The sequence below is a fragment of the Shewanella sp. ANA-3 genome, assembly GCF_000203935.1.
Classification (GTDB): Bacteria; Pseudomonadota; Gammaproteobacteria; order Enterobacterales; family Shewanellaceae; genus Shewanella.
In genome coordinates this window covers 4377530-4838902 of sequence record NC_008577.1, presented here as the reverse complement: position 1 = coordinate 4838902, position 461373 = coordinate 4377530, and the positions used below count along the sequence as shown (strand labels likewise).

392 protein-coding genes, 3 tRNA genes, 10 rRNA genes, 1 other RNA gene, 2 pseudogenes and 1 CRISPR repeat array (2 of these 409 only partly in view) are annotated in these 461373 nt (G+C 48.1%); of the genes and pseudogenes, 224 read left to right on the top strand and 184 right to left on the bottom strand.

Going from position 1 to position 461373, the window contains the following annotated elements:
- Positions 1 to 192 carry the 3' end of a hypothetical protein gene (locus SHEWANA3_RS21055; RefSeq protein ID WP_011718742.1) on the top strand. 285 nt of this gene lie to the left of the window's left edge, so only the last 192 of its 477 coding nucleotides appear in the window; its start codon lies beyond the left edge, outside the window; its stop codon occupies positions 190 to 192.
- A 54-nt stretch (positions 193 to 246) separates the two neighbouring features.
- Here SHEWANA3_RS21055 and SHEWANA3_RS21050 read toward each other — a convergent pair whose 3' ends face one another.
- The 4 genes from SHEWANA3_RS21050 to SHEWANA3_RS21035 all read right to left on the bottom strand — a co-directional run bounded on the left by SHEWANA3_RS21050 (position 247) and on the right by SHEWANA3_RS21035 (position 4246).
- Positions 247 to 1752 carry a DUF3300 domain-containing protein gene (locus tag SHEWANA3_RS21050; RefSeq protein WP_011718741.1) on the bottom strand — a complete coding sequence of 502 codons (1506 nt, stop codon included), beginning with the start codon at positions 1750 to 1752 and terminating at the stop codon, positions 247 to 249.
- Positions 1753 to 1901: 149 nt separating this feature from the next.
- Positions 1902 to 3266, bottom strand: a complete 1365-nt coding sequence (locus SHEWANA3_RS21045; RefSeq protein ID WP_011718740.1) for an ATP-binding protein — start codon at positions 3264 to 3266, stop codon at positions 1902 to 1904.
- Positions 3259 to 3942 (bottom strand): response regulator transcription factor, encoded by a 684-nt coding sequence (locus SHEWANA3_RS21040; RefSeq protein WP_011718739.1) that lies wholly within the window; start codon positions 3940 to 3942, stop codon positions 3259 to 3261. The genes SHEWANA3_RS21045 and SHEWANA3_RS21040 overlap by 8 nt, the downstream gene beginning before the upstream one ends.
- 1 nt (position 3943) lies before the next feature.
- Entirely contained in the window at positions 3944 to 4246 is a 303-nt protein-coding gene (locus SHEWANA3_RS21035) for a PepSY domain-containing protein (RefSeq protein WP_011624537.1), read from the bottom strand.
- A 367-nt stretch (positions 4247 to 4613) separates the two neighbouring features.
- Between SHEWANA3_RS21035 and SHEWANA3_RS21030 the strand changes: the two genes are divergently transcribed.
- The 6 genes from SHEWANA3_RS21030 to SHEWANA3_RS21005 all read left to right on the top strand — a co-directional run bounded on the left by SHEWANA3_RS21030 (position 4614) and on the right by SHEWANA3_RS21005 (position 7987).
- Entirely contained in the window at positions 4614 to 5558 is a 945-nt protein-coding gene (locus SHEWANA3_RS21030) for a choice-of-anchor H family protein (protein ID WP_011718738.1), read from the top strand.
- A gap of 253 nt (positions 5559 to 5811) precedes the next feature.
- Entirely contained in the window at positions 5812 to 6180 is a 369-nt protein-coding gene (locus tag SHEWANA3_RS21025; protein ID WP_041412870.1) for a hypothetical protein, read from the top strand.
- Between the two features lie 81 nt (positions 6181 to 6261).
- The gene (locus SHEWANA3_RS21020; RefSeq protein WP_041412868.1) at positions 6262 to 6531 is read left to right on the top strand and encodes a hypothetical protein; all 270 of its coding nucleotides are present in this window, start codon (positions 6262 to 6264) and stop codon (positions 6529 to 6531) included.
- Between the two features lie 105 nt (positions 6532 to 6636).
- Positions 6637 to 6867, top strand: a complete 231-nt coding sequence (locus tag SHEWANA3_RS21015; RefSeq protein ID WP_011718737.1) for a hypothetical protein — start codon at positions 6637 to 6639, stop codon at positions 6865 to 6867.
- 97 nt (positions 6868 to 6964) lie between these two features.
- Positions 6965 to 7315 carry a DUF6547 family protein gene (locus tag SHEWANA3_RS21010; RefSeq protein ID WP_011718736.1) on the top strand — a complete coding sequence of 117 codons (351 nt, stop codon included), beginning with the start codon at positions 6965 to 6967 and terminating at the stop codon, positions 7313 to 7315.
- 198 nt (positions 7316 to 7513) lie between these two features.
- The gene (locus tag SHEWANA3_RS21005) at positions 7514 to 7987 is read left to right on the top strand and encodes a peroxiredoxin (RefSeq protein WP_011624535.1); all 474 of its coding nucleotides are present in this window, start codon (positions 7514 to 7516) and stop codon (positions 7985 to 7987) included.
- 54 nt (positions 7988 to 8041) lie between these two features.
- Here SHEWANA3_RS21005 and SHEWANA3_RS21000 read toward each other — a convergent pair whose 3' ends face one another.
- From SHEWANA3_RS21000 to ompR, 3 genes are all read right to left on the bottom strand, one after another.
- Entirely contained in the window at positions 8042 to 10018 is a 1977-nt protein-coding gene (locus SHEWANA3_RS21000; RefSeq protein ID WP_011718735.1) for a methyl-accepting chemotaxis protein, read from the bottom strand.
- A gap of 116 nt (positions 10019 to 10134) precedes the next feature.
- Positions 10135 to 11451 (bottom strand): two-component system sensor histidine kinase EnvZ, encoded by a 1317-nt coding sequence (gene envZ, locus SHEWANA3_RS20995; RefSeq protein WP_011718734.1) that lies wholly within the window; start codon positions 11449 to 11451, stop codon positions 10135 to 10137.
- A gap of 39 nt (positions 11452 to 11490) precedes the next feature.
- A complete protein-coding gene (gene ompR / locus SHEWANA3_RS20990) occupies positions 11491 to 12216 on the bottom strand; it encodes a two-component system response regulator OmpR (protein ID WP_011718733.1) in 726 nt (241 codons plus the stop codon).
- A 368-nt stretch (positions 12217 to 12584) separates the two neighbouring features.
- On the opposite strand from ompR, the gene SHEWANA3_RS20985 reads away from it, so the two are divergent.
- The 5 genes from SHEWANA3_RS20985 (at position 12585) to SHEWANA3_RS20965 (ending at position 23625) form a co-directional block, all read left to right on the top strand.
- Complete coding sequence (locus SHEWANA3_RS20985) at positions 12585 to 17465, top strand: PAS domain S-box protein (RefSeq protein ID WP_011718732.1); 4881 nt, start codon at positions 12585 to 12587, stop codon at positions 17463 to 17465.
- Between the two features lie 20 nt (positions 17466 to 17485).
- Positions 17486 to 18412 (top strand): diguanylate cyclase, encoded by a 927-nt coding sequence (locus SHEWANA3_RS20980; protein WP_041413189.1) that lies wholly within the window; start codon positions 17486 to 17488, stop codon positions 18410 to 18412.
- A 58-nt stretch (positions 18413 to 18470) separates the two neighbouring features.
- Positions 18471 to 18974 (top strand): transcription elongation factor GreB, encoded by a 504-nt coding sequence (gene greB, locus SHEWANA3_RS20975; protein WP_011718730.1) that lies wholly within the window; start codon positions 18471 to 18473, stop codon positions 18972 to 18974.
- A gap of 129 nt (positions 18975 to 19103) precedes the next feature.
- Entirely contained in the window at positions 19104 to 21443 is a 2340-nt protein-coding gene (locus tag SHEWANA3_RS20970; protein WP_011718729.1) for a Tex family protein, read from the top strand.
- A 217-nt stretch (positions 21444 to 21660) separates the two neighbouring features.
- A complete protein-coding gene (locus SHEWANA3_RS20965) occupies positions 21661 to 23625 on the top strand; it encodes an LTA synthase family protein (protein WP_011718728.1) in 1965 nt (654 codons plus the stop codon).
- A 66-nt stretch (positions 23626 to 23691) separates the two neighbouring features.
- Here SHEWANA3_RS20965 and SHEWANA3_RS20960 read toward each other — a convergent pair whose 3' ends face one another.
- Together SHEWANA3_RS20960 and bioH are read right to left on the bottom strand one after the other, a co-directional pair.
- Complete coding sequence (locus SHEWANA3_RS20960; RefSeq protein ID WP_011718727.1) at positions 23692 to 24246, bottom strand: hypothetical protein; 555 nt, start codon at positions 24244 to 24246, stop codon at positions 23692 to 23694.
- A gap of 61 nt (positions 24247 to 24307) precedes the next feature.
- Positions 24308 to 25102: a pimeloyl-ACP methyl ester esterase BioH gene (bioH, locus tag SHEWANA3_RS20955; protein ID WP_011718726.1), complete on the bottom strand. Its 795-nt coding sequence runs from the start codon at positions 25100 to 25102 to the stop codon at positions 24308 to 24310.
- Between the two features lie 25 nt (positions 25103 to 25127).
- Between bioH and SHEWANA3_RS20950 the strand changes: the two genes are divergently transcribed.
- The 7 genes from SHEWANA3_RS20950 (at position 25128) to nfuA (ending at position 32335) form a co-directional block, all read left to right on the top strand.
- On the top strand, positions 25128 to 25916 hold the full coding sequence (locus SHEWANA3_RS20950) for a ComF family protein (protein ID WP_011718725.1): 789 nt from the start codon (positions 25128 to 25130) through the stop codon (positions 25914 to 25916).
- Positions 25917 to 26084: 168 nt separating this feature from the next.
- Positions 26085 to 26831 carry a helix-turn-helix transcriptional regulator gene (locus SHEWANA3_RS20945; RefSeq protein WP_011718724.1) on the top strand — a complete coding sequence of 249 codons (747 nt, stop codon included), beginning with the start codon at positions 26085 to 26087 and terminating at the stop codon, positions 26829 to 26831.
- Positions 26832 to 26833: 2 nt separating this feature from the next.
- Positions 26834 to 27511 carry a response regulator transcription factor gene (locus tag SHEWANA3_RS20940; RefSeq protein ID WP_011718723.1) on the top strand — a complete coding sequence of 226 codons (678 nt, stop codon included), beginning with the start codon at positions 26834 to 26836 and terminating at the stop codon, positions 27509 to 27511.
- Positions 27498 to 28739: a HAMP domain-containing sensor histidine kinase gene (locus SHEWANA3_RS20935; RefSeq protein ID WP_011718722.1), complete on the top strand. Its 1242-nt coding sequence runs from the start codon at positions 27498 to 27500 to the stop codon at positions 28737 to 28739. Before SHEWANA3_RS20940 ends, SHEWANA3_RS20935 begins: the two co-directional genes overlap by 14 nt.
- A 187-nt stretch (positions 28740 to 28926) precedes the next feature.
- Entirely contained in the window at positions 28927 to 29691 is a 765-nt protein-coding gene (locus SHEWANA3_RS20930) for an outer membrane protein OmpK (protein WP_011718721.1), read from the top strand.
- Positions 29692 to 29780: 89 nt separating this feature from the next.
- Complete coding sequence (urdA, locus tag SHEWANA3_RS20925; RefSeq protein ID WP_011718720.1) at positions 29781 to 31529, top strand: urocanate reductase; 1749 nt, start codon at positions 29781 to 29783, stop codon at positions 31527 to 31529.
- A gap of 227 nt (positions 31530 to 31756) precedes the next feature.
- Positions 31757 to 32335, top strand: coding sequence for a Fe-S biogenesis protein NfuA (gene nfuA, locus SHEWANA3_RS20920; RefSeq protein ID WP_011624525.1), 579 nt, complete (start codon positions 31757 to 31759; stop codon positions 32333 to 32335).
- Positions 32336 to 32398: 63 nt separating this feature from the next.
- On the opposite strand, the pseudogene SHEWANA3_RS20915 reads toward nfuA, so the two are convergent.
- Together SHEWANA3_RS20915 and SHEWANA3_RS20910 are read right to left on the bottom strand one after the other, a co-directional pair.
- Positions 32399 to 34336, bottom strand: a pseudogene (locus tag SHEWANA3_RS20915) (S9 family peptidase).
- A gap of 77 nt (positions 34337 to 34413) precedes the next feature.
- Positions 34414 to 35781 carry an MATE family efflux transporter gene (locus tag SHEWANA3_RS20910; protein WP_011718719.1) on the bottom strand — a complete coding sequence of 456 codons (1368 nt, stop codon included), beginning with the start codon at positions 35779 to 35781 and terminating at the stop codon, positions 34414 to 34416.
- 22 nt (positions 35782 to 35803) lie between these two features.
- Between SHEWANA3_RS20910 and SHEWANA3_RS20905 the strand changes: the two genes are divergently transcribed.
- Positions 35804 to 36850 (top strand): polysaccharide deacetylase family protein, encoded by a 1047-nt coding sequence (locus tag SHEWANA3_RS20905; protein WP_011718718.1) that lies wholly within the window; start codon positions 35804 to 35806, stop codon positions 36848 to 36850.
- An 11-nt stretch (positions 36851 to 36861) separates the two neighbouring features.
- On the opposite strand, the gene SHEWANA3_RS20900 is transcribed toward SHEWANA3_RS20905, so the two are convergent.
- The 5 genes from SHEWANA3_RS20900 to SHEWANA3_RS20880 form a co-directional block, all read right to left on the bottom strand.
- Entirely contained in the window at positions 36862 to 37491 is a 630-nt protein-coding gene (locus tag SHEWANA3_RS20900) for an SCO family protein (protein ID WP_166485393.1), read from the bottom strand.
- Positions 37492 to 37545: 54 nt separating this feature from the next.
- Positions 37546 to 38448 (bottom strand): heme o synthase, encoded by a 903-nt coding sequence (gene cyoE / locus SHEWANA3_RS20895; protein WP_011718716.1) that lies wholly within the window; start codon positions 38446 to 38448, stop codon positions 37546 to 37548.
- 17 nt (positions 38449 to 38465) lie between these two features.
- Positions 38466 to 39524 carry a COX15/CtaA family protein gene (locus SHEWANA3_RS20890; RefSeq protein ID WP_011718715.1) on the bottom strand — a complete coding sequence of 353 codons (1059 nt, stop codon included), beginning with the start codon at positions 39522 to 39524 and terminating at the stop codon, positions 38466 to 38468.
- Complete coding sequence (locus SHEWANA3_RS20885; protein WP_011718714.1) at positions 39524 to 40069, bottom strand: hypothetical protein; 546 nt, start codon at positions 40067 to 40069, stop codon at positions 39524 to 39526. Before SHEWANA3_RS20885 ends, SHEWANA3_RS20890 begins: the two co-directional genes overlap by 1 nt.
- Before the next feature lie 67 nt (positions 40070 to 40136).
- Positions 40137 to 41048, bottom strand: coding sequence for an SURF1 family protein (locus SHEWANA3_RS20880; RefSeq protein WP_011718713.1), 912 nt, complete (start codon positions 41046 to 41048; stop codon positions 40137 to 40139).
- Here SHEWANA3_RS20880 and SHEWANA3_RS20875 point away from each other — a divergent pair.
- Complete coding sequence (locus SHEWANA3_RS20875) at positions 40993 to 41223, top strand: DUF2909 family protein (RefSeq protein ID WP_041412864.1); 231 nt, start codon at positions 40993 to 40995, stop codon at positions 41221 to 41223. The genes SHEWANA3_RS20880 and SHEWANA3_RS20875 overlap by 56 nt on opposite strands.
- Before the next feature lie 28 nt (positions 41224 to 41251).
- On the opposite strand, the gene SHEWANA3_RS20870 is transcribed toward SHEWANA3_RS20875, so the two are convergent.
- From SHEWANA3_RS20870 to lexA, 6 genes are all read right to left on the bottom strand, one after another.
- Positions 41252 to 42127, bottom strand: coding sequence for a cytochrome c oxidase subunit 3 (locus SHEWANA3_RS20870; protein ID WP_011718712.1), 876 nt, complete (start codon positions 42125 to 42127; stop codon positions 41252 to 41254).
- Positions 42124 to 42705 carry a cytochrome c oxidase assembly protein gene (locus SHEWANA3_RS20865; RefSeq protein ID WP_011718711.1) on the bottom strand — a complete coding sequence of 194 codons (582 nt, stop codon included), beginning with the start codon at positions 42703 to 42705 and terminating at the stop codon, positions 42124 to 42126. Before SHEWANA3_RS20865 ends, SHEWANA3_RS20870 begins: the two co-directional genes overlap by 4 nt.
- 1 nt (position 42706) lies before the next feature.
- Positions 42707 to 44299: a cytochrome c oxidase subunit I gene (ctaD, locus tag SHEWANA3_RS20860; RefSeq protein WP_011718710.1), complete on the bottom strand. Its 1593-nt coding sequence runs from the start codon at positions 44297 to 44299 to the stop codon at positions 42707 to 42709.
- A gap of 9 nt (positions 44300 to 44308) precedes the next feature.
- Positions 44309 to 45850, bottom strand: coding sequence for a cytochrome c oxidase subunit II (gene coxB, locus SHEWANA3_RS20855; protein ID WP_011718709.1), 1542 nt, complete (start codon positions 45848 to 45850; stop codon positions 44309 to 44311).
- Between the two features lie 406 nt (positions 45851 to 46256).
- Complete coding sequence (locus SHEWANA3_RS20850; protein ID WP_011718708.1) at positions 46257 to 46769, bottom strand: SulA-like leucine-rich domain-containing protein; 513 nt, start codon at positions 46767 to 46769, stop codon at positions 46257 to 46259.
- Positions 46766 to 47386 (bottom strand): transcriptional repressor LexA, encoded by a 621-nt coding sequence (gene lexA / locus SHEWANA3_RS20845; RefSeq protein WP_011718707.1) that lies wholly within the window; start codon positions 47384 to 47386, stop codon positions 46766 to 46768. Before lexA ends, SHEWANA3_RS20850 begins: the two co-directional genes overlap by 4 nt.
- 161 nt (positions 47387 to 47547) lie before the next feature.
- On the opposite strand from lexA, the gene plsB reads away from it, so the two are divergent.
- From plsB to SHEWANA3_RS20830, 3 genes are all read left to right on the top strand, one after another.
- The gene (gene plsB, locus SHEWANA3_RS20840) at positions 47548 to 49971 is read left to right on the top strand and encodes a glycerol-3-phosphate 1-O-acyltransferase PlsB (RefSeq protein WP_011718706.1); all 2424 of its coding nucleotides are present in this window, start codon (positions 47548 to 47550) and stop codon (positions 49969 to 49971) included.
- Positions 49971 to 51227, top strand: a complete 1257-nt coding sequence (mtr, locus tag SHEWANA3_RS20835; protein ID WP_011718705.1) for a tryptophan permease — start codon at positions 49971 to 49973, stop codon at positions 51225 to 51227. Before plsB ends, mtr begins: the two co-directional genes overlap by 1 nt.
- A gap of 132 nt (positions 51228 to 51359) precedes the next feature.
- Positions 51360 to 52136: a VOC family protein gene (locus tag SHEWANA3_RS20830; RefSeq protein ID WP_011718704.1), complete on the top strand. Its 777-nt coding sequence runs from the start codon at positions 51360 to 51362 to the stop codon at positions 52134 to 52136.
- Positions 52137 to 52249: 113 nt separating this feature from the next.
- Here the strand turns inward: SHEWANA3_RS20830 and SHEWANA3_RS20825 are convergent, their stop codons facing one another.
- The 8 genes from SHEWANA3_RS20825 to SHEWANA3_RS20790 all read right to left on the bottom strand — a co-directional run bounded on the left by SHEWANA3_RS20825 (position 52250) and on the right by SHEWANA3_RS20790 (position 62403).
- On the bottom strand, positions 52250 to 54211 hold the full coding sequence (locus tag SHEWANA3_RS20825) for a methyl-accepting chemotaxis protein (protein WP_011718703.1): 1962 nt from the start codon (positions 54209 to 54211) through the stop codon (positions 52250 to 52252).
- Positions 54212 to 54433: 222 nt separating this feature from the next.
- On the bottom strand, positions 54434 to 55591 hold the full coding sequence (locus SHEWANA3_RS20820) for a ribonuclease T2 (protein WP_011718702.1): 1158 nt from the start codon (positions 55589 to 55591) through the stop codon (positions 54434 to 54436).
- 178 nt (positions 55592 to 55769) lie between these two features.
- Positions 55770 to 58907 (bottom strand): CusA/CzcA family heavy metal efflux RND transporter, encoded by a 3138-nt coding sequence (locus SHEWANA3_RS20815; protein WP_011718701.1) that lies wholly within the window; start codon positions 58905 to 58907, stop codon positions 55770 to 55772.
- A 9-nt stretch (positions 58908 to 58916) separates the two neighbouring features.
- Positions 58917 to 60419, bottom strand: a complete 1503-nt coding sequence (locus SHEWANA3_RS20810) for an efflux RND transporter periplasmic adaptor subunit (protein ID WP_011718700.1) — start codon at positions 60417 to 60419, stop codon at positions 58917 to 58919.
- Between the two features lie 21 nt (positions 60420 to 60440).
- The gene (locus SHEWANA3_RS20805; protein WP_041412861.1) at positions 60441 to 60701 is read right to left on the bottom strand and encodes a heavy metal-binding domain-containing protein; all 261 of its coding nucleotides are present in this window, start codon (positions 60699 to 60701) and stop codon (positions 60441 to 60443) included.
- A 222-nt stretch (positions 60702 to 60923) separates the two neighbouring features.
- The gene (locus tag SHEWANA3_RS20800; protein WP_041412860.1) at positions 60924 to 61364 is read right to left on the bottom strand and encodes a hypothetical protein; all 441 of its coding nucleotides are present in this window, start codon (positions 61362 to 61364) and stop codon (positions 60924 to 60926) included.
- Positions 61365 to 61471: 107 nt separating this feature from the next.
- Positions 61472 to 61930 carry a DUF2057 family protein gene (locus tag SHEWANA3_RS20795; RefSeq protein WP_011718697.1) on the bottom strand — a complete coding sequence of 153 codons (459 nt, stop codon included), beginning with the start codon at positions 61928 to 61930 and terminating at the stop codon, positions 61472 to 61474.
- Between the two features lie 95 nt (positions 61931 to 62025).
- Entirely contained in the window at positions 62026 to 62403 is a 378-nt protein-coding gene (locus SHEWANA3_RS20790; RefSeq protein WP_011718696.1) for a hypothetical protein, read from the bottom strand.
- A gap of 432 nt (positions 62404 to 62835) precedes the next feature.
- On the opposite strand from SHEWANA3_RS20790, the gene cymA reads away from it, so the two are divergent.
- Positions 62836 to 63399 carry a NapC/NirT family cytochrome c CymA gene (cymA, locus tag SHEWANA3_RS20785; protein WP_011718695.1) on the top strand — a complete coding sequence of 188 codons (564 nt, stop codon included), beginning with the start codon at positions 62836 to 62838 and terminating at the stop codon, positions 63397 to 63399.
- A 69-nt stretch (positions 63400 to 63468) separates the two neighbouring features.
- Here cymA and SHEWANA3_RS20780 read toward each other — a convergent pair whose 3' ends face one another.
- On the bottom strand, positions 63469 to 64005 hold the full coding sequence (locus tag SHEWANA3_RS20780; protein WP_011718694.1) for a cysteine hydrolase family protein: 537 nt from the start codon (positions 64003 to 64005) through the stop codon (positions 63469 to 63471).
- Positions 64006 to 64110: 105 nt separating this feature from the next.
- Between SHEWANA3_RS20780 and SHEWANA3_RS20775 the strand changes: the two genes are divergently transcribed.
- Positions 64111 to 65103, top strand: a complete 993-nt coding sequence (locus SHEWANA3_RS20775) for a helix-turn-helix domain-containing protein (protein ID WP_086017322.1) — start codon at positions 64111 to 64113, stop codon at positions 65101 to 65103.
- Here SHEWANA3_RS20775 and SHEWANA3_RS20770 read toward each other — a convergent pair.
- A complete protein-coding gene (locus SHEWANA3_RS20770; protein WP_011718692.1) occupies positions 65060 to 65332 on the bottom strand; it encodes a DUF1145 domain-containing protein in 273 nt (90 codons plus the stop codon). The genes SHEWANA3_RS20775 and SHEWANA3_RS20770 overlap by 44 nt on opposite strands.
- Position 65333: 1 nt before the next feature.
- A complete protein-coding gene (rsmD, locus tag SHEWANA3_RS20765) occupies positions 65334 to 65981 on the bottom strand; it encodes a 16S rRNA (guanine(966)-N(2))-methyltransferase RsmD (protein ID WP_011718691.1) in 648 nt (215 codons plus the stop codon).
- A gap of 213 nt (positions 65982 to 66194) precedes the next feature.
- On the opposite strand from rsmD, the gene ftsY reads away from it, so the two are divergent.
- From ftsY to rpoH, 4 genes are all read left to right on the top strand, one after another.
- Positions 66195 to 67883 carry a signal recognition particle-docking protein FtsY gene (gene ftsY, locus SHEWANA3_RS20760; RefSeq protein ID WP_011718690.1) on the top strand — a complete coding sequence of 563 codons (1689 nt, stop codon included), beginning with the start codon at positions 66195 to 66197 and terminating at the stop codon, positions 67881 to 67883.
- Between the two features lie 3 nt (positions 67884 to 67886).
- On the top strand, positions 67887 to 68588 hold the full coding sequence (gene ftsE, locus SHEWANA3_RS20755) for a cell division ATP-binding protein FtsE (RefSeq protein ID WP_011718689.1): 702 nt from the start codon (positions 67887 to 67889) through the stop codon (positions 68586 to 68588).
- Positions 68585 to 69550 (top strand): permease-like cell division protein FtsX, encoded by a 966-nt coding sequence (gene ftsX / locus SHEWANA3_RS20750; protein ID WP_011718688.1) that lies wholly within the window; start codon positions 68585 to 68587, stop codon positions 69548 to 69550. Before ftsE ends, ftsX begins: the two co-directional genes overlap by 4 nt.
- 230 nt (positions 69551 to 69780) lie before the next feature.
- Positions 69781 to 70638 (top strand): RNA polymerase sigma factor RpoH, encoded by an 858-nt coding sequence (gene rpoH, locus SHEWANA3_RS20745; RefSeq protein ID WP_011624492.1) that lies wholly within the window; start codon positions 69781 to 69783, stop codon positions 70636 to 70638.
- A gap of 59 nt (positions 70639 to 70697) precedes the next feature.
- On the opposite strand, the gene menE is transcribed toward rpoH, so the two are convergent.
- The 5 genes from menE to SHEWANA3_RS20720 form a co-directional block, all read right to left on the bottom strand.
- Positions 70698 to 72161 (bottom strand): o-succinylbenzoate--CoA ligase, encoded by a 1464-nt coding sequence (gene menE / locus SHEWANA3_RS20740; protein ID WP_011718687.1) that lies wholly within the window; start codon positions 72159 to 72161, stop codon positions 70698 to 70700.
- A gap of 6 nt (positions 72162 to 72167) precedes the next feature.
- A complete protein-coding gene (menC, locus tag SHEWANA3_RS20735; RefSeq protein WP_011718686.1) occupies positions 72168 to 73217 on the bottom strand; it encodes an o-succinylbenzoate synthase in 1050 nt (349 codons plus the stop codon).
- 22 nt (positions 73218 to 73239) lie between these two features.
- Positions 73240 to 74043, bottom strand: coding sequence for a 2-succinyl-6-hydroxy-2,4-cyclohexadiene-1-carboxylate synthase (gene menH / locus SHEWANA3_RS20730; RefSeq protein ID WP_011718685.1), 804 nt, complete (start codon positions 74041 to 74043; stop codon positions 73240 to 73242).
- Positions 74043 to 75764 (bottom strand): 2-succinyl-5-enolpyruvyl-6-hydroxy-3-cyclohexene-1-carboxylic-acid synthase, encoded by a 1722-nt coding sequence (gene menD, locus SHEWANA3_RS20725; protein WP_011718684.1) that lies wholly within the window; start codon positions 75762 to 75764, stop codon positions 74043 to 74045. The genes menH and menD overlap by 1 nt, the downstream gene beginning before the upstream one ends.
- Before the next feature lie 174 nt (positions 75765 to 75938).
- Positions 75939 to 76907, bottom strand: coding sequence for a LysR family transcriptional regulator (locus SHEWANA3_RS20720; protein WP_011718683.1), 969 nt, complete (start codon positions 76905 to 76907; stop codon positions 75939 to 75941).
- Positions 76908 to 77321: 414 nt separating this feature from the next.
- On the opposite strand from SHEWANA3_RS20720, the gene SHEWANA3_RS20715 reads away from it, so the two are divergent.
- The 4 genes from SHEWANA3_RS20715 to nrfD all read left to right on the top strand — a co-directional run bounded on the left by SHEWANA3_RS20715 (position 77322) and on the right by nrfD (position 79966).
- Complete coding sequence (locus tag SHEWANA3_RS20715; protein WP_011624486.1) at positions 77322 to 77795, top strand: DUF2726 domain-containing protein; 474 nt, start codon at positions 77322 to 77324, stop codon at positions 77793 to 77795.
- Positions 77796 to 77872: 77 nt separating this feature from the next.
- On the top strand, positions 77873 to 78337 hold the full coding sequence (locus tag SHEWANA3_RS20710) for a nitrite reductase (protein WP_011718682.1): 465 nt from the start codon (positions 77873 to 77875) through the stop codon (positions 78335 to 78337).
- Positions 78338 to 78341: 4 nt separating this feature from the next.
- Positions 78342 to 79028: a 4Fe-4S dicluster domain-containing protein gene (locus SHEWANA3_RS20705; RefSeq protein WP_011718681.1), complete on the top strand. Its 687-nt coding sequence runs from the start codon at positions 78342 to 78344 to the stop codon at positions 79026 to 79028.
- Entirely contained in the window at positions 79025 to 79966 is a 942-nt protein-coding gene (gene nrfD / locus SHEWANA3_RS20700; RefSeq protein ID WP_011718680.1) for a cytochrome c nitrite reductase subunit NrfD, read from the top strand. The genes SHEWANA3_RS20705 and nrfD overlap by 4 nt, the downstream gene beginning before the upstream one ends.
- A gap of 270 nt (positions 79967 to 80236) precedes the next feature.
- Here nrfD and SHEWANA3_RS20695 read toward each other — a convergent pair whose 3' ends face one another.
- Positions 80237 to 80668, bottom strand: a complete 432-nt coding sequence (locus SHEWANA3_RS20695) for an Lrp/AsnC family transcriptional regulator (protein ID WP_011624482.1) — start codon at positions 80666 to 80668, stop codon at positions 80237 to 80239.
- Positions 80669 to 80895: 227 nt separating this feature from the next.
- On the opposite strand from SHEWANA3_RS20695, the gene yjeH reads away from it, so the two are divergent.
- Entirely contained in the window at positions 80896 to 82164 is a 1269-nt protein-coding gene (yjeH, locus tag SHEWANA3_RS20690) for an L-methionine/branched-chain amino acid transporter (protein WP_011718678.1), read from the top strand.
- Positions 82165 to 82235: 71 nt separating this feature from the next.
- Here yjeH and SHEWANA3_RS20685 read toward each other — a convergent pair whose 3' ends face one another.
- Entirely contained in the window at positions 82236 to 82847 is a 612-nt protein-coding gene (locus SHEWANA3_RS20685) for an energy transducer TonB (RefSeq protein ID WP_011718677.1), read from the bottom strand.
- A 295-nt stretch (positions 82848 to 83142) separates the two neighbouring features.
- Here SHEWANA3_RS20685 and SHEWANA3_RS20680 point away from each other — a divergent pair, with 295 nt between their 5' ends.
- Complete coding sequence (locus SHEWANA3_RS20680) at positions 83143 to 83967, top strand: HDOD domain-containing protein (RefSeq protein ID WP_011718676.1); 825 nt, start codon at positions 83143 to 83145, stop codon at positions 83965 to 83967.
- An 89-nt stretch (positions 83968 to 84056) separates the two neighbouring features.
- On the opposite strand, the gene SHEWANA3_RS20675 is transcribed toward SHEWANA3_RS20680, so the two are convergent.
- Positions 84057 to 84518, bottom strand: a complete 462-nt coding sequence (locus tag SHEWANA3_RS20675; RefSeq protein WP_011718675.1) for a TerB family tellurite resistance protein — start codon at positions 84516 to 84518, stop codon at positions 84057 to 84059.
- A gap of 96 nt (positions 84519 to 84614) precedes the next feature.
- Positions 84615 to 85142 carry a DUF2780 domain-containing protein gene (locus SHEWANA3_RS20670; RefSeq protein ID WP_011718674.1) on the bottom strand — a complete coding sequence of 176 codons (528 nt, stop codon included), beginning with the start codon at positions 85140 to 85142 and terminating at the stop codon, positions 84615 to 84617.
- A gap of 190 nt (positions 85143 to 85332) precedes the next feature.
- Between SHEWANA3_RS20670 and SHEWANA3_RS20665 the strand changes: the two genes are divergently transcribed.
- Together SHEWANA3_RS20665 and SHEWANA3_RS20660 are read left to right on the top strand one after the other, a co-directional pair.
- Complete coding sequence (locus SHEWANA3_RS20665) at positions 85333 to 86040, top strand: hypothetical protein (RefSeq protein WP_011718673.1); 708 nt, start codon at positions 85333 to 85335, stop codon at positions 86038 to 86040.
- Between the two features lie 36 nt (positions 86041 to 86076).
- Positions 86077 to 87534, top strand: a complete 1458-nt coding sequence (locus SHEWANA3_RS20660) for a DUF4145 domain-containing protein (RefSeq protein ID WP_011718672.1) — start codon at positions 86077 to 86079, stop codon at positions 87532 to 87534.
- Positions 87535 to 87536: 2 nt separating this feature from the next.
- Here SHEWANA3_RS20660 and SHEWANA3_RS20655 read toward each other — a convergent pair whose 3' ends face one another.
- Positions 87537 to 87872, bottom strand: coding sequence for a hypothetical protein (locus SHEWANA3_RS20655; protein ID WP_011718671.1), 336 nt, complete (start codon positions 87870 to 87872; stop codon positions 87537 to 87539).
- Between the two features lie 433 nt (positions 87873 to 88305).
- Between SHEWANA3_RS20655 and SHEWANA3_RS20650 the strand changes: the two genes are divergently transcribed.
- Positions 88306 to 90177, top strand: coding sequence for a methyl-accepting chemotaxis protein (locus SHEWANA3_RS20650; RefSeq protein ID WP_011718670.1), 1872 nt, complete (start codon positions 88306 to 88308; stop codon positions 90175 to 90177).
- A gap of 62 nt (positions 90178 to 90239) precedes the next feature.
- On the opposite strand, the gene SHEWANA3_RS20645 is transcribed toward SHEWANA3_RS20650, so the two are convergent.
- The gene (locus SHEWANA3_RS20645; protein WP_011718669.1) at positions 90240 to 91199 is read right to left on the bottom strand and encodes a LysR family transcriptional regulator; all 960 of its coding nucleotides are present in this window, start codon (positions 91197 to 91199) and stop codon (positions 90240 to 90242) included.
- A gap of 115 nt (positions 91200 to 91314) precedes the next feature.
- On the opposite strand from SHEWANA3_RS20645, the gene SHEWANA3_RS20640 reads away from it, so the two are divergent.
- Positions 91315 to 92523, top strand: a complete 1209-nt coding sequence (locus SHEWANA3_RS20640; RefSeq protein WP_011718668.1) for a multidrug effflux MFS transporter — start codon at positions 91315 to 91317, stop codon at positions 92521 to 92523.
- A 127-nt stretch (positions 92524 to 92650) separates the two neighbouring features.
- Positions 92651 to 93253: a tRNA-uridine aminocarboxypropyltransferase gene (locus SHEWANA3_RS20635; RefSeq protein ID WP_011718667.1), complete on the top strand. Its 603-nt coding sequence runs from the start codon at positions 92651 to 92653 to the stop codon at positions 93251 to 93253.
- Between the two features lie 267 nt (positions 93254 to 93520).
- Here the strand turns inward: SHEWANA3_RS20635 and SHEWANA3_RS20630 are convergent, their stop codons facing one another.
- Positions 93521 to 95641: an EAL domain-containing protein gene (locus tag SHEWANA3_RS20630; protein WP_011718666.1), complete on the bottom strand. Its 2121-nt coding sequence runs from the start codon at positions 95639 to 95641 to the stop codon at positions 93521 to 93523.
- A 293-nt stretch (positions 95642 to 95934) separates the two neighbouring features.
- Here SHEWANA3_RS20630 and SHEWANA3_RS20625 point away from each other — a divergent pair, with 293 nt between their 5' ends.
- Positions 95935 to 96288, top strand: coding sequence for a hypothetical protein (locus tag SHEWANA3_RS20625; protein ID WP_011718665.1), 354 nt, complete (start codon positions 95935 to 95937; stop codon positions 96286 to 96288).
- 58 nt (positions 96289 to 96346) lie between these two features.
- The gene (locus SHEWANA3_RS20620) at positions 96347 to 96985 is read left to right on the top strand and encodes a class I SAM-dependent methyltransferase (RefSeq protein ID WP_011718664.1); all 639 of its coding nucleotides are present in this window, start codon (positions 96347 to 96349) and stop codon (positions 96983 to 96985) included.
- 16 nt (positions 96986 to 97001) lie between these two features.
- On the opposite strand, the gene ftsZ (SHEWANA3_RS20615) is transcribed toward SHEWANA3_RS20620, so the two are convergent.
- Positions 97002 to 98138, bottom strand: a complete 1137-nt coding sequence (gene ftsZ, locus SHEWANA3_RS20615) for a cell division protein FtsZ (RefSeq protein WP_041412856.1) — start codon at positions 98136 to 98138, stop codon at positions 97002 to 97004.
- A gap of 82 nt (positions 98139 to 98220) precedes the next feature.
- Positions 98221 to 99216 (bottom strand): WYL domain-containing protein, encoded by a 996-nt coding sequence (locus tag SHEWANA3_RS20610; protein WP_011718662.1) that lies wholly within the window; start codon positions 99214 to 99216, stop codon positions 98221 to 98223.
- 318 nt (positions 99217 to 99534) lie between these two features.
- On the opposite strand from SHEWANA3_RS20610, the gene SHEWANA3_RS20605 reads away from it, so the two are divergent.
- The 3 genes from SHEWANA3_RS20605 to SHEWANA3_RS20595 all read left to right on the top strand — a co-directional run bounded on the left by SHEWANA3_RS20605 (position 99535) and on the right by SHEWANA3_RS20595 (position 103876).
- A complete protein-coding gene (locus tag SHEWANA3_RS20605) occupies positions 99535 to 100947 on the top strand; it encodes an amidohydrolase (RefSeq protein ID WP_011718661.1) in 1413 nt (470 codons plus the stop codon).
- A 137-nt stretch (positions 100948 to 101084) separates the two neighbouring features.
- A complete protein-coding gene (locus SHEWANA3_RS20600) occupies positions 101085 to 102416 on the top strand; it encodes a pitrilysin family protein (RefSeq protein ID WP_011718660.1) in 1332 nt (443 codons plus the stop codon).
- Positions 102413 to 103876 carry a pitrilysin family protein gene (locus SHEWANA3_RS20595; protein WP_011718659.1) on the top strand — a complete coding sequence of 488 codons (1464 nt, stop codon included), beginning with the start codon at positions 102413 to 102415 and terminating at the stop codon, positions 103874 to 103876. Before SHEWANA3_RS20600 ends, SHEWANA3_RS20595 begins: the two co-directional genes overlap by 4 nt.
- A gap of 81 nt (positions 103877 to 103957) precedes the next feature.
- Here the strand turns inward: SHEWANA3_RS20595 and SHEWANA3_RS20590 are convergent, their stop codons facing one another.
- The gene (locus SHEWANA3_RS20590) at positions 103958 to 105985 is read right to left on the bottom strand and encodes a S9 family peptidase (RefSeq protein ID WP_041412854.1); all 2028 of its coding nucleotides are present in this window, start codon (positions 105983 to 105985) and stop codon (positions 103958 to 103960) included.
- A gap of 244 nt (positions 105986 to 106229) precedes the next feature.
- Between SHEWANA3_RS20590 and SHEWANA3_RS20585 the strand changes: the two genes are divergently transcribed.
- Positions 106230 to 106784 (top strand): hypothetical protein, encoded by a 555-nt coding sequence (locus tag SHEWANA3_RS20585; protein ID WP_011718657.1) that lies wholly within the window; start codon positions 106230 to 106232, stop codon positions 106782 to 106784.
- A gap of 192 nt (positions 106785 to 106976) precedes the next feature.
- Here the strand turns inward: SHEWANA3_RS20585 and SHEWANA3_RS20580 are convergent, their stop codons facing one another.
- Both SHEWANA3_RS20580 and SHEWANA3_RS20575 read right to left on the bottom strand, forming a co-directional pair.
- Entirely contained in the window at positions 106977 to 107405 is a 429-nt protein-coding gene (locus SHEWANA3_RS20580; protein WP_041412852.1) for a hypothetical protein, read from the bottom strand.
- Positions 107406 to 107437: 32 nt separating this feature from the next.
- Positions 107438 to 109321, bottom strand: coding sequence for a hypothetical protein (locus SHEWANA3_RS20575; protein WP_011718656.1), 1884 nt, complete (start codon positions 109319 to 109321; stop codon positions 107438 to 107440).
- Between the two features lie 443 nt (positions 109322 to 109764).
- Between SHEWANA3_RS20575 and SHEWANA3_RS23530 the strand changes: the two genes are divergently transcribed.
- The gene (locus SHEWANA3_RS23530; protein ID WP_244096582.1) at positions 109765 to 110067 is read left to right on the top strand and encodes a hypothetical protein; all 303 of its coding nucleotides are present in this window, start codon (positions 109765 to 109767) and stop codon (positions 110065 to 110067) included.
- Between the two features lie 253 nt (positions 110068 to 110320).
- Here SHEWANA3_RS23530 and trmL read toward each other — a convergent pair whose 3' ends face one another.
- Positions 110321 to 110785, bottom strand: a complete 465-nt coding sequence (gene trmL, locus SHEWANA3_RS20565) for a tRNA (uridine(34)/cytosine(34)/5-carboxymethylaminomethyluridine(34)-2'-O)-methyltransferase TrmL (RefSeq protein ID WP_011624457.1) — start codon at positions 110783 to 110785, stop codon at positions 110321 to 110323.
- A 197-nt stretch (positions 110786 to 110982) separates the two neighbouring features.
- Between trmL and SHEWANA3_RS20560 the strand changes: the two genes are divergently transcribed.
- Both SHEWANA3_RS20560 and SHEWANA3_RS20555 read left to right on the top strand, forming a co-directional pair.
- Positions 110983 to 111837 (top strand): EamA family transporter, encoded by an 855-nt coding sequence (locus tag SHEWANA3_RS20560; RefSeq protein WP_011718654.1) that lies wholly within the window; start codon positions 110983 to 110985, stop codon positions 111835 to 111837.
- Entirely contained in the window at positions 111838 to 112773 is a 936-nt protein-coding gene (locus tag SHEWANA3_RS20555; RefSeq protein WP_011718653.1) for a LysR family transcriptional regulator, read from the top strand.
- On the opposite strand, the gene SHEWANA3_RS20550 is transcribed toward SHEWANA3_RS20555, so the two are convergent.
- Together SHEWANA3_RS20550 and SHEWANA3_RS20545 are read right to left on the bottom strand one after the other, a co-directional pair.
- Positions 112766 to 113638, bottom strand: a complete 873-nt coding sequence (locus SHEWANA3_RS20550) for a patatin family protein (protein WP_011718652.1) — start codon at positions 113636 to 113638, stop codon at positions 112766 to 112768. The genes SHEWANA3_RS20555 and SHEWANA3_RS20550 overlap by 8 nt on opposite strands.
- Positions 113639 to 113717: 79 nt before the next feature.
- Complete coding sequence (locus tag SHEWANA3_RS20545; protein ID WP_011718651.1) at positions 113718 to 114680, bottom strand: LysR family transcriptional regulator; 963 nt, start codon at positions 114678 to 114680, stop codon at positions 113718 to 113720.
- A gap of 121 nt (positions 114681 to 114801) precedes the next feature.
- Here SHEWANA3_RS20545 and SHEWANA3_RS20540 point away from each other — a divergent pair, with 121 nt between their 5' ends.
- The gene (locus SHEWANA3_RS20540) at positions 114802 to 116793 is read left to right on the top strand and encodes a ligand-gated channel protein (protein WP_011718650.1); all 1992 of its coding nucleotides are present in this window, start codon (positions 114802 to 114804) and stop codon (positions 116791 to 116793) included.
- Between the two features lie 57 nt (positions 116794 to 116850).
- Here the strand turns inward: SHEWANA3_RS20540 and SHEWANA3_RS20535 are convergent, their stop codons facing one another.
- The 3 genes from SHEWANA3_RS20535 to SHEWANA3_RS20525 form a co-directional block, all read right to left on the bottom strand.
- Positions 116851 to 117789, bottom strand: coding sequence for a DUF4424 domain-containing protein (locus SHEWANA3_RS20535; RefSeq protein WP_011718649.1), 939 nt, complete (start codon positions 117787 to 117789; stop codon positions 116851 to 116853).
- Between the two features lie 28 nt (positions 117790 to 117817).
- The gene (locus SHEWANA3_RS20530; protein ID WP_011718648.1) at positions 117818 to 118051 is read right to left on the bottom strand and encodes a hypothetical protein; all 234 of its coding nucleotides are present in this window, start codon (positions 118049 to 118051) and stop codon (positions 117818 to 117820) included.
- 115 nt (positions 118052 to 118166) lie between these two features.
- Complete coding sequence (locus SHEWANA3_RS20525; RefSeq protein ID WP_011718647.1) at positions 118167 to 119504, bottom strand: coproporphyrinogen III oxidase family protein; 1338 nt, start codon at positions 119502 to 119504, stop codon at positions 118167 to 118169.
- Positions 119505 to 119890: 386 nt separating this feature from the next.
- On the opposite strand from SHEWANA3_RS20525, the gene SHEWANA3_RS20520 reads away from it, so the two are divergent.
- Positions 119891 to 120820, top strand: coding sequence for a bile acid:sodium symporter family protein (locus SHEWANA3_RS20520; RefSeq protein ID WP_011718646.1), 930 nt, complete (start codon positions 119891 to 119893; stop codon positions 120818 to 120820).
- A gap of 99 nt (positions 120821 to 120919) precedes the next feature.
- On the opposite strand, the gene SHEWANA3_RS20515 is transcribed toward SHEWANA3_RS20520, so the two are convergent.
- Together SHEWANA3_RS20515 and SHEWANA3_RS20510 are read right to left on the bottom strand one after the other, a co-directional pair.
- Entirely contained in the window at positions 120920 to 122503 is a 1584-nt protein-coding gene (locus SHEWANA3_RS20515) for a methyl-accepting chemotaxis protein (protein ID WP_011718645.1), read from the bottom strand.
- Positions 122504 to 122838: 335 nt separating this feature from the next.
- The gene (locus tag SHEWANA3_RS20510) at positions 122839 to 123087 is read right to left on the bottom strand and encodes a hypothetical protein (protein WP_041412850.1); all 249 of its coding nucleotides are present in this window, start codon (positions 123085 to 123087) and stop codon (positions 122839 to 122841) included.
- 43 nt (positions 123088 to 123130) lie between these two features.
- Between SHEWANA3_RS20510 and SHEWANA3_RS20505 the strand changes: the two genes are divergently transcribed.
- A complete protein-coding gene (locus SHEWANA3_RS20505) occupies positions 123131 to 125188 on the top strand; it encodes a TonB-dependent receptor (RefSeq protein ID WP_011718644.1) in 2058 nt (685 codons plus the stop codon).
- 80 nt (positions 125189 to 125268) lie between these two features.
- Here the strand turns inward: SHEWANA3_RS20505 and SHEWANA3_RS20500 are convergent, their stop codons facing one another.
- The 12 genes from SHEWANA3_RS20500 to SHEWANA3_RS20445 form a co-directional block, all read right to left on the bottom strand.
- On the bottom strand, positions 125269 to 126252 hold the full coding sequence (locus tag SHEWANA3_RS20500; protein WP_011624447.1) for a formate dehydrogenase subunit gamma: 984 nt from the start codon (positions 126250 to 126252) through the stop codon (positions 125269 to 125271).
- 76 nt (positions 126253 to 126328) lie between these two features.
- Complete coding sequence (gene fdh3B, locus SHEWANA3_RS20495; protein WP_011627524.1) at positions 126329 to 126898, bottom strand: formate dehydrogenase FDH3 subunit beta; 570 nt, start codon at positions 126896 to 126898, stop codon at positions 126329 to 126331.
- A 29-nt stretch (positions 126899 to 126927) separates the two neighbouring features.
- Positions 126928 to 129780, bottom strand: a complete 2853-nt coding sequence (locus SHEWANA3_RS20490; RefSeq protein WP_011718643.1) for a molybdopterin-dependent oxidoreductase — start codon at positions 129778 to 129780, stop codon at positions 126928 to 126930.
- A gap of 17 nt (positions 129781 to 129797) precedes the next feature.
- Positions 129798 to 129998 carry a twin-arginine translocation signal domain-containing protein gene (locus tag SHEWANA3_RS20485; RefSeq protein WP_011624444.1) on the bottom strand — a complete coding sequence of 67 codons (201 nt, stop codon included), beginning with the start codon at positions 129996 to 129998 and terminating at the stop codon, positions 129798 to 129800.
- 380 nt (positions 129999 to 130378) lie between these two features.
- Positions 130379 to 131407, bottom strand: coding sequence for a formate dehydrogenase subunit gamma (locus tag SHEWANA3_RS20480; RefSeq protein WP_011624443.1), 1029 nt, complete (start codon positions 131405 to 131407; stop codon positions 130379 to 130381).
- Between the two features lie 49 nt (positions 131408 to 131456).
- A complete protein-coding gene (fdh3B, locus tag SHEWANA3_RS20475; RefSeq protein WP_007651894.1) occupies positions 131457 to 132053 on the bottom strand; it encodes a formate dehydrogenase FDH3 subunit beta in 597 nt (198 codons plus the stop codon).
- Positions 132054 to 132079: 26 nt separating this feature from the next.
- A complete protein-coding gene (locus SHEWANA3_RS20470; protein ID WP_011718642.1) occupies positions 132080 to 134932 on the bottom strand; it encodes a molybdopterin-dependent oxidoreductase in 2853 nt (950 codons plus the stop codon).
- A gap of 17 nt (positions 134933 to 134949) precedes the next feature.
- Positions 134950 to 135147: a twin-arginine translocation signal domain-containing protein gene (locus SHEWANA3_RS20465; protein ID WP_011074127.1), complete on the bottom strand. Its 198-nt coding sequence runs from the start codon at positions 135145 to 135147 to the stop codon at positions 134950 to 134952.
- Positions 135148 to 135314: 167 nt separating this feature from the next.
- On the bottom strand, positions 135315 to 135992 hold the full coding sequence (locus tag SHEWANA3_RS20460) for a molecular chaperone TorD family protein (RefSeq protein ID WP_011718641.1): 678 nt from the start codon (positions 135990 to 135992) through the stop codon (positions 135315 to 135317).
- 10 nt (positions 135993 to 136002) lie between these two features.
- Entirely contained in the window at positions 136003 to 137664 is a 1662-nt protein-coding gene (locus tag SHEWANA3_RS20455; protein WP_011718640.1) for a 4Fe-4S binding protein, read from the bottom strand.
- Positions 137665 to 137850: 186 nt separating this feature from the next.
- Positions 137851 to 138519, bottom strand: a complete 669-nt coding sequence (locus SHEWANA3_RS20450) for a DUF3306 domain-containing protein (RefSeq protein WP_011718639.1) — start codon at positions 138517 to 138519, stop codon at positions 137851 to 137853.
- Positions 138519 to 138983, bottom strand: coding sequence for a DUF3305 domain-containing protein (locus SHEWANA3_RS20445; RefSeq protein ID WP_011718638.1), 465 nt, complete (start codon positions 138981 to 138983; stop codon positions 138519 to 138521). The genes SHEWANA3_RS20450 and SHEWANA3_RS20445 overlap by 1 nt, the downstream gene beginning before the upstream one ends.
- Positions 138984 to 139279: 296 nt before the next feature.
- Here SHEWANA3_RS20445 and SHEWANA3_RS20440 point away from each other — a divergent pair, with 296 nt between their 5' ends.
- The 6 genes from SHEWANA3_RS20440 (at position 139280) to SHEWANA3_RS20415 (ending at position 148377) form a co-directional block, all read left to right on the top strand.
- Positions 139280 to 140176, top strand: a complete 897-nt coding sequence (locus tag SHEWANA3_RS20440; RefSeq protein WP_011718637.1) for a formate dehydrogenase accessory sulfurtransferase FdhD — start codon at positions 139280 to 139282, stop codon at positions 140174 to 140176.
- A gap of 56 nt (positions 140177 to 140232) precedes the next feature.
- Positions 140233 to 141138 carry a helix-turn-helix transcriptional regulator gene (locus SHEWANA3_RS20435; RefSeq protein ID WP_011718636.1) on the top strand — a complete coding sequence of 302 codons (906 nt, stop codon included), beginning with the start codon at positions 140233 to 140235 and terminating at the stop codon, positions 141136 to 141138.
- Between the two features lie 713 nt (positions 141139 to 141851).
- Positions 141852 to 143394 (top strand): 16S ribosomal RNA (locus tag SHEWANA3_RS20430).
- A 311-nt stretch (positions 143395 to 143705) separates the two neighbouring features.
- Positions 143706 to 146598, top strand: a 23S ribosomal RNA gene (locus tag SHEWANA3_RS20425).
- A 128-nt stretch (positions 146599 to 146726) separates the two neighbouring features.
- Positions 146727 to 146842, top strand: a 5S ribosomal RNA gene (gene rrf, locus SHEWANA3_RS20420).
- The 16S, 23S and 5S rRNA genes sit together here, the layout of an rRNA operon.
- Positions 146843 to 147102: 260 nt before the next feature.
- The gene (locus SHEWANA3_RS20415) at positions 147103 to 148377 is read left to right on the top strand and encodes a CinA family nicotinamide mononucleotide deamidase-related protein (protein WP_041412847.1); all 1275 of its coding nucleotides are present in this window, start codon (positions 147103 to 147105) and stop codon (positions 148375 to 148377) included.
- A gap of 97 nt (positions 148378 to 148474) precedes the next feature.
- On the opposite strand, the gene SHEWANA3_RS20410 is transcribed toward SHEWANA3_RS20415, so the two are convergent.
- Both SHEWANA3_RS20410 and ppc read right to left on the bottom strand, forming a co-directional pair.
- A complete protein-coding gene (locus SHEWANA3_RS20410; RefSeq protein WP_011718634.1) occupies positions 148475 to 149020 on the bottom strand; it encodes a DUF1439 domain-containing protein in 546 nt (181 codons plus the stop codon).
- Complete coding sequence (ppc, locus tag SHEWANA3_RS20405; RefSeq protein ID WP_011718633.1) at positions 149020 to 151689, bottom strand: phosphoenolpyruvate carboxylase; 2670 nt, start codon at positions 151687 to 151689, stop codon at positions 149020 to 149022. The genes SHEWANA3_RS20410 and ppc overlap by 1 nt, the downstream gene beginning before the upstream one ends.
- Positions 151690 to 152359: 670 nt before the next feature.
- On the opposite strand from ppc, the gene argC reads away from it, so the two are divergent.
- The 5 genes from argC (at position 152360) to argH (ending at position 157816) form a co-directional block, all read left to right on the top strand.
- Positions 152360 to 153340, top strand: coding sequence for an N-acetyl-gamma-glutamyl-phosphate reductase (argC, locus tag SHEWANA3_RS20400; protein ID WP_011624431.1), 981 nt, complete (start codon positions 152360 to 152362; stop codon positions 153338 to 153340).
- A 31-nt stretch (positions 153341 to 153371) separates the two neighbouring features.
- Complete coding sequence (argB, locus tag SHEWANA3_RS20395) at positions 153372 to 154154, top strand: acetylglutamate kinase (protein WP_011718632.1); 783 nt, start codon at positions 153372 to 153374, stop codon at positions 154152 to 154154.
- A gap of 12 nt (positions 154155 to 154166) precedes the next feature.
- On the top strand, positions 154167 to 155072 hold the full coding sequence (locus SHEWANA3_RS20390) for an ornithine carbamoyltransferase (protein WP_011718631.1): 906 nt from the start codon (positions 154167 to 154169) through the stop codon (positions 155070 to 155072).
- Positions 155073 to 155132: 60 nt separating this feature from the next.
- Entirely contained in the window at positions 155133 to 156356 is a 1224-nt protein-coding gene (locus tag SHEWANA3_RS20385) for an argininosuccinate synthase (RefSeq protein WP_011624428.1), read from the top strand.
- 92 nt (positions 156357 to 156448) lie between these two features.
- Complete coding sequence (gene argH / locus SHEWANA3_RS20380; RefSeq protein ID WP_011718630.1) at positions 156449 to 157816, top strand: argininosuccinate lyase; 1368 nt, start codon at positions 156449 to 156451, stop codon at positions 157814 to 157816.
- A 64-nt stretch (positions 157817 to 157880) separates the two neighbouring features.
- On the opposite strand, the gene SHEWANA3_RS20375 is transcribed toward argH, so the two are convergent.
- Positions 157881 to 160400 (bottom strand): PBP1A family penicillin-binding protein, encoded by a 2520-nt coding sequence (locus SHEWANA3_RS20375; RefSeq protein ID WP_011718629.1) that lies wholly within the window; start codon positions 160398 to 160400, stop codon positions 157881 to 157883.
- A 191-nt stretch (positions 160401 to 160591) separates the two neighbouring features.
- Here SHEWANA3_RS20375 and SHEWANA3_RS20370 point away from each other — a divergent pair, with 191 nt between their 5' ends.
- The 9 genes from SHEWANA3_RS20370 (at position 160592) to SHEWANA3_RS20330 (ending at position 169599) form a co-directional block, all read left to right on the top strand.
- A complete protein-coding gene (locus SHEWANA3_RS20370) occupies positions 160592 to 161671 on the top strand; it encodes a pilus assembly protein PilM (protein WP_011718628.1) in 1080 nt (359 codons plus the stop codon).
- Entirely contained in the window at positions 161659 to 162243 is a 585-nt protein-coding gene (locus SHEWANA3_RS20365) for a PilN domain-containing protein (RefSeq protein ID WP_011718627.1), read from the top strand. Before SHEWANA3_RS20370 ends, SHEWANA3_RS20365 begins: the two co-directional genes overlap by 13 nt.
- Positions 162240 to 162866: a type 4a pilus biogenesis protein PilO gene (locus tag SHEWANA3_RS20360; RefSeq protein WP_011718626.1), complete on the top strand. Its 627-nt coding sequence runs from the start codon at positions 162240 to 162242 to the stop codon at positions 162864 to 162866. The genes SHEWANA3_RS20365 and SHEWANA3_RS20360 overlap by 4 nt, the downstream gene beginning before the upstream one ends.
- Positions 162866 to 163381, top strand: coding sequence for a pilus assembly protein PilP (locus tag SHEWANA3_RS20355; RefSeq protein ID WP_011718625.1), 516 nt, complete (start codon positions 162866 to 162868; stop codon positions 163379 to 163381). Before SHEWANA3_RS20360 ends, SHEWANA3_RS20355 begins: the two co-directional genes overlap by 1 nt.
- A 21-nt stretch (positions 163382 to 163402) precedes the next feature.
- The gene (locus SHEWANA3_RS20350; protein WP_011718624.1) at positions 163403 to 165457 is read left to right on the top strand and encodes a type IV pilus secretin PilQ family protein; all 2055 of its coding nucleotides are present in this window, start codon (positions 163403 to 163405) and stop codon (positions 165455 to 165457) included.
- A 219-nt stretch (positions 165458 to 165676) separates the two neighbouring features.
- Positions 165677 to 166192 (top strand): shikimate kinase AroK, encoded by a 516-nt coding sequence (gene aroK, locus SHEWANA3_RS20345; protein ID WP_011718623.1) that lies wholly within the window; start codon positions 165677 to 165679, stop codon positions 166190 to 166192.
- 5 nt (positions 166193 to 166197) lie between these two features.
- Positions 166198 to 167277 carry a 3-dehydroquinate synthase gene (gene aroB, locus SHEWANA3_RS20340; protein ID WP_011718622.1) on the top strand — a complete coding sequence of 360 codons (1080 nt, stop codon included), beginning with the start codon at positions 166198 to 166200 and terminating at the stop codon, positions 167275 to 167277.
- Between the two features lie 18 nt (positions 167278 to 167295).
- Positions 167296 to 168711, top strand: a complete 1416-nt coding sequence (locus SHEWANA3_RS20335) for an AAA family ATPase (protein WP_011718621.1) — start codon at positions 167296 to 167298, stop codon at positions 168709 to 168711.
- 48 nt (positions 168712 to 168759) lie between these two features.
- Positions 168760 to 169599, top strand: a complete 840-nt coding sequence (locus tag SHEWANA3_RS20330; RefSeq protein WP_011718620.1) for a Dam family site-specific DNA-(adenine-N6)-methyltransferase — start codon at positions 168760 to 168762, stop codon at positions 169597 to 169599.
- A 24-nt stretch (positions 169600 to 169623) separates the two neighbouring features.
- On the opposite strand, the gene SHEWANA3_RS20325 is transcribed toward SHEWANA3_RS20330, so the two are convergent.
- Together SHEWANA3_RS20325 and SHEWANA3_RS20320 are read right to left on the bottom strand one after the other, a co-directional pair.
- Positions 169624 to 169809, bottom strand: coding sequence for a DUF2970 domain-containing protein (locus SHEWANA3_RS20325; protein ID WP_011718619.1), 186 nt, complete (start codon positions 169807 to 169809; stop codon positions 169624 to 169626).
- Entirely contained in the window at positions 169809 to 170174 is a 366-nt protein-coding gene (locus SHEWANA3_RS20320) for a hypothetical protein (protein WP_011718618.1), read from the bottom strand. The genes SHEWANA3_RS20325 and SHEWANA3_RS20320 overlap by 1 nt, the downstream gene beginning before the upstream one ends.
- A 262-nt stretch (positions 170175 to 170436) precedes the next feature.
- Between SHEWANA3_RS20320 and rpe the strand changes: the two genes are divergently transcribed.
- The 3 genes from rpe to trpS are packed head-to-tail and all read left to right on the top strand — an operon-like array spanning position 170437 to position 172832.
- Complete coding sequence (rpe, locus tag SHEWANA3_RS20315) at positions 170437 to 171114, top strand: ribulose-phosphate 3-epimerase (protein WP_011718617.1); 678 nt, start codon at positions 170437 to 170439, stop codon at positions 171112 to 171114.
- A complete protein-coding gene (locus SHEWANA3_RS20310; protein WP_011718616.1) occupies positions 171114 to 171797 on the top strand; it encodes a phosphoglycolate phosphatase in 684 nt (227 codons plus the stop codon). The genes rpe and SHEWANA3_RS20310 overlap by 1 nt, the downstream gene beginning before the upstream one ends.
- A gap of 36 nt (positions 171798 to 171833) precedes the next feature.
- Positions 171834 to 172832, top strand: coding sequence for a tryptophan--tRNA ligase (gene trpS, locus SHEWANA3_RS20305; protein WP_011718615.1), 999 nt, complete (start codon positions 171834 to 171836; stop codon positions 172830 to 172832).
- 373 nt (positions 172833 to 173205) lie between these two features.
- On the opposite strand, the gene SHEWANA3_RS20300 is transcribed toward trpS, so the two are convergent.
- Positions 173206 to 174078 carry a LysR substrate-binding domain-containing protein gene (locus SHEWANA3_RS20300; RefSeq protein ID WP_011624411.1) on the bottom strand — a complete coding sequence of 291 codons (873 nt, stop codon included), beginning with the start codon at positions 174076 to 174078 and terminating at the stop codon, positions 173206 to 173208.
- Between the two features lie 120 nt (positions 174079 to 174198).
- On the opposite strand from SHEWANA3_RS20300, the gene SHEWANA3_RS20295 reads away from it, so the two are divergent.
- Positions 174199 to 175119 carry a DMT family transporter gene (locus SHEWANA3_RS20295; protein ID WP_011718614.1) on the top strand — a complete coding sequence of 307 codons (921 nt, stop codon included), beginning with the start codon at positions 174199 to 174201 and terminating at the stop codon, positions 175117 to 175119.
- Between the two features lie 18 nt (positions 175120 to 175137).
- On the opposite strand, the gene dolP is transcribed toward SHEWANA3_RS20295, so the two are convergent.
- The 4 genes from dolP to SHEWANA3_RS20275 all read right to left on the bottom strand — a co-directional run bounded on the left by dolP (position 175138) and on the right by SHEWANA3_RS20275 (position 178607).
- Complete coding sequence (gene dolP / locus SHEWANA3_RS20290) at positions 175138 to 175704, bottom strand: division/outer membrane stress-associated lipid-binding lipoprotein (protein WP_011624409.1); 567 nt, start codon at positions 175702 to 175704, stop codon at positions 175138 to 175140.
- Positions 175701 to 176294, bottom strand: a complete 594-nt coding sequence (locus SHEWANA3_RS20285; RefSeq protein WP_011070670.1) for a phosphoheptose isomerase — start codon at positions 176292 to 176294, stop codon at positions 175701 to 175703. Before SHEWANA3_RS20285 ends, dolP begins: the two co-directional genes overlap by 4 nt.
- A gap of 106 nt (positions 176295 to 176400) precedes the next feature.
- Complete coding sequence (locus SHEWANA3_RS20280) at positions 176401 to 176727, bottom strand: YraN family protein (RefSeq protein WP_011718613.1); 327 nt, start codon at positions 176725 to 176727, stop codon at positions 176401 to 176403.
- Positions 176724 to 178607: a penicillin-binding protein activator gene (locus tag SHEWANA3_RS20275; RefSeq protein ID WP_011718612.1), complete on the bottom strand. Its 1884-nt coding sequence runs from the start codon at positions 178605 to 178607 to the stop codon at positions 176724 to 176726. The genes SHEWANA3_RS20280 and SHEWANA3_RS20275 overlap by 4 nt, the downstream gene beginning before the upstream one ends.
- Before the next feature lie 88 nt (positions 178608 to 178695).
- On the opposite strand from SHEWANA3_RS20275, the gene rsmI reads away from it, so the two are divergent.
- Positions 178696 to 179541, top strand: coding sequence for a 16S rRNA (cytidine(1402)-2'-O)-methyltransferase (gene rsmI / locus SHEWANA3_RS20270; protein WP_011718611.1), 846 nt, complete (start codon positions 178696 to 178698; stop codon positions 179539 to 179541).
- 75 nt (positions 179542 to 179616) lie between these two features.
- An RNA gene (gene rnpB, locus SHEWANA3_RS23055) (RNase P RNA component class A) lies at positions 179617 to 179970 on the top strand.
- A 115-nt stretch (positions 179971 to 180085) separates the two neighbouring features.
- On the opposite strand, the gene SHEWANA3_RS20265 is transcribed toward rnpB, so the two are convergent.
- The 3 genes from SHEWANA3_RS20265 to SHEWANA3_RS20255 form a co-directional block, all read right to left on the bottom strand.
- The gene (locus tag SHEWANA3_RS20265; RefSeq protein WP_011718610.1) at positions 180086 to 180592 is read right to left on the bottom strand and encodes a hypothetical protein; all 507 of its coding nucleotides are present in this window, start codon (positions 180590 to 180592) and stop codon (positions 180086 to 180088) included.
- A 132-nt stretch (positions 180593 to 180724) separates the two neighbouring features.
- Positions 180725 to 182365 carry a hypothetical protein gene (locus tag SHEWANA3_RS20260; protein ID WP_011718609.1) on the bottom strand — a complete coding sequence of 547 codons (1641 nt, stop codon included), beginning with the start codon at positions 182363 to 182365 and terminating at the stop codon, positions 180725 to 180727.
- 173 nt (positions 182366 to 182538) lie between these two features.
- Positions 182539 to 183759, bottom strand: coding sequence for a threonine/serine exporter family protein (locus SHEWANA3_RS20255; RefSeq protein ID WP_011718608.1), 1221 nt, complete (start codon positions 183757 to 183759; stop codon positions 182539 to 182541).
- A 155-nt stretch (positions 183760 to 183914) separates the two neighbouring features.
- Here SHEWANA3_RS20255 and SHEWANA3_RS20250 point away from each other — a divergent pair, with 155 nt between their 5' ends.
- Entirely contained in the window at positions 183915 to 184313 is a 399-nt protein-coding gene (locus SHEWANA3_RS20250) for an MAPEG family protein (protein WP_011718607.1), read from the top strand.
- 212 nt (positions 184314 to 184525) lie between these two features.
- Entirely contained in the window at positions 184526 to 186871 is a 2346-nt protein-coding gene (locus tag SHEWANA3_RS20245) for a YgiQ family radical SAM protein (protein ID WP_011718606.1), read from the top strand.
- Between the two features lie 203 nt (positions 186872 to 187074).
- Here SHEWANA3_RS20245 and SHEWANA3_RS20240 read toward each other — a convergent pair whose 3' ends face one another.
- The 3 genes from SHEWANA3_RS20240 to speF all read right to left on the bottom strand — a co-directional run bounded on the left by SHEWANA3_RS20240 (position 187075) and on the right by speF (position 191921).
- Positions 187075 to 188229, bottom strand: coding sequence for a porin (locus tag SHEWANA3_RS20240; protein ID WP_011624838.1), 1155 nt, complete (start codon positions 188227 to 188229; stop codon positions 187075 to 187077).
- Positions 188230 to 188353: 124 nt separating this feature from the next.
- Positions 188354 to 189673, bottom strand: a complete 1320-nt coding sequence (gene potE, locus SHEWANA3_RS20235) for a putrescine-ornithine antiporter (protein ID WP_011718605.1) — start codon at positions 189671 to 189673, stop codon at positions 188354 to 188356.
- 85 nt (positions 189674 to 189758) lie between these two features.
- Positions 189759 to 191921, bottom strand: coding sequence for an ornithine decarboxylase SpeF (gene speF / locus SHEWANA3_RS20230; RefSeq protein WP_011718604.1), 2163 nt, complete (start codon positions 191919 to 191921; stop codon positions 189759 to 189761).
- 897 nt (positions 191922 to 192818) lie between these two features.
- On the opposite strand from speF, the gene SHEWANA3_RS20220 reads away from it, so the two are divergent.
- From SHEWANA3_RS20220 to SHEWANA3_RS20180, 9 genes are all read left to right on the top strand, one after another.
- A complete protein-coding gene (locus SHEWANA3_RS20220) occupies positions 192819 to 193367 on the top strand; it encodes a YbhB/YbcL family Raf kinase inhibitor-like protein (RefSeq protein WP_011718603.1) in 549 nt (182 codons plus the stop codon).
- A gap of 17 nt (positions 193368 to 193384) precedes the next feature.
- Positions 193385 to 194143, top strand: coding sequence for an AraC family transcriptional regulator (locus SHEWANA3_RS20215; protein ID WP_011718602.1), 759 nt, complete (start codon positions 193385 to 193387; stop codon positions 194141 to 194143).
- A gap of 31 nt (positions 194144 to 194174) precedes the next feature.
- Positions 194175 to 194525 (top strand): YkvA family protein, encoded by a 351-nt coding sequence (locus SHEWANA3_RS20210; protein ID WP_011718601.1) that lies wholly within the window; start codon positions 194175 to 194177, stop codon positions 194523 to 194525.
- Positions 194526 to 194703: 178 nt separating this feature from the next.
- Positions 194704 to 196101, top strand: coding sequence for a hypothetical protein (locus SHEWANA3_RS20205; protein ID WP_011718600.1), 1398 nt, complete (start codon positions 194704 to 194706; stop codon positions 196099 to 196101).
- Position 196102: 1 nt separating this feature from the next.
- Entirely contained in the window at positions 196103 to 197140 is a 1038-nt protein-coding gene (locus tag SHEWANA3_RS20200; RefSeq protein ID WP_011718599.1) for an acyltransferase, read from the top strand.
- 131 nt (positions 197141 to 197271) lie between these two features.
- Positions 197272 to 197865 carry a hypothetical protein gene (locus SHEWANA3_RS20195; protein WP_244096628.1) on the top strand — a complete coding sequence of 198 codons (594 nt, stop codon included), beginning with the start codon at positions 197272 to 197274 and terminating at the stop codon, positions 197863 to 197865.
- Positions 197866 to 198110: 245 nt separating this feature from the next.
- Positions 198111 to 198659 carry a TnsA endonuclease N-terminal domain-containing protein gene (locus SHEWANA3_RS20190; protein WP_244096581.1) on the top strand — a complete coding sequence of 183 codons (549 nt, stop codon included), beginning with the start codon at positions 198111 to 198113 and terminating at the stop codon, positions 198657 to 198659.
- Entirely contained in the window at positions 198656 to 200509 is a 1854-nt protein-coding gene (locus tag SHEWANA3_RS20185) for a Mu transposase C-terminal domain-containing protein (protein ID WP_011718596.1), read from the top strand. Before SHEWANA3_RS20190 ends, SHEWANA3_RS20185 begins: the two co-directional genes overlap by 4 nt.
- A gap of 2 nt (positions 200510 to 200511) precedes the next feature.
- On the top strand, positions 200512 to 201525 hold the full coding sequence (locus SHEWANA3_RS20180; RefSeq protein ID WP_041412843.1) for a TniB family NTP-binding protein: 1014 nt from the start codon (positions 200512 to 200514) through the stop codon (positions 201523 to 201525).
- 112 nt (positions 201526 to 201637) lie between these two features.
- Here SHEWANA3_RS20180 and SHEWANA3_RS20175 read toward each other — a convergent pair whose 3' ends face one another.
- Positions 201638 to 202159 carry a hypothetical protein gene (locus SHEWANA3_RS20175; RefSeq protein ID WP_166485366.1) on the bottom strand — a complete coding sequence of 174 codons (522 nt, stop codon included), beginning with the start codon at positions 202157 to 202159 and terminating at the stop codon, positions 201638 to 201640.
- A gap of 231 nt (positions 202160 to 202390) precedes the next feature.
- Between SHEWANA3_RS20175 and SHEWANA3_RS20170 the strand changes: the two genes are divergently transcribed.
- The 9 genes from SHEWANA3_RS20170 (at position 202391) to cas6f (ending at position 212324) form a co-directional block, all read left to right on the top strand.
- Positions 202391 to 202690, top strand: a complete 300-nt coding sequence (locus SHEWANA3_RS20170; RefSeq protein WP_244096627.1) for a helix-turn-helix transcriptional regulator — start codon at positions 202391 to 202393, stop codon at positions 202688 to 202690.
- A 240-nt stretch (positions 202691 to 202930) separates the two neighbouring features.
- Positions 202931 to 203233, top strand: a complete 303-nt coding sequence (locus SHEWANA3_RS20165; protein WP_011718592.1) for a hypothetical protein — start codon at positions 202931 to 202933, stop codon at positions 203231 to 203233.
- Between the two features lie 447 nt (positions 203234 to 203680).
- Positions 203681 to 204055: a DUF4304 domain-containing protein gene (locus SHEWANA3_RS20160; protein ID WP_041412842.1), complete on the top strand. Its 375-nt coding sequence runs from the start codon at positions 203681 to 203683 to the stop codon at positions 204053 to 204055.
- Positions 204056 to 204211: 156 nt separating this feature from the next.
- Positions 204212 to 205633: an SMEK domain-containing protein gene (locus tag SHEWANA3_RS20155; protein WP_011718591.1), complete on the top strand. Its 1422-nt coding sequence runs from the start codon at positions 204212 to 204214 to the stop codon at positions 205631 to 205633.
- The gene (locus SHEWANA3_RS20150; protein ID WP_011718590.1) at positions 205623 to 207065 is read left to right on the top strand and encodes a hypothetical protein; all 1443 of its coding nucleotides are present in this window, start codon (positions 205623 to 205625) and stop codon (positions 207063 to 207065) included. Before SHEWANA3_RS20155 ends, SHEWANA3_RS20150 begins: the two co-directional genes overlap by 11 nt.
- A 255-nt stretch (positions 207066 to 207320) precedes the next feature.
- Positions 207321 to 208553, top strand: coding sequence for a TniQ family protein (locus tag SHEWANA3_RS20145; protein ID WP_011718589.1), 1233 nt, complete (start codon positions 207321 to 207323; stop codon positions 208551 to 208553).
- Positions 208547 to 210652: a type I-F CRISPR-associated protein Csy2 gene (locus SHEWANA3_RS20140; RefSeq protein ID WP_011718588.1), complete on the top strand. Its 2106-nt coding sequence runs from the start codon at positions 208547 to 208549 to the stop codon at positions 210650 to 210652. Before SHEWANA3_RS20145 ends, SHEWANA3_RS20140 begins: the two co-directional genes overlap by 7 nt.
- 9 nt (positions 210653 to 210661) lie before the next feature.
- Positions 210662 to 211711 carry a type I-F CRISPR-associated protein Csy3 gene (csy3, locus tag SHEWANA3_RS20135; RefSeq protein ID WP_011718587.1) on the top strand — a complete coding sequence of 350 codons (1050 nt, stop codon included), beginning with the start codon at positions 210662 to 210664 and terminating at the stop codon, positions 211709 to 211711.
- A gap of 1 nt (position 211712) precedes the next feature.
- Positions 211713 to 212324, top strand: coding sequence for a type I-F CRISPR-associated endoribonuclease Cas6/Csy4 (cas6f, locus tag SHEWANA3_RS20130; protein WP_011718586.1), 612 nt, complete (start codon positions 211713 to 211715; stop codon positions 212322 to 212324).
- 130 nt (positions 212325 to 212454) lie between these two features.
- A CRISPR array of direct repeats spans positions 212455 to 212782; the repeat unit is 28 nt; unit sequence GTGACCTGCCGAATAGGCAGCTGAAAAT.
- A 419-nt stretch (positions 212783 to 213201) separates the two neighbouring features.
- Here the strand turns inward: cas6f and SHEWANA3_RS20125 are convergent.
- Complete coding sequence (locus SHEWANA3_RS20125) at positions 213202 to 214344, bottom strand: GGDEF domain-containing protein (protein ID WP_011718585.1); 1143 nt, start codon at positions 214342 to 214344, stop codon at positions 213202 to 213204.
- Positions 214345 to 215258: 914 nt separating this feature from the next.
- On the opposite strand from SHEWANA3_RS20125, the gene SHEWANA3_RS20120 reads away from it, so the two are divergent.
- Complete coding sequence (locus tag SHEWANA3_RS20120) at positions 215259 to 215882, top strand: TetR/AcrR family transcriptional regulator (protein WP_011718584.1); 624 nt, start codon at positions 215259 to 215261, stop codon at positions 215880 to 215882.
- Between the two features lie 25 nt (positions 215883 to 215907).
- Here the strand turns inward: SHEWANA3_RS20120 and SHEWANA3_RS20115 are convergent, their stop codons facing one another.
- The 7 genes from SHEWANA3_RS20115 to SHEWANA3_RS20085 all read right to left on the bottom strand — a co-directional run bounded on the left by SHEWANA3_RS20115 (position 215908) and on the right by SHEWANA3_RS20085 (position 224317).
- Positions 215908 to 218937, bottom strand: a complete 3030-nt coding sequence (locus SHEWANA3_RS20115; RefSeq protein WP_011718583.1) for an efflux RND transporter permease subunit — start codon at positions 218935 to 218937, stop codon at positions 215908 to 215910.
- A gap of 3 nt (positions 218938 to 218940) precedes the next feature.
- Positions 218941 to 220026, bottom strand: a complete 1086-nt coding sequence (locus SHEWANA3_RS20110; RefSeq protein ID WP_011718582.1) for an efflux RND transporter periplasmic adaptor subunit — start codon at positions 220024 to 220026, stop codon at positions 218941 to 218943.
- A gap of 671 nt (positions 220027 to 220697) precedes the next feature.
- Positions 220698 to 221012 carry a helix-turn-helix transcriptional regulator gene (locus SHEWANA3_RS23665; RefSeq protein WP_041412840.1) on the bottom strand — a complete coding sequence of 105 codons (315 nt, stop codon included), beginning with the start codon at positions 221010 to 221012 and terminating at the stop codon, positions 220698 to 220700.
- Between the two features lie 731 nt (positions 221013 to 221743).
- Positions 221744 to 222325, bottom strand: a complete 582-nt coding sequence (locus SHEWANA3_RS20100; RefSeq protein ID WP_011624854.1) for a lipid-binding SYLF domain-containing protein — start codon at positions 222323 to 222325, stop codon at positions 221744 to 221746.
- 138 nt (positions 222326 to 222463) lie between these two features.
- Complete coding sequence (locus tag SHEWANA3_RS20095) at positions 222464 to 223396, bottom strand: hypothetical protein (protein WP_011718581.1); 933 nt, start codon at positions 223394 to 223396, stop codon at positions 222464 to 222466.
- A gap of 55 nt (positions 223397 to 223451) precedes the next feature.
- The gene (locus tag SHEWANA3_RS20090; protein ID WP_011718580.1) at positions 223452 to 223853 is read right to left on the bottom strand and encodes a nitrous oxide-stimulated promoter family protein; all 402 of its coding nucleotides are present in this window, start codon (positions 223851 to 223853) and stop codon (positions 223452 to 223454) included.
- Between the two features lie 104 nt (positions 223854 to 223957).
- The gene (locus SHEWANA3_RS20085) at positions 223958 to 224317 is read right to left on the bottom strand and encodes a DsrE family protein (protein ID WP_011624373.1); all 360 of its coding nucleotides are present in this window, start codon (positions 224315 to 224317) and stop codon (positions 223958 to 223960) included.
- A gap of 251 nt (positions 224318 to 224568) precedes the next feature.
- Between SHEWANA3_RS20085 and SHEWANA3_RS20080 the strand changes: the two genes are divergently transcribed.
- The 7 genes from SHEWANA3_RS20080 to SHEWANA3_RS20050 all read left to right on the top strand — a co-directional run bounded on the left by SHEWANA3_RS20080 (position 224569) and on the right by SHEWANA3_RS20050 (position 230239).
- Complete coding sequence (locus SHEWANA3_RS20080) at positions 224569 to 225480, top strand: hypothetical protein (RefSeq protein ID WP_011718579.1); 912 nt, start codon at positions 224569 to 224571, stop codon at positions 225478 to 225480.
- Positions 225481 to 225694: 214 nt separating this feature from the next.
- The gene (locus SHEWANA3_RS20075; RefSeq protein WP_041413181.1) at positions 225695 to 226006 is read left to right on the top strand and encodes a hypothetical protein; all 312 of its coding nucleotides are present in this window, start codon (positions 225695 to 225697) and stop codon (positions 226004 to 226006) included.
- Positions 226007 to 226017: 11 nt separating this feature from the next.
- A complete protein-coding gene (locus SHEWANA3_RS20070) occupies positions 226018 to 227472 on the top strand; it encodes a protein adenylyltransferase SelO (RefSeq protein ID WP_011718577.1) in 1455 nt (484 codons plus the stop codon).
- Positions 227473 to 227483: 11 nt separating this feature from the next.
- Positions 227484 to 227777, top strand: coding sequence for a DUF3630 family protein (locus SHEWANA3_RS20065; protein ID WP_086017278.1), 294 nt, complete (start codon positions 227484 to 227486; stop codon positions 227775 to 227777).
- A 10-nt stretch (positions 227778 to 227787) separates the two neighbouring features.
- Positions 227788 to 228825, top strand: coding sequence for a serine/threonine protein kinase (locus SHEWANA3_RS20060; protein ID WP_041412837.1), 1038 nt, complete (start codon positions 227788 to 227790; stop codon positions 228823 to 228825).
- 127 nt (positions 228826 to 228952) lie between these two features.
- On the top strand, positions 228953 to 229564 hold the full coding sequence (locus SHEWANA3_RS20055) for a thiol:disulfide interchange protein DsbA/DsbL (protein ID WP_011718574.1): 612 nt from the start codon (positions 228953 to 228955) through the stop codon (positions 229562 to 229564).
- A gap of 462 nt (positions 229565 to 230026) precedes the next feature.
- A complete protein-coding gene (locus SHEWANA3_RS20050) occupies positions 230027 to 230239 on the top strand; it encodes a DUF1107 domain-containing protein (protein WP_011624366.1) in 213 nt (70 codons plus the stop codon).
- Here the strand turns inward: SHEWANA3_RS20050 and SHEWANA3_RS20045 are convergent.
- Positions 230236 to 230457 carry a cell division protein ZapB gene (locus tag SHEWANA3_RS20045; protein ID WP_011718573.1) on the bottom strand — a complete coding sequence of 74 codons (222 nt, stop codon included), beginning with the start codon at positions 230455 to 230457 and terminating at the stop codon, positions 230236 to 230238. The genes SHEWANA3_RS20050 and SHEWANA3_RS20045 overlap by 4 nt on opposite strands.
- 179 nt (positions 230458 to 230636) lie before the next feature.
- Here SHEWANA3_RS20045 and SHEWANA3_RS20040 point away from each other — a divergent pair, with 179 nt between their 5' ends.
- Together SHEWANA3_RS20040 and SHEWANA3_RS20035 are read left to right on the top strand one after the other, a co-directional pair.
- Positions 230637 to 232142, top strand: coding sequence for a Na+/H+ antiporter NhaC family protein (locus SHEWANA3_RS20040; RefSeq protein WP_011718572.1), 1506 nt, complete (start codon positions 230637 to 230639; stop codon positions 232140 to 232142).
- A gap of 56 nt (positions 232143 to 232198) precedes the next feature.
- Positions 232199 to 232555, top strand: a complete 357-nt coding sequence (locus tag SHEWANA3_RS20035; protein WP_011718571.1) for a RidA family protein — start codon at positions 232199 to 232201, stop codon at positions 232553 to 232555.
- Positions 232556 to 232713: 158 nt separating this feature from the next.
- Here the strand turns inward: SHEWANA3_RS20035 and SHEWANA3_RS20030 are convergent, their stop codons facing one another.
- The gene (locus tag SHEWANA3_RS20030) at positions 232714 to 233049 is read right to left on the bottom strand and encodes a hypothetical protein (protein WP_011718570.1); all 336 of its coding nucleotides are present in this window, start codon (positions 233047 to 233049) and stop codon (positions 232714 to 232716) included.
- Between the two features lie 17 nt (positions 233050 to 233066).
- Positions 233067 to 233333 (bottom strand): Rho-binding antiterminator, encoded by a 267-nt coding sequence (locus SHEWANA3_RS20025; protein ID WP_011718569.1) that lies wholly within the window; start codon positions 233331 to 233333, stop codon positions 233067 to 233069.
- A gap of 70 nt (positions 233334 to 233403) precedes the next feature.
- Here SHEWANA3_RS20025 and SHEWANA3_RS20020 point away from each other — a divergent pair, with 70 nt between their 5' ends.
- Both SHEWANA3_RS20020 and SHEWANA3_RS20015 read left to right on the top strand, forming a co-directional pair.
- The gene (locus tag SHEWANA3_RS20020) at positions 233404 to 234219 is read left to right on the top strand and encodes a DUF1223 domain-containing protein (protein WP_244096580.1); all 816 of its coding nucleotides are present in this window, start codon (positions 233404 to 233406) and stop codon (positions 234217 to 234219) included.
- 156 nt (positions 234220 to 234375) lie between these two features.
- Complete coding sequence (locus tag SHEWANA3_RS20015; protein WP_011624359.1) at positions 234376 to 235467, top strand: branched-chain amino acid aminotransferase; 1092 nt, start codon at positions 234376 to 234378, stop codon at positions 235465 to 235467.
- A gap of 58 nt (positions 235468 to 235525) precedes the next feature.
- On the opposite strand, the gene SHEWANA3_RS20010 is transcribed toward SHEWANA3_RS20015, so the two are convergent.
- From SHEWANA3_RS20010 to SHEWANA3_RS19985, 6 genes are all read right to left on the bottom strand, one after another.
- On the bottom strand, positions 235526 to 240043 hold the full coding sequence (locus tag SHEWANA3_RS20010; protein ID WP_011718567.1) for an EAL domain-containing protein: 4518 nt from the start codon (positions 240041 to 240043) through the stop codon (positions 235526 to 235528).
- Positions 240044 to 240321: 278 nt separating this feature from the next.
- Complete coding sequence (gene prpF / locus SHEWANA3_RS20005) at positions 240322 to 241515, bottom strand: 2-methylaconitate cis-trans isomerase PrpF (RefSeq protein WP_011718566.1); 1194 nt, start codon at positions 241513 to 241515, stop codon at positions 240322 to 240324.
- Between the two features lie 129 nt (positions 241516 to 241644).
- The gene (acnD, locus tag SHEWANA3_RS20000; RefSeq protein WP_041412835.1) at positions 241645 to 244248 is read right to left on the bottom strand and encodes a Fe/S-dependent 2-methylisocitrate dehydratase AcnD; all 2604 of its coding nucleotides are present in this window, start codon (positions 244246 to 244248) and stop codon (positions 241645 to 241647) included.
- A gap of 111 nt (positions 244249 to 244359) precedes the next feature.
- Positions 244360 to 245487, bottom strand: a complete 1128-nt coding sequence (prpC, locus tag SHEWANA3_RS19995; RefSeq protein WP_011718564.1) for a 2-methylcitrate synthase — start codon at positions 245485 to 245487, stop codon at positions 244360 to 244362.
- Between the two features lie 233 nt (positions 245488 to 245720).
- Positions 245721 to 246599 (bottom strand): methylisocitrate lyase, encoded by an 879-nt coding sequence (prpB, locus tag SHEWANA3_RS19990; protein WP_011624869.1) that lies wholly within the window; start codon positions 246597 to 246599, stop codon positions 245721 to 245723.
- 66 nt (positions 246600 to 246665) lie between these two features.
- Positions 246666 to 247454: a GntR family transcriptional regulator gene (locus tag SHEWANA3_RS19985; RefSeq protein ID WP_011718563.1), complete on the bottom strand. Its 789-nt coding sequence runs from the start codon at positions 247452 to 247454 to the stop codon at positions 246666 to 246668.
- Positions 247455 to 247802: 348 nt separating this feature from the next.
- Between SHEWANA3_RS19985 and SHEWANA3_RS19980 the strand changes: the two genes are divergently transcribed.
- Complete coding sequence (locus SHEWANA3_RS19980; RefSeq protein ID WP_011718562.1) at positions 247803 to 248276, top strand: DUF523 domain-containing protein; 474 nt, start codon at positions 247803 to 247805, stop codon at positions 248274 to 248276.
- Between the two features lie 60 nt (positions 248277 to 248336).
- Here SHEWANA3_RS19980 and SHEWANA3_RS19975 read toward each other — a convergent pair whose 3' ends face one another.
- From SHEWANA3_RS19975 to SHEWANA3_RS19965, 3 genes are all read right to left on the bottom strand, one after another.
- The gene (locus SHEWANA3_RS19975) at positions 248337 to 249278 is read right to left on the bottom strand and encodes an acyltransferase (RefSeq protein WP_011718561.1); all 942 of its coding nucleotides are present in this window, start codon (positions 249276 to 249278) and stop codon (positions 248337 to 248339) included.
- A 7-nt stretch (positions 249279 to 249285) separates the two neighbouring features.
- Entirely contained in the window at positions 249286 to 250179 is an 894-nt protein-coding gene (locus SHEWANA3_RS19970) for an acyltransferase (protein ID WP_011718560.1), read from the bottom strand.
- Positions 250180 to 250279: 100 nt separating this feature from the next.
- Positions 250280 to 251806 (bottom strand): YifB family Mg chelatase-like AAA ATPase, encoded by a 1527-nt coding sequence (locus SHEWANA3_RS19965; protein ID WP_011718559.1) that lies wholly within the window; start codon positions 251804 to 251806, stop codon positions 250280 to 250282.
- Between the two features lie 216 nt (positions 251807 to 252022).
- On the opposite strand from SHEWANA3_RS19965, the gene SHEWANA3_RS19960 reads away from it, so the two are divergent.
- Positions 252023 to 253138, top strand: a complete 1116-nt coding sequence (locus tag SHEWANA3_RS19960) for a DUF1963 domain-containing protein (protein ID WP_011718558.1) — start codon at positions 252023 to 252025, stop codon at positions 253136 to 253138.
- Between the two features lie 5 nt (positions 253139 to 253143).
- On the opposite strand, the gene SHEWANA3_RS19955 is transcribed toward SHEWANA3_RS19960, so the two are convergent.
- From SHEWANA3_RS19955 to gmk, 9 genes are all read right to left on the bottom strand, one after another.
- A complete protein-coding gene (locus SHEWANA3_RS19955; protein WP_011624346.1) occupies positions 253144 to 253740 on the bottom strand; it encodes a response regulator transcription factor in 597 nt (198 codons plus the stop codon).
- Complete coding sequence (locus tag SHEWANA3_RS19950) at positions 253740 to 254819, bottom strand: sensor histidine kinase (RefSeq protein ID WP_011718557.1); 1080 nt, start codon at positions 254817 to 254819, stop codon at positions 253740 to 253742. Before SHEWANA3_RS19950 ends, SHEWANA3_RS19955 begins: the two co-directional genes overlap by 1 nt.
- An 83-nt stretch (positions 254820 to 254902) precedes the next feature.
- The gene (locus SHEWANA3_RS19945; RefSeq protein WP_011718556.1) at positions 254903 to 255607 is read right to left on the bottom strand and encodes a hypothetical protein; all 705 of its coding nucleotides are present in this window, start codon (positions 255605 to 255607) and stop codon (positions 254903 to 254905) included.
- Positions 255608 to 255783: 176 nt separating this feature from the next.
- Positions 255784 to 256734, bottom strand: a complete 951-nt coding sequence (locus SHEWANA3_RS19940; RefSeq protein WP_011718555.1) for a calcium/sodium antiporter — start codon at positions 256732 to 256734, stop codon at positions 255784 to 255786.
- Positions 256735 to 256904: 170 nt separating this feature from the next.
- A complete protein-coding gene (locus SHEWANA3_RS19935) occupies positions 256905 to 258569 on the bottom strand; it encodes an AMP-binding protein (RefSeq protein WP_011718554.1) in 1665 nt (554 codons plus the stop codon).
- Positions 258570 to 258801: 232 nt separating this feature from the next.
- Positions 258802 to 259185 (bottom strand): RidA family protein, encoded by a 384-nt coding sequence (locus SHEWANA3_RS19930; RefSeq protein ID WP_011718553.1) that lies wholly within the window; start codon positions 259183 to 259185, stop codon positions 258802 to 258804.
- Positions 259186 to 259207: 22 nt separating this feature from the next.
- The gene (spoT, locus tag SHEWANA3_RS19925) at positions 259208 to 261310 is read right to left on the bottom strand and encodes a bifunctional GTP diphosphokinase/guanosine-3',5'-bis pyrophosphate 3'-pyrophosphohydrolase (RefSeq protein ID WP_011718552.1); all 2103 of its coding nucleotides are present in this window, start codon (positions 261308 to 261310) and stop codon (positions 259208 to 259210) included.
- A gap of 43 nt (positions 261311 to 261353) precedes the next feature.
- Positions 261354 to 261632, bottom strand: coding sequence for a DNA-directed RNA polymerase subunit omega (rpoZ, locus tag SHEWANA3_RS19920; protein WP_011624339.1), 279 nt, complete (start codon positions 261630 to 261632; stop codon positions 261354 to 261356).
- Between the two features lie 58 nt (positions 261633 to 261690).
- Positions 261691 to 262314, bottom strand: coding sequence for a guanylate kinase (gmk, locus tag SHEWANA3_RS19915; protein WP_011718551.1), 624 nt, complete (start codon positions 262312 to 262314; stop codon positions 261691 to 261693).
- A 374-nt stretch (positions 262315 to 262688) separates the two neighbouring features.
- On the opposite strand from gmk, the gene SHEWANA3_RS19910 reads away from it, so the two are divergent.
- The 4 genes from SHEWANA3_RS19910 (at position 262689) to SHEWANA3_RS19895 (ending at position 267802) form a co-directional block, all read left to right on the top strand.
- Entirely contained in the window at positions 262689 to 264185 is a 1497-nt protein-coding gene (locus tag SHEWANA3_RS19910) for a hypothetical protein (protein WP_011718550.1), read from the top strand.
- A 145-nt stretch (positions 264186 to 264330) separates the two neighbouring features.
- Entirely contained in the window at positions 264331 to 265203 is an 873-nt protein-coding gene (locus SHEWANA3_RS19905; protein ID WP_011718549.1) for an NTP transferase domain-containing protein, read from the top strand.
- Positions 265196 to 266260 (top strand): aminoglycoside phosphotransferase family protein, encoded by a 1065-nt coding sequence (locus SHEWANA3_RS19900; protein ID WP_011718548.1) that lies wholly within the window; start codon positions 265196 to 265198, stop codon positions 266258 to 266260. The genes SHEWANA3_RS19905 and SHEWANA3_RS19900 overlap by 8 nt, the downstream gene beginning before the upstream one ends.
- A 117-nt stretch (positions 266261 to 266377) precedes the next feature.
- The gene (locus tag SHEWANA3_RS19895; protein WP_041412832.1) at positions 266378 to 267802 is read left to right on the top strand and encodes an MFS transporter; all 1425 of its coding nucleotides are present in this window, start codon (positions 266378 to 266380) and stop codon (positions 267800 to 267802) included.
- A gap of 20 nt (positions 267803 to 267822) precedes the next feature.
- On the opposite strand, the gene SHEWANA3_RS19890 is transcribed toward SHEWANA3_RS19895, so the two are convergent.
- Positions 267823 to 268641 carry a sulfotransferase family protein gene (locus SHEWANA3_RS19890; protein WP_011718546.1) on the bottom strand — a complete coding sequence of 273 codons (819 nt, stop codon included), beginning with the start codon at positions 268639 to 268641 and terminating at the stop codon, positions 267823 to 267825.
- A 47-nt stretch (positions 268642 to 268688) separates the two neighbouring features.
- Between SHEWANA3_RS19890 and SHEWANA3_RS19885 the strand changes: the two genes are divergently transcribed.
- The 4 genes from SHEWANA3_RS19885 to SHEWANA3_RS19870 all read left to right on the top strand — a co-directional run bounded on the left by SHEWANA3_RS19885 (position 268689) and on the right by SHEWANA3_RS19870 (position 272410).
- Complete coding sequence (locus SHEWANA3_RS19885; RefSeq protein ID WP_041412830.1) at positions 268689 to 268880, top strand: hypothetical protein; 192 nt, start codon at positions 268689 to 268691, stop codon at positions 268878 to 268880.
- Between the two features lie 71 nt (positions 268881 to 268951).
- Positions 268952 to 270067 carry a Fic family protein gene (locus SHEWANA3_RS19880; protein ID WP_011718545.1) on the top strand — a complete coding sequence of 372 codons (1116 nt, stop codon included), beginning with the start codon at positions 268952 to 268954 and terminating at the stop codon, positions 270065 to 270067.
- Positions 270068 to 270227: 160 nt separating this feature from the next.
- A complete protein-coding gene (locus SHEWANA3_RS19875; RefSeq protein ID WP_011624886.1) occupies positions 270228 to 270458 on the top strand; it encodes a helix-turn-helix transcriptional regulator in 231 nt (76 codons plus the stop codon).
- Positions 270455 to 272410, top strand: a complete 1956-nt coding sequence (locus tag SHEWANA3_RS19870) for a DUF2075 domain-containing protein (RefSeq protein ID WP_011718544.1) — start codon at positions 270455 to 270457, stop codon at positions 272408 to 272410. Before SHEWANA3_RS19875 ends, SHEWANA3_RS19870 begins: the two co-directional genes overlap by 4 nt.
- A 35-nt stretch (positions 272411 to 272445) precedes the next feature.
- Here the strand turns inward: SHEWANA3_RS19870 and SHEWANA3_RS19865 are convergent, their stop codons facing one another.
- Positions 272446 to 272922: a PD-(D/E)XK nuclease superfamily protein gene (locus tag SHEWANA3_RS19865; protein ID WP_011718543.1), complete on the bottom strand. Its 477-nt coding sequence runs from the start codon at positions 272920 to 272922 to the stop codon at positions 272446 to 272448.
- Between the two features lie 102 nt (positions 272923 to 273024).
- Positions 273025 to 273921: a LysR family transcriptional regulator gene (locus SHEWANA3_RS19860; protein WP_011718542.1), complete on the bottom strand. Its 897-nt coding sequence runs from the start codon at positions 273919 to 273921 to the stop codon at positions 273025 to 273027.
- A gap of 252 nt (positions 273922 to 274173) precedes the next feature.
- On the opposite strand from SHEWANA3_RS19860, the gene SHEWANA3_RS19855 reads away from it, so the two are divergent.
- The 3 genes from SHEWANA3_RS19855 to yjjG all read left to right on the top strand — a co-directional run bounded on the left by SHEWANA3_RS19855 (position 274174) and on the right by yjjG (position 276042).
- Complete coding sequence (locus SHEWANA3_RS19855; protein WP_011718541.1) at positions 274174 to 274665, top strand: DMT family transporter; 492 nt, start codon at positions 274174 to 274176, stop codon at positions 274663 to 274665.
- Between the two features lie 22 nt (positions 274666 to 274687).
- The gene (locus tag SHEWANA3_RS19850; RefSeq protein ID WP_011718540.1) at positions 274688 to 275149 is read left to right on the top strand and encodes a DMT family transporter; all 462 of its coding nucleotides are present in this window, start codon (positions 274688 to 274690) and stop codon (positions 275147 to 275149) included.
- A gap of 176 nt (positions 275150 to 275325) precedes the next feature.
- Entirely contained in the window at positions 275326 to 276042 is a 717-nt protein-coding gene (yjjG, locus tag SHEWANA3_RS19845; RefSeq protein WP_011718539.1) for a pyrimidine 5'-nucleotidase, read from the top strand.
- Between the two features lie 235 nt (positions 276043 to 276277).
- Here the strand turns inward: yjjG and SHEWANA3_RS19840 are convergent, their stop codons facing one another.
- Both SHEWANA3_RS19840 and SHEWANA3_RS19835 read right to left on the bottom strand, forming a co-directional pair.
- The gene (locus SHEWANA3_RS19840; protein ID WP_011718538.1) at positions 276278 to 277075 is read right to left on the bottom strand and encodes a hypothetical protein; all 798 of its coding nucleotides are present in this window, start codon (positions 277073 to 277075) and stop codon (positions 276278 to 276280) included.
- A gap of 35 nt (positions 277076 to 277110) precedes the next feature.
- The gene (locus tag SHEWANA3_RS19835) at positions 277111 to 277785 is read right to left on the bottom strand and encodes an HNH endonuclease (protein ID WP_011718537.1); all 675 of its coding nucleotides are present in this window, start codon (positions 277783 to 277785) and stop codon (positions 277111 to 277113) included.
- A gap of 150 nt (positions 277786 to 277935) precedes the next feature.
- Here SHEWANA3_RS19835 and SHEWANA3_RS19830 point away from each other — a divergent pair, with 150 nt between their 5' ends.
- From SHEWANA3_RS19830 to SHEWANA3_RS19805, 6 genes are read left to right on the top strand one after another with little or no spacing between them, the layout of a single operon-like run.
- Entirely contained in the window at positions 277936 to 279660 is a 1725-nt protein-coding gene (locus SHEWANA3_RS19830; protein ID WP_011718536.1) for a type I restriction-modification system subunit M, read from the top strand.
- The gene (locus SHEWANA3_RS19825) at positions 279653 to 280930 is read left to right on the top strand and encodes a restriction endonuclease subunit S (protein ID WP_011718535.1); all 1278 of its coding nucleotides are present in this window, start codon (positions 279653 to 279655) and stop codon (positions 280928 to 280930) included. The genes SHEWANA3_RS19830 and SHEWANA3_RS19825 overlap by 8 nt, the downstream gene beginning before the upstream one ends.
- A gap of 12 nt (positions 280931 to 280942) precedes the next feature.
- Positions 280943 to 281794 (top strand): hypothetical protein, encoded by an 852-nt coding sequence (locus SHEWANA3_RS19820; protein WP_011718534.1) that lies wholly within the window; start codon positions 280943 to 280945, stop codon positions 281792 to 281794.
- A complete protein-coding gene (locus SHEWANA3_RS19815) occupies positions 281782 to 282456 on the top strand; it encodes a hypothetical protein (RefSeq protein ID WP_011718533.1) in 675 nt (224 codons plus the stop codon). Before SHEWANA3_RS19820 ends, SHEWANA3_RS19815 begins: the two co-directional genes overlap by 13 nt.
- Positions 282453 to 285614 carry a type I restriction endonuclease subunit R gene (locus SHEWANA3_RS19810; RefSeq protein ID WP_011718532.1) on the top strand — a complete coding sequence of 1054 codons (3162 nt, stop codon included), beginning with the start codon at positions 282453 to 282455 and terminating at the stop codon, positions 285612 to 285614. The genes SHEWANA3_RS19815 and SHEWANA3_RS19810 overlap by 4 nt, the downstream gene beginning before the upstream one ends.
- Positions 285611 to 286333: a SprT family zinc-dependent metalloprotease gene (locus tag SHEWANA3_RS19805; RefSeq protein ID WP_240520052.1), complete on the top strand. Its 723-nt coding sequence runs from the start codon at positions 285611 to 285613 to the stop codon at positions 286331 to 286333. The genes SHEWANA3_RS19810 and SHEWANA3_RS19805 overlap by 4 nt, the downstream gene beginning before the upstream one ends.
- Positions 286334 to 286360: 27 nt before the next feature.
- On the opposite strand, the gene SHEWANA3_RS19800 is transcribed toward SHEWANA3_RS19805, so the two are convergent.
- Genes SHEWANA3_RS19800 through zorA form a run of 4 tightly spaced genes read right to left on the bottom strand, consistent with a single transcriptional unit; the run spans position 286361 to position 294080 of the window.
- Complete coding sequence (locus tag SHEWANA3_RS19800; protein WP_011718530.1) at positions 286361 to 289807, bottom strand: SNF2-related protein; 3447 nt, start codon at positions 289805 to 289807, stop codon at positions 286361 to 286363.
- The gene (locus SHEWANA3_RS19795; protein ID WP_011718529.1) at positions 289807 to 291234 is read right to left on the bottom strand and encodes an EH signature domain-containing protein; all 1428 of its coding nucleotides are present in this window, start codon (positions 291232 to 291234) and stop codon (positions 289807 to 289809) included. Before SHEWANA3_RS19795 ends, SHEWANA3_RS19800 begins: the two co-directional genes overlap by 1 nt.
- Positions 291235 to 291254: 20 nt before the next feature.
- Positions 291255 to 291986 carry an OmpA family protein gene (locus SHEWANA3_RS19790; protein ID WP_011718528.1) on the bottom strand — a complete coding sequence of 244 codons (732 nt, stop codon included), beginning with the start codon at positions 291984 to 291986 and terminating at the stop codon, positions 291255 to 291257.
- 3 nt (positions 291987 to 291989) lie between these two features.
- A complete protein-coding gene (zorA, locus tag SHEWANA3_RS19785; RefSeq protein ID WP_011718527.1) occupies positions 291990 to 294080 on the bottom strand; it encodes an anti-phage ZorAB system protein ZorA in 2091 nt (696 codons plus the stop codon).
- Between the two features lie 260 nt (positions 294081 to 294340).
- On the opposite strand from zorA, the gene SHEWANA3_RS19780 reads away from it, so the two are divergent.
- Positions 294341 to 295000, top strand: a complete 660-nt coding sequence (locus SHEWANA3_RS19780; protein WP_011718526.1) for a hypothetical protein — start codon at positions 294341 to 294343, stop codon at positions 294998 to 295000.
- A 56-nt stretch (positions 295001 to 295056) separates the two neighbouring features.
- On the opposite strand, the gene SHEWANA3_RS19775 is transcribed toward SHEWANA3_RS19780, so the two are convergent.
- From SHEWANA3_RS19775 to SHEWANA3_RS19755, 7 genes are all read right to left on the bottom strand, one after another.
- On the bottom strand, positions 295057 to 295707 hold the full coding sequence (locus SHEWANA3_RS19775; RefSeq protein WP_011718525.1) for an HGGxSTG domain-containing protein: 651 nt from the start codon (positions 295705 to 295707) through the stop codon (positions 295057 to 295059).
- Positions 295708 to 295924: 217 nt separating this feature from the next.
- Entirely contained in the window at positions 295925 to 296743 is an 819-nt protein-coding gene (locus tag SHEWANA3_RS19770; protein ID WP_011718524.1) for an inovirus-type Gp2 protein, read from the bottom strand.
- 222 nt (positions 296744 to 296965) lie between these two features.
- Positions 296966 to 297172, bottom strand: coding sequence for an AlpA family phage regulatory protein (locus SHEWANA3_RS23325; RefSeq protein WP_166485365.1), 207 nt, complete (start codon positions 297170 to 297172; stop codon positions 296966 to 296968).
- Positions 297172 to 297393 carry an AlpA family phage regulatory protein gene (locus SHEWANA3_RS23320; RefSeq protein WP_166485364.1) on the bottom strand — a complete coding sequence of 74 codons (222 nt, stop codon included), beginning with the start codon at positions 297391 to 297393 and terminating at the stop codon, positions 297172 to 297174. Before SHEWANA3_RS23320 ends, SHEWANA3_RS23325 begins: the two co-directional genes overlap by 1 nt.
- A gap of 112 nt (positions 297394 to 297505) precedes the next feature.
- Positions 297506 to 298330, bottom strand: coding sequence for a hypothetical protein (locus SHEWANA3_RS19765; RefSeq protein WP_011718522.1), 825 nt, complete (start codon positions 298328 to 298330; stop codon positions 297506 to 297508).
- Positions 298331 to 298400: 70 nt separating this feature from the next.
- Positions 298401 to 299615 (bottom strand): site-specific integrase, encoded by a 1215-nt coding sequence (locus SHEWANA3_RS19760; protein WP_011718521.1) that lies wholly within the window; start codon positions 299613 to 299615, stop codon positions 298401 to 298403.
- Between the two features lie 181 nt (positions 299616 to 299796).
- A complete protein-coding gene (locus SHEWANA3_RS19755; RefSeq protein ID WP_011718520.1) occupies positions 299797 to 300660 on the bottom strand; it encodes a YicC/YloC family endoribonuclease in 864 nt (287 codons plus the stop codon).
- A gap of 214 nt (positions 300661 to 300874) precedes the next feature.
- On the opposite strand from SHEWANA3_RS19755, the gene rph reads away from it, so the two are divergent.
- Both rph and pyrE read left to right on the top strand, forming a co-directional pair.
- Positions 300875 to 301588 (top strand): ribonuclease PH, encoded by a 714-nt coding sequence (rph, locus tag SHEWANA3_RS19750; RefSeq protein WP_011624329.1) that lies wholly within the window; start codon positions 300875 to 300877, stop codon positions 301586 to 301588.
- A 96-nt stretch (positions 301589 to 301684) separates the two neighbouring features.
- Positions 301685 to 302332: an orotate phosphoribosyltransferase gene (gene pyrE, locus SHEWANA3_RS19745; RefSeq protein ID WP_011624328.1), complete on the top strand. Its 648-nt coding sequence runs from the start codon at positions 301685 to 301687 to the stop codon at positions 302330 to 302332.
- Between the two features lie 93 nt (positions 302333 to 302425).
- Here the strand turns inward: pyrE and folE are convergent, their stop codons facing one another.
- The 5 genes from folE to coaBC all read right to left on the bottom strand — a co-directional run bounded on the left by folE (position 302426) and on the right by coaBC (position 307777).
- Positions 302426 to 303076, bottom strand: coding sequence for a GTP cyclohydrolase I FolE (gene folE / locus SHEWANA3_RS19740; RefSeq protein WP_011624327.1), 651 nt, complete (start codon positions 303074 to 303076; stop codon positions 302426 to 302428).
- Between the two features lie 267 nt (positions 303077 to 303343).
- On the bottom strand, positions 303344 to 305329 hold the full coding sequence (locus tag SHEWANA3_RS19735; RefSeq protein WP_011718519.1) for a S9 family peptidase: 1986 nt from the start codon (positions 305327 to 305329) through the stop codon (positions 303344 to 303346).
- Between the two features lie 135 nt (positions 305330 to 305464).
- Positions 305465 to 306058: a nucleoid occlusion factor SlmA gene (slmA, locus tag SHEWANA3_RS19730; RefSeq protein WP_011718518.1), complete on the bottom strand. Its 594-nt coding sequence runs from the start codon at positions 306056 to 306058 to the stop codon at positions 305465 to 305467.
- A gap of 30 nt (positions 306059 to 306088) precedes the next feature.
- The gene (gene dut, locus SHEWANA3_RS19725) at positions 306089 to 306547 is read right to left on the bottom strand and encodes a dUTP diphosphatase (RefSeq protein ID WP_011624324.1); all 459 of its coding nucleotides are present in this window, start codon (positions 306545 to 306547) and stop codon (positions 306089 to 306091) included.
- Positions 306548 to 307777, bottom strand: coding sequence for a bifunctional phosphopantothenoylcysteine decarboxylase/phosphopantothenate--cysteine ligase CoaBC (gene coaBC / locus SHEWANA3_RS19720; RefSeq protein ID WP_011718517.1), 1230 nt, complete (start codon positions 307775 to 307777; stop codon positions 306548 to 306550). It abuts the gene before it with no gap.
- A gap of 121 nt (positions 307778 to 307898) precedes the next feature.
- On the opposite strand from coaBC, the gene radC reads away from it, so the two are divergent.
- The 5 genes from radC to SHEWANA3_RS19695 all read left to right on the top strand — a co-directional run bounded on the left by radC (position 307899) and on the right by SHEWANA3_RS19695 (position 311380).
- Positions 307899 to 308576 (top strand): DNA repair protein RadC, encoded by a 678-nt coding sequence (radC, locus tag SHEWANA3_RS19715; protein WP_011624904.1) that lies wholly within the window; start codon positions 307899 to 307901, stop codon positions 308574 to 308576.
- A gap of 122 nt (positions 308577 to 308698) precedes the next feature.
- Positions 308699 to 308935, top strand: a complete 237-nt coding sequence (rpmB, locus tag SHEWANA3_RS19710) for a 50S ribosomal protein L28 (RefSeq protein WP_006079870.1) — start codon at positions 308699 to 308701, stop codon at positions 308933 to 308935.
- Positions 308936 to 308941: 6 nt separating this feature from the next.
- Positions 308942 to 309115 carry a 50S ribosomal protein L33 gene (gene rpmG / locus SHEWANA3_RS19705; protein ID WP_006079871.1) on the top strand — a complete coding sequence of 58 codons (174 nt, stop codon included), beginning with the start codon at positions 308942 to 308944 and terminating at the stop codon, positions 309113 to 309115.
- A 323-nt stretch (positions 309116 to 309438) separates the two neighbouring features.
- Positions 309439 to 310758, top strand: a complete 1320-nt coding sequence (gene argA, locus SHEWANA3_RS19700; protein WP_041412827.1) for an amino-acid N-acetyltransferase — start codon at positions 309439 to 309441, stop codon at positions 310756 to 310758.
- Positions 310759 to 310861: 103 nt separating this feature from the next.
- Positions 310862 to 311380 (top strand): PH domain-containing protein, encoded by a 519-nt coding sequence (locus tag SHEWANA3_RS19695; RefSeq protein ID WP_011718515.1) that lies wholly within the window; start codon positions 310862 to 310864, stop codon positions 311378 to 311380.
- A gap of 59 nt (positions 311381 to 311439) precedes the next feature.
- Here the strand turns inward: SHEWANA3_RS19695 and rarD are convergent, their stop codons facing one another.
- Positions 311440 to 312327, bottom strand: coding sequence for an EamA family transporter RarD (rarD, locus tag SHEWANA3_RS19690; RefSeq protein WP_011718514.1), 888 nt, complete (start codon positions 312325 to 312327; stop codon positions 311440 to 311442).
- 215 nt (positions 312328 to 312542) lie between these two features.
- Positions 312543 to 313007, bottom strand: coding sequence for a thioesterase family protein (locus SHEWANA3_RS19685; RefSeq protein WP_011718513.1), 465 nt, complete (start codon positions 313005 to 313007; stop codon positions 312543 to 312545).
- Between the two features lie 273 nt (positions 313008 to 313280).
- Here SHEWANA3_RS19685 and recQ point away from each other — a divergent pair, with 273 nt between their 5' ends.
- Entirely contained in the window at positions 313281 to 315104 is a 1824-nt protein-coding gene (gene recQ, locus SHEWANA3_RS19680; RefSeq protein WP_011718512.1) for a DNA helicase RecQ, read from the top strand.
- Here recQ and SHEWANA3_RS19675 read toward each other — a convergent pair.
- Positions 315086 to 316864: a diguanylate cyclase gene (locus tag SHEWANA3_RS19675; RefSeq protein ID WP_011718511.1), complete on the bottom strand. Its 1779-nt coding sequence runs from the start codon at positions 316862 to 316864 to the stop codon at positions 315086 to 315088. The two genes, recQ and SHEWANA3_RS19675, sit on opposite strands and share 19 nt — an antisense overlap.
- A gap of 496 nt (positions 316865 to 317360) precedes the next feature.
- Between SHEWANA3_RS19675 and leuA the strand changes: the two genes are divergently transcribed.
- From leuA to glpK, 6 genes are all read left to right on the top strand, one after another.
- Complete coding sequence (gene leuA / locus SHEWANA3_RS19670; protein ID WP_011718510.1) at positions 317361 to 318929, top strand: 2-isopropylmalate synthase; 1569 nt, start codon at positions 317361 to 317363, stop codon at positions 318927 to 318929.
- 51 nt (positions 318930 to 318980) lie between these two features.
- Positions 318981 to 320075, top strand: a complete 1095-nt coding sequence (gene leuB, locus SHEWANA3_RS19665; RefSeq protein ID WP_011718509.1) for a 3-isopropylmalate dehydrogenase — start codon at positions 318981 to 318983, stop codon at positions 320073 to 320075.
- Positions 320075 to 321499, top strand: a complete 1425-nt coding sequence (leuC, locus tag SHEWANA3_RS19660) for a 3-isopropylmalate dehydratase large subunit (protein WP_011718508.1) — start codon at positions 320075 to 320077, stop codon at positions 321497 to 321499. Before leuB ends, leuC begins: the two co-directional genes overlap by 1 nt.
- A gap of 24 nt (positions 321500 to 321523) precedes the next feature.
- On the top strand, positions 321524 to 322129 hold the full coding sequence (leuD, locus tag SHEWANA3_RS19655) for a 3-isopropylmalate dehydratase small subunit (RefSeq protein WP_011718507.1): 606 nt from the start codon (positions 321524 to 321526) through the stop codon (positions 322127 to 322129).
- Between the two features lie 528 nt (positions 322130 to 322657).
- On the top strand, positions 322658 to 324007 hold the full coding sequence (locus tag SHEWANA3_RS19650; protein WP_011718506.1) for an outer membrane protein transport protein: 1350 nt from the start codon (positions 322658 to 322660) through the stop codon (positions 324005 to 324007).
- 187 nt (positions 324008 to 324194) lie between these two features.
- Positions 324195 to 325679: a glycerol kinase GlpK gene (gene glpK / locus SHEWANA3_RS19645; RefSeq protein WP_011718505.1), complete on the top strand. Its 1485-nt coding sequence runs from the start codon at positions 324195 to 324197 to the stop codon at positions 325677 to 325679.
- Between the two features lie 68 nt (positions 325680 to 325747).
- Here the strand turns inward: glpK and SHEWANA3_RS19640 are convergent, their stop codons facing one another.
- The 3 genes from SHEWANA3_RS19640 to SHEWANA3_RS19630 all read right to left on the bottom strand — a co-directional run bounded on the left by SHEWANA3_RS19640 (position 325748) and on the right by SHEWANA3_RS19630 (position 327944).
- Positions 325748 to 326068: a hypothetical protein gene (locus tag SHEWANA3_RS19640; RefSeq protein ID WP_011718504.1), complete on the bottom strand. Its 321-nt coding sequence runs from the start codon at positions 326066 to 326068 to the stop codon at positions 325748 to 325750.
- Positions 326069 to 326163: 95 nt separating this feature from the next.
- On the bottom strand, positions 326164 to 327243 hold the full coding sequence (locus SHEWANA3_RS19635) for a PepSY domain-containing protein (protein ID WP_011718503.1): 1080 nt from the start codon (positions 327241 to 327243) through the stop codon (positions 326164 to 326166).
- Entirely contained in the window at positions 327240 to 327944 is a 705-nt protein-coding gene (locus tag SHEWANA3_RS19630) for a hypothetical protein (protein WP_011718502.1), read from the bottom strand. Before SHEWANA3_RS19630 ends, SHEWANA3_RS19635 begins: the two co-directional genes overlap by 4 nt.
- A gap of 517 nt (positions 327945 to 328461) precedes the next feature.
- Between SHEWANA3_RS19630 and mraZ the strand changes: the two genes are divergently transcribed.
- The 15 genes from mraZ to lpxC all read left to right on the top strand — a co-directional run bounded on the left by mraZ (position 328462) and on the right by lpxC (position 345441).
- Entirely contained in the window at positions 328462 to 328920 is a 459-nt protein-coding gene (gene mraZ, locus SHEWANA3_RS19625) for a division/cell wall cluster transcriptional repressor MraZ (RefSeq protein ID WP_011624306.1), read from the top strand.
- 30 nt (positions 328921 to 328950) lie between these two features.
- Positions 328951 to 329892 (top strand): 16S rRNA (cytosine(1402)-N(4))-methyltransferase RsmH, encoded by a 942-nt coding sequence (gene rsmH / locus SHEWANA3_RS19620; protein WP_011718501.1) that lies wholly within the window; start codon positions 328951 to 328953, stop codon positions 329890 to 329892.
- Positions 329893 to 329904: 12 nt separating this feature from the next.
- Complete coding sequence (ftsL, locus tag SHEWANA3_RS19615; protein WP_011718500.1) at positions 329905 to 330219, top strand: cell division protein FtsL; 315 nt, start codon at positions 329905 to 329907, stop codon at positions 330217 to 330219.
- A gap of 13 nt (positions 330220 to 330232) precedes the next feature.
- A complete protein-coding gene (locus tag SHEWANA3_RS19610) occupies positions 330233 to 331984 on the top strand; it encodes a peptidoglycan glycosyltransferase FtsI (protein ID WP_011624303.1) in 1752 nt (583 codons plus the stop codon).
- Entirely contained in the window at positions 331981 to 333462 is a 1482-nt protein-coding gene (murE, locus tag SHEWANA3_RS19605) for a UDP-N-acetylmuramoyl-L-alanyl-D-glutamate--2,6-diaminopimelate ligase (RefSeq protein ID WP_011718499.1), read from the top strand. Before SHEWANA3_RS19610 ends, murE begins: the two co-directional genes overlap by 4 nt.
- On the top strand, positions 333459 to 334841 hold the full coding sequence (gene murF / locus SHEWANA3_RS19600; protein WP_011718498.1) for a UDP-N-acetylmuramoyl-tripeptide--D-alanyl-D-alanine ligase: 1383 nt from the start codon (positions 333459 to 333461) through the stop codon (positions 334839 to 334841). Before murE ends, murF begins: the two co-directional genes overlap by 4 nt.
- Positions 334842 to 335924: a phospho-N-acetylmuramoyl-pentapeptide-transferase gene (gene mraY / locus SHEWANA3_RS19595; RefSeq protein WP_011624300.1), complete on the top strand. Its 1083-nt coding sequence runs from the start codon at positions 334842 to 334844 to the stop codon at positions 335922 to 335924. It begins immediately after the preceding gene.
- 6 nt (positions 335925 to 335930) lie between these two features.
- On the top strand, positions 335931 to 337250 hold the full coding sequence (gene murD, locus SHEWANA3_RS19590; RefSeq protein ID WP_011718497.1) for a UDP-N-acetylmuramoyl-L-alanine--D-glutamate ligase: 1320 nt from the start codon (positions 335931 to 335933) through the stop codon (positions 337248 to 337250).
- Positions 337240 to 338451, top strand: coding sequence for a cell division protein FtsW (ftsW, locus tag SHEWANA3_RS19585; protein ID WP_011624927.1), 1212 nt, complete (start codon positions 337240 to 337242; stop codon positions 338449 to 338451). Before murD ends, ftsW begins: the two co-directional genes overlap by 11 nt.
- Positions 338451 to 339539 carry an undecaprenyldiphospho-muramoylpentapeptide beta-N-acetylglucosaminyltransferase gene (gene murG / locus SHEWANA3_RS19580; RefSeq protein WP_011624928.1) on the top strand — a complete coding sequence of 363 codons (1089 nt, stop codon included), beginning with the start codon at positions 338451 to 338453 and terminating at the stop codon, positions 339537 to 339539. Before ftsW ends, murG begins: the two co-directional genes overlap by 1 nt.
- 2 nt (positions 339540 to 339541) lie before the next feature.
- On the top strand, positions 339542 to 341008 hold the full coding sequence (gene murC / locus SHEWANA3_RS19575) for a UDP-N-acetylmuramate--L-alanine ligase (RefSeq protein WP_011718496.1): 1467 nt from the start codon (positions 339542 to 339544) through the stop codon (positions 341006 to 341008).
- Between the two features lie 151 nt (positions 341009 to 341159).
- The gene (locus SHEWANA3_RS19570; RefSeq protein WP_011718495.1) at positions 341160 to 341909 is read left to right on the top strand and encodes a cell division protein FtsQ/DivIB; all 750 of its coding nucleotides are present in this window, start codon (positions 341160 to 341162) and stop codon (positions 341907 to 341909) included.
- On the top strand, positions 341890 to 343125 hold the full coding sequence (gene ftsA / locus SHEWANA3_RS19565) for a cell division protein FtsA (protein ID WP_011718494.1): 1236 nt from the start codon (positions 341890 to 341892) through the stop codon (positions 343123 to 343125). Before SHEWANA3_RS19570 ends, ftsA begins: the two co-directional genes overlap by 20 nt.
- A 27-nt stretch (positions 343126 to 343152) precedes the next feature.
- Positions 343153 to 344340: a cell division protein FtsZ gene (gene ftsZ / locus SHEWANA3_RS19560; RefSeq protein WP_011718493.1), complete on the top strand. Its 1188-nt coding sequence runs from the start codon at positions 343153 to 343155 to the stop codon at positions 344338 to 344340.
- A 180-nt stretch (positions 344341 to 344520) separates the two neighbouring features.
- Positions 344521 to 345441, top strand: a complete 921-nt coding sequence (gene lpxC / locus SHEWANA3_RS19555) for a UDP-3-O-acyl-N-acetylglucosamine deacetylase (RefSeq protein ID WP_011624293.1) — start codon at positions 344521 to 344523, stop codon at positions 345439 to 345441.
- 13 nt (positions 345442 to 345454) lie between these two features.
- Here lpxC and SHEWANA3_RS19550 read toward each other — a convergent pair whose 3' ends face one another.
- On the bottom strand, positions 345455 to 345901 hold the full coding sequence (locus SHEWANA3_RS19550; protein WP_011718492.1) for a DciA family protein: 447 nt from the start codon (positions 345899 to 345901) through the stop codon (positions 345455 to 345457).
- A 27-nt stretch (positions 345902 to 345928) separates the two neighbouring features.
- Between SHEWANA3_RS19550 and SHEWANA3_RS19545 the strand changes: the two genes are divergently transcribed.
- The 12 genes from SHEWANA3_RS19545 (at position 345929) to rrf (SHEWANA3_RS19490) (ending at position 361737) form a co-directional block, all read left to right on the top strand.
- Positions 345929 to 346828, top strand: a complete 900-nt coding sequence (locus tag SHEWANA3_RS19545; protein ID WP_011624932.1) for a M23 family metallopeptidase — start codon at positions 345929 to 345931, stop codon at positions 346826 to 346828.
- Positions 346829 to 346888: 60 nt separating this feature from the next.
- The gene (secA, locus tag SHEWANA3_RS19540) at positions 346889 to 349615 is read left to right on the top strand and encodes a preprotein translocase subunit SecA (protein WP_011718491.1); all 2727 of its coding nucleotides are present in this window, start codon (positions 346889 to 346891) and stop codon (positions 349613 to 349615) included.
- Positions 349616 to 350262: 647 nt separating this feature from the next.
- A 16S ribosomal RNA gene (locus SHEWANA3_RS19535) occupies positions 350263 to 351805 on the top strand.
- Positions 351806 to 351875: 70 nt separating this feature from the next.
- Positions 351876 to 351952: transfer RNA gene (locus tag SHEWANA3_RS19530), tRNA-Ile, on the top strand.
- A gap of 45 nt (positions 351953 to 351997) precedes the next feature.
- Positions 351998 to 352073, top strand: a tRNA-Ala gene (locus SHEWANA3_RS19525).
- Between the two features lie 274 nt (positions 352074 to 352347).
- Positions 352348 to 355240, top strand: a 23S ribosomal RNA gene (locus SHEWANA3_RS19520).
- A gap of 127 nt (positions 355241 to 355367) precedes the next feature.
- Positions 355368 to 355483 (top strand): 5S ribosomal RNA (gene rrf, locus SHEWANA3_RS19515).
- A gap of 33 nt (positions 355484 to 355516) precedes the next feature.
- Positions 355517 to 355592: transfer RNA gene (locus tag SHEWANA3_RS19510), tRNA-Thr, on the top strand.
- A gap of 34 nt (positions 355593 to 355626) precedes the next feature.
- A 5S ribosomal RNA gene (gene rrf / locus SHEWANA3_RS19505) occupies positions 355627 to 355742 on the top strand.
- 1005 nt (positions 355743 to 356747) lie between these two features.
- Positions 356748 to 358290 (top strand): 16S ribosomal RNA (locus tag SHEWANA3_RS19500).
- A 311-nt stretch (positions 358291 to 358601) separates the two neighbouring features.
- Positions 358602 to 361494, top strand: a 23S ribosomal RNA gene (locus tag SHEWANA3_RS19495).
- Positions 361495 to 361621: 127 nt separating this feature from the next.
- A 5S ribosomal RNA gene (rrf, locus tag SHEWANA3_RS19490) occupies positions 361622 to 361737 on the top strand.
- A 233-nt stretch (positions 361738 to 361970) separates the two neighbouring features.
- Here the strand turns inward: rrf (SHEWANA3_RS19490) and hemB are convergent.
- From hemB to rraA, 12 genes are all read right to left on the bottom strand, one after another.
- Entirely contained in the window at positions 361971 to 362981 is a 1011-nt protein-coding gene (gene hemB / locus SHEWANA3_RS19485; RefSeq protein ID WP_011624289.1) for a porphobilinogen synthase, read from the bottom strand.
- A gap of 9 nt (positions 362982 to 362990) precedes the next feature.
- Positions 362991 to 364868 (bottom strand): diguanylate cyclase, encoded by a 1878-nt coding sequence (locus tag SHEWANA3_RS19480; protein ID WP_011718490.1) that lies wholly within the window; start codon positions 364866 to 364868, stop codon positions 362991 to 362993.
- Positions 364861 to 365664, bottom strand: a complete 804-nt coding sequence (locus SHEWANA3_RS19475; protein WP_011718489.1) for a TatD family hydrolase — start codon at positions 365662 to 365664, stop codon at positions 364861 to 364863. The genes SHEWANA3_RS19480 and SHEWANA3_RS19475 overlap by 8 nt, the downstream gene beginning before the upstream one ends.
- A complete protein-coding gene (locus SHEWANA3_RS19470) occupies positions 365664 to 366194 on the bottom strand; it encodes a hypothetical protein (protein WP_011718488.1) in 531 nt (176 codons plus the stop codon). The genes SHEWANA3_RS19475 and SHEWANA3_RS19470 overlap by 1 nt, the downstream gene beginning before the upstream one ends.
- Positions 366195 to 366238: 44 nt before the next feature.
- Positions 366239 to 366988: a twin-arginine translocase subunit TatC gene (gene tatC / locus SHEWANA3_RS19465; RefSeq protein ID WP_011718487.1), complete on the bottom strand. Its 750-nt coding sequence runs from the start codon at positions 366986 to 366988 to the stop codon at positions 366239 to 366241.
- Between the two features lie 3 nt (positions 366989 to 366991).
- On the bottom strand, positions 366992 to 367435 hold the full coding sequence (tatB, locus tag SHEWANA3_RS19460; protein WP_011718486.1) for a Sec-independent protein translocase protein TatB: 444 nt from the start codon (positions 367433 to 367435) through the stop codon (positions 366992 to 366994).
- A 6-nt stretch (positions 367436 to 367441) separates the two neighbouring features.
- The gene (gene tatA / locus SHEWANA3_RS19455; protein WP_011718485.1) at positions 367442 to 367699 is read right to left on the bottom strand and encodes a Sec-independent protein translocase subunit TatA; all 258 of its coding nucleotides are present in this window, start codon (positions 367697 to 367699) and stop codon (positions 367442 to 367444) included.
- Between the two features lie 59 nt (positions 367700 to 367758).
- Complete coding sequence (ubiB, locus tag SHEWANA3_RS19450; RefSeq protein WP_011718484.1) at positions 367759 to 369408, bottom strand: ubiquinone biosynthesis regulatory protein kinase UbiB; 1650 nt, start codon at positions 369406 to 369408, stop codon at positions 367759 to 367761.
- Entirely contained in the window at positions 369405 to 370025 is a 621-nt protein-coding gene (locus SHEWANA3_RS19445; RefSeq protein ID WP_011718483.1) for an SCP2 sterol-binding domain-containing protein, read from the bottom strand. Before SHEWANA3_RS19445 ends, ubiB begins: the two co-directional genes overlap by 4 nt.
- Positions 370025 to 370780 carry a bifunctional demethylmenaquinone methyltransferase/2-methoxy-6-polyprenyl-1,4-benzoquinol methylase UbiE gene (gene ubiE / locus SHEWANA3_RS19440; protein ID WP_011624280.1) on the bottom strand — a complete coding sequence of 252 codons (756 nt, stop codon included), beginning with the start codon at positions 370778 to 370780 and terminating at the stop codon, positions 370025 to 370027. Before ubiE ends, SHEWANA3_RS19445 begins: the two co-directional genes overlap by 1 nt.
- Before the next feature lie 241 nt (positions 370781 to 371021).
- Positions 371022 to 372074 carry a formimidoylglutamase gene (locus SHEWANA3_RS19435; protein ID WP_011718482.1) on the bottom strand — a complete coding sequence of 351 codons (1053 nt, stop codon included), beginning with the start codon at positions 372072 to 372074 and terminating at the stop codon, positions 371022 to 371024.
- A 130-nt stretch (positions 372075 to 372204) separates the two neighbouring features.
- Positions 372205 to 372690, bottom strand: coding sequence for a ribonuclease E activity regulator RraA (gene rraA, locus SHEWANA3_RS19430; RefSeq protein ID WP_011624278.1), 486 nt, complete (start codon positions 372688 to 372690; stop codon positions 372205 to 372207).
- A gap of 323 nt (positions 372691 to 373013) precedes the next feature.
- On the opposite strand from rraA, the gene SHEWANA3_RS19425 reads away from it, so the two are divergent.
- The 4 genes from SHEWANA3_RS19425 (at position 373014) to SHEWANA3_RS19410 (ending at position 376920) form a co-directional block, all read left to right on the top strand.
- On the top strand, positions 373014 to 373262 hold the full coding sequence (locus SHEWANA3_RS19425) for a YgjV family protein (RefSeq protein WP_011073879.1): 249 nt from the start codon (positions 373014 to 373016) through the stop codon (positions 373260 to 373262).
- A gap of 356 nt (positions 373263 to 373618) precedes the next feature.
- Positions 373619 to 374131 carry a phosphatase PAP2 family protein gene (locus SHEWANA3_RS19420; protein ID WP_011718480.1) on the top strand — a complete coding sequence of 171 codons (513 nt, stop codon included), beginning with the start codon at positions 373619 to 373621 and terminating at the stop codon, positions 374129 to 374131.
- 73 nt (positions 374132 to 374204) lie between these two features.
- On the top strand, positions 374205 to 375245 hold the full coding sequence (locus SHEWANA3_RS19415; RefSeq protein WP_011718479.1) for an MJ1255/VC2487 family glycosyltransferase: 1041 nt from the start codon (positions 374205 to 374207) through the stop codon (positions 375243 to 375245).
- A gap of 139 nt (positions 375246 to 375384) precedes the next feature.
- Complete coding sequence (locus tag SHEWANA3_RS19410; RefSeq protein ID WP_011718478.1) at positions 375385 to 376920, top strand: hypothetical protein; 1536 nt, start codon at positions 375385 to 375387, stop codon at positions 376918 to 376920.
- 15 nt (positions 376921 to 376935) lie between these two features.
- On the opposite strand, the gene SHEWANA3_RS19405 is transcribed toward SHEWANA3_RS19410, so the two are convergent.
- From SHEWANA3_RS19405 to SHEWANA3_RS19390, 4 genes are all read right to left on the bottom strand, one after another.
- Positions 376936 to 377547: a DedA family protein gene (locus SHEWANA3_RS19405; protein WP_011718477.1), complete on the bottom strand. Its 612-nt coding sequence runs from the start codon at positions 377545 to 377547 to the stop codon at positions 376936 to 376938.
- A gap of 168 nt (positions 377548 to 377715) precedes the next feature.
- On the bottom strand, positions 377716 to 378636 hold the full coding sequence (locus SHEWANA3_RS19400) for a manganese-dependent inorganic pyrophosphatase (RefSeq protein ID WP_011718476.1): 921 nt from the start codon (positions 378634 to 378636) through the stop codon (positions 377716 to 377718).
- 143 nt (positions 378637 to 378779) lie between these two features.
- Positions 378780 to 379241, bottom strand: a complete 462-nt coding sequence (locus tag SHEWANA3_RS19395) for a YhcH/YjgK/YiaL family protein (protein WP_011718475.1) — start codon at positions 379239 to 379241, stop codon at positions 378780 to 378782.
- A 127-nt stretch (positions 379242 to 379368) separates the two neighbouring features.
- Positions 379369 to 381762 (bottom strand): TonB-dependent receptor, encoded by a 2394-nt coding sequence (locus SHEWANA3_RS19390; protein ID WP_041412823.1) that lies wholly within the window; start codon positions 381760 to 381762, stop codon positions 379369 to 379371.
- 306 nt (positions 381763 to 382068) lie between these two features.
- Between SHEWANA3_RS19390 and SHEWANA3_RS19385 the strand changes: the two genes are divergently transcribed.
- The 4 genes from SHEWANA3_RS19385 to SHEWANA3_RS19370 all read left to right on the top strand — a co-directional run bounded on the left by SHEWANA3_RS19385 (position 382069) and on the right by SHEWANA3_RS19370 (position 385326).
- Positions 382069 to 383124, top strand: coding sequence for a hypothetical protein (locus tag SHEWANA3_RS19385; protein WP_011718473.1), 1056 nt, complete (start codon positions 382069 to 382071; stop codon positions 383122 to 383124).
- Positions 383125 to 383267: 143 nt separating this feature from the next.
- A complete protein-coding gene (locus tag SHEWANA3_RS19380) occupies positions 383268 to 383843 on the top strand; it encodes an LON peptidase substrate-binding domain-containing protein (RefSeq protein WP_011718472.1) in 576 nt (191 codons plus the stop codon).
- 52 nt (positions 383844 to 383895) lie between these two features.
- Positions 383896 to 384813, top strand: coding sequence for a pseudouridine synthase (locus tag SHEWANA3_RS19375; protein WP_011718471.1), 918 nt, complete (start codon positions 383896 to 383898; stop codon positions 384811 to 384813).
- A 147-nt stretch (positions 384814 to 384960) separates the two neighbouring features.
- Positions 384961 to 385326, top strand: coding sequence for a hypothetical protein (locus SHEWANA3_RS19370; RefSeq protein ID WP_011718470.1), 366 nt, complete (start codon positions 384961 to 384963; stop codon positions 385324 to 385326).
- A gap of 1 nt (position 385327) precedes the next feature.
- On the opposite strand, the gene SHEWANA3_RS19365 is transcribed toward SHEWANA3_RS19370, so the two are convergent.
- Positions 385328 to 387229 (bottom strand): alkaline phosphatase D family protein, encoded by a 1902-nt coding sequence (locus SHEWANA3_RS19365; protein WP_011718469.1) that lies wholly within the window; start codon positions 387227 to 387229, stop codon positions 385328 to 385330.
- A 126-nt stretch (positions 387230 to 387355) separates the two neighbouring features.
- On the opposite strand from SHEWANA3_RS19365, the gene SHEWANA3_RS19360 reads away from it, so the two are divergent.
- Genes SHEWANA3_RS19360 through SHEWANA3_RS19345 form a run of 4 tightly spaced genes read left to right on the top strand, consistent with a single transcriptional unit; the run spans position 387356 to position 390623 of the window.
- On the top strand, positions 387356 to 388285 hold the full coding sequence (locus SHEWANA3_RS19360; RefSeq protein ID WP_011718468.1) for an SDR family oxidoreductase: 930 nt from the start codon (positions 387356 to 387358) through the stop codon (positions 388283 to 388285).
- Positions 388278 to 389567, top strand: a complete 1290-nt coding sequence (locus SHEWANA3_RS19355) for an ATP-binding protein (RefSeq protein ID WP_011718467.1) — start codon at positions 388278 to 388280, stop codon at positions 389565 to 389567. The genes SHEWANA3_RS19360 and SHEWANA3_RS19355 overlap by 8 nt, the downstream gene beginning before the upstream one ends.
- Positions 389564 to 390115, top strand: coding sequence for a response regulator (locus SHEWANA3_RS19350; protein ID WP_011624258.1), 552 nt, complete (start codon positions 389564 to 389566; stop codon positions 390113 to 390115). Before SHEWANA3_RS19355 ends, SHEWANA3_RS19350 begins: the two co-directional genes overlap by 4 nt.
- Positions 390116 to 390146: 31 nt before the next feature.
- Positions 390147 to 390623, top strand: coding sequence for a hypothetical protein (locus SHEWANA3_RS19345; RefSeq protein WP_011718466.1), 477 nt, complete (start codon positions 390147 to 390149; stop codon positions 390621 to 390623).
- 40 nt (positions 390624 to 390663) lie between these two features.
- On the opposite strand, the gene SHEWANA3_RS19340 is transcribed toward SHEWANA3_RS19345, so the two are convergent.
- The 9 genes from SHEWANA3_RS19340 to SHEWANA3_RS19300 all read right to left on the bottom strand — a co-directional run bounded on the left by SHEWANA3_RS19340 (position 390664) and on the right by SHEWANA3_RS19300 (position 400132).
- On the bottom strand, positions 390664 to 391374 hold the full coding sequence (locus SHEWANA3_RS19340) for an SDR family oxidoreductase (RefSeq protein WP_011718465.1): 711 nt from the start codon (positions 391372 to 391374) through the stop codon (positions 390664 to 390666).
- Positions 391375 to 391400: 26 nt separating this feature from the next.
- Positions 391401 to 392978, bottom strand: coding sequence for a cryptochrome/photolyase family protein (locus tag SHEWANA3_RS19335; protein ID WP_011718464.1), 1578 nt, complete (start codon positions 392976 to 392978; stop codon positions 391401 to 391403).
- Between the two features lie 541 nt (positions 392979 to 393519).
- Positions 393520 to 394518, bottom strand: a complete 999-nt coding sequence (locus SHEWANA3_RS19330) for a DUF4917 family protein (protein ID WP_041412819.1) — start codon at positions 394516 to 394518, stop codon at positions 393520 to 393522.
- Positions 394519 to 395002: 484 nt separating this feature from the next.
- The gene (locus SHEWANA3_RS19325; protein WP_011718462.1) at positions 395003 to 395590 is read right to left on the bottom strand and encodes a DMP19 family protein; all 588 of its coding nucleotides are present in this window, start codon (positions 395588 to 395590) and stop codon (positions 395003 to 395005) included.
- Between the two features lie 377 nt (positions 395591 to 395967).
- Positions 395968 to 396354: a DUF971 domain-containing protein gene (locus SHEWANA3_RS19320; RefSeq protein ID WP_011624252.1), complete on the bottom strand. Its 387-nt coding sequence runs from the start codon at positions 396352 to 396354 to the stop codon at positions 395968 to 395970.
- Positions 396355 to 396509: 155 nt separating this feature from the next.
- Entirely contained in the window at positions 396510 to 397838 is a 1329-nt protein-coding gene (hslU, locus tag SHEWANA3_RS19315) for an ATP-dependent protease ATPase subunit HslU (protein WP_011624251.1), read from the bottom strand.
- Between the two features lie 18 nt (positions 397839 to 397856).
- A complete protein-coding gene (hslV, locus tag SHEWANA3_RS19310) occupies positions 397857 to 398381 on the bottom strand; it encodes an ATP-dependent protease subunit HslV (protein ID WP_011073856.1) in 525 nt (174 codons plus the stop codon).
- Positions 398382 to 398525: 144 nt separating this feature from the next.
- Positions 398526 to 399104, bottom strand: a complete 579-nt coding sequence (locus SHEWANA3_RS19305) for a type II secretion system protein (protein WP_011718461.1) — start codon at positions 399102 to 399104, stop codon at positions 398526 to 398528.
- A gap of 422 nt (positions 399105 to 399526) precedes the next feature.
- Entirely contained in the window at positions 399527 to 400132 is a 606-nt protein-coding gene (locus tag SHEWANA3_RS19300) for a response regulator (RefSeq protein ID WP_011718460.1), read from the bottom strand.
- Positions 400133 to 400333: 201 nt separating this feature from the next.
- Here SHEWANA3_RS19300 and SHEWANA3_RS19295 point away from each other — a divergent pair, with 201 nt between their 5' ends.
- Positions 400334 to 402145, top strand: a complete 1812-nt coding sequence (locus SHEWANA3_RS19295) for a PhnD/SsuA/transferrin family substrate-binding protein (protein ID WP_041412817.1) — start codon at positions 400334 to 400336, stop codon at positions 402143 to 402145.
- Between the two features lie 85 nt (positions 402146 to 402230).
- Here SHEWANA3_RS19295 and SHEWANA3_RS19290 read toward each other — a convergent pair whose 3' ends face one another.
- Complete coding sequence (locus SHEWANA3_RS19290; protein ID WP_011718458.1) at positions 402231 to 403142, bottom strand: LysR family transcriptional regulator; 912 nt, start codon at positions 403140 to 403142, stop codon at positions 402231 to 402233.
- 110 nt (positions 403143 to 403252) lie between these two features.
- Here SHEWANA3_RS19290 and SHEWANA3_RS19285 point away from each other — a divergent pair.
- The 3 genes and pseudogenes from SHEWANA3_RS19285 (at position 403253) to SHEWANA3_RS19275 (ending at position 406042) form a co-directional block, all read left to right on the top strand.
- Positions 403253 to 404397, top strand: a pseudogene (locus SHEWANA3_RS19285) (alkene reductase).
- Positions 404397 to 405041 (top strand): ester cyclase, encoded by a 645-nt coding sequence (locus SHEWANA3_RS19280; RefSeq protein ID WP_011718457.1) that lies wholly within the window; start codon positions 404397 to 404399, stop codon positions 405039 to 405041. The pseudogene SHEWANA3_RS19285 and the gene SHEWANA3_RS19280 overlap by 1 nt, the downstream one beginning before the upstream one ends.
- Entirely contained in the window at positions 405038 to 406042 is a 1005-nt protein-coding gene (locus tag SHEWANA3_RS19275; protein ID WP_011718456.1) for a polysaccharide deacetylase family protein, read from the top strand. The genes SHEWANA3_RS19280 and SHEWANA3_RS19275 overlap by 4 nt, the downstream gene beginning before the upstream one ends.
- A gap of 60 nt (positions 406043 to 406102) precedes the next feature.
- Here the strand turns inward: SHEWANA3_RS19275 and SHEWANA3_RS19270 are convergent, their stop codons facing one another.
- The 5 genes from SHEWANA3_RS19270 to SHEWANA3_RS19250 form a co-directional block, all read right to left on the bottom strand.
- The gene (locus tag SHEWANA3_RS19270; protein WP_011718455.1) at positions 406103 to 407263 is read right to left on the bottom strand and encodes a putative sulfate/molybdate transporter; all 1161 of its coding nucleotides are present in this window, start codon (positions 407261 to 407263) and stop codon (positions 406103 to 406105) included.
- A 278-nt stretch (positions 407264 to 407541) separates the two neighbouring features.
- A complete protein-coding gene (locus SHEWANA3_RS19265) occupies positions 407542 to 408930 on the bottom strand; it encodes a tetrathionate reductase family octaheme c-type cytochrome (RefSeq protein ID WP_011718454.1) in 1389 nt (462 codons plus the stop codon).
- 47 nt (positions 408931 to 408977) lie between these two features.
- Entirely contained in the window at positions 408978 to 410708 is a 1731-nt protein-coding gene (locus SHEWANA3_RS19260; RefSeq protein ID WP_011718453.1) for a DUF3373 domain-containing protein, read from the bottom strand.
- Positions 410709 to 410886: 178 nt separating this feature from the next.
- A complete protein-coding gene (locus SHEWANA3_RS19255; protein ID WP_011718452.1) occupies positions 410887 to 411216 on the bottom strand; it encodes a c-type cytochrome in 330 nt (109 codons plus the stop codon).
- 485 nt (positions 411217 to 411701) lie between these two features.
- Entirely contained in the window at positions 411702 to 412433 is a 732-nt protein-coding gene (locus SHEWANA3_RS19250; RefSeq protein WP_011718451.1) for an SDR family oxidoreductase, read from the bottom strand.
- 161 nt (positions 412434 to 412594) lie between these two features.
- Between SHEWANA3_RS19250 and SHEWANA3_RS19245 the strand changes: the two genes are divergently transcribed.
- On the top strand, positions 412595 to 413434 hold the full coding sequence (locus tag SHEWANA3_RS19245; RefSeq protein ID WP_011718450.1) for a LysR family transcriptional regulator: 840 nt from the start codon (positions 412595 to 412597) through the stop codon (positions 413432 to 413434).
- Between the two features lie 59 nt (positions 413435 to 413493).
- Here the strand turns inward: SHEWANA3_RS19245 and SHEWANA3_RS19240 are convergent, their stop codons facing one another.
- Both SHEWANA3_RS19240 and SHEWANA3_RS19235 read right to left on the bottom strand, forming a co-directional pair.
- Entirely contained in the window at positions 413494 to 415032 is a 1539-nt protein-coding gene (locus tag SHEWANA3_RS19240) for a tetratricopeptide repeat protein (protein ID WP_011718449.1), read from the bottom strand.
- Positions 415033 to 415149: 117 nt separating this feature from the next.
- Positions 415150 to 415986 (bottom strand): mechanosensitive ion channel family protein, encoded by an 837-nt coding sequence (locus SHEWANA3_RS19235; protein WP_011718448.1) that lies wholly within the window; start codon positions 415984 to 415986, stop codon positions 415150 to 415152.
- Positions 415987 to 416154: 168 nt separating this feature from the next.
- On the opposite strand from SHEWANA3_RS19235, the gene SHEWANA3_RS19230 reads away from it, so the two are divergent.
- Together SHEWANA3_RS19230 and SHEWANA3_RS19225 are read left to right on the top strand one after the other, a co-directional pair.
- A complete protein-coding gene (locus tag SHEWANA3_RS19230) occupies positions 416155 to 416634 on the top strand; it encodes a hypothetical protein (protein ID WP_011718447.1) in 480 nt (159 codons plus the stop codon).
- A 429-nt stretch (positions 416635 to 417063) separates the two neighbouring features.
- On the top strand, positions 417064 to 418239 hold the full coding sequence (locus SHEWANA3_RS19225) for a type III PLP-dependent enzyme (RefSeq protein ID WP_011718446.1): 1176 nt from the start codon (positions 417064 to 417066) through the stop codon (positions 418237 to 418239).
- A 59-nt stretch (positions 418240 to 418298) separates the two neighbouring features.
- Here SHEWANA3_RS19225 and SHEWANA3_RS19220 read toward each other — a convergent pair whose 3' ends face one another.
- Complete coding sequence (locus SHEWANA3_RS19220) at positions 418299 to 418511, bottom strand: YdcH family protein (RefSeq protein WP_011624237.1); 213 nt, start codon at positions 418509 to 418511, stop codon at positions 418299 to 418301.
- 412 nt (positions 418512 to 418923) lie between these two features.
- Between SHEWANA3_RS19220 and udp the strand changes: the two genes are divergently transcribed.
- Positions 418924 to 419682 carry a uridine phosphorylase gene (gene udp, locus SHEWANA3_RS19215; RefSeq protein WP_011624236.1) on the top strand — a complete coding sequence of 253 codons (759 nt, stop codon included), beginning with the start codon at positions 418924 to 418926 and terminating at the stop codon, positions 419680 to 419682.
- Between the two features lie 109 nt (positions 419683 to 419791).
- Here the strand turns inward: udp and SHEWANA3_RS19210 are convergent, their stop codons facing one another.
- Positions 419792 to 420544: an outer membrane protein OmpK gene (locus tag SHEWANA3_RS19210; RefSeq protein WP_011624235.1), complete on the bottom strand. Its 753-nt coding sequence runs from the start codon at positions 420542 to 420544 to the stop codon at positions 419792 to 419794.
- A gap of 487 nt (positions 420545 to 421031) precedes the next feature.
- Here SHEWANA3_RS19210 and SHEWANA3_RS19205 point away from each other — a divergent pair, with 487 nt between their 5' ends.
- From SHEWANA3_RS19205 to SHEWANA3_RS19195, 3 genes are read left to right on the top strand one after another with little or no spacing between them, the layout of a single operon-like run.
- Positions 421032 to 421502: an NfeD family protein gene (locus SHEWANA3_RS19205; protein ID WP_011718445.1), complete on the top strand. Its 471-nt coding sequence runs from the start codon at positions 421032 to 421034 to the stop codon at positions 421500 to 421502.
- Between the two features lie 11 nt (positions 421503 to 421513).
- A complete protein-coding gene (locus SHEWANA3_RS19200; RefSeq protein ID WP_011718444.1) occupies positions 421514 to 422449 on the top strand; it encodes a slipin family protein in 936 nt (311 codons plus the stop codon).
- Positions 422449 to 423381: a stomatin-like protein gene (locus tag SHEWANA3_RS19195; RefSeq protein ID WP_011718443.1), complete on the top strand. Its 933-nt coding sequence runs from the start codon at positions 422449 to 422451 to the stop codon at positions 423379 to 423381. Before SHEWANA3_RS19200 ends, SHEWANA3_RS19195 begins: the two co-directional genes overlap by 1 nt.
- Before the next feature lie 206 nt (positions 423382 to 423587).
- Here the strand turns inward: SHEWANA3_RS19195 and SHEWANA3_RS19190 are convergent, their stop codons facing one another.
- The 4 genes from SHEWANA3_RS19190 to priA form a co-directional block, all read right to left on the bottom strand.
- The gene (locus SHEWANA3_RS19190; RefSeq protein WP_011624229.1) at positions 423588 to 423812 is read right to left on the bottom strand and encodes a hypothetical protein; all 225 of its coding nucleotides are present in this window, start codon (positions 423810 to 423812) and stop codon (positions 423588 to 423590) included.
- 303 nt (positions 423813 to 424115) lie between these two features.
- Positions 424116 to 424811: an SPOR domain-containing protein gene (locus tag SHEWANA3_RS19185; RefSeq protein WP_011718442.1), complete on the bottom strand. Its 696-nt coding sequence runs from the start codon at positions 424809 to 424811 to the stop codon at positions 424116 to 424118.
- Positions 424812 to 424814: 3 nt separating this feature from the next.
- On the bottom strand, positions 424815 to 426560 hold the full coding sequence (gene argS, locus SHEWANA3_RS19180; protein WP_011718441.1) for an arginine--tRNA ligase: 1746 nt from the start codon (positions 426558 to 426560) through the stop codon (positions 424815 to 424817).
- Between the two features lie 111 nt (positions 426561 to 426671).
- A complete protein-coding gene (gene priA, locus SHEWANA3_RS19175) occupies positions 426672 to 428882 on the bottom strand; it encodes a primosomal protein N' (RefSeq protein WP_011718440.1) in 2211 nt (736 codons plus the stop codon).
- A gap of 103 nt (positions 428883 to 428985) precedes the next feature.
- Between priA and SHEWANA3_RS19170 the strand changes: the two genes are divergently transcribed.
- From SHEWANA3_RS19170 to SHEWANA3_RS19030, 29 genes are all read left to right on the top strand, one after another.
- Entirely contained in the window at positions 428986 to 430161 is a 1176-nt protein-coding gene (locus tag SHEWANA3_RS19170; RefSeq protein WP_011718439.1) for a FimV/HubP family polar landmark protein, read from the top strand.
- A gap of 165 nt (positions 430162 to 430326) precedes the next feature.
- On the top strand, positions 430327 to 430539 hold the full coding sequence (gene rpmE, locus SHEWANA3_RS19165; RefSeq protein ID WP_011624224.1) for a 50S ribosomal protein L31: 213 nt from the start codon (positions 430327 to 430329) through the stop codon (positions 430537 to 430539).
- A 511-nt stretch (positions 430540 to 431050) separates the two neighbouring features.
- A complete protein-coding gene (locus SHEWANA3_RS19160; RefSeq protein ID WP_011718438.1) occupies positions 431051 to 432295 on the top strand; it encodes a malic enzyme-like NAD(P)-binding protein in 1245 nt (414 codons plus the stop codon).
- A gap of 213 nt (positions 432296 to 432508) precedes the next feature.
- Positions 432509 to 434419, top strand: coding sequence for an RNase E specificity factor CsrD (gene csrD, locus SHEWANA3_RS19155; RefSeq protein WP_011718437.1), 1911 nt, complete (start codon positions 432509 to 432511; stop codon positions 434417 to 434419).
- A 238-nt stretch (positions 434420 to 434657) separates the two neighbouring features.
- On the top strand, positions 434658 to 435536 hold the full coding sequence (locus SHEWANA3_RS19150; protein WP_011718436.1) for a hypothetical protein: 879 nt from the start codon (positions 434658 to 434660) through the stop codon (positions 435534 to 435536).
- Entirely contained in the window at positions 435533 to 436135 is a 603-nt protein-coding gene (locus SHEWANA3_RS19145) for a PilN domain-containing protein (RefSeq protein ID WP_011718435.1), read from the top strand. Before SHEWANA3_RS19150 ends, SHEWANA3_RS19145 begins: the two co-directional genes overlap by 4 nt.
- Positions 436132 to 436782 carry an MSHA biogenesis protein MshJ gene (locus tag SHEWANA3_RS19140; RefSeq protein WP_011718434.1) on the top strand — a complete coding sequence of 217 codons (651 nt, stop codon included), beginning with the start codon at positions 436132 to 436134 and terminating at the stop codon, positions 436780 to 436782. Before SHEWANA3_RS19145 ends, SHEWANA3_RS19140 begins: the two co-directional genes overlap by 4 nt.
- On the top strand, positions 436769 to 437086 hold the full coding sequence (locus tag SHEWANA3_RS19135; RefSeq protein ID WP_011718433.1) for an MSHA biogenesis protein MshK: 318 nt from the start codon (positions 436769 to 436771) through the stop codon (positions 437084 to 437086). Before SHEWANA3_RS19140 ends, SHEWANA3_RS19135 begins: the two co-directional genes overlap by 14 nt.
- Before the next feature lie 14 nt (positions 437087 to 437100).
- Entirely contained in the window at positions 437101 to 438786 is a 1686-nt protein-coding gene (gene mshL / locus SHEWANA3_RS19130; protein WP_011718432.1) for a pilus (MSHA type) biogenesis protein MshL, read from the top strand.
- Positions 438787 to 438792: 6 nt separating this feature from the next.
- A complete protein-coding gene (locus SHEWANA3_RS19125) occupies positions 438793 to 439722 on the top strand; it encodes an AAA family ATPase (RefSeq protein ID WP_011718431.1) in 930 nt (309 codons plus the stop codon).
- Positions 439719 to 441062: a tetratricopeptide repeat protein gene (locus SHEWANA3_RS19120; protein ID WP_011718430.1), complete on the top strand. Its 1344-nt coding sequence runs from the start codon at positions 439719 to 439721 to the stop codon at positions 441060 to 441062. The genes SHEWANA3_RS19125 and SHEWANA3_RS19120 overlap by 4 nt, the downstream gene beginning before the upstream one ends.
- Positions 441059 to 442819, top strand: coding sequence for a GspE/PulE family protein (locus SHEWANA3_RS19115; protein ID WP_011718429.1), 1761 nt, complete (start codon positions 441059 to 441061; stop codon positions 442817 to 442819). The genes SHEWANA3_RS19120 and SHEWANA3_RS19115 overlap by 4 nt, the downstream gene beginning before the upstream one ends.
- 2 nt (positions 442820 to 442821) lie before the next feature.
- Entirely contained in the window at positions 442822 to 444042 is a 1221-nt protein-coding gene (locus SHEWANA3_RS19110; RefSeq protein WP_011718428.1) for a type II secretion system F family protein, read from the top strand.
- Between the two features lie 38 nt (positions 444043 to 444080).
- The gene (locus SHEWANA3_RS19105) at positions 444081 to 444578 is read left to right on the top strand and encodes a hypothetical protein (RefSeq protein WP_011718427.1); all 498 of its coding nucleotides are present in this window, start codon (positions 444081 to 444083) and stop codon (positions 444576 to 444578) included.
- 75 nt (positions 444579 to 444653) lie between these two features.
- Positions 444654 to 445271, top strand: a complete 618-nt coding sequence (locus SHEWANA3_RS19100) for a prepilin-type N-terminal cleavage/methylation domain-containing protein (protein ID WP_011718426.1) — start codon at positions 444654 to 444656, stop codon at positions 445269 to 445271.
- Between the two features lie 52 nt (positions 445272 to 445323).
- Entirely contained in the window at positions 445324 to 445833 is a 510-nt protein-coding gene (locus SHEWANA3_RS19095; protein ID WP_011718425.1) for a prepilin-type N-terminal cleavage/methylation domain-containing protein, read from the top strand.
- Positions 445834 to 445846: 13 nt separating this feature from the next.
- Positions 445847 to 446266 carry a prepilin-type N-terminal cleavage/methylation domain-containing protein gene (locus tag SHEWANA3_RS23935; protein ID WP_279587675.1) on the top strand — a complete coding sequence of 140 codons (420 nt, stop codon included), beginning with the start codon at positions 445847 to 445849 and terminating at the stop codon, positions 446264 to 446266.
- Positions 446179 to 447792: an IS1634-like element ISShes12 family transposase gene (locus SHEWANA3_RS19085; protein WP_011715680.1), complete on the top strand. Its 1614-nt coding sequence runs from the start codon at positions 446179 to 446181 to the stop codon at positions 447790 to 447792. The genes SHEWANA3_RS23935 and SHEWANA3_RS19085 overlap by 88 nt, the downstream gene beginning before the upstream one ends.
- Positions 447793 to 448298: 506 nt before the next feature.
- Positions 448299 to 448787, top strand: coding sequence for a prepilin-type N-terminal cleavage/methylation domain-containing protein (locus tag SHEWANA3_RS19080; RefSeq protein WP_011718424.1), 489 nt, complete (start codon positions 448299 to 448301; stop codon positions 448785 to 448787).
- On the top strand, positions 448777 to 449352 hold the full coding sequence (locus tag SHEWANA3_RS19075; RefSeq protein ID WP_011718423.1) for a type II secretion system protein: 576 nt from the start codon (positions 448777 to 448779) through the stop codon (positions 449350 to 449352). The genes SHEWANA3_RS19080 and SHEWANA3_RS19075 overlap by 11 nt, the downstream gene beginning before the upstream one ends.
- Positions 449352 to 450215, top strand: coding sequence for a type II secretion system protein (locus SHEWANA3_RS19070; protein WP_011718422.1), 864 nt, complete (start codon positions 449352 to 449354; stop codon positions 450213 to 450215). Before SHEWANA3_RS19075 ends, SHEWANA3_RS19070 begins: the two co-directional genes overlap by 1 nt.
- Positions 450205 to 450663, top strand: coding sequence for a hypothetical protein (locus SHEWANA3_RS19065; RefSeq protein WP_011718421.1), 459 nt, complete (start codon positions 450205 to 450207; stop codon positions 450661 to 450663). The genes SHEWANA3_RS19070 and SHEWANA3_RS19065 overlap by 11 nt, the downstream gene beginning before the upstream one ends.
- Positions 450664 to 450691: 28 nt before the next feature.
- Entirely contained in the window at positions 450692 to 454438 is a 3747-nt protein-coding gene (locus SHEWANA3_RS19060; RefSeq protein WP_011718420.1) for a DUF6701 domain-containing protein, read from the top strand.
- A gap of 343 nt (positions 454439 to 454781) precedes the next feature.
- Positions 454782 to 455831 carry a rod shape-determining protein gene (locus tag SHEWANA3_RS19055; RefSeq protein WP_011624203.1) on the top strand — a complete coding sequence of 350 codons (1050 nt, stop codon included), beginning with the start codon at positions 454782 to 454784 and terminating at the stop codon, positions 455829 to 455831.
- 44 nt (positions 455832 to 455875) lie between these two features.
- Positions 455876 to 456937, top strand: coding sequence for a rod shape-determining protein MreC (mreC, locus tag SHEWANA3_RS19050; protein ID WP_011718419.1), 1062 nt, complete (start codon positions 455876 to 455878; stop codon positions 456935 to 456937).
- Positions 456937 to 457425: a rod shape-determining protein MreD gene (mreD, locus tag SHEWANA3_RS19045; RefSeq protein WP_011718418.1), complete on the top strand. Its 489-nt coding sequence runs from the start codon at positions 456937 to 456939 to the stop codon at positions 457423 to 457425. The genes mreC and mreD overlap by 1 nt, the downstream gene beginning before the upstream one ends.
- Before the next feature lie 2 nt (positions 457426 to 457427).
- A complete protein-coding gene (locus tag SHEWANA3_RS19040) occupies positions 457428 to 458012 on the top strand; it encodes a nucleoside triphosphate pyrophosphatase (protein ID WP_011718417.1) in 585 nt (194 codons plus the stop codon).
- A gap of 177 nt (positions 458013 to 458189) precedes the next feature.
- Positions 458190 to 459656: a ribonuclease G gene (gene rng, locus SHEWANA3_RS19035; RefSeq protein WP_049764552.1), complete on the top strand. Its 1467-nt coding sequence runs from the start codon at positions 458190 to 458192 to the stop codon at positions 459654 to 459656.
- On the top strand, positions 459656 to 461373 hold the beginning of the coding sequence (locus tag SHEWANA3_RS19030) for a YhdP family protein (RefSeq protein WP_011718416.1). It continues 2536 nt past the right edge of the window; only the first 1718 of its 4254 coding nucleotides appear in the window; the start codon lies at positions 459656 to 459658; its stop codon lies off the right edge, out of view. Before rng ends, SHEWANA3_RS19030 begins: the two co-directional genes overlap by 1 nt.

Below are 461373 nucleotides of genomic sequence, written 5' to 3'. Positions count from 1 at the left end.
TTGCTGTGGTCCGCCGATACACCGACCTATGCTGGGTTTTTATACCTGTTAGAGCAGAGTTGCAGTAATCGTAAACTCGCGTTGCCCGAGGTCTCTCAAACGGACTTTGAACATATTATCAATGAGATAATGGATCTAACCCTCGAGTGGCAGGGCATGGGAGAAGGCCAGTCCTTGACCTTAAAGTTTTAAGCTGTTGAACATAAAAAAGAGCGCGAATATTCGCGCTCTTTTTATTGGTAAAGATTATTCCCTGTGGCGGCGTTCTTGGCTCTGCGCCGATCTGCCTTGGTTATGCTCAGGGCTGCGGGCCATTTGCATATTTTGGCGTGGCTCGCCCTGCCTAACTCTCGTTTCTTCCCGCTGTCTTGGCTGCACTTGGCGGGGTTGTTCAATGCGCTGCGGTTCGGCGCGTCTCACCTCGGGGCGAGCTTCCTGTCTCTGCGGCTGAGTACGGGTCTCAACGCTGCGCGGCTGCTGCTCTCGAGTCTGATACTGGCGTTGTGGACTCTCTTTAGCTTGCTCCCTCGTCGCTTTTGCCTGCATTTGCCTTACCTGATTATCATTGCGGGCATTGTCGTTACGCTCTCTTTTGTAACCTTCCTTGTTCGCTTGTGTCGAGTTTGTCGGTGCCACGCGGCGCTCTTTTAACTCGGCCTGAGTGTTTTGGTAACTGGGCGTACGCTCGCGGCTGTAGTGATTATCGCGGCTTGCGTTGTTGCCTCTGTCCTTATCTTGGCGCTTGTCATAGTTCTTGTTGTCGCGGTTATAACGTGCGTCTTGATGTTCCCGCGATTTCGAGTATTGGCTGGTAAAGTGTTGACCACTGCCAGTGGAGTGAGAATCGCGGCCACGGAACTTGTTGTCACCGTAGTAGCGTTCTTTCACCACGGGATTGTGGTACACCACGCCGCGTCTATGCTCGGGCTTATGCTTCCAAGGTTGAGCGCCGTAGCTGACTGAGTATCGCTCCCTTGGGCGATAATGGTGGGAGTGACGGTGATCGACAACGACGACTCTGTGGCTGTGCCAATGGAACGAGCTAAAGAAGTAGTTGAAGGAAATATGGATCCCGGGTGACCAGTAAAAGTAACTATGACTTGGGCGGTAAGGGTAGCCCACATAACCACCGAATTCCCAATACACGGGGGGATAGGCCACGCCCCAGCGCCAAGTGCCGTAAACCACGCGGGGATCATAGTAGGGCACATACACCACTTCGCGGCGTGCGGGCTCTATGATGATTTGGTTGTTGGCACGGGTTACCGCCATATTGCCCATATTGGCTAAGCTGTTGGCTTTATCCGCTTGTTGTCTGAGCGATTGAATGCCGTCCATTACTTGGCCTTCATCGGCCAAGAAGGCTTCGCCGAGCTTCTGGGTCCAATCTAAGTCTTCGCTCATTTTCTCTAAGACGTTAGGGAAAGCCATCAGGGCTTTAACGCTTGGATCCCAGTCTTTATCTTCGGTGCGAGACATCACCTCGTCGGTCGATAACTTAGGGTTATCCTCTAACCAACGCTGCGCCTGTACCACCTCGAGTGGATAGGTTGAGGCGATCAAAATATGGCTCAATAAACTATCGGGATAGAGTGCAATGGGCGCAAGCATCTGCTCGAGTTCGGCTTGGCTCAGTGAAGCACTTGAACCTTGGCTGACTGATACGCCTTCGGCTTGAGTTGGCGAGGTGAAAGGCAAGGTCATTAATGCCGCCGATAACACCAGCCATTTCCATCGATGTAATCTGTTCATGGTTCGCTCCAATAATCCTATTTGAGGATGTTATTGGCATCATAGGCGCGTGAATATGAACATAAGCTGAAAGTATTTTGTAGGGTAAAAAGAGTATTGCAGCGCCATTCTCAGCTTAAAAATTAACTATCTTTATGAAAAATTAAAGATTAAGCCGAGTGAGTGAAGTTAACGGTAAACTTGGCGCCGCCTAAGTTTTCTGAACGGGATACGGAAATGCGGCCGTTATAGCTATCCACTAAATCGCGGACAATCGCTAGACCAATGCCGTTGCCTTGGCGGTAAGAATCGGCGCGGATCCCACGCTCAAATATTTGAGTTTGCAGGGCTTCGCTGATCCCAGGACCATCGTCCTCAATACAGAGCTGTAGCTGATAGGCGTCGCCTGTGACGGTTAATTTGACCTGTGACTTGGCAGCCTTACAGGCATTATCGAGCAAGTTGCCTAAAATTTCGGTGAGATCGGCCTCATCGCCCTTAAATACGGCCTGTGGGGCCATTTCACCACTGAGATCTATCTGCGGTTCTCGATAAATCTTGGCTAAGGTGCGCAGCAATTTGACACCAACCTCATCCACCTTAATCCCTAAGTGCCATGATGCCGATGCTGCCGTTTGGGCGCGTTTAAGCTGATGGCTGATGATGCGACTGATATTCGACACTTGCTCGCTCGACGCCTCGCTTAAATCCGCTTGGCTCTTAATCACAGCGAGTGGTGTTTTGAGGCTATGGGCCAAATCGGCTAGGGCATTACGATAGCGTTTACGCTGGGTTTGCTCGGTATTGAGCAGGATATTCAGTTGCCGCGCGACTTCCTGCAACTCGCTCGGGTACAGGCTACTGAGCTGGGTCGATTTACCCTGTTCGACATCATGCAGCTCTTGGGTAAAGCGCGCTAGCGGCCTAATGGTCCAAATCAACCAACTCAACTGAAACACCAGCATGACTAAGATTAAGATCAACAACCAAGTCCAAAGCTGTTGATTAAACTGGGCAATTTGCTGTTGAAATTCCAACTCATCCTTAATGATATGGATAGTCACAGGCACGTTTTCGTTCAGGCTGGCAAAGCTGACGCTAAAGCTGTAGATAAGATGCGGCGCACCATCGAGGTCGATTTGCTCAAATGCACTCTTGCCCGTGGGAGGAATCGTAAAATGCTCTGGCGGCGTGATGCCCATAAAGGATTGCGAATGCCAGACTATGTTCTGCTGATGCTCGGCATTCTCTGTGGTGGCAATGGCATAGAGGCCCGATTGGATCAGGTTAAAGCGGTTTTCGAGCACTAATTCGGGGATAAAAATCCGTTTGTTTTCGACCTCTGTCACCGCTAATACCGAATACACATAGGCGCTCAGCTCGTTTTTGGCGGCGCTTTTTACTTGTTCGGTAAAGGCATCATTGAGGGCGACCCCAATCAGTGGCAGTAATACCAAAATAAACAGCAGCGCGCTGAGGACGAGCCGAGTTTTGAGGGAGTTTAATAACTGCCAGGCAAGCGCACGTTTACTCATCTGGGGAGATGACTCTTAAGCGATAACCTTGGCCGCGCAGGGTTTCGATCAGATTGTATTGGTTATCTGGGTCGAGCTTTTTGCATAAACGGCGGATAAAGACTTCGATAACGTTGGAGTCGAGGTCAAAATCCTGATCGTAGATATGTTCGGTGAGCGCGGTTTTTGACTTCACCTCGCCCTGATGCAGCATAAAGATTTCGAATAGCTTGTATTCAGAGCCGCTTAGGGTGACGAGTTCATCCCCTTTACGCACCTCTAAGCTACTGGTATTTAAACTAAAGGGACCGTTAGTGATCACTGGACTCGCCTTACCGGCCGAGCGGCGGATCAAAGCTTTGAGTCGAGCCACTAATTCTTCGGGATGAAAGGGCTTAGTAAGATAGTCATCGGCACCCGCATCGAGTCCCTCGACTTTATCCTGCCAGCTGTCGCGCGCGGTTAAGATCAAGATGGGGAACGCGCGTTCCTTTTGGCGCACGCGGCGAATCAGGCTAATGCCGTCGAGTTTAGGTAAACCGACATCGATAATCGCGGCATCATAATTATATTCAATGGCTTGGAATAAGCCTTCTTCACCGTCGCTGGCGACATCTATGCTGTAGTGAGCATCGAGCAAGTGCTGTTTTAAGTTGGCTTGAAGTGCTAAATCGTCTTCAACGAGTAAGAGTCGCATATTAATTCCTCGACACGCGCCCAGTGGCGGCATCCACCGAAACAGAAAAGACTTGGCCATCGTTATTGAGGATTTTGACTCGGTAGCCCGAACCACTCGACTGCACGCTGAGCACTTTTCCTCGATATTGACGCTGCGCCATGGCCACGGCTTGATCTGGGCTATTCACCACTAGGCGGCGCTGTTCATTCTTCACGCCTTGGCCGCGCGATTGATTACGATCATCGTGTTTATCATTGCCCGCCATGCTGCCAAAGGAGGTGCATAAGCAAGCGACTAGGGTCAGTGTCAAACCAAGTTTCATATCTGTTACCCGCGTGTTCGGCGATCTTAAGTGAATAGCTAGATGGATAGCTTATCGAGTCGACTAAGAATACCTCATCACCATAACAAACACATAGAGATCAGCCAATTGGTAAACACAATTCCTTTAAAATTCACTGTGATTCAGGTGAAATCGATTTGTAAATTACCGCCTGAACCTATTTAGCGCCCACGAGTCATATCCAGTGTTCGTGTGACATATTAGCAGTGTTAACCAAAACAGATGAATTGAGGCTGAACGGCATTTTTGCTCGCAAAAACGGCAGATTTTAATGTTCAGCTTATGTTCACCTTGAGTGCCCTCTAATGTCACCAATTTGAACGGATTATCCAATGGGGTATTCAAGATGAACGCACTCAATCAATCAGGTATCGTAGGCACAACTCACACAGCCTTTATCAAGGCAATGGTATTGGCAGGCGCATTACTGGCGCCAGCCATGGTGAGCGCAGAGTCCTTGGACGAGTCAAACTTGGCCCCCTTTAGCGCGGCCAGTATTGGGATGGCGAAAAAAGCCAATGCCGAGCAGGCCACAGAGCAAGAGCAACAGGCTCTAAGACTATTGCAGCAGTCGGCGCCCGCTCAAAGTGTGGGTGAAGCCGCTGCGGCCGCAGTTAAATCTTTAGCACCGTCGTTGTCGGCTAAGAGTCCGAGTGCTCATCGCGTGCAATTGATGGGCGCAACCCCCATGACCCGCGAACAAGTGATTGCTAAGCATACGAGTCAGCCTATCCCAAGCTCGAGTGCGACCAGTGAAGATCCCTATCGCGCCCCCGTGTATCACAGCTTTGCGATTTTTGATGCCAGCAGCCGTTTGTTTGAAGACTTTGATTACGATGGGTTTTATCAAACCTTCAGCGTGACCTTCGATGTAGATGTGTTTGGCGCATACCTCAATGAGCGCGCTGACCTGTTTGCCGAGTTGTACCTCAGCCGTAACGGCGGCCCTTGGGTGCATTACTACACCACGGACGTGTTTACTATCTACGGTGACTCAACGCAGGACGATTATGAAGTGCTGACCACCCTCTACACTGGTTATCCAACGGAGCACTACGATGTATTAATCGATGTTTATGAAGTAGGTTATAGCGATATTGTCGCCACCATTAGCGCCGATGACACCGATGGCTTATATGCCTTGCCGCTGGAAAGTAGCGACCGTGACCGTGTTGACGAAGTGATTGTGGTGGAAGAAAGCGGCGGCGCATTGTCTATCTTTGCTTTGCTTGGTCTGGGGCTTTTTGCGGCACTACGTAAACGTGAGAAGTGGGTTAATACCCTGAAATAAAATTTTATGTAAATTATCACAATTAATACTTGAGTAATACCGACTAAATTAAAAAGCAGTGTATCTATCGATGCGCTGCTTTTTTACGTCGAAATGTTTATAACAAAACCAGCAGAAATCATATGCTTGCTTTCTACCCAGCTTGATTCTTGCTATTGTTTAAATGAATTTATAAAACAGTTGGCTGTGAATGATTTTGCCAAGCGTATGTGTATGCACACGATATAAATATTAGGGCTTACGAGGCAAGCTGATGGAGTTTTCTTGTTTAACTCAGATTGTTAACACTGAACAAGATTTAGACTTACTTCCAACTAGTTCTGAATGGGCAGTTGTAGATTCAAATATTTCTGTCGATCATGGTTGGATTACTGAGGATGAGTTTAATCAGTGTCTTGGACAATTTATTGGACAACAGGTTTTTGCCTTTGAAACATTTGCACGGATTTACAAATCAACAAATATTCAAAAGCGTTTAGAGGATTCATTCGTTTTAAGTTGGTCGAATTTTAAAAAATTCCAAGAAACTACAGACATCTTGTTTGTTTACGTGGTTTCTAAACAACTAAACTGGGTATTTTATGCAAATAGGGACAAGTGGTATTTTGCTGTACATCCCTAATAACTCGAGTCGGAGCTTAGGACTCTTGCGACACGCACAAGTTTCGCGCATGTGCGGGGTGTTATATGTCAAGGACATCAAATGAAAAGTCAGCTATCGCCCGAGGCTAGTGCCCACCTTGAGGTCTTGCTTCAAGCAATATTGCTTGCGAGAACTATAAGTTGGGATAACTTAAATGGTGAAAAATCAGAGTGTGTGGCAGATTTAATGGATGCTGTACATAACATTCCGTCACACATTGAATCACCATTGAATTCAGATCAAGATTTTATCCAAATGTATTATGTTGCTTTTGATAGGAAGCACCCTATGAGCATATCCTTGGTAAATATCTATAGAGGATGTTTGTAGTTGTTAATTGTATATAATCAAGCCTGCATAGCTTCCGTTGGTCTCTGATCTCGTTCCATTCGGCCGCTGCTGGCGGCGTTGTGTGGCAATAATTGAGTAGCAAGTATGGGTGAGCACTCCAAGTTAGAAAAATACATCATTGCTAGTGATGTTGGCGGTAGTAGGGATGGTATCGGAATAGAAGTTTATTCTGGTAGCGAAATACTTATGGAAGTCTTCCGGGATGATACTCAAAAGACCCGAGAGGTCACCCTATACAAAAAGGATCTCGATCTTGAGCTTGTTGAGCAGGCAATTGATCTATTCAAAAAGGAAATCCCGTGGGAATTTCAATAATGACATCGGCACGCAAGTCATCACGTAACAAGATCCTGCTGCTAGCTGCCGCTGGGCACCGCTGTGGACGTCGTTATAACCCTCTTAAGGATAGTGTGTGAATTCACTGGATGAATACAAATCGATAATTGATGAACTCGTTAAACGAAGTCGTTCAGTTAAATCAGAGTGGGTGAAGAAAGGTCAATTTCCAGCAACATCGGAAAACGAGGAAATAAATAATCTCTTAGTTAGTTTATCCACAGAGCAAAAGAACCTTATAGTCAGTTTAATAAATGAAGCTAAATCGAGTAGAATCCATGATACTTTGGCTTACTTTAGCGAACTTCAAAACTTAAGCAATCTCACAATCTCTATCAACGGCAAAGAGTTACCTAGTGAGCCTTTTGGGACAGAGTTAAATTTTGATTATTGCGTAAGGCAATCAGGAGATGATTGGCCGGAGTGATAATCTGCCGTTCAATATGAGTTGGCTTATGCTGATTTTTGCCAACAATTTTCCGCCTTTGGCGATGCAAGACTAAGCAACTCTCGTTATTTATCGGCACTTTGCCCCCTCTACTACAAATCCCTTTTTTCTCTCTGTGTTTATCATTTCGGATTCGGGCTAGTATGGGCAAGTTACGTTAACTAAAGGAAGAGAGACATGATTGCTCAAGGTCAAACATTACCAGCGGCGACGCTAAGCCAACTGACTAAAGATGGCATGGTAAATCATCAAGTTACCGAGCTGTTCGCGGGTAAAAAAGTCGTGTTATTTGCAGTGCCTGGTGCTTTCACGCCAACCTGTTCTGAAGCGCATTTGCCAGGTTATGTCGTACTGGCCGATCAATTTAAAGCTAAAGGCGTGGATTTAATTGCCTGTGTATCGGTAAACGATGCCTTTGTAATGAAAGCCTGGGGCGAAGCGCAAAATGCATCTGAGTTACTGATGCTTGCCGATGGCGATGCGAGCTTTACTAAGGCGCTGGGACTCGAGATGGATACCGCTGGCTTTGGCGGTGTGCGTTCACAACGTTATGCGATGATCATCGATAACGGTGTGGTGACTTTACTGAATGTAGAAGCACCTAAGTCATTTGAGGTGAGCAAAGCCGAAGTGGTATTAGCGGCACTTTAATGCCTGATTAGAAAAAAATGGGAGCCTAGGCTCCCATTTTTATTGGTATCAAGTTTAAGCCGCTCGGGCTGCTACAGTGTTGGTGTCGGCTATGCCCAGGCTGGTCTCAATATCTTCCACGCTTTGTTGTACTTCTTGGGCAATCACTTCACTCTGCTGCGAACTGGTTTGCGCTTGGTCTTTTAGGTTATCCATGCTGCGAACAAACTCATCGAGGTAATCGACTTGTTCTTTGGCGTTAAGCGAACCCTGCTTGGCGGTATTGGCCATTTCACTCGCTTGATTTTGCACGGTTTGCGCCACATGCCATAGGCTCTGTGCCCGTTGTTTTTGGCTGTCGGTTGCTTGGGCGATGCCATCAACACTCTCGCCGAGAGCGAGGTTAGATTGGGTGAGCTGATGCAGGATTTTCACGATTTCATTTAACGACACCTGAGTGCGTTGACTCAGGCTTCGCACTTCGTCGGCGACCACGGCAAAGCCGCGGCCTTGCTCGCCCGCACGGGCGGCTTCGATAGCAGCATTCAGTGCCAATAGATTGGTTTGCTCGGCAATATTGCCAATCACATCAATAATTTTGGCCACATCTGCTACCGAGTTATTCAGACTTTCGAGCGAGGCGTGGCAAAGGCCGACTGCCGTTTGGGTTTGTTCTGTGGCACTCAGTACCGCTTCGGCCTCGGTCTGGCTCGACTGCATTTGGCGCATGGTTTCAGCCGCGCTTTGTTCAACAAGAGCCGAGGTGTGGCTGACCTCATTGGCGAGGCTGCGGATATGCTCGGTTTGCGACTGAGTGTCGGCGACAATGGTCTGAGTGTGTTCGGTGTGCTGCGACAGTTGAGTAATGCGCGCGACCAACTGACTTAAGGATTGAGAAACCTTAGTCATTTGTTGGCGTTGGAGTTCGTCTTCCTGCTCGAATCTGTGTAGCAATTGGTTGAAATGGCCTGCAATTTGTCCGGTTTCGCAGCGGCGATTAATGTCCAAGCGTTCGCGACTGTTGGACTCGCTTAATTGCATAAAGGCTTGATTGAGGCGTTTAAGGGGTTTAACCACGCGGTTTTGTTGCAGGATTAAATAGCCGATAGCAAATAGCGCCATAATCGAAACCATCGCATAAAGAATGATTTGCAACTCATATTTGAGCTGTTGGTTTTTGGCGGCCTGCGCCTCACCGAGGGCGATAAGTTGCTGTTCAACCCTGCTAATGGCTTGAATTAACTGCTCTTGCATCTCCTGATTGGCTTGCAGCAGTTGGTGGGTGTTGGCGACTTCTTTATTGTATCGATTGGCTAGGCTTAACAGCTCGCTGCGATCATTTTCACCCACTTCAATCTGCTCAGGCTCACTTGCGCCAAGGGCAAATTCATCGGCTTCCTGCTGCTCGTACACGCCGATTAACGGCAGGGCGTTCAGTTGGTCACGCCACTGGTTTAGTTCTTTGCTGGTGCTGTCGAGAATATTTTTAAGCTGCTGATTTTTATCGATGAGATAGCCATCGGTCAGCTGCGATAACTGATAAACAATGCTGGGTAAGTCGCGGCTTAATTGTAGGTATTGTTCGGCCACAGTGGCATTAACGGCTAAACCTTTGTCGGCGTAACTGCCGAGTCTGCGGTTATAGTCGAGCATTTCGGATTCGGCGTGGGCCAGTAGCTGTCTTGGATTGCCCGCGAGTTTGCCTGCGGCGCGGTATTTGGTATCTAAGTCTTGAATAAATTGACTCAGGCCAGTTTGCAATTCCTCATCGGCACTGCCCGCTGCGGCGAGGTTGAGTTCGCTGAGCTCTGTTTTAATCTTGCTCAGTTTGGCTTTGGCTTCTTCGAGTTGGGTCGCGTTACCGCTGGCTAAATAGCCATCGAGATCGCGGCGTACGCCCACGAGAAAATCCTGTTGTAGACCTTGGAGCACTTGGGTTTGTTGCTCAATCTGTTGTCTTTGATCGCTGCTCCACAGCACCACGGCTGCTAATAGTCCAGCAAGCAATAACAACAGCGCCGAAGCTGAGAGTGACAGCGTTGAAATCTTCATGATGCAATCTTCATTGGAAACTTTAGGAAGTTAACTGCCTAGAGTTTATGAATTTCGCGTGACATAAATATGACAACACGAGTTGAATGTCAGCGTTGTCATTCTGAATTTAGGATTTATTCCAGGGGGAGCCAGACTTGGGCTTTTAAGCCGCCCTCAGTGCGGTTAGATAAGGTCACTTGGCCTTGGTGACGGTCGATAATCCGTTTGATGATGGCGAGGCCTAGGCCAGAGCCGACACTGCCGCGTGCAATATCGCCTTGGGTAAATGGCTGAAACAGTTTGGGAATTTGTGATTCATCAATCCCGGGGCCATTATCCTCAACGCTAAAACCGATCCGCTTGCCATCAAATTGCGAGCTGATTCGCACCCAGCCCGAACCATAACGGAAGGCATTTTCGACCAGATTGCTGAGCACCCGCTTAATCGCCAGCCCTTGAAATAGGGCCTCGGGGCAGTCGCTCAGTACGACTTCAATTTGACCGTCGCGGTTGGCTTCGGCCTGCGCGATATCTTGAATGAGTTTATTAATTTGCCCGGGCTCGCGGCTCGCCTCCTGATCTTGGCGAATATAGGCAATAAACTGGCTGATAATGGCGTCCATATCTTCGATATCGTTGACGATACCGTCTTTAAGATATTGATCTTCTTCGACCATCATCTCGGAGGCGAGGCGAATGCGCGTCAGTGGCGTGCGTAAATCGTGGGAAATTCCCGCCATCAACAGGGCTCTGTCCTGTTCGAGCTGTTTCATGCTGTGGGACATCTGGTTGAAGGCATTGGTTACCTCGACCAGTTCGCTGGAGCCTTTAAGCGGCAAAGGTTCGGGAAACTCACCGCGGGAGACTGCTATTGCGGCTTTTTGTAAGCGTCTGAGTGGCCTATTTTGCTGGCGGGCAAACCACCATCCACCGGCGACACTGAGCGCACCTATCACCATTAAGTACAAGGTAAGTGGTGACAGGTCGGAAACGTTTTGCCCGATGAGTGGCACTTTAATCCACACCGAAGGCGCCTGCGGCGGGCGGATCCAAATTTGTAATACCGTGCCGTGGGTGACGCGAACTTCAGCATCGCCACCAAGGTATTCCGACATCTGTGATGACCAAAAACCGTAGTAGGTGGCCTGTTCGATTCCCGCCTCGCGGGCCTGTTGTTGGTTGTAAACCTTCATGCCATCGTCACGGACTTTGGCATTGAGCGCATCGACTATGGTTAAGTGTTCGCGGCCGATATCGATACCATCGACAAATAACAAATTGATTTGGCGGGCAATTAACTGATTGATTTGCTGATAACTGGGCTTTAACACATACACAGCCACAGTGACATAGGAGACCAGCTGATTGATCAACAGTAGACAACCAATCAGCATAACGGTTTGGCTAAAGGCGCTGCGGGGAAGAAAGCGCCACCAAAACTTAGGTTTCATCTTGATGCCAACGCACTGGCGACTTCAGGCAAGAATGGCTCATCGACGGGCTGCGCCGTCGGGTACAAACACATAGCCAAGACCCCACACGGTTTGAATGTAGCGCGGATTAGCGGGATCCTTCTCAATCAATCGGCGCAGGCGCGAAACCTGTACGTCAATTGAGCGCTCTAGCGCCGAATAATCGCGGCCGCGGGCGAGGTTCATCAATTTATCCCGCGATAAAGGCTCGCGTGGATGAGTCACTAACACTTTTAATACCGCAAACTCACCACTGGTGAGGGCGATGGCCTCATTGCCGTGGTACATCTCACGGGTGGCTAAGTCGAGGGAGAACTCGCCAAAGCTAATTTCGGCTTCCTGCTGCGCGGGTGCGCCGGGTACATCTTGGATTTGGCGACGCATTACCGCTTTGATCCGTGCCAATAATTCCCTTGGGTTAAAGGGTTTCGGCAGGTAATCATCGGCGCCGAGTTCTAGGCCGATAATGCGGTCGACCTCATCGCCCTTGGCGGTGAGCATCACAATTGGAATCGTGCTGCCCTGTTGGCGCAGGCGACGACAGATGGATAAGCCATCTTCTCCGGGCAACATCAGATCGAGCACTATCAGGTGGAAGTTTTCCCGCTCCAATAAACGGTCCATCTGCTCAGCATTGGCCGCACTGCGCACCTGATAGCCTTGCTCCATCAGGTAACGCTCGAGTAGTGCTCGTAGGCGCATATCATCATCGACGACGAGGATTTTCGAGGTTTCTTGTCCCATGGGATGTCCTTAAATTGCTCGGATTATTGCTTTTATTCTTTATGCCGTCATACAACAAAGATTAACTGGCTGAAATTGAAAACGAATCTGCCAAGAATGTGCTTAATATAGCTGGATTCAATCTGAGCGACTAGCTCATGATGTAAGCCAATCGTGGCTGAATTCGGCTAATTGCTAACTCATGTTAATACTAAGCAAATGAAATTGCATGGGAATCATGACATTTATCTAGTATGTAACTGAAATTGTAACTAAATTGGCACTAGCGACTTTTGACGCATTTATTGGCTTAAACGCTAAGCTTTATGGCAAAAGTATTTTGATTAGTCCAGAATCATAACTCTATGATTATTAATTATTAGGTGCATATGACCCTGTCGATGAGTTACAAGCAAGCCTCCAAGTGGGGGTTATTCGTCTTGCTCGTGGGACTGTTTTTCAGTGCCGTGCTCGCTTGGCAGGTGAGTCGTATCAATGCACAAACCATTTCGCAGGCGCTAGAAGAGCGCGCGCAGCAGATCAGTGAAAATGTGACAAACCGGATTACCCTGTACCAATATGGCCTACGGGGCGCCCGAGGCATGATATTGACGGCGGGCGAAGACCATATTAGTCGTTCCATGTTTCAAAACTACAGCCTGACGCGGGATGTGGATGAGGAGTTCCCTGGTGCTCGGGGTTTTGGTTTTATCAGGCGTGTCCCTAAAGAGAACGAAGCGCAGTTTTTAGCGCGGGTTAAATCGATGGATTGGCCTGACTTTCATATTCGTCAGCTCAATCCAAACGAGGGCGAAAAATATCTTATTGAATATATTGAGCCGCTCGACCGCAATAAGGCGGCAGTCGGCTTAGACATCGCCTCCGAAAGCCATCGAAAAGAAGCTGCAGACCGTGCCTTGTTGTCGGGGGCGGTGCAAATCTCTGCACCTATTACCTTAGTGCAAGCCACGGGTAAACCGCTGCAATCGTTCCTTATTTTATTACCCGTTTATCGTAGCGGTACCGTCCCTAAAACACCGGAAGAACGTCTGGCTCAGGGCTTTGGCTGGAGTTACGCGCCGTTGGTCACGACCGAAATCTTAACGGGCTTATCCCTTCATCAGAAAATGACCAAACTGATGCTGAGCGATGTGACGGATGAGCAGCAGCCGATCAATTTCTTCGAAACCCACGCCAATGACTTAAGCGAGTTATCGGATTACAGCTACAAGTCTACTAAGACGATTTTTGGGCGGCATTGGCAGTTTGAAGTGATTGCTTATCCGGCATTTATCAAATCATTACATTTAAATAAGCCGAGTCTAGTGTTGTTCAGTGGCTGCCTGTTTAGCCTGCTGCTGGCGGCCTTGATTGCTATGTGGTCTTTGAGCTTACAGCGTAAACAGCAAGTGTTAGCCGAGCAGGCACGGCGCGCCAGCATGTTGGAACACTCCCTCGATGGCATTATTAGCTATGACCTCGCCGGCAATATCACCAGTTGGAACCAAGGCGCAGAGCGACTCTTTGGCTTTACGGAGCCAGAAACTCTGGGATTGCCGAGCAGTGAGTTGATTGTGCCCCCCAGCATAGTGCTGGAGGAGCAGGCGCTATTTGCCGAAGTGTTAGCCGGAAAAACTGTGCTTAACCGAGTATCGCGCCATCAACGCGCCGATGGCAGTAACCTGTCGACCTCGACCACGGCGTTGCCCATTTACGATGAACACGGTGACATTGTTGGCTTGAGCCAAACCATACGGGATATCACGGCGCAGCAGGATGCCGAGCGGCATATTCTTAACCTCAACGCCAGTCTTGAGCGCCAAGTCGCGAAGCGCACCCATGCGTTGCAGCAGGCTCTACTCGAGAATCAGGCGTTGCTCGATACCATCAACCAACAGTTGCATTACTCAGTCACCGATTTAGACGGGGTGATCTTAGATGTGAATGAACACTTCTGTTTGATCAGTGGCTATGCGCGGGAAGAATTAGTCGGTAAGACCCACGCGGTGCTTAAGTCGGGTGAGCACGATGCTGCGTTTTGGAAGGCAATGTGGGAACAAATTAAGGCGGGTAAATCCTGGCATGGAGAAATCTGTAACCGAGGGAAAGATCAACAGCTGAAGTGGTTCGATACTGTGATTGGTTCAGTATTCGATGAGCATGGTCAAGTCGAGCGATTCGTGGCGCTGCAAACCGATATTACCGAACGTAAATTGGCACAGATTGAAAAAAATCGGATTGCGACACTCCTGACCAATGTGCTGGATGCCGCCTCCGAAATGACCATAATTGCCGCCGATCCACAGGGCATTATCACTATCTTCAACCGCGGTGCCGAGCGCATGTTGTGGTATTCCGCCGAAGAGATCATAGGCAAAACCACCCCTGCACCTTTCCATATTGCCGATGAAATTGCCGCTCGCGCCGCCGAGCTTTCTGTTGAATACGGTCAAAAAATTCAAGGTTTTGACACGTTTGTCCACAAGGCGCGGGAAGAGGGCTCCGAGACTCGTACTTGGACCTATGTGCGTAAGGATGGTAGCCAGTTACCAATCTCACTGTCAGTAACCGCGATGCGTGGTAATGACGGTGAAATCCTAGGTTACCTTGGGATTGGCGTGGATATTTCGCAAATTGTCGCCCAGCAAGAGGCCTTACTCACGGCGAGTAATCACCTCAGTAAGGCGGCGGAAGTGGCTAAACTGGGGATTTGGACCTGGAACCTGCTCGATAATTCATTGCAGTGGAACGATCGCATGTTTGCGATGTATGACCAGCCAGAAAGCCTAAAGCAGCAAGGGCTTAGCTATGAACATTGGCGGATGCGAGTGCACCCTGATGATGTAATCGAGGCCGAAGAAACGCTTAAACGCGCGGTCGAGCATGATGAACCCTATGAGCCGATTTTTAGGATCCTCACAACGGACGGCGAGGTTAGATATGTGCAGGCCGCCGCTAAAATCGAACGGGATAGGCAGGGCCATGTGATTCGGGTCATCGGCATCAATATCGACATCACCGCCCAGCGGCAGTTAGAAAAAACACTCAGAAATGCCAAGCAGGAGGCGGATACCGCCAATGCCGCTAAGTCGGCGTTCCTTGCCAATATGAGCCATGAAATCCGCACCCCCATGAATGCCGTGTTGGGGATGTTGCAGCTAATGCAATATACCGCCCTTTCGGTGCAGCAGCAGGGCTATGTGACTAAGGCGCAAACGGCCGCTAAGTCATTGCTTGGGCTGTTAAATGATATTTTAGACTTCTCAAAAATTGATGCGGGTAAGTTGAAGCTCGATCTTCATCCTTGCTCGATTGAATTGCTGATGCGGGATCTCGCCGTGGTACTGTCGGCCAATCATGGCAATAGCGATGTCGAAGTGATGTTTGATCTCGATTCGGCGCTGCCCGCGTGGCTGCTCGCCGATCAGTTAAGGTTGCAGCAGATTTTGATCAACCTTGCTGGTAATGCCCTCAAATTTACCCCACACGGACAAGTGATCGTCGGGCTGGAATGTCTACGCCACGAGGCGGAGAGCGTTACTGTACAGTTTTCGATTGTCGACAGCGGTATTGGCATCAGCGAGGAGCAAATCGAGCGGATTTTCACTGGCTTTGAGCAGGCTGAGTCTTCCACTTCTCGTCGTTTCGGCGGTACTGGGCTTGGGCTTGCGATTAGTAAACGTCTCGTCGAATTGATGGGTGGCCAACTGCAAGTGACCAGTAAGGTCGGTGTGGGCAGCCGCTTCTGGTTTGATTTAACCTTCCCCGTGATGGAAGTGGAGGCTAACCCACGCGCCGATTTGAGCGGCTATCGCATTTTGGTTGTCGATGACAATCAGATCACGACTGAGATCCTATCGAAAATCCTCAGCGATTACGGCTGTGTGGTTGAAACCGCCTCGGGTGGTTATCAAGCCATTGAAAAAGTGAAACAAGCCACTGCCAATGCTCAGCAATTTGATGTGGTATTGATGGATTGGCGCATGCCGGATATCGATGGTTTACAAACCGCCGAGATGCTGAAAAATGCTGGAACCGGCAGTTATACCCCGCTGGTGGTGATGTTAACGGCATACGGCCATGAAGTGATAGCCGAGAGTCAGCATATCAACAACGTGCCTTTTGTGAACTTTTTAACTAAACCTGTGACTTCACAAATTCTGGCCGAAGCCGTGCTTAATGCCATCGAAGGCAAGACCATGGACGCCAATCCTAAACCGCGCTCACAGCGACTCTTGGCGGGGCTCACGCTGTTAGTGGTTGAGGATAATCAATTAAACCGCGAGGTGATTGACGAGCTGCTCACCTACGAGGGCGCAACCGTTGTGCTGGCCGAAGGCGGCATTGAAGGGGTTACCCAAGTATTAGACAGCGGCGACATGTTTGATGCCGTGATTATGGATATGCAAATGCCTGATATTGATGGCCTAGAAGCCACGCGGCGGATCCGCGCCGATGGCCGCTTTGACCAGTTGCCTATCCTGGCGATGACGGCCAATGCCTCGCAGGCGGATAAACAGGAATGCCTCGAGGCGGGCATGAATGCCCACGTGAGCAAACCCATAGATATGCAGCAGTTATTGCCAAATATTCTGCGGCTGGTGGGGCGTGATGCGGCACAGTTCGCAGAGCCTGAGTCAATGCATCTTGACGCTCAGCATAATCTCGAAGGCGAGACCCTGCTCGACGATATTCGCTTGATCCTGCGCCGCTTTGGCGGCAACCAAGTATTTTTCGAGAAAATGGCGAGCAGTTTTGCCCCTGAAATGATCAAACAGCTAAGCTTGTTCAAGCAATCGACAAAAACCTTTGATTACGCCACCACAGCGGCGATTAGCCATGCGATTAAAGGCATTGCCAGCAACTTTGGTGCGAGGCGTTTAGCCGTGCATGCAGCATTTTTAGAAAAACAATTTAAACAAGAAGGCCTAGAGCTGCTGGAAATAAAACGCTGGACGGATACACTGGAGTCCTTAATTAATCAAAGTATTGAGCAGCTTTCTGGCTTTTTACCCAAGACACAGTTAAAACAGTCGCAATCGAGCGAGTCTGCAAACGGTGTTGTGGATATACAAAGTGTTCGAGCCGAGTTGGATAACTTGGCCTCCCTCTTACAGGAAAATAATTTAGAAGCCGTGACTCTTGTAGATAAACTCGCAAAACCGCTCTCACAGCACCCACAATGGACTGAGCTAAATGGACAAGTGCAATCCCTCGCCTTTATGCAAGCCTTAGAGACATTGCGTGCGATGATGTTGGAGAATGCCTAGTGCAGTATTTAAGTGAATTAATGGCGACGCAACAGGCCACCAAAGGCAAGATTCTGATCGTGGATGATCAGCCACTGAATATCAAAATCTTGCATCAATTGTTCCATGAAGAATATGAGATGTTCATGGCGACGAGTGGTGAGCAGGCGCTGCAGGTATGCCAAAAAATGCAGCCCGATCTGGTGTTATTAGACATCGAAATGCCTGAGATGACGGGCTATGAAGTCTGCCAGCGACTAAAAGCCGACCCCGCCACCGCCAATATTGGGGTGATCTTTATTACTGCCCATTTTGATGAGATGGAAGAAGTGAAGGGCTTTCAACTCGGCGCGGTGGATTTTATTCACAAACCGATCAACCCCATCATCACCAGTGCGCGGGTAAAGAACCAGTATCTACTTAAGCGCCAATCCGATGTATTGCATTCCATCGCCTTGCTCGACAGTTTGACTGGTGTGGCTAACCGTCGCCAATTCGAGCAACGCTTACCCGAAATCTGGCGCCATTGCAGCCGTAATCAGGCGTATTTGTCCGTTATCATGCTGGATGTGGACTTTTTTAAACGCTATAACGATCGCTATGGTCATCAGGAAGGTGATCAATGTTTGCGACTGGTCGCCGATGCCGTTAAAGGTATGTTAAAACGTCCTAACGATCTTATCGCCCGTTACGGTGGCGAGGAGTTTATCTGTATCCTGCCAGAGGCTAAGCTGTCTGGCGCCATGCGTCTCGCACAGGCGATGGTAGATGCGGTGCATGCCCTGCATTTAGAGCATCTAGACTCAGAGTTTGGTGAGGTCACAGTGAGCGCCGGTATTGCCACAATTCAGCCACTCGCCGAGCAAAGTTGGGAGTCTTTGGTTGAAGTTGCGGATCAGCAGCTATATATCGCTAAACATAATGGCCGTAATCAAGTCGTTGGTATCGATATCGAACCGGCGCAATAATCTTGTTTGAGTGTCGAGTAAAGTGACTCGACATGGTTAAACCTGTGGATAGTGAGTTATGAAAGCGCATTTGATCACCCGCCAAGGCTGGATGACCTTAGATAAAGAATTAAAGTACCTGTGGAAGGAATATCGTCCGCAGATCACCCTTAAAGTGCAAGAGGCAGCCGCCCAGGGCGATAGAAGTGAAAACGCGGATTACACTTACAATAAAAGACTTCTACGTCAAATAGATAGTCGGGTTAGATATCTGGTCAAACGCCTCGAAGAACTTAAAATCGTCGACTATTCTCCCCAGCAGGAAGGCAAAATTTACTTTGGCGCTTGGTTCGAGCTCGAAAACGAAGCGGGCGAGTGCGTGCGTTATCGTATCGTCGGTAAGGATGAGCTCGACACTAAACTCGGCTATATCACCATAGATTCTCCCATGGCGCGGGCACTGATCGGCAAACAGGTCGATGATGAAGTGGTCGTGCAAACCCCTTCGGGTCCGAAGGAATGGTATATCAATGACATCCGCTATACCCCATTCGAGACGCCGCTCGAGGGCGAGCCAGAATAACCTTTAGTAGATCAAACTCTCGTCGATTTTCATGCTGAAATCGACAGCATCATATGAAATAACGACTGCGCCTGTGGTATCTTGGGCGCAATTAGGATCAATCAAACCCTTAGGCACGATACTTTATTTATGCAGACTATTGCCCAAATTATTGCTCAGGAACTGAATGTTCAGGAGCATCAAGTCACTGCCACCATAGATTTGCTCGACAATGGTGCCACAGTTCCCTTCGTCGCCCGTTACCGTAAAGAAGCGACCGGTGGTTTAGATGACACCCAATTACGTACACTGCACACCCGTTTAGGCTATTTACGTGAGCTGAATGACAGACGTCAGGTCATTTTATCCAGCATTCAAACTCAGGGTAAGTTAACGCCTGAATTACAAAGGGAAATCGAAGGTGCCGACAGTAAGACTCGCCTCGAGGATCTGTATCTTCCCTTCAAGCCTAAGCGCCGCACTAAGGGCCAAATTGCGATTGAAGCGGGTTTAGAACCGCTTGTTGAAGCTGTGCTTGCCGATCGCAAGGCGGATATTGAAGCATTGGCCGCGGGTTATCTAAATCTCGAAGCGGGTTTTGCCGATACCAAAGCCGTGCTGGAAGGCGCCCGTTATATTCTGATGGAGCGTTACGCCGAAGATGCGGAATTACTGCGTAAAGTTCGTGACCACCTAAGTCAAAACAGTGTGTTAGAAAGCCGCGTTATCGCAGGCAAAGAGAAGGAAGGCGCGAAGTTTCGCGACTATTTCGAGCACAATGAACCTCTGGCGAAAGTGCCGTCACACCGCGCCTTGGCGATGTTGCGTGGCCGCAATGAGGGCTTCCTCTCCTTATCAATGAATGCCGATCCTGCAGCCGAAGCGGGTCAGGGCAGTTACTGCGAAGTCATTATTAGCGAACACTTAGGCCTGAAACTTGGCGAGAGCAGTGTTGACCAATGGCTTAAGACCGTCGTGACCGCCACATGGCGGATTAAAATTGCTCTGCAGATGGAAACCGAGTTTATCTCGCAAATGCGTGAGCGCGCCGAAGCGGAAGCCATTAAGGTGTTTGCCCGTAACTTAGGCGACTTGTTAATGGCCGCACCAGCGGGTGCCAAAGCCACCATGGGGCTAGACCCTGGTCTACGCACGGGCGTTAAAGTGGCTATAGTGGATAACACGGGTAAGTTAGTGGCACACACGACTATCTTCCCACATGCGCCGCAGAATTTGTGGGACAAGTCGATTCGCACCCTCGCCAACCTAGCGCAAATGCATAAGGTAGAATTAATCGCGATTGGTAACGGCACTGCATCACGCGAAACTGACAAGTTAGCGGGTGAGTTGATTGCCAGCCTTAAGGACAGCCAACCGCAACTGACCAAGGTGATGGTGAGTGAAGCGGGTGCGTCCGTGTATTCCGCCTCTGAACTCGCCGCACTGGAGTTCCCTGAGTTGGACGTGTCTATCCGTGGCGCCGTTTCGATTGCTCGCCGTTTACAGGATCCCTTAGCGGAACTGGTGAAGATTGAGCCAAAATCCATCGGTGTGGGTCAATACCAGCACGATGTGAGTCAAAGCCAGCTGTCTAGCTCGCTCGAAGCCGTGGTCGAAGACTGCGTAAACGGTGTGGGCGTGGATTTAAACATGGCATCGGTGCCTTTGCTGTCGCAAGTTGCAGGGTTAAACAAGACCTTAGCGAAAAACGTGGTCGACTACCGCGATGCCAATGGCGCCTTCAAAAACCGTAAAGAACTGCTGAAAGTGCCACGCTTAGGCCCTAAAGCCTTTGAACAAGCCGCGGGCTTTTTGCGGATCCGTGATGGCGACAATCCCTTAGATATGTCGGCGGTTCACCCCGAAGCCTATGCACTGGTCGAAACTATCGCTAAGACCAAGCAAGTGGAGCTGGCGAGTCTTATCGGTAATTCTGAGCTGCTACGTAATATCAAGCCGCAGGAGTTTACGACCCCTGAGTTTGGTTTACCGACAGTGACCGACATCCTAAGCGAGCTGGATAAACCGGGCCGTGACCCCCGTGGTGAGTTTAAAACCGCCAAATTTAAGGATGGGGTTGAGGAGCTTAAGGATCTGAAACCTGAGATGATCCTCGAAGGTGTTGTCACTAACGTGACTAACTTTGGTGCCTTTGTGGATATCGGCGTGCATCAAGATGGTTTAGTGCATATCTCGTCATTAACCGACAAGTTTATTACCGATCCCCATACCGTGGTGAAAGCGGGTGATGTCGTGAAAGTGAAGGTGATGGAGGTCGATGTCGAGCGTCGTCGTATTGGCTTGAGTATGCGTCTGGACGAGGCTATCGATCAGAGCAAGAGTCAATCACGCGGTCCATCTCAAGGTAAGCCACAGGCTCATAAGGGCAATGCACAGCATAAATCTGCACGTCCCGCGCCAAAAGCTGCACCTGTCAACGCGGCTATGGGCAATGCCTTTGCCGACGCCTTCGCTAAGCTGAAAAAGTAATCTGACTAGGTCGGCTCGAATATACACTTGTGTGCGAGCCGACATTTTTTTACTTGTTAGCCACAAAATTGTTGCATATATGCTGTCCTAGGTAATATAAAGTCGGCATTTAATGCAACGTTAAGCAAAATCGGTTGTCATAACACAACTTTTTCACCGATTTTTCTCAAATTGACACTCCAAAGCTGAGTGGAAGTTTACTGTTTTGGGGTTATACATGCAGTCAGGTTTATCCGCTCGTGGACGTCAGCCCGCCCATGGGCCGTTTCGCGTCATTCTTATTTTCAGTCTGTTAGTACTCGCTATTGCTACGGCTAGCCGCATTGGCTTAGGCCTGTGGCAGGGCGAACGCGTGGCCGCCGTTGACGGTTGGTCGCATCTGTTACTGCAAGGTATTCGTGTCGATATCGCAACCCTGTGTTGGTTATGGGGCGTCGCTGCCTTAGGTACGGCGTTGTTTTCAGGCGATCATCTGCTAGGCCGCATTTGGCAAGGGGTGCTGCGCCTATGGTTAACCTTAGGTCTGTGGGCCATTGTATTCCTTGAGGTTTCAACGCCAGCCTTTATTGAAGAATACGGCATTCGCCCGAACCGCTTGTATGTGGAGTATTTGATTTACCCCAAAGAAGTGCTGTCGATGCTGTGGGCGGGACGCAAGCTGGAGCTGATTTTCTCTGTGCTGCTCACCCTCGCGACGCTGTGGGGCGGTTGGACACTCAGTGGTAAGTTGACTAAGAATCTGCGTTTCCCACGTTGGTATTGGCGTCCTGTGCTCGCTGTCATGGTGATAGTGGTCACTCTATTAGGCGCGCGTTCAACCTTAGGCCATCGTCCAATCAACCCCGCGATGGTGGCATTTGCCGACGATCCATTAGTGAACTCCCTCGTGATTAACTCCGCTTATTCGTTAGTGTTTGCGATTAAGCAAATGGGCAGCGAAGAAGACGCCTCTAAGGTGTATGGCTCATTGGATAGAGATGAGATCATCAACACAATCAGGCAAGAGAGTGGCCGCCCTGAGAGTGCCTTTACTTCGAGCGATATCCCCTCATTAAGCTTTAACCAAGCCAGTTACAACGGTAAACCGAAAAATCTTGTGATCCTGTTGCAGGAAAGCTTAGGCGCCCGTTTTGTGGGGAGTTTAGGCGGTATGCCTTTAACGCCGAATATCGATGCGCTCTCACAGGAAGGTTGGTATTTCGATAATCTTTACGCCACTGGCACACGTTCAGTGCGCGGAATCGAAGCGGTGACGACAGGTTTTACCCCAACGCCGGCCCGCGCCGTGGTTAAACTCGGTAAGAGTCAGACGGGCTTTTTCACCCTCGCCGAATTGCTGAAAAACCACGGCTATACCACCCCATTTATCTACGGCGGTGAGAGTCATTTCGACAATATGCGCAGCTTCTTTCTCGGTAATGGATTTAGCGACATTATCGACCAGAAGGATTATCAGTCCCCGGCCTTTGTTGGCTCCTGGGGCGCATCCGACGAAGATTTAATGCGTAAGGCGAACAGTGAGTTTGAGCGTCTTCACAGTGAAGGTAAGTCATTCTTTAGCTTAGTCTTTAGCTCGAGTAACCACGATCCATTCGAATTCCCCGATGGCCGTATTGAGCTGTATGAACAACCTAAGCAGACCCGCAATAACGCGGCTAAATATGCCGATTATGCAATTGGTGAGTTCTTCAAACTGGCGAAAAATGCTGACTACTGGAAGGACACTGTCTTCATCGTAGTCGCCGACCACGACAGCCGCGTTGGTGGGGCCGATCTGGTGCCTGTATCGCGCTTCCGTATTCCGGGGCTAATTATTGGGGATAATGTTGCGCCAAAACGCGATCACCGTGTCGTGAGTCAAATCGACTTGCCGCCAACTCTGTTATCTTTGATTGGCATTTCAGACTCTTACCCTATGCTAGGCCGTGACTTAACTCAGGTTAGCGATGATTGGCCGGGGCGTGCGCTGATGCAATACGATAAAAACTTTGCCCTGATGGAAGGTAAAGATGTGGTTATCCTGCAGCCAGAAAAAGCGGCGCAGGGCTTCCAGTATGATGAAAAGACTGAGCACTTAACGCCTTATGCCCCAGCGGCGCAGGCGCTGGAGAAAAAGGCCTTAGGTTGGGCCCTGTGGGGCAGCCTAGCCTACCAGCAAGAGCTGTATCGCTCGGGTAAATAACCGAATTAAAAATGCCGCTGATTAGCGGCATTTTTATTTTGAAACTTGTCTTTAAACCAGCAGATCTTAAATCCAAGCCGACATAGCAGGTTCGGCTTCGGGCTGAGTCTGCTGCGCATAATATTGCCCAATACGCTGGCCAACCTGTTGATAAAACTGAGGAGACTCCCCTTGCATCGGCTGACGCGTCGTCGCTGTCGTGGTGTTCGCTGTGGTATTGGCGGGGCGAGGAGTGTTTTGACCGACCTTTAGTCGAATATCTTTACGCTGCAGCGCCGCTGGGCCGCGCACTGGCACTTTAAGAGTTTTGGGGAGCGCCCGATCGGCAGCAACTATCGGAGCTTGCTTCTCTTGCTGTTGCTGGCTCTGTTGCTGTGAAGACTGCTGCTGTTGCTGTTTGTCTTGAACTTGTTGCTGATTTTGCTCGAGCAAACGTGCCTGTTGCTGAGTTTGATCTGCGGTACGTTCATTTTGCGGATTAAAGGCGCGCTCTTCATGGCCCTTAGTCGCGGCCTGCGGCGGGATAACCACGGGTTTGAGCTGATTGTCGACCCGAGCCGAGTCCGTCGCGACATTGGTCGTCGCTATCGGAACTTGGGGGTAGTTACTGACAAGCAGCATGGAAAATTCCTTGTGGCCTTAATGGTTAAATACTAGCCACTTATTGCACAAAGATAAAGCGTTAGTCCTTGAATTGCGCCAGCCAAGGTGTAATTGCCTGCACGAATTCTTCCCTGTGGGACACAAACGGTGCGTGGGATGCCTTGGCGAGCATCACATCTGTGATGTGGCTTGCTGTGGGCATCTTAGGTTGAACGCGTTTGGGCACGAGTCCATCGAGTCGACCCCAGATCCGCAGCCAAGGTTGCTGTATCGCCGATAATTGCGGCCTAAGATCGATTTGATTCAACATATCAAGACCTTGCGTTAAGGCGGCTGCATCAGGTAGCGGGCGCGCTAGCACTAAATCCCGCAGCTGCTTGATATCGTCTTTAGCGGTTTCGCTGCCCATGGCCTGAATCGCTAAAAAGCGCTCAATCGTCTTTGGTAAATTTTGTCCAAGCTGCTCGCCAAACATGCTAAGCACCTGCGGTGGAATGCCTGGCCATGCTTCTTCCTCCCTCGCCATAAAACAGGGCGAGGAGGCGATAGTGATTAATCCTCTGACATGGGATGGATAGCTTATGGCGGCTTGGGTGGCCACTAAGCCACCCAGTGACCAGCCGGCCCAAATCGCATTGGCGGGTAAGGCATGGATTAGCGCATCCACCCAAGTCGATAAATTGCCTGCGATTGGCTGACTTAAGCCAAAGCCCGGCAGATCGACATAGTGGACTCTATACTCAGAAAGCTGCTCATGGAGCGGCGTAAAGACGGCGCTATTAACCCCCCAACCGTGGAGCATTACCAGATCCGGCCCTTGGCCTCGGGTGTCGATATGCAGTTGGGGATAATGGGTTGGCGTCGCAGAGTTCACTAAAATACCTCTAATAGGAAGTTGTATGTCGGGCGATAGCAAATGGACTTGGTCGCAACAGGGGGCGAAGCTGTTACGCATAGTTTCGCATTTGGGGCAGCGTTACTTGGCGGGCAGTTTACCTAACCGCTGCTTACTGTGCCACCAATCCCTCAATGCAAAGGAAGCGGGATTTTGTCAGGTATGTCTACAAACGGGTTTGTATCAAAGCCCAATTTGCTTAGGTTGTGGCAAATCCATGTCACTTGAACTCGAATATTGCGGAGAGTGCCAACGGCATCAACCGCGAAAAGTCATCGCACCTTGCAGTTATCATCAAGGTTTTGGCCCTTGGATAGCGGCCATTAAATATCAGGGGCAACTCGCCGCCTTACCCATTCTGTGCCAAGCCTTAGTGGCGCGCATTGGTCAGCTTGAACAGCAAGGATTCATCACGCTACCGCAGGCCATAGTGCCAGTCCCTTTACACCCGAATCGGCTGCGCCAACGTGGATTTAATCAGGCTTGGCTCATCGCCCATGAATTATCGAAGCAGCTCTCGCTGCCACTGGCCTGTGACGGATTAATTCGGCGGCAGGATACCCGCCCACAAGCCGGACTCAATGGCACACAGCGACGACGAAATCTACAGGATGCTTTTGAGTTAAATGCAGATTTTGCTTATCAACGGATTGCGCTGGTGGACGATGTGGTGACGACTGGCACAACAGTGGCAGAAATTGCCCGTTTGTTCGAGGCGCGATATATACAGGTGCAAATATGGTGTCTCGCCAGAGCGGAAGCACCGGGGTTGTTGGAAGCGTTCGAGGAGTAGGCAAGCGGCAATGCATTTTACCTTTGCTTACGTCAAAACAATGTCAAAAAAAACGGGAAATAAAAAATAAGTTTTATTTTTGGGATCAGATGTAAGTATATGTATCAATAGATTTTGTTTGTTTTTTGTATTGAGGTAATTTACTTATTATTTGGTTTGGGGGTATTTATGGATGCTAAACATGCGCTATCAAATGCCAGTACAGTATCGACGTTAAAAGATGTTATTCAGGGGATTAGTACTTCATTGAAACTGCACGGTTTTAGTGGTTTCTGGTTTCAAGGGATCCCACACTGCGCCTATGAAAACTATCATTTTCCGGAAGATACTAGTCTCTTTTCCCCAATAGCACTGCGTAAACCGATCGCTAGCGTAGCTTCTTCACCCATCGTTGCTCAATTGCAGCGTTTTTATTTAAATCAGGTGGCAGCTAATGACACTAATTTTGGGCTTTCACTCGATACATCAAAACCCTATGTATATAGACTGACAAATGAAAAAGATACTAAGGCCTGTGCGTTGTTTCAGAAACACAATATTCAAACAGTCTTGAGTTGGCCGATTGTGTGTCACGACCAATGTCGTTGGACTGGCCGCTTTATGCTGTTGAGTCAACAAAGTTACTCAGAAATTGTGTTAGACGGATTGGCCGATGTGTTGAAGGAGGCTCAGTACAAACTGTTTGAATGCAACAAGCCAATGTTTAACCCATTTCTACAAAGTTCCCTGCTAAAAGAAAATGCCAGAGATATTTTGCAAATGGTCGCCAATGGTCTGCAAAACGATGAAATTTCTACTCAGCTCCCGATAAGTGTTAGGGGAGTTGAATATCATATGGAATCCATGCGAAAAAAATTTGGTGCAGCTAATCGAGCAAACTTGATTCATTTGGCACATCAATATGAGTTGATTTAAATATGTTGGTCTTACTGGTTGAGGATAATCGACTTTTATCAAATAACATCATTCAATACCTTGAGTTAAGTGGCATCGAATGTGATTACGCATTTAACTTGGCGCAAGCTGATATGCTTATTAGTCAGCAACAATTCGACGTAGTTATTCTTGACCTGAATTTACCGGATGGTGATGGAATAAAAGCCTGTGAGCGATGGAAAGCGCAGTGCATTACTTCACCAATTATTATGTTAACTGCACGCAGTAGCTTGAGGGAACGTTTGGATGGATTCGCTGTTGGTGCTGACGATTATTTAGTTAAACCCTTCGCGATGGAAGAGTTAGTCGCACGATTGAAAGTCGTTGCCCAACGTCGACCTGCACCTCAACGTTTAGTTATCGGCGATCTAGAAATAGATTTTGGAAATCATTTAGTTTATCGACAAGATCAACTGCTTACCTTATCTAAAACGAGTTGGCAGATCTTAGCTTTATTAGCGCGACGCAGCCCTGAAACCGTAAGTCGAGAAGAAATCGAGCGAGTCATTTGGCCCGATACTATTCCTGATAGTGATAGCCTACGTAGTCATATTCATCTTCTACGAAGGGTGATCGATAGACCCTTCAAAAGCCAATTATTGCATACGATTCGTGGGGTCGGATTAAGTCTTAGGGACGATTTTGATGCAAATGCCTAAGCTCAGTCTCAAACGAAGTTATCAAGTTTGGGGTGTTATTTTTCTATTAATAACATTAGCAGTTAATAGTTTTATCCCTCTATGCATGATGTGCGCTGGGATGATTTCTATGCATGAAGTCACTATCCATAATGTTGGGCAAGCAGCTGAAGTGCTATTGAAAACGAGTCCGCATATTCAATCACAGCAAGCGATTAATCCACCAATTCTAAAAACTGATCACTTAACCGTATATCTTCATTGGTTAGATATTCCTGCTCAAATTAGAGAGTTAAGTAATAATGAGGTCTTAACAGATGCGAACAAAATTTTGTATGAGCATGCCGAAGGTCCTTTTGTTGATGCATTAAGTGTGTACTACACGCAAGCAGGTCAACCCCTCTATATTTGGCTGAACTACAGTGTTACACATGATTTGCAATTTGCGCCAAAAAACATGACGGCCATCTTGTTACTTGTACTGATAACCTTTTGTGCAAGTGCAAGCCTTGCATTTTATATGCAGAGCAAAGTGATTAAACCAGTTCATCAAATTAGTCATGCGATTAAACAGCATGATTGGGAGGTGGGGGGCAGACTTCGTTTGCCAAAACAAGAATATGCTGAATTACAGGCAATTGTTGATGCATTAGATCATTCTATATTACAACTCCAAGAAGCCCAGCAGCGAGAGCTGAATTTCTTACGTTTTGCTAGTCACGAATTGCGTACGCCAGTTGCAATATGTCAGTCTTCATTTGAAATCCTCGAGTTGCAGCAAGGTGAACTGACTGGTGCGACTTTACATGCTTCGCAAGCAACGAGACAAATGAAGTCACTCATTGAAACATTACTCTGGCTAACAAATAAGGAGTGCTCTGTCATGGAAAAGGAGATGGTGGCCATTTCTCCTTTACTTGTTGGTATTGTAGAGGAGCAAAAGTGGGTGCATGGATTGGACCGCAATATACAGTTAGTGACAGATAATACTCGACTCTTAGTTCAGCTCCATCCGTTGCGGATTATTATCAGTAATTTGTTAAGAAATAGTATTGAGCATGGCAGTGTAGATATATTTATCATTCAAGAGGGTTGCACAATAGAGATTGTTAACTCGTATAGCGATCAAGATCATAGTGGTTTTGGCTTAGGTTTATTATTAGTCAGACGGTTAGCGCAGCAATTAGGATGGATTTTTTATACATCATCAAAAAACAATCTATTTATAGCAAGATTAGAAATAATGTAAGCCGATTAAATTATGCATTTACTGCATAAAACCACACACATTCAAAACCCAAAAAAAATTTAAATCATAGATCACATAGCCATTTTAACTATTGTTGTAAAAATATCCATAAATGGTTTCTATATCGATAAATCTATTGTCGGTAAGGGAACTACCTTCTAGTAATATATAAGGGTATGGAGGATTTATGTTGAATAAAAGCATAGTGGCTGCTTTGTTAAGTACAGTGTTTATTAGTACTTCAATCTATGCCGATGTGGCTAAAACTAGTGTCGATCTTGGTTATAAGTTTTATACCAATAGTACAGAAGATGATAACCCAGGAGTATTTAATCAACCATTTGTTAAGTTAAATCATTTGGGAATTGCGGATTGGGGTACCTATTTTGCGAATGTAAAATTAGAAAACCCTGCTGAACTGGCGGAGAATCAGAAGAATCAAGATGGAAAAACAACACTTAAGTCATTAATGATACTGGAAAATAAAATTGGTGAATCAAATTTCAATTTTTGGACGCAAAACTTTGTATCAGCAAGTGAAACCTTAGTTGAAGATAATCTTTATTTCGGCTTTACACATAATGCAAAAATTAAGGCGCTATCACTAAATTACGGCGTTGGCTTCAATTATACCTTTGGTAACTTTTCTCCTACATCAGAGAAATTCAACGATTTATCCGGCTACGCAGTTGTATTGAATGCAAAATATCCGTTTGAGCTATTAGGGCTTAAACATAGCTTTAGTCTAAATTACGAGGCTCAAATTGATCGGGATAAAGCGCATCAGGAACTTTTTTCTTATGATAGTTATGGTCATCAAATCATAACCACTTTGCAAACATTATTAACCGACTCAATATACACCAAACTACATCTTACCCATTATGATAGTTGGGGGTCACAATATAATGATGGTATTGAATATGGTGTGTCTATTGGTTACCAGTTTTAAATGATTGTATAACTTGCTAAATATTTTAAATAAGCCTTTTACTTCTAATTCATATTAATTTTTAAAATTTTTAATACAGAGGGACTGTAATGCATTATAAACAATCCATCATAGGTCTTGCTATTACTGCACTCATTGTGGCTGCGGGCTGTCAAGTGACACATCAAATAGTCAAAAGCCAAGGTACGGCTCAGGGTAAACATGGCGAGGTGCAGGTTGAAACGACATTTGAAGACGGGCATATCGTTGCGATTGATGTACTCAAGCAAAAGGAAAATAAAGTTCTTGCGGGAGCAGTATTTCGTGATGTGAAGCAAGCGATTATTGATAACAACTCTGTTGATGTTGACGGTATTACTGGGGCGACAGTGACTTCAAATGCACTTAAAGAAGCCGTCAGTAAAAGTATTGAAGCCGCTGGCGTCACATTGGCTGCCGTTGCTGCCGCGAAAAAAACGGAAGCTGTAACACCGACTGAATATACCTACGACGTAGTTGTGATTGGTTCGGGTGGGGCTGGCTTTAGTGCAGGTTTAGAGGCTATGGCGGCTGGTCGAACGGCTGTTATTATTGAAAAAATGCCGATCGTTGGTGGTAACTCATTGATTTCAGGCGCTGAGATGAATGTGGCCGGGAGCTGGGTACAAAAAAACATGGGTATAACTGATAGCAAAGAGCTATTTATCAGCGATACCTTAAAAGGTGGGGATTTTAAGGGTGACCCTGAAATGGTTAAGACCATGGCGGACAATGCTGTCGAGGCCGCAGAGTGGTTAAGGGATTATGTAAAAGTTGAGTTTTATCCCGATCAATTATTCCAGTTTGGTGGGCATAGCGTTAAGCGGGCTTTAATCCCTAAAGGCCACACCGGCGCTGAAGTGATCAGCAAGTTTTCTATCAAGGCTGAAGAAGTCGGTTTGCCTATTCACACCAACACCAAAGCGGAGCGATTACTTCAAGATCAAACGGGGCGGGTTGTTGGCGTCGAGGCGACTCACAATGGTAAAACCATCACTTATCATGCTAAACGCGGTGTGATTGTTGCCACTGGTGGCTTCTCATCAAATATGGAAATGCGTAAGAAATACAACCCTGAGTTAGATGAGCGTTACGGCAGTACGGGACATTCAGGTGGTACTGGTGATGGGATTGTTATGGCGGAGCAGATTCACGCCGCGGCTAAAAATATGGGCTATATCCAGTCATATCCTATCTGTAGCCCAACCTCAGGTGCGATTGCTTTAATTGCTGATGCGCGTTTTTTCGGAGCTGTGCTAATTAACCAGAAGGGTGAGCGTTTTGTGGAAGAATTAGAGCGTCGTGACGTGATTTCACAAGCTATTCTGGGCCAACCTGGTCGTTATACCTATGTGTTGTGGAATCAGGCTATTGAGGACGTTGCCCATACGGTTGAAATGCACCAAGGCGAACTTAAAGAATTTACCAAAGATGGGCTAATGCACAAGGTTGACACCCTAGAAGAAGCGGCCAAAGTCTTTAATATTCCTGAAGAGAAGCTATTAGCAACGATTAAAGACGTTAATCACTATGCCGCAACTGGCAAGGATGAAGCCTTTAATCATCGCTCTGGTTTAGTCGATTTAAGCAAAGGACCATATTGGATTTTAAAAGCGACCCCTTCAGTACATCACACTATGGGTGGCTTAGTGGTTGATACTCAGACTCGAGTGCTAGATGAAAAAGGAAATATTATTCCTGGCTTATTTGCCGCAGGTGAAGTGACAGGCTTAACCCACGGTACAAACCGACTGGGTGGAAATGCGTACACAGATATTATTGTGTTTGGTCGAATTGCAGGCCAAGAAGCCGCTAAGTAGAGTATTGTTTGTCCCAAGTAAAAGCGGCCTTTCGGTCGCTTTTTTGCTTTTAAAGAAGGGTATTTTACTCATTTATTTGAGCCCTTTACCTGATCATGAAAGCGTGATGGATTTTGCAAAATTCCAGAACTTGCTACCCTAGGGACTACAAAGCGCGTGTGAGTAGGAGTATCATACGCCTAATTCTTACTAAAACACTCAGGTATCCCCTGACGGAGCTGGTTTCCATGATTACTATTTCCGATGCGGCTCAGGCCCATTTTGTAAAGTTGTTAGCCGATCAACCTGAAGGCACTCATATTCGCGTATTTGTGATCAGTCCTGGTACCGCACAAGCCGAGTGTGGCGTGTCTTACTGCCCGCCTGACGCTGTTGAAAGCGATGATATTGAATTAGAATTCAATGGCTTTAGCGCTATGGTTGACGAGAAGAGTGCGCCTTTCTTAGAAGAAGCCTCAATCGACTTCGTGACCGACCAATTAGGTTCGCAATTAACCCTTAAAGCCCCTAACGCTAAAATGCGTAAAGTGGCTTCCGATGCGCCTTTAGCCGAGCGTGTTGAATATGTGATCCAATCTGAAATCAACCCACAACTGGCAAGCCATGGTGGTAACATCATGTTGGTTGAAATCACCCAAGAAGGCGTAGCAGTACTGCAGTTTGGTGGCGGTTGTAACGGTTGTTCACAGGTCGATATCACTTTAAAAGATGGTATCGAGAAGCAACTATTAGATATGTTCCCAGGTGAACTCTCTGGTGTGAGCGATGTGACCGATCACCAACACGGCGCGCATTCTTACGCTTAAGCTGGTGTTGAACTTAATAAAAAACGCGACCAATGAGTCGCGTTTTTTTATGGTACTTTGTTGTCACAGTTGGGTTTTCAGGTTGTCGGCTAAAAACTTATCGAGCGCCTTAAAGGTGGTTAACCTATGGTCATTATTGCTTAAATAATGGTCACCATTTTCGAGCTCAATATATTCGACGTTTTTCTTACGTGATTTCAGTTCGTCAAACATTTCGCGACTATGTTGCACCTTAACCACTCGGTCCTTATCGCCATGCAGTAGTAATACCGGGATGGTGATCTTATCGGCTTTACTAACGGGTGAGCGTTCATAGAGGGCGCTAAAATCATCGCCAATTTGTTCTTTAACGACTTCATAATTGGTAAAACGGCGACTGGATTTCACTAGGTAAGCCACATCTGTTACGCCAGCCACACTGACCGCGCAGCGGTACAGATCAGGTGTCATCGCCGCGCCCATTAAGGCGGCATAACCACCATAACTCGCGCCGACGATACAGATACGCTGTGGATCGCTAATCCCTTGATTGATTAGGTAACGTGTTCCATCTTCCACATCGTTTTGCATTTCGAGCCCCCAGCTTTTGAGGCCGGCCTTCATAAACTCATAGCCGTAGCCCGCCGAGCCCCTAAAGTTCATTCGAAATACCGCGTAGCCACGGTTGGCGAAAAACTGCGCCCAATAATCGAAGTCGTTACTGTCGTAACTTATGGGGCCGCCGTGGGGGAAGATAATGGTGGGTAGTTGCTTGGCCTCCAAACCCTTTGGCACTGTCAGGTAAGCATCGATTTTGAGTTTATCCCGCGCTTCGTAGCTCAGATAGTGAGTGTCGGCGAGTTGCTCGCTACTTAGCTGACTATATCTGTCGGCAATCGGAAACAGTGCCTTTTCATCCCTATCGCCGAAGTAATAGGTACCAGGTTGCGTCGAACTGGTGGAGTAGACGATATAGCGGCGTTCATCCGCGCTAAATTGGGTAATGTAGTTATGGGCATTGGGCAATACCGCTTTCAGTCCATTTTGCAGACCCGCATATTCAGGATCCCAGAAGGTATATTCCTCGCCGTCACCTTCACTGATCCCAATGACTTTTTTCTTAAGTTCCGAATAGATGAGATTGCCTTCAACATCGGTATCTTCGTTGGCGTACACTAGCTCCTTAGTGAGCTTAGGATCGGTTAAATTCACCTTGAAGATAGCTTCAAAGCCTTGGTGATAGGCGCGTACGAACAAGATGTTGGGATCCGCATCGAAGCCCAGTGGCCAGACACTCTCATCGGAGAAGGCTTTAAAGGTCCAGAGCAGGCGTGGCTCCGTTTTTTGTTCCGGCTGTTCGTAGATCCTATATTCAGTGTCATCGTTATAGATGGAGATACGCACCTTGTGCTGCCTGTCGGTAATCCAGCCGATGATTTTACGTTTAGAGTTTTGAATAAACGCAGATTTACCCTGAGAGAGATTGACTCTCATTACGCTGTCTTCACCCACTTCTTCGCCCATACCATCGAGGGAGAGCAAGATATTATCAGGGTCATCCGGCATCATATCGATAATCTGTCCCTGATGTTGGGGGATCCAACTGAGTCGGTCGATGACGCTACGGGCGAGCACGCTCGTGGTTTTTCGCGTGGTTAAATCGTACTTCACCAAGCGAGTTTAGGTCGTCGGTGTGCCATAGCGATTTGCCGGAAACTTAGCGCTGATCAGCAAAGTGTTGTCATTTGCCCACTGTAATGACAGCAGGACAAACTTCTGGTTATCGGTATGAATCGCGTAGTCTTTGTTGCCCGTTTCTAAATCGAGAATACTGACCACTGTGCCCTTAAGTTTGGGCTGGTCTACCCGAACGATAGAGGCAATTTTTTTTCCATCGGGCGACAGTTGGACAGAGCTGACATCGGGAATACTGGCAAAGGCCTCGACCGGAAGCTGTGGTACGGTTTGGGCAAGCAGTGGCAGGCTTAGCCACAGGAGTAACAAAGGTAAAATCCTTTTCATAGCGCATCACAATTTTATTACAATAATGACGCGTATCTTAATGGGATAACCTTAAGTAAGCCACTGTCTTTACAGAACTAATTAAGAATAAATGCCTTGCTAAAGCGGTAATGTGTCGCTAGGGTGAGGCTGCGCGTTAGCATAAAGGCCGTCATGGCCGCCCATAGTGCATGGTTAGCCTGCTCGGAAGGTAACAGCGACTGCAGCAAATACCATGCCGGGAAGAAGGCGCCAAATGTAGCGATAATCATACTGTTACGCATCACTTTACCCTTAGCGGCGCCAATATAAACCCCATCAAACAGATAGGAACTAAAAGACCAAAGCGGCAGTAATATCAGCCAAGGCAGATAAATTTGCGCTGTGGTTCTCACCTCATCAATATTGGTTAGCAGCCCGATGATACGGTCGCCGAAAAGATAAAATATCAGACTGAAACCCAATGCAGAGATGGCGGACCAACACCAAGCCAGGAGTACTGCTTCGCGCAGTGGTTGTGTGCGTTTTTGTCCGTAGGCTTTGCCCACTTCCGCCTCGGCATAATAGGCAATGCCATCGAGGGCGTAGGCGATTAATAACAGTAAATTCAATAACACCGCATTGGCTGCGACCGTATTATCCCCAAGGCCCGCACCGTGAAAGGTCATAAAGGCGAAGGCGGCTTGCAGGCACAGGCTGCGGATAAAAATATCTGTATTGAGCCTAAGCAGCTGGCCGTAACCGACAAACGTTAGATGGATACGCAAGTGGCCAAATGTAAACTGAGACGACAGTTTAAGTTGTTGTAATACCATGTAGAGCGCAACGCTAAAGGCGGTGATATCCGCACATACTGAGGCGAGTGCCGCTCCTTTAACGTCCCAGCCAAATCCGATTACAAACAGTACATCGAGGATAATATTGGCTACGTTGGCGAAGATAAGCTGCCACATGGCCGCCTTAGGTTGTTGTCTGCCAAGGAGCCAGCCGAGCATCACTAAGTTGAGCAGGGCGAATGGCGTCGACCAAACGCGGACTTGAAAATATTCTCGGCAATAACGCTCCACTTCGACACTCGCCTCGGAGAGGCTAAGCGATAAATTCAGTATCGGGATCTGCAATAGGATCACCGCGATACCCAGCCCTGTCGCCAACATGGCGCCTTGGACTAGCAATTTTAATTGGGCGTTAAGATCATTTGCGCCATAGGCCTGTGCGACCAATCCCGTGGTCGCCATCCGTAAAAAGCCTAATAACCAAATGATTAATGTGATAATCGTTGACCCGAGTGCAACGCCCCCTAAATAATAGGCGTCACTTAAATGCCCGATGACAGCCGTATCGACTAATCCCAACAGCGGAACCGTGATATTGGAGAGGATCATCGGCAGGGCAAGCGCGAGCAGCTGGCGATTCTTGGTGCCATTCAACAGGAGCGCGAGTGCGGTGGATTTTGCGGTAGTCATTGATTTCAGAGGTATTCACATTATGGTTAAACGTGCGTTATTAGCACTCTTAGGGCTGATGACTTTCTCGGCCCATGCTGTGGTCATTTTACAGTATCACCATGTGTCAGAAACCACGCCGGCGGCGACTAGCGTCACGCCTGCACAATTTCGTGAGCAAATGCAGTTTCTGGCGGACGATGGTTTTAAGGTAATCCCCTTGTCGCAGGTGGTTGAGGCGATCAAAAACAAGCAAGATTTACCCGCCAAAACGGTGGCGATCACCTTCGATGATGGTTATCGCAGCATCGCGACCACAGCGCACCCTATCCTAAAGGAATTTGGTTTTCCCTACACCCTATTTGTGGCAATTGAGCCGATTAAACAAAAGTTTACCGAGATGATGGCTTGGGAAGATCTGATTAAGCTCTCCAAGGAAGGGGCCGACATCGCTAACCACAGCTGGGCCCATGAGCATCTGATCCGCAAACTCGACAATGAATCCCAAAGCCAATGGCTAGCGCGAATTAAAGCCAATATTCTAGACACCGAAAACGCGATTCGTGAGGCGACTGGACAGAACTTTAAAATGCTGGCCTATCCCTATGGCGAATACAATCAGGCGATTCAGGATATGTTAACCGACAATGGCTTCGTTGCCTTTGGTCAGCAGTCAGGTGCGGCTGGTCCCTATTCACCACTCACGGCGCTGCCGCGTTTCCCGGTGGCGGGGCAATATGCAGATCTAAAAAGCCTAAAAGCCAAGTTATACAGCCTCAATATGCCAGTGCTTGAGCAAACGCCTAGCGATCCTGAGCTTAAGGGCGGGCATTGGCGCCCCGAACTTAAGGTTAAGCTGGATATGAGCGATATTTCGGCCAAGCAAGTCATGTGTTATATCCAAGGGCAAGGCGCTAAAACACCAACTTGGAACAGTGATAATGAATTTAGCATTCAAGCCGATTTAGCCTTACCCGCTGGTCGCTCACGCTACAATTGCACGGCGCCAAGCAAGACGCGCAACGGCTATTACTGGTTTTCGCAGGCATGGGTGAGACCCAAAGACGACGGCACTTGGGTTAAAGAGTAACACGTCGGCGGCTATTTAGGTTTGTAGCTTTTAACGATTTTATCGAAGTCGCCGATCAAGGCGTCGTTGAGTACTTGAGGGGCTTTACCTAAGGCTGCGGTGGGTTTAAACACCGCGACCCGCGTGCCTTGGGGAGAAACCAGTACATAGCCAGCACTATGATCGACTTGATAATTATCCCCTTCGCCGACCATGGCATAGGTGAGGCCTAGGCTGCGGGTGAGGGGGAAGATTTGGGTTTGCTCACCCGTCACTGCCTTAAACTCAGGATTAAAGAAATTCACATAGGTGAGGAGTTTCTCTGGGGTGTCCCGCTTCGGATCCACGGATAAAAACACGATTTGAATGGGCGCAATTTTTTTCAGCTCAGGATAGGCGGCGGCGAGCTTGTTTAAGGTGGTCGGGCAGACATCGGGGCAATAGGTAAAGCCGATAAAGAATAGGCTCCATTGGTCATTCAAATTCGCATTGGTAAAGGGTTTCTGCTGTTGATCGACAAGCTCAAAGGGCGCTAGCTCGAACGCCTCGGGAAACAAAAAACCACTCTCTAACTCAACGGGCTTAGGTGGATTGAACTTCACTGCAAATAGTCCGCCCAACCCTATTAATAGAATCGCTATCACTAAAATCTTGTTGGAGATTCTTGTTTGCATATTTTGTCCTTTGACCATGCTCGCCCCATCGCTCGTTGCACATTAAGCCCAAAGATAGTGGTCGAGCAGTAATGCCATGAATAACAACATTAAATGATAAATCGAAAAACGAAACACCTGCATCGCCAGCCCTTCGCTGTCCTGATACTTTAACTGCCACGCTTTATAAATAAATCCTGTGCTGAGCAAGCTTGAGCACACAAAGTAGAGCGGTCCACTCATCCCGACTAGTACGGGCAATAGACAAGCCATCGCCAGCAAAATCGTATAGAGCAAGATACAGGTCTTAGTAAATTCTACCCCATGGGTCACGGGCAGCATGGGAATATCCACTTTGGCATATTCTGCGCGTCTGTGAATCGCCAGAGCCCAAAAATGCGGCGGCGTCCACAGGAATATGATGATGACGAGCAATAGCGCATGACCATGGAATTGATTTGTCACCGCCGTCCAACCCAAGAGCGGCGGCATCGCACCCGCTAAACCGCCAATGACAATGTTTTGTGGCGTGGCCCGTTTTAAATAGGCGGTATAAATCAAGGCGTAACCAATCAAGCTGGCAAAGGTCAGCCAAGCGGTGAGCGGATTAGTAAAAACATAGAGGATCACAAAACCTAGGCAGCCTAAGAGTGCCGCGAACAACAACGCCCTCGTCGCCGAGACTCGGCCTTTGGGCAGTGGTCGGTTATAGGTGCGTGCCATCATGCCGTCGATTCGCCTATCAATCAGATGGTTTAAGGCGGCGGCCGAACCTGCCATCATGGCGATGCCGAGTAGGCCTGCTACTAAGGGTTTAACTGGCAGTATGGTGGGCATGGCTAAACACATACCGACTAAGACGGTGAGCAGCATTAAGGCCACTACCTTAGGTTTGGTCATCTCGAAATAGGCACGCCAAGCCAAATGCACACTGGGGTGACTGCTGATAGAGAGTGGTTTTGCCATGATACATCCCCCGATAATTAAGGTGCCCTGCGCCAAAGGAAATAGTTAATCGCGACTAAGGTGAGTAGTAACAGTGCCGCGCCGCCATTGTGGGAAACGGCAATCCCTAGTGGTAAATGCATTACCACGTTTGAAATCCCTAAACTGACTTGCAGTATCACTAAGGCGACCAACAATAGGCTTAGGGCCTTGAGCTGAGTGCTGAAAAATAACCGATAGGCGAGCAACAACAATAGACTGGCGGTAATGATGGCGCCAACACGGTGGGCGATATGAATGGTCATGCGGGCATGGTAATCCAATACGCCAAATTCAAAGCTTGGGTGTTGCCCTTGAAAAGGGGAAAACGCATCGGCAATGGCGAGATTATCCATCCAATTGCCTTCACAAATCGGCAGAGCCGTGCAGGCGAGGGCGGCATAGTTGGAGGAGGTCCAAGCGCCGAGCATGATTTGACCTATCAACACCACCAGACTCAGCAACGCCAGTTTCGGTAAGTGTTTACTCTGGCCGAGAAATTTAAGGCTCGTGCCTATCCGCGAACCATGGGAGCCATTAAATCCTGCGCCCGCAACACGCTGATTGTGAATATCCGCGGTTTCGAAAATTCGCCTCGGACGTGTTCGCAGATACAGCAAGAGCAGGAGCGAGAGCAAGCTAAAGCCGCCAATTAAATGGGACATCACAACTATCGGCATTAATTTCATTGTCACAGTCCACATCCCCAAGGCCGCCTGAAAGATGATGAGTAACACTATGGCTAAGGGCAGCTTTTTTGGGGCTTGGGATGTTTTCAAGCAAAGGATCAAAATCAGTAACACTAGTATGCCCAAGGCGCCCGCGATATACCTGTGGATCATCTCGAGCCAGGCTTTTTCGGGATGGATATCGTGGTCTGGAAACAGGGTTTGGGCATGGGAGATTTCATGGTCGTGGGTGGGCACTTTGATATGGCCGTAGCAACCGGGCCAATCTGGGCAGCCAAGTCCCGCGTCCGAGAGCCGAGTGTAAGCCCCCATTAAAATCACTAACAGAGTAAAGACTATGGTGATGCGTAGGAGCCAAGTCAGTTGCATTAGTCTACCCTCGATAGTTTTAATAACTTACGGAGATCCGCGACCAAGGCCTTACCCTGAGCTAAATGTGCCGCCTTGCCTTGTACTTGGGGATAACGCAGCACGAGTGCGCCGAGTGGATCGACAATAATCAGCTGCTGTTGGTCAAGCCAATGGCTGAGGCTTTGGCTGGCGGGCTGAGTGTTGAAGTTAAAGCTGCTTAATGCGCTTAAGTCACTGTCTGGGTTTACAAGAATAAGCGGTTCGACACGAGCCTGATCTGGCCCTAAGGCGGTATGGCTCTGACGCAGGATATACAAGCGCTCGCGGCAAGCCTCATCGCACTTTGCGGGCAATAAATACAGCAGTTGCCATTCCTTAGGCTGAGGATTGTTAAGGCCAAGACTGGTATAACTGGTTTCTGGGCTAATGAGCTCACCGTGGTTGGTGGAACCGCCTTGATACCAATGCATGCTCAGCACTAACTTAGCGATGACCACAGGCGCGATAAAGGCCAGTAGTAATAACCCCAATGCGCGGTATTTGGCTGTTTGTTGGGAGTCCATATTTGCTCCTCTTATTGTCCCTAATGCTTTGTTTTATTGTTTTTTATTAAAATCTTGCTTGTATCTGTTACTCGGTCTTAGTCGCTTCCTTATCGGCTCGATGTAGTTGTCGTGATTTTTTGAGGTATTTTGCTCCTTGCCAACCCATCAGCCCAGCAAACACAGTTGCCATGGCAAACCATTGCAATGCATAACCCCAATGTTTTTGGGCCGAGAGCGGGAAAGGTTGCCAAGGGTGGGGCAAGGCCTGCGCAGGTTGTAATTGGGGTAAGGCATCGGGTTGTAACACCGCAGGTAGAATGGGATGCCCTAACATTTGTGCCATCTCGGGTAGATTGAGATTTTGAAACCGAATCCGTTCACCTTGTTCCGTGGTGAAGGGTTCTGCCAATAAGTGATGGCTCAAGGGATTAATCTGTTTTTGATAGAGGCGGCCCGTAAGAACCTGTTCACCGACTATGGGGCTGACTTCGGGCAAGGCATCTCGGTGGGATTTAGCGGCGATAAAACCGAGTTCGAGTAACAGCCAAGGTTGTTCAGCATCGTTTGCCTGATTTTCAGGAGATATTTGCAGCAATTGAAAGGCGAGATAGCCCACTTGCCCTTGATAGACCTGATTGTCGAGTAACCAGATTTGCGGATTAACGGGGCTGGCTTGAACCTCAAGGCGATAGCCAGTAACGCCGCCTTTAGCCAATTCAGCTATGAGCTGTTCAGGATTGAGTGCGGCAGCGGATTGTCTGGCCTCCATTTGTGCGAGCAGTTCGGTTTTTTCCGCGGCCCTATCCATTTGCCACAAACCCAGCTTGACCAAAATCACGAATACCACCACAGTCAATATCAGCAGTAACAACATTCCCCTATGCAGCCAAATATATCTTGGCAACCCAATTAATTTGGTCAGCAAAACATAAGGATAGCGTATGAACATCCCGTTCATTTTTAAGTGTGTTTTAGTACTGCTGTTACTGTTTATCATTTTTAACCTAGGCAGAGCCTTAATCATTATGGTTAAAGGTGACGATCAAACCGCTGATCACCCTGTGCCTATGAGCCGCTATTTGGGCCGTAGGGTGATGTTTTCTGTACTAGTTATCCTGCTTTTGCTGGTGGCTTTAGGGACTGGACTGCTTGGTCTCAACCCCACGCCTTAAGCTTTCAACTTATTGTTTCAATGAATCTTTAAAGCACATAAACAAAGATAAACAGGCAGAGCCAAACTACGTCGACAAAGTGCCAGTACCAACTGCCCGCTTGGAAGACAAAATGCTTATCCGCACTAAAGTGGTCCTTTAACACTCTGAAAAACAAGACTAATAGAAAGATGGTGCCCAAGGTGACATGCATGCCGTGGAAACCCGTTAACAGGAAAAAGGTGTTGCCATACACGCCCGAGGTGAGCGTTAGCCCCATCTCATGGTAGGCATGGCTATATTCCTCGGCCTGCAAAGCAAGGAAGCTAATTCCGAGCAAAATCGTGAGTCCCAGCCAGAGGGTGATGGCCGAACGTTTACCCTTTTCTAAGCTGGTATGGGCAAAATGCAGCGTGACAGAGGAGGTTAGCAGCACAATGGTGTTGACTAGCGGTAGTCCATTCCATGGCATGGCTTCGGTTTTGGTGCCATCTGGCGTGGTGAGGAGTGGCCAAACGGCCTCGAAGTGTGGCCACAGGACTTCATGGGTCATGGCATTATTGGACGCGCCGCCGAGCCAAGGTACTGCGACCATGCGGGCGTAAAATAAGGCGCCGAAGAAGGCGGCGAAGAACATCACCTCGGAGAAGATAAACCAGCTCATGCCTTGGCGAAACGATCTATCCATTTGATGGGAATAGAGGCCCGTCATCGATTCTTGGATCACGGTTCTAAACCAGCCTACCAGCATAAACAGGATGACGACTATGCCTGCAAGTAGAATATAGCCGCCACCCGAAGCGCCAGATTTGAGTTGATGAACAAAATGTCCTGCCCCAAAGGCAATTAAAAACAAGCCGATAGCACCAACAATCGGCCAAGCACTCTGGGCGGGGACGTAGTAAGTCTCATGTTTAGTGGTCATTTTGCAGCTCCTTGCTCTATGGCAGACGCTAACTGCTTGTCGGTAATGTCGTAGAGGGTGTAAGAGAGGGTTAAAGTGTGGATAGACTCGGGTAATTGAGGATCCACGAAGAAGATCAACGGAAGTTCGGCGCGACTCGCCGCGGCTAAGTGTTGTTGGTTAAAACAAAAACATTCGGTTTTATTGAAATAAGCCGCACCTTGTCCAGGCGAAATAGAGGGAATCGCCTGGCCCACAGTCGCTCTATTCGAGATGTTTTGCGCCAGAAATGCCGTGTGAATGAGTTCGCCCGGATGCACTTCGAGCCGTTTCGTTTGTGGCTCAAATTTCCACGGCATGCCCGTCTGTACCTGCGAGATAAACTCCACTGTTACCACTCGGTTCTTATCCACAGTGATCGCCTGATAACTGCTGGCAGTATTGGAGGTTTTGCCATTAATGCCCAGTTTTTCGCACAGTACATCGTAGAGCGGCACTAAGGCGAACCCAAAGCCAAACATCGCAAGGCAGCCCAACACCAGTAGGCTGATAAGCTTACGATTTGACTTGATGATGGGCTGATGGGGTTGGCCTTGCATGTTATTTCACCTCGGGTGGCGTGGTGAAAGAGTGGTAGGGCGCGGGACTTGGTAGAGTCCATTCTAAGCCTTCGCTGCCTTCCCAAGGTTTGGCGGGCGCCTTTTCACCGCCCCGAATGCACTTAATCACCAGCACAAGGAAGATCAGCTGAGAAAGACCAAAGGCAAAACCCCCAATCGACACGATTTGGTTTACATCGGCAAATTGAATCGAGTAATCGGGAATACGCCTTGGCATACCCGCAAGACCTAAGAAATGCATCGGGAAAAACAACACGTTGACCGAAATCACCGAGCACCAAAAATGCCACTGGCCGAGCTTTTCGCTGTACATATGGCCGGTCCATTTTGGTAGCCAGTAATAGGCCGCCGCCATGATGGAGAAAATCGCACCAGTGACTAACACATAGTGGAAGTGAGCCACCACAAAGTAAGTATCGTGGTATTGGAAGTCGGCCGGCGTGATGGCGAGCATCAAACCAGAGAAGCCGCCAATAGTGAACAGGATAATAAAGGCCACCGCGAACAACATAGGGGTTTCAAAACTCAGTGAGCCGCGCCACATGGTCGCTACCCAGTTAAACACTTTTACCCCAGTCGGCACGGCAATCAGCATAGTGCAGTACATAAAAAACAACTCGGCAAACACAGGCATACCGGTTGTGAACATATGGTGCGCCCACACGAGGAAGGACAGAATCGCAATACTCGCCGTGGCATACACCATGGATGAATAGCCGAACAATTTCTTGCGACTAAAGGCCGGAACTATGGCGGAGATAATGCCGAAGGATGGCAGAATCATGATGTAGACTTCGGGGTGACCGAAGAACCAGAAGATATGCTGGAACATCACAGGGTCGCCGCCGCCTGCCGCCTCGAAGAAGCTAGTACCGAAAAACTTATCGGTTAACACCATAGTGACGGCGCCTGCGAGCACTGGCATGACGGCGATCAGCAAGAAGGCGGTAATCAGCCAGGTCCAGACAAACAGCGGTAACTTCATCCACGTCATACCGGGAGCGCGTAGGTTGACTATGGTTACGATCACGTTGATGGCGCCCATGATCGAACTTATCCCCATGATATGAATCGAGAAGACAAATAATGCTGTGCTGTCAGGGCTGTAAGTGGTCGAGAGTGGTGCGTAGAAGGTCCAACCGAAGTTAGGGCCGCCACCTTCCATAAACAATGAGCTCAACAATATGGTAAAGGCGAAGGGAAGGATCCAAAAACTCCAGTTGTTCATCCGTGGAAGCGCCATATCGGGCGCGCCAATCATCATGGGGATCAACCAGTTAGCCAGCCCTGTAAAGGCTGGCATCACGGCGCCGAATACCATGATTAGCCCATGTACTGTGGTCATCTGGTTGAAGAAGTTAGGTTCAACGAGTTGTAATCCGGGCTGAAAGAGTTCGGCGCGGATCACCATGGCCATAGCACCACCAGTTAAAAACATTATGAAACTAAACCATAGGTACAGGGTGCCAATGTCCTTGTGGTTGGTGGTGAGTAACCAGCGCATGATGCCTTTAGGTGCGCCGTGATGGTGTTCATCATGGGCGGCAATTTGGTCTTGAGTCAGTGTGCTCATCTTAATCCCCTACTGTCCATGGCGAGCAATATCAGCGGGTTGCACTGTATCGCCAGTATTGTTGCCCCATGCATTGCGCTCATAGGTAATGATGGCGGCAAGCTGTTGTGGCGTAAGTTGTGTGCCAAATGCCTGCATCGCCGTGCCCGGTTTACCGTGCATCACTATGTCGATGTGATTGGCGATCGGACCCGTTGCGATAGCGCTACCAGCAAGGGCGGGGAAGGCGGGAGGCATACCTGCACCCGTTAGCTGGTGGCAGGCGGCGCAAATCGTGGCATAGGTCTTTTCCCCTTCGGCCATCAGTTCATCATGGCTAAGCGTGGGGAGACTCGCGGGATCGACGCTGGCGGTAGGTTCTGTCGCCGTTTTGGGTGCATCGGTGGTTGCTGGGGGCGGAGTCGTTGCTACTGGCTCGCTACTCGTGCCACCGGATTTATGGGCATCAACGTCTTTGGCTTGTACCGCATCACCCGTGTTATTGCCCCATGCATTACGCTCATAGGTAATCACGGCGGCAATTTCTTGGGTCGTTAATTGTTTGCCAAAGGCTTGCATGGCCGTACCCGCTTTACCATTGAGCACGATTTCAAGATGGCCGCTCAGTGGTCCGGTAGCTATGGGGCTGCCTTTGAGGTGTGGGAATACCCCCTGTAAACCTTCACCGTTAGGTTGGTGACAGGCTGCGCAGTGACCGAGGTAAACTTGCTCACCCTGAGTCATCAGCTCTTCTTTAGTTAATGTTTGCGATAACGCGGCCTGTGCGGCTTGCGCGGCGGCATTGGCGGCTTGTTTTTGTTCTTCAACCCATGCATCGAACTCGGCTTCGGGCAATGCCTGCACTACTATCGGCATAAAACCATGGTCTTTACCGCAAAGCTCGGCACATTGGCCACGGTAAATACCGGGTTTGTCGATACGGGTCCACGCCTCGTTGATAAAACCTGGGTTAGCGTCTTTTTTAACGGCAAAGGCGGGCATCCACCATGAGTGGATGACATCCTCTGAGGTCATCAAGAAACGGATTTTACGATTGACCGGTAATACTAGGGGTTTGTCGACCTCGAGTAAGTAGTGCTCACCCTTGGCTTCACTACCTTCGATTTGAGGTCTTGGGGTTGCGAGAATGCTGTAAAAATCAATGTCTTGATCGAAGTAGCTATAATGCCATTTCCATTGAGAGCCTGTGACTTTTACCGTGAGATCGGCATTGCTGGGATCTTCCATGGCAATCAGAGTTTTCGTGGCGGGAATCGCCATTAAGATCAGAATGACAAAAGGAATGACCGTCCATGCGATTTCGACTTTTGTACTCTCATGGAAGTGAGACGCGACCGCGCCCTTGGATTTTCTGTGGTTGATCATGGCATAAATCATCACGCCAAAAACCACTAAGCCTATCGCGCAGCAAATATACAGAATCGTCATGTGTAAGTGATAAACCTTGCCACTGATTTCTGTCACGCCGGGGGTCATGTTGAACCGCATGTCCGCTGCGGCCAACGGTGGGGCGAATAGCACCACGAGTAAACAATACAACCATTGCTTCACAAGACTTCTCCTCTGCCAATTGCGAATAGCAACTACAAAGAAGAGCAACACAGTAAGTCTCAACTCTATGCAAACTCTTCAGTTCCCAAAAAAGCTTCTCTGACTTCAACGTGCGTTGGCGGCTTACTTTTGATTAAGTATTGTTACTGCTGGTATTAGCCACACTGGCACATACTGCTGAATAAACCCATTATTCTCGATTTTTGTGGGCAAGAGATATTCGATAAATCGTCGATATTTTTTGCCTAAACGGGCGATATATTATGCTCGCCTGAATCAAACATACTTGCTGTTTAAAAATTGATCAAGATCACTTCTTTTTCTAATTGTCTGAAAAATTGCCAAAAAAAAGCCCCACATTCACAGGTGAGGCGGCTTTCAAGGCTAAATACGCAGTGCAAAAATTTTAATGAACAGAGCTAAAAAAACTACCTTGGGCAAAGTGAGCGGGTTGCTTGAGTGTCGCGTCCGTAGTCGAGTGATTTACAACACCTTCGAGCACTATTCCCATGGCGCGGGCACTCTTGGCCACAATTTGCAAACGACGATTGTCACGGGCATCGAGTGAGTGGATCCAAGTAATTACTGCGCTTGAAGTGCCACTGGTTAATGCTTTTTCCATGGCCCACAGGGTTTCGACTTCATCTTTCGCATGGACTAAAAGTACGCGGTCCATACGCACGCCAGCGCTGGCCAGTAACTGCTTGTAGCCAATACTAGGTGGGTTGATGAGCACGACCCAGCGGCCTTGTTGGCTCAGTTGTGCTAACTGCTTGCTAAGTTGCATTAGCTCTTGGCGCCCTTGGCTCTCGGTAGGCATAGTGATGATAGGCGTATGCTGCCAGTCTGTATCGGTTTCGCGTACCGCATCGAGCCATAAACCGGGGTGACGCGGGGCATTACCTAGTAGTTTGTTCATAGCCAATCTCCATTGCGGATCACCCCTACGGCGAGCCCTTCTATTGTTAGACTTTGGAAACTTAAATCGACTTTAATTGGGGAGTAATCTTCATTCTCTGCATGTAGATAAACTAGATTCCCTTTCTTTTCAAAGCGTTTAACTGTTACATCATCGTCAACGCGAGCTACAACAACTTGGCCATTGCGCGCTTGCTGTACTTTATGAACGGCGAGAAGATCCCCCTCGAGGATACCGATGTTCTTCATACTGTCGCCTCTGACGCGTAGTAAGAAATTGGCGGCAGGGTGGAACATGCTAGGGTCGACTTGGTAATACTGTTCGACATGCTCTTGGGCGAGTATAGGTTCGCCCGCAGCCACTTGGCCAATCAGTGGCAAGCCTGATTCGCTGTTATCTTCTTCCTCAACTGGGAGGCGGATCCCGCGGGAAGTGCCAGGCATGATCTCGATGCAGCCTTTTTTCGCCAATGCCTTAAGGTGTTCCTCGGCGGCATTTGCACTTTTAAAACCCAAACGGGTGGCGATTTCGGCCCGGGTGGGTGGCATGCCAGTCTCGGCAATATTACGTTTAATCAGCTCTAAAATTTCGGCTTGGCGTGGCGTCAACGGTCTCATGTTCTTTCCTGTTTTTCTATACAGTTACTGTTAGTATATACAGTATTATTCGTAGTGCAAGTATTAACCACTTTTTAACGCGATTGGAGAGTATTAGCGAATGTTCCCTAGAATCTGGTATTCTATGGGGCTAATGAACGTACTTACATTGCATAAGAATAATGCCTAAACAAGACTCTCTTTGGTTGAAATCATTACGCTGGATCCAAAAACACTTAGTGCACACTATTGTTGTGCCGCAGGATCCCTTTGCCGATCTGAATCTGGACGCCTCCAGACCGCTTGCTTATGTAATGAAAACAGAATCCCTGAGTGATATTGCTGCGTTAAGCGAGATCACCACTAAGCTGGGGTTGCCAAGCCCTTATGAGCCGCTCGTGGTCAATGGCGTTGTCGCGCCCCGCGTAGTTTGTCTCGAAGGGCGTAAGCCTTTGTTTGGCGAACGTGCCAGCAATGAGCCATTCCTCGAATGTTTTATGCGTTTGTTGGCTGTCCATAAGGAAAAGCCTGAGTTAGATATTCAGCTGGTGCCTGTGAGCCTGTATTGGGGTCGTACTCCGGGTAAAGAAGATGACACCATGAAGGCGGCTGTGCTTGAGCGCGAGAATCCAACTTGGTTACGTAAGTGTTTGATGATCCTATTTTTAGGCCGCCACAACTTTGTTCAGTTTTCTAATGCAGTATCGCTGCGTTACATGGCCGACGAGCACGGCACCGATATGGGGATTGCCCATAAATTGGCGCGGGTGGCTAGGGTGCATTTCCGCCGTCAACGCAAAGTGATGACGGGGCCAGTGCTGCCTAATCGTCAGGCCATGTTCCACTCCCTGTTGAAATCCGAATCCTTACGCAAGGCGATTCAGGAAGAAGCGGCGAGTAAGAAGATTTCCGAAACCCAAGCCCGTGAAACAGCAATTGAATATCTTGATGAAATTGCAGCGAATTATTCCGATAGCTTAGTGCGTATTGCCGAGCGTTTCTTAACTTGGTTATGGAACAAGCTCTACAGCGGTATCAATATCAAAGGTGCCGAGCAAATCCGCCAGCTTCACCATGATGGTCACGAGATTGTGTATGTACCTTGCCATCGCAGCCATATGGATTACCTGCTGTTATCCTACATCCTGTATTACCAAGGTATGGTGCCACCGCATATTGCTGCGGGGATTAACCTAAACTTCTGGCCAGCGGGGCCGCTGTTCCGCCGTGGCGGGGCTTTCTTTATTCGCCGTAGTTTTAACGGCAATAAACTCTATACGGCCGTGTTCCGTGAATACCTCGATCAGCTTTTTGCTAAGGGATATTCGGTGGAGTATTTCTCTGAGGGTGGCCGCTCTCGCACCGGTCGTCTATTGGCGCCGAAAACGGGCATGATTGCCATGACGATCAACAGTGTGCTGCGTGGCATCGAACGTCCTGTCACCTTAGTGCCTGTGTATCTAGGTTACGATCACGTGATGGAAGTGGCGACTTATCACAAAGAGCTGAGTGGTAAGAAAAAACAGAAAGAATCTGTATGGCAAGTCTTTGGTGCTATTCGTAAATTAGGTAATTTTGGCCAAGGTTATGTCAACTTTGGCGAGCCGATTACACTGCAAAACTTCTTGAATGAAACGGCGCCAAACTGGCGCACTGAAGTGGCCGACGATCCCGAACAAAAACCGACTTGGTTAACCCCTGCGGTGAACGTGTTAGCGAATCGTGTGATGACCCGCATTAACGATGCTGCCGCCGCCAGTTCTATCACCTTGACCAGCTTAGTGCTGCTGGCATCGGAGCAAAATGCCCTAGAACGTTGCTTGCTCGAGCGTCAGTTAGATTTGTACCTAACTCTGCTTAAGCGTGTGCCTTACACTTCGTTTACGTCGGTTGCCGAAGGTGATGGCAAGCACTTAGTGCAGCAAGGATTAGAGCTGAATAAGTTCTCCATCCACGCTGATCCTCTGGGTGAGATAGTCTCTATTGATGCGAATCAAGCGATTTCAATGACTTACTATCGTAATAATATCATCCACCTGTTTATCATTCCGTCGTTAATTGCTAGCTGTTTAACCAACAATAAGCAGATTTCAAGAGCCCATATCCTAGGGATTGTGAGTGACTTTTATCCGCTACTGAAGGCGGAGTTATTCATGGGTATCAAGGATCTGCCAAGCTATGTGAATCAAGTGCTGGATCTGCTTATTGAGCAGGGTCTGGTGCAGGAAAGCGATACGCTGTCGGTGGTGACTGAGCACACTAGCCAAATGTTGTTGCTGGCCGGAAGCGTTAGCGAGACTTTGCAACGCTATGCGATTATCTTCAATCTGCTGGCCCACAGACCTAAGATGGAGCGTTCGGAGCTGGAGTCTGAAAGTCATCTGCTTGCCCAACGTTTAGGGGCGCTGCATGGAATTACTGCACCAGAATTCTACGACAAGAAACTCTATAACACTTTGAGTGTTAAGCTTAAAGAGTTGGGTTACTTCTCCGAGAAGGAAGATAAATCCGACGTTGAGCGCATTCGCGATCAAGCTAATAGCTTACTTCGAGCCTCAGTGAGACAAACCATAGTAGCGAGCGTGACTGCGGAGCATATCGTTTAATGGCTAACCATATGAATGCGGTGAAGAATAAGCCGGTGGGCAAGTCTTTGCTCGGTGGTGCCATGATTATTGCCGGCACCACAGTCGGGGCGGGGATGTTTTCTTTGCCTGTGGTGGGAGCAGGCATGTGGTTTGGCTACTCGGTACTGATGTTACTCGGTATTTGGTTCTGCATGTTGATGTCGGGGCTGTTACTGCTCGAAACCAACCTGCATTTCGAGCCGGGAGCGAGTTTCGATACCCTGACCAAGGAAACCCTAGGCCAGTTCTGGCGGATCGTGAATGGGGTATCGATTGCCTTCGTGCTCTACATCTTAACCTATGCCTACATCAGTGGCGGCGGCTCGATTGTTAACCATAGCCTGCAGGGTATGGGGATTGAGTTACCCCAAAGTGTTGCCGGATTAGTGTTTGCGGTCGTGCTGGCTTGTATCGTGTTGATCAGCACCAAGGCGGTGGACCGTATTACGACCATAATGCTCGGCGGGATGATCATCACTTTCTTCCTTGCGATTGGTAACTTATTGATCGAGATCGATGTGACTAAATTACTCGAGCCGGATGGTAATCAAAGCTTTATGCCTTATCTATGGGCTGCCTTGCCCTTTGGTCTGGCAAGTTTTGGCTACCATGGCAACGTGCCGAGTTTGGTGAAGTACTACGGCAAAGATTCATCGACCATCATCAAAGCGATTTTCGTCGGCACTTTCATCGCGCTGATCATTTATGCCTGCTGGTTAGTGGCCACTATGGGCAACATTCCTCGCAGCCAGTTTAGTGAGATTATTGCCCAGGGTGGCAATATGGGTGTGTTAGTCGGCGCCTTGTCGAAAGTGATGGAAAGTAGCTGGTTAAACAGCATGTTAACCCTGTTTGCTAACTTAGCTGTGGCATCTTCTTTCCTCGGTGTGACCTTAGGTTTATTCGATTATTTGGCCGATTTATTCGGGTTCGACGATACGCGCTCGGGGCGGATGAAAACGGCAATTGTCACCTTTGTGCCGCCGACCATTTTAGGTTTGTTATTCCCCGATGGCTTTTTGATTGCCATAGGTTTTGCTGCCTTAGCGGCAACCGTGTGGGCCGTCATCGTGCCTGCACTGATGGCCTATAAATCGAGACAGCAGTTCCCTAATCATCAAGGTTTTAGAGTCTTTGGTGGCACGCCCTTAATTATCCTTGTGGTGTTATACGGTGTGGTGACTGGGGCTTGTCATCTACTCGCGATGGCGAATTTATTGCCGCAGTTCTCCTAAGTATTTCGTCTCCGAATCAAGCCCTCAAATTGAGGGCTTTTTCTTTATATTCATCTTTTTATTGCCAAAACTGGACAGTTGCCTAAACTCCAGCTTAACTCGAACACATTATCTGTTTGATTGGAGTCTGCAATGAGGATTACTCAGTACGCGCAGGGACAGGCCTGTTGGGTGGAACTGGCGAGCCATGACTGGCAGGGGGCACAGGCGTTTTACCACGCGCTGTTTGGTTGGAATGCGGTGGAAATGGCGATTCCTAATGGTCATTTTTCGCTGTTCAACCTCGACGGTGAGGACTTAGGTGCCATGTATCAAATCTCAGAGTCGGAACCACAGATCCCTAGCCACTGGCGGATTTATTTTGCGGTTAAGGATATCGAAGCCACAGTTGCCGCCATCCTTGCAGCAGGCGGGCAATTGCATATGGGACCGCATGTGGTGGGTGATGCGGGCGTGATGGCGCAGGTGAGTGATCCCGAAGGCGCACGTTTTGCCCTGTGGCAGGCGAAAAATCACCCTGGCTCACGTCGTCAAGGGGAGGAAAATACCCTGTGTTGGGTTGAGCTGGCCTGTCGTGAACCTGGCGCCGAAGCCAGTTTTTACACTCAAGTGTTTCCTTGGACCACGCTCCCCAGTCATGTACCTGGCATCGATTACACCGAATGGCAAATCGACGGTCAGTCTATGGGGGGCATGATGAAAATGATGCCGGAATGGGGTGAGATCCCCGCCCATTGGATGCCTTATTTTGTGGTGGCGAATTGTGACGCCTTTGCCGCTAAGGCGCAGGGGCTGGGCGCGCAGCTATGCGTACCGCCCAGTGATATCCCAGATGTGGGACGTTTTGCTGTGATTGCCGACGCGCAAGGGGCAACCTTCGCGGTCATCAAGTTAAATGAGCTATCTTAAGCTGGCGAGATGACACTTCGGCATAAGCGATCATAAAACCTAGGTTTATTGAGGTTATACCTAGGTTTTATATGGTCTTATGTCGATACGCTTATTTCTTTTTCTGCTACTGGCTACACCTTAAACTCACTCACTAAACCATCCAGCTGTTGACCTATCCCCAGCAAGCCATTGGCAGAGCTTGCCGCCTGTTTAACCCCCGTCAGAGTACGGTTGGCACTGTCATTAACGCTGTTGATCGACATATTAATTTCTTCCACCACGGTCGACTGCTGTTCGGCAGCGTGGGCCATTTGTGAGACCGAGTGAGTGATCGACATGACCATTTCGGTGATAGTCGAGAGGGCCGATTCCACTTGAGTCACTTGCTCGACCGTGCTGTTGGTGGCTTCTCGGCTTTGTCCCATCATGGTCGCCGCTGAGCCCGATCTATCCTGCAGTGTTTGGATGATTTGTTGGATTTGCTTGGTCGATTCTTGCGTGCGGCTGGCAAGTGAGCGTACTTCATCGGCTACTACGGCAAAGCCACGTCCTTGCTCGCCCGCCCGAGCCGCTTCAATGGCCGCGTTGAGCGCCAATAGATTGGTTTGCTCGGCAATGGCGCGGATCACATCCAGTACGGCACCAATCTTATCGCTGTCGTTACGTAGCTGTTCTATGGTCGTGGCCGAGGCTTCGACTTTGCTCGCCAGTTCCCGCATCGAATGGGTGGCGCGGGTGACTGTCTCGCGGCCGAGGAGAGCTTGCGCTTTGGCATCTTCCGAGAGCTTATTGGCGGTATCGGCACTGGCAGCGACTTCGACGGCACTGGCGGCCATTTCGGTAATGGCCGAGGCGACGAGTTGGGTTTCATTCTGTTGTGAACTCATGTCTTGGGTCGCGCTGTGAGTCACACTGTTTAGCTGGGTTGATGCGCTAACCATTTGAACTGTCGTGTCTTTGACTTCGGCCACTAATTGCTGGATCCGCAATACAAAGCGGTTAAAGTTTTTGGCTAGTTGAGTCAGTTCGTCATGGCCATTTACGGGTAGGCGCTGGGTGAGATCGGCCTCGCCATCGGCGATTTCATTCAGCAGCGCCACCACTTCGCGTATGGTGCGCAGCAGGCTTTGGGTCACTATCACTGTGATGAAGGCGGAAAGCAGAATGGCGATCAACAGGATAATGTTGATAAAGGTGATTTTTTGGCTGACCTCCTTAGCGGCTTTGTCGCCCGCTTCAGACAGCGATTTCATCGTATTATCTTGCAAATCAGAGGTCATCTGCGCCATTTCGATGCCAATATTATCCAGCTGCACTATGGCTTGATTGCGGTTATTGATTGCCGTGACGACGCTGTTTGCCGCTTGCTCATATTCAGTTAACAGCCCTGCAGCTTGTTTTACCTGAGACTGATAGGTCAGATTATCGAGCGCCGCGGCAAGCTCATCCATAGTGGTGTGAGTATTGACGATTTCATCCCGAAAACGCTGCGCCTGATCGGCTTGGTTATCGAGGAGAAACTTGCTGACATAGAGGCGAGCCAAGAGCAGTTCACGCAGATTTTTACCGGCGTAGAAGGCGCCTTGCACATCGCCATCGGTAAAGGAGTACTGCATGATCTGGGATATTATTTTCTCTATTTCAGGCCCTTTTACATCGAGTGTGCCAGTGACTAGCTTGGCTCTTTGTTGTTGATTGGGGACGACTTGCTGATTAAAGATATCCACATAGTCTTTTTCATGCTCAATGATCCGTTGGAGCATTTGGCTGCGCTCCTGATTATCTATATGAGCCTTAGCTTTAGCTAATATGTCGCGGGTTTTACTGTCTTGGGCGCTAAATTCGGCTGCCGTTTCGCTGGAACCCGTTTTGACATAGGTTTTTACCGTGAGGCGCAAGCGATAAATTTCCTGAAGCAGGCTACTGGTGAGATCGCTTTCTGGAGCTAGATCTTCAGTCACGGTGCGCATCCGATTATCAATGTCGGTCAGGGCGAAGTAGCTTAATACCCCTAAAGTGATCAGCATGGCAACGAGAAAGACAGGAACGATAGCAAGCTTTTTAGTGAGCGTTAACTGATTGATAGAAAACATAGTTACCTCAGAGTGAACTTGTCTTCCATGGCTTGGGTTAAAGCGCTAGCTCCTGTACTAGGCACGGCTTGTTTGAGTATAGGAGACTTATTTCGAGGTAAGAGAAAGCTTAAATGAAGTTTCGTTAATATTGGGGCTCATTTGCGAGGGATAACTACATTTAGCTCCTTGGTTTGTAAGAGCAGGCCAGTGGCGATATACCTCGCCACTGGCCGTATGCGGTTAGTTTGGATTGTCGATTAACAGTGTGGCTGGGCAATTAGTCTTTTTCGCCTTCGGGGCCTTCGCGAGCAGACTCGGCAAAGAGTCGGAGCTGTTGATGACCTGAGGTAGGCTGATGCGGATTTCACTCAAGAGTCCTTTGGCACAGTCTAGGGTGACCTTAGTGTGTGCACCTTGGCCAAAGCTGGCATCAAAGCTTTGATTTAGCTCCTGTTGAGTCACTTTTTTACCGATTCTGTCATGGATAAATTGTTGTACCCATGCCGAGGCATTCACTTCCTGCGTCAGCTGAGTCGCCAGTAAAAAGTAGTCATTAGGGTCTTGGTTGCGACAGGTCCCATGTTTCCACCATTCATGGCGCTCTAAACAGCTGCCGTAGCGGGCACTTGGCATCACTTCCTCGAGATTTTTTTGGACAGAGGCATTGAGCGGCACCTCGGGATAATCACAAAAATCACTCGGTTGTTGTTTCACGCTGCTGCAAAAGCCGTAACGGGTGCCACATTGCTGGCGATTCGGCCACAGGCCATGCAGGCTAAAGTGTTGCCACTGAGGCGCATCACTCGTTTGGCTTAAGGCGCGGCATTCGGCTTTACGACTGCCATAGAGTTCGCAAAAGGTGCTCTGCCAACTCAGGGCGAGCACATTGGAGTCGTAGTTATCCTCGATTTGGCACACATTGCCTTGGCGCTTCTCTGGCGTGCCACGTTCTTGCGAGTTTTCACTCTTAACCGCTGTGCTCTTGCTAGTGAGGCTTGTTTGCGTGGGCTCGACATTAGCGGCTGGTTGAGCGGTCGCAATGGATTCGGCGGGCGCTGTAGCTGCGGCATTGTATTGTCCGCAATCACCTTTTATCCAACGCAGTGGCGAGCTGGCAGCATTGGTGCGCACCCTGAGCCAATCTGGATTACTGCTATTACCTAAAATTTCGGCAACGGGATAACGCTCGCCAATATTGCTCTGCCAATTATCGGGATTGGTTTGTTTATTTTTAGACTGAAACAGTTCGCAGCGCTTGTTGGCGACAAACTCTCCCGAGGCGGGTGCCGCCTGAAGGGCGATGGGCGTTAAAGCTATCAACACCCCCCCCAGCAAGCCAAAGTTATGGCGACAAATACCTGCGCGGTTGTGGATGGGGAGAGAAAATAAAGCTGTCATTCGCTGGCGTCCTTTCTGCTATGGCGGTGGCACAAACACGTGGCGTTGCAAGCTGCTATTGTGCAGGGAAATTGCCGAATACGCGAATAGGATATTGACTGAAAAGCTAATTCAAATTCAAAAAGCATAACCCCTAGCGTTAATCACGCTAGGGGTTATGCTGAATTAAAGCAAAGGATTATTCTGCTTTATTGATTTGGCGAGCGTAGATCAACAGATACAGTGCTGGCAGGACAAACAGCGACAATATCGGTGCTGTGACCATACCGCCGACCATAGGTGCGGCGATTTTTTGCATCACATCGTTACCCGAACCTGCGCCCCACATGATGGGCAAGAGGCCGAAGAAGATGGTTGCGACTGTCATTGCTTTAGGGCGAATACGCATGACCGCACCTTCAATCAAGGCTTCTTTTAAGTCCTCGACTGTGTGGTAAGTGTTTTTCTCCTGCCGATGTTTAATGGCGTTATTGAGGTACACCAACATCACCACCCCGAATTCGGCTGCGACCCCAGCAAGGGCGATCATCCCCACTGCGACGGCGACCGAGATGTTGTAGTCGAGCAGATACAATAACCAAGTGCTACCCACGAGGGCGAAGGGGAGGCTGAGCATAATAATGCTGGCCTGCATGGTCGAGCCAAAGGTCATCATCAGTAGAATAAAGATCACCCCGAGTGCCATAGGGATCACTTGCTTAAGCTTGGCATCGACTCGCTGCATATACTCGTATTGACCCGCAAAGCTATAGCTGTAACGGGGCGGCACAACGAGTTCTTCATCTAAAGCAGTTTTTGCCGCAGCGATATATTCACCAATCGAAGTGCCTTCGATATCGATAAATACCCACGAAATTAACCGGCCGTTCTCACTCTTAAGCATTGGCGCGCCATCGTTAATTTCGATATCGGCCAAGTTACGCAGCGGCAAATAATGCCCTGATTTAGTGATCACCGGCAGCTCGCGCAGTTTCTCGATATTGTCACGCAGTTCACGTGGGTAGCGCAGGTTGATGGGGTAACGCTCCGCGCCTTGAACCGACTCACCAATATCCATACCGCCAATCGCGTAACGTACTACATCTTGGATATCCTGTAGCGTCATGCCATAGCGGGCGGCCACATCGAGTTTAGGGCTGATATCAATATAGCGACCGCCACCACTGCGTTCGGCGTAGGCCGATTTAGTGTGTGGCACTTTACTCAAGATGGCCTCAATCTTAGCGCCTAGGGTTTGTAGCTCATTGACATCGGCACCAGTGATCTTAATACCCACGGGGGTTTTAATCCCCGTCGACAGCATATCGATACGAGTTTTAATCGGTTGCACCCAAGCGTTGGTTAGGCCGGGCACTTTTACCGTTTGTTGCAGCTGATTGATGATGCCGTCTAAGGTCATGCCCTCACGCCACTCTTCGTGGGGTTTAAGCATAATCGTGGTTTCGAGCATAGTCAGTGGCGCAGGATCGGTCGCGGTTTCGGCGCGGCCGACCTTACCAAATACGCGGGCTACCTCAGGGACGGTTTTAATCAAACGGTCGGTCTGTTGCAGCACTTCGGCGGCTTTACTGGCGCTGATCCCTGGCAGTGCCGTTGGCATATAGAGTAAATCCCCCTCTTCTAGGGCGGGCATAAACTCACTGCCCATACGCGTCATAGGATACCAAGCGCTCGCCAATGCCACTAAGGCAAGCAGAATGGTGATTTTAGGGAACTTAAGCACCAGCTTTAATGCCGGTTGATACAGGGCAATCAACACGCGGCTGATAGGGTTACTGCGCTCGCTTGGGATTTTCCCACGGATAAAGTAACCCATGAGAATCGGCACTAAGGTGATAGATAAAAATGCGGCCGCCGCCATGGCAAAGGTTTTGGTGTAGGCGAGCGGTGCGAATAAGCGTCCTTCCTGCGCCTCTAGCGCGAAGACGGGCACAAAGCTTAAGGTGATGATAATCAGCGAGAAAAATAGCGCGGGGCCGACTTCAATCGAGGCTTCAGTCACAATGCGCCAATGCTCTTTTACCGAAGGCTCACGGTCGTGCTCGGCTTTAAAATGCTCCAAATGTTTGTGCAGGTTTTCGATCATTACGATGGCGCCATCGACGACCGCACCGATAGCAATGGCGATCCCGCCAAGGCTCATGATGTTGGCATTCACGCCCATTTTATTCATCACGATAAAGGCGATAAGAATCGACAGCGGCAAGGTGATAACGGCCACTAAGGTTGAGCGGGCATGCAGCAAAAACAGCAGACATACTAAGCCCACGACCAGCATTTCTTCGACCACTTTGCTGAACAGGTTATCGACGGACTTTTGGATCAGTTGCGAACGGTCATAGGTTGGAATGATTTCCACGCCGTCTGGCAGACCAGTTTTTAACTCTTCGAGTTTGGCTTTGACCGCATCAATCGTCGCGAGGGCGTTTTCACCGTAACGCATGACCACAATGCCGCCCACGACTTCGCCTTCGCCATCTAGCTCGGCAATACCACGGCGAGAAGCAGGGCCTTTACGGACGGTGGCAACATCCTTAAGCAACAAACCTGTGCCTGATGGGCTAGTGATCCCTAACGGAATTTCGCGAAAATCCTCTAAGGTTTGGCGATAACCCTTAGCGCGCACCATGTACTCGGCTTCGGCCATTTCGACTACAGAACCACCGGCCTCGCTATTGGCTTTATCTATCGCTTGCTTAACGGCGGCGATATCGAGCTTGTAAATCGCCATTTTGTCCGGCTCAAGCACGATTTGATAGGTTTGCTCCATGCCGCCGACGGTCGCAACTTCGGAGACACCAGCAACACTTTGTAGCTCAAGTTTGAGATACCAATCCTGTAAGCTTTTCAGTTGCGACAGGTCTAAGTTGCCGGAGCGATCGACCAGTGCGTACTCAAACACCCAACCCACACCTGAGGCATCGGGGCCGAGTGAGGGTTGCACTCCTTGAGGCAAGCGACTGCTGATCTGGCTTAAATACTCCAACACCCGCGAACGCGCCCAATAGATGTCGGTGCCATCTTCGAAGATCACATAGACATAGGAGTCGCCAAACATCGAATAACCCCGCACGGTTTTCGCACCGGGTACGGCTAACATGGCGGTTGAGAGTGGGTAAGTCACTTGTTCTTCAACCAATTTGGGCGCTTGACCCGGATAAGGAGTCTTAATAATCACCTGCACGTCGGATAAATCCGGCAGAGCATCGAGCGGCGTTTTACGCAGCTCCTGTATCCCCCAGACAGTGATCATCATGGCGATAATCAACACCATGAGCCTTTGTCTGATCGAGGACTCGATAATATATTTCAACATAATCCGCTCCTAGTGCTGATGGCCGCTGCTTAAACGCATTAAGCTGCCCTTGAGGCTGGCCTCGGAGTCGAGTAGGAATTGTCCCGATGTCACCACGCGTTCACCTTCACTCAGGCCCGAGACTATCTCTGCCTTACCTTGGCTCATCATGCCGACCGTCACGGCCTTAGCGGTGAAGCTGTCATCGGCCTGTTTTACTATCACGCGGTTTTCTTTACCCGTTTGGATTAGGGCTTCCTGCGGGATCACTAACACATCTTTATTCGGGCCGCCGAAGAGCGAGACCTTGGCGAGCGTCTTAGGTCTTAGGGAAATATCGGTATTATTCAGCACCACGCGTACTCTTAAGCTGCGGGTGACGGGGTCCAGCTCGGGATAGATATAGTCAATCGTGCCTTCGATACCGCTGATATTCATCGCGGGGACTGAAACTTCGGCCTTTTGACCCACGGCAATCCAGCTTTGCTCATTTTCAAACACGTCGGCAATTACCCAGACTTTGGAGAGATCGACAACCGACATCACCTCGGTTGACGGTTGGATATACATGCCATCACGCACAGCTAACTCTTTAACAATACCATCTTGCAGGGCATAGAAAGGCACGCGGTATTGGGTTTTGCGTGAGTCTGCAAGTTGTTGGATTTGTTTTTCATTCATGCCAAGCAGCGATAAACGCAGCCCGGCTTTGCGGACTAAATCCTGATAACGGCCACTGTTACCCGCAGATTTGGCGGTATCGAGTGCTAACAGATAATCATCCTGGGCGTTAATCAGATCGGGTGAATAGATCTCGTATAGTAACTGGCCTTTTTTAACTGAGTCGCCCACCGATTTGATCATCAGCTTCTCAATCCAGCCAGTTACACGGGCGTGCACATGGTTGATTTGGCTCTCGTCGTAGTCAATTTGGCCGACGGTTTCGACAAATTTCCACAGGGTATCGCGTTTTGCCTCTGCGACTTTCAGCGCAAGCGCCTGTTGCATGCTGCCAGAGACATTAATGTTGATTTCCTGAGTATTGCCGCCAGTTTCAACCTTTTCTAAATTCATCCCGCAGATAGGGCAAGTGCCTGGCACATCACTAATAATGTGGGCGTGCATAGGGCAGACATATTTAATGGTCGCACCCGAGCTTTGGCTTTTAACTAAGCTATTCGCTTTGGGTGTTGGTGTATCAAAGACTTGCGCCGCATTTTGGTTTGCCGCTTGATGCTCTGCGTGTTGGGCGGCCGTACTGGCTTCTTCCTCTTCTTCTTTTTCAACGAGGAACATATTGCACTTAGGGCAACGACCGGGTTCGTGGCTTTCGACTTCGGGGTGCATAGGGCAAGTATAGGTTTTGACTTGATTTGCACTGTGACTATCGTGCGCATGCTCGTGGCCTGCCTCTGCTTGAGTGGCAGGATTCGCGAGCTGGGCCTGGGTTAACCAAGGCGTACCCATCAGTAAACTGCTGAGTATCAATACTGCCTTAGGGCCCGGCTTTTTTACTTTGTGAAATTGGTTCATATGCCTCATCTCCAGCCTAGCTTAGTGGTGCGCGTGATCTTTGTGCATTGCACCGTCAGCCATTTTTTCTTCCGTCGCTTTTGGCTCTAAGTTCATGCCACATTTAGGGCAAGTATCGCCTTTGTTACCTGTCACTTCGGGGTGCATAGGGCAAATATAGGTTTGAGCTTGTTCCTGTGGCGCAGCATTGTTGTGATGATGCTCATGGGGTGTAGCCGTAGCAAACACACTGGTGCTGGTCATTAAAAATGCAACTAAGGCAAGATTAGTTAAGGTTTTCATATTGTTCACTCCATCGGGTTTTACAGCCGAATATGAGTGCATAAAACGTGACTGCGAGATTCTGGCGTTTTGAGGCGCGAGAAAGGGTCGACACAGTGGCCTGTGTGCTCAGTACAACGCTTTTGCTTTACTCAGGGTGCTTAGATGTTGGCGCACCACAATAAACGGCGAAATAAATTGTTTTGTTAGCTTGGTTTGCCCTGAAAAAAGGGCGCAATGAGGCTAGGCTATTGGCGGTTTGAAGGCCGAAGACAAAGAGATAGAGTGGAAATGAGGCATAGGAGTGGCCACTGGGGTATCGCTCAGACTCACACTCGGCCAGAGGTGTGGGCTGAAAAGAGTGCCAGCAACTGAAATCATTAAACAATGTCCACAGTCGTTGAGACAGGATGTGGTGCCATCACAGCAGTGCTGCTTCGCGCCGGGAAGCATTTGATCGTTACAGCAATCTGTATTGGCCATTGTACTTGAGTCAGAGCGGTTCTCTGTGTTCATTTGCATCATGGCTGCATGGTCCATTCCTTGGCTGGAAGGATTATGAACCATAGCGCCCATCTCCATAGAGCGCATCACCATCGCGTGACCATTAGACGCAACACTTTGCCCGACGAGTGCGAGTAAAGTGAAAATGACTAATAGTGAACGACCCAGTGTGTGATGCATATGTATTCCAAATAATGAACGACCCGATTTTAGCATAGAGGCATCATCCTGCAATGCGTTAACTCACATTTCAGTTAATGCCCCTGCTTGTAAACTCCTAAGGTTTATTATTTAGAAGGGTGACTTTCCAGCATATCCGCCATTAATTGGCTGTGGTTTTGCAATGGTAGTTGCTGCGGAGCGGCGCCATCCACGCTTAACTGAATACTAGGGTTTTTAATAAAACGTTTAGCATCGGATTCGCTGACTAATTTAGTTGGGGTGTTGATTTGGTAATTAGATTCCGGCGCGACATTTAGGGTAAAGAATAAAGGCTCTGATTTGACCCACGTGCCGCTATCATCGGCGCGATAGCTAAACAGATCTTGATATTTAACTTCGACCAGCACTTTACCTTCAGGCAATTGCACAGGTTTAAAGGCTTTAGTGGCTTGGCCATTAATACTGACCACATTGAGGGTATCAGTGCCTTTTAAGGTTGCCGCAGTTGCAGTCACGCTAATCGCCAGAGTGCTCATGATTAAAGTAGCGCCAACGAATGCTTTATTTAATAAAGTGGTTTTCATAATAAACTCCAAAAATTTGCTGTATCGCGAGGGTGCGCAATCGTGGTGGCACCGTCGCAGAATATTGAATCGATTTAATCGTTAAAAAAGATCGGTTACAGCAAATCGGAGTTTGGAGGTGGCGTGGTTAACCCGAGGTCGGCCGTTTGAATCGCCCAACCTTGGACCGCAATACGCTTACTTGCATGATTCATCAAGGCAAGTTGAGGCTGTGAGGCGGTAAGATAAAGTTGTGCGAGACAATGGGTTTTACAATGGTTGGTGAGGGAGTCTTGGCAATGCAGCATGCATTCGTCTGGAGGACAATCTGGCATGGCACAATTCATTTTGCCATCGGCCATTTGCATGCTAGTCATTTGTACATTGTGAGCATCATACAAGTCATTCATCGCTGGCGTTGGCATAGCATTCACCATCGCCGACTGGGCGATAAGTGAAAATAACAGTGCTATGGTGATCCAAAACTTAGCCATAAAAACTCGATTAATGTGTACCTGTTCCTAAAGACCAATAAAAGTCCGGAAAAGTTTCATCCAAAATTCATTTTTTTCTTTTTTATCGGAAAAAACACCTTAAAAGAAAGCTATAAACGGGGTAAATGTCGCGTGGATCACATTTTTGTATTCTAAAAATGATTTCATTGTCTTAGCTTCTTAAGGTAGTACTTAATCATTGATCGCTTAGCATAATGATTAATGTATTAGTGAGAGTTGAAGTACCACATGGCTCTGCTAAGCTGGTTTGAGCGAGTTGTCGTATTAAGAGTTAGACCTAAGTCTCATTTTGCACTTTTAAGTTTAAATTAATGGGCATTTTTAGGCTTAGAATCAAATTTCTAATAAATGAAAAAATATAAAATAGTCTTATAAAAACTAATTTTGACAATATTTTTTGGAGATAGAGTGATGAACTGGCGTGCACTATTTAAACCAAGCGCAAAATATTCCATCCTGGCGCTGATCGTCGTCGGTATTGTTATCGGTGTTGTCGGCTATTTTGCAACCCAACAAACCTTACATGCGACAAGCGAAGACGCATTCTGTATGAGCTGCCATAGCAACCACTCATTGAAAGATGAAGTGTTAGCTTCTGCCCACGGCGGTGGTCGTGCGGGTGTGACAGTACAGTGTCAAGACTGCCACTTACCACACGGTCCAGTGGATTACTTGATTAAGAAAATCATCGTATCTAAAGACTTATACGGTTTCTTAACGATCGATGGCTTTAACACTCAAGCTTGGTTAGACGAAAACCGCAAAGAGCAAGCAGACAAAGCATTGGCTTACTTCCGTGGTAATGACTCTGCAAACTGCCAACACTGCCATACTCGTATTTACGAGAACCAGCCAGACACTATGAAGCCAATGGCTGTGAGAATGCACAGCAACAACTTCAAGAAAGATCCTGAAGCGAGAAAGACCTGTGTGGATTGTCACAAAGGTGTCGCTCACCCCTATCCAAAAGGATAAGGTTTAGCGCTTCAATAGCGTGATATTCAAATAAAAAGCCCTCGAAAGAGGGCTTTTTGCTATCTGGCCTTATAAGTCTTGGCTATTGATTAATGCCACTCTGCGGGACAAGGCGCTTAGCGAAATGTGATGCACCATTTGCGTGGGAGCAGTGCAGGCATCGGCAATCACTTGTACTGAGTATGCTTGTGCCGCGGGCGATAGCGCCGTATGGGTCACGCAGTTTTGCGTCATGATGCCACATAACAGTAAATGCTTGACCTGCATATCTTGGAGTAGATTGGCCAGTTCTGTGCCATCAAAACTGTCGGCAAATTGCTTTATCACAATTGGGGCATTGGGGAGCTCTGCTAAAAGCCCAGGATGGATTTCAACCCCTTGGGTGTTTGGGTTAAAAAAGGGCACCTCACCCTGAGTCGTATCGGCGATATGCTGCACGAGAATAATAGGTATCGCCTGTTGTTTGGCACGCTGCACTGAGTGCAACGTGCGCGCTAATGCCTCATCGACTTGCCATTGTGGGTAAGCCCCATGGGCAAAGTAGTCATTCTGCACATCAATAATCACTAAGGCGCTGTTCGCTGGGATTTTGCTTAAGCTCGACATAATTTCTCCTATTCGTTTTCTCTTGCAAAAGATGTCTTCGAAGGAGAGTTTGCGGTAGATTCATGCCCATTAAGAGTGGCAGAAATGACATCTATGGTGCTTAAATTGACAAATTTTGCCGAACCATCTCCATTAAAAGTGGCGATATTAGCCATACCCGGTTGCTTAACTTCGGCCGTATTTGGTTTAGAAGAGATGTTGCTGGTGGCTAACAAGCTGATGTTAGCTGACGAAAATAATTCCCTAAGCTCAAGCAGTTTTGCAGTGACTCGGTTATCCCTAGAGGAGATGAGTCTCGAAGAGTGTTATCAGTTAGTGATTATCCCGCCGAGCATAGAAACTGAGTCTTACTTCAACGCGGCACCTTCATTGCACTTATGGTTACAGCAGCAACATGCCCAAGGCGCTATCCTCTGCTCCGCCTGTGCAGGAGCATTTGTGCTGGCCGCCGCGGGTTTACTCGATGGTCGCAGGGCGACAACCCATTGGGGATTGGTGGAAACATTTGAGACTCAATATCCGCAGGTAAAACTCGATATCGAGAAAATCATGGTCAACGAGGGAGATATCATCACAGCTGCTGGCATGATGTCTTGGCTCGACTTGGGGCTAGAGTTAGTGGCGCAGTTTTGCCATGTGAAAGTCATGCGCCAGCTGGGTAAGTACCTTGTTATCGACACTGGCGGGCGTGAACAGCGTTATTACCAACAGTTTTTACCTAAGCGAGACCATGGGGATACAGTTATTTTAAATCTGCAACATCGCCTACAAACCGACTATGGTCAGCCGACGAGTGTTGCGGCTTTGGCGCAGCTGTGCTGTATGGGCGAGCGAACTTTTTTGCGACGTTTTGTGAAAGCGACAGGGCATAAGCCTAATGAATACCTGCAAAAACTCAGGATCCAAAAGGCCTGTGACTTACTCGAAAATAGTCCACTGAATTTCGAGACCATAGCGCACCAAGTTGGCTATGAGGATGTGAGCGCCTGTCGCAAAGCATTTACCCGTATTACCGGTTTAACACCGAGTGCGTTTCGGCAGCGGTTTAGTGCGCTTACGCCTGCGCCAACACCTGTCGACGATAGCTCAATAAACTAAATACGCCGAAGATAAACACTTGCAGATAATCTTGCTTGCGTAGTGTCAGCAAGTTTTTAAATAGCATATGGAAGATGGCAACTTGGAAGCAATGCATCAAGCAAGTAATACCAAGTAAGATATTGAGAATAATGCCGATATTGCCTGCAAAAGGCATAACAAGGTTATAAGCCATCATCAACCACGCGATTAAAGTGATGGCTTTGCCCATATTGATCAGAAACGACATGCTATTCCTCGGTGTTAGCCGGAGAGTCTTCGGCTTGGTATTGGTATAAACGATAGCTAACTTGCCCTGCGGTCTTGTCTTTGAGCGGTTGCCAAGTCGCAGGGACTGCCATTTGGGTTAATTCCGACTCAATCTCCACATAAATTAGCGCACCATCATTAAGCCAACCTTTGCTATCCAATAGCTGAATGGTTTTTTCTGCCAAGCCTTTACGGAAAGGTGGATCGATAAACACCACATCAAACCCTTGCTCGCAGCCATTTTGCAGCACGACTAAGGTATCTGCGTTGAGTACCTCGGCATTGTCGCACTTGAGGGTATTGAGATTCGCTTTAAGTTGCATGGCGGCAGGACGTTGCAACTCGATAATCTTGGCGTAACTGGCGTAGCGCGAGAGAGACTCAAGTGCCAAGGCGCCGCTGCCACCGAAGCAATCGAGCACCCTTGCGTGGGCAATATCATTGGCAAGCCAGTTAAATAGGGTTTCGCGGACTCTATCTGTGGTCGGCCGCAGGCCGTCTAAATCATGGATGGGGAGTTTGCGCGAACGCCATTGGCCGGCAATGATCCGCACTTGGCCGCTACCGGCTTTCTTATTGGCCGTTTGACTCTTGGTCACTTGCTTGTTGTTTGCACGATTATTAGCCAAAGTGCCCCCGTGATTTTGCCTGAAGAAAGAAAGTGGTAGACTATGCCACCTTTATAAAGGCCACTATTTTATATCAAACTCCTCGTAAAAGGTGAGAAGGCTGATAGAGCAGAACTAATTGCCGACTTTTTGGGCGTAATTGCCGCGGTAATCTGGTATAACGGCAGGGTCTTATTTTAAATTCAACACTGAAGTAGAGCGCTGGAATTACACATGGCAAAGAAAGGTTTTTTCTCCTGGTTTCGTAAAGATAAATCACAAGATGAGGTTGTCGAGCAAACCCCAGTCTCTACTCCATCGCAAACCGAGCAAGCCGAAGCATTAGCAAAGCAGCAAGCTGAAGAAGCCCGTCTCGCGGCTGAAAAAGCGGCAGCCGAGCAGGCGCTAGCCGACAAATTAGCGGCCGAAAAAGCCGAAGCGGAAAGAATTGCTGCGGAACAAGCAGCAAAAGCTCAAGCAGAAGCGCAGCGTGTTGCTGAAGAGCAAGCTGCAAGTTTAGCCGAACAACAGGCAGCAGAAGCCGCGCGTTTAGCGGCGGAGCAAGCGGAAGCGCAGCGTATTGCTGAAGAGCAAGCTGCACGTTTAGCCGAACAACAGGCGGTCGAAGCCGCACGTTTAGCGGCGGAGCAAGCGCAGGCAGAACAGTTAGCTGCAGAAAAAGCCGAAGCAGAAAGAATTGCCGCAGAACAAGCCGCAAAAGCTCAAGCAGAAGCGCAGCGTGTTGCTGAAGAGCAAGCTGTACGTTTAGCCGAACAACAGGCGGTCGAAGCCGCACGTTTAGCGGCGGAGCAAGCGCAGGCAGAACAGTTAGCTGCTGAAAAAGCCGAAGCAGAAAGAATTGCCGCAGAACAGGCCGCAGCAGCCCAAGCAGAAGCCGAAGCCCAAGCAGAAGCTGAGCGAATTGCCGCAGCGCAGATCCAAGCTGAACAACCCCTTGAGCAACAACCCGAACCTCAGGCAAAACCCGCCAAAGAAAGCTTCTTCGCGCGCCTAAAACGCGGCCTGATGCGCACTAGCGAAAATATTGGTAGCGGTTTCATCGGGTTATTCCGTGGTAAAAAAATCGATGATGATCTGTTTGAAGAGTTGGAAGAGCAGCTATTAATCGCCGACGTGGGTGTTGAAACCACTTCACGCTTGATTAAAAGCCTGACCGAACATGCGTCCCGCAAGCAATTAAAGGATGCCGAAGCACTCTACGAACTGCTGCGTGATGAAATGCAAAAGACGCTCGATCCTGTTGCTATCCCTTTAGTGCCTGAAAATGCTAACGGCCCCTATGTGATTTTAATGGTTGGCGTTAACGGCGTGGGTAAAACCACCACAATCGGCAAACTGGCGAAGCAATATCAGCGTCAGGGTAAGACTGTGATGTTAGCGGCTGGCGATACCTTCCGTGCAGCAGCCGTCGAGCAATTACAGGTTTGGGGTCAACGCAATAACATTCCCGTGGTGGCTCAGCATACGGGCGCCGACAGTGCCTCGGTACTCTTCGATGCGCTGCAAGCGGCTAAGGCCCGTAAGATTGATATCTTGATTGCCGACACCGCGGGTCGTCTGCAAAACAAATCGCACCTAATGGAAGAACTTAAGAAAGTGGTGCGGGTAATGAAGAAGCTCGACCCAGAGGCGCCACACGAAGTCATGCTGACCTTAGATGCGAGCACGGGCCAAAATGCCATTAGCCAAGCGCAGCTATTCCAAGAGGCTGTGGGCGTCACCGGCATGACCATCAGCAAGCTCGACGGTACTGCTAAAGGCGGCGTGGTGTTTGCGATTGCCGACAAATTTAAAATCCCGCTACGCTATATTGGCGTGGGTGAGCAAATTGATGATTTGCGTACCTTTAATTCTAAAGAATTTATTGATGCCTTGTTCACTCAAGAAAAAGCGGATAGCTAATTTATGATTGATTTTCAGCAGGTCAGTAAGATTTATCCTGGTGGCCAAATGGCACTGGAAGAGGTGAATTTTCATCTACAAAAAGGTGAAATGGCATTCTTAACCGGCCATTCGGGCGCGGGTAAGAGTACCCTGTTGAAATTAATCACAGTGATCGAGCGCGCAACCACTGGCCGGGTAGCGATTAATGGTCACGATATTGCCAAAATTAGCCCTAAACACGTGCCCTATTTGCGTCGTAATATTGGGATGATTTTTCAAAACCATCATCTATTGATGGACAGAAGCGTATTCGACAACGTTGCCTTGCCATTAGTGATTGAAGGTTTCTCCCACGGTGAGATCCGCAAACGTGTCGCTGGTGCGCTGGATATGGTGGGTTTATATGGCAAAGAGCGGCATAACCCCATTATGTTATCCGGTGGTGAGCAGCAACGTGTCGGTATCGCCCGCGCCATTGTGAATAAGCCGCCACTATTGTTGGCCGACGAGCCAACGGGCAACTTAGACCCTAAGTTGTCGATGGATATTTTGCGCTTATTCGAAACCTTTAACGATGCAGGCACGAGCGTGCTTATCGCTACCCACGATTTAGGACTGATCGCGCGGATGAAGTATCGCACTTTTACCCTGAAACAGGGTCGCATGCTCGGCGCACAGGAATTACACCATGGACACGCGACCGCTCGAGGTGATGGGCTATGAGTGATAACGCCAAACTAACGCGCAGCAAGTTGCCCATCTCGGGGCGTATCGTGATGTTTTTTATTCGTCATGTGCAGCAAGCCATGGCGAGTATGGGGGAGCTGTGGCGCAGCCCGGTTTCTTCGCTGATGACCATGGCGGTTCTCGGGGTGAGTTTAAGCTTACCTGCGGCGCTGCAAGTATTAGTTAAAAATGCCGAGACCATTACTAGCTCTTGGAACAGCGCGGCGGAGATTTCACTGTTTATCGATGAAAATCGCAGCGAGCAGACGATCCAAAGCTTGCTGACCCGCATCCGAGCCTATGCCGAAGTGGAAAAGGTGCAGTATATCGACCGCAATCAAGCACTCGAAGAGTTTCAGCGCCTGTCGGGGTTTGGTGAGGCGTTAGCCTATCTCGATAAAAACCCGCTGCCAGCGGTCATTACCGTAACGCCGACCCAGCGTTATTCCACGCCAGTGGGAGCCCGCGAATTATTGACTAAGCTTGAGCGCGAGCCTGAAATCAGTTTTGGTCGCTTAGATATTGAATGGTTAGAGCGGCTACAGGCTGTGGTGCGTTTACTCGAACGCACGGTAATGGCGATTGCGGCGTTACTCGTCTTGGCGGTGGTATTAGTGATAGGTAACACCATTCGCTTGGCGATTATGAACCGTCGCACCGAAATTGAAGTGATGAAACTTGTCGGCGCTACAGAGTCCTTTATTCAGCGCCCCTTCCTTTATACCGGCATTTGGTACGGAGTGATTGGCGGCATATTGGCTTGGCTTATCATTAACATATTGGTTTGGTATTTGGATTCTGCCCTAGCCGAATTGCTCGGTTTGTATGGTAGTCAGCTAGAGATGAAGTCTTTGACCTTTACCGAACTGCTACAATTAGTGGGCTTAGCCTCCTTCTTAGGTTGGCTGGGCTCTTACCTTTCGGTACGACAACATTTAAGAGCGATTGAACCCTCTTAATGATCAATCGCTTATCGTTTAAAAATGCGGCTAGATAAGGCAAGCGATGAACTTTTGTTCACTTGCAATGTCTATTCAACGGGGTTAAAAGTAACATCCCAGACGAGCGAAGGTTGACATACTCTGTCAATTAGCCGATAGTTCGTCAGCTCATCCTTAAGGTGTTTTGAGTTAAGCCACAGGATGAAATCGACTTATATTTGATAAGTAGCAAGAAAGTAGGAGCGCGAATGACCTTTCAAACGCAATCAATGGCACTAACAGTCCCTCAGGGCAGCAGTAGTTTAGAAGCTTATATCCATTCAGTGACTAGCATGACAATGTTAGACGCTGAGACTGAGTATGAGTTAGCCAAGCGTTTGCAGGAAACGGGTGATCTGCAAGCGGCTAAGCAACTGATTATGTCGCACTTACGCTTTGTGGTGCATGTTGCCAAGGGCTATTCAGGTTACGGTCTGCCACAGGCGGATTTGATCCAAGAAGGCAACATCGGTCTGATGAAAGCGGTTAAGCGCTTCGATCCCGATGTGGGCGTCCGTCTAGTGTCTTTTGCTGTGCACTGGATTAAAGCCGAAATTCATGAATATGTGCTAAAAAACTGGCGCATTGTAAAAGTTGCAACCACCAAAGCACAACGTAAGTTGTTCTTTAATATCCGTAAAGCGAAAACTCGCCTCGGTTGGTTTAGCGATGATGAAGTCGCAATGGTGGCAGAAAACTTAGGTGTATCTAAGGCCGATGTGACTGAGATGGAATCACGTATGGCAGCGCAGGATCCTGCGTTTGACCTGAGCAGTGATAACGATGATGAGCAGGATTTTGCCCCTGTGCATTATCTTGAGGACCATTCATCGGATTTAGCCGAAAATATCGAAAACGATAACTGGGAATCCAATGCTCAAGGTCGTTTATTATCGGCCATCAAAACCTTAGACGAGCGTAGTCAGCACATTCTGCGTGCCCGTTGGTTAGATGATGATAAAACCACACTGCAGGAATTGGCAGAAACCTATCAAGTCTCGGCTGAGCGTATTCGCCAGTTAGAGAAAAACGCCATGAACAAGCTTAAGGCTTGTATGGAAGCCTAATTCGGCTCGGCGTGAGAACATAAAAAAACCTGCTACGGCAGGTTTTTTTGTGGCTGAAATCAACAGGATTCAGATTGAATAGCGGCAATAAGTTGTTTGCGATTCACTTTTAAACCCGTTTGTTCGGCATTCTCTGGCCAAGGGTAATAGCGGCGCGGCCTTTTAAATCGAGCGATTTTGTCGGCGAGAAAGACTTCAAGCTCAGCCTCTATTGCACTTATCTCTTGGCTTGTGCTGCCGAGAATAATGTCGCCACGAATAATGGCGGCGGGGAGTTGACCGAAGGTGACATCAGGTTGAGGGAAGACGATCGCCTCATCAATTAGCGGATGCAGTTTGAGCGCCGCTTCAATTTCCTCTGGCTGAATGTTCTCGCCGCCACTAATAAACATATTATCGACGCGGCCTAGTATCTTTAGATTACCGTTAGCATCCCATTCGCCCCTGTCTTTGGTATAAAACCAACCCTCGGCATCGAGTGGTTTTTCGATCCCCTTATCCGTGAGATAACCCATAAATAAGCAATCTCCCCGCACCCAAATCACCCCATCGACAATTTTGAGCTCACGCCCTGGGAGTAATTTGCCGCTGGTGCCATCGCTTAGCGCTGGGCCTGTGGTAATTTGCGAGCCCATTTCCGTCATACCGTAGCTGGTAAAGCTGGCAATATGCCGCTGTTCGAGCTGTTTCAGCAAATCGACAGAAATTGCGCCGCCGCCGAGTAGCAGGGCTTTAATACTCTTGAGTGAAGCCTGTTTGTCGGCGAGTAGATTGAGTAACTGTGTCGGCACGAGGGAAGCATGGGTTAAGCCGTCGCGCTCGATTTGCGCCTGCAGCGGGAGAGTCGGATCCGGCAGTACCACTGTCGCCGCCACTAAGGCGCAGCGGTTGAGAATGGCGAGGCCGCCAATATGAAATAGTGGTAAGGATAGTAACCAAGCATCACCTGTGGCCAGTGGGATCAGACTGCGGGCGCCCTCGGCATTGGCAATATGGTTCGCAAGATTGTGCACGGCCGCCTTAGGAAAACCGCTGGAGCCAGAGGTTAAAATCACATTACTTGGACGATAAATATCAAAAGCTGTCGCGGCGAGGTTGGCGCTAGGTGCTGCATCGAGACTAAAATCCAGCGTGAGTTGATGACTGCCTAATAAGGCCGGCGCCGCTTCGCTCCAATAGAAAGGAATGTGGTGGCTATCGATAAGCTCTTGAACTTGCGCCAGCGGAAAACGTGGCGAGATAGGAAAGAAGATTGCGCCAATATCCACGCAGGCCCAATACAGGCAAATCATCTCTAGATTATTGCGGCTGATACATGCCAGTGGTTGCCCTTGGCCTACGCCAATACGGGTGAGCTGTTCACCCAAGGCCTGCACCATATGGCTTAAGCGGGCGTAGCTGATGTCTTGCCCATTACACTTAACTGCCGTTTGTGTGGGTGAGGTGAGCGCCGCGCGATGTAATGGCGAGATACCTTGTTGTGCAATGGATTGGGATGGTGCCAATGTTTGAGATTCGGACATTGGCGATTAATCCTGCTGCGTACTGGCGACAAGTTTAAGTTGATGAAGCTTTAAGCATTGGGGCTTACCGCTTGGTACGCTTAAGTCTTGGCTGAAGGCGCTCAAAGTATCGAGCCCTGGGATTTCATCGGGCGTCAGTATGGCGGCTAAATGGGCCAAGTCATTGATGCCTAAGCTGGTCTCAAGGCTTGAGCTTATGATACAGCGCACGCCATGGCTGTGGGCCTCGTCGATAAGGCGCTGAAGTTTTTCAATACTGCCAAGTAGCATGGGTTTGATGATGAGTGCCGTGAGTCCCTCGTGCATCACAAATTGATAATCCGGCTCATTGAGGGATTCATCTAAGGCGTAGGGCAGAGGAATAGCGCGATACAGGGTTTGATTATCCTGCGGATGCTGGCAAGGTTCCTCAATATATTCAATGCTCTCTAGCGGTAAACAGGCAGCAAAATCGAGAGCCTGTTCTAAGCTAAAGCCGCGATTAGCATCTAAGCGCAGCTTGAGATCGGGCCTCTGGCCTAAGATGCCATAAATCAAGCTTAATTCATCTTCCACTGAGGTTTGCGCAACCTTCACTTTGACTGAGCGGGCGCCGCTATCAAGACTCGCAATGTTAGCAATCAATTCAGTTTTAGGCGCATCCACTGGCTGATAAATCAACGGCACAGTGGCGGTAACTGGGCGCACCGACTCGAGTTTTCCGCTGAGTTTGGCGTGCAATAGGCTTAAGCCAAAGGCCATGGACGGATAGGGGCTCGCTTCGGCCTGCTCGAGCAAGTAATCGATAGGCTGATTTTGCAGCTCGGGCAATAGCGCCACTAAGGCCTGTTGTACTTCGTCTAGGCTCTCGCGGCTAAAACCGGACAATGGCTGCTGGTCGATATCAACCCCTGAGAGCGGCGCGATTTCAACCTGTTGCTCGCTTTCTTCGCCCTCTGCTTGTGCCTTTGCCTGCAACACTAAGCCCGTTCTGTGGTCGATGCGTTGTTTCCCCACGGGTAAAAAGCGGTCTAAGGGTAGGCGATATAAGTACAAGCTGAGCGAAGTTAAGATCATATTTTCCCTAAATTTATCTGTTTCAAGTCATCGATTTTTTAAGCTTTAGTGCGCTTAAGCAGGCGACTAATGCCGTGGGATTGGCCTGATGTATGTTATGCCCAGCCTGTTCAATCTGATGCAAGATGATGGGTTGTTGTGCTTGCCAATCCTTTGCTATGGCAGTGAATTTAGCATCTTGGCTGCCAGCAAAAAAATGGCATTCATAGCCAAGGCTTTCAGGTACATCCCAGAGAGAGGCTTGGCGAGCCAGCGATGTGGCCAAAAAGATCTGTTTTAGTGTCTGCTTGGGATGTTGGTCGAGCAGCGACGCACGTTTTGCTACCAAGGCATGCCGTGCCTTGTCGGACATATCGGCAAACACCGCTTGCTGGTACCAAAGCTGTAAAAAATCCCGACTGCTTAAGCTGAGTAAGCGTTTGGCCCACAAGTTGTCGTTTTTACTGCGTGCGGCTTGCTCTGCGGTATCGGTTAGCCCGGGATGACAGGACTCTAGCCATAAGCTCAAAACGCGCTGCGGATACGCCTTTGCAAGGTGCAGAGCGATGCGGCCGCCGAGGGAATAACCGTAGAGATAAAAGGATTCAATACCAAGGCGATCGAGGCGGCTGATAATGTCTTGAACACAATGCTCAAAACCATTGGCGAGCGTCGATGGCAGCTCATGCTGATTATCGCCGTGTCCGGGTAAATCGAGGCAGATACAGTGAAAATGCTGGCTCAGTGCGGGGATAAGCGGCAGCCAATCGGCCTTAGTCCCTAAAAAGCCGTGAAGCAGGACTAAGTTTGGCATTGATACTTCCCCGTAACGGGCCACGGTTGGCATTAGCTTTGTTTCACCCATAAATTCAGCGCGGCGATCTGCTCGCTGGCTTGGTGTTGGCTTACACTGACTTCGATCACTGAGGCGCCCTGATAATCCAGCGCTTCGTGATAACAGCTTTGGAAGTCGGCTAAATTATCCACTTGATTATATGGCAGATTAAACATAGCAGCGGCATAACCAAACTCTAGGCCATGGCTTAAGCGGTAGTAATCACTGCGCAGCTCCTCATTGGGAACGGGCAAGAGATTAAAGATATTGCCGCCGTCGTTGTTGAGAATAATGATCACCAACGGGCTGGTTAAGCTGCGGGCAATGGCAAACGAGTTGAGATCATGCAGCTGGGATAAGTCCCCGATAATCAAGCTCGTAGGTTTACCTTGATGCGCGGCAATGCCGCAGGCGGTGGCCAATAAGCCGTCGATCCCCGATGCGCCTCGGTTGGTATAAGTGGTGGCCGTGCAACAACTCACTGGGGCGTACATATCGTATAAGCGCACGGGCAGACTATTGCCGATAAACAATTGCTGCTCTAACGGCCGCGTATTGGCAATGGCGCGGATAACCTGCGCCTCACCAAACTCACCTTGATCGATATTACGTACAAATAAACTATGTAATTCATCGTTGTAGGTGACTAAGGTGTTGGCCCAATTGGCCGAAGAGGAACGATACCAATTAAGTTGAGCAAATTGCGCGGCGTTGGCGTGCCAAATGTGTTTGGCATTATGGCTTGGGTCGAGCCTGTCCTGCTGTGGCAGCACTTGCCAGTAACTGTGCCAGTTTTGCTCGGCAAGGTAAGCAATCAAACGCTTGGACAATAAGCGCCCACCAAATACCAGCACGCGGTCCGCCTCTTGCAACAGATTGCGCGCCTTAGGATGTTGCAGTAGTTGGTCAATATTGCCTATCGCCGCGGGATGTTGCCGCAGTTGTGACTGTGCATCGGTCAGCAATGGCCAACCAATCTTTTGTGAGAGGGCGATGAGTTGCTGTGGATCTTGCTCCGGCGTGAGTGTACCCGCGATGATTACGCCCTTACCGTGGACGAAACGCATAATGGCATCATCGCTCGGGCTGCTGAGCTGTTCACTCTTACCGTATTGAGTGTAGGGTTTGGCGTGTTGCAGCCAGGTTTGTAGTGGCCTCAGATAAGGCGATTCGCTATCGAGAATGGTGCCACTCATCTCACTCGGATATAGAGGTTCGCGGTACATGCAGTTGATATGCACTGGGCGTGTTTGGTTTGCCACCGCCTCATCGAGGGTTGTGAGTAACATCTGCGGTGCAATGTGCGCATCTGGCGTGGGCAGGTTTACCTGCTGGGCATAATTGGCAAAAATCGCCGGTTGCACTATGGCTTGGTTGGCGCCGCAACCGAGTAACTCTGGCGGCCTGTCACCGCTTAGGACAATCAAGGGTACATGGGTCAACCAAGCTTCGACTATCGCAGGATAAAGGTTGGCGACGGCCGTGCCTGAGGTGGTGATAATCGCCACGGGGGCGCAGCTGGCTTTGGCTAATCCGAGGGCCATAAAACCTAAGCCACGCTCATCGAAATGCAAGTGACGTTTAAGTTTGGTTTGCTGAGCCGCCGCTAAGGTTAGCGGTGTCGAGCGTGAGCCCGGTGCCATGCAGACATGCTGCACACCAAGACGTGCTAATTCTTCCAGAATAAGTGCGCCCCACATCAGGTTCAGTGTGGCTGTGTTTTCGGTTCGCATAGCAAGATCTATCAGGATAAAGATGGGCTTAGTGTAACGTGTTTGGCGGGCAAGATGTATGCCTGGCTTAACAAAACTTGGGTCGACATTGTGGGGGATGAGGTGGAGCCTAAGCTAAGGCAGAGTATGCCTATCACCTCGTATTACAAGATGAAAATTCAGGTTCAGGAGCCGCTAAATAATATGGTCGACAATTTTCTTTATCTGTCCGCTTAGCCAGAGCAAGTCCTCATTCACCTTATTCGGTTGGTTTTTTTGCACGAGGAAAATCGTTGGCGCTTCGGTGTGGGCGTACAAACGTTCGGCCTCCAGTTGCGACAGCTGACAAGTGTGTAACTCGGGAATATCGCTCACCATCTCGTAGACCACTCGATAGGGCAGTAATGAAATTGTCTGGCTCTCGCCGAGATATTCAAACAGGCTAGAAATACTGGTAATGGTAATTTCAGTATTGAGTTTTATGCCATTTTTAATACAGAACTCCTGATATGGGCTGAGGCGAGTGCTGGGGTTGCCAAGATCTGTATTGACGTAGGGATACTCGGCGATGCTCTCAAGCGTGATTTCGCGTTTAAAAATCGGATGGTTACGGCTGGCGATGAGGTAAACCTTGTCCATGCGTTGCAGCGTCGTGGTTTGCAACTTATCACCAAAGGCCGCCACATCGGCGGTGCTCTTATTACAGCAAATGCCTAAGGCCACATCGCCATTGATGATGTCCTGTGTCGTGTGCAGCGACCAAGGGGTGATATTAATCTGCATCGGCTTTTGTTCTTCCTTAATGGCCTGCATTAAGGCTTTAGGAAACGCATAGGCAATGAGGCCCGGCGCTGCAATTTCAACATGGGTTTTGACTTGGCTTGCATTTGCCGCGCGCACCTTTTGAAATTTATCCGAGCATTCTATGGTTTGTTTCGCAATAGGATATAAATGAGTTACAAACTCATTTGGAAATAAACCGTATTTTTTACGAATGAAAAGTTCATCGCCAAATGTTTCCCGCAGATTTTTTAGGCTGCGACTTATTTTGGGGGCTGGGATATCTAACGCCTTTGATACATAGGTTGCAGATTTGTTCTCATATAATGAAACCAATATTTTCAAACTCAAAATATCGAGGTTGTCCATGTTATTAATATGCATTTTTTATATTCCTTAATATTGGGCAAGCACTAGATAAGCAAGGAATTATTATGGTGTTGGTAATTAAAATTAATGTGAAACCAGTCTCAAGTCTAGCACCTTTTTTCTATCTATGTGTAACAGGAAATTTAGATTTGAATTTTTTATTTTTCAAAAAACATCTTTAATTTAATTTGAAATTTTAGTTTGTGATATTTGACTATTTGAATTTCAATTTATTAATTAACCATTATCAATATGTGCATTTTAGATTTATGTTAAACAGTAATGTGCTCTGTATCTTAACTTGTTGTTTATGTGTAATTTTGTATTTTTAAATGTGATCTATGTCAAAAAAATAAATGGGATTAACAATAATACTGAAGCTGCTTTAAAGGAGAAAACAAAAATATAATTGTGTTATTGGAGGCGTATATGAACACTTCAGTCATTCTCAGCTATGCGTTTATGTACTTTGTACTATTCGTCGCAGTTCCATTCGTGTTTGTAATGTTTGTCATGACTTGCATTAAGTTTTTTAGAGCAGATCCTGATGACGCTCATCATGAAATGAAACTCAAACCAGTGTTATTTGATGAAGAAAGCTTCAGCTTTTTTAAATCACTCAAAACTGTCGTAGAAGGTAAATATGATGTCTGCTGCAATGTGCCGTTAGACACTGTATTTGATATGGACCAGCATGATGCTGATTTAAATCACGAATGCCGTCTCGACTATGTGTTGATTGACCATGACTCTTCTGAAGTCAAAATGGTGATCAGCGACGCTGGTAAGCAAATTAACTCACCCATGAAAAAGCTGTTCAGTAAATTCAATATTGGCTTTATTGAAATGAACCAGCATAAACAGTGGGATACCCAAAGCCTTAAGCAAGCTTTAGCCGTCTGACCACGACTGTCGGGTTCGGAGCCTTCCGAACCCTGACTTCCTCTGTATTTCCCCATCTATCAATATGAGGACTCGCTATGTCTACACGACAATGGCTGTGGTCATTACGCTTGGGTGTCGTTGCTGTATTGCTCAGTTTTTCTGCTTCGAGTGCTGAGCCTGCTAGGCAAATTAACAGTGATGCTTGCATGAAGTGTCATAAGCGTAATGGTCAAATGTTAGGGCATCACGGCCAGGATGCCATGAAAATGATCTGTTCAAGTTGTCATGGTGAAAAGGGTGATCACCCTAAAAAACCAAATGATTTAGTGGTTTTTGGATTAAATGAGGCATCCGAAACCACGGTGCAATTACAGGCATGCCAAAAATGCCACAGGCCCGCCAAACTCAGTTCCCAAGAGTGGACGCATAATGTGCATGCGCAAAAAGTGGCGTGCGCCGCTTGCCATAAATTACATAGCCCAACTGAACCTATGGCCGACATGACGCCTAAGGTTCGCAGTGAGCTGTGCCGTAACTGTCATACAGGCCAGCAGGAGTAAGGTTATGGAAAATTCAAAAAGAAGATTTCTCAAAGGGACATGCGCCCTGTTGGCCGGCGCTTCGGGAGCGACTCTGCTCGCGACTGTTAGTGCTTCGAATGAGGCGAAGGCCGAACCCAGCGTGAAGTATGCGCTGATCCACGATGAGACTAAGTGCATAGGTTGCAAAGCCTGTGAGGTTGCATGCCGTGAAACCAACCATGTGCCCGAGGGCGTGGCGCGGCTGAAGATAGAGCAAACCGGACCTTACGGAGAGTATCCAAACCAGTTTTATCACTTTAGCCGTAAGTCTTGCCAGCACTGTGAAGATGCCCCCTGTGTCAATGTCTGCCCGACCGGTGCCGCTTTTATCGATAAAGAGACGGGAATCGTGTCGGTGGATGCGTGGAAGTGTGTGGGCTGTCAGTATTGTATTGCGGCTTGTCCCTACAAAATTCGCTTTATCAATCCCGTTACCCATGCCGCGGACAAGTGTGATTTTTGCCGTGAGACTAATCTGGCCCAAGGTAAACAGCCCGCCTGCGTCGCGGCTTGTCCAACTAAGGCCTTAGTGTTTGGCAACTTAAAGGATCCGAGTTCACAGGTGGTACAAGTGCTGAAGGCTAACCCGACCCAAAGGGCTAAGGTTGACCTAGGAACGCGGCCAAAACTGTTCCGCATTGTGGCCAAATCAGGGGAGGTAGCAATATGAGCGCCCTACATTTTGATACGCTAGTGTGGCATTGGCCGATCGCGATTTACCTGTTTTTAGCTGGCGCATCGGCCGGCGCCATGTTCTTTGCGGTGTTACTCAAACATTTTGTGTTAAAGCATAACGCCTACCAGTCTGGCTTTGTACAAGCGGCCTGTATTGTGGCGCCCGTGGCTGTGATGGCGGGTTTGGGCATCTTAGTCTTGGACTTAACTAAGCCCTTCGATTTTTGGAAGATCTTAGTCTTCTATAATCCCAAGTCAGTGATGTCGATGGGGGTGCTGATCCTACTGATTTACCAAGTCTTTATGTTTATGTGGATTGGCTTGTTATTCCGTAAACCTATCGATGCTTGGTGTGAGAGTCGCTTCCCCATAGTGCTTAAGTTCACCGCTTGGTTGAGCCGTTTCGAGGCAACGATTACTGGCTTGTTGGTGATCTTCTCCCTTGCGCTTGGAGCCTATACCGGCTTTTTGCTGTCGGCCTTACCCGGCTATCCGATGTTGAAAAACCCCGTGTTGCCACTGCTGTTTTTGGCTTCGGGATTGTCATCGGGCGCCGCATCTTCTCTGCTGGGTGGTGTGCTGCTTAATGCGAATCCCAATGCCAAGGAAGTGCACTTTATCCACAAGGTTGAGATCCCACTGATTTTGGTAGAGATAGTGCTGATTTTCACCTTCTTTATGGGGCTCGTCTTGTCTGGAGGTCAGAGTAAGTTTGCCGCCTTCAATGCGATAGGTTATGGCTTCTGGGGATGGATCTTCTGGATTGGCATTGTCGGGCTGGGATTGTCTGGCCCATTGGCGATGAACCTGTTTATGACGGCCACTTCAAAACGTAAGTGGGCCTATGTGGCAGGCACAGCATGCTTAAGCCTCATTGGTGTGCTACTGCTGCGTAACTTTATTCTCTACACGGGGCAAATGACGGTCGTTTAATTGGGCACGGTTCGCCCAAGGTTATAGATAATAAGGAATTACGGTGAATGGCGAAGCGGTGTCTAAGGAATACACCGTGAGCCAACCCCTTTAATGACGCTGGCTGAGTGGTTAAAGGTGTGTTGTCTTGTCGCGATTTGCTGTCACAGGGAGGTTATTGGGAAGGGAAGCCATATTTTTACATTTAGGTATTGTTTGCCCTGCCTCCACAAGGGCCTCGCCACCTTTATTCCTTAGGGGTGGCGTTTCTTGTTTGGGGGCAAAGCATGTTTATTCACCCGCGTTATTTATCCACTCGCTCATCACCACATGGGTTTTAATTTTAATGATGTCCGTGTGGGTATCGATATATTCACGAATTTCATGCAAGCGGCGCATCGACGGGGCGTGCACATACACCAGTAAATCCATATCGCCAGAGATACCGCGACAAGTGATCACCTCGGGGATAGCATGGAACACATGCACCACATCGGCGCAGCGCGGGCATTTATGCTGGATTTCGAAATAAGCCGATACTCCTTCCTTTTGCGATTCGCTCAGCAAAACCTGATAGCCGCGGATCACCCCAGTTTGCTCGAGTTTTTTAATCCGCTCGGCAACCGCACTACGGGAAAGGTTAACCTGCTCAGCGATACTGGAGACACTCTGGCGTGCATCTTGTCGCAGGCTGTGGATGATGGCGGTATCAAACTTATCCAACTTGAGCTCCGATAAAAACGGGTTGTAAAAAAGCGCGAGGCACATCGCCAAGGCAGGCTAATATCAGTTAAACACCCTGCGCTGGGGCTGCGCCGTCATTTTGCCGGAAATATGCATTTTTGCCGTCATTTTGCCGGTGTTTGCCATGAAGAACACTGAGATTGACGGCAGATTGCGGCGTAAAATCTCACTATACTGACGGCTTCAAAACCACTGAATTTTAACAGATGAACTCACATAGCGGAACTATAGGACGTTGGCAAGGCGCAGGCTTGATGGCCACCACTTTGCTGGGCACAGGGGTGTTTATTCTCCCGCAAATGACAATCGACAAAGCCCAAGCTGGCGCGCTTATCGCGTGGTCACTCCTGACCTTGGCCATTATTCCGGTGGCGCTGATTTTTGGCCGACTGGCGAGCGTCTTTCCCCATGCAGCGGGTCCTGCATATTTTGTCGAAAAGGCCTTTGGTCGCACTGCTGGCCGTACTATTGGGCTGATTTTTTTGCTGGTGGTGCCCATGGGCGCGCCGGCCGCGATTTTGATGACCTTCCAATTTGTGAATGCACTCATTCCCCTCGATGGCTGGCCTAAGGTTGGCGCCGAGGTATTAGTGATTTTCGGCTTATTTCTACTCAATCTGCGTGGCATTCAAGTCTCGGCCAAACTGCAATTTGGCTTAACCCTTTGTATTGTAGCGATTGTGGTGCTGTTATTCGGGGCGAGCAGTGTGCAACCCGGGCACTTAACCTCATTAGCTAGCTATGGCACGCCAGAAATCCCCACCATTATGATTGCCGCAGGTATCGCCTTTTGGAGTTTCTTGGGGATTGAGGCCATGACTCACCTCGCCGATGATTTCCGCCGTCCACAGCAGGATATGATCCCTGCGATGATGATGGGCACTGTGCTGGTGGGCATTATTTATGTGGCCTGTACCTTGATTTTACTGTTAGTGCCGACCGATAAAAGCGTGGCCATGATCGGCGTGTTCGATGCGCTCTTGGGCGGCTATGGCGCACAAGTGATTGGTGTGCTGGGGATTGCCAGCGGTCTTGCCACAGTTAACGTGTATGCCGCCAGTGCCGCGCGTCTTATCTGGAGCTTTAGTAACGAAGGTATTTTGCCGCGCTGCTTTGCGGTAAAAAATCGTCACGGTGTGCCAATCCGTGCCTTGGCGGCGTTACTCAGCGTGATGGCGTGTGTGATAGTGCTGACCCACACCACGGGCCAAGAGCTCGAACATTTGATTGCCTGGAGTAATGGAGTGTTCGTGGTGATCTACTTAATGGCGATGTTAGCTGCGGCTAAGTTATTGCCCCGCAGCAACTTACCCTTAGTGGTATTAGGCTGTGGCTTCTGCCTAGCGTTAGGTATCGCGCTTGGGGCAAGCATGGCCTATGTGCTGGTATTGATTTTGTTTGTGGCGCCATTCCTGTGGTGGCAGAAGACGCATATCAGTCGCAAACAGAGCTTAGCGATAAATAAAGCGTCCTAGTGGCCGAAGTGCTGAACTATCACTGAATGACAGACCAGAACGCCAACCATAGCGCGTTCTGGTCTCTTGCCTTAAATCTTCTGATCCAGTTTAAAGTCGAGCTGCACCTGTTGATTCATCTGTGGCACGGCCTTGCCCGAGTCAAACTTAGGCTTGTATTTCCAGTTTTGCACCGCCGACAACGCCGCCTTATCAAACACCCGCTTCGGGTTGGCATCGAGCACGCGCACATTGCTAACAGTACCATCCGCCGTAATATCAAATCCCACGACTACATAACCTTCCTTACCATTTTGTGCCGCATCAATAGGATAGCGAGGGGACACTTGCACCACAGGTAAGGCTTCTGCAGTCATTGCCGATTGAGTAAAGAGTGTGGTTTGGGTTGGCATTTCAGGGGGAAAAGTCTGAGTATTGAAATCGACGAGCTGATTGCTCTCACCCTGAGCGGTAACGCGCTCCCTTGCCGGAATGGGTTTAGGTGGCTCAGGTTTACGGCTTTCCTTCGGCGGAATTGGCGTTCGCTCCGTCATCAAAATAGTGATCTGCGGCGCATCGCTCGCTTGTCCGCTCAAGGGCTGCGGATTATGGATAAGTTGCGCCATAAACACGAACAAACCTAAGGTGATCAGTGCGCTAACAAGGATAATACCTGTGCGATTAACGAGTGCATTTTGGCCCATAGTGCTTCCTTACAATGGATGAACAAGATTTAATCTATATCACTCATTACTAAAATGTAGAAACATTTATTTACAAATAAGCATAATTGTTGAACGATTTTTCAGGGACTGGAATGGCATAAAGTACGAGCCCATCGTGTTATCGAACGGATTTGTGGGGGATTGCTGTCTGTTTTAAAAGCCGTTTGAAGGCAGACGAAAGTTGCAGACGCCATTGATATACGGCGATATCTTTGCAAGCGAGGCGAAGTTCTGTGTTCTATATTTTGATCATTCACGTCGAAGGAGAATAAATATGGATTCTGCTGCGCTACTGAGTCGAGTCGATGACTTACCCCGTTTACCTAAAGCCATCAGTGAACTGCTTGAAGTGGTTAACGATGATAATGCCACGGTCAAAAATATTGCGACTAAGGTGTCCCACGATCCCTTGATCAGCGCTAAGGTGCTGAGACTGGCCAATTGCGCCCACTATGGCCACAGCCGTGAGGTGGGCAGTATTGACGAAGCCGTGGTACGCCTTGGCATGCAGACGCTGCGGACGTTAGTCCTAGCGTCGGCGGTGATGGGGTCAGTACCTAAATGCCAAGGGGTCGACCTCGCGCAGTTTTGGGGACAAACCTTTGAAATTGCACTCTATTGCCAAGAGATGGCCAAACGTTGTGGAGTGCAGCCCGATGAGGCCTTTACCTGCGGTATCCTTCACCGGATTGGTGACTTACTGATCGCGGCGATTTCCCCCGAAGATGCCGAGAAGATTACTGAAGCCGTCGCTCAGGGCAAAGATAAACATGCGTTTGAACGTGAACTGCTCGGCTATGACTCGCCCGATATAGGCGCCCTGTTGGCCAAAAACTGGAAATTCACCCCCGCGCTGGTGCAGGGCATCCTTTATCAGGATCATCCCAAGGATTCGAACCCTTTCTCTAAATTGGCCGCCTTGCTGTGCCTCGCCTATAAAGTGCTGGAGGAGTGGGACAGCATCGACGATGACGATAAAACCAGTTGGTTATCGCAATTAGCGACCAAGAAGGGCTTAAAGATGGAAATGGGGGGATTGCGAGCCAAATTAACTGAGCTCAGAGGCGCAGGATTCGAAATCGGTAAGGCGCTCGCCTAAGCCTGCTGGAACAGTAAGCGGCAATCTACAGCCTTGATTCAAAAGCATGAATGGCAACACTGCGATTCATGCTTTTTTATGGAGTGCTTTTAGCGTGCCGCTTGGGTCGCTTCGATAGCCTGATTACGCATCTGGATCAGTTCGCTGTGCTTGAGGTACAGCAAATCGGCGGTGCGGCGAATGATTTGATCTTCGTACTGGGAGAGTTGTCCATCGGCATAGGCTAATTGCCACATAGCTAACAGCAATTGTTGCTTTTGCTCTAAGCTAAATTCTGCATTGATGGTATTGGTAAACTCAAATAACGAGGTAGCATTACCTTGGGCTTTCTTCGCTTCTTCAATCAGTTCATTGGCTTCCTGCGCTGGCATCGACAATGTCTCTGTCAGCAAGGTCGGCAGTAACGCCATTTCTTCCGCCGCGAGGGTCTCATCGGCAAATACCACTTCGAGCAACATACTCGCCGCCGCCAACTTGAGCTGGTGGGCTTTCTCCTCGGGTGAGATGGCCTGAGTGTGGGATTGAAGGAATCGTTTCAGCTTAGCAATCATAAAAGGGCACTGCTCTGGCAAGAAGGGATAACTAAATAGAGTGGTTTACGGTGCTAAAGTTCACCCTAAGCCATGGGCTTAGGGTGAAAGCGAGGATTACAGCAGGGAATTTAGGCCCTTCATCAGGAGATCTGAGCTGCCTTCGGCGCCATTTGTCTCAAGGTAAGATTTGGCGATATTGATCATCGGCATGGCTAAATCTTTAGAAATACCTAATTTTTCAAAGGCATCTAACACCATTGCGCTGCCTTGAAGGGAAGAGCCAATATTGCCCGCCTTAGACAATAAGCCTGAAACGCCCGAGTTAGCGTCAAGCTTTGGCGCTGCAGCTAATAGGCTGTCGGCATTCGGAATGCTGGCGGCTAATTTGGTGTAATCATTCGAACCTAGGCTAGACTGGGCTAGACCTAACAGGCTGCCTAAACCGCCTTCGGCTTGGTTTTGGCTTAAACCGAGTTGCGACATCACGCTACCGACTAACTCGTTAGCTTGAGTCGCTGTGCCTGTGGCCACTTTTTCCGTTTTTGCTTGTGTTCCTGCGAGGTTATCTAACCAGCCTGCACTGGCGGGAGCCGCTAAAAGCGTGGCGCTGATCAGGATTGAGAGAGTGAGAGTGTGTTTCATGAGTGGCATCCTTTGAGGGTTTGCGCGCAATAAAGGCCCACAGTGTAACGGCTTTGCGACTTTTGTTGCAGTCCTTTTCTGTGATTTACGGTTCACTCAAGTGATTTGTGTTGTGCATTGGAGCGGGATTTTGGGTATCCTTAGCGGCAATTCACGGTGTTAATTTACTTCAATTATTTTGGAAAGGCGCATGTCACTATCCGCAATTTTGACCGAAGCTTATAACTTTTTCCGTAATCATCTCACTCAGCTTGCCATGCTGACAGTGCCATTGCTGTTAGTGCAGGTGGGGATCCAGCTGTGGCTAGGTACAGAGATGAGCAAAGTCGATCTGGAAAACCCGCAGTTTGGCGCGCCACATATGATCGCCATGATGCTACTGTTATTGATTTTTTCGGTACTGATCGCCGCATTAACGCTATTTTTAGAGCTGAGATCCCAAGGGCATAATCCCTCGACTGGTATGGTATTGAAGGCCAGCTTACCCTTTGTACCGCCCCTGCTGCTGGCGGGTGTGTTTTCGGGACTGGCGATTTTAGCGCCTGTAATGTTATTTGCTGCGTTTGGCCCACTGTGGTTAGTCGGCCTTGTCATCAGTTTCTATCTATTTGCGCGACTCGCCTATGTGAACTTTATGGTAGTGGTTGAGCGTCTAACGCCTTTGGAAGCTATTAAGGCAAGCTTTAGCTTTAGTGGTCCTATCGTACTGAAAACCATCGCCTTATTGATGCTTTACCTGCCGCTTTCTGTCGTAGGTGCTCAGCTCTCTGGCGCAGCTTCTTTGGGTGGTTTGCCTGTGCAAATGCTAGCGGATACCTTGATGGCATTTATTGGTCTATTCGTGAACTTAGCGCTGTTCCGCCTGTATATGGTGACTAAACAGCCCACCGCGGAATAACATCAACCGAGTACATTCGAGCTGAGGTAAGAATTTATGGGAACAGGGGCTGAGTTACTGGATAGCGAATTTATCCAAGGTTTTTCGGCCTCTCTTCTCGATGATTATCTCAATGCCAAAAACTATGTGCAGGATGTGCCCACCCAGTCACTGCTGCATATCCGCAGTTTTACCCACAGGCTGACCGAACTGCTCGGTCAAGATAAAGCCGTTTCCTTCACCAGTCCTAATCTCTATGACCGTATCGAGCTGTTAAACCAAAAGCGGCTGATCGATGTGAAGACGACACGAGCCTTACATCGTCTGCGTGGCGATGGCAACCGTGGCGCTCACCCTGAAAAATACCATTTAACTCAAGAGCAGTTGCTCGCCTTGGCCCAAAAGGCCATCAAGGATGTGTTGGCCTTAATTGAGCACTTGTATCCTAAGGTGCTCGGGCGCGCTGCTCCCGCTTATCGTTACCAAGCCAGTGACGCCGTTACCATCAAAGATCTCTGTTACCGCGCTGTGATGGAAGACGACCCTAACGCGCAATATCTTGTGGGGATCTCTTTTAAAACCAAAGCATTAATGCTTAAAGAGCAAGAGCTTGCTTTAGTCGATCAATCTTATGGTAATGAAGATGAAAATGGCCCAGCGGTAAAGGAAGTGGCGCAAAAAGCCAGTGATACCTTTGCTAAAGCCGCCTATTGGTTTGCCCTTGCGGCGCCAAATCATTCCGATGCCCTCTATGAACATGGGGTTGGGCTTATCCATGGCTATCAAGGACAGGCCGATGCCATTCAGGGGGAAGCTGCAATTGCCAAGGCTGCTCAGGCGGGTGTCGTCAATGCGATGGCGTTACTCGGATATTTTTATCTGGTAGGCAGCGAATCATTTAAGCCGGATTTAGTGCAGGCGAAGCACTATTTACAACTGGCGGCCGAGGGTGAGCAGACCGAAGCCATGGCGAATTTAGGTGTGCTTTATTATCAGACCAAAGATCTGACTCAAGCCTATCATTTTATTAGTAAAGCGGCGCAAGCGGGTTATCCCCATGCCCAGTATCATTTAGCCTTAATGCTCGCCAATGGTGATGGTTGTAAGCGTGATCCTATCGTGAGTGAGTATTGGATGGCCGAAGCGGCCGAGCAAGGTCAGCTGGATGCCATGCTTACCCGCGCGCAGCACATGCTAAACGACGAAAGTGGTTTGGGTGGCGATGTGAGTCAGGCGGAGCGTTATCTACGTGAAGTAATTAAATACGGTCACAGCGTGCCAGCCATGATTGAATTGAGCATGGCACTCGCGGACGGTATTTTAGGGCGTATCGATGTGGTGGGCTCTGCGGCGCTGCTCAACCTCGCGCGCCGTCATGCTAATGCCAAAGAGACCGAGATCATCGAGCCCCTATGGCAATCACTCGCATTGCAAGTTGATACTGTGCTGGAGATGACCCAAGATCCCGGCGAGATTCAAACCCTTAAGCGCGCAAAAACCTTACTAAACGCTTAGTATTATTTCTCATCCTGTTGGTGTTCAAAGGTACGGCCGCGATATTGCTCTGCATGGATTTCACGCACCACATTGGTGGAACGATAAAACTCAGTCTCTTGGCTCGCTGCTTCCTGCGCTTGTGCCTGGGCACGATTAAACTTACTCACTTGGCGCGCCACGTAAATGCGGCTAAATAACACTAAGCAGCCGAGCGCAATGGCGCCAAATAAAAGCACAAAAGGCAATAAAAACAGTGATAAACAGATTAGGCTGACACTCACGGCCATGGCTAACCAAGCCCGTGCTCCTGAAATGCGTGGCTGAAATGGGCTCTGTTGAAATTGTTGATAGATCATAAGAACTCCTAATCAAAATGGGGCGAGGCGTAAGGTAAATCATCTAAGGATTTGCCAACTTGGCGTTATCGAGAGGCCTCTTTCCCAATGCTATGGAGAGTCAGTGTGCAATAAATAAACGGATTGGGTCACGTTAATTTGGGTTAATTTACGTTGTTTTACGTCTAGGAGCTCAAATTGTTGTTTAATCTGAGGTGTCTGTCATCTTTTGGTTATCATTAGGTTTTTAATGATTTGGTTAAAGTTATCTTTATGTTTTTGCTTAATTATTTATTAATTTGATGATAAGTGATTCTTTGTTTGTTGTGCAAGATGTGCGAAAATTTAACCGATATTTTGATTGGTTATGGCTAAATCTGTAAATTTATTACATTGAGTGATGACCATTCGTCCAATACCTTCCTTCAGTGCTGTGTAAATCGTAGATACCAAAATGAACTCATATTCACTTAAACAAAAGATCCTGATTTCGGTCGTGATCGCCTTGTCCCTCGTGATCAGCTTGCTGTCTTGGCAAAGCTACTCCAGTCAAAAATCATTGTTATTGCAAAATAGCCTAGAGCAGGTGCAGCGCTTGGGTGAACAACAAGCCGAGCGCATTCAAGAATGGCTGGCTGGACGCCAAGATATCGTAGGCGCATTGGCATCTAAGGTGGAGGATAACAGTTTAAGTGCATTGCAACAGGCGCAGGCCTCAGGGCGATTTCAGCTGACTTATTATGGTACCGAGACAGGACAAATGTTGGACTCAGATCCAAGTATCGACCGTACGGGTTACGATCCGAGAACGCGTCCTTGGTATAAACAGGCGATGAATGAGCGCGGTTTAATCCTGACTAAACCCTATGTCGACGTGGCCTATAACGTGTTAGTGGTCACTATGGCGCAGGCCACTTCTCAAGGTGTGGTAGGTGGTGATCTCTCGATTGCGAGCCTAGTCGAGAGCGTGAATCGTATGACGCTCCCCGCCAATGGCTATGCGATCATGATGCACAAAGACGGCACCGTGATTGCTTACAAAGATGCCTCTAAGGCGATGAAGCCTGTCGGCCAAATCGACAACGATCTGAATCATGACTTGCCACAGCAGAGCCGCCAAGCGGGAACCTTGCTGCCCATGTATTTTGAGAATGAGGGCCGCGATAAGTTAGTCTGGGGCGTCGATATTCCCAACACCGATTGGGAGCTGGTGATTGTGCTGGATAAGGAGACCCTAGAGGCACCTCTGACCGATCTTTTGCTGACGCAATTTGGACTTTCTGCCGTAGTGTTATTGCTGAGCGTATTGGCGATTTCCTGGTTGGTGAATCTATTGCTAGGTCCGCTAGGACGCGTGTCTCAGGCGCTGGCACGCATTGCCGATGGCAATGGTGATTTAACTCAACGTATCGAGGTCGACACTCAGGATGAAGTGGGCGTGCTGGCCGATAGCTTTAACCGTTTTGTCGGCAGCCAGCATCAACTGATCAGCCATATTCGTCAGTTAGCCAGCGAGCTAGATGCGGATGCAGAGCGCAGCCTTAAAACCAACCATATTGCGGTGGCGGAGCTGCAACGTCAGCAGCAGGAAGTGGCCATGGTGGCAACGGCGGTGACCGAAATGGCGAGCGCGACCAATGAAATTGCTGCCAATGCGGAAAATACTGCGACAGCGGCGCAGCAGTCGGCCGCGAGTAGTTTCCAAGGAAAAGAGCTGGTCAATAAAACCCGCAGTTCGATCAATTCCCTAGCCGATGAAGTCGCTCAGGCTACAGACGTGATTGAAGATTTAAGCCGCCATGCTCAGTCGATTTCTAGCATTTTAGCTACAATTCAAGGGATTGCGGAGCAGACCAACCTGTTAGCGCTCAATGCGGCGATTGAAGCCGCCCGTGCGGGTGAGCAGGGCCGTGGTTTTGCGGTGGTCGCCGATGAGGTGCGGGTATTGTCGCGTCGGACGCAAGATTCGACCCAAGAAGTACATGCGACCATTGAAACCCTGCAACGCACCACAGCAAAAGCCGTGAGTTTGATGGAAAGCAGTCAAATGCTTGCGGGCAATAGCGTGGAAGATGCGAACGCTGCCGCGAAGGCGCTGGAGGAAATCACCCAAGCCGTGAATGTGATTTCGGATATGGCGGGGCAAATTGCCACTGCTGCTGAGGAACAAACCCAAGTTACGGGGGAGATCACCCAAAATACCGTGGCGATCAAGGATGTGACCGACGAAATCACCGAGGCCGCGAAATCGGATCTGACTCAAGCCCAAGCATTAAAGGCGCGTGCGAACGATCTTAATGCCCAGGTCGCGACCTTTATTCTGTAAGCTTGTTGAGTTGAATCGGCCCAGGGTACGTTTGTACTCTGGGCTTTTTTATGGCTTTTATCTTAGGGTTGCATAAGCTTTTCAACACTTTGGCAGATGGTATCGCGCATCCATTTATGGCCTTGGTCTTCATCGTTGCGCTGATGCCAAAGCAGCACATAGGCCATAGGGATAAATTCAAAGGGCAGAGGCAACAGCCTCAGTGGATACAGCTTGCATGCGTGCAGTGCAAAGCTCGATGGTAAGGTAAAAATCAAATCACTGTGGGCACAGATGCTGGCCGCGCCATAAAAATCGGGCACAGTCGTGCTGATTTTGCGCCTGTGGCCAAGGTCGGCTAGAAAGTAATCCAGCGCCCACCAATCACTCCCTTCACAGCGCACCTGCACATGCGCCATATCCAAATATAAATTTAAATCCCACTGGGGCGAGATGAGTGCGGTCATCAAAGGATGATCTTGGCGCACCAAACACACTTGCCTGTCGGTAAACAGGGTTTGGCAGCTAATGCCATCTGGGAGTCTGTCCGTTTGCGAGTCTGACAGCGGGTGTAGATCCCGTCCCGAGATCCCAAAGTCAATTTGCCCCTGCTGCAAATCGTGCATCGATTTCTCGGTCCACACATAGGAGTCGAGCTTCAGATTCGGCGCAGTGCTTAACAATGGGCCGATAAAATAGGGAATTAAGGTTTCGTAGGCGCTTTCAACCATGGCAAAGGAAAACTGCCTGTTACTGCTGGCCGGTGTAAACGTTGGCGGCTGAGTGAGTTGATATAAGTCTTGCAAAATATTTGGCAACTTGAGCCCAATATTGAGCGCGTGCGCCGTGGGTTTAAGGCCATGGGCAGTGCGTTGGAACAGGGGATCATCTAAGGTTTCTCGCAGGCGATTCAAGCTCTTGCTCAATGCTGACTGGCTAATATGTAATCGACTCGCTGCGCGGGTGACACTCTGTTCTTCGAGCAAAACCTTCAATATCACCAGTAGGTTGAGATCGATTCTGGCTAAGTTGTCGAGATTCATAGATATTCCTCAGAGGAAATTCACTTTGGAAATTATACCATTTCTGTTCATACCTTGAGTTATTTAAAATAGCGCCCACTGAAATACCTTTTACTGTTTAACCGAGATAAGTTTTATGCGGCGCAATCTGTTACCTATTTTGATGTCTTTGGTGCTACTCAGCCCATTGGCGATTGATATTTATCTACCTTCTATGCCAACCATGGCGGCAGAGTTCGCCGTGTCTGCCAGTGAAGTGCAATCCACCTTAGTGCTGTTTTTATTTGCTATGGGTGTGGGCCAAATTTTGATTGGCCCCTTAGCCGACCGTTACGGACGTCGACCCGTGGCACTCTTTGGTGTGTTGCTCTACGGCGCGAGCAGTTTACTTGCCGCCGCTGCGATTGAATTCCATTGGTTACAACTTGCCCGTGTGCTGCAAGGATTAGCGGCGTGTTCAACCTCGATTGTGGTCTTTAGCGCGGTGCGTGACTGTTATTCGCCCAAGGAAGGTGCCCGTATCTACAGTTACTTAAATGGGGCTATCTGCGTGATCCCCGCACTGGCGCCCACCCTTGGCGGACTATTAGCCATGCAATTTGGCTGGCGTTCGACCTTTGTGTTTATGACCTTATACGCGATTTTGATGATGCTATTGGTGGGCTATCGTTTACCCGAAACCCGTCCAGCCAATACCGTGAGCAGTGGTCCCTTGTACCGCTGGAGTCGTTATAAACCTGTGCTGAGCAATACCCATTTCTTGTTCTATGCCTTTGCCTGTATGTCGGCAATGGCGGCGATTTTAAGTTATGTGTCTTACTCTCCCGTGTGGCTTATCGGCCATTTAGGCGTGTCAGAGTTAGCTTTTAGTGGTTTATTTGGCTTGAATGCTTTGGTCAATATTGTGGCCTGTTTTGCCGCGCCAGTGGTGATCCGCAAGTTAGGCAACCGTCCAACCGCCATCCTTGCCTTAGTGTTACTGGTGCTCTCGGCGGTATTGATTATCGCAGCCCAAGCCTTTGGCCCAAGTGTGGGTATGGCTGCCGCCTTTGCCTTTATGTTGCCTATGATGCTGTTGTGTATTGGTTTTGCTTTCTTATTAGGCCCAGCGACCAGTATGGCACTGTCTGCCTTTGGCGAGCGCGCAGGCACTGCAACGGCGATGTTAGGTTTTATTCAGATGAGTGGCGCGTCAGTCATTGCTGGCCTAGTACAGCAAACTAGCCTGACTGCCCCCTATGCGGTGGCGTTAGTGATGGGCGTATTTTCTGTCGGATTACTCTCGATGATGGCATTAAGCCGCTTCGATCACTGGCATCAAGAGCAGTTAGCCGCCGAGCATTAATACGCCCTAAACGGCTAATCAAAGAAACACCCTTTGCCCGTAGCTTATTTGACCATAGCTACGGGCATTTTTTATCCATAATTCAAGCTGCTATACTGCAGGATAAACGTTTTATAGAGATTTTGTTTTGAGCCGCCACTATTGCCCTCATTGTCGTTATCCCCTTACAGTTTGCCTCTGTGCCCATGTACAACCCATACAGCCGCAAACGCAGCTAGTGATATTGCAACACCCCTCCGAAGTCGAGCATAAAAAGAATAGCGTCAAGGTGTTAAGTCTCGTTATCCCTAACACCCAAGTGTATGTGGGCGAGACGGAAGCGGATTTTGCCTTATTGCGTGAACAATTGATGGATTGTGGGTGCCCTGTCTATCTTGTGTATCCCTCTGGGCAGAGTGTGAGTGTCGAACAACAGAGGCTTAACACCGATTGTGTACTGTTGTTGCTCGATGGCACCTGGCGAAAAGCCTTTAAAATCTTGCAACTCAATCCATGGTTGGCTCAATTGCCAGCGGTGCACTTGGCCGAAGGTTATGCCTCGAGATACAAGATCCGCAAATCGAGCCGCAGTGATAGTTTGTCAACCTTAGAAGCGAGTGCTTATATGCTAAAAGCCCTCGAACCGGATTTAGATGTGTCGCCTTTACTGAATGCCTTCGATGCTATGGTGGCGATGCGCATTCGTTCCATGCCACTTGAGGTTAGGCTGCGTTATCAGAACGGAGAGTAAGTGTTTTTAAATTCTTACGTTTTTGAGACCCCGTACGAATTAAAATAGTTAAAATCTTATTCAGATCACGCTAACGTAACGTAAAACAAGGTTTAATAATGAGGATTCATTTGCGCTGCAAATGATGAGATAGCTTTGCCAGCCAATTGCTTTGCAGGGGAGTGATTCCATACTTTATGGTGTGCTGGCAGGGCTATCGAGCCAATGATTCACCTTGAAACATCCACTCGATAAATCAATCAATTCTTACCGTGTTGCAGCTCAGCCTTAAGCGATACACCTCTCGGCTAAAAAGGCTTGGGTAAACTGCTCAACTGAACTGGGATAGCCAAACAAAAAGCCTTGCGCAAAACCTTGCCCCATATGGGTCATGATGTCTTTTTGCTGCTGTGTTTCAATGCCTTCTGCCACAAAGTGAATGTCGAGAGCCTGTGCTAATTGCACTATGGCATGGCAAAGTTTTTGCCCCGAGACATCATTAAGGCGCAGTGCAAATTCAGCATCAATTTTCACACTATCGATTGGTAAAGTGCCTAAACGACTCAGTGATGAGAGGCCAGTGCCAAAGTCATCAATCGCGATACCGACACCTAAGGCTTTAATGCGCTCAAGGGTCTGGCGAGCCAACTCGGGTTGACGTAACAGTGCTGACTCGGTGATTTCTAAAATCAGTGCTTCAGCGGGCAGGGCGACCATTTCTAGGGCGCTAATCACTTGGCCGACAAAATCCACATGCTCCAGCTGTAAGGGAGACACATTAACTGACACTTTAAAATCAGGCTGATAACTTGCGCGCCATATGGCGGCCTGTTTACAGGCTTGCTCAAGTGCCCATTGCCCAATGGTAATAATCAGCCCTGTTTCCTCGAGTAAAGGGACGAACTCGGCCGCTTCATAATGCTCGTTGGGGGATTTTTGCCAACGCAGTAACGCCTCGGCACCTATGGGCTTATTGGTATGTAAATCCACAATCGCCTGATAGGCAAGATTGAACTGCTTTAGGCTATGAGCATGCCTTAGGTTGTTGATAAGCTTTAATTTAAGCTCGGCAGCTTGGCTCATCGCCTTGTCATAAAAGACTAAGTGCGGCTGATTTTTCTTCGCGCTATACATGGCGGTATCGGCCAAGCTAATCAGCTGTCCCGCTTGATCGCTGTGGGTTGGGAACAGCGCGATACCAATACTGGTGCCGAGGAAGAACTTTTGTCCTTCGATTTCAAATGGACTGTCGAATAGGCTCAGTATTTGCTCGGCAAATAATTGAATTTCTTCCTTACAGCTGCATTCCTGTAGCACTAAGGTAAACTCATCGCCCCCCATACGGGCGATATCGGCCTTCTCAATGCAGCCCGCTTCTAAACGCGCGGCTACCAGTTGCAATACCCTGTCACCCATGGAATGACCAAAGCTGTCATTGATGTTCTTAAAACCATTGAGGTCTAAAAACATCAGTGCGCCAAGGGCGGAAGGATCATCCTTCAGTTTGTCGAGGGCGCTATTGAGTATTTGCTTGAGATGATAACGGTTCGGCAGCCCCGTGAGTGTGTCGTACATGGCGCGGGTAGTGAGCTGCGTTTCGAGCAGCTTTTTGGTGCTGATATCGCTAAAAATATTCACATGATACAGGGCATTATCATCGGTCTCGATTCGGCGACTGCTCTGCCATGCGGGAAAGTGACTTCCGTCAGAACGCTGTTTAAGTGTCTCACCGTGCCAAAATCCGCGAAGTTTCATGGCGGCTTGGCAATCGGTTTCTTGCCCTGACGGCAGGATTTTGGCCTCTAAAAACTCAGGGGTTTTACCGATTAATTGTTCGGCACTGTAACCACAGATACGGCACATTGCCTTGTTCACAGCCAAGATGCGATTGTCAGCATCTGTGATGTAAACGGCCTCGGCACTCTCTTCGAGCGTGGTCGCCATAATTTCCCGAGGGATATGGGCAAAGCCATCGGAGATCGACGGCCGAACTTGAGTGCGACGGTTGAGTGCTTGTAGCTCAACGAGCACCACGGCTTGTTGCTGTAAATAACAAGGGTAGAGTCTTACCTTGGTGGGGAGTTCTTTACCCTGTTGGCTCAGGTGGAGCCAACTAAATTCAACATGGTTCCCCGATGCCGCCTCAATAATCATTTCCCGTGCAAATTCAACGCTATTGCGTCCAGAGGATTGGATCCTAGGTGAAAAGTCATAGGGCGTGGTATTCACTAAGGCATCGTATTCAGTACCAAAGTAATCGAGGGTGGCGCTATTTGCGCTAATAAAACTAAAGCCTTGGATCAGGGCGAGGGGAGTCTGGTGCGGATCGGCTTGCCAGCATGACAGCTTATCTTGCAATACAGGGTCATCTGTACTGAGTTTATTGAGCAAGTGTTGCCATCTGATCATTTAGGATACTCCCTTGTGACGCAAATTAAGGTCACATCCTATAGCCTAGGTACTTCGTTTATAACGAAATTAATTCAAATAGTACATCATTCCAGCGAGGTTAAAAATAAACCTAATCGAGGTTTTGTTTAAATCACAACTAAAAACTGACAGTTTAAGATAGCTGATTTTCAGTGTTATACACGAAAATCCTCCTAACTCATCACTGCAAAATACGGTTTTATGCTATGTTTTGCCCTGAATGTTCAGTTTGCCGTGCCAATCAGCCGAGGAAGGACTCTAAGGAACATAGGATGCAAAAACTTATCCCTACCATCGTATTAAGTGTCGTTGTCGGCATGGTATTGCCTACCGCGCAAGCGGCTGAACAGCCAAAGCCACGGCTGACCTTAGAACAAAGGGCCGATAAGGCGCGTATCGATTCTGAAAGAATCGAGCAAGCGCAGCTTGAAAAGGCCCGCCGAGCCGCTCAAGAGACCTCGGCACGGGAAGAGAAAATCAGGCAACAGTCCAACCCGCAAGATTGGGAAACCCAGCAAAAGCTCAAGGCTCAAAAGCAGTTCGATGAACGGGAAAACCGCGAGCAAAAATATCTGCAAGAAGCCAAGGAAGCGGCCGCCAAAGAGCGTAAAATCCCCAAACCTTAATCTTTTTAGTTAAAGGCAATATCCGTCGTTTGCCTTACGATGTCTCTAGGAACCGTCGTTGAACATCTGTCCCCTTTGCCATAGTGCCGATTTAGTGACCTACCACCAAGATAAACGCCGTCGTTACCAACAGTGCCAGCAGTGCGCCCTGGTGAGTGTACCTACCGAATTTTATCTAAGCCCAGAAGCCGAAAAGGCCGAATACGATAAGCACGAAAATCACCCGCAGGATCTCGGTTATCAGCAGTTTCTAGACAGAACCCTCGCTCCTTTGTTGGCTCGCGTTTCCCCTTCGGCTGCTGGGCTCGATTTTGGTTGTGGCGAGGGCAAAGCATTGAGTCTGATGGCGCAAACGCGGGGTTATCGGGTCGAAAACTACGATCTCTATTACGCCAATCACCCCGAATTACTCACGCGGCAATACGATTTCATTACCCTGACAGAGGTCATTGAGCATGTGAGTGATGCCGATGCGTTACTAACCTTATTAAACACCTTGCTCAAGCCCAAAGGCATTTTAGCCGTGATGACCAAGCGAGTGCTCAACCCCACGGCCTTTAGCACTTGGCATTATAAAAATGATCCCACCCATATTAACTTTTACTCCGAAGCTACCTTTCAATGGCTCGCCGAGCATTACGGCTGGCAGCTGGAAATCATCGACAAAGACGTCGTGTTTTTGCATAAAGCTAATTAACCTGAACTTAGGTTAACTAATGCGCTTGAGGCTTTTGCTGCCGCAGATAAGTTGGGATCTGTAAGTTTTCTAAATCGAACTTTGATGGTGCGGGGTCGGCGATTGATATCGCCTGACGCTTAATAAAATTATGCACATTGATATAGTTGTCATTAACTGCCTGGATAGGAGCTTGAATTTCCGGCTGCGCAAATCCAATCCCTGTTGCTATCACCATGATTTCGAGCTCCGATTCGAGGTCAGGGTCGATAGTGAGCCCAATAATCACTAGGGCATCCCGCGGTAATTGCTCGTGTACAGTTGCGCCGATTTGGTTGTATTGACTGAGCTCTATCGTGTCTTTTGCGACAACGCTGACAATTGCCGCTTGCGCTTGATTGAGTTCGATATTATCGAGCAAGGGATGTTGCATGGCGCGTTTAACCGCCGAGATAAGATCCTCATCGCCCTGAATGCAACTTACGCCCATTGCGGCGCGACCTTGGCGGCTGATAACGGAAATAAAGTCATTTAAATCAATATTGATAAGCCCAGCTTGGCTGATGGTATTGGCAAGCCCCAATAACACATCCTGTAAAATTTTATTGCTTTCTTTGAAGGCATTGAGCAGGGTCACTTTTGCCCCAAGCACCTCGGCAAGCTTATCGTTGGGGAGAACGATAACGGCATTGGCGCTCTCCAATAATTCCTGTAGTCCGGCTTCTGCATTGGCTTTTCTGTGCTGGCCCTCAAAGCTAAAAGGCATGGTCACAACGGCGATAACGGGTTTGGTTAACTCTCGAGCGAGCTTTGCCACCTGTGGTAGCGCGCCCGTACCTGTGCCGCCGCCTAATCCCGCGGTGAGAAACACTATATCGCTATGCTGCATTTGTTCAGTTAATGCCTGCGCCGACTCAATCGCTGCTGCGCAGCCGACATCGGGCTTGGCGCCTGCGCCTAAGCCTTTCGTCGTTTGTGGACCAATTTGAATGCGGTAATGGCTGCTGGTGGCTGCCATGGCTTGGGCATCGGTATTGACGGAAATTAATTCTACGCTGGATGGCAGATTGACTTGGCTGAGTTGATTAATGGTATTACAACCACAACCTCCGACGCCGAATACCGTTAATTTGGGCATGGCGCCAGTTGCGGTTTCATGAATTAGTTCAAACATAGCGACTCTCATAGTTAGCAATGGTAAAGCAAGACTAACCTTGAGTTGCGACTCAGCTTGTCGCATCAATGCGATAAACGGTTTAACGGTATTTCGCCGCCATTTTTTGGCTGAGGGTGGCAAAGTGCTCCCGCAGTTTTACCGGTGCCAGCACCTCCACGGTATCAGCCATTTCCCACAATGCTGCGCGCAGCTTTGGGGTATCAGTGACCTCTGCTACCACATAAAAGCGGCCATCTTCACGTAATTGCATGGTCTGGTTATCGCTAAACTTTGCTTCGCGCATGATAAAACTCGCCTTATCGGAGAGCAGCAGTTCGAGACGCATCTTCTCGCCACGCGAGCCCTGTGCGGTTTTATTGATATCAAAATCGGCACTCTTAACCGCCGCGCTGGGCAATAGCTGCGCGTTACGCAGTAAGCCTATTGGTTTGTGGTGGCGGCGCTTATCAAAGCTGCCAATGGTAAAAGCGAGTAGCGCCACCCCATCGCGAATTAAAATTCCTTGTGGATTGATAGGGTTGTAATGCAGCCAATGCATTTTACCATTGATCCATTTTTTGATATCGCAGCGAATTTGTTTCTTATCCAAAATAGCTTGCTGTATGACTTCTAAAGATTGAGGTTGGTGCTGGGGTAGGATAAAGGGGTAAGGCTCGGGAAGCTGTGCGACTCTGCACGCCCAATAGAGCCAAGGGTTTTCGGGATCGCTAGCCAGCACCTGATCGGCCCTGTCGAAGTAGGGCTGTAGTTGCTGCAAGCTTTGTGGTGGCATCAACTGACTCGCACTGCGCTTTAAGGTGGTTAAAGCCAGCGCCATATGTTGGTCCATTAGCTCTAGGTTCAACCCGCGCCAGCAGGACTCAATCGACCAACCATAGGGCTTGTTTCTGTCATCGAGGCGTAAGCCAAAGGTGCCCATTTCATACATGGCCTTTAAATCCCTTTGTACCGAACGTTTACTGATATCCTGCGTGCGGTTTGCCAGCCGCTCGACTAATTCGTTTACCGAGATTTTACGTGGCGCCCGCGGGATTAAGCTCAGTAGTGTCACTTGGCGTTGAAAGTTAGGCTGCATGGTGAATTTTTCGATGTTTAGCGGAATAACAGTATATTAATCAAAGGCTGCGACAAAAGCTGTCGCAGGTTTTGTATGGTGTGTGAAAATCTCTCAAAATCCCGACCGACTCACCTTATACGAGTAATCGCTTTGCCTCGTCTTTTGATTTCAGAAGGCCATCAACAATGGATTGTCGGCATGTTGTGCAAGCCGCGTGATTTACACTGAGTACACTAAACATCCTTGCGCAATGTCTCCTTACTATTAAATCTATTAACAATTCTGTGATGTGCGTGTAGTTTAGATAGCTTATAAAAACAACAATAGGTTATCGCTATGACTGTATCCTCGGTATCGCGCGCTTTATCAACATCCTCTGTAGCCACATCCTTTGTACCTTATGTGAGTTCACTCGGTGTGAGTCCATCAAGATTCACCAAGAGCTTAATCGCCTCTGCTCTAACTTTGAGTTTGCTGGGGGCAGGGTTAAGTTCTGCCAATGCGGCGCAGCCCGATGCGGCTAAGTTGGCGGCGGGTGTGGAGCAAAAGGTGATCGACTGGCGCCGTGATTTGCACCAACATCCTGAGTTATCTAATCGCGAGTTTCGCACCAGCAAGATTATTGAAAAGCATCTGAAATCCCTCGGATTAGAAGTGCAAACGGGCATCGCCCATACCGGCGTTGTTGCTATCTTGAAAGGCGGAAAGTTAAAGGGCGGTAAACCCGGTCCCTTGATTGCGATCCGCGCCGATATGGATGCTTTGCCCGTGACCGAAGTGGTCGATGTGCCCTTTGCCTCTAAAGCGACGGATACCTATCGCGGTAAAACCGTTGGGGTGATGCATGCCTGCGGTCACGATACCCATGTGGCTATGTTAATGGGCGTGGCCGAGAACTTAGTGAAAGTGAAAGATAGCCTTGCCGGCGATGTGATGTTTATCTTCCAACCCGCCGAAGAAGGTGCGCCCGATGGCGAAGAGGGCGGTGCGGAATTAATGCTAAAACAAGGGCTGTTTGCCAAGCGTAAACCCGACCAAGTGTTTGGCATGCATGTGACCTCGAGTATGCCAAGCGGCATGATTGGGGTGCGTAGCGGCCCAGCCATGGCGAGTGGAGATTCCTTTACGATCAAAGTCAAAGGCCGCCAAACCCATGGTTCGCGCCCCTGGAATGGCGTCGACCCTATTGTCGCCGCGGCGCAAATTATTACCAATGTGCAAACCATTGTCAGTCGTCAGGTGGATATTACCAAAGCGCCCGCTGTAGTGAGTTTTGGCGCGGTGAATGGCGGTATTCGCTCGAATATTATTCCCGATGAAGTGGAACTGATTGGCACCATCCGCACCTTCGATCAACCTATGCGTGCCGATATTAAGGTGCGCTTGGCCGAAATCGCCGAGTTATCGGCAAAAACCTTAGGCGCAACAGCGACAACCGAAATCCATCAAGGTTACCCCGTGGTGGTGAATAATCCCGAATTGGTCGCCAGTATGCGCCCCGTGCTTGCCAGTGTGGTCGGCGATAAGATGCTGATAGAGCCAGGATTAATCACTGGTGCCGAGGACTTTTCCTTCTATGCCTTAGAGTCTCCTGGGATGTTTTTCTTCCTCGGGGTGACGCCAAAGGGCACAGATCCTGAAACGGCGGCCAGTAACCATTCTCCCGCCTTCTATGTGGATGAAAGTGCGTTAAAAGTTGGCGTTGAAGCCATGACCAAGGTTGCCCTTACGGCACTTAAGGCGCAATAAACCGCTTAAGCCTTATTCCGTCAGCTTTTCGGTATAACTTGAGCTTACAAAAAATCGGCGTGGGAAGGCCTTCCCGCGCTTGATTTGCTAGGCAATTTGCCTTCATATGTGGATTTTTACAGCAAGGAGCGAACAAGATGAAGCGCACGCTATCGGCGCTGGTGTTGGCGATGGGACTCTTTAATCCCTTGAGCCAAGCACAGGCCACAACGGCAGAAGACATCAAGAGTTTTACGCTAGCCAATGGCATGAAAATCATGGTGCTAGAGGACTCTTCTATTCCTAATGCCAACATGTATCTGTTTTGGAAAGTCGGTTCCCGCAACGAAGTCCCTGGGATTACCGGTATCTCACACTTTTTCGAACATATGATGTTTAACGGCTCGAAAAAGTACGGCCCTAAGATGTTCGACCGTACCATGGAAGCCGCGGGCGGGGCTAACAATGCCTACACCACTGAAGATATGACGGTCTACACCGACTGGTTCCCAGCTAATGCGCTAGAGACCATGTTCGACCTTGAGGCCGACCGTATCGCCAACTTAGATATCAATCCCGATATGGTGGAAAGCGAGCGTGGCGTGGTGCAGTCGGAGCGTTCGACTGGGCTTGAAAACTCCAACTGGAATACCCTTGAAGGCGAAGTTAAAGGCGTGGCCTTTTTAGCGCATCCCTATTCTTGGTCCGTGATTGGCCATGAGTCGGATATTGCCGCTTGGACCTTAGAAGATTTAGTGCAATACCATAAAACCTACTATGCGCCGAACAATGCGGTCGTAGTGATTGCCGGTGATGTAAAGCTAGCCCAAGTTAAGGCATTGGCGGATAAGTATTTTGCGCCAATCCCTGCGCAAACACCGCCTAAGGCTGTGCGTACTGTCGAGCCTTTGCAAAAGGGTGAGCGCCGAACCTTCGTTCAAAAAGCCTCGGTCAGTACACCTAACGTGATGTTGGCGTACCATGTGCCAGCGGCGACCCATGCCGATTATTATGCATTGGATCTGCTTAGTTCTATCCTAAGCCAAGGTAATAGCTCGCGTTTATATCAAGCGCTGGTGGATAAACAAGTCGCGCTCGAAGCCGAGACCTACATGCCGATGTCGGTCGATCCTAACCTGTTCTATGTGATGGGCGTCGCCACGCCTGAAGTGAATGCTAACACCTTAGAGCGCGCGCTGATCGAACAAATCAATAGCATAGTGACCAACGGCGTGACCCAGCAAGAGCTAGATAAAGTCAAAAATATCAAATTGATGGACTTTTATCGTGCGATGGAAACCATCAATGGTAAGGCTAACACCATAGGCACCTATGAAATGTATTTTGGCAGCTACGACAAGTTATTTTATGCGCCAGAGGCCTATAACAAGGTAACGCCTGCGGATATCCAACGTGTTGCCCAAACCTATTTACGCAAATCGAATCGCACTGTTGCGGTGCTGGCGGCAAACGAGGAGTCGGATCAATGAAACTCTCCTTTGTAAAATCATCCTTTATAACATCATCTCTGCAGCCGACTAAGTTAATGGTCGCATTAGCCCTAGGCACTAGCTTAGCCTTATCCGGCTGCGCCTCCACCACGGCACCTAAACGCGTCGATACTGGCAGCTTTGCCATGCCAAGTTACGACAAGTTAGTGCTGGATAATGGCCTGACGGTGTATTTAATGCCGCAGCGCGAAGTGCCGTTGATCACCTTAAACGCGGTAGTGCGTGCCGGGGCGGTTAACGACACCACAGCGGGTATCGCCCAAATGACCGCCGAAGGTTTACTCCTTGGCGCGGCAGGTAAATCCAAGGCCGAGATTGAGCAGCAAGTGGATTTTCTTGGTGCTAGCTTAGGGGCCGAAGCCGACAAAGAAGGCAGTTATCTGGCCGCCGATTTTATGGCGAAAGATACCGATGTGATGCTCGGCTTATTCAGCGCCGCGTTATTAAGCCCCGACTTTGATACGGCCGAGTTCGACAAACTTAAGCAGCGCGCTATTGCGGGTTTGCAGCAGGATAAAGAAAGCCCGCGTGCCGTGATTGGTCGCTACTTCGATAAACTGGTGTTCGGTGCTCATCCCTACGGTAATGCCTCATCGGGTAATCGTGAGTCACTTGAGCAAGTCACAGTGTCGCAGCTACGCGCCTTCCATAAGAGCTACTATCAACCCGCCAATACCGCATTAACTGTAGTGGGGGATTTTGATGTGGCGGCGATGAAAGCCAAGCTAACCCAGACTTTTGGTCAGTGGAAAGGCAGCGAAAAACTCGTTCAGCCCGACTTAAACCAAGGTTTACCTAAGTTAACCCAGGCCAAAGTGCTGCTGGTGGATAAGCCAGATGCAATGGAAACCACCTTTGTTATCGGTGGTTTAGGCATTAGCCGTGATAACCCTGACTATGTTGGGCTAACGGTAGTGAACACTATTTTAGGTGGTCGCTTTACCTCTTGGCTGAACGATGAGCTGCGGGTGAATGCAGGCTTAACCTATGGCGCGCGCTCTGGTTTTAGTCCTTATACCGATGCAGGTGTGTTTACCATTAGCACCTTCACTAAGACGGAAACCACTCAAGAAGCGATTGATTTAGCGCTGAAAACCTATGCTCGTTTATGGGAGAAAGGCGTCGACCAAGCGACTCTTGATTCGGCTAAGGCCTATGTTAAAGGTCAGTTCCCGCCTAAGTTTGAGACCTCGGGCCAATTGGCTGGACTCTTATCAGGCATGTATCTCTACGGCTTCGATGATAAGTTTATCAACGAGTTCCAAGCCAAAGTGGATGGCTTAACCTTAGAAGAAACCCAAAGGTTAGTGAAAACTTACTTCCCGCAAAAGGACTTACAGTTTGTGCTGATTGGCAACGCCAGCAAGATTGCGCCTATCGCGGCCAAGTATGGCCAAGTGCAAGCCGTCGATATTAATGCGGTGGGTTTTGGTCAATAACCACTGGCGTTAGTGTATTTCGCCCAATAAAAAGGTCTGCATAGTGCAGACCTTTTGTTTTTATCTGTGAGTCGCTAAGCCTTATTGGGCACCGGGCTTAGCGTAGTGGGTCATCCAATCCTTCACTTGGTTATACCAGTAGATGGAGTTGTTGGGCTTCATAATCCAATGGTTTTCATCGGGGAAATAGATCATCCGCGATTCGACATTACGGGTTTGCAGAGTACGGAACAGCTCAAAACCTTGGCCGACGGGTACACGATAATCGAGTTGCCCATGGCTGACTAAGGTTGGGGTGTTAAAGTTGGCGGCAAAGTAATGGGGCGAAATGGCTTTATACAGCTCAGGATTATCCCAGTAGTTACCAAAGCGGGTGCTGTGAACGGCAAAGTCCGCCGACATTTGTGAGTACATGTCGTACACCGCCGCGTGGATCAGCAGTGCCTTGAAGGGATGCGGCTGGCCTAAAATAATCGAGGTTAAGTAGCCGCCATAGCTGGCGCCGCCGGCGACCATACGCTCGCTATCGATCCAACTTTGTTGTTTAAACCAGTCTGCGGCTTTGAGCGCGTCTTCGAGGGATTTGTTTTTCCAATCTGGGTTAATGGCATCGGCAAACTCTTGTCCAAAGCCGCTAGAACCGTGGAAGTTTGGCCACGCGGTGACATAACCCCAAGAGGCAAAGGTTTGCGCATTCCAGCGGAAGTGGAAACCATCGCTAATGGCGTTGTGTGGGCCGCCGTGGATCAACATAAACAGCGGGTACTTTTTGCTGCGATCGAACCCAGGTGGATAGTGCACCCACATTTGAATGTCTTGGCCCTGATAACCCTTGTAGGTGACCGACTCATAGGTGCCTAAATCGACATCCTTTAAAATCTCGTCGTTAAACTGCTCTAAACGCTCGGTTTTACCATTGCGAGGGTTGATGCTGACTAAACGCGCGGGATACAAAAAGCTTTGATTAGTCGCAATCAACTGACCATCTTTAGCGATAGCAGGTTGGCTATAGTCGGTGGCTTGTGTGATGGCCTTGGCCTTACCGCTCTTGGCATCGATATGATAAATACGGTTTGTCGCTGCATCATCAATGCTGGCATAGAAGCCCTTGCTGTCGGGTGTCCACTCGAATTGAGACACTGAGCGATCCCAATCCGCGGTGAGCGTGGTGAGTTTGCGACTGCTCACATCCAGCAGCATCAACCTTGCGGTATCGGCATAAAATCCGGGGATTTTTTGCCGAGTAAAGGCGAGGGTTTTGCCGTTAGGGCTAAATGTTGGGTTCAGATCCGGCGCTGGGTTATCTGGAGTGATGTTTTCAGCCTTGCTACCGCCAATGGTGGCGAGAAACAAGTCTAACTTAGGGTCGACGCGATTATCCGAACCATAGGCGCTGAAGGCAATTAAGCGTTCATCGGGGGAAATATCATAACTTGAACTGCTTTGGCTTGAGCGTGGCAGTTCATGGCCTAAAGGCTGAGTCACGGCTTCAACCGCGCCGCCTGTGGCTGGGATCCTAAATACATGGGCCTGACGGCGTTCATCTAACCAATGATCGAACTGCGAATAGGGCAGCGCATTCCACTGGCGGGCGGAGACTTTATTATCTTTATCAGTCTTAAGCTGGGCCTTCATTTGCTCCCAATTCTGCTCAGGGAAGATATTGCTGATAAAATACAAATGCTTGCCAACCCACTTGATGCCATTGACGCCAGTGGGTATATCCGTGAGTTTGCTGGCTTCACCCGGGCCATCCATAGGTAACAGGTAAATTTGGCCCGCGTCGTCATCGTTACGTTCGCTGATAAAGGCTAAGGTTTTGCCGTCTGGCGAAAACACTGGCTCGCTGACTTTTAAGCCTTTGGCGGTAATCGCACGGTTATTTTTACCTTCACCGTCGAAGCGCCACAGTTGGGTTGAACCCTTGTCTTCTTTAAGGTCGTATTCAGTCACAGGCGCAATAATGTGCTCGCCCGTGGAGGACACCACTGGGCTACCTATGCGCTTGAGTTGCCAAAGTAATTCGACTGAGAGTGGTTTGCTGGCTTCTGCAAATGCCGTACTGAGGGGCATTAGCAGACTCAGCAGTATAATTCCTGCCTTCTTCACTAGATGTCTCCTTATCATTCAGAGTGTTATCGTTATTTTTCCCATTAAACCCCAAAGTATAAAAACCGAGCATGAAATCAAGCTGAGTCTGTGAAGGTTGAGACGGACTTTTATGTAAGTAACTGTAACCACAGGCCGCATTTTGATGACTAGGTATGACTGGCATGGCGCAAACTGTCGTAGCGTATTTGTGGCTGAGGGGTTTTAACGCTAATGTATTGGAAGATTAAAATAGGACTCGAATATGGCGTTAATCATCCCGCAAAAACTGGGCAAGCTATTGATTAAAAATGTATTGATACTCGCCTTGGGCAGCTTAGCTCTCTTTCCTGCGCAAGCCGCTAAGGTCAGCTTTAAAGCTTTTTGCCCGCAAATGGTGGGGCAGTGGCAGGGCAATGCCGCGAAGGTGGGGGAAATCCCGAAGCAAGTCATAGTCAACGGCTTTTGCTCCCATGATCAGCGCCAGTTGATCCTCTCCGTAAGTGTCGGAACGCGCGCTCCCTACAGCGAGACTTGGTGGTTTCGGGAGCAAGGCGAGCAAGTACTGTTAACCTACTACGACGGTGTCTCGCAGGAAAAACAGCAAGTCTTTAGTTTATATCAACAAAATGGCGATTATTCCCTGCTGGGCGAGGGAGTGGTGAATGCGCGCGCCGCCTTAATCCAACTGTTATTCGAAGCTAAATCGCCCCAAGGCGCATGGCAGTGGACGCAAAATATCCAATATTTAGACGATGATATCGACCGCTATCAGCTCTTTCGTGGGATAGAAATGACGCCTGTCGCACCATCTCATTAAGCCGAATTATTCATACTCGACAATACGCAACTCACTTTGGGGACAAAAGCTTGATAGATCTTTTGCCCTAACTCGCCAGTTTCGGATTAAAAATTTTTAAGGGTTTAACGCCTTACACATGGATGCAAAATAGTTGGCTAAAATTAGCGCCGAAGGAGCGCAAGCCAACTGTTTTACGTCCTTATGCGTAACTTAATCACACTTATCAAGGTTTTTCCCGCTTACCCAATCCTGAACTAAAACAGTAGTTTTAGACCAATTACTGGACATCCCGTAAGCTTCAACAAAAACTGGACAGTTATGATCAGAGCTGACGTCTACTATTGTTTGATAAAACCTATTCCAGTTTACATGAGCAACTGAAGCTAATGTCACTAATTCACTATCAGCACCATTTTTTTCGATAAACGTATCACTTGTACCACCGTAAACCTCTTGCTTACCATGAGCGAAGCATTTGCTCAATTGGTGCTCGATTAATTTGACAGTTTCATTAAAAGGTTTATTAGAGCAAAAACTACTTTTAGCTTTACCTGCGGTTCTAAGTTCATCTACTGACTTAGGAACGGATGCACATCCTGAAAGAATAATTAGTGGCAATAAGACTAAACTAGATTTCATTTATAATCCTTGAATTACACATAACGCCGCATTCAGCGGCTTGTCCGCTGCAATGCTTTGTTAATCGCTTTTCGATACCAATACTTTGAAAGGCGCCAATAAAAACTATCGATTTTTTTCGGCCTGAAGATACTAATAACAAGGCTCACGAAACTTGCTAGACCAAAAATTATAGAGAGCGCCGAATCTGACGGAGAGTATAAAGACAGCATCGCATAAATAAGTGCAAGGGGGATAATGGCGTAAGTTAGAATCCTGAGCCAAGCATATTGGCGCCTTGCAATAGCCTTAAAAGGCGCTCGCTTCTGAAGCTCTGATTGATACCTCAATGTTGCCAGTTCAGCGATGGCTTGTTGACCATCTGAAGCCTGCTTTTCAAGCAGATGTTTTTCATTTATAACTCTTTCAATGTATGACTCATTCAAGAAGTCATGCGCCATTGCAATCGAGGCTATTGAAACGTCTTCGGGTCTAGAGGGGGCTTTGTATATTTCATGATGAATCCTTGCTAATACATCTTTATCAACTTCTCCTCTAGCATACTTATCAGAAAGATCTCGATATATGCTTGATACGGACTTACTGACTTGATTGGAGATGGTCATCTTGGCTCTGATAATCGGATCAAAAGAAATAGGCTTCTTTGACTTGCCTCCAAATCCCTTATTTAACTTGAACCACAACTTTTCAGTTATAAACTCAATATTAGTTGCGAATGGAATAGCACCATTACCATCGTGTACATGGCTTGAAAAAGCCATCCTTTGTGGCAACCAGCTCTCCGTAAGAAATATTGACGCAATCCGATCAATGCCAACGTTGTTCTCTCCCTTTCTTAAGACATTAATCTTTGTAAATATCTTGAGAATGGAAGAAATATCATCATTTTTAGCGTTGGATTCGGCTAGCTCAGCGATTAACCCTTCAAGGACATCTGATCCTTCTACGTTAAAATCAGAATTAGAGTAATACTCCGCACGCACCTCTTGACTTATGTTAAGTCTGGCCAGCTTGGCTATAAACTCAGCCTTCTTGGTTAAAACATCACTTCTATATTTGCAGCCATTACAAATATTTATCATTGCTGTTTTAGACGGATCAATAGTGCCTTTTCTTTCAATAATCTTTTCTGCAGCATAGAAAAATGATTCAATGTCAGAAGATGTTTCTTCTAAATATTTTAACTCTATTCTACCGCCCTTCTTATTTCGATTAACTTCATTTACTAGTTCGTTAAAATCATCAAATAGCGTTTTATACAAGACCCCATTCAAACCAGTCGCATTAAATAGATGTTCCGAATCCAAAAATATTATTAAGTTCCCTCTCCAACTACCTAAAGTAGACAAGTCGGGGGAGTATCGAATTCCAGTATAAAGAATCAATCCCTCCTCGATTCTATCTAATTTATCTTTAAACCCAGGTTCATTCTCAAATTTAATGATATAATTCGCGATATCTTTGGCAAACTTATCGTTTTTATCTGGTCGAGTTAGATAGGTTTCTAAACTTTCCTCAATCTCCTCTTTTCGTATGTTAAGCAACCCATTATCGCTACAGAAGTCATGTAGTCGTTGGACAATCTCATCATACTCATTACGAGACTCTTGAAAATCAGAATTAAATGTAGAACTTGAAGAAAAATTATTTGAAACGCTGTATATGCCATTATTTAGAGTGAGGGCTTCTGTTTGAACGAGGCGTTTCCTCAAGCAACTCTTAATAATCGCCTCGGGAAGTAAAAAGCCAAAGTCCTCATCAAGGTATCTGACACACTCTACGGAGCTAAAGGCAGAAAGAGATCTTCCGCTTATTGTTTGCCGAATGAATTCAACCAAAACGTCATATATGTCCTTCTTTTCATCATATAAGACTCGTAAAACTGAGGCTGAGGCAAGTAATTTTACTTCTTCCAATGCTCGTATTCCTTCATTCGATTAACATTTGATTAGTGCGCATGCGCGTTTACCTTGTTAGACCAGTGAAAACGCGCACGGTTAACTATCTGTATGCAAAGAAGTTATCAGCTTTCTGCCAAATACACCATCTGGAAAAACGCGCATGCGCGTTTTTCCAAACCTATTAACTAAAATTCAGTTACTATATTCACCTGATTTTATAGAGTTTTATTTATTTCGGATGGAATTAGTGCGCACTGATTTTGTCTAAAAATCATACCCAAACACCTAAATTTAAATATGACTGTATACCCATACATTGTTAGTCGCTTTACGTTAGGCCCAAACATTAGGTAAATGGATAAGATTTTGTATGGCAACAAGAGTAGGAGTTTTCTATTGAGCCAACGAAACGAAACAAGGATTGGGGCGATTAGCTTTTTAGCCAAATGAACCGTTCAATGGTCGTTAAGATTGCCATTGTTGCAACAGTGACCGTTGGCGACATGGATGTCGCCGTCGAGCCTATAGGGACATATTCACGGCGTGTCACTGGGGAAACAATGACAATTAACCCTACACACCTGACGACAAACTTATCTCGCTTTGGGGCAAAAGCTTTTAGCCAGATGAACAGTTCAATGGTCATTAAAATTGCCATTGTTGCACCAGTGACCGTTGGCGGCATGGCCGCTCTTTCACATCTGACCCATAGGGATATGGGAAATGCCACAATGATGTTGGGAACATCATTGGCCATGTGAACGCGGCATTTACACTTCCATGTGTTGCAGATGCCGTCGTCGAGCCTAGCGGGACAACTCTGTTAAATAAAACCGCGTTATGTCAGTGGGAAACAATGACAATTCATCCAACATACCTGACGGCAAAATTACTGGCTTTCAGGCCGAATTGAGTTAAAGCGATCTTTCGGCGTGGATGGCTGAATGATTTGGCTGAGTGATTGGAAAATTGGCTGGTGAAGTCCAGCCTAATCCAAATCAGTATTCCTACCTATTAAATTGCGCCTTCAAACCCGAGCTGACGCCAGGCTTCGTAGCTGATAATCGCCACGGCATTGGAGAGGTTGAGGCTGCGACTGGTGGCTGCCATCGGAATGCGTAATCGCTGCTCGGTTGGAATCGACTCGATAATTGGCATAGGTAGACCGCGGGTTTCAGGGCCAAATAATAGCACGTCATCCTTGGCAAAACTGAGTTCAGTGTGAGGGCGGCTGCCCTTAGTGGTACAGGCCATAATGCGTTTGCCTGCCATGGCCTCGAGGAAGGCATCGAAGTTTTTATGGCGAGTCACATTGGTTAAATCGGCATAATCTAGGCCCGCGCGGCGCAGTTTTTTCTCTTCAAAATCAAACCCTAGCGGCTCAATTAGATGCAGTTGGCTGCCGTTGTTTGCGCAAAGGCGAATGATATTACCCGTGTTGGGTGCGATTTCTGGCTCATAGAGTGCGATATGGAACATGCTTGCCCGCCTATAAAAAATGACGCCCGATTATACGGCAAACAAGGCTTAAGCGCAGCTCTGCGTGCGCATATCTAAAGCAGTATAAACGCGTGTCCATTTTTCTTTTCTCCCTATTAACCTTATCTCAGCACTTGCCTGTTTTATTCTCTCAAAGTAATATATCTCAACATCAAGATACTTTTTAAGAAGTCATTATGCCGTTTGTGATTGCGTTACTCGCCCCAGTCTTTTGGGGGACTACCTATGCACTGGTGAGTCTTTACTTACAGGATATGTCGCCCTACTGGGTGGCGGTTTGGCGTGCGCTGCCTGCGGGCATATTGCTGCTGATGCTGCGCCCACGTTTGCCGACGCTGGCATGGTCTAAATTAAGCTTGCTGGCGTTTTGTAATATTGGCGCCTTCTTTGCGCTGCTGTTTATTGGCGCCTATCGGCTACCCGGCGCCGTTGCGGGCACGCTGGGGGCGACATTGCCATTAATCTTTTTGATCCTCGCTTGGCTGATTGATAAAAAACGCCCGGGGATGAAGTGGCTATTGCTTGGCTTAATGGGCCTCGGTGGCGTGATTTTATTGCTTAATCCTTCGGCGGATCTCGACCCGATTGGTGTCCTGTGTATGCTGAGCGCGACAACGTTGATTGCCTTTTCTTCCCGCTGGATGCAGCGCTGGGATGTGGGCGACTTTTTAGTGCTGACAGCTTGGCAATTACTCTTGGGGGGATTGATGTTGATCCCACTGGCGTGGTTTATGGTGGGGCCGCCACAGATCCCGAGTATGGATGTGGTTCCCTCATTAATCTGGTTGGTTACCGCCAATACCGCGGTGGCCTATTGGGCTTGGCTCTGGTCAATGCGAAATTTAGGGCCAGAAATCATGGGGATGGTGGCTTTAGTCAATCCCGTGGTTGCCGTATCATTAGGCGTATTGATTGTGGGTGAAGCCTTAGATATGCGCCAGTGGGTAGGGATTTTAGTGATTTTACTGTCGCTACTGCTGATGAAGTTGCCGCAAAACTTGAGGTGGAATCCCTTAAAAGCGAGGGGTTAGATGCTAAAACACTTAGACTTAAACTTACTGCCCGTACTGGAAATTCTCCTCGAGGAGCAGAGTGTCACGGCCGCAGCGGCGCGGCTGCATTTGAGTCAGTCGGCGGTGAGCAAGCAATTGACTCGCCTGCGTGAAGTGTTTGATGACCCCTTATTCGAGCGCACCGCCTACGGCCTCAAGCCGACGCCCAAGGCGCTGTCGCTGGCGCCCGACTTGCGCCAATGCTTACAGCAATTAGCGCAATTTACTCGGCCAGACAGTTTTGAGCCCGCCCTAAGTCAGCGCCAGTTTCGAATGCATCTGGTCGAAACGACCTACTCGCTGACCTTCCCACACTTTATGCCTTCGCTTTTAGCGCAGGCGCCCGGTGTGAGCATTAATTGCCAAACCTGGCGGCTGGATACCATGGATAGACTCCAACGCTGCGATATCGATCTCGCCATAGGTTGCCGCGAATGGGATGAGCGTTCGCCCATGCATGTAAACCATATTCCGGATGACATCCATTATGTTGAATTGGTTCAGGATTACACAGTTTGCCTGATGCGCAGTGACCATCCTGCACTTTCGCAAGAATGGGATCTCGATACCTTTTTAAGTTATCGCCAATTACAGGTCGCCTTTGGTGGCTTGGAATATTGGTTGTTAGACGATGTGCTGCAAATCCAAGGGCGTAAACGGGATATTGCGGTGAATATGACGGACTTTCAGAGTGCGCTGGCCCTGTGTGAGCAGAGTGATTTGATTCTCTGCGCTCCTTCCCGTTATGCCTTAGCGATGATGAAGTCGTTTGATCTTAAGTATTTACCATCGCCAATTAAACTGATCCCCGGTGCCTACCTGCTGATGTGGCATAAGCATTTCGAACACGATCTCAGCCATAAATGGCTGCGGGAGCTGATTATTAACAAAGTCAGCGCCTCGCTTCCTAACTGATACCTGCCCCAGTGTTTAGCCAAGCCTGCAGCTTGGGCAAAATCGCCTGCCCATCGGCCAGCCCTTGGCGATATACGGCGGTCACTTTATCGATATTGCGGTCAAGTCGCGAGAGATTAAGTGGCGCAGCAGGGCGGATCACAAAGGTATCGCCGCTGGCAACACTCTGGGCGAGTTCCTCGAGGGATTGGTTATAACGTTGGTGGCGTATTTTGAGCGCGGCGGCCACTGCCGGATAAGCTTGATAACGCTTGCGCGCTAACCAGTTGAACTTCATCGGCGATTTTCGATAGTTTGCGTCCTGAGTCAGGATCACCACCTGCCGCTTATAGCCCTCTTGCTGCGCCTTCGCTACCGGAATGGGCGCGGCGATGCCACCGTCGAGGTAGGTTTGGTGGTTTATCCGATAGGGATTGGCCATAAAAGGCAGGCTAGAGGAGGCGATAAGCACGTCGAGCAATTTGTCGTGCTCTTGAAAATCGGCCATGCCAAAGTAATCGGTTTGTCCTGTCTGGCAGTTAAATGCCCCGACCTTAAATTCGGTTCCGCTACCTAAAAAGGTTTTAAAATCAAAAGGCAGTAACTCATAGGCCATGCGCTTATAGGTAAAGTCTGTGTTGACATAATTACCCGTGGCCAACCAGTGGCGCAGCCCCATGTAGCGTTTATCTCGCAGATATTGCTGCTGAATTTGTAAATTGCGGCCAAATTGGCGTGAAACATAAGAAGCGGGATAAATCGCCCCCGCCGATACACCAATCACATAGGGGAAGTGCAATTGTTGCTGCAAAAAGGCATCTAACACGCCGGCGGTATAAATTGCCCTCAGGCCGCCACCCTCTAATACTAAGGCCACATCTTGCATTGAGTTACTACTGTTTAATCGAATGGATAGAACAGCATACTCTAACTCCACTGAGAAATGAAACGCGTGCCTACAATGGTTAGGCGGGGATGGCAAATCTTGGCGTGAGCTCGCAGGCGTTGTGCTGAACCAGTGACGCTGGGCGCGGGCTAAAATCCATCTGGCTAAAATATTGGCTGAGTGCCGCTATGGCTTCTTTCACCTTGGCGGGCTGTTTGTCCCGCGCCGAGGTCACGCTGTAAACGCTGTAGGTGCGTAGCGACCACTCGGGTAAAAGGGTTACCAATTGGCCAGATGCAAGATATTGATGCACCTCGGGCTCAGGCAACACGGCAAAGCCTAATCCATCGAGGGTGAGCTGGATTAGCGTCTGCATATTATTGACGTTGATGCGCTGGGCAGGGAGTTCTATTCGCTCTTGAGTCTGTAAATGGGTTAAGAACTCGGGCTTAGCATAGCTGTGGCTAATACGGTTGAACCCTTGTAAGTCGGCAGGGTGTTGCAGGCTCTGATGCAGGGGAATATAGCTCGGAGCGGCACACAGCAACATACGCCAATCCGCTAAGGGGCGAGCGATAAGGTTCGAATCCGATAGGGGACCGATGCAAATCGCCAGATCGATTCCTTCGTTAACTATATCGATTGGGCCGTCCTGCAATTGCAGATTGAGGCTGATCTGCGGATGAGCCGCCAACAGGTGCGCTAATGGCTGGCTGAGTAAACCACCGCCAAAGCCGACTGGCGCGGCGATTTTAAGCTTCCCCGAGGGGGTTCCCTTTAATGCATGCAGCTGTTGTTCGGCGCTTTCAACTATTTTTATGATTTTAATGCAGTTTTCATAAAATAATGCCCCCGCTTCTGTGAGTGTAAGATGGCGGGTATTACGGTGAAACAGACTAATTCCCATATCCATTTCAAGCTTTGCGACTTGTTGGCTCACCGCCGATGAACTCAGATTAAGCTGTGTTGCCGCAGCGCTCATCGAGCCTTTTTCCGCGATGGCGGCAAACACGATCATGCCCTTGACCATATTTCTATTCATTCTTAAGCAACTCTTACAAGTGATTACTCAAAGTCTAACTTGAGCCGATTGTAACATAGGGATACATTGCCGTATTGAAAATTATTATCATTTACAAAGGATCGAGGGAGATTCGTTGGTTATGTTGTTACGTCGTAAAAAGATCCTCGCACAGCTAGTTTCTGCCGCATTATTGCTACCCGCCACTCAGGTTTTGGCGGATGCCGCACCCGATCAAGACAAGATGATGGAAAGAATCGTTGTTACCGCATCGGGTTTCGAGCAGCAAGTGCGTGACGCGCCCGCTTCTATCAGCGTGCTCACCCGGGAGGATCTCGATACACGTTTTTACCGTGACTTAACCGACGCCATGTTAGAAGTGCCCGGCGTGGTGGTGACTGGCGGTGCTGACCGTCGGGACATTAGTTTGCGGGGCATGGGCAGCCAATACACGCTGATCCTCGTCGATGGTAAACGTCAGTCTTCCCGCGAGACCCGCACCAACAGCGACGGTCCTGGTGTTGAAGGCGCTTGGACGCCGCCGCTCGCCGCAATCGATAGGATTGAAATTGTCCGCGGCCCCATGTCATCCCTTTATGGCTCCGATGCTATCGGTGGGGTGATCAACATTATCACCCGTAAAGTGCCCAATGAGTGGCAGGGGGAATTGCGCCTCGACACTACGCTGCAGGAAAAGTCGGACTCAGGTAATGTGTATCAGGGCAACTTTTTTGTGAACGGTGGCTTGATTAAAGATCTGCTCGGCGTGCAGTTATACGGCCAATACACTCAACGTGAAGAAGATAGTATCTACGGCGGTTACCGAGGTCGCGATGCGGATAATCTCACCGCCAGATTTGCCCTCACGCCTAACCAAGACCATGACATTATGTTAGAAGTCGGCATCGCCAACCAAGAGTTGGATAGCACCTTAGGGAAAACCGTTGCACCATTGGCACCGGGCGCCAGTTGTGGCCGCAGTGGTTGCCCAGCTTCGTCGACAACCGAGTATGAAAACAGCACCATTTCCCTATCGCACACCGGGCGTTGGGACTTTGGTACCTCGGATACTTATATCAAGCACGAAGTATTTGATAACAAGTCCCGCAAGATGAAGATCAAGAATACCGATGCTCAAACTAGCCTGATCGCCACCTTGGGGGAAAGCCATACCACAACCTTTGGCGCGGCCTTCAATAAGCAAGATCTTACCGATGAAACGGGCAATCAGGTCAGTGACTTAACCGATATTAGTCGCCGCCAATGGTCGGTGTTCTCAGAGGATGAATGGCGTATCGTCGATAATTTTGCCTTAACCTTAGGCCTGCGTTTAGACGATGATGAAAACTTTGGCGACCACCTCAGCCCACGGATTTACGGCGTATGGGGGCTGACCGAGCACACCACCTTAAAAGGCGGTGTGTCGACGGGCTTTAGGGCGCCGAGCCTGAGGCAAACTGTGCCCGATTGGGGGCAGGTAAGCCGAGGCGGCAATATGTACGGTAACCCGGATTTACAACCCGAAACCTCAGTGAACTATGAGCTAGGCATTTACACCGATCTCACTGACTCCATCACCACCAGTGCAGGCGTGTTCTATAACGAGTTTGAGGACAAGATCACCCGTGTCGCTTGCCCTGCGACTCAATGTACCGATGGGCCTAATCAGTTTGGCTCTGACCCGACCACCTATGTGAATATTGATGAGGCGGTCACCCAGGGGGTTGAGTTCAGTATCGACTATAAAATCTTGAGCAACTTGGCATTAACGGGCAACTACACTTATACCGACTCGGAGCAGAAGACGGGCGCATATAAAGGTAGTCCATTGAATCAATTGCCTAAACATCTGGTGCAATTGTCGGTTAACTATGAGCCGATAGATAAGTTAAGCACTTGGCTGCGGGTTAACTATCGTGGTGAAGAGAGTCAGCCGACAACGGGTCCTTCTTCAAGCAGCTTGATTGCGCCTTCCTATACGCTGTTAGATTTAGGGGCCAACTATCGCGTTAATGACAGCATTAAGTTCAGCGCGGGTATTTATAACGCCTTCGATAAGGACATCACGGAAGAAGAGTACGGTTATATCGAAGACGGCCGTCGTTACTGGTTAGGCATGACCTATAGCTTTTAATCGCGTTTAAAAATAGTCGCTTAATACAGAAAGCCAGCATTTAGCTGGCTTTTTTGATTATTCAAAATCCGGTTTACGGATAAATAGGATGCTAAGATCCTGCGTTGGCGTGAACTGCTTTTGCTGGAACTCAAAGGTGAGTGGATCGGTTTTTTTAAGCTCGCCATCAAAACACAGGCTAATGAGATCAGTGGGCTGGGATTTTTTCAGCGTCAGTTTGAAGTCCTTAATCGCCCCTTGCCAGTTATTGGCCGTGACTAAAATATAGCTAAGGTGGCTCCATTCGACGCCAATCTCCTGATCTTCACCTTCTTGTTTAACGATAAGGTTTCGCTTACGAATCCCTTGCTTGGCGCTTTCATCTAAACAGGCAAGTCCAGTGTAAGTATCGATAATACTATTGGCAGTATCGGGGATGCCCGTTGAGAGGCTCGGTGTATAACTGTGGCTGATAGAGACAGATTGGCCCGCGGGAAAGGTTTGCTGCCACACAAAGTAATCGCTTAGGGTAAAGGCGATTTGTTGCTCCTCATCTAACCATTGGCTGGGGAGCGCGGGTTTGCCCTTGGGGACTTCGCCATATTCGGCAAAGTAAGCGACTTCATCTATCCCCCAACCAAGCTGTTTCAGCTCAGCAGAAATATCTGTTTTATCGGCAAGTTGGGCGACGAGCCTGTGCTGAGTTGGCTGGGTTTTGCCATTCACTTTGAGGGTGAAGTTATCGATACTGCTGTGATCAGCGGAGCCAAAAAACATCGGCGGCATAGGGAAGGCGATGGGGACGGTAAGCTCCTGCGAGCTGGTGTTGGTAAACAGATAATCGACCCTGACTTCGGCCTCGCTGATAAAGAGCGACTCCTTGTCCATACTGATATGCGGCTGATATTTAAGGGTGATAGAGCCATTAGCATCACCAAAACTGCTGTCATTGGCGAAGGCTGCCGTGCTCATCAGCGCGAGTAAACCGCCCATTAGGGCGCGAATATGGATTGACATAAACATCTCGGAAAAATCGCAATAAAGATTAGGCGCGGCGGGCAAGCTCAATGGCAGCGGCAATAGCATTGCGAGCCTGTGGGCTGTTTTTCCAGCAAGTGGTGCGTAACATGCTGGCGACTAGGTTGGCGATATCTTCGACCTCATGCTCGGCTAACTGCGCGAGTGAGCTAATGCCGATTTCTTCAAAACGTTTAATGACAGTCGGGCCAACGCCTTTAACGGCGAGTAGTGCTTGTTTTTCTTGCTCATTAAAACCCATAACGAATACTCCTTTATTACTGGGTGACAGACTCATGCGTGAGTGATGGCAAGCGTAGCCTGAAATGGCGCTAACAAAAAGGCCCATCATGGGCCTTTTGTGGTTCAACCGATATTTACATATCGCAGGGCTTGAGTGGCTTACGCAATTGGGCGCGCACGTTATCCATGCCGGCGTAAAACTCTTTCATCATTAACAGGCCCATCATCTTACCGTTATCTGTGATGATCAGATTATCTGGATCGGTTGGGTCGTTCTTGATGGCGCCAATCAGTTTCATCGAGGTCATTTCCTTAAACAGGGCTGTGTCTAAGTTAACGCCGAAGGTTTCGCGGAAGTATTTGCGCGATAGGCGACCAGAGAACATCCCCAGCAGGAAGCGATACTGCATCACGTCCTTTTTGCTGTAGTTTTTCTGTTGCTCGACGCCCATCTTGCCGGCGGCGATCCGCTCTTGGTATTTACGCAGCGAGAAAGTGTTGACGTATAAAGTGTCGTTCAGGAAGCTAAATGAGCCTGAACCCACCCCTAAATACTCATCGTAGTCGATAACATATTCGTCGAAGCCTTCGTCATTCGCCTTACCAAAGGCCCATGCAGACAACTGATTATATTGACCATTTAAACGGTTTAAGATCTGGCGATATTGGTTGGCCATATCCGCCTGTGGCGCTGCCAGTTTACCTTTAACACTCTTACGCGTTTGGTGCGTGATCATCAGCGGATAGGTGGTGATCTGTCTTGGGTCGAGGCGCGATGCCATGTCTAAGTCGTGCTGGATCACTTCATCGGTTTGACCGCGAAAGCCAAAAATCAGGTCGACGTTGATAATAGGGAACAGCTCTTTGGCCGCCATGATCTTGTCGAAGGTTTGCTGACCTGTGCCGAATTTTTCGAGGCGATCGGTCATTTTTAAAATGTCGTCGTTAAAGCTTTGGACGCCGATGGACATGCGATCCACTAAGCCCTTGAGTTGCTTAAAGCCTGGGCTGTCTAAATGCTGTGGATCCGACTCGCAAGACACTTCTTTAATGCTTGGGAATAGGGTCTTGGCATGCTCAATAGTACGGGCGAGTTCGTCTTCTAATACTGTGGTGGTGCCGCCGCCAATGTACATAGATTCAAAGTCATAGCCTAAGGCTTTGACCATCTCCATCTCTTTACGCAGAGAGATAAAGTAAGCGCGCGCCTTGTCTTCCTTAAACATAAAACGGTGGAAGGTACAGTAAGAACACAAGGTATGGCAGAAGGGCACATGGGCATAAAGCATGTACTTTTTACCTTCGACCGGGGCGGGCATGATGTCGGCGGAGAGCGTATCGAGGCGAAGATTCTTATCGACATAATACTGCATGACTCGTTCCATCGAGCTGAGCATCCAGTTAGGGACGGTAATATTCGCTTGATAAGGCGTTGCGATCGCGCGATTGAGCGTTTGAATAACTGAAGACATAACGATTCCTATCTGAGAGTGCTAACCGTAAACACCGAAATTGCTTTAGGTAATTCACGACCACCTAGCGCAATTAGACTACCTCGTATGGAGTAAGCAAAACGTGAACTGGTTATAAGTTACGGTTTCCTAACAAGGAAATCACTGGCTTTTTGTTAAGCAGATCATGTTTTAGTAAACATAGATGCATATTTACTGAGGTTTTTGGCTGTTTGTTATTGAATTTGAGCGATTAACTTTAGTGCTCAATCGAAAGACTGAAATGATAAAAAGTTGAGCTTCTTACTTGTGGGCATTTTGACTTGTACTGAGGGTATCTGGCTGTCATTATCCCTGCGGACATGGCTTAATCTCCCCAAACCGCCTGAAATCTTGGAGGATCCCCATTGGTTAATATCAACCGCTTTTTTCCGCTATTTGCCTTACTCGGGGCGGGTACGGCGTATTTGATGCCCGCATGGTTTAGCGGATTGAAAACCAGCATAGTGCCGTTGCTGGTGGTGATTATGTTATCTATGGGACTGACCTTAGATGTGCGGGATTTTGCCTATGCATTCAAACAGAAACGTGCCGTTATCACTGGCTTAATCTTGCAATTTACCCTGATGCCCTTAAGCGCCTTAGCCATTAGTTTACTATTAGGGTTCAATCGGGAATTGACCATAGGCATGGTGTTGGTGGGGAGTGTGGCGGGTGGCACTGCATCGAACGTGATTTGCTATTTGGCCAAGGGCGATGTCGCCTTATCTATCACTATGACTGCGCTATCCACCTTAGCGGGTGTGGTGCTCACTCCCTTGATTATTGAGCTATTAATCGGTGAGATGGTCGCCATTCCTTTAATGGATATGCTAGTCAGTCTCGTTAAAATCGTGCTTATCCCTGTGACTGTGGGTGTGGTGTTGAATCACTTCTTTAAACCGCAAGTGGCTAAACTTGCCCCCGCATTGCCCATCATTTCTATCGTGGCGATTGTACTGGCCATCAGCATTATTGTGGCCCTAAATGCAGGGCAATTTTCGCAGGTGGGGCCTGTGATTTTACTCGCGGTGTTTCTACATAATGGTTTGGGACTCGCCTTGGGTTATACCTGCTGCCGCTTGCTCGGCTTTAACCATACAGTATGTAAAACCATTTCGATTGAGGTGGGGTTGCAAAACTCAGGCCTTGCGACCGCATTATGCATCAAGTTTTTTAGCCCGCTCTCCGCCGTCCCCAGCGCGATTTTCTCGATTTGGCATAACCTTTCAGGTGCGATGTTGGCAGGATATTGGGCGAGCTTAGAGCAGAAGAAACAGAGCGATGGATTGGAATAAACCATTAGATGTTTATTTAAGGCTTTATGCATTGCTCTAAAAAAGTTCGGCCTAACATCTTGCGATATTAGGCCATTGTAACGACTTAGCTGACTCGAATTAGAGTCTAAAATGCGAGACTACGCCTGTTAGCTGTTCTTTCGTGGCGGCCAAGGAGGTCGCGCTATTGAGGGTCGCTTTACCACTTTGATTTAATTCTTCAACCATTTCGCGAATGGTATTCAAGTTACGATTAATCTCTTCACTGACGGCGCTTTGTTCTTCGGCGGCGGTGGCGATTTGATTGCTCAATCCATTAATATCAAATACATAAGTGGTCAAGGTTTCCAAGCTTTCAGTCACCAACGTGGTGGTGTCCGCTGCATCTTGGCAACTCTGTTTAGTCTCATCCATCGCATTAACGGCGCTGTTAGCACCCGTGCGCAGGCGTTCTAGCATTTGATTGATCTCGGCCGTGCTCGCTTGGGTGCGAGCGGCAAGGGCGCGTACTTCGTCGGCGACGACGGCAAAGCCTCGACCTTGTTCACCGGCGCGGGCGGCTTCGATGGCGGCGTTAAGGGCGAGTAAGTTGGTTTGGTCGGCGATATCTCCAATCACATCTAAGATGGTGGCGATATGGCGGGTGTTTTCATTCATTTCCGCGATGGTGTGAGCGGCGGTATCGACCTTACCAACTAAGGCGACGACAGTATTTGCCGCCTGTTCGACAGCCTTTTTCGACTTATCAGCCTGTTCATTTGCCTGCTGGGTAAAGCGTGCGGCAGAGGCGGCATCACCGGCAACGTTATGGGCAGTTGCACTCATTTCGGTCATGGCCGTCACCACTTGGTCGGTTTCTACCGCGTGGGTTTGCAATGCATGGGTATTGGCATTGGACTGCACATTCAACTGACCAATTTGATCCGACATATGTTCAGAGGCCTGGGCAATATCGGAAATCATATGGCGCAAGTGGTCAATCACTCGATCAAGATCGGCGCCGAGCGCACAGAGTTCGTTTTGCCCACTGATTTGAGTCTTCTGGGTGAGATCGCCATCGGCAAGGTGTTCTACAACCCGCTTGATTTGATGAACGATATTGACTAAACGTCTGCTCATAAACAGGGCGCTTAGCAGGGACGCGACAATGGCAACTAGGATTAGGCCAAGGAGCAGCGCTTCGGTGGCATTGACTTTGTCTTCTGCCTGTTTGCCTAGTTCATGGTTGCGTTGGGTGATCAATTTGACTAATTGATTGATCTCATTACTGACTTTTGGCCCAAGAGCGCCGCGTTCTGACGTGAGTTCAGGTTCGGTGCCCGTTTGTTTGGCGAAGGCTAACTCCTGCTGATAGAGACGCACATATTGCTCGATTTGCGGCAATAGTGTGCGGATCGTTCTGGCATCTTGCCCCATAAAATCGGTGTTAAATTCTGCGAGTTGCTCGACAAGTTGCCGAACATTGCGTTGCTGCAAGCTGATGGCGTCGCTGTTATGGACTAGTGTGGCTAAGCGCAACTCGAAGAACGCTTCACGCACATTGGTGAAGGTTTCGGCGAGTTTGGTATTGTTGACGAGTCGACTGCTGGTGTTATTGAGTTCGGCAAAACCCCGATAGGAGGAAATGCCGATAATGATCAATAAAATACTCGCAAACACTGAGGGCAGCGCCGTCAATGTGCTGGTTTTTGCATTGTTAAACATGGTGGCCTACTGGGGTATCAATCAAGAAGGGGTGTAATTAAATTACACATTGAGGCCATTTTAACGCTTGGATTTCACTCGTCGCAAGGCGATATTTTGAACGTAATATCTATAACGCTATGTTTTTAAATACGTTGTTTTTAGTGTGTTAACCGTGGATGGCGTACTGGTTGCTAGGTGTTATGTAAGTTAAATTCATTGCATTTGCAGGCGATTGATTTTATTGTGAAAATTGTTTTGCGAGCGAGTGCTCTTCTACAGTGCATTAACAGGCAAAAAAGCGATTGTGAGGCAGATCGCAAAACTTACAAATGTTTATAAGTGTATCCATGGTGCTATCGCACGTTGGGGCTGAACAACCAAACGCCACGTGCTTTCGCTCGAATCAAAGCCCGCCAAATCTCTGCAAAAAACTGAGGCGTCAATGCGTCCTCGTCTGTCAAAGCGAGTGACAATTGTTCCTTGCTCAATTGTTTATCTCTCATTCCTACGAATTTGCGTTCGGTCACAAAGTCATAAGTAGAATGTAAATGATATTGGTTATCATCTGGATTTAAGGTTGTTTTAATGTAGATTGTCGGCATTTCAAGCTAACACCGTTTATCAATGAGTGCCGTCGAGGTTTTTATGGAATGCAGGGCGTTTAAGAAAAGTGCAATTGCAGTAATGGTTTCGAGTTTAGTGATGTCCTCAGCTTACGCTGCTGTGGACGCAGAATCTTCTGAACCGATTGAAAAGATAACTGTTTATGGTGAGAAAATCGAGCGTAGCCTTAAGGATACGACTTCCTCTATTTCGGTTATCGATAAAGACGCGCTCGACAGCGGTCAATATCAATCTACCTCGAGTGCCTTATCTGAAGTGCCTAACGTGGTGGTGCTTACGGGATCTGTGCCGGATATCCGTGGGGTTTCTGGTAATGGTTCTGCCTCTGGATTTAACTCTTTTACCGGCGGTGCTCGGGCGCGGGTATCCACCTTAGTCGATGGAGTTGCCGAACCTTTTGTGGCCGATCTTACTGGTGATACTGGTCTGTGGGATATCCAACAAATTGAGGTGTACCGCGGTCCGCAATCGACAATTAACGGTCGTAACAGCATTGGCGGCACAGTGTTTATTAAAACGGAAGACCCCACCTTCGATTGGCAAGGTGCGGCTCGTGTCGGTTATCGCAATCAAGATAACTTTATCGATAGCGCCGTTATGCTCTCAGGCCCGATTCTCGATGATGAGTTGGCGTTTAGGGTGAGCGGACAAAATGTGACAGGGAATACCTTCAATAAAGGCTTGGAATATGAGACAAATCCAGCCCCATTCGACCTCAATGAACTGATCACCAATCGCTGGCGCGGTAAATTCCTGTGGCAGCCGAGTGCGATTGAAGATCTCAAAGTGCTCTATAGCTTTTCATACAATGATGAGAAAGGTGACTCTGGGCGCAACTATTTTACCGGCGATGATCCTTGGGCGTTTAAGCCTATTTTCCAACGTTATATCGAGACTAAATCCACGACTCACTCAGTGAAAGTCGATTATGACCTCGGTGAAGGCCGCGCCTTCGATCTCATCGTCGCTTATATGGATTATGACTGGGGCTTTGAATCCTATGAGGCTCTCGCCACGGCGCAGCAATATGTTGATATGAATGACCAGAGTTACACCGTCGATGGTAAGTACAGCTTTGGTCTAAAAGATAAAGATTTCAACGGCTTTGTGGGTTTAGCCTATTTTAAACGCGATCAAGATTTTGGTAGTACTGGCAGCTCTGTTTACAGTGGGGATGACAGCACTGAATCCACCTCCATTTATGGTGAGATGACCTATGGCCTTGCCGAATCTCTCTGGGTCACATTCGGTGGCCGCGTGATGCGTGAGGAGCAATTGCGTAACTTCAATATGCTCTATCAAGGCAGCCAATTGCGGGAAAAACTCGATAATGCCAATACCGTTACCCTGCCGAAGTTAGTGCTGCAATATGCGCTGAATGACAGCACAACTTTAGCGGCCAGCGTGCGTCGCGGTTATAACTCGGGTGGCGGTGCGTTGTCGTTAGCCGAAAGTGAGTATTACTACTACGACGAAGAGTACGTTAATACCTATGAAATCAGCAGTCGCAGCGCGTTTATGGATGGCGATGTTAACTTTAGTGCCAACCTGTTCTACAACGATTTCGACGGTTACCAAGCCTCTAACAGCGCCCGCAAAATTACCAATATCGATAAAGCGGTCAGCTACGGTATTGAGGCTGAATTCAGCGCTATGCTCACCGAAAACCTGCAGTTTATTTCGGGCGTAGGTTTACTCGATAGTGAGACCAAGCAAGCGGATCCTAGTTATGGCGACATTATCGGCAATCAGCTGAACTCGGCGCCGCATGTGACCGCCAATGCGGGCTTAAAATATTGGTTGGGCGATGCGTTTTCTTTCGGTTTTTCAGGTAACTACGTAGGTGAGTATTATGCGGATATCAATAATACTGAATCACGGGTGGCTGGCGATTATGTTGTTGCCCGCTTAAGCCTCGATTATCAAACCGATAGCTGGAGAATCAGCGGCTTTGTAAACAACCTGTTTGATGAGCAAGCGTTGACGGTAAATGAACCCGCTAGCCGCAGTTATCCCGATGGTTATGCGGCGATTATCGACCCTAGAAATCTCGGTGTATCTGTGATGTACCGCTTCTAAGCGCTCGATTTGACGCACTTATTTTACCGATAAAAAAACCTCCACAGCATGCTGTGGAGGTTTTTTGTTTTCAGCGACTTTTACTCTTTATATTTCAAAGTGCCGTTGGCTTTGATTTCGTCGTACCACAGGTTGTGGTGTTGGGTTGCCCAGTTTTCATCACAATAGCCAGACACCATACACTCCATACCGCCTTCTGACATTACCGTTGCCATAAAGATGTGCACGATAGAGAAGGCGCAGATCACGATGGCGCTCACTGAGTGCAATACCAGCGCGATTAAGCTTAAGGTACGGCTTGGTTCGAAAAGATTTGGGAACAGTAACAACATGCCTGAGGCAGAAATCACTAATCCAAACAGGGCGAAGGCCCAGAACCACATTTTTTCACCGGCGTTAGCAAAACCAGCATCAGGGTGCTTACCTTTGAAGGGACCAAAGTTGATGTAACCACCAACAACGAGGAACCATTTCACGTCGTACATTTTTGGCAGCTGGTTCTTCGCCCATAACACTGTCATCAATGCCCAGCCGATCATGAACGGAATCGCCATCACATCGTGGATTTGCTTCGCGCCATAGACTATGGCTTCCCAGATGCCTTCGCCCAACCAAGGTTGGAAGAAGAAACGACCCGCTAACAAAGTTAAGCCCGTTAGAATCAACATTAAGCACGGGATCGCACCGAGCCAGTGGATTGAAACGTCGAACTTTGACCAGCGATGCACTAGCTTGCCCGAAAAACCATGGTGTAGCTTGGAGATGCCGTTCACCTTGATAAATAAGACAAAGATAATGATCATGCCGAATAACGCCGCCATTAAGGCCGGCGCTAACCAGTCGCTACGCAGCTCCAGTACACGCAGATCATAGGTATTGATCGGTTGTGCGTGGAACTCGCTTTGGGAGGTAGTGTATCCCGTGGCGCCGTCCTTCAGCTGTGCCCAAATTTGGGCATCAGAGGCTTGAGGTTGGAGCGCTTGTTCATCACCACCATTGGCTAGACACACGGCACTAAACAGCAGTGCTATGGCTAAACCTATGTGTTTGAACCATTTGTTCATCATACATCCTCTCTCGCTTAGTGGCGCCTGCTAGCAGGCGCCAAGCTAAGTCTGTGGACAGATCCTGTGACCTGAATTAATTCCAAGCCGCGTTTTTAGCGCCACGGTAAGCCACACGCTCACGGAAGATGCTAGAAACCACTTCTGCATCACCCGCTAACAGGGCCTTAGTCGCACATAGTTCTGCGCACATTGGCAGTTTACCTTCGGCAATACGGTTTGAGCCGTACTTCTGGCGCTCTGCCTCTGAGTGGTTTTCTTCTGGGCCGCCGGCACAGAAGGTACATTTATCCATCTTACCGCGGCTACCAAAGGCACCTTTTTTCGGGAACTGTGGTGCGCCAAATGGACAGGCGTACAAGCAGTAACCGCAACCAATACAGGCATCTTTGTTGTGTAGCACAATGCCGTCTTCGGTTCTGTAGAAGCAGTTTGCTGGGCAAACCGCCATACATGGCGCGTCTGAGCAATGCATACAGGCGACAGAGATTGAAGCTTCACCGGGTTGACCATCGTTGATAGTCACGACGCGGCGGCGTTGGATACCCCACTCGAGAGCGGAATCGTTTTCGTTTTTACATGCGGTGACACAGCCGTTACATTCGATGCAGCGCTTGGTGTCACACAAAAATTTCATTGTAGCCATAGTGGCAATTCTCCTAGCTTAAGCTGCACTTACGCTTTAACGATCTGACAGAGCGACGCTTTGGTTTCCTGCATTTGAGTCACAGGGTCATAACCATAGGTCAGTGCCGTGTTAGCGGATTCACCGATAACGTAAGGCACAGTGCCCTCAGGGTAGTTAGGCGCTAAGCTTTCACCGTGCATCACACCCGCAAAGTGGTATGGCATAAAGGTCACACCTGGTTTAACGCGTGGCGTTACCAGAGCTTGTACTTTAATGCGGCCACCTTCGGCGCCCTCTAACCACACAAACTCACCGTTGCGGATACCGCGGTCGGCTGCGTCGCCTGGGTTGATTTCAACAAACATTTCCTGTTGAAGCTCAGCCAGCCATGGGTTAGAACGAGATTCTTCACCACCACCTTCGTATTCCACTAAACGACCAGAGGTCAGTACCAGTGGGTACTTGCCACTGAAGTCTTTCTCTTGGATTGACTTGTACAGTGTTGGCAGACGATGAACTTGCATATCGTCGTAGGTTGGGTATTTAGCCACTAAGTCACGGCGTGCTGTGTATAACGGCTCGCGGTGAACTGGCACTTGGTCTGGGAAAGTCCAAACAATACAACGGGCTTTAGCGTTACCAAATGGAATACAACCATGCTTGATTGCCACGCGCACGATACCGCCTGATAAGTCGGTCTTCCAGTTACGACCTTCGGCTTCGGCTTTTTCTTCCGCAGTCAGGTCATCCCACCAACCGAGTTGCTTCAGCAGCTTATCGGTAAATTCTGGGTAACCGTCTTGGATCTCGGCACCTTTAGAGAAAGAGCCTTCAGCCAGCAGGTTTTTACCATTGTATTCAACGCCGTAACGAGCACGGAAGTTACCGCCGCCGTCTTTAACGTGTTTAGATTGGTTATACAGAATTTGGGTACCAGGGTGTTTAGCTTCTGGTGTGCCCCAACATGGCCAAGGTAAACCGTAGGTTTCGCCTTTAGCTGGGCCGCCGGCGGCTTCGAGCGTCTTGTTGCTGAAAGTGCCCCAGTTTTGGGTGTGCAGCTTGATACGCTCAGGGCTTTGACCTGTCATACCGATGGTCCACATGCCGCGGTTGATTTCGCGGGTGATTTCTTCGATAACCGGTAAGCCGTTTTCTTTGGCGATGCGTTTAGTGTATTGCTCGGCGATACCGAGTTTTTGCGCTAAACGGTACATGATTTCGATGTCGGTTTTTGACTCGAATAAAGGTTGGATAACCTGCTCACGCCATTGGATAGAACGGCCTGAGTTAGACACTGAACCTTGAGTTTCAAACTGAGTCGCAGCAGGTAACAGATACACGCCATTCTTACGACGGTGCATAACACCCGCCATGGTTGGGAATGGGTCGACAACCACGACTGTGTCCATCTTGTCTAAGGCATCACGCACTTCACGTTGACGGGTTTCAGTGTTGACCGATTGACCCCAGAAGAAGGCCATACGGATATTGTCTTTCTGTGCCAGCTTGCTCTTATCTTCTAACACGCCATCGTGCCAGCGAGAACAAGGAATACCTGGGGTGGTCATTGGATCTTTGCCTAAGTAGGCGTTTTGATCGAAGCGGCTCTTCACCCACTCCATATCCAGATCCCACACATGGGTCCAGTGAGTCCAAGCGGCTGAGGTTAAACCGTAGTAGCCAGGCAGGTTGTCGAACAGCAGACCTAAGTCAGTCGCGCCCTGTACGTTGTCGTGGCCACGGAAAATGTTAGTGCCGCCGCCAGAAACGCCCATGTTGCCTAAGGCTAATTGCAGAATACAGTAAGCACGAGTGTTAGCGTTACCGACGTGGTGCTGAGTACCACCCATACACCAAATCACAGTACCCGGACGGTTTTCTGCCATCAGTTTTGCGGCTTGATAAACCACTTCTTCGCTCACGCCAGTGATATCCGCCACTTCTTTAGGTGGGAACTTTTTCACTTCTTCGCGGATGGTTTCCATCTCGAATACGCGTTGTTGGATAAAGGTTTTATCTTCCCAACCGTTTTCGAAAATGTGCCATAACATACCGTAGATAAACGGAATATCAGTACCAGGACGAATTGCACAGTGCAGATCTGAGTGCGCCGCTGTGCGAGAGAAACGTGGGTCAACAACGATGATTTTCGCGTTGTTTTTCTCTTTGGCGATCAGAATGTGTTGCATTGAAACCGGATGCGCTTCTGCTGGGTTTGCCCCGATCAGGAAGATGGCATTGGCATTCTGAATGTCGTTGAAAGAGTTAGTTTGCGCACCGTAACCCCAAGTGTTAGCAACACCGGCTACCGTGGTAGAGTGACAAATACGAGCAGAGTGGTCGACGTTGTTTGTGCCCCACATGGCCGCCAGTTTGCGGTACATATAGCAGCCTTCGTTAGAGAACTTAGCGCTACCCATGAAGTACACAGAGTCTGGGCCAGATTCTTTACGAATGTTGAGCATTTGGTCGCCCACTTCGTTAATCGCATCTTCCCAAGAGATTTTTTTCCACTTGCCATCAACCAATTTCATTGGGTATTTCAGGCGTTTTTCACCGTGGCCATGCTCACGCAGTGCAGCACCTTTCGCGCAGTGACCGCCGGCATTGAATGGGTGATCGAACGCGGGTTCTTGACCTGTCCACACGCCATTTTGCACTTCGGCATACAGACCACAACCCACAGCACAGGCACTACAAATCGTACGTTTAACTTCGATCGGCGCGTCGTGTGGCACATCTTTGGCTTCTGCGCGGCGCATCATGCCTGTACCCATCAGAGAAGCGGCTGCGATACCACCAGTAGTAATACCTGCTTGCTTCATAAATTGACGACGGCTAATGCCTAACGTCGGTTTGTCGGCCACTTGGGCGACATCGGACTTGCGAGTTAACTTCATCGCTGACTTCTCCTAGATTAGCTACGCAGGCTATCGTAATAGCTGATAATGTGCGCAGTTTCGTGGTAACCCTTAGGCTCTTTAGTTGTTACCTTGCTGCTCTCGCTGGCTTGGGCTGCGCTCATGCCGGTAGCGGCAATTGCGGCGCCGGCAACGCTGCCAACGGTGAGTGCTTTAAGCAAAGAACGGCGAGATAAATCGCTAGGTTGTTGCTTCATGCTGACTCCTGAATGAGGGGTTATGGTTCTTGGATGGCGCGACTTTTCGAGGGATTAAACTTGTTATCAAAAAGTGAAGATTAGAGGTGGAAAAGATAATGAAATCATCTTGCTTGCCGTTAATCATCGCGCGTGAGGGCAATATAGTAGGAAAAGATTGAGTAGGATTTGATCTAGAACAGTTTGCAGCCGGACAGGCAGGCGTGCTGATGCAAAAGCGTTAACTCGCTCATGGTTTCAGCACTTGTGTGAACACGCAAAAATGGGTCGGTTTTCGGATAAAAATGAAACGCTTGTTAATGAGTTGTTGTTTGGAGTCTAGGTAAAAAAACACCCCGCACTGCGAGGTGTTTTTATTGGGGTAAAGCTTCAGGCTTTAGTTAGTCTTTATAACGCAGACTGCCGTTAGCTTTGATTTCGTCATACCATAAATTGTGGTGCTGGATAGCCCAGTTCTCATCACAATAGCCTGACTTCATGCACTCCATACCGCCTTCACTGAGTACGGTCGCCATCCAGATATGCACTATGGTAAAGGCAATCAGGATAACGGCACTGATCGAGTGGATCAGCAGCGCGCCCATCGAGGCTTCACGGGGTAGATCTAAGCCGGGTAATACCAACATGATGCCAGACACACTGATAAACAGTCCGAAGAGGGTCAGTGTCCAGAACCACATTTTTTCACCGGCGTTAGCAAAACCACTGTCAGGGTGTTTGCCTTTGAATGGGCCAAAGTTGATATAGCCACCGACCACTAAGAACCATTTAAGATCGTACATCTTAAAGGTTTGTAGCGGCATCCATTTCACCACGCAGACAATCCACGCCATGATAAAGATGGGACCAGCCCAGTCGTGCACGGTTTTACTGCCGTAGATCAGCGGTGCCCAGATGTCTGGCCCTAGCAGCTCTTGCACAACATGCTTACCGAGCATAATGGTTAAGCCGGTAAACATCAGCGTGAGACAGCTAATTGCCATGATCCAGTGGATCCACAGATCCGCCTTAGACCAACGAGCCACCATCTTGCCTGAAAAGCCGTGGCTGAGTCTTGAAGGACCATTCACCAAGTAAAACAGTAAGAAAGCACCAAACACACCCGTTACAGCCAAGGCCATAATCGGGGTGATGTATTGGTTTCTCAGTTCTTTACCTTGGTTACCGGCAACGTTAATCAACACCCCAGTTTCGACCCCTTTGGCTGTGGTATAGCCAGTTTCACCCGACTTTACCGCGCGCCACAGATCGGCTTCGCTGGTTTGCGCTTTCGCCTGTTGTTGACTCGATTGCTGATCACTTGCTTGTACTGGGCTTGCGCTCATTACTGAACCTAGGCCCAATCCCATCACGAGTACCATCAGAGCAAACAGACTGCGCAGTGATTTGTTTAACTGTTTGTTTAACATTTTCACTCCTTGCCAGAGGTTAGGGATGACTCCCTAACCTTCACTCTGCTTAGTTAATCTCACCGGTCTTTGGGTTGTAGCCCCAAATCACGTTAGGATTGCCTCGAGAGGCCATACGTTGACGGTAGATGTTTGATACTACTTCCGCATCACCCGCAAGCAGCGCTTTGGTTGAACAAAGCTCAGCACACATAGGTAGCTTGCCTTCAGCAATACGGTTTGCACCGTATTTCTTGTGCTCGGCTTCGGAGAAGGTTTCTTCTGGGCCACCGGCACAGAAAGTACACTTGTCCATTTTACCGCGGCTACCGAAGGCGGTTTTCTTCGGAAATTGTGGTGCACCAAACGGACAGGCATAGAAGCAGTAGCCACAACCGATACAGGTATCTTTGTTGTGTAGCACAATGCCATCGTCAGTACGGTAGAAACAATCTGCCGGACATACGGCCATGCAAGGAGCGTCGGTACAGTGCATACATGCTACTGAAATCGATGCTTCACCCGGTTGACCATCGTTAATCGTCACCACGCGGCGACGTTGAATACCCCACTCAAGTGCGGAGTCGTTTTCGTTTTTACATGCTGTGACGCAGCCGTTACACTCGATGCAGCGTTTGGTGTCACACAAAAATTTCATGACTGCCATAATGGCTTATCTCCTCATCAAGTAGGTTAGGCTTTGCTAACTTGGCAAAGGCTGGACTTAGTTTCTTGCATCTGAGTCACAACGTCATAGCCGTAAGTTAAAATGGTGTTTGCCGATTCACCTTGTACATAAGGTACTGTACCTTCTGGGTAATTCTTCGCGAGGTTTTCACCTTCGAAGATACCGGCGAAGTGGTATGGCATAAAACATTCACCCGGAACAACCCGTGGTGTCACCATTGCCTTCACTGTGATCTTGGCGCCTTCAGGACTATGAACAAAGACATTGTCACCGTCACGGATACCACGGTCAGCAGCGTCTGCCGGGTTCATTTCGATAAACATTTCTTGTTGTAGCTCGGCCAACCAAGGGTTAGAACGAGATTCTTCACCACCACCTTCGTATTCCACTAAACGACCAGAGGTCAGTGTCAGTGGGAAGCCTTGGGTAAAGTCCTTATCCTGAATTGACTTATACAGAGTCGGTAGACGCGCAACCATACGGTCTTCGTAGGTTGGGTATTTAGCGACTAAGTCACGACGAGGAGTGTAGAGTGGCTCGCGGTGCAGTGGGATATCATCTGGGAAAGTCCACACGATACAACGTGCTTTCGCGTTACCGAAAGGAATACAGCCGTGCTTGATAGCAACACGTTGGATACCGCCAGACAGGTCTGTCTTCCAGTTTTTGCCTTCGGCCAGTTTCTTCTCGTCTTCGGTTAAGTCATCCCACCAACCCAATTGCTTGAGCATGTCGGCGGTAAACTCAGGATAACCATCTTGAATTTCACTGCCTTTAGAGAATGAACCGTCGGCAAGAATGCTAACGCCATTGTGTTCAACACCGTAACGGGCACGGAAAGTACCGCCGCCGTCTTTCACTTCTTTAGATTGATCGTAAAGAATTTGGGTACCAGGGTGTTTCATTTCTGGCGTACCCCAACATGGCCAAGGTAAGCCGTAAACTTCACCTTTAGCTGGGCCGCCCGGTGCGGTCAGGCTGTTTACATCGAAGGTGCCCCAGTTTTCTTGGTGCATTTTCAAACGTTCTGGGCTTTGACCTGTGTAACCGACGGTCCACATACCTTTGTTGAACTCGCGAGTCACATCTTCAATCAATGGCTCTTCGCCATTCACTTGGATGTGCTTACAGAATTCTTTTTCGATACCCAGCTTTTTCGCCAGTTTGTACATGATCACGTGGTCAGGCAGAGACTCAAACAGTGGCTCGATGACTTTAGAGCGCCATTGAATCGAACGGTTAGTGGCAGACACTGAGCCGTAGGTTTCAAATTGGGTCGCCGCTGGGAGCAGATATACCCCATCTTTACGCTGGTGCATCACACCTGCCATGGTTGGGATTGGGTCGACAACGACCACAGTATCTAACTTGTTCAGCGCTTCACGCACTTCACGGCCACGGGTTTCGGTGTTAACTGATTGACCCCAGAAGAACGCCAGACGGATATTGTCCTTCTGCGCGATCTTGGTTTTATCTTCTAACACACCGTCGTGCCAGCGAGAGCAGGGGATACCCGTTGAGGTTTGTGGCGTTTGACCTAAGTATTCACCTTGGTCGAAACGGCCTGCAACCCATTTTGGATCTAAGTCCCAAACGCCAGACCAGTGAGCCCAAGCGCCTGATGTTAAGCCGTAGTAACCGGGTAAGTTGTCGAATAACAGACCAAAGTCTGTTGCACCTTGCACGTTATCGTGACCACGGAAAATGTTGGTACCGCCGCCAGATACGCCCATGTTGCCCAGCGCTAACTGTAAAATACAGTATGAACGGGTGTTGGCATTACCGACGTGGTGCTGAGTACCGCCCATACACCATACGATAGTGCCTGGTTTGGTCTCGGCTAACATTTTAGCGATACGGTACATTTGCGCCTTAGGCACGCCTGCAACGTTTTCGACTTCTTCGGGGGTATATTTTTTCACTTCATCGCGAATACGTTCCATGCCGTAAACACGTTGATTGATGAACTCTTTATCTTCCCAGCCGTTTTCAAAAATGTGCCATAACAGACCATAGATGAAGGGGATATCGGTACCTGGGCGGATATGCACGTACTCGTCAGACTTAGCTGCAGTACGGGTGAAACGTGGGTCAACAACGATAATCTTAGCGCCGCGCTCTTTTGCCACCAGAATGTGTTGCATGGCGACAGGGTGTGCTTCACTTGGGTTTGAACCCACGAACATGATGCACTTAGAGTTGCGGATATCGTTTAACGAGTTGGTTTGCGCACCGTAGCCCCAAGTGTTAGCAACACCGGCTACCGTGGTAGAGTGACAAATACGGGCTGAGTGGTCGACGTTGTTTGTGCCCCACAGTGCCGCGAGTTTGCGATATAAATAAGCCTGTTCGTTAGAGAACTTAGCACTACCCATAAAGTAGATAGAGTCTGGACCCGATTCTTGACGAATCGCCGTCATTTTATCGCCTACTTCATTGATCGCTTGTTCCCAAGAGATCTTCTTCCACTTACCGCCTTCTAACTTCATTGGGTATTTCAGGCGTTTTTCACCGTGGCCGTGTTCACGCAGTGCAGCCCCTTTCGCGCAGTGGCCGCCTTGGTTAAATGGATGATCGAACGCGGGTTCTTGACCTGTCCACACACCGTTTTGCACTTCAGCATAGATACCACAACCCACTGCGCAGTGAGAGCAAATGGTACGTTTGACTTCAGTTGGTGCATTATGGGGGATATGTTCCTGCGCTTGTGCTTTACGCATCATACCTGTGCCAAGCATAGACGCGGCGGCGATACCACCAGTGGCAAGACCTGCAGATTTTAAGAATTGGCGACGATTAAGACCGAGGGCGGGCACTTTTGGCTCGACGACTTGGTCTGTTTTGCGGGTTAATCGCATCACACACACTCCTCTGGTTAGTTGTTCAACGACGCATAGTAGTTACGGATATGGTCGGTTTCGCGATAGTTGTCACTCTTAGGTTCGCTTGGGGCAACTGTTGGGGTGGCAGCCAGAGCTTGGCTACTGACAGTCGCAACCGCGCCAGCCGCACTGCCGAGTGCCAATGCTTTGAGCAATTGACGACGGCCCATGTCGGAAGCTTGCTTCTTCATAGTGTCTCCTTGTGTTACTGGATGAGGTGATGCATACCACGACCACCTCGGTTACTGTGGAAGCCTAAGCTTCCTTTTTGTGGCAAAGGTGAACCTTAAGTCCACCTTTGCCTATCAAACTAAAACGCGATAAGCACTGAATCTGCGTATCGCCAACCGTTTTAAGTTTAGTTCATTAATTCCACTTGTTTTTCTAAATCGCTGGCGGCGGGTTGTAGCTCCGCACTGCCGGGGCAATTGACGGGAATGTCTAAACTCAGTTGCTCAAATTCGGTGGCTTCCATCTCGAAAAATGCCTTAGCAAGATGGGCGACCGTGGCATAAAACGCCGCGCTCGGGGCTTTGCTGACGGCGTCGCAGAAGCGCTGAATCCAACTGCCAATGTGGCGTTGATAGAATGCCAATTGACGGTAGCCTGGCGCTTCAAGGATCAAGATGCCCATGACTTCGCACAGCGCGGCCACATGATCCTCGGGTTCTTTGACGTTTTCTTCACGTTCAAAACCGAGTTGCATTAAGTCTTGGCGCAGCAGAGCTAAAGGCTTATCCATCAGTGAGCCCGTCATAAACCAGCTGCCATAGGGCAGGATTTCGCCACAACCCACGCCGAGGAACAGGGCAAAATACTCATCTTCTAATTGTTCACTGCTGAACTGCTGGGCGGCCAATTGCAGGGATAACCAAGCCTTGGTCATCTCATTGTCTTCATTGGCATCGATTTCAAGATTGGCCAAAAATTGCAGCAGTTCAGGGCTTGGATGGCGACGCAACAGGGCGGCCAACAGTTGATAGATATCGGCTCTCAACTGATCGTTTTCTGATACTTGTCTTACTGATTCGGTCATAGCGGATCTCTTATCGCAGTTGCTTTTCAGGATCTTGAAGAATGTCTTCAAACATGTCTTTTACCCGGCAATCGCCACACATTTTCAGTCGTTCAATATTGGCTGAGAATGCGCTGTGCGCGCCGACCATATCCAGCATCCGATGCACCATAGATTGGGTCGCAAAAGGAGAGCCGCAGCGAATACATTCGAATGGGGCTTCTTCTTTCAGGGTTTGTAATTGCTGACGAGCAGCTTTATCAAAGTTAATTTGTGGCGTCAGGCTGATGACCTTTTCAGGGCACGCCGCCTCACATAAGCCACATTGAACACAGTTTTGCTCAATAAAGTGTAGTGCAGGTTTGTCGCCACCATCTTGCAATGCCATGGTGGGGCAAATCGCCACGCAGGACATACACAGAGTACATTTCTCGACATTGACGCTGACTTTGCCGTAGGGAACGTTGTTGATACTTAAACTACTGTTGATTTCACCTGCTTGGCTGTTCAGATGGTCAATCGCGTCAAACAAGGTGTTACGTTTGGTGGTGGGTGCAAAAGCGCCCGGCACAATCACCGGCCAATCGAGGCTGATATCGAGCAGCGGCTCCAAATTCGTTAGCATGCTTGGGTCGATAAGGCTCAGGCGCTGCGGTTGGCCGATTTCATCTAACATGCTGTTGGCTAAAGCGAGTTCACCTTTCAACATTTGCGTGAGTGTGGGAGCTGTCGCCTCGGTATTGAGGATTAACACTTGGCGTGCGCCCCAAGCCAGAGCTGCTAACCAATGGTCAATGCTGGCAACGGTGATTTCTTCTAGGGCAACGGGGAGCACATCCCCGGCTAAGTCGTCACCTATCAAGCTTGCGCCAACCGCATTGTCGTGGAACAGGATCACGGGCGCGGTTTGGGCTTGCTCACGGTAACGGTTGATAATCTTATTCAGGTAAGAATGCAGTGCCTGTGGCGTCGGTAAGTCGTAACCAATGGCACCCGTCGGGCAGGCACTCGCACAACTGCCCGCGCCGTGGCAGAGGTAAGGGTCGACCTCAATTTTCTTGGCGACACTGCTAATCGCATCGGCGGGGCAGAAGTTGAGGCAACGGTTACAGCCATTGATGCCATTACGGTCATGGGCGCATAAGTCGGCATTGATTTTTACGTAACGGGGTTTATCAAACTGCCCCACCAGTTCGGGGAGTTGCTCCAGCGCATCGGCCAGTTTGGCATCGTCTTGACCGACATAGAAATAGCCCGGCGGCAGCATTTCTAAATTCAAGCAAGGTGTGCTGCTTAAATCGAGGATCAAATCGAAATGAGCTTTACGAATGGCAACCACACTCAATTCTGCCGCGCCATTTTGATGCTCGACACTGACTTGGAATTGACCTAAAAATCCTTTAATGCCAATGAGTTTGTTATAGTAGCTTTCGACATCCGTCGCCGCAGCCATCACCTGTTCAAGGTGGGTTTCATCTTGGCTGGTAATCGCTTCGTTAGCCAAAATCACACGGCTCGCCATAGTGGACAATTTGTCCGCCGCGAGGCGTGCCAGATCCTCTGGGCCAATAATTAGCACTGTGCCTTCAGTGGTGTAGCTCACTGTTGGCGGGATCAGATTCTGTAAAATCTGCGTTTGGGCTAACACATTTTGCCGCGCTTGTTTTAGCGCAAGCTGGGTTTGATTGGTCATCAAATGAGTGCTCACATTGCGTTCCTGAACAGTACTTTGGCTGCTCTTTTATAGCTGTTTGGCTGCAGATTTAGGCGGTAATTTGAGACTAAGTCCTTGCCTTTTCTGCTTTTATCTAAGTTTTTATCCCTTAGTACAGCAATTCACATACCAAAGTTATGGACATAAAAATTAGCTAAACTGACATTAAACAACAGGCTTTTGCATCTGAGCGACTGGCTCTGGTGCATTTTGGGGTAGGTCATCAGTCTCCCCATCCAAATTGTCCGTGATCTGAGTGTTTGCTAATTCGGTTTCGACATCACTGTTTTTTGATTCCATTGCATTTTCTGTATTCACCACCGCATCGCTGGGGATTGAGGTCGGATCTTCGTCTGACTCTTCATTCTCTTTGGTGATAAAACGGAATACTTTTTGGGCTAACTCAGCAGAGACCTCTGGCGTAAGCTTTGGCTGATTGCTGTAGTCGAGCGCATATTCCAAGAGACCATCTATCTCGTTGAAATGAGGCTGTTTCCACAATGCGCGTAGCGCTGCCGTTTTGGCCGCTGGGTCAACATTGGCTCCCATAAACTTAGCAAAGCTGCCGCCAATCTCAATTTCTTCGGGATTGGGCAACTCTTCCGCGGTGAGGAGGCGGTTGGGATCCTCATCGGTTTGTGGGAGGACATCCTGAGGTTCAGAAGTCGGCGCTGCAGACTCAACCAAAGTGGGCTCAGTTGTGGTATTTAAGTTTGCTTCAGCGGTTTTTTCGGCCGTTTGAGCTGCAAGTGCGGCTTCTTCGGCGGCGACCTGCTCACGGCGCTGGCTCCAACGGCTAAAAAAGCCGTTAGCCTTTGGGGTTGAGTCAGCCATTAGTCCCTCCGCAATGGGTCGCGGCTAGGGCCTTGGTTTTTACGGTGGTCGACATGCTTGCGACGATAAGCGGCGATTTCAACTTCGCCGTATTGGGTGATAAAGGCTTCAATCCAGCAGGCGATCGCCTCTGGCATCAGCATGTTGATAACGGGGGTGTTGCCTTCAAGGCAGCCTGCCGCCACGTTTTGATCCGCCGAGAGTAGCGCGGGTACCCAAGTGCCATCTGCCATTTCATCGCAGACCAAGTACAGCATGGCATTATCCATGTCGAGGTTGATGCGATAACTGGCGCGCTCGTCTTTGTGCAGTTCGAGCAGTACTAAGGTTGCGCCTTCGGGAGCTTCGTGGGTGGCGGGCAGTAGATGATCAATTTCCCATTGTACTGAGGTCCAACGGCCCATTTGTTTCTCTACTTTTTTGAGCGAAACGTACATTGGCCAAACACTAGTGGTATGTTGCATTGTCTCTCCGTTTCAGCCGAGAGGGGCGAACCTGAGCGAACGGTTCTCTTTCCCCTACTGATTGCGATAAAAGGTCACTGCAATATTAATGCCATTAAACAGGGGGTATTTGTTTGAGGTGGATCATCAAAATAAGGGTAAATTTAGGACATTTTGTCTAATGTGTCATTTTGTCTGGGACATTTACGCCCACTGGAATATTCATAATTGCGACGGATCACGCATTTAGCCCAGAGTTTCATACCTAGGTATAAATATTGCTATGCTGATGCCATCACACGTAAAGCGGTAACATTATGATTTCTGATAATAGTTCTAATATTGCTCAGCAAGCACAGCCCAATGACCACCCATCGCCAGCGAAACCAGCCTTCACTTTTGTGAAAACCCAGGCTGAAGTGCCGTTAACGATTGCCGTCAAAGCCGTAGACGAATCGGGTGAAGTGATCGATAAGCATGTTGCCTGTGAGCGACCTTTAACGGTTTACCTGAACTGGCGTCCGATTGTGACCCTGATGACCTTAGGAGCTAAACCCGAGTCGCTTGCGTTAGGCTATCTTAAAAATCAAGGCTTTATTTCCGATGTTAGCCAGTTGGACTCAGTGATTGTCGATTGGGATGTGAACTCCGCCGCCGTGTTAACCCGCGAGCAAACTGCCGATATCGAGCAAAAATTATCAGAAAAAACCGTGACTTCAGGCTGTGGCCAAGGAACAGTTTATGGCAGTTTTATGCAGGATTTAGATGATATCCAGCTGCCCACACCAAGCCTGAAGCAAAGTACGCTCTACAGTTTGCTTAAAAATATCAATGAATATAATGACACTTATAAGAATGCCGGCGCCGTTCATGGCTGTGGTGTCTGCGAGAACGACCAAATTCTTGCCTTCGTAGAAGATGTCGGGCGCCACAATGCTGTGGACACCTTAGCGGGCGATATGTGGTTGGCTCAGGATCGGGGCGATAACAAGATTTTCTATACCACGGGGCGACTCACCTCGGAGATGGTGATCAAGGTTGCCAAGATGGGGATCCCCGTATTGCTATCGCGCAGTGGCGTGACGCAAATGGGGCTAGAGCTTGCGCAGCAGCTGGGCATCACCATTATTGCCCGAGCGAAAGGGCGCCACTTTTTGATCTATCACGGTAGTGAAAACATCGAATTTGATGCGAATACCACTGTAGGCAAATAAGCTGCTAATGATGGTATCGGTTGAATTTAGAAGAGATAGGACGACAAGGATATAAGATGACATCCGCCAGTGAATTGATTTACATGAGCGCGAAGCAGGTTGCTGAGTATTTAGATCTGAACGAGAAGAAAGTCTACGCTATGGCGAATGACCGAATTCTGCCTGCAACGAAAATCACCGGTAAATGGTTATTCCCTAAGGTTCTAATTGACCGCTGGGTGATGGACTCCTGCCACAGCGGTATGTTAACCGACCGGCTCTTGATCACTGGCAGCGATGATCCTCTGCTTTCTATGTTAGTGGCGCGCTTGATGGCACAGGTAGGGAGCCGTGAACTGATCAGTTACAGCGCAACGGGCTCGCGCCTCGGGTTAGAGCTATTAGCAAAGGGCTATGCCGACGTTTGTACCCTGCACTGGGGTAGCATGGAGGATAGGAATATCCGTCATCCAGCCTTACTTAAAGGTTATCAAAACCACCAACAATGGATCATGGTGCATGGTTATTCCCGCCAGCAAGGCTTGATCATGCGTACCGATATGCACCACAGATGCCAAGAAGAGGATAAGGTACTCACCTTACCCTGGCGTTGGGTCAGTCGCCAAGGTGGCGCTGGTAGTCAGCAACATCTAGAACAATGGCTATTAAAGCAAGGGGCACGTTTAGACCAACTCAATGTGGTGCTAACGGCCTATAGCGAACGTGAGCTTGCAGGATATATTGCACGGGGTGATGCCGACATTGGTTTCGGTTGCCAATCCGTTGCCCTAGAGAGCGGCTTAAGCTTCGTGCCTCTCGTCAAAGAGTCCTTCGACTTTGTGATGCCGCAAAGCATTTACTTCCGCAGACAACTGCAACAGCTCTTTACTATGCTAAGTAGCGGACACACGCGCCAAATGGCCTCGTTATTAGGTGGATACGATCTTACCGATTGCGGCCAGTTACTGTGGAGTGCAAACTAACACCACAAGTGAGCGCGCGTTGCACGACCTTATACTTTTATATAGCTATATAAGTATAAGGTCGCGGCTTCCTCTATTTACCTTTTCTATATCCTCATTGCCGAATTTCATCTTTATTCCTCCTTTAATATTGCAACCACGCGTCTGTATTGAGTGATAAATTGTTTCACTTAGCGATGTTGAGCGGCGCTCAGCGGTGATAAATACAGCGACTGTGGATAACTCTGGGTGTAACTCGTGGATAGCTTGTGCCTAGATTGGGTGTAAAAAACGATTTGAAAAATAATGCAAAAAACTTCAAAAAAGCGCTTGCACAAAAAGTTTCGCTGCCTATAATGCGCATCCACTGACACGGCAGACAGCGAAAGCGAATGCGGTTACAGTGCGAATCGAATGCAAAGTGTGCACTTGATTCGAAAGCCTCAAGAAGTTTGCAAAAACGCCTTGACGCCAAATGGGAAATGCGTAGAATACGCAGCCCTGACCCGCTGAGCGGTAACGCGAAGCTTGAGGTCTAAATGCTCTTTAACAATCTAAACAAGAAATCTGTGTGGACACTCACTGGTGTTGAGTTAATCGAAATTACTCTGCCGTTTGGCGAGTAATCAAAATTTAAATCAATGAATGAGTGTTCATAGCAATATGTACAACGACTTATTAAGTTAAGTCGATTCAGAATTCATTGAGCCGAACCTTAGGGTTCACAAAACTTTTAATTGAAGAGTTTGATCATGGCTCAGATTGAACGCTGGCGGCAGGCCTAACACATGCAAGTCGAGCGGCAGCACAAGTGAGTTTACTCATGAGGTGGCGAGCGGCGGACGGGTGAGTAATGCCTAGGGATCTGCCCAGTCGTGGGGGATAACAGTTGGAAACGACTGCTAATACCGCATACGCCCTACGGGGGAAAGGAGGGGACCTTCGGGCCTTCCGCGATTGGATGAACCTAGGTGGGATTAGCTAGTTGGTGAGGTAATGGCTCACCAAGGCGACGATCCCTAGCTGTTCTGAGAGGATGATCAGCCACACTGGGACTGAGACACGGCCCAGACTCCTACGGGAGGCAGCAGTGGGGAATATTGCACAATGGGGGAAACCCTGATGCAGCCATGCCGCGTGTGTGAAGAAGGCCTTCGGGTTGTAAAGCACTTTCAGTAGGGAGGAAAGGTTGTAAGTTAATACCTTGCAGCTGTGACGTTACCTACAGAAGAAGGACCGGCTAACTCCGTGCCAGCAGCCGCGGTAATACGGAGGGTCCAAGCGTTAATCGGAATTACTGGGCGTAAAGCGTGCGCAGGCGGTTTGTTAAGCGAGATGTGAAAGCCCCGGGCTCAACCTGGGAATTGCATTTCGAACTGGCAAACTAGAGTCTTGTAGAGGGGGGTAGAATTCCAGGTGTAGCGGTGAAATGCGTAGAGATCTGGAGGAATACCGGTGGCGAAGGCGGCCCCCTGGACAAAGACTGACGCTCAGGCACGAAAGCGTGGGGAGCAAACAGGATTAGATACCCTGGTAGTCCACGCCGTAAACGATGTCTACTCGGAGTTTGGTGTCTTGAACACTGGGCTCTCAAGCTAACGCATTAAGTAGACCGCCTGGGGAGTACGGCCGCAAGGTTAAAACTCAAATGAATTGACGGGGGCCCGCACAAGCGGTGGAGCATGTGGTTTAATTCGATGCAACGCGAAGAACCTTACCTACTCTTGACATCCAGAGAATTCGCTAGAGATAGCTTAGTGCCTTCGGGAACTCTGAGACAGGTGCTGCATGGCTGTCGTCAGCTCGTGTTGTGAAATGTTGGGTTAAGTCCCGCAACGAGCGCAACCCCTATCCTTATTTGCCAGCACGTAATGGTGGGAACTCTAGGGAGACTGCCGGTGATAAACCGGAGGAAGGTGGGGACGACGTCAAGTCATCATGGCCCTTACGAGTAGGGCTACACACGTGCTACAATGGCGAGTACAGAGGGTTGCAAAGCCGCGAGGTGGAGCTAATCTCACAAAGCTCGTCGTAGTCCGGATTGGAGTCTGCAACTCGACTCCATGAAGTCGGAATCGCTAGTAATCGTGGATCAGAATGCCACGGTGAATACGTTCCCGGGCCTTGTACACACCGCCCGTCACACCATGGGAGTGGGCTGCAAAAGAAGTGGGTAGCTTAACCTTCGGGAGGGCGCTCACCACTTTGTGGTTCATGACTGGGGTGAAGTCGTAACAAGGTAGCCCTAGGGGAACCTGGGGCTGGATCACCTCCTTACCTATACGACTAACTCGATGTTTGTTGAGTGTTCACACAGATGGCTTGTTGAACTTCTCGAAAGAGAAGGGAGAGCGAAATGCACCGCTTGCCGGTAAGCATTGTTCTTTAACAATTTGGAAAGCTGATAGTAATTAATACAATGATGTCTGTCGTTGTGTTAATACGAAAAAAATTGAGTTCTTAAAACACTTTTTAAGTGTCTTGAATATTCAAGTCTAAGGCGAGTCCATCTTCTTGGTCGAAGATGAGACAAGTAAAACCAGCTGGTCGCAACGACGCAAGTGATGTGAAACTCATTTGGGTTGTATGGTTAAGCGACTAAGCGTATACGGTGGATGCCTTGGCAGTCAGAGGCGATGAAGGACGTAGTAACTTGCGAAAAGCGTTGGCGAGCTAGTAACAAGCATTTGAGCTAACGATGTCCGAATGGGGGAACCCGGCAGCATAAGCTGTCATCGTAACGTGAATACATAGCGTTACGAGGCAAACGAGGGGAACTGAAACATCTAAGTACCCTTAGGAAAAGAAATCAACCGAGATTCCCCTAGTAGCGGCGAGCGAACGGGGATTAGCCCTTAAGTCAGAGGGGTGTTAGTGGAATGGTCTGGAAAGTCCAGCGGCACAGGGTGATAGCCCCGTACACGAAAACTAACCTTTGATGAAAACGAGTAAGGCGGGACACGTGATATCCTGTTTGAATATGGGGGGACCATCCTCCAAGGCTAAATACTCCTGACTGACCGATAGTGAACCAGTACCGTGAGGGAAAGGCGAAAAGAACCCCTGTGAGGGGAGTGAAATAGAACCTGAAACCGTATACGTACAAGCAGTGGGAGCGGTTCTTGAGACCGTGACTGCGTACCTTTTGTATAATGGGTCAGCGACTTACGTTTTGTAGCGAGGTTAAGCGAATAGCGGAGCCGTAGGGAAACCGAGTGTTAACTGCGCGTTTAGTTGCAAGGCGTAGACCCGAAACCCGGTGATCTAGCCATGGGCAGGTTGAAGGTTGAGTAACATCAACTGGAGGACCGAACCGACTAATGTTGAAAAATTAGCGGATGACTTGTGGCTGGGGGTGAAAGGCCAATCAAACCGGGAGATATCTGGTTCTCCTCGAAAGCTATTTAGGTAGCGCCTCGGACGAACACCTTTGGGGGTAGAGCACTGTTAAGGCTAGGGGGTCATCCCGACTTACCAACCCTTTGCAAACTCCGAATACCAAAGAGTGCTATCCGGGAGACAGACGGCGGGTGCTAACGTCCGTCGTCAAAAGGGAAACAACCCAGACCGTCAGCTAAGGTCCCAAAGTGTATGTTAAGTGGGAAACGATGTGGGAAGGCTTAGACAGCTAGGATGTTGGCTTAGAAGCAGCCATCATTTAAAGAAAGCGTAATAGCTCACTAGTCGAGTCGGCCTGCGCGGAAGATGTAACGGGGCTAAACATACCACCGAAGCTACGGGTGCAATCCATTAGGGTTGCGCGGTAGAGGAGCGTTCTGTAAGCCGTTGAAGGTGAAGGGGTAACCCACACTGGAGGTATCAGAAGTGCGAATGCTGACATGAGTAACGATAAAGGGGGTGAAAAACCCCCTCGCCGAAAGACCAAGGGTTCCTGTCCAACGTTAATCGGGGCAGGGTGAGTCGACCCCTAAGGCGAGGCCGAAAGGCGTAGTCGATGGGAAACAGATTAATATTTCTGTACTTCCGCTAACTGCGATGGAGAGACGGAGAAGGCTAGGCTAGCGCGGCGTTGGTAGTCCGCGTTTAAGGTGGTAGGTGGGTGACTTAGGCAAATCCGGGTCACTATACACTGAGAGCTGATGACGAGTCCCCAAGGGGATGAAGTAGTTGATGCCATGCTTCCAGGAAAATCTTCTAAGCTTCAGGTTAGCGGGAATCGTACCCCAAACCGACACAGGTGGTCGGGTAGAGAATACCAAGGCGCTTGAGAGAACTCGGCTGAAGGAACTAGGCAAAATGGTACCGTAACTTCGGGAGAAGGTACGCTGCTGTTGGTGATGGGACTTGCTCCCTAAGCTGACGGCAGTCGCAGATACCAGGTGGCTGCAACTGTTTATCAAAAACACAGCACTGTGCAAAATCGCAAGATGACGTATACGGTGTGACGCCTGCCCGGTGCCGGAAGGTTAATTGATTGGGTTATCGCAAGAGAAGCTCATGATCGAAGCCCCGGTAAACGGCGGCCGTAACTATAACGGTCCTAAGGTAGCGAAATTCCTTGTCGGGTAAGTTCCGACCTGCACGAATGGCGTAATGATGGCCACGCTGTCTCCAGCCGAGACTCAGTGAAGTTGAAATTGCGGTGAAGATGCCGTATACCCGCGGCTAGACGGAAAGACCCCGTGAACCTTTACTATAGCTTGGCACTGAACATTGACCCTACATGTGTAGGATAGGTGGGAGACTTTGAAGCGGGAACGCTAGTTCTCGTGGAGTCGTCCTTGAAATACCACCCTTGTAGTGTTGATGTTCTAACTTGGGCCCCTAATCGGGGTTAAGGACAGTGCCTGGTGGGTAGTTTGACTGGGGCGGTCTCCTCCCAAAGAGTAACGGAGGAGCACGAAGGTTGGCTAAGTACGGTCGGACATCGTACGGTTAGTGCAATGGCATAAGCCAGCTTAACTGCGAGACAGACACGTCGAGCAGGTACGAAAGTAGGTCATAGTGATCCGGTGGTTCTGAATGGAAGGGCCATCGCTCAACGGATAAAAGGTACTCCGGGGATAACAGGCTGATACCGCCCAAGAGTTCATATCGACGGCGGTGTTTGGCACCTCGATGTCGGCTCATCACATCCTGGGGCTGAAGTCGGTCCCAAGGGTATGGCTGTTCGCCATTTAAAGTGGTACGCGAGCTGGGTTCAGAACGTCGTGAGACAGTTCGGTCCCTATCTGCCGTGGGCGTTGGATGATTGAGGGGAGTTGCTCCTAGTACGAGAGGACCGGAGTGAACGAACCGCTGGTGTTCGGGTTGTCATGCCAATGGCATTGCCCGGTAGCTATGTTCGGAATCGATAACCGCTGAAAGCATCTAAGCGGGAAGCGAGCCCCAAGATGAGTCATCCCTTGGACTTTAAGTCCACTAAAGAGCCGTTCGAGACTAGGACGTTGATAGGTCAGGTGTGTAAGCGTTGTGAGGCGTTGAGCTAACTGATACTAATGACTCGAGAGGCTTAACCATACAACCCAGATGGGTTTTACAAGTACTTAGCTTGAATACAAACACTTAAGAAGTGCAACTCAAACCAGCTTTCCGAATTTAATTTACTGCCTGCATCAAGATAAGACGGGTAGTGAATAACAAATTTGCTTGGTGACAATAGCATTGTGGTCCCACCTGATCCCATCCCGAACTCAGAAGTGAAACGCAATCGCGCCGATGGTAGTGTGGGGTCTCCCCATGTGAGAGTAGGTCATCGCCAAGCGCCTAATTAAACAATGAAGCCAGCTGCATAAGCTGGCTTTTTTGCATTTGGCGTTTGCCATTTTTAGATTGTTATTTTGAAATCATTCATTCCAATTTTCAGCCTCTTTCACTCGCACACCCCTGATACGCGCTAAATAGCGACTTGTTGCCTTATTTTCTTCACATTACTGAGCCATACCTGCCGATGGCAACTCTTGCTATTACTTCAGAGGTTACTTACCTTATGCAGTAATTTATTGGGGTAGCTAAGGATCTATGATGAAGTTAGAGATGATTTGCACTGGGGAAGAGGTGCTGTCGGGTCAGATTGTTGATACTAACGCGGCCTGGTTTGCTAGCACTATGATGGAGCATGGCATTGAGATCCAACGACGAGTGACTGTGGGGGATCGCCTCGAGGACTTAATTGCGGTTTTCCAAGAGCGTAGCTTGCATGCCGATGTCATCTTAGTAAATGGCGGCTTGGGGCCGACCAGTGATGATATGTCTGCAGAGGCAATGGCTAAGGCCAAGGGAGAGTCTCTGGTTGAGAATCGCGAGTGGCGTCAGCATTTAGAAGATTGGTTTACACGTAATAATCGTGAGATGCCCGTCAGTAATTTGAAACAGGCGATGCTGCCTGAGTCTGCGGTGATGGTAGACAACCCTGTCGGTACGGCATGTGGATTTAGAGTGAAGTTGAATCGAGCCTGGTTGTTCTTCACTCCTGGTGTGCCATTTGAACTCAAGCATATGGTGAAGGAACAATTTATTCCTTTTATCCGTGAAGAGTTTGACCTCGACGCTAAGGTGGCATTGAAGAAGTTGCTGACCATAGGTCATGGCGAGTCTTCCCTTGCCGACAAAATTGAGCCATTGGAGTTACCTGAGGGAATTACCATTGGTTATCGCTCCTCAATGCCGCATATTGAAATCAAGATCTTTGCCCGCGGTGAGAAGGCGATAGCTTTGTTGCCTCGGGTGACTGGGCACATCAAAATGGTGCTGGGTACTGCGGTTGTCGCCGAAGATAAAGCAACGCTTGCCGAGGAAATCCATACTAAGTTACTGAATTCCGGATTGACCTTGAGTGTTGCCGAGTCTTGCACGGGTGGGATGATTACCAGCCAATTAGTCGACTTCCCAGGCAGCTCTTCCTATTTGCAACACGGTTTGGTGACTTACAGTAATGAATCTAAGGTGCGAGTGTTAGGGGTTAATCCTGCGACGTTAGATGATCACGGTGCAGTGTCTATTCCCACGGTGGAAGAAATGGCAAAGGGCGCGCGTGCTATTTTAGATAGTGATTTTGCCTTAGCGACCAGTGGGATAGCGGGACCTGATGGCGGAACCGAAGAGAAGCCCGTCGGTACTGTCGCAATTGCCTTGGCAACTCGCAGCGGCGTCTACAGCCAAATGATAAAACTGCCGCGACGTTCGCGGGATTTAGTGCGTAGCTTAAGTGCGGCGGTAGCCTACGATATGTTAAGACGTGAATTACTCACCGAAGCTGTGATTGTGGATTACCAGTCGATAGGGCGTTTCAGCAAGTAACTCTTTGGATACTGACGGGTTTAGTCAGTCTAGCTGGATTAACAAAAATGCTCCCGAGGGAGCATTTTTTATGGTGAATGGTTTGCAACACAAGCCGTTATTTAGTGAATTTAAGGACTAATTTGCCAGGAACCACTTGAATGCTCTCGGTCATCTTGGCCATCAGCGCTTGATTACTGTCCTTCGTATCGAGCACATAAACAGGCTGATTCTCGAGGAAATGCCTTAAGTAGCCCATAACCTGTGGCGTCGCGCTACTGATGGCTTTCTCGATATCCTTAGGCGTTGATTCGACTTTCACCAATTCAAGCTGGCGTAGGTAGACGCTGTGGGTGGCACTGTCATACCAAGGCTTAGCCTCAAAGGTGGTTGAAAGTTGCGCTTTCAACGGGAAAATTGGATTAGTGATGGACACTTGAGTGGCCGCACTTACGCTCATAGTGTCAGGCTTTTCGCCGAGTCTGACACTGATGTCGTTAATGCGCACTTGCGCGCCCACCAGTTGATTACCTTGTTTCACCTCAAAATGGATCTCTTTGCTGAGATACTGCTCCATTTCATGCTCGCTGATACTGTACTGCGTGACGCAGCCGCCAAGCAGTACAGATAATCCCATGCAAAGGCTAAGCGTGAGTTTTTTCATTAACCTGTGTTTCTCATGCCCGCCGCGACACCGGCAATCGTCAGCATTAAGGCGAGTTGCACGTGTTCGGAAGCGGGAGCTTCGGTTGTTTCCTTGCGAGTACGAGCTAATAACTCGGTCTGCAGGAAGTTTAATGGATCGATATAGGGATTGCGCAGTTTGACTGATTCGCGATTCCACGGTGTATGCGCCATTAAGGTATCCGATTTAGTCAGCTCCAGCACCACTTTAATGCCGAGATCTAAACGCTGGCGTAAAGTTTCGCCTAAGTGATGTAGATTGGTCGGTACTAAGCAGGTTTCATAGTAACGCGCCAAATTAGGTTCCGCCTTGGCGTACACCATCTCCAGCATGGAAATCCGTGTGCTAAAGAAGGGCCATTCGCGCTCCATATCCTGTAGTAAGCCCATTTCGCCACGTTGGCAGGCAGCCTGTAATGCTTCACCGGCGCCGAGCCATGCTGGCAACATTAAGCGGTTTTGTGACCAAGCAAAAATCCAAGGAATGGCACGTAAGCTCTCGATACCGCCATCGACACGGCGTTTTGCTGGACGACTGCCTAATGGTAGTTTGCCCAGTTCAACTTCCGGAGTGGCTGCACGGAAATAAGGCACAAAATCAGGCTCTTCACGGACAATACCGCGGTAAGCACTCACTGACTCCTCAGCAATTCGCTCCATACAATTGCGCCATTCCTGCTTAGGCTCGGGCGGCGGAAGCAAGGTCGCTTCTAACACCGCTGAGGTGTACAGGGCTAAGCTTTGCACCGCCAATTTAGGCAGGCCGAACTTAAAGCGGATCATCTCTCCTTGCTCGGTGACGCGAATACGACCATCAACTGAGCCGGGTGGTTGTGACAGAATCGCTTTGTGAGCTGGGCCGCCGCCGCGACCAATACTGCCACCACGACCATGGAACAGCGTCAGCTTAACGCCAGCCTGTTTACAGACGGCGACTAACTGTTCCTGTGCACGGTATTGTGCCCAAGCGGCGGCCATCACACCCGCGTCTTTGGCCGAGTCAGAATAACCGATCATCACCTCTTGCATACCTTTGGTGTAACCACGATACCAGTCGATATCGAGCAGTGCGGTAATACACTCGGCGGCATTATTTAAGTCGCTTAAGGTTTCAAATAGCGGCACAACGCGCATTGGATGAGTGCAGCCGGTTTCTTTGAGCAGCAATAATACGGTTAATACATCTGAAGGTTTGCTCGCCATGGAGATCACATAGGAACCCAAGGCCTTAGCAGGATGTTTAGCAATTAAGCGGCAAGTGTTAAGCACTTCGGCTACGTCGGCGGAAGGTTGCCAGTTGCTCGGGATCAGCGGACGACGGTTACTGAGTTCACGCAGTAAGAAGGCTTGTTTTTCGGTTTCATCCCAATGATTAAAGTCTCCCATACCTAGATAGCGGGTTAACTCTGCAAGGACATCGCAGTGACGGCCTGCGTCTTGGCGGATGTCGAGCCTTAACATATGGATGCCAAAACAAGCGAGTCGGCGCAGGATATCGAGCAGTAAACCGTTAGCAATCAAACGCATGCCGCAGTCACATAAACTCTTATACAGCATTTCTAGTGGCGCTTTCAGATCGCTTTCTTGCCAAATCAGCGTCGATTTATCCACTTCAGGATTGTGGCCCTCGATGCGGGCGTTTAAGTAGTCGATGGTGTCGCGCAGTTTTTGCCTTAATGAGCGCAGCACAAAACGATAGGGTTCGCAGCTATTGTTGGTATACGCCATCAGCTCGCTGTTGGCTTCTTCCATCGATAACTCGCCAACCAGCAACACTATATCCTTGAGGAATAAACGGGCGGCGGCATGGCGATTACGATCTAGCACTTCTTGGGTGACTTTAGCGGTCACAAAGGGGTTGCCGTCGCGATCGCCACCCATCCAGCTTGAGAAGCGTACTGGCGCGATATCGATAGGCAATTGCTGGCCAGTGCGATCTTGTACTTGATCGTTGAGCTGCCTTAAAAAGTCGGGAACAGCATGCCAGAGAGATTCTTCAATGGTGGACAATCCCCAGCGGGCTTCATCCACTGGTGTTGGGCGTTCACGGCGAATTTCATTGGTGTGCCAGATTTGGGCGATTAATTGGCGTAGACGCAGGTTAATTTGGCGGCGCTCTCTGTCGGACAGTTGATTGTTTTCTTGCTCGGCGAGGCAATCCACAATCGCAGCATATTTTTGGATCAGTGTGCGGCGAGAGATTTCCGTTGGATGCGCGGTGAGGACTAAGTCGATATCCAGCGTCTTTAAGCAATCCAACATCTTGGTTTGATCGATACGGCTATTTAGCATGCGGCCAAGCAACTGTTCGACCGGATCCGGTACGCAAACCAGTTCATCGCAGTTACGGCTAATAGTATGAAATTGTTCGGATAAGTTTGCTAAGTTGAGGAATTGGTTGAAGGCTTTGGCAAACGGCACTAACTCTTCATCGGGGAGTGCGGTGAGCAGTTCTAGCATTTGCTCCCGTGCCGCTTCATCGCCACGGCGGGAATCTTTCGCGAGTTTACGAATTTGCTCAACCTTCTCGAGGAAAGAATCACCGAGGTGGGTGCGCATTGTATCGCCCAGGATCTGCCCTAACATACTCACGTTCGATCTTAACGACGCATACATGTCGGTCACATTGTCTGCCACATTACCTGCCATAGTTACTCCGAATAGAAAAACATAAAAATCCGCAATATACCCAAACAACCTGTAGGTGATGAGAATCCTATCTTCAGGTCGCTTGGGTATATAGCCCGCTAGCACAATACCCACCACTGAGGGCAATGGTCAACAGCAGAACTTATAACTTATACGACTGGCTTATCTTATATGCAACTAATCGCGATAATTGTTGAGGAATATTCAATATAAATGCGAGCTAACGCAATATTTTATTATGTTTAGCGGAAGTGAATATGAACTGCATCATTTTCGGTTTTGCGGGTATGTGTATTCGGTGTTAATAAAAAGGACTGATTTTTCAGTCTTTCATCCATAGATAACTGAGTTATTAAGCAGTTAGTGAAGTATGGTGTTATTTGCTCAGCGTGCTTGAATGCAGATAAAAGGCAAAATTTAATAAAAATATATATTCACATATATTGCATAAATAGATCTTTGTGGTAGTCTAGCCAGCAGTTGAGATGAGTCACCCCTTGTGACCTGTAGAGTAAATATCATGATGTATAGCGTTAAGCCGTCAGTGAATAAAATAACGACCCATTACGATTTCCTACGACGATAGTCTTGTCATCATAGATATACGCTGGTGCGTGTACGCTATTCATCTATTCTTTAAGTCTCTTTGATTCGGTTTATAAAAATACATATGAAAAACATCGCCATTATCGGTGCCAGTGGTTACACAGGCGCACAACTAACAGCTTTAGTCCATGCGGAGTCTGAATTATCGATTCAAGGTCTGTATGTCTCTGAAAATAGTTTAGATAAAGGTAGAGCTTTAGCAGATTTGTACCCTGTCTACAGCCACATTGACTTAGCGCTGTCGCCACTGACTGAAGAAGCGAAGGCGAAGATCGTCGCCGAGGCGGATGCCGTAGTGTTAGCGACCGAGCATTCGGTGAGTTTGCATTTAGCGGCTTGGTTCTACAACCAAGGTTTAGCCGTGTTTGACTTAAGCGGTGCCTATCGTTTCAGCGATGTGGCGCAGTACCCTAAGTGGTACGGTTTTGAACATGAGTATCCCGAAGTGTTGGCCAAGGCAGTCTATGGTCTGGCCGAGTGGAATGCCAAAGAAGTCGCCGCCACTAAGATGATTGCTGTGCCAGGTTGTTACCCAACAGCATCATTAACTGCATTGAAACCATTAAAGAATTTACTGACCTCAGCCTATCCAGTGATCAATGCGGTCAGCGGTGTGACAGGTGCGGGTCGTAAGGCGCAACTGCATACCAGTTTTTGCGAAGTGAGCCTCACACCCTACGGTGTATTAGGCCACAGACATCAACCCGAAATTGCCACTCAACTGGGGCAAGAGGTGATCTTCACGCCGCACCTTGGCAACTTCAAGCGCGGCATTTTAGCGACCATTACGGTACAGCTAAAACCGGGCACTACCACTGCCGATGTGGCTGCGGCATACAGTGTGTATGACCAAGCTCCGCTGGTGACGGTGAAACAGAACCAGTTCCCGAAAGTGGATGATGTGGTGCTGACGCCGAATTGCCACTTAGGTTGGAAGTTTGATGAGAACAGTGGCTACTTAGTGGTTGCCAGTGCCATCGACAATTTGATGAAAGGCGCGGCGAGCCAAGCCCTGCAATGCATAAAGATTCACTTTAACCTTTAACCGTTCATCCTTATTTAAGAGAGTCGTCAAGATGTCTACCAACAACTCAGTATTAGTTCTTAAAGTCGGCGGCGCCCTGCTGCAGTGTGAAATGGGGATGGCGCGTTTAATGGATACCGCAGCAGCAATGATCGCCAATGGTCAGCAAGTGCTGATGGTGCATGGCGGCGGCTGTTTGGTCGACGAGCAATTAGCCGCAAACGGCATGGAAACCGTCAAGCTAGAAGGCTTGCGGGTCACTCCGCCGGAGCAAATGCCGATTATTGCCGGTGCACTGGCTGGAACATCAAATAAGATCCTCCAAGGCGCAGCGACTAAAGCCGGGATTGTGAGCATTGGCATGAGCTTAGCCGATGGCAACACAGTATCGGCCAAGATCAAAGATGAGCGTTTAGGGTTAGTGGGCGAGGTTTCTCCTAAAGACGCCACCTACCTCAAGTTTATTCTGTCCCAAGGTTGGATGCCGATTTGTAGCTCGATTGCCATGATGGACGATGGCCAAATGCTGAACGTGAACGCCGACCAAGCGGCGACGGTATTAGCTAAGTTAGTCGGTGGCAAGTTGGTGCTGCTATCGGATGTATCTGGCGTGCTCGATGGTAAAGGTCAATTAATCCCTTCGCTGAATGGTAAGCAGATTGCGGATTTGGTGAAGCAAGGCGTGATCGAAAAGGGAATGAAGGTAAAAGTAGAAGCTGCGCTCGAAGTGGCGCAGTGGATGGGGCAGGCGGTTCAAGTTGCCTCATGGCGTGATGCAAGCCAATTAGTCGCATTAGCAAAAGGTGAGGCCGTGGGCACACAAATCCAACCATAAGCGGAGTAGGTTATGAAGCATTTACTATCGATAAAAGAGTTAACCCAGCAACAGTTGCTGGATCTGATTACCTTAGCCAAGACGATTAAAGCGAATCCCGCTGAGTATCGTCATGCGCTGGACGGTAAGAGTGTGGTGATGTTATTTGAAAAGCCATCCCTGCGTACTCGTGTTAGCTTCGATATCGGTATTAACAAGCTCGGCGGCCACTGTTTATACCTAGACCAACAAAATGGTGCCTTAGGTAAGCGGGAATCGGTCGCTGACTTTGCTTCTAACCTGTCCTGTTGGGCCGATGCCATTGTGGCGAGAACTTTCTCCCACAAGACCATCGAACAATTGGCCGAGTTTGGCACTGTGCCTGTGATAAATGCGCTTTCGGATTTATATCATCCCTGCCAAGCGCTGGCCGATTTCTTAACCTTGGCCGAGCATTTTGAAAATATCAGTGATGTTAAGTTAGCGTACGTAGGTGACGGTAATAACGTGACGAATTCATTGATGTATTGCGCGGCCATTCTCGGTGCCACCATGACAGTGATCTGCCCTGCGGGTCACTTTCCTGATGGCTACGTCGTGGCCGAAGTGCAAGAACTGGCCAGTCGATATGGCGGCAAGGTTGTACTGACTTCAGATATTGGTGCTATCGAAGGTCACGATGCTATCTATACTGATACTTGGATTTCCATGGGCGATCCAACACCGTTAGCGGAAATTAAGGATAAGTTTGCACCTTATCAGGTCAATAAGGGCTTGATGGCGAAAGCGGGTGCTCACTTCTTTATGCACTGCTTACCCGCTCACCGCGGTGTTGAAGTGACCGATGAAGTGATGGATGGCGAAGGCTCCTTGATCCTGCAACAAGCAGAGAATCGGATGCACGCCCAAAACGCAGTACTGATAACCCTATTTAGTTAATTTAACCCTGTTTAGCAGCCTACTTTCTCCAAGGTGAGAAACGAGTTATAGGAATTTAAGATGTCTATCGAGAACAAAAACACTGGCGTGAAAAAAGTCGTTTTAGCCTATTCGGGTGGTCTAGATACTTCGGCCATTATTCCTTGGTTAAAAGAAACCTACGACAACTGTGAAATCATCGCCTTTTGCGCTGACGTAGGTCAGGGTGAAGAAGAGTTAGTGGGTCTAACTGAAAAGGCATTAGCTTCTGGCGCATCTGAATGCCATATCGTCGATCTGAAAGAAGAATTCGTTAAAGACTATATCTACCCAACCATGGCAACGGGTGCGATCTACGAAGGGACTTACCTGTTAGGTACTTCAATGGCGCGTCCAATCATTGCTAAGGCGCAGGTTGAAGTGGCACGTAAAGTGGGTGCCGATGCCCTGTGTCACGGTTGTACCGGTAAGGGTAACGACCAAGTGCGTTTCGAAGGTTGCTTTGCGGCATTAGCACCTGATTTAAAAGTGATTGCACCATGGCGTGAATGGACCATGCAGAGCCGTGAAGATCTGCTGGCTTACTTAGCCGAGCGTAATATCAAGACGTCGGCTTCTGCCACTAAGATCTACAGCCGTGATGCCAACGCATTCCACATTTCCCACGAAGGTGGCGAGCTGGAAGATCCATGGAACGAGCCAAGCAAAGGTGTATGGACACTGACTGCCGATCCAGAAGATGCGCCAAACCAAGCAGAATATGTGTCGCTCGAAGTTGAACATGGCCGTGTGACTAAAGTAAACGGTGAGGCATTAACACCTTACGCTGCACTGATGAAGCTGAACGCGATCGCTGCACCACATGGCGTGGGTCGTATCGATATCACCGAAAACCGTTTAGTGGGCATGAAGTCTCGTGGTTGCTACGAAACTCCAGGCGGCACTGTGATGTTTGCTGCGCTGCGCGCGATTGAAGAGTTAGTGCTGGATAAAACCAGCCGTACTTGGCGCGAGCAAGTGGGCGCCCAAATGGCACACTTAGTCTACGATGGTCGTTGGTTTACACCTCTGTGTAAGTCGCTGTTGGCGGCATCTGAGTCATTAGCCGAGTCTGTTAACGGTGAAGTTGTGGTTAAACTCTACAAAGGTCACGCGATTGCCGTTAAGAAGCGTTCGCCAAACAGCTTGTACTCTGAAGCCTTTGCCACCTTCGGTGAAGACCAAGTGTACGACCAAAAACACGCTGAAGGCTTTATCCGTCTGTACTCGTTAGCAAGCCGCATCCGCGCGCTCAACGCTAAGTAATAGGCAGACTCAAAGGGCGCCTAGCGCCCTTTTTTATATCTTAAATTTTAATGGCTTTAACGTATTCAAAGCAGTGACCGAGGGGATTGAGCATGGCTTTATGGGGTGGAAGATTTCAGGGCGAAACCAGCGCGCTATTTAAATTATTCAACGATTCACTGCCGGTGGATTACCGTTTGTTTGAACAGGATGTGGTTGGCTCTATCGCGTGGGCCGATGCGATTGCCAGTGTCGGCATTATCACTGCCACTGAATGCAGCGACTTGAAGAAAGCACTGAACGAGCTGCTGGTGGAAGTGAAGGGCGATCCTGCGATTATTCTTGCATCGGGCGCGGAAGATATTCACAGCTTCGTGGAGTCTGCGTTGATCGCTAAAGTCGGCGATCTGGGTAAAAAACTCCATACGGGCCGAAGCCGTAATGACCAAGTCGCGACCGATTTAAAACTCTGGTGTCAATCCGAAGGTGCGGCATTAGTGGCTCGCCTGCAAACCTTACGCAGCGAACTTATTGCGCTTGCTGAGCGTGAGTTCGACGCTGTGATGCCTGGTTATACTCATTTGCAACGTGCTCAGCCTGTGACCTTCGGCCATTGGTGTTTGGCCTATGTGGAGATGATTGAGCGTGATCTTAGCCGCTTAACCGATGCCTTAAAGCGCGCCAATACCTGCCCGCTCGGTTCGGGCGCTTTGGCGGGTACAGCCTATCAAATGGATAGACATGCGCTGGCTGCGGCACTGAACTTTGCATCGCCAACCTTAAACAGTTTGGACAGTGTGTCGGATCGCGACCATGTGGTTGAGCTATGTTCTACGGCCTCAATCAGCATGATTCACCTAAGCCGCATGGCCGAAGATTTGATTTTCTTTAACTCGGGTGAAGCGGGCTTTATCTCATTAAGTGATGAAGTGACCTCGGGGTCATCTTTGATGCCACAAAAGAAAAACCCCGATGCGCTGGAACTTATTCGCGGTAAAACGGGCCGTGTGTACGGTAGCTTAGTGGGCATTCTCACCACCATGAAAGCGCTACCTCTGGCCTACAATAAAGACATGCAGGAAGACAAAGAAGGCTTGTTCGATGTAGTCGACAGCTGGGCAATCTGCTTAGATATGGCGGCATTAGTGTTATCTGGTTTAGTCGTCAACCGCCCGAATGCGCTGTTAGCCGCGCAGCAAGGTTATGCCAACGCGACTGAATTGGCGGATTATCTGGTGTCTAAAGGCATGCCATTCCGCGAAGCGCACCATGTGGTCGGCGTGGCAGTGGTTGCGGCAATTGCCAAGAAGATCCCGTTAGAAGGTTTTACGCTGGCCGAGTTTAAAACCTTTGCCGATATCATCGAAGATGACGTCTATCCCAACCTCACCATCGAAGCCTGTTTGGCAAAACGTGATGTCCTTGGCGGCACGGCGCTGACTCAGGTGAAGCAAGCCATCTCGGCGAAGAAAATTGTTTAATGCTTTAATCAAGTAATAAAAAACGCGACTCTAGGGTCGCGTTTTTTGTTTCTGTCACAGAGGCTTATTGGAATAAATCGTCTGTCGGCGCATCGATGAATAGGTTGTTTTCATCTTGGCTTTCACTGATGTATTCTTTAGGTTCAGTGCCCGAGATAAAGTACTCAAATGCGCTGGTGTAATCTGTCTTACGAGTTAGCTTGCCGGTCGCCAAATCGATCCGCACCGAGACAATCCCTTCTGGCGGAATTGCTGTGGTTTCAGGTACGCCTTTCAGCACGTTATTCATAAACTCGTTCCAGCCAGGGCCTGCGGTCTTCGCGCCAGCCTCGGTACCCGTGATCTGATCCTTCTCGCCGTTGGAGTTCCATGCGGTTCTGCCTAACTGGCGACCATGGTCGTCAAAGCCTACCCAGAATGTGCTGGTCAGTGTCGGGCCAAAACCACTGAACCAAGTATCGCGTGATTCGTTGGTTGTACCCGTTTTACCTGCAATATCATGACGTTTGATTAACTGAGCCGCACGCCAAGCAGTACCTTGCCAGCCAGTGCCTTTGCTCCAATCGCCACCACCCCAGATCACACTCTTCAGCGCTTCGGTGATCAGGAATGCCGTTTGTTCAGAGATAATTTGCGGAGCATAACGGCCTGTTTGCTCGAAGCAATGAGCGACAGGTTCATCGGTTTGAGTCGTTGGCTCACCAAAACTCATTGGATCGCTGCTAGGCTGCACAAAGCTGTTGTTCGGCTTACAGGCTAAGGTCGGATTGGCCTTCTCAATCACATTACCGAAGGAGTCTTCTACTCGTTCGATATAGTAAGGTTCCACCAAGAAGCCGCCGTTTGCGAACACGTTGAAAGCGGTTGCCACTTGCAGCGGGGTGACCGAAGGAGAACCTAAGGCTAACGACTCGTTACGAGGTAAGTCGTTAGGATCGAAGCCAAACTTAGTCAGCTCGGCGATGGCCGCATCTAAACCAATATGGCGCATGGCGCGAACCGACATTACGTTGATCGATTGCGCTAAGCCCACACGCAGGCGTGTTGGACCGCCATAGATATCGGGCGAGTTTTTCGGGCGCCACGCAGTACCTTGGCTAATATCGGGTTTGTTAATCGGCGCGTTGTTAATCAGGGTCGCGAGGGTAAAGCCTTTCTCTAATGCTGCGGCATAGATGAAAGGTTTAATATTCGAACCTAATTGACGTTTCGCTTGGGTCACGCGGTTATATTGGCTTTGGCTGAAGCTGTAGCCGCCCACTAAGGTGCGGATAGCACCATTTGTAGGATCGAGTGCAACAGTGGCGCTGGCCACTTCAGGCACTTGCGATAATTGTAGGTACTGACCGTTATCGCGGATCCAAATACGCTCACCGACTTTTAGCATATCCGAGGCCGATTTTGGCACCGAGCCTTGGCGTTTATCGGTGATAAATTTGCGTGCCCATTTTAGGCCATCCCACTTAATGATTTTGGTCTCGCCCTTGGCGGTTAACACGCTGGCTTGCTGACCATCGATGTTTAATACCGCAGCAGGTTGCAACTCTTGCACAGGCGTAATTTTTGCGAGCTCGGCTTTGATTTGTGCATCATCCGGCTTGGCATCGGTCCAGAGAACCGCCGCAGGACCACGGTAACCGTGGCGCTCATCATAGGCATAGACGTTATTGCGTAATGCTTGCTGTGCTAGCAGTTGTTGCTCTGATGAAATAGTGGTGTAGACGTTATAGCCATTGGTGTAGGCTTCTTCTTCACCGTATTTCTGCACCATATAATCCCGAGCCATTTCAGAGATATAAGGAGCGTAGAGATCGATTTCAGCACCATGGTATTTGGCGATGAGTGGCTCTTGCACAGCTGCTTGGTATTCAGCCTTGCTGATGTAACCCACTTCGTTCATCCGCATCAATACCACGTTGCGGCGAGCGAGTGCACGTGAAGGGGAGGTGATAGGGTTTAGCGTCGACGGTGCTTTAGGCAGGCCCGCGATCATACTCATTTCGGAAAGCGTCAGATCTTGAACGTTTTTACCGAAATACACTTGAGCGGCTGCGCCGACACCATAGGCTCTCTGACCTAAATAAATACGGTTAACGTAGAGCTCTAAAATCTCATCTTTAGTTAACAATTGCTCGATGTGGTAGGAAATAAAAATTTCCTTCACTTTACGAATAATGGTCTTGTCGCGGGTCAGGAAGAAGTTACGCGCCACCTGCATGGTGATCGTACTCGCACCTTGCTTCTTCTCACCCGTGGTGAGCATGACGATTGCGGCACGCATCACCCCAACAGGATCTATGCCGCCGTGCTCATAAAAGCGTGCATCTTCGGTGGCGAGGAAGGCTTGCAGCAGTGGTTTAGGCACTTCTTCGAGTTTCAGCGGAATACGGCGCTTCTCTCCAAATTGAGAGATGAGTTTGCCGTCACTACTGTAAATGCGCAAAGGTGTTTGTAATTGCACATTTTTTAGTGTCGATACATCCGGCAGATCCGGCAAAACATAAAAGTATGCTGCAACAATGGCGCCCACGCCCAAAAGGGCTAGACTGAATAGAGCTATAACAATACGTTTTAACCACTTCACCTAAATTGATCCTAATGTTCAGTTAAGTGCGACAGTATATAAGGCGCGCACGTTTGGGTGAAGCAAAAACGTGACGGCCCTAAAATAGCGTTTGTAAAATCTTGAAACATTCTATACAAATACGTATAACGGGTTGATTTTGTGCTAATCTCTTTTACTACTGAATACAAATAATAAAGTGACAACGGACTATGCTTTCAAATTTATGGAAGCGTCAGGCTCCGCAAATGGTCGGGATTGATATTGGTTCCCATGAAGTAAAGGCTATTCTGCTGAGTAAGACTGCTGATGGATATAAAATACTAAGTCATGCAGCGGTTCCCGTAAAAAAGGGGGCTATTAACGATCATGATATTCGTGATGCCGATGCCGTTGTTGAATGTCTCAAACAGATTAAGCGTATTTTACCTAAATCGGTTAAATATGCAGCTGTTGCGGTCTCAGGTTCTGCGGTGATGACTAAGGTTATCTACATGGATGCCTCGCTAAGCGAGGAGGAAATGGAAGCGCAAATTGAGATTGAAGCCGATAACCTTATCCCATACTCCCTCGATGAAGTTAGCATTGATTTTGAAACTCTAAATGTTAATAGCACCGATCCTTCTAAGGTTGATGTGCTACTGAGCGCGTGCCGCACTGACAATATTGATGCTAGAGTCGATGCGCTCGATGAAGTAGAACTCGAAACCAAAGTCGTTGATGTGGAAGGTTATGCTCTGGGCCGAGCCGTTGAGTTGGTGCTAGGGCAGTTACCCGAAGGCGCTCGTCAGAAGGCGGTGGCCATGGTCGATATTGGCGCCAACATGACGACCTTCTGCGTGGTGGAGTCGGGTGAAACGACCTTTATTCGTGAGCAGGCCTTTGGTGGCGAGTTATTTACGCAGTCGATTCTGTCGTTTTATGGCATGTCCTACGAACAAGCAGAGAAAGCCAAAATTGAAGGCGATTTGCCACGTAATTATATGTTCGAAGTGCTATCTCCCTTCCAAACGCAATTACTGCAACAAATTAAGCGAACGCTGCAAATTTATTGTACGTCGAGCGGCAAAGATAAAGTCGATTATCTCGTATTATGCGGTGGAACATCTAAACTGGAAGGCATGGCTAACTTATTAACGAATGAGTTAGGCGTCCACACCATTATTGCCGATCCTTTCCAAGGGTGTCTGCACGCAGATGAATCCGTTAAAAATATACTGCAACCTAGCATTAGCAAATATATGGTTGCTTGTGGTTTAGCGCTGAGGAGCTACGGTCAATGGCGAACATAAACCTGCTTCCTTGGCGTGAAGAAGCGAGAGAAAAGCAGAAGCGCGATTATATTGGCATATTGGCCGCGGTATTTTTAGGCTCAGCGATTTTAGTCTATGTGGCTCTATCTTTACTCGACATGATGACCGATGAACAGCGCGGACGTAATGCTTACTTGCAGTCTGAAATTCAGCAACTCGATGCACAAATCGCCGAGATTAAAAAGATCACCGAGCGTAAGAAAGATATTGAGCGTCGCACCGAGATTATTTTGAACCTTCAGCAATCCCGTAATTTGCCGACACACGTATTAGATGAGCTGGTGCGTATCGTGCCGCCCGGAATATATCTATCTAGCTTAGAGAAAAAAGGCAGTTTATTACTGATTGAAGGCCGCAGTGAATCGAACAACAACGTGGCGAACATGATGCGTAAGGTGAAGGCGTCCGAGTGGTTAACCGATCCCAATATGCAATCTATCGTGTCTCAAGATGATGAGCTAAGACAATTACAACGCTTTAGCTTAAGAGTGAGCATTAAAGGTGCCATGGCTGATGAGCCTATTAAAACGGCAAAAGGAGCGAGTAAATGAAACTCGATCTAAGTCAGTTTAATGATATCGATTTTGAGAACATCGGCGGTTGGCCGAATCAAGTCAAAGTGTTTTTCGCTGTGCTATTGGCACTCTGCGTATTTGCCGCGGGGTATTTCCTCGTGGTTTCGGATGCTATCGATGTGTATAACGCGGAGCAACGAAAAGAAGAACAGCTCAGAGAAGATTTTAAAACTAAATATCAGCTTGCCGCTAACCTTAAATTGTACCGTGAACAGTTAGCTGTGATGGAGGAGCAATTTGCCGAGTTACTCAAAATGCTGCCCTCTGAAAATGAAATGCCAGGGCTGCTCGATGACTTAACCTTTGTGGCCACTGACGCCGGATTACGGATTAATAGCTTAAATTGGGAACCTGAGATTCAACGGGATTTCTATATTGAGTTCCCGATTAAAATGTCGGTCACAGGCGATTATCACCAAATAGGCAATATGGTTAGCGGCGTGGCTAAACTGCCTCGTATCGTCAGCTTGCACGATTTTACGATTAAGCGCGACGAGAGCGGTAATCTGGCCATGGATATTCTGGCGAAAACCTATCGCTTTAAAGAGGGCGCTGAATTACCTCCCGAAAATGCAGCCAATAACAAGGGGAAGAAATAATGAAACTCTTACCTCTGTTAGCATTAAGTCTTTTTTTAATGGGTTGTGTTGGCGATCGTAGTGATTTAGAGCTATTTGTTACTACTACCAAGGCACAGCATGTGGCGCATATTCCACCCTTAAAAGAGCCACCTAAGTTTGAGCATTTTGCGTATCAAGCCGAATTAATGCGTAGCCCCTTTGTCCCTCCTTCTCGAGAGTTAACGGAAGAAGTGGTTGATACTAGCAAAAACTGCTTACAGCCGGATTTGAAACGCCGTAAAGGCCGTTTAGAAACCTATGCATTAGACAATCTAAAAATGCGCGGTACTTTAAGTGAAGGTAATTCGATTTGGGCGCTTATTGAAACCAATGATGGCAGTGTATATCGGATGGGCGTAGGTGAGTATCTTGGATTGTTTAATGGCCATATAGCGAAAGTGACTTCTCAGAATGTGGAAGTTGTAGAATTAATTCCCGATGGTTCTGGTTGTTGGTCTGAACGCACAAACAACATTGAACTTTCTGGAAAATAACAAGCGAAGGATGAGGGAATAATGAAATCTTCTGCCGCGATAAAAATCCCGTTATCGTTTTTATCTTCAGGCTTAGCCAAGTCTGTTATTGGGATCGCATTAGTATTTGGATTTTTGCCATCGAGTTTTGCGGCAAATAGGTTGATGGATGTCAAATACCATGCTCTTGTCGATCATCAATTAGAAGTCGAGTTAGTTTTTGAGGAGGCGATTAGCGCGCCCACAATTGACTCTAATGCTTCTCCTGCTCAGTTGGTATTAACCTTCGATGACAGTATTTCGGGTCTTTCTAAGGACCGCCTGCCGATTAACCAAGTCGGTGTGAAGGACATAGTGACAACGCAGCAAGATGCCCACCTAATGGTGACGTTGGGCTTATCTAAGGTTAAACCGTATCAAGGTAGTGTCGTTGGTAATTCTTACCGTTTAACCATTAACGATGAAGTTGCAGGCTCACAAGCGGGTAATAATCCGTTCGTTAATAGCGTTAAAAATATCGATTTCCGTCGCAACGCGAATGGCGGTGGTGATTTATTAGTCTATTTAAATAATCGCTCAGTTGCGGCTAACGTTGAACAAATAGGTGCCAAACTTGAGGTTCAGCTTTACAACACAGATATTAACAGTGACTTGTTATATGTGATGGATGTGCAGGATTTCTCCACACCCGTAAAGCATTTTGAAACCTTTAAGGACGATTTAACGACCCGGATTTTAGTCGATGTCTCAGGCAATTATGAGTTCAATTACAAACAGGAAGACAATCTCTTTAGGCTCTCAATCAACAAAGTAGAGCGCGCTGCTGCGACCAAAGAGGTGAAGAAATATAACGGTAAAACCCTTTCGTTAAATTTCCAGAATATTTCGGTCCGTACTGTGTTGCAGATTATTGCCGACTACAACAACTTCAACTTAGTTACCAGTGATACGGTTGAAGGCGATATTACTTTAAGGCTCGATGACGTGCCTTGGGACCAAGCATTGGACTTGATCCTGCAAACCAAAGGACTCGATAAGCGTATCGAAGGTAATATTCTGATGGTGGCGCCAAGTGAAGAGTTGGCGATTCGCGAAAGCCAAAACCTCAAGAATAAGCAGGAAGTAAAAGAGCTGGCGCCACTCTATTCTGAGTATTTGCAAATCAACTATGCCAAGGCGACGGATATTGCCGAGTTACTCAAAGGGGCGGATTCTAGCTTATTGTCACCACGTGGATCTGTGGCTGTCGATGAGCGTACCAATACCGTGTTAGTGAAAGATACCGCTGAAATCATCGAGAATATTCATCGTTTGGTCGAAGTGCTCGATATTCCTATCCGCCAAGTGTTGATTGAATCTCGCATGGTGACGGTAAAAGACGACGTGTCTGAAGATTTAGGTATCCGTTGGGGGGTAACTGACCAACAGGGAAGTAAAGGGACGTCAGGAACGCTTGAAGGGGCTGGAAGCATTGCTAATGGTGTGGTTCCATCTCTAGATAATCGTTTGAACGTGAATTTACCTGCGGCGGTAACTAACCCAACCAGCATTGCTTTCCATGTGGCCAAGCTTGCCGATGGCACTATTTTAGATTTAGAGCTGAGTGCGCTTGAGCAGGAAAACAAAGGTGAGATTATCGCGAGCCCTCGTATCACCACCTCTAACCAAAAGGCGGCGTATATCGAGCAGGGTGTGGAAATCCCTTATGTGCAATCCACTTCCAGCGGCGCCACGTCGGTGACCTTTAAGAAGGCTGTATTGTCATTAAGAGTGACACCACAAATTACGCCTGATAACCGTGTAATTCTGGATCTTGAAATCACTCAAGACTCTCAGGGTAAAACGGTGGATACTCCCACTGGTCCGGCAGTCGCTATCGATACTCAACGTATTGGTACGCAAGTGTTAGTGGATAATGGGGAAACCATTGTGCTTGGTGGTATCTATCAACAGAACTTGATCAGCCGCGTGAGCAAGGTGCCTATCCTGGGTGACATACCTTTAGTTGGCTTCTTATTCCGTAACACTACCGACAAGAATGAGCGACAAGAGCTGTTGATTTTCGTGACGCCTAAGATTGTGAACGAGAAACTCTAATCGTTTGTTACGAGTCGAATAAAGCCAGCATTCCTTGCTGGCTTTATTGTGTCTGAAATACAATTCTTATCATAAATAGCGTGCATCACTTGCCAGACTAGACATGAAACTGAGATAATCCTCGGTCAAGTCTCATTAGAGCAAGGTAACATACAGTAGGTCGGCTTGTTCATGAGTCGACATAGGCATACTTTTCATTAAGATTCAGACGTACAAGAAATGGCTGAAAAACGTAATATTTTTCTGGTAGGCCCAATGGGCGCAGGTAAAAGCACAATTGGTCGCCATCTGGCGCAAATGCTGCATTTAGAATTCCACGATTCAGATCAAGAGATTGAGCAACGTACAGGCGCAGATATTGCTTGGGTGTTTGACGTTGAAGGCGAAGAAGGTTTCCGCCGTCGCGAAGCTCAGGTTATTGCTGATCTGTCTGAAAAACAAGGTATTGTCCTTGCCACTGGTGGTGGTTCAGTTCAGAGCAAAGATATCCGTAATCATTTATCTGCTCGCGGTATCGTGGTGTATCTCGAAACCACTATCGACAAACAGGTTGCGCGTACTCAAAGAGACAAGCGTCGCCCATTACTGCAAGTAGATGATCCGCGAGAAGTATTAGAAAACCTCGCAGAAATCCGTAACCCTCTGTACGAAGAAATTGCAGATGTGATCGTTAAGACCGACGATCAAAGTGCAAAGGTTGTTGCGAATCAAATCATTGAGCAATTAGGTTTCTAGGCAGAATGACAAAACAAATTCAGGTTGATTTAGGTGAACGTAGTTATCCCATTTATATTGGCCAGAGTTTGATGAGTGATGGCGAGACCCTGTCTCGCTACCTGCTGAAAAAACGTATCCTTATCGTCACCAATGAAACTGTCGCGCCCTTGTATCTTAAGCAGATCCAAGACACGATGGCTTCGTTTGGTGAGGTAACCAGCGTCATCCTTCCCGATGGCGAGCAATTCAAAGATTTAACGCATTTAGATTCCATTTTTACGGCTTTACTGCAACGCAATTATGGCCGTGATTCAGTGCTGGTGGCCCTCGGTGGCGGGGTGATTGGTGACATGACGGGTTTTGCCGCTGCCTGTTACCAACGTGGCGTCGATTTTATTCAAATTCCGACCACACTACTATCACAAGTAGACTCTTCCGTTGGCGGAAAAACCGCCGTTAATCATCCGCTTGGCAAAAATATGATCGGGGCTTTTTACCAGCCACAGATCGTCATTATCGATACTGAATGCTTGCAGACCTTGCCCGCGCGTGAATTTGCCGCTGGGATGGCAGAAGTCATTAAGTATGGCATCATGTGGGATGCTGAATTTTTTCAATGGCTTGAGAACAATGTTCAAGCATTGAAAAGCCTAGATACTCAAGCTTTGGTCTATGCGATTTCTCGCTGCTGTGAGATTAAAGCCGATGTCGTGAGTCAGGATGAGACCGAGCAGGGCGTCCGCGCGCTATTAAACCTTGGGCATACCTTTGGTCATGCGATCGAGGCCGAGATGGGTTATGGCAATTGGTTGCATGGTGAAGCGGTTGCTGCTGGCACAGTCCTTGCTGCACAAACGGCTAAATCCATGGGATTGATTGATGAGTCAATTGTTCGTCGTATTGTGCAATTGTTCCATGCTTTCGATCTGCCAGTAACAGCGCCGGAATCTATGGATTTCGATAGTTTTATTAAACACATGCGTCGCGATAAGAAAGTGTTAGGTGGTCAGATCCGACTGGTACTCCCGACGGCCATTGGTCGAGCTGATGTCTTTAGCCAAGTTCCGGAATCTACCCTAGAACAGGTTATCTGCTGCGCATAAACCTTGTGTGGTGGATGAGTGACGTTTCAGGGGCAAGTCTTGCTTCCTTCACAGGAAGCCCTCGTAGAAAGATTGCATCATGTGGCCAGTTATAGCGACCAGCTACTGGTGCTTGTGGGTGCCCACGGCTCGGGTAAGACGACACTGCTGACTGCGTTAGCCACAGATTTTGATGAGTCGAATGCCGCGTTAGTCATCTGTCCTATGCACGCCGACAATGCTGAAATTCGTCGCAAGATTTTAGTGCAATTGGTGTCATCCCCGATTTTTGATGACGAAATCTCCCTCGCTGAAACCATACTGCGTGTCGCGCCAAAACAAAGTAAGCCGCTGCACATCATTATCGATGACGCTCATTTACTCTCTAAAGAATTGTGGGCCGAGTGCATCATACTCAATCAAGTGCAATGTGCGGGTCAGCGTATTGCCGTGACCTTAGCGGTACCGCCTGCATTTTTAGCCGACTTACTCCCCCAATTGCCTGAGTCGTTAAGACGACAAATCCTGCCGGTCAGCATTGATCCCTTAAGCCTGCCTGAACGTGAGGCGCTGTATCAAACCTTGCTGCGATATAGTGACCAAAATCCATTTACGCCAAGGGACATAGTGCGTGCTCAGCTTGAGAAGCAAACAGGCACTCCTCAGGAGGTGGTTGCCTTACTGGAGCTGGCTCTACATGGTCAGGGTGAGAAGAAATCAGTATGGACACAATACAAAGTCGCGCTCATTGGGTTTGCTAGTGTGCTGATTGCTGTAGTTATTTGGCTTGGTCTGGCTAAACCCTTTTCCGGTGAGCCAATTCCCGAGGTGGTGACTTATCCTGCTGTGGATTCCGCAGAGTTTCTTGCCCATGGCAAACAGATACTAGCGCCGTATTTTAAGCAGCGAGCCGAGTCGTTAACGCAGGCATTATTAGCGGAAGCGGTGGAGCAAGCGGACCCATTGGCGAAGTTCCATGGGGAGGAGCCTCAAGCGGAAGGAGAGACAGGCATAGCACCACCTGTCGATGAAGCGACAAGTAAGGGCGACAGTAGCGCCACTGAGATTGATGAGGCAGAGCCTGCGCCAGCTCCTACAGAGCAAGCGAAAGATGACACGGCTACTCAGGTGGTGCATGTAACTCCTGCGCCTGTATCAGCCGTATCGGTGCGGCCAAAAACGGGTTATGCCATCCAAATTGCCACAGTCTCTCAGCGTGAAACTGTGCAGTCACTTCTTAAGAAATTGCATAATGTGCCAGAGGTGCGAGTTGCCAAGTACAAACAGTTTTGGGTGGTGTTGGTAGGGCAGTTTAACGACAGTCAATCGGCACAGCAGGCGGCCGCAGAATTGGTCAAAGAGTATCATCTTAGCCAACCCCTGATAAAAAAATGGGCAGAACTCGGCGGTTATCAACTACAAGAAACGCGCTCAAGCGGTGAAATTTCAGAATAAACAGAGTACAATCATGGCCTTTATTTTTGTCGGCATTCATCAAGTTAAATGATCAAAAAACATAGAGCCTTCCTGAAATGGGCCGGCGGAAAATTTAAATTGGTGGATGAGCTCGCGAACTACTTACCAACAGGTGAGCGTTTAGTTGAGCCCTTTGTCGGCGCAGGTTCAGTCTTTTTAAATACTGACTATCCCAGCTATTTACTCTGCGACATCAATCAAGATCTGATCAATCTCTACAACATAGTGAAAGAAAGGCCTGCCGAGTACATTGCGGCGGCCAAGAAGCTATTCGTCGATGAGATGAATCAAAAGGATGCCTACTACCGTGTGCGTACAGACTTTAATAAATCTCGCGATCCTTTTTTGCGCTCGGTTTATTTTCTGTACTTGAATCGCCATGGTTTTAATGGTCTGTGCCGTTATAACCGCAAAGGGGGCTTTAATGTGCCTTTTGGCTCCTACAAAAAGCCTTATTTCCCAGAGAAGGAAATCTTAGCATTTTCAAAGAAAGCGCAGCGCGCCGAGTTTAAGTGCATCGGCTATGAAAAAGCCTTCGAGCAAATCCGCACTGGCGATGTGATCTATTGCGATCCGCCCTATGCGCCGCTATCGACCACCGCGAGTTTCACCACTTATGTTGGTGCGGGTTTTAGTTTGGATGATCAGGCGCTGCTGGCGCGTTACTCGCGGCATATGGCCTTAGAGCAGCGCATTCCTGTTGTGATCAGTAACCATGATATTCCGCTGACACGTGAGTTGTATCGCGGTGCCCACCTTGCCAAGATCCAAGTGCAACGCAACATTAGTCAAAATGGCAGTGGTCGCAATAAAGTCGACGAGCTGATTGCGTTGTACGACGAGAATTATGACCCGCAGGATGATTGATACTAAGTTGTAGTATCGAGTGACTTAGCCAACGACTTGGCTAACAAGCAGAATCAGGCTGGCGACTAAGGCTATCGCTAGCACTATCCCCATAAAAATGTACGGTAATGGCGAGTTGGTCTGGAAGTCTTTTTGACGATTTCTATCTGACTGCACCCCAAAGAAGGCGGCTATCGTACTGTGAAAGACTTGCCAGATCCGGCTTAGCATCAATAGGACTGTTGTGAATTAGCAGGCTTCAGGTCATCGATAGGTTTGTCTTGATGACCATGGAGTAATTCAAGCAAGTCGACAAAATGGAACTGGCTAGAGCGATTTTTGCCAGTGAGCCAAGTCTTCCAGCTTAAGGTTTGTGCCTGTTCGGCACAGCGGTTATTTGGATGGCTGCTAGGTAAACTGTTGTTGTAGCGAGTATCGCTGCTGCAAGCGCAGGCTGAGGTATCGTTACTTGCGGTGAGTTTTTCCACGCCAAAGGCTAAGGAGGCGACTACCACTGCGGTAAATGCCAACATTATCGATGACTTAAATGTCACCGAGCCCAAAATGTGTGAAAACTGTGTTAACCGCCCCTTCATGATACTTCCTTTGAAACCACTAAATGATCCACGTTAGCGACCCGAGTATAACAAACTCGCTTAGTTTATGAACAATAATTTATCAATCTTCACTAAAAACTTTCTAACGCTTCAGCATCTCCTTGAGTTTACCGTACGTTATGAGTACTCCAATTGTGTTTCTATTGGGTTTCAATCGCGATAAATGTGGCATTTGCTATAGAGGCATGGCCTAGCTAAGGGTAAAATAAGGCACTTTTTGTTCAATAGCAGCGAGTGTCCTATGCGCCCATTTTTAATTGCTCCATCGATTTTATCCGCCGATTTCGCCCGTTTAGGGGATGACGTTAAAGCCGTGTTAGATGCAGGGGCTGACGTAGTACATTTTGATGTGATGGATAACCACTATGTGCCCAACTTAACCATTGGCCCTATGGTGTGCAAAGCGTTACGCGACTATGGCATCACGGCCGATATCGATGTGCATTTAATGGTTAAGCCTGTTGACCGTATCGTGCCTGATTTTGCCAAGGCGGGTGCGTCTATTATTACTTTCCACCCAGAGGCCTCTGAGCATATCGACCGCACTCTGCAACTGATTAAAGAATCGGGTTGTAAAGCGGGTTTAGTGTTTAACCCAGCAACGCCGCTGCACTATCTTGACCATGTAATGGATAAGTTAGATGTGATTCTGCTGATGTCAGTCAACCCAGGTTTTGGCGGCCAATCCTTTATTCCTTCGACTTTAGATAAATTACGCCAAGTGCGTGAGCGTATCGATGCCAGCGGGTTCGATATTCGTTTAGAAGTCGATGGTGGCGTTAAAGTGGATAACATTGCTGAAATCGCCGCCGCAGGCGCCGATATGTTTGTCGCCGGCTCTGCCATTTTCGGTAAACCAGACTATAAAGCCGTCGTCGACGAGATGCACGCCGAGTTAGCGAAAGTAGAGGCCAAATAATGCGGGAACAGATTAAAGCGATTGCCTTTGATCTCGACGGCACATTGATTGACAGTGTGCCCGATCTCGCGGTCGCGACCCAGGCGGCACTCGCCGAATTAGGTTTGGCAAGGTGTACCGAGGCACAGGTGAGAACTTGGGTGGGCAATGGCGCTGAAATGCTGATGCGCCGCGCCATGAGCCACGCTTTAGGCACAGATGTTGAGCAAGCGGCATTGGATGCGGCTATGCCCATCTTTATGCATCACTATCAAGAAAACCTTGAGAAGCACAGTGCACTCTATGCCGATGTGCACCAAGTGCTGCAAATCCTGTTTGATGCAGGATTTAAGCTGGCGGTGGTGACCAATAAGCCTTATCGCTTTACCTTGCCTTTGCTTGAAGCCTTTAAGATTAATGACTTCTTTAGCCTAGTGCTTGGCGGTGATTCGCTGGCGAAGATGAAGCCAGACCCATTACCGCTCGAGCATCTATTAGCCGAATGGCAACTCGATAAAAGTGAGTTGTTGATGGTGGGCGATTCTAAAAATGACATTTTAGCAGCGAAAGCGGCGGGTGTTGCATCAATCGGCTTGACCTATGGCTACAACTACGGTGAAGATATTGGGCTCACTGGCCCTGACGCTGTATGCGAGCAGTTTGCCGAGATCCTGCGCTGGCTAAATCTCGCTCAGCCAGTTTAATCGAATCTTTTTATCTTTATTTGGAGCAATGACGTAATGACCAAACCCATAGTACTCAGCGGTGCACAGCCGTCCGGCGAATTAACCATAGGTAACTACATGGGTGCATTGCGTCAATGGGTTGCCATGCAAGATAGCCACGACTGCCTATATTGCGTGGTGGATTTGCATGCCATTACAGTGCGCCAAGACCCTCAAGCATTGCGTGAAGCCTGTTTAGATACGCTTGCACTGTATTTAGCCTGTGGTGTCGATCCAAAGAAAAGCACAGTGTTTATCCAATCTCAAGTGCCACAGCACACCCAGCTGGGTTGGGCGTTAAATTGCTACACCCAAATGGGTGAATTGAGCCGTATGACGCAGTTTAAGGATAAGTCACAAAAGCACGCCAACAATATTAACGTCGGTTTGTTTGGTTATCCTGTATTGATGGCGGCGGATATTCTGCTGTATCAAGCGAATGAAATCCCGGTTGGCCAAGATCAGAAACAACATCTTGAATTAACTCGTGATATCGCGACTCGCTTTAACAACGCTTACGGCGAGACGTTTACCATTCCTGAGCCTTTTATCCCTGAGCATGGCGCTAAGGTGATGTCGCTACAGGATCCGCTGAAGAAAATGTCTAAGTCGGACGATAACCGTAACAACGTGATTGGCCTGCTTGAAGATCCAAAAGCGGTTATGAAAAAGCTGAAAAAAGCCATGACCGACAGTGATGAGCCGCCAGTCGTGCGTTTCGATATGGAAAACAAGCCAGGTGTATCTAACCTGTTGAGCTTAATGTCGGGTATCACAGGTCAAAGCATTGCCAGCCTCGAAGCCGAGTTTGAAGGCAAAATGTATGGTCACTTAAAAGGTGCCGCAGGTGAAGCGGTAGTGGGCATGTTAGAGCCGCTGCAAGAGCGTTACCGTGCGCTGCGTGCCGACCGTGCTTACCTCGACCAAGTGATGAGAGCGGGCGCCGAAAATGCTCAAGCTCGCGCCGAAGTGACCCTGAAAAAGGTGTACGAGAAGATTGGTTTGTTAGTGTAATTTGCTCTAAAAAGCGCATTACATAACACTCGATGAAGCCGACCCATTCTTAGGTCGGCTTTTTTATGTCTGTTATTCATCGGGCTGTTTGATACAGAGCCAATACCAATCGTATTAAATATCTGTTCATTCAGCTGGAGTTAAACGGGCTTTAGACAAGGCGAAGGCTTGAAGGCATAGTGGCGCTCTGTCGAAAGCCTTAAACGCAGTATAAAGCCCGTTCAACCACGCCCTTCGGGAGCCTCACAGGCATCTCACTCCCGTGTTACATTGACTTAAAAGGGAATAACCATTTCTTCGTCAATGCTCCTTGGATTGAGATGCCTGTGAGGCTCTGAACTGATTAGATATTTAATGTGATTGGTATAAGCGTTTAGGCTTGGGATTTCAGCCAGGAGGAAAAGGCGGCGATGGCAGGCTCTGTGAGACGGCGCTGCTTACAGATAAAGCTAAACTCAAAGCCCGTATGGACATCGGGCAGATTAACCGCAACCAGTCTGCCGGTGCTGATATCACCTGCCACCATAAAATCGGGGGCGAGGGCGAGGCCTTGGCCTGCAATCGCGGCCTCAATTGCCATTACGATATGGCTAAAAATATGTTGCTGCTCGTTATTCAGCGGGATCTGATGGGCCGATGACCATTTGTGCCAATCGAGTCCCAGCGGCCCCTCATCCACAATCAGTAATGCCTGTTGCTGGAAATTGCTCAAGTTAATATCACGCCACTTGGGGTAAAAACTCGGGCTGCATACAGGGATGAGCCGCTCCTTATGCAATAACTGTTGCCAATAGCCCCGTTGGTTAAGTTTGCCCGCGATAAAGATATCGGCCGTGCTGGTGCTGAGATCGGGGTCTTGAGTGATCATCTCGAGGCGAATTTTAACGCTGGGATACTGGCGTCTAAAATCCGCTAATCTCGGGATCAACCATTTCACCGCAAAAGAGCTGTACACCGCCAAACAGAGTTGTTGGTTTGGGGTGTCGCGGATCTTGAGATTAAGATCGCTTAACTCATTAAAAATCCTTTCTAACTCAATAAATAAGCTTTGGCCTTTCGGCGTGAGTTGCAATTTTCGTCCCTGACGGTCGAAAAGCTGCTCGCCAAAATATTCCTCTAATACACGCACTTGGTGTGAAACCGCGCTTTGGGTAATGCAAAGTTCGGCGGCAGCCTTGGAAAAATGCTGTTGTCTGGCGGCGGTCTCAAAGACTTGTAGTGCGCGTAATGGAGGGAGCTTTCTCATGATTTTCAACGCCTAAAAGATTTAGTATGAATTTAATTCATCTAGCATGAGAAAGCATCATTTCAGCTTAAGTTTTGTGGGGATTATCATGCCAGCATTGAGATTTGTGGATGGTAAAAAATGCAGCGCCCTGTAGTTATCGGTTTGATTTTATTGATAGTGGGTAATCTATTTAGTGCTTTTTACGATGTATCGATCAAATGGTTGCCAGAAGATGCGAATGCGGCCACTTTTCTACTCGTGAGACAAATCACTTCAGTATTGATGTTACTCCCCATTTGGTTGTACTCGCAGCGACCCAAGACGGAACATATTTCGGTCCACCTTTGGCGTGCCAACATAGGCTCGGTTGGCGCGCTTTTTTTAATTATTGGCCTAATGGCTTTGCCTTTAGCGACGGTTAGCTCCCTGTTTTACTCGGCGCCGCTGATGATTATTCTGATGGGCTATTGGTTTTTAAAGGAGCGGATCACCACTGGGCAAGTGGCATGCACATTACTCGGGTTCGTCGGGATCTTAATTATCCTGAGGCCAAGTGAAATGAACTGGTTTGGATTGGCTGTGTTATTTTCGGCATTTACCTTTGCCGTCAATCAGTTGACCCTGAAAAAAGTCCCTAACACTGAGCATCCAGTATTAACCTTAATGTTGTATAACCTGCTGGGTATTCCTGCAACCTTAATCATTGCGGCATTTCAGGGGCTTGAGGGCCTGAGTTGGGGATTGTTAGCCGTAGCGCTACTCAGTAATGCCTTCTTGCTGATTTATCACTGGTTCTGCGTGCTGGCCTATCGCCGCGCACAGGCGAGCGATATTGCGATTGCTGAATATACAGGCCTGTTATTTGTTGTCTTCTTAGGCTGGCTGTTATTCGATGAATGGTTAGATAGCTTAAGTTGGCTGGGCGCCGCATTGATTGTGTTGCCGTCACTGTTTTTACCTTGGATTGGCATGTGGATGGCCAAGTCACCCAAGGTGATGGATAACATCCAAGTAAAAGCATTAGGACTGGAAGCGGTAGAAGGCGAGCCTAAACCCTAAGGGCTTAGGCTCAATCGGTTATTCGATGTATTCGAATACTTTAACGACTTTACGCACACCAGCGGTGTTACGCGCGATATCGACGGCCATGTCGGCCTGAGAGCGGTGAATGAGTCCGAGTAGGAAGACTTCGCCGTTTTCCGTGATGACCTTAATGCGGGTGACATCCAGCTCTTTCTCGTTGAGCATGCGACCCTTCACTTTCGTTGTCACCCAAGTGTCATTGCTACGGGTGGTGAAAGAGGTCGGGTTACCGATGCGGATCTGATTGTGGATCTTGCCGCCAAGCTTAAGATCTTGTACGACCTTAATTGCCTTATCCCTCAACATTGAGTTGGGGGCTTGACCAATCATCAGCACATTACCGTTAACCGAAACACCCGTGATATTCGTTTGTTTCTTCAGATCTTCATGCTCCAGCAGGGCGCTGGTGATCTTAAAATCGGTATTGGTATCGTCGAGCTGAGTCTTCACCGAACGCTCATCGTTGGCCATCATGGCGCCACTGACTGCGCCCACCATAACGGCACCGGCGCAACCTTGCAGCAGCATGCAAACCATTAACAGTGGGGCAGCATATCTCATTGCTGTTCGTCCTGCGGGAAGAGCGTGCGGTCGATATTGTCACAGAGGCAGTGGATAACCAGTAAGTGCACTTCTTGAATGCGTGCCGTCACGTTAGAAGGTACGCGGATTTCCACGTCGCCCACGCTCAGTAATCCCGCCATCGCGCCACCGTCTTTACCGGTTAAGGCAACGATAGTCATATCGCGGCTCAGGGCGGCTTCCATGGCTTTAATCACGTTGCCTGAGTTACCGCTGGTGGAAATCGCCAGCAGAATGTCACCAGGTTGACCTAAGGCTAAGATTTGTTTTGAGAAAATCTCATCATAGCTGTAGTCGTTGGCAATCGCCGTGATAGTTGAAGTGTCGGTTGACAGCGCAATCGCGGGCAATGGTGGACGTTCAATTTCGTAGCGGTTTAATAGCTCGGCCGAGAAGTGCTGGGCATCACCGGCACTGCCACCGTTACCGCAGGCAAGAATTTTATTGCCGCCCAAAAGACATTGCACCATCATCTCGGCCGCTTTGGCGATGGATTCTGGCAGTGCTTCGGCTGCATCGATTTTGGTCTGGATAGATTCAGTAAAGCTGTCTTTAATGCGTTCTAACATGGATACATCCTTTCAGGATAAAGTGTGGCTATGATGCCATATTTCCACGGTGGAGTTGAGGCATAAGCGTTAAAAATTATTCGATTAGCTGAGTCGAAGGCCTCGTTTAAAAGGCATCGACTAGCCAGTGGATTTGCGCGTCCTCGATGGCGACAACGTCGAATCGGCACGGCACATCCAGTTTATGCGTCTGTAAATAATGGCTGGCCGCCATGCGGATCCTGCCGATTTGTGCTTTGCTAAGTGCTTGTATTGCACCGCCAAATTGATTTGCTGAGCGATATTTTACTTCAACAAATACCCAGTGGTGTTTATGGCGCATGACGAGGTCTATTTCACCAAAGGGATAGCGGACATTGCGCGCGACAAAGGTTAACCCTTGCTGTTCGAGGTAACCTTGAGCGAGCGACTCTGCCTGCTGTCCGAGTGTCATAGTTGACGGAAACTGCCTCTTTGATAGCGTCCCCAGCTTAATTGGCGGTTAATCACGCCGTCAGGATTGACGGATAACACGCCGCTGCGTCCATTGAACTGGTAACCCGTGAATGAGCGCATCTGCGCCAGTTTGCTGATCAAATCCATGGCATCATAACCCATCACGAACAGGCGTTTTTGGCCGTTATTCCAGCCCGACCATAGTGTGTTAACCATCAGGTTTTCTTCACTGTTTTGCATTAGCCAAGGTGCATCGCTCATGGTCAGGTTATTTAAATCCTGCGCCGTTTGGCTCGATTCGTTGTCGATGCGGCTGCGGCTTGAGGTGTACAGCGGCACTGGCTGAGTAAAGACGCTGAAGTTCACATCGATAAAGGCCTTGAGCAAGGTTAAATCCTGCGGCGTCGAGATCATATAAATCGCATCGATATCTTGGCGCGAACGAAAATCGGCTTGTACCGAATTACCGAGCAGCTCCTTTATCCGCGCGATACGCGCTTGGCTATCACGGACACCGAGTGCATCCTGCACTGTGGTTTTCATCTTGTCGCCACCATCGTAGTAATAGACTTCGATAGGGGTATCGCTTTTCTTTTTCCAAGCTTGGATAAAGCTTTCTGCCATGCGTTTACCAATGGCGTCGTTGCTGGCGAGCAGTAGTGGCATGGTCACGCCATCTTGATACATGCGCGTTGCGGCATCGGCTGCTTCTTGGGCTGGTGACAGCGCAAAATAGAACTTATTGATATCGGACACAAACTTATCGGTTTGATTTAAAAACAGCTGCGGGATGGGTGCGATTGGAGCCGTAGGCGCGGCAGGAGCTGTACCCGTTGGCGTGCTGGTCGCAGGGGCTGTGTTGTTTAGTGCCAGTAATTGATCGATTTCATTTGGCAGCAAGGGGCCAATAATAAACTCGGCGCCCGCGTTCACTGCTTGCTGATAGGCGGCGACGGCATCATTGGCGGTATCGTAAAAATTCACCGCAACCTGCTCATTGGGTTTGGCTAAATAGCTGGCCAAAATCCCTTGGCGAATCGCGTTGGCTGCACTGGCGCGTTGACCTGTGAGCGGTAACAGGACGGCGATATTCTTCGGCATAAAAGGCTTGGCATTGAGCGCCCGATCCAAATCGGTCGGCAATTTGGCCGCCGCAGGATGATAAGGATTCTGCTTTTGCCAGTCGCCTAAGTAACGCACCAGTTGATTAGGGTCGACCGCATAATGTTTGGCGATATAGGCGAGCTGCAACCAACCAGCAAATACTGGGTTGTTGGCATCGCGGATAAAGGTTTGCAAGGTTTGCTCATGCATTGGCTGCAACACCTGCCATATTTGGTTATTGACTTCACTCGCCTCGGCGGGCGGTAAATAGGTGGTCAATGAACTCAGCTCGCGCACTTGCTCGATAGGTTGCTTATTCAACTGGAATAAATGCGCTCTAAATTGATGATACGCGGCCATTTGCCAGCCGGGTAACACCCAAGTGCTTGGATAGCTCAGGGTCTTGAGCGCCTCGACATAGGTCGATGTGTGCTCTAATACCCGCGCCGTCAGATATTTATGCTCGGCCACCAGAGTCGGGGTTTGGGTCAGGCTTGGCTGCATCGACTTCAGCAGTTTCTGCGCCGCCGCATAGTCATTGGCATTGATATAGGCATGCGCCGCCAGCAGCAGGTTAGTGTCGCGCTGCTGCGGATCTTTGCTATTCGCGGCCTGTGCTAAATACACATTGGGCGCCAATGGAGCAGAGGCTAAAGAGGTGGCCACTGTGGGGGCTGTACCGGTTGAGCTGGGCGCTTGGCTGCCGCAACCCGCCAACACTGCGGATAAAATGGCCACGGAAACGAACTTAGTTGTATTCAGGCTTTTTAACACTGGGCTTCACTCTGGTAAGATGCTGCCTCTAGTTTAACCTTCTCTTGCGCTTGACGAAAGTCTTGGCACTGTCATTACCGAGGTATATATGGACCAAAGCGTCGCACTCTACATTGTTCCCACTCCCATTGGTAACCTGGGGGACATGAGCCCACGTGCTATCGAAGTGCTCACTCAGGTCGCATTGATTGCCTGTGAAGATACGCGCCATAGTGGCAAGTTATTGAGTCATTTCGGTATTTCTACCCAAACGATCGCACTGCATGACCATAATGAGCGCGCCCGCGCCCAATGGATTGTGGAGCAGTTAGCCGCAGGGCAATCGATTGCGCTGATTTCCGATGCAGGTACACCGCTGATTTCTGACCCCGGCTATCACTTAGTCTCCCATGTGCGCCAGTCGGGTTTTAGCGTGATCCCATTGCCCGGCCCTTGCGCGGCGATTACCGCATTAAGCGCGTCGGGTTTACCATCGGATCGTTTCTCCTTCGAGGGCTTCTTACCTTCTAAAGAGAAGGCGCGTGCCGATAAGCTGCTCGAGCTTAAGGAAGACTCTCGCACGCTGATTTTTTATGAATCACCGCACCGCATCGAACACAGTTTAACGACCATGGTCGAAGTGTTAGGCGGCGAGCGGCAAGTGGTGATGGCGCGGGAAGTCACTAAAACCTTCGAGACCTTCCTCTCAGGCCCTGTGGCCGAGGTGCTGGCTACGGTCAGCAGCGATCCTTACCAGCAAAAAGGCGAGATAGTGCTGATGGTACATGGTCATCGCGCTGCGGAGGATGATGACGCCATTCCGACTGTCGCCATCAACACCTTGAAATTACTCTGTGAAGAATTGCCCCTCAAAAAGGCCGCCGCCATTGCCGCGCAAATTCACGGCCTTAAAAAGAATGCCCTGTATAAGTTCGGTTTAGAGTCGGATTTATAAGCGGATCTTTGAGATAGGCGCACATGGGCGGGATTAACAGTGGTACGCGCAGATTGCTTAGGCTATAATCCGCGCCGAGTTGGCCAGACAGTCGCTGCGCTCGCAAGAGCGGGGAGGAAAGTCCGGGCTTCAAAGAGCGGGGTGCCAGGTAACGCCTGGGCGGTGCGAACCGACGACAAGTGCAACAGAGAGGAGACCGCCATCATAGCCTCGGCTAAGGTGGTAAGGGTGAAAGGGTGCGGTAAGAGCGCACCGTGCGGCTAGCAATAGTCCGTAGCAAGGTAAACTCCACCCGAAGCAAGACCAAATAGGGTTCCGTATGGCGTGGCTCGCGTTGGAACCGGGTAGGTCGCTTGAGCCTGCGAGCGATTGCAGGCCTAGATGAATGACTGTCCAAGACAGGACCCGGCTTATCGGCCAACTCATTAAATTCAATAAAAAGCCCGTTTACCTTTTAGGTAAACGGGCTTTTTATTTGCTGAGTGATTAGCGGGCTGGATAGCAATAAAAGAAGAGTCTTCCCTATCTATCTGTCGCTATGGGCTTAATTATTCGGTGTTTGTTCTACTGCTGCCGATAAGTGTTTTTGTTCACTCGCAAGCACTTGCGCAATATTGATAAGATTCTGAGCGAGTTCTTTCGCTTTATCCTCGGGGAATTTGGTCGCCAGTGAGGCTTGCAGTTTTTCCTGCAGGTTTGCTAATACGGCTTGCTTATCGATATCTGTGACTGTCTGTTTGAGGTTAGTGATTCCACTGGAGAGTGCCTGTAGTTCTGGGAACAATTGCGCGTTCTTTAACGGGGCTAAGAGTGCTAAGTCCTTTAAATTTGCGTCGTCGACTTTATTGTCTAAGGTGAGAAGCAGATTATCGACTCTGTCGAAGGTCTGTTCGCTGCGACTAATTAAAGGCGCGATGGCAGCGTCTTCTATGAGTCCGGTGAATTTATCGACGGTGGCGTATAACAATCCCGCGACGATAATCAGCGGCAGCATGATCCCCGTGAATAATCCCACCCAAAAGTTGTTAAGCCCAGCGGCGAAATTTTTCATCTTAGTCCCTTATTCCCGTTAAACGCTTAAGTTACGCTATGCGCTTTGTCGATGGCTGACAAGTGTTTACTGCTGAAACTGCGTGATCAGCGATAAAACGAGGCGCATATCCGATGCGCGATAAATCACGGATTAGAAACTGCGCTTCACTAAGAATCGCCATTCCCAACTGTTGACCGAATCGCCGCCAGTGTAGGGCACTGATAGGTCAATATGGGCGACGTTGCCGTAACTGGAGCGAGAGGAATAAATCCGCGCGCCAATACCTATACTGGCAAGCGGGCCGCTGACCTCGTTATTGGCCGCTAACGGACCGCCCGAGGCTTGGCCGACATCGGCAAATACCGCCCAGCCGAGTTCGGCCAATTGGTATAGGTTGATATTGGGATAATTACGGATTTCGGCGGTGAGTAACCATTGGTTGTCGCCCTGTTGATATTCGTTGGGATAACCGCGTACCCCAGTTTCATCGCCGAGCCCTTCAGTGAGATCGAGGTAAGTGTTATTCGACACACTCGCCCATGCTTTGCCATAGGCTATCCATTTAGGATTGATTTGATAGAAGTATTCGGCCTGAACATTGGCTTGGTAGGTATCTTTTTGAGTGGTGCCTAAGGTGCTGGTGGCGCCCATTTCGAGTAACCATAAATGCTCATCAAACTTATAACCGCGGGTGGTTTGCCATTTGAAGTGGTAGCCCACTGGGTTATTGTCGCCTATATCATTGGTCTCGATACCCAATTGAATATAGTGGTGCCAACCTAAGTTAAAGTCTTCGTTATTACGAATAAGGTGCACATTAGTGAGTACCTGAAAGTTATCCTGAATAAACTCATAGGCGACCCAGGGATACATAAAGTCCCTGTCCTGGGGTAACGCGGAAGTGGGGTACACCTCTGAATTGGCAAACTCGTGCTTATCTTGGGTAAAACCAGTGATAAAGCGCGATAAGTGTTCGTTATTCTTATTGATTAACCAGCCATATTGCAGATTGAGATAGTCGACAGTGTGTTCAAACTCGTTCACCTCTTGGCCGTTTTGCCGCAAGATATCGGTGCGGCTATCATCCAAAAACTCGGCTGAGTACATGGTCTCAGTATTCAATGAATAGAAGGGCTTACTCACATACACATGCTTAGCTTGGCCGTCGCTATTATCGTAAAACTCGGCGGCAACAATACCGTGGTCGATGATGCTAATGGGCGCCTCGAAGGCAAACTTATAGCCAGTACGGGATTCATCGGATTGATATTTTAAGCGGGTGCGTATGCCTGTACCGAAGAGGTTATCTTCTTTCACGCCAAAGGAGTAACGGGTGTCACCGCCCGAGCTACTAAAGCTGGCCGTGGGGAGCAGTGACCAGTTATCCCAGGTTTCGATAACAATCGACTCATCATCGGGGTGGGCATCTGCCTCAGGGTCTTTCTCGCTGACATAGACTTTTGCATCGCGAATATAAGGTTCGGCACGCAGCAAACGTTGGGATTCGTCGAGGTCTTTTTGGGTAACAGTATCGTTTTCACCAAAGGTCAGCCTATCCTTAACCACATATTCCTTAGTGTTGATATGCAGATAGTTTGCCCAGCGGTGGATGAAAAATGCATCGGGATCGGATTCATCGAAGATCGGGTTACTGACAACCACAATCTTACTCACCTTTTTCGGGGCTTCAGCGGTTGCAGTTTTGGGCACGGCCTCATCCGCTCTGGCTAGGCTGACTAGGCCACAGAGGCAACAAGGTAGAATCGATGCATACAGGGTAAACTTCAGCATAAAACCACTCCCGTAAACTGGATGGCGACAGCTTAAGATTCTGCTGTGCTTCACAATTTAATAACACACGGGAAGTGGCGATTAGTCAAGGAAACATTTTAATAAGATTATGATTTTACTTAAGGTTGCTTTAAGAATCGGGCTGGAGTTGGCACCAGCCCTGAGAGGGGATGTTACAGCGTACGTCTTGGCGGTACCACGACGTTGGCAAAAATCAGTCCAGCGATAAGCGACATAAAGATCAAAAAGATCTGCGATCCAATATGGGATTGGTTAAGCATAGTTTCGCCGGAGATCAGCGCGTTCAGCCCTATGTAGGTTTTACTGCCGGGCACTAAAATAACAATACCTTGCAGCAGTGCAATCGAGGCGGGCGCCTTCATCCAACGGGCGAAGAGATTGGAATACACCCCAACCGCCAAGGCGCCGAAGAAGATCCCCACAGAATCCCCAAAAAAGTGCCCGCCTAACATGGCGGAGAAGAATGCCACTATCCCCGCCAGTACGCCCCAGGGCGAATCTTGCATCCGTGCCTTAAAGATAAACACCAGCGCCATCGAGAGAATCGGCACCGCCGACCAAATTGCCCAGCGCGGTAATCCCTCAGGCTCGATATGAATGGCTTCACCGAAGAAGGCTTTACCTATCGCCATCCCCAGCACTGCGCCAAAGTACAACTTAAACAACAACATACTGGCGTCCATGATCCGTGCTGTGCCCGAGATCAGGTCGCGTGCCGCCAGTTCCGCCAGCCCTAAGGTTAGGGCTAAGCCGGGAATAAAGATGATGATGGAGGAGAGGATCACCACGGGAATATTAATATTAGGGTCGATACGGGCAATGGCGCAGGCGGCAATGGCGCAAACAATCGTCGCAAAGGGCTCTAAGACTTCTGCCATGCGCGTCGAGCGCTCGGCGCGGTACACAAAGCCATAGACCAGCAAGCCTAACAAGCCTGACCAAAAGACATCGTTCCAACCCGTGCCCATCAACATGGCAAAGGCGGCCGCCGAGGTGCCAAAGGAGAAACAGGTTAATGCTGGGCCGTAGGGGTTGGGTTTATTGGCGATTTCCTCTAGCCTGTCTAAGGCTTCAGTGAGCGTGCGTTTACCCGAGGTGAGCTCATCTACCAGTTCATCGGTGCGAGCGAGGGAGCCTAAATCCAATTCGCCGGGTTTAACCCGCGCAACATGGTTATATTCTTGATCGGTATCGTGTTGTAATACGAAGGTCATGGAGGTCGGCGAGATTAAAAAATAACCTTCGATTCCGAGCGTCCGTGAGACGGTTTGCAAATGGGTTTCAAGACGGTAAGCGGGTGTGCCAAACTTATGTAAAGCCTTGCCTAGCTTAATGATAAATTTACGCTTTTCGAGAAACTGTTCGTTATCCAATCGGGCTATTCACTGTATAAAAAGTTGTAAGAGATCACGCGCGCATATTAACCTATCTTGTCGCTAAAAGGTTAATGGCTTTTAAGCTTAATACAAATAAATTGCTGAATTTTTGCGGTCTATACCGCGGTGATGTTAATCAAAAGGGAATCGCTATGCCGTTGATGGTAACAGGGTTTTACGCCAGCTTGACTGGGTTGTTGATAATAGCGCTGGCTTATCGAGTGGTGAAATTAAGACGAAGCCAAAAAATCGGTATCGGCGATGGCGGCAACAATACCTTGGCGCTGGCGGGCAGGGTGCATGCGAATTTGATTGAGAATGCGCCCATAGTATTGATTTTAATGCTGGTGGCCGAGGCGGGTGGCTTAGCGCATTCCTATTTGCATTGTTTTGGTACCGTGTGGATTGTGGCTCGCTTGCTCCATGCGATAGGGTTAACTCAGGGGAAAGGCGGTTATCATTTCGGCCGTTTTTGGGGCGTGTTGCTCACTTGGTTGGTGACTATCAGTCTAGCCTTAGTCAACTTAGTGCATTTTGCCCAAAGTCTGTAATGGCTGAGATAGGTTTATGGCCGTCTGAGCCATATCCCTAGCCACTTTAGGGGTATTGAACACATTGGTGCAAATACCCCGAAAAACACCTCGGCTGCTGTTTTTTTAATCGCACTTATCCCTGTTTGCCTGCTATACTCCGCGTCCCTAAATCGGTGCGGCCTGTTTTTGCCTGCACCTTTGTTTGACATTACGCTTTTGGGTCAAAATCGATGCAAGTTGAATCCACACTGTTTAGCCATCCCAAGTATTGGGCCGAGTCCTTCGGCACAGCGCCTTTCTTACCTATGTCTCGTAAGGAGATGGAGAAATTAGGCTGGGACAGCTGTGACATTATTATTGTCACTGGTGACGCCTATGTGGACCATCCCAGCTTTGGTATGGCGGTCATTGGCCGGATGTTAGAAGCCCAAGGCTACCGCGTCGGGATTATTTCTCAGCCCGATTGGTCAAGCAAAGATGCCTTTATGCAGCTTGGTCGCCCGAATCTGTTTTTTGGTGTCACCGCCGGCAACATGGATTCGATGATCAACCGTTACACCGCCGACCGTCGTATCCGCAGCGATGATGCTTATACTCCTGGCGATGTGGGTGGTAAGCGCCCTGACCGTGCTGTGACCGTTTATACCCAACGTTGTAAAGAAGCCTTTAAAGATGTGCCAGTAATTATTGGCGGCATCGAGGCGAGCCTGCGCCGTATTGCGCACTACGATTATTGGTCGGATAAAGTCCGTCGCAGCGTGATTTTCGATGCCAAGGCCGACATCTTGATGTACGGCAACGCCGAGCGTCCGCTGGCCGAAGTGGCGCGTCGTTTAGCGGCGGGTGAAGCCATTGGGGATATTCAGGATGTGCGCGGCACTGCCGTTATCCGTAAAGAGCCTATGCCCGAGTGGCGTGGGATGGATTCTCGCAAGATAGATCAACTGCATAAGATCGATCCGATCCCGAACCCCTATGGCGCCGACGATGTGGGCTGTGCCAATTTATCAGGCCCATCGGATGTTAAAATTTTCGATAACGATGCGCCAAAACCCATCAGTGTGCAGCCACCACGCCCTAAGCCTTGGGATAAAACCTATGTGCTGCTGCCAGCCTTTGAAAAGGTCTCTGAGGACAAATACTTATACGCCCATGCTTCGCGGATTTTGCACCAAGAGCAAAACCCGGGTTGTGCGCGAGCGTTGTTCCAGCCCCATGGTGACCGTGGTGTGTGGGTGAACCCTCCGGCTTGGCCACTCAATACCGACGAGATGGATGCCGTGTTCGATTTACCCTATAAAAGGGTGCCGCATCCTGCCTACGGTAAGGACAAAATCCCCGCCTATGACATGATCAAAACCTCGATCAACATCATGCGCGGTTGCTTTGGTGGCTGTTCATTCTGCTCGATTACCGAGCATGAAGGCCGGATTATCCAGAGCCGTTCGCAAGAATCAATTATCAAAGAAATCAAAGATATTCAGGATAAGGTTCCCGGTTTTACTGGGGTGATTTCCGACTTAGGCGGCCCCACCGCCAACATGTATCGCCTCGGCTGTACCAGCGAAAAAGCGGAGAAAACCTGTCGCCGTTTATCTTGTGTGTATCCATCAATTTGCGGCCATTTAGGCACAGATCATAAACATACTATCGACTTGTACCGCGCCGCTCGCGCCGTGCCCGGCATTAAGAAAATCTTGATTGCTTCGGGCGTGCGTTATGACTTAGCGATTGAAGATCCGGCCTATGTCAAAGAGTTGGTCCAGCACCATGTGGGCGGCTATTTGAAAATCGCCCCTGAGCATACCGAAGAAGGGCCGCTCAGCAAGATGATGAAACCCGGCATGGGCGCCTACGATAAGTTTAAAGAGCTGTTCGACAAGTATTCTAAGGAAGCGGGCAAAGAACAGTTCCTGATCCCTTATTTTATTTCGGCGCATCCGGGCACGACCGATGAGGATATGCTTAACCTCGCGCTCTGGTTGAAGGAGCGTAAGTTTAAGCTCGACCAAGTGCAAAACTTCTATCCATCGCCAATGGCAAACGCGACGACCATTTATCACACTGAGTTGAACTCGTTGAAAAACGTCAAGCACACCAGCGAAGTGGTGCCTGTGCCGAAGAAGGGCCGCCAACGCCGCCTGCATAAGGCGCTGCTGCGTTACCATGATCCAGCGGGTTGGCCTATCATCCGCGAAGGTTTGATTGCCATGGGACGTGAAGATTTGATTGGCAACAGTCCGAATCACCTCGTTCCACCAGAAGGGCGCAACGAACGTGGTCAGAAATGGATGAAGGATGCTAACCAAGGGCAAAAAGCCCTGACGCGTTTCTCGGGCAATCAGTTCGATGAGCGTAAGGGTAAAGGCGATGCCAAGGGCAAACCGAGCGCAAGCAAGCCTAAGGGACCCAAGTCTGGGGCGAATGCAACGCAAAGTCAGCAGCCTAAGAGCAGCCGTCCGGGCGCTAAGGCGCCTTTTGGTCAGTCGGGCTTTAAGGGAAAATCTGAGCAGGGTAAAGCTGGTCACCAAGGCCGCGGAAACAAAGCCTCTTCAGGCCGTCAGCACGCCAAGTAACGGCGAAAAAAAGCCACTCCAGTAAACCTATTTGGAGTGGCGTAGAGATGATGGTAAACCAGCGGTACCATCCAATGAGTGTGTGGCGAGCGTTTGTAGACGGAACGTGCGCCGCACCTCAGTCTCAAATGGGCCCACGGATATGAGGAACGTGAGCCACTATCCCTCAATGTACGGGAGAGCCTGATGAAGACTTTCCATTCCTAAAAGAAGTAGTTAATCCCTACCGCAAAGCCATTATCTTCCTGCGCTTCGAGTGCTGGGTCATCCATGTCGCTGAAATCTAACTTCATTTCGGCAAACATCACAGTGTCGTTACTGTAACGGTAGTGCAGGCCAAGCATGGCGAATTGGCGGGTCCATTTGCCTTGGATGGGCGTGCTGGCATCTGTGTCTAAGTCCAAATAGCTGAGGACAATCATAGGCACAAAACCGTTATCGAATTGATAGGCCGTCATCAGCTCGGCGCCGGTGGCATCGTAGAGTTCGCCGCCGACCAACTCATTGTTCTTACTCTGATGGGCGTTAAAGCCGACGTAGAGACCGCTGGCTTCGCGGTTATCGGCGTAGTGATAGTAATCACCATACATGGCGCCGATACCGACGATTTCGTTAGTTTCATCGACTTGAGTGTTGCCTAGATGGCCTTCAAAGTCGCCACGGTTAAAGCCGGCGAGCAGTTTAAATTTATCGGTGAGTGAGTAGGTCAGGCTGGCACCGTAACTGCTGTCGAAATTAAGCTCAGAGTTGGTCATTTCGCTGCCGTCATCGTTTTTTAAGGTGACATCACCATTGGTTTTGGCGGCGTATTGCAGGGCAATTTGCACTGGGCCAAAGCTATTTCGATAGATAAACGCGGAGTCGGCACGGCCTGTTCCGGTTAAGCCGCCATCGCTAAAGGCGTAGGCGCCGACACTATATCCGGCGAAGACGTTCGGTAAATCTGTCGTGCCTGCAACATCGTAGTAAGCGCCCCATTGCTTACCAAAACTGAGGCTACCCCATTCATCGTGCGACATACCGACATAACCTAAACGGTTATAGAGGAAGTCTTCGGTTTTTTCGGCGGCCAGTTTGCCACCTTGCATCACTAAACTGTCATCGCTGGACACCATGTTGATGCCCCATTCCGTGGTGGCAAAGGCGGTCCAGCCATTTCTCTCGCTGCGTTCAAAGCTAAATCGTACTCGGGAGGAGTCATCAATTACTGAGGTATCGTGGCTGTCGTTGAGTGCCGCGAAGCCTAACCAACCACTTAAATCTAATGAGTTTTTTTGATCGTTATAGAGTTCAACCGCTTGGCTGCTGGTGGCGGCCAACAGCATGGGTAGCATTAACGCGATGCATGTTTTTTTCATAGTTCCACCGAAAATAGGCAAGTTTTGTCTGGGGACCTTAAGCACTGTGGCTTAAGGTCCCTGAAGACGGATTGGTTTTATGTTTCTTATCTAGTAATGGGTGAGAATCGCAGGGGAGACGTGCTCACGCTGCTTTGATCTCAGCTGTTGGTGTTTTATTGGAAATCACCCCGTAGATGGTCCAACCGAAGAAGGTCGCGATAGCACCTAACATCACTGCGGTTTCACCAGAGCTATAGAGGGCGTAGAAGCTATACAGGGCGCCGATAACCGCAATCACGTTGGCAACACGGGCCTTGTTCGCTGGTACTTTGAGTTGTTTTTGCATCACACCTAGGGCTGCCATCGACAGGATGTAAGGCACAATGTTAGTCACCACGGCGAGGTTAACCAGGGCTTCAAACTGTTTGCTCAGTGATGGGCTAATAGTCATCAGAGACAGCAGGGTTTGAATCGAAACGATGATGGTCATACCCCAAATTGGTGCATCGGCTTTACTGACCTTAGAGAACACTTTAGGGAAGAAACCTTCATCGGCAGAGGCTTTAAACACTTGCGCGATAGTGAACTGCCAACCCAGCAGTGAGCCAGTACAAGAGATAATGGCGCAGGCCATCACGATTTTACCGACCACAGGGTTAAACATTTGTGCGAAGGCTAGACCGAAAGGTGCGTTTGAGTTGGCAAGGTCGGCGTTAGGCACAATACCGGCAATCACGTTGGTTGAAACGATATAGATAAGCGCTGCACCTAAGGTACCGCCCATTACGGCGATAGGAACGTTTTTCTCTGGGTTATCAACTGTCTCCGAGTTAGCACAAGCTGATTCTAAGCCAAGGAATGCCCATAAAGTCATCGCGATTGAACCGCCTAAGGCTTTAAAGAAAGGCATATCGTGTGGGTTCCAAGCACCTTTGTAGAGGTCGATGTCGAACCAGAACCAACCGATTAACGACACACCAATCACGGGCAGAATAATCCCCCACACGGTGACGCTACTCACGCGACCCGTAATGCGGGCGCCACCAAAGTTAGCCACTGTTGCTAACCAAAGCACACCAATGGTGGCAAGACAGATAGCCATTGGGCTTAAGTTCACTTCGAGTAACACCGCGGCATAACCCACGGCAGAGATAGCGATGGCGACGTTAGCGATTAAAAGCGATACCGCATAGGTGTAGTTCGCCATAAAGTTACCGCTGCGACCGAAGGCATATTCGGCGTAACCGCCCATACCACCCGATTTTTTACTGAACATACCGCATTTGGCAAAGGCATAGGCAAGCGCCGTAGAACCCGCCGCCGTGACTAACCAAGAAAGGATAGAAATAGTACCGACTTGGGCTAATTGGGTTGGCAACATGATAATACCTGAACCCATCATGTTGACTATGGTGATAATAGTTAATTGGACGACACCAATTTTATTTGCTGATTTACTCATAATAATGACCTAATAATGTTATTCATTATAGAAGTTTGAAATTGACTGCAGAGCGGGGTTAATTAACTCTGCAGTCGGGTTTCAATTATTTATTTAATACATAACCTAGGGCTTGGATTTTTCCGTCTGGGGGGGTTTCGAGGTAAACACCTTGTAATTCAGGGGAGAATCCGGGTAATAAGTTGATGCCTTCTTCAAGGGCTAAGAAATAACGTTGTACCGCGCCGCCCCATATTTCACCTGGGACCACACATAACACTCCAGGTGGATAAGGCAATGCACCTTCTGCAGCAATGCGTCCCTCAATTTGTGACAGTGGCACTAACTCCACTTTGCCACGGATAAACTCGAGGTTGGCTTCCTGTGGATCCATCACTTTTGTTGGGAAATGCGCCTGGCGGAACATTTCTTTTTGCAGTTGTTTTACGTCATGGCTGACATAAAGGTTGTGCATTTCTTGGCAGAGTTGACGAATGGTATAGTCTTTATAACGGGCTTTATTAGCGTTATAGACGTTAGGTAATACTTCAGATAATGGCGCATCTTCATCGACTAATTTCTCGAAGCGAGATATTTGCGACACTAAGTGTTGCATCTTCGCCATATCTTCCGCAGGTGTCATCAGGAATAAAATCGAATTTAAGTCGCACTTCTCGGGAATAATATTATTTTCACGTAAGAAGTTAGCCAGAATAGTTGCAGGAATACCGAACTCAGTATATTTACCGGTTTCGGCATCGATACCAGGCGTGGTTAATAGGAACTTACAAGGGTCTACGAAATATTGGCCTTTTTCGTAACCGTCGAAGGAGTGCCATTTTTGTCCGGGTTCAAACTCGAAGAAACGTAAATCATCGGCCATTTGTTCGGTTGGATAATCCTGCCATGGGCGTCCCTCGATCATGCTTGGGATAAATGGCTTGATATATTTACATTTTTTGAGCAGTAACTTGCGAGCTTCAATACCAGCTTTAACCGCCTCACGCCATAGATAACGGCCGCTGGCGCCTTCGTGCATTTTAGCGTTCACATCCAATGCGGCAAACAGCGGATAGAAGGGGCTGGTAGAGGCATGCATCATAAAGGCGTTGTTGAAGCGTTTATGGTTGCAGTATCTGGCTTGGCCTTTGATATGTGAGTCTTTTTTGTGAATTTGCGAGGTTTGTGAGAAGCCTGCCTGCTGTTTGTGCACTGACTGAGTCACGATAATACCGGGATCTTCAGGCGTCAGTTCGAGCAGCAGAGGCGAGCAGTCATTCATCATAGGAATAAATTGCTCGTAGCCAACCCAAGCTGAGTCAAACAGGATGTAATCACATAGATGTCCAATACGATCAACGACTTGGCGAGCATTGTAGATAGTACCGTCGTAGGTGCCTAGTTGGATAATGGCTAAGCGGAATGGACGTTGTTCATCGGCACGCTCAGGTGCAACGGCGCGGATTTGTTCCCTTAAATAAGACTCTTGGAAGCAGTGGGCGTCGATACCACCAATAAAGCCGAAGGGGTTACGGGCGGTTTCTAAATAAATCGGTGTTGCACCGGCTTGAATTAACGCGCCATGGTGGTTGGATTTATGGTTGTTACGGTCGAATAATACCAGGTCGCCCTTCGCCAGCAGTGCGTTGGTCGCCACTTTGTTTGAAGAAGAAGTGCCGTTGAGCACAAAGTAGGTTTTATCGGCGTTAAAGACCTTAGCCGCGTATTTTTGTGCATCCAGCGGCGCGCCTTCGTGGATTAATAGATCGCCGAGTTTAACGTCGGCATTACACATATCTGAGCGGAAAATGGTTTCGCCAAAGAAATCGAAAAATTGGCGACCCACAGGATGTTTACGGAAGAATTGACCACCCTGATGGCCTGGACAGGCGAAGGTGGAGTTGCCCATTTCCACGTATTTTTTCAGTGTGCCAAAGAAAGGCGGTAATAGGGCTTGTTCATATTTTTGGACGGCGGTTTCGACCTGTTTACCATAGAAATCGGTATTGCTACCGCAGAGCTCAAATACCCCGGTAATAGAAGAGCAAATATCATCTGGGAAGGTTTCTTCACAACAAACTGATACGAAAATAGGCAGTTTTAATCCGGTATTTTTAATTTTTTCAACAATACCATTTTTAACATCATCAACAGAGACTACAGCCGCGCCCACATCGCAAAAATCTGTGGTTAATACATTGACAACTTCTCTGTCTATTTCAAAACATGATCTAACAGATAAGCTGGCGGCAACTTTTAATGATTTCATCGTTAATTTCCCTTTTACTTTAAAAAGTTTTGGATACAACTTGGCCTATACCTAATTAAAAAATATTAATGGCATTAAATTAGATATGGCTATTCCGTGTGCAGATATGATGAGGCTATAAGTCGTCCAAGAATAAAATAGATATATTTATTCCGAGAGAATTATTTGGCCGCAGCTTGGCTGCACTGACTAAAGAATGCTTTGATTTAGATGCGAGATAATAAACCTGCAAAAACAGTACGATAAGTGTATGCGCTTACAAGGGCAATACCACTTTAGACCTGTTAATTGGCCTACTACCTACGCGAAGATTAGCGAAGGAAGATGTATGAATGGTCGAAATAGTCGCGTTGGCTAGGCATCATGATATGTCTAGTGCGCCGGATATGTGCCATGATTTTTGATTTCCTCTTCATATACAACTCCATTATGAGATTAGAGAAAATGATTGATACGTTTTATTACGGTATGGAGTTTATCTATGTGTTATCAATAAAAATATGATCTGTGTCTTATTTTTAATTAACTGTAATTATTTATTTCACTATTTTCTATCTATTTAAATACAGTCAATCATCCTTAAGTATCATTATCTAAATAACGAAAGTAAATATTGTCAAATTAATTTAAAAATCAAAAACTGCATAAATTAATAAAGGATAAATATCTAATTTCGCTCTAATCACTGTATTAATTCATTTGGTGTTTTATAAGGTACGGCATATTTGAATAAAAATGCAGATAAAGTCTTTACAAAATCACTCGAGTGCTTAAAGATGACAAAAAGTCGACACTTTTTCTCAATTTTGAGCATTTAGGGAAGAAACTTGGCGTTTTGAGGCAGGTTTGTCACTTAAGACTGACGTAAATTAATCCTGTTACCTAAAGGAGATAAAGATGATGCATTTACATAAGTGGATAGTCGGAGTTGGCTTATTAACGGCGGCATTCGGCTCGGCGCAGGCCATGACCTTATCGAGTAAAGATATTGGTGAAGGTCAGCAATTATCGAATCAATTTGTTTTTAATGGGTTTGGCTGTAATGGTGAGAATCTTTCTCCCGAACTCACTTGGAGCGGCGCACCAAAGGGCACAAAAGCCTATGCGGTGACAGCCTATGATCCCGATGCGCCTACGGGCAGTGGTTGGTGGCACTGGGCCGTTTACAATATTAACGGCGATCAACAACAGCTAGCCCAAGGTGCGGGCTCTAAAGCCAATGCCTTACCTAAGGGAGCGATTGCGCTAAAGAATGACTTTGGCACCACCGATTTTGGTGGCGCTTGCCCGCCGCAGGGGCATGGTATGCACAGATATATATTTACTGTGTGGGCGCTAGCCTCGCCATTAGCGTTACCTAAAGAGGCATCTCCTGCGCTATTAGGCTTTATGCTCAATGCGCAGGCCTTAGGCAGCGCTAAGCTGACCGCTGTGTATCAGCGTTAATAGTGCAGGGCTGATGCATGATCCGCATGTTTGAATACGACTCTAAACTGGCGCAGTCACTTTCGCGGGTGCCAGTGCATCAGCCTTCGATTATCCGCGTGATCCAAGGCGAGAAGTCGCTGCTCTGGCAAGATGATGCCCTCGCCGTGAATGCTGAGCAGCTATTATTGCTACCCGCCGGAAGCCATATTAGCTTCGTCAATCGGCCGATGAGTGGACGCTACCGAGCGGTGCAACTCCTCTTGCCCTATGAGTTGCCCTCGGGCGTTATGCTGGCGGCGACCGACAGGCAGATACCTAAACCCACGCAAACGATTTCACGCTCGGTCGATTTTGCCTGGAATGCGTTATTGCACAGCCTGACCTTAGCCCTACCCACATCGGTGCAGATGCATTATTTAGCCGCCTTGCTGCTCAGTCTGCCGCAGCAAGCGAGCGTCAATTGGCTCTACAGTCATAAACCTGCGAATGTGAGTCAAGCTGTGCTGGGCTTATTGGGGCAACATCCTTCAGCCCCATGGCAGCAAGAGGACATCGCCGATAAGTTGCATATGAGCAGTGCCAGTTTAAGACGTAAACTGGCGCAGGAAGACACTAGTTTTAGGCAATTGCTCGCCGAAGTGCGTTTGTGTCAGGGCTTAACCCTGTTGCAAAACTCTACGGATTCCGTGCTGCAAATCGCATTGGCCTGCGGCTATTTATCGGCAGAAAAATTCTCGGCACGCTTTAAACAGGCCTTTGGCCTGACACCCGCCGCGTATCGCCGTACACTGTGAGCTACGTTAACCGTCATTACAAGGAGTCGACATGGCAGAAGAACAATTCACTGAGACTGGTTTTTGGAACAAAATCAAACTGTTTGGTCGCCAAGCTGGGCGTGAAGTGGTTGAGCGTGCCCTGTGGCTTTACTATGCGGCGCAAAAGCCCAATACGCCTAAGTGGGCCAAGTCGGTGATTTTTGGGGCCTTGGCTTACTTTATCTCGCCCTTGGATGCGATCCCGGATTTGACACCTTTAGTGGGCTTTACCGATGACTTGGGCGCCTTAGCGGCGGCGCTCACTATGGTTATGCTCTATATTGATGATGAGGTGAAATCCCAAGCGGCGGATAAGTTGGCGCTGTGGTTTGGCGATGAGCCCGCGGAGCCTAAGCCTTAGTCGCGAAAATGGTGGCATCTTTTAGGCTAAAAATATGATTTTATTAATGGTTAATGAATAGGTTTTACCCACGTTTTTTAAGGGTAAAAATATTTTTTGTGAAACGTTTCACTATTGGTTAATTGCGCTATATGCTAGCGCTGTTTTGTGAACCCATTGTGTGTGTTTAGGCAATTAAATGAAAAATATTATGGCGGTGATCCTGTGGTTTTTAGGAGTCTCTGCCGCCACCCCCGTGTTCGCCGATAAGGCCTCGCCAGAACAACTCGCCCGCCTGTACCTCGATTTTATGGCTCAGACCAGTCGCCAGAGTGAAGCCCTGTGGCCAGGATTTCGTCTCGACGATAAAGTGCATCTCTTCAGCTATGCAGGCAACGTTTGGTTGCGCCAACCCGGCGGTGAAATTATCCAAGACAACAGCGTGTTAGAGTCGGTTAACTTGCACTCTGGGCTGTCAATTAACTTTGGTTTTCCCCAATATCAAGGGCAAGCGGGTGTGCTTATCCAGCTCGAGTCGCCGACGATTCAATTCGATAGTACGACTAAAACCGCCGATTTACCTTTTGTGATTTGGGCTGGCAACAGTGTGCACGAGGCGTTTCATTTTTATGCCCAATCCGAGTGGCGGGTGTTAGAGGATGCGCGTCGATATGAAGGCGAAGTTTATCCACTTAACCTCGATGCTCGCTATTACCGTTTACAACTGTTTAATGCCTTGATGGCGGCCTTAAAACAACCCGAGCAGCAGGCGCAGTATTTAGGCTATGCCGCTTACTGGCTACAAGTGTGGCGGCAAACGGCGCCTAACGAAGATAAAGTCAGTTATGTGAATGACTTAGTCGAAGGAAGCGCGAGATATGTCGAGTTAATCGCGGGTGCGCGCTTCTTAAGTCAAAACCAGTCTTACCTCGGCTATCAGCAAATCTTGTTGCAGTACGTGCAGGATTATTATCAACAGCAGCAAATGCTCGGTGGCTGGACCGCCGAGGCCGAGAATATCGGCGCGCTGGCTGGCATATTGCTCGATAGCACTCAAGATGCCTATGTGTGGAAAGAGTCAGTGATGTCTGGCATGTTGCCCGTGGATTTACTGCTGAGTCGAATCAAGCCGATTGCTCCGCCTGTTGCTCAGAATATGGCGCAGAAGAAAAGGCTGCAGGACATGCTGGCCTACTATCCGGCCACGGAGCAAAAACTGACCCAGTTACTTAAGGATGTGCAGGACCCGAAAGTACCTTTATTGGTCATGCCGAGTGTGAGTGATAGCAGCAGTTTTATCGATGTGGGTGAGGTGCGCTCTGGGTTTTATGTGGTGCCCTATCAAGAAGAAATGACCCAAGCCTATTTAGGTATGAGTTCACAATTCAGTAACTTAAATGTGAGTGGCAGTCCGTTGCTGGATGTGCCCTTACAGAATTATTGTGAGGGCATTGAAGCCGCAACTCTGTTACCTTTGGGGTTCACCTTTCAGCGCGAAGGTCAGTATTTGGTGTTCAATGAGCCGGAAATCCATGGCACCATCCGGGTTTCTGCAAGTGTTGTTGAGGGAAGAACCCTCTACTGTGCGATGAATTAATATGAGAAAAAATCAGCTCGAATTTACCTACATGCGCGGCATCGCGATTATTTTTATCGTGCTGGGCCACAGTATTTATAACTCTGGGGAAGGGTTTCCGTTACTGCTAGAAAATTTACTCAGGGGTGGCACGGCGTTGTTCGTGTTTATCTCTGGTTATTTTTTCCATCGGATTTTTTATAAGGACTTCGATTACGGCAAGTTTATGAAGAATAAGGTACAAAACGTACTTTATCCCTTTTTATTCGTTTCTGTTATTGGCTTGTTCTGCTTAAGTTTACGTTGGGTTTTCCTAGAGCATCAACCGCTTGAACAGGTGTTACTCAGTATTTTTTATACCGTGCGTAATGGCTACATCCTGTATCCGCACTGGTATATCCCGTTTATCATGGCGGTGTTTTTATTCTCGCCAGTGTTTTTGTGGTTTATCCGCTGCTCGCAGCAGATGCGTTGGACCCTATTCGTGCTGAGTTGTGTGGTGGCGATTCTGCTCCACAGACCCATAGGTAACGTCAACTTTATCCACTCAGTGGTGTATTTTATGCCTTTCTATTTGATTGGTATTTTATATTCCCAAGATGAACATATTGTGACGCGCTACGGCTCAATTTTCAGTGCGTTAGCGGTGATCTTCCTGATTGTGAGTCTGGTTGAGCAAAGTTACATAGTGCAGCACATTGGTAACTACCATAAGGCGCCGTTTGAATATAACGGTATCGATTGGCAGTTTATCCAAAAGCTGAGTCTGTGTGTGCTAGTGCTTAACTTCTGTGATTGGTTGTCGAAACGCAGCCGCATCCCTTGGTTAGTCGAAACCGCCGAGATGAGCTTTGCGATTTTCTTCATCCACCCGTTATTCGACATGTTGTTTAATACGGTCGCCACTGTGTTGCGTTATCGCTTACCGCCAGGGTCTTGGGTCACCAGCATCCTGTTCTCGGCGGCGATTTTTACCTTCCTGATGGTGGGCAGTATTATCACTGCTCGCTTTATCAAAAAACGTTTAGGCAACCGTTCACGTCTGTATATCGGTTGGTAACGCCTTTAAGCTAAACAGGGGAATTAAGTTTAAATTTATTCCCCTGTGTTAGCGTGTTTTTCATCGAATTTTCCATGGAAAACATAATGAAAACTATCACCCTAACACGCCTTGGAATCGTCGGCCTTATGATGGCTACGCCGGTATTTGCTCATGCGTCGACCGAACCTGCACTTGCCATGGCGCAAGAGACTTTCTTCAATCAATTAGCATCCCATTGCGGTAAAGCCTTTGCGGGTAAAGTAGTGTCAACGGACAGTGCAGATGCGGCTTTTCGTGATAAAGCACTGGTGATGCATGTGCGCGAATGCAGTGATACTGAGCTGAAAATCCCCTTCCATGTGGGTGATGATCACTCCCGTACTTGGGTGATCACGAAAACGGCTCAGGGCTTAAGGTTAAAGCATGATCACCGCCATCAAGACGGAACGGAAGATAAAGTGACTATGTATGGCGGCGATACGGCGAGTGTCGGCAGCAGCCAAAAACAGTCATTCCCTATCGATCAGGCATCGATTGATAACTTTATGCAAAATGGCCTGACTCAGTCTGTCACCAATGTGTGGCATATGGAGGTTACGCCAAGTACCTTCAGCTACCTGTTGACCCGCGAGAATCGTCATTTTCAAGTAGATTTTGACTTGAGCCAACCGCAGCCGTTGCCGCCGACCCCTTGGGGATATGAGTTGTCGCTGAACCCATACATTGACATAATGTACCCATAGTCTGACAAATTTAACTCATTCAATGACATAAAAATGGCTTTTGTAATCATGTTACAAAAGCTATTTTCTTTAATATTAGTATGTTGAACAATTAATAACCCATAGATTGACAAAAAACTGCATGCCAGTACACTAAATGTACACTATTCGTTCGAATTATACTCATGTATATAAGAAGCTTACGCAAACCATCACCGAACAAAAACGTATTTAAATTCGCTAGCGCAAAAGTAAGCGAAACGATAATGTGTGAAAGTTCATTGGAATTTGATGCGTGCTTTCATCATGAATACAATGATTGTATAGAGATGTTTGGTAGCCAGCCTGAAGGGTTTTATTACTATTTTGAGGGCAAAAGATTGCCCTATACACCTGATACGATAGTTCACTTTATCGATGGGACGGTAAAGTTCCACGAATACAAACCTTATAGTAAAACATTCGATCCAATCTTTAGGGCTAAATTTCTAGCAAAGAAGGCGGCTGCTCAGTCTTTAGGTGCAGATCTTATATTGGTTACTGAACGTCAAATCCGTGTAAACCCGATTCTAAATAATCTTAAAATTTTGCATCGATATTCGGGAGTTTACGGCTTGAGCGACATTCAAGTTGAACTGCTCAATCTTATAAAAAAAACAGGGAAAATTAGTGTTAACGATGTGGCAACAAAGCAATCATTAACACTAGGGGAAACCCGCTCACATCTGTATTCTCTTATACATAAAGGATTGATTAAGGTTAACTTAAAACAAGATGATCTCGATTGTAACCCCGCGGTATGGTGCATTGAATGATGGACTTCGAGGATGAGTTCAGTGAGTCTGAATTAGTCAAGCAGCCCGATACCCCTATTCAATATGTGAAGTTAGAGGATACAGCACTAGTCAAAAGAGACTTAGATACCTTTCCTGACTTTTTAAAAAGCAAAGCGCTCGATAAATACCAGCTCATTGCCTTCATCGAAAAAACAATCACTGGTGGATGGACTCAAAAAAATCTAGACCCAATTCTTGATGTTCTTTTTACTACCACCACGGACAGGCGGCCGAATTGGCGAACGTTAGTACGTTGGCGTAAAAGCTACATTGACAGTAACGGCGATCTTGCGTCATTAGTCGCTAAGCGGCATAAAATGGGCAATAGAACGAGTAGAGTTAAGGGAGATGAAGTATTTTTTGAGCAAGCCCTAACTCGTTTTTTAGATGCTAAAAGGCCTAAAGTATCTACAGCATATCAGTACTATAAAGATGCCATCACAATCGAAAATGAGAGCATTGTTGATGGACAAATTCCTATCATTTCTTATAAAAGTTTTAACCAAAGAATAAAGTCATTACCTCCTTATCCTGTTGCAGTGGCGCGGCATGGTAAATTTAAAGCAGATCAATGGTTTGCTTATTGCTCTTCCCATATTCCCCCAACGCGAATATTAGAACGGGTAGAAATCGATCATACCCCACTAGATCTAATCCTGATTGACGATGAATTATCTATCCCACTTGGCAGGCCATATTTAACCTTAATCATCGATGTTTTTAGTGGTTGTGTTTTGGGGTTTCACTTAAGTTATCGCTCGCCTTCATATGTTTCAGCTGCCAAGGCAATCGTGCATGCCATAAAACCAAAATCATTTGAAGGTCTTGATATCGAGCTTCAAAATGAGTGGCCTTGCTTTGGTAAATTTGAAAATCTAGTTGTGGATAATGGAGCTGAGTTTTGGTCGAAGAGTTTAGAGCATGCCTGCAAAGAGGCAGGAATAAACATTCAATATAACCCAGTTCGTAAACCTTGGTTAAAGCCTTTTGTAGAACGTTTTTTTGGGATGATTAACGAATACTTTTTAACCGAAATACCAGGTAAAACCTTCTCGAATATCCTAGCAAAAGAAGACTTTAAACCGGAAAAAGACGCCATCATGCGCTTCTCTACTTTTGTTGAAGAATTTCATCGCTGGATTGTTGATATTTATCATCAAGATTCAAACTCACGCGAAACACGAATTCCTATAAAACAGTGGCAGCGTGGCTTTGATATTTACCCACCACTAAAGATGAGCGCAGAGGATGAACAACGGTTTACTGTGCTGATGGGTATTTCAGATGAGCGAACATTAACCAGAAACGGTTTTAAATTTGAAGAGTTAATGTATGACTCTACTGCTTTGGCCGATTACAGAAAGCATTACCCACAAACCAAAGAAACCATCAAAAAAATCATTAAAGTCGACCCTGATGATCTATCGAGTATCCATGTTTACCTCGAGGAATTAGGCGGTTATCTTAAAGTCCCCTGTACTGATAATAGTGATTATACCCACGGTTTGAGCCTTCATGAGCATAAAGTGATTAAGAAAATTAATCGTGAGATTATTCGGGAAGGGAAGGATGATTTGGGATTAGCTAAAGCGCGTATGGCAATTCATGCTCGAGTAAAGCAAGAGCAAGAAGCGTTTCAAATATCTAATACAAAAGCGAAAATTTCAGGGGTTAAGAAGCAAGCTCAACTTGCAGATGTGAGTAATACCGGTCAGGGGACAATACGCCTCGAAAGCGAAGAATTGCTCCCTTCTTTACCTAAAAAATCAGAATCTAATATTAGTAATCTTCTCGAGCACTGGGATGATGATGTAGAGGCTTTTGAGTGAAAATGTTATCGCCCCATCAAATTGAACAGTTACAAAGATTCAGTGATTGTTTTGTTATGCATCCTCTAGTCAAAGACATTTTTAATGACTTTGATGAATTAAGACTAAATAGGCTTTTTCAATCAGATCAGCAGTGCATGCTACTGACTGGAGATACTGGTGTTGGTAAAAGTCATCTAGTTAACCACTATAAAAAAAGTGTTCTGGCCAGCCAAAATTACGGACGAGAATCTATGCCTGTTCTTGTGAGCAGGATATCTAGTGGTAAGGGTTTAGATGCCACCTTAACTCAAATGCTTGCAGATTTAGACCATTTTGGTAGCTACCAGCGAAGGAAACGTGGTTATGCGACAGATTTAAGGAAAAAGTTAGTTGAAAATTTAACTAAGGCTCAAGTTGAGCTGCTAATCATCAATGAGTTTCAGGAGTTAATTGAGTTCAAAACAGGATTGGAACGGCAAGATATAGCTAACGGTTTAAAGTACATCAGCGAAGAAGCTAAGATACCTATTGTACTTGTTGGAATGCCTTGGGCCGAACAAATCGCTGATGAGCCACAATGGTCATCTCGTTTAGTTCGAAGAAGGAAGCTTGAGTATTTTAGTCTGCAAAAAGATATCAAGTTTTTCCGACAATACTTAATGAGCTTGGCCAAATTTATGCCTTTTGATAATCCGCCAAAGCTAGAAGACAAGAATTTTGCAATTCCGCTGTTTGCAGCATGCAAGGGTGAAAACAGGCTGCTAAAGCATTTACTGATAGAGTCGTTAAAAATAGCATTGAGGAAAGACGTAAAAAACCTCGATATAGAGCATGTTAGTGATGCCTATGATTTGATTTTTCAGAATGAAAATAGGCCCTCAAGTAATCCGTTTAGACTGTCTTTAGATAACATATTGATTTCAGAGGTCGTGAAGCCCTCTAGGTATAATCCTAATGCCATAAGTTCTGAAGACATGCTAGTCGCGCGTGAATTCTCGACGCCCAAAACACTAGCTCAGCTATTGACTAAATGAGCCATTTTTATGTTAACAATCTACAGGCGTTCCCTGTTAGTCTGAAGATGTACTCTATGAGATTCTAAATCTAATCCTCAGTGAACTGCCAACGTTACCCCTTTCGATTTCACTATGAAAGCCCTTTAAGGTCAGTTAAATAGGCTTCAATGGCTTTGATTTTTCCCGCAAGTGTAGAGCCCCGATTTCGAGCATCTAAGTAACGAGGGAAAAGATTAATCTTAGAGGAGGGAAGTGCTTCGTAGAGACGTTTAAGCTCTTCTGCCTCACCAATACAACCGTGAAAACCTTCTTGATATTGATGGAGTGTAGCTTGGAGTTGCTCTATTTCAGGGAGTTTAGTTGGTGATACTTCTATTTTCGTAAGACGTGGTTTACTCGGCATTAGGCGAGTTATATCAAATAAAGAGGTTTTTTCGAAAACAGTCCGTTTCCCAGAAGTTATTTTCTCTAAAAAACCAATGTTTGAGAGCTTTGAAAGAGTACGGCGCACGATTTGTTCTGACTCTCTTGGCAAAATCGAAGGATTTACTCTGACCATCTGACTTTTTATTTGTGTAACAGTGAGTTGCTGCTTCTCATCAACAATAAGAATGGTGAGTATTGTTGCATTTATGCGGATCATTTTCGGCATCAGAATATTTACCAATAGTCTTTATTTTCAATATGTAACGTGCCACTCCATGACGTTATTCCAATATTTCACTTTGATTTCGTTCTGCGAATATCCCGGCATTGCGTAATTGGCATGGTGCTTGACAACTAACGATAAAAAGCTAAGGATTCCTTAGTATACCTTAAGTCAAAAAACTAAGACAATCTGAGTTATCAAAGGACAAATTATGTTGAAGCTGTGGCCGATAAAATTATCAATCCATTACCTCTCAGGCTCAAACAAGCTCGCACTGCTAAGGGGATTAGTCAAAAACAGCTGGGCATCCAGCTAGGTATGGAAGTGGGCACTGCGAGTGCGCGTATGAATCAGTACGAAAAAGGCAAGCATACACCTGACTACCAGACTTTAAAGGCTATCGCTGATGAATTAGGCGTGCCAGTTGCTTACTTTTTTTGTGAGTCGGAAAGCACGGCTAAATTGCTATGTTTACTTGAAAAAATGACAGAAGAAGAAAAGTCTAATTTGATAGAGCAAATCACAAAATCATAAAATATTCGTGGTGATTTTTAGCTAGATTTGGATCGGCCCGTCTCAGAAGATAGCTCATCGTACTTCCATTATCCGTCTAAGGCTGCCGCACTAATCGTGTTTCTATGCTGTTAAGCTAAGTCTGTTAAAGCAGTAAATAGGCAAAGGAAAATACCATATCCCAGTCGAAAGTTCTTAGTTGAGTTGATTTAGTCTTAACTTTTCCCAAATAGATAGTAAGTACAGTCAAGGTGGTGAATTGTGAAAAATAAAGTTAAAGGTATTTCATTTGCAGCGGTTAAAGCCGCGGCATTCAAGGACCCCGTTGTTCTCGAAGCCTACTTGCTTGAACGAGCCTCAGAATCAAATCGGATTGATATTGAATTGTTCATGGCTAAGCTCAAGGTGGTTTTAAGTGCTCTTCCACAGAAGGATATTGGGGTGTGTGATTTGGCCAATGAGTTAGGCATTGTTTTGGCCTCAGTATTGGGTAATGAAAAAAACATCGAAAAAGAGTGTCTTGAGGGGATTAGTCATGGCTTTTCATTGACTAGAACGACATAATTTTCAGTCTACATATGTGCTCATCAATATCAGCTCATCACTGTTGCATGTTTAGAGCTATAGTGGTCAACCAAACTTGCCCAAGCGATCTCGTTCGAACATGTTGACCAAATTTTAGTAATGCTACAGAGTGACTAGTGTAATGGTGGCGATTCACTATGCGGAAGGAAATAGGAAGAGTATTTACAATTTCGAGGAATAAAAAAAGGAATTACTTCGGTGTTACGGGCGTTGGATCCTGTCCAATTTAAGAAGTCCAGTTGACCAAATTTTAGTAATGGTACAGAGTACCTAGTACTAATGGATGGAACATCATCCTTGATTTCAAAGCGGCCAAGTCCAACATCGATTGTGCCCTGCAAACAGCACAACGCTGCAATACTAAGACGTTAGGTACTCAGGATGAGCTTGTTTTATTCCCTCAAGATAGCTGAAACGAATTAAGTCATGAGAGAAGAACTAAAACTTGCTGTCACTGATTATCTAAGGAGACAAGGTTTTAAAGGAAGCATTCCATTTTTTCGTAAAGAAACAAAAGGCTGGTATCAAACGCTAGACTTTCAGTTTAATAAGTACGGCGGCTCTTTCGCCGTAAACTTAAGTTTGTGGGAACCTAATAACCAGTTTTTAAAACTTCCCCTGCCGAAACAGAAAATACTAGCTTCTCGTAGTTCGGGATCTTTATCTAGTCACTTAAAGAACAAACAAAATCAAGATTATTGGTTCAGGTTTGTTAAGGGGATCATTTTTCCGATTTACAACTATAAAAAAGCTTCTCAAGAGTTCATTGTAATATACAGTTACAAAGCGGAAAACGTTTGAATACATGCAGGGTGAAATGAGTACCTAAAAAACAAATAATGCGGGACTGTTAAAGCTTGGCTAGGGTCCGCTTCACTACAGAATTTTAGCTAAGCTTTAACAGCCTCCATATTCGGGCATTAGCAAGTAGAAATACATCAAACAGGAATAGTCTTTTTGAAGCAGATTGATATTGAAAACCAGTTACGAGAAGTTGTCAGCAGACTGATAACTGAAGTTGATCTCGCAACAAAGCAGGGAAGGCTTGATGTTAACCTGATTTCTGAAGATGCCTGGATACCTATCCTGAAGGAGGTTTACCAGTGCCCGAATCTTGTAAATCTGAATAGAAAACACAAGAACTTTCCCGGCATTGATTTAGGAGATGAGCAGGACAGGGTTGCCTTCCAAGTAACCTCGTCCACAGACATTGAGAAGGTCAAATCGACCTTGGAGCAGTTTAAAAAACGCAATTACAAGAATGCTTTTGACGAACTCTATATTTTCATGCTGCGCTCTAAGCAGAAAAGCTATTCTCAGGATGCGATTGATAAAGTCAATGGCCATGAAATTCGCTTTGATGCAAAAGAACATATCATTGATCCCGGCGATATATTGTCTCAAGTAACTGGGTTGCGATTGCCAGCACAAGAGAGGATGTTGCAGGAATTTCGCGAAATACTCGGAGATGTAGAAGCGTCGGTCAAAAAGTTAAACGCGCCTGAGAATACTCCATATCTCTTAGTTTCAAACCTCATTGAAGTTACGCCTCCAAATGAATTGTATGTGGCCGAATTGTTCATCGACGAAGAAAGCACAATTGCAGCGGCCAAGCGCGATTTAAACTACAACGGGAGCCCCCCCAACAAGCATCTATTGGTGAGACTGGCTTTACAACTTGCCGGGCTAGATTGTCATGGCTGGGCAATATTTGAGAATCGCATTTTTACGTTCTATGACATGGAGCGTGAGTCGGCTTTCAGGTCCATAGTAGACGTTGGAAGTATAGAAGATCTTACGACTGAAGATATTTCACAACATGAGCTCGTTGAATATCAAAATTTATTCAAGTGTCTGATGAAAGATACTCTTAGAGATCAACTTCAATCCCTCAATGTGAATTGGAACAAGCAACAAAACCAATTTTACTTTTTGCCTGATGAAAAAGACTCTGAGCAGAGAAGGGAAGAATGGGTTGGTAAAAAACTCTCACGAAGAAGAGTTTTTGAGAAGAAATATCAGACGAAAGATCCAACAAAAGTAGCCTTTTTCAAGCACTTGGCATTTGACATCTCATTTATCGATATTGACTCACGGTGGTATGCTACTGTTACCCCTAGCTGGTATTACACATGGAATCTGTATAAACGCAATCGATTCCATGACGATCTTCTCTCAAAGCAGAAGCGTCTTGAGCATAACAATTCCGTTAGAGATCAAGTTAGATTCATCGGGTATTTCCTTGCTAATAGCCGTAACGATAACGATTTGATCTCATTTGGCGAATTGGTCGAATTCCAATGTTTGTCCAACATTTCACTCGAAGAAAACGACGAGCTGGAAGAAGTGTTGGAAGAGGAGGATGTCAGTGCAAATTAAGATCCTTGAAGAGCCGAAGCTGGAGTTTGCCAATGGAACACACATCTGTCCAAAAGCAGGCATTGAAACCCTTGGCGTATATGACAAAAACGATGAGTTTCGGCAAAGCGAGTTAAGACTGGGAATCGTTGGGCGCGGAGAAGGTGTAGATCTGTTAGATCTCTGGATAGCAAAATGCCAAGAAGGAATAGAGGGGAAGGAGTCAAAATATTCCAATCTGTTCAGAGGGTTTGGGGGATTCACACTGCATCACGGTTTCTATGCAAAATTCCTGTACGGACCGACTCTAACCAGAACAATCCAGAAGTCAGAGCTAAACAAAACGCTGAAAATTCAATCCAGGGAAGAGCGAGTCAAGGTATGTGTTGACCTTTACTTCGATCAAATCCGGTTTCTTGCCGAGCATCGGCCTGTGGATGTCATTATTTGCGTTATCCCAAATGATATGTTCGATGCGCTGACCAAGGAGAAGGGAAAGGATGAAGATCCAGAAAACTATGATGGCGACTCGAACGATGACAAATCCAAGAACTCATTAGAGCATAACTTCCGCCGACTACTGAAAGCGAAGACTATGCATTTGGGTAAGCCGCTACAGCTTGTTTTAGAGAAGTCATTGTCCATTGATACCGGTAATAAGGGGCAACAGGATGATGCGACGAGAGCGTGGAATTTTTGTACAGCCCTTTACTACAAGGGGAATAAGACAATCCCGTGGCGATTGGTGGAGGAAACACATAAGCCTAAGACTTGCTATGTCGGAATTGGATTTTATAAAAGTCGTGACAATGAGACCGTATCAACCAGTTTGGCGCAGGTCTTTGATGAGTTTGGACATGGCGTAATTCTCAGGGGGGCACCTGTTCAATTGGATAAAAGAGACCGTCGACCGTACATGAATGAAGAGCAAGCGTTCGAGTTGTTAATGAACGCTTTAAATGAGTATGACCACGCTTTGATGCAAATGCCTGCACGAATTGTGATTCACAAGTCCAGCAACTTCAGGGAAGAAGAGATACGGGGTTTTACGAGGGCAATAGAAAGCAAGGGCATACGAATGAAAGACTTCGTAACCGTTATGGAGTCCAAAGTCCGTCTCTACAGCTACGAACAGTATCCCCCTGTGAGGGGAACATTGCTATCACTGTCGGAAAGCAAGGCCATTCTCTATACAAAAGGTGCGGTCAATTTTTACAAGACCTATCCGGGGATGTATGTTCCGTCTCCACTGGAAATCAGAGCTTTTGAACACGACTCTTCGTTGGAGAATTTATGTGAAGAAGTACTCGGGCTGACCAAGATGAACTGGAACAACACGCAATTTGACGGACGGTATCCGATCACACTGGAATGCTCGCGGAAAGTTGGGGAGATCATGAAGTATGTTGAGGTGAATCAGAAACCTCAGGTCAGCTATAGCTTTTATATGTAGCATTTCCTTACATAACAAAGCATTGCAGCGGACAAGCCGCTGAATACGGCGTTAATCTATAGAAATTTTTATCCGAAACTGACGCGTTAGAGTTAAGGCTTTAACTCGGAAATGTCTCAACTAAGCTTAGCTTAGAGTATGCTGTATTGCTGCCGGCGCCATGGTAACTAAAAAGGTTCATTACTCACCATTTGCTATTTTTATGTGACTGCTCTATGTTGTTTTGCTAAGGATTTCTTAGTTTTTTGGTGGGTGATGGCATTTTTATTTTCCCCTAGAGCAAGAGCATTCATTGATGAGTCGCTTGAAAGTTATTTGCTTCGAATCGTTTCAGAGAACTTTTTTGATTCTTATCAGCAGCTCAGCTTGGCGATCAGAGAAGAGCTACATGAGCTCGACTTTGAAGCACATGGGGCTTTCCCTATCGAGCTAAAACGCCTCAATATTTATCATGCTAAGCACAATAGTCATTTTAGGATGAGGGCGTTGGGCTTACTTGAATCCCTTCTTGGTTTACCTCCCCATGAACTGGAGAAAATAGCCCTATTTAGATCGAACAGAGTTTTTATTGGGTCTAGCGTTGCGGTGCATCGTAATGATATCGATATTCCTTTAAGTTTTATCCGTTATGCAAATGAGGATGATGTTGAGAGTGTGCCCGTTTGCCCTGAGTGCTTAAAGGATGAGCCTTATATTCGGCAAGTTTGGCATTTAAAACCATATGCTGCCTGTGCCAAGCATGAGTGCGAATTGATTCATCATTGCCCCGAATGCAAAGCGTCGCTCAACTATATTGAGAATGAATCAATTGGCTATTGTTCCTGTGGATTTGAGCTTTCAAAAGCAGCAGTTATTAGCGCTAAACAGCCAGATCTCATGTTAGCGAGGAGCATTATTGGTGGTGATGTTACCTCTACAAATCCGCTTCTTCATGAAGTATGTGCAACTCATCGGCTTGCGGCTCTACTTTGGTATCAAAAGCGCTATTGCAAAAGTAAAGAAGCTTCTTTTAGCGATGCGGTGGAGTATTTTGATAACTGGCCTGAAAACTTTTATCAAGAACTGGATCAGCTGACGCAAGGCGCTGAATTAAGACTGATAAAGCTATTTAACCACACTGCATTTCGATTTATTTATGGTGAGTTAATTCTGCATTCCCGCTGTTTGTATCCAGAGGATAAAGATCCACATTTTATCTATGCTGCTTTAATGCGTTATTTGCAAAGATTAGTTGAGCTACATCCTAAATCGAAAAAGCCTAACGTGGCTGATACGCTAGTGACAGTTGCAGAAACGACGGTTTTACTGTCAACAACCCAAGAGCAAGTTTATCGGCTTCATCAAGATGGGATATTAACGTCGGCGTTTAGGCAAAAAATAAAGCAGAGGATTGACCCACATGTTGGTGTTTTTTATTTAAGGCAAGTGATCGAGTACAAAAGCAGCTTCGGTAGTGATAGACAGGGGATGTACTTATCGGCATGGTAAAGAATTTACATTTGCGAGAACTGCTAGATATTGAAGATGTTCAAGCACGTTCGACAGCGTTGAGGCGTGCATTTGCTGCTTATACAGAACCGTTAGATGTGACTGGCGAGGAAAGCTCTGCCCTAATTATTTTGCTTAATCTTACCTATCCGAAAAAGTTGGTGGATGACTTACTCGATAAAAGGTTAGCTAGAACAACTGTTAACAACCAAACCCATATTGATGTTTGCATTGACGAAGTACAATGGCTGCATACCCATAATCTCAAGTACCCAGATATTCGGGTCAGTAAACAAAGGCTCGTTGCCTCCAGTCCTCAATTACATCCCAATATGTTGAGTAGTGCTAATTGCCAACGTACTTTAGGGTGGTCTCATGACAGTGCGAAAGTCAATTTTGCCAAGCTGTTTGGCTGCCAGTTTATTTGGCAAGATAAAGTAACTTGCCTTGCAACATTAATGTGTGAAGCACCAAAACACTGGAAAGAGGCTTTTCAAGAACTTGGCATGCCTGTTAAACAGTTTATGAATATTTGCGGCAGGGTGAAGCATGTTTTACCTGCGCAGTTAAGCCCAGATAAAGTCGATAAATACTCCGTACAGGTTCGAATGCCATTCCGTGATGGATATATAGCGATTACCCCCGTTGTAAGCCATGCACTTCAGTCTGAACTCCAGCAAGCAGCAATCAAAAAACAGGGCCGATATACCAGTCTTGAGTTTATTCGTCCTGCGGCAGTCAGTGAGCTAGTCGCATCTCTTGGCGGTAATGCTAAAGCCCTGAATTATCCGCCCCGTATTAATAAAAAAACTCACGGATTAGGCAACAATTTACTGGCTAGGGTTTTATCTGGTCACGATGTATTGAATCAAAATGTATTGTCACAGCCTCGATTTATGAGGGTATTGGATGAACTGTTATCGAGTGAGTCAGCATTGGCGTTAAAGCAACGCAGGCAGCAAAAAGTCGCCAATCTTAGACAGATAAGAACGATGTTATCTGAGTGGCTTGCGCCAATGTTGGAATGGCGATTAGAGGTTAAAGAGGGGCCGATTCTTCTTAGTGAGCTTGAGCCTATTAATGGCTCATTAGAGTATCAGTTTTTAACCTTTGAGAATGAGCTATTACCTGAATTGCTGCTGCCTCTGTTCGACAGATTGAATTCGGTGATGTCGCATTCAGCAATGATAAGTCAGTATGCCTTTCATCAGAGACTGATGCCCCTTCTTCGAAATAGCTTGAAATGGTTGTTAACTCATTTGGCTTATAAAGAACCTTTGCTACAAAATGATGCTGCAGATGAGCATTTCCAGCGATATTTACATTTGAAAGGTATTCGAGTGTTTGATGCCCAAGCTTTATCTAATCCGTATTGTGTTGGCATTCCTTCTCTCACAGCTGTTTGGGGAATGATGCATAACTACCAGCGGCGATTAAACGAAGGCTTGGGTACTCAGCTTAGATTCACCTCATTTTCGTGGTTTATTCGTCAGTACTCATCTGTCTCGGGCAAAAAACTGCCTGAGTACGGCATGCAAGGATCGAAAGAGAATCAATTTAGACGAGCTGGAATAATTGATAATCGACATTGTGATTTAGTGTTTGATCTTGTCATTCATATCGATGGCTATGAAGACGCTTTAGCGATCTTAGATAATCGAACTGAAATGTTGAAAGCAAGTTTTCCGGCGAACTTTGCCGGTGGAGTAATGCATCCTCCCGAGTTAGATGCTGTTGGTGCGTGGTGCCAGCTTTATCAATGTGAAGCTGAACTTTTCTCAACATTGAAAAGACTGCCTATGTCAGGAAAATGGATTATGCCGACTAGATATTCAATGGGTAATGTTAATGATCTTCTGTTTTTGCTGGATAAAAATTCTTCGCTATGCCCCACTATGTTTGGCTATTTACCATTGACTGAACCCGTTAGCCGAGTCGGTAGCCTAGAGCCTTTACATTGCTATGCTGAACCAGCGCTTGGCGTAGTTGAGTGTGCATCGGCGATTGAGATAAGGTTACAGGGGCAAATAAACTATTTTAAGAGAGCGTTTTGGATGTTAGAGGCAAAAGAGCATTCAATGCTGATGAAACGGATTTAAGGAAGGTTTATGGAGCTATGCAATGTTTTAAAGTATGACCGATCCCTCTACCCAAGTAAGGCGGTATTTTTCTATAAAACAGCCGATTCTGATTTTGTTCCTCTTGAAGCTGAAATCACTCGTATACGTGGTCAAAAAGCTGGATTCACTGAAGCATTTACTCCTCAATTTAAATCGAAAAACTTAGCCCCCCAGGACCTTACACACTGTAATCCTCTAACGATTGAAGAGTGTTATGTTCCGCCAAATGTAGATCACATCTATTGCCGCTTCTCGCTAAGAGTACAAGCTAACTCGCTCAAACCCTCTGGCTGCAGCGATTCTGAGGTTTCTAGTTTGCTTGAAAAGTTGTCCGCAGCATTTAAGGAGTGCGACGGTTACCAAGAGCTGGCGACCCGTTTTTGTAAAAATCTACTGTTAGGAACTTGGCTCTGGCGTAATCAAAACTCTGGTAACACTCAAATAGATATTAAAACCAGTACGGGAAAGTGTTATCAAATCAGTAATACGAGGCAGTTAGCTTGGAATATTTGGTCTGATGAAGCCCGGACTGTTCTTGGTGAATTAAGTAAAGAGATGCACTTAGCTTTGACTGATCCGAATGTATTTTGGAACGCCGATATTACAGCAAAAATTGAGACTGTCTTTTGCCAAGAGATCTACCCAAGCCAAACCTTTGGTGAAAAGTCTGCAGAAGGTGAAACTTCGAAACAGTTTACTAAGGTTAAATGTACTGATGGTCGTTATGCGGTGAGTTTTAATTCGGTCAAGATTGGTGCAGCTATTCAATCAATTGATAATTGGTGGGATCAGGACGATGTTAAACGATTACGAGTACATGAGTACGGTGCAGATAAAGAGCTGGGTATCGCACGACGCTCACCTGAATCTGCACTGAGTTTTTATACCTTATTTGTAAATACAGAGCTGTATTTAGCTGAACTCAATCAACAGGCAGCAGAGCCAGGGCATTCAATTCATCCTAATATTTACTATCTTTTTGCTGTCCTGATAAAGGGTGGCATGTTCCAGAAGAAAGCCGAAACGAAGAAGGCATAATATGCAGCGCTACTATTTTATGGTGCGTTTCTTACCACAAGAAGCAAACTTGGCCCTGCTAATGGGGCGTTGTATCTCAGTTATGCATGGATATATCTGCAAACATGAAATTAAAGGTCTTGGGTTGACGTTTCCTGCTTGGTCAGACGCGTCTATCGGGAATGTCATTGCTTTTGTTCATTCTGATGAAATTGTATTGAGTGAGCTGAAGCAACAATCCTATTTTCAATATATGAAAGAATGTGGCTTTTTTAGCCTTGGTAATGTTGAAATGGTGCCTGATGATTGTGCTGAAGTGATGTTCAAACGTAATCAGGCAATTGCAAAGATTTTTGTTGGTGAGGCCCGCAGACGCTTAAAACGTTTGGAAAAACGAGCGTTAGTTCGAGGTGAGACATTTAATCCTATAAAAAATATCCAGCCAAGAGAGTTTTACACTTTTCATCGTATAGCAATCAGCAGCGGTAGTAATAAGCAAGATTACCTTCTTCATATACAGAAAATGGTAGCAAAGGAGCAAACTGAACCATTGTTTAGTAGCTATGGGGTTGCTAGCAATTTACAACTAAATGGAACAGTACCGGAGCTATCTCATCTTGTAGATAAAATCTGACCTTTTGGTTTGGTGGTTACTGTAACGTTTTAATTTTAAAGCCAATTATCTGTTTAAAATATTATATGGTTATTTTCTGAATTTTGGCTCTAGTAATTGATTTTATATAGGTTTATTTTATAAGTGTATAGTGACCTGCCGAATAGGCAGCTGAAAATGTTTAGGAAAATGGCAAACTCAGCCCCAAACTGTGACCTGCCGAATAGGCAGCTGAAAATGTTTGATTTTAAAGAAGGTCTTGATAAATAGTGTGACCTGCCGAATAGGCAGCTGAAAATAGCGTGGGGTAATCGAGGTGGTCTGCTTCATCGTGACCTGCCGAATAGGCAGCTGAAAATATTTAGGAAAATGGCAAACTCAGCCCCAAACTGTGACCTGCCGAATAGGCAGCTGAAAATCGTGAAAATCGTCATTTACAAGTTGACTTTGAGATACCCGCCGAAAAGGCAGCAAAACCTCTTTCCATTATTATGGGGAGAGGTTTTTTATTTTCAATAAACAAAGTGCCTAGCTCAGTTTTGTCCTAAAGTGAGCTTGTGAATCTGTTCCTCACATACAGATTCACATATAAAGCTCAGCTATCTCGTGTTCGTTGTGTACTGAGATGTTTCTGCTCCCCTAAGTGAAAAGTCAGATGTGAGTCAAAATCTGAATTTTTATGCTGTTTCATGTGCATACGTGAAGACTATCGACATAATCTAACAATTCGCTTCAAAAACAGCTCAAAACTGCTCGATTTCTGCACGTAAATAGATGTTATAATGCAGAAGTGATTGCATGCCTTACAGGTTGAAGTTACGTCAAGTAATACATGTCATATGTGTTATTCAGGAGTTGACAGTCGTTTAGCGAATTGTTGGTAATTCAATGAGATCTTTTATTCACTGTCATATAAAACAGTTCTATTACGTCCGCCTTTTTTAGCCTCGTAAAGAGCTGTATCTGCATGCTGAATTAATTGCTCAGCAATAAACTCATTATTATTTTTAGTAATTTTGTGTTCTTGTAAGGCGGAGATCCCCAAGCTAATTGTCCATATTACTTTCTCTCCTGTTTCACTTATTAAAGATTGGTTCTCAACATGTAACCTGATTCGTTCTCCTAGATTCTTTGCACTACTAATGTTTGTATCGGGGAGAATTATTGCAAATTCTTCTCCACCTAGTCGAGCCACCAGATCTGTTTCCCGGGAGAGGGTTACGCAGAAATTCGCAAGGGAACAAATAACACTATCTCCAGTTGGGTGTCCGTATGTATCATTAATGCGCTTAAAAAAATCTATATCTAGTATAATGAGAGCACAAGCGCTTCCAAATCTAGAGTTTCGATTCACCTCGGATTTAAGCAAACTATCAAAATGTCTTCGATTAGCTACACCTGTTAATGGATCAGTTCTTGACCCCTTTTCTAGAGCCAGTTCAAGGCAATAACGATTGTAATAACTCCAAGAGAAAATTAGCATTACTAACAATGCGGCAAGACTATAAAGAAATGCTATTTGGAAATAAATGTTTTGCAGATCCATATTCGTAGCTGCATCTAACTTGTAATGTATAACAAACAAAAAAGCAGAAAATAGGGCAGTAATTTGGATGTATATTGAAAGTCCAATTAAAATGAAGAATATAAGGAAAGGGTAAATAGCCACGGTAGTAACTGTATAAATAGCCTCTTCACCTAAAATCTCAGCCATTTTTATTGAAAGAAAAGATATGAAGATCACAGTCACAATAATAGTTGCTGTTGCGATTTTAACACTCTTTGCCTTAAATGTTAAAATCGCAGGGATAATCAAAAAAAACATATATAATCTAAGTTCTAGTAGCTCACCATTCAATTCAGGTGTGGTTATATGGTCAAATAAGCCTTCTGCAAATCCTAAGGGTATTAGTAATAACAGTATCGCTGTAGTACAAATACGATAATCAAAATATTTTTTTATCAAATATTTTTCACTTGCCTCAAATTTTATGATTTCAATAAATGTTAATAAAGTTGAATTGTCACTATTTATCATCATAATCCCCTGTTTCTAACCGGTTTATTAACATCATTTAATTTAGCATAGCCAGCTTTAATTTGTGTCTATTTTGATTAAATGACTTTTAATACATTTTAACGTATTGATTTTATTTGATTAATGGCTTGGTTGCCAAACTATTGGGGATTGCACCAGTTTATTAATCCAGCCGGGTGGAACAAACATTTGATGACACCAGAAAAGTTATATCCTACTGTTTTTAAAGTGAAAAAATATAGTAATCTGAAGTTGAAAGCGACTATTAATCATTATCTCATACTCATACATTTATGTTTGTTGCCCTGGTTTAGTAAGGGTCTTATACCCAGTGTTGGTTCGAATTACTTCAAGCTATACCATTATTAGATAACGAACATCTAATCGGTTAACTCTGTTCTTTCGACATACTGGTCTCTGTGCTTAGTGATGAAAAATGCAATTAGTAGGCGTTTTCTGCACTTACTCATAACTATAGCCTGTTAATGATAAATTCATTAAGTAATATTATAATAAAACTGTGAAGACTCATGTCTTAAAATCAAGGTTGATGCTTAAAATAGCGGTACAGAATAAAATATAGGGTTCATAGTTCTGCAATGCAGCATCAATCTGGCTCCCAATTTTAGAGGGGGTAGACAATTTTTAGAAAAAATACGTTTCAGCGAAGAACAACAATGCTATTTTATGCATACAAAATTCTGTTTTAGGGAAGTATAGCCTATTGATGCTTGCTCTTATAAGTTGTTTTATAACAGTTGGTTATGTGTGGTTTTTGCGGTTAATGTTAGTGCGAAACATGCTGAAATTCAGCTTGCTTTTTTGAGTGTGCTGTAGCTTAACGTAAAAGAGTGTCGTTGAGAAATGTAACTCGCGAAATTAATATTGTAATAAAAACTCTATTTTGATGGATAAGTATGAATACAAAAAAAATAACTAAATCTTCGCGTGGACGTCCAGTTGGTGATCATGATGAAAAAAGAAATGAGTTGCTTTGTACAGCGATTAATTTGCTTGTCACTGATGGTTATGCAGGATTGTCGATGCGTAACCTTGCAAGTAAAGCGCAGGTAACTACAGGTGCTATTACTTACTATTTTTCTAATAAAAGTGAGTTAATGAAAGGAGTTTCGGATGAATTATTTAATAGGTTTTCGCTTTTATTAGCTAAAAATACTGAAATTGATATAAAACAGGCTGTAGAGGAGTGGATTAACTGGACTTATAGTGATGGTGGTGAAATATGGAAAGCTTTTTTACAAGTGCAATTCTATGCTGCCGAAGATAAAACTTTTATTGATTATGCCCAAAAAAGGTATGACATTTTCATTTCCCAACTAAAACATTTTATAGAGAGTGGACAAAAGTCCAAACAAATTAGAAATGACATCCCTGCAGAAATACTAGCCGAACAGTTAAGTGCTATGGGAGATGGCATGATGATAATGCAATCTATTTATCCAGAAAGGTTGTCGATAGAAAAAATTGCTCAATTTAAAAAAGGTATACTTAGCCTCATTAGTCCACAACTTGCCGTGTGACTAATGTCACACGGCAAGTGTTGTGCTAAGGATTTTCAGCTTTAAATATTAGTGCATATACTATTGGTAATACGATCATTGTTAGAGCGGTAGCAAACATTAAACCAGAAATTATGGTAACTGCCATTGAAACAAAAAATGCATCAAAAATAAGCGGAATCATACCTAATGCAGTAGTAAGAGCCGCCATCGCAACTGGACGTAGCCTGCTTACTCCGGAATCTAATATGGAGTTTATAAGTGATTTACCTTGACTTTGTTCTAGATTAATTTCATCAACAAGAACAATAGCATTCTTTATAAGCATGCCAATGAGGCTTAAAAATCCTAGTAATGCCATAAATCCAAATGGTTGATTAGTTGCTAGCATACCTGCTGTTACACCGATTAAAGCCAGAGGTACACATAACCAAATAACTAATGTTTGTTTTAACGAGTTAAAGATTACTATAGTTATTAATATCATCGATAAGATGAATATCGGGATACTCGAGGCTAGTCCCTTCTCCGCTTTACTTGAGTCTTCATATTCTCCCCCCCATTCCAAAGTGTATCCTGGTGGTATTTTAATAGCTTCTACTTGTGGTTTTAATGTCGCCAACAATTCTGAAGCTGTGCCGGTAACCGGATCAGCAAAAATTGTGATAGTTCGTTCCCTATTTCTTCTAAGAATTAAACCATCTTCAAACTTTGTTTCAAAACTTTGAACAACTTGTCTTAGGGGGATCATTTTTTGTGCATTGGGACTCCAAATTTGCACATTCTCTATATTTGTAATATCTGAACGTTCATTTTCATTAGCTCGTATAATAATTGGCAGTAGTAAATCATTTTCTCTATATACTCCGGTAGTTACTCCTTCAAATGATTCCTTAATGGCTTCTGCAACCATTCCTCTATTAATTCCATTTATATTTGCTTGTTCTTCAGCAAGAACAGCCTCTATGTAAAGCTGTTTGTTTCGCCAGTCAGTTCTGACTCCTTTGGTATTGCTTTCTTTAGAGAATACTTCAAGAACTTTATCAGATGTTTCTCTTAGAACATCCGTATCAGGTCCACTGATCCTTGCTTGGATTTTACCAGCTGTACCAGTCCCTAACTCAAAAGGTGAGGCATAAACAAGAGCATCAGGATATTTTTGTAAAAGCTCGACTTCAATTTTAGGTATTAGTGTTTTGATTACCGTGTAATCGTCTACATCTACTAAAAATTGCGCATAGCTGCTATTGGATTGCTGAGGCTGGTAGGTAAGTAGAAATCGCAATGCACCTTCACCAATGGTTGTAGTAACGTGCTCAACATTTGCTAGATTTCCTAAGTAATTTTCAACTGATTCAGCATGTTTCTGGGTTTCTTCTATGTGTGTTCCTTGTGGCAACCAGAAATCAACCATAAATTGTGCCCTAGTTGAGCTGGGGAAAAAGTTCTGCTGAACAAACGAGAACCCCCATAATGACAGAGCAAAAATGCCAATAATTGATGCTGAACTTAAGTATCTATGTCGGATACTAGATGCTAATAAGCCTCTGTATTTTGTATAAAATGTTCCTTGATATGGTGAGGTCTTATCAGTACTTTTAGGCGCTTTTAAGTACATTACACATAGAAGTGGGGTAATAGTTACTGCTGTTACCCAGCTCAATAACAGAGATACCATTACAACCTGGAATAATGAGCGACAATACTCACCAGTAGCATCATTTGAGGTGCCAATAGCTGCAAAAGCTAGGATTGCAATTAATGTCGCTCCTAGTAAAGGCCAAGCTGATTGATTTACAACTCTAGGTGCCGCACTTTCTGCACTTTCGCCTTTTTGCATTCTTATCAAAATGCCATCGACCACAACAATCGCATTATCAACTAACATACCCAGTGCAATAATTAATGCGCCAAGAGAAATGCGTTCTAATGCTACTCCCATGGGGGCAAGGAATATGAACGATCCTGCGATGGTTAAAATTAATACAAATCCTATAAGAAGGCCACTTCTCAAACCCATAAAGAAAAGTAAAACCACTATAACAATAATAACAGCTTCAGCTAAGCTTGATGTAAAACCGGAAATGGCCTCTTTAACACCTTCAGATTGTAATGAAACATAGCCAAACTCTATTCCTGCAGGTCGTTGGCTTTCTAATTCAGATAGTTTTGCTAAAACAGCTTCACCCATATCAACAGTATTTCCACCTGATACTGTTGATATTCCCAAGCCGATTCCGGCCTTACCATCAAAGTTAATTAACTGTGTACTTGGGGAAACGTAGCCTCTGCTAACTTTAGCTATGTCGCTTAGGTAAAACTGTTTTGTATCGTGAGTAATAAGTAACTTTTCGAAATCGCTAACTTTTGTGAAACCACCTGTTGTGGAAACGGCGATGCTAGAACTTCCGACATGTGCTCTGCCAGCATCAACTACCAACCCCTTACCGTTCAATTGAGCGGCTACTATTTCTGGTGATATACCTAACTGAGCCATGCGAGAGCGATTAAACTCAATATAGATTGCTTCGCTCTTTTCGCCGAAAGTTGTTATTTTCCCTACGCCATTTACTAAAAGTAATTGTTGCTGCAGATCGTTTACGTATGTTTTTAATTCCTTAAAACTGTATCCATCGCCGCTAACTACCATAAAAATGCTATAGACATCACCATAATCATCGATCACTAAAGATGGACCAGCACCTGGTGGTAAATAGTATTTTACATCATCTATTTTTTGCCTTAGCTTATTCCATACTTGTGGCAAAGTTTCCTTATTATATTGTTCTTTTATTGTTACTGTAATAGTTGATAAGCCTCGTTCGGATTTTGATGTTACCTTATCTAGCTCACCCAATTGTTGAACAGTTTTTTCGAGCAACTCAGTTACTTCTTGCTCAACTTCTAATGCTGAAGCTCCATTGTAGGGAGTAATTATTAATGCATCTTTTATCGTGAATTCGGGATCTTCTAATCGGCTCATCCCATTAAAAATGTATAAGCCAGCAATAAGCATAACTACAGTCAAAACAAGCGTAACTACCCTATTATTGATAGCAACTGATGCAATACTCATAATTTAATCCTTCATTGGATAAACAGGATAGCCGTCATAAAGGCTATGAACACCGGATACAGCAATCACATCACCAACTTTTAAACCTGAAAGAACGTTGACAGTTTGCTCAGTGATATTTCCGATGGTTATACTTTTTTTGGTAACTTGTCCATTTATGGGGTCATATAGCCATACAAAGGCCGAATTATCACTATTTCCCACAATTGCATCTAATGGGATTGAAAGAATGTTTGTTGACTCATTAGATGACAAATAAATAGCATGCCCTGTCATGCCTGAGCTGATAGGCGTTTTGTCTGGTACTGAAAAAGCTACTTTTACTTTATAAGTTCTGGTTGCGGCGTCTGCTTGGCCGGAGAATTCAGTTATTTTGCCCTCGAACCTTTTATCGGGAAATGCTGTTAGGGTAACAAATAACTGATTATCAAGCTTTATGTCAGCCGCGGAGTTGACTCTTTCTCCTTGCGCCCAATCCGATTCTGGAACGCTTACAACCATTTCATACGCAGATTCGCTATGCAACTGCATAATAGGTTGCTTAGCATGTACTGTTGCAAAGAGGTCTATTTCTCTTGTAACTACGCGCCCTGCAAATGGAGCTATTAGTTTGGTTTCTGTTAAAGCTTTATCTGCTTGATTAAAGGCAGCTTGTGCAACTTCAAGATTTCTTTTCGCTTGCTGGAATGCTTGAGGAGTAACAGCATCTGCTTTTAACGCCTTTTCATACCTTTGAAAATCAGACTTAGCAACAATTAAATCAGACTTTGCACTGTCAAGTTGTGCTTGATAATCACGATCATCAATTTCAGCTAATACTGTGTCTTGTTTGACAAAATCACCTTCTTTTACATGCAATTTAATTACTTTACCAGGTACTTCGAAAGCCAAAACGGCTTCTTTAACCGATGACACGCTACCTGGATATCGATACGTTGATGTACTAGGGGTCTGCTCCACTTGCAAGAGTTTAACAGGCCTTGAAACTGTCTCTTTGGTATCTATTTGGGATTGCTCACACCCAACTAGAAGTAAAACTGCTCCGAAAATGAGAAAAGTAACCTTATGATTTTTTTCAAAAATGCTCATTGAGTCCTCCGATTGAAGTGCAGAAGTAACGAAGCCTACCTGTCTAAACTTATAGGCATAGCTCGTCATTTGAGCAATTCTAATACAAAAAAACATTTAACAAAACACCTGTTATGAAAAATGTGAATATCTAAGAGGGAACCAATTTTTTATGCTTAAGATTTTCAGTGAAGATGAAGAATCTAGAAGAGATCATCTATCTGCCGCTTTTGAATGCACGAGGGATGTGCTCTGAGCAATTGCAGTTTTTAAGTGTGTCAGAGTGGTGGTTAATTGAGTTGCTAGCCAGGCAGTAACGATTCAAGTGATAGTGACATAATAAGTCTTGCTATCAAGTAAGAAGTGCATAACTTTACTTATAATAATTCTGATTCTACAAGCTCAAAGTAGTTAAGTGACTAATAATTCGAAGGTGCGTTATAACTATATCTTAACTATTTAAATTAATTTATACTTGTAAATAATGGAAGATATATAATTTTATACTCAATATATAACATAGGCAGATTTTAGAATTATTGCTTCAAGATAATGTTTAAAAATCTCGAATACAGCACTTTGATACAAAAAATGTGTATCATATAGTAGAATTTTTAATTATCAAAGTTCTATTTATTGATTAAGTTTGTAAACTGCCTTTATACATTACTATTTTATTGGGAATTTATATTTTAATTATTCTGCGTTAGATTCTTAATTAACTCTCGGACTATTTGTTTTTGTTCTGGCTCTAGCAAACTGTAATCATTTAAAATACTAGTATCTTTAATATAGTTCTCAAAGGCACTGTCGTAGGTTATACTTAACTCTTTAATAATGACATTAAGTATTTGTATATCCAAATTTTCAACACTTCTATTTTCAATTTCCCAAAGTAATGCTTTACTTAAACCTATTTTTTCTGCAAGGTTATCCAATGATAATCCTTTGCTTAATCTAGCAATTCTCAATTTATTGCCGATGTCAACATTTGTATTAATTTTCATAATAGCTCAGAATTCAGATAATCACTGCTGCACTCTAATTGAGTGTGTAGATACAGGCATCTTCTCAAAAGTGGTACACGTGAATCTTGCTTAAGTAAACTGGAAGTAAAAATAGCTCCAAAAACGAGAAAAGTAACCTTATGAAATTTTCTAAAATGCTCATTGAGTCCCCCGATCAATGTATAGAAGTTGCGAAGTCTGCCTGTCGAAATCTTTAGACAGTGGTCGCCATTTGCACAATTCTAATACAAAAAAAATTTTTACAAAACACTTGTTATGTGAATTTTTAAACTATAAGGCTGAATTTTACGGTTGTCCTTAAAGTTTTCAGTGAAGAAAAAGGAACTGGGTGTAGTGAATGAGTGAAACTGGTCATCAGTTTGTAGGCAATTTATGTGATTTGGAGTAGATGAGGTTATCCGAGATGTCAGAGTAACTAGAACTTCGTAGCACGCTTCTATCCCATTGTAAGTTTGCAAAGGTTTATATGGATATTCGTAGTAAAATTACACTTATCACTTGAGTTATTTTTGGATTTCTTATTTGTCAGACTATGGGTTTATTTTATGTCAATGTATGGGTATATGATTTAGCTAAGTCATTGTTCTTAGATACTCTGCTGTGTCATGGTTTGGTTTCAGCGACATGAGTAATCGCTATCGGGGATAAAAGAAAACCTCCTAATCCTGTGGAATAGGAGGTTTTTTAATGGGGACGACATGGACTAAAACTTAGTTGCCTCTGGGCTCGAAGGAGAAGGATTGTCCCGCCAGCGCTGCTTCAAACATTAATCCACCTTTGGCAACGGTAAATACCGCCATACCATTGATATAGGCGGCAGTTGCCGATTGATTACCACCCGCTTGGCCTGCGCCTGCCGAGTTGCCTGTGGTGCCCGCTTTCGCATTTGCGCCCATGTTAATCGCAACGGCCGAGGCCTGTGCATCGAACTCGAAACTGCCACTAGTGAACTCGTTGTAGGATTTGGCATCCTTAAAGAAGATGATTTCGCTATAGGCTTGTCCGCCTAGCTGAAAACCAATGGAGAGCTGAGTCAGGCTAGAGTCTCCCATATATTGACCTGCTTGAAAGACGCGACCTTTACCGTAGGCGGCGCCAATACCAATTCCGCCTTTACCGACAGTGGGGAAAAGGGCATAACCATAGGCGGTATCAAAAAATTTGCGCGTTTCCTTTGCTTGGTGAAAATTATTTAAAGCCTCGGTGTAGCTATCGTCGGCCTGAGCTGCGGGTGCCATAAAGCTGGCAATCAGACAGGTTGATGCGACGATAAGGGATAAAAATGATTTCATGGCGTTCCTCCTTAATGCTTAGGTTCCATCAGACTACCCTTTGTTTTAACAAATGACAGCCTAAAGCTGAGTTCATGTCAGCTGGGGTTCAGTTTTTACAGGGTGACAGTGTGCCAGTTTTGAGTGCTTTAGGGTGAATTAGTTCTTCGAGCGAGAGGGCGTATTGGTGATTTTTTCAGAGCCTTCATTCGATTCCTGCTGTAGTTGTTGAATAAATTCAAATTCTTCAGGAGTGAGTATTTCTCCCGCCTGAGGCTCCGCCTTTGGCTGAGGGGCTGACATATGTCCCTTGAGATAGGCGGTGCGGGTGATTTGCTTCAGGCCGTATGCCGCCAGTAGGTAAAAGCTTAGCAGCAGGCTTAAGCGTGGCAGCGCATGGGATAGGGTCGAGAGCGAATCTCCAAGATAAAAGGGAAGCACCACCACAAATACCCTTAACAGCCAGTTAAATAGCATGGCCAAGGTCAGGCCGAACAACCAGCGAAAACGGATCAGCTTTAAGGTTTGCTGCGGTGCCTCGTTACGCTGTTGTTGGCGCAGCTTATGTCGTTGGAATAGTCGCCAGAGTGCAAAAAAATAGGTCGCCGTTTGGATAAACAGCAACAGAGGCAAGGCCAGACTCCAGTGGCTGAGGTCGATATCTTGGCGATGTTTAAAAAATTCTGCCTGAAACCAAAGGGCATTTTTGTGCAAGTTTAGCCGTACAACCATATCCAGCATGGCGAGAAACAGTGTGATCAATGCTGGCCAATAATGCCGTGAGAATCCCACAGGCTCAGTGCTTTGCTCTAGGCTGCGTTTGCAGTAGAGGTAGAGCAGCGGCATGAGTAAAAAATAAATCGGGGTGATCAGGTTAAATAACACATGGATTGGGATGGGGGTGTTATCGCGGTTGAGCATGCCTGTCAGAAAATACAGGCCAACAAGGCTTAAGAAACCCGCGAGCAGTCTTTGATTATTGTTGGAGTGGTAGAAATAGCGAATATAAATAGCTAACGCGAGGCAATGTAAGCCACCAAATAGGGATAACCACCAATAGGCTTGAGCAAAAAACGTATTAAACTCGTTCATTTTTAACACCTCGACGCCCTGTTATAACAGGGAATTTCGAGGCGCAAAAGTGTTACTAAAGGTTTTTCTGTGAAATTGCGATGCGTTGATGGCGATTAGAGGCCGCCTCTGGCACAGATGCGGGAACCGGCTGACGCTCTGCCAGTAAGTGTTTGATTGCGCGAATTGGATGCGGTAACAGCATTCGTGGGCCGGCGAAAATCATGATCTCTTTGACCTGCGCCTTTTGTGCGGGTTTATAGCAGTGCACAGGGCACTTATTGCAGGTGGGTTTATCTTGTCCGTAGGGGCAGCGATCGAGTCGAACGGCGGCATATTCTAGCAGCGCTAAACATTCTTCACACAGGCCGGATGCCGTTTGGCCTTGGTGCTTAGCTTTACAATAGATTTTCGCCATCGCGCTAATGGTTTCATGCTCGTAGCGCAGTTTACCTGTAAGTAGTGCCGCTGAGTCCATGGGAATACCTTAGTCTGTCACTCGGATAATCCCATCATAAGCAGCGGCGCGGGCTTGTTCAAAACTGAAGTGTCAATTTATGAAGATGCGCACAAAATGAGACTTTAAATATGCATCACCTTATCGGCGGCCAGCGTCCAGCGGGTGAGATCCTGCAGAGTGCCTATTTGTGCGCCTTCGAGCAGCATTTCGGGGTTAACGCCCCGCGCTTGGGCGCAGGTTTTACAGAGTAAAATAGGGACTTGCTGAGCGCTTAGGATTTCAAACATCTGTTGTAGGTTGTAACTGAGGTCTGGAGTCGTTTGATGCTTAAGGGCGCCAAACACCGCATCTGACATTAAAAAGATTTTTAAATCAACTTGTTGCTCTGTTTGATCCTTCAGCGCCAAAGCGATACGTAGGCTATTGAAGAGTTTTTCAGTGCCATAGGGGCTGGCGTGGGCAACGATCAGAATGTTTTGCATTAGGCTTTCCTTAATTTTGCAAATGGTCATAAACCCTAACAGTCTAGCCGAATTGCGCCTATCGATTTGCGTGCAAGATCGGATAAAACGGCATAAATACTTGATTTACACAGACACTATGGACTTTAATAGCGGTTAATCTCTGCTCAACTTTTGGACAGAATCCCTTGCCAGCTTCAGGTCATCCAGTCGCCCTGGCAAGCCAACTGCAATTGCTTCTGATGGGAAGCAGCCATTAAAGGTGAAGAAGAATGAAGGTCGTTGTCGTTTTTATACTGATCGCTATCGGAGTGTTTTTATTTCGTCGTGCCCAGCGCTTGGCGAAGGAAGAGCAAGAGGCAATGATGGCGAAGAAATCAACCGAAAAGACAAGGGATACAAGCGCTTCGCCCGATGAGGCTGAACCTACGCCTGACCTTGCTCCTTCTGCGACGAACGAGTCAGAAGCCGCTGCGGCCAAAGCGCCCGAGGTTGAATTAATGCCAAGGGACGTTGAGCCAGCGAGTCGTGTTGAGCTGAGTGAAGATATTATCGACGTTGAGATCCCCGCTACAACCCATGACGAGAATGTGATTATCCTTGCCGATACTCATGCTGCGGATGCCGATAAAGACTCTGCAATCCCTGAGGATGACGTTTTGGTCATTAAGGCGAGTGAGGTTAAAGAAGATCCGGTAGTCGACGTGCCCGTTAAAGCTAAAGAAAGCGTCGAGAGTTCACCAGAGGTGGCAAGCACTCCTTTGGCGAAAGACGAGTCGCTTGCAGCACTTGGTTCATGGGCGAATGTGACTCTAGAGCGCGCGGTAGAAGAATACCAAAGTGCAGATACTGCCTTGGCTCGCTATAACGCCTTACAAAACGTGATTGCAGAGTGCTACAAGCAGCGTAAATCGACCGAATATTTAGCCTATGGCGCAGCGCTACATGGGCTATATCTTGCGTTATTCCACAGTGCGAATACCGAAAAGCCTAAGGAGCTTGAACTTAAAACACCAGGTTTTATGCAGCTCGCGACCCTGTTAAACGATACCCAAGACTTTGATAAAGCGATTGCACTCTGCCAAGAGGCGATCAAACTCGGTTTAACCGATGGCACAGTGACGGGATTTGAAGGACGAATTAGCCGTATCGAGAAGGCGCAGGCGAAAGCGACGACGGCCTAAGGTTGCTCTGACCGCGAGAATAGAACTCAGGCTTTGGTGCTCAAACGCTATTAACTATGCACTTGAGATACCCTTAGCCGAAAAGCGGTTATTTAACCGGGTAAAGCCGTGTAGAATCCTGATACTTACCGCGCAAAAGGCGAACTAAGGTTCGCTTTTTTTATGGGCTATTTTTATGAAGTATGTTGCGAGCTGTTTTAACCGAATCGGCAAAATGAAATTATCCTTGGCCATCTTATTTGTCAGCCTCAGCCTTGGGTTGAGTGGCTGCACTAAAACCCCCGAATGGACGCTATTTTATTATCCTGCGGCGACCTCACTGCCAACGACGCCATTACAAACCGATGATATCAATGGTTATTACGACACTCTCGAGCAGTGCCAGCGCAAAGCCCAAGGATTACAACGCTTAACCGGATCGGGTGTGAGTGGCTTCGAGGCTAGCGGCGCCGGCGTATATCAATGCGGTCAACAGTGTGAGCTTAACGACAAGTCCGTGCTCGTGTGTAAGCAGCTCGTTCAATAGGGAAGGCATTGATGAAGTTTAAACAGGATTTTTTTACCCAGTTACCTGAGTTTTACGCTCAAGTTTATCCACAGGGGATAAGCAATCCTCATTGGCTGGCGTGGAGTGAAGATGCCGCCAAGTTAATCGACTTACAGCAGCCTACAGATGTCCTATTGAAAGGATTATCGGGTAACGCGGCCGTTGAGGGCGCAAGTTATTATGCGCAGGTGTACAGTGGCCATCAGTTTGGTGGCTATACGCCCAGATTAGGCGATGGTCGCTCGATTATTTTGGGTGAGGCATTAGGCCCCCAAGGTGCATGGGATGTGGCACTCAAAGGCGGCGGGCCGACGCCCTATTCTCGCCATGGCGATGGCAGAGCCGTAATGCGCTCAGCGGTGCGGGAGTTTCTTGTCTCCGAAGCGCTGCATCATTTAGGCGTGCCGACGACCCGAGCCTTGGCGGTGATCGGCTCTGATATGCCCGTCTGGCGTGAGAGCCAAGAAACCGCAGCCATTACCGTACGTTTGGCACGTAGCCATATCCGTTTCGGTCATTTCGAATTTTTCTGCCATAGCGAGCGTGGTCAAGCCGATAAGCTCACGCAGTTACTCAACTTTACCTTGAAGCAGCATTATCCGCATTTGAGCTGCGATCTGGCGGGCTATAAAGCCTGGTTTTTGCAGGTAGTACAAGATACCGCTAAGCTCATCGCCCATTGGCAGGCTATCGGCTTTGCCCACGGGGTGATGAATACCGACAATATGTCGATTCTGGGGGATAGTTTCGATTTTGGCCCGTTTGCCTTCCTCGATACCTTCCAAGAATACTTTATTTGCAATCATTCCGACCCAGAAGGGCGTTACGCCTTTGGTCAGCAGCCCGGTATTGGCCTGTGGAACCTGCAACGTTTAGCGCAGGCGTTGACACCTGTGATCCCGTCCGATGATTTAATTGCCGCCTTGAATCAATATCAACATGCGCTAGTACAGCATTACTTGATGCTGATGCGCGCTAAGTTAGGGCTGGCTGAGCGAGCGGATTCGACAGCAGAGCAGGATCAGCAGGACTTAGAACTGATTGGCCGCTTTACCGTGCTGATGGAGAAAAATCAGCTGGATTACAGCAACACCTGGCGCCGCTTCGGTCAGCTTGACCCGAGTAGTGCGCACTCTTCGCTACGGGATGATTTTATCGACCTTAATGAGTTTGATGTTTGGTATCAGGCATATCAGGTGCGGTTGGGTAAAGTTACCGATGTTGAGGCCTGGCAGCAGGCGCGTAATAGCGTTAATCCCAAATACATCCTACGCAATTATTTGGCTCAGGAGGCCATTATTGCCGTGGAGGAGGGCAATCTTGCGCCGCTAGAGCGTCTGCACCAAGTGTTGCGCCAGCCGTTTGCCGAGCAAGTTGAGCACGAAGATCTGGCCAAGCGTCCACCCGATTGGGGACAAGGGCTGATTATGTCGTGCAGCAGTTGATGGAAGTAAAAATGAAATTAGAAGCCATTCAGTTAGATAGAGCCGCCTTAAGCTTAAGTGTGAGCGGCGATATCGATTTTGATCATTTCGAGGCCTTTGCCGAACCATTAGCCCATGCCTTAGATTGTCGAGTGCGCGAGCGCCAATGGGGCGCGGATCGCCATCAATGGCTATTGGAGTTTGAGGGCACCTCACTTTGGCTCAATTATGAGTTTTACGGCAATATCTGTTGGCTGAGTGTGGAACGTGAGGCCGATTTTGAGGTATTGGAATACCTTGCCACACTGTTAAAGTCCTATGTATGAGAGAGTCGCAATGAGCCAAGATAAATTAGTTCCATCTCAGGGTGTCGTCGATGATATGCATTCGGGCGCAGCCTTTGACTTTCAGGCTTTAACGCCGGATTTGATTTTAGATGCGATCGAGAGTCTCGGGATATACCCAGAGACGGGTCTACTCGCGCTCAATAGTTACGAAAACCGCGTGTATCAATTTCGCAGCGATGAAGGGCAACGCTATGTGGTGAAGTTTTATCGCCCCGATCGTTGGACCGATGCGCAGATCCAAGAAGAACACGACTATGCCATCGCGCTTGCCGAGCAGGAAATCCCGATGGCGGTGCCCACATCCGTGCAAGGGCAGACTTTGCATCATTTCCACGGCTTTCGGTTTGCACTGTTTCCCTCCATCGGCGGTCGCCCCTTCGAAGTGGATAACTTAGAGCAGTTGGAATTTGTTGGGCGTTTTATCGGTCGTATACACCAGTACGGTGCCCAGTCGACATTTAAAGCCCGTGAGCCGCTGAATCCCCAGATTTTAGGCGATGAACCTTTAGCTTGGTTAAAGCAGTCAGATCTTGTACCCAACACACTACGCCCCGCGTTTTTTACCGTGGTGGAGCAAGTGTTGGCGAAGGTGAATCAGCGTTGGGCGCAGCAAGCTTTTACGCCCATTCGTCTGCACGGGGATTTACATCCGGGGAATATTCTTTGGACGCCCGATGGGCCGGGATTTGTGGATTTAGACGATGCCCGTATGGGGCCGGCTATTCAAGATTTATGGATGATGCTGACGGGCGATAGAGCGCAGCAGCAACTGCAACTCGAGGTATTACTCGAGGCTTATGAAGAGTTTTGTGAGTTCGATACTCGGCAGTTGGCGCTGATTGAACCCCTACGCGCATTACGGATGGTGCACTATAACGCTTGGATTGGCAGGCGTTGGCAAGATCCTGCTTTCCCTATGCATTTCCCCTGGTTTGGGGATGAAAAGTATTGGGAGCAGCAGATCTTAGCCTTTAAGGAGCAACTCGCGGCACTCGATGAACCGCCGCTGAGCCTGATCCCCTACTAAATGTGTGAACAGGATGGAATTACGCACCTCTTAGCCCAAACCGATTGAACTCTCGGCTTGAGTTACACTCAAAAAATGAAATATGTTAGGCTCCAGCTAGTTTTGAAAATTGATTTAAGGAAAATTCATGAAAAAAGCATTACTTATGGTGGCAGCGCTGTTATTGGCTCCATTAACTGTATCGGCAGTTGAATACAAAGAAGGCGTACATTACACAGTGATTAACGACGGCCCAGCGACAGCTAAGCCAGAAATCACCGAATTTTTCTCTTTCTATTGCCCACATTGCTACAACTTCTCTAAAACTGTGGTGCCTAAAATTTTGGCTGAGAAGCCAGAAGGTGTGGCATTCAATCAAGCCCACGTAGACTTTATTGGTAAGGAAATGGGCGTAGAAATGTCTCGCGCCTTTGCGGTAGCGCACCAACTGAATGTGGACGATAAAATGGATGCGGCTCTTTTTTCTGCTATCCATGAGAAGAAACAACACTTCACTAACCGTGATGACGTGCGCGCCCTGTTCGTGGCTAACGGTGTTGACGGTAAGGCCTTCGATTCGGCCGCTGACTCCTTTATGGTGAAAGCGCAAATGGCGAAGATGAAGCGTGATACTGAAAACGCGAAGATTTCAGGTGTGCCTGCATTAGTGGTGAATGGCAAGTACCGCGTCGAAACAGGTGCGATCAAGTCTTACGATGAACTGTTAGATATCGCTTACTATTTAGCTAAGAAACAGTAATGATCACCAGATTGCCGCTGTTTTATCATCATTTTGTAATCTAACTGATTGATACTGCGAGCATAAAATTTAAGGAGCCTAGCGCTCCTTTTTTATTGGCTGAAGCTTGAGCCCTTGGTAGTGACAGTTAAACTCGCCGCTTGCGGACTTAGGTGTTTGGCAAAAAAGAGTAAAAAAAAACCGTACTTCCGATAATCGGAAAGTACGGACTTGAGCCAGAGGGCTCATTTTTACCCTGAGTAACCTGGCTAATTTAACGATGCGTCAAAATAATGTCAATAGTCAATTTTTTGACGTTTGTTTATTGTAAAATAAACTGAACTGATTATTTAATTAAATCATTTGGTTAAGCTGTTTGAATTGTAAATCTTGAAAAAAATCTATCAGAGATGAAACTCAATAGGTAATGCTTCTGTCAAACAACTGTAATCAATAACAACAAGAATGCATGTAGGGGGTTGTATGAGAGTTTTCCCTGTATACGCACCGAAGCTTATTGCAAAGCATGCGCGTATTTTTCTCACTGGCGTGATATGGGTTAAAGACTTAGGTCGATTAGAATTTGAAAAGGGGCGTTTTTTATTGCCAAGAAAAAGCCTGCCAAAAGTGAAGCAGGCTATCTTAGAGCTGAACGAACTGATTGAATCGCAGAATCATCAAACTAAAACAGCTTAGATTTCACTGTTGAGCAGGCCAACAAGTCCAGTGACTTTGTCGTTCCAAGAAGCGAGTTCTTGTTGCAATTGTTGGTTTTGCTCAGATAATTGTTGATTTTGCTCATTCAAGGCCGACGTCTTTTGCTTCTCTTCCTCTAGCTCCATTTTTAGAAGCTCGATAGTTTCGAGTGTAGCCTGGATCTTGGTTTCCAGTTTGGACAGTAATTCAAGGCTCATCTGGAGAGTCCTATAGTTTCTGGATGGGACTGTGATTCTAGCAGTGCCAAGAGCATAAGGAATAGCAGTCTTTTTCGTTTGGTCAAAAAATACCCGATAACCGCGTGCGAATTTAAGTTTTTTTGCATTTGTTATTAACTCGTTAGTATTCTTGGGTTTATTTATTATCGGAAAGGCCCATGTCGCCGAATCTGCTTGCGATACTTCCCCTGTTATTAACCCTAGTGTTAGCCCTTTGGCTGCGGCGTACCTTAGTGGCGCTGGGTGTCGGTATCCTCTCGGGCGCGTTAATCATTGCCCAGTTCGATATCCTGCAAAGCTTGGGCTATCTCTTGGAAATAGGCGCTAAGCAGTTTTACAGCCAAGACGCTTGGCAGTGGTGGCATTTAAACGTGCTGATGGCCATGTTACTGCTGGGCAGCATGACGCAGCTCCTTGCCAGAAGCGGTGCGGTCGAGCAATTTGGTGATTGGCTATATCGACGTATTCGCACGGGGCGACAGGCGCGTATTGGTGTGGTGCTGTTGGGTTGGTTGGTCTTTATCGACGGTATTTTTAGTTGCCTCGCTGTGGGGCATGTGTGCCAACCTTTGAGCCAGCGTTATGGTATCCGGCAGACGCAGCTGGCCTATTTAGTCGACTCTAATGCGTCGCCGCTCTGTTCACTCTTGCCTTTTTCTAGCTGGGGTCCCTATGTGATGGCGCTGCTGGCGGGACTCAGCTTTTTACCCGTTTCCGCCCTTGAGGCCTTTATCGACGTCGCCTTATCCAATTTTTATGCGATAACTACATTAGGCTTGTCACTGATTGTGGCTTGGTTTGGGATGGGGTTTAGTTCCATCGAGAAGGCGCTATTGGCGGCTGAGCCCGTTGAGCCAAGTTTATCGTCTTCAAAGGGCAATCCTTGGCTGCTTGCGATCCCTATGCTGACCTTGCTGGGCGCCTCAGTCGGTTTAACTCTTTGGTCTGGCGCGCAGCAGGTGCCGTCATGGGATATTTCGGCTTGGTTAGCCAAGGCCGATATTGGCGCTGCGATGCGCGATGCTTGTCTGTTATCGACCTTAGTGACGCTAGTGTTGTTGATGTTGTCGGGCCGAAGCATAGGGAAACTGCTGGGCGACTTGGCGCATGGCGTGCGGATGATCGCCTTTGCCATCGCGATTTTACTCTGTACTTGGATGATAGGCGCGGTGATCCAAGATCTGGGCGTGGCGAGCTTGTTAGCGAGCTGGGCTAAATTGTATTTATCCCCGAGTTTGCTGGTGGCGGGGATGTTCCTGCTCTGCGCTATCATGGCCTTTGCTACTGGCTCAAGCTGGGGCACCTTCGCGATTATGCTCCCCATCGGCGGGGAAATTGCCCATAACATGGATGCTAGCTTGCTGTTGCCGGTATTGAGTGCTGTGATGGCGGGCTCGGTATTTGGCGATCATTGCTCGCCGATTTCAGATACTAGCGTGCTGAGCGCGACGAGCTCTGGCTGCTTACCCCATGACCATGTGGTGACTCAACTGCCCTTTGCATTAATCGGCGCGGGTGCGGCATTAGTGGGATTTCAGTTAGTCAACTTATCCGTTGCAACCCTATTCGTGTGGTGTGGGGTCATAGGTACGGCACTAGGGTTATTGGCCTTATTGACACGCTTTTATCCACCTTGGCTGAGCGCTCGTTCGCAGACAAACTGAGTCTTTCGGGGTAGAATGTCCGCAGAATTAACCATTTGATTTAAGAGATTATCCCTATGAGCATTACCCGTTTAGATGTTGGTACACGTATGAGCAGCATAGTGATCCACCAAGGCACAGTGTACTTATGTGGCCAAGTGGCAAAGGATAAGTATCAAAACATCACCGAACAAACGATGACTATGCTAGAGGAAGTCGACACCCTGTTAGCGCAGGCGGGCAGTTCTCGGGAGCACTTGTTGTCAGCCACTATCTATTTAAAAGATATGAATGACTACGATGCTATGAATGCCGTTTGGGATGCTTGGGTGCCACAGGGACATGCGCCAGCCCGTGCCTGTGTGCAGGCAGCGATTGCCGAGCCTGAATATCTGGTTGAAGTTTCTGTGATTGCAGCGGTCGCTAAGGCGTAATTCGCTTCTTATCTCAGTAAGTAGTAAAGCTAAGTTGAACTTGGCTTTACACGCCCTCAACCATAGCAGCCTAAATGCTGCGGCAAATCTACCGTAACAAGGTTACGCAACGCGACCTTCCATTAGAGCGCGATCTTTAACTAGCACAAGCTCTTCAGTTAGAAATAGTGGGCTAAGTTTGCCGGAATATGTGGGCTGTTTGATGCATACTGCGCCAGCAAGGCTTGGGAGATGGCCTCAATATCCAGCGTTGGTAAACCTTGCGCTATGATGCTCACGGCCCAAGGTGCGTGAAGTTTGAGTTGATGATAATCCTCGGTTTCGACAAACCGTGCCAACGAATAACGGCTACCGCCTAATCCGTGTCCCCAACCTTCGCTGACGTCAAAGGGGGAATCGAGTCGCTCGCTATCAAACTCCACCAAGTAGGGGGATTGGCCGTGGTGACCACCAGTCCAATCGCCTAATTCCAGTAACAGTATCATCCTTGTCATTTATTTATGCTCCTTTACTACCAGCTCGCAATCATAACACGGCCAAAACTGGCATGGGGATCCGTGGGCGTGATGGCGATAATGCTATCTAGCCGCAGTGTTTGCTGGCCAGCTTGATGTTCGACGACCAGCCATTCGGTCTTATCGGCGTGGGTCTGGGTCGTAATTGCCCGTGCTTGGCATAGGCTGCCGTCCTGCAGCTCAATGTCGAGGCGATAGCCGTGCATACAAGCTAGCTCAAGGTAGTCGTAGTGGGCACAGGGGATCATTTTGTAGTCAGACATCATCTTTCCTCTGGTGTGAATGATTTGGATGCGATTCAAGGTCTTCTTCTCTATTGAGGGAGGAGAAATTATGAAACGCATCCTATTAGCGAGTATTTTTTTCTGGCAGCTGTTGCAACCCGTGCTTGCTCAAACCTTGGCACCTTTTGAAGCGCAGAGTACCGTGGCTCGCCCCTATATTATCGAACTTTATACGTCACAGGGCTGCAGTAGTTGCCCGCCCGCTGAAGCTTGGTTAGCTGAGCAATTTAATAAGACCGACCTATGGCAGAAATATTTTCCGTTAGCCTTTCATGTGACCTATTGGGATTACCTCGGGTGGAAGGATATTTTTGGCCAAAGGGCTTTCAGTGAGCGCCAATATCAGCATTTAAACCAAAAGCATACGCGGCAAGTGTATACGCCACAGTTTGTGATTAATGCTAAGGAGTGTCGTGGTTGGTTCTCGGGTGAGTTAAACGGGATATTTGCTATGCCTCAGCCTGAGGTCGGTGTGCTTAAGGTGCGCATCGCCAATCAGCAACTTGAGGCGAGTTTTGCACCGCAGCCCAGTTGGGCGCAGGATAAAGACTTACATCGAGCGCGTTTGCACTTGGCCTTGGTCGGTTCGGGGTTTACGACTGAGATAAAGCGCGGCGAGAATCGCCATAAACAATTACCCCATGATTTTGTGGTGCTGAGTTTGCAATCTTTGCCCGCGACGGCTTTGTTTGCGGGCGCCAAAGACCCTACGCTGCAGTTTACCCAATCCCTAGATGCCATTCCCGCATCAGCGTTTAACGCGCCTCGTTTGGCGTGGGTGGCCTGGTTAACGCTAAATGAAGAACCTATACAAGCCGTGGGCGGCTGGCTTGAGGCGCCGCATGACGAAATTCAAAGTCAATAAGGGGAGGCAAATGAAGCGATTTGCCCTAACGGCAAGTTGTTAAGACATCTTTTTAACCGCTTATTTTATCGGCTAAGACTTTTAGATGAATCTCACCTATTGACTTTATTCCTGCCGCTACCTAGTCTGCTTGTTCAGTAATCAAGGTGGTATGCGATGGAAATAAAATACGATTTAAAACCTGCGTCCGAACGCCGTACTGAGCAATTCAAGCCCGAAGGAAATGTGGGCTTCGGTAGCCTCAGAACCGATCATATGTTTTTAATGGATTATCGCGATGGTGAATGGCGCGATCCACGTATTGTGCCCTACGGTCCGTTTGAAATGGCGCCGGGTGCGATGGCCCTGCATTATGGTCAGTCAATCTTCGAAGGCGCTAAGGCCTTTATGCATGAAGATGGCGAAATTTACACTTTCCGTATCAACAAAAACGCCGAGCGTATGAATCGTTCTGCGGATATTGTCTGTATTCCTAATATCGATGAGCAGATGCAAATCGATGCGATCAACGCCTTGATCGACGTAGACCGTCTCTGGTTCCCGATGCAAGAAGGTGCCTGTTTATACATTCGCCCCTTTATTTTTGCGACCGAAGACCGTCTGTCTGTGAGTCCAAGTACGCGCTACACATTCTGCGTGGTGTTAAGCCCAAGTGGTGCTTACTACGCGGCGGGTGTGAATAAAGGTATTCGTCTGCTGATCAGCAAGACTTACCATCGCGCCGTATCGGGTGGTACTGGCGCCTCTAAAGCGGCGGGTAACTATGCTGCCTCATTGCGTGCCGGTAAAGCTGCCGCGCAGTTTGGTGCATCACAGGTGCTGTATTTAGATGCGAACAACCAACAGATTGAAGAAGCGGGCGCCATGAACCACTTCCACATTCTGAAAGACGGCACAGTGATCATCCCAACCTTCACAGATACCATCTTAAAATCCATTACCTCGCAATCCATTATGGAGCTGGGTGAGTTACTCGGCTGCGAAGTGCGCCAAGAGACTGTTATGCTGGATAAGTTTATCGCCGATATAGAATCCGGTGAGATTATCGAAGCGGGTGGTTTTGGTACAGCTGCCGTGGTATCTGCTGTCGGTTCCTATATTTTTGAAGATGGCCGAGTGGTGACCGTGGGCAACGGTGAAGTGGGTGAGCATATTCAGCGTATCTACAAGTTGTACACCGATATCCAGAAAGGCCATATCCAAGGCCCGGATGGCTGGGTGAAACGTGTTGAGCGTGTCGCACCTTAATCGTGAAATGATTCAATGAAATAAGGCTCCTTTAGGGAGCCTTATTTTTTATCTGGTTTTATTTTATCCGTTGTTGCAACAGTGCTAAGCAATCTTGGGCGCTGAGTGGTTTACTCAACAGGAAGCCCTGTACTTGATCGCAACCTTGTAGCGCCAAGAAGTTCAGCTGCTCTTGGGTTTCGACCCCTTCCGCCACCACATTTAACTCTAGGCTGTGGGCGAGGGCGATAATCGCGCTGGTAATGGCTGCATCGTCGGGGTCGTTGGTAATGTCGCGCACAAACTCACGGTCGATTTTTAAGGTGTCGATAGGGAAACGTTTAAGATAACTCAGGCTCGAGTAGCCAGTACCGAAATCATCCACCGCGATGGTTAAACCTAGTGCCTTGAGTTTCGAGAGGATATTAACCGACTCCTGCGGATTACCCATGATCATCGACTCGGTTAACTCCAGCTCGAGCGCCTTGGCGGGTAAACCTGATACCGAGAGAGCCACTTCGATGGTCGAAATAATATCGGCCTTCAACTGCCTGGCCGAAAGGTTCACCGCCATGCTGATATCGCCAAAACCTAGCTCATTCCACTCAGCGAGTTGCTGGCAAGCGTGGTTGATCACCCAATGGCCAATTTGGTTAATGATGCCGGTTTCCTCCGCCAGCGGAATAAACTCGGCGGGCGAGATTGGACCTAGTTCGGAATGATGCCAGCGCAGCAGCGCCTCGAGTCCGGTCAGAGAACCTTTGCGCAGACAGAATTTTGGCTGATATACCAAGCTTAACTCGTTGCGAGAAATAGCCTGCTTAAGCCCCGCCTCGAGTTGCACATGGCGTGTTGCCATCTCATTGAGTTTATTAGTGTAAAACTGGAAGTTATTCCGCCCGAGCGCCTTAGCGTGGTACATGGCAGTGTCGGCAAACTTAATCAGCGAATCCACATCTTCCGCATCGTTGGGATACAGGCTGATACCAATTGAGGTTGAAATGGTTAGGGACTTATCATCGAGTAAGAAGGGAGCTTGGAAGGCTTTAAGCACTTTCTCGGAGATCAGCGTCGCCGCTTTGGTTTTCGCCACGCCTTCCAAAATAATGGTAAATTCATCGCCACCTAAGCGGGCCACAGTGTCCCCTTCGCGAACGGCATTTTGCAGTCTGTGGGCCACGGCTTTGAGTAACAGATCGCCAATATGGTGCCCCATAGAGTCATTAATATGTTTAAAGCGGTCGAGATCTAAAAATAGCAGTGCGACGATATTATTTGACCTATGGGCTTGGGATATGGCGTGATTGAGCCTGTCTTGGAATAAGGTGCGATTCGGCAGTCCAGTCAAGGTGTCGAAACTGGCAAGGAAGCGGAGATCCTCTTCGGCCTTTTTACGCTCTGTGATATCGGTAAACACCGCCACAAAGTGGCTAGTTTCGCCTTTTACATCGATCACTTGGTTGATCTCAAGCCACACCAGAATCGCCTTACGCGCCCTGTTGCGGATCCAAATTTCACCCGCCCAATGTTTATGGCGTAGCAGTTGCTGCTCAATACTGTTGAACAGATCTCGCTGCTGCCGGCTGTAGGCTAAGTGAATTAAATATTTATCACTGATTTGCCGCTCCGAATATCCGGTAATCGCGCTAAAGGCGGGGTTTACCGAGCGGATACGATAGTCTAAACCTGCTACCACAACGGCTTCGTTCATGCTGTTAAGCACTTGGGAGGAGAGCACCAGCTCATTCTCGATCAGCTTGCGGGAGGTGATATTACGGGTGGTGCCCGTCATCCGCATGGGCTGTTCCTGGTTATTGGTCTCAACCACTTTGCCGCGCTCGAGGATCCACAGCCAGTTGCCCGGTGAGTGCTCGATGCGATATTCCATTTCAAAAAACGGTGTGTGCCCTTGTAAATGGTCGGTCAAGACTTGTTTAAAGCGCTCTCTATCCTCTGGGTGGGCATTGTCGTGCAGCAGCGTATGGCTGCTCCACTGGGAAACCGGAATATCCGTATGAGTACGATAGACCTGCTGTTCTTGGATATTCCAGTCCCACATGCCATCGCCCGAGGCCCACAGTGCCAGTTTGAGTCGTTCTTCAGAGGCACGGATGCTGGTTTCAAACTCTTGTTGCTGTTCGCGCTTCTGTTTACGCCACAACACTATCCAGCCCATTAGACCAAGTGCTAGCAGGACATAGAGTGCATAGGCAATTTGCGAGCGATAGAAGGGCGCTTTGACCGTTAAATCGACCAGCAGCGCATAGCTGCCCTCGCTGTTGTACTCTAAAGAATGGCGAACATGGAGCACATAGTGGCCGGGGTTGATATTGGTAAAGGTGATTTCATTCCCCGAGGGCAGATCATGCCATTGGTTATCAAACCCTTCGAGATAATAGCTAAAGCGATTTTTCCCCGTGTAACTGAAATCGAGGGAAGTGACCTCAAAGCTGACGAGCTGGTCGTCATAGTTCATCAGGATTTTAGGCGGATGGCTAAGATCGAGGATAGTGTGTCGCTTACCCGCAATTTTATAGGCCGTTAGGGCGACTTTGGCTTCGCTTCTTTGGTCGGGTATCGCCTTAGGATTAAAGCGGTTGATGCCGTTAATGCCACCAAACCAGAGGTCGCCATCGCTGTCTTTGAGTTTGACGCCGCCGTTAAACTCTAACGCCTGCAAACCTTCTTGCTCGTTGAAGTTGATGATTTTGCCATTGCTCGGATTCAACTTGCCGATGCCCGCATTGCTGCTGAACCAAATATGGTGCTCATCGTCTTCGAGCAGGGCGTAAATAGTGTCGCTCGGCAGGCCTTGTTCGCGGGTGTAATCCCTAAAAACCATATCCTCGGCTTGAGCCGATAGCCTGCTAATACCGCCGTGGGTCGCGAACCAGACGTCACCATTACTTGCGACTAAAATGTCTCGAATCCGATTGTTAATAATGGTGTTTTTATTTTCTGGGTCATGGTAAAAGGCTTGGCCTTGACCCGTTTGCATATCGAGTTTAACTAAACCATTGAGTGAACCAATCCACAGAGTATTGCCGTCGGCTCTGAGTATCAGCAGTAGGTTTTGTGTGGGATGAAAATTCTCAATATCTGTGAGTGGGACAGAGGTAAACTCATCCTTTTCAAGCGCCTTTCGATACAAGGCGTGGGAGGTTGCTACCCAGAGTTGGCCCTGAGCATCCAGCTCTAAGCTACGAATATAGTTCGCTTCTGAGGCCGGATCTTGGCTTTGAGTAAGCTTAAGCAGAGTAAATTCACCGCTCGGAGTTAAGCGCCCTAAGCCATAATTGCTGGCAAACCAGAGCACTCCTTGCCTGTCTTGGGTGATCGCACGCAGGACAAGATTTAAATGGCGCGTTTCTTTACCGAGTGCCTTAGCAAAAGCCGAAGTGTAATGTTCATATTGTTTAGCATTGAAGGCTAAGCGCTTGAGGCCCGCGCCCTCGGTACCTATCCACAGTGCTTTATCCTGACTACGAAAAATGGTGCGGATATTATTGCTCTGCTGAGGTAATTCGGTTGTATATTCAAATAGATGTTGGAAGTACTGCCGACGGGTGTTGATCTTATTCAAGCCAGAATAACTTCCCCCGAGCCAGAGATTACCGAAGGTGTCTTGCAATAAACAGAGGATATTATTGTCGCTGATACTGTTGGGACGCTGCATATCGTATTTATGGTAAGCCGCAACGAAACGCCCCGCCTCACGCTCTAGCTGGATAAGACCCGCTTCGGGACCGACCACCCAAAACTGTCCTTGGGGTGTTTGAATAAAATCCTTGAGGTAAGGAATATCGTCCTCTGCCTGCCAGAGAATACTTCCTTGGTGTGAAACCAAATCGTAATGCCATAGCTGATTGCCCAACGCTAAGGTGATGGCGCGAGTCGAATTCGCTTTAATCTGGTAGGCAGTCAGATCCTGCGGCACATTCAGCCTAGTGATGGCATTTGAACTCAGCGCAAAGGTGCCACTGGCCCTTGTTCCAGCTAGTAGATAGGTGTTTTCAACATTGGCGAGGCTAGTGATATGTGGCTCGACGCTGTTGCCGAGGGAGACTTGCGTGATCCGCTGAGTTTTAATCGACAGTGAAAACAACCCGCCTTGGGTACCAATCCACAGCGTATTGCCGACAATATTGAGCTTGGTCACTCTAGGATCGGTTAGGCCCTGTTCAAGGCCAAAGCGCTCAAAGGTCCCCGTATTGAGATCGAGCCGATTAACCCCTTGGCTAAAGGTGCCAATCCACAGATAACCTTCCGCATCTTGAATAATGTCGGAAATAAAGCTTTCTGAAATGCTGCTGGGATTATTTGGCGAATGAATAAAGAGATTGAAATTATAGCCATTGTAACTATGTAGGCCGTCCTGAGTTCCAATCCAAAGCATACCCGCACTGTCCATAAACAGGCTGGTAATTGTATTCTGATTTAAGCCTTCTTCGCTGCGGATATGTTCAAATTTCAGCTGTGTGTTAGCCGCATTTAAAGGTAATGCTGAGCCTGTGAGCGGCGCCCCGCACAAGCTTAGTAAGCAGAGCGCGCCGAAGAAAAGTTTAAGGACTGGATGGCTCAAAATTACCCCTATCAAAACCCATTAACCCATTACTGGGAGGTATTATGCATTTACCTTGGGGATGCCGCGTGTAGTGCAACGAAAGACGCAGCTCAGTTAAATTTCAAAATTAATAATCAGTATATTCACGGATTTATAGGACGCAAAATGCTTGTTGTTATTATTTGCTGTCGGGGGGATTTTAGCAGTTTTTACCGTATGTCGACACAAGCTGATAACACTGTGAGACAAATAAAAAAAGACCTTGCCGGAAGGGGGAGAAGCAAGGTCTTTGGTTGAACTCTTTTCTTGGCTTAAGCCGTTGGTACGCGCACAAAGCCTTCCATTAGCACGCGGGCGCTACGGCTCATAATGGCTTTGATGACTGTCCATTCGCCATTTTCCAATGTGGCCTGCGCACCCACTCGTAAGGTGCCCGATGGGTGACCAAAGCGCACAGCTTCCTTCTCGCCACCGCCGGCGGCGAGGTTGACTAGAGTGCCGGGAATCGCCGCAGCCGTGCCAATCGCTACGGCTGCTGTGCCCATCATCGCATGGTGTAATTTCCCCATGGAAAGGGCGCGAACCAGCAGGTCGATTTCCTCTGCTGCGACAGCCTTACCACTCGATGACACATAGCTGGTGGGTTTCGCCACAAAGGCCACTTTGGGCGTATGTTGGCGTGATGCGGCCTCATCAATATGCTTGATAAGTCCCATACGCACCGCGCCGTGGGCACGAATGGTTTCAAATTTGGCAAGGGCGGCGTTATCGCTGTTGATATCGTCTTGCAGCTCAGTGCCCGTGTAGCCTAAGTCTTCGGCATTGATAAAGATGGTCGGGATGCCTGCATTAATCATGGTCGCATTAAAGCTGCCAATGCCCGGCACTTCTAACACATCCACTAAGTTGCCCGTGGGGAACATGCTGCCACTGTCTCCGTCTTCATCGGCGGCGGGATTCATAAATTCGATTTGCACTTCAGCGGCGGGGAAGGTCACGCCATCGAGCTCAAAATCACCGGTTTCCTGCACTTCACCATTTGTAATCGGCACGTGGGCAATAATGGTTTTAGCGATATTGGCCTGCCAAATACGCACAGTGCAGATACCGTTTTGTGGGATGCGCTCGGCATCAATCAGGCCATTACTAATGGCAAAGGCACCAACGGCGGCGGTTAAGTTGCCACAATTTCCGCTCCAATCCACAAAGGGTTTGTCGATAGACACTTGGCCGAATAGATAGTCAACATCGTGGTCGGCTTGGGTACTTTTAGACAGGATCACGGTTTTGCTGGTGCTTGAGGTAGCGCCGCCCATACCGTCAATCTGCTTACCATAGGGGTCTGGGCTGCCAATTACGCGCAGCAGCAGCGCATCTCGCGCAGGGCCTGGTACTTGGGCTGCTTCGGGCAAATCTTGCAGACGGAAAAACACCCCTTTACTGGTGCCGCCGCGCATATAAGTTGCGGCTACTTTAATCTGGGGCGGAAACGGATTCTTGCTCATGCTATTAACTCCAAGGGGAATAGCTATTTGTTAAACGCTGCGTTAGTCGCAAAGCGCGGCGCCTCAGTGTCGAGCCGCCGCCCCTTGTGCGATGTTACTTGTTTTGCGAGTTTTACAGGTTTGCGTTAGTTACTTCAGGTTTGACTCTAAAAAGTCCTGCGCAAAACGCTGCAGCACGCCGCCAGCCGAGTAGATAGACACTTCTTCTGCGGTATCTAAACGACAGGTCACGGGCACTTCGACGCGTTCACCGTTTTTACGGGTGATGATAACGGTCAGATCTGCACGTGGTGCTATGTCACCATAAACGTCAAACACTTCGGTACCATCGATGCCGTAGGTCGCGCGATTCTCGCCCGCTTTGAATTCCAGCGGTAATACACCCATACCCACTAAGTTAGTGCGGTGAATACGCTCGAAGCCTTCGGCAACAATGGCCTCAACACCGGCTAAACGCACACCTTTTGCCGCCCAGTCGCGGGATGAACCCTGACCGTAGTCGGCACCAGCGATAATGATCAGCGGCTGTTTGCGATCCATATAGGTTTCAATGGCTTCCCACATGCGGGTCACTTGGCCTTCAGGCTCGATACGCGCCAGTGAGCCTTGCTTCACCTTGCCATCGACAACCGCCATCTCGTTTTTGAGTTTGGGGTTGGCGAAGGTGGCACGCTGGGCCGTTAGATGGTCGCCCCTGTGGGTTGCGTAGGAGTTAAAGTCTTCCTCTGGCAGACCCATCTTGTGCAGGTATTCGCCTGCCGCGCTGTCCATCATAATCGCGTTCGAGGGTGATAAATGGTCTGTGGTGATGTTGTCACCCAGCACTGCTAGTGGGCGCATGCCCTTGAGGGTGCGTTCACCCGCTAATGCGCCTTCCCAGTAAGGAGGACGGCGGATATAGGTCGATTGTGGACGCCAGTCGTAGAGTGGCGTGACCTTATCGCCATAGTCGACGCTTAAATCAAACATTGGCTCGTAGACTCTACGGAACTGCTCAGGCTTAACGCTTTTCGCTATCACGGCATCGATTTCGGCATCGCTTGGCCAAATGTCGATAAGGCGAACTGGGTTGCCGTCTTTATCGTGGCCTAACACATCCTTCTCGATATCGAAGCGGATGGTACCTGCGATCGCATAGGCCACTACTAATGGCGGTGATGCGAGGAAGGCTTGCTTAGCGTAAGGGTGAATACGGCCGTCGAAGTTACGGTTACCGGATAATACGGCGGTGGCGTACAGATCGCGGTCGATCACTTCCTGTTGGATAACAGGGTCGAGTGCGCCGCTCATACCGTTACAGGTAGTACAGGCGAAACCGACGATACCGAAGCCTAATGATTCCAGCTCTGGCAGCAAGTTGGCTTCTTCTAAATACAGTTGCACTGCCTTAGAGCCGGGGGCGAGTGAGGTTTTCACCCAAGGTTTACGGCTTAAGCCCTTGGCATTAGCGTTACGTGCCAGCAGGCCTGCCGCAATCACGTTGCGTGGGTTACTGGTGTTGGTGCAGCTGGTGATGGCGGCGATAATGACGGCGCCATCTGGCATTAGGCCGGGCTCGTTTTCAACCACGCCGCTGATGCCGCGCGCGGCAAGCTCAGTGGTTGGCACGCGAGCATGTGGGTTAGACGGACCTGCGATAGTGCGCACAACCGATGACAGGTCAAAATGCAGAGTACGTGGATACTCGGCATGTTTAAGATCGTCGCTCCACAAACCTGTGGTCTTAGCATAGGTCTCAACCAGCTTAACTTGCTCGTCGCTACGGCCCGTGAGGGTTAAGTAGTCCAGCGTCTGTTGGTCGATATAGAACATGGCGGCGGTGGCGCCAAATTCTGGGGTCATGTTAGAGATGGTTGCGCGATCACCAAGAGTTAAGGCCTCTGCGCCTTCGCCGAAGAACTCTAAGTAGGATGAAACCACTTTTTCCTTACGCAGGAATTCGGTCAGGGCCAATACGATATCGGTAGCGGTAATGCCAGGCTGCGGTTTGCCCGTTAACTCAACGCCGATAATGTCTGGCAGACGCATATAAGAGGCGCGGCCTAACATCACGCTCTCGGCCTCAAGGCCACCTACACCGATGGCGATAACGCCGAGTGCATCCACGTGTGGCGTGTGACTGTCGGTGCCCACTAAGGTATCAGGGAAGGCAACACCGTCGCGCGCATGCACCACAGGTGACATTCGCTCGAGGTTAATCTGGTGCATGATGCCGTTACCCTGAGGGATCACATCGATGTTTTTAAAGGCTTTTTGCGTCCAGTTGATAAAGTGGAATCTGTCTTCGTTGCGTCTGTCTTCGATGGCGCGGTTTTTCGCAAAGGCGTCTTTATCGAAGCCGCCGTATTCCACCGCCAGCGAGTGGTCAACAATCAGCTGGGTTGGAACCACAGGGTTAACCTGCGCTGGATCGCCACCCTTAGCGGCAATCGCATCACGCAGACCCGCAAGATCAACCAGCGCGGTTTGACCCAAAATATCGTGGCACACGACGCGGGCTGGAAACCAAGGGAAATCCAGTTCTTGCTTTGATTCAATAATTTGTTTTAGTGAGGCGGTGAGTGCCTCTGGCTCGCAGCGACGGACTAGGTTTTCAGCCAGTACACGAGAGGTGTAGGGCAGTTTCGCGTAGGCGCCGGGGCTGATGGCTTCAACGGCTTCGCGGGTATCGAAATAGTCGAGCGCGGTGCCTGGTAAGGGCTTGCGATATAAGGTATTCATGGCTGTGGTCATAACCTAACCTATTCTCATTACATCAGTGCATAAACATTTGAGTTTGCACATTATTCACACTGGGTTCTGTTGGCGAAACTGACGCCTAAGCGCCAGTTTCAGTTGTGTCGATTAACGATCCGAAATTGGCACGACTTTACGTAACGCCACACCCACATAGTCGGCACTTGGGCGAATAATGCGGTTGTTTGAGCGTTGTTCCATCACATGCGCCGTCCAGCCTGTTACCCGTGAACATACGAAGATTGGGGTAAATAGCTTGGTTGGAATGCCCATGAAGTGGTAAGCACTGGCGTGGAAGAAGTCGGCGTTACAGAAGAGTTTCTTCTGTTCCCACATCAGGGCTTCACAGGCTACTGACACGCGGTAGAGACGATCATCGCCGTAATCGGCGGCCAGTTTTTCAGACCATTCTTTGATGATGGCGTTACGTGGGTCTGACTCACGGTAGATGGCGTGACCAAAGCCCATGATCTTCTCTTTACGCTCGAGTTTACCCATGAGCACATCGCGGGCATCGGCTTCGTCTTTCATGTCTTGAATAAGTTCCATTGCCGCTTCGTTAGCGCCGCCGTGTAGCGGACCACGTAGTGAGCCGATAGCGCCTGTGACGCAGGAATGCATATCCGATAGGGTCGATGCACACACGCGGGCGGTAAAGGTTGAAGCGTTAAACTCATGCTCTGCATACAGAATTAAGGATACGTCCATTACCTTAGCGTGCAGCGCCGATGGCGCTTTGCCGTGCAGCAGGTGCAGGAAGTGGGCACCGATTTGCTCATCGTTGGTTTCGGTATCGATGCGCACGCCATCGTGGCTAAAGCGATACCAGTAGCAGATGATCGATGGGAAGGCCGCCAGTAAACGGTCGGCAATTTGGCTTTGCTCGCTAAAGCTGTGCTCGGCTTCGAGGTTACCCAGCATAGAACAACCGGTACGCATCACATCCATTGGGTGGGCGTCGGCAGGGATGCGCTCTAACACTTCTTTTAATGCCTGTGGCAGGCCGCGCATGCCTTTTAATTTGGTTTTATAGGCTTCGAGTTGTGCTGTGGTTGGCAACTCACCGTAGAGGATGAGGTGGGCGACTTCTTCAAAAGTCGCGTTTTCGGCCAGATCTTTCACATCGTAACCGCGGTAGGTCAGGCCGCTGCCCGATACACCTACGGTACTTAATGCGGTTTCACCCGCGCTCTGGCCACGTAATCCTGCACCACTTAATTTTTTTGCGTCTGACATAATCCTTCCCTTCCGTTAACGCTATGGTTATTGCAGACAGGCCCAATATTGGCCGTCTACCTTTTTGGTTAAAGCTGCATAATGTTGGCGAAATACTCGTTTCGGCCTTATGTAGGGTTGCAGCGTGTCGGTGATGCATGAGCCGTTATTTGAGGTCGCGGCTCGCACATCTGGGTATCAGTAACAACGCGAAGCCTAAGCTTCTACTGACGTCCATGGTCTGTACTTATCTTTTACTTATCTTGGCTAAACAATTGATCTAACTTGTCTTCAAAGGCGTGGTAGCCCAAGTACTTATATAGATCCGCACGGGTCTGCATAGTGTCTAAGACATTGCGTTGATGACCATCATTCATCAGCGCTTGCATCACTTTCAGTGCGGCTTGGTTAGCGGCGCGGAAAGTACCGAGTGGGTAAAGCACCATGTCGGCGCCCGCTTCGGCAAGTTCTTCTTTGTTGAACAATTGGGTTTGGCCAAATTCGGTCATGTTCGCCAGAATCGGCGCGTTAACCTGCGCCTTGAAGTGGCGATATTGGTCGAGCTCAGTTAAGGCTTCGGCGAAAATCATATCGGCACCGGCGGCGATATAGGCTTTTGCACGTTCGATACCCGCTTCTAAACCTTCAACGGCAACCGCATCGGTACGTGCCATGATCACAAAGTTAGGATCGGTGCGGGCATCGACGGCGGCCTTGATACGGTCAACCATTTCCTCTGTGCTCACCACCGCTTTGTTGGGTCTGTGGCCACAACGTTTTTGCGATACTTGGTCTTCCATATGCACGGCGGCAACACCTGCTTTTTCAAATTCTTTAATGGTGCGGGCGATGTTAAAGGCGCCGCCCCAACCTGTGTCGATATCGACCAGCAGTGGCAGTTGGGTTGCTGAAGTGATACGACCGGCATCGATCAGCACGTCGTTCATCGAGGTCATGCCTAAATCCGGTAAACCGTAGGAGGCGTTCGCTACACCCGCACCCGACAGATACAGGGCTTGGAAACCCGTTTGCTCCGCCATCAGGGCGAAATAGGCATTAGTGGTGCCGACGATTTGCAGCGGTTTTGAGTTAGCAAGAGCTTGGCGAAAACGTAATCCTGCGCTTTGGGTCATGGTCTTGTCCTTATCCTATTTAGGGTACTGAGTGTTCAGCATTGGATGCTTATGGGCCGCAACGCCTTAGTTAATATTGGCTAAGGTTTCTTTCGCGGCGGCGTTAGCTTGTAATTCAATCAAGCGTAATTCGGTATTTTTACGGCCTTGCTCAATATGGCGACGCATCAACAGACTGGCGAGTTCTCCATCACGCTGGGCGATGGCCTCGACGATACGTCTATGTTCGGCAATGGCTTTTACTGGGCGATTCTTGTTGGTGCACTGATAGCGGTACATCCGCAGCAGGTGGTAGAGCCCGCCAATTAAGGTTTCTTGCAGATGCTTATTGCCGCTGGCTTGGATGATTTGGTAGTGGAAGTCGACATCGCCTTCCTCTTGGAAATAGGTATCGCCATTGGCCAGCGCGGTTTCTTGCACGGCGAGCAGGTCTTCTAACTTGGCTAGCTGTTCTGGGGTAATTCGGCTGGCGGCAAGTTCGCAGGCCATGCCTTCGAGCACGCTACGTAATTGATATAAATCGTTTAACTCGCTCACGGTGAGCTGGGCGACTCGGGCTCCTACATGAGGGGCGCGGACAACGAGGCGTTGTCTTTCTAAGGTTTGCAGCGCCTCACGGGTTGGGCCGCGGCTGATACCATATTTTTCGGCGAGGGTTTGCTCGTTGATCTTACTGCCCGGAGGCAGTTCGCCCTTGATGATGCTGGTTTGTATTTGCACCAAAATTTGATCGGCTAAGGTGGTCGACGATTTTTCGCTGGCGAGGGATTTCACCTTATTCGTTGTGCTCGTCGCAGCATGAGCCACTGAGCTTTGTGTGTCATCTGTGGGGAATATGGTCTCTTGCTTCAACATACTTCGCATCACTCGTTGATTGCTGGATTGTCGACAATGGGTAAAAAATAGTCCCGATAAAGATTATTGTCAACAATCTGTTTACTTAGACGTAAGTCTATATTTTTGTCTTTTAAATATTAATTATTGTATTTGTTTGTTATTTTGTATTTTTGTTGATTTTAATAATTTTATCTTCTCTATTTTATAATTAATAATTGTCGACAATTTTGAGTTTGGCGTGTGAGCCGATAGTGCTATAAAACGCAGCTTTTACCCCATTGCGACTTATTGAGTACAATGCTGAGAAGGTATTGGTTGGCACTCATAGGGTTAAGGCTCTCGGGGTTAAGGCATTAGGGGGACAATATGGAGAAAATCCTCATTAGCAGTTGTTTGCTCGGGCTGGCGGTACGTTATGACGGTGGTCATAATCTGCTGCAAGACGAGTGGATGCAGCGATGGCAGCGAGAAGGCCGCATAGTGGCGTTTTGTCCTGAATGTGCGGGCGGATTACCCACACCAAGGCCTGCGGCCGAACGTGTCGGCGAGCTAGTGCTAACGGCGCAGGGTGAAGATGTAACAGCGGCCTTTAGGCTGGGAGCACAAAAGGCACTTGTTCTAGTTCAGGAGCAGGGCATTCAGGTGGCGATTTTAAAGGCGCGTAGTCCTTCCTGTGGCAATCAACATATTTATGATGGCACCTTCAGTAAACGTTTAATCGCAGGACAGGGAATAACGGCGGAATTACTGCAGGCAGCGGGTGTGAGCGTGTTTAATGAAACGGAATTAGCGCAAGCGGCAACGAGGCTGGCACAGCTTGAGGCGGACTCAGCGGGCTAGGTAAGCCTAACCCGCTATCGACTCACTTTACGTCAGTGAAGCTGTATTCGTAAATCTGTATTAGTGAAGCTGTGTATGGGTGCTGGTGGCGCTATCCGTGAGTTGTCGATGTTGCAGTAATAGCGCATCGATTTGCTCGTCCTTCTCGACCCAAATTTGGTTTAACCAACGCTGAAACTCGACGCGATACTCGGATTCGGCAAAGTAACGAGTCGCATCGACTTGCGGTACTGGTAAGGCGCGAACTCGCACCACAATCTTACGCACTTTGCCGTTCATCACGCCGAATAACACATCATCCGGTGCATCGGGATACACTAAGGTTACATCCAACAAATTGGTAAATTGCTCACCCATGGCTGACAGGGTAAAGGCAATACCGCCCGCCTTAGGACGCAGTAAATGGCGGTAAGGTGAATCCTGACGCTGGCGCTTATCTTGGGTAAAGCGGCTGCCCTCAACATAGTTAATGATCGAGGTGGGCATATTTTTAAACTTCTCACAGGCGCGGCGAGTGGTGGCTAAATCCTTACCCTTAAGCTTTGGATTTTTCTTAAGTTTTGCCGGGCTGGTTCTGTCCATAAAGGGCATGTCGAGCGCCCAGCAACCTAGGCCCATAATAGGCACATAGATCAGCTCTTTCTTGAGGAAGAACTTCAGCATAGGAATATGGTTACGCAGCAAATAGGTCTGCGCGGCAATATCAAAGCCACTGAGGTGGTTACTGATTAACAAGTACCAGCCGTTTTTATCCAATCCTTCGAGGCCTTGGACATCCCACTCGATTTTGGCAATCAAATATAAAATGCCACCATTGCAGCTCGCCCATGCCCACATAAAACGGTTCATCAGTGCTGTTACGGCGTTGCGTGCACTTGGCACTGGCATCAGCATTTTCACTAAACCACCGAGGCAAACCAAGGTTCCCCAAAGGGCGGTGTTAATGATCAGCAGGCTCAGACTGAGAATAAACAGTACTGGGCCGGGAAGGAAATTCAACATAGAGGTTTTACCTTACTTCTTGGTCCGCCAGTTGGCTGAGCACTTGGTCTTTAGCGAGCCAAATGTCGTTCAATTGTTCTTGGAAGCCAATTTTGAAATCACGGTCATTCATGTAGTCGCCACGCATGTCCGGCGCGATATCACTCACTTTGATGTGTACTTTAACCTTTGGCAGCTTGCCTGTCAGGTAGTCCCAAAAGCTAGGGACTGGGCCTGGGTAGTAAATCGCAACATCCACTAACTTGTGGATCTGTTCTCCCATCGCCGATAGCGCGAAGGCCATGCCACCCGCTTTGGGTTTTAACAGATGTTGGAACTGTGAGTTTTGCTTTTTATGTTTAGCCTTAGTAAAGCGCGTGCCCTCGACAAAGTTCATCACACTGACGGGTTTTGTCTTAAATTTCGCGCAGGCTTTACGTGTAATTTCAATATCTTTTCCCTTAAGCTTTGGATTTTTCTTCAGCTGTGCCGTGCTATAGCGGCGCATAAAGGGAAAGTCTAATGCCCACCATGCCAGTCCTAATACTGGCACATAAAGCAGTTCCTGTTTGAGGAAGAACTTCAGGAAGGGAATGCGGCGGTTAAACACCCGTTGCAGGATTAAAATATCTACCCAGGACTGATGGTTAGCAATCACCATATACCATTCTTTGGTCGAGAATTGGGTGTCACCCGTGAGTTCGACGTCGACTGGGTGCAGCACTCGTTCAATCACGCCATTGACGCTGATCCAGGCACTCGCGCAAAAGTCGAGAAAGTAGCTGATGGCCGTTCTCAGTGGCGGCAGAGGGATAAGCTTTATCAGGCTGCCGAGCACTATAGGTATCACCCAAAACAAGGTATTCACGACATAGCCTAAGAAGGCAATGCAGCCTTTTAATTGTGAAAACAGCGTCCCCATTAGTGCCTCCTGATAAAAATTGGAGGCCTATGTTACTCGGTGTCGGCGTTTGGCTCAATCTTACGGCAGCTGGTCGGGGCATTTGTTAACATTTTGAGCCTCAATACTGCTGGGATAAGCGGGCTAATAGTTTGTCCATGGCGCGATAACCTAAGGCTTGGGCGAGGTGGCGCCGTTCGATATTGGGTGCTTGCTCCAGATCGGCAATGGTGCGGGCAACACGTTGAATGCGATGGAAGCTGCGAACGGATAACCCGAGCTTGACGACACTCTGTTCTAAAAAGCCTAAGTCGGCGTCGCTAAGGCCGCCGAATTGTTTTAGCTGTTTTCCCGAGAGTTCACTGTTGAGCACGCCTGCTCGCGCCAGTTGGCTATCGCGGGCGCGTTTGACTCGCTTAGCGATTTCATCACTGGTTTCGCTGGTCGTTGTTGGTTGTGTGAGTGTGCCCGCGGGGAGTTTTGGGACTTCGATGGTGAGGTCGAACCTATCTAAAAAGGGCCCCGAGAGTCTAGCGAGATAACGCTGAACCTGATCGGGTGTGGCGCGGTTCGCCCCTTCAATATCGCCGCTTGGGCTGGGATTCATGGCGGCGATCAACTGAAAGCGGCTCAAAAAGGTTAACTTAGCGGCAGCGCGGGAGATCACTACTTCACCCGTTTCCATGGGTTCACGCAGGCAATCGAGCACCTTACGGGGGAACTCGGCGACTTCATCCAAAAACAACACGCCGCGATGGGCGAGGGAGATTTCCCCCGGTTTGGGAATGCTGCCTCCGCCGACCAAGGAGATGGACGAACTGGTATGGTGCGGCGCGCGAAATGGCCGCTTTAGAAAATCCTGCGGTTTGATATTAATGCCCGCCACCGAATGGATGGCGGCTACCTCTAATGCCTCTTCGTAATTGAGTATGGGCAGTAGCGCCATAATTCGGCTGGCTAACATGGTTTTACCCGTGCCCGGCGGACCTAGCATCAACAGGTTATGGTTTCCGGCCGCGGCGATTTCGAGGGCTTGTTTAGCTTGATACTGGCCTATGACATCGCTCAGGCAAGGCTGGGTGGTTGGCGCCTCATCGCTAATCCATTCGAGCTGTTGTTCGAGCATAGGCAATGGCGCTTGTCCGTGGAGAAATGCGGCTAGGCTTTGCAAATGGGAAGCAAAATAGACCCCGTGATAGCCCACAAGCTCGGCATCGTGGCGATTCTCTAAGGGAAGAATTAACTGATTATTATGGCGTTTAGCCGCAATGATGGCGGGCAGTAATCCTTGGCAATGGCGTATCTGCCCCGAGAGTGCGAGCTCGCCGACAAATTCGGTATTTTTAAGGCTGCTGGCGGGGATTTGCTCCGAAGCCGCCAGAATGCCTATGGCGATGGGCAAATCGTAACGACCCCCTTGTTTAGGTAAGTCCGCCGGCGCGAGATTAACCGTTATCCGCCGCATGGGGAATTCAAATCCCGCATTAATCAAGGCGCTGCGTACACGCTCGCGCGCTTCTTTGACCGAGGCTTCGGGTAAGCCCACCAGATTAAAGGCGGGTAGACCATTACTGAGATGCACTTCCACTATGACTTCTGGAGCCTCAACACCGCAACTGGCTCGGGTATGCACGCAGGCTATCGCCATAAACAAATCCTTTTGTTGATCTTTTTGCGCAGAATTTGAGTGTAGCAGTAATTCGCCTAAGGGTTTTCAATTCACTGGATCGCTGTCCGCCAGAGCCGCAAGCGGCTGACTCAGGCGTTAGTGTTAGCGTGACAGCGTTGGCAGTTTGAACGGTTAAGCGATAGCAAATATTTGATAAAAATGATAAAAAGCCAATATTGGAGCAGTGAGGTAAATATGGATATGTTGTTAGCAGAAAATTCCCCCATTCGTCAGCAGCTACTCGAGCAAAAGCTGGCACAGTTTAAAGACCCCAAGCTTGCCAACGTTCTTTCGGCGTTTATTCGCAGTAGTGTCGACCTCTATCCCTGTGCAGACGAAGACTATGCCCAGTTAGGTAACAGCCGACTAGGTGGATTGCCAGATTTACCTGTCGGCATGGATTATCCGGTGACTCTGGTTGGGCGATTGGAGATGCTGGATGCTTACGCTGAGGAATTCGACCACACTCGCGAGTATATCGAGGAGCATTATTGCTGGTCGCAGGATTGGGACTGGGACGAGGCGGCGCAGGCCTTCCGTGTGCCGATGCAATTTATTGCACAGCTCAACTGTAGCGACCTGAAGGCGTTTCAATCTTATTTGCCCCGAGAAGGGCGATTGTTGTTCTTTTTGGAGCGCTGGCGATTCTCGGAAATGCTTCGCGGCCATGTCTATTATGTCGCTGAAGATCTGCTACTGAAGTCTGGCAAAGCGATTGCCGAACCTAAGTTCGACGATGCTGTATGTGCAAACTATGAGTATGAAGCGGCTTATCAACTTCAGGGAATAGCCAGCATTAAGATGATAGCCACAGACATGATTAATAGTGACAACCCGCATTTATTAAAGTTAGCCAAGGCCCGTTTACAAGCGCTACCTGAACCGCAACAAGCTATGGTGCTAGAGGCCCTAGCGGTTGTGGATGATGAATTGGTACCTGAGTGGCAAGATCAGCTCAAGGGCTATGAGCTGATACAATTGAATGAGCACGGGTTTATCCCTGGTCAGATTCTCACTCAATCGCAATGGGCTAATACCGACTGGCAGTCATCCAACTTTCGGGCATTGCTGGTCCCCGAGCAGCCGCTGCCGTATTACAATGGTATCGCCAGCATTAATGGCCATGGTGATAGCCGCTATAAAGCCCCCGAACTCCACGCTGCGGCTGAATTAGGCGGCAATGCCGAAGATTATCTGGTGCTGTTCAAAGCCGTCTATAGTGAGCACTCGATGCAGTTGAATTTTATTATCCACCGGGATGATTTAGCCTTAGGAAAATTCGACCGCATTTACTGCATTTATGACAACTAGCAGAGCTATAACCAACCTTTTTGCTTGGCGATGCGGGCGGCATCGATTCGGTTGCTCGCATTGAGTTTGGCAATGGCTTCGGATAAATAGTTGCGTACCGTGCCTTCGGCAATAAACAGCATCTCGGCTATCTCGGCGGTGGATTTGCCTTCACTGGCAAAACGTAGGGCGCGGCGCTCTTTATCATTGAGGGGGTCGACATCGCCAATCGCCATGATTGCCAGTTCAGGATCGATAATCCGCTTACCCGCAATCACTTGTTGAATGGCATGGACTAAGGTTTCCGAGGGCGCATCTTTCAGTAAAAAGCCACCCACGCCTGCTTCAATGGCGCGTTTTATATAACCTGCGCGGCCAAAGGTGGTAATAACGACAACTTTGGTATGGCTATGCTGTTCTTTAAGCCAAGTTGCCAACTCCAAACCTGTTCTTCCTGGCATTTCGATATCTGTTAGCAGTAGATCGAAATGTTGTTGTTTCAGCAGGTTTAAGGCTTCATCGCCATTGCTGGCTTGGGTAATGGTAAAACCGCCCGCTAGGGTTAACAGTGCTGCGAGCGCGCCGCGCACCATGGCCTGATCTTCCGCGAGAAGAATGTGCATTAATCTGTTGCTCCCTGCAAAGGTAAACTGACGCTAAAGGCGTATCCCTGTTCAAGATCATAGCTTAAATGTCCCCCAAGGCTAGTGAGGCGCTCGCGGATCCCTGTGAGGCCGTTACCCTCGATAATCGGGCTTGTTGGGGCGTTATCTTGCACGTCGACGATAAGGCTATCGGCCTGCTCGCGAAACTGAATGCGGCATTGGCTGGCGCTGCTGTGGCGCAGAATATTATTCACCAGCTCAGTTAACACTAAACCGAGTTGACTCTCTGCTCTGGCGGACAATTTGGGTAACTCGCCTAGCAGCTCCACCGCGATGCCCTTGTCCCTCAGGGAGTGACATAATTGAGTGACGCAGCTGGCCAGCCCTTTATGTTTATAATCTGAAACTGTATGCCTTATTTGGCTCAAGCTCTCCCGAGCGATTTGTCCTAGCTCCTGCAGCTGAGTGGTCGCTAATTGATATTCTTGTTTGGCGAGCAGTTTTTCCGCCAGTTCAGCTTTTAGGGCAATCGATGACAGACTGTGTCCCATGATATCGTGCAAGTCTCTGGCGATACGCTCCCGTTCAACCATGGTCGCTAAGGTGCTAATCTCCTGCGCGCTTTGTCGCTCCTTTAATCTATGTTGATAACGTTTTTGCTCGGCAATCCCCAACATGCCAACGCCGAAAACTAACGCCGAGCCATACAGCGGAAAATACAGATTGTTGAACTGACTAAAGTGGTTGAGTAAGAACAATAAAGCCAAAATTCCAAACCAACTTAGCAGGCTGACTCTGAGTGGATAGAAGAAGCCAATAAAGAAGCTGGCAAAGGTAAAGAGAGAAATAGAGCCAGGATTGATGGGTGTTATGGCAATCGCCAGTAATAGCATGACGCTGATGGGTCGATAAGCCACACGAGTATGGCAGCGATAGGCCCAAAAGTAGCTGTAAATAAAGGGAATAAGTACGGCTAAAATGAGTCCAATTTGCCAGCTCGGATAGGGCGTGACAAACAACGGGATCAGGTAAAACGCCAGGTTTATCAGGTAAACCCATGCGATTTTTTGTTCTATTTGCACTGAGTGTTGAGTCATAACGCTTCGCCTAAGGCCAATAGTTGGCTACTGATGGCAGAATTGGCCGCAAACGTCAGCCAATCCTTTTGCCTGTTCTGGGATTATTTTGCACTTATTTGCTGATTTTGCTGAAGTAAAAACTTAGCCCAACCATAATCTTTTTCCACTTGCAGCGCCTGTTGCCAATCTTCAATCGCCCCTTGGGCGTCGCCTAATTCCTGTTTTGCGAGTCCGCGCCAAGTGTAAGCTTCGGCCTCACCCCAGCATATGTCCTCGCAAGGTTGATTAAACCGTTCAATGGCGCTGCTGGCGAGTGACTTGGCAACTTGCATGCTGCCACCAAACATGGCGGGCGTATTATAGGCGGCAATCGCTTTTACTAATGCGACCCGCGGATTAAGCGGTGCCAGCTGTTCGGCTTGAGCGATGGCATTGGCGGATTTGCTCACAAGCTCGGCACCTTTGCTGTTATCCAAGGCGATTTGCATGCCGTAAACGGACGATAATAGTGCGAGGGACTCGGCATCGGCTTGGGTATTGTTGATGGCTTCTAAGCTGGTTTGCGCCGAAGTTAAGGCCTGTTCCGCCAAGGTTTTTTGCCCCATAACATTGGCGCTGATGGCTAAACGATAGTTGGCATAGGCTGCTTCGTAATCCTGTGTTGTCGTGCTGAGCTGTTGTAATTTTTCGATATTCAAGGTGCTTGCCGCTTTGTCGACTTCTGCGATATTGATACTCGAGTTGGAAGCCGCGAATACGGGCGCGCAGGCGAGGGCAAGGCTTGATAACAGTAAGAATGTTTTCATGGTATTTCCTTATTGAAGTGATAACCCATTGCTTGGGGACGGCTTCATTATCAGAAATACCTTGGGCTGAGTGCAGGCACAAAGGTCATCAATTGGGCATGACAAATGTCATGTCTTAGGCCTAAAAGTAAAACACCGGAGAAGCTCCGGTGTTTTGTAAGGCAAGGCGCAGCGCGTTAAACGACGGCTTGGGTGCTGGCTTGGTTGACGAGGTAAATCATGTAGCCTAAGTAAGCGACAAGCAGTGTGGCACCTTCACGGCGACCGATGCGTAGTCCCGACCACGCGAAGGGTAAAATCACTACGGCTAGGGCGAGCATCACGATAAAGTCGAAGGATTGGAAACCTAAGGCTGATACTGGGTGCACAATCGCAGTCACACCTAAAATACCCAGAATGTTGAATAGGTTAGAGCCAACCACGTTACCGATAGCAATATCGCTCTCACCTTTGAGCGCCGCTAAAACTGAGGTCACTAGCTCAGGCATGCTGGTGCCGATAGCGACAATGGTTAAGCCGATAATGACTTCACTCACGCCAAAAACTTTAGCTAAATCGACCGCACCGTTCACAAATAAAATCCCGCCACCGACTAACATGCCGATACCCACGACAATAAAGGCCACTGAGAGTAATGGGTTTTTAGGGCCTTCTTCGATGATTTCGCCATCGGCATCTGTGGTATTTTTCGAGCTGAAATAGCTGAATACGAGGTAGCCAACAAGCAGTGATAATAAAATCACGCCGTCAATCAGGCTGAGTTCGCCATCAAATAACAATCCCCAAAACAGCATAGAGGCGAGGATCATCAAGGGGATATCCCGTCTTACCATCTGAGACTGTACTTGAATCGGGCGAATAAGAGCGGTAATCGCCAAAATCAAACCAATGTTGGCGATGTTAGAGCCAATCACGTTACCCAGCGCAATGCCGCTATTGCCTGCCAGTGCTGACTTGACACTCACCGCAAGTTCGGGCGCGCTGGTACCAAAGGCCACAATGGTTAAGCCGATGATGAGTGGCGTAATGCCAAGACGTAGGGCGATGGAGCTCGCGCCACGGACTAAGGCTTCTGCGCCTAAGGTTAAAATGATAAAGCCGCCGATAATTGAAAGTGCAATGAGCATTTTAGACTCTGTTAAACCTAATTAAGTGAATTGATTTAAGGTGTATCACCTTACGCTGACAGGCGCACATGATACGTGTTTTTCAAACGCTTTGACAGAATATGTCATAAAAAAGCACACCGAAAAGGTGTGCTTTAGAGGTGAGTGTCATTACGTCAGGATTCGATGGGTTATTTTGCAGATAACTCATCTTCCCAGCGTACTTGCGCACCGCGAATACCGTCGACACGCTCGCTAAATGCCTTCTCGAGCACATGACGTTTGATCTTCAGTGTCGGAGTTAGCACATCGTTTTCGATGGTCCAAGGCTCGTTCACGACCACAATCGCATCCACATGCTCATGGGACTCTAAATGTGGGTTCACGCTATCGAGGGTCGCTTTTAAAGATGTGCGAACTTCCTCGCGGGCTTGTAAGGTCGCGCCCTCGGAAAGTTGCACTAATGCGACGGGATGCGGCAGACCAGAACCAATAACGCAAATCAGCTCCACATGGGGATCCTGCGCGAGCTTACGTTCAATTGGCACTGGAGCGACGTATTTACCCTTAGCGGTTTTAAAGTTGTCCTTCACGCGGCCAGTGATAGTCACACAACCATCGGCATCGATAGCGCAGAGGTCGCCAGTATGGAAAAAACCATCGGGATCGAAGGCCGCTGCTGTTGCTTCGGGTTGCAGATAATAGGCCGTCATCAGGCCGGGACTCTTCAGTAGCAGTTCGCCGTCCTCACCCTGGCGGATTTGGCAATCCTGCACGGGTTTACCCACAGTGCCGATTTTGCGCACATCGAAGGGATAGTTGATGATGGAGTAAGCACAGTTTTCCGTCATACCCCAGGCTTCGCAGATATCCAAGCCAATGCTGTGGTACCAGTGAATAAGAGAGGGCGGAATAGGCGCCGAGCCAGAGCCGAGTAAGCGGCAATGGTTGAGTCCTAATCCTTTGTGGATCTTGTGTTTTACTAGGCTGCTAATTAGTGGGATTTTTAGCAATAGATTGAGTTTGCCAACACCAATCTTGTCGATAATGTTCTTCTGGAACAGGCTCCACAGTCGCGGAACCGAGAAAAACACCGTAGGTTTAGCCCGCTGCACATCGGCAACGAAGGAGTCTAAGCTTTCGACGAAGGCGACTGTGCTGCCAGAATAAAAAGATGAGCCTTCGATCGCCACACGCTCGGTAATATGCGCTAACGGTAAGTAGGACAATAATCTGTCGTTGCCATTGGTACGCAGATCGCGCACCACCGCTTGGCAAGTCCAGCCATAGCTGGCAAACGTCTGAATCGCGCCCTTAGGTTGGCCCGTTGAGCCCGAGGTGTAAATCAGCGTCATGGTCTGATCGAGCTCAGGTAATGGCGCTTCAATCAGAGGGTTGCCCATCTTCAGCAGTTGCTCCCACTGATATTGAGCCGGCATGGTCTCATAGGGCATGGCAAGGCGGAGTAATTCACCGCCGACGCCGGCTTCTTGATCGGCCCAGTGGTCGAGCTTGCCGAGGAAAATCGCTTTGGCACCACTATGTTGCAACACATAGCGGATAGTATCTGTATTGGCGGTGGGGTAGATGGGAACGCTGATATAGCCGCCGTGCATCAAGGCGAGGTCGGTAATAAACCATTCGGCGCAGTTTTTAGAGAGCACGGCAATCTTATCGCCCGGCTCTAAGCCTAAATGGCGCAGTGCACCCGCGAGTTGCTGCACTTTTTCTTGCACTTCATTCCACGTGAAATCAAGGTATTGACCCTTGATGGGCTGGCGCAAATAGATCTCATCCCCACGTGTATTCGCCCAGTGCGCCAACATTTCAACTGGCGTCTTAATCGCATTATCCATAGGCAATTCCCTGTTCTTTATTGTTATTTTAACCCCAACATAGGTGCCCAGTATGGCGAGTTTTGTGAGGCCACGCAAATAGTTTGCAAGATTGTAAAATCTTAAAATTGGCGGACTAGCCTATCGTTTGAGTATGAAATGAAAATGAACTTAATCACAGGTCAGAGCAGGAGCCGCGGGTGCATTAGGCAATAAAAAAGGCGCCTAAGCGCCTCGTAAAATTGGTGGAAGCTTACAGCTCCATCACGCCATCCATTTCGACTTGCGCATCCTTAGGCAGCTGCTTCACACCGATAGCGGCGCGAGCAGGGTAAGGTTGGCTGAAGTAACGGCTCATGATTTCATTCACTTTTGCGAAGTGGCTTAAGTCCGTTAGGAAGATATTGAGCTTAACGATATCGTTGATCGTGCCGCCAGCTGCGGTACAAACGGCCGTTAAGTTTTCAAACACTTGCACAACTTGCGCCTCAAAATCATCGCTCACGATCTGCATTGTGCTTGGCACTAGTGGGATTTGGCCGGATAAATATACTGTGCTGCCGACTTTAACCGCTTGAGAATAAGTGCCAATTGCCGCTGGGGCGTTTTCGGTCGCGATAATGATTTTTTCTGCCATGACGCTCTCTCTAAAGTAATGATCAACGATTACGGGATGTACGTAACACCTCGGGCAGTACCCGGATACGGCGCATCACGTTAGCTAAATGGATCCTGTCCTTCACCGAAATCCGCAGGTTAATCAAGTAAACGCGGCCATCGCGCTCTTCGGTGCTAAGGTTGTGAATGTTCGAACCTTCGGCGGCGATAATCGAGGTGATCTTCGCCAGCGCGCCTTGGTGGTTAACAATTTCCACCCGCAGATTGGCTTGATATTCGACGCCTTCGACATTGTCCCACTGTACGGGAATATATTTATCTGGCTCGCCTTGGTAACCGCGAATGTTAGCGCAGTTTTCCATGTGGACGACTAAGCCTTTGCCTTGGCTCACGTGGGCTATCACCGCATCACCTGGGATCGGGCGGCAACAGTTGGCGAAGGTCACTAACATACCTTCGGCGCCACGGATTGGCATCAGGTGAGAATCGCGGCTCTCTTGATTCTCTAAATTATCGCCAATCAAACGTTGGGCGATGACTATGCTCATGGCATTGCCAAGACCGATGTCGGCGAGTAAGGAATTTAAATTGGCGTGCTTGGTATCGCGCACGACTTTATCAATTTGCTCGGCAGGAATACTATCGAGCTTGGTTTTACCCAGCGCATGGTTTAGCAAACGGCGGCCAAGGGCGATAGCATCGTCTGCTTTTAGGCTCTTAAGCACTTGGCGGATTTTGGCGCGGGCTTTACCCGTCACCACAAAGTTAAGCCAAGCGGCATTCGGACGCGCGCCTTTGGCGGTAATGATCTCAACGGTTTGGCCGGAGATTAATGGCTGGCTTAACGGATAAGCTTGGCGGTTAACGCGGGCGCCGACACAGGTATTGCCCACATCGGTGTGGACTTCATAGGCAAAGTCGACGGCGGTGGCGTTAACCGGTAATTCTAAAATGCGACCTTCGGGGGTAAAGACGTAAATCTCTTCGGGGAAGAGTTCGGTTTTAACGTTTTCCACGAATTCGAAGGAGGTGCTGGCGCTCTGTTGCAGTTCCAGCAAGCTTTGCATCCACTTGCGGGCACGCACTTGCGTGGTAGTGCCTTGACCATCGGCACCGCCTTTGTAAGCCCAGTGGGCCGCAACCCCTTTGTCGGCCATTTGATCCATATCTTCGGTACGAATTTGGATCTCGACGGGCACGCCGTGTGGGCCGAATAACGAGGTATGTAGCGACTGATAACCGTTGGCTTTTGGGATGGCGATATAATCTTTAAAGCGACCCGGACGCGGTTTATACAGGCCGTGCATAGCACCGAGGACGCGGTAGCAAGTATCGATGGAGTCGACGATGACGCGAAAGGCGTAGATATCCATCACCTCTTGGAACTGGAGTTCCTTGCTCTGCATCTTGTTATAGATGGAGTAGAGGTTTTTCTCGCGACCTTTCACTTTGCCTTTAATGCCCGCATCGTTTAGGCGAGTTAATACCGCAGCTTCAATACCTTGAATGAGTTCTTTACGGTTACCACGGGCAGCTTTGACCACTTCCTTTAACACCCGATAGCGCATCGGATAATAGGCTTGGAAGCCTAAATCCTCTAACTCCGTCTTGATATTGTGAATACCGAGTCGGTTGGCAATCGGCGCGTAAATCTCTAAGGTTTCGCGGGCAATGCGGCGGCGTTTATCGGGGCGCAGTGCACCTAAGGTACGCATGTTGTGGGTACGGTCGGCAAGCTTGATGAGAATAACGCGGATATCCTGCGTCATTGCCATCATCATTTTGCGAAAGTTTTCCGCTTGGGCTTCTTTTTTATCGCGAAATTTCAGCTTGTCGAGCTTAGACACCCCTTCAACCAACTCTGCCACGGCTTCGCCAAATTGTTCGGCCAAGTCCTCTTTGGTGACATGGGTATCTTCGATGGTGTCGTGCAGCAAAGCAGCCATCAGCGTCTCGTGATCGAGACGCATCTCGGCGAGGATGCGGGCAACCGCAACCGGATGGGTAATATAAGGTTCGCCGCTGGTGCGCATTTGCCCTTCATGGGCATCACGCGCAACTTGGTACGCCTGCTTGAGCAATTCTACCTGTTCAGGTTCTAAGTAACCGGAAGCAGACTCCTTTAGACCTTCAAACAGATACAAGTGGCAGCTCTCCTTTACCCAAACAGGTGTGACTCAATTAGACTTATAGTGAACGGCCTTCAGCGATGGCTGCAACAGCTGCGATTTCAGCTGCTTCACGCTCACGCACTGATTGACGCTCGTCAGCATCTAAAGTGTGAGCATTCACTAAACCTAGTTCGATTTCACGCAGGGCGATAACCGTTGGCTTGTCGTTCATCTCTTCAACCATAGGGTCTTTACCCTGCACGGCGATTTGGCGAGCACGACGCGCCGCAACCAGGATCATATCAAAACGGTTGCCGATTTGTTCTACGGCGTCTTCTACAGTTACGCGAGCCATGTGTTGAAACTCCAGTTTATCTAGGGAAAAAATGACGCAAAATTGTACACTAAGGCAGTTAGCCTGCCAACAGATCGTTAAGCATATCATTTTGCGCGTGGATCTGACTAGCACCCGTTAAGCGTTGGCTGCGAATGATCGCCCGCAGATCGGCCAGTGCTGTGTCAAAATCGTCATTGACGATAATAAAATCATATTCTTTATAGTGCGACATTTCAGAAACCGCCTGTGCCATACGGCTGGCGATAACTTCCTGACTGTCTTGGCCACGGCCAGTGAGGCGACGTTCTAGCTCATCCCGTGAGGGCGGTAGAATAAATACACCAATGGCCTCTGGCATCACGGCTTTGACTTGCTGGGCGCCTTGCCAGTCGATATCGAGGAAAACATCGATACCTTGAGTCAAAGTGTGCTCAATGACGTGGCGTGAAGTGCCATAGTAGTTACCGAACACTTCGGCCCACTCGAAAAAGGCATTTTGCGCGATCAGTGCTTTAAATTCTTCAACATTAACAAAATGGTAGTGCTGACCATTCACTTCGCCAGGGCGAGGCGCACGGGTAGTGTGCGACACTGAAACCTGCATGTCGACGGGTTTGTCTTTCAGCAGCGCCGAAATCAGCGAGGATTTACCAGCACCACTCGGGGCTGAAACAATAAATAAATTTCCGCGTGCGGTCATGAGCAAAATATCCAGTTGGTTAACGCAAGAAGGGCCCAGAAAGCCGAGCATTATACAGATTTTGACCTTAAAAACGCTAGGGCTTGTTAGCCAGCAATTGTTGTCTATTTATGTTTTGCGACAGTTAACGCTGCCGTTGGTGCATTTTTACGGTTTAATGATCTCTCAAAGATCAGATACTGAAAATCTCTGCGTCCCTAAGCCTTGCAGAGCCTGAGAATTAAGCCTGATTTAGCTTTAGATGGATATAATCAGCATTTTTGCTTATCTAGCGTCTTATTGCACTGACAATTGCGGCTAAATTCGTTACGCTCGTGCCTATGCGACATTGAGAGTCGTGTGCGCTAGGATTATTTCACTATAAAGGAAGGGTCGTGCTGTTAAAATCTCTTTTCTGCCTTCATGGGCGTGATTCCCGTCCCCGCTTTGTGGCCATCAGTGTTGGTGTGTATTTGGGCATTTCACTGGCTGTCGCCGCGTTTGGGGCGAACTTTTTAATGTATCTTTTAGCGTTGGTGGGCTTACCTTTGCTCGCCCTTACTGCGCTGCGCCGTTTAAATGATGCGGCTAAGCCTAAGGCCTTGGTTGCAGTCTTTATTCTGCCGCTACTGATTTTACTGGCGCTGTATATAGTGGCTGCGCCGCCCGTAGTCGCCATTCTTGGGCTGGTCTTGGGCGCTGGTGCGACCTTTTGGGGCACGCGTTTAACTTCTCCCACCTTAGTTGAGTATCGTTTGGGCTATTATGGTCCAGCTCTAGATATCCCAACCTCGCAGGCCGTTCCCCGTCGCCGAGTCGAGCCCGTATTAACACCAAAGGCCGCAGCGGCACAGAATGCCAGTGTCTCCCATGCTGCGCCGGATATTCCGGTATCGACAGAGGCCGAAACCTATTCCCATACTGAACCAACGAGTGCTTCCCCCGTTGTGGATGCCGAGTTGGATGCCTTGCGCCAAGATGAACTGCGTTTCGATGCGTTAACAAAAATGACGCAAAATCCTGCTGATTTTGTCGTGCAAGATGCGTTACTCGAGGGCCACGCCGATTTTCGTCCAGCCAATCAGAGCCGAGTCGAGCAAACCCGTATCGACATCGCCGATGTGGATTTAGCCCAAGTCGATTTACAGGGCGCGGAGTTTAAACGGGCACCGCTCGACCCTGCCGAGCACAGTGATGAGCCAGTATGGCGTTTCGATCCCGATGAAGATACCGCAGCCTTTAACGATACAGAGCATGCTGAAGAAGTGCGCCGTCGCCGCGCCGATGCGAAAGAGTCGGGCTCGATGACAGAGCTGTTTAGAGGTGTGGCTGAGTTTTTTGCCCCCTATAGACGTTTTATTAAGTTACCTTCTTTACCCAAGCTTGAGCGCCGTTATTGGTTGCCAGTCGGCGGCGGTGTGGGGGCGGTATTGTTAGTGCTGTTAGTGTGGGGATTATGGCCCAATAGTGATGAGTCACAGGCTGAGGAGGCTGTTCCTGTCGTGCCCTCGGCGCCTATTGCTGCAAGCGATCGTGTGACCTTAGATATGCCCGATGGTTTTTCGGTGGCGTTAGAGCAAGATGTGTTAATTATTCGCTGGTTAGGTGAACGTGGTAAGCCGCAAAACCTGTGGTCTATTGCCACGGCCAAAGGCGATAAGAGTTGTAGTGCGTTGGTGTTTAATAATGGCACTGAGTATCGCACTATCAGCGTAGACTTGCTGGACGATTCGGCAACGGAGGCGCGTTTCACGCCGCTGGATACCGCCAGTATCATCACTGATCTGGCCCGTCGTGGCAGCATTGGTTTGTGTGGTTACAAGTTCAGCCTCAAGGGCAGCCAAGCGGTTTTAGAGCCTAATCGCAATTTTGGTAATTATTTAGCCCGTTAAATCGATAAAATTCTAGTCAGGACTAGAGGGGTAGATTACACTTTTGCTCCTCTTTTTCTCCAATCTTGTTTTAAATGTGCTCGCAAAGCCGATTGCGGCGAGGTTCGGGAAAATATCTTTAATACGAACTGAACATTAATCCCACATGAATACAGATTTGACCTTAGTCATTATGGCGGCAGGGCTAGGTAGTCGTTTTGGCGGCGATAAGCAATTGGCCTCCCTCGGCCCTGCGGGCGAACCCATGTTGGTGTTATCGATACAGTCGGCGATTCGCAGCGGATTTAAGCGTGCCGTGATGGTGATCCGCCCCGAATTGGAAGCGGAACTCTGCGAGCTGTTGACACGGTTTTTACCGGCGGACTTTGAGTATCACTTTTGTTATCAGTCGCTCACTGATTTACCCGACGAAGCGCAGCTTACGGATGTGAGCTATCGTTTAAAGCCCTGGGGAACGGCACATGCCCTGTGGTGCGCCCGTGATAGTGTCAATGGGCCTATGGCGGTGATCAATGCCGATGATTTTTACGGCGACAGCGCTTTTGCTTCTTTAGCGAAGGGATTAACCGCAAGACCTAACGATTGGATGATGGTGGCTTATCCGATTGAGCTGACCTTGTCCGAGCACGGTGGCGTGAATCGTGGCTTATGCCAAGTGGAGCTGGGGCAACTGCGTTCAGTCGCCGAATGGTTGAATATTCAAGCTCAAGATCATGGTTTTATCGGCGAAGGCCCCGAGGGATTAGCACCGCTTCCTTCACAGTCGCTGGTCTCAATGACCTGTTGGGGCTTCTCGCTAAGCATATTTGATGTTATTAAACGTGAATTAACGGTATTTATCGAACAACAAGGCCAATTGCCTAAATCTGAATGCTATTTGCCCGCCGTGGTTCAGGCGGGAATTGAGCAAGGTGTGCCCGTGTTTGTTGATGTGGCCAGCGAACCTTGGCTCGGTGTGACCTATCCGCAGGATACTGTCTGGGTAAAGCAAAAATTAATGGAGTTATTGAGTGATTAAACTCATCAGGCAGTCAGTGTTGCCTCATTTTGGAATTGAAGCCGACGAAGCAAAAATCTCAGCGTTAGGGAATGGTCATATTAACGATACCTTGTTAGTGCGTTGGCCTACGGGTGAGTTAGTACTGCAACGTATTAATACCCAAGTGTTTAAGACGCCGCAGGCATTGGTGAGTAATGCCGATAAAATTAGCCATCATTTGTGTGCTAAGGCATTACAACAGCAATATGGCTTGCAGGTTGTGAGCCCTTGTCTCACTCAAGACGGCGAGCTGGCGATCGACTTAGGTGATCAGGGATTTTGGCGCGCCATCAGTTATTTGCCTCACAGTCTAAGTATCGAAGTGGTCAAGTCTGAAGCCGAAGCCGAAATGGCGGCTAAGGCCTTTGGTCATTTTGCCTGTGCTTTGAGTGATTTTGACGCCACTCAGCTTGAGGATGTTATCCCGCAGTTCCATCATTTGCCGGGACGGATGGAAATGCTGCGCCAAGCGGTGCAACAGGATAAGGCTAAGCGGTTGGATTTATGCCGTAACTGGGTCGATTACGCCCTATCACAGCAGAGTTTATTAGATGAGCTCGCCGAGATTTCGCCACAGCTCCCGCTGCGTATTTGCCACAACGACACTAAAATCAACAACATGCTGTTTGATAAGCGCGACATGTCGAGCATGGCAATTATCGATCTCGATACCTGCATGAAAGGGCATTTAATGTATGACTTCGGCGATATGGTGCGTACCTTCTGCTCGCCTGAAGCCGAAGATTCGACCGCCCTTGAGAATGTTAAAGTGCGTCAATCCATCTTTGCCGCCATTTGCCGTGGTTATTTAAGTGAGCTGGGTGAAGTGTTAACTGAGGTCGAAAAACGTAGCCTCTGGCTCGGGGCGCGAGTGATTTGCTTGATGATTGGCGTGCGTTTTTTAACGGATTATCTCAATGGTGACGTGTATTTCCATGTGCACCGTGAGGGCCATAATTTGGATAGGGCCGCGAATCAATTTACCTTGTATCAAAGCCTGTTAGATCAAGAAGCCGAGTTACAGGCTTACTTCTAACCCTGAAACGTCAACACGCCCTAATCAAACGCCCCATTTGGGGCGTTTTGTTTTTTGCTTATATACGACATAATTGCAACATCAAAACCCCTCAGTCTCATATGGATTTGGCTTGGAATGGGCACCCTCGAAGCTCCCACTGCATTAACGTGTTCGCGCCGTAGTGCTAGAAATCTCTGGTTAAGATGCACTCTGCGCCGCTCGCAGCAGGAAGCCGTGGCATCGTCGATGATGACGGCGACGAGCGATAACTTTTTCAATGCTTACGCAATTTTTCTCGGTGCCAGTCTTGCACAAATGGGCTTTGTTACCGGTTTGCCGCAGCTCTTCGGGGCGATGTCACAGCTGGTTTCTGTATGGTTAGCGAGTCACTTTTCCCGTCGTAGTTTTATCGTTTACTGCGCGGCTTTGCAGGCGTTGGTGGTATTGGGCATGGGCGCGTTAGCGGCCTTTCGCCCCGATCATGCTGTGTGGATATTTATCGGGCTCGCCGTGGGATACCATGGGTTTATCAATCTTATTCAACCCCATTGGCGCGCCTGGATGGGGTCTATCGTGCCCGAGCGTCGCCGTGGCGCCTTTTTTGCGGCGCGCACCCGCTTAACCATGGGCGCATCCTTAAGCGTATTCTTTATTGGCGGTGGGATTCTTACCTTTACCGATTCGCTGCAAATGGCCTGGTTAGGCTTTACTTTACTGTTTTCGATAGCGGCCATGGGGCGTTTTGTCTCGGCTTGGTTGTTATTGCAAATGCACGACCCGGATCCGCGCGAAGCCAAGCAGCGGGGCGTATTTATCCAAACCATCCGCAATTTTCGCGGCGCATGGAAGGATACAACTTTCCGCCAATACAGCCTATTTGTGGCCAGTATGCAGGCGATGGTGGCCATATCGGCGCCGTTTTTCGCCGTGTATATGTTGGAAGACTTGAAGTTTAGCTATATCGAATTTGTACTCGCGAGCGTGGCATCGATAGCCACTCAGTTTGTGACGCTAAGGTTTTGGGGGCGATTTAGCGATCAATTTGGTAATCGTTTGGTGATGATTATCACCAGCTGCATGATCCCAAGCTTGCCGCTGCTGTGGTTGTTCTCGGATAACTATCTGTATATTCTACTCATTCAGGCATTTTCGGGCCTCGCATGGAGCGGCTTTACCCTAAGCACCGCCAATTACCTTTATGATATTCGTCCCTTTCGCAGTGATTTTGCCACCTATGCGGCGCTGCAGGCGTCACTCAGCGCGGGATTGGTGTTTGTGGGAGCCATGGTCGGTGGCACGATAGCCTCCCATGCGGCGGACTTTTTAGTCTGGTCAGGTTGGAATACTTGGCTCAGTAGCCCGATTTTTGTGGTGTTTCTCGTTTCGACCATATTGCGCGCATTTGTGACACTGTGGTTTATTCCGCGTTCGGTCGAACCCAAAGTCAGGCCTCGGCCGCAGTTACTACAACTTATCTTCCGTATCCGCGGGTTTAATGCGATTTCTGGCGTGAGTCTCGACTGGTTAACTGTGGTAAAGCGCCGAAATACCCCTGATTAGCTTTACTATCCGTTAGGGTGTTAAAGCTTATAATCGAAGAACTTACGTTTTTCAGGCCCCGAGGCATTAGCGCTTATCTTATTCGGGTGTTTATATTCATCCCAACTGGCGACATTGCGGCCGACATTGAGTTTAGGAAAGTTCTGTTGGTTTGCGGCGCTGGCTAATCCCATAAATGCTAATAACTGGCCGAGGGCGCCTTGGCGGCTGACATCGATACTGAGGAAGTCGTGTCTACCCGTAAAGTAGTCCAATACCTCTGTTTTATGGCGCTGATAGCAATCGATAAGATGTTGTTCATCTTGCGGGTTTTCAATCAAACCAACACCAAAGCTATGGCGAAAACTGCGCTTCATGATTGGGTGGAATCGGCCGGTTTTGGCGTCCAAATGTGGCAGCATTCGGCTGAGTAACATCTGCATCGACGGCACCCAAGAGTCTAACTCGCGGTCAATATAGACAAACTTGGCTTCTGGGAAAAGTTTATCTAACTGCTTGAAATCACTAAAACAAGGTGCATCTGAAATCGCATCAGCTTGCATAAAGGCTTCTTTGGTAAACGCCATATGCGCCACTTTTAAGCCTTGCTCCAATAGCGCCACACTCACGCTCGTCGTCCCTGTTCGGGGCAAGCCGATAAAAATAACCTTCTGTTTTTGCTCGGCAACCACCGATTCTTGCTTAATTGCATTTGGCTCGATTGCGCTTGGCTTAATTGCATTTGGCCTAATTTCATTTGGTTTAGTCGAATCGCACTGTGGCTGATTGCTCTGCACATCTTCACTATGGTTATGCCCTTGAGAATCGGGAAGGGTGGCAATAGTTGGGTTAACAGGCATGGATTGGGCTCAGCATTCTTGTCAGCGTGGTCGTGATGGTGTGTTAATTGGGTTTAGCATTAGTGTTTTATCAACGTTGGCAGTATATCGCAGTGAGTCGGTTTTGGCAGCGCAAAGCTGGCGTTGCGTCGGTATTGCTTTGTAGAGGCAATCAACAGCATAAATCCCTTAATCCCTTTATGCTAGAAGCATTTTGGCAAGGTGAGGCGATTGTTGATATTATTTGCCTCGTCTTGTGAGGCAAATAGGTTTGTTAATTGACTCATTGTGTGAGTAGAATAGGCTTGTTATTTGACTCATGGGGTAAGATATGTGGATTTGGCAGCAAGTCGATTGGCCTAAATTTCATTGGAATATCAGCAGAGTTGATGCCCTGATACGTCAGGTATATTTCAATCAGGGCCAACTGCTCGGCAAGCAAATGCTAAGTCACGACGACAGCCAGTTAACCTCAGCGGCGGCACTCAACACCTTACTCGCTAACATTATCCACTCCAGTGCCATTGAAGGTGAAAAGCTCAATGCGGCTTCGGTGCGCTCATCCTTGGCTAAAAAACTCGGTGTGTCCGAAGACAAACCGTATCCGACCACTGCGCAAACCGATGGTTTGGCTGACATTATGCTCGATGCCTTAAAAAATTTAGATACAGAGTTAACCCTTGAGCGGATATTAGGTTGGCATAAACAGTTATTTCCCCAGGGTTATACGCTCTTTAACCCCGTTATTGGTGGAGTGCTACGTGGCGATACGCCTATGCAAGTTGTCTCAGGCCGGATTGATAAACCAACGGTACATTTTGAGGCACCCTCTCGAGCGACGTTGGACGCTGAACTCTCGCAGTTTATTGAATGGTTTAATGCATCAAGGCAAGATCTGGGTTTAGATCCGCTTATCCGCGCGGCGATAACTCACCTTTGGTTTGTGACTCTACACCCCCTTGATGATGGAAATGGGCGCATCACGCGTTTATTGACCGATTTAGCTTTGGCGCAAGCGGAAAAACGCTCAATTCGCTTTTACGCTATGTCGGTCAGTATTCTGGCCCGTCGCCAAGCCTACTATGACATTTTAGAGTCCACCCAAAGGGGTAATGTCGATATTACTCCTTGGTTAGTATGGTTTTTTGAAACCCTTAATGATTGCTTACTCAATGCGATGGGAGAGGTGAACAAGACTCTTCGGAAAACGCAGTATTGGCAAAATCTCGATCAATCCTTATTGAGTCAAGAGCAAGCCAAAGTGCTCAATCGGATGTTAGATGGCGATTTTGAATTAGGAATGAATAGTAGCCAGTATCAAAAGGTCGCTAAGGTGAGCCGAGCCACAGCCACCCGTCACCTTGCGCAAATGGTCGAGCAAGGCTTTTTAGTAAAAGCCGACGCCGGCGGCCGAAGTACGAGGTACTTATTGCCGAGTGGGAAGTAGATGGATTCAGCGCCAATAATCATTTTGCATTTTGTGAGTGATTACCCTGTGTGATCTTATGCCAAAATCATTATGTGCTAGATATTGAATGTGACTTATAGTCCGTAGACGTATTGTCTACAAGTAAAGATCATCATGAAAACTCTTAGCAGGATTATTCATGGAAGATCATTTGCTTACCTCATTTGGTACTCATCTAAAAAGTTTGCGACTTGAGAGATCGTTTTCGCAGGAGCAGCTCGCATTAAAAGCTGACATGGACAGAACATATGTCAGCGGCATTGAACGTGGTCAGCGTAATGTGAGTTTGATTAATATATTCAAGCTCGCTAAAGCCTTAGATATTCCCGCGAAACAACTTCTAGATTTTACCGTTGAGGGATCATTATGACTCAACGAGCATTTTATTCGGCGAGTTTTAAAGATTTTCTATCAGCAGAGCCCTATGCGATTACCGGACAGATATCACGTTTCCATACTCAGCATTTATTGTATTCACAAACTCGCGCTTGGTTGACTGAAATTGAAGTTCTCAAACGCTCCTTGACCGAGAGTGTTGAGCAAGAAGGGCATATTTTCATTGAGTTTATGATCCCACGAATGGGACGACGTGCTGATGTCGTGATGATATTTAAAGGGATTGTTTTTGTAGTAGAGTTTAAAGTTGGCGCAACAGTATTTACCGCTGCCGATATGAGGCAGGCTCATGGATATGCCTTAGATTTAAAGAACTTTCATCTAGGTAGCCATGATAAATATCTAGTCCCTCTGCTGGTCGCCACCAAAGCGACCAGCCAATCGAAAGATCCAATATTCGCAGGCGATAATGTTGCTTCGACCTTGTGCATTTCTCCCGATGAATTATTTTCAAGAATGCGCCTAATTGCTGAACAGTTGAATCAACCTACTTTTGATCCCAATTTGTGGGCTGATTCTGGTTATTTACCGACGCCAACCATTATCGAAGCGGCACAAGCTCTGTATGCGTCGCACAATGTTGAAGATATTGCTCGTAGTGAAGCGGATACTCAAAATCTTGGGCAAACGAGCCTGCAATTACTTCAGTTGATTCACAATGCTCGGATCAATAAGCGAAAAATAATTTGTTTCGTTACCGGCGTTCCGGGGGCGGGTAAAACCCTTGTGGGGCTTAATATTGCGAGTATTCACGCAAACAGGGAAGAGAATGAGTATTCTGTTTTCCTCAGTGGTAATGGCCCCTTGGTGGCGGTATTACAGGAAGCCTTAGCTAGGGATAGATCGTCCAGAACTGGTGATTCTATCAGTGCAACCAGAAAGGAGACTGAATCATTTATTCAAAATATCCATCGCTTTAGGGATGAATACCTGCATGGTGGCGTGCCGCCTGAAAAAGTGGCCATATTTGATGAGGCTCAACGGGCGTGGGATAAAGAGCAGGCAAGCGATTTTATGCGCCGTAAGCGAGGTATTGTCGACTTTGATAAATCAGAGCCTGAATTTCTCATCGAAGTAATGGACCGTCGTCAAGACTGGGCGTTTATTATTGCGCTAGTAGGTGGTGGACAGGAGATTAATAAAGGTGAGGCAGGACTAGCAGGTTGGTTGGATGCGCTTAAGGCCAAGTTCTTAGATTGGGATGTCTATTTTTCCACAGCTTTATTGTCAGGTGAGTATGTTTCGCTAGGCGTAGATCTGAATGCGGTTTCAAGGGCGAATGTCTTACCTAACTTACATCTTGCCACATCAATGCGATCTTTCCGTGCTGAAAAGTTGTCCAGTTTTATTCATTACTTGGTTGCTGGGCAATGCGGGCTTGCTGTTAGCATTTATAAAGATCTAGAGCATGTCTACCCTATCAAAGTCACTCGGGATATAGCTAAAGCCAAAGCTTGGGTTAATCTTCACAAACGAGCCAATGAGTCTATGGGGCTGCTTGCTTCTTCTAACGGCATTAGGCTTAAAGCTGAGGGTATTTTCGTTAAGAACGAGATAGACCCCGCTAAGTGGTTTTTAAGTGGTGCTGAAGATATTCGTTCTGCCGAATTTTTAGAGGATGTTGCTACTGAATTTGATGTACAAGGGCTAGAGCTAGACTGGTGTGTTGTGGCTTGGGATGCAGATTACCGTTTCAATGCTCACGCATTTGAGCATTGGCAGTTTGTAGGAACCAAATGGCAAAAACGAAGCCAATTAGTTCGGCAAAAATACCTTGAAAATGCTTATCGCGTATTGTTGACTCGGGCTCGTCAGGGCATGGTGATATTCGTTCCTAAAGGCGATAAATCAGATGAGACTCGAGATCCCAATTTTTATGATCATACTTATAAGTATTTGATAGATTGTGGGATTGGTGAAGTTTAGTAAAAGAAAGGGTCGGAATTGTTCGACCCTTTTGGTTATTTTGAAACGAAAAAACTAATAAATTCATCAAGGTCACTAAAGACCTTGATTTGTTTGTCTTGAGTATTTCTTGCAGCAGTTTTTATCCAGTCAAAAGCTTTTTGTTTATAGCCTTTCCCACCTAGTAAAATGACTAAATTGTGTTCTGGCGCGAGGCGAAGAGACTCTAGGAAAAAAGGAAATTTTTGATCGACAGAACCGCTTTGCTCTTGCTTGTGAGCTTCAATTCGGACTGCTCCAAGTGTTTGATGCTGTACTAAGAATGCAGCCTTTCGAATCCCACCATACATATCTGTATAAGGCGCACTTTTAAGGAACTCGTTTTGAGATGGAACACCTTGTACTTCACGGAAGCCTAGCGCCACAAGGGATTGTTCTACTTGATCACAAAATTTCTGATTGGATAACATGCTTGCTTCATATTTACCTGAGTCTACTTCAGGTAAATCTTCAAAAAGTGATTCTTGGTTCATTCTCCATCCTTGGTTATTAAATCGCCCTTTAATGTAGCATTGAGAGTGGCTGATTTTCAATCAGTTAGACCAACTACTCAAAATTGTCTATCACTTTGAAATTTATACAAACTTGCCACTCGCCAATTTCTCCATCAAAAAACCAATCAATACCGTCACTTTGGTTGGGAGGTATTTTCGCTGTGGATACACAGCATAAATACCATGTTCGGGGAGTGGAAAGTCAGTCAGTATCGTTTGTAAACGCCCAGCCTGTAGGTCGGACTCTACGATAAAGCGTGGCAGATTGGCGATACCAAGGCCATCAAGACAGGCTTGGTGGATAGCATCGCTATTATTCACCTGATAATTGCCTTTGGGTTGAACACGTTGCACGCCATAGGGACTGTGGAAACTCCATTCCACACCATCTTGAAAGTAACTGTAAAACAAACAGTTGTGCTGAGTTAACCCGCTAGGAGTCATGGGTGAACCGTGCTGCGCTAGATATGCGGGGGATGCGCAAATCACGCTCAAACAAGGGGCAATTTTGCGGGCGATAAGGCTGGAGTCGGGCAGTTCGCCGATGCGAATGGCTAAATCGAAGCCGCCTGCGATTAAATCCGTGGTCTTATCATCCATTTGCATTTGCAGCTGAATATCGGGGTAACGTTTTAAAAACTCAGCGATTAAAGGTGCAATATACAAGCGGCCAAACACCATAGGCACGGAAATTCGCAGATTGCCTTTAGGTGTTTGCTGCAATTCGGAGATGGCATCTAATCCTTCTTGGGTGAGCTGCACAGCGGGGCGAATATATTCGAAATAGCGCGCGCCAGCATCCGTTAGGCTCAAACTGCGAGTGGTGCGTTGTAACAGTTGAATCCCTAAGTGTTGCTCCAACTGTGTGATTCGTTTGCTGATGGCTGATTTACTCAGCCCGAGTTTTTGTCCCGCAGCGGAAAAGCTACCGCATTCCACCACAGTGACGAAAATGGGCAGGGCGGAGAAATGTTCCATGCAGGGCTTCCTTTATCAAACGATGATGTAACAGCCGAGACTTGGCTGTAGGTCTTGTTTATATCACGTTAAGTTGAGTATGAGGGGATTTAGAGCCTCACTTGCTTCTCACTTCTCACTTCTCGCTTAAAGCGGAAATTATCAACATTGATTGTCAGCTAAAGCTCAACAATAAGTTTCTATTATGGTGGATTATAAGGCCTAAACTATCACTGTAGACTATTTTGCAACAAAAATGGATGGACTGTTTTGATGCAAACGTCAAACAAACTGACCTTATTTATGTCCTTTGTGGCGCTCTGCTCCGGCGTTTTACTGGCATTAATGATTAAGCTCAATAGCCAGCTTGCTATGTATAGCTCACCGCTTTTGGCATCTTGGATGGCTCATGGTATTGGGGCAATAACAGTATTGTTGATGCTGTTTTTACTGAGAAAAAGGCTGGTGGGTAAGGAAGCCAAGTCGACTTTGAATGCCGATGCGAGTCGATCATGGTTACCTTGGTGGGCGTATTTAGGTGGTGTTCCTGGTGCTGCGACGGTTGTGTTGGCCGCTGTCACAGTCAACAGTGAATTAGCCTTAGCTGGTACCTTAGCCTTGATGCTTGTGGGGCAGTTAATCTTGAGCTGTATATTCGACTGTTGTGGTTATTTCGGTGTCGTTAAGCGGCGCATTCGATTCACAGAAGTCATTGCTATGGTAATGATTTTGTTGGGAGCCATGTTAGTGATTTATTCACATTAGCTGGCGTAGCAGGGGAAATTGAATGGAATTGATGGTACTTATCGCACTGCTTAATGGCGGTTTAATTGCCTTAAGCCGAACCTTTAATGGTGCCTTGGCAAAACATAGCCATGCGTTAATCGCATCTTGCTGTAATCATATTGTGGGCTTTGTAGTCTTGAGTGCATGGATAATCTGCCTAGAGAGTGGCGCAAATCAGCTACAAGGTCAGCCGCCAGTGTATTTGTACCTTGGTGGAGTCATTGGCGCTTTATTTGTCGTGCTAAATAGTTGGGCATTGCCATCGTTAGGGGTGATGCGTTGTACATTGCTCGTAATATGTGGGCAGATGCTGACAGGCGTTGTGCTGGATATAATATCTAGCGCCAGCGGTATGCATTGGGCGTCGCTCGTTGGAGTATGTTTGATGTTAGCGGGTGTCGTGTTCCTTAATCGGGTGAAACAACCTACGCCGCAGGTAAAGCACGCGAATTGCTCATTGTGATATGGTGTTAATTGCCGTTCAACCTCATCATATTGTAGCGAACGGGTTGTTTTGTCATTCTCGGCTATGTGAAAAACATCCCAAGTTGTGACTGGCTGTTGTGTTGATTATTTTTAGGGTTGTCGCATAGTTTTTTCATGCTTAGCATTTGATTTTTGTTTGTTATTAGGAGTGTTATGTCGTTCTCAAGCCAGATTAATTCTTCGGCCGCACCTTACTCTTGGGTGCTTTTCGATGCCGATGAAACCCTATTTTATTTTGATGCTTTCGAAGGGTTGAAGCGGATGTTTTCAGGCTTTGGCATCGATTTTACTCGGGCCGATTTCGATGAATATCAAAGTGTAAATAAGCCGCTGTGGGTTGAGTATCAGGATGGCAAGATCAGCGCCGCCGAACTGCAAACCATACGCTTCGAGCCTTGGGCGGCAAAGCTTGCTGTGACCCCTCAAACCCTAAACAGTGCATTTTTAACGGCTATGGCAGAGATTTGTGCGCCCTTGCCCGGTGCCCGTGAATTACTGGCCGCGCTGCAGGGAAAAGCCAAAATGGGGATCATCACCAATGGCTTTACCGAGTTGCAGACAGTGCGTTTAGAGCGTACTGGTTTACAGCATCATTTTGATATTTTAGTGATTTCAGAAAAAGTGGGCATCGCAAAACCCGATGTCGGTATCTTTGAATACGCCCTTGAGTTGATGGGCCAGCCTGCGCGCGAACAAGTGTTAATGGTGGGTGATAACCCACATTCAGACATTCAAGGCGGCATCAATGCGGGATTCCACACCTGTTGGTATAACGTCCATGGACACGCTGCCCCCGCAGGTATTCGCCCGCACTTTCAAGTCGCCTCCCACCATGAGCTACAGCAGAAGCTAATCTCATTACTCGGCTAGCTTTCAAAAAACCAAAAGCCCTAAAAAAGGGCTTTTGGTTTTAGATAACACAAATAACACTATTCGACGTTTTGGATCTGCTTATTGGTTATATGGGTAAATGTTATTAAAATCAATTTATTGATAAATTATTTTAATGTTTTTTATTTGTTTAGTAACCATTTTAGTAACCGTTTGGCATTCAGTTAGTGCCCATAGACATATTGCTATGGACACTGGGTGTAACAGTTTTGTATTAGTACACATCGAAATATTGGAAGCCATTTTGTTTAGCTACCAATGGTGTGTTATCCACATCTAACAATTTCTTTTGGAGTAGTGGACTGTTGTGATTGGGCATTCCAATAAATTCTGCCTTGGTCTTTTTTTCGGGCTCGTCAGTATTTCGTACTTTGGACGAACGACTAGAGTAAGTTGTCCCAGCAGGGAACCATTGGACAATATCAAATACACCAACAACAATACTATCAACTACTGCTAAAGCGATAGGATAAACTAAGCTGCCATCTTCATATTTACTATTTGCACGTTCTAGACTTACTCCCCAGTATTGACGGGTTGCGTCATAAAGGGCCTGCTCACTCAGTGATGGGTGATAGGTTCCATTCAAGTAGAACACAATCACGTTGGTTTCGAGTTCTGTAACAGAAATTGCCTCAGCACCATACCTCCTAATAAGCGTATCACTAGTCTGCCTACCTCTTATGATATTATGTCCAAGCACTTCGTTAGTGAGATTTTCTAGTCCTAAGGCATCAATCACCGCAGCTTCGACTTCAAATGCCGTTTGCTCGTCTATAAGACCATGGCGGATGATATCTACCCTAGGCTCTAATTCGAAACTCCTTATTTCTGCAATGAGATGATTTTTACTGCCTTTACCGCCAGTTTCATCTTTGGATGATTTAAGATGGTTAAACGCGCGATTGTTAGCTGACGCCTTACCAACATAAAAAATTGTCTCATCTCTAGGGTCGACTAACGCATAGACGTAGTGCCCTAACTGCTTTTGTACATCCTTGCTAAAGCTCATACTTTCTCCACTATTCATTGCCACAAGGGATCTTTCTAATTTTTATCTGCTAACTTTGTTAGCTCATCGATACTTAATGGCTCTTTTCCGCGATGGAGCATAGAGTGACAATTCGAGCAAACAGGAATTAGGTCGTTAATTGGATCGACTTGATAGCTTTTACTTATTGTACTGAGCGGTGTTATATGATGTACCTCAATAAAACCTTCACCGTGCAAGCCATATGTTTCTGAAAAGTTGAACCCGCAAACTTTACACTGACACCCATGGTGCGCAATACAAGCTTTTCTTGCCTTAGCGTCTCTTTCGTATTTATTTACAAGTACTCGCTTAACTGAACCTTCTGTATACACTTCGCCATCATCTACTTCTTGTGGAGATTTGAATTCCTCGTTATCTACTTGCCCAAAATATAGTTTGTCGATTTGGTTTTGTGCGCTGACGTCGGTTTTCTTTCCTGTGCCACTTGAGGTAACTTCTCTCACAATTAAGTAGTAACCGCTTTCCTCGCTACCACCGTTAGGGTTCAAAGACTCCATTTCAACTTTGAGTTTGGCGTATGTAATGAAGCGGTCCCCAATAGAGAAGTCTCTAACAAAAATTTCCCCATCATTATCACGAGTTACCCGCAGTGTTGAATCACTAATTTCTTCAAATGTGTAGAGCGGTTTTTGACCTTTAACGGCTTTAGTCCTTTTCCATTGCAACATAGGTTTATCCTTAAGTAGGTTTTAACGTGATGAACAGCTGAAGTCATAATGACATAAAAGTAACAGACTGAAATCGATACATTTCACACATCCAATTTGGTTCGCAGGTGTTAAGATACGCCCAGAATCATTTTAAGGTTGCATTGTTCAATGACCCAAAAACTTACTCTCCAACAGCTTGAATCTTTCCTGTGGGAAGCCGCTGACATTCTGCGCGGCAATATGGACGCCTCAGAGTACAAAGACTACATCTTCGGCATGATGTTCTTAAAACGTCTGTCTGACGCCTTTGAAGAGGCGCAAGAAGGCGTGGTGCAGTATTACCTCGGTAAAGGCAAAACCAAAGAGCAAGCCGAGGCGCTGGCGCAAGATGAAGACGAATACGATAAAACCTTCTTCGTGCCTAAAAGCGCCCGCTGGTCAGCGTTGAAAGACCTTAAACACGATATCGGTGCAACGCTCAACAAAGCCACCGAAGCGATTGAAGAATACAATAGCAGCCTCGAAGGCGTGTTGGTCACTATCGACTTCAACATTAAAAACAAGCTGTCTGATAAAAAGCTGCGCGACTTGCTGTCGCATTTCAGCAAATACCGCCTGCGTAATGAAGATTTTGAGCGGCCAGACTTGCTCGGCACCGCCTATGAATACCTCATCAAAATGTTTGCCGACAGCGCGGGTAAAAAGGGCGGTGAGTTCTACACCCCAAGTGAAGTGGTATCGCTGCTGGTGGCTTTACTCAAGCCTAAAGCGGGCATGCGTATCTACGACCCAACCTCCGGCTCCGGCGGTATGTTGGTGCAAACCCGTAACTACCTAGCAGCCCATGGCGAGAACCCCGGCAATCTGTCGCTGTTCGGCCAAGAGATGAACCTAAACACATGGGCCATCTGTAAGATGAACATGTTCCTGCATGGCGTGCTCAGTGCCGATATTCGTAAGGGCGATACCCTGCGCGAGCCTAAGCATACCGAAGGCGGCGAGCTGATGACCTTTGACCGCGTGATTGCCAACCCGCCATTCTCACTTGCGAAATGGGGCAAGGATGAATGCGATAACGACGGCTTTGGCCGTTTCCCCTATGGCACTCCGCCAAAAGATGCCGGTGACTTAGCCTTTGTGCAGCACATGATTGCCAGCACCAATGCGGAAGGTATGGTTGGCGTGGTGATGCCGCACGGCGTGCTGTTCCGTGGCTCCAGTGAAAAGGCGATCCGTCAGGGCATTCTAGAAGATGACTTACTCGAAGCGGTGATTGGTCTGCCATCTGGCTTGTTCTATGGCACCGGCATTCCTGCTTGCCTACTAATCATCAATAAACGCAAAGCGGCTGAGCGCAAAGGCAAGGTGCTGTTTATCAATGGCGAGCTGGAGTACGAAGAAGGCAAAAACCAAAACAAACTGCGCCCGCAGGATATTGAGAAAATCGTCACCACCTTTAACAACTACCAAAACATTAAGCGTTACGCCCAAGTGGTTGAGCTGAGCGAGATTAGCGACAACGACTACAATCTCAATATTCGCCGTTACGCCGATACCGCGCCACCAGCAGAGATCTTTGATGTCCGCGCCATCCTCCATGGCGGCGTGCCCGTGCGCGAGGTCGAGAGCGAATACATTCAAGAAGAGATCCTGCAAGGCTTCGATGTCAGTAGCGTGTTTACGCTGAAGTCCGAAGGCTACTATCAGTTCCGCACCGATATCAGCGCCAAAGAGCGGATCCGCGAGTTTGCCACGGATGCCACATCCGCCATCATCAGCCAATTAGAGCGCTGGTGGGATAAGTACCACGTATCACTGAAACAACTCGATGATGAGGTTGCTACTGCCGAGAGTGTGATGCAAGGCTATCTCAAGGAGCTGGGTTATGAGTAATACGGTTCCAGATAATTGGAATGTGTTGCCTCTAGGCAGTGTTATAAAGCAAGTTATTGATTTTAGAGGTCGTACTCCCAAAAAGCTTGGGATGGAGTGGGGTGGCGGTAACATCCGAGCATTATCCGCGAATAATGTTCAGATGGGACGAGTTGATTTTAATAAAGAATGTTATTTAGCGTCGGATGAGCTTTATGACAAATGGATGACGAAGGGGACGACTGAAGTAGGCGACATTCTTTTTACGATGGAAGCTCCATTAGGAAATATTGCACTAGTACCGAATGACGACCGATATATCTTAAGTCAGAGGGTTATACTGCTTAAGAATGATAAGTCTAAAGCATCATCGGATTTTTTGTTTCAACAACTTAGGAGCGACAGCTTTCAGGATACTCTTAGAGAGAATGCGACAGGAACTACTGCTCAGGGGATTCAGCAAAAGCGGTTGGTCACCTTAGATGTTGTTTTACCCCCTCTCCCCGAACAACAAAAAATCGCCAAGATCCTGACCTCGGTGGATGAGGTGATAGAGAAAACACAGGCGCAAATCGACAAGCTCAAAGACCTGAAAACCGGCATGATGCAGGAGCTGTTAACCCAAGGTGTCGGCATCGATGGCAAGCCGCACACCGAGTTTAAGGATTCCCCTGTCGGCCGGATTCCGAAAGCTTGGAATTGCGTAACACTAAAGAATTTGTCGAAGCGAATCACTGACGGTACTCATCAGACAGTGAAGACCTCGCCAGATGGAACTATTCCTTTTCTTTACGTATCTTGTGTAAGAGATGGGAACATTGATTGGGAAAAGGCTTCGTTCCTTACTGAGGAAATGTACGAACTGGCTTCAAAAGGAAGAAAGCCGGAGAATGGGGATATTTTGTACACTGCGGTTGGTTCGTATGGCCATGCGGCTATTGTCTCAGGAGATAATAGGTTTAGTTTTCAGCGTCACATTGCTTTTATTCAACCTAATCATGAAAAAATCGACTCCGAATTTTTAGTATCGTTTTTGAATAGTCCGTTGGGTAAAAAACAAGCTGATTTGTATGCGATAGGAAACGCTCAGTTGACTGTGACTCTCGGAGATCTCGGTAAATTTAAAGTAGCTCTTCCTGACATTGCAGAGCAGCAAAGAATTGCCAAAATTTTCAATGGAATTGATAACAGGATTATCGTTGTTCAGCGAAAATTGACGAGTTTAGGGAATACTAAAAAAGCCCTCATGCAGGATCTACTAACGGGCAAGGTGCGGGTAGCCATCGACTAGCAAGGACGAGCAATGTTACAGGCAATTCTCCATGGAAAGGCGGGACGTATAGACGGCGACAAAGGGCAGTCGCTAAGCTGGCGCGAGGTATTTAAGGGCCGCGAAGACCTGATGACGGCGGCGGTATTTGGTCGCTTTGCCTATCTGTCCGCGCCTGTACAAGCGACCTTAATGCAACGCTGGCTTGGAGTGACTGAGCCAGCGTTTGATGACTTTGAGCAGATTGATTTCTGGCCGAGCTTTTCACTGGAAAATAGCGATGATCGCAATCGCGTCGAGCCTGATGCGGTACTCAATTTTGCCAGTGCAACGGTGATCCTTGAAATCAAACCGCCGCAAGGTGGTGACCAATATATTGACCAATGGCAGCGAGAGATTGCGTCTTACCTGCAAGCGGAAGAGCGTAGCCAGTTACCGCTGTACTTTCTCGCCATTGGCCGTATTCCAAGTCGTGCGGTGGTTAATGATTGGATTAAAAAGCTCAATACTGAGTTTGAGAGCCAGCTGGCAGGTATTAACGCTTTGGCATGGCAGCCCGTTGTTAATGACATATTGGAACTCGACAAGGGCGCGCTCGCCTGCGAGCGTAATCAACAAGACAAGCGCATTATTGCCGACATTCTGCACGCGGCGCGTTTATATCAACTCAAAATACAGGCCTACAGCTGGAAGACATTACTCGACCACCCGCTACCGCGCCTGAGCTTGCAGCCGCCGCTATTGCAAGATAAGCCACTGGCTAAAGTCGGTGCGCAACCTGCTCGCGCGGGCACGGCAAAGCCTCAACGCCTGTGGCACGATCTATTGGCGTTTACTGCCGCGCACCCTCTATCACTCAAGGATATCAATACATGGAACAAGTGAATGATCTGCTATTACAGGTTCGTACCGCCCACCGTTTGATTGCAGCGTATTATCAGCGCGTAGTACCGACCATTGCCGAGATGGCGAGCAAGCTTGAACTGACCTTTTGCTACTGGGGCAATGCTGATTTTGCGCTTACCCCTGCCACCCATCGCAATATCACCGAGTATTGGCAATGGGATCTGTTGCCGGGGATGAACTCGCATTATCTCTACAGCCAGTTTCAACTAGCCAATAACAAGGTGCGTATTGGCGATTATTTGGTTGAGTTTATTGTAGTGTCGGATACTGGGGTGGATAGCCATGGTAATGGGCATAAAAGCGAACCAGATGCCCTTAATTTGCCGCTAGCGGTTGATAAGGCGCAAAGCGTACTGCGTGTGGTGGTATGCGCGCCCTATCAAACGTTTGAAGAGAGTTGGTATAGCAATATTTGGTCTGGGGTTCACTACCCTGACTTCAGCAGTAACCCAACGCCCGCCAAAGATAAAAATGATGAGCCTTGTTTCTTATCAGGTTACGAATGCTCGTTAGCTGAGCTGATGTCTGAGGCTGGCGTTGAGCAAATTATCGAACGGGTTAAGCAACATATCACCGATACTGTTGCCGCTGCGAAAGCTGAGTATGAACGTGTTGCTGGTGGGCAGGGCGTTGCCTCATGAGCAATAACGAATTCGACAAAGTAGAGCAACCCGCCATCGCTCAGCTGCACCAGCTAGGTTGGCATTATATTCCCGGTAAAGCGCTGGCGCCGGAGCACAGTAATCAAGAACGTGATTACTTGCGTGATGTGGTATTGGTGAAGCGCTTAACGCAGGCGATTGAGCGGATTAATCCATGGATTAGTGAGGAGAACCTACGCAAAGTGGTGCGCATGGTGACGCACCCGCAATGCGCTGGTTTGATGGAGTATAACCACGGTTTTTATCAAACCATGGTGGGCTATCTCTCGGTCGAACAAGACCTTGGCAAGGGCAAGAAAGGCCAAACGGTTAAGCTGATTGATTTTGATGATGTTAGCAATAACGAATTTATCTGCACCAATCAGTTTAAGGTGGAAGGCACTAAGCAAACCATCATTCCTGACATTGTCTGTTTTGTGAATGGCCTGCCGCTGGCGGTGATTGAGTGTAAATCGCCGTTTATCTCTACGCCGGTTGTGTGTGGCATTGACCAACTGCGGCGCTACGCTAATCAGCGCCATCCTGAAGATTTTGAAGGCGCAGAAAAGCTGTTTTGGTATAACCAACTGATGGTATCTACTAGCCGCGATATCGCCCGCGTGGGCACCATTAGCTCGCCTGCACAGTATTACGCCGATTGGAAAGATGCTTATCCGCTGACTGATGCGCAGATTGCCCAAGTCGATAGCGATAACGTGGTGCCATTAGCTAAAAAGTTAACGGTAGAGCAGCCTGTCGCCAGCGTTGACGCTGCGGGTAGTGAGCTGCCACAAGTGGCTGAGCCACCAGCAGATTACCAAGTAGCAAAGGTAACCGCGCAGCAACGGCTACTGGCGGGGATGTTCAGCCGTGAGAACTTTCTAGATATCGTGCGTAACTTCATTCTGTTTGAACCTGATGATGGCCGCTTAATTAAGAAAGTGGCGCGTTATCAGCAGTTCCGCGCGGTGAATAAAGTGATTCATCAATTAAAGACCGGCAAAACCCGCAAGGATAAGTCTGGCGTAGTATGGCATACCCAAGGCAGTGGTAAGTCGCTGACGATGGTGATGCTGGCGGTAAAAATGCGCCATGACCTCGAGCTTAAGCAATACAAGCTGGTCTTTGTGACTGACAGAACTCAGTTAGATGAGCAGTTGTCTGCCACCTTTCAAGGGGCCCAAGGCGAAACCGTGTATAACGCGGATTCGGTTGCCGCGCTGCGTGACCTGCTGAAAAAAGATAGCTCAGACTTGGTGACTGCCATGGTGCAGAAGTTCCAAGACGCAGAGAAAGAGGCGCAGCAACAGGGCGACAAGAGCTTTGTTAACATCAATACCTCCGACAAGATTATTGTGCTGGCGGACGAGGCGCACCGTACTCAGTTTGGTGGCTTAGCGACGACCATTAACGCCGCTTTGCCGAACGCGCCCAAAATCGGTTTTACCGGCACACCATTGTTGAAAACCCAAAAGATGGATACCGCCTTTGGTGGCTACATTGATAAATATAAAATCAATGAGGCCGTTGAGGACGGCGCAACGGTAAGGCTGTTGTATGAAGGTCGTGAGGTAAAAACCGCTGTGGCGGGCGAATCGCTTGATGCCTTGTTTGAAGAGTATTTTGGCGATTACACCAAAGAAGAACAGCAAGAGATTAAACGTAAATACGGCGTTGAAAAGGCGGTACGAGAAGCGCCAGCGCGCATTCGTTGGGTCTGTATCGACCTGTTAAAACATTACCGTGAGCGCATTCGGCCTGATGGATTTAAGGCGATGATCGTCGTTGGCAGTCGCCACGCGGCAACCCTCTTCAAAAAGACCTTAGACGAGTTAAAGGCGCCGCCATCAGAGGTGATTATCTCCGGTGATCATAATGACCCGCAGTACATTGCCCAATACACCGATAAGGTTCACCAGAAGAAGGTTATCGCTAACTTTAAGAAGCCGTTTGGTATAGATTCACCGGGCACAGATGAGAAACAGCGCAAGTTTGATAATACCGCCTTTTTGATCGTGAAAGACATGCTGCTCACCGGCTTTGATGCGCCGATTGCGCAGGTGATGTATATCGACCGTAAGCTACAAGACCATACTTTGATGCAGGCCATTGCGCGGGTAAACCGAAACTACAAAGGCAAAGAGTGCGGTTATGTGGTGGACTACTACGGTTTAACCAGTTATCTCACCGATGCATTAGAGCTGTTTAGTAGCGATGATGTCGAAGGCACCTACCAAAGCCTTAAAGATGAGTTGCCTAAACTGCAAGCTGCGCATACGCGGCTTAAGGCGTTTTTCAAAGGCGTGACCAGTGATGACGTTGATGATTATGTTGTCGTCCTGAAAGACGATGCTTTCCGGGCGCAGTTTGAAGTGGCTTACAAGCGTTTTGCTAAGCAATTGAACGTGATTCTGCCTGATGCTTCAGCTAAGCCTTATATCCCGGATATGACCTTCTTTGGCAAGGTGCATCATGCGGCGCGCAATCGTTATCGTGACGATGGTATGGATTTGCTGGATGTGGGCGAGAAGGTGCGCCAGCTGGTGGACGAGCACATTTTGAGTACCGGCGTAGACCCGAAAATTCCACCGGTAGATTTACTGGCCGCTAACTTTAAAGAGCATGTGCAAAAGATTAAATCGCCTGAGTCAAAGGCCTCAGAAATTGAGAGTGCGCTTAAGCATCACATCAATATCAATTTAGAGGATGACCCCGAGTATTACCGTTCGTTGAGCTTGCGCTTACGCGATATTATTGAGAAGACGGCGGGTAACTGGGAGCGCCAGCTAGAGCTGTTGCTGGAAATGACCAATGACTTGAGCACTGCACATAAGCAAGCGGCGCAAAATGTTGGCCTGAGTGAAACCGAGTTCGCCTTTTACAATATTCTGTTGGCTGAAGTCACTCGTATCCATGACGGCGATATGATTGATGAAGCATTGCATGAGCAAATTAAGTCAACGACACAGGCGTTAGTACAAGTATTGGATGAAGCGACGCGGATCGTCGATTTCTTCAATAAAGAAGACGAAATCAAACGGATGAAGAAAAAGATTAAGCGAGTGATATTAGATCAGCCTTTTGGAGATAAAGCGTTGGTAGCAACTCTGCAAGACCGCTTTGTTGAACTGGCTAAGCACAAGTTTGGCAACAAGTGACAGTCACCGCGATGCAAGAGATTGAAGTAATCAAACAAGCGGGCTACGAGGTGCGGGTTGAACGTACCTCGCGCCGTAAATCCGCCACCATTAAAGTGGAGGAGGGCGTGGTTGCTGTGGTTGTGCCCAAAGCGCTGTCATCGGAGAAAGTCCACCAGCTGGTGGCCGCTAAACATCAATGGATTCTCGAAAAGTTGGCGATTCATGCGGAGGCGCGGCCATTGCGTGGCAAGGAGTATGTCTCTGGCGAAGCATTCCCTTATTTAGGTCGTAACTATCGCTTGAAAGTCGTTAGCGGCAAAGTGAGCCCGACCAAATTGGTTGATGGGAAAATTACCGTTACTGTGCCTGAATATGCCAAGCAAGCGCATTTTGTGCGCCGAGCGTTAGTCCACTGGTATAAGCGCAACGCTGATAAGAAAATCCGCGAGAAGGTAGACCGTTATCAATCGGTAGTGGGCGTAGACACGGCGATTGTGCGTATCAAAGACTTTAAAAGTCGGTGGGGCAGTTGTACCCCTTACGGCGACTTAGAATTTAACTGGTTGATTGTGTTAGCACCTAACCGTATCGTTGATTATGTTGTCGTACATGAGCTTTGCCATCTGCTGCATCATGACCACTCGCCACAATTCTGGAAAGAGGTTGAGCGGGTGATGCCCGATTACCGTGAGTGTAAAGAGTGGTTGCGAGATAACGCTCAATTGCTGGTGGTGTAGAATTTACTCCACCAGCAATTAGACGGTCTAACGAACTACATATCGTTGTTTGGATAGGCGGTTAAGAACTTGAGCAAAGCTTATTCGGTGACATTGGCAAAGGTCTGATAGATCATTGCCATCAATAATTATCACTGATAACTCTTGGGCAATTTCTCTCGTTGACTTAGCTAACTGCGTAGCATTGGTTATGAATATTTGTTTACCTATAGGCCGTCCGAGATGTTTACCATACATCGCTTTAGCGTTAGAGATCTCTTGAACGGCATTATGCCCTTTGTAAGAACCCTGCTTATGTTTTGCTTGTAATAAAATGGCTTCTTGGCCACTAATCAGCAAGCCATCTGCACCAAAATCTGGTCCTTCTTTCGTAAGCCAAGCACTGTCAGCGTTGAATTCCTTGGAAAGAAGTTCCACACAAAAAGCTTCAAACTGTTTCCAGCTCAAACGCGGTATATCTTCTGAATTGATAATACTATCGGCTGTAAGTTGATGTTTGTCTGCACCAGCAGGGTTGGGCATAACTTCGCCCTGAGTTACAACGGCATCTTTCAACATGGATTTTTGGGATAGTAATCGGTGTAAATTCACATCAAAGGATTCGATAGTTGGGTGATGGAGAATAGGCACATAGACATTCACATCTTTCGTCTGACCGATTCTATAAACACGATCGGTTGCTTGAGCTTCTTTTGCTGGATTCCAGTGGCGCTCAAAGTGAACTACGTTATTGGCTCCAACTACTGTTAAGCCAACGCCAGCTGCTACCGGTGAGAAAATGATGAGGTTGAATCCTTCTTTCGCTTCAAACTCAGCAATCATTGATTTACGGTTCGCTGTATTCTTATTTTTTACTACGGCCTTGGTGTCACCGTTAATTACATGCAAAGGACCTAGTCCAAAGTAATTGCCCAAGGCGATACTCAGAAAACGCTGTAGTCTTTTATTTATCGCAAAAATAATACACTTTTCACGTCTTGATTGAATATCTGTTAACACCTCGATCATTTTTTTAAGTTTGGCTGATTCTGCAAATATCTGTTTTAAATCATTTTTTGAACTTGGTGCATCTAAGCGTCCACCATCAGCCAAACGTGGGTGGAGAGAAGTATCTCTCATACGCATTAGTGTTGTAAGAACATGACTTTCTTCATTTTCTAGTTGGGATTCAATAGAACCTTCATAAACCTTTTGCTGATAGGAATCCATAATCGAATGCAGTTTAGGCTCGTACTGCCATTCGGTAGGTTCCAGCCCTACAAACATATTCTTTTTGGGAAGCCTTTCTAAGTTGTCTTCTTTAACGCGACGAAGCATTAAGGCGCCTACTTTTTCACGTAACTTCCTGCCCAAACTTGCTCTGACCGACTCTATTTCATCGCCAGCCGCTTGAAGGATTGGAGATATATAGGTGTGTCTGAAAGATTGATAGGAGTCGAGAAAGCCGGGACAGGCTGTATCCATTAGACACCAAAAGTCAGCTAGACTATTTTCAACAGGTGTACCTGTTGCTAATAACTTGAACCGAGCTTTTAAACCTTTAGCTGCTCGAGTTTGCAATGCGTTAGGGTTTTTGATGTTTTGAGCCTCATCAAACACGACGATCCCCCAATCTATTTGAGACAGCGAGAATTGATAGTCCCTAAGTGTTTGATAGGTAGTTATGACTAGACGGCAGGGCAAATCTAAACGAGCAGCCCCATGCTGCTCACCGAATTTAAGAGAGTATCTAGGCTTAAATGACTCATCATCAATATTCGACGCTTTGGTCTCTATCCCGCCATCTCGAAAGCTATTGAGCTCTCCGTCCGATTGTAAGATGACAATGTCTTTGAAAGGGGACTTGTGAAATGTTTCTGCGACTTCATCCTTCCAGTTTTCTAGCAAACTGAGTGGTGCAACGATCAGCGTAGGACGGCATACATCACCGTTCTCTTCACATATACAGTAATATTGTTCAATGGCTGCTAGAGACATAAAGGTTTTGCCTAACCCCATATCGTCGGCTAGTAGGGCGCCATTAACCAGTTCTTTGCTTCGTGCGATTTCCTCTAAGCCGAGTATCCACTTAACTCCGATTATTTGATGAGGAAATGGTTCTCTTCTATAGTTATCCCAGCTAATTCCTTGGCTATAAAGTACGTTATTAAGCTCTTCTTCAACTAACTTAGACGGGCTATCTAACTCCTCATCATTAAGGGCAATGTCGATGACTATAGGGCTGTCATCGCTCTCTTGAGGTCCGGGAGCCTCAGTATTGTCTCTTCCCTCATCGGTTTCCGTATTTTCTTGCTGTATAAGTTTTTGTTCTATTTTTTTTAGTACTTCATATACTTCGCTGTCGCTTCCAATGTCGTAGTTTTTCCCTTCAAATTTAACCTCAGTGGCCCCAGTTGCTTTAGCATCATTAAGAATTTTAGTAAGTTGTAATCGGTCATCGTCAGTTTTTATCTCCTTGATGACTGAGCTTATAGGCAAGATCTGAGAGGAAGCTTGACTCTGTCCAAACCAATCAATCCCTGACTCGTCTGTTTCCCCAAAATATGCGTGTTTGAAACGAGTAGCACCTTTCACTCGTAAGGAAAAACCAACATCTAAGTCGATTAAAGATGCGTCAAGGTATGCACCGGGAGCCTCTAAAAAGTTCTTAACCTGAGATTTTGGAATTGTTCTATTACTGATAATCTCTTTTGCGGCTTTAGCCGTTTTTTCATTGAAGAGAATTATTTCATTGCCCACTTTGAGAGTTCGCCCTCTCTCTGACTGAATTTGGCCTAAAACACGTTGTAGCGAGTCGTGATCTGCTTTTTGCCCCATTTGGGGCGTAAGGATTAAATTACCAACACTATCAAGTTCTGCTTCAACTGTGATTTTATCGGGGACGTGAATATCTAACTTGTTGAAGTGGTTTAACGATAACTTCGCCCCAGCGCGCTGAGCTTGCTGAAACGTGTGCAACAACAGAAGGTTCTCTGACTCATTTTTCGATGACTCTTTATGAAATTTTAATGCGGAGAACACATCAAACATCACTTTTTTTAAGGTGAATTGAGCGTTACCGAAAGAAATAATACTCCCATCTACTTGGTAAGCTGAGGTCATTCGTCCTGATGGTGCATCAACGTGTATTGTTACGTCGAAGGAACCTTCGAATGTCGTACCTCTGATATCGACATTCGCTTGTCCGTTCCATATTTCGGGTAAGTTCAATAGCTGATGGACATCTTCATCTAGTGCTGCAATGACTTGATGTTTAACTATGAAGCCGTTTGGAATACTTTCAGCGCTTCCCTCTTCAGCCAACATTTGCAAAGCAATGTATTGTGCTGTTAGAAAATCATCAGCATCGCCTTTCTTTATGTCTTGAAACTGCTTTTCTGGGCAATAGAAATCAATGCTGTTTTTAGTGATGTCATAAGAAAATTTGAACTTAGTATTGCGGCTGCTAAATAAGGATGAAATCCAGTTTTTCATTAACTTACTCCGTAGAGCCTTTTATATTGGTTATAGTCAGTTCCACTTAATACATCAGACGCTCTGATCTTTAATCCCATTTTGTTTAAGGCTTCTAAGGCGCGTCGTTGCCAGCTGAAATTAGCTGGCGAGTGAGAGAAGTGGTCGGATGCTTCACAGCCATATCGATACATTTGCTCGTTAAGACCAAGAGTCAATGAGCGGTAGGTCTTTTTCTGCTTATCAAATTGTAAGACAGGAGCAGACTCATGTAGCTTTTTATAGAACCAAATTTGACAGTTATGGCTTCCCTCGACCATGTGACCGTTTGAAAGCTCTGCATAGATAACGGAAATATCACCATCTTCAACAATAGAATATTCTGGTATATGTTCAGCTTTATAGTGTCGTTTTACGTAGAATAATGCTTTTTTTGATAAATATAATTTTGTATGAACAATAGCACCAGATTCATGCAGTCCTTCTAAAAAGTGTTTGCGAGATGGAAACATACGCATCATGGCATCATCTCGAGAACTTATCGAATAGTCCTCGAGAGCTTCTAAAAAGAGCTTAAGATCCAGTTTGGATAACCATCCTTGGACTTTTTTTATCTGCTGAGAGGTAAGCTGGCTCCACCACTTTATATAGCGTGCATGTGATCTTGGTACTCTGGGATCTCCTGCTATGGCAATAACAGCATCCCTCCAACTGTCATGTACATTTTTGCTAGGGGCTCTATCTATCAAAATTCTTAGCGCGACATGTCCTACAAGATCATCTGCATCGTAACGACCTTCAGCAATGACTTGCTTGCTGACCTCTTCCAATAATTTATGAGGTTCATTCACAGGGATTTTTTGTAATTGTTCAACAAAATAAATTGATTTTGCCTGCTTTATAAAATCACCTGATGCGTATGCGTCCAGCCCCCAACTATGTACCTGCGCTTCAAAGTTTATGTTTCTCTTAATCGCTTGCTGTGCGAAAAAGGTGGGGCCATCACTACAAAAAATCTTAACTTCTAGACCTTTATTTAACCCTTTTCTCTGACGCTCCTGAGATAGCCAAGCTCCAACAGCATTTGGGTCTTTTATTAAGTTAAAGTCGCTAAGGAAAAACTGGAGGAGAGATTCTATGAATAGGTTGCTGCCATGAGGAATTATCTTTGAAACTTTGATGAGCAGAGCACTACTTATATCTATTCCATGGCGTAGTTTCATATCTCCAGTTAGTGCAACGGAGAGAGCTCTAATATCGAATCTATCTTCAATATTGAAGTCTTTAAAACGATTTTGTTGCAGAAGTGTATGTAGCTTTTTCCACGCAGCTTCAAAGAGAGGATTACCTGTACCTGCTTTTCTAGCTATAGATTTTTGCTCAAGCGTCAGGCTATCCATAATTTTTATATTTTTTTTATAAGCTTCATCGCTTAGGAAAAATTTCATAGTAAGCTCCACGCACATGCTTAAACATTCTTCGCTTTTTCGTAATCTTCAATCTTAGGTTTTTTGACGGTGAATCTTATATCTATTCGCCTGTTTCTTGCTCTTTGTTCTTCTGTTGTCTCTTGTAAATCAACTCGTCGAGTATCTGCATATCCACTTACAGAAAATAAAAGCTGACCATTATAGTTTGTTAGAACACTTAATTTGGGAGCTACATTAATCTCTGTTTGCCACAACTTCCAAATTGACACAGCTCTATCCGTTGAAAGACCCCAATTCCCTTTGCCTCGGTACCATATGCCATTGCTATCGGTATGTCCTTCAACGAATACCGTATCGAGATATTTCCATCTTTCATTTGTTGTTATTGCTTTATGTAGTGCGATGCCAATCAATCGAACTTCATTTTTTACAGTCGTATTTTCAGGCAAGGTATCTTTGCCGGATTCAAAAGACAATGTACTTTCCGGTATACGAAGTACTGTATCGTTTTCAACGATTTCAACATGAATATTCTGTTTGGCTAATTCCTCTTTGATATCAATTAAGATATTTCTTCTTGCTTCCTCTGCCTTTTTCAACTCTTCGATACTGGCATCAATCTGTTCAGACTTCTGAGTTAATTCAATAATTAAGGCTACGGCTGCTAATATAAAAATCACTAATAGCCCAGACATCAAGTCAGAGAAGGACATCCAATATGGGTTTTCTTCATCAACTTTTGTGCTTCCTCGCGTAAATAATCTATCCATGGGCTACCCCAGTTTCACTTGCATTTCGTCCACGACACTAGACAATGCCTTAACTGCACTGTTCATTTGTGTTGAATAATCTGTCACTGATTGGGACCAGATTTTTAAGTGTTCTGCTGTTTGTCCATTTGCTTGTTGAGAATACTCCTCTAGCATATCTGTCATTTTTCGACTTAGGCTCTCAACTTCCTCTTTTAAGTTGCCGATAAAGTCTCTTTGTGTTGATTTTAATTCAGTGAATGTACTGCTTGCACTTGTAATCAATGCTTTAATTTGGTCTGAAAGTTCACTAAAACGTGAAACATCTTTCATAAGTGATTCACGGGCATTCTCTATCCGTTGTGCTGAAATTTGATTTTGATTCGCCAAGTCAGCTGTGCTGTCTACAGCTGACTTGATGGCTCCAGATAGCTTATTGCCAGCGTCATTTACGTGGGAACTCAGAACTCTCATATGATCAGCTGATACTCTAAGTTCAATTGATGATTCTTTCATTGCTTGAGTTGCTTGAGCAGCGGCTTCAACGGAGGCATTAACACTGTTTTGAAGGGTTTCTCCTTGCGATACGAGATGTTTTACTGCAGCAAGTTGCTCTGAAACGGATTTCTCTACAGTGCTTATTAATTCATTAGATATTTTTACAATCGCTTCGGTTTGCTTCTCAATTTTATTGTTACGCGTAGTTTCGAGTTCAGTTGACCGCTTATCTCGTTCGTCAAATGACTTAGTTAGGTTGTTAAGTTGAGTTTCGACAAAACTGGTAAGCAGTTCACCCTGCCTTCTGGAGTTATTAACTAGCTCATTGACCTGTTGTCCAATCACGTTGACTAATTCTGAGTCACGTTTTGCCGAAGCCTCTTCTCTGATTTGCATTTGAGAAGATATCTTGCCTATTTGATTTTCAACATAGGATGTTAGTTTCTGATGGATGTCTTCTGATTGGGAAGACAACTTACTAACTTGATGTGAAATATCGGCAATGAGAGCCTTCTCTCTATCACCCGATTCCGCTTGTGATTTTTGTAATTGTTCTACAAAGTTGCTCATTGTTAGCTGCATTGCTTCTACAGATTGATTGACTTTGTTTGAGACATCATCAAGCGCACTTCTCTGTAGGTTACCAGCTTGACCAAAGCGGTCCATAAAACTTTCTAGAAGTCCTTCTAGTGCTTTTTGATTACCTTGAGATGTCTCATCAACCAGCTTATTAATCGCAGGGGCCATTATCTTGCTCAAACTACTTTCGAGACTTGATTGGATTCCTTGGGTAGCCGTAACCATGGCTTCCTGCATCTTTTCACCAATTTTTTCGGCCAGTCCTTGAAGGACATTACGTGATTCAGAGCTATTTTCAGAGATTATTTGAAGTTGTTCTTCTGGGCGGACTCTAGGAAAGAGGAAATCGACTTTATCCTCTAATTCTCGAATTTTTGAGCGGATGAATTGTTCACATAATTTCTCAAAGAAGTTAAAAAATACACTTAATGCAACCCCCCAAACTGATGTCAAAAATGCGATTTTAGCCCCATTTACAACACCAGCAACGCCATCTTGCATTGTGGTTACATCAACACCTGCACCGAGTTTAAGATCTGCCAAGCCTAGTTGTAGGCCCATAAACGTGCCTATGACCCCTAGTGCTGTAAGAAAACCGGGCACTGCTGCGATTAGACGATTTTCTGTTACGCTATTAGCTAGAGTGTAAGTATTGAAAAAATGTCCTGCATCTAAAGTATTGCGAATTTCAATTTGATCGCCCTTTCGAACTTCGACAAGAGTTTCATCAAATTCCATCCATAAAAAGCCAATTCCTTTACTTTTCCCTTTACTCTTTGACTTTGCTAACTGATAGAGCACCTCCTTCTTTTGAGCAACATCCTTTCTCTCTAAAGGCTCTAACGCTTTCTGCAACCAATTGATTTTTAATACAACATCAATGCTTTTGTAGAGCAGGTAAGCTATGAAAAGTAATGTTACGGTCAAGGTTATTGCGACAAATAAACTGCTTAAAGCCGTTCCAGTTTGAGGATGAAAACTTAGATGAGAAAAATCTGGTAAAAGCCAAGAAAGTTCAATTTGTCTTTCTGTTGCCATTGTAAGGTCCTTGTATGTCGTTAGATTTAGTATTGAGTCCTGGTATATGGATTCTCACTCTATTGTCATATATTCATCTTTTTCGGTGACAACAAAGGGAGGGCATTTCGACCAAAGTATTTCATATACGCCTACTCTCAATAAAGAATTGCTTATATTTTATGTTGATTAAATCACTATCCTACAAATTAAATATGAGAGAGCTGAATGACTGGGAACGTGATATCTTATCTACTAATCATTTCAAAAACTGGCAATAAATGGATTTTTTTGAGTTTTGGAACATCTGTCTAGCAATGGGACTAGCTAAGCACCCAGACGATTTAGATGTGCTTGGCGAGTTATATCATCATTTACAGAAACCCATTGATAGCGAGTTTGAATTTGGTTTGCCGCCGGGACCATTCTTTGGGGCATTAAAAACCGCAAAAATTGTGCTTTGTTATGCTAACCCTAGTCGTGATGCAAAAACCGCTGAGGTTGTTGCGTCGCAGGAATTGAAGGATAAGTTGTTTGCTCAACTTGATGGTTTACAGTCTTATCCTTATCAGATACCGGGTTGGGATAAATGGTTTAAGCCAGTTGCCAATAGTTTGTTTGATGGGAATTGTGAACTGGCATCAAAGCATATCTGTGTGTTTAATTTAGTCCCTTATGCCTCTACCAATATGGACCAAGTACAAAGTTTTGCCACCAGCTTGCCAAGTGTTTGGGCGGCACAAGAATACCTTAGGCGGACATTAATCCCGCAAGCTTTGAGAGAAGAAATTCTATTGGTGATGTGCCGTTCTTCTCAATTGTGGGGATTACAGACTCCACATGGTTCAGCAAATATTGTGATTAACAAAACGCGAGTTGGGTTCACTGATGAAACCAAGAAGCGTATTAAAGCGTGGCGAAATTCCATGAACCTAAACTAAGCCCATTACATGCAGTGACTTCAATCGCGGATGTCACGTTAAGGTATGAGGATTAATTAGCTTTTATTGGATGTTTTGAGCTTCTTTAAGTATTTGTTGAGCACTTTTTGGACTGGGTCCATTGGCATTCGGGCTGTGTAACCAAAACCCTTTTTCCGTTCAGTTTTAGAAAATATCCTCATTTCATGTGCTAACTCCGCATGAGAGCCGCTTAATCTATTGAAATAAGGAGTTGGGAAGACTGCCGAGTAGATATGGAATTTGAGGTGTTCAGCAGCGGTGTCTTTATAGTAATGATCCAGTGCGGACTGGATCAAAAGCAGTGCCTCTGGTCCATCATATTCAGCAATATAGTATTTAACGGTTTCTAGCTCAAATCGATATTGACGAACAATTTCGATAACTTCATCTAAGTTGCGAGTTTGCATTTCACTAAGCTCTATCAACCGCCAATAAGCATTGAGAGCGTTTTCTATATCTATCTGTTTTATTTTTAGGTCAAGGCGTTTATAGAAATGCCACATAAAAGCATTAACAAGTGCATTCGCTCTTACGACTAATTTTCCCTCTTTTGTTTTGGCTCCGGTAGATCGGCCGCCATGGAGCTTACAGCGGCCATTGGCTTTATTGCCATAACGCTGGCAAGGTTTACCACTGCGAGTCTTTGCTCCGCAACGTGGTAGTGTTTCTAAATCAAATCGGCTCATGGTTATTCCTTCTTTTGATCAACAAGCGTGGATCTGTAATGGTTGGATCTGCTTCGGTTCATGGGCTTTGTTTTGCATTTTGAGGAACGTTTTTAGTTAGCGCCATCAACATCGCAGATAAACGCCTCAAGCCCTTCGTTTTTCTGTGTTTGAGTGTGTTTCAACCCCCTTTGCAGGTGGATCAATTGCCATTAATGGATCTTGAGTTTTTATCGGTTCAAGGGGTTCTTAGGTGTGATCCACTACAAAGTGGATCTACAAGGTGTTGTAAACTGGATGTCCGAGTCAGAATAGATTCTTTCAGTTGCTGGGCATGGCTTCTTTCGGTAAACCAAGCAAAGGCAGGCTTGATGGATTTAACGGCCTCTCTTATCGTGCTCTCAGCATGCTGGGCTTTTACTCTGCGCTGATTGATTTGAGCCGTAATAAAAGGGTCAACCAAGAGCGTATCTTTACTATCGTCAAATGATACTGCTGGTTGGATTTTATTGCTCAGAAACGAACGTGCTTTGATACCGATCTCCTTTGTCACTGTTTTGGCAAAGTAACTGAGACGGTAAATAGCATGCTTGAGTGAGGGCTTATTCCCACGACACATTATGTTGAAAGGATTATCGACTAATGACGCTGTTCCACCAGTTCGCTCCCATTGTGATTTAAGCTGACTTAACAGTTTGTGTGGATAGTTAATTTTATGTCCACTGAGCATAAGGGCGACATGATAGTGTTGTATTTCAGAGTGATGTCGCTCTCTAGCACATAGGTATTGCACCTTACATTTGTATTGCTGAGATAGCGCATTGGCCTGTTGCTTAAGGAACTGATTAATTAGATTGTTATCAGCAGAATACTGCTGTGGGTGTAAATCGATTCTAATCACCATGACTTTACTGTAGTGACTTAACATGACTTCACAGCTGGAAATGATTTTCTCCACAAGTTGTGGCTTTAGTCCCTGTGCTAGAGGTTTGTAGACATGGTAAGCATGATCCTTATACATCATTAATATTGAATTATGCTTGTTGATACAGAACATCGTTTAACCTTCTATTTTTGACATACTGAAAACAGACGGCCATATATTATTTAATATCCGCCGATTTATCGGGCTTGATCGATAGTGTTCGATTGAGCTCTCAGGGGGTTTAAGGCTTTTCAGTCGGTTTTGATTTATAGGTGTAGTGCGTCAAACTGCGTCACTACACTCGTTAAAAAAAGCAGGCGAAGCCTGCTTTACACCAGAAAGTAGCGTGCTCATTCACTTTAATAGCCACTCACGCACATCTTTGAATAGCCAGCATGATCGTCCATTCTCAATTGAGGCTGGTTTGGGAAATGTCCCTGCTTTAATTCTTCGCCCCAAGGTTGAGCGGCTAATGCCAAGCAACCGCTGGATTTCTGGCTTTCTAACGACACGATATTCATCAATAAAATGAGCTAAGTGATCGGTATTGGATGTTTGCATTAGTACTTCCCATCTTCGACTGTCTGGCGAGAAGCAACCCATTCTGTTAGTTCAGATAACAGCCAGCCGACTGAAGTACTCTGTGGATAGAGCTGCCTGCGTTTGGGGAAAAGACCTCTGCGCTCAAGTGACCATGCAGTGGTACGTGAAATTGAGGTGATTGATTTACGTTCCGCTTCACGAACGATACGGTCTGTAGATGGTTTATTTAATGAGTTCATGCTCACTCCCGTTCAATGTTGTTCGGGAGTGATTATGGCTAATGATGTATTCTTAAAAAGTGCTTCTACATAGTTGAGGGGGGTATTTCTTTTTGTAAGATATTGATATTCATCAAATATATTTTTTTATTGTTGATGTGGTAAACTTAGTTTGGATTAACTCTTTTAATCTTTCTGTACTAACTTTACTCATGCCCTTTGATTTGGAAAAATCATAACCTTTAAGGTACTTATTGATAAATTTGGATGAAGGGAAGCGCTCTGGAAATACTATTAGTGCAGGAAGGTCTAGATTATTACCTTTTTTTGAAAAATCTTTGATTGTATTGAAAATACTATCAACAAGTGCGGACTTGGTGACCTTTCCGTCAATATCACCCATCATTACAAAGTCTGCCATAGCGGTAATCAAATTTTGAACTGGAATGGTTCTGGTTGCAGTTTTCTTACCACCGGCTTGAGGGATTAACACTTTTTGAATAAATCCTGAATTTGCGTGCCGTTCAGTGGGGGTTTTCATGTCATGAGCACCAGCAAAATACCCAGTCAATATTGCCGTTTCTATGATGTTATAGAATAGATTCCATTTGAAATCCTTCCCTTCATTGGGATTGAGGGATAACTGCAATTCCTTTAGTTGTCTTCCTATGGTATTCAAATGGTCTTTCAGGATAGAAATCTCAGTCTGATAAGAAACATCATTTATAACAACAGATTCTGGGCTTCCATTTCTAAGGCATTTTGGTATTCGACCTTCTAAAACCTTCAATAATTCAAGCCCTTTATAATTAGCAACATGTAATCGGTAAAGTGCATTATTTTCGCCAACAGGCATTGGTATACCTAACGCATGCAATTTATAAGGGAGCATTTCTGGTAGTAGCATTCTTTTTATGTCATCAATTTGTGACAATATCTCGCTTTTAGGAAGATTCATATTTATTGAAACCTGAATTGTTGATTTTGCTCTTATAGGAAGTACTAGACTAAATATGCGTTTATTATTTCTAACAGTTAACTATCGGGGCTATGAGATTTGCTACTGAGTTGAGAGCATCTAGACGTTCATCAAAGTAATCGTAACGGTCATAAATGCCTTCAACGCCCTTGATTTTGTGGTTAAGGCAACGCTCGGCAATATGAGATGGGACTCCTTGCTTAGCGAGTAGACTTCTGCAAGTACGTCGGAAATCATGAATAGTGAAGTAAGGTATTTCTCCCATACGATTAATGGGTTGTCTGGTTTTGCTTGAGTCATGTCCAAAGAGTGAGGCTACAGCCCGATTCAGGGTATCACCTGAGACATGTGGCTTTTTGCTTGCTTTGCGATTTGGAAATACATAGTCCGAACCACAAGCTCTGATCTGTAACTCTTCAAACCATTCAACGACAGAATCAGGAAGTGGGATTGATATTGCTTTGGAGCTTTTTGTCCTTGGTTGTGGTAGTTTCCATAACTTCAAATTCAGATCTATTTCTTGCCAAGTTAATTTCAAGAGTTCGCCTTTTCTCACCCCTAAGCAAACTAACAAAGCTGAGGCTAGGTAGTTGTCCCGACCAAAACTGCTTATGTTGTCTTTTGCGACACTAAAAAACTGTTTCAGTTCTTCAACTGACAATGCTCTTTCTCTGCTTTTCTCCACGCCACCAGCATCTGCTGGTTTAAAGTGGCTCGCGGGGTTACCATCTTTTAAGCCAAGCTTGCAAGCATGAGTAAATAGCTTTTTGCAATGAAGCAGCGTGTCATTAGCTGTAGTGGGGCGATTACTATGGGCGACCTTTTGGATGATGTTTCTAATATCAAGGGGTGTTACATCCTTAATTTGCAAGCGGCCAATATAAGGTTGGACTTCTTTTGTATAGATTCTTAGTGGGATTTCACTGTGCTTAAGTCGTTTTTTTGCATCGACAAACCAATCATTGAAGAGGTCATCTACGGTTTGAATTTTCTCTTGGCCAATTTTCGCTCTTTCAGCTAGAGGATCACCTCCCTTACTAATTGATTGCTTTAATATGGCAGCAGCAGCTCTAGCATCTGCTAGAGACATGTGTGGATACTGACCACCTTCTAGGGTCATGAATCGACGCTTGCCGTTTGAGGTATACCTTAACTCCCAGCTCGCTTTGCCTTCTGTCTGCACCCGAATATAAAGCCCATCGTCTACTAATTTACGAGTAGCTGTCTTGCTGCGGATAAATGCTTTGATCTGCTTATCATTCATGCTGTTGGACTCAAGTGGTTACTAAACCTATATAAAGTGGTTACTTGAATGATTTAGTAACCATTTTAGTAACCACTTCATAGCTTACAATAGCAAACAAACTCGAACCTGTAAAAACATTAAACCCAGCAAGTGCTGGGTTTAATTGGTTATTTTAAACAATGGCAATCAGGCTAAAACATCATTCCACATTCTGGATCTGCTCGCGCATTTGTTCGATGAGTACTTTGAGCTCGACGGCGGCGGCGGTGATTTCTGTGCTGATGGATTTTGAGGCGAGGGTGTTAGATTCGCGGTTAAATTCCTGCATCATAAAATCTAAGCGACGGCCTTCGCTGCCGCCTTTTTTGAGGATGCGGCGCGCTTCGGTGACATGGGCTTCGAGTCTATCCATCTCTTCGGCCACATCTTGTTTTTGTGCTAACAGGATCATCTCCTGCTCGATGCGGGCGGGGTCGAGTTCGCCTTTGATTTCAGCGAGGCGATTGGTGAGTTTATCGCGTTGATATTCCATCACTTTAGGCATGTGTTCGCGCACGATAGCGATTTGTTCTTCGACGCCTTCTAAACGGCTTAACAACATTTCTTTAATCGCTGCACCTTCACGGCCACGGGCTTCGATAAACTGGTCTATTGCTAAATCGAAAGCCGTTAATAGCTCGGCGCCAATGGCATCCATATCTTGCTCTGAGCTTGAGAGCACGCCTGGCCAGCGCAAAATGTCAGTCAGGCTCACTTCGCCTTGGCCGGCTTCTTGTTTTAACCAGCTGGCGGCGTCGAGCAACTGCTTGGCTAACCCTTGGTTTAATTTGAGTTCGTTATTGCTGTTGTCGGCTAACTCATAGCGTAAATTGACCTCGACTTTACCGCGGCTTAAACGTTTACGCAGACGGTCGCGCAGTACGGGTTCGAAGCTGCGGAACTGTTCTGGCAGACGTAGGTAAGTTTCGAGGTAACGCTGGTTGACTGAGCGAATTTCCCAAGAGGCGGTGCCCCATTGTGCTTTGTGCTCGATGCGAGCGTAGGCTGTCATGCTTTGGATCATGGGATTGTCCTAATGGTTGAATCGTCATATTGATAGGCGATTATAGAGTCAATGGCTTTAGGATTAAAGGCATACAATATACTGCTAGGGGTTAAGCTAGCATTTAAAGATGGGGAGTTTGTCAGAGAATGGCCCTAGGCATGGCATCCTCAGGCACAAATCCCTATAATATGCAGCCAAAATCGGTCAATGACTCAGAATACAGGAATCTCGCATGCGTCCAAGTAACAGAACGCCAGCACAAACACGTCCCATCACTATCACTCGCCAGTTTACGGCCCACGCCGAAGGTTCTGTGTTAGTGGAGTTTGGCGAAACCAAAGTACTTTGTACCGCCAGTTTTACTGAGGGTGTGCCACGTTTCCTAAAAGGTCAGGGACAAGGCTGGGTGACGGCAGAATACGGTATGTTGCCACGTTCAACCCACAGCCGTATGGACCGTGAAGCGGCTCGCGGCAAGCAATCAGGCCGTACGCAAGAGATCCAGCGTCTGATTGGCCGTGCACTGCGTGCTTGCGTCGATATGAAAGCCCTTGGCGAAAACACGATCGTTATCGATTGTGATGTGATCCAAGCCGATGGCGGTACTCGCACTGCGTCTATCACAGGTGCCTGTGTGGCTTTAGTGGATGCGCTGAACTGGGCGCGTGGTAAGGGCATTATCAAGTCTAACCCACTGAAGTTTTTGATTGCTGCGGTCAGCGTTGGTATCTATAACGGTGAAGCGATCAGCGATCTCGAATATGTGGAAGACAGCGCGGCTGAAACCGATATGAACGTAGTCATGACGGAAACCGGTAAGATCATTGAAATTCAAGGTACGGCCGAAGGTGAGCCGTTTAGCCATGAAGAATTGATTGAACTACTCGGGTTGGCGAAGAACAGTATTCGTGAAATCGTCGATGTGCAGAAAGCCGCATTAAATTAATTGTTGTTGATAAGAAGCCCCATTATGGGGCTTTTTATTAAATCAATATTGCTATAACCCAATAAAAATAGAACGTTAAAGTCGTAAGGAGAGATTGTGAAAGCCTATCAACGTGAGTTTATTGAATTTGCCCTAGAGCGTCAGGTACTGCGATTCGGTGAGTTTACCCTTAAATCGGGCCGTATCAGTCCTTATTTCTTTAATGCGGGTTTATTCAATACTGGACGGGACCTTGCGCGTTTAGGACGTTTTTACGCGGCGGCGTTAGTGGATTCAGGCATAGAATACGATCTGTTGTTTGGCCCGGCTTACAAAGGTATTCCGATTGCGACCACGACTGCGGTGGCTTTGTGCGAACACCACGATATCGATATTCCCTATTGCTTTAACCGTAAAGAGAAAAAAGATCACGGTGAAGGTGGCAGCTTAGTCGGTAGCGAGCTTAAAGGTCGTGTAATGCTGGTGGACGATGTGATCACCGCGGGTACGGCAATTCGTGAGTCGATGGAAATCATCGAGGCTCATCAGGCGCAGTTGGCTGGCGTATTAATCGCGCTGGATAGACAAGAGAAGGGCAAGGGCGAACTGTCGGCCATCCAAGAGGTTGAGCGTGATTTTGGCTGCGGTATTGTGGCGATCATCAAGCTTGCGGATCTGATCAGCTACCTGTCAGAAAAACCGGGTATGGAAGCGCAACTGGCGGCAGTAAGCCAGTACCGTGAGCAGTATGGCATCGAGGCCTAATAAGGCTTAAGCGGGTTATAAACCGCTAAAACAAAAACGCTGCGATTCATCAAGAATGGCAGCGTTTTTTTATGCCCTGATTAAATCCAAACCTTATTTGGATTGATTTAAAAACTCGGCACGGGTGGCGGGGTTAGATTTAAAAATGCCCCCTAAGGCGGTGGTCGTGGTGGAGCTGGTGGAGTCCATCACGCCGCGGGATTTGACGCAGTAATGCACCGCATCCATTTTCACGGCTACGTCTTTGGTTTCGAGCAAGGTTTGCAAGGCAACTAACACTTGTTGGGTTAAGCGCTCTTGCACCTGTGGACGCTGGGAGAAGAAACGCACTATGCGGTTAATCTTTGATAAACCGATAATTTTCTTACGAGGAATATAAGCGATCGTCGCTGTGCCATCGATAGTGACTAAGTGATGCTCACAGGTACTGGTCAGGCTGATATCCTGCACGCGCACCATCTCATCGAAGCCCATTTTGTTATCAATGACAGTGATCTTCGGGAAGTTCTCATAGTCTAAGCCTGAGAAAATTTCGTCGACATACATTTTGGCGATGCGGCGTGGAGTATCGGCAAGACTGTCGTCGGAAAGATCCAGTGACATTAGCGTCAGGATTTCCTTCATATGGAATTCAATCTTGTCCTTACGCTCTTCAGGCGTAAACACATTGGGTAGCATGGGGGTTTCAAGTCCGCGTTCTTGTAGGGCGGCTTGTACTTTTACTGCTGCTTCACTTAATGCCATCTTATCCTCCACTACTGCAGTAGCGGCTATCACTGAAAACCTAGCACCCTAAACTGAGTTTGTACAATGGGTGAACTCAGGTACAAATCGACTCGTTCTTATCTGGGTAAGAACAAGGTGGGGGAGAATAGCGCGAATTGCAGATAATTCATACCAAAAAAGGCTCACGCTGAAGATGAAAAAGCCGATAGTCCTTATCGATTATCGGCTCCTCGGGGCGCTAAAACATCATTATCTTGATGAAGATAGTAATTATTTTAGTGAGTGCTAAAGTTTTAAGTTGGTTTTTAAGAAGCTCAGCATCTGATCGTAATACTTGGCTCTATGCTCATCGTTATAAAAACCATGGCCTTCGTTATCCATCACCAGTTTTTGGTAGGGATAATTATGGGCTTTGAGGGCTTTTTCGAGTGATTCGAGCTGTTCAATCGGCGCTCGCTCATCGTCACCACCGTGCACCAGTAAGAGGTTCGCTTTTAATTTAGCAACGTTCTCAGAGGGAGACATGGCTTTTAGGGTGGCTTTGTCTTGGCCGAGTACGTCCTTAAGATAGCTTGTGCCTGAACGTGTTCTGGCGACGTCTCCTTCATCAAACATCAACTCCAGATCATACACACCGGCAAACCCAACCGCGCATTTAAACATATCGGGCGCTAATACGGCGCTTTGTAGTGCGCTATAGCCGCCAAAGCTACCGCCTGCGATACACACCCGTTCCTTATCGGCAAAGCCTTGATCAATCACATATTGAGTTGCATCGATAATATCGTGCTGAATATCCGAACCCCACTTTTGATAGCCTGCTTGCTCGAAACGCTCGCCATAACCACCTGAGCCGCGGAAGTTAACCTGCAATACCGCCATACCATTTTGAGCGAGTAGTTGGTTTTGTGGGTCAAAGCCCCACCAGTCACGAATGCCATGGGGACCACCATGGGGATTGACGACCAAGGGTAAATTCTTGGCTTCTTTGCCGAAGGGTAAGGTTAAATAGCCATGGATTATTTGGCCATCGCGGTTGGTGAAACTAATAGGTTTAACCTCCGCCATTTTTTCGGGGTCGAGCCATTTGCGGGCGGCGGCTAGATACTCTAGCTTGAGCTTTTTCGTATCAAACACATAGTAATCACCAGGATTGCGATCGTTAAATGCAATCACCACCAGTTGCTCGCCATTACGGGTTTCGCTGACAATTCGTACTTGATGGCCAGGTAGAGCAGCAATTAAATCCTTAAGCAGTTTGGCGTGATTGTCGTTGTTATCGACAAAGGCATAACTGGGATAGCCATTTTCAAACTCTACGGCATACAGCTGCTTATTGGTGCCGTTGATCCAGAAGTTGCTGGGATCAACGACCTCATCTTGAATGATCTCGGCCTTCTCACCCGTTTCGAGATTGATGCGATAGACGCCTAAGGTTTCAGTGCCCACTCGACCCGCTGCATAGATGGTATTTTTATTATCAGCGAAAGAGATAGGCGTAAAATCACTTAAGCCAAGGTTAAGTTTGTCGGTGTTTATCCATTCGCCATCTTTGCGGTAAAAGACTTTAGTGATGTTTTTGCCATCTTCCCCTGCCACAAAGCGGACTTCACCATCATGGTCAGTCATAAAGCGTGCTCGGCCAATGGGGGAGCCAGTTATGCGTTTACGAACCCCGCTAAAAAGGTCAACGCGGTAGACATCCTGAGGAGTTTCACTCAAGTCTGGGGCTCCAGTCCACGGGAGCGCATTGACCAGCATATAGCGTTCATCATCCGGTAGAGGATCCAGAATGAATGCTGTGGCACTTATGGCTGTGTTTTTCTTGATATTTGAACCTGTTTGTTGCTCGCCGCTGTTATATCCAAATAGATATTTAGGGCGAGAACCATCGGCGTTGACCGCCATTAATTCGCCGTAGTATTGGGGTACATCGGTCCAACCCTTAAGGTATTCTTTTGCCAGTACAATGCGCTCGCTATTGGCCCATTCATAGGTGCCTACCTGTGCGTTACTTGGGAAGCGAATCGCATTCAGCAGTTTTTTGGTTTGAGCATCCAATACTATAAGTACATTTTTACCCTCAACACTGGTAATTGCACTTAAGTATTTGCCGGTAGGCGAGATCTTGACGTTAGAGTACTCGTTACCGCGACTGAATAATTGGGATTGTGATAGGGCATTTGTCGCCGAGGTTTCGGCCGCGAATGTGCTGAAAGGCATAATAGGCAAGCAAATTACGGCCAATGCAGCAAATGGCAAAGATTTCATCTGACATCCTTGTAATATTATTGTGGTTTTTGTTTTGAAAATGTTTACTCGAGATTAAAACAAAAGAAATACCGATACAAGGCGTGGGGGATAAAAGAAAGGACGGTGATTACCGTCCTTTGTATTGAAAAATCATTAGCTTTGTAACAGCTGATGCTGAATAAAGCGCCACTGTTCATCGAAGTGCTGCGTTGGTTTGAGTTTAAACTCGCTGCGTACAAATTGGGCGATTCGCCCTTCGGCGAAGGCTAACAGCAAATTAGCTAAAATAGCCTCATCTAAATTAAAGCCTTTCCCTTCACGTAGGGTTTTTTCCCGCAGAATTTGCTTGAGTTGGGTTTCAATTTTGGCAAATAGGGTGCTGATACGACTGCGTAGACGCTCGTTTTCACCTAAGAGCGCATCGCCATTGAGCACCCGAGAGATCCCAGGGTTGCGCTCGGCGAAAATCAACAGCAGTTGTAGCACTAATTGGCAACGTCTCATGGTGTCTTTTTCATCGTTCATGATGATGTTGATGCGGGAGAGTAATGACTCTTCAATAAACTCAATTAACCCTTCAAACATCCGCGCCTTACTCGGAAAGTGGCGATAGAGTGCCGCTTCCGATACACCGACCTCAGAGGCGAGTTTAGCGGTGGTAATACGTTGTCCTGGGCTGGTTTCTAGCATTTGCGCTAGGCATTGCAGTATGTGTTCACGACGATTAATTTTTGGGCTTACAGCCATTGCAGTATCCTTGCTCAATATCGATGCCGGTTATTTAGTGCCAGAATGGCCAAATCCACCTTCACCACGATCTGAGCTGTCGAACTCATCAACGAGTTTGAATTGTGCTTGTACTACAGGAACAAACACGAGTTGTGCGAGACGATCACCAATTTCTAAAGTAAATGGGGTATCGCTGCGGTTCCAGCAAGAGACCATCAAGGGACCTTGATAATCTGAATCGATAAGCCCAACCAGATTGCCGAGTACGATACCGTGCTTATGGCCAAGGCCTGAACGGGGCAGGATCACGGCGGCAAGGCCTGGGTCTGCCACGTGGATGGCGATGCCCGTCGGGATTAACTGAGTCTCACCTGGGGCTATCGTCATTGTGGTATCTATCATGGCGCGAAGATCCATTCCCGCGCTGCCAGGCGTGGCATAGGCGGGCAGGGGAAATTCAGAGCCAATACGGGAATCGAGGATCTTTAATTCAATCGGTGTTTTCATTTATTTTGTTTTTTCTTTCACTATCAACGAAAGTAATTGCCGAGCCAACGTGAGCTTATCGGTAGCAGGCAAATCTTGACTACCCTGCGGCCAGAATACACGCAGGGCATTGGCATCGGCATTAAAGCCAAGACCAGCAACGGATACATCGTTTGCGGCGATCATATTCAAATTTTTGCGTTTGAGTTTATCGCGGGCGTAGGCTTCTACATCATGGGTTTCGGCGGCAAATCCCACCACAAAAGGACGGTTTGCCAAGCTTGCGACCGTCGCTAAGATATCAGGATTCCTCACCAGCGCAAGTTGCATTTCCTCACTGGACTTTTTGATCTTACAGTCCGCAATATCACTGACGCGATAGTCGGCAACCGCCGCGCAGCCAATGAAAATATCTTTTTTATCAACATTATCCATCACCGCGTCGAGCATATTTTGTGCCGATTCGACATCGATTCGCGTCACCCCCTCTGGGGTGGCTAAATTTACTGGACCTGAGACCAAGGTCACAGCGGCGCCCATGTCGGCGGCGGCTTTCGCTAAGGCGAATCCCATCTTGCCTGAGCTGTGATTAGAGATATAACGCACCGGATCGATGGCTTCGCGGGTTGGTCCTGCGGTAATGAGCACCGACTGGCCCGCTAGCGGCTGAGTTTCCTGTTCAGCATAGACATCTTTTGTTGCAAAAAAGCGACTGGCTAATTCTGCGATTTCTAACGGTTCGAGCATACGACCAGGGCCTACTTCGCCACAGGCTTGGCTGCCGCTGGCGGGGCCCCACAGGGTATAACCTCGGCCTTGTAAACTCGCTAAATTGGCTTGGGTTGCGACATTGCGATACATCTGCTGATTCATCGCGGGACACAGGGCTATCGGTGCTTCGGTCGCAAGACAAGTGGTGGTGATAAGCTCATCCGCCATGCCCGCATTGATACGGGCCAGCAAATTCGCGGTGGCGGGGGCGATAATAACTAAATCCGCCCAGCGCGCGAGTTCGATATGACCCATTGCCGCTTCGGCCGCCGGATCGAGTAAGCTTGATGCCACGGGATGGCCTGATAAGGCTTGCAGAGTGAGAGGGGTAATAAATTCCATGGCACTCTGGCTCATCACCACTCGCACATCAAAGCCGCGTTCTTTTAAGCGGCGCACTAAATCCGCACTTTTGTAGGCCGCTATGCCGCCACCAATACCCAGTAGGACGTTTTTCGTTATCAGGCTCACAGACATCATCCGAGATTGAAATAATGTCGCCAACCATACCACAAAGCGACTAATTGGCGTGACTGTCCCAGTTCAAAAAAACTCGTCCATACTTGTCTAAAGTGAAAATTCGCGCTGACAAGGAGGTCGTATGGCGATTAAGGATTGGCCCGAGGGCGAAGGTCCGCGGGATAAATTATTAGTAAAAGGCGCCGCCCATCTCTCTGATGCAGAATTACTGGCCGTTTTACTGCGAAATGGGCTGAGCGGTTTGAATGCGGTCGACCTTGCGCGCTCACTGATCCATGAATTTGGTGGATTAAGAAGCTTACTTTGCGCACCAAAGCATCAGGTGTGTCGACTTCCGGGCGTGGGACCTGTAAAATACGCCCAGCTTCAAGCCGCGGCTGAATTAGCGAGGCGTGTGGCACAAGAAAACCTGCAGAGAGGTCAGGTTTTGACAAATCCCGATTTAACTCGGGATTATTTAATGAGACAATTAGCTGACCGCTCCTATGAAGTGTTCGCAATTTTGCTGCTGGATAGCCAGCATAGAGTGATTCAATTCGTCGAATTATTCCGCGGAACAATAGATTCAGCTTCGGTGTATCCACGTGAAGTGGTGAGCCTAGTGCTGGAGAAAAAGGCTGCTGCCGTCATAGTGTGTCACAATCATCCGTCTGGTATTGCCGAGCCCAGTCAGGCTGACAGACGAATAACTGAGCGATTAAAAAATGCGTTAGCAACCATAGACGTATCCTTACTGGACCATATGGTTGTTGGTGATCGAGAGATAGTTTCCTTCGCGGAACGAGGCTGGATTAATTAATCTAACGCTTGATCTTACCTCTATGATCGTGTATAAAATGCGCCCTCTTTGTGCCTCGGGCGACGGCCATACGAGGTACATTAATGCTCGAGCGTTAAAATTGTTTTTTGGAGAAGACTGACATGTCAAGAGTATGCCAAGTTACTGGCAAGAAGCCGATGGTTGGTAACAACCGTTCGCACGCAAAAAACGCGACCCGTCGTCGTTTTTTACCTAACCTGCAAAACCACCGTTTCTGGTTAGAAGAAGAAAAACGTTTCGTACAGTTACGTGTATCTACTAAAGGTATCCGTCTGATCGATAAGAAAGGTATTGAAGTTGTTGTTGCTGAACTTCGTGCCCGTGGCGAGAAGGTGTAATAGATCATGGCTAAAGCTAAAGGTAATCGTGAGAAGATCAAATTAGTTTCTACAGCTAAAACTGGTCACTTCTACACAACTGAAAAAAACAAGCGTAACATGCCAGAAAAAATGGAAATCAAAAAATTTGATCCAGTTATTCGTCAGCACGTTATCTACAAAGAAGCAAAAATCAAGTAATCCTTGTTTAGTGTTTCGAGAAAAGCCCCTTATCTAAGGGGCTTTTTTTTGGTCTTTTTTTGGCTTCTCGTCATCAAGTTGAGATAAATCTGTCCCATACTTGGTCAGTGCTGCTAAACCACATTGAGTTAAAAAAATGTGATCATTTATCAAAAATGCAATTTTTTGAAAATATAAGCACTTTATTGTATTAAAACTGCATTTTAATGAGAATAAATTCTTTATTGGTGAATTAAAATGCAATACTATACGCGTGTTTTAGTCATTCAATCCTGGTGTGTCATGTTGGCATTGCCAGCTCAAATATGAGGTGTAAACAACGCGTGCGTACCACTGAACTGGTTGATGGATTTCGTCATTCTGCCCCTTACGTCAATGCCCATAGAGGGAAAACCTTTGTGGTGATGTTGGGTGGCGAGGCTTTAGCACAAAATCAATTTCGCGGCATTTTGAATGACGTGGCCCTGTTGCACAGTTTAGGCATTAAAGTGGTGTTGGTGTATGGCGCGAGGCCGCAAATCGATGCGGCGTTGGCAGCCAATGGGATTGAACCCGCCTACCACGAAGGTGTACGTATCACCGATGAAGACTCGCTTAAAGTGATCAAGCAGGTCGCGGGCGCATTGCAGTTTGATATCACCGCGCGTTTATCGATGAGCCTCAGTAATACGCCGATGCAAGGCGCGCAAATCAACTTAGTCAGCGGTAACTTTGTGATCGCCCAGCCTCTGGGGGTCGATAATGGCGTGGATTTTTGTTTAAGCGGCAAAGTGCGCCGTATCGATACTCAAGGGCTTAAGCGTCAGCTCGATAATCACTGTATCGTGTTGATGGGGCCGATTGCCGCATCGGTCACTGGCGAAAGCTTTAACCTCACCGCTGAAGAGATTGCCACTCAAGTCGCGATCAAGCTGAAGGCCGACAAGATGATTGGCTTTAGTTCGCAAAACGGCATCCTCGATCGCAATGGCGATGTGATTGCTGAATTAATGCCAAATGACGCGCAAAACATTCTGACTAAGCTCGCTGAGCAAGGTTCTGCCTGTGTGGGCACTATGGCTTTCCTCAAGGCGAGCATTGATGCGTGCCGCAATGGTGTGCCACGTTGCCATTTGGTCAGTTACCTCGATGACGGCGCCTTGCTGCAGGAGTTGTTCTCCCGTGAGGGCATAGGTACGCAAATCGTGACAGAAAGCGCTGAGCGTCTGCGCCGCGCGTCGATTAGCGATATTGGTGGCGTACTAAACTTAATTCGTCCCTTGGAAGAGCAAGGCATTTTGGTGCGCCGCAGTCGTGAGCAGCTTGAGATTGAGATCGAGCAATTTATGTTGATTGAGCGTGATGGCTTAGTCATTGGCTGTGCGGCCCTGTATCCTTTCGAGGAGGATAACGCCGGGGAGTTTGCCTGTTTGGTAGTGCACCCAGATTATCGCGATGCGGATAGGGGCAGTTTGCTGCTGAAAAACATCATAGGTCAGGCGCGTAGCCGCGGTTATTCCCGTTTGTTTGCCTTGACTACCCGCAGCATTCACTGGTTCTTAGAGCATGGCTTTGTGATTGAAGATGTGGAAGCCTTACCGCAGAAGAAAAAGCAGCTGTATAACTATCAGCGCCGCTCTAAAATTCTCGCCCTCGATCTGTAAGCGTTACACGCTTGATAAGATGCCAGCCTAGCGCTGGCATTTTTGTTGACATAATATGTCTTTGTTGGCAGATTAAGCTTTTCTACCTTAAGGACTGCCCACCATGGTGACTCAGTTTTTCTCCCTCGCGCCTCTGACTCAAACCTCCATTTTAAGCTTTATTATCTTGCTGCTAGGTTTGGCTGGTGTGCTGTGGATGTTGTGGGTTAAACCTATGCCGAAAGTGGCTAAATCGGCGAGCTTAGGTATTTTGTTAGTGATGATTGGCGGATTTTCTTGGGTGTTTTATCAATCCCATAATGCTGAAATCGCGCTAACCGACACCGAGCTAAAACTTGATATTCCCTTCTATAAAGTGCAGTTAGCACGCTCCGAGCTGCTGGTCGAGCAGGCGCGCATTATCGACTTGAAGCTGGAGGCGGATTTAGCGCCCAGCTTTAAGACCAATGGTATCGGTATGCCAGGGTTTCAACTCGGCTGGTTTAATCTAAAAGGGAAGGGTAAGGCATTTGTGGCTGTGACGGATAAATCCGAGCTAGTGCTAGTGCCAACGACGCGAGGCTACAATCTGCTTTTGTCTGTGCCCGAGGGCGAAAGGTTGATCACCCAGCTACAAAAATAGCAGGCTAAGTACACGCTCACTTAACCACTATTTTTGCAACTGTCGGCTGCGGCGTGATGTTATCGCGCCGTTTTGCGTTTATAGGCCATATCGAAGGTGAACACCAACAGGGCGCTCCAGATAAAACCAAAGGTGATGCTCTTCTCGGCATCGAAGGGTTCATTGAATAAGGTTACCGCGAGGATAAACATAATACTCGGGCCGATATATTGGAAAAAGCCGAGCATAGACAATGGAATACGTACCGCTGCACCGGCAAAACACAATAGTGGAATCGTGGTAACAATCCCCGCCGCCATCAACAACAAGTTAAGATGCCAATCGTTGGTGAGCATATTCGCCGTGGCGCTATCTAAGGTTGCGACCAGATAAACCAATGCGACCGGTAGCAGGATAGCGGTTTCGACTAGCAGACCCGATTTTGCATCCACGTTGACCTTTTTACGCAGCAGCGCATACACCCCGAAGGTGCCCGCCAAGGCGAGGGAAACAATGGGGATTGAACCGAATGAAATCAACTGAATAAGCACGCCAGCACTCGCCAGCGCGACGGCAAACCATTGCAACTTACGTAATCTTTCACCTAAAAACAGCATGCCGAGCAGCACATTCAGTAGGGGGTTAATAAAGTAACCCAAGCTGGCATCGAGCATATGATCGTTATTCACGGCCCAGATAAAAATCAACCAGTTGGCGGCAATCAGCAGGGAGGTGATGGTGAGCACGAGTAACTGCTTTGGCTGTTTAAACAGTTGGCGCAGCTTTCCAAAGCCACCGATAAACAGCATGATGATCACCATAAACACAAATGACCAGATCACCCGATGCAGTAAAATTTCGGTCGCCGAAACATGGTGGAGTAGTTTGAAATATAAGGGCGCAAATCCCCACATACAGTAAGCACTGACGGCGAGTAGGATCCCTTTGCGGTATTCAGTATCAGGCATGAGACATCTTCGAAGGACAACAGGACGGCGATTGTAGGAGGCTATGGGAATTGACTCAAGGTGTGTGCGGTCGCCTTTTTCGTTACAGGATGTCTCTAATAACCAGTGCTCAGCAAAAATTAGAGAGAAACACCTGAGTAATCAAGGTGTTTCCCTTTAGGTTATCGATGTTGAATACGGTAAACAATTTCTAAAAAACGATGTGTGACAACGGACTAGCCAACCATATAAGTGCCAGTGCCGAAGGCGATATGGGTTCCTTGCTCGTTGTGAAGCTCCATGCGACACACTGAGACGCGATTGCCGGCACGGATCACGCTGCCCGTGCCTGTGAAAATCTGTCCACGCCCGGGGCGCAGATAATCGACGCGCATATCGATAGTGCCTAAGGTCTGCAACCGTTGTTGTAACTCCTCCACAGTCCAATCATCACGACTCGCAACCAGTCCTGCAAAGGCGGTGAGCCCTCCGACCACATCGAGCACTGTGGCGGTGACGCCACCGTGGAGAATTTGTTGGTGAATATTGCCAATGAGCTCAGGCTTCATATTAATCACCACTTCGACGCCATCTATGTCGTAGCGTTTGATATCCAGACCCAATAAATTATGAAACGGCACGTGCTGATCAAACACTTCGGCAACACGTTTGAGTACTTCGGCTTGAATTGGGTTTGTCATGCTGTTCGTCCTTGTAGGCTGTAGGGCTTCTTAGAATAGGGTCGAAACACGCACAATGGCGTTCGACTTAGAGCAATTAATCTACAGCCAAGCCTATGCCTAATGCAACTTAAGCCTTTGTGCGGGCAAATCGTTCTAGGCGTTATGATGAGTCATGGAGCAGGAAGCCTATCCTCAGGTTGTTCGCGCGGAGGCGGTTTGGGCAAGATGGCGCAAGACAGGAGCGATTCTGTCCTTTAGAATAGGCGCCCTTACTTTTTAGCTAGAAGATCCATGGAAACTCAGTTACTCGACATACATGATGATCCGCTGTCGCAACGCCTAGCGCAGGTGTTTGGCTACCGTGATTTTAGGGACGGTCAGCGCGAGGTTATCGAACGTGTATGCAGTGGTGAGGACTGCCTTGTGATCATGCCCACTGGTGGCGGTAAGAGTCTGTGTTACCAGTTGCCCGCACTGTTGATGCCTGGCATCACCATCGTGGTATCACCGCTGATTTCATTGATGAAAGATCAGGTCGACAGCCTGTTGCAGACGGGGGTCAATGCCGCCTATTTAAACTCATCGCAGCCGCGGGAGCAGAGTGTAGAGGTGCTGAGGCAGTTGCATCGAGGCGAGCTAAAACTGCTTTATGTGTCTCCTGAACGGTTACTTACTGGCGATTTTATCGAGCGCATGCGCTCCCTGCCGTTATCGATGTTTGCCATTGATGAGGCGCACTGCATCAGTCAATGGGGACACGATTTTCGTCCCGAATATGCCGCCCTTGGCCAGTTAAAGCAGCTCTTCCCCCATGTGCCCATGATGGCGCTCACCGCCACAGCGGATCAGGCGACGCGGCAAAATATTTGCGAACGCCTAGGGATTAATCCCTTTAGGTTACTATCGAGTTTCGATCGGCCTAATATTCGCTATACGGTTGCCGAAAAACTCAATGCCGCGAATCAATTACGACAGTTTTTACTGCAACAAAATGGCAGTAGCGGCATAGTCTATTGCAGCAGTCGTCGCCGTGTGGATGAGGTGGCTGAACGGCTCATCCTACAAGGGTTTCATGCAAAGGCATACCATGCGGGTATGACGCCACAAGAGCGCGGTGAAGTGCAGGATAGCTTCCTTAAAGATCAAATTGATATCGTGGTTGCCACCGTAGCCTTTGGTATGGGGATTAACAAATCTAACGTGCGCTTTGTGGTGCATTACGATATCCCTAAGAGCATCGAAGCCTATTATCAAGAAACCGGTCGAGCGGGGCGCGATGGACTCGAGGCCGAAGCCTTTATGCTGTTCGATCCTGCCGATATTGGGCGAGTGCGCCATCTTATCGAGCAGTCGGAGCCTGGGCCGCAGCAGCAGGTGGATTTCCATAAGCTCAATACCATGGCTGCATTTGCAGAGGCACAAACCTGTCGTCGCCAAGTGTTGCTGCATTACTTCGATGAGAGCGCGTTAGAGCCCTGCGGCAACTGCGATATTTGTCTCGACCCGCCTAAACGTTATAACGGCACCGAGGATGCGCAGAAGGTACTGTCTTGCATCTATCGTCTTGGGCAGCGCTTTGGTATCAATCACTTGATTGAAGTTTTGCGTGGCTCCAAGGGCGCTGCGATTGTGGATAGAGGGCACGATAAACTCAGCACTTGGGGCATAGGCAAAGACAAAAGCCATGAATATTGGTTGAGCGTTATCCGTCAGCTGATTCACTTAGGGCTTGCGAGCCAAGATATTACGCGGGGCTCGTCCATCACCTTAAACCCTTCGGCAAGGCCGATCCTTAAGGGTGAGGTGGCGCTAATGTTGGCGGAACCACGGATTCAACTGACCAACATTAAGCGCAAAGTCACTCAATCGCGGGCACCGCTGAATTACGATCGCAAACTGTTTGCGAGGCTAAAAGCCCTACGGCGTACGATTGCCGAGGAGCAGGATGTACCGCCCTATCTGGTGTTTAACGATGCGACCCTAGCGGAAATGGCGGCCATGATGCCTACCAGTCCAGGTGAAATGCTGGCGGTTAACGGCGTTGGTGAGCGCAAACTCAGCCGATTTGGCGACGATTTCCTCGATGAAATTGCCGCCTATTTAGCGGGAGAATAATCGCTTTGTGGGTCGCTCCCCTTGAGTTTACCTAATTGATTGATGCTCGCGCGCTTAACCAAAGAATCCAAAGTATCAAACTGTTGCATCACAGCAACGCCAATATTCACCTTACTTGTTCCTTGTAAGGTTTGGATGGTGGGGGTGATTTGACCGACGACTTTCTGCGCGCCCACGGCAGAGGTATAGGGTAGCACTATGACTATCTCATCTATCGAATAGCGTAATAGTTTGTCCTGCTCACGTAGCTTGTCTTGTAACTTATCCATTAGCGCAGGCAGATCGACTTGGCGAATTTGGCTGGCATTGAGCAGCAACAGCGACAATGGATAATCGCCTTGCTTAGCGCTGTGAAGTGTCAACTCGAGTAGTTGTTGTGGTGGCAGATTTTGGCTGTCTGATTCAGCTGATGGTGCACGATTATTTTGTTTATCAATGAAATACCAAATGGCACCACCTAAAAAAGCCATGGCGACTAAAAATAGCGTGCTATAGGCCCAATCGATATTGAGCTCTTTCAGTACCGAGTTGTGAGTTGGCTGATTCTCCTTGCTCGCCAGTTGTAGTCCTTGCTGATTTAATCTGGCCTTAAATTGCAGGATACGGGTGTTATTCATCGACTCGTTAGCAAGTTCTGTGGCATCGAAACGTTTTTGCAAATACTCGTAGGCAAGTTTGTAGTTGTCGTGGGTTTGATAATAATCGCTCAAAATGCCATAAAACCATTTTAGATCAGAGTATTGCTTTAATGACTCTCCCTGCTCTATGGCGGAGTTCATAAGGGCTAACGCCGCTTCATCTCGATGTTGAGCAAACCGGATCTGTGCCAATAAACGGGTCGAGCGCATCATCGCTGCCCGTTGGTTTTGCAGCTTAAAAGTGTTCATGGCAATGGAGATGTATTCTTCGGCAGTGTCCATTCGTCCCTTATCGAGGGCGATTGAAGCCAAAACGGCATAACTATAAGCCAGTTCTAAGGGAGAGCCGATTTCAGGTAACAAGGCTTTTGCCTGTTTCTCAAGTTGGTCACTGTATTCTCTATCTTGATTATCTAACGCGAGACGCGATGCGTTTAGTAATAATACATGCCGTGCCTTCCCCTTAGCGTCGGGACTGTTGAGTGCCAAATTGGTGTAATACATGGCTTGGGGTAAGTCATGGGTTGCGTAGAGCAAACTGCCCATAGCGGCATAGACATAGGCCTGCGGCGGCCACACCCAATTTTGTGTCTGGGTATGAATATCGGGATAGATGTCGATAGCGATGCGTAAATCTTCGATGGCGGAGGAAAAGTTATCCGTGTTGGTATCCAGTTGCCCCCTTAACCGCAGTGCATCGATTAAGGCTTGAGGTTGCTGATAACGTCTCGCGAGGGTAATCGCTGAATCGAGCAAGGGTAAGGCATCTTGGACATTATCATAATTGAGATAGGCATCGGCCTGACAATTCAAAAAGTAGGGACGTGCCTGATCGAGTTTTAGCTGTTTGGCACTGGCCTCGCCCATCTGGGCAAGGTTGATTGCTGCTTCATTTTCCCCTAATTGCAACAAGTTCTGGCACTTGAGCATACTGAGGCGAAGCCTATCAATATCACTAGAGTTATCAGCGGTTTGTTGTTTCTCTAGTGTGCTAATTTGCGTCAAAGCCTTGGTCGGATACTGATAAATCAGTTCTGCAAGTGCATCGAGTTGGTCGTTAGCACTGACCCCAAAAGGGAATAGCCATAACCACAGGCTAAGCGCTAAGACGCGAAAATCCATTTTTTGCTCCATACCATGCATTAATTCTAATATCCGTAACCGCGGGCGAGGATTATAACGTGTCTCAAGGCTTTTTTGCATAAAAAATGATTTTTTTGTTCAAATTTTGACTTGAGCCATTTTGTGGATTTTTCTCTACTGACAAGGGATTAACGAGAGTCTTGTCGAGTGAATATGGGTAAATTTTGCTATTTTGCAGCAAATAACTCGAAGAACATGAAAAAAATTGGGGTTGACACACTTAAGCAAGCGAGTTAAATATTAACCGTCCTTATTTTGAGTTAATAGAATAAATATTTAATTTAAATGAATAGAATTAGCAGCAAACTCGACCTCCTCCTTCTCTCTCTCGCGCCACAAACGCGGAGGTCTTAGTGTTGCTCGCTCGATAGATAGGCAAAACACTCATAAACCCCGCACCAATGTTGCGGGGTTTTTTGTATCTGAATACGGCAAAAGTTAAATAATGAACGGTGACGTTCCATGGAGAAGCGAGATGTCTAACAGAGTAATTATATTTGATACCACCTTACGTGATGGCGAGCAGGCGTTAGCGGCAAGCCTGTCGGTCAAAGAAAAGTTACAGATCGCCATGGCGTTAGAACGTCTCGGTGTAGATGTAATGGAAGTCGGGTTTCCCGTGTCTTCCCCCGGTGACTTTGAGTCGGTGCAGACTATTGCCCGTACCATCAAAAATAGCCGTGTGTGCGCCTTATCCCGCGCCTTGGAAAAAGATATCGATGCCGCCGCCCAAGCATTATCGGTTGCCGAACAGTTCCGTATTCATACCTTTATCTCCACCTCGACTATCCATGTGGAGAGCAAGTTAAAGCGCTCATTCGAGCAAGTGTTGGAGATGGCGGTGGGCGCGGTGAAATATGCCCGCAGGTTTACCGATGATGTAGAGTTTTCCTGCGAAGATGCGGGACGCACACCAATCGACAACCTGTGCCGTATGGTAGAAGCGGCGATTCACGCAGGGGCTCGTACCATCAATATCCCTGATACCGTGGGTTACACAGTGCCAAGCGAGTTTGGGGGTATTATTCAAACCTTGTTTAATCGCGTACCGAATATCGACCAAGCCATTATCTCGGTTCACTGCCATGATGACTTAGGCATGTCGGTGGCCAATTCGATTACCGCCGTGCAGCATGGTGCCCGCCAAATCGAATGTACCATGAACGGCATTGGTGAGCGTGCGGGTAACTGCTCCCTAGAAGAAATCGCCATGATCTTAGCGACGCGTAAGAATCTGTTGGGAGTTGAAACTGGGATCAATGCCAAGGAGATCCACCGTACGTCGAATCTGGTCAGCCAGTTGTGCAATATGCCGATTCAGTCGAATAAGGCGATTGTGGGCGCGAATGCCTTTACCCACTCTTCGGGGATTCACCAAGATGGCATGTTAAAAGCGCAAAACACCTATGAAATCATGACGCCAGAGAGCATCGGCCTAAACCGTAACAACCTGAATATGACCTCGCGCTCAGGTCGCCATGTGATTAAGCATCGCATGGAGGAAATGGGCTACAGCGAGCAGGATTTCAATCTGGATGCCCTGTACGAACAGTTTTTACATTTGGCCGATAAAAAGGGTCAAGTCTTCGATTACGACTTAGAAGCCTTAGCCTTTATGGAAGCGCAAGCGGCGGAAGATAACTTCTATCAATTACAGCAGTTAGTGGTGCAATCCGACTCCACCGAAGGCGTGGCCACGGCTACTGTACGCATCGATGTCGGCGGAGAAATTAAAACCGAAGCTGCGACCGGTAATGGTCCCGTCGATGCCGCCTATAACGCCATTGCCCGTGCGACGGACCGTCGTATCGATATCATCAGTTACAAATTGGGCGCTAAGGGTGAGGGGCAAAATGCCCTGGGCCAAGTCGACATTACCGCGGTTTACCATGAACAAAATTTTCACGGTGTTGGGTTAGCTACCGATGTGGTTGAGGCATCAGCCCGTGCGTTAGTGCATGTGATGAACCTGACGTGCCGTGCCGATAAGGTCGCAGATTACAAACAGAATATGCATAAAAACAGAGAGCTGGGTGGCGTATAAACCAAGCAATATCGAGCATAAAGTTTTCACATTGAAGGAGTGAGCGGGCGTATGAGTTATCAAATTGCAGTATTAGCCGGGGATGGTATTGGGCCAGAAGTGATGGCCGAGGCGCGTAAGGTGTTAAAGGCGGTTGAGGCACGTTTTGGTCTTAACATTGAATACTCTGAATATGATGTCGGCGGTATCGCCATCGACAATCACGGTTGTCCATTGCCTGAAGCAACACTGAAAGGTTGTGAGGCGGCCGATGCCATTCTATTCGGTTCAGTCGGTGGCCCTAAATGGGAAAAACTACCGCCCAATGAACAGCCAGAGCGTGGTGCATTATTGCCATTACGTGGTCACTTCGAACTGTTTTGTAACCTGCGCCCGGCGAAATTGCATGATGGTTTAGAGCATATGTCACCGCTGCGCAGCGATATTTCTGCTAGAGGTTTCGATGTTCTTTGCGTGCGTGAGTTAACGGGTGGGATCTATTTTGGTAAGCCTAAGGGGCGCCAAGGTGAAGGTGAGAGCGAAGAAGCCTTTGATACCATGCGTTACAGCCGCCGCGAGATTGCCCGTATTGCGCGTATTGCTTTTGAAGCCGCCCGCGGTCGCCGTAAAAAAGTCACTTCGGTCGACAAGGCAAACGTCTTAGCTTGCTCGGTACTGTGGCGCCAAGTAGTAGAAGAAGTGGCGGTGGATTTCCCCGATGTTGAGTTGGAACACATCTATATCGACAACGCGACTATGCAGTTGCTGCGCCGTCCCGATGAGTTTGACGTTATGCTGTGCTCTAACTTGTTTGGCGATATTTTATCGGACGAAATCGCCATGCTGACCGGCTCCATGGGTTTGTTGTCTTCGGCGAGTATGAATAGCACTGGCTTTGGTTTGTTTGAACCCGCTGGTGGCAGTGCGCCGGATATCGCGGGGAAAGGTATTGCTAACCCGATTGCACAAATTCTGTCGGCTGCACTGATGCTGCGTCACAGCTTAAAGCAAGAAGAAGCGGCGAGTGCCATTGAGCGCGCCGTGAGCAAGGCGCTGAATTCTGGCTATTTAACCGGTGAGCTATTAAGTAGCGACCAACGCCATAAGGCCAAATCGACAGTCGAAATGGGCAACTTTATCGCCGATGCAGTTAAGGCAGGTGTGTAATGACGACTCCTTCAACATCAAACGCTCCGAAAACCCTGTATCAAAAGGTGTGGGATGCCCACGTTGTGGCAACCCCAGAGGGCGAAGCGCCGATCATTTATGTCGACAGACATTTGGTTCACGAAGTGACATCACCCCAAGCCTTTAGTGGCTTAAAAGTGGCGGGGCGTAAGTTACGTGCTCCAGAGAAAACCTTCGCGACCATGGATCACAACACTTCGACGCGCAGTGCTAGCTTAGATGCTTTAAGCCCTATGGCGCGCACTCAGGTCGAGACCTTGGCGCAAAACTGCAAAGACTTCGGTGTGCGCTTATATGACATTCACCATCCTAATCAAGGGATTGTGCATGTGATGGGGCCTGAGCTTGGGATTACCTTACCCGGCACTGTCATTGTGTGTGGTGATTCCCATACGGCGACTCATGGTGCATTTGGCGCCTTGGCTTTCGGTATTGGCACTTCCGAGGTTGAGCATGTGCTGGCGACGCAAACCCTGCGACAATTAAAAGCTAAGACCATGAAAATCGAAGTCCGTGGTCAGGTCACCGATGGCGTCACTGCTAAAGATATCGTATTGGCGATTATCGGTAAGATTGGTATGGATGGCGGCACTGGCTATGTGGTTGAGTTTTGTGGTGAGGCCATTGAAGCGCTGTCGATGGAAGGGCGCATGACTGTCTGCAATATGGCGATTGAAATGGGCGCTAAGGCGGGCATGGTCGCGCCGGATCAAACCACTTTCGATTACCTAGAAGGCCGTGAGTTTGCACCAAAGGGCGAAGATTGGGCAGAGGCCGTCGCCGCCTGGAAGGCGCTGAAAACCGATGTCGGCGCTGAGTTTGATGCCACCGTCGTGTTGGATGCGGCCAATATCGCGCCGCAATTGACTTGGGGCACCAACCCCGGACAAGTGGTTGCCATCGATGCGCCCGTGCCGAATCCTGCCGATGAGGCGAATCCGACGATTCGCGCTAGCATGGAAAAAGCGCTGGACTATATCGGCTTAACCGCTGGCACGCCGATGACAGACGTCGCGATTAACAAAGTCTTTATTGGTTCTTGCACTAACTCGCGGATTGAAGATTTACGCAGCGCGGCGAAACAGGCCAAAGGGCGTAAAGTGGCTTCGGGCGTTACGGCAATCGTAGTACCGGGCTCTGGCCAAGTGAAGGCACAGGCCGAGGCCGAAGGGCTAGATAAAATTTTTATCGAGGCTGGATTCGAATGGCGTTTACCGGGCTGTTCTATGTGTTTGGCGATGAACGACGACAGATTAGAAGCGGGCGATCGCTGCGCCTCGACCAGTAACCGTAACTTCGAGGGGCGCCAAGGTCGTGGTAGCCGTACCCATTTGGTGAGTCCAGCGATGGCGGCAGCGGCGGCGATCGCGGGGCATTTTGTCGATATCCGTAAACCTTACTAACCGTAATCCCAAGAGGAGAAGTTAATGCAACCTTTTACTAGCCATACCGGGCTTGCGGTCATGATCGACAGCGCCAATATCGATACCGATCAAATTATCCCGAAGCAATTTTTATCTAAGGTGACACGGGATGGATTCGGTGTGCATTTATTCCACGACTGGCGTTATCTCGATGATGCCGGGGAAGTGCCTAATCCTGATTTTACTCTAAACAAACCTCGCTATAGCGGTGCGTCGATTCTGCTGGCACAGGAAAACTTTGGCTGTGGCTCCAGCCGTGAACACGCCCCATGGGCACTGGCGGATTTTGGCCTGCGCGCCATTATCGCTCCGAGCTTTGCCGATATTTTTTATGGAAACTCCATCAATAACGGTTTGTTGCCAGTGAAGCTGAGCGCGAATGAAGTGCGTCAGTTAATGGATGAGGTGGCGAGCGAAGAAGGCGCACAAATCACCGTGGACTTAACGACTTGTAAGGTGACATCGCCTTTGGGAGCTGAGTTTAGCTTTACGTTGGCCGAGTCGGCGCGGCATAAATTGCTGAATGGTTTAGATGCCATTGGCTTGACCTTGTCCCACGGAATTCAGATAGGCGAGTACGAATCACAAATCCCAAGCTGGCGATGCTAAGCATTCGGCGAACACTTGTACCTTAATGGATGTTAATCTTAAACGCCTAGTTCGAAAACTAGGCGTTTTTATTATCTACACTTAATCGCTTAAGTCTAATTTATTGTATTTATTGATTTAAAGTGAAGGCATTCTTTCCTGTATCGCAATCAAAATGAGCGCTAGTGATTTATGCTGAATTTTAATGGGTAAAATGGCTTACAAGTGTTTATAGGTTTTTCTTCTGTTAATGCATTGTTTATAAATCAATTTAATCATCGATGTAGTAACGTTGAAAAATGTTTTCAGCAAATGATGCTTCGCGTTTTCACTTATTATTCTTGTTTTAAAAGTGATTTATCTCACTAAAAATATTGAATGTCTTTTAATGGCTAGTTTTTTTGTCTGTTTTATTCCCGCTTGTTGCAAACATCTTCTGCATCGGTAAACTGCCTCGCATTCAATCTGGAGTGTTTGCTCTATTTTGTGTGAACGCCATTGTGACCAGGTTACTGGCACAGATAACAATAATATTTTCTGAGAATAACAATGCAAAAACGTCTTCTGACTTTGGCTGTGACTGCGGCCTTATTAAGCACAACGACTCAAGTCCAAGCAGCGGGTTTCCAACTGGCTGAATACTCAGCGACTGGCTTAGGCCGCGCCTTCGCCGGTGAAGCCGCGATTGCCGATAACGCTTCAGTACAAGGCCGCAACCCAGCGATGCTGACCTATTTAGAAGGTCGTCAGCTGTCTGCTGGTGGTATCTATGTGATGCCTAACGTGGATGTTAAAGGTGATGTGAGCTTAAGCTCTCCATTACTGGGCCCAAATCCCGTTGAAATGAAAGGCGGCGATGCCTTAGATGTGGCCGATGATGCATTAGTGCCTAACTTCTATTATTCCAACCAGTTAAACGACCAATGGACTTGGGGTCTGGCGGTTAACTCAAACTATGGTCTGTCAACCGAGTTACCTAAAACCCACGCCGCGGCGATTTTCGGTAATAAAACTGCGGTGACCACTGTTGAGTTTAACCCTAACATCGCTTACCGCGTAAATGATGCTGTCAGCGTCGGTGGTGGTGTACGTATCGTTTACGGTGAAGGTGAAATCGGTGCCTCGTTACCGGGTTGGGTCGATCGCATTAAGCCCGCATTACCAGCACAAGTGTCTGCCATGCTACCGCCGGGTGGTACTGAGCTGAAAAGCATGAAAGGCGACGACATTGGCTACGGCTGGCAATTAGGCACGAGCTGGCAGATTAATCCTGCACACCGTGTCGGTCTGGCCTATCACAGCGGCGTAAAGCTTGATTTAGAAGGTCATGCATCAGGTGTGATTTACGATGGCGGCCAGAATCTGTCAATTGAAGGTTACATTCCGCTCGAACTGCCTGCATTTGCCGAGCTGTCCTCCTATCACCAATTAACGGATAACTGGGCAATGCACGCCAGCGTTAACTGGACCGATTGGAGCGTATTCGATCAGTTAGTGGCTTACTTCCCTGGTGAAGTTAAGCCAAAGGGTGACTTAGAGTCTGACTTAGTCAAAGAAGAGCACTTTGAAGATAACTGGCGCTTTGCCTTAGGTACCACCTATCAAGTCAGCAATGAATGGTTAGTACGCGCGGGTGTGGCCTTAGATAAAACGGCGGCCACTAATGAATGGCGTACTACGACTATCCCTGACTCTGACCGTCTGTGGTTCTCTGTTGGTGCGGGCTATCAGGCAACTAAAAACCTGAATGTTGATTTTGCACTGACCTATATCCGTGCCACAGGTGATGCGCCAATCAACGAACAGCAAAATCTGCTTAACCTTGCTACAGTGAGTTTCAACGGTGAAGCGAGTGGTGATGTTTGGTTAGCCGGTATCCAAATGAGCTACAAGATGTAATCATCTAGCTGATGAAAAAGCCCTGAATCTTCAGGGCTTTTTTGTGCCTAAAATAACGTGGCTTGATGTGCATTTGCCAGATGTTGGCTAGTCATGGCCGCCAATTGCGAATATATTCAGAGCATAATCAATGAGTCATTAAGAATCTGCCGATTTGAATATGGCAGAGGACAAATAGGATAGTCGTGTGCAGAAAAAATACGTAGTGGCGTTAGACCAAGGCACAACCAGCTCAAGGGCGATTGTGTTTGACCACGATGCCAATATTGTCAGCGTCTCGCAGCGGGAGTTTACTCAGCTTTACCCAAACCCCGGCTGGGTGGAGCATGATCCCATGGAGATCTGGGCGAGCCAAAGTTCGGTGTTGATCGAATCCCTTGCCAGAGCGGGCATTCACAGCGATGAAGTGGCAGCCATTGGTATCACCAATCAGCGCGAAACCACCATTATCTGGGAAAAGGACACAGGCAAGCCCGTTTATAACGCCATTGTGTGGCAGTGTCGTCGCAGCTCAGAGATCTGCGAGCAACTCAAGGCCCAAGGCTTAGAAGATTATGTGCGAGAGAATACGGGACTGCTGCTCGACCCTTATTTTTCAGGCACTAAGATCAAATGGATCCTCGATAATGTGCCGGATGCGCGTGCGAAGGCCAAACGAGGCGAACTCTTATTCGGCACGGTCGATACTTGGTTGCTGTGGAAACTCACCGAAGGCAAAGTACATGTGACCGACCCCACCAATGCTGCCCGTACGCTGCTGTTTAATATCCATAGCCTGAGCTGGGATACTAAACTGCTCGAAGCACTCGATATTCCTGCGGCCATGCTGCCTGAGGTGAAACCCTCCTGCAGTGTCTATGGCACAACCCGTATTGCCGGTGAGGGCAGCGAAATTCCACTCGCGGGGATCGCGGGTGACCAACAGGCGGCACTCTTTGGTCAGCTTTGTGTCGAGCCGGGAATGGCTAAAAACACTTATGGCACTGGCTGCTTTTTATTAATGAATACAGGCAATAAAGCCGTACGTTCATCCCATGGGTTATTAACCACAGTGGCGGTAGGCGCTCAAGGTGAAGTGAATTATGCCCTTGAAGGCTCAGTGTTTATGGGCGGCGCGACCATACAATGGTTGCGGGATGAGCTGGGGCTTATTCGCGATGCCAGCGATACCGAATATTTTGCCTCTAAAGTCGCGGATACCAATGGGGTGTATTTAGTGCCAGCTTTTGTTGGGCTTGGCGCTCCCTATTGGGATCCTAATGCCCGTGGCGCACTGTTTGGGTTAACGCGCGGCGCTAACCGTAATCATATTATCCGTGCGGCATTAGAGTCGATTGCCTACCAGAGTAAGGATTTACTCGATGCCATGATTAAGGACAGTGGTGAGCGGCTTAAATCCCTTAAGGTGGATGGTGGTGCGGTTGCTAATGACTTCCTCATGCAATTTCAAGCGGATATCACCGACGTTGAAGTTTTAAGACCGAGTGTGTGTGAGACTACCGCGCTTGGCGCAGCCTTTTTAGCGGGACTGGCGGTTGGCTTTTGGACCTCAGTGACCGAACTTAAGTATAAGGCCTGTATCGATAAACACTTCAAACCGAATATTGATGCGAGTCAAAGGGAGCGGTTATATGCGGGCTGGCAAGATGCGGTGGCGAGAACCCGTTCTTAGTTTCTTTTAGGTTTGAAACACATAAGGCGCACCCTTAGGTTGCGCCTTATTCATTTAATCGCAGTAAGTTAAACTTCGATATCGATGATGTGTTTGCTGGGCGATTGTGCTGTTTCAGCTAAATCGTCAGTGACTTCGAGCACCACTCCCTCTTTTAAGTCTTGTTGTTTGTCCGATGCGCGGCGTTTTTTATTGCGACTGGCGTTGTTATTTTTGCGTCTTTCCCTGACTTTCACATCTAAGGTGGGCGGTAATTGCGACTGCGGGGTTTCATGGCTATCGGGCGCATTGGCGGTCGCACCGCTAACCTGATCGACGACCCGTTTGGGGGTAAATACGGGTTTTGCTGGCTGTGCCAGCATAGCGTAAAGACTGTCCAATCCACTCATAGCGCCTCCTTAATTGATGACCTCTTAGCTGCTTATCGGCCGGAGTTGCTCAATATTTAGACTATACGCCGATTTAAGCCTGTGCGCGATACTCTCTAGCGCTCGGACTGTGGCCAATATCTGTGCTGGGCTTTAGTGACTAATTCTAGTTTGCCAGGATGTGCTTCGTGTTGGCAGCTTAGGCGAATGCCTTGTGCTAGCTCAGTGGCGGTGAGTTTATCCAGATCATAATCATTGGGGCTGGGCGGTTGCTCGACAAACCTGAGTTTACACAGACCGCAGCGTCCGCCACCGCCGCATTGGGTTCTTAATCTTTCACGCCCTCGATTAATGCTTTCTAAATAAGTGCCATTGAGATCGGTAAACTCCGCCAGTGGTTGAGCGTCTTGAGTAAAAAGTTCCAGTTTTCCTATGGCGGTTGTGCGCCTCAAGAATGGCAGCGATAACTGACCTTGATGGAATTTATGCCCAAGGATGTAAATCCCCGAAAGACCTAAAAACAGCGCAGCAATGCTGACAACTTGTACCAATAAGTGATTAAAACCAATGCCATTATCGGGAGCATAGTCCATAAAATGCAGCATAAAGAGTAGATCCTTGAGATCCGATTGACGATTTTGGTGGGCAAGAACCGCACCCGAGGCGGTATCGATATAAATTCGCGTTCCGACTTCATCTGCGGCTGTTAGCATGGCAACTGGGCCACTGGCATCGAATGGTGTTTCGCGGGTGAGGATTTGCGGTGCGCTGAGTTCACCTGAGCCCGAGTAGCTCTGTTTGGCAATCGCGACTATCTCAGCATCGTTCAAGGATAGCGGCTTTAGTGAGTCCGCCCAAAACCAGCGAGTTTGCTGAGTTGTAGCGAGGGCATACACGGCGCGTTCGAGCACTGAGGTTAGCTTAAGTTCGATAATGCCTTCTGCTTGATATTGTTGCAGTAGGTTTTCCGTGGGGGCGAGTGCAGTAGCGGGACTCGCCGTTTTATGAGTAGTGCGATATGGGTTAGCGTCCAAAAACCTCTCGTCAATTAGGTTAAAGGCAAGTCCTGTCACGACCCAAATCAATAATTGCAGGCCAACGATAAGTCCGAGCCATTTATGTAAGGTTTGTAGCAGCAAGCTAATAGGAAGCTTGCTGCCAGCGGTGCTGGTATGGCTCAGAGTCGAGAAGCTCATACTGGCTCCTCACGATTTTTGTTTTGAAAACTGATATAGGTTAAGGCGATACCAAAGAGTGCGGTCAACAGGGCGAGGCTAGTCATTAGCGTAAGTAACGGATTATGCACATTCTCTCGCGTCTTGTAGTCCATTATGTGCAGCATCCACATCAGATCGAAGAGTCGCCAATAATCATGGCGCGCGCTGACCACTTGTCCTGTGACTGCCGAGATATAGAGTGTCGAGTGCATGGCATCGTCTAACGTCAGCTGCCAAACGGGGAGCACGCGGGCAGGGATTTCACTCGGAGCGTTCTGCTCAATGAATGTCGAGCCGATAAATTTAGCCTGACCCGTATAGACTCGCTGCGCAGCCTCGAGCGCCTGCTGTTTATCTAGCAGTGGTAATACTTCGCCCGTCTCACTGCTAAAGCGTTGTAATTTTCCCGCGATATTGGCGCGATAGTAGAGTGTGCCTTGATTCGCATACAGGCTGATATCCGTCGCATCGGGATGTGCATTAGTAAAGTCTGTAAAGCTATAGGCGGGCGCATCCACTTGGAATATCGCCGTACTTGCCTTATCTACCAATGGTTTGCCGCGAATAAACTCTATATCCATCAGCACCATGTAGGCACCCGTTCCTAGCCAGATCAGCAATTGAATGGCGGTTATCAATGCAAACCACTTGTGGCAGGTACGGATCTTAGTCGCTGTCATAACGTTATTCTTTGAGTTTATCCTGCGGGAGTTTTGATCTTCCTCGCAATCGTGAAATAAAAGCCTTCCTAAATTGCAGAATAAATCCGCAATCAAAAATAATATTTCAGCGATTTATGCTAGAAGTTGATGCTCTATAAGCTTATGCGAATGTAAAAATTGAGTCTATTTTGTTGTGCTTTGTGAGTCTAGTGTGATTTGTCTAACGGGAAAATCCCACATTTAGCGAAACGTTATGGCAAATATTGCATTGCAACTGCCTGAAAGCAAAAGGCTGCTGCTTTTTTGTTCGCATTTTATTCCTGCGCTTTCCATCGTTTAGCTGATTTTTCGCTGATCTTTTTGTCAAAACTTTGTCGCTAAGTTATGGGCTCAACATGCTGCTAACCCGCTTGCCGACTGGCTTTATAAAAGGATCCCATCCCTTGACAATGCTTGTCTACTATCCCTAAACTTAGCATTTGTGGGAAATAGTGGATATTTGTGGATCAAAAATCAAAGGATAGGATGAATTAGCGTGTTTCGTGGAGCCAGTGCTATCAACTTAGATACAAAGGGACGGATCGCTATTCCAGTGCGATACCGCGAACCTTTGCAGCTAGAGCACCAAGGCCGCATCGTCATCACAGTCGATATTCAATCTGCGTGTTTACTCCTTTATCCCATCCACGAGTGGGAATTGATCGAAGCTAAGCTACTCAAGCTTTCAGATACCGACAAAACCCAACGATCCCTTAAGCGCATGTTGCTGGGTTATGCCCATGAGGTCGAACTCGATGGCAACGGGCGCATATTACTGCCACCACCGCTAAGGCAATACGCCAATTTAGACAAGCGCATCATGCTGGTGGGACAGTTAAACAAGTTTGAGCTGTGGGATGAGCAAGCTTGGCTGCAGCAAATTGATGAGTGTCAGGAAACGATTCGAAGCGAGGAGCTCGCGAATAACGAGCGTCTGGCGGATTTTTCACTCTAACGAGTCGCATAACTAAATAAGAAGAGAGTAATGAGTCAAGAATTTGCCCATTTATCCGTTCTGCTCGAAGAAACGGTCGGCGGTTTGAACATCAAAGACGATGGCATCTATATCGATGGCACGTTCGGCCGCGGTGGTCATTCAAGACAAGTACTGCAAAGACTGGGTGAAAACGGACGTCTGATTGCGATCGATCGTGACCCTCAGGCCATTGAAGCTGCAAAACAATTTGCCGATGATCCCCGTTTTCAAATCGTACATGGTGGTTTTGGCCAGTTAGCAGATTACGTCGAAGAGCTTGGTCTGGTTGGCAAAATTGATGGCGTGTTACTCGACTTAGGCGTGTCTTCACCGCAGCTCGATGATGCAGAACGTGGATTTAGTTTCCTGCGCGACGGTCCGCTCGATATGCGCATGGACAATAGCCAAGGCGAAACTGCGGCCCAGTGGTTAGCGCGCGCCGAAATTGAAGACATGGCCTGGGTATTTAAAACCTATGGCGAAGAGAAAAATGCTCGCCATATTGCCCGCTGTATTGCGGCTGACCGCGATAAAACCCCGTTTTTACGTACCAAAGATTTAGCCGATTTGATTGCGCGGATCACCAAAAATAAAGAGCGTAATAAACACCCTGCAACTCGGGTGTTTCAGGCGATCCGTATCTATATCAACAGTGAATTAGATCAAATTGATCAAGCGCTTGAAGGTGCATTAACCATACTGGCGCCGCAGGGACGTTTATCGATAATCAGCTTCCACTCACTGGAAGATCGCATCGTAAAACGTTTTATTCGTCGCCATAGCCAAGGTGAGAGCGTGCCCCACGGCCTGCCAATCACCGAAGATCAAATTAACAAGTCGCGTAAACTGCGCGCCATAGGTAAGGCGATTATGCCTTCCGATGAGGAAATTGAACGCAATGCCAGAGCGCGCAGCTCAGTGTTACGCATTGCCGAGCGATTAGATTACTAGAGGGCAAACAAAGTGAGTAAGCCCTCATTAAATCTGCCACGGATTGTGTTAAACGACCTGTGGCAACACAAATGGATCTTGTTACTCGCACTGCTCGTGCTCAGTAATTCTGTGGCTGTGGTGTATACCAGCCATGTGAGCCGTAAGCTCACCACCCAATGGGATCAGTTACTGCAGGAGCGTGACAGATTAGATATCGAGTGGCGCAATTTATTATTGGAAGAGCAATCCCAGACCGAGCACAGCCGGATCACACGGATTGCATCAAAGGATCTCAACATGAGTCGACCCTTACCCAGCGAAGAAGTTGTGGTAAAGGTGCCGTGAACATAGGGAAGATATGACTAGGCAAGCAAAAACCAAACAGGCCAGCAAAAAGCAAAAGCCACAACTGATCCACTGGCGTTTATACGTCGTGGTTGGCTTTGTATTTGCGATGTTTTCGAGCCTTGTGGGTCGTGCTGCTTATATTCAAATTATCGAGCCCGATAAATTGCGTCACGAGAGCGACATGCGCACCCTGCGTACTACCAGTCGTGAGGTGCAGCGTGGCTTAATCACTGACCGTAACGGCGATATGCTGGCGGTGAGTGTGCCGGTGCGTGCCGTGTGGGCCGACCCTAAACAAGTTAATGATAACAATGGTTTTACCGATATGCGCCGCTGGCAAGCGTTGGCGGACGTATTGCACGAACCCGTGGAAGATGTGCTCGAAAAGGTGCGCAGCAATCCAACAAAACGTTTTACCTACCTTAAACGCCAGGTCACGCCTGCGGTGGCAGACTACATTACTCAGCTTAAATTGCCTGGGGTATTTTTAAAGTCCGAGTCCCGCCGCTACTATCCCGGTGGTGAGATCACCGCCCAGCTTATCGGCATTACCAATATCGACGATGTCGGTATTGAAGGGGTCGAAAACGCCTACAACAGTTGGCTTACTGGTACACCATCTAAACAAAAAGTGCGTAAATCCCGCGATGGTCATGTGGTTGAGCGCCTCGATATCGTTCAGGAAGGCGAGAGTCCAAATGATTTAGTGTTGAGTATCGATCAACGTATTCAACAACTTGCCTACCGTGAGTTAAAGCGCACTACCGAGATGAACCAAGCGACCTCTGGCTCGATTGTGGTGCTCGATATCCACACTGGCGAAGTCTTGGCTATGGTGAATACGCCATCCTACAACCCCAACTCGCGAGACAATCTGCAAACCTTCAGAATGCGTAACCGCGCCATGACGGATACCTTTGAACCTGGCTCGACCATTAAACCTTTTGTGGTTGCTGCGGCGTTAGAAGCGGGCACGGTTAAATCGACCGATGTGATCCCAACGTCACCTGGCTGGATGCGTTTAGGTGGCCGCCAAGTTCGTGATGCAACTAACTATGGCGATATGACGTTGGCACGTATTCTGGCGAAATCCAGTAACGTGGGGATCAGTAAACTCGCTCTGTCGATTCCAGTGCAGCAGTTATTAGGCACCTATCAATCCATGGGCTTAGGCAGCTTCTCGGGGATTAACCTCACGGGCGAAAGCGCTGGTTTGATCCAAGACCGCCACCGTTGGTCTGATTTCGAGCGCGCGACCTTATCTTTCGGCTACGGCCTAACGGCCACCACGCTGCAACTCGCGCGGATGTACGCCACCTTAGGTAATGGCGGCACGTTATATCCAGTATCGATTTTAAAACTGAAAAAGCCGCCCGAAGGTGAGCGAGTGATCTCACAAGAGGTCGCTCACGATGTGCTGCAAATGATGGTGGGCGTAACCGAAAAAGGTGGCACAGGTACGCTGGCGCATATCGATGGTTATCCCGTTGCGGGTAAGTCGGGCACCAGCCGTAAGGCGGTAGCCGGCGGTTATGGTGATGATTATGTTGCGTTATTTGCTGGCGTCGCGCCCGTGAATAATCCCAAACTCGCGATTGTTGTGGTGGTGAACGAGCCGAAAGGCGATCTCTATTATGGTGGTTCAGTGGCAGGGCCGGCATTCGCGAAGGTGATGTCAGGCGCACTGCAAATGTTAAATGTCGAACCCATTTCCGATAAAGAGCAGGTGCAATTGGCGGGACTCGCCGGGAGAACTGAATGATGTTGTTAAGGGATCTATTAGCGCCTTGGTTCCCCTACGCGGGTGAACAAACCTTCTTAGAGTTGACTTTAGATAGCCGCGCAATACGTCGCGGCGATGTGTTTTTAGCGCTGCCAGGCCATAAGGTCGATGGTCGTCAATTTATCGATAAGGCCTTAGCCCAAGGTGCGACCGCGGTATTAGTGCATACGGATAAGATTGATGAGCAGGGCAAGGTGATTGCGACTGAGCAAGGCGTACAGATTTATTTCTATCAGTTAGCTAGGCAAGTGTCTGCGGTCGCCGCAGTGCGTTATCCCGTTGTCCAAGGCCAGTCTATGGGCATTGTGGGAATTACCGGCACCAACGGCAAAACCTCGACCAGTCAGCTCTGCGCACAATTAGTGACGCTACTTGAGGGTAAAGCGGCGGTGATGGGCACGCTCGGCAATGGCCTCTGGGGCGAGTTAGTCGATAGCGGTAATACCACCGCCGATGCCATTACCCTGATGCGCCAACTACATGAGTTTGCAGACAAAGGCGTGAATACCTGCGCGATGGAAGTCTCAAGTCATGGTTTAGTGCAAGGCCGAGTCGATGCCGTGCCCTTCGATGTGGCGGTATTCACTAACTTGACACGTGATCATTTGGACTATCATGGCGATATGGAAAACTATGCCGAGGCCAAGCAAATGCTGTTTCGCTTCGATTCCCTGCTTCATGGCTTAGTGAATCTCGACGATCCCGTGGGTGCCGCTTGGTTATCCGAGCTGGCAAATGTTCCCGCGAAAATGTGGGGCTTTAGCATTGAAGCGCATACAGAGGTGGCGTTTTACACTAAGAATGCCCAATTTAACGACCAAGGCGTGCAGGCGACACTTGTCTGGCCCGAGGGCGAAGTTGACATTCGCTCTCCTTTATTAGGCGCCTTTAACCTCTCGAATTTACTCGCTGCTTTATCTGCCTTGTATTTACAGGGTATGGATATGCGTGCACTGGCATCCAAGGTGCCTTATTTAGTGCCCGTGGCTGGCCGCATGGAACGTTTTACCACTGCGGACAACATTACCTTAGTCGTCGATTATGCCCATACCCCGGATGCGATTGAGCAGGCGCTTAATGCCCTGCGTCGTCACTGCGCGGGCGAGTTGTGGTGCGTGTTTGGTTGTGGCGGCGACCGTGATAAGGGTAAACGCCCGCTGATGGGACAAGCGGCGGAGCAATGCGCCGATCGCATTATGGTGACCAGCGATAATGCCCGCAGCGAAGATCCTAACCAAATTATTACCGATATTATCCAAGGGCTGACTCACCCAGAGCGTGCGCTGACCGAGGTTGACCGTGTAGCTGCGATTAAGCATGTCGTCGCGCAGGCTAAACCTGGGGATGTGATTTTGCTTGCGGGCAAAGGCCATGAAACTTACCAAGAGGCGGCAGGTGTGCGTCATGACTATGATGAGCGCGCCCTGGCACGTCAGTTATCGGAGCAAAGCCAATGATCCCAATTTCCCTCGAGGCGCTGAGCCAACACTTAAGTGCGCATCGAGTCGGTGACGATGTCACCATCCAAGCATTAAGCAGCGATAGCCGTAAAATCGGCCCTGCGACCCTGTTTGTCGCCTTAAAGGGCGAGCGTTTCGACGGCCACGATTTTGCGGCCACGGCAATTGAGAATGGTGCCGTTGCACTGCTGGTTGAACGTCAATTGGCCTTCGATGTACCACAGCTTATTGTTGCCGATTGCCAAAAGGCCATGGGCGCGATTGGCGCCTATGTACGTGACCAAGTAGATCCCATTTGTGTGGCCCTAACCGGCTCCAATGGCAAAACCAGCGTTAAAGAAATGATCGCCACGATTTTATCGGCGAAGCATCAAGTGCTTTACACCGCAGGTAATTTTAATAATGAAATCGGTGTGCCACTTACCTTGCTGCGCTTAACGTCTGAGGATAAGTACGGGGTGTTTGAGCTTGGCGCTAACCATAAAGGTGAGATTGATTACACCTCGAGTTTGGTGCGTCCTCACGTCGCCTTAGTCAATAACGTTGGCAGCGCCCATTTAGAAGGCTTTGGTTCACAGGCGGGTGTCGCCCAGGCCAAATCGGAAATCTACAACCATCTGCAACCCGGTGGCACGGCGATTATCAATGCCGATGATGCCTTTGCCGATGTGATGCGGGTGAAAGCGAAACAATATAAGCAATTAAGTTTCTCCCAACAGGAAGGCGCGGCTAAACGTCAAATCGATGTGATTGCGACTGGCCACAAAGCCAATAGCGAAGGTTGCTATCGCTTTATCCTTAATTATGCGGGAGAGTCCTGCGAAGTGACTTTGCCTCTCGCGGGTCGTCACCAGGTTAGCAACGCGTTGGCTGCGGCAAGTGTTTGTATTGCTTTAGGATTGAGCCTGAAGGAAATCGCCGAAGGCTTGAGCCAGTTGACCCCTGTTAAGGGACGTATGCAACCAACTCAATTAGGACGCGTTCGCTTAATCGATGATAGCTATAACGCCAATCCCGTGTCAGTGGGTGCGGCTATCGCTTGGTTAAAGGAAATTTCTGAAAATCGCTGTTTGGTACTGGGAGATTTGGGCGAATTAGGCGACAATGCGCCCCTTTTACACGCTGAATTGGGACAACTGGCTAAGCAACAGGGAATCGATGCTCTGTTCTGTACCGGCACCTTAACTCAGCACACTAGTCAAGCTTTCGGGGCGGAGCACCATGACAGCGTGGCGACGTTAGTAGAAAAACTCATAAAACACATCAACCAGTTGCCGGGACAGGTGACGGTTTTAGTTAAAGGTTCACGTAGTGCCGCAATGGAGCGGGTCGTGGATGGCCTAACAGTAGCCTTCGGGCGTGGGGAGTTAGTGTAGATGCTGGTGTATCTGGCCGAGTATTTAACCCGTTTTCATACTGGGTTTAACGTATTTTCCTATGTGACATTTCGAGCCATTTTAGGCTTGTTAACCGCATTAATGTTTAGTTTATGGTGGGGTCCTAAACTGATTGAGCGTTTGCAATTAATGCAGATTGGCCAAGTCGTGCGTAACGATGGGCCAGAGTCGCATTTCAGTAAGCGTGGTACGCCGACTATGGGCGGCCTGATGATTTTAGGCGCCATCTTTATCAGTGTGCTGTTGTGGGGCGATCTCGGTAGCCGTTATGTGTGGGTGATGCTGTTTGTATTGGGCAGCTTCGGCATGATCGGTTTTATTGATGATTACCGTAAAGTCGTGCGTAAAGATACTAAGGGACTGATCGCGCGTTGGAAGTATATTCTGCAATCCTTAGCGGCGTTGATCATTGCTTTCTTCCTCTACACCACAGCGTCTAACCCGGGGGAAACCCAGTTAGTCGTGCCTTTCTTTAAGGACGTGATGCCACAGCTTGGCGCTGTGTTTATCGTATTGGCGTATTTCACCATTGTTGGCTCGAGCAACGCGGTGAACTTAACCGATGGTCTCGACGGTTTGGCGATTATGCCAACGGTAATGGTGGCCGCGGCATTCGCCTTGATTGCTTATCTGTCTGGCCATGCTCAGTTTGCTAATTACCTGCACATTCCGCATTTACCCGGTTCGGGTGAGCTAGTGATCGTCTGTACTGCGATTGTGGGCGCAGGCTTAGGCTTTTTATGGTTTAACACTTATCCAGCACAGGTCTTCATGGGCGATGTGGGCTCGCTGTCTTTAGGCGCAGCCTTAGGCGCGATTGCGGTACTGGTTCGCCAAGAAATCCTATTAGTGATTATGGGCGGTGTGTTTGTGATGGAAACCGTGTCTGTGATCCTGCAGGTCGGTTCTTACAAGTTACGTGGCCAGCGTATTTTCCGCATGGCGCCTATCCATCACCACTATGAGTTAAAAGGTTGGCCTGAACCACGCGTGATTGTCCGCTTTTGGATTATCTCGATTTTCTTAGTGTTACTCGGCTTAGCCACGTTGAAGTTAAGGTAATCGCTCATGCAAAGTCAGTATTCACACATAGTGTTAGGTTTGGGTGCTACCGGGCTCTCGGTAGTGCGCTATTTGTGTGGAAAAGGCATTACGCCCTTGGTGATGGATAGTCGTCGCCAACCTCCAGGTGCGGACACCCTTGCCAGCGCATTCCCTGAGGTGCAGCTGATTGCCGGCGGATTCGATTGCCGTTACTTAGTGCAAGCGACGCAAATCATTATCAGCCCAGGTATTGCGATTGATACGCCCGAGGTGCGCGCGGCTCTGGATATGGGGATTGAAGTCATTGGCGATGTGGAGCTATTTGCCCGTGAGATTGCCGACCGTAAACCTTGTGTGATTGGGATTACTGGCTCAAACGGCAAGTCGACCGTCACCACCTTAGTGGGTGAAATGCTGCGTGAAGCCGGCATGGCGGTGGCCGTGGGGGGCAACATTGGCATTCCGGCGCTCGATCTGCTGACGGAAAATGCCGATATTTTTGTGCTTGAGCTGTCGAGCTTCCAACTCGAAACCACTCATAGCTTGAATTGCGTGGCGTCGACCTGTTTGAACGTGACCGAAGATCATATGGACAGATACAGCGATATGGATGCCTATCGCAAGGCCAAGCTGCGTCTGTACCATCAAAGCCGCTCCATCATCTTTAACCGTGATGATGCGCTGACTATCCCTACTGAGCCGATGAACCAAAACAGCTTTGGTTTAGCGCCGCCAGAGGGTGATGAGTGGGGCATTTGTGATAGCAAGATTTACCACGGTCACAGTGAAATTATGCCGATCACCGAAGTATCGCTGATTGGTAGTCATAACCATGCCAACTTACTCGCTGCTATGGCGCTGGTGTATGCCGTGGGCGTAGAGAAGCAAGTCATGGCTAAAGTGGCTCGTACCTTTACTGGCCTTTCTCATCGCTGTGAAGTGGTCGGTGTGAAAGCGGGCGTGACCTATGTGAACGACTCTAAGGCGACCAATGTTGGCGCCACCGTCGCGGCGCTCGATGGGTTAAGCGATCACTTAGGTGACATTATTTTGATTGCCGGTGGTGATGGTAAGGGCGCGGATTTCAGCCCGCTAGTCGAGCCGTTAACGAAAGTGACACACCTCATCACCTTAGGTCGCGATGGTAATAAGATAGCTGCATTGAAGGAAGGGGCCATCAAGGTGGACTCTATGGCTGCTGCAGTGGCTAAGGCCGCCGAGTTAGCCACCTCGGGCGATATCGTACTCCTATCGCCAGCCTGTGCGAGCCTAGATATGTACAGCAATTTTATGGCTCGTGGGGATGATTTTAGAAGCCAAGTGGAGCAACTCGATGGCGAGTGATGCAAGACAGCTCAGCCTGTTTGGGCGAGTGCTGAACGCACTGCCTAACTGGCAACGTGATAACGAGGTGCCGGGCGTGCAATTGTACGACCGGGCTTTGCTCACGGCCGTGCTGTCTTTGATTGGCTTTGGTTTTGTCATGGTTATGTCGGCCTCTATGCCTGAGGCGCAAACGCTGACGGGCAATCCCTTCCACTTTATGACTCGCCATGTGGGTTATCTGTTGGGATGCTTAGTGATTGCCGCTTTTGTGCTGAGGGTCGAGATGCAAACTTGGCAGCGGATGAGCCCCATCATGTTGCTAGGCGTATTTTTGATGTTGCTGGCGGTGCTGGTTGTCGGTACCACAGTCAACGGTGCGACCCGTTGGTTATCCATAGGTCCCATTCGTATTCAGGTGGCCGAGGTCGCTAAGTTTGCGTTCTCTGTGTATATGGCGGGTTATCTGGTTCGTCGGCATCAGGAAGTGCGTGAAAATGCGAAGGGCTTCTATAAGCCGATTGCGGTATTTGCGATCTACGCGATTTTGATTTTGATGCAGCCCGACTTAGGTACCGTGGTGGTGTTATTCGTCGGTACTGTGGGGCTGTTGTTCCTCGCGGGGGCGCGTCTGCTGGACTTCTTCGCGCTGATTTTTGCCGGGGTGTTGGCTTTCGTGGCGCTGGTTCTGCTCGAGCCATACCGTATGCGCCGGGTGACCTCGTTTTTAGATCCTTGGCAAGATCCGTTCGGTAGTGGCTATCAGTTAACGCAATCGCTGATGGCCTATGGTCGGGGCGATTGGTTTGGTCAGGGCCTAGGTAACAGTATTCAGAAGTTGGAGTACCTCCCCGAGGCGCATACCGACTTTATCTTTGCCGTGATCGGTGAAGAGTTAGGTTTTATCGGCATTATCGCAGTGTTATCTGTGCTGCTGTTTGTGGCATTGAGGGCCATTCGCCTCGGCAATTTATGTTTGGCGATGGACAAAGCCTTCGAAGGTTATCTGGCCTATGCCATCGGGATTTGGATCTGTTTCCAGACCGTCGTTAATGTGGGCGCAAGCATTGGTATGTTACCTACTAAAGGGTTAACACTGCCCTTTGTGAGTTACGGCGGTAGTAGTCTATGGGTCATGACGGCGGCGGCAATGACATTGCTGCGCATCGATTATGAGCGGCGTATGAGTTTAGTTCAGGCCGTGCAAGGGAGATTGAAGTAATGACCGACGCGGGTAAACGTATTTTAGTCATGGCTGGCGGCACGGGCGGACATGTGTTCCCGGCGCTCGCGGTGGCAAAATATTTAGCGCAACAAGGTTGGCAAGTGCGTTGGTTAGGCACAGCCGACCGTATGGAGGCGCGTTTAGTGCCTCAGTATGGCTTCGATATCGATTTTATCGACATCAAGGGCGTGCGTGGCAATGGTTTAGTGCGTAAATTGGCGGCGCCTTTTAAAGTGGTGCGCTCGATTTTGCAAGCCAAGGCCGTGATTGCCGAGTTCAAGCCCGATGTGGTGTTGGGCATGGGCGGATTTGCCAGCGGCCCGGGCGGTGTGGCGGCGAAATTAGCGGGCGTGCCCTTAGTGCTGCATGAGCAAAACGCCATTCCGGGAATGACCAACAAGTTACTCTCGCGAATTGCCAATCAAGTACTGTGCGCCTTTAAAAATACTTTCACTCAGGTGAAGGCCAAGGTGGTGGGTAACCCCATTCGTCGCGAGCTTATCGCCTTAGGTGCCGAGCCTAAGCAAGCCGCGGATGATGCTTTAAAAGTCTTAGTGGTGGGCGGCAGTTTAGGCGCCAAAGTCTTTAACGACTTAATGCCAGAAGTGGTAGCCGCGCTGAGTAAGCAGCAGTCGATTACGGTTTGGCATCAAGTGGGTAAGGATAATCTGACGGGCGTTAAGTCGGCTTATCAACAGCAAGGACAAGAGGGCGGCGTTAACGTTGCCGAATTTATTGATGACATGGAAGCCGCCTATCGCTGGGCGGATGTGGTATTGTGCCGTGCCGGCGCGCTGACGGTATCCGAGTTAGCGGCGGTGGGACTACCGAGTATTCTGGTACCTTATCCCCATGCCGTGGATGATCATCAGACCCGTAACGCTCAAGTATTGGTTGAGGCTGGCGCCGCTTTCCTATTGCCGCAGGCCATCTTGGACGTGAATAAGCTGGTGAGTAAATTACAGTTACTCGCCAATGACAGAGCAGAATTAGCCCAAATGGGCCAAAGAGCGAGAGATGTTGCCGTGTTGGATGCGACCGAGCAGGTGGCCCAAGTGTGTATCGCTCTCGCCGAGAAAGGATAGGTATGACTAAGACAGAAAGATACTTACAGCTAAGAAGTATGATCCCAGAAATGCGCCGGATTAAGCGTATTCATTTCGTCGGCATTGGCGGCGCGGGCATGGGCGGGATCGCTGAAGTATTAGTAAACGAAGGTTATGTCGTCAGTGGTTCAGACATCGCGCAAAACGCCGTGACTGACAGACTCTGCCTGCTGGGCGCGAAAATTCATATCGGCCATGGCGCCGATAACGTGCAGCAAGCCGATGTGGTGGTAGTCTCAACCGCGATTAATCCTGAGAACCCAGAGATTATTGCGGCGAAGGAATTGCGTATTCCTATCGTGCGCCGCGCCGAGATGTTGGCCGAGTTGATGCGTTATCGCCATGGTGTGGCGATTGCAGGGACTCACGGTAAAACCACGACCACCAGTTTGATTGCCAGTTTGTATGGTCAAGCGGGGCGCGATCCCACCTTCGTGATTGGTGGCCTGCTGAACAGTGCTGGTACTAATGCCCGCTTAGGCACGAGTCGTTATCTTATCGCCGAAGCCGACGAGAGTGATGCCAGCTTCCTGCACCTGCAACCTATGGTCAGCGTGGTGACGAATATTGAAGCCGACCACATGGACACCTACGGTGGGGATTTTGAAAAGCTCAAATCGACCTTCGTGGACTTTTTACATAACCTGCCATTCTATGGCGTGGCTGTAGTGTGTATCGACGATGCAGTGGTGCGTGAGATTATGCCGCGCATTGGTCGCCATATGATCACCTATGGCTTCAGTGACGATGCCGACGTGCAGGCACTGAACTTCCATCAGCAGGGTCACCAATGCCGCTTTACCGTCAGACGTAAAGGCAAGGAAGATTTAGATCTGCTGCTTAACCTACCGGGTCAGCACAATGTATTAAATGCGCTCGCGGCGATTGCGGTGGCGACAGAAGATGAAATCGATGATAGCGCCATCATTCAAGCCTTGGCTGAATTCCAGGGTATTGGCCGTCGTTTCCAACACTTAGGTAAGTTCGCGACGCCAAAGGGCGAAGTGATGTTAGTGGACGACTATGGTCATCACCCCAGCGAAGTGGCGGCGACCATTAAAGCGGCGCGCGCAGGCTGGCCAGACAAACGCTTAGTCATGGCCTATCAGCCACACAGATACACTCGTACCCGTGATTTGTACGAAGACTTTATTGAAGTGTTATCTCAAGTGGATTGCTTGTTGTTACTCGAGGTGTATAGCGCGGGTGAAGCGCCGATCCCCGGTGCCGATGGCCGTGCACTGTGCCGCTCGATTCGTTTGCGTGGCCAGTTAGATCCCATCTTTATCGCCAGCCCAGATCAGTTAGCCGAAGTGCTACCCGATGTGTTGCAGGAGGGGGATTTATTGTTGACCCAAGGTGCGGGTAATATAGGCGCCCTGTCGCGCCAGCTAGCCGCCTCTGAATTGGGCTTTAGCATTGCCGCGACAACCGAGGTAAAACCTTGATGTATTGCGGAACAACTCGGGTTTAAAGGAAATTTTGACCCGAGGCTTTAGCTCTATATAATGGCCGATTTTCTGTGGTTTTTAGTAGTGTCGTTGAAAGGTGGAAACAAACGTGTCTTGGAGTGATAAGAGGCGACACTGGTGGGCGAGGATGTCACGGGTTAATTGGTACCTGTGGAGCGGAATTGGTTTTTTATGGTTAGTCATTGGGAGTTTTGTCTTTGGTGGCTACCAACTGCATAAGTTTTTAAATGATGCCAGCACGCTGCCCATTGAGGCTGTGGCCATCAAAGGTGAACGGACTTACACCACAGATAGAGATATACAAATTGCACTACAGGATTTAATGCAGCGGAGTTTTTTCAGCGCAGACATCACCTTAGTGCAACAGGCCTTAGAAGCCTTACCTTGGGTGTATCGCGCGTCAGTGAGGCGTGAATGGCCAGCGAAACTCAGGGTGTATTTACAGGAGCAACAACCGGTCGCCCATTGGAATGGCACCGCTTGGCTCAATGTGCATGGTGAAGTGTTTGAAGCGCCATCGCATCCTGAGCTAGAGCATCTGCCTTATTTATCTGGGCCAGATGATATGGGGACCGAAGTGTTAACCGCCTACGCGCAGGTTAACTCGTTACTGAAGATTAATGGCTTTACCTTGGCCAATTTGAGTTTAACGCCACGTCATGCGTGGCACGCGACACTGGGTAACGGTATTGTTTTAGACCTAGGTCGAGAAGATAAAATGGCAAGGATACAAAGGTTTATCACTGTTTATCCGTTACTGGCGAAACAAGATAAACCGATTGCCAGAGTGGATTTGCGCTACGACACAGGGTTGGCCGTAGGCTGGGGCGATGCACAAACAAGAGAGCCGATAATTAATGACCAAAAACCAAGATAGAAATCTGATCGTCGGATTGGACATAGGAACCTCTAAAGTCGCAGTGATCATAGGCGAAGTTCTGCCCGATGGCGAAATCAGCATAGTCGGCCTTGGTAACCACCCTTCAAGGGGCATGGATAAGGGTGGCGTTAACGATTTAGACTCCATCGTGCGCAGTGTGCAACGCGCGCTCGATCAAGCGGAATTAATGGCAGACTGCCAAGTATCATCGGTTTACCTGAGCATTTCCGGTAAACATATCGCCTGCCAAAACGAAAATGGCATGGTGTCGATTAACGATGAAGAAGTGACACAGGAAGACGTCGACAACGTGATCCACACCGCGCGCTCGGTGAAGATCCCAACGGAACGCCGCATCCTGCATGTGTTACCACAGGAATACGCGATTGACGTACAAGACGGCATTCGCAGCCCTATCGGCATGTCAGGCATGCGGATGGAAGCCAAGGTACACATAGTGACCTGCGCCAATGATATGGCGAAGAACATCACTAAGAGTGTTGAACGCTGTGGCTTGAAGGTAGATGACTTAGTGTTCTCCGGCATAGCGTCGGCGGATGCGGTATTAACCTTCGATGAAAAAGACTTAGGTGTGTGTATCGTCGATATCGGCGGTGGCACGACAGATATCGCAGTGTATACCAATGGTGCGTTGCGTCATTGCGCGGTTGTGCCAGTTGCGGGCAACCAAGTGACCAACGATATCGCGAAGATTTTCCGCACACCTTCGTCACATGCTGAACAAATTAAAGTGCAGTTCGCCTGTGCGCGCAGCTCCATGGTGAGCCGCGAAGACAGTATCGAAGTGCCATCGGTCGGTGGTCGTCCATCGCGTAGCATGTCGCGCCATACTTTGGCCGAAGTGGTAGAGCCGAGATATCAAGAGCTGTTTGAGTTAGTGCTCAAGGAGCTGAAAGACAGTGGTTTAGAAGATCAAATCGCCGCAGGTATCGTGCTCACAGGCGGTACGGCGTCGATCCAAGGTGTGGTGGACATCGCGGAGGCAACCTTTGGTATGCCAGTTCGCGTCGCCTCACCATTGCCGATTAAAGGGTTATACGAATACGTGGATCAGTCTATTTACTCCACTGGGGTTGGATTGCTTCATTACGGTGCAAGACGGGTGCTTGAGCGTCAATTCGAGCGTCCTGAGCGTCAAGGGGTTACCAGTGCTTGGAATCGGGTCCAAAGCTGGTTTAAGGGTGAATTTTAATAACGCAGGCAACACGGAGATCAGACAATGTTTGAGATCATGGACACTCACTCAGACGACGCGGTGATTAAAGTCATCGGCGTTGGCGGCGGCGGCGGTAATGCTGTCGAACATATGGTCAAACACAACATTGAAGGTGTTGAGTTTGTCGTTACCAACACAGACGCACAGGCGCTACGTAAATCAGGCGCTGGCTCAACGATTCAATTAGGTCGCGATGTCACTAAAGGTCTTGGCGCTGGCGCCAACCCAGAAGTGGGTCGTGCCGCAGCGGAAGAAGACCGCGAAAACATTCGTGCAGCGATCAAAGGCTCAGACATGATCTTTATCGCCGCCGGTATGGGCGGTGGTACGGGTACAGGTGCTGCACCAGTTGTGGCTCAAATCGCTCGCGAGGAAGGCATCTTAACAGTTGCCGTCGTGACTAAGCCTTTCCCTTTCGAAGGCAAGAAGCGTATGGCTTATGCCGAGCAAGGTATTAGCGAGCTGGCCAAGCACGTAGATTCGTTAATCACTATCCCTAACGAAAAATTATTAAAAGTATTGGGCCGTGGTACGTCATTACTCGATGCGTTTGCCGCAGCGAATAACGTGTTACTCGGTGCAGTACAAGGTATTGCCGAGCTGATCACTCGCCCAGGTCTGATTAACGTCGACTTTGCGGACGTGAAAACCGTTATGTCCGAAATGGGTAATGCCATGATGGGTACCGGTGTTGCGCGTGGTGAAGACCGTGCGGAAGAAGCGGCCGAAGCGGCAGTTGCCAGCCCATTGTTAGAAGACATCGACTTAGCCGGTGCCCGTGGTGTGTTAGTTAACATTACCGCAGGTATGGACATGAGCATCGAAGAATTCGAAACCGTAGGTAACCATGTTAAAGCTTACGCTTCTGACAACGCGACTGTGGTCGTCGGTGCGGTGATCGACCCTGAAATGAGCGACGAGCTGCGTGTAACTGTGGTTGCAACGGGTATCGGTGCTGAAAAGCGTCCTGATATTCAACTGGTTTCTAAACCAGCACCACGTCCAGAGCCAGTGGTTGTGGAACCAAAAGTAGAAGCCTATGTCGAAGAAGCAACTCATGTGAGCTATGCGGCGCCAAAGGGTAACGTGTTACCTGCTACGCCCGCACCGGCTCCAGCGCCAGCACCTTCAACAAAGCATGAATTGGATTACTTAGATATCCCAGCGTTTTTGCGTAAGCAAGCTGACTAAAACAGGTATTTGAGTCCAGCGTGTCGGGTGGTGCCTTGCTCTGTGAGGCTGTACCACCCAATGACTACATTTGTATGACATGGTCAACTTATGTTACCATGTAGCACCTATGTGGTCGTTTTGCCGCCGCTGTGTGTGCAAATATTAGGCTTAATTATAGAAATCTAAACGGGTAACTGAATGATATTTCAAAGAACTGTTCAAAAAATGGTGAAGGCTACTGGAGTCGGTTTGCACTCTGGGAATAAGGTCACCTTGAGCATTATGCCCGCACCAGTCAATACAGGGATCGTACTCGTGCGTACCGACATGAATCCTGCCGTTGCTATTCCAGCAAAGGCGGAGCAAGTTCGCGAAACCACTATGTGCACGGCACTTGTCAATGACGAAGGTATTCGTATTTCGACTATTGAGCATTTATTTGCAGCCTTAGCGGGTTTAGGCATTGATAACGCCGTAATCGAAGTGGACGCGCCTGAAATCCCAATTATGGATGGCAGTGCGAGCCCATTTGTCTTCTTACTTCAGTCTGCGGGTATCAAAGAGCAGGCTGCGCCTAAGAAGTACTTAAAGATTAAACGCCCTGTGCGTGTTGAAGACGGTGATAAGTGGGCCGAGCTGAAGCCATTCAAAGGTTTTAGAGTCAACTTCAAAATTGACTTTGCTCACCCTGAAATTGCCCGTAGTCAACAGCATGTGGTGATGGACTTCTCTACTTCTGCTTTTGTTAAAGACATTAGCCGTGCCCGTACTTTTGGTTTTATGCGTGATATTGAGTATCTGCGTGCGAACAACCTAGCATTAGGTGGCAGCATGGAAAACGCGGTTGTACTTGATGAATATCGCGTCCTCAACCCCGACGGCCTGCGTTATGAGGATGAGTTCGTTAAGCACAAAATTTTAGATGCGTTTGGTGATCTCTACGTGGCAGGACACGCCATTCTTGGTGAGTTTACTGCCTATAAAACGGGTCATGCACTGAATAACCAATTAGTGCGAGCCTTATTGGCGCAGCAGGATGCGTGGGAGCTGGTGAGCTTTGAGAAAGAAGCCGATGTTCCCGTCAGCTTTACTGTGCCAGGTGGCGCGGTTTACGCTTAATAGCGCTTGATGTTTACTTATTACGGCTGGCCAATGTGGCCAGCCGTTTTAGTTTTTCGCCTAGTGTTCCGCTCACATTTTCTGCAAGCGCAGCAATATGTTCTGCCGCGGCTGGACTGAGTTGCTTGTGCGCCTGTTTCGGCTTTGCGTCATACAATGCTAATCTCGGGTTGACTTTAACTTCAATTGCGGTAAGGATTGGGAGCGTTTCTGCTTGAAGCTGCGCTAGTAGTTTCGGCTTTTGGAAATTAATTCGTGCGGCCCATGCTGCCGAAGTGGTTTCAACCACAAGAACACCCTGGCGGAAATTGGCGACTTTCAGCTGCTCCGCAACAGGACCTGCGACAATCTGCTTCACGTGCTGATCCAGATATAAAAGTAGTTCCGCTTTCTCAGCTATATCGGGCAATGTGCCTGACTGGTGTAGTAATTGGCTGAGATCCTGAGGGGGCTTTTTCATATGATAATAAGATGGCTGAATTAGGCTATGAGTGTAACAGTATTTATTCAAGGTCGGAATGGCGTCACGCGCTGGCAACCCAGTAAACGCTGGTTGCTCCTTCCCATGCTATTGTTGGCGACTGGTGCCGGTATTTATCAACACAACTCTGCTAAATTTGAAAACCAGCAAGCCAGTGTCGATAACGATCGTATCCAACGCGAACAACAAAAGAAGCAAGTCTTAGAATTAAAGAGTGCCACAGAGTCACAGCTAGCCATGCTGGCGACCCATGTTGCGCGTATGCAAGCTAAAATCACCCGTCTCGAGGCCTTGGGTCAACAAGTCGCTAAACAAAACAAATTGGATGAAGACTTTGATTTTTCCTCTGAAGTGGGTGTCGGTGGCTTGAGCGAATTAGGCTCGAATATCGAACTTGGTCAGCTTATCGATGATATGGATAAACTGGCGTCACGAATTGACAACAATAATGTTCAACTATCACTACTTGAAACAGTGTCATCTAACCACCATATAGATGCTGAACGTTATGTATCAGGGCTCCCACTCGATAAAGGTTGGTTATCGTCGCCCTACGGATTACGTAATGACCCTTTCAACGGTCGTCGAACCATGCATAAAGGGATCGATTTTACCGGTCGAGAAGGGGCTAAAGTTGTCGCGACTGCTGCAGGCGTGGTGACTTGGGCTGGGAATATGTTTGGCTATGGCGAATTGGTCGAAATCGACCATGGTAACGGTTTACGTACTCGCTATGGTCATAATAAAGCTTTGTCAGTAGCTGTAGGTGATGTGGTCGCTAAAGGCGAAACCATCGCCAGTATGGGAAGCACTGGGCGCTCAACAGGGGCTCATGTGCATTATGAAGTGTTGCGTGGCGGACAGCAGATAGATCCACAGAAGTTTGTCTACCGCAAGGCAGGTTAATTGAAACATTGGCTTCTAGTTTCCATCATGGACTTGGCCTACAGAAAATAAGTGATTCAGATGTTTGGTAAATTACTGACAAAAGTATTTGGTAGTCGCAACGACCGTACCCTCAAAGGGTTACAAAAAGTAGTTAATAAGATTAATGCGCTTGAAGCCGATTATGAAAAATTAACCGATGAACAGCTTAAGGCGAAAACCGCCGAGTTCCGCGAGCGTTTAGCGGCCGGAGCTTCATTAGAGAGCATTATGGCGGAAGCCTTCGCGACCGTGCGTGAAGCATCGAAGCGCGTTTTCGAGATGCGCCACTTCGACGTGCAGTTACTCGGTGGTATGGTGCTCGACAGTAACCGCATTGCTGAAATGCGTACCGGTGAAGGTAAAACCTTAACCGCGACCCTCCCTGCCTATCTAAATGCCTTAACCGGTAAAGGCGTTCACGTTATTACCGTCAACGATTACTTAGCTCGTCGTGACGCGGAAAACAACCGCCCACTGTTCGAATTCTTAGGCTTAACGGTCGGCATTAACGTCGCAGGTCTAGGCCAGCAGGCGAAAAAAGACGCCTACAATGCCGACATTACTTACGGTACCAACAACGAATTTGGTTTCGACTATCTGCGTGATAACATGGCGTTCTCGCCACAAGAGCGTGTTCAACGTCCATTGCACTATGCCCTGATCGACGAAGTCGACTCAATTCTTATCGACGAAGCCCGTACGCCACTGATTATCTCTGGTGCTGCGGAAGACAGCTCTGAGCTATACATCAAGATCAACACGCTTATCCCAAGTCTTATCCGTCAAGATAAAGAAGACTCTGAAGAGTATGTAGGTGAGGGTGACTACAGCATCGATGAAAAAGCCAAACAAGTGCACTTCACCGAGCGTGGGCAAGAGAAGGTTGAGAACCTGTTGATTGAGCGCGGCATGTTAGCCGAAGGCGACTCACTCTATTCAGCGGCCAACATTTCTCTGCTGCACCATGTGAATGCGGCGCTGCGTGCGCATACCCTGTTTGAGCGCGATGTTGACTATATCGTTCAAGATGGCGAAGTGATCATCGTTGACGAACACACTGGCCGTACTATGCCAGGTCGTCGCTGGTCAGAAGGCTTACATCAAGCCGTTGAAGCCAAAGAAGGCGTTCGTATTCAAAACGAAAACCAAACTCTGGCATCGATTACCTTCCAAAACTACTTCCGTTTATATGAGAAGTTAGCGGGTATGACAGGTACGGCTGATACCGAAGCGTTTGAGTTCCAGCACATCTATGGTCTAGATACTGTGGTTGTGCCGACCAACCGTCCTATGGTGCGTAAGGATATGGCGGATTTGGTTTACCTCACCGCCAATGAAAAATATCAAGCGATCATTAAAGACATCAAAGATTGCCGTGAACGTGGCCAACCTGTATTGGTGGGTACAGTGTCTATTGAACAGTCTGAACTGTTAGCGCGCTTAATGGTGAAGGAGAAGATCCCGCACCAAGTGCTTAACGCTAAGTTCCACGAAAAAGAAGCCGAAATTGTTGCCCAAGCGGGTCGTACTGGCGCTGTGACTATTGCTACTAACATGGCGGGTCGTGGTACCGACATCGTGTTAGGCGGCAACTGGAATATGGAAATCGAAGCCCTCGAGAATCCAACTGCTGAGCAAAAAGCCAAAATCAAGGCCGACTGGCAAGAGCGCCACGATGCCGTGGTCGCCGCCGGTGGTTTACACATTTTAGGTACTGAGCGCCACGAATCTCGCCGTATCGACAACCAGCTACGTGGTCGTGCGGGTCGTCAAGGTGACGCGGGTTCTTCACGTTTCTACCTGTCGATGGAAGATAGCTTAATGCGCATCTTCGCCTCGGATCGTGTCTCAGGCATGATGAAGAAACTGGGGATGGAAGAAGGTGAAGCGATTGAACATCCATGGGTTTCCCGTGCGATTGAAAACGCACAACGTAAAGTAGAAGCGCGTAACTTCGATATTCGTAAGCAACTGCTCGAATTTGACGATGTCGCAAACGACCAGCGTCAAGTGGTTTACGCACAGCGTAACGAGTTGATGGATGCCGAAAGTATCGAAGACACCATCAAAAACATCCAAGACGATGTGATCAGTGCGGTGATCGATCAATACATTCCGCCACAATCAGTGGAAGAGTTATGGGATGTGCCTGGTTTAGAGCAACGTTTACAGCAAGAATTTATGCTGAAACTGCCAATCCAAGAATGGCTAGATAAAGAAGACGACTTACACGAAGAAACATTGCGTGAGCGTATCATCACTTCTTGGTCTGATGCGTATAAAGCAAAAGAAGAAATGGTCGGTGCGCCAGTACTACGCCAGTTCGAAAAAGCTGTGATGCTGCAAACCCTCGATGGTCTGTGGAAAGAACACTTAGCGGCGATGGATCACTTACGCCAAGGTATCCACTTACGTGGTTACGCGCAGAAGAATCCAAAGCAAGAATATAAGCGCGAGTCGTTCGAACTATTCCAACAATTACTGTCGACCTTAAAGCATGATGTCATTAGCGTGCTATCTAAGGTACAAGTACAAGCACAGTCAGACGTAGAAGAGATGGAAGCGCGTCGTCGTGAAGAAGATGCTAAGATCCAACGCGACTATCAGCATGCAGCAGCCGAAGCCTTAGTCGGTGGGGATGATGGTAGCGACGAGATGATGGCCCACACGCCAATGATCCGCGACGGCGATAAAGTGGGCCGTAACGATCCTTGTCCTTGTGGCTCAGGCCGTAAGTATAAGCAGTGCCACGGCAAGCTAAGCTAATAAACACGTAAGCTCAATTTAAAAGGCGACTGAAATAGTCGCCTTTTTCATGCCTGCTTCTTTATAGGTGCTTTAACTCTCTACCGACTATAAAACCCTTCGTCTATAAATCGTAATCAGTATTGCTGCACTAAAATTAACCGCTTTTATCTGTTTTGTGGATAAGTTTGAGGGTAAATAGTGGGTATTTTGTGACTAACTGAAACTATTGAAAAAAGATCAAAAAAACCGAAAAAAGCCCTTGCACAAAAAGTTCTGCTGCCTATAATGCGCATCCACTGACACGGCAGACAGCGATACGCAGTTTCAAGTGCCAGTTCATCGAGTGATTCACTCCTCGATGAGCGAAAAGAAAGTTGCAAAAACTACTTGACGCAAAAACGGGAATGCGTAGAATACGCAGCCCTGACCCGCTGAAATCACTTGCGATAAGGCGATGGTCAACGCTCTTTAACAATTTATCAAGCAAATCTGTGTGGACACTCACAGGTGTTGAGTTAATCGAAATTACTCTGCCGTATGGCGAGTAATCAAAATTTACATCAATGAATGAGTGTTCATAGCAATATGTACAGTTTGTTTTGACTTTCGAGTTGAAACGACAAATCAGAATTCATTGAGCCGAACCTTCGGGTTCACAAAACTTTTAATTGAAGAGTTTGATCATGGCTCAGATTGAACGCTGGCGGCAGGCCTAACACATGCAAGTCGAGCGGCAGCACAAGGGAGTTTACTCCTGAGGTGGCGAGCGGCGGACGGGTGAGTAATGCCTAGGGATCTGCCCAGTCGTGGGGGATAACAGTTGGAAACGACTGCTAATACCGCATACGCCCTACGGGGGAAAGGAGGGGACCTTCGGGCCTTCCGCGATTGGATGAACCTAGGTGGGATTAGCTAGTTGGTGAGGTAATGGCTCACCAAGGCGACGATCCCTAGCTGTTCTGAGAGGATGATCAGCCACACTGGGACTGAGACACGGCCCAGACTCCTACGGGAGGCAGCAGTGGGGAATATTGCACAATGGGGGAAACCCTGATGCAGCCATGCCGCGTGTGTGAAGAAGGCCTTCGGGTTGTAAAGCACTTTCAGTAGGGAGGAAAGGTTAGTAGCTAATATCTGCTAGCTGTGACGTTACCTACAGAAGAAGGACCGGCTAACTCCGTGCCAGCAGCCGCGGTAATACGGAGGGTCCAAGCGTTAATCGGAATTACTGGGCGTAAAGCGTGCGCAGGCGGTTTGTTAAGCGAGATGTGAAAGCCCCGGGCTCAACCTGGGAATTGCATTTCGAACTGGCAAACTAGAGTCTTGTAGAGGGGGGTAGAATTCCAGGTGTAGCGGTGAAATGCGTAGAGATCTGGAGGAATACCGGTGGCGAAGGCGGCCCCCTGGACAAAGACTGACGCTCAGGCACGAAAGCGTGGGGAGCAAACAGGATTAGATACCCTGGTAGTCCACGCCGTAAACGATGTCTACTCGGAGTTTGGTGTCTTGAACACTGGGCTCTCAAGCTAACGCATTAAGTAGACCGCCTGGGGAGTACGGCCGCAAGGTTAAAACTCAAATGAATTGACGGGGGCCCGCACAAGCGGTGGAGCATGTGGTTTAATTCGATGCAACGCGAAGAACCTTACCTACTCTTGACATCCAGAGAATTCGCTAGAGATAGCTTAGTGCCTTCGGGAACTCTGAGACAGGTGCTGCATGGCTGTCGTCAGCTCGTGTTGTGAAATGTTGGGTTAAGTCCCGCAACGAGCGCAACCCCTATCCTTATTTGCCAGCACGTAATGGTGGGAACTCTAGGGAGACTGCCGGTGATAAACCGGAGGAAGGTGGGGACGACGTCAAGTCATCATGGCCCTTACGAGTAGGGCTACACACGTGCTACAATGGCGAGTACAGAGGGTTGCAAAGCCGCGAGGTGGAGCTAATCTCAAAAAGCTCGTCGTAGTCCGGATTGGAGTCTGCAACTCGACTCCATGAAGTCGGAATCGCTAGTAATCGTGGATCAGAATGCCACGGTGAATACGTTCCCGGGCCTTGTACACACCGCCCGTCACACCATGGGAGTGGGCTGCAAAAGAAGTGGGTAGCTTAACCTTCGGGAGGGCGCTCACCACTTTGTGGTTCATGACTGGGGTGAAGTCGTAACAAGGTAGCCCTAGGGGAACCTGGGGCTGGATCACCTCCTTACCTATACGACTAACTTGATGTTTGTTGAGTGTTCACACAGATTTGCTTGATAGAAGATAGAGTAAACGATGGGTCTGTAGCTCAGCTGGTTAGAGCGCACCCCTGATAAGGGTGAGGTCGGTGGTTCAAGTCCACTCTGACCCACCAATCCTTTGAGGGTTGGGACATCTGATACTCGCACTGCATGTAAATGGGGCTATAGCTCAGCTGGGAGAGCGCCTGCCTTGCACGCAGGAGGTCTGCGGTTCGATCCCGCATAGCTCCACCATTTACTGCAATCTGGTTAGAGATGCCAAAGATAAACTGAAAAATTATCTTTGGCTTTTTTAAGCCCGCTCTTTAACAATTTGGAAAGCTGATAGTAATTAATACAATGATGTCTGTCGTTGTGTTAATACGAAAAAAATTGAGTTCTTAAAACACTTTTTAAGTGTCTTGAATATTCAAGTCTAAGGCGAGTCCATCTTCTTGGTCGAAGATGAGACAAGTAAAACCAGCTGGTCGCAACGACGCAAGTGATGTGAAACTCATTTGGGTTGTATGGTTAAGCGACTAAGCGTATACGGTGGATGCCTTGGCAGTCAGAGGCGATGAAGGACGTAGTAACTTGCGAAAAGCGTTGGCGAGCTAGTAACAAGCATTTGAGCTAACGATGTCCGAATGGGGGAACCCAGCAGCATAAGCTGTTATCGTAACGTGAATACATAGCGTTGCGAGGCAAACGAGGGGAACTGAAACATCTAAGTACCCTTAGGAAAAGAAATCAACCGAGATTCCCCTAGTAGCGGCGAGCGAACGGGGATTAGCCCTTAAGTCAGAGGGGTGTTAGTGGAATGGTCTGGAAAGTCCAGCGGCACAGGGTGATAGCCCCGTACACGAAAACTAACCTTTGATGAAAACGAGTAAGGCGGGACACGTGATATCCTGTTTGAATATGGGGGGACCATCCTCCAAGGCTAAATACTCCTGACTGACCGATAGTGAACCAGTACCGTGAGGGAAAGGCGAAAAGAACCCCTGTGAGGGGAGTGAAATAGAACCTGAAACCGTATACGTACAAGCAGTGGGAGCGGTTCTTGAGACCGTGACTGCGTACCTTTTGTATAATGGGTCAGCGACTTACGTTTTGTAGCGAGGTTAAGCGAATAGCGGAGCCGTAGGGAAACCGAGTGTTAACTGCGCGTTTAGTTGCAAGGCGTAGACCCGAAACCCGGTGATCTAGCCATGGGCAGGTTGAAGGTTGAGTAACATCAACTGGAGGACCGAACCGACTAATGTTGAAAAATTAGCGGATGACTTGTGGCTGGGGGTGAAAGGCCAATCAAACCGGGAGATATCTGGTTCTCCTCGAAAGCTATTTAGGTAGCGCCTCGGACGAACACCTTTGGGGGTAGAGCACTGTTAAGGCTAGGGGGTCATCCCGACTTACCAACCCTTTGCAAACTCCGAATACCAAAGAGTGCTATCCGGGAGACAGACGGCGGGTGCTAACGTCCGTCGTCAAAAGGGAAACAACCCAGACCGTCAGCTAAGGTCCCAAAGTGTATGTTAAGTGGGAAACGATGTGGGAAGGCTTAGACAGCTAGGATGTTGGCTTAGAAGCAGCCATCATTTAAAGAAAGCGTAATAGCTCACTAGTCGAGTCGGCCTGCGCGGAAGATGTAACGGGGCTAAACATACCACCGAAGCTACGGGTGCAATCCATTAGGGTTGCGCGGTAGAGGAGCGTTCTGTAAGCCGTTGAAGGTGAAGGGGTAACCCACACTGGAGGTATCAGAAGTGCGAATGCTGACATGAGTAACGATAAAGGGGGTGAAAAACCCCCTCGCCGAAAGACCAAGGGTTCCTGTCCAACGTTAATCGGGGCAGGGTGAGTCGACCCCTAAGGCGAGGCCGAAAGGCGTAGTCGATGGGAAACAGATTAATATTTCTGTACTTCCGCTAACTGCGATGGAGAGACGGAGAAGGCTAGGCTAGCGCGGCGTTGGTAGTCCGCGTTTAAGGTGGTAGGTGGGTAACTTAGGCAAATCCGGGTCACTATACACTGAGAGCTGATGACGAGTCCCCAAGGGGATGAAGTAGTTGATGCCATGCTTCCAGGAAAATCTTCTAAGCTTCAGGTTAGCGGGAATCGTACCCCAAACCGACACAGGTGGTCGGGTAGAGAATACCAAGGCGCTTGAGAGAACTCGGCTGAAGGAACTAGGCAAAATGGTACCGTAACTTCGGGAGAAGGTACGCTGCTGTTGGTGATGGGACTTGCTCCCTAAGCTGACGGCAGTCGCAGATACCAGGTGGCTGCAACTGTTTATCAAAAACACAGCACTGTGCAAAATCGCAAGATGACGTATACGGTGTGACGCCTGCCCGGTGCCGGAAGGTTAATTGATTGGGTTATCGCAAGAGAAGCTCATGATCGAAGCCCCGGTAAACGGCGGCCGTAACTATAACGGTCCTAAGGTAGCGAAATTCCTTGTCGGGTAAGTTCCGACCTGCACGAATGGCGTAATGATGGTCACGCTGTCTCCAGCCGAGACTCAGTGAAGTTGAAATTGCGGTGAAGATGCCGTATACCCGCGGCTAGACGGAAAGACCCCGTGAACCTTTACTATAGCTTGGCACTGAACATTGACCCTACATGTGTAGGATAGGTGGGAGACTTTGAAGCGGGAACGCTAGTTCTCGTGGAGTCGTCCTTGAAATACCACCCTTGTAGTGTTGATGTTCTAACTTGGGCCCCTAATCGGGGTTAAGGACAGTGCCTGGTGGGTAGTTTGACTGGGGCGGTCTCCTCCCAAAGAGTAACGGAGGAGCACGAAGGTTGGCTAAGTACGGTCGGACATCGTACGGTTAGTGCAATGGCATAAGCCAGCTTAACTGCGAGACAGACACGTCGAGCAGGTACGAAAGTAGGTCATAGTGATCCGGTGGTTCTGAATGGAAGGGCCATCGCTCAACGGATAAAAGGTACTCCGGGGATAACAGGCTGATACCGCCCAAGAGTTCATATCGACGGCGGTGTTTGGCACCTCGATGTCGGCTCATCACATCCTGGGGCTGAAGTCGGTCCCAAGGGTATGGCTGTTCGCCATTTAAAGTGGTACGCGAGCTGGGTTCAGAACGTCGTGAGACAGTTCGGTCCCTATCTGCCGTGGGCGTTGGATGATTGAGGGGAGTTGCTCCTAGTACGAGAGGACCGGAGTGAACGAACCGCTGGTGTTCGGGTTGTCATGCCAATGGCATTGCCCGGTAGCTATGTTCGGAATCGATAACCGCTGAAAGCATCTAAGCGGGAAGCGAGCCCCAAGATGAGTCATCCCTTGGACTATAAGTCCACTAAAGAGCCGTTCGAGACTAGGACGTTGATAGGTCAGGTGTGTAAGCGTTGTGAGGCGTTGAGCTAACTGATACTAATGACTCGAGAGGCTTAACCATACAACCCAGATGGGTTTTACAAGTACTTAGATAGAATACAAACACTTAAGAAGTGTAACTCAAAGCAGCTTTCCGAATTAATTTACTGCCTGCATCAAGATAAGACGGGTAGTAAATAACAAATTTGCTTGGTGACAATAGCATTGTGGTCCCACCTGATCCCATCCCGAACTCAGAAGTGAAACGCAATCGCGCCGATGGTAGTGTGGGGTCTCCCCATGTGAGAGTAGGTCATCGCCAAGCGCCTAATTAAATCATCAATGATGATTAAGAATTGCTGATATGGCTCAGTCGGTAGAGCGCATCCTTGGTAAGGATGAGGTCCCCAGTTCGATTCTGGGTATCAGCACCATACAATCTAGTGTGTTGTCCTAGAGCAAAATTTGTTTGGTGACAATAGCATTGTGGTCCCACCTGATCCCATCCCGAACTCAGAAGTGAAACGCAATCGCGCCGATGGTAGTGTGGGGTCTCCCCATGTGAGAGTAGGTCATCGCCAAACGCTAAATTAAGAGAGGCCACCTAATAAGGTGGCCTTTTTGCTTTCCGAGAGTTTATTTCCATAGTTTGCTCATCTCCTCCAGCTAGATATGCCATGCAATAAGCCCTGGTTAGCTAAAGCAATCAATATAGCTCTATTTCTACGATTCTTTCCTATTCACTGTTACTTCCTCAGATATGCGTTATTAGCGCCTAGATGTGCATTAAGCCGTTTATCAATAATTATTGAGTGAACATCCTAATTTTGTTTTCAATCCTCTACCTTTTCTAATTCATTCGTTATCCCGCATCTCGACTACAACAAATTAAATGAGGTCGCTTATCTTTCATAGGGTTTGAAATAACTAATGTCTTTAAATCATCGCGTCGAATAAATCGCTGATACAAGGTGCTACGACTAAAACTATTCGTAGAATACCGTAACCAACGAACTTTAACGCACTAAACCGCGGGTGATTAAAAGGGGACTATGATTAGGAAATCTGGCGCAATGTGGATAACTATGGGAATAACTCGTGGGTAGCTTGTGCCTAGCTTGGGTGTAAAAAGGCATTTGAAAAATAATGCAAAAAACTTCAAAAAAGCCCTTGCACAAAAAGTTTCGGTGCCTATAATGCGCATCCACTGACACGGCAGACAGCGAAAGCGAACGCAGTAAGCAGTAAGCAGTAATCAGTGTGAATCGAATGCAAAATGTGCACTTGATTCGAAAGCGGCAAGAAGTTTGCAAAAACGCCTTGACGCAACTCGGGAAATGCGTAGAATACGCAGCCCTGACCCGCTGAACGGTAACGCGAAGTGAGTGGTCAAAATGCTCTTTAACAATCTAAACAAGAAATCTGTGTGGACACTCACAGGTGTTGAGTTAATCGAAATTACTCTGCCGTTTGGCGAGTAATCAAAATTTACATCAATGAATGAGTGTTCATAGCAATATGTACAACGACTTATTAAGTTAAGTCGATTCAGAATTCATTGAGCCGAACCTTAGGGTTCACAAAACTTTTAATTGAAGAGTTTGATCATGGCTCAGATTGAACGCTGGCGGCAGGCCTAACACATGCAAGTCGAGCGGCAGCACAAGGGAGTTTACTCCTGAGGTGGCGAGCGGCGGACGGGTGAGTAATGCCTAGGGATCTGCCCAGTCGTGGGGGATAACAGTTGGAAACGACTGCTAATACCGCATACGCCCTACGGGGGAAAGGAGGGGACCTTCGGGCCTTCCGCGATTGGATGAACCTAGGTGGGATTAGCTAGTTGGTGAGGTAATGGCTCACCAAGGCGACGATCCCTAGCTGTTCTGAGAGGATGATCAGCCACACTGGGACTGAGACACGGCCCAGACTCCTACGGGAGGCAGCAGTGGGGAATATTGCACAATGGGGGAAACCCTGATGCAGCCATGCCGCGTGTGTGAAGAAGGCCTTCGGGTTGTAAAGCACTTTCAGTAGGGAGGAAAGGTTAGTAGTTAATACCTGCTAGCTGTGACGTTACCTACAGAAGAAGGACCGGCTAACTCCGTGCCAGCAGCCGCGGTAATACGGAGGGTCCAAGCGTTAATCGGAATTACTGGGCGTAAAGCGTGCGCAGGCGGTTTGTTAAGCGAGATGTGAAAGCCCCGGGCTCAACCTGGGAATTGCATTTCGAACTGGCAAACTAGAGTCTTGTAGAGGGGGGTAGAATTCCAGGTGTAGCGGTGAAATGCGTAGAGATCTGGAGGAATACCGGTGGCGAAGGCGGCCCCCTGGACAAAGACTGACGCTCAGGCACGAAAGCGTGGGGAGCAAACAGGATTAGATACCCTGGTAGTCCACGCCGTAAACGATGTCTACTCGGAGTTTGGTGTCTTGAACACTGGGCTCTCAAGCTAACGCATTAAGTAGACCGCCTGGGGAGTACGGCCGCAAGGTTAAAACTCAAATGAATTGACGGGGGCCCGCACAAGCGGTGGAGCATGTGGTTTAATTCGATGCAACGCGAAGAACCTTACCTACTCTTGACATCCAGAGAATTCGCTAGAGATAGCTTAGTGCCTTCGGGAACTCTGAGACAGGTGCTGCATGGCTGTCGTCAGCTCGTGTTGTGAAATGTTGGGTTAAGTCCCGCAACGAGCGCAACCCCTATCCTTATTTGCCAGCGCGTAATGGCGGGAACTCTAGGGAGACTGCCGGTGATAAACCGGAGGAAGGTGGGGACGACGTCAAGTCATCATGGCCCTTACGAGTAGGGCTACACACGTGCTACAATGGCGAGTACAGAGGGTTGCAAAGCCGCGAGGTGGAGCTAATCTCACAAAGCTCGTCGTAGTCCGGATTGGAGTCTGCAACTCGACTCCATGAAGTCGGAATCGCTAGTAATCGTGGATCAGAATGCCACGGTGAATACGTTCCCGGGCCTTGTACACACCGCCCGTCACACCATGGGAGTGGGCTGCAAAAGAAGTGGGTAGCTTAACCTTCGGGAGGGCGCTCACCACTTTGTGGTTCATGACTGGGGTGAAGTCGTAACAAGGTAGCCCTAGGGGAACCTGGGGCTGGATCACCTCCTTACCTATACGACTAACTCGATGTTTGTTGAGTGTTCACACAGATGGCTTGTTGAACTTCTCGAAAGGGAAGGGAGAGCGAAATGCACCGCGAGCCGGTAAGCATTGTTCTTTAACAATTTGGAAAGCTGATAGTAATTAATACAATGTTGTCTGTCGTTGTGTTAATACGAAAAAAATTGAGTTCTTAAAACACTTTTTAAGTGTCTTGAATATTCAAGTCTAAGGCGAGTCCATCTTCTTGGTCGAAGATGAGACAAGTAAAACCAGCTGGTCGCAACAGCGCAAGTGATGTGAAACTCATTTGGGTTGTATGGTTAAGCGACTAAGCGTATACGGTGGATGCCTTGGCAGTCAGAGGCGATGAAGGACGTAGTAACTTGCGAAAAGCGTTGGCGAGCTAGTAACAAGCATTTGAGCTAACGATGTCCGAATGGGGGAACCCAGCAGCATAAGCTGTTATCACTACATGAATACATAGTGTAGTGAGGCAAACGAGGGGAACTGAAACATCTAAGTACCCTTAGGAAAAGAAATCAACCGAGATTCCCCTAGTAGCGGCGAGCGAACGGGGATTAGCCCTTAAGTCAGAGGGGTGTTAGTGGAATGGTCTGGAAAGTCCAGCGGCACAGGGTGATAGCCCCGTACACGAAAACTAACCTTTGATGAAAACGAGTAAGGCGGGACACGTGATATCCTGTTTGAATATGGGGGGACCATCCTCCAAGGCTAAATACTCCTGACTGACCGATAGTGAACCAGTACCGTGAGGGAAAGGCGAAAAGAACCCCTGTGAGGGGAGTGAAATAGAACCTGAAACCGTATACGTACAAGCAGTGGGAGCGGTTCTTGAGACCGTGACTGCGTACCTTTTGTATAATGGGTCAGCGACTTACGTTTTGTAGCGAGGTTAAGCGAATAGCGGAGCCGTAGGGAAACCGAGTGTTAACTGCGCGTTTAGTTGCAAGGCGTAGACCCGAAACCCGGTGATCTAGCCATGGGCAGGTTGAAGGTTGAGTAACATCAACTGGAGGACCGAACCGACTAATGTTGAAAAATTAGCGGATGACTTGTGGCTGGGGGTGAAAGGCCAATCAAACCGGGAGATATCTGGTTCTCCTCGAAAGCTATTTAGGTAGCGCCTCGGACGAACACCTTTGGGGGTAGAGCACTGTTAAGGCTAGGGGGTCATCCCGACTTACCAACCCTTTGCAAACTCCGAATACCAAAGAGTGCTATCCGGGAGACAGACGGCGGGTGCTAACGTCCGTCGTCAAAAGGGAAACAACCCAGACCGTCAGCTAAGGTCCCAAAGTGTATGTTAAGTGGGAAACGATGTGGGAAGGCTTAGACAGCTAGGATGTTGGCTTAGAAGCAGCCATCATTTAAAGAAAGCGTAATAGCTCACTAGTCGAGTCGGCCTGCGCGGAAGATGTAACGGGGCTAAACATACCACCGAAGCTACGGGTGCAATCCATTAGGGTTGCGCGGTAGAGGAGCGTTCTGTAAGCCGTTGAAGGTGAAGGGGTAACCCACACTGGAGGTATCAGAAGTGCGAATGCTGACATGAGTAACGATAAAGGGGGTGAAAAACCCCCTCGCCGAAAGACCAAGGGTTCCTGTCCAACGTTAATCGGGGCAGGGTGAGTCGACCCCTAAGGCGAGGCCGAAAGGCGTAGTCGATGGGAAACAGATTAATATTTCTGTACTTCCGCTAACTGCGATGGAGAGACGGAGAAGGCTAGGCTAGCGCGGCGTTGGTAGTCCGCGTTTAAGGTGGTAGGTGGGTAACTTAGGCAAATCCGGGTCACTATACACTGAGAGCTGATGACGAGTCCCCAAGGGGATGAAGTAGTTGATGCCATGCTTCCAGGAAAATCTTCTAAGCTTCAGGTTAGCGGGAATCGTACCCCAAACCGACACAGGTGGTCGGGTAGAGAATACCAAGGCGCTTGAGAGAACTCGGCTGAAGGAACTAGGCAAAATGGTACCGTAACTTCGGGAGAAGGTACGCTGCTGTTGGTGATGGGACTTGCTCCCTAAGCTGACGGCAGTCGCAGATACCAGGTGGCTGCAACTGTTTATCAAAAACACAGCACTGTGCAAAATCGCAAGATGACGTATACGGTGTGACGCCTGCCCGGTGCCGGAAGGTTAATTGATTGGGTTATCGCAAGAGAAGCTCATGATCGAAGCCCCGGTAAACGGCGGCCGTAACTATAACGGTCCTAAGGTAGCGAAATTCCTTGTCGGGTAAGTTCCGACCTGCACGAATGGCGTAATGATGGCCACGCTGTCTCCAGCCGAGACTCAGTGAAGTTGAAATTGCGGTGAAGATGCCGTATACCCGCGGCTAGACGGAAAGACCCCGTGAACCTTTACTATAGCTTGGCACTGAACATTGACCCTACATGTGTAGGATAGGTGGGAGACTTTGAAGCGGGAACGCTAGTTCTCGTGGAGTCGTCCTTGAAATACCACCCTTGTAGTGTTGATGTTCTAACTTGGGCCCCTAATCGGGGTTAAGGACAGTGCCTGGTGGGTAGTTTGACTGGGGCGGTCTCCTCCCAAAGAGTAACGGAGGAGCACGAAGGTTGGCTAAGTACGGTCGGACATCGTACGGTTAGTGCAATGGCATAAGCCAGCTTAACTGCGAGACAGACACGTCGAGCAGGTACGAAAGTAGGTCATAGTGATCCGGTGGTTCTGAATGGAAGGGCCATCGCTCAACGGATAAAAGGTACTCCGGGGATAACAGGCTGATACCGCCCAAGAGTTCATATCGACGGCGGTGTTTGGCACCTCGATGTCGGCTCATCACATCCTGGGGCTGAAGTCGGTCCCAAGGGTATGGCTGTTCGCCATTTAAAGTGGTACGCGAGCTGGGTTCAGAACGTCGTGAGACAGTTCGGTCCCTATCTGCCGTGGGCGTTGGATGATTGAGGGGAGTTGCTCCTAGTACGAGAGGACCGGAGTGAACGAACCGCTGGTGTTCGGGTTGTCATGCCAATGGCATTGCCCGGTAGCTATGTTCGGAATCGATAACCGCTGAAAGCATCTAAGCGGGAAGCGAGCCCCAAGATGAGTCATCCCTTGGACTATAAGTCCACTAAAGAGCCGTTCGAGACTAGGACGTTGATAGGTCAGGTGTGTAAGCGTTGTGAGGCGTTGAGCTAACTGATACTAATGACTCGAGAGGCTTAACCATACAACCCAGATGGGTTTTACAAGTACTTAGATAGAATACAAACACTTAAGAAGTGTAACTCAAAGCAGCTTTCCGAATTAATTTACTGCCTGCATCAAGATAAGACGGGTAGTAAATAACAAATTTGCTTGGTGACAATAGCATTGTGGTCCCACCTGATCCCATCCCGAACTCAGAAGTGAAACGCAATCGCGCCGATGGTAGTGTGGGGTCTCCCCATGTGAGAGTAGGTCATCGCCAAGCGCCTAACATTCTCGTGAAGAGAGCAGAAAGCCAGCTGAATAAGCTGGCTTTTTTGTTTTTGTTGTTTCAATTTTACCCTCTCAATTCCTTCCTTTTATTCGCCTCTGCGATGGCCATACTCATTGCCTGCTTATCGATTTGAACGATAAAGAGTCGTTCCAAGAGCTTTGTTCGGGCCAATAAAAAGGGCAGCGTATGGCTGCCCTATGCTTAGAATTGTTTTCTAAACCCGATTATTTAGCTTCTTTTAGCCACTGTGCTGCACGTTTGGCAAAGTAGGTTAGGATGCCATCTGCGCCAGCGCGTTTGAAGCATAGCAGCGATTCCATGACGATGGCCTTTTCCGCTAACCAACCATTTTGAATGGCTGCCATATGCATGGCATATTCGCCACTCACTTGGTAAGCGAAGGTAGGCACAGCTAATTCGGTTTTTACGCGGTGAACGATATCTAGGTAAGGCATACCAGGCTTCACCATCACCATGTCTGCGCCTTCTTGGATGTCTAGCGCAACTTCATGTAGCGCTTCATCGCTATTGGCCGGATCCATTTGATAGCTATGTTTATTGCCCCCTTTTAAGTTGCCTGCTGAGCCGACGGCATCACGGAAGGGACCATAGTAGCTTGAGGAGTATTTGGCTGAATAAGCCATGATTTGGGTGTTTACATGCCCTGCGGCTTCGAGCGCTTGGCGAATCGCACCAATACGACCATCCATCATGTCTGATGGCGCAACAATGTCTGCACCCGCTTCGGCATGGGATAATGCTTGTTTCACTAAGATCTCAGTAGTGATGTCATTCAGGATGTAGCCTGTTTCATCGATAATGCCGTCTTGACCGTGGGTGGTGAAAGGATCTAAGGCCACGTCAGTCATAATACCCAGTTGTGGGAAGGCCTTTTTCAGTTCACGTACGGCCCGCTGCACTAAAGCATCGGCATTGTAGGCTTCTTCTGCCATCAGTGATTTCTTCTCTGCTGGCGTAACAGGGAACAGGGCAATTAACGGAATACCGAGTTCGACTAGCTCTTCGGCTTCTTTTAACAGTAAATCGATAGAGTAGCGCTCAACCCCTGGCATAGAGGCGACTTTTTCGCTGCGATTGGTGCCTTCAAGCACAAACATGGGGTAGATCAAGTCATTGACTGTTAGATGGTTTTCAGCCATCAGGCGACGGCTAAAGTCATGTTTACGCATGCGGCGCATTCTGCGCTGAGGGAAGGCACTGGTAATGATGTTCACATTAGACTCCTAAGTAGGTTCTGTTTGTGCTGGCGCATACAATTTGACTTGATTGCGTCCGCTATTTTTTGCCTGATAGAGCGCTTTGTCGGCTTGCTCTAATAATTCGGTACTGTGTTGGTCGTTACTGATCACGTCGGCACTGACACCGATACTCACGGTCAAGGGAATGGGCTTTCCTTCCCATGCTAGGCCGATGCTAGTCACTGCATCTCTTATGCTTTCAGCGACTTGAATGGCGCCTTCCGCAGTCGTATTGGGGAGAATAATAGCAAACTCTTCACCACCAAAACGTGATACTAGATCGGTTGGTCGTTTTAAATGTTGCTGCAAGGTTGTCGCTATCACTTTTAAGGCCTGATCCCCTGCTAGGTGGCCGAATTGATCGTTAATCGATTTAAATCGGTCGATATCCAGCATCAGTAAGGCGATGGGGGTTTCTTGGCGACGGCTGATCCGGCTCTCGGCGAGTAGTCGTTTATCAAAGGCGCTGCGGTTTTTCACGCCGGTTAAGCTATCGATAGTGCTCTGTTCGGTAAGTTTTTGATTAACTTCATGCAATTCGCGCAGAGTGATCTCAAGCTCTAATGTGCGCTCCTGCACCATCTGTTCGAGTCTTTCATTGGTTTCAGCTTCCACTTTCAAGGCTTCCTCACGGGCACTACGGATCTTTTGTGCTTGCTTGAGGGCTTCCTGTTGAATGCGGAGCTTAGATTTGCGCTCATCGTTATAGCGGATAGCGAGGACCAGCGACATAAAGATGATTTCGAAGGTGAGCCCAAGCATCACCGGCGTTTGCGGCTTGATATTGAACTCGATAACACTCAAATAGAGTAGGCTGCTGATGCAGGCGCCAGTAAGCATACTCACCCAGCCGATGGTATAGAGCTTTGCCAGCTTTTGACCGTTAATGGCTTGTATGATGGCAAGTATCATCATGATGATGCTGAGTATCGCTACCGAGATTATCTCGATATACAGCACGGTTCCGTAGCGCAAAAAGGGGACTAAAAGCCCAACAAGAATAATGTAGACCGCGCTGTAGCGGCACATTAATAACATCCGGCGGTTATAGTATTTTAGTTGCAGGATTTTCTCGGTGAACATTAAGGCAAAGGCCATCACTAGAGGTAACAGCACGGGCACCATCAGTTGCTGTAACGCTGGCCAATTGGGCCAGAGAAAACGGAATGCATAACCATTGATCGTGGCCACTAATAGCGTCATGCATAGGACATAACCTGAGTAATAGCTATAGCTGAATGAACCAGAGGCCAAGGCGATAAACAGACTGAAAATCCCTATCGCGGCGAGCACGCCGAGCTGAAAGCCATGCTCAACGGCAGTTGATTCGGCAATTTGAGCTAAATCATTGGCTGACCAAAGGCTGAGAGGTATTGCCGCACTGCCTTCGGTAACGATGTGTAGATAGAAGGTATGTTGCTCATTGCTGCTTAGTTTAAAAGGATACAGAAAGATATTGCTCGGCAGTGGGCGGTTCTTATAGAGCAGTGTATCCCCCATCTCAGTGGTGTTGATGAGCTGATTATTCACCAAATGGAAGATGGTCACTCTATCCAATAACGGATTATCGAGGGCGAGAATGCGTGCAAGACTCTCATCACCACTCGTAAGGTTTACGCGAAGCCAAAAATCATGTTGGCTAAGGCGTTGAATATCATCACTGGTAAACTTGTGCCATTGAGACTTGGGCAACGCCTGAATATCGTCTAGCTGAGGGTTAGCATTGGAGTGCGTCACCATCAACCACGGAGTTAGGTTTAGTGGTGTAGACGTGTGCTCATCTATGCTCATCGTATTGGCAAAGCCGCCAAATGATATAAGCATACCGAGTAACAAAACCAATAAACTGCCGAACTTAGCCATTCGCTTGACTCAAATTAAAAAAGGCTAGGCTATTTTGATAGCACTGTTTGGCAAATTCAGCCGCATTTTCACCCCTCAGATTGGCAATATATTGCGCGATATAGGGTAAGTACTCGGGTTTATTTTTACTGGACTTAGGTTTGGGTCGCATACTGCGTGGCAGCAGGTAAGGGCTGTCTGTTTCAATCAATAAACGCTCTTTCGGAATAAACGGGACGAGCTCGGCAAGTTCCTGGCCGCGTCTTTCATCACATACCCATCCTGTAATACCTAGATGTAGATCGAGCTCAATATAGGCTTCCATTTGGGGATGTGTGCCAGTAAAGCAGTGCAGTAATGCGCCGCTGAGATGAGGGCGGTATTCTTTAACAATACTTAAAAAATCAGCGTGGGCATCTCGTTCATGCATGAGTACCGGTTTTTTGAGTTCAACCGCGAGTTCGAGCTGGTCGATAAACGCTTGGCGCTGGGCCGGGCGAGGGGAGAAGTCGCGGTTGTAGTCTAGTCCGCATTCACCGACGGCAACGACTTGTGGCGCTTGGCTGAGTGTGGTTTGTAACTGTTTGGAGTCTGCCTGCCATTCGCTAGCATGGTGGGGATGTACGCCTGCGGTGCAGTAAAGCTGGTTGGGATACTGTTGGCATAATTGAATGGCGGCGGCGCTTTCAGTTAAATCGCTGCCAATAACAATTAACGGCGAAACCCCTTGGTCCGCCGCTGCTTGTACGATTTGCGCTATGTCTGGTTCGAGTGCGCTGCCAAGCAAGTTGACAGCGATATCTATATAAGATGACATTATTTTAGGCGCTTTACCCTCACCTTAGCATTACGACTTTCAGTGCCCATTAAGAAAGAGCCAAGCGCGGCTTTTTCGATATATACCTTGTCACCGACTTTTAAGCTGAATTTACGGCTTTCGGTTTGTTTCCAAACTTGACCATTGGTAAAGGTAATCTTTAAAGCGCCGTAGGCATCTTCTGCAATTGACTCCACATCGAGATAAATCTTGTCGGTCGTATTTTCTTGGACGCGTTTAACTTCCATACCGAAATTATCTTCGACATTGGTCGTGGCAGCTGCAACAGGTGCTGCAGTCGCCACAGCTGCAGGGGCTGCTGCGGGTGTGACAACAGGGGCGACAGCTATCGGTGCCGTGGTGTTATTGGTCACTGTGGTGACTTGAATGCTCGCTGCGAGGTTGTCATAACATACCAAGCGCTCGAGCTTGTCCGTTATCCCTGCACACTGAGTTAATTGCTGCTCAATCGCGGCATTAGCCTGTGAAGATACCAGTAACACTGCACCAGTCAGTAAAGTAAAACGCATCCCAGTTTCCTTATTATTATTTTCCTCTAATGCCGATTAAGGCATTAGTCGTTCGTTGATTCTTCTTCGTCGGACTCGTCATCAGCTTTACTGTAAAAACGAGCCGCAAATAATCCGCCTTCGAACAATAACAGCATTGGTACGGCAAGCATAGTCTGGGAGATAACATCCGGTGGCGTTAACAGCATGCCCACCACGAATGCACCGACAATGATATAAGGGCGTTTTTGTTTGAGATCTTCAGGCGTGGTGACACCCGCCCAGCAAAGCAGGACTACGGCAACCGGGATTTCAAAGGATAGGCCAAAGGCAAAAAACAATTTTAGCACAAAGTCGAGATAGCTGCTGATGTCGGTTGCCACTTGCACACCCTCGGGGGCCGTGTTGGCGAAGAAGCCAAATACCACAGGGAATACAACGAAATACGCAAAGGCGATCCCTAAATAAAACAGCACTGTGCTACTGAAGAGTAGCGGCATGACTAAGCGTTTTTCATGCTTATACAAACCGGGCGCCACGAAGGACCAAATTTGATAGAGCACATAGGGTACTGCCACAAAAAAAGACAGGACTAACGTCAGTTTGAAAGGGGCGAAGAAAGGTGCGGCGACATCGGTCGCAATCATGCTGCCACCTAAGGGCAAAGACTGCATTAAAGGGATTGCCATGTAGTGGTAAATATCATTTGCCCAATACACGCTACAAATGAACACGATTAACACACTGGCAATGGATTTAAGCAGCTTGGACCTGAGTTCAAGCAAATGGCTGATAAGTGGCTGCTGTTGCGACATGAATTATCCGTTAGCTTTCGGGTTGGAACGGGTATCCTCGCCCTGATTGGATTCGCTAGTGGGGGCGGAGGAAGCCGAAGGACTCGCCTCTGTAGAAACACTCTGGCTCGCAGGGTTGTGGATCTGGTTTTCCGGTGCGGGAACATCTTGCACTTGGTAAGGACGATTCACAGACTGTGCTGCTTGCTTTAACTGGTCGATCGACTCTTGCAGTTCGGGTGAGAGGTTAGATAGACCTTTACTCTCTGCTTTTTTGAGGTCGGCGTGCAACTGCTCGATCTTTAGCTCTTGCTCAAGTTCTTCTTTGACTGAGTTGGCCATGCGTTTCATCGCGCGGATCCAACTTGTTACTGAACGTACTGCAACCGGTAGACGTTCGGGGCCAAGTACCACAAGCCCCAGAACACCGATCAGCAGCAGCTCCATAAAGCCGATACCGTCAAACATAAAGAGTTACGCCTGTTCTTTGTTAGACTCAGGTTTCTTTTCAGTCGCCTGTTGGGTTGGTTGTGCAGTTTGTGCTGTTTGCACTGATTTTGCTGCTTCAGCATCTTCTAACGCTTTTTTATCTTCGTCTGAAGACATAGCGTTTTTAAAGCCCTTAACAGCACCACCTAAATCACCACCCAAAGAGCGTAATTTCTTTGTTCCAAACAATAAGACAACGATTAACGCGATGATAAGAAGTTGCCAAATACTAATGCCACCCATGAAGGTATCCTCTTAATTGATATCGGTTCTATTATGAACCTCTGATTAATTAGTGCTAGCTAAAATTTACGATTCTTTGGCCTAGATCGCCATCCGATAATCCACAACACCGCGCCTGAAATTAGACACACGTAAGGGCTCCACAGTGTAGCGTCTTGGTTGAACAATAACGTGCCGCAGATCAATAAAATTGCAGAAGTGATGAGCAAGTAATTACTCTTGTGTGCTTGCTGCTGATATTTCAGATACTTATCTAGCATTTGTTGCTGAGAACTCAGCAATTTCCTGCCTAATTTAAGGTTATCGTAAATTAGCTCAGGGAATTCCGGAAGCTTATCAGACCAATATGGCAGTTTTGTGGATACCTTTTTAAACATTGCCTTAGGGCCCACTTGCTCGGCCATCCACTGTTCTAAAAAGGGCTTCGCCGTTTGCCAGAGATCCAGCTGCGGATAGAGCTGACGTCCTAAGCCTTCGATATAGAGTAATGTCTTCTCCAGCAGCACGAGCTGAGGTTGCACGACGATATCGAAGTGGCGTGCGGTGCGGAACAGTTCTAATAACACATGGCCGAAGGATATTTCATCTAAGGGCTTGTTAAACATAGGTTCACAAACCACCTTGATGGCTTGTTCGAAGGCTTGCAGATCGGTTTTTTCCGATACCCAACCCGACTCGATATACAGCTGTGCGATACGGTGGTAATCACGGTTGAAAAACGCGAGGAAGTTTTCCGCTAAATAGCGCTTATCGACTTCGCTGAGTGTGCCCATAATGCCGCAATCTAGGCCGATATAATAAGGATTCTCAGGATGCTCGCGGGAGATAAAAATATTCCCTGGATGCATATCGGCATGGAAAAAGTTATCGCGGAACACTTGGGTGAAAAACAGCTCTACGCCACGCTCGGCCAAGAGTTTAAAGTTAGTGCCCTGTGCCTTCAGTGCGGCGATATCCGATACCGGAATACCGTAAATGCGCTCCATCACCATTAAACGTGGATAGCAAAACTCTTCGTAGACATACGGAATATAGAGCGCGTCTGAGTCGAGGAAGTTATTGCGCAGCTTAATGGCATTGAGTGCCTCAAGCTTAAGATTGAGCTCACCTAGAATGGTCACGCGGTAATCTTCAATCACCTCAGAGGGGCGCAGACGATTCCCTTCACCGAGGAGATAATCGATGACCTTAGCCGTTTGCGACATCAACAATAAGTCGGCTTGGATTTTAGTTTCTACATTCGGACGCAGCACTTTTAAGACCACGGCCTTGCCGTTGGATTTGAGCGTGGCGGTATGCACTTGCGAAATCGAGGCTGAGGCTAAGGGTGTTTCGTCAAAGTCGTCGAAGTAGCTCTCGATGGGGGCTTTAAGTTCGGCTTCAATCGCCTGGCGCGCCAAGGCGCCATCGAAGGGCGGGACTTTATCCTGCAACATGGCAAGTTCATTGGCCCATTCGTCGCTGAGTAAGTCACGGCGGGTTGACAGCATTTGCCCGAGCTTAATATACACAGGACCAAGCTCTTGCATCGCCAGCTTTAAACGCTCGCCACCGGATTTACCTTTGTGCTTGTTGCGGATCCAAAACAGGCTGTTGCGGGCGAGTTTAAAGTACCAAGGGGTCATCTTTGGCGGTAATACGTCATCTAACCCATATTGCAGTAGGGTTTTAATGACATGATAACCGCGGCGGATACTGGCAAGGGTCATGGCTTAATTTGGTCTCTTAATTTGGCAATCCGTTGTTCGAGCGCATGAGTGTCGTCAACTAAGTCATCCATTTGATCGCGAAAATGAATGAGTTCAATCCGGTGTGGCGCAAGGCGATATTCTTCGATAGCGAGTTGCCCCAAATGCGAGCGGGTCTTACGCAGCACTTCAAGTGCTAAGGTTTTAGCCTGTAGTCCCGTGCTCAGCAGTTTATGGGTTGGCCCATCGCCTAAGTAACGCGACAGTGGCTCGGCAAAATCAAACTCTATGCTACGCAGATAATGGCTGAAGCTTTGTAACAGATTGAGGTCACCTTCGAGGCTGAGCTTATCCTGCTTGATGAGTTCGGTGAGGTTAGCACCTTCTGTCACGCGGTAGAGCGTCGTAGCATCGGCATGCAGACTGACATCCACATCGCCTTCATAGCGACTCAGCACTTGGATTTCTTTGGCGAAGACTAAGTAAATTGGCCAACTGAGTTGTGATAATTGAATGCGAAAGACTTTGCCATGTAACTGACGCTGGCGAGCATAGGCGTCGCCGGCTTGGGTCTGAAGTTGCTTCAGACCCGTCTCAATGGCGGCGCAGGCAAGTAACACCACTTCTTGCGGCATCATTAGAATTTATAACCGCGGTGCAGGGCAACAATGCCGTCGGTCATGTTGGTGTAATCTACCTGTTCAAAGCCCGCATCAACCATCATTTGCTTGAGGGTTTCTTGGTCTGGGTGCATGCGAATCGACTCGGCTAAATACTCATAGCTGTCGGCGTCTTTAGTAATGATTTCACCCATTTTCGGCAGCACTTTAAAGCTGTATAAGTCATAGACTTTGCGCATCAGCTCGTGCTGTGGCTTAGAAAACTCTAACACTAACAACTTGCCGCCTGGCTTAAGCACGCGGTTCATTGAACGCAGCGCCGCGTCTTTATCGGTCACGTTACGCAGACCAAAGGCGATAGTGATGATATCGAAGTGGTTATCGGGGAAAGGCAGCGCTTCGGCGTTGGCTTGCACATAGCTCACATTGCCAACGATGCCGCGGTCACGCAGTTTAGTGCGGCCCACTTTCAGCATAGAATCGTTGATATCCGCTAATACCACTTCACCTTTTTCGCCCACTAAATGGGAGAACTTAGCGGTTAAATCGCCAGTACCACCTGCAAGGTCGAGTACTTTCATGCCAGGGCGCGCACCAGAAACTTCAATGGTGTAACGCTTCCAAAAACGGTGAATACCGAAGGACATAACGTCATTCATGATATCGTACTTGGCGGCAACCGAATGAAACACGCCGGCAACGAGATCGGCCTTTTTGTCCGCCTCTACGGTTTTATAACCAAAGTGGGTATTTTTAGATTCGCCCTCAGACATCAATGTATTCCTATTGTTTTGCAAAGTATTAGTGGCGAGTGTAAGCCATCGCCTGCATTTGCTGAATCTTTGATCTATCACTCTGTGATCGAGTTAGTAAACTCTCCTCAAGGCGTTGGCTTGAGGCGTTTGGCATTGGCCAATGTTGAGTGCGCCGACCCGATAAAATGGATTGGCATTAGACCACAATATCAGGATTTGGTGAATAGCTTAGCGCCCACAAGGGCGCAAGCTTAACATGCTATTGGGCTAAAAAATGACGCCTTGCCTGCACATAGGCATAGATTAACTCGCTGATACTCTGGCCGACATCCCTAAATCCGGCTTCAGTACCCGCCTCATGGCAGCTCGGCGCGGCTTCGGCCAAGTGCAAATAAGCACAGGGACAATGGCTGGCGATGTAACTGATATAGTGCGCGGCATCGAGCAACGGAATGCCCGCCGCCGTTGAGGCGCTGCTGGGCATTTTTGCAATGGCATCGACATCGAGCTCTAAGCCAACGGGCAGGGCGGTGTGATTGAGTTTGCCAGCAATCTCCTGCAGCGCCTCTGTGAGGCTCACCTCACGGCGAATCCAGATCTGTTGAAGGCTATGCCAAGTGCCACCAAAGTCAGACAGCTGTTGTAAATTAGCCTCACTGTTTTTGAGCTCGTGTAAGCCGAGCACATGGTAATAACCCAGCGCGCCGCGATTGGCGGCATAACTAAAGCCGTTACCACTGTGGCGCCCTTCGAGTAGACGAAAATCACTGTGGGGATCTAAATTCACCGCGGCAACTTGGCGTTGATAATGGGCCGAAGTCGCCATTAACAGACCGTAGGCATTGTTGTGGCCGCCGCCAATCACTATGGGTTCAAGCCCTGCGGCTTGTATGGCGCTAACGATACTAATCACCCGTTCATCGAGTTGCTCAACCGCCTGGCGTAGATGGGGTAGGCTTGCGCCTTCGCCATCCTGCGCCTGTAATTGCAGATCCGCCGTATGAACTTGCCCTAAAATCAAGCATTCGGCGCCCGAAAGAAAACGATTCGACTGTAAATTCAACCATTGGCGCATGCTGGTGGTAAAGGCATCGGTGGCGCCGCCTCGACCTAGGTTAGCTCGTGGGCCGATATCTTCCCCAACGCCTAGAATGGCAAATTGAGCGCCGTGGGCTTTGGCGGTGGCGAGTATCGCCTCGAGCGGATGTTCGTGATTGGCCAAATGTACACATTGACCAATTTTGGTTTCACCCGCTCTTGGGCTCACTAAGCTGGCGACATCGGCTTGAGTAAATGGAATAAATTCAGACATGGATTCGTATTCTTATCGGTAGGGACTGAGATATTGTGGCGTACCCAAGGACGAATATTCAATGGGACTTAGCGAAAAACAGCCAATAAAAAAGCCAGCTTAGCTGGCTTTCTTGATAGGTAATTTGTCATTACTCAATGTCGAGTGGTTCTGGCGACAGGATAATGCCGGTGTTATCGGCATAGATATGATCGCCTGGGAGGAAGGTTACGCCGCCAAAGTTGACCGGAATTTCCACTTCGCCCACTGAATTGCCATCGGCACCCACTGGAATTGAGGCAAGGGCTTGAATGCCGATGTCTAACTCTTCCAGTGCATCCACATCGCGTACTGAACCGTAAACGATAATGCCTTCCCAGTTGTTGTTGACTGCGATTTCAGCGATAGAAGCATCGATCAGGGCGCGGCGTAATGAGCCACCACCGTCAACCAGTAAGACTTTACCTTGGCCATCTTCTTGTAAGACCTCGGTGATTAGGCCGTTGTCTTCAAAGCACTTAATTGTGCTGATAGAACCGCCAAAAGAGCTACAACCACCGTAGTTACTGAACATGGGCTCGACTACATCTACGACATCTAAGTACATGTCACATAGTTCTGAGGTGTTGTATTCCATATTTACACTCCTATTGATCCGCGTTGCGTACAGTTTAGCGAGTTTACGCCAGTATAAAAGGGATTACTGAAAAGAAAAGTGTTATCAATCACGGTATTGTTGCACTTGGGGGTTAACACTTCTGTTGTAAACTTTCGTCACTTAACAGGGGTTTGTCCTCAAAACTTGATATCGGTCATTAAATAACGGTTTTTTATTACAACTCTGTTGCGTGTTTTGGTATTATATCCCAAGTTTAAATTAACTTACTTAACTTAATTTGCTTTAGGGGCAAGGACCCCCCGTTACGCTTATGGACGGTAGAGGGCCTTCGAGAGGTGCCTATGGAAGCTGTAAACACAATTGAAATTATTGGTTATTTTGCCTCAGTGATGGTGGCAATTTCACTTATGATGAAGAACATCATCTGGTTAAGATGGTTAAACTTTGTCGGCTGTACCCTGTTTGTAATCTACGGCGTATTTATTTCAGCCTGGCCAGTTGCAGGTATGAACGCTTTCGTAGCCTGTATTAATATCTATCATCTGACGAAAATTTACCGCGCCAAAGCGTTGGAACAAGCCGTCGCTTGAAGGTTTTCTGACAGTGTTGCCCGAGCTTAGCATCAGGGCAGCACTGTATCTCCCCCGCACGTTTTCCTATTTTTGCAGTCATTACTTCATCCCTTGCGATTCATTTCCTCTGCGCGAATGTCATAAAACTTTAGGCCTGATGTCACTTTGCCGTCATCGGCAGTTCTTAGTCTCACCTTAACACTGAGTACTTAAGCAATATCTGTTTAAGTCGCCATAGGGTTTAGCGTGGGGTTCTATCGTGAAATAGTCGTCTGACAGGGCGTTAAAACATGCAGACGCTAACGGTTGTCGAGAGAATGCACTCATTAACATCGCCATGATACTCGCTGGCATGCCAGCAAGGAGCCTGTTTTATGTTGAGTTACATTACAGACTTAGATAAGCGCATGTTTTATCGCATTGTAGGTTTGAGCCAACGTCACGGTGTTTATGACTGGGCGAAGCGGATATCAGCAACTGGAGATGGGCATGTGTATTTGTACCTTGCCGTCGGGTTGATGCTGACACACTCCCAAGGACAGAGCCTGTTCAATCTGCTGTTGGCGAGTTTTTTGGTTGAATTACCACTGTACTTATTACTCAAAAATAGCATTCGCCGCACTCGGCCCTGTCACGCCTTGATTGGGTTTGAGAAGGGATTCGAACCTTCAGACAGATTCAGCCTACCTTCGGGGCACACGGCGGCCGCCTTTGTGATGGCCACGAGTGTGGCGCAGGTGTATCCCGTGGCTGCGCCTCTTGCTTACCTGTGGGCACTTTGTATTGGTGCCTCACGCATTGTACTTGGGGTGCATTACCCTTCAGATATTGTTGCCGGCGCTCTGTTAGGTACGGGTGCTGTGCTGCTGGTACATCCCGTGATTTAACCCAAGTCAGGCGCTTATTCGTTGGATATCTCCTTGATTCACCAATATTTCATTCACAGTTAAAGGATAAGCAATGCGAATACTCTACGGAGTTCAAGGCACAGGGAATGGCCACCTAAGCCGTGCTCGAGTGATGGCAAAAGCCTTAATTGAGCACAATATTCAAGTCGACTTTTTGTTTTCGGGGCGTAAGCCTGAACATTTTTTCGATATGGAGTGTTTTGGGGAGTATCGCGTACAGGCGGGAATGACCTTTGCAACCCACTCTGGGCGGGTGAATGTGCCGCAAACGGTAAGACAAAATTGCTCTTTGTCATTGCTTAAGGATATCCAAGCATTAGATTTGAGTTGCTATGACTTAGTGCTGAATGATTTTGAACCCGTATCCGCATGGGCGGCGAGGCGTCAAGGCGTCCCTTCCATTGGCATAAGTCATCAAGCGGCCTTGACGCATCCAGTGCCTAAGTTGGGAAGCACTTGGTTTAATGAGTTACTACTCAACTATTTTGCGCCAGTAGATGTGGCACTGGGGTGCCATTGGCATCATTTTGGTTTTCCGATCCTACCTCCCTTTGTTGAAGTCGATGCCAGTCCTATTGAACATACCCATCAAATTTTGGTGTATTTACCCTTCGAAGAGGCGGATGCGATCGCCGCATTTTTTAAGCCATTTACGGATTATCAGTTCTTGGTGTATCACGCTAAGCAGCCGACAACACCGCTTGCCGACCATATTCAATGGCATGGTTTTAATCGTGACGGATTTAAACAGCACTTAGCGAGCTGCGGTGGGGTGATTGGTAATGCCGGATTTGAGCTGGCGAGCGAGGCGCTGACCTTAGGGAAAAAGTTGTTGGTCAAGCCGCTGATTGGTCAATTTGAACAGTTGTCGAATGTGGCTGCGCTCCAATTATTGGGCGCAGGTGACAGTATGATGAGTCTGGATACGGGCGTGGTCAAACGTTGGCTCAAGGCGGCATCGCCAAATCCCATCACCTATCCACAGGTGGGCGATGCCTTAGTGAAATGGATTTGCAGCGGTCAGTGGCAACATACCGCGTCATTGTGCGATGACCTTTGGAGTCAAGTGAAGCTGCCCGACACTTGGCGCTAACTCGAGTAAGCATGATGATAAAAGGCGTCGTCGGCTCTAGCTGGAAATTTGGGGTTAGCGTATAATTTGGCCAATTTTGCTGTTAGTCCCAGCAGCGTGTCTATATTGGCCTAGTCTGGCCATAATTTAGTTGTCATAAATGAGCCTTAAGAAGTTTACGCAGTACAAGTTACTGTTTTTAATGTTGTTGTCCCTCGGTATTTTACTTCCTTTTATTCCTGACCAAGCCTATCACATCCCCGGCCCTGATATTGCTACGCAAAATCTGCATGTGATTGAATTTAATGATCAAGGTCAGCCACACAACGATGGGCAATGGCAAGGGCTCAAGGCGCGGATTTTACAACCCAATAATGGCACGGCTCCCGAACTGCTGATTTTTGTCCACGGCTGGCACCATAGTGCCAATCCGACGGACGAAAACTTTGTCGCGTTCGAGCAGTTTTATCAGCAGATGGCGGCATCCGACTCCCAGCGTAATCTATTGGGTTTATATATAGGCTGGCGAGGCGACAAGCTGGATCCCTTCTGGCTCGATGGCTCAGAAGATGCCACCAGTTGGATTGAACCGCTGGATTTTCCGACCATTTTACAGCGTAAAGCCGTGGCCAAACGCATTGGGCAAACCGGGCTATCGCAATTGCTGGATAAGCTGGATGGGTTAGTGGCTGAACATCAATTACTGCGTTATACCGTGATTGGTCACAGCCTTGGCGGCTTAGTGGTGCTGCACGCCAGTAAAGATAGAATCAAGGCGGCCATCGATAATGAGCAGGATAACCCGAATCTTTTCTTACTGTTAAACCCTGCCGCGCCAGCGCAGGATTTTAAGCCACTCGATACTCTGATGAGCCTAGATAGGCAAAAACCGAGTATGGTGGTGCTGCAATCTAAGGGCGATTTTGCGGTAAAAGAGGCCTTTAATTACATCAAGGACGGCGAGCGGGCGCTGGGTAACTCTTGGGCTATTACCCACGATATCGATAAATGTTCTGGCGGTAATTGTTCGACCCCGATGAAGATGCCTTCGGCATTAATGGCTCACGATCAAATCCCAGGCTGTATGATGACCTTGCCGCATTCGGGTTGGAAAATCCGTGCTCGCCTGCAAGCGCGGCGCAGCGTGCAAACCTGTCCAGACGCCAATATGCAGGCAGTATGGGTGCTGGCCGTGTCCGATGAAATTGTCTCTGGGCATAATGGGATCTTAACGCCAGACCACGCCAAGGCGCTGTCCGAGGTGATGGGGATGATTGATTTATATCGAAATCAATTGCCTAAACATGCGGTAGAAAGCCCAGCGAATGAAGATTTAGCCACGTTGGCGCCCGACTCTGAGGCAACAAATACCAGCGATACACAAACCAGTACCCCAGCAGAACCCGTGGTGTTAGTCGAGCCGCTACCTGAAGGTGAGCAACCCCAGCCACAAGAGGCTCAAGCACCGAGTGAGGTGAGTCCCCCAGTTACGCCGCCACAAGCTGATGAACAAACACAGCCGCAAGCGACAGATGGTAAACCGAGTGAAGTTGATGATAAGACCAAACAAGAGGTAACTGAGTCCAGGGACAAGCAATCAATAATCAATGATGAACCTCAACCTCAGAAAAATACTTCTAACGAGATTCCGTCGAATGAACCAACTCAGCCTCAACCTAAGGTAGAGACTGAGTAAAGGATCGTACTCGCCTTACTGATTTTTAACCTGAAATTTACGCCAACTAAAATGAAGTAAAAGGATTAAAAGCAGGCTAACGATTGCCCATGTCGGGTATTTATGTTGATGATAAAACGCGAGTATTGGGGCGATTTCATCGCGGATGAATACTGGACCTAAGCCAAAAAGCGTTACCCAAATGCTGGTGGCGAGTAGGTTGCCCATCACGAATTGCTTAAAGGGCATTTTGGCTAGGCCGCAGCCAATAAACATAAACTGCTTAAGCCCTTCGACAAAGCGGCTGAGCACTAAGGCTGCAATGCCATACTGGCCAATCACACTGTGGATCTTGTCCTCAAGCTGCGGCTTTATCCAACCTTTTTGCAGCAATACCTCACCGAAGCGGCGACCGATAAAGTAGCCTAAACTGTTGCCACTCAGGGCGGCGGCGCAGGCAACGATGAGGACTAATGGCAGCGACATTTGCCCCGTCGAGGCCAATAAACTGGCAACAATCAGTAAGGATTGGCCCGGTGCAGGAATCCCAAATCCCTCGACGGCAATGGCCACGAATAGCAGCAGATAACCGTATTGCTGCAACCAAGGTGTCATTTCGGTGATTAGGTGTTGTAGGGCTTCTGGCATGATGAAAACAGAGTGCGAGAATGAATCATCCCATATTACTCGGCGTAGCCAAATTTAGGATAGCTTTATGAGCAAAGTTTCATGCCGATTTTATGGTGGTGACTAAATCGAAAGCACAAAAAAGCCGAACTGAGTTCGGCTTTTTATGTATTACAACTAAATGGTTGCTTAAGCGAAAGCGGCCTGCAGTTGTGGCACAACTTGCTTCTTACGGCTTAATACGCCGTCTAACCATACTTTACCATCGATTGGGGTTTTGCCGTAGGCACGGTTAACCAGATCGGCATCGTCAGAAACCACTAACAGCTCTGATCCTTCTTTCATAATGTCAGTCAGCAGTAACAGTACGCTGTGACGGTTGCCTTCAATCTTCAGGGCTTTGATATCGGCTTCCAGCTCGGCTTTGATTGAATCAAATACTGACAGATCAATTACTTCTAACTGGCCGATACCCACTAAGTTACCGTTCATGTTGAAGTCTTTAAAGTCGCGCATCACGAGATCGCGTGCTGGCGTGCCTTCAACTGCCGATTTTACCTTGAACATTTCCATGCCAAGCGCTTTAAAGTCTTCAACGCCAGCGATTTCGGCTAAGGCCTCAACGCAACGAATGTCGGCTGTGGTGCAGGTAGGTGATTTGAAAATCACTGTGTCGCTCAGGATGGCGCACATCATGATGCCAGCGATATTTTTAGGGATGGCAACTTGGTGGAAGTCATACATCATCTTGATTACTGTGTTGCTGCAACCTACTGGGCGGATCCAGCACTCTAAAGGCGTATCAGTGGTCAGATCGCCTAATTTGTGGTGATCCACAATACCTACGATAGTCGCTTGAGCGATATCGTCCGGTGCTTGAGTCTGTTCAGAGTGGTCAACGATATAGACCTGCTCACCAGCATAGCTGGTTTTGTATTCTGGCGCTTCAAAGCCAAAACGCTCCAGAATGAAAGCGGTTTCGGGTGATAATTCACCTAAACGTGCGGCAACGGCTTCTTCACCGATTTGGTTTTTTAAATAAGCTAACGCGATAGCACCGCAGATTGAATCAGAATCGGGGATTTTGTGACCGACAACGTACATAGGCATTTCAGGGACTCTCCTTTAAATTTGTGGCAATTTTAACAATATTTCGCCCGATTCGGAAATAGCCAAAGCGCATATCACTGCGCCCTTAAGTCGCTATTCCACTAAAAACCGACCGCTGGCTGTGGTCATCATTCACACAGCTGTTAGATCTTCACTTTTATCACGACTTTACGCACCGCTGTCGGTGTATCACTCGTGCCGGGCATATGCATATCGCCGGGGAAAAAGAGTGCGAACATCCCCGCCTTTAGTTGTATGTAGGAGGCGTTGGCTTTATTCGACTCGTAATCGAACTCGGCGTAATCGTGCTTTTCGAAATAAGGTTTTGATGGGGTTTGGCCTGCCAATGGTAGATAGCCAAACTCTTCTTCGCCACTGACCACATACTGCACATCGATGTATTTTTGATGTACTTCAAAGGGTTCGGTCGATTGTGGCTTGGTGTGGTAATCGTTGACTATTACGAAAATATCCTCGCCATCGAGGGGATAATTGCCAACGGGCAATTGGCTAAAGTCAGTGCTGGCGAGATGCGCTAATGCCGTGGCAATGCGTGGGCTGAGTGATTGATAAATATGGCGATTAGCTAAGGTATCGACAATCATGGGGTACTCGATATGGCGTAAGTAAATGAGTGAATTGTAAAGATTATAATCAGTTCACCGCCGTTAGAACATAAGCGATAGACATAAAAAAACAGGCCATAAATGGCCTGTTTTCATTGTTTGCGGCTTAATAAGTATACTTGGCTTCGAGGAAGTAGTATCCCCCATTAAATCCAAACGGTGTATTGGTTAACGGATAGACGAAAATACCATTGAAGTTATTGTCATCAGGGCGTTTTTCAGGATACACATCAAACAGGTTTTGCACACCAGCGGTGAAGCTTAAGGCATCGGTTGCGGCGTAGCGCACGGATAAATCCATCACCCATTGGTCACTGTAATTCACGTCACCCGTCGAGTAACCCACAGTGTAATCGCCGAAGTAGCTGAGGCGAATATTAGTCTTAAAGTCACCTAATTCATGGGTCAGACCTAGGTTACCTGTATTGTGCGGCGTGGCCGAGGTCATGCGGGTTTGTTCGATATTATCGAAGAGTTTAGGGCCGAGTCCGTCCAAAATTTCAGGGAAATGAATATCTTGGATTTCAGTTTTGTTATAGGCGTATGCCAGGTTGGCGCGTAAATCGCCCCAGTTGCCGAGATCAAAATCTTGGCTCACCACTAAATCAACACCGCGAGTACGAGTATCGACGGCGTTAATAAAGAAGCGCGCCGATTCTGCATTGGTATTGGCTAGCGCCGCCGCAACAGCCGGTGAGTCGTTTGGCGTCACTGAGCTTGAGAGGATAATCCTGTCATCGATTGAAATCTGATAGGCATCCAAGGTTAGGGCTAGGCCCGTATCATTGGTGTACACCAAGCCTAAGCTGAAGGATTGCGACAGCTCTGGGTCGAGCTCGTTAATGCCTAGCGCCTCAGTCACTGGCGATAAGGTGTTGAAAGTGCCTGATTCTGTTGGCACTAACTGGCCCGTAGTCGGATCAGGATTGAACAGGGTCGAGATATTGCTGAAGTACAGTTGTTGTACGCTCGGCGCTCTAAAGCCTGTGTTCACTGTGCCGCGCAGGGCTAAATGGTCGGTGAAGTCGTAACGGCCTGCGAGCTTCCAGCTGGTGTTGCCACCAAAGTCAGAATAGTTTTCGTAACGCAGCGCCGCTGCCCAATAAAACTCTGTGGTTAATTGGTTTTCAAGCTCAACATAAACACCGGTATTGTCGCGAGTTTCATCGACTTCTGATTCAGGCGTAAAGCCAGTGAAGCCTTGGCTGCCCGCTGCACGGTTATCATAACCGCCATTGATATAAGAACCCGGTTCGCCCGCCTCAATCTGATAACCGTTTTGGCGCCAAGAGACACCCGTCGCCACTAAGATCTCTGAGTCATTGGCAAAGTTATAGTAGCGCGAGGCATCGATATTCAGGTTTGCTTCGCTGGTGGACAGTGTGCCCGCATCGAATTCCGTCGGGCTATCTGGGCCGAGTGATGCGTTTAGGGTGTTTACAATGTTGTATTCGAACAAGTTACCGCCATAGCCCGCTGAGGTATCGATATTCCATTCACCGAGGGTGAACTCATAGCCTAGGACTAATGATGAGTCGATGATCTTAGGATTGATCTGCGGTAAAAAGCCGTCGGGATACAGCTCGGTCAAGTTACGGGCATCGAGCGCGCGGCGATAAAAAGCACCGGATTTGGTTTCACGCTGGCTAATGCCACCAAAGGCATAGAGTTTACTGTCGTTTGAGAAAGGCTGCGCCGCGTTGATAAATAAGCCTAAGTTATCGTATTCGGCGTCGCCGACTTGGTGGCTCTTGCGGTTGAATGTTGCTTCGCGCGGATCATCTGAACCGTCTGGCAGCTTAGGATATTGTTGACGAGGGTCTAAGCCTGCGCGGTTGGTGCTGTCTTTATGGTGAGCTTCGACGCCAATATTCACAAAACCGTCGTTGTTTAAGCTGATCCCGTGGTTCACTCCTACGCGCCATTGTTCACCGTCACCCAAATAGGTCTGTCCCGCTTGAGCCGAGACGCTACCGCCTTGGTCGTTATCTTTTAAGACTACGTTGATAACACCGGCAATCGCATCTGAGCCGTATTGTGCCGAGGCGCCATCACGCAGGATTTCAATGCGTTTAATTGATGTCATCGGGATCGCGTTCAAATCGACGTTAGATGAGCCCTTGCCGACAGTGCCGCTTAAATGTACCAGCGCCGAACCATGGCGGCGTTTACCGTTTACCAGTACTAGTGTGTGGTCTGGCGACAGGCCGCGTAAGCTAGCAGGGCGCACCGCATCTGAGCCATCGGTGACCGATGAGAAGGGGAAACTGTAACTTGGCGCGGCAAATTGCAGCGCCTTAGCCGTTTCGGTCATACCGGTTGATTCGAGTTGCTCCGCGGTAATGATATCGACGGGGGCAACGCTGTCGGTTGCGGTGCGCAGGGCGATCCGCGAGCCGACGACTTCAATTTTCTCAAAGCTGCTGGCCTGTTCTTCTGCGTGTACGACAGGAAAAACCAAAGTTGAAGATACTGCTAATGCGATAACGGCTGGACGCATAAAACCTCTCAATGTGGAGTAACCTTTAGGCTGGAACGAAAACATTGAACCAACGAAAGTAACAATTCGATAGGGTGAAGGTTATCACTGTAACAATTGTTACATCTAGACAGAAAAGTACTAACTCAGAGCTTACTGTTCTAGATAATTCTTTAAAGCCAGTCGAATATGTCGCCACTTGGATGTGATGGGCTAAGTGAATAAAATCATCTAGATCCATTAGGTGTGTTGAAGGTTTATCGCGCTTGGCGACTGTGTTTTAATGGCGTTAAACCTCAGGTTTGAGGCTCTTTAAGGAGTTAAGTTTTGCCCGCATTACGCTTTCTCGCAGGTCCTACGGCCTTTAACATTATCAGGAAACAAGGTCTGCATTCCGATGCTTTTACACAACTATTGGCTGCATCCGGTGGACCCAAATGGTTAGGGATTGCGGGTCTTGATAAGTATCTCTTCACGGAATTCTTTAAGCAGCGCAAGACACCGCTTTATACCTTGGGGGCGTCGTCGGGGGCGTGGCGTTTAGCCTGTTTGGCGCAGCAGGATCCACTACAAGCCTACGGACGTTTAGAGGATTACTATATTGGCCAGCGGTATGAAACCATACCGACACCGCAGGAAGTGAGCGAGCAGGTGAAGGGCATAGTCCAAGGCATTCTCGGCGAGACGGGCGGGCGCGAGATAGTGAATCATCCCTTTATTCACAGTCACTTAATTGCATGCCGGGCTAAGCATATCAATCGTCTTAGCCATAAATTGCCCTTGGCAGCAGGGCTTGCGATGACGGCCGCGACCAACCTCATTAGCCGCAAAACCTTGGGTTGGCATTTCGAGCGAGTGGTCTTTAGCCAGCAAGTGGCATCATCGCCCTTTAAGCAACTTGCGGATTTACCCAGCCAGCAGGCGCAGCTCACCGAAACCAATATGAATTCAGTGATGTTAGCGACGGGATCGATTCCCCTAGTGCTTGCCCCCGTATCTCAGATTGAGGGGGTTGCCTCAGGGCAATACTATGATGGTGGCATCACCGACTACCACTTCGATTTGCCCTTATCCCATGCTACGGGGCTGACCTTGTATCCGCATTTTTATCCCCATATGAGCCCCGGATGGTTCGATAAATCCTTAACCTGGCGCCGTGCACGCTCTAATTACCATAACGCCTTGGTACTGGCGCCTTCGGCGGAATTTGTGGCTTCGCTCCCCTTTGGTAAGGTTCCCGACCGTGAAGACTTTAAGCAATTGGATACGGCGCAGCGGATGCAGTATTGGCGCCGCTCTGTTGCCTTGAGCGAGCGCTTAGCCGATGAATTTGCCGAGGTGTGTGCAAAAGGAAATATCACCGCACACTTAGCGCCACTGTAAGGCGAGAGTGGCAAGCAAGCCTAAATTCTTTTTTGCTGTCAGCGACTTTAGGAAGGAAATTATTTCTCCTGCTACACTCTAAACTAATAAGGGATGCGGCTAGTTTTTGAGCGTTTCCTTCTATGAGTGGGCAGGAGGTTGCTATGCAAACACGAGAAATGGCGTTAATTATGCGCGATGCCTTGTTGCTGCCACAGGGAAGGATTGAGGTTCGCGTGGTAGAGCCGGGTCAATTACGCATGGTCGCGGATGTGTTAAAAGGCAAATACGATTTGGCCTTTGCGGCGATGAAACCCAGTGGGACTCCGCCCTGTTATCCCACTGCCACTCAGTGTGACATCATCGATTTTAACCAGCTGGAAGATGACTCCCTCAGCATAGTGTTAGAGGGGCGTCAAAGAGTCAGTATTCTCTCGGCGGCACAGACGAAAGATAAGCTGTGGATGTCCCGCACTTTGCCCTGCCAAAATTGGCAGGAAGAGCCGATAGAAGGGGAGTTCGAGCTGATCAGTGCCGCCTTAGAGCAATTCTACGAGGTCAATCCTGACTTGCTGGAGCTCTATTCCCAAGTGCATTTAGAGGATGCGGCTTGGGTGAGCCAACGTTGGTTAGAAGTGTTGCCCATGTATAACCGCGATAAGCTAGTGCTGGTGAATCAACCCGACTGCCACAAAACCATGGATTTTGTCCTGCAACTCATCAAGTCCCATGTGGACTGAAAAACCACACAGAGGCTAAAATAGCGGCTCATTATCGCCGCTAGTTGTTTTTATGACTCAAACCGCCCGTGCCGCCCAACCTTCTTTTGTGGTTCTTCCCTTAGATGTGGTTGATAAACCAACCGTATTTTCTTTTTTGATCGAGCATTATGCCCATATTGGCGAAGCGGTTTGGCGCCAGCGGATCCTCGATGGCAAAGTGCATTGGCAAGACGGCAGCTTAATTGGATTAGATACAGCCTATCGGCCGACGGCGAGGGCTTATTACTACCGTGAAGTCCCCGTCGAAACACAAGTCCCCTTCGAGTCGCCGATTTTGTTTCAAGATGACAATCTTATCTTGGCCTACAAACCGCATTTTTTACCCGTTACCCCCAGCGGCGATTATGTGAATGAATGCCTAGTACACAGGTTACGCTTAAGCACTGGGATAGACACTATCGCTCCAGCCCATAGATTAGACCGGGAAACCGCAGGCGTGATCCTGATGACGACTCGCCCAGAGACGCGGCATATTTATCATCAGCTATTTATCGATGATGCGATCCGTAAAGATTATCAAGCGATAGCCAAACTCACCCCAGAGATTATGGCGCAATATGCCAGTGGCGAATTAACCTTGCCATTGCATTGGACGGTGAAAAATCGCATGCAACGCAGCGAGCCGAGTTTCACCATGAAGATAGTCGAAGGTGAGGCAAATACGCACTCTGAAATCAGCTTAGTGGCGATTCATGGGGAGTTGGGTTTATTCGAGTTAAGCCCTATTACGGGTAAGACGCACCAGCTGCGGGTCCATATGCAAAGCCTTGGTATGCCATTGTTAAATGACCGCTTTTATCCGACCTTATACCCTAAAGGACCGGATGATTTTAGCAAGCCGTTACAGCTCTTGGCGCAGCGATTACGTTTTATCGATCCTATCAGTGGTCGTTCGCACGATATTGAATGTGATGGATTAACGTTTTAGTCAGCGGAAAGCATTATTGCCACAGTGTAAAAAGTGGGGTACTGCAAGATGATTGTGTGAGTTCCTCCGCAATGGTAAGAATACAGACTCTGTTATGCTCATGAGCTGTAAGGAGTCTGACACTGATTGTTTGAGGAACTCAATAGAATGACCAAATCTGCAATCGTTTCAATTTTACTCTGTGCCGCGGTGCTGCTGGGAGCCATGTATTTTGGCGGCTGGACTAAGCATCCCTATGTGCAAGAGCTGACGACGGAAATCCGTAAAGCCAGCGCGGTGATCGAGCCGAAGAAACCGAGTGCTGAGGCGATGCAGGATACTGACAATCAAACCGATGTGTCGTTACAGCCCAAGGGCGTTTGGGACCAGATGCGTGATGATGCAACGCCGCAAAAGCGCCTCGAGTCCCAGCTATTTAAACAGAGCTTGCCAAATCAAGAAGCCACCGCTAAGCCTGTGGATTCAGGTGCGGGTGCAACTAGCGCAGAAGCGGCAAAACACAACCCTGTTTAAGCTATTCCTGCCTCGGTGGTTCGAACCGAGTCTCGGTCATATCCCCATGTAAAACAGCAATTTTTGTCGGTTCACCATTTTCAGCTAACGCCAAAATTCCGATCCCACTGCGGTTGACTAAACGCTTGCTGCGCTCGCCATTAGGGCGTCGACCGCGCAATGACATTCGCTTACGTTTAGTGAAGAGGTTTAACGGCGAGAAGTGGCCGTACAGCCAGCCATTGAGCTTATCGAAAAACGGCAGTAACTTCTCTGGGAACTGGTTTTTAATCCCGCTACAGGTAATTTGATAAATATTCGGGCTGCTACGGCGAAAGCGAATACTGATGTCATAGGCGAAGGAGTAGTGCACATCTCCCGAGAGGATCACAAATTGCTCCGGGGTCTTGCGGTGCATAAAGATGCTTAGCAGGGCATTGGCGGCGCCCGGATGTGCCATCCAGTTTTCGGCATCGACCAGCAGCGAGGCGCCCATTAGTGTCGCCATGCGTTGCACGGCTTCAATCACCTTGACCCCAAACATGGGTGCAGGGGAGACGATAATCACCTTAGATTGGCCGAGTAGCGCCTGTTGTAAATCCATCAAGGCCTCCCAATCCATTAAACCTGAAGGCTTTGCGAGATTAGATTCACTGCGCCAGCGGCGGGTGCGGGTATCTAACACGACCAGCTTAGGCGAAGTGTCTAAGGTGTAATGCCATTGCTCGAATTTGAGTAACAGATCGATTAATTCATCTTGAGTCTCTGGCGCTGGGCGGGCGAAAAATCCATCTAACAATGGCCGCACCTCGGCATCAAACTGGCTCGGTGCGTTGCCTAAACCTTGGAATAAGGTATAGGCAATCAAAGCATTACCAATGATGCGTTTTGAAAAGTCGTGGCCGTAGGCCGCCTGTTCCCACTTGGCGGTGAGGTTCCAATCATCGGTGATGTCATGGTCATCGAACATCATATACACGGGAATATGCGCCATCAGGCGCCTAACCTGTTTGAGCCCCGCCTTAAAGGCTAATAGATTTTGCCATTCGCGCTGCCAACGTAACTGATTCGCCGCCGAGAGTCCCTCAACCTCATTGGGTAAGTCGATAAGCTCCCATAATTCGGGTGACCAAGTCAGTAAATACAGGGCTATCATCTCATTGAGACTGACTAAATGGTTTTCGGCAATCGATGAGGTAAAAATCGGATGATTGATATACCAGCGCCAGAGCGCGGTTTTGGCGGGATATTCGGTGCGTGGCAGCAGATTCTTATGGCGTAAATATAAATGCTCGGGTTGGTAACTTATGGCCTCGCTTCCCGCAATATTGGCGCCGTGGAAGGCTTCATGGTGCAAACCTAGTTTTTCAATCACTTGACCTATGGCGCATAGCATGGGGCCTGCCACATCATCCACATAGACCTGATCGCCGCTGAGCATCAATAACGCTGGGCGCTCATTCGCGCCTTTATCGATAAGCTGCGCGAGTTTAGTATCGGCGGCGACTAAGGCATCATCACTGTGATGATGGGGATTGCGGCATGAGCCATGCCATACCTGTGTCAGTGTTTGGCTAAAGTAAAGATGGGGCGAGTTAGCATCGCCATAACCTAACGCTTCGACATGATTAAATAGGTCATCAATGCCCTTGGCTGACACGCGATATTGGATAACCGTTTGAGGCGCAAGCAGTTCAGGACGCGATAGGCGAAGTAAATACTGAAAGGCATGCTGACCGAGCGGCACACAGTGCACTTCTTCCTCTGTTAACGGGTAACTTTGCTCCCCTAAGGTAAGCTGTAATTCGCTTAACGGCTCGCGGCTTACAAACCAGAGGGTAAAGTGTGAGGCGTCGCAGTGGCGCAGCGTGGGGCCTGCAAGAATGAGGGGAAGTGCTTGAGTCAAATTCAGCCTTTTGGTCATTAATCGGGTTAAGTGATACAAACTCGATGAGGTTGAGCACAGGCAAATAAGAGTAAACAAGTGCGTTGAATATGAAAAGCTTTTAGAATTATGAGCCAAATGAATGGCTAAGGATCGCGGGGCAATATGGCAAATATCATGGTAACGGGCGCAACCGGATTACTCGGCAGGGCGGTCGTCAAACAGTTAACCGCCGCGGGTCATAGGGTGATTGCCACAGGTTTTAGCCGCGCCGAGGCGGGGATTCATCTGCTCGATTTAACCCAAGCCGCCGAGGTCGAAGCTTTTATTGCCCGTGAACAGCCCGAGGTGATAGTGCACTGCGCCGCCGAGCGTCGCCCCGATGTGTCCGAGCGCTCGCCTGAGCATGCCTTAGCACTGAATCTCAGCGCCAGCCAAACCTTAGCCGAGGTTGCCAAAACCCATCAAGCTTGGCTGCTCTATATTTCCACCGACTATGTGTTCGATGGCACAACGCCGCCCTATGCCGAAGATGCCGTGCCCAATCCGGTCAATTTTTATGGTGAGTCTAAATTGCAGGGCGAAACTTGTGTACTGAACACCGACAGCGGTTTTGCGGTATTACGTTTACCTATCCTCTACGGCGAAGTGACTCAACTGAGCGAGTCTGCGGTATTGGTGTTAATCAAGCTATTGCTGGATAGCAGACCGCAGCGGGTCGACCATTGGGCCATTCGTGCGCCAACATCGACGGCGGATATTGCCAATGCCATTGCTAAGCTCATTCAGCGGCAGTTACATGCTGCCGATGTGTCAGGGATTTACCATTTTAGTGCCACGCAAACCATGACTAAGTATCAGATGCTGATCAGCTTAGGTGAACTGTTAGGGATAGATACTGCGCATTTACTTCCTGAGCAAACACCCATGGATAGCGCCAAAAGGCCGCAAGATTGCACCTTAAGTTGTGGGCGTTTAGCCGCATTGGGGATTCACTCTGAGCTTGATTTTAAGGCTGGGCTTAGTCGGGCGCTTAGCCAATCCAGTGCGGCACTGGCGGCGGTAGGTTGTAGCTTAAGGAATCACTATGGTTAAGATTTTAGGCACCAATTTACAAGCCGCCGACCAAGTGGCGCTGCTTAGAACCTTAGGCTTATTGCTGCAAATTGGTTTGACGTTATTTGCCGCCGACACCTTTGGTTTGAGTTTGCAAATGGAGCCGCTAGTGCATGTGTTTGTGCTGGAGGTGTTGTATTTGTCGCTCACCTTGGCATTGCGTAAGCCCTTGTTTGCGAAAGAGCGTGGCCTGTTTATTGCCCTGAGTCTCGATACCTTGTTTTGGATCTCTTGGCTGTATTTTTCGGGCGGGGCGACCAATGCGTTTATCTCCTTACTGCTATTACCCATAGCGCTCGCCGCCGTGACTCTGCCGATTTGGGCGCCTTGGAGCCTAACGGCGATCTCTACGCTTGCCTATAGCCTGATGATTTTTACCATGCCAGAATCGCAAATGCATCACCACGGTATGGATATGAGCTCCCACTATCTCGGCATGTGGTTTAACTTTGTGATTTCGGCACTGGTATTGACCACTAGTGTGGCGTTAATTGCCAAACGTATGCGCCGTCAAGATGCGCAGCTTGCCTATATGCGCGAAGGACAACTGCGGCAGGAGCAGTTATTGGCGCTCGGCACCGTCTCGGCGCAAATGGCTCACCAATTGGCGACGCCGCTATCGACACTACGATTATTGCTCGACGAATTAAGGGACGAACAACCCGAACCTTCGGTCACGGTTGTTGAGATGGAGACTGCATTAGGTCGCTGTGAACATACCTTAACCGAGCTGCGGCTGGCGACTGAGTCGATTCGCGACCGTCGTCAGCGGCCACAAAAGATCACTGAGCTGGTGGCCGGATTAAAGCAGAAAACCCAATTATTGATGCCGCAAACTGAGCTCAATTGGTTGATCACCTGCGCACCTCAGCAGTTGGAAGAACAGCAGATCTTAACCGATATGAGCTTAACCCCAGCCATTATGGCCTTGATTGAAAATGCCGCCCGCGCCAGCGCCGAAACCTTAGGCGTCGCCCAAGTGGATATCAGCCTAGATAGCGCGCCGAGAGAAGGGCAGATCTATTTGCAGATCCGTGATTATGGCGCGGGTATCGCTCCCTCATTATTGCCACAATTGGGGACCTTATTAATCGAGAGCCCCAAAGGTTTAGGCGTGGCCTTGCTGCTGAGCCATGCCAGCCTCGAGCGTTTGGGGGCAGAGTTGATCCTCGCCAATCATCCTCAAGGGGGCACTGTGGCGCAAATTCGTTTTACCCTCTTGCAGCCTAATGTATCGGCCACGACGACGGAGGCGCTATGAAACGGCTATTGATTATTGAAGACGATCAGGCTCTTGCAGGCGTGCTTGCGCGGCGCTTGACTCGCCATGGTTTCGAATGTCGCTTAAGTCACGATGCCAGTAATGCGCTGCTGGTGGCGCGGGAATTTTGCCCTAGCCATATTTTGCTGGATATGAAACTGGCAGAGGCCAATGGCCTGAGCTTAATCGTGCCCCTGCGTAATCTGTTGCCTAAGGTGATTATGGTGTTGCTAACGGGCTACGCCAGCATTGCTACGGCGGTAGAGGCGATTCGCCTCGGCGCGGATAACTATCTTGCCAAACCCGTCGATACCCAAACCTTGTTGGCGGCCTTCGAGGTCAATAGTCAGGCGAGCGCGCTGCCAGAAGATGAAATCGACGACTCGCCACTCAGCCCTAAACGGCTGGAATGGGAGCATATTCAGCAAGTGCTCAATGCCAATCAAGGCAATGTGTCGGCTACCGCTCGCCAACTGGGTATGCACCGCCGTACCTTGCAGCGTAAGTTATTAAAGAAACCCGTGAGTGAAACCGGGCCGCTCAAGTAAACGAGAATTTGCTCAAGGAAGGAGTTGTAGTATGCGTGAGTATGATGGGATTGAGGTGCGTTATCGCAGGCCTGATGCCGATTTAGCCAAAAGCTTGCAAATGATTGAAAATCTGTTGGGCTTTGCCCCCGATCCGCAGCAGCTAGACTTCGATTTATCCTTTTGGGCTGGCGGTGCTGGGGTGCTTGATAAGCTGGCAATCTCCTGCAATGTTTCCCCCGCGCAGTGGTTAACACTCAAGCAAAAGCTGGACTTATATTCACCCGAAGAGATGATAGTTAGGGAAGATTGTCGCGAAGACTTTATCTGGTTAGTTGCCGACGATGAGGAATGCGGTGATATTTTGGCGGCTTCGGCACAATTTATTAATGACAACAAGGCACCGTTTCAAGGGACATGCGATATATCGCAGTCAATCCACTTTGGTTATATGAGCGATGTGAATACTTGGACGGCGGTATGGGGACAAGGCAACCGAATAAACTATGCCTATTTTTGTCAGGGTTAAGAACTGGGATAAAAATTGTCAGGGCTAAACGCTTGTATCGCTACCAAGGCAGCTCAGCACCATCGTAGGCCAAAAAGCTGCCCGTTTGTGCTGGTGTGGCATTGGCGATAATACTCACCAAACATTGGGCGACGTACTCTGGTGTAAACAGCTTTTGTTTGGGCACGTTCTGCTGAAAAGGTTTGGATAATCGCGTATCCGTAGTGCCGGGATGCAGTGATAGCACCACGCAGTGTTTCATCGTTCTTTGCCATTCAATCGATAGCGTTTTAAGGAACATATTCAGCGCCGCTTTCGAGGCGCGATAGCTGTACCAACCGCCTAATCTGTTATCACTAATGCTGCCAACTTTGGCCGACACTACGGCAAACCTTGCCGACGCACTGCGTTTTAACGCCGATTCAAAGTGCTTTGCCAACACCATACTGGGAAGCGTGTTTAGCTTGATATTGTGCAGGAAAAAATCCCCATCGACAGCCTGCACGCTTTTTTCTGGCCCCTTATCCTCTGTGTGCAGCATCCCAATACAGTTGATTAGCCAATCTAATTGGGGAATGTTTTGACTCAGTTGCTTAACCCCCTCCTCAAGGGTGATATCCAGCTGATGCCAGATAACGCCATCGTCTCGCCCTGTATCTGGCTGATGATGTCTATAGGTCGCATGAATTATGGCCTCAGGATAGGTTTCGCGCAGCTTATTCACCATGGCGTGACCTATGCCACCGCTGCCACCTAATACCAAAATATTCATCGCGTTTCTCCCATGCGAATAAGCCTTTAAAGGCGTTCAAGTTGCGCCAGATGTTGTTCGGCAGTAGCCAGAATGGCTTGCCTTGCCGCCTCATCGGTTTTATCCCAAGTGCGGTACAGCATGGCAATGCGCGGATTGTGGATGAGCTGCGCGCGGTGTTTATCCATAAAGCGCCAATATAGGCTGTTTAACGGGCAGGCGAGGGTGCCGCTACGTTCTTTTATCTTGTAATGACAACTGCCGCAGTAATCACTCATTTTATTGATATAACTGCCGCTCGCGGCATAGGGTTTAGTACCGACGATACCTCCATCGGCGAATAGCGCCATGCCGCGAGTGTTGGGCATTTCGACCCATTCAATTGCATCCACATACACGCCTAAGTACCACTTATCCACCTCATCGGGGGCGATTTCGGTCAATAGGCAAAAGTTACCAATCACCATTAAGCGTTGAATATGATGGGCATAGGCATAATCGAGTGACGGAGATAAAGCACGGTGCAGGCAATTCATTCGAGTCTTGCCATGCCAAAAGTAGTCGGGCAGCTTACGCGTGGCCTCGAGGGCATTAATGCTGGCGTACTGCGGCATATTTGCCCAATAGATACCGCGCACATATTCACGCCAGCCGAGAATTTGCCGAACAAAGCCTTCGACCTGAGCTATCTCAATAAAAGGGTTGGCATGATAGTGCTCAATCACCGCATTGATTACTTCTAATGGACTGATTAATTTGGCGTTTAGGCTAAAGGACAGCCGACTATGGTACAGGCTCCACTGCGCCGGATGTTGCTGAGTCATCGCATCTTGAAAGCGGCCAAAGGCGGGCAGGCAATATTCACAAAAATACTGAAGTAATTCGAGGCTTTGCGCGCGGTTTGTCGGCCAGAGTAAATGCGTATCCACCTTGCCCATAGTGTTAATCCCATGGCGCGTAAGGCGCTCGAGAATGTCTTGCACATTGTGGCCAAACATCAAGGGGGTAGGTAAAGATTTGATATCTTGGGATTTAAGCTTTTGCCTATTGCTCGCATCAAAATTCCACTGTCCACCAACGGGTTTGCCATCCGTCATTAAGATATTGAACCTTTTACGCATTCGTCGATAAAAATGCTCCATCAGCCTGTGTTGCCCTTGGGGAAATTCCCTATCAATTTCATCAAAGGGGAATAGAAAGTGCTCGGTATCGACGCAATTCACAACGGCATTGGCCAACTTCAACTGGCTTAATTGCGCGAGGAGTCGATATTCGTCAGGCCGTTGATATTCAAACTTAATCGCCCCCGTTTCGGCAACATAGTGTTGGAGCAATGCATTGAGATCGGCAAAGTCTTGGGTATCGTCGAGGGTGAGGTAACGCACTCGATGTCCCGCCGCTCCTAGCTCGCTGGCAAATTGCGCCATGGCACTGAAAAACGCGCAAATCTTTTGCACATGGTGTGTCACATAGGTGTTTTCTTGATGCAATTCTGCAATTAAATACAGCACCTTAGGATCGACTTGCTGATACCAAGTATGCTGGGCATTAAGCTGATCGCCTAAAATCAGCCTAACCGTGTGGAAGTGCTGTAATTGCTGCTGTGATTGCTGCCGTAATTGCATTAGCTGGACTCTGGTGGATGGTATTTGCAATTGAGGATTACGATGATATGGATGGTTGGGATCAATCTGAAGATTGCTTTACGAGGGTAGTTTTATCGCTGTGATTTGGGATTGGTTAACTGATTTGAATATCGAATCGGATGAAGTGATGTAAAAGCAAAGTCAAAGTCGTGGGGCTTCACCCCACACCCGACCAAGGAGGACTGCTCGTCCTATCCTCCTTGGATTCTCCAAGACGCCCCTAGCGAAGTTACATGCATTAGTTAGTGGCTTCGTGCTTATTCGAAAATCGCTAACGCTTTCGATGGGGCGTCCCTTCCCCCGAAAGCTACGCAGACGTCCTGTCTGCGTCACACGATTTTCTTCAACGCCCTTCAGCAACTTCGCAGGGGAGGTGAACTTCTGAAGTTTCAGTATTGTTTACTCGTATTTTAAAAGAGTACTGAGATTCTATCTTCCTAAAATTGAACAATTGGAACTCAATAAATTTTTGCGGCAGTACAAAGCAACAGAGTGTAGGACGTTATGCTTGATAGCCTAGCTAAGCGTTGTTATTCCAGCACCCTGGACTTTCGGAATTAAAGAAGACAACCTTACATTTCGCACCAAATTCATCTTTCACAATTTGATTAACTCTGTTGCAGTAGACCTGATCGTTTCTAAAAACAGAAATTGCCACTTTGGTTATGCCTGATTTGGCTATTCTTTGCATTATGTGCATGTCATGTTCCCCAATGCCCCAGCCATATATAACCAAATTATCTGACAAGCTGGTCAGAACCTCCCGAAAAACTGTATTCAGGTAGTAACTACTTTGTATTGATTTAATCTTTTGTTCTTTTGTACCTTCGCTCACAAAAAGAGGCACATAACTACCTTTTTCCCACTTCGTCAGGATGCCATCTAAAAGGCTTAAACCGTCTGACGATATTTTCCTCTCGTTTTCAACTTTATCCCTAGCCAGAATCAAGCTTCCATGTGGATAAAAAACAAGGGAACATGAGCGCTGACGACCGATTGGATCCCTGAATCTTTGCCAATCGTCATCAAATTTAGAACCAACAAAACAGTCTTTAAATGCATGTTCATCATCAATATCCAATCCATACATCATCGCCCAATAGACGATGAGATCATAATTTAGAGGAATGACAGTATTGAAGCGCTTAAGAAAACTGTAAATTCTTGGTAGTTGATCAGATATGTCATCATACTCGGAATGTATATCTCGTACGGCACTTATTAAGCAGTCTCTAACATGCCTATAAGCTGTTTCTGTTCTAGCGTCCTCGATTTCTAGCGAATTATTTACATTCGTTGCTTGCCATACGATTCTCAAAATTAATTCGAAATCATCCGTATGGAAAAAATCAAAGATATTTTCAACATCCTCTGTCAGTAGTCCATTATCGATGGAATGCTGCTTTAATGAACCATAATGAAAGCTTTCATCTACTGATATACTTGCCCCATTACCAAGTAAAACAGTACCGTCGTATTCATCTTTAATATCTTCCCAATCTACAATTTCGTAGGGCATGTCTGGCTCTCCTTTACGCTCACACTGTTTGTGTAATGTGTATATGCATAATCTCATCACTTACCACTTGGTAAGATAACTCACAACACACTGTTAGAATTTTGTTTACACAATAGCAAAAACATTCTGGTTATAAAGTGTGCGCACGCATGATTTCTGCTTGTTTTGTATCAGAAAGATCGACATGCAAAATTCTTTTAGGATTAACAGCCAACACAGAAGTTACAGAAGTACACCATCCCCTCGGAGTTGCCGCAGGGCATTTGCGTTCGTTGCGTGAGCGAGGCATGGATGCCGAGATAGCGTCAGTCGAATCAGGGACGAGCGTCTGACGCAATAGCATAAGGACGCTAAATGTCCAAGGGGCTTTCAACTCCGTTGGGGCGTCTTGGAGCATCCAAGGAGGATAGGACGAGCAGTCCTCCTTGGTCGGGGGTGGGGTGAAGCCCCACGACGTTAAGTGTTATTGCGATAAATAAAATATTTATCGGCTCGATACTACCAACCCAGTCTGTATCGCATAGCTCTCTAGCTTGATATCAAGATTATCCAAATCTTTATAAAACTCATCATCGAGTTGATTGAGTCGGGCTTCGGCGACTGGATTATCGGTTGCGGCAAGCCGTTGGTCTCTGTCGATAGGGACGGGATGGTCGCCAAATACCGCCTGTTTAGCCTGTTGTAATAGGGCTAACGAGTGCAAAGCGCCAATTTGCTCAAGACCGCGCTCGGCAACAGCATAATGCTCACCCGATGAGTTATCGAAATACTGGATAAAGCCACCGTTGTAGACTTCGCCTGAGAGGCAATTGACTGCGTAATAGTGCTGCGCCGCTTCGCTTAGGGTGTGAAAGCCCAGTTTATCGTCGTGCACCCGCACCACAATATCTCTCCACAGCGCTCTAAAAGGGCAGGTTTTATCTAATTCCCGCTCTTTTTGGTAATAGGCTTTTGCCTGTTCGATATTTTCACGATTGCCATTTTTGCAGGGCATACATAAGCCCGCATTGCGTTCGGCTGTGCTGGGCATGATTAAGGTTTGGCAGGCTGTGCAGGGGACTTTTTCCGACATTATCTTTCCTTAGATATTTAGGTCAGCAAGAGAAGTAACAGATTCACAAACTACCCATGGAATGAATCGAGACACCCATTGTTAAATTTTGCAATACCGATGACTCTCTTGAGGTTAACGGCCAACACCGAAGTTACAGAATACACTTTCCCCTCGGAGTTGCCGCAGGGCAAATAGACAAATTGCGTGAGTCTCGCCATGGATGGCGAGCTAGCTTTCGCAGGTGCAGGGACGCATCCTTCGGAAGCGATAGCAAATTTGGCAATGAGCCCAAGGGGCTTTCAACTCCGTTGGGGCATCTTGGAGCATCCAAGGAGGATAGGACGAGCAGTCCTCCTTGGTCGGGTGTGGGGTGAAGCCCCACGACTTTAATTCGATTAGTTGTACTTTATATTCATTGCGATCAGCGGTTCGCGTGAAGCCTTTTCAGCTCGTAGGCGTGCTAAGTACTTTTCCCATAATTCCACTTGGTGAGTGGCGAGATCGTAAAGTACCTGCCAGGAGAATAGGCCGGTATCGTGGCCATCGTCGAAGACGATTTTAACTGCGTAGTTACCTACGGGTTCGATGCTGGTGATATTCACATTTTTCTTGTGGGTGACCAGCTTAGGGTTACCGTGACCGTGCACTTCGGCGGAGGGGGAATAGACGCGTAACATCTCACAGCTGAGTTGATACTGCTCGCCGTTATCGAAGCTGATTTCTAAAATGCGCGATTTACGCTTGAGCTTAAGATCGGTGACATTGGGTGTGCTAGTGGTCATAGGTAGTGCCAAGAAAATACGGGGAATGGACAAGCTGTAACATAACAATTTGTGGCTAAGGTTACAAAGTGTAAGCCTTAGCCACAGTCACAATTTTGCACGAATGTTCGGTATCGTAGGATAGCGAACATTGCAGGCTTGGATAACAGCCCTAGTTACAGGATAAAGCGGCTTAAGTCTTCGTCTTGAACCAGATTATCTAAGTGAGCACTCACATAATCGGCATCAATTACAAATGAGCTGCCAGACTTGTCGGACGCCTCATAGGAGATATCTTCCATCAGCTTTTCCATTACAGTATGCAGACGACGGGCACCAATGTTTTCGGTGCGCTCGTTCACTTGCCATGCCGCCTTGGCAATGCTCTCGATGCCTGATTCGGCAAACTCAATGGTCACGCCTTCGGTGGCCATCAGCGCGATATATTGCTCGGTCAATGAGGCGTGTGGCTCAGTTAAAATGCGTTTAAAATCATCGGCTGATAACGCATCTAGCTCAACGCGGATCGGTAAACGGCCCTGTAACTCTGGGATTAAATCCGAAGGTTTTGCCATTTGGAACGCGCCCGAAGCGATAAACAGGATATGGTCGGTTTTCACCATGCCGTGTTTAGTGGTGACTGTGCAGCCTTCAACTAAAGGCAACAGGTCGCGCTGTACCCCTTCGCGGGATACGTCTGGACCTGAGGTTTCGCCACGCTTACAGATTTTGTCGATTTCGTCGAGGAACACGATACCGTGCTGCTCAACCAATTCAATGGCTTGCTCTTTTAAATCTTCCTGATTAACCAGCTTGGCCGCTTCTTCTTCGATCAACAGCTTAAAGGCTTCTTTGATCTTCATCTTGCGACGTTTGGCCGGGGCTTGGCCCATGTTTTTAAATAGGCTTTGCAGTTGGTTAGTCATTTCTTCCATGCCCGGTGGCGACATGATTTCGATACCCACCTGTGGCTGGGCCACATCGATATCGATTTCTTTGTCATCTAACTGGCCTTCGCGCAGCTTTTTGCGGAAGATCTGACGGGTATTGGAGCTGGTATCGCTGTCGGTGTTGTCCCAGTCGTTTTTTGGCTTGGGCAGCAGGGCATCGAGAATACGCTCTTCGGCGTGTTCTTCGGCGCGTTGACGGCATTTGCCCATTTGCTGCTCGCGGGTCAGCTTGATGGCGATGTCAGTTAAATCACGGATGATTTGCTCGACTTCTTTACCCACGTAACCCACTTCGGTGAATTTAGTGGCTTCAACCTTGATGAACGGAGCGTTGGCGAGCTTTGCCAAACGACGGGCGATTTCGGTTTTACCTACGCCAGTTGGGCCAATCATCAGAATGTTTTTTGGGGTGACTTCTTGACGGAAATCGGCATCCAATTGCATACGGCGCCAGCGGTTACGCAGGGCGACGGCGACAGAACGTTTGGCCTTTTTCTGGCCGATAATATGGGCATCCAGTTCGTGGACAATCTCACGGGGGGTCATTTCAGACATAATATTCCTCACGCCCTGTTAGTAGTTAAGTTCTTCAATTGTTTTGAATTGATTGGTGAATACGCAGATATCGCCTGCAATAGTCAACGACTTTTCTGCAATTTCCAGCGCCGATAATTCGGTATTTTGTAACAGGGCTAATGCCGCCGCTTGGGCATAGTTACCGCCCGAGCCAATGGCGACTAAATCATGTTCTGGCTGCACTACGTCACCATTACCAGTGATGATCAGTGACGCTTCGGCATCGGCGACCACAAGCATGGCCTCGAGCTTGCGCAGCATGCGGTCGGTACGCCAATCTTTGGCCAGTTCAACGGCCGATCGTAATAGATGGCCTTGGTGCATCTCGAGTTTGGACTCGAAACGCTCAAATAGGGTAAAAGCGTCGGCGGTGCCGCCAGCAAAACCTGCCAACACTTTGTTGTGATATAAGCGACGCACTTTCTTGGCGTTACCTTTCATGACGGTATTGCCTAGGGAGACTTGGCCATCGCCGGCGATGACTACTTGGTTATTACGGCGTACTGATACGATAGTGGTCACTTTTGAATCCTCTTCTCTTGCCCGCAATGAAAATCCTGCGGTGGATGATGGAATAGATATGGGGATGGATGGGCAGATTTCAAGTGAAAGCGTAAAAAGCCACAGGGCGTTGGGGATTTTATGCCCTGTGGCTGATAACGGATATTACTGAGATAAGGTAGAGCGGCCGACAACCGTGCGGCCATCGAGGGGATAGTATTTTAGCTCCCAATTCTCGCTGCCAAGGCGGCGATCATCCGACACATAGTTAAAGTAACAATAAGTGTTAGAGTCGGTTATCGCGCCGCCGCTGTACCAATAGACGATATCGACATCGGGGGTTGTTTGCCAATCGAAGTGAGTGGCGAGGACTGTGTCCGGATTATCGAGTAAGGATTGCCACAGCTCACCGCAAAAAGCGCCTTGTAATTGCGTGCCTTGGTTACCGCTTTGGGCTGTGTCTTTTCCGAGGGGAAAGCCGGTAGTGGTGGAGTCAACTGTGCCATCACCATAGCAGGCAAGATTTTGGGTATAACCCGAGTGTCCGCCCGCAAGCCAACAACTGTGATACAGCTTCACACCAGAGGTAAAAGCGGCGAAGGCGGCTTTGGCTCGCGCATCGTGGGCGTCTTGGCTGAGATTCATAAAACGAGGGGCCGCGACCACGGCAAGAATCCCTAAGATGATGATAACGACCACCAGTTCGATTAGGGTAAATCCCTTAGATGTGTGTAGACGGCTCATACTGCTCACCTGTTGCTAAGATGGCGATATTCTAACTTAACTTTTAACGATGATCATTAAGCTATTGATAGTATTTAAATTAGCAACATAAGGTTTACATTAGCCTCAGGCTAAATCTTTCGTCGTATTCTTTGATTGAGCAATGATTTAACGGGAATATGAACAGAATGGGGAAATAAAAAAGCCCCGAGAACACTGGCCGTTCTCGGGGGAAGGTTCTAAAGCAGTGGATCTTTAATGCCTACGGGACATAAAGGAGAGAACCTGAGCCGAGTGTGGCAGTTTATTGCTTAAGCGACAAAGCCAAAGTGACAAACTGCGACAGCTTGTCGCAGGGGGCTGTTTTGTGTCTCTTTAGCTAAGGAAAAGATGATTTATCGAGTGCTACAGTCGGTAAGTCAGGCTTGCGAGGTTCGTTGTGGCTAGGGCAATAGGGCATTGAGGTGAGCTAAATGCTGTACCAGTTCAGCCATATTGCTAACTTCGAGCTTTTTCATAATCTTAGCGCGATGGACTTCGATGGTTCTTAAAGATAAGTACATGGCTTCGGAGATCTGCTTGTTGGTCATGCCTTGAACCACATGGGCTAATACTTGTTGTTCGCGCTCGGTCAGTTGGGCAAATTTTTGCTGCAGATGTTGTTGTTCAAAACTGGCTTGGCTTTCTTTATGCGCTTTTTCAATCGCTTGAACCAAAGCTTTGCCGGATACGGGTTTTTGAAAAAAGTCGCAGGCGCCCTTGCGAAAGGCGCTTAATGCCATGGGCAAATCCCCATGACCCGTTAGAAAGATCACCCCTAGCGGACTTTGGGTCTCGAGCAACTTTTGCTGGACTTCTTGGCCGGTGATCTCCGGCATTCGACTATCTAAGATCACGCAGCCCGCCTGGGTTAATGGGCATTGAGCTAAAAAATCCCGACCACTGCTAAAGGTTTGTACTTGATAGCCAAATTGTCCGAGCATAAAGCCTAAGGAATCGAGAATCGCCTCATCGTCATCGACTAAATACAGTGGCAGCTTGGTGGACATGGTTTCCCTTGCGGTGGTTTGTTACTCCATTAGCTTAAGTCTGCCGGAGTGCTGGCTCAATTTTAAGCCGAGGTCTTGGGAGGTATATCACTAAATTAGCCGAATCCCATGGGCTGGATCCGAGAGTTTGGCGTTATTCACAGCTTAATTTTTGCCTAGCTTATAGAGTGTCCCGAAGACAAAGGCATATAAGACAAGGCAATAGCAATGGTAACTTGGTGTAGGGCGCTAGTAGTGAGTTGCATCTTGAGCCTAATGGGGCTCAATTTGTCCTATGCCGATGAGGACATTACCCTGAATGAATTTAAAGTGGGGGTATTGGCCAATCATGGCGTGTTACAGGCGAAACAACGCTGGCAGCCAATGATGGATTATCTCAGCGAAAAAGTCCCCAATAGCCGTTTCGAAGTGGTGCCAGTGGATTTTAATGGCATGCGCAGCCAACTACTTAGCCACGATTTGCAATTTATTGTCACCAACCCCGGCCAGTATCTGCACTTGAGTAATAACTTTCCGCTCTCGTGGTTGGCGACCATGAAGAGTCGTAAGCATCAGGGCAGCACTTTTACCATAGGCGCGACCATTATTGTGCGTGCCGATAGTCCAATCCGCAGTTTGCAGGATTTACGGGGTAAGAATGTGGTTGCCAGCGATCCGCAGGCACTCGGTGGCTATCAGGCGGCGATGGGACTGCTGCATAAAATGGGTTATCTGCCGGAGCAGTTTTTCGGTGACGTGCGATTCTTAGGTTTTCCCCTCGAGCCGTTAATCTACCAAGTGCGCGATGGCAATGCCGACGCTGCCATTGCGCCTTTTTGTACCTTAGAGGAGATGATTGAAACCGGGCTTATCAATCAGGTCGACTATCGGGTTATTCATCCAACCAATCCGCCTGGCTATGATTGCGAGGTGAGCACTCAGCTCTATCCCAACTGGTCATTTGCGGCGGCGGATACAGTATCGCCGCGGATTACCATGCAAATCACCCGTGCTTTGTTTGACTTGCCCGCCGATCATGCGGCGGCGATTACCGCCGATACCTTAGGTTGGACGGCACCAGTGAGCCAGCTCAAGGTGATTGAGTTATTTAAAGAATTACAGCTTCAAGGCGCGTCGCCGCCCCTGTATCAAACCGTCTATAAATGGATGGAGAAAAACAAAGAGTGGGGCGGGGTATTGCTGCTGATCTTTATCGTATCGACCATTTATCACCTGTGGCTCGAGTATAAATTTCGCCAAAAGAGCGAGTTTTTGGTCAGCACTGAACGGCAGTTAAAGGATAAAGCCTTGCAGCTAGAGCGGTTGCAGAGTGCGGCGATTCTCGGGGAGATTGGCGCGGGCTTAGCCCATGAGTTAAATCAACCCATAGCCGCCATTACTCAATACAGTGAAGGCGCCATGATACAGCTAGAAAGACTGGGACAGGATAATCCTGAACTCTATGATATTTTAGGTAAAATCAACGCGCAATCGATACGGGCGGGGGCAGTTGTGCACCGTATTCGCGGTTTGCTTAAGCGCCGTCAGGCCAAGGCTGAATCGCTGAATGTCACCTTAGTGGTCAAAGAGGCCCTCGCCCTACTGCGACGTGAGTTAGACCGCGCCGAGGTACAAGTGACGCTACAAGTCGAAGGTCATCCCTTTGAATTGATGGGCGACAGCGTTGGCCTCAGCCAAATGTGGGTCAACCTAGTGAAAAACAGTCTCGATGCGCTGGAGGCCTGCAAGGATAACCGCGCACGGCAGCTAAGGATTGAGATCTATTATCACTCTAGTGAAATCAAAGTATTAGTCATAGATAATGGCGAAGGTTTACAGCGCCAAGCCAGCGAGTTAATGGCCTCGTTTGCCTCCACCAAGGATGCGGGGCTCGGTTTGGGCTTAGCAATTTGTAAAGATGTCGTCAGCCGCCACCATGGCAGTATTCAAATTGAAAATTGTCAGCAATCGACACATGCCAGATTGCCTTGGCAACAGGGCTGCGTGGTAACTGTGGTGCTACCTAAAGGTTAGAGTTTCCCTTTAATAACCTGAAGATGCGCGCTTCGTGATGGAGTCACTGTGGTTTAAATCAGCCAAGTTGCCTCTAAGCTAAGCTCTAAGGCGCTGGATATTCCAAGCTAAATTGCTGCAGCTTATGCGCTAAAAACTCAATGGTGCGGCGTATTTTATGGCTCGGGTAGTCGGTTTGCAGGTAGACCAATTGCAGTGGCACCGCAGGCGCGAGTTTGTCGGCTAAAATAAGCTTTAGCCTGCCTTCGGTGACATCTTGTGCCACATCGAGCCAGCTCTTATAGGCGATACCTCGACCCGCCAGAGCCCAATCGCGTACTACGGCACCGTCGTTACAGAAGCGTTTTCCTCTCACTTCAATCTCTACGGCTTCACCATTGTGGCTAAATTTCCACTTCTGCCACGGCTCACCGCCACGATTTAAAATCAACACTTGGTGCTGACTCAGTTCGTTCAGTGTTTGCGGCTCACCATGTTGAGCAAGATAAGCGGGGGAGGCGACGAGCACTCTTGGCGTCATCGACAGTTGGCGCCGTTTTAGATTGGAATCTTCAAGCTGGCCATAGCGTAGGGCCAAATGGATATTTTGATCGATAAGATCCGCCATATGGTCGCCAAAATAAAGTTGGATCGACAGGTCTGGCGCGCTATCCATCAGTTCATCTAACCAATTGCGGATCCGGCTGCGGCCTATATCAGAGGGCAGGGCAATGCGTACTTCACCTTTCAGCTCGCCCCTATGTTCGGCCAAATTGGCGGAAGCGGTTTCGAGTAAGGCGAGGGCAGGCTTGGCGGTATCGAGAAATATTCGCCCTTCTTCCGTGAGCTGCAATCGCCGTGTCGAGCGAGCAAACAGCTGACAACCTAGCTTTTTTTCAAGCCGTTGTAGGGCGGCGCTAGCGGCTGCGGGTGTCATTCCGACCTCTTTACTGGCGGCGGACAGGCTTTCGAGCGCCGCGATACGCAGGGCGAGTTGCAGATCGTTTATATGGTACATATCAAATTATTTTTGAAAATGATTTAAATATTTGGCTGATTATCAATATAGATTAATTAATGCACTATTGCACTCAGATATTCAAACTTCATTTATGGTTCGGAGTGCATATGAGTTTATTTACAGCCTATGAGTCAGCGGCACTGACATTACAAAATCGTATCGTGATGGCGCCGATGACACGTGCGCGTACCACACAGCCTGGGAATATGGGAATATTCCCAACGACTTAATGGCGCAATATTACGCCCAGCGTGCGTCGGCGGGTCTGATCATCACCGAAGCGACCCAAATTTCGGACGACAGCCAAGGTTACTCTTTTACCCCCGGCGTTTATACCGAGGCACAAATTGACGGCTGGCAAAAAGTCACTGCGGCGGTTCATCAAGCGGGTGGCAAAATATTTAATCAAATCTGGCATGTGGGCCGGGTGTCCCATCCCATTTTTCAGCAGGGGGCAGCGCCCATTGCACCTTCGGCGATAACCCCTGTAGGCACTAAGGTGTGGATTGTTGATGAGCAGCATCCCGAGGGGCAAATGGTAGACTGTCCCGAGCCGAGGGAAATGACCCAAGCGGATATCGACCGCGTGGTCGCCGACTTTGCTAACGCAGGGGCAAATGCCGTTGCCGCAGGTTTCGATGGTATCGAAATCCACGGTGGCAATGGTTATCTCATCGACCAATTCCTACGAACTAATTCTAACCACAGAACCGATGCCTATGGCGGCACGCCTGAAAAACGTATTCGCTTTTTATTGGAAGTGGTTGAAGCTGTCAGTGCCCAGATTGGCGCCGATAAAGTAGGCGTTCGCCTCGCACCCTATGTGACTTTTAAGGATATGGCTTGCCCTGAGATAGTCGATACTATCCTGTTAGCCGCTAAGCATTTATCGGCGTTGGGCGTAGCGTATTTGCACTTGTCGGAAGCCGATTGGGACGATGCGCCGCAAGTGCCAGAGTCCTTCAGAATCGAGCTACGCAAAGTGTTTAAAGGCAGCATTATTGTGGCGGGGCGTTACGATGTCGAGCGTGGCAATGAGGTTATCGAAAAAGGTTATGCCGACTTAGTGGCCTTTGGTCGCGCCTTTATCGCTAACCCGGATCTGCCCTATCGATTAGCCAATCAATTACCTTTATCCCCCTTCGATAAGGGGCCATTATTTGGTGGCAGTGCGGCTGGATATACGGATTATCCAAGTTATCAAGCGGCGATGCGAGCTGTGTTCCGCTCTAGCGATGATGAGGTTGCATAATGCAGCATCGTACTTATTGCGCAGTTGCGCCTTGGATAAAAGTCGGTTTATGGAGCTCAGGATTACTCGGTTTAGCTATTTTTGGCTTTGCGCTTGCAAGTCTTAGCTTGGCGGCGTTTGCCGCTCAAGGAGGTTCTACCCAAGCCAGTGTTGATGTCAACACCGCTCTTACTCCTAAGGTGACGGCAATGGAGCGGATCAGCGATGGTTCGCCACAGGCTGAATCTATTGCCCACGCCGCTTTGTTATACGCTAGTTTTTGGGATACCGGCGACCCAACATTTGCCCGCTGGGCATTAGCGACTGGTTTCATTGACCGCACCTTGCCAGAAGGTCGTGCACAGGGGATTACTGGTCCGCTCGACGCTTCTAAAACCTTTAGGGCGGCGGTGCCAGATCTCTCTGTAACCGTTGAGCATCTGCTGGTGGTCGGTGACCGTGCGGTTGTGCGTCTCCGCTTTAATGGCCATTTTACTGGTGTCTTTAGTGAACAGCGTGGACAAGGGCAAAAAATTGATTTTCGCGCCGTAGATATGTACCGAGTTCGTGAGGGTTTTATTACAGATAACTGGCACCTTGAGGATTATCAAACGCTATTTAGCCAGCTTGCCGCTAAAGCTGTGACCACAGGAGCCAAGTCATGAACCCACGTCGACAATTTTTAAAGACCAGTTTACAGGCGGGTGGTGCCTTGATTGCAGGTGTAGGGCTAAGTCAGTCAGCCTTTTCCATGGGGTTACCAGGTTTAGTGGCACTCGATGATCAAACACAAACTTCAATAGGAGGCAGTATGAATAATCGTTTTTGGCCTAATGGCGAACAACTGGTGATTTCTATCTCCATGCAGTTTGAGGCTGGCGCGCAGGATAAAAACGCCGAAGGTCCGTTTCCACCAATGGAGCAGGGTTATCCAGATACTATTACCCCCAGTTGGTACGACTACGGGATGAATGAGGGGATACCGCGTTTGCTACGTTTATGGCGTAAGCACAATATTCAGGTGACCTCCCACATGGTGGGCCGCGCCGCCGAATTACATCCATTGCTGGCAAAACAAGTGGCGGATGAAGGCCATGAGATTTCTGGCCATGGGCAGACGTGGACGCCGCAATACAGCATGTCGCCAGCGCAGGAGCGTGATTCTTATATCCAGAGTATTAATACTTTAGAAAAGATCACCGGCCAGCGTCCCATAGGCTTTAATGCGTTTTGGATGCGCCATAGCACCCAAACCTTAAATATCCTGCAGGATCTAGGTTTTATCTATCATATTGATGATTTATCAAGGGATGAGCCTTCAATTATCCTTGTGCAGGGTAAACCGTTTGCCGTGGTGCCTTATACCTTACGTAACAATGATATAGGTCGCTTTGGTGGCAATACTGCGATGACGGCTGCCGCCTTCTTACAAGAGCTTAAAGATGAATTCGATATGCTCTATCAGGAAGGCGCATCCCAGCGGCGGATGATGTCGATTAGTTTGCACGACCGTATCGGGGGGACGCCTGGTCTTGCCAATGCCTTAGACAAGTTTATTCAATATGCGAAAGCACACTCAACAGTGGGTTTTATGCGTAAGGATGCGATAGCGAAATGGGCGCTGGCACAAAAGGATACGCCAACCAATCCGGCAAGAACATTTTAAGGGATAAAACCACAGCACTGAGATGTGCTGTGGTTTTTACTTTCTTGGAGATATCGGTGCTTAACGCATGGCGAGCATGGCCCAAGTGCGGCGCCCCTGCTCGAGAAGAATGCCAACAGCCAGCCCTGCGGCGGCGTTGACTGCCAAGCAAGTGACTGCGGTTGCGAGGATCACAAAGATACAGAAGGGCTTGCCATCGATAAGGCGCTTTGACCACGCCAGTTGCAAACCGCCGATGGACAGCAAACTGCCGAGAATTGCCACAGGGATAAGCCCTAGCAACCATGCAATTTGGCTATCCCAAAACAGGGCAATAACCACACAAGTACCGCCGAAGATTAATGGCGCAAGGTGAGTGCGCGCGCCAAAGTGGTATTGCACCGCAAGGCCTCCCGCGCCATGGCACATGGCTGCCGCACCAAAAGGCGCGAGTAACAAATTGGCAAGCCCAGAGCTAATGGCCAAATTCTTGGGCGTGAGTTTGGCGGCGTCTTCAGGGAATTTTTCCTGCGCCATGGCTGAAGTTGCAATAACCGCATTGGTTAAGGTGAGGGCGAGCTGTGGCAGCACCAGTAAAATCGCTGCTGAACTCCACTCGTTAAGGCTAGGCCAAGCTAAATGTAAGGATGTACTCAAAGCGGGAATGTTCAGGCTGGTGGCAATGTCGGTTTGACTATTGGCTTGCCATAACATGCCTGCAGCGATAACGAGTGGCATGGCAAGGTAGCGTAAGGGTAAGAACTTACTCACAAATAGCAAGGCAAACGCGCCGAGTCCGAGCAGCCAAAAGTCGCTCATCATCTTAGTGCCCATCCACATCAACTGCAGACCAATAGCTAGTTGAATACCGACACTCACGGCTTGGGATAATTGTTTTGCAAGCCAAGTAATGGCGCCGCTAAAGGCCAAGATTAACAGTATGATACCCATCAGCATGGCACTGGCTTGGAGCATCCCTGGTGTTAAGCCTTGGGCGATTACGAGGGCGGCGATCACCTTCATGGGTTGGACGGGAATAGGGCGGCGATAAAATAAGGCGCTTAAGATTGCGAATAGGCCAAAGCCCAAAAATATCCCTTGGGGCGAAAATTGGTTTAGGGCGATTAAGCCCAAGACTAAGGGTAAAAAAGTGCCTAGGTCGGCGAAGGCGCCGCTGGTTTCACCGAGTAAACGGTTAAGCGGTTGAGTCGAGTGCTGTGTTGGGGTTTTGCCCGCGGTCATAGAGGTTGCCACAATTGAACATTGCCTGATTAGGCAAAATAAATGCCATAAAAATCAGTTAATTTGACTTATAAACAGAGCCAAACTCCTTTTCACGCCTGTAGGTTGAGACAAACTGGGACAGTAATATTTTTTAACTGCGGCGATTTGTCTTTGTTGGCAGGTATAGCACGATAAAAAAGAGAGCTTAGCCAGCGGGTGCTAAGCTCTCAAAGGTTTGCAGGGGAGCGATACTCGCTATGCCTTAAGTTCGGTTAGGCGATAGCGAGTGGAACAGCTTATGGTTGTTTGTGCTTAGGGCCTTGCTTGTTTTTCATTGGATCGCCTTGATAGCCTAAGGCTTGCCAATCGAGGCGAGTGCCTTTGTTGTGGCAGTCATTACAGTTAAGGGCTTGTTCCTTCGGCGATACCATGTGGTTGATACGCCACCACATTTCAGTGGCGGCAAAGTCATATTCACCACTGTATTTGATGCCTTTTTCCAACATGGTTGGATTGGCTTCCATACCTAGTTTCGCCGCTAAATTCCAATCAAACTCGCTCCAGTATCCGCCCTTGCCATAGGTTTTGGGGGTGATAAAGATGTTGAGTTTCTTGTCGTAAATCTGCTTACCTGTGTGCACCTTAAAGGGATAAATCTTGGCTTTAGCATCGTTAATGTCGCCCATAGGGTAGGTCAGCTTAGTGACGACATTCGGGTCCATCTTGTCCCCCGCCATATAAGCGTTAGCCGTGCCGTTGTACCAAGCGTACTGGGGCTTGACCATTTTCTCCCACACAAAGTCACCCTTTTTCTTCTGATAGGTGTGTTTGCCATATTGATCAACGGTCTCAGGTTTATCATCACCCGCAGTTGACCAATCCCAGTGCATCTTGGTGGGTTCATTCTTAGCGAAGAAGGGAATATGGCAGGTTTGGCAGGCCACGGTTGCGGTATGGGTATTGAGCTTTTTGTTGCTGTGCGGCGCACTGTCGTGGCAGTTTTCACAACCTATATGGTCGATACCGCCTGGGGAGACCCCCATAGCATTACCCGAAATTTGATGTTTTTCAGTGGTATGACAGTTTTGGCATTGGAAGTTATTGCCGTCGCTGTCCATGTGCACATCGGTGGCTTTATCAGGGTAGGCCATGGAGGAGTCGAGATCCCCATGTTTGACCGCATCACCACCGCCACCATAGAAATGACAGCTACCGCAGTTATCCCGCACGGGTTCACCGACGTTTTGGGCGATCTTCGCCAGATCGAGTTTCGCCATGGGTTCGCCTGCGCCGGCGGGGTCTTTCACATAGGTGCCTGTGGTGTCGTGGCAGACAAGGCAGTCCACTTTGGTTTTGTCTTTAAAATCAAAGTTACTGTCCTTCCAGCCATAACCTGCGTGGCAGCTTGTGCAGCGAGGCTCGTTGCTGGAAATCGACACACAGAAGTTATTAATACTGTTTTTCTTACCGCGTAATACGGTTCTATCGGGGAGCTTTTGTTCTAATTCCCATGTCCAGTGGGAGGTTTTCATCATGTCTGTGGCTTGTTCTTCGTGGCAGGTTAAGCACTGAGTAGTGACTTCAGAACCTGTGGCGAAGGGGCCTTTGAGAACGTCTTTATGGGGATTGGCAGCCTGCGCTTGCAACGCCATACCCGCTAAGGCAATAACAATGAGTTTTTTCATTCTGTACTCCTGCCCTCGGCAGTACCGAGGGCTGAATGGCATTTAGGTTAGAAGTTAATGGTCAGCGAGGCGTTCACATCGAAGGCCTTATCGACTACCGGCAGCATTGAATAGGCTGAGCCCGCTAACACCTCATCGATTTTTTGTGGTGCGCCAACAGGCGTACCGCTACCTGTGTATTCGTAGTCGTAGTAGAGTCCTGCCAGTTTGATAAACATTTTTGGATTGATATCAAAGATGTAATAGGCTTCGCCGACGTGGCCACGGGTGGCTAACTTGCTACCGATTGGGTCATCTTGGGCTTGGGTGAAGGGCGTCCAGTATTTAGAACCGTAGTTATATTCCAAGCCGAATTTGCCGTAGGGCGCTGGGATTTGAATACCCACATAGATGCCATAACCATCTTTGGTATCGGTATCATCGCTGGTTTTCGGCACCATAATGATTTCGGTGCCAGTGCTATTGAGCTCAGCTTCAAACACTGCATCGGATAACATGCCGCCGAACATTCCGGCATTACCATTTGGCTCGGCGCGTGTCCAACCCAGTGAAGCAAACCATTTGATATCGTTAGCTTCTTCCCGCGCAAAACCAATGCCGCCGAGGTACATATCACCAATGACGCCGCTGGGTTGTACTCGGGTGACAAAGTTAAAGTTGTCGAACTTTTGCATATCCTGATACATGGTCGGGGCAAAAATACCCGCCAGTTGGGTCGGGAAGGCCATAGTGCCTTTAAAGCCGTCGTTGATGTCTTTGGCACCAAACAGGGTAAATTGCAGGAAGTTAGTGCCGTCATTGATGGCATCGATATTAAAGCCGCCGAGGTGGGTATCCTTGGTGACGATATCGCCAAACATTTCGCCATTACCCCATTGGGATTCAAAGCCTTGGCCATAACAGAAGCGAACCACTTGCCCTTCAACCCCAGTGATTTCCCCTAGGTTGTAGCCCAAGGTGGCGCCATCAAAGTTAAAGTTGACTAAATGGCCTGAAGGCGTGCCGCCACGCAGTTCATTTTCACGGTAGTGGCTTGGTGGGCCATAGGTGGATGGGCGGCGGCCAATTGAGAGGTAAAACTCAGAGCCATTAATTTTTTTCCAGTCGAAATAGGCGCGCTCTACCCTTAACCAGTCACCACTGGTGTTGCCGCTGTTGGTGCCATCCATAGTAAATGAGCGCCAGGAGTCGAACACTTGTACACCTGTGGAGTCGCCCCAGTTTTTATACATGCTCAGACGACCGGCAAAGCTAACGTTATCCCATACCTTGGCCTTAAGATTTAACCGCAGGCGAGTGGTGTAAAAGATATCGTTATCAATATCTTGGATATGTTGCTGCGCCAGTACGTAGGGCATCACGCCCTGTAGCATGCCATTTTGAAAGGCGGCGGCCAGATCGGGATTGGCTTGCATCATTTGCCCGAGTGGCGAGTTAGGATCGTTTGGCATCCCAAAGACGCCGGCCATGGCCTTGGCGCCAAAGTCATTAAAGTTGACCTTAATGGCGGGGTTCCAAACGACATCGCGGTAATGCAATGAGTGGGCCTTAGTTCTAAAGTCGCCAGTGATTTCAAGGCGGTCTAACGAGGTGTGGCGCTCGGTTTTATCGACACGGCTATTGAGTTCATCGAGCTGTTCGGTGATATCGGCCAGTTGTTGTTTCAGCTCGGCCATTTTTTGGGTGTCCGCTGGCGTTTCATTGGCGGCGGCAAAGGTTTGGCCGGACATAAACAGCGCATTCGCAACCAATATCGAAATGAGTGTAGGTGTACGCATAGGGTTTCTCCCTGAGTGTTCCGCTGGCACTGGCTCAAGGCCATGTGCCAAATTTACCCAACAGGAGGCCCTGAGGTGTGCTCCCCATTTTTCTCTTATTGGGCTTGGATTTTATTTCAATGGGTTAACTTACAGTTGCAGGCCTGCGGTTATCCCTTTGATTTAGGCTTCGCAGCGATTAACCGCAGGTTTGCGGTTGCTCCGAGTCGGCGGCATGGTCATACAGGAATTGCTGTATATCTTTGAGATCTTGTTCGGTGAGGCCGTTGAATACCTCAGGTTTGAGTTTGTGTTTATCTTTGTCGAAGAAGCGATCCCATTGGCTCATGGTTTTGCTCATTGGAGTCAGCTCGCCACCTTCACCACCTTGGCTATGGCAGGCTTTACATTCTTTTTTATAGAGGTGTTTCCCCTTTTTGGGATTGCCTCCCTCGGCGGCGTAGGCTTGAAGTCCCAAACTGCTGATTAGCGCGACGGCGATTGCGATCTTAGTTGAAGTTTTCATCATCTCATCCTTTCTTAATTGTCATTCACATGACTTTGTTGGTGGAATGTGGCTATTGCTTCCACCTTGTGAATAAATTTATCAAAGGTGATGGGATGTTTATTTGAGGTGTATCACTTTCATTAAAAAAATCTAATTGATAAAAATTTCATTGATAAAAATCTAATTGATTGGTGGTGGATTGATTTGGGTGGGAATTTACATTTTCAAAAACAATGATTTGTTTTTATTGCTAAATTAGCTTGTTGTGTCGCAGCTAGGGTTTTAGGTCTGAGAGGGCGAAAAATGAGAGTGATCGAGTTAACACTTTGTAAAATTTGCGATCGCTAAAGTAGTCATTCGGAATGATCTAGCTCCATTTTCGCTGTGTTTAGGGGGCAGTTTTGTACTACTCGGTGTTGAGGACGCTCGGTCGATTTCTTAACGCAGCGGCACTCGCACACTGCGTTTTTCCCATGATTCCGGTGAGGTCGCGCCAAGCAAGTCGCTTAAGGTTGCTGGCGTGTCGGCGCTAACACTATCTCACGCACACAGACATTTTGCGGTTGTTGCCAAGCAAATAATGCTGCAGCGGCAACGTTTTCGGGGGCAATCACGCCGCCCATTTGTACTTTCCAATCTTGGTAGCCAGCTTTGATAGCATCATCCGTGGTGTGGCTTAAGAGTTCTGTCTCGACCGCTCCCGGCGCTATGGTGATCAGGCGTACATCGTCCATTGCGACTTCTTCGCGGATGTTTTCGGTTAAGGCATGCACGGCAAATTTTGTCGCGCAATAAGCCGCATGGTTGGGGAAGGTCTTACGTCCCGCCACTGAGCTGATATTGATAATGGTGCCCGTTTTGCGCGCCTTCATTCCGGCTAAAACCGCATGGATACCATTGAGTACGCCCATCACATTGATATTGAGCATGCGGCTCCATTCGTTGGGATCTTGGGTATCGATTTGCCCAAGCAACATGACGCCGGCGTTGTTGATAAGGCAACCGACTGGGCCAAACTGTGCTTCCGCTTGGTTAATGGCGGCCTTGATGGCGTCTGTGTCTGTCACATCGACGCCTATCGCTAGGCTATTGGGTAACTCAAGGGCTTGCATTGGCTCTACACGGCGTGCCAGTAGTAATAGCGGGTGTCCTGCGGCGCTAAATTGTTTAGCGATGGCGGCACCTATGCCCGATGAGGCGCCAGTGATCACAACGAGGGGCTGAGTGGGTTTTGTCATTTGTCATTCCTATCTTTAGACGCGGTAAATAAGGTGGATTGATAGATCTCTAACTTGGGAGTCAGTATAAGTAGCGGTTTATAGACTGAAAAATACTTATTTCCACTGAATATGATAGGCTTTGCCTATGACAGAATGTTGGGTTGATAGGGTGACGTTAGATGGTGGATTTACGCTTATTGCGCTTTTTTATCGCGATTTATGAAGAAAACAATATTACGGCGGCGGCAACGCGCTGTTATGTCAGCCAGCCCTCGCTCTCGGCTGGGCTTAAACAGTTAGAGGAAGAGCTTGGCGGCGCCTTATTCGAGCGCAGTAAAAAAGGCGTAAAAGCCTTGGACAGTGCCCACTATCTGTATCCGCTGGCGGTTAAATTGGTGGAGGAGGCCAGTAAATTACCCGCTCTATTTATGGCAAAAGCGAGTCGACAAAAGTTGCGTTTAGCCGTGATGCCCGATCTGAGTCAGCGTCGCCTTGCTGGGCTATTAACTCAAATCAATCAGGCGATTAGCCATTTAGATTTAGAGCTGGTGGATTATCAAAGCCCTGCGGATTGTCGATTAACCTTAGACAGTTTACGCCATGAGGATGAAGTGTTTTTTCCGCTGTGGGAGGAGGACTATGTGTTGTGTGTGCCAAGGGAGCATTCACTGGCCCAAGTTAGCAGTATTCGCCCCGAAGAGTTAAGTCAGTACGACTTTATTGAGTGCCCACCCTGCGAGGCGCACCAGCAAACCATAGGCTTACTCGCCTGCAGCAATTTGTCGCTCAATTTGGTGGCGAAGGCAGAATCTAAGTCTTTGGTTATGTCGTTGGTACTGGCGGGATTTGGGGTGAGTTTTCTCCCCGATGGATTAATCGAAGACGAGCCTCGACTTAAACAGATTAAATTCGATGGGCCTCGGATGTTCCGCCGTATCGGTTTGTGTTATCCATCCCATCAAACCGTTGCGCCTACGTTGGCAACATTGCTACGGCATTTGAGCAAAACCACGGCTTAAGCCGTGGTTTTAAGTGTAGGGGTCAAGCGGCCAAACCCTAGCAATCAGCAGCTTATCCCTTATTCGTTGCTCTGTAAGTAAGGCGCTAGCTGAGTTTCAATCCTCTCGATTTCATCTTGGGCATACAACAGCTCGGACTCCGTTAAGCGGGAAAGGGCCTGTTGTTGATACAAGAGTTGATCGCTATTCATCCCGTATTGACCAAAGTTGCGCAGTAATATGCTAGACCAAATGTATGTCTGAACCGGTTTATCAATCGACTCATGGCGGTTGATGTCAACGAGGGCTTGCATGCCATCTTGGCTGCCCAAGTCGGCGGCTTTGCGGTACCAAGTCTCTGCGGTTTGCAGCGCTTCGCGGCTCGGATGCTCACCCTTGCGGTAGATTTCTGCTTGGTTAAGGTAGTAATAAGTTTGCTGCTCATCGGGAATAGGGTGTTGATGCAGAAAGTTATTACACAGACTCTGGGCTTCGCGGATCTCTAAGGTGCCCAAGCGCTTACTGAGCTTCTCGTATGCGTCTTGATAGTCACTGATATGGCTCATGGCCGCCAGTTGGTAATACATTAAGGCTTTAATCGGTTGGCGCGAGACGCCTAAGCCTTCCTCGTAGATTTTACCTAGACCGAATAGGGCTTCCTCTTGCCACTGGGACGCCAGCGTCTCGAATTCTGTTCTTGCCTGCTGGTAGTCATCATCCGTTTGTGGGTCGAGTAGCTTAAGGTGTGCCAGCGCTAACTTGGCAAAGACATTGTCAGTGGCGCAGGATTTTTCTAACCAGTGGCGGGCTTTGCCGTAGTCGACGGCAAAATCTTCACCATAGAGGAAACGTTTGCCTAGGTAATACTGGCGAAAATCATTTTCTGCAGCATATTCGCTGAGTAAGGCTTCGGCGCGGACGAGATCCTTAGGGCCGCCTTGGCCTGAGGCCAGCATATGGCCTAAGTTATCTTTTGCGTGTTCATCACCGGCGGCGACGGCTTTCTCAAAGTATTCCCGCGCTTTGCTATAGTCTGGCGTGACACGTTCATCGTGCCAATACAGCGTACCTAAGTGGTAATAGGCATCTTGGTTGCCTTGGGCGGCCGCCTTTTCGAACCAGTAAATGGCTTGGCTTGCATCGGGATCGAGAAAGGCTTGTCTGAGATACAAATAGGCGAGCTCATATTGAAACTCGACTTGCCCCACTTCAGCACTGGCTTTGAGTTGTTCTACCTGCTCGCGTAACTGCTCTGGTGTTTGCGCCTCTGAGGCGACCAAGCTAGTCAGGGTGAGCATGGGTAAATATTGCGGATCGATTTCGGCGGCTTTTCGATACCAATATTCAGATGCCTTAGGATCGGCGGGGACTTGTGGGAATCGACCCGAATACAGCTCGGCCATGGCAATGGCGGCTACGGCGAAGCCTTTATCAACGGCCTGCTGAATATAGTCTAGGCCCGAGTTGACTTCGCCCTGATTGATTAATGTGAGTCCGTGATTGAGTAGCGCCGAGGGTTCCCCCGTGGCAAGCGCTTCGGCTTGTATCTTCTTTTTTTGGTATTTGGCAAAAAGAATAAACAGAACGACAAAGGCTATAATGATAAGTATCAACGACATAGTATTCCATCACTATCGATATTTGGGCTGCACAGTAAACGCGCATCCCGCAAAAAATGCAAGTTAACTGTGCCAGATGAGGCGAATGCTTGAAGCCATTCGCCTCGATGGAGGTGCTTACTTTTCTTGCAGATGAATTTCTCGCACTGGGCAAGCCATTTCGATTCCAGCCTGTTTGAGGGCGTTGTAAATCGCTAGATTTATCTTGTATTTATGCTGGAAGTAACTTTGGGTCGGTACCCAGTAACGCACACCAATCTCGATGCCGATGGCATTAAAACCATTGATACCAATATTTGGCGTAGTGTCCTGACTGACATTGGGGTTTTGGCTCAGCAGCTCAGTGATGAGGCTTATTGCCGCCTCTGGGTCGTTGTTATAACTCAGGTTAAATTGGGTTTCGACCAGCTTATTGCTGAAGGAGTTATGTAAGATCTCGCCGACGATGTGCTTGTTAGGAATGCTAATTTGCTCGCCTTCCTCATTGGTTAAAATCGTCATCCCCAAATTAATCCGCGTGACGACACCGCTTTCACCTTTGATTTCGATGGTATTTCCGACCACAAAAGGGCGAGTCACAATAATAGTGACCCCAGCGGCATAGTTCGACAGCATGCCCTGTAGGGCTAAACCGGCGCCGAGAGAAGCCGCACCAATCGCTGCTACCATGGGGGTGACGCTAATGCCTATCTTGCCGAGGGCTATAATCGCCACCATGACAATGATCAGGATACGGACCAGATTGCTGACAAAGTTACTGAGGGTGATGTCGATTTGGTGTTTTTCACACTGTTTGGCCACTAAGCGCGAGACTTTGCTGGCGACCCACAGACCCAACAAAAAGACCAGAGCGGCACCGAGTAATTGGAAACTATAATTGACTAAAAACTCGGTGATCAGCTGGTAAACGCCCTGCAGTTGTTGCAATTCTTGATCGAGTCCTGGTGTTATCATTATGATATCCTTGCAATAAATTTAACCGCCCTAGTATAACGCACAATTGCTTTGAAAGGCGTATTCGTCATGCATTGTGAAGCGTATCATGTAATGGTTCGGATTAAATGAGCCGATTGCGAGACTCGGGTATGCTATTGCCCGTATCAAAAATGGAGTTAAGTGTTTATGAGAAAGCTGTTGTTGTGCCTGTCCTTCCTTTTCACTCCCATGATGGCCTTGGCGGCAAGTTATGTTGCTGGGGATGCGATCAATCCTATTTCATTACAGGATCAAAACGAGCAAGCGGTCAGTGTGACCGACGACACCAAAGTGGTGCTCTTTAGCCGCAGTATGAAAGGCGGCGATATTATTAAAGAAACCCTGACGCCATTGGCGGGAGATAAGTTTCCGCAGCACTTAGTCTATGTGGCGGATATCAGTGGTATGCCATCACTGATCGCCAAATTTGTCGCTGTGCCGCAAATGCAGGAGTTGCCTTTTGCCATTGGGTTAGACATAGAGGGCGAGATCAGCCGCCTGTTACCCGATACTAAAGATATGGCGACGATGATTTTACTGGATCACCGTAATATTCAGGACATCGCCTACTTCGATTCGAGTGAAGCCTTAAGCCAAGCTCTAGCGAAATTAAACGAGTCGCAATAGTTCGTTCTTCGTGGTCAATGTTGAGGGGGGCTATGTTGAAGGGCCCACCCCTCAACTCATTCCATCTCGTTTAGAGTGGTGATTTTGGGCTCGTGTGGGTTGAGCTTGAATCGCTCATCGGCCGACCAGTGTTACTCAGTATTTTTCCTCAGATAATCCTTAGCTGCATAAGCTTGGATTGTCGTCGTAAAAAATTCATTTTTCCTACCTCAAAAACGTCAAAATTCTCTGTTGTGCTCTTGTGCATAATTATCTGTTTTGATGGCAGTTTTTTTACGTTTGTCACTGCTTAAAATTTCACGGAATAAAAAGTTAGTTATTAAGCATAAAAATTCGTTGCGTTAAATAAAAAAATAGCGTTTACTGCGCACGTTTTTAAGACAGATAACCCAATTTTTTACCATTTGACCCAAAGGAGACTCTGGCCCAATGAGCCAATTTCAATCTATTGATGTTGCTGACTATTATGATGCTCAAACCTTCAAACGTATCGAAGAGTTTGCTAAAGATAAAGCGACCCCGTTCGTGGTGATTGATACCAGTATCATTGCGAAACAATACGATGACATGGTTAATAGTTTTCCTTATGCCGATGTTTATTATGCAGTTAAGGCAAACCCTGCGGCTGAGATCCTGACGTTATTAAAAAACAAAGGGTCAAACTTCGATATTGCGTCGATTTATGAATTAGATATGGTCACTAACGTGGGCGTAACGCCTGACCGTGTGAGCTATGGCAATACCATCAAAAAGCGTCAAGATGTGCGTGCGTTTTATGAGCGTGGTGTGCGTATGTATGCATCGGATTCTGAAGCCGACTTACGCATGATCGCCGAAGAAGCACCGGGTTCACGCATCTATGTGCGCATCCTGACCGAAGGCACAGACACCGCTGACTGGCCACTGTCTCGTAAGTTTGGTTGCCAAAATGAGATGGCTTATGAGCTGTTAGTTCTGGCGAATGAATTAGGCTTAGAGCCCTTTGGTATTTCATTCCACGTGGGTTCACAGCAACGTGATATCGGTGCTTGGGATTCGGCGATTGGTAAAGTGAAGAGCATTTTCGATCGTCTGCGCGATGAGCACAATATCGTCCTGAAGATGATCAATATGGGTGGCGGTTTCCCTGCTAACTATATCGACAAAACCAATCAACTCGGTGTGTATGCTGAACAAATCACCCACTTCCTGAAGGAAGATTTTGGTGACGATTTGCCACAGATCATTCTGGAGCCGGGTCGCTCGCTGATCTCTAACGCTGGGGTATTGGTGTCTGAGGTGGTGCTGATCAGTAAGAAATCCTACACCGCATTAGAGCGTTGGGTATTTACCGATGTGGGTAAGTTCTCTGGTTTAATCGAAACCATGGATGAAGCAATCAAATTCCCAATCTTCACCCATAAACAAGGTGAGTTGGATAAATGTGTTATCGCCGGCCCGACCTGCGATAGCGCCGACATCATGTACGAACACTACAGCTATGGTCTGCCGAATGACCTAGCGATTGGAGACCGTATGTACTGGTTAACCGCCGGTGCTTACACCACGACTTATTCAGCGGTGTGCTTTAACGGTTTCCCACCTCTGAAGGATTACTACCTGTAATCTTGACCGCAAGGCAACAAAAAGGGCGCTTAGGCGCCCTTCGTTTTTGGCGTCACCACTTAATTGTGGGATTTGAGAATTTGATAGATCTCTTCTTTTAAATGCAGTTTTTTGCTTTTGAGTTCTTTCACTGTGGGATTGAAATCACTGCCAACGCGTTTTTCCAGTTGTTTGATTTCTTCATCTAATTGATTGTGCTCGTTGAATTTACGTTGAAAATGAGCATCTTGAGTCTTTAAGGTGGTAATGAGATCTCGATATTCTGGAAACATTGGCGTTCTCCTTGTCGTCTTTTATCGTGCTTTAGTCTCGTCTTAACCCTAACCTTAGGCACGATGATGAAACGTGATATGGATCAATATTTGTCCTCCTACAGATTAATACTAAAGGGTGATTTCAGCAAACTAGCTATAAATCAATAACCTATATCTTTTATATTGCTCGGTGTGGCGAGTGAGTCAGATCTGGCTCACACTTACTTTCACCTGATTGACGAGTGCCTACAGAAACATCACAGATTTGCTATCTTTGTGATCAAGCTGTAATAGGTTTGGTAATTACATTACGAATGAACAATTCTTCTTGCCGATAATTCTGTGATCAAGTTAACCTTCACCGCTTCGATACTAGGTTAAAGTCGATTCAATAAGAATTTTATTATCAAAAATGAAAGGGGTTTTCACGATGGCTGATGTATTTCACTTAGGTTTGACCAAAGCGATGCTCGATGGTGCCACTTTGGCGATTGTGCCGGGCGATCCAGAGCGTGTAAAACGTATTGCCGAGTTAATGGATAATGCCACATTCCTCGCAAGCCACCGCGAGTACACCAGCTACTTAGCGTATGCTGACGGTAAGCCAGTGGTGATTTGCTCTACCGGTATCGGTGGTCCATCGACTTCTATCGCAGTAGAAGAGTTAGCGCAATTAGGCGTGAATACCTTCCTGCGTGTGGGCACCACAGGTGCGATTCAACCCCATGTAAATGTGGGTGATGTAATTGTGACTCAAGCGTCAGTGCGTTTAGATGGCGCGAGCTTGCATTTTGCACCTATGGAGTTCCCAGCGGTTGCTAACTTCGAATGTACCACAGCTATGGTTGCTGCGTGCCGCGATGCGGGCGTAGAGCCTCATATCGGTGTTACTGCATCTTCTGATACCTTCTACCCAGGTCAAGAGCGCTATGACACTGTGACTGGCCGTGTGACCCGTCGTTTTGCTGGCTCAATGAAAGAGTGGCAGGATATGGGCGTGCTGAACTATGAAATGGAATCAGCGACCCTATTCACTATGTGTGCGACTCAAGGTTGGCGTGCGGCGTGTGTGGCTGGCGTTATCGTAAACCGCACTCAACAGGAAATCCCGAACGAAGCGACAATGAAGCAAACTGAAGTCAGTGCTGTTTCTATCGTTGTAGCTGCGGCTAAGAAGCTTCTGGCTTAATTCGCCGACGCGCTCCCCTGCAAAGCGAGTGTTGCGTGCGTAATAAAAAAGGTGCCCTAGGCACCTTTTTTATTCGCTGTATCCGCCAAGGCGGGCTGTATCACTTAGATTAGAAGTGGTACTGAGCAATCACAGAATAAGTGTCTTGGTCGACACCTTTCACGCCGTATTTGTTGGTCCACAGATCGTACTCGATACCGACAAGCAATTTATTTGCCTTATGGTCACCAAATAGGCTCTTACCCAAATCGTATTTCAGCTGCGGGTTGAAGTGGAAGTTTTCTTCGTAGCCACTGTTATCCGTGGCAAATACCCAATCGATAAAGCCATCGAGCACGATATTGGCCGAACCTACAGGGATATCAATTCTGAAGACTGGGGTGAACTGCCAGCCATCACTGATATTGCCTGAGCTCATTGCATCGCGACGATAAGTGTTGAAGTTAAGGTAGGTAAAGTAAGGTACGGCAACATCGACCCCTAAGCCATAGAGCAAGCTATGCACAGGGCCTTCACCTTCTTCGTAGGTAAGGGCTAATGAAAGATCGGTAATAGGGCCGAACGCAATTTTTTCGCCGAGGATTTTGCTCGCGCTAAAGCGAGGTGAAATCTCTCCGTAGGTGGTGCTATCCATGCCCGTGTGGTCGCCTTTGAAGTAGATAAAATCTTGGAAGGCAAACCAATCACCGTATTTCCATGCACCAGCGGTTTCGAGTGTGACTGTCGTTTGCTTGTCCGAAGGAGCCAAGTCGTAGTCTTCGCCATAAAGGGCGGTTGCACTGAAATCCCACCACTGTACTAAGTCACCAGCAAATGCTTGAGGTGAAAGCATTAATGCTAGACATAGGCATGTCTTTTTCATTGTTATTTCCTGTTGTAGGGGTAGACGCTAAATAAAGTTGTACTCAGTTCCTGCTCCGAGGGCAGAACCTACAAACGGCTAGGGTGGTGCGGCTTGTATGGGTACTGGCTGAGGGCAAGGTAAAAAGTGCGGGCAATATATGCAAAAATTTACAATTATTCAAAGTTTTTTATCGAATGTTGTTGTGAAAATCACATAATCAAATTGTGGGTTTTAAGGTGTTTAATTTATTGATTTTTAGCGGTTATTTTATTTCTCGATACATTTTTGATGATATTGTGAGCTAACTTTTTGAATTGATTGTGCTTAATTTTAGAACAACTCGGGTCGATATTTTGCCGCGAGTCAATTCATCCCCTCATTTTCCCAAGTTAATTGTCTTGCCGTGCTTTTTAAATCGGCGTATAAATTTATGACATATTATGTCGCATATCTGCCACTCTGCTGCTATAGTGCTGCACAGGATGCTCTCATTTCAGGGGGGAATATGGAGTTTTCGAATCTGATTTTAGTTTGGTCTATTATCGGGATTATCTTGATGTTAGCCGAGCTGGTGATACCTGGAGGTATTGTCGTGCTACTCGGCGCCGCCTGCTTAGTGGTGGCTGGCGCCTTATGGATTGGCCTAGTGGAAGGTGTGGTTCAAAGCCTGACACTGTGGTTTATTTCCGCCATCGTCTTATTACTCGCCTTTCGGCAAGTCACTCAAAAATTGGTTGGTGGAGATTCCCATGTGGATAACACCGATGAAGAACTTGATATCTACAATCAAATCGCCCGTGTTAAACAAACCATAGGTCCAGGACAAACGACAGGAAGAGTCGAGTTCCAAGGGAGCGAATGGCCCGCATTGGGGGATGGTAGTATCATTGCTGCGGGCACTGAGGTCAGGATTATCTGCCGTGAAAACATTGCCCTAGTGGTTGAGCCTGTTGATCAGGCAACGTCTCAAAACTAAAGGATGAGTCTATGTTTGTGTTTACCTTAGTCATTTTATTTGTCTTGTTTATTCTCTATAAGCTGATGCTGATAGTGCCGATGCGTGAGGTGCATGTCATTGAGCGTTTGGGGAAATTCCGTACCGTACTGCAACCGGGATTCCACTTCTTAATCCCTTTCTTCGATCGCGTCGCATATAAACACGATACCCGTGAGCAAGTGCTCGACGTGCCGCCACAAAGCTGTATCTCAAAGGATAACACCCAGCTTGAAGTGGACGGCTTAGTGTATCTCAAGGTTATGGACGGCAAATTAGCGAGCTACGGTATTGAAAATTATCGTAAAGCTGCCGTGAATCTGGCGCAGACCACTATGCGTTCTGAAATCGGTAAGCTCACCCTCAGTGAGACCTTTTCCGAGCGTGATCGCTTAAACGAATCCATAGTGCGCGAGATTGATAAGGCGTCTGAGCCTTGGGGGATCAAAGTGTTACGCTATGAGATCCGTAATATCACGCCATCGCGCCATGTGATCCATACCCTCGAAAAACAAATGGAAGCCGAGCGTCGTAAGCGCGCCGAAATCACTTTGGCCAATGCCGAAAAGGCCGCGATGATCAATATGTCAGAGGGTGAGCGCCAAGAGGCGATTAACATTTCTGAAGGCCAAAAACAGAAGCGTATCAACGAAGCTAAAGGTACCGGGCAAGAAATTGCCATTATCGCTAAGGCAAAGTCCGAAGGCATGGCGATGATTTCCCAAGCGTTAGAGGTGAATGGCGGTAACGATGCGATGAATATGCTGTTAAAAGAGCAGTTTATTGCTCAGGTCGGTAAGATCCTCAACGATTCGCAAGTGTCGGTTGTCCCCGCGGAAATGGCAAAACTCGAAGGATTCTTCGAAGGAATGGAACAAGTCACCCAAACCGTGGGTGGCCATAATGCAACGAGCAAAGGAGCACGCTAATGCAAATCCCATTGAATACTGATGTCGCGGTAATGGCCATTTGGGGACTGATTTTCGCCATATTTGTGATTAAGCTGTTCCAATCCATCCGCTTAGTTCCGACTAAATCGGCTTATATAGTTGAGCGTTTAGGTAAGTACCACTCGACGTTAGATGCGGGCTTCCACACCTTAATTCCTTTTGTCGATAAAGTGGCTTATATCCATGACTTAAAAGAGGAAACTATCGACGTACCACCACAGGAGTGTTTCTCCAGTGACGAAGTAAATGTGGAAGTTGACGGGGTGATTTATATCTCTGTTACCGATCCTGTGAAGGCCAGTTATGGCATCACTGACTATCGTTATGCGGCAATTCAATTAGCGCAGACCACCACGCGCTCAGTGATCGGCACCTTAGATCTCGACCGCACCTTCGAAGAGAGGGATGTGATTTCCGCCAAGGTAGTGGAAGTGCTCGACCAGGCGGGCGCCATGTGGGGGATTCGCGTACACCGCTATGAGATTAAGAACATCACGCCGCCCGAGACAGTGAAAAACGCCATGGAAATGCAAGTGAATGCCGAGCGCGAGCGCCGTGCATTACTGGCAAAGAGTGAGGGTGATAAGCAGAGTAAGATCAATCGCTCCGAAGGGATTAAAGCGGAAACCGTTAACCGTTCTGAAGGTGAAATGCAGCGCCGTATCAACGAGGCCGAAGGTAAAGCGGAGGAGATTTTAACCTTGTCGCGAGCCACTGCGGAATCGATTGAGCGTTTAGCGACTGTGATTGCGGCGCCCGGCGGCCATAACGCACTGCGTATGCAGCTTGGTGAGCAGTACTTTAAGCAGCTCGATGGCTTAAGCCAAAAGTCCAGCCGTGTGGTGCTACCCGGTAATATGGTCGATTTCGATTACTGGATGAATAGCATAGGCTTAAAAGAGAAAGCTTAATGCGCATAAACCATGCTGCGGCTTAAATATTTATCAGTTTAAGCCCAATAAACCTAAGGCCAAATAGTGATATTTGGCCTTATTTTTTGCGGTTTAGCATGGGATTTATGATAAGAAAGCGGGTTAAAAATATCAGTTAACTGGCGCGGCGAATGGGGAACTCAATGCCGCCGTCCATTGGCGTATCGCGTCATCTTCAGCCGTGATTAATAGGCCAGACGCTCGGAAATTTCAGAGTGGGAATGGGTTTCGATAAGACGCGCTATGGTGTCTTGTTCGAGTACCGCTAAGGCCGAAATCTCGTTGTAAATCTTATCCTGCACATCTAGAGGCATGTGCACATGCTCCATATACATCCGGATGCTTAAGGCGTCACCGCTTTTGAACAGTTGGCTGAATTCAGAGGCTTCAATCTCGATTAATGCATTCATAATACTTCACCCTGAGGTTGGATTTTTGATGAGTAGACAACAGGTTTTGCTGTTACCTAAGAGATACGCCTAAGTTTGATCTAGGTCAATTAAACGCCATATTAATCTTTCTTAATAAACAAATTTACTGTTTAAAAATAGATGGTTATAAATTTCACAAAATGAAATTGTGACTTAGCTCAATGTTTGAAATGGGGCGAAAGAAGGGCGTTGTGAGCGGACTTCAGTTGGCCAGAAGATAAAAAAATCGCGGCGCGTGATGGGTCACGCGCCGCGATGTTCAGACTGATTTTGCGAGCGGAATTACTTTGGAACGGCTAACAGCTGGCAGCCATTGATCCCCGCATTTTGCAAGGTGTGGCGTTTACGCTCGGCATCACGTCTACGTTCGTAGGGGCCGAGGATAACCTTGTACCACGTGCCTGAGGTGCCTTCAATTTGCCTGACCTGCGCTTCTAACCCTTGGAACGCAATAACGGCCTTCATCTGGTTCGCCTGAGACTCCTGACGGAATGAGGCGCACTGCAGTTGATATTGCTGTGGTGTGCGCGTCGACACGACATCAGGAATATCCACTTCGACGTTTTTATTCTCAAGCTCGTCCAGATAGGTCCATTCTTCCTTAGGCTTAGGTGGCAAGGCGTTCGGATCTTTCTTCGGCGCTTCAACGACGGGCTTTTCTTCCACCGGCGCAGTCACGACCACGGCTTGGCGCTCGGCCTCTTTCACCTTAGGCGTCAGAATCGTTGCCGGTTCTTTTGCCTTAGTCGGCTTCTCGGTTTTCACCTCGACAGGCGCTTCCTGCTTGGCGGTATCTTTAATGCTAAACAGAAAATAGCCAAAACTGCCGACGGCAATAAAGGCGAACAGGATCAAAGGGATCGGGAGCTTACGGCGAGGCGCAGCCTTTTTAGCCGCAGGCCTCGCTCGTGTTGCGCGCATGGGGCGCTGTTTCGCGCCCGCTTGCGGTTTTCTGTTGGCGTAGTCACGATTGCTCATGGCTTACATCCGTTCTAGGGTTTCGATACCTAGTAGATTTAGGCCTTTTTGCAGCGTGTTGGCCGTCAATTGTGACAGCAGTAAACGGCTATGCTTTTGCTCGTCGTTATCGGCGGCAAGCACTGGGCAGGCCTCGTAGAAGCTAGAGAAAGCCCCCGCTAATTCATAGAGGTAACCGCAAAGTACATGTGGTTGGCCCTTGTCGACCACGCGGCTGAGGATTTCACCAAACTGTGCCAGTTTGTTACCTAAGTCTTTCTCTTTTTCGTGCTCGAGTACGATCTTGGCTTGGCTTAAATCGATATCGGTCGCACGTTTGAAGATACCAGCAACGCGGGTGTAGGCGTATAGCAGGTAAGGCGCGGTATTGCCTTCAAAGCTCAGCATTTGCTCGAAGCTGAAGATGTAATCGCTGGTACGGTTTTTCGACAGGTCAGCGTATTTGACTGCGCTGATCCCAACAACGCGGGCAATTTCAGCTAAGGTCGCTTCATCCATATCTGGGTTTTTGCTGCGAACCAGCTCAAGTGCGCGAGTATTGGCTTCATCCAGTAGATCAACCAGTTTCACTACGCCACCGGTACGGGTCTTGAACGGACGACCATCTTCGCCATTCATGGTGCCGAAGCCTAAGTGCTCCAGTGACATATCGTTACGGACAAACTTGGCCAGCTTGGCAAGGCTAAACACTTGTTGGAAGTGCAGCGCTTGGCGTAAATCGACAAAGTAGAGTACGCGGTCGGCTTTTAGCACGCTTGAACGGTAACGCATTGCGGCTAAGTCGGTGGTGGCATAGAGGTAACCACCATCAGCTTTTTGAATGATAACAGGCAGCGCCTCGCCTTCTTTATTACGGAATTCTTCTTGGAAGACCACTTTGGCGCCGTTGCTTTGGGTCAGTAAACCCTGAGCGTCTAAATCTTTGACTACTTGCTCTAAGTCAGCGTTATAGGCGCTTTCACCGTGCACGTCGGCGCGGGTTAAGCTCACCCCTAAACGCTCGTACACTTCGTGGCAGTGACTTAAGGAAATGTCGTTAAATTCACGCCACAGTTTGTTGCAGTATTCGTCACCTGATTGCAGTTCAACCACGAGCTGACGGGCACGGGTCGCGAACTCTGCCGATTCATCAAAACGCAGTTTGGCGGCACGGTAGAAGGTTTCGAGATCCGATAATTCTAATTGGGCTTGTTCGCCATTTTGCGCACGCAATTCTTCCATGTAAGCCAGCAGCATACCAAATTGGGTGCCCCAGTCGCCTACGTGGTTTTGGCGGATCACTTTATGGCCTAAAAACTCGAGGGTACGCACTACGCTGTCACCAATGATGGTCGAACGCAGGTGGCCGACGTGCATCTCTTTGGCGAGGTTAGGTGAAGAGTAGTCCACGACGATAGTTTGTGGCGTTGGTAGCTTAATCCCTAAATGCTCATCGCTAATGGCTGCCTGTAATTGGTTCGCTAAGGCGCTGTCATCAATGAAGAAGTTGATAAAACCAGGGCCTGCGATTTCGACTTTCGCCACATAGTTAGATGCCGGTAGATTGTCGATGATCAGCTGCGCCAATTCGCGGGGATTTTTACCCGCCGCTTTGGTTAGCATCATGGCTAAGTTGGTTGCTAGATCGCCATGGCTCTTATCCTTGGTTCGATCTACTTGAATTCGCGCCTCAAAATCCGCAGGCAAAATACCTTGTTGTTTAAAGGATTCGATAGTTTGTTCAAGTAATGATTGGATATGTGATTTCATGGATTAATTAGCTACTAACTTTAAGAATGAATACAGGGAATAACCGCGTATTTTAGCCGTTTGTGGTGACTAATTGCTATCTTCCCGATGATTTTTTATCAAATTATTGAATCACAACAGATCCTGCGGATCCCTATCTAGGCTCCAGCGACAACGTTTGGCCTCTGGCAGCTGTTCTACGAGGGGATAAATTCGCTCAAACTCCTGCTGTAATCTATGTCTGTGCTTGGCTTGAAACATCAATTGGCGGCGAAACTTACCGGCTTTTCTGTCGAGTGGTGCTGGCATTGGGCCGATGATTTCAAACTCTTTATCTTGGGGCAGCAGCGCTGCAAACGCATTAAGAAAGTTATCGGCATCCACAGCGGAGTGGGCTTCTGCGCGCACCAGCACCATGTGCCAAGCGGGAGGCAGCAGCGCCATTTGCCGCTCCTTTAATTGGCTGCGGGCAAACTCGCCATAACCTCGGTGGAGCAAATCCCTCAGTATCGGGTTATCACTCTGGTGAGTTTGCAGCAATACAGTACCGGGTTTGTTGGCGCGACCAGCACGGCCAGCGACCTGTGTATAGAGCTGGCCGAAGCGCTCTGGCGCCCTAAAGTCGGCGCTAAAGAGCGCGCCATCGACATCCAGTAATCCCACTAAGGTCACATCTGGAAAGTGGTGTCCCTTGGCAAGCATTTGAGTGCCGACCAAGATTTTGTATTCGCCCTTATGAATAGCGCTTAAGTGGCTCTCGAGCGAGCCTTTTAGGCGGGTGGTATCGCGATCGATTCGTACCACGGGATATTTAGGGAACTCCTGCTGGAGTGCTTCGGCGAGTTGTTCTGTGCCGATACCTTGGCCCATCAACATGGTGCTGCCGCAATTGTGGCACTGCCTTGGAATGGCATATTGGTTGCCACAGTGGTGGCAGCGGATTTCTCCAAGGGATTGATGTACCGTAAAAAAGGCATCGCAGCGATCACACTCGTGTAAGTGCCCACACTCGTGGCACAGCAGTGCTGGTGCAAAGCCACGGCGGTTCAAAAACAGTAATACCTGATTCCCAGCCTCTAAATGGCTGCGGATTTCGTTGATGAGTGGCGCCGACATTCCCGCCTTGAGGGGCAGGTTTTTGATATCGATAATCCCTTGGCGCACTTTTTTTGCATTACCCGCTCGTTCCCCGAGTTGCAGGTGATGATATCGACCGCTGAGGGCATTTTGCAGGGTTTCTAACGAGGGTGTCGCCGAACCTAAAATCACCGGGATCGATTCTAAATGTCCACGCATCACGGCGAGATCGCGGGCGTGGTAGCCAACGCCTTCTTGCTGTTTAAAGCTGCTGTCGTGTTCTTCGTCGAGGATGATGACGCCGGGAAAAGCCATGGGCGTAAACAGGGCAGAGCGGGTGCCAATGATGATGGCGGCTTGGCCGCAGCGAGCTTGTCGCCAGGCTTCGAGGCGCTGGTTATCGGTCAGCCCTGAATGCAGCACGGCCACATTGACCTTAAAGCGGCGCTTAAAACGATTAATGGTTTGCGGTGTTAGGCCAATCTCAGGTACGAGGATCAGCGCTTGCTTACCTTGCTTAAGGATATGTTCGAGTACGGCTAAATAGACCTCGGTTTTACCCGAACCGGTAATGCCCTCGAGCAGAGTGCAGTGGTATCCTTGCTGCTGGGTAAGCAGGGTGACGGCAACTGCTTGTTCCTTATTGAGTCTATGGGGGGCTTCATCGAGTTCCAGTTGGCTGCGCCAATCGAGATTGAGCTCGGCGAGTTTCTCGTGTCTGGCAATCCAGCCCTTATCCTCTAAGGTTTTGAGCGCGGCTTTATTCAGTTCTAAACTGATGACGTCTTCCTGCGTCAGGCAGGCTTGCTGCAAGCGTTCGAGTAAGCGTTTTTGCGCCGGAGCGCGTTTTAATGTCTCAGGCGCAATATTGTTGCCCAGCTCTGTGATTTGCCAGTACTGAATTTTTTGCGGCGCGGCATCGAGCCCTTTACGCAGCGCCACGGGGAGCGCCTGCGTCAGCATTTGCCCTTGGCTGCAAAAGTAATATCTTGCTGCCCAGAGGGTTAATTTATAAAGCGATTCTGGCAATAAGGGCGCGTCATCAATAAACTCTATGACAGATTTGAGTTGCGTAGGTGCTAGATCGCAGCTGTCGGTGATGGCGGTAACAAGGCCAATCAGTTGCTGGCGTCCAAAGGGGACTTTTACTCTTATACCAATCTGAGGCTGTTGAGCGCTTTCCTCACCTTGCTCAGCGGTATCGACTCGATAGGTAAAGTTTTGCCGCATAGGCACAGGTAACGCAACTTCAACAAACAGTGACATATGCAGGTCGAGTCTTAAGGGAAATGAGGTTTAGTGTACTCAGCACGGCTAGCGAGGGCTAGTCCTAATGACAGTTTATCCAAGGATAGTTGAGAGTAAGTAAATGACTAAAATAGCGAAATCATTAGGACTATTCGCCTTAGTGTGTAGCGCATGTGTGCAGGCGCAAGTTTCCCATGTGAGTATCAATAGCCGCATGTTTGAATTGGGCGCTTACCCCAAAATGCGCGTCAATGTGATCACCGATAATCAGGATATGACGCGGCTTGAATTTGCGGTGCTGCAGTCCGGTGGTGAAGAGAAACTTATGGCCGAGCAGCTTAACCGTTTCTTGGTTTTGCTAACGGGTGTGGAGGATGTGACTGACCCTAAGGCACGGCTGTTGGTACGTGAATATCGTGTCGACCGTTGGTATGAAGTGAAAAATCTGCCGCTGTTTGATAATGCTTCCTCTGCGGTATCACCCGTAACGCAAGCAAAAACGGCGGTTGTGAAATCAAGCAAAGCGGCCGCAGCCGAGACCAGTCAGCTGGCGGCAAGCTCTGCTAAAAGTGACAAAACCACAGTTAAATCAACTAAGGTTGTGCAAGAGGTGAATTTAGTCACCGCTGAAGCTGATGTTGTGCCCGTTGCGCCCGTTGTTGTGGCGGCGGTGACGGCAGAAGTCGCCGTGACGCCTCGCAGCTCTGGATTTACCTTCCCTGAGGATAAGCTTGATGTAAAAGCATCCTCCACCTCGAGTTCGTCCGTAGTGGCATCTGATGAAGCTAAACCTAAGGCTGTTAAATCGGAAGTGACTAATTCTGATCCATCTAAATCTGAGCCATCTAAAGCTGATATGCCTACACCTGAGCAGTCAACAACAGAAGTCGTGAGCGTGCAGGCCGTTGCACAAACGCCTACTGATGTACCAAAAGTCGATAAGAGTACGACTACCATTGATGCGCCCGAAGTTAAGGCTGCCGAAGCAACTAACGCAGAGGCTAAGATCGTGAGCTCGATAAATGCCAATGCAACAAACTCGGGTGAGTGTATGTTGGATTATCACAACGAGACGTTATGGCGTATTGCCAATCGCTATGCCCCTGAATGGAAAGTGAATGTTTATGGCGCCATGTTGGCGATTCACGATGCCAACCCTAAGGCATTTTCGAAGAATCGGATTAACGCGTTGAAGAAAGATGCCACGCTCTATTGCCCATCGGCCGAGATACTTTCGCGTTATCCCGATGCGCAGGCGGCAAGGACGAGTTTCGAAGATCGGGAAGCGGGAAGATAAGCGTCAGTGGACGAGTAGATTATCGTGAAAATGCTCAGATAATCTACTTGTGTCTGCGTGGGTGATACTGTAGTATTCTGCGCCCTAACATATCGTTATTAACTGCATGTGGTGTCCGACTTCGGGTTGGAAGAGCGACATGGCCTTACATTTGAGGTAATCCCAATGAAACCAGGTATCCACCCAGAATATGCAGTAATCACTGCAAACTGTACTTGTGGCAACGTAATCAAAGTAAACTCTACTGCTGGTAAAGACCTGCACTTAGACGTTTGTGGTGCATGTCACCCATTCTACACAGGTACACAAAAAGTTGTTGATACAGGCGGTCGTATCGACAAGTTCAACAAGCGTTTCGGTATGCTTGGCAAGAAATAATTGCATTCGCAATGTTTCTAAAAGAGGCGCCTATGGCGCCTTTTTGCTTTCTGGTCTTCTGGCACAAAATCGCTACTTATCTGCCTTTCTGGTACGACTTCACTTAAAAAAGCATCAAAGTCACTTTATAGGGGCTTAAAGTCGCCTAAATCGACTTATTTATAGCAATTAACTATAAGATAACTGAGTTACTCATCTCTATTGTAATTTAATCAACATTTCTCGCTTTATTAGGCGTTTTTTCATTGCTTTAGCGGGTTATGTTCGTTTGTTTCCTACAAATTTAAACAGATAATCATCCTTTATTGGCAGAGATAAGTTTATAAAACTTGGCTTAGAGAGATAAATCTGTCGCAAAGGCGAAATTTCTCAATATCTTATTTAAAAATTAACCCAATTGGCGTATCTTACCCCGACCTGCCACACTGTTTAAATCGCCCGTAAATGAGGTGATCTTGGGTTGGTCGGCCTTACTTCCATACTTATAAATGTCGCATTTCAGGATGTTAAAATGTCAGATATTCGTCAACAAGCACTCGATTATCATGAATTCCCCGTTCCCGGTAAAACCGCAGTCTGCCTCACTAAACCTGCTGAAACCAGCCATGACCTCGCACTAGCCTATAGCCCTGGTGTTGCTGAACCGGTACGTGAAATTGCTGCTAATCCTGACAATGCATATCGTTACACCAACAAAGGTAACACAGTCGCTGTTATCACCAACGGCACAGCGATTCTGGGTTTAGGTAACTTAGGCCCATTGGCATCAAAACCGGTGATGGAAGGTAAGGCTCTGTTGTTTAAACACTTTGCAAATATCGACTCGACCGATATCGAAGTGACCCACAACACCCCTGAAGAATTTATTAACACAGTTGCGGCGATCGCTGGCACCTTTGGTGGGATTAACCTCGAAGACATCAAGGCGCCAGAGTGCTTTGTTATCGAGCGCGAATTAATTGAGCGTTGTAATGTGCCTGTGTTCCATGATGACCAGCACGGCACTGCGATTGTGACGGCTGCGGGTATGATCAACGCCTTAGAAATCCAAGGCAAACTGATCAGCGATGCGACCTTTGTGTGTATGGGTGCTGGCGCTGCTGCGATCGCCTGTATGACCATGCTGGTAAAATGTGGTGCAAACCGCGCCAACATCTACATGTTAGATACCAAAGGCGTTATCCATACGGGTCGTACCGATCTGAATGAATACAAAGCTCTGTTTGCAAACGATACCGACAAGCGCACTTTGCAAGATGTGATTAAAGGTGCCGACGTATTCTTAGGTTTATCTGGCCCGAACGTGATTGGCGCTGAAGAAGTGGCCATGATGGCGGATAAACCAGTGATTTTTGCCTGCTCAAACCCAGATCCTGAAATCAAACCTGAGCTTGCTCACGCGACGCGCAGCGATTTAATCATGGGTACTGGTCGCAGTGATTATCCAAACCAAGTGAACAACGTTCTGTGTTTCCCATTCATTTTCCGGGGTGCCTTGGATGTGCGTGCATCGTGCATTAACGATGAAATGAAAGTGGCTGCAGTACATGCGATTGCTGGCCTAGCCAAAGAAGAAGTCCCAGCGAGCGTGCTTAAGGCTTATCCAAAGGTGAGTTCATTAAGTTTTGGCCCTGAATATGTGCTACCAAAACCTATGGACCCACGTTTATTACCTCGCGTTGCCCGCGCTGTCGCGCAGGCTGCGATTGATTCGGGTGTTGCGGCAATCACTGCGCTGCCACACTACGCCGATTAAGCGCGAGTTCGACTAACCTAAAAGAGGCTAATTAGCCTCTTTTTTGTTTTTACTCGGGATAAAAATTCTGCCATGTGAATGCTTTGAGCTGCGTTGAAAACCAATCCTTGGTTGCCTTTTGGCTTATGCTACTGAATAATCTTGAGTAGCATTTGTTTAACTCGTGTTAAGAGTGCACCGATAATTATAATAATCCTGCAGGATAGCGGCTCGATGAAATTCACTCGAATGTTAACTACAAAATTAACCAGTTTTTGGTTAATGTCCTTGGCCGCTATCGCCTTTGTCTTTTTACTCAGCGCCATGATGAGCTTTGTGCAGTTGACCTATAAGTTTCAACAGCAAAAAGTGACTGAGCTGGAATCCCTTTTGATTGAACATTACCAAACTCAGCCCGATTGGGAGTTAGAGTCTTGGTTGCCACCTATGCTGCTGGCGTACAACGCCGTCGAATTCCGTTTGACCATGAAGAGCGAAGTGCTCTTCGCCTATCAGGGCAACGTGCAGACGCAAAATGCCATGGTCTATACCCATTTGCTCGATCCCCAGTCGGGATTGAATATGACCCTCACGCTGCCACAGCCCTTCGAGCATTACAGCGTCAGTTGGTATGAACTGCTTATTTTAGGTGTAGGCTTGCTGGCGGTGATTGCATTGGTGCGTTTTGGCCATGTGTGGTTTTCGCAGCAGTTAGATGGGATTGAAGAGCTTGCCCAGCGTAGCCGATTGATTTTGCAAGGCAAACACGAGCAAGCCCTCGCAACGCCGGGCAATGGTAAACCTAGGCTCATCAACCGAGCCTTAACTAAGCTGCTCGAAGAGTTGCAGGACGCCCATAAAGAGCGCGGCCGTTTCGATAAGTTTATTCGCTCCAACACTTTTTTAGATGCGCAAACCCGTATCGGTAATCGGTTGTTTTTAAACAACCGCCTCGACGCCTTGAGTCATGACCAAGGCATGGTGGCCCACGGGGTGATTTATCTGTTGGAGATGGACGACCTCGATTTATTGCAACAGGCCAAAGGTGAGAGTGCGGTGAAGGAGTTGCTCCATGCGACAGTTAACAGCATTAATTCTATTTTACAGACCTTACCCAACAGTATCTTTGCACGCCGCTCCCATAATCAATTTGCGATTGTCGTGCCCCATGTGTCTTTGATTGAGGCCGATCAGCTTGCCAGTAAATTACTCAAAGTCTGTTTGAGCCAACCTTTGCCCGATGATGTAGAGAATCAAGACAACTTTTATCATTTGGGCTGCGCTTACTTTACCGCCGGGGATAATGTTAATCAGTTGCTCGATGAGGCCGATATGGCATTACGCGCCGCGCAATTACAAGGTAACAGTAATTGGTTTATGTACGACAAGGGCGCGATTGATGAGGAGTTTGCTAAAGGCTCGGTGCGTTGGCGTAGCTTCCTAGAGAATGCCTTGGTTCAGCGGCGTTTTTATCCCTTTAGTCAGCCAGTGATGGATTCCGACGGCGTTGAGCATCACAAGGAAATCTTTACCCGGGCGCGGGATAATCAGGGCGCGTTAGTGCGGGCGACGCTCTTTATTCCTATGGCAAACAAATGCGGGCTGATGCCCCAGATTGAGCGGCAGATGATTGAGCGAGTATTAGGTTTGTTGTCGCAAGAAAAACATAAAAATCAAGTCTATAGTGTGAACCTGAGCCTAGATACCTTAATGAGCCGCGCCTTTACCCAGTGGCTTAAAACCACTCTGCTCGAATATCGCCACCTGACGCCACAACTGATTTTTGAGGTGTCCGAGGATATCGTTATCCTACACCAGGATAAGCTTAAGCCTAAGCTGGATATGATCCGTAAGATGGGCGCGCGACTGTGTGTCGACCATGTGGGTCAGCAGGTGGTGGGTACTTACTATATTCGCGAGTGCCATTTCGACATGATTAAACTGCATAGGTCGATTGTGCGCCACATTCATTTGCGCCCAGAAAATCAATTGTTTATCCGTAGTCTTATCGGTGGCTTATATCGCACCGAAGTGCAAGTCTGTGCCGAGGGAATTGAAGTGTTTGAAGAATGGCAAACCCTACAAATCCTCGGTGTGGGTATGGCGCAGGGCATGTATTTTAGTGAGCCGATTGAGGTGCAATAGCGGGGAATTTTTTCCTCTGCGTATGTGATCACTGTGGAAGAATAGGGCCGAAATGTCGGATTTCTCTATATAATTCACTGATTAGCGGCTAAACTAGCCTGTGCCAAAATTATGACGCTGGATATGATGGGTTTCACATTTTATAGGTGATGCGCTTTATCCTTATTTCAGTTTTGGACGTTTGTTATTCGCGCTCTTATGACTCAAGCTTTAACTTTATCGGAAGACAGGCATTTTTATGGATAAAGGACTTTTTGCTCGGTTAGCCTTTTGGCGAGCCAAACAGGCTGGCTCGGCGCTCGGTGTTTATGTCTGTGCCGATAAGCTGTGGGTCTATGCTCCCGCGACTGAAAGTCTTGCAGAACAATGGGTTTCCTATGAGCTGCAACAGGATCTGTGGCAACAGGCCTTCGCCGAACTTGCCAACGCCTTTCCCCACGCCTCTTTGCAAATAGTCCTCGGTAGTGGCCGCTATCAGTTGCTCGTGGCCGATAAACCGAATGTCGATAGTGACGAATTATCCCAAGCTTTACTCTGGTCGATCAAAGACATGGTTAATATCCCTGTGCCGCAAATTCACTTGGATTACTTTGAGTCGCCCCTGCCGAGCAATAAGCTCAGTGTGGTTGTGGTCGATAAAGAAAAGTTGCGCGCTATGGTGCAGGCCATCAGCGATCAAGGTTTAAGCGTGCTAGGAATTAGCATCGAAGAATTAGCCATGACTAACCTGTTTGATGAGGATAATCAGGCGAGATTAGTCGTGAGCCATCATACAGGACAAGAGTTGTTGTTGACTGTGGTCAAGCAAGGTCAGCTCTATATGCAGCGCCGAGTGCGGGGTTTTACCGAGCTGGATAAGGCCGAAGTGGATGAGCTTAACTACGGACTAGCGGATAATTTAAGTCTAGAAATTCAGCGTTCTATGGATTACTTTGAAAGCCAATTGCGTCAGCCTCCGGTCGCCTCAATTGAATTATTTGCCGACGGTGCAGTGGATGCCTTGGCTAAGTTGGTATCGGCTAACTTTAACCAAGCCGTTAATGTCGTTAATAAGCGTGCCGTGGGCGCGAGCATGGCGGGATTAGCCTTTAGTGAACTTTCACGAGGTGCCGAGTGATAAAATCGAGAGTGAATCTATATTCTGCGGCATTATTACCCCCAAAGCAGAGCCTAACCTTTTCGAAATTAATGAGTTATACCCTAGGCTTGGTACTGGTCTGCGCCATACTTGCGGCCTTTAGCTATTGGCAATTGGCCGAGTCTCAGCGGGCACTGAGTCAAGCCTCGGCGCAAAAACAGCAATTCGATCAGCAAAAAGCGGAACTGGAAGCGCAAATCGCCGCCCGCAAACCCGATGCTGAGTTAGTCGCGCGCGTTGAGCTAGAGTCGCAACAGCTCGAGTTAAAACAATTATTGATGAATGAGCTGGCACTGCGCTCATCCCTCACCAGCCGAGGTTTTTCGCCCGTGCTGAAGGATTTAGCTATGGTGGCCGATGCGAGTGTTTGGCTTAACCATATTGTGATTAACGAGCAGCATTTTATGTTTGAAGGCTTTGCCGATCACCCGCAGAGCATCCCGCAATGGGTGGGCAAGTTAAAGACAACGAACACTTTAAAAGGTCAGGCTTTTTCGTCTATGACCATGGATCGCGGCGAGGATAAACCGCTGGCTTTCACGCTGACGAGTGAGACCCTAGAGGAGCAAGCGCGATGAAAGCCCGATTTGAACAGTTAGCGCAAAAGTTTGATGTTCTCAGCCAGCGTGAGCGCGGGCTTATCGCTCTCGCCGTATTAGTGCTGGTCGCCATGTCGGCCTATATGCCTATCGAGTCGCTGTGGAAACAACAGCATTCGACGGCGCAGCAAGTGAAGGCGTTAGAGCAAGAAAACAAGATTTCGATGCAACAGATTGATTTATATCAGCAGCGATTAGCTATGGATCCTAATCAGGACTATCGCCAGCGTTTAAACTTGTTGCAGCAACAGAATCAAGAGATTGATGCTCAGCTCAATGAGCAGATGGTGGACATGGTGCCCGCCGATTATATGCCTGAGCTATTAGGTAACCTGCTTGGGCAAGTTCAAGGCATTAAATTACTTAAGTTTACCTCGGTTACGCCCGTGCCACTCCTTGCCGTGGGTGAAGAGAAAAAGCTGAATCTCTACAGCCATGGAATACGCATGAGCTTGGAGGGGGATTATTTTTCTGTGCTGCGCTTTGTTGAAGCGGTAGAGGCTATGCCCGACAAACTTTACTGGAAACGACTCGACTATAAAGTTGCCGAATACCCTAAGGGGAAAATCGATATTGAGCTTTATACCTTGAGTATCAATAAGGACTTTATCAGTGTCGCTAAATAAGCCTTATATTTTCATTGCATTATTGGGGTTGTCGGCCCACGTATCGGCCGAAACCTTAAGGGATCCGACCTTGCCCGGTAAAGGCTACTCGGCCGCCGGCGCCGTGACTCAGAACCAAAACAAAGCCCTAGTGCTTAACAGCATTGTCAGCTCGGGCAACACGGCCTATGCCGTGATCAACAATAAGATTGTGTCCGTGGGAGACAGCATTCAAGGGGTCAAAGTGGTGCGTATCACTCCCTCGTCGGTCTCCTTGTCTGACGGACGGAAATTAGCATTATTTCAAGCAATAATAGAGAGATAGGGAATAACACTCAGATGACAGCCATTAAATATATTACGCCTCTACTCTCACTTTGCCTTATGGCCTGCCAAACCACGGATAGACCGCAGCCCGTTGCCTCAAAAGAAGCGCTGGCCACCTCAATGCAAACCGCGAGTCAGCCAACGCCTCCACCACCGGCCACTATGCCCGATGCGGTGCAGCGTGAGCTGAACGCCAATGCCATGATGGGTGGGTTAACTCCGCCAATGGAAACGGAGCGTCGTATCGATGTGTCTGCCCATGATGTGGATGCGAGGGTGTTTTTCCCAAGTCTTGTGCAAGGCACTCCCTTTAGCGTGGCTGTGCACCCCGATGTGCAGGGCACGATTTCATTGTCACTTAAAGGTGTGACACTGAGTGAAGCCATTCAAGTGGTGGAAGATATTTATGGTTATGAGGTGAGCCGTGAAGGGCGCATCCTGCGCGTGTTCCCTGCGGGCATGCGAACTGAGACTTTCCCTTTAAATTACTTATACATGGAGCGTGATGGTCTATCGCTGACCTCTGTGAGTTCTGGCCGGATTTCCGACAATAACAACTCGAATAACAATAACTCCAATAACAACAATTCGAACAACGGCAATTTTGGCAATAACAGCAACAATAACAATTCCAACAACGGTAATTACGGCAACAATAACAACAGCGATAGCACTAACGGCACCTTTATTCGCTCGCGCACTAAGACCGATTTTTGGGGCGAATTGAAAGAAACCTTGAGCGCCATTATTGGTGACACTGGCGGTGGTCGTCAGGTGGTGGTGACGCCACAGGCGGGATTAGTGACGATTCGTGCCTATCCTAATGAGTTACGTCAGGTGCGTGCCTTTTTAAATTCCGCCGAGAGCCATCTGCAACGCCAAGTGATCCTCGAAGCGAAGATCCTCGAAGTCACTTTGTCTGACGGTTATCAGCAAGGTATTCAGTGGGATAACGTATTGGGCCATGTAGGTAATACCAATATTAATTTTGGTACCTCTGCGGGCGCAGGCTTGAGCGATAAAATCACCGCTTCCCTCGGTGGCGTGACGTCCTTAAGTATTAAAGGCTCAGATTTCAATACCATGATTAGCCTGCTCGACACCCAAGGCGATGTGGACGTGTTGTCCAGCCCAAGGGTGACGGCATCGAACAACCAAAAGGCGGTGATTAAGGTCGGTACCGACGAGTACTTTGTGACTGACGTGTCATCGACCACAGTGGCGGGCACCACGCCAGTGACCACGCCTCAGGTAGAGTTAACGCCGTTTTTCTCGGGCATCGCATTGGATGTGACGCCACAAATCGACAAAGACGGCAATGTGCTGCTCCATGTGCATCCTTCCGTTATCGATGTTAAAGAACAAACTAAGGACATTAAGGTCAGCAGTGAATCCTTAGAGCTGCCGCTGGCGCAGAGCGAGATCCGCGAATCCGATACCGTTATCCGCGCGGCTTCTGGCGATGTGGTGGTGATCGGTGGTTTGATGAAGAGCGAAAATACTGAAGTGGTTTCTCAAGTGCCACTGCTCGGTGATATTCCGCTCGTGGGCGAATTATTTAAAAACCGCAGCAAGCAGAAGAAGAAAACCGAGCTGATTATTATGTTAAAACCGACCGTTGTGGGCGGGGATACTTGGAGAAACGAGTTAGAGCGTTCTAAGACCTTACTCGACCGTTGGTATCCAGAAAATAAGTAAGCTTCCATGTATTTGAAGCACTTTGGACTCAGCCAAACGCCATTTTCGTTAACACCTAATACCGGATTTTTTTTCGGGTTATCCCCGTACGTAGAGGCGCTGCAAGTATTGCAGACCGCCCTACAAACCGGGGAGGGTTTTATCAAAGTCACTGGCGAAGTGGGCACGGGCAAAACCTTAATCTGCCGTAAGTTGATTAATGAGCTGCCGCAGGGCTTCCATTGTGCATATCTTCCTAATCCTTATCTGACCCCCGCCGAGCTGCGCTGGGCGGTGGCCAATGAACTTGGATTAAAATACACCAGCGAAATCGATCAGCAGCAACTCACCGGGCTTATCCAGCAGCAATTACTTGCTCTGAGTGCCCATGGTCACGCCATCGTATTAGTGTTGGACGAAGCGCAGGCCTTGCCCGATGAGAGCCTCGAAGCGCTGCGACTGTTTACCAATCTTGAAACCGAAAGCCGTAAGCTGCTGCAAGTGGTGCTCTTTGGTCAGCCCGAGTTGGATGAGCGATTAAAGCGCCAAGCCTTTAGACAATTGCGGCAGCGCATCACCTTTAGCTACAGTCTGCGGCCGTTAACTTGGGATGAAACCGATGCCTACATCCGTTACCGCTTAGCAGTGGCAGGCTATGCGGGACAAGCCTTATTTGGCCCTAAACTCACCCGTAAGATTGCCGAGGCATCACGTGGCATTCCAAGATTGATCAATATTTTAGCCCATAAAGCCCTGATGCTCAGTTTTGGCGAAGGCGCGACTCAGGTGCGCATGGCCCACATTAAGGGCGCGATACAGGATACCGAAGATGCAAGTCGCGGCTCACAAAGGTGGCCTGCGTATATGGCAATCGCACTCATAGCATGTGCCGCGGCAATTGGGGCATTACTGTTCTCTGGCGTTAACCTGCAACAGTTGTGGGGAGGCGTAGCATGAGTGTGATCAACAAGATGCTGCAGGATCTCGATAAGCGCCAGCAGGGGCATTCCCTTAGCAATGTCGCTGTGCATCAGGCGCAGTATTTAGGGCGCCCCAATCCATCACGCAAATGGTTAGTAATCAGCTTAGTGTCGCTGCTAGTGGGCGGCTTATCGGTCTATGCTTTTCAGGCGAGTTACGGCGTAAAGAGCGTCGCGGATAACAGTGTAAATCCTGTAGCGAGTTCGCAAACTCAGCCGGATAACGCCAGCCCACAGATAGATACGAGTCCTCTGGAAACAGAAACGACTAAATCAACATATACGACGATACCAACCGAGCCAACTGCCGAGATGGTACAAGTGAGTCCGTCATCGACAGAGGTTCCTGCAAAGGATATGTCAGCGTCAGCAGAATCTGCGCCAAGTGTGGCTCAATCTGCCCGTTTAAACGCGGCGCAAGTAGAACCAACGAGTGAACCGAGAGCCGAACCCGTTGCGACAAACACCTCAACTGATACGTCTAACAATGCGGCATTAACCCAAGAGTCGGCGCAAACACAGGCTGAGTCACAACAGGTTGCGGTTAAAGCAAATCAAGCAGACGTTAACGCAAATCAGAGCGAAGTAAAAATAATTCAAACAGACCCTAAGGCGAGTGAGCCCGTCGTGCCTGCTGCGACTCAAGCTTCGCGCCAAACTTCGCCTCAAGCTTCGAGCCCAGCTTCGGCTCAGGCTCAGTCAACGGGGCAAATGGCGATTCGAGAAGTGAAGTTATCACCAAGCCAACTCGCGCAAAAACAGTTAGTGTTGGCGGCGGATGCCGAAAAGCAGGGGCAGCTGGTTAAGGCGATGGATTACTACGCTAAAGCACTCAGGCTCGACCCAAGCTTGCACGAATCACGCAAACAACTGGCGGCGCTGCATTATGGTCAAGGCGAGCTGGCGCAAGCGGCCGAAGTGTTGGCGCAGGGACGATTGCTTTATCCGCAAGAGTTTGAATTTGCTTTGCTATTGGCAAGGGTGCAACATGTTATGGGCGAGACAGATTCGGCTCTTGCTAGCCTTGCTCAAATTCCCGATAGCCATAGCTTGGCGAGGCAAAAGTGGTTAGCGCAAACGGATTTGGCCCAAAAACAAGGGCAATATCCGTTAGTCGAGCAGGCTTACCGCAAGTTATTGCAGCAGGAGCCACAGCAGGGGAAATGGTGGATGGGATTAGCCTATGCCCTCGATTCACAGCAGCAATTCGGCCCCGCCAGTCAGGCCTATCGCACTGCCTTAAGTTATTCAGGCCTGTCGACCCAAGCCACGGCTTTTATTGAACAACGTTTACAACAACTAGGAGATAGCCAATGAAACCCAGATTAAAGATGCGTTTGGGCGATCTGTTAGTTCAAGAATCGATTATTACCGAAGAGCAGCTACAACAAGCTTTGGGAGAGCAGCGCAAGACTGGGCATAAGCTCGGCCGCACCCTGATTGAGCTGCGCTCTATTACCGAAACCCAACTACTGCAATTTTTGTCGCAGCAGCTAAATCTGCCACTGCTTGATATCAGCAAACGCCCAATCCCCGCTGAAGTGGTAAGCCTTATCCCCGAGGTGCAAGCACGGCGTTTTCGTGCCCTTGCGGTGGAAGATCGGGGCGATACGGTATTAGTGGCTATGAGCGACCCTGCAGATTTGCAGGCGCTCGACCATTTAGAAAACTTAATTACGCCTAAAAAGCTCAGTGTTGCGGTCGCGCCCGAGCAGCAGTTACTGCAAGCCTTTGATAACCTGTATCGTCGTACTGACCAAATCGCGCAAATTGCCGGTAAGCTCGAAGAGGAATATGCCGCAGATCAAATGTTTGATCTGGCGAGCCTGACCTCAAGCGATAGCGATAATGAAACCACAGTCGTTAAGCTGCTGCAGTCGATTTTTGAAGATGCGGTGCAAATGCGCGCCTCGGATATTCATATTGAGCCCGGCGAAAAAGCCCTGCGGATCCGCCAACGTATCGATGGTCAGTTACACGAGACCATTCTAAACGAAGTCAATATCGCGGCGGCCTTAGTCTTGCGTCTTAAGCTTATGGCTGGGCTAGATATTTCTGAAAAACGTCTGCCGCAGGACGGGCGTTTCCATATGGAAATTAAGGGCCACAAGATTGACGTGCGTATGTCGACTATGCCGATTTACCACGGCGAATCTGTGGTAATGCGTCTACTCGACCAATCCGCAGGCTTGCTGACCTTAAATGAGACAGGGATGCCGCCGCATATTTTGGCGCGTATCCGTAAGCAAATTAAACGTCCCCACGGCATGTTGCTGGTGACTGGACCAACGGGTAGCGGTAAAACCACCACCTTGTATGGCATCTTAAGTGAGCTCAATACTGCGGATCGCAAAATCATCACGGTAGAAGATCCGGTCGAATATCAATTGCCAAGGATCAACCAAGTTCAAGTTAACCATAAGATTGGGCTCGATTTTTCGAACGTGCTGCGCACTACTTTGCGTCAAGACCCGGACATTATCATGGTCGGTGAGATGCGTGACCAAGAAACGGTGGAGATTGGTCTTAGGGGCGCACTAACGGGTCACTTTGTGTTATCCACATTGCACACTAACGATGCGGTAACCAGCGCGCTGCGTTTACTCGATATGGGCGCCGCCAGTTACTTAGTGGCTAGTGCGCTAAGGGTGATTATCGCCCAGCGTTTAGTGCGCCGCGTGTGCCATAACTGCGGGGTGGAATACCAGCCTACGGCGCAGGAAAAAGCCTGGCTGAATAGCGTGAGTCGTCAGGACTTTTCATCGGCTAAGTTCCGCATTGGCACTGGCTGCCAAAGCTGTAACGGCAGTGGTTATCGCGGCCGTATCGGTATTTTTGAGATCCTCGAGTTGGATGAAAAGATGATCGATGCGATGCGTACCGGTAATCCACAGGATTTTGCCCGTGCAGCCCTGCAAAGCCCGAATTTTACTCCGCTTGCCGAGTCAGCACTGCAATATTTGAGCGAGGGCATGACGACGATTGAAGAGGTGGCTAAGCTAGTTGAGGATGTGAGTGAATCGCAGGTGCCACTCTCACGGGATATTATCAGTCAGCAAGGCGTTGAGGCGTAATTATGCCGGTTTATCAATACCGTGGACGCAGTGGACAAGGTCAGGCCGTAACGGGTCAGCTCGATGCGGCCTCCGAGGGGGCGGCGGCCGATATGTTGTTAGCCCGTGGCATTATCCCGTTAGAAGTCAAAGTCGCCAAAGAAACTAAGTCCTTTACCTTGGCGCAGTTGTTTAAGCGCAAAGTCGGCTTGGATGAACTGCAAATTTTTACCCGGCAAATGTACTCGTTAACGCGCTCGGGGATCCCCATCCTGCGCGCCATTGCAGGCTTATCCGAAACCGCCCACTCCCAACGAATGAAAGATGCGCTGAATGATATTTCAGAGCAGTTAACGGCGGGTCGCCCGTTGTCATCGGCCATGAACCAACATCCGGATGTGTTTGATTCTCTTTTTGTTTCTATGGTGCATGTGGGTGAAAACACGGGTAAGTTAGAGGACGCTTTTATTCAGCTCTCGGGTTATATCGAGCGTGAGCAGGAAACCCGTCGCCGGATTAAGGCTGCGATGCGTTATCCCATATTTGTATTGATTGCCATCGCGCTAGCCATGGTGATTTTAAACATCATGGTGATCCCCAAATTTGCCGAGATGTTTGCTCGCTTTGGTGCCGACCTGCCTTGGGCGACTAAGGTGTTGATCGGCACATCAAACTTGTTTGTCAACTATTGGCCCCTGATGCTGGTAATACTGCTCGGGACCATTATTGGCATCCGCTACTGGCACCATACGGAAAAAGGCGAGAAACAATGGGACAAATGGAAGTTACACATTCCCGCCGTGGGCTCGATTATTGAGCGCTCGACCCTCTCACGTTATTGCCGCAGTTTTTCGATGATGTTGAGCGCGGGGGTGCCGATGACGCAGGCGCTCAGTCTAGTGGCCGATGCGGTGGATAATGCGTATATGCACGACAAAATTGTCGGGATGCGCCGTGGTATTGAGTCTGGCGAGTCTATGCTGAGGGTATCGAACCAGAGTAAATTGTTTACGCCACTGGTGTTGCAAATGGTCGCGGTAGGCGAAGAAACCGGACAGATTGACCAACTATTAAATGATGCCGCCGATTTTTACGAAGGTGAGGTCGATTACGATCTTAAAAATCTCACCGCTAAGTTAGAACCGATTCTGATCGGAATTGTGGCTGCGATTGTATTGGTGCTGGCGCTGGGTATTTACCTGCCGATGTGGGATATGCTCAACGTAGTCAAAGGCGGCAAATAATGCCGAATCGAGAGTTTAACGTCATTAGGATCAAATAGATGCAAAGCCAACAGAAGGCCGAAAGCGATCTATTACGTGTGTATGGGCGGCTCGTTAGCCTGACCTTGATCTTGATTATTCTCGCGGTGATTGGATTTAAATATTTTGCGACTATGCCACAACTGGCCGCCCGCAATGTGGAGTTAGAGCATACGCGCTTCTTAAACGTGTTGGCTATGGTGCGTTCTCAATGGTTGTCCCTTGGCAAACCGCCGCAAATGCGACTAGATTGGGAAGTGTTTAATGAGCAAAACACTCATAATGAGCAGCAAACGCTGGTGATCATGAGCGCGCAGGGATGGCCGCAACCGACCGAACTTAGTGACCAAGGTTGCCAAGCCTTATGGTGGCAACTAATGGGGCAGGAGGCGGCAGATAACTCCCTCATTGGTAGCTATTTTCGCAAGGATAATAGCTGCCGTTATCGCTCACAAAATGGGGATAGTATTGGCTATCAACTAAACTCTGGCAGGGTCATTTTTTTGACGAACTCCTAAAATATTGTTAAGTAACGGGCTTTTATAAACTGATTTAGCTGTTAGAATGGACTTTCATCAAGTAGGGGGAAACTAATGAAGACTAAACAAAATGGTTTTTCATTGATTGAACTGGTCATTGTGATCGTAATTTTGGGTCTGTTGGCCGCAACCGCGATCCCTCGTTTTTTAAATGTCACCGATGATGCTGAAGATGCCAGTGTGGACGGTGTGGCGGGTGGTTTATCCACCGCAGTGAGTTTTGTGCGTTCACAATGGGAAGTCGATGGTCGCCAAAATAGCAGTGTGATCTTAGACGGTACCTCAGTGTCCCTCGACCCGCGTTTTGGTTATCCAACGGGCACCTCTGGTACCGATGCAACGGCGATGACCGATGCAAGCTGTCAGCAGGTATTTAATACTGTGTTGCAAAGTGCACCGCGTAACGTGCTTTATTCGCAAGATGCGCGCAATCAACGTTATACAGTGCGCGTTATCGATGGTGCGGGCGGAAGCTCAAATGCGATTAATGGCACGTCCGTAAGCGGTTTAGATTTATGTGTGTATCACCAAGTGGCTTCACTGGTGCTAAACCAAACCACTGGTGTACCGACTCCTGCGCCAGATTTATCGACTACGGGCGCTAAAGGGGTGGTGTATAACCCAGGTACGGGTAAAGTATTAAGTTTCACTCAAACACCATTTACGCCTTAATTGCATTGGCGTGAAGTTCCAGTATTTAGAATTGTTATTACATAGGTAGTTAATGATGAAAAGACAACAAGGTTTTACCTTAATTGAGTTAGTCGTAGTTATTATTATTTTAGGTATTCTTGCAGTCACAGCGGCGCCTAAGTTTATTAATCTTCAATCTGATGCATACGCATCTACTTTGAATGGTGTCAAAGCGTCTTTGCAAGGCGCTAATTCGCTTGTTTATTCTAAGGCGGCGATTCAGGGGGTAGAGAGTAAGGCAACATCTAGCATTATCATCGATGATAAGGGTAATTCTGATGCGACTGACGATGTTAAAGTTAACGGTGTTTATGGGTATCTGAAGCAAGCAGCAGCTGATATGGTGTTAGTCCTTGATTTAGATACTACTAACGAGTGGACTATTGATGATGCGCCGGCGGTCACAACGACACTTACATCGCCTGTAATTATTCATCCTAAAAAGTTGACACCTTCAGATACGGCAAAATGTTGGGTTGAATACAAACAGGCAGATTCTAGTAATCCTCCTAAATATCATGTTGAGTCATCTGGTTGTTAAGTAAGGGTTTTAAATGAAAAAACAAAGTGGTTTTACCTTAATCGAATTAGTGGTCGTAATTATTATTTTAGGTATTTTAGCTGTTACTGCAGCGCCTAAATTTATCAATCTACAATCGGATGCTCGTGCTTCAACAGTGAAAGGATTAGAGTCGGCGATTAAAGGTGCAGATACTTTAATTAACTCAAAATCGTTAATTGCGGGCAATAATACAGTGGCTTCTACGGCTACAACACCTCCGACAATAACTGTTGAAACCGTCATTCCGCACCTAATTTTCGATTTAAAAAACTTGACGGCGATCGGTCATTCTGATCTATTACTCTCTTTTGCAGGTAATTCATCATGGCCGCTCCCGCTATCTCTATCCGTAACCTCGACCACCTTGGTTTGGTCGCTGCACTTTGCCAAGAACTCGGCATTGCTCGCATGATTGATGCGGTGCTACCCAAAACGCCGCCCTACAAAGTCTCACATGGTGAAGCGTTGGTGGCGATGATACTGAACGGTCTTGGCTTTCATAGTTCGACCTTGCACATGTTCCCGCAATTCTTTGCCAACAAGCCTGTAGAACGCCTGATTGGCCCGGGGATCTGTGCCGATGACCTCAATGATGATGTGCTCGGCCGCTGCCTTGATGCCCTCTTTGAGGCCGATGTCAGCACGCTTTATCAGGTGATGGCGGAGCAGGTCGTTGAACGATTGGGGCTCAAAAGTACTGCAGTACACCTCGATATCACCAGCTTCCACGTCGATGGCGCCTATGACCAAGCCGATGGCGAGCAGCTCGGTAAGTTGCAATTGGTACGGGGCTATAGCCGCGACCATCGGCCAGAGCTAAACCAGGTTATCCTGGAGCTTATCTGTGAAAATCAGGCCGGCCTGCCCATCTACATGCAAGCCTTGAGTGGTAATATTAATGATACCAAGGCCTTTGCCCAGACGGTACGGCGCCACTTGAGCAGTCTCAAGGCCGCGCAGGAGAGTCGTTATCTGGTCGGCGATGCGGCGCTGTATTGCGCCGACACCTTGCAACTACTGGCACAACAGCAACAGTTGTTCGTGACTCGTGTGCCTGTCACCCTCAATGAAGCCAAGCGAGCCGTGGCAACCATTGGCACCCAGTCGCTGGTTGCGCTGGGCAATGGCTATCATGGCTGTTGGCAAAGCGCCAATTATGCCGACGTCGCGCAGCGTTGGTTGCTGGTGCGCAGCGAACAGGCCAGCCACCGTGAGCAGCAAACATTAGCCAAAAACCTACTGAAAGACAGCACGCGTGAACTGAAAGCCTTCAACAAATTATGTGCCCAGCGTTTTGCCTGCGAGACCGATGCGCAGGCTGAATTAGCCCGTTTTGCTGTCAGCTTAAATCTGCTGCAACTAGAAGCAGAAGTCGTGAGTGAACCTATCTATGCAGGGCGCGGAAGGCCCCAAAAGGGTGAAATGCCGGTGAACTACCAATTTCACATCAAGGGGTTAGCCGCAAGTAGCTTGGCGCGGGTGGCTGAGGCGCGCAACCAGACAGGGGTGTTCATCCTCGCGACCAATGATCACAGTGAAACGCTCACCATGGCTGAGCTGTTGGCTACCTATAAAGCCCAGCAGAATGTCGAGCGTGGTTTTAGGTTTCTGAAAAGTCCCGAATTTTTAACCTCCTCGTTATATCTTAAAAAACCGGAACGTATCGAAGCGTTGCTGATGGTGATGACCTGTAGCCTGATGATTTATGCGGCGCTGGAGCACCGGATCCGGCAGGGCTTAGTAGAGCAGAACCGGAGTGTGGCGGACATGAAAAAGAAACCCACGCAAAAACCGACTGCGCGGTGGATTTTTTTACGCTTTGGCGGGGTGCACGAGTACCAGTTGGGAGAGGCGCCACCTCAAGTCACAGGACTCACAGTGGACCAGCAGATCATTCTCGACGTGTTAGGCGAACGGTATCGGCAAATTTATTCCTAAATCAGGTGCGGAAAGTCGGTTGAAACCGGTAAAACAGTTTTGATTAACTACGGCCATGCAACGCCAGTATGGACAGACTCTCTTGAGAACGCATTAGATATTAATGCTGCTGATAGTGGTACAACAACTGAGTGGTTATATGTGTTAGCTACTGACAGCATTTATTTCTATCCTCAGGGACAAGTTAGCCCTAAAGCTGCCAACAATCCTGGAACTTGTTATGTTCAATATGTGAATGGTCTAAATGCATACGGTCCTATCACTGTTAATACTGTTGTATCTGGCTGTTAGAAAATTTTCCATTAAAAGGCCTGCCTAGCAGGCCTTTTTTTTAGGTCAGCAATCAATCGGAGTGTTGGCTGTAATAAAATGAATTTGCTAATTATTTCTTTTATTTAGGCGAAATATTTGCCTTACGAATCAAGTTGGCAGAAACTGAACCTAGAACCTAGAACCTAGAACCTAGAACCTAGAACCTAGAACCTAGCATCACGGCAAAGCGGACAATGCGTAGATTTTCCAGCGGCAGACAGTTTGGGTTTACCTTAGTCGAACTCGTGACCACTATTATCCTGATTGGGATTCTATCGGTGACGGTATTGCCGCGCTTATTTAACCAGTCATCCTACAGCGCCTTTAGCCTGCGCAATGAATTTATGGCCGAGCTGCGCCAGGTTCAGCAAAAAGCCTTGAATAATACCGATAGATGCTACCGGGTTGTCGTGTCGGCGACGGGTTATCAAGTGAGTCAGTTTGCCAGTCGAAATACCACTGGTTGTACGGGCTCGCCATTGTCTCCTAACCCTTTATCCAGCCAAGCTTTTCAAGGTGGCGCGCAGCTAGTGCTTATCAGTAACAATGCCAAGAGCTTTTATCTTGATTTTGATATCAATGGTCGAGCATCGCTTGCGTGTAATGGGCCATGTATCAATGTGATTGCCAATGATACTGTGGCGATTAATATCTCCAGCGAGGGCTATATTTATGCGAATTAATCCTCGGCTGTTTTCGATAAGCACATCAGTAAAAGCATCCTCAAAAGCTAAACAACAGGGGTTTACCTTAATCGAATTAGTGGTTGGCATGTTAGTCATTGCCATCGCTATTGTGATGCTCAGTAGCATGTTATTTCCGCAGGCGGATCGCGCTGCCAAGACCTTGCATCGAGTCAAGAGTGCCGAACTTGCCCACTCGGTGATGAATGAGATTTGGGGCAAGCGTTATGATCAAAATACCAATGCCAATGGCGGTGTGCCTGCTTGCGGGAGTCCATTAGGGGCACCTTGCTCACGTGTGACCAATTTAGGGCCATCGGAGTGGAAATGGCCGGATGAGGGCGAAGGGCGTAACGATTTTAACGATGTGGATGATTATCACGGCTTAACTCAAAACGCCACTATGCTCAATTCCAGCCAAACTTATGTAGAGGCGTACCCTAACTATCAATTAAGTGTCTCTGTGGCCTATGGTTCTGCACCCAATACCAAGTTAGTGACCATTAATGTGACTACCCCAGATAACGAAGTGATCACTTACAATCTGGTGAGGAGCAATTACTAATGGGCGCTTTATCCGCAAAGCGCATAGCGCGCTCCTCACGGGGATTTACCTTGGTCGAAATGGTCACTGTGATCCTTATCTTAGGCATTCTGGTGGTGGGTGTAAGTAGCTTTATTTTTTTCGGCACGCGGATTTTTGTGGAGTCAAGCTCGGTTGATCAAGTGCTAAGCCAGAGTCGTTTCGCCATCGAGCGTATGACCCGTGAGCTGCGCAGCGCCGTGCCTAACAGTGTGCGGCTCAATGGTAATGGCTTGACCTATCAGTGCGTTGAATTTGTCCCTATTGAGGCGAGTACCACCTATTTAGCTATGCCGATTGTGCCGAGTGCCGCAGCCCTAACGGGAACAGTAATTCTCAATGCGACCGATAACATTAAGGACAACCAATATATTTGGATTTATCCTTTGACTGATAACGATGTCTATAACAGCGCCAGACAAAAACGGGCACAGATTAAGACCTTTACCCCCCTAGGTGAGCCGCCTAATCCGGCTAATCAAGTCACTCTTACCTTTATGGCATCAACACGCTTTGCCGAAGCATCACCGCGGCAGCGGATCTATTTTGGTTCGAGCCCTGTGAGTTACTGTTTTGAAAAATCGTCATCCAGCAATGAGTTAATCCTAAAGCGTTATACTGGTTATGGGCTGAATGTTAGCCAACCCACGCCTAGCAGCATGAGCGCTGGGGTGTTAATGGCGCAGAATGTGGCCAATGCATTGAACGACAGTGCCGATTTACCGCTGATATTAACGCCATCGAGTTTAGTCAATAATGCTATGGTGCATTTACAACCGCGATTTAATGTCAACGGCGAGACATTTCAATATCGACATCAAGTGCAGGTGATTAATGTCCCCTAACTTATTTAGCCTATCGCGCTCAGCATATCGTCAGTGTTCGGCTCACCGCGAAGGTGGCAGCGCCTTAATCATAGGTATTTTTGTCATTACCGTGATGTTTTTATTGGCCGCCGCCTTAATCAATATAGTGGAAGATGCCGATACCGGATTAACTCAAGAAGTGTGGGGAACTCGCGCCTTAGCGGCGGCGAACAGCGGTGCTGATGCGGCACTGGCGCAATTATTTCCATTAAATGCCCCCGCCAATGCGACGGCGACATGTACTAGTGTTGCAAGCTCTTGGACGCCGCCCAATGTGGTGGGGTTTCATGCCTGTAGCGTGACTTTGCAATGTACGCGGTATTTTGTGGGGGCTGTCTTCCAGTACCACATTAAGAGCCAAGCGGTATGTGAGAGTGGTGATACTCGTGTGAGCCGTCAAGTCGAGGTAGAAGCCCGTGGGAACTAAGCTATCAAAAGTGGTGTTGAGCTACGTAATGGTTAAATTTCGATTAATCCTTTCACTCTTAATCATCGTATGCTCATCCCCTTTGGCAAAAGCTGATTGGAGTAAAACCTTTATTGAAGGTGTTAATAATTACGATAGAAATGGTTCAATTACCTTTAATAGCTCTTATTTATATAATGCACCCAATAATGCACTTATCTGGTATAGCTATTTGCCAACTTATAATTTTATTCAAAAGGGGAATAGCTTAGCAACACTATGTGTTACGTCTAATAATTCATATCGTTGGTGTCAAGATGGAGATTATATTGCCAGTTTACCTTCTAATCGTATTGATTTTTCTCAGTGTACTTCTTCAGGCACAGTCAACATTGGTCCCCCCACGTGGGATAATAAGCAAATTAATGTAATTGAAGGTGAATACAATAATATTGTTCTTGATGGAGGTTCAGATAAGACAATCCGGTTTGTTAGCAATAATGGCGTGTATAAGATGAAATCGCTTAAGGCTACCTCAGGCCGTATTGAGCTTGCTGCAGGGCAATATTGGATTGAAACTTTATCTATTAATGACGGTGTAACTCTGGTCTTTCCATCAACTGGTACTGTGTCATTTTTTATTAAGAATAACTATAGACATTACAACTTAAACACCATTGGCCAGGCTGAAAAATTTCTCATTTATAGCTATTCAAATTTCACTCTCAATGGAGAGGCATCTCTTAAATCTTATGTTGTAGCAGAAGGGAATGCGGTGCTAGACGGTAGTTCTTATTTGGAAGGAGCTATTACTGCAAGAAATATAAGTTTAGGTGGCAACAGTAGTATTAAATTTGATGATAATGCTGCAAAGATTGATGTTGTTCCAAATTGTAATCCTGCGCCCGTTTTACAGTGCTTTAACGATAACTTCTCCCTGAGTGCCTTAAGTAACGACTGGGTAGTCTCTCGTAGTAGCGGTACTTTTACTCCTGCCATTGTCAGTGGTCGTATGCGCTTAACCGAGGCAAAATCCAATCAATCCACGGCCTCGACCTATCAAAGATTATTCCCCGCAGCGAATAACTTAGTCGAGATCCAATTCGATCACTATGCCTATGGTGGCAATGGTGCTGACGGTATCGCGCTTGTGTTATCAGATGCTGCCATCACGCCACAGCCCGGCGCCTTTGGTGGGCCTTTAGGCTATGGCTATAAACCCGGTATTAGCGGTTTTGCTGGCGGTTGGTTAGGTATCGGGATCGATGAATTTGGTAACTTCTCCGGGGAAGGTGGAAGGGTTAATCTTTCAGGGCAACGTCGTCAGTCGGTTGTTGTACGTGGCTCAGGGGCAGGCACATCAGGGTATAATTATTTGCGGGGCACCTGTAATGACGGCAAAAGTAATACCAGTGGCAACTGTTTATCACCCACGGTCGATGGCAATAATGTCTCGCCTGCGCACCGCTATAAAATCACTATCGACTCGCAGGTATCCGGTAAGTCGATAGTGAAGGTTGAGCGTAATACGGGTTCTGGATTTGTCACCTTAATCCCTGCCTTTGATGCCATCGATGAACAAGGGCAAGCGGCGATACCCACTGACTTCTTGTTGTCGCTTACAGGCTCAACCGGTGGCTCGAATAACAATCATGAAATTGATAATGTTCAAATTTGTGCCTTAAAGTCGAATCCGATTGGCGCGCAAATCGATCATTTTGAGTTTGACCATACGGGGCAGGGATTGACCTGTAACCCCGAAACTGTGACGATTCGAGCCTGCGCCAACGCCAGTTGTAGTCAGCTTTTTACCGATCCTTTAGCGGCGACCTTGTTACCCGAATCCGCCTCCGAAGGCATATGGATTGGCGGCAAGCAGGTGAGCTTTAGCAATGGCAGCACTCAGTTGCAGCTAAGACGTAACACCCCTGGCGTTGTGACCTTGGGTGTGAAGGGTTCGAGCCCGACAACCAAACCTTTAAGTAAAACCCTATGCCGTATCGGGAATGGGGGCATGAGTGAGAATAACTGTTCACTTACTTTCGCCGACAGTGGTTTTGTCTTCGATGTGCCTGATAAATTGGCTAATAAGCCCGTTGAGGTGCTAGTCAAAGCGGTGAAAAAATCCGATGTGACAAAGCAGTGTGTTCCAAGCTTTCAGGACCAGACCAAGATATTGAATTTCTGGAGTCAGTATGTGGAGCCAAGTGCGCCAATCACACCTAAGGCTGTCACTGTTAATAACACAGCAATCAGTACTGCTAGCGCCACACCTACTGTATTGAGCCTAGGCTTTGATGTTAATGGGCAGGCAAAAGTGTCGGTCAATTACCCCGATGCAGGCAAATTACAACTTGACGCCCAATATATCGGCAGTGGCAACGAGCAAGGACTGGTGATGACAGGCTCGGACCAATTTGTCAGTGTGCCTGCGGGTTTGTGCGTCAAACCCGTGGACGCCAGCGCCAGTTGCTCGAGTGCGGATATGAGCTGTAATGCCTACCGTAAAGCGGGGCAGAATTTCGGTATGACGGTCCAAGCTATGGCCTGGGAAAAGGACGGCGATACGGACTTTTGTTCGGGTAACGTATCTACGCCTAACTTTAGCGACCAAGCCATGACACTAACCAGTAAGGTCGTGGCGCCAAACATGGCTAGCGGCGGCCATGATGGCGCATTAGGTGTGGCATCCTATAGTCATACTATCCAAGCCAATAACCTTAATAGCATCACGAATCAGACGATTAGCGAAGTGGGGGTATTTCAAATCGCGGCGCAGGCGAGCCCTAATTATCTCGGGGCGGCCAGCAGCTTAAATATTCCGATTGGCTATTCAGCCAATATTGGCCGTTTTGTACCCGATAGATTCTTAGTGGGCGATATTTCCGTCTTACCCGCCTGCGGCAGTTTCAGCTATATGGATCAACCCTTTCCGATGTCGATGAGCCTCACAGCCTTAAATATCGGCGGCGCGGTGACGCAAAACTATTTCCCACCATTCTCCCTCGCGACCGCGAAATTGGTGGGCGAAAACAATAACAATGGTATCGACTTGCAGAGTCGCTTAAGTGCCTTGCCCGTCAACGCGGCGAGTTGGGTTCAAGGTGTGGCGACGGTCGATGGCGCTTACCGCGCTAACTTGAGCCGAGTAACCCCGAATGTGGCGACGAATCTGTATCAAGACGGTCCCTTCGAGCTGCTCGATATTGGTGTGCAGTTGATGGATAACGATCCTCGTCCAAATGGACTTTTTAGCTATGTGGCATCGCCTGATATGGATGCGGCAACCACGGGTAATTGCACTAATTGCAATGCCAAGAAAATCACCACGCAGATCCTACGCCATGGTCGGGTGGTGATGGACAACACCTATGGTCCAGAGACTGAAATCCTCAGGATGCCGACCCGAGCCGAATATTCGAATGGGGCTAATTGGGTATTAAATGGCGATGATAGCTGTACGATTGCTACCTACGGCCTTGCGTCGCAGGTGGATAATGCAGCCTTAGGCTATAACTTTGACCCGGATTTGACCACAGGGCAGAGCATTAATCGCTCGGGCGCTTCATCGGCTTTTCAAGCGGGACAATTTGATTTGCTGTGGCGAGCGCTCACCTCGAGTGGCAATTTATATCGCGGCCAAGTGACCGCGCCTTTAGATGTACCGACCTGGTTAGAATGGTATTGGAACTGGAATGGGGTCTCCCCAACCAGCTTATCCGATCCCCGTGCGAGTGCATTTTTTGGTCGTTACCGTGGCCATGACAGAATCATCTACTGGCGAGAAGTCAATTAAGGCAGTTTTCAGTTTGATTTTGCTGAATTGGAATGAGTCAGTGGTGATTTATCGCTGCTGACTTATTTTACTCACTCGGTTGTGACGCAGCACTCGAGGGCAAAAATGCAAGTAACAGGTTTTACTAATGTTGCAAACTTGTATTGAGAGTGGTTTTTAACTGTTGGATTTTTCACCGATAAAGCGCTTTTTTCGATTAAATAGTGTTTTTGAGCGGCACATTTGAAAAAAAATCACTCCATTAGCGATTGTTAACCTCAACGGTCTTGTGGAATCAGGGTGGCATTGATAAAGTTAGCTGATTTTTCTTTTCTTCTGACTCCACAGAATACAGGCTAGTTACATGTTCAAGAAGCTGCGTGGCATTTTTTCTAATGATCTATCGATCGATTTGGGTACAGCTAACACCTTAATTTATGTTCGTGATGAAGGCATAGTCCTCAATGAGCCTTCTGTTGTTGCTATACGTGGTGAGCGTAGTAGTTCTGGTCAGAAGTCTGTTGCCGCTGTCGGTACAGAAGCCAAACAAATGTTAGGCCGTACCCCAGGCAATATCCAAGCAATCCGTCCGATGAAAGATGGTGTGATTGCCGACTTTTATGTGACGGAGAAAATGTTGCAGCACTTTATTAAACAAGTGCATAACAACAGCTTCTTTCGTCCAAGCCCACGCGTTTTAGTCTGTGTTCCTGTTGGCGCAACCCAAGTTGAACGCCGCGCGATTCGCGAGTCAGCCATGGGCGCAGGTGCCCGTGAAGTTTATTTGATTGAAGAGCCAATGGCCGCAGCAATTGGTGCGGGTTTACCTGTATCTGAAGCCACAGGTTCTATGGTTGTGGACATCGGTGGTGGTACCACTGAAGTGGCAATTATCTCCTTGAACGGTGTGGTGTATTCCTCTTCTGTACGTATCGGTGGTGACAAGTTTGATGATGCCATCATCAACTATGTGCGTCGTAACTACGGCAGCTTGATTGGTGAAGCAACGGCTGAGCGCATCAAGCACACTATCGGTACTGCTTACCCAGGTGATGAAGTATTAGAGATTGAGGTCCGTGGTCGTAACTTGGCCGAAGGTGTACCTCGCAGCTTCACGCTGAACAGCAACGAAATTTTAGAAGCACTGCAAGAGCCATTGTCTGGCATTGTGAGTGCCGTCATGGTGGCATTAGAGCAATCGCCACCAGAATTAGCGTCTGATATCTCTGAGCGCGGCATGGTATTAACCGGTGGTGGTGCCTTACTGCGTGATTTAGACCGTTTATTGATGCAAGAAACTGGAATTCCAGTCATGGTGGCGGATGATCCTCTGACCTGCGTAGCGCGTGGTGGTGGTAAAGCCCTTGAAATGATTGATATGCACGGCGGCGATCTGTTCTCCGAAGAAACCTAATCTAACTTCGGTATGGGGCGGTTAATCACCGCCTTAGCTTTCCTATGAAGCCTATTTTTGTTCGTGGTATTTCGAACCAGTTCCGTTTAACACTGGCAATTATCCTGTCGGTGATTTTGCTCGCCGCAAATCACCGTCTCGATCCTGCCCGTGAATCCCTTTCATCCGCCTTAAGCCCCATCCAATACCTTGCGAGTGTGCCCAGTGCGATCCTCGATTGGTCATCGGAGAGTTTTGCTACCCGCAATATGCTGGCGTTGCAAAATAAAGAGCTGTTAAGGCAACAATTATTAATGAGTGAGCGTCTGCAGCGCTTCGAGCATCTGCGTCAGGAAAACGAGCGTTTACGCGCTCTGTTGGGGTCGCCTGCCTATCAGGATTCCCGCAAGATGGTGGCTGAAGTGATGGAGGTGGCTAGCGATCCTTCCCACCATTATGTAGTGCTTAACCACGGCTCGCGCAGTGGGGTATTTGTTGGTCAACCCGTAGTGGATGCCCAGGGCGTTGTCGGCCAGGTTGTGCAGGTCAGCGAGATGACCAGCCGCGTGCTCTTGCTCTCCGATGTGTCCCACGGTTTACCCGTGCGAATTACCCGTAACGATGTGCGTTTAGTGGCTAATGGTACTGGTGAGCTCGATGAGATTGAACTGCGACATGTGGCCAAGAGTACCGATATTCGCGTGGGCGATTTATTGGTAACCTCAGGCCTTGGTAATCGCTTCCCAGAAGGTTATCCGGTGGCGCGGGTCATGGAAGTCTTAACCGAAGACGGTCAGAGCTATGCGCGTGTCACGGCTCAGCCATTAGCGGCGCTCGATAGGATTCGTTATCTGCTGTTGATTTGGCCATCCCCAGATTCTGGCGTGACTTTGCCGAATCAAATTCCTGTGCCAGCTGCGGATCATCCTGCGGAAGAAGCTAAACCAGATGCCGGCAATGGCAATGCGAATCCTCAAGGCGCTGCTGCTAATGCGACCGTGCCTAGTAACGCAGTACCTAATAGCACTGTACCTAATACGACAGCGCCGAACGCCGCTGCGGCGCCAAGCAATGCCAATGGTGCATCGAACGCTGCCACCACTCAACCGCCAGCCGAGGTGCACTAATGAGTTTACAAGCTGCAAATGGCAGACTCGTAGTATGGCTGACCCTATTTGTCGGGCTGTTAAGTCAGATTATGCCGCTGCCTTCGATTGTCGAAGCTTGGCGCCCTGACTGGTTATTGATGATCCTGATCTACTGGTCGATTGCGTTGCCCCACAGATATAACATTCTCACGGCTTGGCTGATGGGATTGGCCCTCGATATTCTGCTTGGCGCCACCTTAGGTGTGCGCTCGCTCGCCATGTCATTAGTGATTTATATGGCGATTTTGCACTGCCAACGTTTGCGTAACTTCCCTAAGTGGCAACAGGCGCTGGTGGTGATGGTGCTGATCGTTATCTATCACCTGATTATCTATTGGGTCGAGTTTGTGATGGATGGCGCTAAGTTCCATACGGATCTGTTTTTACCCGCGTTATCGGGCCTAGTGTTTTGGCCGTGGATTTTTTGGATTTTGCGTCGAATTCGACGTCATTATAAGGTGCGTTAGTCGTGAATTTAGTCTTAGCCTCAACCTCGCCGCGCCGTAAAGAGTTATTGACTCATATTGGTTTGGGCCGCGCTGAGTTTCGTTTTACTCAAGTGGCGCCGGATATCGACGAAACCCCGAGGGCAGCTGAGTTACCACGCGACTATGTACAGCGCCTCGCGGCCGAAAAAGCACAGGCAGGGCTTGCATTATGCTCAGGCATGTCACAGCCTGCTGTATTAGGTTCTGATACTATCGTGGTGCTTGAAAACGAAATATTAGGTAAGCCTGTTGATGAGGCCGATGCCAAGCGGGTGCTACGCGCACTTTCGGGTAAGGCGCACACTGTGATGACAGCAGTCGCCTTAGCCAAGGCTGACCATACCTCAGTGCGTTTGGTCGAAACCTTAGTGCGTTTTTGCGTGCTGTCGGACGCGGATATTGATGCCTACGTTGCCTCAAAGGAGCCGATGGATAAGGCGGGCAGTTATGGGATCCAAGGTTTGGGCGGTTGTTTTGTCAAATCTATTGAAGGGAGTTACTCCTGCGTCGTGGGCTTGCCCTTAGTGGAGACCCGTGAGCTGTTATCCGAGGCGGGAATACGCTAATCGGAGGATTGAGCGGCTCGCTAACGGGAGCAATACTAGGCCTTAGTTGAGTATCCGCAAGACAAACATCTGTGATATTGGTTTTCAGGCTTAAAACATACTGAGATTAATTTAATTTCCCTAATGGGGTGAGTCGTGAATACCGGTCGCTTAAATCCGAATAAAGTTCAGCGCAAGATGGGTTCAGAATTACTGATTAACGTAACCCCATCTGAGGCACGTGTGGCTCTGGTTGAGCATGGCGTGCTGCAAGAAGTCCATATCGAGAGGCGCATGAAGCGCGGTCTGGTGGGCAATATTTACAAGGGCAAAATCAGCCGTGTGTTGCCCGGCATGCAAGCCGCTTTTGTGGATATTGGCTTAGATAAAGCCGCGTTTTTACATGCCTCCGACATAGTGCCGCACACCGAATGCGTGGCCGATGTGGAAAAAGGCCATTTTGTGGTCCGTGATATCGCCGAGTTGGTTCGCCAAGGGCAAGATATTATGGTGCAGGTGGTAAAAGATCCGCTCGGCACTAAAGGTGCGCGCCTAACCACAGATATCACTCTGCCTTCCCGTTATCTGGTGTTTATGCCAGGCTCAAGCCATGTTGGGGTATCTCAGCGGATTGAGCAGGAAGAAGAGCGCAGTCGCCTTAAGAAAATCACTCTGCCTTTCGTCGATGAAGACGGCGGCTTTATTATTCGCACCGCCGCCGAAGGCGTGGGTGAAGATGAGCTTGCTCAGGATGCGGCCTTCCTGCGTCGGGTGTGGTCTAAGGTCTCCGAGCGGCGTCAGCGCCGTGGCGTGGCACTCTTGTATCAAGACCTCGCCCTGCCAGTGCGCATTGTGCGCGACTTTGTCGGAACCGAATTAGATAGAATTCAAGTCGATTCGCGCCGCACCTTTGCCGAGCTGCAAGCCTTCGCCCAAGAGTTTATGCCGGAAATCGCCGACAAGATTGAGCACTATTCCGGTCCTGCACCGATTTTCGATCTCTACGATGTGGAGAATGAAATCCAGCGCGCCCTGGGTCGCAAGGTCGAACTCAAATCGGGTGGCTATCTGATTATCGATCAGACCGAGGCTATGACCACGGTCGATATCAACACCGGTGCTTTTGTTGGCCACCGTAATCTTGAAGAAACCATCTTCAACACTAACCTCGAAGCTACCCAAGCGATTGCGCGGCAATTGCGGCTACGTAATCTCGGCGGCATCATCATTATCGACTTTATCGATATGCTGAGCGACGAGCATAAAACGCGGGTGCTCAATAGCTTAAATAGCGCGCTCGCCAAGGACAGAGTCAAGACGAATGTCAGTGGCTTCTCAGGTCTTGGCTTGGTTGAAATGACCCGTAAGCGCACCCGCGAAAGCTTGGAGCACGTGCTGTGCGGCGAATGCCCTGCCTGTCAGAGTACGGGCAGCATGAAGACGGTTGAAACGGTTTCCTACGAAATCTTCCGTGAAATCATTCGCTTGAATCGAGCCTATGATGCCGATGAGTTTTTGCTTTACTGCTCGCCCGCTGTGTATAACAGTCTAAGTGGCGATGAAAGTCATCTGGTCGCCGAGCTTGAGGTCTACATAGGTAAACGCATTCGCCTGCAAAATGAGCCCATGTATTCCCAGCACAAATACGACGTGGTGATGATGTAGTGGCAACGCTTTTTACTGCGAAAAAACTCAGCCGTTTTTGCTGGCAATTACTGGCGCTGATCTTAGTCTTGTTTGCCCTGACGGTAAGCTTGATCCGCGGCTTATTGCCTCAAGTCGACGGTGTGCGTCAGCAGTTAGTTGAGTATGTAAAAAGCGAATATCAAATTGATGTGCAGGTCGGTGAGTTATCCGCCCAGTGGCAGGCCTTTGGCCCAGCCGTGACGGTCGATAATCTGGTGATCCCACTGCAGGAAAAACTCCCCGTTACCGTGCTGGTCAAGAACGTCCAAATTAAATTGGATTTTTGGCAATCGCTGCTAACGACCAGCCCGCGCATCGAAGATGTGAATTTCGATGGCGTTCATATTGCCCTCGATATCGATAAATTATCGGGTAATATGGCGCCGGGCGCGGCCAATCAAACGGCGCAAACCGATTGGCTGTATAAGCTACTGTTAAAGCAGCTCGAACGTTTCTCGCTGACGGATGCCTCGGTGCAACTGTTGAGCTTGCAGCATGAATATCGACCCATCCATATTCGCCACCTTAACTGGCGTAATAGTGGCGAGCGCCACCGTGGTGCAGGGGAAATTTACCTCGATAACAATGCTTCGGTAAATGAGTCCCTCAGTTTGCAGCTCGATATTCAGGGCGACGCGACTGCGCCAGATACCCTGAAAGGTCAAATCTATCTGGCCGCTCAGTCCTTAGATTTAGGGGAATGGGCATCACGCCAACCTAATCCCTATGATCCTAGCCAAAAGTTACCCTTAGAAGGGGTAGTCAATCTTAAGGCGTGGTTTGATTTTGCCCACCGCAGTTTAAGCGCTGGACAGGTGCAGTTTGAACCCAGTTGGTTGCAGTGGTCGATGGAAGATGCACCGCAAAAGTTTGAAATCCAGTCCGGCAGTATTAGTTGGGTTCCCAAGGACACGGGCTGGGAAATCAGCAGCACCGATCTTAACTTTGTTACTAACGGTGAACATTGGCCCGATCTTAAGCTCGCGGCCAAGCAGCAAGATGATGCCTTTTATGCCTATGTGAGCCGCTTGGATTTACCAACCTTATTTCCACTCTTGCCATTATTTCCGGGTGTCGATTTAGCCGTACTTGAGCAATGGTTCTATCTCGCGCCCGAAGGCAGTGTCGGGCCGATCCGTTTCTATCAAAGCGCTAAGCAGCCCTTGCTCGCCAGTACGCATATCAAGCAATTACATTGGCAGAAAGTTGAAGGCATACCTAACACCAATCCTTTAGATTTAGCATTGCAGTGGCAGAATGACAGCTTAGTATTTTCGCTGCCAGAGCAGACCTATACCCTCGATTTTGGCGATCAGTTTTCAGCGCCTTTAGTGCTGCATGGCGCTGAGTTAACCGGCGCCTTTGATACTCACAGGGCGACCTTATCTGTGCCTGAGGTTCAGCTCGAAAACGACGATATTGGCGTGTCTGCCGCCCTAAAACTGGATTTTAGCGCCGAAGCCAGCATGTCACTTGCCGCCAATGTGGCCGTTAAAAATGCCGCTAATGCGGATAGATACTTCCCAGTCAAAGCCATGGGCGAGGCGCTGGTGGAGTATTTGGATGGCGCTATCAAGGCGGGTCAGAGCCAAAATGCACAGGTGTTATGGCAGGGCGCCCTAGGGCATTTTCCCTTTGAGGATAATAGCGGAGTCTTCCAAGCGGCCTTTACCTTAGATAACGCCGAGTACCAATT

What these genes read in the sequence shown, in the direction of transcription:
- SHEWANA3_RS21050 (WP_011718741.1), bottom strand. Translation starts at nt 1,752, where the DNA reads ATGAACAGATTACATCGATGGAAATGGCTGGTGTTATCGGCGGCATTA.
- SHEWANA3_RS21045 (WP_011718740.1), bottom strand. Translation starts at nt 3,266, where the DNA reads ATGAGTAAACGTGCGCTTGCCTGGCAGTTATTAAACTCCCTCAAAACT.
- SHEWANA3_RS21040 (WP_011718739.1), bottom strand. Translation starts at nt 3,942, where the DNA reads ATGCGACTCTTACTCGTTGAAGACGATTTAGCACTTCAAGCCAACTTA.
- SHEWANA3_RS21035 (WP_011624537.1), bottom strand. Translation starts at nt 4,246, where the DNA reads ATGAAACTTGGTTTGACACTGACCCTAGTCGCTTGCTTATGCACCTCC.
- SHEWANA3_RS21030 (WP_011718738.1), top strand. Translation starts at nt 4,614, where the DNA reads ATGAACGCACTCAATCAATCAGGTATCGTAGGCACAACTCACACAGCC.
- SHEWANA3_RS21025 (WP_041412870.1), top strand. Translation starts at nt 5,812, where the DNA reads ATGGAGTTTTCTTGTTTAACTCAGATTGTTAACACTGAACAAGATTTA.
- SHEWANA3_RS21020 (WP_041412868.1), top strand. Translation starts at nt 6,262, where the DNA reads ATGAAAAGTCAGCTATCGCCCGAGGCTAGTGCCCACCTTGAGGTCTTG.
- SHEWANA3_RS21015 (WP_011718737.1), top strand. Translation starts at nt 6,637, where the DNA reads ATGGGTGAGCACTCCAAGTTAGAAAAATACATCATTGCTAGTGATGTT.
- SHEWANA3_RS21005 (WP_011624535.1), top strand. Translation starts at nt 7,514, where the DNA reads ATGATTGCTCAAGGTCAAACATTACCAGCGGCGACGCTAAGCCAACTG.
- SHEWANA3_RS21000 (WP_011718735.1), bottom strand. Translation starts at nt 10,018, where the DNA reads ATGAAGATTTCAACGCTGTCACTCTCAGCTTCGGCGCTGTTGTTATTG.
- envZ (WP_011718734.1), bottom strand. Translation starts at nt 11,451, where the DNA reads ATGAAACCTAAGTTTTGGTGGCGCTTTCTTCCCCGCAGCGCCTTTAGC.
- ompR (WP_011718733.1), bottom strand. Translation starts at nt 12,216, where the DNA reads ATGGGACAAGAAACCTCGAAAATCCTCGTCGTCGATGATGATATGCGC.
- SHEWANA3_RS20985 (WP_011718732.1), top strand. Translation starts at nt 12,585, where the DNA reads ATGACCCTGTCGATGAGTTACAAGCAAGCCTCCAAGTGGGGGTTATTC.
- SHEWANA3_RS20980 (WP_041413189.1), top strand. Translation starts at nt 17,486, where the DNA reads ATGGCGACGCAACAGGCCACCAAAGGCAAGATTCTGATCGTGGATGAT.
- greB (WP_011718730.1), top strand. Translation starts at nt 18,471, where the DNA reads ATGAAAGCGCATTTGATCACCCGCCAAGGCTGGATGACCTTAGATAAA.
- SHEWANA3_RS20970 (WP_011718729.1), top strand. Translation starts at nt 19,104, where the DNA reads ATGCAGACTATTGCCCAAATTATTGCTCAGGAACTGAATGTTCAGGAG.
- SHEWANA3_RS20965 (WP_011718728.1), top strand. Translation starts at nt 21,661, where the DNA reads ATGCAGTCAGGTTTATCCGCTCGTGGACGTCAGCCCGCCCATGGGCCG.
- SHEWANA3_RS20960 (WP_011718727.1), bottom strand. Translation starts at nt 24,246, where the DNA reads ATGCTGCTTGTCAGTAACTACCCCCAAGTTCCGATAGCGACGACCAAT.
- SHEWANA3_RS20950 (WP_011718725.1), top strand. Translation starts at nt 25,128, where the DNA reads ATGTCGGGCGATAGCAAATGGACTTGGTCGCAACAGGGGGCGAAGCTG.
- SHEWANA3_RS20945 (WP_011718724.1), top strand. Translation starts at nt 26,085, where the DNA reads ATGGATGCTAAACATGCGCTATCAAATGCCAGTACAGTATCGACGTTA.
- SHEWANA3_RS20940 (WP_011718723.1), top strand. Translation starts at nt 26,834, where the DNA reads ATGTTGGTCTTACTGGTTGAGGATAATCGACTTTTATCAAATAACATC.
- SHEWANA3_RS20935 (WP_011718722.1), top strand. Translation starts at nt 27,498, where the DNA reads ATGCAAATGCCTAAGCTCAGTCTCAAACGAAGTTATCAAGTTTGGGGT.
- SHEWANA3_RS20930 (WP_011718721.1), top strand. Translation starts at nt 28,927, where the DNA reads ATGTTGAATAAAAGCATAGTGGCTGCTTTGTTAAGTACAGTGTTTATT.
- urdA (WP_011718720.1), top strand. Translation starts at nt 29,781, where the DNA reads ATGCATTATAAACAATCCATCATAGGTCTTGCTATTACTGCACTCATT.
- nfuA (WP_011624525.1), top strand. Translation starts at nt 31,757, where the DNA reads ATGATTACTATTTCCGATGCGGCTCAGGCCCATTTTGTAAAGTTGTTA.
- SHEWANA3_RS20910 (WP_011718719.1), bottom strand. Translation starts at nt 35,781, where the DNA reads ATGACTACCGCAAAATCCACCGCACTCGCGCTCCTGTTGAATGGCACC.
- SHEWANA3_RS20905 (WP_011718718.1), top strand. Translation starts at nt 35,804, where the DNA reads ATGGTTAAACGTGCGTTATTAGCACTCTTAGGGCTGATGACTTTCTCG.
- cyoE (WP_011718716.1), bottom strand. Translation starts at nt 38,448, where the DNA reads ATGGCAAAACCACTCTCTATCAGCAGTCACCCCAGTGTGCATTTGGCT.
- SHEWANA3_RS20890 (WP_011718715.1), bottom strand. Translation starts at nt 39,524, where the DNA reads ATGCAACTGACTTGGCTCCTACGCATCACCATAGTCTTTACTCTGTTA.
- SHEWANA3_RS20885 (WP_011718714.1), bottom strand. Translation starts at nt 40,069, where the DNA reads ATGGACTCCCAACAAACAGCCAAATACCGCGCATTGGGGTTATTACTA.
- SHEWANA3_RS20875 (WP_041412864.1), top strand. Translation starts at nt 40,993, where the DNA reads ATGAACATCCCGTTCATTTTTAAGTGTGTTTTAGTACTGCTGTTACTG.
- SHEWANA3_RS20880 (WP_011718713.1), bottom strand. Translation starts at nt 41,048, where the DNA reads ATGATAAACAGTAACAGCAGTACTAAAACACACTTAAAAATGAACGGG.
- SHEWANA3_RS20870 (WP_011718712.1), bottom strand. Translation starts at nt 42,127, where the DNA reads ATGACCACTAAACATGAGACTTACTACGTCCCCGCCCAGAGTGCTTGG.
- SHEWANA3_RS20865 (WP_011718711.1), bottom strand. Translation starts at nt 42,705, where the DNA reads ATGCAAGGCCAACCCCATCAGCCCATCATCAAGTCAAATCGTAAGCTT.
- ctaD (WP_011718710.1), bottom strand. Translation starts at nt 44,299, where the DNA reads ATGAGCACACTGACTCAAGACCAAATTGCCGCCCATGATGAACACCAT.
- SHEWANA3_RS20850 (WP_011718708.1), bottom strand. Translation starts at nt 46,769, where the DNA reads ATGAACAAACTACTAGGTAATGCCCCGCGTCACCCCGGTTTATGGCTC.
- lexA (WP_011718707.1), bottom strand. Translation starts at nt 47,386, where the DNA reads ATGAGACCGTTGACGCCACGCCAAGCCGAAATTTTAGAGCTGATTAAA.
- plsB (WP_011718706.1), top strand. Translation starts at nt 47,548, where the DNA reads ATGCCTAAACAAGACTCTCTTTGGTTGAAATCATTACGCTGGATCCAA.
- mtr (WP_011718705.1), top strand. Translation starts at nt 49,971, where the DNA reads ATGGCTAACCATATGAATGCGGTGAAGAATAAGCCGGTGGGCAAGTCT.
- SHEWANA3_RS20830 (WP_011718704.1), top strand. Translation starts at nt 51,360, where the DNA reads ATGAGGATTACTCAGTACGCGCAGGGACAGGCCTGTTGGGTGGAACTG.
- SHEWANA3_RS20825 (WP_011718703.1), bottom strand. Translation starts at nt 54,211, where the DNA reads ATGTTTTCTATCAATCAGTTAACGCTCACTAAAAAGCTTGCTATCGTT.
- SHEWANA3_RS20820 (WP_011718702.1), bottom strand. Translation starts at nt 55,591, where the DNA reads ATGACAGCTTTATTTTCTCTCCCCATCCACAACCGCGCAGGTATTTGT.
- SHEWANA3_RS20815 (WP_011718701.1), bottom strand. Translation starts at nt 58,907, where the DNA reads ATGTTGAAATATATTATCGAGTCCTCGATCAGACAAAGGCTCATGGTG.
- SHEWANA3_RS20810 (WP_011718700.1), bottom strand. Translation starts at nt 60,419, where the DNA reads ATGAACCAATTTCACAAAGTAAAAAAGCCGGGCCCTAAGGCAGTATTG.
- SHEWANA3_RS20805 (WP_041412861.1), bottom strand. Translation starts at nt 60,701, where the DNA reads ATGAAAACCTTAACTAATCTTGCCTTAGTTGCATTTTTAATGACCAGC.
- SHEWANA3_RS20800 (WP_041412860.1), bottom strand. Translation starts at nt 61,364, where the DNA reads ATGCATCACACACTGGGTCGTTCACTATTAGTCATTTTCACTTTACTC.
- SHEWANA3_RS20795 (WP_011718697.1), bottom strand. Translation starts at nt 61,930, where the DNA reads ATGAAAACCACTTTATTAAATAAAGCATTCGTTGGCGCTACTTTAATC.
- SHEWANA3_RS20790 (WP_011718696.1), bottom strand. Translation starts at nt 62,403, where the DNA reads ATGGCTAAGTTTTGGATCACCATAGCACTGTTATTTTCACTTATCGCC.
- cymA (WP_011718695.1), top strand. Translation starts at nt 62,836, where the DNA reads ATGAACTGGCGTGCACTATTTAAACCAAGCGCAAAATATTCCATCCTG.
- SHEWANA3_RS20780 (WP_011718694.1), bottom strand. Translation starts at nt 64,005, where the DNA reads ATGTCGAGCTTAAGCAAAATCCCAGCGAACAGCGCCTTAGTGATTATT.
- SHEWANA3_RS20770 (WP_011718692.1), bottom strand. Translation starts at nt 65,332, where the DNA reads ATGTCGTTTCTGATCAATATGGGCAAAGCCATCACTTTAATCGCGTGG.
- ftsY (WP_011718690.1), top strand. Translation starts at nt 66,195, where the DNA reads ATGGCAAAGAAAGGTTTTTTCTCCTGGTTTCGTAAAGATAAATCACAA.
- ftsE (WP_011718689.1), top strand. Translation starts at nt 67,887, where the DNA reads ATGATTGATTTTCAGCAGGTCAGTAAGATTTATCCTGGTGGCCAAATG.
- ftsX (WP_011718688.1), top strand. Translation starts at nt 68,585, where the DNA reads ATGAGTGATAACGCCAAACTAACGCGCAGCAAGTTGCCCATCTCGGGG.
- rpoH (WP_011624492.1), top strand. Translation starts at nt 69,781, where the DNA reads ATGACCTTTCAAACGCAATCAATGGCACTAACAGTCCCTCAGGGCAGC.
- menE (WP_011718687.1), bottom strand. Translation starts at nt 72,161, where the DNA reads ATGTCCGAATCTCAAACATTGGCACCATCCCAATCCATTGCACAACAA.
- menC (WP_011718686.1), bottom strand. Translation starts at nt 73,217, where the DNA reads ATGATCTTAACTTCGCTCAGCTTGTACTTATATCGCCTACCCTTAGAC.
- menH (WP_011718685.1), bottom strand. Translation starts at nt 74,043, where the DNA reads ATGCCAACCGTGGCCCGTTACGGGGAAGTATCAATGCCAAACTTAGTC.
- menD (WP_011718684.1), bottom strand. Translation starts at nt 75,764, where the DNA reads ATGCGAACCGAAAACACAGCCACACTGAACCTGATGTGGGGCGCACTT.
- SHEWANA3_RS20720 (WP_011718683.1), bottom strand. Translation starts at nt 76,907, where the DNA reads ATGCATATTAATAACATGGACAACCTCGATATTTTGAGTTTGAAAATA.
- SHEWANA3_RS20715 (WP_011624486.1), top strand. Translation starts at nt 77,322, where the DNA reads ATGAACACTTCAGTCATTCTCAGCTATGCGTTTATGTACTTTGTACTA.
- SHEWANA3_RS20710 (WP_011718682.1), top strand. Translation starts at nt 77,873, where the DNA reads ATGTCTACACGACAATGGCTGTGGTCATTACGCTTGGGTGTCGTTGCT.
- SHEWANA3_RS20705 (WP_011718681.1), top strand. Translation starts at nt 78,342, where the DNA reads ATGGAAAATTCAAAAAGAAGATTTCTCAAAGGGACATGCGCCCTGTTG.
- nrfD (WP_011718680.1), top strand. Translation starts at nt 79,025, where the DNA reads ATGAGCGCCCTACATTTTGATACGCTAGTGTGGCATTGGCCGATCGCG.
- yjeH (WP_011718678.1), top strand. Translation starts at nt 80,896, where the DNA reads ATGAACTCACATAGCGGAACTATAGGACGTTGGCAAGGCGCAGGCTTG.
- SHEWANA3_RS20685 (WP_011718677.1), bottom strand. Translation starts at nt 82,847, where the DNA reads ATGGGCCAAAATGCACTCGTTAATCGCACAGGTATTATCCTTGTTAGC.
- SHEWANA3_RS20680 (WP_011718676.1), top strand. Translation starts at nt 83,143, where the DNA reads ATGGATTCTGCTGCGCTACTGAGTCGAGTCGATGACTTACCCCGTTTA.
- SHEWANA3_RS20675 (WP_011718675.1), bottom strand. Translation starts at nt 84,518, where the DNA reads ATGATTGCTAAGCTGAAACGATTCCTTCAATCCCACACTCAGGCCATC.
- SHEWANA3_RS20670 (WP_011718674.1), bottom strand. Translation starts at nt 85,142, where the DNA reads ATGAAACACACTCTCACTCTCTCAATCCTGATCAGCGCCACGCTTTTA.
- SHEWANA3_RS20665 (WP_011718673.1), top strand. Translation starts at nt 85,333, where the DNA reads ATGTCACTATCCGCAATTTTGACCGAAGCTTATAACTTTTTCCGTAAT.
- SHEWANA3_RS20660 (WP_011718672.1), top strand. Translation starts at nt 86,077, where the DNA reads ATGGGAACAGGGGCTGAGTTACTGGATAGCGAATTTATCCAAGGTTTT.
- SHEWANA3_RS20655 (WP_011718671.1), bottom strand. Translation starts at nt 87,872, where the DNA reads ATGATCTATCAACAATTTCAACAGAGCCCATTTCAGCCACGCATTTCA.
- SHEWANA3_RS20650 (WP_011718670.1), top strand. Translation starts at nt 88,306, where the DNA reads ATGAACTCATATTCACTTAAACAAAAGATCCTGATTTCGGTCGTGATC.
- SHEWANA3_RS20645 (WP_011718669.1), bottom strand. Translation starts at nt 91,199, where the DNA reads ATGAATCTCGACAACTTAGCCAGAATCGATCTCAACCTACTGGTGATA.
- SHEWANA3_RS20640 (WP_011718668.1), top strand. Translation starts at nt 91,315, where the DNA reads ATGCGGCGCAATCTGTTACCTATTTTGATGTCTTTGGTGCTACTCAGC.
- SHEWANA3_RS20630 (WP_011718666.1), bottom strand. Translation starts at nt 95,641, where the DNA reads ATGATCAGATGGCAACACTTGCTCAATAAACTCAGTACAGATGACCCT.
- SHEWANA3_RS20625 (WP_011718665.1), top strand. Translation starts at nt 95,935, where the DNA reads ATGCAAAAACTTATCCCTACCATCGTATTAAGTGTCGTTGTCGGCATG.
- ftsZ (WP_041412856.1), bottom strand. Translation starts at nt 98,138, where the DNA reads ATGTTTGAACTAATTCATGAAACCGCAACTGGCGCCATGCCCAAATTA.
- SHEWANA3_RS20610 (WP_011718662.1), bottom strand. Translation starts at nt 99,216, where the DNA reads ATGCAGCCTAACTTTCAACGCCAAGTGACACTACTGAGCTTAATCCCG.
- SHEWANA3_RS20605 (WP_011718661.1), top strand. Translation starts at nt 99,535, where the DNA reads ATGACTGTATCCTCGGTATCGCGCGCTTTATCAACATCCTCTGTAGCC.
- SHEWANA3_RS20600 (WP_011718660.1), top strand. Translation starts at nt 101,085, where the DNA reads ATGAAGCGCACGCTATCGGCGCTGGTGTTGGCGATGGGACTCTTTAAT.
- SHEWANA3_RS20595 (WP_011718659.1), top strand. Translation starts at nt 102,413, where the DNA reads ATGAAACTCTCCTTTGTAAAATCATCCTTTATAACATCATCTCTGCAG.
- SHEWANA3_RS20585 (WP_011718657.1), top strand. Translation starts at nt 106,230, where the DNA reads ATGGCGTTAATCATCCCGCAAAAACTGGGCAAGCTATTGATTAAAAAT.
- SHEWANA3_RS20580 (WP_041412852.1), bottom strand. Translation starts at nt 107,405, where the DNA reads ATGAAATCTAGTTTAGTCTTATTGCCACTAATTATTCTTTCAGGATGT.
- SHEWANA3_RS23530 (WP_244096582.1), top strand. Translation starts at nt 109,765, where the DNA reads ATGGTCGTTAAGATTGCCATTGTTGCAACAGTGACCGTTGGCGACATG.
- trmL (WP_011624457.1), bottom strand. Translation starts at nt 110,785, where the DNA reads ATGTTCCATATCGCACTCTATGAGCCAGAAATCGCACCCAACACGGGT.
- SHEWANA3_RS20560 (WP_011718654.1), top strand. Translation starts at nt 110,983, where the DNA reads ATGCCGTTTGTGATTGCGTTACTCGCCCCAGTCTTTTGGGGGACTACC.
- SHEWANA3_RS20555 (WP_011718653.1), top strand. Translation starts at nt 111,838, where the DNA reads ATGCTAAAACACTTAGACTTAAACTTACTGCCCGTACTGGAAATTCTC.
- SHEWANA3_RS20550 (WP_011718652.1), bottom strand. Translation starts at nt 113,638, where the DNA reads ATGCAAGATGTGGCCTTAGTATTAGAGGGTGGCGGCCTGAGGGCAATT.
- SHEWANA3_RS20545 (WP_011718651.1), bottom strand. Translation starts at nt 114,680, where the DNA reads ATGAATAGAAATATGGTCAAGGGCATGATCGTGTTTGCCGCCATCGCG.
- SHEWANA3_RS20540 (WP_011718650.1), top strand. Translation starts at nt 114,802, where the DNA reads ATGTTGTTACGTCGTAAAAAGATCCTCGCACAGCTAGTTTCTGCCGCA.
- SHEWANA3_RS20535 (WP_011718649.1), bottom strand. Translation starts at nt 117,789, where the DNA reads ATGTCAATCCATATTCGCGCCCTAATGGGCGGTTTACTCGCGCTGATG.
- SHEWANA3_RS20530 (WP_011718648.1), bottom strand. Translation starts at nt 118,051, where the DNA reads ATGGGTTTTAATGAGCAAGAAAAACAAGCACTACTCGCCGTTAAAGGC.
- SHEWANA3_RS20525 (WP_011718647.1), bottom strand. Translation starts at nt 119,504, where the DNA reads ATGTCTTCAGTTATTCAAACGCTCAATCGCGCGATCGCAACGCCTTAT.
- SHEWANA3_RS20515 (WP_011718645.1), bottom strand. Translation starts at nt 122,503, where the DNA reads ATGTTTAACAATGCAAAAACCAGCACATTGACGGCGCTGCCCTCAGTG.
- SHEWANA3_RS20510 (WP_041412850.1), bottom strand. Translation starts at nt 123,087, where the DNA reads ATGCCGACAATCTACATTAAAACAACCTTAAATCCAGATGATAACCAA.
- SHEWANA3_RS20505 (WP_011718644.1), top strand. Translation starts at nt 123,131, where the DNA reads ATGGAATGCAGGGCGTTTAAGAAAAGTGCAATTGCAGTAATGGTTTCG.
- SHEWANA3_RS20500 (WP_011624447.1), bottom strand. Translation starts at nt 126,252, where the DNA reads ATGAACAAATGGTTCAAACACATAGGTTTAGCCATAGCACTGCTGTTT.
- fdh3B (WP_011627524.1), bottom strand. Translation starts at nt 126,898, where the DNA reads ATGGCTACAATGAAATTTTTGTGTGACACCAAGCGCTGCATCGAATGT.
- SHEWANA3_RS20490 (WP_011718643.1), bottom strand. Translation starts at nt 129,780, where the DNA reads ATGAAGTTAACTCGCAAGTCCGATGTCGCCCAAGTGGCCGACAAACCG.
- SHEWANA3_RS20485 (WP_011624444.1), bottom strand. Translation starts at nt 129,998, where the DNA reads ATGAAGCAACAACCTAGCGATTTATCTCGCCGTTCTTTGCTTAAAGCA.
- SHEWANA3_RS20480 (WP_011624443.1), bottom strand. Translation starts at nt 131,407, where the DNA reads ATGTTAAACAAACAGTTAAACAAATCACTGCGCAGTCTGTTTGCTCTG.
- fdh3B (WP_007651894.1), bottom strand. Translation starts at nt 132,053, where the DNA reads ATGGCAGTCATGAAATTTTTGTGTGACACCAAACGCTGCATCGAGTGT.
- SHEWANA3_RS20470 (WP_011718642.1), bottom strand. Translation starts at nt 134,932, where the DNA reads ATGCGATTAACCCGCAAAACAGACCAAGTCGTCGAGCCAAAAGTGCCC.
- SHEWANA3_RS20465 (WP_011074127.1), bottom strand. Translation starts at nt 135,147, where the DNA reads ATGAAGAAGCAAGCTTCCGACATGGGCCGTCGTCAATTGCTCAAAGCA.
- SHEWANA3_RS20460 (WP_011718641.1), bottom strand. Translation starts at nt 135,992, where the DNA reads ATGACCGAATCAGTAAGACAAGTATCAGAAAACGATCAGTTGAGAGCC.
- SHEWANA3_RS20455 (WP_011718640.1), bottom strand. Translation starts at nt 137,664, where the DNA reads ATGACCAATCAAACCCAGCTTGCGCTAAAACAAGCGCGGCAAAATGTG.
- SHEWANA3_RS20450 (WP_011718639.1), bottom strand. Translation starts at nt 138,519, where the DNA reads ATGGCTGACTCAACCCCAAAGGCTAACGGCTTTTTTAGCCGTTGGAGC.
- SHEWANA3_RS20445 (WP_011718638.1), bottom strand. Translation starts at nt 138,983, where the DNA reads ATGCAACATACCACTAGTGTTTGGCCAATGTACGTTTCGCTCAAAAAA.
- SHEWANA3_RS20440 (WP_011718637.1), top strand. Translation starts at nt 139,280, where the DNA reads ATGATTTCTGATAATAGTTCTAATATTGCTCAGCAAGCACAGCCCAAT.
- SHEWANA3_RS20435 (WP_011718636.1), top strand. Translation starts at nt 140,233, where the DNA reads ATGACATCCGCCAGTGAATTGATTTACATGAGCGCGAAGCAGGTTGCT.
- SHEWANA3_RS20415 (WP_041412847.1), top strand. Translation starts at nt 147,103, where the DNA reads ATGAAGTTAGAGATGATTTGCACTGGGGAAGAGGTGCTGTCGGGTCAG.
- SHEWANA3_RS20410 (WP_011718634.1), bottom strand. Translation starts at nt 149,020, where the DNA reads ATGAAAAAACTCACGCTTAGCCTTTGCATGGGATTATCTGTACTGCTT.
- ppc (WP_011718633.1), bottom strand. Translation starts at nt 151,689, where the DNA reads ATGGCAGGTAATGTGGCAGACAATGTGACCGACATGTATGCGTCGTTA.
- argC (WP_011624431.1), top strand. Translation starts at nt 152,360, where the DNA reads ATGAAAAACATCGCCATTATCGGTGCCAGTGGTTACACAGGCGCACAA.
- argB (WP_011718632.1), top strand. Translation starts at nt 153,372, where the DNA reads ATGTCTACCAACAACTCAGTATTAGTTCTTAAAGTCGGCGGCGCCCTG.
- SHEWANA3_RS20390 (WP_011718631.1), top strand. Translation starts at nt 154,167, where the DNA reads ATGAAGCATTTACTATCGATAAAAGAGTTAACCCAGCAACAGTTGCTG.
- SHEWANA3_RS20385 (WP_011624428.1), top strand. Translation starts at nt 155,133, where the DNA reads ATGTCTATCGAGAACAAAAACACTGGCGTGAAAAAAGTCGTTTTAGCC.
- argH (WP_011718630.1), top strand. Translation starts at nt 156,449, where the DNA reads ATGGCTTTATGGGGTGGAAGATTTCAGGGCGAAACCAGCGCGCTATTT.
- SHEWANA3_RS20370 (WP_011718628.1), top strand. Translation starts at nt 160,592, where the DNA reads ATGCTTTCAAATTTATGGAAGCGTCAGGCTCCGCAAATGGTCGGGATT.
- SHEWANA3_RS20365 (WP_011718627.1), top strand. Translation starts at nt 161,659, where the DNA reads ATGGCGAACATAAACCTGCTTCCTTGGCGTGAAGAAGCGAGAGAAAAG.
- SHEWANA3_RS20360 (WP_011718626.1), top strand. Translation starts at nt 162,240, where the DNA reads ATGAAACTCGATCTAAGTCAGTTTAATGATATCGATTTTGAGAACATC.
- SHEWANA3_RS20355 (WP_011718625.1), top strand. Translation starts at nt 162,866, where the DNA reads ATGAAACTCTTACCTCTGTTAGCATTAAGTCTTTTTTTAATGGGTTGT.
- SHEWANA3_RS20350 (WP_011718624.1), top strand. Translation starts at nt 163,403, where the DNA reads ATGAAATCTTCTGCCGCGATAAAAATCCCGTTATCGTTTTTATCTTCA.
- aroK (WP_011718623.1), top strand. Translation starts at nt 165,677, where the DNA reads ATGGCTGAAAAACGTAATATTTTTCTGGTAGGCCCAATGGGCGCAGGT.
- aroB (WP_011718622.1), top strand. Translation starts at nt 166,198, where the DNA reads ATGACAAAACAAATTCAGGTTGATTTAGGTGAACGTAGTTATCCCATT.
- SHEWANA3_RS20330 (WP_011718620.1), top strand. Translation starts at nt 168,760, where the DNA reads ATGATCAAAAAACATAGAGCCTTCCTGAAATGGGCCGGCGGAAAATTT.
- SHEWANA3_RS20325 (WP_011718619.1), bottom strand. Translation starts at nt 169,809, where the DNA reads ATGCTAAGCCGGATCTGGCAAGTCTTTCACAGTACGATAGCCGCCTTC.
- SHEWANA3_RS20320 (WP_011718618.1), bottom strand. Translation starts at nt 170,174, where the DNA reads ATGAAGGGGCGGTTAACACAGTTTTCACACATTTTGGGCTCGGTGACA.
- rpe (WP_011718617.1), top strand. Translation starts at nt 170,437, where the DNA reads ATGCGCCCATTTTTAATTGCTCCATCGATTTTATCCGCCGATTTCGCC.
- SHEWANA3_RS20310 (WP_011718616.1), top strand. Translation starts at nt 171,114, where the DNA reads ATGCGGGAACAGATTAAAGCGATTGCCTTTGATCTCGACGGCACATTG.
- trpS (WP_011718615.1), top strand. Translation starts at nt 171,834, where the DNA reads ATGACCAAACCCATAGTACTCAGCGGTGCACAGCCGTCCGGCGAATTA.
- SHEWANA3_RS20300 (WP_011624411.1), bottom strand. Translation starts at nt 174,078, where the DNA reads ATGAGAAAGCTCCCTCCATTACGCGCACTACAAGTCTTTGAGACCGCC.
- SHEWANA3_RS20295 (WP_011718614.1), top strand. Translation starts at nt 174,199, where the DNA reads ATGCAGCGCCCTGTAGTTATCGGTTTGATTTTATTGATAGTGGGTAAT.
- dolP (WP_011624409.1), bottom strand. Translation starts at nt 175,704, where the DNA reads ATGAGATATGCTGCCCCACTGTTAATGGTTTGCATGCTGCTGCAAGGT.
- SHEWANA3_RS20285 (WP_011070670.1), bottom strand. Translation starts at nt 176,294, where the DNA reads ATGTTAGAACGCATTAAAGACAGCTTTACTGAATCTATCCAGACCAAA.
- SHEWANA3_RS20280 (WP_011718613.1), bottom strand. Translation starts at nt 176,727, where the DNA reads ATGACACTCGGACAGCAGGCAGAGTCGCTCGCTCAAGGTTACCTCGAA.
- rsmI (WP_011718611.1), top strand. Translation starts at nt 178,696, where the DNA reads ATGGACCAAAGCGTCGCACTCTACATTGTTCCCACTCCCATTGGTAAC.
- SHEWANA3_RS20265 (WP_011718610.1), bottom strand. Translation starts at nt 180,592, where the DNA reads ATGAAAAATTTCGCCGCTGGGCTTAACAACTTTTGGGTGGGATTATTC.
- SHEWANA3_RS20260 (WP_011718609.1), bottom strand. Translation starts at nt 182,365, where the DNA reads ATGCTGAAGTTTACCCTGTATGCATCGATTCTACCTTGTTGCCTCTGT.
- SHEWANA3_RS20250 (WP_011718607.1), top strand. Translation starts at nt 183,915, where the DNA reads ATGCCGTTGATGGTAACAGGGTTTTACGCCAGCTTGACTGGGTTGTTG.
- SHEWANA3_RS20245 (WP_011718606.1), top strand. Translation starts at nt 184,526, where the DNA reads ATGCAAGTTGAATCCACACTGTTTAGCCATCCCAAGTATTGGGCCGAG.
- SHEWANA3_RS20240 (WP_011624838.1), bottom strand. Translation starts at nt 188,229, where the DNA reads ATGAAAAAAACATGCATCGCGTTAATGCTACCCATGCTGTTGGCCGCC.
- potE (WP_011718605.1), bottom strand. Translation starts at nt 189,673, where the DNA reads ATGAGTAAATCAGCAAATAAAATTGGTGTCGTCCAATTAACTATTATC.
- speF (WP_011718604.1), bottom strand. Translation starts at nt 191,921, where the DNA reads ATGAAATCATTAAAAGTTGCCGCCAGCTTATCTGTTAGATCATGTTTT.
- SHEWANA3_RS20220 (WP_011718603.1), top strand. Translation starts at nt 192,819, where the DNA reads ATGATGCATTTACATAAGTGGATAGTCGGAGTTGGCTTATTAACGGCG.
- SHEWANA3_RS20215 (WP_011718602.1), top strand. Translation starts at nt 193,385, where the DNA reads ATGATCCGCATGTTTGAATACGACTCTAAACTGGCGCAGTCACTTTCG.
- SHEWANA3_RS20210 (WP_011718601.1), top strand. Translation starts at nt 194,175, where the DNA reads ATGGCAGAAGAACAATTCACTGAGACTGGTTTTTGGAACAAAATCAAA.
- SHEWANA3_RS20205 (WP_011718600.1), top strand. Translation starts at nt 194,704, where the DNA reads ATGAAAAATATTATGGCGGTGATCCTGTGGTTTTTAGGAGTCTCTGCC.
- SHEWANA3_RS20200 (WP_011718599.1), top strand. Translation starts at nt 196,103, where the DNA reads ATGAGAAAAAATCAGCTCGAATTTACCTACATGCGCGGCATCGCGATT.
- SHEWANA3_RS20195 (WP_244096628.1), top strand. Translation starts at nt 197,272, where the DNA reads ATGGCTACGCCGGTATTTGCTCATGCGTCGACCGAACCTGCACTTGCC.
- SHEWANA3_RS20190 (WP_244096581.1), top strand. Translation starts at nt 198,111, where the DNA reads ATGTGTGAAAGTTCATTGGAATTTGATGCGTGCTTTCATCATGAATAC.
- SHEWANA3_RS20185 (WP_011718596.1), top strand. Translation starts at nt 198,656, where the DNA reads ATGATGGACTTCGAGGATGAGTTCAGTGAGTCTGAATTAGTCAAGCAG.
- SHEWANA3_RS20180 (WP_041412843.1), top strand. Translation starts at nt 200,512, where the DNA reads ATGTTATCGCCCCATCAAATTGAACAGTTACAAAGATTCAGTGATTGT.
- SHEWANA3_RS20175 (WP_166485366.1), bottom strand. Translation starts at nt 202,159, where the DNA reads ATGCCGAAAATGATCCGCATAAATGCAACAATACTCACCATTCTTATT.
- SHEWANA3_RS20160 (WP_041412842.1), top strand. Translation starts at nt 203,681, where the DNA reads ATGAGAGAAGAACTAAAACTTGCTGTCACTGATTATCTAAGGAGACAA.
- SHEWANA3_RS20145 (WP_011718589.1), top strand. Translation starts at nt 207,321, where the DNA reads ATGGCATTTTTATTTTCCCCTAGAGCAAGAGCATTCATTGATGAGTCG.
- SHEWANA3_RS20140 (WP_011718588.1), top strand. Translation starts at nt 208,547, where the DNA reads ATGGTAAAGAATTTACATTTGCGAGAACTGCTAGATATTGAAGATGTT.
- csy3 (WP_011718587.1), top strand. Translation starts at nt 210,662, where the DNA reads ATGGAGCTATGCAATGTTTTAAAGTATGACCGATCCCTCTACCCAAGT.
- cas6f (WP_011718586.1), top strand. Translation starts at nt 211,713, where the DNA reads ATGCAGCGCTACTATTTTATGGTGCGTTTCTTACCACAAGAAGCAAAC.
- SHEWANA3_RS20125 (WP_011718585.1), bottom strand. Translation starts at nt 214,344, where the DNA reads ATGATGATAAATAGTGACAATTCAACTTTATTAACATTTATTGAAATC.
- SHEWANA3_RS20120 (WP_011718584.1), top strand. Translation starts at nt 215,259, where the DNA reads ATGAATACAAAAAAAATAACTAAATCTTCGCGTGGACGTCCAGTTGGT.
- SHEWANA3_RS20115 (WP_011718583.1), bottom strand. Translation starts at nt 218,937, where the DNA reads ATGAGTATTGCATCAGTTGCTATCAATAATAGGGTAGTTACGCTTGTT.
- SHEWANA3_RS20110 (WP_011718582.1), bottom strand. Translation starts at nt 220,026, where the DNA reads ATGAGCATTTTTGAAAAAAATCATAAGGTTACTTTTCTCATTTTCGGA.
- SHEWANA3_RS23665 (WP_041412840.1), bottom strand. Translation starts at nt 221,012, where the DNA reads ATGAAAATTAATACAAATGTTGACATCGGCAATAAATTGAGAATTGCT.
- SHEWANA3_RS20100 (WP_011624854.1), bottom strand. Translation starts at nt 222,325, where the DNA reads ATGAAATCATTTTTATCCCTTATCGTCGCATCAACCTGTCTGATTGCC.
- SHEWANA3_RS20095 (WP_011718581.1), bottom strand. Translation starts at nt 223,396, where the DNA reads ATGAACGAGTTTAATACGTTTTTTGCTCAAGCCTATTGGTGGTTATCC.
- SHEWANA3_RS20090 (WP_011718580.1), bottom strand. Translation starts at nt 223,853, where the DNA reads ATGGACTCAGCGGCACTACTTACAGGTAAACTGCGCTACGAGCATGAA.
- SHEWANA3_RS20085 (WP_011624373.1), bottom strand. Translation starts at nt 224,317, where the DNA reads ATGCAAAACATTCTGATCGTTGCCCACGCCAGCCCCTATGGCACTGAA.
- SHEWANA3_RS20080 (WP_011718579.1), top strand. Translation starts at nt 224,569, where the DNA reads ATGAAGGTCGTTGTCGTTTTTATACTGATCGCTATCGGAGTGTTTTTA.
- SHEWANA3_RS20075 (WP_041413181.1), top strand. Translation starts at nt 225,695, where the DNA reads ATGAAATTATCCTTGGCCATCTTATTTGTCAGCCTCAGCCTTGGGTTG.
- SHEWANA3_RS20070 (WP_011718577.1), top strand. Translation starts at nt 226,018, where the DNA reads ATGAAGTTTAAACAGGATTTTTTTACCCAGTTACCTGAGTTTTACGCT.
- SHEWANA3_RS20065 (WP_086017278.1), top strand. Translation starts at nt 227,484, where the DNA reads ATGAAATTAGAAGCCATTCAGTTAGATAGAGCCGCCTTAAGCTTAAGT.
- SHEWANA3_RS20060 (WP_041412837.1), top strand. Translation starts at nt 227,788, where the DNA reads ATGAGCCAAGATAAATTAGTTCCATCTCAGGGTGTCGTCGATGATATG.
- SHEWANA3_RS20055 (WP_011718574.1), top strand. Translation starts at nt 228,953, where the DNA reads ATGAAAAAAGCATTACTTATGGTGGCAGCGCTGTTATTGGCTCCATTA.
- SHEWANA3_RS20050 (WP_011624366.1), top strand. Translation starts at nt 230,027, where the DNA reads ATGAGAGTTTTCCCTGTATACGCACCGAAGCTTATTGCAAAGCATGCG.
- SHEWANA3_RS20045 (WP_011718573.1), bottom strand. Translation starts at nt 230,457, where the DNA reads ATGAGCCTTGAATTACTGTCCAAACTGGAAACCAAGATCCAGGCTACA.
- SHEWANA3_RS20040 (WP_011718572.1), top strand. Translation starts at nt 230,637, where the DNA reads ATGTCGCCGAATCTGCTTGCGATACTTCCCCTGTTATTAACCCTAGTG.
- SHEWANA3_RS20035 (WP_011718571.1), top strand. Translation starts at nt 232,199, where the DNA reads ATGAGCATTACCCGTTTAGATGTTGGTACACGTATGAGCAGCATAGTG.
- SHEWANA3_RS20030 (WP_011718570.1), bottom strand. Translation starts at nt 233,049, where the DNA reads ATGACAAGGATGATACTGTTACTGGAATTAGGCGATTGGACTGGTGGT.
- SHEWANA3_RS20025 (WP_011718569.1), bottom strand. Translation starts at nt 233,333, where the DNA reads ATGTCTGACTACAAAATGATCCCCTGTGCCCACTACGACTACCTTGAG.
- SHEWANA3_RS20020 (WP_244096580.1), top strand. Translation starts at nt 233,404, where the DNA reads ATGAAACGCATCCTATTAGCGAGTATTTTTTTCTGGCAGCTGTTGCAA.
- SHEWANA3_RS20015 (WP_011624359.1), top strand. Translation starts at nt 234,376, where the DNA reads ATGGAAATAAAATACGATTTAAAACCTGCGTCCGAACGCCGTACTGAG.
- prpF (WP_011718566.1), bottom strand. Translation starts at nt 241,515, where the DNA reads ATGAGCAAGAATCCGTTTCCGCCCCAGATTAAAGTAGCCGCAACTTAT.
- acnD (WP_041412835.1), bottom strand. Translation starts at nt 244,248, where the DNA reads ATGACCACAGCCATGAATACCTTATATCGCAAGCCCTTACCAGGCACC.
- prpC (WP_011718564.1), bottom strand. Translation starts at nt 245,487, where the DNA reads ATGTCAGACGCAAAAAAATTAAGTGGTGCAGGATTACGTGGCCAGAGC.
- prpB (WP_011624869.1), bottom strand. Translation starts at nt 246,599, where the DNA reads ATGACCCAAAGCGCAGGATTACGTTTTCGCCAAGCTCTTGCTAACTCA.
- SHEWANA3_RS19985 (WP_011718563.1), bottom strand. Translation starts at nt 247,454, where the DNA reads ATGTTGAAGCAAGAGACCATATTCCCCACAGATGACACACAAAGCTCA.
- SHEWANA3_RS19980 (WP_011718562.1), top strand. Translation starts at nt 247,803, where the DNA reads ATGGAGAAAATCCTCATTAGCAGTTGTTTGCTCGGGCTGGCGGTACGT.
- SHEWANA3_RS19975 (WP_011718561.1), bottom strand. Translation starts at nt 249,278, where the DNA reads ATGTTGAATTTCCTTCCCGGCCCAGTACTGTTTATTCTCAGTCTGAGC.
- SHEWANA3_RS19970 (WP_011718560.1), bottom strand. Translation starts at nt 250,179, where the DNA reads ATGGGGACGCTGTTTTCACAATTAAAAGGCTGCATTGCCTTCTTAGGC.
- SHEWANA3_RS19965 (WP_011718559.1), bottom strand. Translation starts at nt 251,806, where the DNA reads ATGGCGATAGCCTGCGTGCATACCCGAGCCAGTTGCGGTGTTGAGGCT.
- SHEWANA3_RS19960 (WP_011718558.1), top strand. Translation starts at nt 252,023, where the DNA reads ATGGATATGTTGTTAGCAGAAAATTCCCCCATTCGTCAGCAGCTACTC.
- SHEWANA3_RS19955 (WP_011624346.1), bottom strand. Translation starts at nt 253,740, where the DNA reads ATGCACATTCTTCTCGCGGAAGATCAGGCCATGGTGCGCGGCGCGCTC.
- SHEWANA3_RS19950 (WP_011718557.1), bottom strand. Translation starts at nt 254,819, where the DNA reads ATGACTCAACACTCAGTGCAAATAGAACAAAAAATCGCATGGGTTTAC.
- SHEWANA3_RS19945 (WP_011718556.1), bottom strand. Translation starts at nt 255,607, where the DNA reads ATGAAAACATTCTTACTGTTATCAAGCCTTGCCCTCGCCTGCGCGCCC.
- SHEWANA3_RS19940 (WP_011718555.1), bottom strand. Translation starts at nt 256,734, where the DNA reads ATGCTCATTGCACTTTCAATTATCGGCGGCTTTATCATTTTAACCTTA.
- SHEWANA3_RS19935 (WP_011718554.1), bottom strand. Translation starts at nt 258,569, where the DNA reads ATGGATAATGCGATTAAGACGCCAGTTGAAATGTTGGCGCACTGGGCG.
- SHEWANA3_RS19930 (WP_011718553.1), bottom strand. Translation starts at nt 259,185, where the DNA reads ATGGCAGAAAAAATCATTATCGCGACCGAAAACGCCCCAGCGGCAATT.
- rpoZ (WP_011624339.1), bottom strand. Translation starts at nt 261,632, where the DNA reads ATGGCTCGCGTAACTGTAGAAGACGCCGTAGAACAAATCGGCAACCGT.
- gmk (WP_011718551.1), bottom strand. Translation starts at nt 262,314, where the DNA reads ATGACCGCACGCGGAAATTTATTTATTGTTTCAGCCCCGAGTGGTGCT.
- SHEWANA3_RS19905 (WP_011718549.1), top strand. Translation starts at nt 264,331, where the DNA reads ATGAATACAGATTTGACCTTAGTCATTATGGCGGCAGGGCTAGGTAGT.
- SHEWANA3_RS19895 (WP_041412832.1), top strand. Translation starts at nt 266,378, where the DNA reads ATGGGCACCCTCGAAGCTCCCACTGCATTAACGTGTTCGCGCCGTAGT.
- SHEWANA3_RS19890 (WP_011718546.1), bottom strand. Translation starts at nt 268,641, where the DNA reads ATGCCTGTTAACCCAACTATTGCCACCCTTCCCGATTCTCAAGGGCAT.
- SHEWANA3_RS19880 (WP_011718545.1), top strand. Translation starts at nt 268,952, where the DNA reads ATGTGGATTTGGCAGCAAGTCGATTGGCCTAAATTTCATTGGAATATC.
- SHEWANA3_RS19875 (WP_011624886.1), top strand. Translation starts at nt 270,228, where the DNA reads ATGGAAGATCATTTGCTTACCTCATTTGGTACTCATCTAAAAAGTTTG.
- SHEWANA3_RS19870 (WP_011718544.1), top strand. Translation starts at nt 270,455, where the DNA reads ATGACTCAACGAGCATTTTATTCGGCGAGTTTTAAAGATTTTCTATCA.
- SHEWANA3_RS19865 (WP_011718543.1), bottom strand. Translation starts at nt 272,922, where the DNA reads ATGAACCAAGAATCACTTTTTGAAGATTTACCTGAAGTAGACTCAGGT.
- SHEWANA3_RS19860 (WP_011718542.1), bottom strand. Translation starts at nt 273,921, where the DNA reads ATGGAACATTTCTCCGCCCTGCCCATTTTCGTCACTGTGGTGGAATGC.
- SHEWANA3_RS19855 (WP_011718541.1), top strand. Translation starts at nt 274,174, where the DNA reads ATGCAAACGTCAAACAAACTGACCTTATTTATGTCCTTTGTGGCGCTC.
- SHEWANA3_RS19850 (WP_011718540.1), top strand. Translation starts at nt 274,688, where the DNA reads ATGGAATTGATGGTACTTATCGCACTGCTTAATGGCGGTTTAATTGCC.
- yjjG (WP_011718539.1), top strand. Translation starts at nt 275,326, where the DNA reads ATGTCGTTCTCAAGCCAGATTAATTCTTCGGCCGCACCTTACTCTTGG.
- SHEWANA3_RS19840 (WP_011718538.1), bottom strand. Translation starts at nt 277,075, where the DNA reads ATGAGCTTTAGCAAGGATGTACAAAAGCAGTTAGGGCACTACGTCTAT.
- SHEWANA3_RS19835 (WP_011718537.1), bottom strand. Translation starts at nt 277,785, where the DNA reads ATGTTGCAATGGAAAAGGACTAAAGCCGTTAAAGGTCAAAAACCGCTC.
- SHEWANA3_RS19830 (WP_011718536.1), top strand. Translation starts at nt 277,936, where the DNA reads ATGACCCAAAAACTTACTCTCCAACAGCTTGAATCTTTCCTGTGGGAA.
- SHEWANA3_RS19825 (WP_011718535.1), top strand. Translation starts at nt 279,653, where the DNA reads ATGAGTAATACGGTTCCAGATAATTGGAATGTGTTGCCTCTAGGCAGT.
- SHEWANA3_RS19820 (WP_011718534.1), top strand. Translation starts at nt 280,943, where the DNA reads ATGTTACAGGCAATTCTCCATGGAAAGGCGGGACGTATAGACGGCGAC.
- SHEWANA3_RS19815 (WP_011718533.1), top strand. Translation starts at nt 281,782, where the DNA reads ATGGAACAAGTGAATGATCTGCTATTACAGGTTCGTACCGCCCACCGT.
- SHEWANA3_RS19810 (WP_011718532.1), top strand. Translation starts at nt 282,453, where the DNA reads ATGAGCAATAACGAATTCGACAAAGTAGAGCAACCCGCCATCGCTCAG.
- SHEWANA3_RS19800 (WP_011718530.1), bottom strand. Translation starts at nt 289,807, where the DNA reads ATGAAAAACTGGATTTCATCCTTATTTAGCAGCCGCAATACTAAGTTC.
- SHEWANA3_RS19795 (WP_011718529.1), bottom strand. Translation starts at nt 291,234, where the DNA reads ATGAAATTTTTCCTAAGCGATGAAGCTTATAAAAAAAATATAAAAATT.
- SHEWANA3_RS19790 (WP_011718528.1), bottom strand. Translation starts at nt 291,986, where the DNA reads ATGGATAGATTATTTACGCGAGGAAGCACAAAAGTTGATGAAGAAAAC.
- zorA (WP_011718527.1), bottom strand. Translation starts at nt 294,080, where the DNA reads ATGGCAACAGAAAGACAAATTGAACTTTCTTGGCTTTTACCAGATTTT.
- SHEWANA3_RS19780 (WP_011718526.1), top strand. Translation starts at nt 294,341, where the DNA reads ATGGATTTTTTTGAGTTTTGGAACATCTGTCTAGCAATGGGACTAGCT.
- SHEWANA3_RS19775 (WP_011718525.1), bottom strand. Translation starts at nt 295,707, where the DNA reads ATGAGCCGATTTGATTTAGAAACACTACCACGTTGCGGAGCAAAGACT.
- SHEWANA3_RS19770 (WP_011718524.1), bottom strand. Translation starts at nt 296,743, where the DNA reads ATGTTCTGTATCAACAAGCATAATTCAATATTAATGATGTATAAGGAT.
- SHEWANA3_RS23325 (WP_166485365.1), bottom strand. Translation starts at nt 297,172, where the DNA reads ATGCAAACATCCAATACCGATCACTTAGCTCATTTTATTGATGAATAT.
- SHEWANA3_RS23320 (WP_166485364.1), bottom strand. Translation starts at nt 297,393, where the DNA reads ATGAACTCATTAAATAAACCATCTACAGACCGTATCGTTCGTGAAGCG.
- SHEWANA3_RS19765 (WP_011718522.1), bottom strand. Translation starts at nt 298,330, where the DNA reads ATGAATCTTCCTAAAAGCGAGATATTGTCACAAATTGATGACATAAAA.
- SHEWANA3_RS19760 (WP_011718521.1), bottom strand. Translation starts at nt 299,615, where the DNA reads ATGAATGATAAGCAGATCAAAGCATTTATCCGCAGCAAGACAGCTACT.
- SHEWANA3_RS19755 (WP_011718520.1), bottom strand. Translation starts at nt 300,660, where the DNA reads ATGATCCAAAGCATGACAGCCTACGCTCGCATCGAGCACAAAGCACAA.
- rph (WP_011624329.1), top strand. Translation starts at nt 300,875, where the DNA reads ATGCGTCCAAGTAACAGAACGCCAGCACAAACACGTCCCATCACTATC.
- folE (WP_011624327.1), bottom strand. Translation starts at nt 303,076, where the DNA reads ATGGCATTAAGTGAAGCAGCAGTAAAAGTACAAGCCGCCCTACAAGAA.
- SHEWANA3_RS19735 (WP_011718519.1), bottom strand. Translation starts at nt 305,329, where the DNA reads ATGAAATCTTTGCCATTTGCTGCATTGGCCGTAATTTGCTTGCCTATT.
- slmA (WP_011718518.1), bottom strand. Translation starts at nt 306,058, where the DNA reads ATGGCTGTAAGCCCAAAAATTAATCGTCGTGAACACATACTGCAATGC.
- dut (WP_011624324.1), bottom strand. Translation starts at nt 306,547, where the DNA reads ATGAAAACACCGATTGAATTAAAGATCCTCGATTCCCGTATTGGCTCT.
- coaBC (WP_011718517.1), bottom strand. Translation starts at nt 307,777, where the DNA reads ATGATGTCTGTGAGCCTGATAACGAAAAACGTCCTACTGGGTATTGGT.
- radC (WP_011624904.1), top strand. Translation starts at nt 307,899, where the DNA reads ATGGCGATTAAGGATTGGCCCGAGGGCGAAGGTCCGCGGGATAAATTA.
- rpmB (WP_006079870.1), top strand. Translation starts at nt 308,699, where the DNA reads ATGTCAAGAGTATGCCAAGTTACTGGCAAGAAGCCGATGGTTGGTAAC.
- rpmG (WP_006079871.1), top strand. Translation starts at nt 308,942, where the DNA reads ATGGCTAAAGCTAAAGGTAATCGTGAGAAGATCAAATTAGTTTCTACA.
- SHEWANA3_RS19695 (WP_011718515.1), top strand. Translation starts at nt 310,862, where the DNA reads ATGGTGACTCAGTTTTTCTCCCTCGCGCCTCTGACTCAAACCTCCATT.
- rarD (WP_011718514.1), bottom strand. Translation starts at nt 312,327, where the DNA reads ATGCCTGATACTGAATACCGCAAAGGGATCCTACTCGCCGTCAGTGCT.
- SHEWANA3_RS19685 (WP_011718513.1), bottom strand. Translation starts at nt 313,007, where the DNA reads ATGACAAACCCAATTCAAGCCGAAGTACTCAAACGTGTTGCCGAAGTG.
- recQ (WP_011718512.1), top strand. Translation starts at nt 313,281, where the DNA reads ATGGAAACTCAGTTACTCGACATACATGATGATCCGCTGTCGCAACGC.
- SHEWANA3_RS19675 (WP_011718511.1), bottom strand. Translation starts at nt 316,864, where the DNA reads ATGGATTTTCGCGTCTTAGCGCTTAGCCTGTGGTTATGGCTATTCCCT.
- leuA (WP_011718510.1), top strand. Translation starts at nt 317,361, where the DNA reads ATGTCTAACAGAGTAATTATATTTGATACCACCTTACGTGATGGCGAG.
- leuB (WP_011718509.1), top strand. Translation starts at nt 318,981, where the DNA reads ATGAGTTATCAAATTGCAGTATTAGCCGGGGATGGTATTGGGCCAGAA.
- leuC (WP_011718508.1), top strand. Translation starts at nt 320,075, where the DNA reads ATGACGACTCCTTCAACATCAAACGCTCCGAAAACCCTGTATCAAAAG.
- leuD (WP_011718507.1), top strand. Translation starts at nt 321,524, where the DNA reads ATGCAACCTTTTACTAGCCATACCGGGCTTGCGGTCATGATCGACAGC.
- SHEWANA3_RS19650 (WP_011718506.1), top strand. Translation starts at nt 322,658, where the DNA reads ATGCAAAAACGTCTTCTGACTTTGGCTGTGACTGCGGCCTTATTAAGC.
- SHEWANA3_RS19640 (WP_011718504.1), bottom strand. Translation starts at nt 326,068, where the DNA reads ATGAGTGGATTGGACAGTCTTTACGCTATGCTGGCACAGCCAGCAAAA.
- SHEWANA3_RS19635 (WP_011718503.1), bottom strand. Translation starts at nt 327,243, where the DNA reads ATGAGCTTCTCGACTCTGAGCCATACCAGCACCGCTGGCAGCAAGCTT.
- SHEWANA3_RS19630 (WP_011718502.1), bottom strand. Translation starts at nt 327,944, where the DNA reads ATGACAGCGACTAAGATCCGTACCTGCCACAAGTGGTTTGCATTGATA.
- rsmH (WP_011718501.1), top strand. Translation starts at nt 328,951, where the DNA reads ATGAGTCAAGAATTTGCCCATTTATCCGTTCTGCTCGAAGAAACGGTC.
- SHEWANA3_RS19610 (WP_011624303.1), top strand. Translation starts at nt 330,233, where the DNA reads ATGACTAGGCAAGCAAAAACCAAACAGGCCAGCAAAAAGCAAAAGCCA.
- murE (WP_011718499.1), top strand. Translation starts at nt 331,981, where the DNA reads ATGATGTTGTTAAGGGATCTATTAGCGCCTTGGTTCCCCTACGCGGGT.
- murF (WP_011718498.1), top strand. Translation starts at nt 333,459, where the DNA reads ATGATCCCAATTTCCCTCGAGGCGCTGAGCCAACACTTAAGTGCGCAT.
- mraY (WP_011624300.1), top strand. Translation starts at nt 334,842, where the DNA reads ATGCTGGTGTATCTGGCCGAGTATTTAACCCGTTTTCATACTGGGTTT.
- murD (WP_011718497.1), top strand. Translation starts at nt 335,931, where the DNA reads ATGCAAAGTCAGTATTCACACATAGTGTTAGGTTTGGGTGCTACCGGG.
- ftsW (WP_011624927.1), top strand. Translation starts at nt 337,240, where the DNA reads ATGGCGAGTGATGCAAGACAGCTCAGCCTGTTTGGGCGAGTGCTGAAC.
- murG (WP_011624928.1), top strand. Translation starts at nt 338,451, where the DNA reads ATGACCGACGCGGGTAAACGTATTTTAGTCATGGCTGGCGGCACGGGC.
- murC (WP_011718496.1), top strand. Translation starts at nt 339,542, where the DNA reads ATGACTAAGACAGAAAGATACTTACAGCTAAGAAGTATGATCCCAGAA.
- SHEWANA3_RS19570 (WP_011718495.1), top strand. Translation starts at nt 341,160, where the DNA reads ATGTCACGGGTTAATTGGTACCTGTGGAGCGGAATTGGTTTTTTATGG.
- ftsA (WP_011718494.1), top strand. Translation starts at nt 341,890, where the DNA reads ATGACCAAAAACCAAGATAGAAATCTGATCGTCGGATTGGACATAGGA.
- ftsZ (WP_011718493.1), top strand. Translation starts at nt 343,153, where the DNA reads ATGTTTGAGATCATGGACACTCACTCAGACGACGCGGTGATTAAAGTC.
- lpxC (WP_011624293.1), top strand. Translation starts at nt 344,521, where the DNA reads ATGATATTTCAAAGAACTGTTCAAAAAATGGTGAAGGCTACTGGAGTC.
- SHEWANA3_RS19550 (WP_011718492.1), bottom strand. Translation starts at nt 345,901, where the DNA reads ATGAAAAAGCCCCCTCAGGATCTCAGCCAATTACTACACCAGTCAGGC.
- SHEWANA3_RS19545 (WP_011624932.1), top strand. Translation starts at nt 345,929, where the DNA reads ATGAGTGTAACAGTATTTATTCAAGGTCGGAATGGCGTCACGCGCTGG.
- secA (WP_011718491.1), top strand. Translation starts at nt 346,889, where the DNA reads ATGTTTGGTAAATTACTGACAAAAGTATTTGGTAGTCGCAACGACCGT.
- SHEWANA3_RS19480 (WP_011718490.1), bottom strand. Translation starts at nt 364,868, where the DNA reads ATGGCTAAGTTCGGCAGTTTATTGGTTTTGTTACTCGGTATGCTTATA.
- SHEWANA3_RS19475 (WP_011718489.1), bottom strand. Translation starts at nt 365,664, where the DNA reads ATGTCATCTTATATAGATATCGCTGTCAACTTGCTTGGCAGCGCACTC.
- SHEWANA3_RS19470 (WP_011718488.1), bottom strand. Translation starts at nt 366,194, where the DNA reads ATGCGTTTTACTTTACTGACTGGTGCAGTGTTACTGGTATCTTCACAG.
- tatC (WP_011718487.1), bottom strand. Translation starts at nt 366,988, where the DNA reads ATGTCGCAACAGCAGCCACTTATCAGCCATTTGCTTGAACTCAGGTCC.
- tatB (WP_011718486.1), bottom strand. Translation starts at nt 367,435, where the DNA reads ATGTTTGACGGTATCGGCTTTATGGAGCTGCTGCTGATCGGTGTTCTG.
- tatA (WP_011718485.1), bottom strand. Translation starts at nt 367,699, where the DNA reads ATGGGTGGCATTAGTATTTGGCAACTTCTTATCATCGCGTTAATCGTT.
- ubiB (WP_011718484.1), bottom strand. Translation starts at nt 369,408, where the DNA reads ATGACCCTTGCCAGTATCCGCCGCGGTTATCATGTCATTAAAACCCTA.
- SHEWANA3_RS19445 (WP_011718483.1), bottom strand. Translation starts at nt 370,025, where the DNA reads ATGATGCCGCAAGAAGTGGTGTTACTTGCCTGCGCCGCCATTGAGACG.
- ubiE (WP_011624280.1), bottom strand. Translation starts at nt 370,780, where the DNA reads ATGTCTGAGGGCGAATCTAAAAATACCCACTTTGGTTATAAAACCGTA.
- SHEWANA3_RS19435 (WP_011718482.1), bottom strand. Translation starts at nt 372,074, where the DNA reads ATGTCTGAATTTATTCCATTTACTCAAGCCGATGTCGCCAGCTTAGTG.
- rraA (WP_011624278.1), bottom strand. Translation starts at nt 372,690, where the DNA reads ATGGAATACAACACCTCAGAACTATGTGACATGTACTTAGATGTCGTA.
- SHEWANA3_RS19425 (WP_011073879.1), top strand. Translation starts at nt 373,014, where the DNA reads ATGGAAGCTGTAAACACAATTGAAATTATTGGTTATTTTGCCTCAGTG.
- SHEWANA3_RS19420 (WP_011718480.1), top strand. Translation starts at nt 373,619, where the DNA reads ATGTTGAGTTACATTACAGACTTAGATAAGCGCATGTTTTATCGCATT.
- SHEWANA3_RS19415 (WP_011718479.1), top strand. Translation starts at nt 374,205, where the DNA reads ATGCGAATACTCTACGGAGTTCAAGGCACAGGGAATGGCCACCTAAGC.
- SHEWANA3_RS19410 (WP_011718478.1), top strand. Translation starts at nt 375,385, where the DNA reads ATGAGCCTTAAGAAGTTTACGCAGTACAAGTTACTGTTTTTAATGTTG.
- SHEWANA3_RS19405 (WP_011718477.1), bottom strand. Translation starts at nt 377,547, where the DNA reads ATGCCAGAAGCCCTACAACACCTAATCACCGAAATGACACCTTGGTTG.
- SHEWANA3_RS19400 (WP_011718476.1), bottom strand. Translation starts at nt 378,636, where the DNA reads ATGCCTATGTACGTTGTCGGTCACAAAATCCCCGATTCTGATTCAATC.
- SHEWANA3_RS19395 (WP_011718475.1), bottom strand. Translation starts at nt 379,241, where the DNA reads ATGATTGTCGATACCTTAGCTAATCGCCATATTTATCAATCACTCAGC.
- SHEWANA3_RS19390 (WP_041412823.1), bottom strand. Translation starts at nt 381,762, where the DNA reads ATGCGTCCAGCCGTTATCGCATTAGCAGTATCTTCAACTTTGGTTTTT.
- SHEWANA3_RS19380 (WP_011718472.1), top strand. Translation starts at nt 383,268, where the DNA reads ATGCAAACACGAGAAATGGCGTTAATTATGCGCGATGCCTTGTTGCTG.
- SHEWANA3_RS19375 (WP_011718471.1), top strand. Translation starts at nt 383,896, where the DNA reads ATGACTCAAACCGCCCGTGCCGCCCAACCTTCTTTTGTGGTTCTTCCC.
- SHEWANA3_RS19370 (WP_011718470.1), top strand. Translation starts at nt 384,961, where the DNA reads ATGACCAAATCTGCAATCGTTTCAATTTTACTCTGTGCCGCGGTGCTG.
- SHEWANA3_RS19365 (WP_011718469.1), bottom strand. Translation starts at nt 387,229, where the DNA reads ATGACCAAAAGGCTGAATTTGACTCAAGCACTTCCCCTCATTCTTGCA.
- SHEWANA3_RS19360 (WP_011718468.1), top strand. Translation starts at nt 387,356, where the DNA reads ATGGCAAATATCATGGTAACGGGCGCAACCGGATTACTCGGCAGGGCG.
- SHEWANA3_RS19355 (WP_011718467.1), top strand. Translation starts at nt 388,278, where the DNA reads ATGGTTAAGATTTTAGGCACCAATTTACAAGCCGCCGACCAAGTGGCG.
- SHEWANA3_RS19350 (WP_011624258.1), top strand. Translation starts at nt 389,564, where the DNA reads ATGAAACGGCTATTGATTATTGAAGACGATCAGGCTCTTGCAGGCGTG.
- SHEWANA3_RS19345 (WP_011718466.1), top strand. Translation starts at nt 390,147, where the DNA reads ATGCGTGAGTATGATGGGATTGAGGTGCGTTATCGCAGGCCTGATGCC.
- SHEWANA3_RS19340 (WP_011718465.1), bottom strand. Translation starts at nt 391,374, where the DNA reads ATGAATATTTTGGTATTAGGTGGCAGCGGTGGCATAGGTCACGCCATG.
- SHEWANA3_RS19335 (WP_011718464.1), bottom strand. Translation starts at nt 392,978, where the DNA reads ATGCAATTACGGCAGCAATCACAGCAGCAATTACAGCACTTCCACACG.
- SHEWANA3_RS19330 (WP_041412819.1), bottom strand. Translation starts at nt 394,518, where the DNA reads ATGCCCTACGAAATTGTAGATTGGGAAGATATTAAAGATGAATACGAC.
- SHEWANA3_RS19325 (WP_011718462.1), bottom strand. Translation starts at nt 395,590, where the DNA reads ATGTCGGAAAAAGTCCCCTGCACAGCCTGCCAAACCTTAATCATGCCC.
- SHEWANA3_RS19320 (WP_011624252.1), bottom strand. Translation starts at nt 396,354, where the DNA reads ATGACCACTAGCACACCCAATGTCACCGATCTTAAGCTCAAGCGTAAA.
- hslU (WP_011624251.1), bottom strand. Translation starts at nt 397,838, where the DNA reads ATGTCTGAAATGACCCCCCGTGAGATTGTCCACGAACTGGATGCCCAT.
- SHEWANA3_RS19305 (WP_011718461.1), bottom strand. Translation starts at nt 399,104, where the DNA reads ATGAGCCGTCTACACACATCTAAGGGATTTACCCTAATCGAACTGGTG.
- SHEWANA3_RS19300 (WP_011718460.1), bottom strand. Translation starts at nt 400,132, where the DNA reads ATGTCCACCAAGCTGCCACTGTATTTAGTCGATGACGATGAGGCGATT.
- SHEWANA3_RS19290 (WP_011718458.1), bottom strand. Translation starts at nt 403,142, where the DNA reads ATGTACCATATAAACGATCTGCAACTCGCCCTGCGTATCGCGGCGCTC.
- SHEWANA3_RS19280 (WP_011718457.1), top strand. Translation starts at nt 404,397, where the DNA reads ATGCAGCATCGTACTTATTGCGCAGTTGCGCCTTGGATAAAAGTCGGT.
- SHEWANA3_RS19275 (WP_011718456.1), top strand. Translation starts at nt 405,038, where the DNA reads ATGAACCCACGTCGACAATTTTTAAAGACCAGTTTACAGGCGGGTGGT.
- SHEWANA3_RS19270 (WP_011718455.1), bottom strand. Translation starts at nt 407,263, where the DNA reads ATGACCGCGGGCAAAACCCCAACACAGCACTCGACTCAACCGCTTAAC.
- SHEWANA3_RS19265 (WP_011718454.1), bottom strand. Translation starts at nt 408,930, where the DNA reads ATGAAAAAACTCATTGTTATTGCCTTAGCGGGTATGGCGTTGCAAGCG.
- SHEWANA3_RS19260 (WP_011718453.1), bottom strand. Translation starts at nt 410,708, where the DNA reads ATGCGTACACCTACACTCATTTCGATATTGGTTGCGAATGCGCTGTTT.
- SHEWANA3_RS19255 (WP_011718452.1), bottom strand. Translation starts at nt 411,216, where the DNA reads ATGATGAAAACTTCAACTAAGATCGCAATCGCCGTCGCGCTAATCAGC.
- SHEWANA3_RS19250 (WP_011718451.1), bottom strand. Translation starts at nt 412,433, where the DNA reads ATGACAAAACCCACTCAGCCCCTCGTTGTGATCACTGGCGCCTCATCG.
- SHEWANA3_RS19245 (WP_011718450.1), top strand. Translation starts at nt 412,595, where the DNA reads ATGGTGGATTTACGCTTATTGCGCTTTTTTATCGCGATTTATGAAGAA.
- SHEWANA3_RS19240 (WP_011718449.1), bottom strand. Translation starts at nt 415,032, where the DNA reads ATGTCGTTGATACTTATCATTATAGCCTTTGTCGTTCTGTTTATTCTT.
- SHEWANA3_RS19235 (WP_011718448.1), bottom strand. Translation starts at nt 415,986, where the DNA reads ATGATAACACCAGGACTCGATCAAGAATTGCAACAACTGCAGGGCGTT.
- SHEWANA3_RS19230 (WP_011718447.1), top strand. Translation starts at nt 416,155, where the DNA reads ATGAGAAAGCTGTTGTTGTGCCTGTCCTTCCTTTTCACTCCCATGATG.
- SHEWANA3_RS19225 (WP_011718446.1), top strand. Translation starts at nt 417,064, where the DNA reads ATGAGCCAATTTCAATCTATTGATGTTGCTGACTATTATGATGCTCAA.
- SHEWANA3_RS19220 (WP_011624237.1), bottom strand. Translation starts at nt 418,511, where the DNA reads ATGTTTCCAGAATATCGAGATCTCATTACCACCTTAAAGACTCAAGAT.
- udp (WP_011624236.1), top strand. Translation starts at nt 418,924, where the DNA reads ATGGCTGATGTATTTCACTTAGGTTTGACCAAAGCGATGCTCGATGGT.
- SHEWANA3_RS19210 (WP_011624235.1), bottom strand. Translation starts at nt 420,544, where the DNA reads ATGAAAAAGACATGCCTATGTCTAGCATTAATGCTTTCACCTCAAGCA.
- SHEWANA3_RS19205 (WP_011718445.1), top strand. Translation starts at nt 421,032, where the DNA reads ATGGAGTTTTCGAATCTGATTTTAGTTTGGTCTATTATCGGGATTATC.
- SHEWANA3_RS19200 (WP_011718444.1), top strand. Translation starts at nt 421,514, where the DNA reads ATGTTTGTGTTTACCTTAGTCATTTTATTTGTCTTGTTTATTCTCTAT.
- SHEWANA3_RS19195 (WP_011718443.1), top strand. Translation starts at nt 422,449, where the DNA reads ATGCAAATCCCATTGAATACTGATGTCGCGGTAATGGCCATTTGGGGA.
- SHEWANA3_RS19190 (WP_011624229.1), bottom strand. Translation starts at nt 423,812, where the DNA reads ATGAATGCATTAATCGAGATTGAAGCCTCTGAATTCAGCCAACTGTTC.
- SHEWANA3_RS19185 (WP_011718442.1), bottom strand. Translation starts at nt 424,811, where the DNA reads ATGAGCAATCGTGACTACGCCAACAGAAAACCGCAAGCGGGCGCGAAA.
- argS (WP_011718441.1), bottom strand. Translation starts at nt 426,560, where the DNA reads ATGAAATCACATATCCAATCATTACTTGAACAAACTATCGAATCCTTT.
- priA (WP_011718440.1), bottom strand. Translation starts at nt 428,882, where the DNA reads ATGTCACTGTTTGTTGAAGTTGCGTTACCTGTGCCTATGCGGCAAAAC.
- SHEWANA3_RS19170 (WP_011718439.1), top strand. Translation starts at nt 428,986, where the DNA reads ATGACTAAAATAGCGAAATCATTAGGACTATTCGCCTTAGTGTGTAGC.
- rpmE (WP_011624224.1), top strand. Translation starts at nt 430,327, where the DNA reads ATGAAACCAGGTATCCACCCAGAATATGCAGTAATCACTGCAAACTGT.
- SHEWANA3_RS19160 (WP_011718438.1), top strand. Translation starts at nt 431,051, where the DNA reads ATGTCAGATATTCGTCAACAAGCACTCGATTATCATGAATTCCCCGTT.
- csrD (WP_011718437.1), top strand. Translation starts at nt 432,509, where the DNA reads ATGAAATTCACTCGAATGTTAACTACAAAATTAACCAGTTTTTGGTTA.
- SHEWANA3_RS19150 (WP_011718436.1), top strand. Translation starts at nt 434,658, where the DNA reads ATGGATAAAGGACTTTTTGCTCGGTTAGCCTTTTGGCGAGCCAAACAG.
- SHEWANA3_RS19140 (WP_011718434.1), top strand. Translation starts at nt 436,132, where the DNA reads ATGAAAGCCCGATTTGAACAGTTAGCGCAAAAGTTTGATGTTCTCAGC.
- mshL (WP_011718432.1), top strand. Translation starts at nt 437,101, where the DNA reads ATGACAGCCATTAAATATATTACGCCTCTACTCTCACTTTGCCTTATG.
- SHEWANA3_RS19125 (WP_011718431.1), top strand. Translation starts at nt 438,793, where the DNA reads ATGTATTTGAAGCACTTTGGACTCAGCCAAACGCCATTTTCGTTAACA.
- SHEWANA3_RS19120 (WP_011718430.1), top strand. Translation starts at nt 439,719, where the DNA reads ATGAGTGTGATCAACAAGATGCTGCAGGATCTCGATAAGCGCCAGCAG.
- SHEWANA3_RS19115 (WP_011718429.1), top strand. Translation starts at nt 441,059, where the DNA reads ATGAAACCCAGATTAAAGATGCGTTTGGGCGATCTGTTAGTTCAAGAA.
- SHEWANA3_RS19110 (WP_011718428.1), top strand. Translation starts at nt 442,822, where the DNA reads ATGCCGGTTTATCAATACCGTGGACGCAGTGGACAAGGTCAGGCCGTA.
- SHEWANA3_RS19105 (WP_011718427.1), top strand. Translation starts at nt 444,081, where the DNA reads ATGCAAAGCCAACAGAAGGCCGAAAGCGATCTATTACGTGTGTATGGG.
- SHEWANA3_RS19100 (WP_011718426.1), top strand. Translation starts at nt 444,654, where the DNA reads ATGAAGACTAAACAAAATGGTTTTTCATTGATTGAACTGGTCATTGTG.
- SHEWANA3_RS19095 (WP_011718425.1), top strand. Translation starts at nt 445,324, where the DNA reads ATGATGAAAAGACAACAAGGTTTTACCTTAATTGAGTTAGTCGTAGTT.
- SHEWANA3_RS23935 (WP_279587675.1), top strand. Translation starts at nt 445,847, where the DNA reads ATGAAAAAACAAAGTGGTTTTACCTTAATCGAATTAGTGGTCGTAATT.
- SHEWANA3_RS19085 (WP_011715680.1), top strand. Translation starts at nt 446,179, where the DNA reads ATGGCCGCTCCCGCTATCTCTATCCGTAACCTCGACCACCTTGGTTTG.
- SHEWANA3_RS19080 (WP_011718424.1), top strand. Translation starts at nt 448,299, where the DNA reads ATGCGTAGATTTTCCAGCGGCAGACAGTTTGGGTTTACCTTAGTCGAA.
- SHEWANA3_RS19075 (WP_011718423.1), top strand. Translation starts at nt 448,777, where the DNA reads ATGCGAATTAATCCTCGGCTGTTTTCGATAAGCACATCAGTAAAAGCA.
- SHEWANA3_RS19070 (WP_011718422.1), top strand. Translation starts at nt 449,352, where the DNA reads ATGGGCGCTTTATCCGCAAAGCGCATAGCGCGCTCCTCACGGGGATTT.
- SHEWANA3_RS19065 (WP_011718421.1), top strand. Translation starts at nt 450,205, where the DNA reads ATGTCCCCTAACTTATTTAGCCTATCGCGCTCAGCATATCGTCAGTGT.
- SHEWANA3_RS19060 (WP_011718420.1), top strand. Translation starts at nt 450,692, where the DNA reads ATGGTTAAATTTCGATTAATCCTTTCACTCTTAATCATCGTATGCTCA.
- SHEWANA3_RS19055 (WP_011624203.1), top strand. Translation starts at nt 454,782, where the DNA reads ATGTTCAAGAAGCTGCGTGGCATTTTTTCTAATGATCTATCGATCGAT.
- mreC (WP_011718419.1), top strand. Translation starts at nt 455,876, where the DNA reads ATGAAGCCTATTTTTGTTCGTGGTATTTCGAACCAGTTCCGTTTAACA.
- mreD (WP_011718418.1), top strand. Translation starts at nt 456,937, where the DNA reads ATGAGTTTACAAGCTGCAAATGGCAGACTCGTAGTATGGCTGACCCTA.
- rng (WP_049764552.1), top strand. Translation starts at nt 458,190, where the DNA reads ATGGGTTCAGAATTACTGATTAACGTAACCCCATCTGAGGCACGTGTG.